Source organism: Mesorhizobium sp. 01N446, assembly GCF_056399285.1.
The window spans coordinates 1-456154 of the sequence record NZ_JBFTRA010000004.1; the positions used below are offsets into that span (position 1 = coordinate 1).

Here is a 456154-nt window from a genome sequence, read left to right on the forward strand (position 1 = left end):
CCGCTCATTCTCGACCAAGCCTACTATGACGCCTGGCTCTATCCGGCGACGCCGAAGGAATACCTGAAAGACATTCTCAGCCACGACATCGACGGCCAGCTGCAATTCAACCGTGTCGGCCGCGACGTCAATTCGACCGTGATCAACAAGCAGCCGAATGACCACCCTGCCCTGGTTGGGGCGATCAATCCGCTATGAGCGACGAACCGATTAAGCTCGCCGAAAGCATGACGGCGGCGCCGCGGCGAGGCGGGCGGGTCGAAAATCACGTCTGCGAGTTTGAAGGATGCGGGAAGCGCGCGCCGTTCGGATTTGCCAAGCCGAGACAGTCATCGCACTGGTTCTGTTTCGAACATCGCGAACACGGCGACAGCTATTTGGCGGGGGTGAGATGATCAGTCGACCAAGAGAAGCGAGCGATTATCCAGACCGAGCCATCGACTGCCAGGAGGCGATGCAGCCCGGCTTCCAGGCCATCGTTGATTGAATGCTGGAAGCCGGATGGTCGCGCGGCGCAACTCTTCGGTCACTAAAGCGGCTGATCGAAGCTCGACGGTGAAGCAGGCATCATCGAAAATTGACGTAGGCTCGCCGAGAATAACCCCAACGAAATCTCAGCGAGCCAGCCGCCCCGGCATGAGGGACATAACAGGGCGACTAAATTGCTTTACGAGCCCGCCCTCCAAAAAGTTGCCTGAAATCGTCAGGCGCTTCCGAAAGGGAGCCTTTAGCTTGCCCTTGGAACATTTCGACGCGTGCTCGATTAACACGGCATCCGTTTGGTTGGTGGCAGGACTAGAGTGTGATTTCGATAACCCCCGATGGTTCAGAAGAGAAACCCCCACGGATGGGCATCCTTCCAATCATCGCGACTACCCTTTTTGTTATGGCGGTGGGATGGTCTGTATTTGAATTGTTCATCGAACTGCCAAAAACGCAATGGAACAGTCAGGCGGAATATAGCCACGGCTCGGCGTTCAATGGCGTACCAGGCGACCAAAACCCTAAGTCCGGCAACAGTGCCCCTTCAAGGCTGGGCGGCGATTGAAGCCTATTTTAGGCCCGTCGCCCCATTCACGACAGCCACGGGCGTCCCACGGGTAACGGTCATGGTCTTGCCTACGCGGGTGGCCTCGGCCGCCGGAGAAACCATAGGCGGCGCCTAATGTTTCATCGCTCACCGTCAACGCTTCTTCGGCGTCGGCTTGATCTTTTCGACCCGCACCTGTCGCCGATCTTCTTGGCTGGTGCGAGCGCTTGTATGAAAATGCTGATTCCGACGAAACCATCGGCTCTTCCATTCGTTTTGAGCGCCGGTGTTGCCCGAGTGGAAGAGACGAAGTGCCATGCCCTTGTCCGATGAACTGCGAGATGTAGCGATCGAGTTTCACTGTCCGGCCTGTTCATATCCGACGGTGAGAAAGGGATCCTGGCTGAGAACGGTCGGCAGCTTCAAATGCGAAAGCTGCGAGACGAAGGTGAGGATTGGCTATGAAGACAAGCTGGCGATTTTTGAGCGCCACCTGAGGAAACGATAAACCGCTCGTTCGTTCAGATGTTTCTCTGGCTGATTCCTGCGATGGCGACGAAGAACTAACCCGAACATTCGAATTGGATTCATCGCCCTGGCGTATGCCTAGGGCCAACGACGACACCTCGGGCTTCCTGTCTCCGATCGGCTGTAGCCAACGTTGGGGAATGGCCGGTGCGGTGGCGGGCGTTGGGGCACGACGGACACCGTGCCGGCCATTGCGGTGGGGCTCGGGTTCCTCCCCGCGTAATTGACTTAGCCCAACGTATGCCATCCCGCAATTAAGCCTGTTGACCTACGCCGCAGGCGACCGCGCCAATTCATGTTCCCATTCCACCGGATGCCGAACCGCCTCTAAACCAGTGAATGAACTCGACTTCCTTGCCGGTCACTTCTCGCACCGTCTTCATGTAGGCAATATGAGAGGGTTCATGATGCTCTAGTGCAGCGCGTCCTCTGCTATAGTCGAAGGCGGACCTTGAGCCCGCCTTCGACGTCCGGCCTAGATTCAGCCGCCCATCTTCTTTGCCATGGCGCAGAAATCTGCGTGCGACTTGTTGAGCGTGGTATCGCCGCAATCCTTCAGCACCGCTTTCTGTTCATCGGGTTTCATAGCCGCCCATGCTGTCTTGAAATCCTTTTCCGTCTTCAATGTTTTCATGCCGGCATCGGTGAAGAACGGCGACATCTTTGCCGGATCGTCGAGTGCAGATGTGTTGCCAGCGGCAAGAGCCGAACCGGTCATAATCGCAAGCGCCATCGCGCCTGTTGTAAGCTTCTTGATGTTCATTGTTTCCTCCGTCGTTGGGTCATGCAGCATGACCTTCGGAAAAACGTGGATTACGGAACTCGGTTCCCATCGCTCCACTAGCGCAATCCCTGCATCATAAATTTGTAGATCGTGCCAATTGCCAATTTCTTCATCGATCTCTTATCCAGAAATGCCTTGGGCCTCAGCGGCCCGCTTCGCATCCACAGGCATTTCAATGATCAGCCGGCACGGGGTCAGAGATAAGGTCGTCGACTAAATGGTCCGATATCCAATGGTAGAGAAATTCGCTACCGGCTTACTCAATGCCCCCTTTTTCACAGACTGGAACTGGCTGTTCTGGATGAGGCCGTGACGCGCTCGTGTTCCGTTGCAAACGCTCTGTCGACGGACGGTAAGATGCAATACACCTGGTTGATTGGTGCCTACTCACTGCGACATTGGGGTGAAGAGGATGAAGAACCCTAGTTCGGGTGAGTCCTTCCGCGATCACACCATAACCCCAGGCTGACAAATCGGGCATGCATGCGGCGCGGCGGACAAATTTCCGCCTGGCCGGCGCCTTTTACCCCCAACGCCCCCGCCCAACGAGGTGTCGGCCATTTTCAAGGGAACATCCCCGACATCAGAGACGTTTTCTCTGATGGCTTTAGTTATCGGGTTCGCGTCGGCAGTGGTGGTTCTCTTTGTCGTGTTGCTGTTTACGCACGCAGCACGAAACCTGCAAACTCTTCGCCGATCTATCACAGGATATGTCGCCGACTGCGCCAAGCCCTTTGAGCGGGTCTTCAGCTTCGGAAGGCGCTAACGTTCTTATATTTCTTTCTAAATAATGGCAGGACTAAAGTCTTGCGCCTCGTCAACGAAGGTCTGGCGTTACCGTTTTGGTTCCGGTAACATTCATTGGACGTTCCATTAAGTTAGCTAATCAGCATATTAGGTCTTCATGAAGCCGTCATGCTGGAGAGGCAACATTAGCTAGCCGGATGGGCCGAGGTCCTCCCAAGTTCGGTGTTCCCGACTAACCTCCAGAGCCCGGCTAGAAACCGGGCTTTCTTTTTACGTGTGCTGGGCGAGCTTCGAGCGGATTTCGTTGACAGCGTTAGCGATGGCGCCTGCGGTCGTCATATCGACGGCTAAGGCCAAGATGCCCGGTGTGGTCTGGATCGAAAGGATGCCGAGTAGGCCACTGTCATCCTCGACCGTGCTGACTCAATTTCGGTCGGCAACAATCGCGCAATGCGGCAATGTTTTCAATCGGCTGGCGCTAAACGCTGGGCCGAACCACCACCAAACCAGCGGATGAACTCGCTTTCCTTTTCGGTGACTTCCCGGACGGTCTTCAACAGCGTCTCATGCAGGACACTCGTTGCGTACATGGCTAAGGCCCCGGCGATTCACCCTGCGCGGGGCCTTTTTACGCGGTAGCTATTCAGGCAGGCCGGGATCGTAATGTACAATCGCGTCGAGGATGGTTCTATAGAGACTGTCGACCTCTTCGTCGATCTCGACCCGCTTGATGCCGAGCGACTTCGCGTCTGCGATCAGCTTGTGCGTGAGTTCGTCGACCGAGATGACATCCGCCTTCGTCGTCTCAGGCACGTTGTTGGCCAGCCATTGGTCGAGGAAGTTGATTCCGCGTGTGCTCATGACCGCTAAGTTCGGTATCGATATTAGGTTCCACCGCCTTGACGACGATCAAGTTGTTATGCCTTGGGCTAACGCCCCAGCGGCTGTCTCGACAGTAAGACGAGTTCGGCCTCATCCTTTATTCCGGCCATGTAATTGGCAATGATCCGTGAGGCGATGGCGTCTCGCGCTTCCGGCGACTGGCCTTGTAGCTTCAATTGCTCAAAGACCCTGCCGAGCAGAGCCAACTCCGATGGATCGAAAATCCCGGCTTCATTTGCCTTTGTCCGAATTGGCATAGTTCTCCTCCCGGAAATCCTGCAGCGAAGCGTGCCGCAGATCCTCTTCGCCGCGCAAGTGCTTCACGCGGCCGATGATGCCCGGCTTCACCCACTGCGTCGCCGGCCGCTTCATCCCCTTCGGCGCCGGCCCGGCATGCTCCTGGACACGCTTCCATAGCCGCTCGCGGATCGCGCCGCGCGAATTGATGAAGGCCGATCCCACGTAGCGACCGGTCGCCCGATCGGCCATCAAGGCAAAGGCCGGCTTGCCGGCTTCACGCTCGACGCCGAGCAGTTCGTATTCGTCGACCGAGTAGCATTTCGCCTTCAACCAGTTCGTCGACGGGCCGCTGCGATATTTGCTGTCGCGCCGCTTCGATACCATTCCCTCAAGCCCTGCCTGGTCAAGCAGGTGGAAGATGGCCTTGGCTTCGCCCGGCAGCGGCTCGCTGAATTGAATACGCCTGCCGGGCTCGATCATGCTGGCCAGGATCTCGCGGCGCTCCTCCAGCGCCATTTCGCGCAGGTCGTGGCCGTTGAGGTGCAGAAGGTCGAAGGCCACGAAATACAGGTCAYTTTGCCGCCTAGTGATCGCCTTTCGCAGCTCGCGGAAGTCGGACAGGCCGGCCTCGTTCAAAACGATGATCTCACCGTCAACGATAGCATTGTCGGCGCCGAGGTTCGCCGCCTCTTTCACCAGGTCGGAATATTTGCGTGTCCAATCGTGACCCTTGCGCGTGTAGATGCGTGTCCCGTCCTCATCGATGATCAGTTGCGAGCGGTAGCCGTCGAACTTGACTTCGTGACTCCAGCCGTCGCCCTCCGGTGGCTTCTCCACCATGGTCGGCATCAACGGCGCGACGAACTTCAAACGCATGCACGTAACTCACACAAGCCGGCAGTTAAATAAGCTTTGGCTAAAATAGTTCCGGAACTTTTGGCGGGCAATCGAGCCGTGAGGAACCTCTACTGGTCGATGAAGTTAGGGTTAGAACACGGCGGTGAAGCCATGACGACCAAGTACCATATCGACGAAATGCAGGGCGAAAAGTTGCTGGCCCTACACATCGCCCACGGAACCAGTGCTTTGGAGGCCATGAACAAGGTCACGGCCGGGCCGTTCGTGATCCGAACCGTGCAGGCTCATTGGTTCCGGGTGGTGGATCAGGGCCGCCGGGACGTTTTCAAGTTCGCGGTCGAAAGAGATTAATTTAGCGTCCGCTAATCCTTGACGCCATCGGACGCCGCGCCAGAATCAGTGCATGGCAATAAAGGTTGGCGACGAAGTAGCAATGATGGCGACGGTGCTGAAGCGCGTCACGGAAGACCGCGTCAGCGTCTCGATCCCGAGCTACAATTTCCCCCATTCGATAATCGATCCGGCCACCAACCTGGTGAAGGGTCAGCAGATCGAGCTAACCGGTCACGTTACGCGGATTGACGGTGACAAGGTCACGGTCACGTTGGGGACGATGGTTACGGTTGATCTGCACAAGCTGCGTTTGGTCCAGAGCTACGTCCCACCCAAGCGGAAAAAGGCGCTGATCGATGAACCGGGTTGACGCGTTATGACCAAGCTTTCAGACCTTGGCCCGCCTATTCACGGCAAGCGACATGGCGCCGAGCCAGCACGAGAAGAAGACCATTTCTATTCCTGTCCCTACTGCGGACAGTTGGTCGATCAGCGCGATCTACGCCAGGTCCTCTACCATGAAGAACCTGGGCATAAACCCCTGGATCCCGAAGACGGCGCGACAATCATTATGTTCCCGGGCGTCCGAAGATAGCGCCTTGGTGGGGCTGGAAAACAGATCGGCCACAATCCCAAACCGTCGGCAACCAAAAACCAGAACCATGAAGGCGACGAGCAATGGCACGCACGCATTTGCGTTCCGCTGTGAGGCTAAGGTCCGGCGATCCCCCGACTGAAGTCCCTGCCCCGCAACTGAAGCATGGCAATCACGTTACGACCGCACCCGAGCACCTCGCTCGTGGAGGGCGCTGGAKCAGACTTTGAGGTGACGTCTTGAGATTCTTAGAGGCGAGGCAGACGGCGGCCGTTGTAGAGAGAACGACAGTCCGCGACGTCGCAAATCAAGCAGCCAATGATAACAATACCCCTGCTCCCGATATCTCGTCCGCGCTCGACCTCATCCTTTYAACGGAGGACGACAACATTGAGGACCGTGTCAGACGAACGGAGAGACTTGGCATCGTSGTCGTCGTTATCATGGCAATCGGCCTTGCCTTCGCGCCGGCTCTGTTTGTTGCATTAACCCTCGGGATATAGCGCCGACTAGAACCGAAGGATTACTCTTCCCCCGCCGCGCGCAAGCGCCAGATATCGCCGCAATAAGCCGTAGCGAGCGACGTCAGGGCGCCGCCGCCATACAGGTGACACCGAGGGCGCCAAGCCCCATCATCTTCCAGGGTGTCACCTCAGTGCAGTTCGAACGTGGTTCAAAACCCGCATCTGACTCAATCCTGCAAGTGCGGAAGCTGTCACTCGAAGCAGCCGGAATAGAATTCATTCCAGAGAATGGCGGCGGCCCTGGCGTGCGTTTGTCACGCAATCAGTGATGTTCTGTTCGCCATGCGACGGGATTTTCCATCCATTGATTTACTTCTGATTCCCGCCAGCCCGCGCCGTTGATGCTTATCTTGATCTGAGCGGGGAACGTGCCTTCGGCTATCTTGCGATAGATGGTCGAGCGGGAGAGGCCGGTCCGCGCGAGGACCGTCCTAAGGCGTATGATACGATCGGGTTCGGACATGGCTTGCCTGCACCTCACTGGTTCTCGCTGATGTCTGCTGGGACAGACAGGACGAACCCATGGGTAGGCAATCAGGTTTGTCGCCTCAGCCGGCTGCGGAGTGGAAACGGCGGCAAATCGGAGGGTGTCAGAGCCCAATACCCCGCCCCTTAGCGATGCCATGGCTGAACGCCAGTTCCGCACCAAGGCGCCGGCCGGAATCGAAGTTGATGCCAAGCTCGCGCTTACGGTTTGCCAGTAGGGATTCAAGTTGAGGATCGCGTTCGAGGCTCTTGGCCATATCGGACATGGCCGAGCGCGTTGACTTGTAGCCGGACATGTCGCCGGCCTGATATTGCTCCCGTCCAGTACGGTCGAGCTTTTGCCAACGTTCCACGAAACGGTCGGCGCGGCGGCCGGGGTCGATGTACATCCCAGTGCGGATTTCCGTTTCAAGCTGGAGAGCAAGCACGATGCGGCTGACGCGGCCGGCCCCCGCCTCGTGGACAAGTTCGGGATTTTTCCAATAAGCCGCTTCGGCATCGCGCCAGCCATACGGCCGCACCTTGTCGAAAGCGCTGCGGGCATCCCTCAATTCGCGCATCTGGTCGGGACTGCCGTGCCCGTCAGCATTTCCGGTACTGAGGATCGCGTCGATAGCGCGCGCGTGACGCACAAGCGCCTGGGTGCGGGCTCGGCGCATTTCTGCTTCCTGGTTCGCCGGCACATGCGTGTCGCGCTGCGCTCCCTCAGCAGAAGCTTCTCTTCCAGGCGTGGCGCCAACATCCCCGATCTGCGCCCCGACATTTTCCCTTCCCGGCCCAGGGCCACGTTCCTGCACAGGCTCGCCGTCTCCGGGCGAGCGCAACCCGTCCATCAGCTCGCCGATCTTGTCACGGAGCTTCTCCGGAACGATCCGACGCACGATCTCGACCAGGCGCTGTCGGAAGGTGATGCCGCGCCGCTCGGCATAGCTCCGCGCCGGGTCGATCTGCCCGTAGTCCGACGCCATGTCCTTGGCGCGGTCGCGTGACAGCGTCCGGACGAGCCGTTCGCGGGTTGCGAAGTCATCGTTGCCGTAATGCAGTTCCATCCCTTCGCGATGCCGCGACAGGGCAACATAACTGGCATGGGCATCCATGCCCGGCGTCGCCAGCACATGGACGCGGTCGACCGTCATGCCCTGAGCCTTATGGATGGTCGCGGCATAGCCGTGGTCGATGTGCGCGTAGTCTTTCAGGTCGAAGCGAACCGACCTGTCATCGGTGCGCACGGTCATGCTCTGTGTGCTGACCTCCTCCACGATGCCAAGCGTGCCGTTCTTGACGCCGAGCCCGCGCTCGTTGCGCAGGAATATGACCCGATCGCCGCTGGCGAAGTTCCTTGCACCGCGTTCGACATTCAGATGAATCTCGTCGCCGAGATCGCCGGCAGCGCGCATGCGCTCACGCGCTGCCTGGTTGAGCGCGCGTACTTCGTCATTGGTGTGGGTGAGGATGATCCGGCTTGCCTCTGGATGCGCCTGCCTGTCGCGATCCCAGCGCTCAACGAGTTCACCTCGCGCCTCATTGCGCGTCGCGGCCTGATACACCATGCCTTGCGCGTCGTAGGCGCTGATCGCGGCGCCGATCTTGCCGGTTGCCAGATCGCGCGTGGCGTCACGCTGCCAGTCCTCGCGCTGCCGGCGCACCTGACCGATTTCGACGCCGCCGTGTCGCTCGTGGATCGAGCGGAATGCAGCGCCCGCTTCGATTGCCTGCAACTGCTGCGGATCGCCGACGAGGACGACTTTCGCGCCAACGTCCGCCGCATGGGAGAGCACGCGCTCTAACTGGCGCGTGCCGACCATGCCGGCCTCATCGATCACCAGGACATCGCTTGCTGTGAGCAGATCGCGGCCCTGTCCCCAGCTATGCTCCATACTGGCGATGGTGCGTGACGAGATACCTGATCCGCCTTCCAGGTTCTCCGCCGCAATGCCGGAAAGTGCCGCGCCTCGAACCTCGTAACCCGCCGCTGCCCATGTTTGGCGCGCAACGCCCAGCATGGCGCTCTTTCCCGTGCCGGCAAAACCGACGACGACACCGAGACCGCGACCATCGGTGATGTGCGCAAGCGCATCGCTCTGCTCGCCTGAAAGGACAAGACCGCGTTGCGCAGCGCGCGCCAGAGCTACCTCGCGATGTGCGTCACTCACCGCATGTCGCTCGTCCAAATCGATACGCTCCGCGGCGCGGTGAAGGCGCTGTTCGGTCTCGATCATCTGCCTTGTGGTGAAGCGGTCTTCGGCGCGTCCGTCCTTGCCGAGTTCGACCAGATCGGGCGCGTTGCTGATGGCTGCCACAACCGCGTTGAACTGCTCCATCCCGTCGCTGTGGCGATGCGCAAACTTCGCAATGTCTTTTCGGGTGAAGGTCGATTGCTGATGCGTGATGGCATCGAGCGCCACGGATGGATCGGCAATGATGCGCGCGCTATTGTTGCGCGCGATCTCGCGATGCAGTTCGGCGCGATCTGCTTCAATGTCGCCAGCAGCAAGGCCACTGCCCTCGATGCGCTGGGCTGGCGCACCAATCTGGGTTTGCGGCTCCAGGGCAATGCCCTGCGCTTCCAGGCTACGGTGATCGATGCGCGCGTCGATGTCGAGCTCGACCAGACGCTCATTGGCAAGTTCCGCCCATCGCTCGCGCCAGCGCTCGACCAATTCGGTGCGGTTCCAATCTCGAACCTTTGACCCAAAACCATTCTCGTCCACGGACCGCATAGTGAGCATGACATGAGCATGCGGCTTGGGACTGCCATCCTCTGCCCTGTCCCAGTGCACATTGAGATCGGCGACCATGCCCTTGCCGACAAACTCAGCCTGAACAAAGTCGCGCGCCAGTTCGATGCCTTGCGCTTGGCTGAGTTCACGCGGGAGCGCAAACTCCACCTCGCGGGCAAGCTGGGCATCCTTGCGCGCCTCGAACGCCTCGACATCGTTCCACAGCCACTCGCGGTCGCGCCAAGCCTCCGGTGCATCGTCCGGCAGCATCACCTCGGAATGAACGACACCGCGCTTGGCGGAGAAGTCGTGGCTGCGTTCGATCCGCTCGTCGCGCAGCCGCGAAGCCGAGCGATAGGCGGCCGACGCCACAGCGCTCGAGCCTGCCTTGCGGCCAATGACTTTGACATGAAGATGATAGATCGCCATCGCGACCAGATCATTTGCACGGCAAACCGCACGTCGGCACGACGTATAAGCGCGCCCTCCCTCGAAAAATTCTCGGGATGGACCAGCCCGTCCCGGGCTGTCTCGGCAGCCCTGAAGCCTTCCAGGGGGCGCTCAACTATCATCGCCGCATTGACGTCAGATGGAGACAGCCATGCGTAAACCACGTGACTTCGACACGGAGCTAAAGGCGCTGGAAGACAAGGCGCGGGAACTCAAAACGCGAAAGGTGCAGCAGCTTGGCGAGCTGGTTATCGCCACCGGAGCCGATCAACTCAACATAGACGAACTGGCTGGCGCGCTGGTCGCCATCGCCGAAACGAAAGACACCTCAAAGCGTGAGGCATGGGCCAAGCGTGGAGTGATGTTTTTCGAGAGCCGATCCCGGCGAGCTGCTCCGGCATCTCAGCGCAACCCTCGCGGCGCTCAAGTACAACCGGGCAACCCACAATCGCTGGCAAGCGGCTCGGGCTCGGCATGATATGCGCACGTGGCAGGTCGAGCGTCGCCAACGCACCCGACGTCTGATCGAACTCGGCGGTCTCGTCGTCAAGGCAGGCATTGTTGAGCTCACCAAAGATGATCGCGCTACCATCTACGGCGCACTGCTTTGGATGGCCGAGAAGCTGCACAGCCATGAACGGGAGCATGCGCGAGAGCTATGGTCCGCGAAGGGAAAGCAGGCCTTCGATGCGGAGCGGGATGAAAAGCAAAAGGGCTAAGGAGTCTAGCTTAGGTGTCATATCGCATTTCGCAATTGCTACGGTACGGCGTGACATATAGGGTCGTGGGTTTAAGGTCTCTTCCAGTGATGGCGGGCGATGGATCCTGCAGCCACTTGCGCGATCAGACAGAGTGGGTTGTTGCGAATTTTGACGCCGCAACCGGCCGTCGACTTTTTTGCCTGTTGAGCTGCTAATTTTAGCAACTAGGGCGTGGGGATTGAAGTCGAAGCGGTGCCTGATCCCGACTGACGGCTTCTTCGAATGGACGATCTCGCCGGCCGACGGCAACAAGGATCCCTGGCAAATCTACCCGCCCGGACACGCGCCCTTTTCGTTTGCCAGCCCTGGGCAACTCGAACCTCGACATCACAAGTCGCACCATCATCACCGAACCCGCAAATCCGGTGATGCAACCTGCATGACCGGCAGCCGGTCATTCTCGACCCGGCTTACTATGACGCATGGCTCGACCCAGCTACACCGAAGAACTACCTGGAGGACATCCTCAGCCACGACATCGACGGACAGCTTCAGTTCAACCGTGTCGGTCGCGAGGTCAATTTGACGGTCATCAACAAGCAACCGAATGACCACCCTGCCCTATCGGGCCGATCAATCCCCTATGAGCGACGAACCGATCAAGCTGGCCGAAAGCATGGCGCCAGCAGTACGCGACCACGCCCAGGTTTTCGGCCACACATGTGAGCACCTAGGCTGCGGCAAGGTCGCCGGCTGTGGTTTTGCCCGGCCGCGGAGTATGTCTCACTGGTTTTGCTTCGAGCACCGCGCCGATGGTGATCGGTCCCTTTAGGAGCGCAAATGTCAGACCAGGTCCTGCCGGGCCGGAAGAAACCGAAGCGATCGTGGTCCTTGCGTTCGACCGCGGTGAAGACGGGGAGTTGCTTAGGCGAATTGCCCGACCGACCAGCAGAGTGAAGAGCGCGCCACCCGCACCGCCAAGGCGCTTTCAAGACAACATGTCGGCGTCCTCGCCTGGCACCGGGGCGCTGACCTCCTCCTCGGCGATTCCGGAGCGCCAACTTTGCCTGCGGTGAAGTGCCGGATATGGAGTAGCTACTCCACAATCGCTGATTGTGCTGCCCATTGGGCAAAGCACACCAGCGCTGCTGATTTTCGGTAGGGCTCTACCAGGGCGGCAACGGCACGGTCGGCATCTCCATCGATGGCGGCTTCAGCGATAAGCCGGTGCTCAGCCGTGCAGTCCCGTTGCTCGCCCTCGGCCGCCGTTGCCAGCATCCGATAGCGATGCATTTGCGTTGCAACATGTTCACAAAATGAAATGAGCCAGTGTGATCCGCAACCAGATATTAATGCGCTGTGAAACGCCCGATGGACGTTCTCCCATTCCGAATCTCGGGAAGAAGGCTGTTCCTGGACACGTCCTGTTGCCCTAGCAAGGCGATGTAGAGCCAAAACGACTTGCTCTTCCCATCGCCCCGTCCTGTTTGCGATCGACTCCGCAACGCGCGCTCCTCGAGCCAGCAGCGAGTCCGCGTCAGTTCCTGCAGCTCGCCATCGCTCAAGGGCTTCACCCAAAAGCCGCGCTGGTCGATGCGATCGATCAAGCGCTCGGCGGAAAGCCTGTTAAGGGCCTCGCGAACAGGTGACAGTCCACACCGGTATTTTGCCGCTACTCGTTCAATGCGCAGCTTGTCTCCTGCTGGATATTGGCCCGTTCAACAGGTCGTCACGGAGCTGGCTATAGACGCTAGTGGCTAGTGTCGCAGCTGCGCGGCTTGACATGCATCGTCCTTTTCAAAAGCCATTCTGTCTTGGCTGGTACCTTCCGGCTGAATCGACGACCAGCAGTTACGGATCTATAGCTGCAGCCTCAATATTGAATACTACCTCTCGTCCCCGTTTGGTAAAATATGTACCGAGGACAGGAGCGGCCCGCGAAAGCAAAGGATAAATCGAAGGATGTGAGTGGCGCCAATACGGCTTAACCCGCAAACAGCGGTGGGCCGTCCCGGTTGTCTTAAGCGGCACTAAAAGCCGTTTACGATCCACGGGTCGGTGTCATATCCGAGACGTGGTTTCTCTGGCATTGCTCCACCGGGCAACTTGGCCGTTCCGGTGAAGCCGCAGTCCAGCTCGGCCACCGGCGTCTTGGAGGAATGTTTCGTAGAGTGTTTGGTCGAGCACAGGGCAGCGGCATCACTCACCACCACCTTCTTCTCCTTTGCTACAGCGACGCCGGTCGTCACGACGACCATAGCGGCGCAAAATATAGCTGCTCTCATAGCGGTTCCCCATGGCTTGCGCATCCCCAAGATGCGAGACCATGACCTTACGTCACTTTTATATTAGCGGAAACGAATATTCGCGCTGTTGTGCGCGTGGCTGACCCGTCGTCGGTTAACGCTCCAAGGACTGCAGCCCCGAAATCCTTGCAGTCGGTCAGGGTTGCATTATCCGGAACAAAATCTCCCTTGGTATGTTGAAGGGTCGAAGGGCACTACATTTTTCCGGAGTTCTTACCTTGAAAACCACTATCCTCTTGGGCGCTCTGGCGCTCTGCATTGCCGCGCCTTCCATTGCCTCGGCCGATGCGATCGTTCTGACGACCAATCAGCACCGCCATCATCACCGCGCCGCAGCAGTCGTCATCAATGAAGACGGCGGTCGTCTCCATCATCGCCGCCATGGCACGGAGGCGTTCTACGACAACGGGCATCGCCATCATTGGCGCAGGCATCATCGTCCCGATGTCGTCGTCATCAAGCGTTCGAACGATCGCCCGATGCACCGCCACCGCCACGTCGTCATCGAAAACAACGATTACTGATCTCGATTGGACCCGGCTCTGACATCGGAGCCGGGTCGATTCGTCCACCAGTCTCCCGTCGAGAAGGTCGAATTGTTTCAGCCAAAGGTGCAAGTGGTGAATTGCCCTTTCGCTCGTCACGGCGTCCCTGGATCGAAGTGCACAATTGCGCCAAAGAGGGTTCGACAGATGCTGTCTACCTCCTCATCGATCTCGTCCCGGTTGATGCCGAGTGCCATGGCGTCTGCGATCAGTTTGTGTGTGAGTTCTTCGACAGAGATGACATCGGCCTTGGTGGTCTCGGGGACGTTGTTGGCGATCCATTGATCAGGGACGTCGATTCCACCGGCGCTCATGACGCGATAAGCCCGAGCTCACTGTTAGGTTCCAGCGTCCGAGTTGCGGATGGCTGCATCATCAACTTCCGCTTCCATATCAGGGCGGACCGATTTGGACTGTATGCCCATCGATGTGCCCTCAAGGCCGTCAAGCCACGCGTCAAGCAAACTCCTGCCAGAAATCCGGCACGACCCGATCCTTCCCGTGGCGACAGCTGCGGCGTATGAACGCCTAAGAAATTTTGGCGTCTCGCGCAACGGCGGGAAGCAGTCGATCCGAGGACGCAGTCGAAAGACTTTAGGCGTTGGCGCCAGGTCTCGGAACTTCCCTTGCTCATCGAGCCTAGAAGTATCTGACATTCTCCTACCTGCCCACCATTCGGACAACCAACCAAAGAAAAACCCGCCGACCGAAGCCGACGGGCCTGTCTTCCTCGTACTACGCGGCTTCCCAGGATGGCCCCCGCCAGAAATCCAGAAAACTCAGCGCTGCGGCCATCCGTAGCTCAAAAGCTCAATCGGCGCTGTAACCCGGTGGCAACAAGCGGCCCGATTTCGCAATATGACCGCGCAGGCTCCTGTCTCGCCTTGTCGCGTTGGCTCAGATCGAACGCCAGAAATCTTTTGATCCCGGTCAAGGCGATGATTTCGCAATTACACTACTTCCTCCCTAGCTCAGCGCCATTTTTCTTGGGTGACACAGTGGATGACGAAATACCCGACCTCCTTGTCAGCAAAGCCGACAATTCAGAGTCTCGCTTCTTTTCCCAGAAACATGCCAATCTGCAGTGGACTGTATGGGATCGCGTCACCGACAGACCCGCCAGCCTCGGCGGACGTGAACTGGTCGGTTGCACGTCCTATCGCGCCAATGCGGCCGCTTCCGTGCTGACGCAGATCTATGCGCATGGGCTGGAGGCAGGTGTGCATCCGCAGCCGCCCGAGCCCGAAACGCCAAAGGGATCGGAAGTAAGCGCCTCGCGGGATGCGGACCAGGAAATTTCGCGCCAGTCTTCCTAGCGCCTTCCTCGGCCAAAGGCTGTCACCCCTTCCGGCCAGAATGAGACCGGCTTCTTGGCGCTCTCAGGGCGCGATCCCTCGGCAAGCCCAGGCGACATTTGCAAAGGAACGCGGGCCGTCCGGCTGGCCGGCCTGATATGCTTCGCGCACCGCCGCCTCGGCTCTCGCGCGATCCGGCGCATCGAGGGACGACAAGAACTTGCCGAACGGGCCCTCGCCTGCGGCTATCGGCGACCAATAGTCGTCAAAATTGCTGTAATCCATCCGGATCATCAGCTGCGTCTCGCTAACCTGCAGAAGCCCTTGCTCAATGAAGGTCGCCTTCATCTCTCCCGGCCTCATCATGGGTTGGAAGCAATAGCGCGCACGAAACTGGCGGCCGGCTTCGCCGAGCGCCGCAACCGTATCGACCATCATGCGCATGCCCGGCATGCCTCCCAGATGATCCCAGACAGAAGCGGCGACGATGCCGCCAGGCCGAACGACGCGGCGCATTTCGGCCACGGCCATGCCGGCGTCGGTGACGAAATGCAGCACCAGAAGCGCCAGCGCGCGATCGAAGGCTCCATCGTCAAAGGCCAGCGCGCAGGCGTCGCCCTGCTCAACCTTTATCCGCGGATCTGTGCTGCGCCTGATCGTTTCAGCCACGAAAACCGGCGAATAGTCGATGGCGGTGATCTCCTTGAGGTCAGCCGCCTTCAGCAGGGCAAATGTCAGACTGCCAGTGCCGCAGCCGACATCGAGGATCTTCTCGCCAGCCGAGATGCCCGCGAAATCTATGAACAGCGGCGCAAGCTTCTGGCTCCATCGGCCCATGAGCTTCTCATAGCCACTGGCATCATGGACGGTAAATGTCGAAGTCACTTGTCCCCTCCCTCAACGCAACGCGGACGCAGGCTTGTTTGGCCGGCGCGTCGGTTGTGGGAAAGTATAACGCTCGCTAGAGATAACGCCACCAATGCGCACCAGTGAGACGAATTTGTCTGAAAGTCAAACCGACAGGGTCATGCTGCGCGGCTCCAGCGCTCTGCTGGCGATGGGCCTGCTGGTTCTGATGGGCATCGTCGCCGCCACATACCTGCTCGCCGAGAAGTCGCGCATCAGTTTTGATGATGTAACTGCCGCGCGTGACACCCGCACCGCCGCCGTCGATGTCCGCAATTCACTGCTCTCGGCGGAATCCAGTCAGCGGGGTTTCCTCTACAACGGCAACGAGATCTATCTCTCTCCTTACGATACGGCAAAGTCGTCGGCTCTTCGCCGGTTCGAAAAGTTGCAGCGCCTCGTTGCCGGCGAACCCGAAGCGGCGGCATCGATCGACCAGCTCAAGGCAATCATCGGAGAAAAGCTTGCCGAAATGGACAGGACCGTCACCCTGAAGCGACAGCGCAAGGACGATGCCGTCGCGGCGATCGTCGCTTCCAACCGTGGCAAGGCGCTGATGGATCAGGCCAACGTCTACTTCAACGGCATCATCCTTGCGGCCGACGACCGGCTGACCGCGCGCGTGGCGGAACAGAGGTCCTACTTCGCCTGGCTACGCATGATCACTATAGCCGGCGGCATAGCGATCGTTATCGTGGTTGGCTTTGCCTGGGCGTCGCTCTTACGCCACACGCGCGAACTCAGCGCCGCGCGGCGGAACCTCGAGGCTCTCAACAGCGGGCTGGAAAGCAGGGTGCGCGAGCGCACCGCCGACCTCGTGCGGGCCAATGAAGAGGTTCAGCGCTTCGCCTATATCGTCACCCATGACCTGCGCGCGCCCCTCGTCAACATCATGGGTTTCACCAGCGAGCTGGAAGCAGGTGTCGCCACCCTGCAGACGCTCATCGAAAAGTCCGGCATCGGCGCCAACGCGTCCGACCCGCTCGTTGCCAACGCACGAATGGCGGCGGAGGAGGACCTGCCGGAAGCCATCGGTTTCATCCGCTCGTCAACGCGCAAGATGGATGGGCTCATCAACGCAATCCTCCAGCTTTCGCGCGAGGGACGCAGGCCGTTGCGGCCCGAAACCATACAACTTGGGGCTTTGATCGAAAGCACGGTTTCCAGCTTCCAGCATCAGGTCAAGGAAGCGGACGGGAAGATCGACGTTGACCTCGCAGGCATTGAGATCGAGGCCGATCGCCTTTCGCTCGAGCAGGTTTTTGCCAACCTTATCGACAATGCAACCAAATATCGCTCGCCCGCGCGGCCGCTTCGCATCAGGGTCGGAGCAAGGACTTTCGCCGGCGATCGCATCGCCATTGATTTCGAGGACAATGGCCGCGGCGTCGCCGAGCAGGACGTGGAACGCATTTTCGAGCTGTTTCGGCGATCGGGTCTACAGGACCAGCCTGGCGACGGTATCGGACTTGCCCATGTGCGCGCCATCCTGCGCAGGCTAGGCGGCGACATCACTGTCAAATCAACGCTCGACGTTGGGACAACTTTCAGGATAGAGCTGCCGATGATCGCGGCATCAAACGAAAGAGCGTTTGCATGAGCCAAGCCGGCAAACCAGTAACGATCGTCATGATCGAGGACGATGAGGGCCATGCGCGCCTCATCGAGAAGAACATTCGCCGCGCCGGGGTCGACAACGATGTCGTGGCTTTCACCAACGGTTCCAGCGCGCTCGCCTACCTGCTCGGGCCGGACGGCTCTGGCGACGCGAGCGTCGGGCGTCATCTTCTTGTGCTTCTCGATCTCAATCTGCCTGACATGACCGGCCTCGATATTCTGCAACAAATCAAGGCCAATCAACATCTCAAGCGGATTCCTGTCGTGGTGCTGACAACGACCGATGACAGTCGCGAGATCCAGCGCTGCTACGATCTCGGCGCCAACGTCTACATCACCAAGCCCGTGAACTACGAAGGCTTCGCCAACGCCATCAGGCAGCTCGGCCTCCTGTTCACCGTCATTCAGGTCCCGGAAACGGCCTGAAAAGCGATGCCTGAGACCAAGGTCCTCTACATCGATGACGACGACGCGCTCGCGCGCCTCGTGCAGAAAAAGCTCGGCCGGCTGGGTTTCGTCGTCGAGCATGCTTCCAGTCCGGAACAGGCTCTGACCAGACTTGAGGAAGGCGGCTTCGACGTCCTGGCGCTCGACCACTATCTGGGTGCCGGGACGGGGCTTGAATTCCTGGCAAGGCTTGCAACGCGCGGCGCCGGCCCTCCCGCCGTCTATGTGACCGGCTCTTCCGAAATGAGCGTCGCGGTGGCCGCCCTGAAGGCCGGGGCCAGCGACTTCGTGCCGAAGACGATCGGTGACGACTTCATAGCGCTTCTGGCCTCCGCCCTCGATCAGGCTGTCGCCAAGGCACGCCTCGTTGCCGAGAAGGAGGCCGCCGAGGCGCAGGTGCGTGCGGCGCGCGACCGCGCCGAACTCCTGCTGGCCGAGGTCAACCACCGGGTCGCCAACAGCCTTGCAATGGTCTCAGCGCTGGTCAACCTGCAGGCCAATGTGTTGACGGACAAGGGCGCCAAGGATGCGCTTGCCGAGACCCAGGCGCGCATCTTCGCCATAGCCTCGGTGCACAAGCGCCTCTACACCTCCGGCTCGGTCGGCATCGTCGAACTCGACGGCTATCTCGGCGGCCTCCTGGAAAACCTTGGCGGCTCGATGCGAGGCCAGGGGCACGGCGCCAACCTGATCAGCGATCTGGCGCCGCTGACACTGGGCATCGACGCCACGATCAATCTCGGGGTGATCGTGACCGAGTTGGTCACCAATGCCTTCAAATACGCCTATCCCGACAAATCCGGCGATGTGCGGGTGCTCCTGCGCGAGGACGGCCCGGGGCGCGCTTTGCTGACAGTCGAGGACGATGGCGTCGGCAACGCCGGCAAAGTCATCAAGGGCACCGGGCTGGGAACGCGCATCATCAAGGCAATGGCTAGAAGCATCGACGCCGACGTTGTCTATCACGCACGCGACCCGGGGACAGCGGTAGTGCTGAGCTTTGCCCTGCCGCAGTGACGGGCTATGCGCCCTCGCCCGCCCGGCAGGCTTTGCCTTCGCCATGGCTCATGCAAGGATACGCCGGGCGTTGTCTACAGGGGGAGAGTTCGATGTTTTCGCAGACCGGTAGATTCGCCATGCGGCAGTTGCTGCCGATCACCGCTCTGCTGCTCGCGACCAACGTCGCCTCTTCGGCCGAGGGGTCACCCGGCATTACCGTTCCGACGTCCTTGCAGCCCTTCGTCCCAACCGCGCCGCGTTGCTCGAAGCCAGCCGACCTCAAGCCGATCCTGGCCTTCGCCAAGGACAACAAGCGTGAGTTCATCGAGGGTGTCGATCATGGCCTGGCTCAGGCGGCCAAGGACAACCACCTGGAATACCGCGTCGCCCTCGCCGCAAATGACAGCGCCAAGATGATTTCGGACGTCGAGGCTCTGCGCACTGAGCGGGTGGGCGGGATCGTTGTGTCTCCGGTCGACCCGGCGGCGCTGGCCCCCAGCCTGCAAAAGGCGATGTGGTCGGGAACCTATGTCAGCACGGTCGTCGCACCGCCGGCAACGTCGCTGCTCAATGCGCCGCAATATCTCACCGGGAAGGAACTGGGAGACGCGGCGGTCGCTTATATCAAGGACAAGTTCGACGGCCGAGCCGACGTGGTGCTGCTGACCCAGGACAGCCTGCAATTTCTCACGCCGCGGTTTGTCGCCATCCGCGATGCGCTCGACACGCTGCCAGACGTGCGCATCGTAGCCGATATCTCCCCCAATCCTGTCAGCAAGGAAGGAGGATTGGCCACGATGCGGATGGTGATCCAGGCGCATCCGCATGTGGACGTGGTGCTGGGCGCCGATGGTGTCGTGCTTGGCGCCCTGCAGGCGCTGCGGGAGGCTGGCAAGGACAGGCCGGATCAGTTCATCGGAGGGATCGACGGTGAGCCCGAGGCAATAGCCGAAATCACAAAGGGAGGTCCCTACAAGATGACGGTCAGCCTGAATTCGCCTGTCTTCGGATATGCGATGGGCCAGCATGCGGCCGACTGGCTCGAGGGAAAGCCGATACCGCAAGCGATGGACATCCTACCGCACGTCATCACGGCGCAAAACCTTGGCGACTATCAAAAGGATGTTGCCAATCCAGGCGCGGTCTATGCCGATCCGGCCCGAAGAGACGCGTATCTTCGGATGTATGGCAACATCTGCTACGACAGCCGCGATCAATACCTCAATTTTCCCTGGTCGTCTGAAGCTCAATAGTAAACGCACCCGCCGGAGGCTCGGCAACAGACTATGCGATCGAACCGCCAGGGCTATTGCCGGGTCGACCGTCAAGGTGACCACGAGGCCGTATTTTTCCCAGTCATAAACAATCTTGCCGTGCAGATGGCCCGTGACGCTGCGCTCGACCAGCTTACTGCCATAGCCTGGCGTTCCAGCAGGCGGCTTGACTGAAGGACCGCCTCTTTCGGTCCAGACGATCGCAACGGCTCCGTCTTGCGCCGAGCACGACACGTCCAGCAGCCCAGTATCCATGCTTAAGGCACTGTATTTTAAGCGAGCTGGTCGCCAGTTTGTGGATGATAAGGGCGAGGACAGTCGTCGAGGGTTCACCAACGCTCATTCTTGGCACAGGACACCCTGATCCGTCCGCTAAAGGCACCCAGATCGTCGTATGGCGCAAGAAGCACCGTGAGCAGATCGCCAAGCAGCGCGGATGCGGCCTCAGTCTGCCCGGGCACGGGCCGAACAAGATCATGCGCACGGCCCAACGCTGTCAGGCGCTGCGTCAGCTCGCGAGCCATGTCGGACGTGGTCGTGGTTGAGCGCGACGTGATGGCAGTCAAACCGGCGGCGATGGCCAGCAGGTTCTTGACCCTGTGACCTCATCTCGCCGGCGAGCAGCTCGCGGCTCTCTTCTGCCTGTTTGCGGCCCGTCACGTCGAGAAAATGCCAAACATGATGCGCTGCACCATGCCTTCGTCGTCACCTTGCCCGCGCGCGGAAATCCATCTGAGTGTGTACCAGACCATGATGCGAAAGTCGATTTCGAATAGCCCCACGATTGCCCGTGTCGCATTGAACGCAGCCCGGCCCCGGTCACGGTCCGTTGGGTGAATGTGGGCTGAAAGGTCTTCAAGCCTGACGTCGGTGCTGCGCGGTATACCCCACAGATCGTACACGCTCTCATCCATGGCACCGCGCCGCTATCGACATTCCAAGACCACAGCGCGCCCCCTGCCGCTCTATGGCACGGATCAGATTTTTTCGGTTCCCAGTGCATAGGCTCAAAATGCAGTGCAGGCTTGGCAAGGTCCCCTTCGACAGCAAAACGCAGAAGTTTTTCCCGTTTGTGCCAACCCAACGTCAGCTGTCCGCACGCGCGCGCAACGTAGTTAAGCGCTAACAGTATACCACGGCAAGGTTCGGTCGGATTGGATAACCGCCCGTGATCCAGTTGCTGGCTTCTCAACTTTGGCCGCCCCTCCTCCCGCGAGCAGGTTTCAGAAAAGTTTCAGAATTTCGCCGGTACGCGCCGCTCCGTACGCGCCATGATGCCCGCGATCCAGGGAGTGGCGGTCATGGAAAACGACATCGAAAGGTTCCGCATCAGGCAAGAGCTTTATGAGCTTTACTTCAGCGGGGTAAACAGCTTGGCCTGCGCGCCAATGCCCGGCACCTTCTTCGAACTTCTAGAGCTGGGCGCCATGGCTTGCGAGGAATCCTTGCCTCCGGCGGCCGAACCTGCTGCTGCGGCAAAGGTCTTGACCATAAGCGCGGATGACCGCTGTATGTCGACGAGCCCGGCTTGGTTTGGCAGAGCGCTTCTGAATGTCGCATACTGGATCAGGGAGCATAGCAATCGGCGAGTGCGTGTTTGACACTTCGCGCGGGTTGCTGTTGCGCCAGGGTGATCCCGTCAACCTTCGTCCCAAAACATTTGCACTCCTGAACCATCTCGTCGAAAACGCGGGCCACGTCGTCAGCAAGTCTGAACTGATGGAGGCCGTCTGGCTTGGCCTTTTCGTCACCGAAGACTCGCTCACGCAGGGCGTGCGCGAGTTGCGCAAGGCGCTACGCGATGAGTCGCAACGCATCATTCGCACCGTCTCAGGCCGCGGCTACCTCCTTTCACCGCAAGACGCGGGTGAGAGCCCGGCGTCCGACCTGCCTGCTGTAGCGGTGCTGCGCTTCACCAATGAAGGCGATGCGACCGACGCGCCCCTTGTCGATGGTTTTGCCGAGGACATTGTCAACGCTCTGGCGAGATTTCGCACCGCCGTGGTCCTGGCGCGCAACTCAAGCTTTTCCTATGCATCGGACGACCCCGGCAACTGGGTCGAAGTCGGCAAAAGACTTGGGGCGACCTTCCTGGTTCGTGGGCGGATGAGCCTTCGCGATGGCACCGTACGGGTGGCGGTCAACCTCATAGACGCGGCAAACGGCGCGGTCTTGTGGGGCGAAAAGTTCACGGCCTCGGGCTCTGGTGTTTTCGACATGCAGGAAGAGATCGCACTGCGCGTGACGAACCGTCTTGTCGCGCGGCTCGACGATGCTGGCCTGACTCGCGCCCGTCCAAAGCCTCCAGCAAGTCTGGCCGCCTATGAGCTTCTTCTCAAAGGGCTGGTGCATTTGCGTGGCTACGGCGCCGACGACAACCAGACAGCACGGAAATACTTTGCGGGCGCCGTCGCCAAGGATCCGCACTATGCGCTCGCGCGCTCCTACCTTGCATTCGCCGACCTGATTATCCGAGATTACGGAAGGGCTCCTCCGGAGATCCTGGCCGACATAGTCGAGCAAGCCCGCTTCGCGGCGGGACTAGCGCCAGAGGAGCCCCGCTGCCATCGGATCCTGGCGCAAGCCCTGCTGTGCACGGGCACATACGATGCCGCCGAATGGCACTTCCGAAGATCGTATGACCTTAATCCTTACGACGCGGACACGATTGCGCAGATCGGCTATCTGCTTGCCATCCGAGGCAAGCCTTTCGAAGCCCTGACCTGGATCGGCAAGGCGGTTCAGATCAATCCGATACATCCGGACTGGTATCATTCCGACCGTGCATTCGCCCAATATGCCGCGGGAGACTACAAGGGAGCCGTTGTCAGTTGGTCGATGTTGCCGATGACGTCGCCGGTAAGGCTCACATGGCTGGCCGCGGCACAGGCGCAGTTGGGCAACCAGGACGCGGCATCGCGGCTCATCTCGGAACTCAAGCGTATCGCGCCGACCTACACTCCGCTGGAGTCGATCCGAGCCAGCATGCTTTACGAGCATCAGTCCGACGCTGACCATCTTCTCGACGGAGTCGCGAAAGCGCTGAGGATGTGGAGCGGCACCTGATTCTCCCGAGGCATTCACCGGTTGAGCTAGCGGAGCCGGTCTTCGGTTTCCTTTGGAAACATTACGACACCGACGTGTCGAATTGTTTGCATTCAAACGACTTTTGCGACGCTATCTCCGTGCCCTCACCTGGTGATCGTGGGAGGAACACATGGGATCGCCCGAGCACGCAGTCGAAATCATCCGCGACAAGAAATGGACCGTCCGCGTGACCGCCTACGGCAACACGCTGACCTTCCCTTTCGAGGCCGAAAGTTACGCTCGCTCCTACGCGGACGGTCAGGCGTTCCGCCTTGGTGTCGAGGTGGCTGAACGCAAGCGTTCGTGTGGCGCTGTCCTCCAATTACGCGTTGAGCGGGTTGCGCGCCTGGCCGTTCAACCGGCGGCAGGGGGAATGTCGGTGCGTGAACGCAGCTCCTTGGAAAGGTCACCTGACGGTCGTTGACAGCTTCCGCAACTGCGCGGAACAAATTTCGCGCATAGAAGTTATTAGCGGTTAGTTAGGGGGGATTCCGCGATGCTTCTTGTTTTGGACGACGCGAGATCGACGGCGGTATTGGCCGACAGGGGAACAGATGCGGAAATCTTCCGCGTGGTTGATCTTAGCAGTAAAGCGGAAACACGGATCGGCGCCATCAGCCTGGGGCGAGCCATCCAATTCGTCGCCAATGCGTCCGTGCTTGGCTACGATGTTCGCAGTGCAATGGTCCTGTACGGAGAACCCAGAACGCCAAGCTTGAGGGTATGGGATTGCGAACGTCTATGGGCGCAATATGGTGGCGCTCTGCTCCAGCCAGCCGAGCGTTCGGCTGATTGAATTGCCCACTAGGCGACGGGATGCTCGGAGCACGGCGGCACGGCTTCGACTTCCTCGGTCGGCCATCCAGCTTAAGGCTGAGTACAACGCGCTCCGCCCGATCCCGCAATGCTCTATCTGAACGTCGGCTGACGGTCCCCGCTGACAATTAGCTATAGCTAATATACTATACCTCTCAAAAGCGAGGGGGTATCATTGAGACAGCCACGAGGATGGATTGCGCTGGCATGGCTTCTCTTGCCCGGCGATGCGGATGCCCACGATTGGTATGCCGGCAAAAAAGATCCGGTTCTGCAATACGATTGCTGCGGCAACAAAGATTGCCATCCGATAGACTCTCGCGCCGTGAGGGAGACCAAAGACGGCTATTACGTCCGCCTTCCCCGTCCTGCCTATCTGAATGAGCCACAACAGCCGGAGTGGTTTATTCCCAAGGAGCGCGCCCAAGTCTCCCTTGATGACCGCTACCATCTCTGCGAGCGTTTAATGACGTTCTATCGAACGATCATTCCCCATATGAAGTTTGAAGCTTACCACAGGTTCAAATGGACGTGTTTCTTCGTGCCTAAAGGCACGAGTTAGATTCAATCTGGCGCACCCAGCAATCGCCATTCCCATGCCCACGCCAAGGGCGGTAGCAAAGCCCATGAGCGGCTTGCCACTCCAGGCGTCCACCGGCTGCGCTCTGAGCGAGTTCTTTCACTTGAGGATGAAATAGAGCGGGACGAGAAGTGCGAATGCCGCGATACCTGTGAGGAATAGGCTTGGTCATGAGTCCCCTGCGGCAATTTCATAAACCACTCACAACTAATTTAGCTTAATACGCAAGGAACTAAAACGGCGCGGCACCCTTGAATCGCGGTTTACGGGTCAGTTCATGCGCAGCATGCCGTCGCCCAGATCGTTTGCCGAATATGCCATCATCGCATTTCCACTCGGAACCACAGTCGGGCTGGGCTTTCATACCTGAGCGCGTAGAAGTCGGCGACGCACAGTTGCGGTACCCAAGGAAATGCTGGAGGGGAAGGAACTCTCCGGGGATTTGGAAATTGAACCCAAAACCCAGGATGGCGAGGCTCCATATGTTTAAACACAACGAATTGCTGATGCTTGAGGGCGCCTTGGCGGCTATCCTGCCTGTGGCCTGTGGACTGCTTCTGCTTACGTGGGCCTTGTGATCTGTGGCTGGTAGCGGCGAGAGAAGCTTAGGAATATAGTCCTCACTGTTGAGGCACCCCTCTTCAAAACAGGAGGTCGCCAATGGCCAGAACTAAACCTTTCAAGCAGTTATCGCAGACCGAGATCGAATGGTTCCTGGTGGCAGCGGAAGCGCTCACCCTGAGCATCATCAAGCCGTTCATATCACCGCACTGCGACCACTACCGAACTACGCGAGTCTTGCATGAGGTGCCGTTGAAGGCGGCGCCGGAAGTGACCGGCAGGTAAGTCGAGTTCATCCGCTGGAACACCACAGGACCGGTGAGGCCGCCTACGGTTGGGTAGCGCCGAACGTTTCCGACATTTCTGTCGCAGGTGCAGCACGGTGCGTTGGCCAAGCCCTGACGAATTGGGCAGCCCGCTTCCCGGCACGTCGGACTGAAGTCTGCTCCAAACGCATTGGTCTCACCAAGCCGTTGTGCGGAAAAGCCTACATATACGGTTCTTGTTATCTCCGGAAAGCTCGGAGAATGAGATGGATAGAAGCGACGCTCGTCAGCGCGTTGGAACGACACAACGGCGGATGGTGATAAAGGGAAGGCTACGCAAACAACGATGGCCCGAAGGTTATAGCCGCACTGCTTAACTGTAGCGTGGCTTCTGTTAAAGCCACGGCCAGCCAGTTGGACATCACCCGCACCCAGAAATCCGCCGCAGACTTTCGTCGTGGCTTCGCAGGGCCAGCAGACATGCTGGTGCACTACAAGGAATTGTTGGCCAACAATTCAGCGCGAAGGAAAGTGGAGGGCTACTGGGGTTGGTATTGGCACAGGGTGAAACGCCCGAGCGCACACAGAAAGAAGAGAGTGAGTTCTTGGATTACGGCCAAGAAGCCGATCGCTGTCTGCTAGCTGTTTCGTGGATGCGATGAACGTGCCCGTGCAATTTGCTCGCTAGCCGACTGTAGGAAGCGTACAAGCGGCGCTACCCAGCTTTAATTCCTAACGTGACCGGGGTGCTCGATCTCAGCCATCAGCCGGTTGAATGCGGCGGCGTCCTCCACCGTGTCGAATGGTCTTGCTGTAGCTGTTCCGTCGGCCGCCAGTACGACAGCTAGGAAGGGAAGGCCGATGATTGGTGGCGTGTAGACGACGTACGTTGGGCGCTTCTTCATAGCCTCTAATACTTCGGCCGAGGGCGCCGGCCAACGTGGCCTATGTGGCTAGATGGCAAGTGAAACTTTGCGCCTGGCTAGCCCGTAGCAAATCTGGATCTGGCGTGACGGAACATTAGCCGCTTCTAAAGGTTGTTGCGCGCGGCAGGTTGGTGCCTTTCATCGCCTACCGAAGATCGGGTCTCCGATCGGCCCGCGCTTTTCTCCGCCAGAGGGGCGCGGGCTTTCGCGTCTATATAGGAAGAAGGATGACCGACAACCCTGTTAAAACTTATGTGGTGAGCGTCTTCGAAAAGCCAAGCTGGCGCACTGTGCTGACCACCAGGGACAAGCAGAAGGCCCTCGATATGGCCAAAGAGATCGGCGACAAGGTGCGTGTCGAGGAGATCACGCCGAAGCCCAAGAAGCGCTAAGAATGGCCGGCGCCAGTTGGGAGTTGGGCGGCACTGGGGATGACGCCGGCCCGACGAACCGTGAGGTCTGCCGCACTGCTCGACCGTTAGTAAGTCGGCACAAGAGCGTCCCAAAAAGGCTTTCGGCGCCTCCGTCGTGGGAACGAAAAAAGAAGAGAAGCAGAACTTTCGTGTGCGATTTTTGCACAAGACATCCCATAACTGTCTGATATTATTTAAGTATCTGCCCCATCCATCATCGGGGCTATGGCTAGCCTATGTGATTGATATTGCTTCATTCTTATAATAGCTCAACTGGCTAGTTCACACCACACGAGAGACAGTCCTTCGGCGTGACCATACGCGACTTTAGGCAACAGGTGCTGAACGCCAGACTGGCCTCGGCGAGCCGGCGTACTCACCGACCTTCATATCGACGACATGTGCGATGTAGGCAAGTCCCCTCGCCGCTCCAAGGCCGCCGCCCTCGTTTCGACGGAGAGTGAAATGGGCCGGTACAACCGGCCCGTTTTCAATCAAGCCTCCTCAACGGATTCTTCCTCGACTTGTGCCGGGATCTCATCCGGTACGATTTGCGGTCCAACCCGGTCGGCAACGAGCATCGAAAGCATCATCTCGACAAGGCCGGTGGCGGCCCCTTTCTCGCCACCGGTAGCGCCGATCTGGATCTGCGGCACGATCGGCAGCCTGCCATTCTCGATCGCCTCGGCGAAGCGCATGAGAACCTGCGCGTTGAGCTGATAGTCGGGGCCGCCGAAGGCCGCGATCTTCTTCTCGGTGGCCTCGGCCTCCGCCAGACCGATGGCGCGTACCTTTTCGGCATCGGCAAAACCGGTCGCCTTGATGCGTTCGGCATCGGCAAGCGCGATGGCCTTGATCATGTCGGCCTCGCCATGACCGGCGAGGCGCACCTTCTCGGCTTCTGCCTTGGCAGTGACCTGAATGGTTTCCGCCTGCTGGCGGGTGCGGGCGAGTTGCGCCTTGCCTTCGTTCTCACTGATCTCGATGGTAAGGGCCGACGTTGTGATCTTGGCTTGCTGTTCGGCGAGCGCCTCCTTCTCACGCAAGGTGCGTTCCTGGATGGCCGCCTTCTCCTGCAATTTGTAAGTCTCGACCTTTTCGACCGCGATCTGGCGCTCGCGCAGCTGGATCAGGATCTGCTCTATGCTGTTCTGGCCATTGGCGGCCCTAGGCGTACCAATCAACACTTCCTGCAGCTCGAGGCTGTAGGTGTTGAATTTCTCGCGCATTTCCTCGCCCGATTTGCGCTGGATATCGCTACGCTCCTGCAAAAGCTGGATCAGCGTCTTTGTCTGGGCGATGTTCTTGAAGTAGGCGGAAACCATCGGGTCGAGCGTCTGTTCGACCAGCCGCTTGATGTCACCGAAACGCTGCACCACGAGCGGCGCCTTCATATAGTCGATATGCACGACGACGGAGAGCGGCAGCACAGGTTCGAACGCATCCTTGGTGATCAGCGACACTTCGGACAGGTTCTCGTCCAGCCTGTGTTCGCCAAACTGCTCCTTCGTCCATTTGAGCACGAAATTGGTGGTCGGCACGGTGATGATGTTGCCGGCATAGGTATTGAACGCATATTTGCCCGGCAGCAGCGGCGTTGACCAGACACCGCGCGCGCCGATTTCGACCAGCTCGCCGTGTCGGTATGCCTGCCCGGATATATCCGTGCCGTGGCGGCCGTTGTAGGAGACGACGACACCCACCGTGCCAACGTCGATGATCGTCTTCTTGACCAGTTCGACGGTCGCGAAAATGCGATTGAGGAAGTAGCTGCCGTCGGCCAGCACCTGCAACTGCCGGCCACGGTAGCCACCGGCACTGAGAAACTTCTCCGGGTCCTGAAAATTATTGTGGAAGTTCGGGTCGTTCGGATCGTTGGCGACGGTCGGTGCGATGATCTCGCCGTCCGGCAGGGCCGGACCGTCATGGATGGTGACGATACCGATCATGTCCTCGGCATTATGGATGACGATTGGCTCGTAGCCGCCCCGCTCCGAGATCATGCTGGACATATTGGTAAAAAGGCTTTGTTCCGACGCGCTCAGATTAACGGCATAGATCGACTGGGCGGTCAGCACGATGAATTGTGCGAGATTGATGGCATAGATGCCTTCACGCAAGACCTTGCGCTGCGGTCCTTTCTGTCCGCCTTTTTCGAGAAAGCCGCGCACATCCTGGAAGTCATCGGCGTCGGTGTTGGAAGCCAGTGTCTGCGTTGACGGCAGCGGCTTGCCATCACGGGCAAAGACATAGCCGATCTGACCTTGCGGGATGGTGACAAGATTGGCGCGATGCATCGAATACTGGAACGGCATGAAGAAATGCAGGCCACCGCGCACGACTTCCGGCTGGTAGCCTGCCTCACGGTTGAGCGCGATGAAGCCATTGCTGACGGAGCCTCGAAAACTCCATAGTTTTTCCAGGATGCCGAGCCTGTCGTTCGGGATGTAGCGGACCACGCCGCTCCACCAGACCAGGATTGCCAGCACGACGACCAGCGCGGCCACTTCGATCGCCGTCCATTCCATCGGGCCGAGATACTGTAGGGCTTCCATCTCTTGTTTCCTGCGGGCGCGCGGGTTTGTTCACCCAACGGCCACCCGGTTGGTGTTGATTCATGACGTGGGGAGATCGCGCACCGACGCGCCCGACGCACCAAGGGCGTGTCGAACGTTTGGGCTGCTCATTGTCTGGGAAAATGACCGCGCGTCCCGAGTCCCCAGTGAGGGAGGCGTGGCCTCAGCGATGTTACATCGGTGTTGCCTTGATAGACATAACGGCAGATGACGTAGGGATCGCGCCTACAGGTTTAAAGATAGTCCGCGCGGAAATCGTATAAGTATTTTCCAATCAAAGACGAGAACACACCCGACGAAGGCCGAACAGATCCCGGAATGTCCGTGTCACTCTTCCCGGAACGCTCGCGCTATCTGATCGGCCAGCGGCTTCACGAGGTAGGACAGCATGGTCCGGCTGCCGGTGGAGAAGAATGCCTCGACAGGCATGCCCGGCGCCAGGGTGAGGCCCTTCAGTTTCTTCAGCTCCGTGCGCGGCAGGCTGACGCGAACCGTGTAGAAGCCAGCGCCACTGCGCTCGTCGACGCTGAGATCGGCGGAGATCTCGTTGACCGCGCCGTTCAGTTCCGGCGTCACGCGCTGGTTGAACGCCGAAAGCTTCAGGGCCACGTCCTGACCCAGCGAGAGTTGGTCGATGTCCTGCGGGGCAATGCGCGCCTCAACGGTCAGATCATCCGCCACAGGCACCACGAGCATGATGACCTCGCCCGGCGAAATCACGCCGCCGATCGTGTGGACGGCAAGCTGGTGGACCACGCCATCCTGCGGGCTGCGGATGTCGATGCGCTTGAGCTGGTCTTCGGCGGACACCTTGCGTTCAACGAATTCGGATATTTTTCCCTGAACGTCGCGCAGTTCGGTCGCGACCTCGCTGCGCAGATCCTGGTCGACCTGGATTATCTGCAGCCGGGTTTCGGCGATGCGGCCCTTGGCCTGCGCAATCGATGCCGTCAGTTGCCCGTGTTCGCCGTCGAGCCGCACCGCGTCGCGCTCCAGCGCCGTCATGCGGTCGATCGAGACCAGCTTCTTCAGCCAGAGCGTGCGGATGCTGTCGAGCTCGGTGCCGATCAGTTTTATTTCCTGGCTCTTGGCCTCCCGTTGCTCGGTGAGTCCCGAGGCCTCCTCGGCAAGCTGCGCGATACGCTCTTGCAATTGAGCCTTTTGTCCGGCGCGAGCCTGCCGGCGAAACTCGAACAGCGACTTTTCGCCGGCCATGGCGCGCTCGACCGCTGGGTCGTCGCGCCTCGACGTCAATGAGGCCGGAAAATCAATGTCGGCATGGTCGTCGCGCTCGGCTTCGAGACGCGCCAGACGTGCCTCGAATTGGTCCAGGCCCTTCGTGACGATGGCCAGATTGGCGCGGGTGACGGTCTCGTCGAGACGGATCAGCACCTGACCGGATTTCACCGCATCGCCTTCGCGCGCCAGAATTGCGCCGACCACGCCACCGGTGGGATGCTGCACCTTCTTGACACTGGAATCGACGACCAGCTTGCCCGGCGCGATCACGGCACCGGAAAGCTCGGTGACCGCCGCCAGACTGCCGGCGCCACCAACCAGAAAGATGCAAGCCGCCACGCCGCCCAGCAGATAGCGTCGGATGGTCCTGTCGATGGTGGGGGCCACGGCCATCAGGATGCGTTCTCCTCGGGCGCGGACACGACCTTCAGCGGCACGCCAACCGGCCGGGTGACCTTGTTCAGGACTTCGTTCTTCGGCCCGAATGCCTGGACCCGGCCATTGGCCATGACCAGAACCTGGTCGAGGCTCGCCAGCGCGCTTGGACGATGCGCTACAACGATGGCGATGCCGCCGCGGGCGCGAACGCCCTGGATCGCCTCGGTCAAGGCGGCCTCGCCTTCGGAATCGAGGTTCGAATTGGGTTCGTCGAGGACGACCAGGAACGGATCGCCGTAGAGGGCGCGCGCCAGCGCCACCCTTTGCCGCTGGCCGGCCGACAGGGCCGACCCGGCCTCGCCGATGCGTGTCTCGTAGCCTTCCGGCAGATGCACGACCAGGTCGTGCACGCCCGCCGCCCGGGCGGCGGACAGGATCTTGTCCGAAGGCGCCTCGGGCTCGAAACGCGCGATGTTTTCGGCAATGGTGCCGTCGAACAGCTGCACATCCTGCGGCAGATAGCCGACATGCCGGCCGAGTTCCTCCGGCGACCATTGGTCAAGCGTTGCACCGTCCAGCCTGACGGCGCCGCGGCCCGGCAGCCAGATGCCGGCGACCGCCCGCACCAGCGAGGACTTGCCGGACGCGCTCGGCCCGATAATGCCGAGGCCGGCGCCTTTCTCCAGGGCAAAGCCGGCATCCTGCACGACCACGCGCCGCTCGCCCGGCGGCGTGACGCTGATGCCTTCGACCACAAGCGCCGCTGTCGGCGCCGGCAAGGAGACTGTGGTCGCCGCCTCGGGAAGCAGCGCCAGGAGCTGGGTGAGACGCGCCCAGGCCTGGCGGGCGGTGACGAAGCTCTTCCAGTGCGCGATGGCCAGTTCGATCGGCGCCAGCGCCCGGCTCATCATGATGGAACTCGCAATCATGATGCCGCCCGTCGCTTCTTGGTGAATGACGAGCCACGCGCCGATCGCCAGTATGCCGGATTGCAGCATCATGCGCAGGATCTTGGAGATGGTTCCAAGCGTGCCGGCGAGATCGCTCGCCTTGGCGTTGGTGCCCAGATACTCGGCGTTGATATCGGCCCAGCGTCCGGCGATGCGAGAACCGAAACCCATCGCCTGAAGCACTTCGACATTGCGCCGCGTCGCCTCGGCCAGCGTGTTGCGCGCGGCGGCCTGGCGGTTGGCTTCCTTGGCGGGCTCGCGCGTGCGGGCCTCGGCAAACAGCGTCAGGCTGAACAGCATGACGGCGCCGGCGAGCGCCGTCATGCCGATCCAGAAATGGAAGAGGAAACAGATGCCGAGATAGAGCGGCATCCATGGCAGGTCGAAAAGCGCTGTCGGCCCCGCGCTCGACAGGAACGACCGCACCTGGTCGAGATCACGCAGCGACTGCAGCCCATCGCCGGCGAGCTTGGTGCGCAAGGGCAACCGCATCAGTGCTGAATAGACCTGGCCGCTCAGCTTGGTATCCAGTCCCATGCCGATGCGCACCAGCAGCCGCGACCGGATGAGCTCCAGCACACCCTGGAAGACGAACAGCGTGCCGGCAAACACCGCCAGCCCGACCAGCGTCGGCACGCTGCGTCCGGGGATGACGCGGTCATAGACCTGCAGCATGAAGAACGAACCGGTCAGCGCCAATATGTTGACGACACCGCTCATCAGCGCGATGCCGGCAAAGGCGCGGCGGAAAGAAGCCAGAACCTCCGCGAGTGTCGTTCGCGGCGGCTCGGATGGACGGGATTGCGGCATCGCCTTCAAATGATTTCCAGTTCAGGCATCAGGCGGCGATGAACTGGAAATCGTCCTGATGAAGATTTGCCAGCGCAACATTCTTCAGGGTCAGCGTGTTGCCGGCGTCATGGGTGATCACCGTGTCGGCGCCGACCTGGGTGGCGGCGGCGAGCACGGAGGCGAAGTCGGCGAAAACATCGTTGCCGAACTGGATGACGTCGTCCGACGCGGCTCCAGCGGCGAAGTCCGTGATCGTGTCGAGGCCGAACCCGGCTTTGAATATGAAGGTGTCGTTGCCGGCGCCGCCCGACAAAAGGTCCTGACCGCCCCGCCCTTCTATCGTATCGTTGCCGCCGCCACCGAGGAGCATGTTGGCCGATGCGTCTCCACGAAGGATGTCGTTGAAGGCGGACCCGATGACGTATTTGATGTTCGTCAACGTATGCGTTTCGCTGGTCGCGAACACGGTATCGCTCGAGGGGAAAGTGCCGGAATAATGCACGACCTGAGCACCAGGTTGCGAGATGGCATCTTGCAGTGACGCCGACGATGACAGTGCCTGACTGGTGATAACCACGTCGAAATCGCCAAGACGGTTCGAGTAATCCGCCCTGTTGAAAATGACGATTTGATCGATCGTGGCCGCTTGACCAAGATCCACCTGCCACCATTCGCCCACGTTGGGCGTTCCGGTGTGGGTCACGGAATTGTGGTCGAAAACGCCATCGGTGTTGCCGTCAATGGCGCGGCTGGCGTCGCCTCCCCAGCCGGTGGTCTTCTGGCTTGCCGTGCCGTCCAAGGCGACATTCTGCCCGTTGTCGAAGACCTGCACTTCGGCAAGAGAAAGGTAGTTGCCATTGGTCTGGTAGACGCGGACGAATTGCCCGACCAGAGCCGCATGGTTCACGACGGTGGTTCCAAGCGCCAGATCGACCGATACCGCATCAGCATTCGACGCATAACTGACCGTCGCGTTGGCCCGGGCAACCAGATCCGCCCTGTTCCAGATCGTGCCGTCGGCGAAGACGACCTTGTCGACGCCTTGGCCGTAATAGTCGTTGAGCGTGTCCTTGAGCAGGACCGAGCCGCCGTCGCCGGTACCCGGCGCGCTTTCGGCGATCACCACCGACACATCATTGCCGTTGCGCACCAGGCTTACGGCTGAAGGATTGATGTCGCTGAACACCAGCCGGTCATTGCCGCCGTTGTTGGTTCCCTCGAAAATGGTGTCGTTGCCGTCGCCACGGGCGTAGAGGTAGCTGTCGTCACCTCCGGCGCCATTGAGCGTATCGTTGCCGGCGCGACCCTGGATCGTATCGGCGGAGTTGAAGCCGGTAATGGAGTCGTTGCCGGCGGTTGCAGCCTGATCCAGCAGTTTGACCCTGATGTCGGCCCGTGTCCAAACGGTGTTGTCGGCAAAGACGACCTTGTCGACGCCTTGGTCGTAGTAGTCGTCGAGGCTGTTCTTGAGCAGCACCGACCCGCCGTCTCCTGCGCCGGGCGCACTCTCGGCGATGACCAATGTCACATCATTGCCATTGCGCACTAACGTTGCGGCCGCTGGGTTGATGTCGGTCAGCCATAACTGATCGGCGTTGCCGCTGCTCGCACCTTCAACAATCGTGTCGTGGCCGCCGCCGCGAGCGTAGCGGTAGGTATCGCTGCCTGAGAATCCAACAAACGTCTCATCTGCCGCGGTGCTGGTCAGCAGCCTGTCGCGTAGTTGGGCCCTGGTCCAGATCGTGCCGTCGGCGAAGACGACCTTGTCGACGCCTTGGCCGTAATAGTCGTTGAGCGTGTCCTTGAGCAGGACCGAGCCGCCATCACCGGCGCCCGGCGTGCTTTCGGCAATCACCACAGACACATCATTACCGTTGCGCACCAGGCTTACGGACGCAGGATTGATGTCGCTGAACACCAGTCGGTCGTTGCCACCGTTGTTGGTTCCCTCGAAAATGGTGTCGTTGCCGTCGCCACGAGCGTAGAGGTAGGTGTCGTCGCCACCAGCGCCGTTGAGCGTATCGTTGCCGGCGCGGCCTTGTATCGTATCGGCGGAGTTGAAGCCGGTGATGGTGTCGTTGCCGACGGTTCCGGCCTGGTCCAGCAGCTTGACCCTGATATCGGCCCGGGTCCATGTCGTGCCATCGGCAAAGACGACCTTGTCGACGCCCTGGCCATAGTAGTCGTCGAGGCTGTTCTTGAGCAGCACCGAGCCGCCGTCGCCGGCGCCCGGCGTACTTTCAGCGATCACCACCGTCACGTCATTGCCGCTGCGCACCAGGCTGACGACGGCAGGGTTGATGTTAATAAACACCAGCCGGTCGTTGCCGCCATTGTTGGTGTCTTCGGTGACGGTGTCGTTGCCATCGCCACGAGCGTAGAGGTAGGTGTCGTCGCCACGGGCGCCGTTGAGCGCGTCGTTGCCGGCGCGGCCCTGTATCGTATCGGCGATGTTGAAGCCGACAATGGTGTCGTTACCGGCGGTTGCAGCCTGATCCAGCAGTTTGACCCTGATGTCGGCCCGGGTCCAAATCGTGCCGTCGGCGAAGACAACCTTGTCGACACCCTGGCCGTAATAGTCGTCGAGGCTGTTCTTGAGCAGCACCGAGCCGCCGTCCCCGGCGCCCGGCGTGCTTTCGGCGATCACCACCGTCACGTCGTTGCCGTTGCGCGCCAGGCTCACGGCCGAGGGATTGATGTCGGTCAGCAACAGCCGATCGCCGCTGCCGCTGTTCGTGTCTTCAACAATCGTGTCGTTGCCGCCGCCGCGGGCATAGCGGAAGGTGTCATCGCCCCAAAACCCGGCAAACGTCTCATTGGCGGCAGTGCCGGTCAGCAGCATGTCGCGCAGCTGGGCCCGGGTCCAAATCGTGCCATCGGCGAAAACGACCTTGTCAACGCCTTGGCCGTAACTGTCGTTGAGCGTGTCCTTGAGCAGGACCGAGCCGCCGTCGCCGGCGCCTGGCGTGCTTTCGGCAATCACCACCGTCACGTCATTGCCGTTGCGCACCAGGCTGACGGCAGCAGGGTTGATGTCGCTGAACACCAGTTGGTCGTTGCCGCCGCCGTTGGTTCCTTCGTTGATTGTGTCGTTGCCGTCGCCACGGGCGTAGAGGTAGGTGTCGTCGCCGCCGCCACCATTGAGCGTGTCGTTGCCGGCATGGCCGGCGATGATATCGGATGAACCCGTTCCGTTGATCGTGTCATCGCCGCTTGTGCCGGATGCCGAAACCAGCATGGCCCTGATGTCGGCCCGGGTCCAGATCGTGCCGTCGGCGAAGACGACCTTGTCGACACCCTGACCGTAATAGTCGTCGAGGCTGTTCTTGAGCAGCACCGACCCGCCGTCGCCGGCGCCCGGCGTGCTCTCGGCGATCACCACCGTCACGTCGTTGCCGTTGCGCACCAGGGTCACGGCCGAAGGATTGATGTCTGTAAACACCAACCGGTCGTTGCCGCCATTATTGGTGTCCTCGGTGATGGTGTCGTTGCCGTCGCCGCGGGCGTAGAGGTACGTGTCGTCGCCACCGGCGCCATTGAGCGCGTCGTTGCCCGCGCGGCCCTGGATCGTATCGGCGGTGTTGAAGCCGGCAATGGTATCGTTGCCGGCTGTTGCAGCCAGATCCAGCAGTTTGACCCTGATGTCGGCCCGGGTCCAAATCGTGCCGTCGGCGAAGACCACCTTGTCGACGCCCTGGCCGTAATACTCGTCGAGGCTGTTCTTGAGCAAGACAGATCCGCCGTCACCGGCACCCGGCGTACTTTCGGCGATCACCACCGTCACGTCATTGCCGCTGCGCGACAGGCTCACGGCGGCGGCATTGATATTGCTGAACACCAACCGGTCGTTGCTGCCATTGTTGGTGTCTTCTGTGATGGTATCGTTGCCGTCGCCGCGGGCGTACAGGTAGGTATCATCGCCGCCAGCGCCACTGAGCGCGTCGTTGCCTGCGCGGCCCTGGATCGTATCGGCAATGCTGAAGCCGGCGATCGTGTCGCTGCCGCTCGTACCCGCCCGGTCGAGCACGATCACCCTGAGATCGGCCCTGGTCCAGACCGTGCCGTCGGCAAAGACGATTTTCTCGATGCCGCGGTTGGAATTGTCTTCCAGCGTTTCCTTGACCGGGACGGAGCCGCCGTCACCGGCGCCCGGCGCACTTTCGGCGATCACCAGCGTCAGGTCGTTGCCGTTGCGCACCAGGCTGATATCGGCCGGGTTGATGCCTTCCAGCACCAGCCGGTCATCGGTGCCGCCATTGATGTCTTCGACGATGGTGTCGTTGCCGTCGCCGCGTTGATAGTGATACTCGTCATTGCCGCCGCCACCGAGAAGAGTGTCGTTGCCCCTGCCGGCGCGAACCAGGTCGTTTCCGCTTGTTCCCGTTACCGTGTCGTTTCCAGCAGTGCCGCCGACGAAATCGATGTTGGTGAACAGGTCACTTTTCGACCATGCCGTGCCCCCGGCGAAGACAATCCCGTCGACGCCGCTGTTGGGGTACGGGTCCGCATTGTTCTTCAACTGGATGGATCCGCCGTCGCCGGCGCCCGGCGCGCTCTCGGCGATGAAAAGCGTCACGTCATTGCCGTTGCGCACCACCGTCACATCCGAGCGGCTGATGCCCTCGAGAACGAGGCTGTCTTGTCCACCGCCGGAAGGTCCTTCGATGATGATGTCGTCCCCGTCGCTGCGGGCATAATGATAGGTGTCGCTGCCATCGCCGCCGGAGAGCGTGTCATTGCCGGTGCCGCCGCGCAGATCGTCATTGCCTCCGCCGGCATCGACAACGTCGTTGCCGGCACCCGCATTGATGATGTCGGCGCCACCGAAGCCCGTGATGGTGTCGTTGCCCGCCGTGGACACCTGGGCAAGGTACATCGCCCGCAGCTCCGCCCGCGTCCAGATGGTGCCGTCTGCGAAGACAATCTTATCGACGCCTTGGCCATTGTTCTCGTCGAAATTGGCCTTGAGCAGGATCGAGCCGCCATCTCCGGCGCCCGGCGCGCTTTCGGCGATCACCAGCGACGCATCGGCGCCGTTGCGGACCAACGTCACGGCCGACGGATTGATCCCGGTCAGGACCAACTGGTCGCCGGCGCCGCCGCCGCTGTCTTCCTGGATCGTGTCGTTGCCGTCGCCGCGGGCATAAATGTAGGTGTCGTTGCCGGCGCCGCCGTAAAGACTGTCCGCACCCTTGCCGCCGGTAAGCGTGTCGGCGCCATCGCCGGCGAAGACCTGGTCGTTGCCGTCGCCGGCATTGATCGTGTCGTTGACGGCAAAGCCGGTGATGACGTCGTTGCCCGACGTCGAGGACTGGGCAAGGAATGCCGTGCGCAGTGCGGCCCGGGTCCAGATCGTGCCGTCGCCGAAGACGATCTTGTCGATGCCCTGGTCGTAATATTCCTCGAAATTGTCCTTGAGCAGGACGGACCCGCCGTCGCCGGCGCCAGGCGTGCTTTCGGCGATGACGAGCGTGACGTCGTTGCCGTTGCGCACAAGGCTCACCGCCGACGGGTTGATCCCCTGCAGCACCAGCCGGTCATCGGTTCCGCCGGAAGCCGCCTCGATGATGGTGTCGTTGCCGTGGCCGCGCGCGTAATTGTAGATGTCGTTGCCCTTGCCGCCGTCCATGACATCGTTGCCGGCGCCGCCGGTGATGGTGTCGGCGGCATTGAAGCCGGTGATGGTGTCGTTGCCCGAGGTCGAGACCTGAGCCAGCCAGGCGGCCCGCATGGAGGCGCGTGTCCACGCCGAATTGTCGGCGAAGACGATCCGGTCGATGCCACGATCGGTGACGTCCTCGAAATTGTCCTTGAGCAGGATCGAGCCGCCATCGCCGGCGCCGGGCGCGCTTTCAGCGATGACGAGCGTGACGTCGGTGCCGTTGCGCACCAGGGTGACATCGGCCTGATTGATGTCGGTGAAGACCAGGCGGTCGCTGGAACCGCCCAGGCTCAGCTCGGTGATGGTGTCGTTGCCGTCGCCCCTGATATAATTATAGGTGTCGTTTCCGGCGCCGCCATTGAGGATATCGTCGCCCTTGCCGCCGGTGATGGTGTCGTTTCCGGCCAGCGCATTGACGATGTCGTCGCCCTCACCCGCATCGATGATGTCGACGCCGCTCGTGCCGGTGATGGTGTCGTTCCCGCTTGACATCGGCTATCCCCTTACGTCCAGAAACATTAGATATACTTAATATATTGGATCGATAGAGCTCTTACTAAGGTGAGTATTACCGATTTTTTGGGGAATCCAAGCCTATGCATTACAAATTTATTTGTCATGTAAGATTCGGTGGGAAAAATACTTACTGGATTGTTTACCGACGTAGCTGGCAAAGGAATTGGCCGCGACTCTATCCCTCTCCCGCGAACGAGAGCGGGCCGCTTCGATGCCTGCAATGGTTCAGTGCAGGCCCGCAAGCATATTGGTGACTGATGCGCCGAAAATCTCGACGCAGCCGCCAACCGCACCACGCTTCGCCCCCGCTTCATCGGTCGCGATTTCGGGATAGGCCGCAATGCGCTCCAGCCGGGCATGCTCCCCCGCACGGCTTTCGAAGACATAACCGGCGGAGCCGGCGACGGGCGTGCCTCGGCGGCTGACGGAGACCTCGATCGTGAAGGCCTGCTCGGGCGTCTTTTCACCCGCAGGTGCGCCGACCTTGACGATGCTGGCGAGCACAGGATTGGCCCGGCTTGTGACCAGGGCGCCACGGCGGGAGTTGACCGTGAATGTTCGATAGAGATCCAGCAAGGAGATCGAACGCAGCCCTGAAAAATCCTGCAACTCGGCCACCGCTTCGAACGGCGCGTGCTTGAAGCCACCCGCGACCTCGATTTTCTCCTGGGCGGCCGCGGCAAAGATGCTGGCGCCGCTACGCGAATATTCGACCGCGATCGCAAGCCGGTTGGACATCTCAGGATCGACGCCGAGCGAGGCAAAACCCTGGGCAAGCAGATTGTGATCGGCGGCGTTGAGATCGATCAGCCCCGAATGCCCTTGCAGCCGCGTCACGACAGCGAGGTCGCCGACCGTGCAGGAGACCGGTTCGAAATTCAGCGGCAGCCCGAGATCGCCCCCATCCCCCGAAAGCCGCGCCGCCAACACATTGGTCAGGCCTTCGGCGAGTAGCCCGAGCCGTTCACTTTCGGTCTCGTTCGAAGCGATCTTGAGGCGTGTCCAGGCGGTCAGGGCGAAGGTCGAGGTGATGGCGGAAACGATGAGGAGGAAGACCAGGACGGCGACGAGGGCGAAGCCATGTGGCTGAGGGATCGGGTGTTCAGTTAAATCCTCGGTCATTTGCGAGATAGTTTCTACGATCACGGCATTAGCAACGTTCGTGCCGCGTCCTTCATATCTTCGCTCGATTCAATTCCATTCAATTCACGATAGACAAACTTCGCTGCCAATATAGATGATTTTTCAAGAAATTTCGACTTAAATGAGAATTCTAGAAAATCAGCCACATCCAATCTCCTTAATTTTAATGCATATTCAGATGCCAGTATTATATGCATTACACTATAGCTGTCACCTCTTAGCTTGTATACGATCTCATCAATAGCCTCATCTCTACGACCCTCTTCCCACATAACCTGACACTCGGCTACGTGGCGCCTCACTGTACCTACCCCGTATGCCTCATCAAGAAATTCTCTCAGTCCATTATAGTCTTTCTCTCGTAGAAATTTCTTCTTTATGCCAAATATCCGATCTGATTCGCTCATGCTATCTACCCGAAGAATTATCTTCTTTTTCTATTTCCACCCCAATCAACAGGGTTCCCTCCGCATATTTCTGCCATGTAACCTTTCATACACATATTGATGTCATGCGGATCTGGTCCAAATAATCTTTTGTTAAAATTCTGGAATGTTTCATACAACTCCCAGCATTTATCTCTAGCCTTTTCTTTATCTTCCTTGCAGAAATCCTCGTCAATTGGCGCCATGCAAGAATTAGGGATTGGTCTAGGCTGAGGTTGCGATTGAAGTATTTGCAGTCCCATTCTATCGACATTCATCAATGGCGAGTTCTTAGCATAGGCCCACCTCGAGGGCCCATCCGGCATGCCAAGCGGATCGGGCTGCACATAACGCCCGATGCTAGGATCGTAATGCCGATGCCAATTATAGGCCAGCCCCGTTTCCATCTGGAACCACTGGCCGGGGAAGCGCTGGTTAAGTGTCGCCGTGCCGCTGATGGTACGCACCTCGCCATAGGGCAGATAGCTCGCTTGCCAGACGATGTTGCGGCTCTCGTCCGTCATCATGATCGGCCGCTCGAGATGATCGGTCAGCACATAGTACAGCGCCGGTGCCGTACCGGTGTTGTCGACCATGGCCAGCGGCCGGCCGTCCACCGAGATGTATTCGGTGACGAGCGTGCCGGAGGCGTTGTACTCGGCGATCACATTGCCATTGAGGTCGTGCACCATGTGCAGCGTCGTCGAGGAGGCGCTGATGGTGCGCGAGACTAGGCGGGACTGGTAGTCATAAATATAAGAGCCGCTCGCCGCGCCGCTGGTGGTGGCGCCCGAGAGCTGGCCTGCGGCATTGTAAGTGTAGGCCTTGGTCAGAGCTGGGGAAGCCGTCGCGTCCTGCGTGACGTTGCCGGCCAGGTCCGACTGGAAGCCGCGGCTCGGCGCACCGTTGGTGACGATGCCGGTCAGCCGGTTCGAGCCGGCCTGCAGGCTGTAGGTGTCGGTCGAGGTGACGCCGCCGATGGTGATCGTGCGCTGTGTGATGTTGCCGACGCCGTCGATCGTATAGGTGAGGCTGCCCCATGGACCGTCGGCGTTCTCGATGAAGCCGTTGGCCGTATAGGTGTAAGTCTCGTTGTTGGCGGCGTTGAGCTGGTCCTCGATGGAGGTCAGGTTGCGCTTGTCCTGGTATTGCAGCGCGCGCCGGATGAGGTCCTGGCCGAGCGACTGGTCCTCAACGCCATAGCCTACGATGCGGCCATCGGTGTCATAGTCGCGGCTTTCCCGGAGATCGTTGGCGAAGGCCGTGATGGAACGCGGGCCGAAGGGCGTGTAAGTACCCCACAACACCAGTTCCGTCGGCGACGACAGCGCATCCGGGCTCGTGCGGACCTGTTGCACCTCGCCTGCCGCGCCGCGGCCATATTCGACGATGCGGCCGGACGGATAGGTGATGCTCAACAGGTTGCCGGCATCGTCCCAGCTGTAGCCGACCGTGTAGGATTTCACCCCGATCGTTCGCACTTCCTGGACAACGCGGCCGAGCAGATCATAGGTGTTGGCAACCGTACCAGCGGCATCGGTGACACTCGTCGGGCGGCCCTTGCCGGGATTGCCGCCGGCCACACTGTCATAGGTGTAGGCGACATCGGAAGCGGTCTCCGACGGATAGCTCCGCGTCGTTATCCGCCCGGCATAGTCGTAGGTGTAGACGGTGATGATGCCGCGCGCGTCGGTCTTCTGGGTGACCTGACCGTCCCGATTGCGCACATAGACCACCGTGCCGATGTCAGGGCTGCTTTCCTGGATCACCTCCCCCCAGCCGTTGCGGACATAGGTGGTGACCACACTGCGCGGATCAGTAACGGAAGTCGGATTGTCGGTGGCGCCGAAACCTTGCGTCGTGGTGCTGTTGCGCTCATCGGCAAGGCTGATCAGCCGGTCGAGCCCGTCATAAGCTGATGTCGCAGCATTGCTGTTGGGATCGGTGACGGAGGTTGGATTGCCGACCTTGTCATAGCCGTAGGTCCACGTTGCCGGGCCGACGCCAATGACCTGCCGCAACCGGCCGAGCTCGTCGAAGGTCCGGGTGACCTCGAAGAACAGCTGCGAATTGACGTCCGTGGACTGTTCGCTGGTGCGGTTGCCCATGGCATCATAGGCGTAGGTCACCTTGTCGCCCAGGCCATTGGTGACGGATGTGACGCGATTGGCGCCATCATACTCCATCGCCAGCACTGAACCGTCCGGATTGGTCAGCGTGGTGACATTGCCGGCATTATCGTAGGCGAACTCCGTCCTGGCCGAGATGCCCGAGGGGTCGTCGACCTTGGCCGTGAGGCGGCCCCTGGCATCATAAGTCAGCTCGCTGATGAGACCGTTTGCGTGAGCGATGGCAGTCGGCTGACCGCGGCCGTTGACGCCACCGACCGTGGTTACATTTCCGACTTCGTCCGTGACGCTGGCGAGATAGCCCGTCGCGTCATAGGTGTAGGACACTGTGTCGCCTGTTCCCGGCAACGGTCCATCGACCGAGGACAACAAGCCTGATGTCGTGTAGGTGTAGGCCCAGCTTCGCGTCTGGCCGTTCGTCGAATAGGGAACGGTCTGCGTGGTGGTGTCGGTCTGCGTCATCCCGGTCAACTGGCCGGATCCGTTGTAGGTATATTGCGTGGTGAGGCCGGGGGCCACTTTCGTATCGGGCACGTTGAACGTAGCGTTCCAGGTGATCGTGGTCTGCCGCTCCTCCGGCAAGCCATCCGCCTCGGCGATCTCGGTTGGCCGACCGCGGCTGTCCCTGACATAGCTTGTGACGCGGCCCTCCTCGTCGGTCCGCGACGCGACGAAACCCGCGCCGTCATAGGTCAGCGCGCGGGCCGATGCCGGGCAATTGGTCGAGGCCTGACCATCGACGCCGGCAAAGCGGATATCCCAGCTGCTGCCGGAGACAGGGTCGAATTTGTAGACTTTCACCCGTCCAAGCGCATTGGTGACGGTTCGGGTGATCTGCGAACCGGACGTGCCATAGGCAACCGTGACCCCGTTGGCGCCACCGGCGCCTGCGGCTGAAACAGACCGCCCATCCGCGTCATAGGCGTAAGTTTCAACGCGCACGCCGCGATGGTCGCTGATGCCGGTCAGGAATTTCGGGTAGTTCGCATCCTCATAGTGATAGGTATTGGAATCCACCACCGCACCGGATGCATCGCGCCACTGCACACCGACAAGACGCTGGATCACGGCACGCGACGGGGACGTGCCGGTGGGCGCCGGGTCGTAGAGATAAGTCGCCTTCGTGCCATCCGGGAAGGTGATGTCCTTGATCGCTTCGGGCATCCGCCGCGGCCAGGAGGCGTTCGGGTCAACCATCGGATAGAAGATGTTCCAGGTGAAAGACGCCGTGCGGCCAAAGCTGTCCACGAGCGACGTCAGTGCCCCGTCCGTCGAATAGTTGAGTTCCCAGGAGTAGCCGTCACGCTCACGCATGCCTGTCGGGCGGCCAACCCTGTAGCTCGCAGGGCTCAGATTGACCGGCGACATGGTGACGAAGGTCCAGACGCGGTCGTCTGGGCCGGTCAGCTTCCATTGCCTTGGCAGGGTCTTCATGTCGGCAAGATTGCTCGGCAAGGTTCCGACGAATGCCAGCCTGTAGGTATCTGATACGGCCCCCATCGCGGCCTGGCCTTGCCACGTGCCGTTCGACTGCAGCACAAAATCATAGCCCGACCCGTCCGGCGTCAGCAGAGTGACCTTGCCGGTTGGCGAGCTCGGCGATCCCGAAAACTCTCCGAGATGCAGTTCATAGCCAAAATTGAACTGCCAGCCGGTCGAGGGCGCAAGAGCAGGCCCATTGTAGCTGCTGACCCTGCCGCCGGCGAAACTCCGGTATTCCCGCCCGATGCGGAACCGGCCGTCCTGCGTGGCGAAATCGTCGACCCGATAGTACTGGGCCCCCGACCCTAGAATGATCGGATCGCCTTCAGTGGGGTTTGGCGTTTCCCCATCGCATAGAGGGCGTTCCGGCTTTAAATCGTCAACACACCGATCGTCGATCGTACGATGGTAACCACTGTCACAGCTGAAGGAAGCATTCCCCGGCAGAATGGTCGTGCAGGCAAAGACACCGGGGCAGGTGCCATCCTGAAAGTGCGTCCAATGACACCGTTGCGTATTTGGATCCTGTCCTGGGAACGCGCCAGTGAATCGGCTGTAGGCTCCAGCAACGGGCGATTCGTTTGGATCGGTGCCGGGCGGATGGTAGTGAGCCCATACGGCATAGCAGGCCTCCCGCGCGGTCGCGAACGGTCCGCCGTACCCGGCGCCCCATCCGCCGTGCAACGTCTGGGCGGTTGCTGGAACTGTCGCAAAACCGAGCGCGACGATCACAAGCAGCGCCGCGCAAAGCCGGGCACCCAGCATGGCCGCGCCCCGGAACATGCGAACGAAGCGCGCCTCAAATAGCAGAAAGTAAAATTGGCTAATTTTAGAGGAGTTTAATTTAGTATTTGATGCACAATCATGCTCATGTGACTGACAAAAAGCCATCACACACTCCCTCGCCGCAATCTACTATCAATACAATCATCGATCGTTGCGATGTCAAGTGTGTATATTCTTCATAGCGGCGGAAACCAGCGACGGATCGGAATATAATTCGCAAGATTTTAGGAAAAATCTCTATGCGTCGCCAAAAAAACGCAGTTTTGTCAGAGGCATGAGCCAATTATGCACTCATATCATCTGTCATTTATGGGAATGTCTTGCAGATAACACGTGCCACCTCTTCGATAGATTCTTGTCAAAAGAACTACACAAGAGGCCAAAGCAGAATCGACTAAACCCTAAACCGCTACTGCAAGGTGCACCTGCCTGGCGTCACCAGCTGCAAATCCAAATGCGACACCCGCACAATGAAGGGTTTAAGCCCCTTTTCGACCCAATGCGACTGGTCAGGGCATCTCCCTCACGCAGAAGTAACATACCCGTGATGGGCTGTTAAGGGCCTGTGAAGAAACCGACCAAGAAAATCTTCACTCAAATCATAAGACAATTCTAATTTACACTTTGATGTATTGTACATGTATGAGGGTTCTTATCTCCAAGGCTATGGAATCAGCTAGTTTCGAAAGGCGCCAAGTATTTATGGGGTTGCCGTCATGAACGATCCGAAAGCGGGAAGGCCCGCCTCCGACCCGCAGCAACTGGAACCCATGCTGATAGCGAGACAGCATGCGGGCGACATCGATGGCATGGTCGCGCTGTTCGAGGCGGATGCGGTGATCGACTGCGGTGACGGGCGTTTTCTGCGCGGCCGCCAAGCCATTCGTGAATACTATGCCGAAATTGTCGCGTCAGGACGGAAGTTTGCGGTCGGCGAACAGCGACCGGCGCTGATCTGCGGCGACCTTGCCCTCACCTCGACCCGACTGCCCGACGGTGATGTGACCAGCGAGGTTGCCAGGCGGCAAGCCGACGGCTCCTGGCTCTGGGTGATCGATCGCTATTCGGTCGCTTGGGATTAAGGCCTTGGCCCAGGGCCAACCATTTGTACCGTCCGAAAAACCGTGCGGCTACGTCGCGCAGACGCACAAAGACGCTGCGGCCGGTCAGGGCCGCAGTCGTAGCATTCAGCAATCCGGGTGCGGCTACCGCCGCAGCGCGTATACGCCGGCCATGTTTTCGCCGGCGACGGGCAGCGCCATGTCGTCATCCAGAAGCCGCGTGATCCGGGCAAAGCCGGTGAATGCCTTTCTGGCCTCCTCCGCCGACATCTGTCCCGACAAAGCTGCCGAGCAGCAATTCAGCGCGCACTGATACACTGGCCCACGTCGTCCCGTCGGCCATTTACGCAAGAAAACCATCGCCTCGGCGACACTATCCACTTCTTCTACAGGGTGTCCCTGCCCGCGCGAGATTCGCACAGGCGCAAAGAAATGCAGGTAGTCCATCGTTTCCTCCCGGTCGATCGCGGTGCCGCCCGATCGAACCTTATAAAACGCACCGGCCTGCGGTTGGTTCCATACAGGAAACAGAATCTTTCCAAAAATTTTTGGTCGCCAGCTAAACCGTCGGGAAGTGGCAGGCCACCTTGCGGCCGCGTCGATACTCCCTCAGTTCCGGCCGCTCGGTGCGGCATCGCTCGACCGCGATCGGGCATCGGGGATGGAAGCGGCAGCCGGATGGCGGCTTGAGCGGGCTCGGCACGTCGCCGGTGAGAATGATGCGCTTGCGCGTCCCGCTCGGCGTCGTCTCGACGACGGGAACCGCCGAGATCAGCGCCTGGCTGTAAGGGTGGGCTGGTGCTGCAAACACCTCCTCCGCCGGCCCCTCCTCGACGATCGAACCGAGATACATGACCGCGATGCGGGTCGATACCTGACGCACCACCGACAGGTCGTGCGCGATGAAAATGTAGGTGAGGTTCAGCTTCTCCTGCAGGTCGGCGAGCAGGTTGACGATCTGGGCCTGCACCGAGACGTCGAGCGCGGAGACCGGTTCGTCCAGCACGACCAGATCGGGATTCAAGGCAATCGCCCGCGCAATACCGACGCGCTGGCGCTGGCCGCCCGAGAATTCATGGGGGTAGCGCATGACATGGTCGGGCAAGAGGCCGACGAGTTCGAACAGTTCGGCGACGCGCGCGGTGATCTCGCGGGAGGAAAGCTTGCCGTGGATACGCAGCGGCTCGGCCACCAGATCGCCGACGCGCCGGCGCGGATTGAGCGATGCCGACGGGTCCTGGAAGACCATTTGCAGGCGGCGGCGCAGCGGCCTGAGTTCGGACAGCGACTTCGAGGTGATGTCCTCGCCTTCGAACAGCAGCTCGCCATCTGTGATCTCGTAAAGCCTCACCAGACAGCGCGCCAGCGTGGACTTGCCGCATCCGGATTCGCCGACCAGCCCGACCGTCTCGCCGCGCCGCACGGTGAGCGAGACATTGTCGACCGCATGCACGGTTCGCTTGCCTTCGGACGAAAAACGGGTGCCGATCGAGAAGCGCTTGCCGAGTGAGCGCGTCTCGAGGATTGGCCTGTCGGTCATCGGTCCGCTCATGCCGACACCTCCCGGAAGCACGCCGCCGCGTGTGTGCCGACGCCGAGGTCGGGCTTGCCTGTCACGCAGGGCTCGTAATGCACCGGGCATCGCGGGCCAAAGGCACAGCCCTGCGGCAAGCGCAACAGCGATGGCGGCGAACCGGGAATGGCCGGCAGACGGCGTGGCTTCTCGCCGGTCAATGGCGGGATCGAACCGAGCAACGCGCGCGTGTAGGGATGCCGAGGGTCGGAAAACAGCTCCATGCGGCTGCCGCGTTCCACAACGCGCCCGGCATACATGACCATCACCCGGTCGGCGAGCTCGGAAACCACGCCCATGTCATGCGTGATGAACACGACCGCCGATTTGTGCGTGGCGCGCAGCTTGCGCACGAGGTCGAGAATGCCGGCCTGCACGGTGACGTCAAGCGCCGTGGTCGGCTCGTCCGCCACCAGCAGGGCCGGATTGCACGACAGCGCCATCGCGATCACCGCGCGCTGGCGCATGCCGCCGGAAAGCTGGTGCGGGTAGCGCGACATCGCTTCGTGCGGATTGGGAAAATTCACCTCGGCCAGCAGTTCTTCGACGCGCTCCATCGCCTTGGCCTTGCTGATTTTCTGGTGCGCGCGGATCTGCTCGGCGATCTGCCAGCCGATCGTGTAGACCGGAGTCAGCGCCGTCATCGGATCCTGGAAGATCATCGCGATCTCGTTGCCGCGCAGGCGCCTCAATTCGCGCGGTGGCAGACCGACGAGTTCGCGGCCCTTGTAGCGGATCGAGCCCTCTATGGTGGCATTGGGATCGGTGATGAGACCCATCACCGCCAGCAGCGACACCGTCTTGCCGGAACCGGACTCGCCGACGACACCTAGGATCTCGCTTTCCTCGAGGTCGAAGGACACGCCGTCGATCGCCCGCACCAGACCGTCATTGGTGCGGAAGGATACTTTGAGGTCGCGCACCGACAGTATCATGATGTCCTCAGGCGCGGATCGAGAAGGATATAGACGAAGTCGACGACCGCGTTGGCGATCACCACGAACATGGACGCATACATCACCGTCGCCATGATCATCGGCAGGTCGAGGTTCTGCAGCGCGTCATAGGTGAGCTTGCCGATGCCGTGCAGCCCGAACACCACTTCGGTCAAAAGGGCCGAGCCGCCCACCAGCGCGCCGAAGTCGAGGCCGAACAAGGTGACGAACGCAATGAGCGATGTGCGCAAGGCATGGCGCAGCAGGATGCGCGTCTCCGACAGGCCCTTGGCGCGGGCGGTGCGGATAAAGTCTTCCTGCAGGGATTCGATGATGGCCGCGCGCAGCACGCGCCCGTAGATGCCGATGTACAGGATGGCCAGGGTGATCCACGGTATGATCAGAGTCAGGAACCAGCCTTTGGGATCGTCGGAGAAATTCTTGTAGCCGAGCGGCGGTACCCAGGAGAACGCCCAGCTGTCGTGGTAGCGGCTCTGGGTGATCAGGTTCATCACCTCGCCCAGCCAGTAGACCGGCATGGAAATGCCGAGCAGCCCGAGCGCCATCAGAAGCTTGTCCAGCCAGCTGTCGCGCGTGGCGGCGGCAACGATGCCGATGATGATGGAGACGACCACCCACAGGATCGCCGCTCCGAACACCAGCGACAGCGTGACGGGGATGGAATCCATGACCGCCGGCACCACCTTCCAGCCGCGATTGACGAAGGAGGTCAGGTCGCCTGTGACGAAGATCTTCTCCATCATCTTCACGTATTGCACGTAGAGCGGCCGGTCGAAGCCAAAATTGTGGCGCACCGCTTCCAGCACTTCGGGCGATGCATTGCGGCCGGCGATACGCGCCGCCGGGTCGGCGCCCGGCGTGGCGAAGAAGATCAGGAAGACGATGACCGAGATGCCGAACATGACGAACAGCATCTGACCGAAACGGCGCAGGATGGCGTAAAACATCAGTCGCGCCCCAGCCGAACCTTGGAGCGCGGATCGAGCGCGTCGCGCAAGCCGTCGCCGAAGACATTGAGTGCCATGACGGAAACCGCGATCGCCAGGCCCGGCACCAGCGCCACCAGCGGCCTGGTGTAAAGCAGCGCCTGCCCGTCCTGGATGATGGTGCCCCAACTTGCCGCCGGCGGCTGCACGCCGATCGACAGGAAGGAAAGTGCCGATTCCGTCAGCATGTTCAACGCCATCATCAGCGGCACGAAGACGATGAGCGTGGTGGTGATGTTGGGCAGGATATCGCGCCACAGGATGCGCCATCCCGGCACGCCGAGATTGATCGCGGCCAGCACGAATTCGCTGTGGCGCAGCGACAGCACCTGTCCGCGTATCGGGCGCGCCACATAGGGTACGTAGACGATGCCGATGATGATGACCGGCAGCCACAGGCTGCCGGATTCGATATCGATCGGCCCGATCCTGATGCCTTGCGCAATCGTGACGATGGAAAGCGAGATCGCCAGCAGATAGATCGGGAACGCCCACAAGACATCCAGCAGGCGCGACAGCACCGTGTCGGTGATGCCGCCGAAATAGCCGGCGATCAATCCCGCCGCCGTGCCGATGATCAGCGTGAAGATGGTGGCCGCCGCGGAGATCAGCAGCGAGCTCAGCCCGCCATAGAGCATCCGGGCCATGACATCGCGCCCCTGGCTGTCGGCGCCGAGGAAATAATTGCCGAGCCGCCAGGTGGGACCGAGCGGCGTGTAGCCGAGCCCCAGCCCCTCGGTCGACTGTTCCATCACCGGAACGTCGGCGCCGTCGATCTGGATGATGGCGTCGAGCGTCGAGGCGAACGGGTCGACGCCGGCCCATTTCGCGTAGAGCGGCGCGCTGAGGCAGGCCAGCACGATGAGGAGGAACACGGCCAGGGAAGCCATGGCAGCCCTGTCCCTTGCCAACTTGGCAAACGCGATGGCCCAGGGCCCTCGCGTCTTGCGCGGCATGGCGATGGCTTGGTTCGACACGGACGTGTCCCTCCAAAGGTCGTTACTGCACCCAGGACTGGGTGATCATCCAGTTGAACTGCCGGTTGAACTTGAAATTGCCGACCCGTTTGCTGACGAAGTCAAGCCGCTTCGGCGTGAAGAGGCCGACTGCCGGCGCCTTGTCCGTGACCTCTCTGTCGATTTCGGCCCACATTTTGTCGGCGGCTTTCTGGTCGGTGACGCCGAGATCCAGCGCCTTCTGCATCTTGGCGTCGATGTCCTTGTCGCAGAAGCCGGCGATGTTGATCGAGGCATCCGAACCTTCACGGAAGGAGGAGCAGCTGAACAGGATGTTCAGGAAGTCCGAAGCTGCGGGATAATCCTTGTACCACTGGGTAATGGACATCTGCACTTTGTTGTTAGTGTTCTGGATGTAGGTGAACTGGATATTGGGCGAGATCGGCTTGACGTCGGCGACATAGCCGATGCTGGTCAGAACGCTCTGCAGATAGACGCCGATGGAGCGTGAGATGGCGGTGTCCTCGGCGATGATGGTCACCTTCTGGCCCTTGGTGCCGGATTCCTCGACGAGCTGCTTTGCCTTGTCGAGATCGGGCGCGGACCATTTGGCGCCGGGGTTCTTGGTGAAGGGGCAGTAGTCTTCATGGCCGGGGAAATCCGGCGGCAGGACCTGGCAGACCGGCGAGGCCAGCACCTTGCCGCCGAACAGCTTGACCAGCGTGTTGCGGTCGACCGCGTAGGCAACGGCCTGGCGCGCCTTTTCGTTGTCGAAGGGTGCCAGACGGTTGTTCAGCGGCGCATACCACCACGCCGAAAGCGGCGAGATGTGCAGCTGATCCATGGACTTGCTGCCAAGTTCGCCCAGGCGGTCGCTCGGCAGCGCGTCGAACATCCAGTCCGCTTCGCCGTTCTGGATCGCGGTAACGGCCGCTTCCTCGGACAGGCCGAAATCATATTGTACGACATCCGGGTAACCGTCCGGCTGCGCTTCCTCGCTCCACTGCTTGAAGTTCGGATTGCGGGAAACCGTCATGCCCTTGTTGGGATCGAAGGCGGAGATCATGTAGGCGCCGGTGCTGGGAATGGGCTTGGAGCCCATGTCTTCGGCGGGCGTGTCCGCCGGCAGCACCACGGCATGCGGCAAGGCAAGCTTGTAGAGGATCTCGGCGTCGGGCTTGGTGAGATTGAGGGTGATGGTGCCGGCCGCTTCATCGCCGACAACGCCGCCTTCCAGCGTGCAGTTCTTGACGTCGGCCAGGCATTTGTCGGCGCCGACGATGCCGGCATAGAAGGTGCCGGAAGTCGGCCCGGAAACCTTGAAGATGCGTTGGAAGGAGGCGACGACGTCCTTCACGCCAAGCTCCTGGCCGTYGGAGAACTTGATGCCCTTGCGCAGCTTGAAGGTGAACGTCTTGCCGTCATTCGTAACCGCAGGCAGCGCCTCGGCCAGATCGGGCACGATGGTGAAGCCGTCCATGCCCTCGGCCTTGCGGAAGGCCACCAGGCCGTCATAGATCGGCTGGTACATCTGCCAGCCCTGGTCGGTGTAGTTGATGTGCGGATCGAGCGTTCCTGCCGCGGAGCGGGCCAGAAGGCGGATGGTACCGCCTCGGTGCTCCTTGAAGTACTCAGCCTGTGCCGGAGCGAGCCATGTGCCGGCCAGCAATGCGGCGGCCGATGCCGCCAAAAGCAGTTTCTTCATGTTTTAGTTCCCCTTTTCTCAGTTGTCGTTGTCGTCCAGGAAGTCGCCCACCACCCGCATGCACGCCTCTTGCTCCTCGACATGCGGCATGTGGCTGGAATGCTCGAATATCTCCCAACGCGATCCCTTGATGCCGTCCTTGTAGGGTTGCACGGTCGCGGGCGTGGCCTCGTCATAACGTCCGGAGATGATCAGCGTGGGAACATCGATGGCCGGCAGCCGGTCGATGATGCTCCAATTCTTCAGCGTTCCGATGACATGGAACTCGTTTGGCCCGTTCATCAGATGATAGACGGTCGGGTTGCGCGCGACCTGGGCGAAGGTTTCCGTCACCTCCGGTGGGAACGGCACGACCCGGCAGACATGCCGCTCGTAGAACCGCATCGTGGCTTCCTGGTAGGCTGGATCTTCCGTCGTGCCCGCCTGTTCGTGCCGGGTCAGCGTCTCCTGCACATCCCCAGGCAAGTCGGCGCGCAACCGGTTCGCCTCTTCGACCCACAGCTTCATGGAAGCCGGTGAGTTGGCGATGGTCAGGGACTTCAACCCTTTCGGCCGTGTGACCCCATATTCGGCGCCCAGCATGCCGCCCCAGCTTTGGCCGAGCACATGGAAGCCCGCGCGGATACCGAGATGATCGACGAGGTTTTCAAGCTCGTCGATGAAGAGCCGGGGTGTCCAGAAATCGGCACCCTTCTCCGGCAGCAAAGTGGAGTTGCCGCAGCCCAACTGGTCGTAGTGGATGACGGCACGGCCCCGTCGGGCGAGAAGCTTGTAGGCATCGACATAGTTGTGGGCGGCCCCCGGCCCGCCATGCAGGATCACCACCGGGGCCTTGTCGGCGCCAAGGTCGCCGGAGACGCGATACCAGGTTTCGTAGCCGCCGAAGGTAGCGCGCCCTTCCCTGCCCTTAATCTCAGACGCCATTCCGATTTCCCATCCCGTTTGAACGCATCTCGTTGTTGTCCTGACAGCAGGCGGCTAGTTCACCCTGGCCTGCACCCACTCTTCCAGCATCTGCACACCGAACGCCGTGGCGCCTTCGCGGCCGAGCGGCCGATCCGCGTCGGCCATTTCCTTGCCGGCGATATCGAGATGCACCCAGGGACGATCCTCGGTGAAATGGCGCAGGAACGCCGCGGCGTAAGGCGCGTCGCCGTCTTCCATGTCCTTGGCGTGGTGCCGGATATCGGCGAAGGGCGACTGCAAGCCTTCGTCATAGGCTTTGTCGAGCGGCAGCTGCCAGAACCGCTCGCCGACCGTTTCCCCCGCAGCGATCATCTGCGACGCGATGGCATCGTCGGTGCTGAAGAGACCGGCAAACACCGATCCCAGGCCGCGCATCACCGAATAGGTCAGCGTCGCCAGATCGACGATCACCGAGGGGTTGAAGCGCGAGGCGGCATAGTAGAGGCAATCGGCCAGGATCAGGCGCCCCTCCGCGTCCGTGTCGAACACCTCGACCGTCTGTCCCGAGGCCGTGGTGATGATGTCGCGCGGCTTGAGCGCGGTGCCGGACGGCATGTTCTCGGCGATGCCAAGCACGCCGACGGCATGAACCGGGCTGCCTTGCCGGGCGAGTGCGATCAGCAGCCCGACCACGGCGGCCGCGCCGCCCATATCGGCCTTCATGTCGAACATCTGCTCGCCGCGTTTGATGCAGAGGCCGCCGGAGTCAAAACACACGCCCTTGCCGACGAAGGCCATCGGTTGGGAAGGTGCGCCCTTGCCGCGATAGCGCAGCACCGCGACGCGCGGTGGCCGCGCCGACCCGGAACCCACGGCCAGGATCGCGTTCATGCCGAGTTCCTTCAATCGCGACGGATCGAGTATCTCGACATCGATGCCGGCTTCGCGCAGCGGCTCCAGATGATCGTGGAAATTGTCGGGATGGAGATGGTTCGGCGGCAGGTTGACCAGCGTGCGCGCATATTCGACGCCATCGGCGATGGCGTTGATCCGCGCCAGTGCCGGGGTCAACTCTACGCTGCTTGCTCCGACCAGTTGTACCCGCAACGTCCGGTCTGCTCCCGCCCCCTGGCGCCGGTTGCGCATGTCGAAACGGTAGCGCCGCAGCCGCATGCCAAGGGCGACGCGCGCCAGGATCTCGGCTGCCGGCAGGTCGACGCCGGCGATCGGGTCGAGGACAAGCGTGGCCGCGCATTCGCATTTGCCTTCCAGATGCGCGGCAAGCAAACCGCCGGCGCGCGCCAGGGACAGGGCGCTGACGGCTTCGGCTTTGCCCAGCGACAGGATGATCACGCGCCGGGCCGATACGCCCTGCGGGGCAATGAGATCGATGCAGGTTCCGGTGTCGGCCAAGGCGGCCGGGTCGGAGCAGGCACGCGACAGGATTCCGCTGATCTCAGCGTCCAGTGCCGCCGCCCGCGGGCCAAAGCCTGTCTGGGCAGTTTGCAGGATCACGACGACGGAGGTTTCCGCGGAAATCTCGTCCGCCGCTTCAAAGACCGGCACTGGCGATTGAGGCATAGGCTGGCATTCTCCCACTCGCAGATGGCTCCGGCCTCGGCGCAGCGTGAGCGCAAAGCTTCGCCCGCCAACAGCGGAAGCCCGGGTGCGGGTTTCTGCCGTTGGTGGAATGGTGCCGGAGGCCCCAAATAATCGTTTTCTGATGGCGACTTGGTCGCTCTTGCCTTTTGGGTATCCCCGAACAGGCCAGGCGATCAAACGCCAATTTTGCCCAAGTCGATTGACAAAAACTCAACTGACAATTCATGATCGGCCAATGGCCCTACCCTCACTCAATGGCATGCGCGCTTTCGAGGCCGCCGCACGTCTCGGCAGCGTGAAAGATGCGGCCGAGGAATTGCACCTCACACCCTCCGCCGTGAGCCGCCACATCCGCGCGCTTGAAAAGAATCTCGGCCAGGATTTGTTCGAGCGGGGCTTTCGCCAGATAACGCCGACCATCCGGGGCTCGTACTATGCGCGCAGCCTCTCCGAGGCGTTCGAGGCCATCTGGCGCGCCACCGACGACGTCAGCCTTGCCAACAGCCCGAGCCATGGCAGGACCCAACGTGTCAGGGTCTTGTGCGTCCCGGCGGTCCTGAACCTTTGGCTGGCGGACCGGTTGCCTAACTTTCGCCGGCTGCATCCAGCGGTGGAACTGGAGATCTCGACATCAGGCAAGCGCGCCAACTTCGATTTGGCCATTGTCGACGAGTTCGTCTACAAGGCCGGCCCGGCTCTGACGCTGCTGATCCCGCTGGTCCTGACGCCGGTCTGCGCCCCCTCGCTGCTCGAAGGCCCCGTGCCGCTGCGATCGCCCGCCGACCTGGTCAACCATCATCTGATCCACGAATGCGAGAGCATGAGATGGAGGCGGTGGCTGGAGCAGGAAGGCGTTTCGGATACGACGCCGAAATCCAGCACGACGCTGGATGATTGCACGCTGATCATGCGCGAGGCGATCAATGGCGCCGGAATAGCGCTTGCCGACACGATGATGGCGCAGGATTTTCTGCAACAAGGCAAGCTCGTCGCGCCGTTTCAGGCCCGTCATACCTATCCGGCCGGCATCTACCTGCATCAGCGCCGAAGCATCGGCAACAAGCCGGGCACCGGCCTGTTTCAGGACTGGCTGCTGTCGGAAGTCGAGGACCACAAGCGGGTCATGGCTATCGCCTAATGCATGTCGCCCAAAAGAGACTTCGGTTTTGGGAGAATGACATGCATGAAACAAAAACCTAAAGCGCGTCGCCAGAATCCGTACCAACGCGACGCGCTTTGGGCGGTTGAAATCCGAATCACCACCCTGGCGGTTCAACCGCGGCCCACCATTGCGCGCCCCCGATAATCGCGGTTCGCATTGAATATCTTTAAGGCCAAAGCCGGCAAATGGATTGCTTGTCGGTTCCTCAGCGTCAGGCTTAACCTGCACGGCCATCGCGTGGAGGCGCGCGGCCAATCAAGGGGAGGACATTGCAGTGACCATACAAGGCGCTTCGCCTGACCTGTACAACGAGGATCTCGCTCCGGCCAAGGTTCGAAACTGGGGACCGTTCTCGATCTTCAACGTCTGGACATCGGACGTCCACAGCCTGTGGGGCTACTATCTCGCCGCCAGCCTGTTCCTGTTCTGCGGCGGCTTCGTCAATTTCATCGTCGCCATCGGCATCGGCTCGCTGATCATCTACGCGCTGATGAACATGGTCGGCTATGCCGGCGTGAAGACCGGCGTGCCCTACCCCGTGCTCGCGCGCGCCTCCTTCGGTATCTGGGGCGCCAACATCCCGGCACTGGTGCGCGCCATCGTCGCCTGCTTCTGGTACGGCGCGCAGACCGCCGCGGCTTCCGGCGCCATCGTGGCATTGCTCACCCGCCTGCAATGGTTCGACGAATTCAACAAGACCTCTCATCTTCTCGGCCATTCCACGCTGGAAGTGATCTGCTTCGTCATCATCTGGGCGCTGCAACTGCTGATCATCCAGAAGGGCATGGAAACGGTGCGCCGCTTCCAGGATTGGGCGGGGCCCGCCGTCTGGGTGATGATGCTGCTCCTGGCCATCTATCTCTGCGTCAAATCTGGGAGTTTCGCCTTTACCAGCGACATCCCGATGGACGTGCTGCGCGAAAAGACCGCCGATGCCGGCATTCCGGGCGACCCCGGCTCGTGGACGGCACTCTTCGGGGTCGCGGCGATCTGGGTGACCTATTTCTCGGCGCTCTATCTCAATTTCTGCGATTTCGCCCGCTACGCGCCGGACAAGGCCGCGCTGCGCAAGGGCAACATCTGGGGCCTGCCGGTCAATCTGATCCTGTTCTCGCTCGTCGCCGGCGTCACCACCATTGCCGCCTATGACGTCTATCACGAAGTGCTGCTGCACCCGGACCAGATCTCGGCCAAGTTCGACAGCTGGTTCCTGGCGGCACTCGCCGCCCTGACCTTCGCGGTTGCCACGCTCGGCATCAACGTCGTCGCCAACTTCGTCTCGCCAGCCTTCGACTTCTCAAACGTCTTCCCGCGTCAGATCGACTTCAAGAAGGGCGGCTACATCGCAGCGCTTATCGCACTTGTGCTTTATCCCTTCGCGCCGTGGGAAGGCAGCGCCGCGCATTTCGTCGGCATCATCGGCGCGACGATGGGGCCGATCTTCGGCGTGATGATGGTCGACTACTATCTGATCCGCAAAGGCGAGGTCGACGTCGAGGCGCTGTATCGCGAGGATGGCGAGTTCCGCTTCCAGGGCGGCTGGCACGTCAACGCCCTCATCGCCGCCGGCATAGGTGCCGTCTTCTCGTCGATCCTGCCGAACTTCACCAACTGGCTGCCGTCCTGGTGGGGCGTCTATGGCTGGTTCTTCGGCGTGGCGATTGCCGGCATCATCTACTACGTGCTGCGCACCGCCGCCGTGGGTGCGGGCGCCAAGACGGCAAAGGCTTGAAATTAGGCAGTAGGCAGTAGGGGTTAGGGAATACGACCCTTCCCTACTGCCCTACTGCCTACCATTTCCGCCAGCTTGCGAACCGTGTTCCAGTTGCGCGAGGTGCCGATGCCGAGGCGTTTGTGGTTCATTGCCGCCAGCAGCCGCGAGCTTGGTCTCTCGCGCGAAAAGACGACCCAGATGTCGCCGGCGAAAGGCAATACCTTTTCGTCCTCGGCGGCATAGGCTTGCAGCGCCGCGACGCCCTCCACAGGCGCGGGTTTGCGCATCACCCGCACAGCCACCTGGTCGCCTGCTTCGGCTGAATCCCCCGGGAACGGATTGCCGGCGGCAAGTTTGAGCCATTCCTCGGCACTGCGCACGATGATGTCGACATGGCGGCCGAAGGTTTTTTCGAAGGCCGTTTCCAGCCGCTGTTCCAGCTTGCCGCTATCGGTCGTCCGCGCTTCGAAGACGAGGTTGCCGGTCGCCACCAGCGTGCGAACATTCCTCAAGCCGAGGCCTTCCGCCATCGCCTTGAGGTCCGCCATGACCACCCGGCGGCCCTCGCCCAGGATGATGCTGTAGAGGAGCGCGACATAGGTCTGCACAGGAGAGGCCTCGCCCGGCGGTCGCCTACACCAATCGGCTCTGTTCCACCGCCGCCTCGATGAAGCTGGCGAACAGCGGATGCGGCTCGAGCGGCCGGCTCTTCAGCTCGGGGTGATACTGCACGCCGATGAACCAGGGATGGTCGGGATATTCGACCGTCTCCGGCAACACGCCGTCGGGCGACATGCCGGCAAACACCAGGCCGCAATCCTCCAGCCGCTCCTTGTAATCGATATTGACCTCGTAGCGGTGGCGGTGGCGCTCGGAAATCTGCGTGTCGCCATAGATGTCGGCGATCTTGGAGCCCTTGGCGAGGTCGGCCTGATAGGCGCCGAGACGCATCGTGCCACCGAGATCGCCGGTCTCACGCCGCTTCTCCAGCATGTTGCCTTTCAGCCATTCCGTCATCAGGCCGACGACGGGCTCCTCGGTCGGACCGAACTCGGTCGAAGAGGCATGCTCGACGCCCGCCAGCGACCGCGCCGCCTCGATGCAGGCCATCTGCATGCCGAAGCAGATGCCGAAATACGGCACCTTGCGCTCGCGGGCGAACTTCGCCGCCAGGATCTTGCCTTCCGAGCCGCGTTCGCCAAAGCCGCCGGGAACCAGGATGCCATGCACCTTCTCCAGCCACGGCGTCGGATCCTCCTTTTCGAAGATCTCCGATTCGATCCAGTCGAGCTTGACCTTGACGTGGTTGGCCAGCCCGCCATGCGAAAGCGCCTCGATCAGCGATTTGTAGGCATCCTTGAGGCCGGTGTATTTGCCGACGATGGCGATGGTCACCTCGCCTTCCGGATTGTGGATGCGGTCCGAAACCTTCTGCCAGGGCTCCATGCGCGGCTTGGGCGCCGGGTCGATGCCGAAGGCGGCCAGCACTTCCGAATCGAGCCCTTCCTTGTGGTAGGCCATCGGCACGTCGTAGATGTGCGGCACGTCGAGCGCCTGGATGACGGCGCTTTCCCTGACGTTGCAGAACAACGACAGTTTTCTGCGCTCTTCCTTGGGAATGGCCCGGTCGGCACGCACCAGCAGGATGTCGGGGGCGATGCCGATGCCGCGCAGTTCCTTGACCGAATGCTGGGTCGGCTTGGTCTTCAGCTCGCCCGCCGTCGGGATGTAGGGCATCAAGGTCAGGTGCACGTAGACGGCGTTGTTGCGTGGCAGATCGTTGCCGAGCTGGCGGATAGCCTCGAGGAACGGCATCGCCTCGATGTCACCCACCGTGCCGCCGATCTCGCACAGCACGAAATCATAGTCGTCATTGCCGTTGAGGACGAAATTCTTGATCTCGTCGGTAACGTGCGGGATGACCTGCACGGTCGCGCCGAGATAGTCGCCGCGCCGCTCGCGCTCGATGATGTTCTTGTAGATGCGGCCGGTGGTGATGTTGTCCTGCTGATTGGCAGAGCGGCCGGTGAAGCGCTCGTAATGGCCGAGATCGAGATCGGTCTCCGCGCCATCATCGGTGACGAACACCTCTCCATGCTGGTACGGCGACATCGTGCCGGGATCGACATTGAGGTACGGGTCGAGTTTTTTGATGCGTGCGCGATAGCCTCGCGCCTGCAGGAGAGCCCCAAGGGCCGCTGCGGCAATGCCTTTTCCAAGTGAGGAAACCACGCCGCCTGTGATGAATACATATCGCGCCATGGGAGTCATCGCTTAACGCGGCTGGATTGATTCCGCCAGAGAAAAAACCACCGCGAAGGTTTTTTCCCAAGATGGCGTCGGACCATGATCCCGAAGAGTGGGACCCGGCTTTCTCGGACAAGCTGTTTCCGTTTGTCCGAGGGATCACGACTGAACAGGCCTGGTCGTGATCGAGGCAAAACAAAAGGGCCGGCTGAGCCGGCCCTTTCGGCAGGATGATGGGGCCGTCAGATGATGACGACTTTGGTGCCGACCCTGACGCGGCTGTAGAGGTCCATGACATGCTCGTTGATCATGCGGAAGCAGCCATTGGAAGCGCTGGTTCCGATCGACTGCGGCGCGATGGTGCCGTGGATGCGCAGATGCGTGTCCTTCTTGCCGTCATAGAGGTAGATGGCGCGGGCGCCGAGCGGGTTCTGCCCACCGCCAGGCATGCCGTCCTTGTATTGGCCGTAATGCTTGGGCTCGCGCTTCTGCATGTCGAGCGTAGGGATCCAGCGCGGCCATTCCTGCTTGTCGCCGACCGCGACCGTGCCCTTGAACTGCAGGCCTTCACGACCGACCGCGATTGCGTAGCGACGCGCGGTCGAAAACGATTCGACGAGATAAAGCCGGCGCGCGCTGGTGTCGATGACGATGGTACCCGGCTCGTACCCGGTGAACTCGACATCCTGCGGCACGAATTCCGGCTTTACCTTGAACGGCTTCTTGGCGTCCTTCTTGGCGAGAGCCTGGTCGAGCGCCCGCGTCTCTGGCAGATAGCTGATCGACGATCCGGACGAGGTGCCGCCGAACAGGCCGGCGAAAAGGCCGCTAGCGCTCGGCTGCTTCTGGCCGATGACCTCGCTGCGAAGCTCACCATTGTTACCTGTCAGCGCGACATTCATCGCCTCTGCCGGAAGCGGCTCGGCCGACTGGATGGGGGTGATCGGTTCGACCGGCTCGATGACCTTGGTGGTCTTCTTGGCCGGCTTGGCGTCAGCCACTTCGGTGGTTGCGGAAGCGCTGCTCTTCCCCTTCTTGGCCAGGAAGGCCTGCCGTTCGGCGTCGGCCTTGGCCTTGGCCGCTTCGCGCATCGCCAGCTTCCTGGCTTCGAGCGCCTTGGCCTTGGCGTCTTCCTTGTCGGCAACGATCTTGGCCTCGATTTTCTTGATCTGGGCGAGATCGTCCGGTGTCGGGTTTTTCTTCTTCTTGAGAAGCCTCAACTGCGCCGCATCGCTCTTGACCGCGACGTGGATGGCGTCGGTTTTGTCGACCGACTGATTGGCGGCCAAATTGGACGGCACGCCGGCGAAAGCCGGGGAACTCAGGCCGAGTACGGCGCAAAGTCCCAGGAAAATGAAGCTGCGAAGCTGCATGGCGAAGATCCGATCGTTCAATGCTTGTTGCCCACGGCGTCGCCCGGCGTCCCCCAAGGACACCGAAAATGCCGCGCGCAATCTATAGTCGAATAAGCGCGGATGCCTCAAGCGCGAGACCGCGCTGCTGCCCGTGGAATCTTCGTGATCGCGCAGCATTTGCCGCGACTGTGTTCAAACGATCACAGGTCGCGGTTTGGACCAGATAGTGGTTACTGGTTCGGGACCTGCGGTGCCGCCGGGGCCGTGTTGGTGGCGCCGTTGGTTGCCGGCGGCGTCGCGCCAGAGGCCGGCGCGGTGGCCGGAGCTGCCGGCGCAGGCGTCGTCGCCGCGCCATTGCCCGACGGCGGTGTCGGGGTGGTGCTGCCGGCGGGCGCCGGGGTCGTCGTGCCGGGCAGCTGGTTGAGCACGCCCTTGCCGGCCCCGTACGACGTCGCGGGAACGCGGTCGAGAATGTCGATCGGCTTCTCGCCGTAGCGGGCGATGATCGACAAGGTCAGCGACGTGACGAAGAAAGCCGCCGCCAGGATCGCCGTCGCCCGCGTCAACGCGTTGGCAGCGCCGCGCGCCGTCATGAAGCCCGATCCGCCACCAATGCCAAGGCCGCCGCCTTCGGAGCGTTGCAGCAGCACCACGCCGACGAGGGCGAGCACGACCATGAGATGGATGACGATCAGTACGGTTTGCATAGTTTATCCTGGCAAGGCCTTGCCCGGCCGCGGACACGACCGGTGAATTGGAGGCGGCTCAATACAATGCTTTCACGGCATTTCCAAGCCCGTGGCCGGAATATGGGAAGCAACGCGCCCTTTGCAACGAATTTGGACGGGATGAGCCCCGTCTTTCGTCGTGAATCTAGCCTGAAATGCTGCGATAGGCCTCGGCGATACCGAGGAAATCGGCTGCTTTCAGGCTAGCGCCGCCGACCAGCGCGCCATCGACATTCCTGACGCCCAGCAGTTCCACCGCGTTGGACGGCTTGACCGAGCCACCGTAAAGAATGCGCATCTTGGCGGCAGGGGCACCAAGTTTCTCCGACAGCTTTTCGCGGATATGCGCATGCGCTTCGGCCACATCGGCGGCGGTCGGCGTCAGGCCGGTGCCGATCGCCCACACAGGCTCATAGGCAATGACGGTGTTGGATGGCGTGGCGCTCGGCGGCACAGAACCGGCGACCTGGCGCGACAGCACGTCGAGCGTGGCGCCCGCTTCACGCTGCTGCTGCGTCTCGCCGATGCATATGATGGCCACGAGCCCGGCACGCCATGCGGCGGCCGCCTTGGCCTGGACCGTCGCGTCGTCCTCGCCGCGTTGCTCTCGGCATTCGGAATGGCCGACAATGACATGGCTCGCGCCGGCGTCCTTCAGCATCTCCGCCGAGATGCAGCCGGTGTATGCGCCGCTTTCCTTGGTGTGGCAGTCCTCACCGCCGGCATGGACCGGCGTGCGCGACAGAATCTCCGCGGCATGGGAAAGCAGCGTCGCGGGAACGCAGACCAGCGCCTCGGTCTCCGCGTCGAGCCCGCTCATGAACCCGTTGCCGATCATCCTTAGCTCGTTCAGCGAGGCGCTGGTGCCGTTCATTTTCCAGTTGCCGGCGACAAGCGGGCGAATTCCTGGCGTCATGGTCTGCTTCTCCGGGCAATATCAGGCTCTGGCCCTCACTACCAAAATCAGGCCACAAAGCAATCGACAGTGGGCCGGAAGGGCGCTATTGCGCTTGTTTCAGACTCGGCGCATGCGAAAATGCGCATAAATCGGAAGTAACGATGCTTGGCATATTGAGAAGCGCGGCGGGTACATGGGTCGCGAAGACATTGCTTTCGCTGCTGGTGGTCAGTTTCGCCGCCTGGGGCATCTCCGGGCGGCTGATGGGCGGCTTTGCCGGCCACGATTCGGTGATAACGGCAGGCGGCACCAAGGTGTCGATCAACGAATACCGCCTCGCCTATGATCGCCAGCTCGCCGTGATGTCGCAGCAGTTCGGTCAGCGCCTCACCCACGAACAGGCAAAGGCGCTTGGCATCGACAACCAGGTCCTGGCTCAGCTTGTCTCCGGCGCCGTTCTCGACGAACAGGCGCGCAAGCTTGGCCTTGGCCTGTCCAAGGACCGGCTGGCGGAGCTGACGCGCGAGGATCCGGCGTTCAAGGGCCCAGGCGGCGAGTTCGACAGGAGAACATTCGAATACATGCTGCGCCAGGTCGGAATGCGGCCCGAGGATTACCTGAAGAACCGCGCGCAGGTGGCGGTGCGCCAGCAGATCGTCGAGGCGGTCTCGGATGGCCTCAAGGCGCCGGACGCTTTCTTCAAGGCGGTCGCGCTCTACCGCGGTGAGGACCGCACCGTCGACTATCTGGTCTTGCCAAAGACGCTCGTCGAGCCGATCGAGGCACCGAGCGACGGCGTGCTTCAGGCCTATTTCGAGGCCAACAAGAAGACCTACGCTGCACCCGAGTACCGCAAATTCTCCTATGTCCGCCTCGAACCGGCGGACATCATGGATCCGACCGCCGTTACCGACAGCCAAGTCAGCGACGACTACAACAAGAACAAGGCGCGCTACACCACGCCCGAAATGCGCACGATCGAGCAGCTTGTGTTCAAGACCCCGGATGCGGCCAAGGCCGCGCTCGATTCGCTCAAGGCCGGCGCCACTTTCGAAAAGCTGGTGACCGCCGAAGGCAAGACGCCTGCCGACACGCTGCTAGGCACGTTGGCCAAGGACAAGATCGCCGACAAGGCGGTTGCCGATGCCGCCTTCGCGCTCAACGCCAATGAAGTCAGCCAGGTCGTCCAGGGCGCCTTCGGTCCGGTGCTGCTGCGCGTCACCGAGGTCAAGCCCGAGGTGGTGAAGCCGCTCGCCGAAGTGTCCGACCAGATCCGCAAGGACTTGGCGCTGGGCGAGGCAAGCCGCATCCTTCTGGATGTGCATGACAATTACGAAGACACCCGTGCTTCCGGCAGTTCGCTGGCGGACGCTGCCGCCAAGCTGAAGCTGAAGGACGTCACCATCGACGCCATCGATCGCAGCGGCCAGAGGCCGGACGGCTCGATCGTCAAGGATCTGCCGGAATCGCCCGCGCTGATCAAGGCGGTCTTCGACGCCGAACCCAACACCGAAAACGAAGCCCTGACCACGGCCGACAACGGCTTTGTCTTCTATGAGGTTGCTTCGATCACGCCGGCGCGCGACCGCACATTGGACGAGGTTCGCCAGAAAGTCGTCGCCGACTGGACTGCGGCCGAGGCCACAAAGCGGCTCGCCGCCAAGGCGAGCGAGCTCGACAAGCGGCTCAAGGCCGGCGCCACGCTCGATGTCATCGCCGGTGATCTCAAGCTGGAGAAGCAGACCAAGCGGGGCCTGAAGCGCGAAGCCGACGATGCCGACTTCGGCAAGGAAGGTGCTGCCGTGATGTTCGGCGTCGGCGAAGGCGGCACCGGCTTGATCCCCTCGCCCACTGGTGACGGGCAGATCCTGTTCAAGGTCGCCGAAGTGTTCGAGCCTGCCGGAGCCGATGCCAGCTCGGTACCGGAGGACGCGCAGAAATCCTTCACCTCCGGCATGTCGGACGATCTGCTCGACCAATTGGTGGCGCAGTTGCAGACGCAGTATGACGTCCGCATCGACCAGGCCGCCGTTGCCCAAGCCTCGACAAGATGAGCGCGCTGAAAACCCATATCGCCAAGGTGGCGGCAGGCACCGCGCTTTCCTTCGAGGAAGCGCGCGAGGCCTTCGACATCATCATGTCGGGCGACGCGACCCCCGGGCAGATCGGCGGCTTCCTGATGGCGCTGCGCGTACGCGGTGAAACGGTGAGCGAGATTTCTGGCGCCGTCGCCACGATGCGGGCCAAGATGCTGCGCGTCGAGGCGCCTGCGGGCGCCATCGATATCGTAGGCACGGGCGGCGACAATTCCCACAGCGTCAACATTTCGACGGGGTCGGCCTTCGTCATCGCCGCCGCCGGCGTACCGGTCGCCAAGCACGGCAATCGCGGCCTGTCCTCGCTGACCGGCGCGGCCGATGTCCTGACCGCGCTTGGGGTCAAGATAGACATTGCGCCGGAGGCGATCGGCCGTTGCATCCACGAAGCCGGCGTCGGCTTCATGTTCGCGCCCGCGCACCATCCGGCGATGAAACATGTCGGCCCGACCCGCGTCGAGCTCGGCACCCGCACCATCTTCAACCTTCTCGGCCCTCTCTCCAATCCGGCTGGCGTCGTCAGGCAGATGGTCGGTGTGTTCCTGCCGGAATGGATCATGCCGGTGGCCGAGACATTGAAGGCGCTGGGCACCGAGCATGCCTGGGTCGTCCATGGCGATGGCTATGACGAAATCACCACCACAGGCGAGACGCAGGTGGCGGAACTGATCGGTGGCGAGATTCGCAGCTTCACGCTGACCCCCGAAGAGGTCGGGCTGAAGCGGCATACCAAGGACGAGTTGCGCGGTGGCGACGCTGCCTACAATGCCAAGGCCTTGCGCGACATGCTGGGCGGCGCTGTCGGCGCCTATCGCGACACCGTGCTGATGAATGCCGGCGCCGGGCTGGTGATCGCGGGCAAGGCGACGACGCTCGGCGACGGCATCGCGCTCGCGGCGCAAGCCATCGACAGCGGCCGGGCGCTGCAAGTGCTGGACCGGCTGGTCGAAATTTCCAACGGGTGAACCGTGTCTGACATTCTGCGCAAGATCGAGGCCTACAAGCGCGACGAGATCGCGGCGGCCAAGGCACTGATACCGCTGGCCGAGATCAAGGCGCGGGCGAAGGACGTCGAAGCGCCACGCGGTTTTCTCGCCGCACTCGAGGCCAAGCGCAGATCGGGCCGCTTCGCCCTGATCGCCGAAATCAAAAAGGCGAGCCCCTCCAAAGGGTTGATTCGTGCCGATTTCGATCCACCGGCACTGGCGCGGGCCTATCAACAGGGCGGCGCAGCCTGTCTTTCGGTATTGACCGATGCACCGTCCTTCCAGGGCGCGCCGGAATTCCTCACCAGGGCACGGGCAGCCGTCGCCCTGCCCGCGCTGCGCAAGGATTTCCTGTTCGATCCCTATCAGGTCTATGAGGCGCGCGCCTGGGGCGCGGACGCCATTCTCATCATCATGGCCAGCGTCGACGATGCCCTGGCGAGCGAATTGGAAGCGACTGCGTTCGAACTCGGCATGGATGCGCTGATCGAGGTGCATGATGAAGCCGAGACGCAACGCGCTCTAAAGCTGTCGTCGCGGCTGATCGGTATCAACAACCGTAATCTGAGAACGTTCGAGACCAGCCTCGAAACCTCCGAGCGGCTGGCAACGATGGTGCCGGCCGACCGCTTGCTGGTCAGTGAGAGCGGCATCTTCACCCATGATGACTGCCTCAGGCTGCAGAAGAAGGACATCGGCACCTTCCTTGTCGGTGAGAGCCTGATGCGGCAGGAAGATGTCACCGCGGCGACCCGCATCCTGCTGACGGGTAAGGCTTTGGCCGAGGCCATCTGACGATGACATCGGCCCTCACCCATCTCGGCGCGCAGGGCGAGGCCAATATGGTCGATGTCGGCGACAAGCAAGAAACGACCCGCACGGCGATCGCCGAAGGTTTCGTCTCGATGCAGCCCGAGACGCTGAAAACCATCCTTGCCGGCAACGCCAAGAAGGGTGATGTGCTCGGCACCGCGCGCATCGCCGGTATCATGGCGGCGAAGAAGACGCATGAATTGATCCCGCTCTGCCATCCGCTGCTCTTGACCAAGGTTTCCGTCGACATCGAGCCCGACCATGCGCTGCCGGGCTTGAAAGTCACGGCATTGGCGCGCGTCACCGGCAAGACCGGCGTCGAGATGGAGGCGCTGACCGCAGCTTCCGTTGCCTGCCTGACTATCTATGACATGGCCAAGGCCGTGGACCGCGCCATGGTCATCTCCGGCATCCGGCTGGTCGAAAAGACCGGTGGCAAGTCCGGCGACTACAAGGTAGGCGCCTGATGGCGCTGGTTCCTGTGTCGGAGGCGCTCGAGCGCCTGCTGGATGGTGCGGCACCCCTGGCGGGCGAAAGCGTTTCTCTCTTCGAGGCGGTCGATCGCGTGTTGGCGGAGCCTGTCGCGGCACTGCGCACCCAGCCGCCCTTCAATGCCTCGGCCATGGATGGTTACGCGGTCCGCACCGCCGACGTGGCGTCCGTGCCATCGAAACTCTCGGTCATCGGCATGGCGCCCGCCGGGCGCGGCTTTGACGGCACCGTCGGCGAGCGCCAGGCGGTGCGCATCTTCACCGGCGCGCCGCTGCCTGAAGGCGCCGACACCATCGTCATCCAGGAAAACGTCCGGGATATCGGCCGCGGTGAGATCGAAGTGATCGAACCGACGGCGGAGTGGCGCAACATCCGCCGCATCGGCCTCGACTTTTCCAAAGGCGACGTCCTGCTTGAAAGAGGCCGCCTGCTCGACCCGGCAGCGCTCTCGCTGACGGCATCGGCCAACCACCCCAGAGTGAGCGTGGTCAAACGGCCGCTGGTCGCCATCATCGCCACCGGCGACGAGTTGTTGCCGCCCGGCAGCGAGCTCGGACCGGACCAGATCATCTCATCCAACGCCTACGGCGTTGCCGCCGCCGCGCAATCGGTCGGCGCTCGCGCGCTCGATCTCGGCATTGCCGCCGACCGCAAGGGCGCCATCGCCGCGCTGGTCAAAAAGGCGGTCGCGGCCGGTGCGGATGTCATCGTCACGCTTGGCGGCGCCTCGGTCGGCGACCACGATCTTATCCATGACGTGCTGACCGGCGAAGGCATGACGCTCGGCTTCTGGAAGATCGCCATGCGCCCCGGCAAGCCGCTGATGTTTGGGCGCCTCGGCGCTATCAGGTGCATCGGCCTGCCGGGCAATCCGGTGGCAAGCCTGGTCTGCTCGCAATTGTTCCTGAAGCCGCTTCTGGCAAGGCTCGGCGGCCGCGATCATCGCCAGGACATACGCCAAGCACGATTGGGCGCCGCAATGCTGGCCAATGATCTGCGCCAGGATTATGTGCGGGCGGTGATCAGGGAAGACGATGGCGGACTGGTGGCGACGCCGTTCAGCATCCAGGATTCGTCCATGCTGAGGATGCTGGCCGATGCCAATGGCCTCATCGTGCGAGCGCCATTTGCCCCTGCATCCGCTGCCGGAGATTCCTGCAGCGTGCTGATGCTGCGCTGAAGATCAGCCACATAAGTAGCTGATAATACATAAATATCCGCTATTCCGAGATCAGGGTCCGCGTCAGCGCATGCACCGGATCGGCGAGGCCATCGACAATGTCGTAGTGATGCCGGTCGGGCTCGACCACGCAGCTGGTGGTAGCGCCGAGGCCGGTCCAGATATTGGCCAGCAGAGCATTCTGGCGCAGGAACTCGGAACGCTCGCCGCCGCCGGCCCAGCAGGTGATGCGGGCGCCGTCCTGGGGCCGCAGCAGCGCCGGGCTCTCGGCCTGGGCTTCAGCCTCGTCGATTGCCAGCGCCGCATTCATGCCGGTGCGCATCAGCGGGCGCAGGTCATGCAGGCCTGAAATCGAGACGACGTGGCGTATGCGCTTGGCCACATTGGCGGCTAACGGCGTCGTTGTGGTCACCATGCGGCTGGCGAGATGGCCGCCGGCCGAATGTCCGGTCAACATCAGCGGTCCGTCGACCATGGCCGCCACTTTTTCGATCGCCGCGCCGATTTCGCGGACGATACCCGCGATGCGTATGTCCGGGCACTGCGTGTAGGATGGCATCGCCACTGCGAAACCGCTGCTGACCGCGCCATTTGCAAGATGGGACCAATCGCTCTTGTCGGACTCCATCCAGTAACCGCCATGGATGAACACGACGAGGCCCTTTGGCGAATCTTTGGGAAGGAAAAGATCGAAGCGATTGCGCGGTCGCTCGCCATAGGCGACATCGATGCGTGCTCGCCCCTCAGCCGACAGCGCGTCGCGAAACGCCTGCGCCGGTTCTGCCCAGGCGGCCGGCCAACGATCGCTGCCGGCGATGTTGGCGCCGTTGGCGTAGGCGTTGTTCCAATCGGCTATGCGATGTCTAGGCACTGGCACCCTCCCCAAAAGCGCATCCGTTTGGCGCTAGCAATGGCTGTCACCATGCCATGCGTCAATGCGTCAGGGCAAAAACATTTTAGGCTTGAAACAAATTTCGACTGGTGCGATCCTCCCCCGAATAACAGCCGACAATGGGAGGTCTGCTGTGCTGTCCAAACCTGCGGATGCCCGCCCTGCGGTGCGTCGCCGAACAGGTGTAACTGGCTGCACGAAGCCTCTCGCGAAAAGACGGGAACTTCATATCCACCACCTGGGACGCGTGCTTCGAGCATTGGCCAGGCAGCAAATGGGATGGCGGCGACATGCTTGGGCCTTCAGCGCATATCGACACGTTCACGCGCGATCACCTGCCGCCGCCGGATCAATGGCCGGATTTCCTGCTCGACGGCTTCGACTACCCCGAACGTCTCAACGCCGGCGTCGAATTGACCGACAGGCTGGTCGAGAAGGGTCTTGGCGATCACACCGCCCTCATCGGCAATGGCCGCCGCCGCACCTATAAGGAACTGTCCGACTGGACGAACAGGCTGGCGCACGCGCTGGTCGAGAATTACGGCGTCAAGCCGGGCAACCGTGTGCTGATCCGCTCCGCCAACAACCCGGCAATGGTCGCCTGCTGGCTGGCCGCCACCAAGGTCGGCGCGGTCGTCGTCAACACCATGCCGATGCTGCGCGCCGGCGAACTCACCAAGATCGTCGACAAGGCGGAAATCACCATCGCGCTCTGCGACACCAGGCTGATGGACGAGATGACCGCCTGCGCCAAGGACAGCGCTTTCCTGAAGCAGGTGATCGGCTTTGACGGCACCGCCAACCATGATGCCGAACTCGACCGCGCCGCGCTCGACAAGCCGGTCACCTTCACCGCCGTCAACACCGGCCGCGACGATGTCGCCCTGCTCGGCTTCACTTCCGGCACGACGGGCGTGCCGAAGGCGACCATGCATTTCCACCGCGACCTCCTGATCATCGCCGACGCCTATGCCCGCGAAATCCTCCAGGTGACGCCGGACGACATTTTCGTCGGCTCCCCGCCGCTCGCCTTCACCTTCGGCCTTGGCGGCCTCGCCATCTTCCCCTTGCGCTTCGGCGCGGCGGCAACGTTGCTGGAGCAGGCAACGCCACCCAACATGATCCACATCATCGAGACCTACAAGGCGACCATTTCTTTCACCGCGCCGACCGCTTATCGCGCCATGCTTAAGGCCATGGATGAAGGCGCCGATCTTTCATCGCTGCGCGTCGCCGTTTCGGCCGGCGAGACCTTGCCGGCTCCAGTCTTCGAAGAGTGGACGCAGAAGACCGGCAAGCCGATCCTCGACGGCATCGGCGCCACCGAAATGCTGCACATCTTCATCTCCAACCGTTTCGACGACAGGAAGCCTGCGTCGACCGGCAAGCCGGTCGGCGGCTATGAGGCGCGCATCGTCGACGACGCGATGCGCGAGGTGCCGCGCGGCGAGACCGGACGGCTGGCGGTGCGCGGCCCGACCGGCTGCCGCTACATGGCCGACGACAGGCAGAAGGAGTATGTCCGCGACGGCTGGAACCTGACCGGCGACACGTTCGCCCAGGACGAAGACGGCTTCTTCCATTTCGCCGCGCGTTCCGACGATATGATCGTCAGCGCCGGCTACAACATTGCCGGGCCAGAAGTCGAGGCGGCGTTGCTGTCGCATCCCGATGTCGCCGAATGCGCCGTCATCGGCGCCGAGGATGGCGAACGCGGCCAGATCGTCGAGGCGCATGTCGTGCTGGTGCAAGGCGTGGCGCCCGACGCGCTGACCGTCAAGCGCCTGCAGGACCACGTCAAGGCGACGATCGCGCCCTACAAATATCCACGCTCGGTCAAATTCATCGCCGCTTTGCCCAAGACCCAGACCGGCAAGATCCAGCGTTTCCGGCTGCGCACGGAGAAAATCAATTGAGCGAGCCCTACGATCCGGCGTCCGAAGGCGCACAGATGTCGTTCAAGGAGCGCATGTCCTACAGCGACTATCTGCACCTGGAAAAAGTGCTCGACGCGCAGACGCCGCTGTCGTCGGCGCATGACGAGATGCTGTTCATCATCCAGCACCAGACTTCGGAACTCTGGATGAAGCTCGCTTTGCACGAGATCGGTGCCGCGATCCGCTCCATTCGCGCAGACCGGCTGGAGCCGAGCTTCAAGATGCTGTCGCGTGTCGCCCGCATTTTCGAGCAGCTCAACAATGCCTGGGACGTGCTGCGCACGATGACGCCAAGCGAATACACCGAGTTCCGCGACGCGCTCGGCCAGTCCTCCGGCTTCCAGTCCTGGCAATACCGCGCCATCGAGTTCATGGCGGGCAACCGCAATTCGGCGATGCTCGGCCCCCACAAGCACCGGCCGGACCTCACCGACAAGCTGGAGGCGATCCTGGCCGAGCCGTCCCTCTATGATGAAGCGCTGCTGCTTCTGGCGCGCAACGGGTTCGACATCGGCGCCGACGCCAGGCGCACGGACTGGCGCGAGACGCGCAGCGAAAACGAAGAAGTCCTGGTCGCCTGGCAGACCGTCTACCGCGATCCGCAGCGCTACTGGATGTTCTATGAACTGGCCGAGAAGCTGGTCGATTTCGAGGATTATTTCCGCCGCTGGCGCTTCAACCATGTCACCACGGTGGAGCGCATCATCGGCCTGAAGCGCGGCACCGGCGGCACGTCAGGCGCTTCCTACCTGAAGAAGATGCTCGAGGTCGTGCTGTTTCCCGAACTGTGGACGGTCCGCACCCGGCTTTGACTTCTCAGGTAACCGCCGTCTTGACCGCGAAACGCGCTTCCTGCCAGGCGCCGGTGCGCAGGATGTTCTCAAGCACCTCGACCGCCTGCCAGACGTCCTTGTAGCCGACATAGAGCGGCGTGAAGCCGAAGCGGATGGTTGACGGCGCACGGAAATCGCCGATCACGCCGCGCTCGATCAAGGCCCGCATCACCTGGTAGCCGTTGGGATGGAGGAACGACACCTGGCTGCCACGCGCGTTGCCGTCGCGCGGACCTTCGAGTTCGAGGCCGTGGGCGCCACATCTGGCTTCGACGAGCTGGATGAACAGGTCGGTGAGCGCGATGCTCTTCTTGCGCACCGCCGCCATGTCGACATCGTCCCAGATGTCCAGAGCCCCTTTCAGCGCCCGCATCGACAGCACCGGCTGCGTGCCGCACAGGAACCGGCGGATGCCGCTGCCCGCAGTGTAGCTTTGTTCGAAAGCAAAGGGCCGCGCATGGCCCCACCAGCCGCTCAGCGGCTGATGGACATCGTCGTGATGGCGATTCGCGGCATAGATGAAGGCCGGCGCACCCGGACCGCCATTGAGATATTTGTAGGTGCAGCCGATGGCGAAATCGGCATTCGCGGCATCGAGCTCGACCGGCAATGCGCCGGCGGTGTGGCAGAGATCCCAGACGATCAGCGCGCCGACCTGATGGGCCTTGCATGTCAGTGCGGCCATGTCGCGCAATTGTCCGGTTTTGTAATTGACGTGGTTGACCAGGATGACCGCGACGCGCTCATCGATCAGCTCTTCGATGGTTGGCGCGTCGACGCCTTCGAGCCGCAGCACCGTGCCCGGCCGCGTCGAGGCCACGCCTTCGGCCATGTAGAGATCGGTCGGGAAACTGTCGCCCTCGGCGACGATGACCGAGCGGTTCGGGCGCATGGCAAGGGCAGCATGCAGCACCTTGTAGATGTTGATCGAGGTCGTGTCGCAGACCACCGTCTGGCCGGCAGCGGCGCCGATCAGACGTCCGAGCTGGTCGCCGAGCGCGACCGGCATGTCGAACCAGCCGGCGGTGTTCCAGGCACGGATCAGGTCCTGCGCCCATTCCTGCGTCGCCGCCTTCTGCAGTTCGTTGAAGACGGCGGGCGCCGCGGCACCCAGCGAATTGCCGTCGAGATAGATCACACCTTCGGGCAAAATGAACCGGTCGCGCATGGCACGCAGCGGATCCGCCGCATCCATGGCTTCGACTGCCGCGAGATCGATCATTGCATGCATGATTTGTGACATTCCCTGGTTATTCACGGATCGCCTCGCGCGCGGGCGCGGGTCCCCGGCTGCGCTTGAGGCTGGGCAGAGCAAGCATGGCGAGCACGAACAGGCCGGTGGCGAGCTTCAGGTCGGGAGGCGGCATGCCGGCGGCGAGGCAGAACGACACCAGCTGGTAGTAGATGATCGCGCCGGCAAAGGGCGCCAGCAGCTGGCGCCAGACCGTCTGCTTGCCGACGACCGCCTCGCCGATCATCAGCGCGGCAAGGCCGTTGATGAGGATGCCCAGCCCCATATTGACGTCGGCAAATCCTTGCGACTGCACCATCAGCGCGCCGCTCGAGGCCGAAAACGCGCTCGCCAGTCCGACGCCGCCTATGGTCGCCGCCCAGACATTGATGCCCTGCGCCTCGGCCATGTCGGGATTGGCGCCGACAGCGCGCACGGCGGTCCCCTTCTCTGTCCTGAAGAACATGTAGAGCGCGGCGAAGACGACGAGCGCGAGAAGGCCGGCGACGACGATCTTGCTGGCCGGAAAGCCCGGCCGCGCAAACGGCACCCAATCGAACACCGTGGGCGAGCCGAAGACGGAGAGGTTGGACTTGCCCATGATGCGAAGGTTGATGCTGTAGAGCATCGTCATCATCAGGATACCGGCCAGCAGCGTGTGGATGCGGAAGCGCAGATGGATGAAGGCGGTGCAGCAACCCGCCGCGAAGCCCGCCGCGAATGCGACGGCGATGCAGGTCAGCGGCGATACGCCGGCAGCCAGAAGCACGCCGCAGACGCAGCCGCCCAGCGGGAAAGCGCCTTCGCTGGTGAGATCGGGGAAGTTCAGCATGCGGAACGGGATCATGATGCCGAGCACGACAAAGGCCAGGATCAGGCTCTGCGCCAGGGTGACCGGCATGATCGCGACGAAGCTGGTGAGAACCTCCTGAACAAAGCCCATGATGATCAGCTCGCCAGCAACATGCGGTCGGTCTTGACGGAAAAATGGCCGATCAGATCGATAACCGTGACCTTCGCCTTCTCCTCGCCGGCAACCTCCAGCAGGACCCGGCCCGCATCGAGCATGATGACCCGGCTGCCATAGTCGACCGCGTGCTGCATGTTGTGGGTCACCATCAGCGTGGTCAGCTTCAGTGCGTTGACGGCGCGCACCGTCGCCTGCATGACGATCTCGGCCGTGCGTGGATCGAGTGCCGCCGTATGCTCGTCGAGCAGCAGCAGATCGGGCGATCCGCCAACGGCCATGATCAGTGACAGCGACTGACGCTGCCCGCCCGACAGCAGGTCGACGCGGGTGTCGAGACGATTTTCAAGGCCGAGGCCCAATATCGACAGGCGTTCCTTGTAGGATGCGAGCCTCGCAGCGTTCAGCCCTTGCCGCAGCGTGCGTTTCTGGCTGCGCAGATCGGCCAGCAGCATGTTCTCTGCCACGGTCATGCTGGCGGCGGTGCCGCGCATCGGATCCTGGAAGACGCGCGCGAGTCTTGTGGCGCGCTTGTGCACCGGCATGGCCGTCACGTCGGCACCGTTGATCAGGATCTTGCCGGAATCCAGGACGAGAGCTCCGGAAATGGCATTGAGCATGCTGCTCTTGCCGGCGCCGTTGGAGCCGATGACGATGCCGAACTCGCCGGTGGCCAATGACAGGCTAAGGCCGTCCAGCGCGACCTTCTCGTCGGCCTGGCCCTTGTAGAACACTTTGCGCGCGGATCGGATCTCGAGCATCGTTCCTCCCTGGCGTGAAGGGCGACGGCGCCAACGCCGTCACCCCGTAGCCCGATGTCAGTCGACGATGCATCCGCAATCGGCCATCGAAGCGGGTATCTCGATGCCGAACGCGGCCATCGCCTTGCGGGAGATCGTTGCCATGTGATCCTCATAGGCCGGACGCGACGGCGCGATCGTCTTGGGATCCTTGCCCTTGAGGATCTCGGCGGCGATGTTACCGGCGTTGACGCCGACCTGCGTGTAGTTGACCGCGAAGCTTGCCGGTACGGTGCCGTTGCGGACCGCGCTGTCATCGGAGTTGACGACGGGGATGCCGGCCTGGCGGGCAGCCGCCGAGACCGCGGCAATCGCCGGCTGGATCAGGTTCGAAGCCGGGCCGTAGATCACGTCGACCTTGCCGGCGAGCGAAGCGATGCGCTGCTGGATGTCATTGACGTTGTCGACGCCGACTTCCACGACTTCGAAGCCGGCGGCGGGCGCCGCTGCCTTGATCTTTTCGATCAGGGCAACGTCATTGGCCTCGCCTGGATTGTAAGGCACGCCGAAGCGTTTGGCGTTCGGCAGCAGCTTCTTGGTGAAGGCCATCACCGCGGCGACATCCTGCAGATCGCTGGCGCCGGTCATGCCGTCGTCTCCTGCGTCCCATGACGGCACCAGCTTGGCCGCCACCGGATCGGTGACCGCGGCGAAAACGATTGGAATGCCGGAACCGGCGAGCGCCTTCTTGGCGATCTGCGAGACGGGCGTAGTGATGGTGTAGATCAGCTTGGGCTGCTCGGCCTGCAGCTTGGCGATCATTTGCGGCACCAGCGATGCATCGAAATTGGTGTGGCTTTCGGTGTAGACGACGTCCTTGCCCTCGGCAAAACCGTTGTCCGTCAATGCCTTCTTGAAGCCGGCTATGGCGGCGTTGAGCTGCGGATGCTCGCCGAAATTGGCGATGCCGATGCGTATCTGATCAGCCGCGGCGCTGCCGGCGCTGACCATCAATGCGCCTGCCAGGGCCAGTCCCGACAGCCAAGCGGACTTCGACTTCAACATCATTTCCTCCCAGATTTGATCAGCGCCGCTCACAGGCGGCAACTGCGGCGATCATGGTCAGTCCCCCGCCATGTGTCAAACATTATATATAATTCTTGCCATGCCTCCCCATGATATATAATTTTTGCAAGCCTGGTGATGGACGGACGGCGATGCAGGATCAGAACAGTTCCACGAAGACCGAGGCGGCCTATCAGTTGCTGCGGCGCGATATCCTGACCACCCGTCTCATGCCGGGGGCGCCGCTGAAGCTGAGCGCGCTGCGCGGCACATACGGCGTCGGCTGGACGCCGCTGCGGGAAGCCCTGTCCCGCCTAGAAGCCGAGCGCCTGGTCACCGCCATCAGCAATCGCGGCTTTACCGTCGCCCCCGTGTCGCGCGCCGAGCTCGAGGACTTGGCGCGCTCGCGGATGGTTGTCGAAATGCCGCTGTTCCTGGAATCGATCGCGAATGGCGGCAGGGAATGGGAGGACGCGGTCGTCACCGCCCACTACCGGCTCTCCCGTTGCAAGACCGCGGTCGACGACCCTTCCGATGCGGCCGTCGACAAGTGGGACGAGAGCCACGAGGCCTTCCACGCGGCGCTGCTCAGCGCGGCGACATCCAACTGGCTTTTGCGCTTCCGCTCGACGATCGCCGATCAGTTGCGGCGGCATCATCGGTTTCTCGGCCTGGCGCCGACATTGCGGGCGGCGGCCGGCCTCAAGGATGGCTATGGCGAGGCAATGGACGCCTTGCGCGAGGCGATCGCGATCGAGCATCACACCGCGATCATGGAAGCGGCGCTCGATCGCGACGTCGAGCGGGCAAAGGCGCTGATGACGGCGCATATCGGCTACACGCTTCATGTCTATGTCCACAGCGAAGACAACGGCGCCAACACCTACGCCGCACGCGCCGGCAGTCTGAAAGCGGTTTCCGGATGACGCTGCCGCGGCGTCCGACACTTGACGAGATCGTCGCGGCCCGTGACCGGCTGCGCGCCTGGCTGCCGCGCACGCCGCTGCTGCGCACTGATCTCGGCCGGCCCGATCAGCTTATATTTCTCAAGCTCGAGACATTGTCGCCCATCGGCGCCTTCAAGATCAGGCCGGCGCTCAATGCCTTGCTTTGCCGCGACGCCGATGAACTCAGGCACGGCGTGTCGACCATCAGTTCCGGCAACATGGCATATGGAATGGCCTGGGCGGCAAAGGCGCTTGGCGTTCCGATGGTCGCCTACATGTATGCCGATGCGCCCCGGACCAAGATCGACGGGGTCCGCCGCCTTGGTGGCGACGTGCGTTTCGTCTCGCACGAGACATGGTGGCGCTACATAGTCGGAACCGAACGGCCCGATGGCGCCGAGCTTCTCGTGAACCCGGTCACCGATCAGGCGGTGCTTGCCGGCAACGGAACCATTGGCCTGGAGATTGTCGAAGATCTGCCCGATGTCGATTGCGTGCTGACACCCTATGGCGGCGGGAGCATGACGTCAGGCGTCGCCAGTGCGGTCAAGGCGATGCGAGGCCAGGCCAAGGTTTTCGCGGTCGAGGACGAGAGCGCCGCTCCGGTCACGGCGGCATTGGCGGCCGGACGCATTGTCGAGATTGAGACGCGTCCCTCCTTCATCAAGAGCATAGGCGGCCCGTCGCTGGTACCCGGCCTGTGGCCATTGGCAAATCAGCTGATCGACGGCGCCATCGCCGTCAGCCCCGAGCAGGTCACGGAAGCGATGCGCCTGTTGTTCTCGAAGGCAAAGATCGTGGCCGAAGGTGCCGGTGCCGCCTCGCTCGCCGCCGCTCTGCGCAGCGAGCACGCAACGGGCAATGTTGTCTGCGTTATCTCCGGCGGCAATATCGATGCCGGCGCCTATGCGCAGGTATTGGCCGGCGCGGTGCCGGAAGCCTGAATGCGTTCTATTCCCGGATAGCCAGCGATGGTTGGCGTTTTGGTTTCGTTTCGTTCCGCTGGAAATGGATCGATACACCGTTCAAATTCGCCCCGCGGACGCCTCTCAAACGCCTGATGCCAAAGCGCACCCTGGGGTAGGCCACAGGCCATTAACCAAAATAATTTCAATGCATGTGCCGATGGCGCCGTGGTCGCTTGCCCCCTGCTGCCGGGGGCCAGATAATTTCTGAGGCCTTAACAAATTCATTAAACTTTAAACAGTTGCGGAACACAACTGGAACAGATAGTGTTTGTTCTGGGTTTGTTTTTCGATTCTGGTTCACACCCTTCGTTCAATGCCTTGGGGGCCGCCATGCTGACACGCAAGCAACATGAACTGCTGATGTTCATTCATGAACGGCTCAAGGAAAGTGGCATTCCGCCTTCCTTCGACGAGATGAAGGAAGCGCTCGATCTCGCCTCCAAGTCAGGCATCCATCGCCTGATCACGGCACTGGAGGAACGCGGCTTCATTCGCCGGCTGCCCAACCGGGCGCGGGCGCTGGAGGTGCTGCGGCTGCCGGATTCGATCGCGCCGGGTCTCAACGCGGCAAAGAAATTCTCGCCGAGCGTCATCCAGGGTAGTCTCGGTCAGGGCGGCCTCGGCCGCCAGATCAAGCCGGCGCCGTCGCGCTTGCCGGCGGCCGGCAATGACGACGACGCGGTATCCGCCGTTTCGATCCCGGTGATGGGCCGCATCGCCGCCGGTGTGCCGATCGATGCCATCCAGCACCAGACGCATTCGATCTCGGTGCCGCCGGACATGATCATGGGCGGCGAGCACTATGCGCTGGAAGTCAAGGGCGACTCGATGATCGAGGCCGGCATCTTCGATGGCGACACGGTCATTATCCGCAATGCCAACACGGCAAGCCCGGGCGAGATCGTCGTGGCGCTGGTCGACGAGGAGGAAGCAACCTTGAAGCGGTTCCGCCGCAAGGGCGCCTCGATCGCCCTTGAAGCCGCCAACCCAGCCTACGAGACGCGTATCTTCGGACCGGACAGGGTCAAGGTGCAAGGCAAGCTGGTCGGGCTGATCCGGCGTTACTGAGCAGGAGCGGACGGCTTTTCGGGTTTTTGATAGGGCGGCAGCCCCCTCGCCTCGCGTGAAAATTTTCGCTGCTCGTGCCAGGGCCGGTACGGGCCGTCCACCGCGAAGCTGACAATTGGCGGACCGGTCGCCGATTGGCGGTCGAAGAAGACGGCGGCACTGCCCTTGCGGGCCAGTTGCCGTTTGGTGACGACAAGAACCAGCGGATTGTGGCAGGCATTATAGCCCGTCGCGTCATTGACGACGATCAGATCGGCAAAACCGCAGGCCTTCCAGGTGTCCTTGCGGTCTTCGACATGCGCAATGATCGCGCCGGACGGATGCCGGGCAAGACAGACACCGTCCGTGCAATAGAATGGCGCTCCCGGCGGCAGGTTGACCGCATCGGCAATGTCGAATTGCCCGTCCGCCTTGCTGAACATTTCCGGCACGATGATGGTTTCGGATGTCAGCGCGCGTTTCCAGTTGTCGACGGTGAATTCGTTCGGACGAGCCCGGCTGACAGCGAGTTCGCCGCGGCCGATTGGCAGCGCAACCAGCCGCGCATCTTCCGAGATCAGCACATCCGGCGTGCGCGTATCCGACACCGTCAGCAGGCCGGCAAGCGCGAATGGCACGGCCGCGAGCCGCAGCCAGGTCGTCGCCATTGTCGCGATAACCAGTGCGATGGTCACCAGCAGCACGGAGTGCTGGGAAATCAGCCCGACAGCATCGATCGGCGAGCGTTCCGATATCCATGCCGATATGGCGATCATTGCCGTCAGGCCTTTGCCCATCAGGTAAAGGGATGGCGCATCCAATCCGAACGGCATCAGCAACGCACTGGCTACCGCCAGGAACATCACCGCCGTTACGATCGGCATAACGGCCAGATTGGCGAACAGGCTGAGCGGCGACACACGCTGGAAATGCCAGATGGCAAACAGCGCCGTGGCGCAGCCTGCGATGATGGAGGTCATCGCCAACCCGCCCGTCGCCATCAGGAATTTTCGTGTGAGAAAGCCCGGCAAGGACCGCTTTGGCGGTGGCGGTCTCGTCTTTCCCGCATGGTGATCCGCCCAGCCGGCATAGGCACCAACCAAAGCCGCGGTCGCGGCGAACGACATCTGGAAGCTCGGGCCGACCACTTCGTGGGGCGACACCACAATGACGGCGATCGCCGAGATCGCCAGATTGCGCATAGTCAGCGCCGCGCGATCGAACAGGACAGCAATGAGCATTACCGCCAGCATGATAAAGCTGCGCTCGGCGGCAACGACGACGCCGGAAATGACGAGATAGGCCGCGATCGAGAAAAGGGCCGCGGCGGCGGCGTATTTCTTCACCGGCCGACACGCGGAAAAATCCGGAAACAGCGCGAAGGCGCCGCGCAGCAGACCCATGATGGTGCCGGCAACCAGCGCCATATGCAGTCCGGAGATCGAGATGATGTGATAGATGCCGGTGCGCCGCATCGCCTCGTTGATTTCATCGGGAATGCCCGCGCGGACACCAACGATGAGCGCAGCCGCTATCTCGCCTTCGGCACCGCCGACCGTGGCCCTGATGTGGTCGGCAATGGCTTCGCGAGCATTTTCGATCCCTGAGAAAAGCCGGGCCGAGAGCGGCATCTCGTCGTCGGCGGAAACCAGCTTTGGATTGCCGAGAAAGAAGCCGCTGCCGCCAATGCCGGCGAAATAGCTGTCGAATGAGAAATCGTAGCTGTCCGGCCGCACCGGACCGGTCGGCGGCAGCAGTTTGGCGTAGCCCGTGACCATGGAGCCCGCGGTCACTTCCGCCGGAATATTGCGCGCCGAAAGCCGGACCCTTTCCGGCGCATAGCGCAGTGTCGGCCGGGCGGTCGATGTCACGTCGATGGTGAGCCGGATGCGGCCGGTCTCCATGCGGTCGATCGAGACCACGCGGCCGGTCACTTGCGTCGAGATTTCCGAACCCAGCATCTGCGTGCCCGCCCGCCAAGTCTCGACCTTGGCGGCAAGCAGGCCGAGCGCACACAGCAATGCCGCCATGAAGCCCAGATGGGTTTTCGGCCAGGAGCGCGAAACCAGCGCACAGATCGCCATCAGCACGACCACGGCGACAGGTCTTGCAAAATCAGGCTCCACTGCGAGCGAATAGTAGCCGATCGCACCAGCGGCGAGACAGACCGGCACCAGCAGGAAGGCGATGCCTCGATCCAGCTCCAGCTCCGCCGCCATCGCCACGCCATGGCGCAGGCGAGGCAAGGAAACCCGCCCGAGTTGCCGGCGCACACGCACAATCCGGCCCGAGGCAGGTGCCGGAAGTGGCGCCTGGATATCCGCCTGCGACGGCTGACTGCCCGGCGCGGGCACAAGGGGCGATGGCGGCAATGAGGCTGGCGGAGGGATCGCAAACAGGGACCGTTCGCTGACGCCAACGTTGGCGTCCTCGCCCTGTTTTGAGCCCCGGCCTCGTCCAGCCATCGGGTCTGCCCCTTGCACCCCTGACGCCCTATGCTACATGAACGCCGGGCGCGCGAAAGTCCGCGCAGCCGCACCCCGCTTCAGATGGTTTCCGAGAGTTTCATGTCCGACAAGGTCGTCACCCGTTTTGCCCCTTCGCCCACCGGCTATCTGCACATCGGCGGCGCGCGCACGGCGTTGTTCAATTGGCTCTATGCCAAACACACAGGCGGCACGATGCTGCTGCGCATCGAGGACACCGATCGCGAGCGTTCGACCGATGCCGCAACGGCCGCCATCCTGGACGGTCTCACCTGGCTCGGCCTTGGCTGGGACGGCGACGCGGTCTCGCAATTCGAGCGCGCGCCGCGCCACCGTGAGGTCGCCGAGGAACTCGTGCGTCTGGGCAAGGCCTATTACAGCTACGAGACGCCGGCAGAGCTTGAGGCAATGCGCGAGGCAGCACGCGCCAAGGGCCTGCCGCCGCGCTACAACGGCCAGTGGCGCGACCGTGCCCCCTCCGAGGCGCCTGCGGGCGTCAAGGGCGCCATCCGCATCAAGGCGCCGACCGAGGGCGAGACGATCGTCCACGACCGTGTCCAGGGCGAGGTGCGCTTCCCCAACAAGGATCTCGACGACTTCATCATCCTGCGGTCGGACGGCAACCCGACCTACATGCATGCCGTCGTCGTCGACGACCACGACATGGGTGTCACGCACATCATTCGCGGCGACGACCACCTGACCAACGCCGCCCGCCAGACCGTCATCTACAACGCCATGGGCTGGGACGTGCCGTCGATGTCGCACATCCCGCTGATCCATGGCGCCGACGGCGCCAAGCTGTCGAAGCGCCACGGCGCGCTCGGCGTCGAGGCCTATCGGGCCATGGGCTACCTGCCGCAGGCGCTGCTCAACTATCTGGCGCGCCTGGGCTGGAGCCATGGCGACGACGAGATCATGTCGATCAAGGACATGATCTCCTGGTTCGATATCGGCGACGTCAACAAGGGTGCGGCCCGCTTCGACTTCGCCAAGCTGGAAGCGATCAACGGCGCGCATATGCGACGCATGGCCGACGCGGAGCTTTTGGACATCTTCATCGCCACTCTGCCTTATCTCGAGGGTGGTCCGGCGATGGCCGCACGCCTTAACGACACGAACAAGGCGCAGTTGCTGGAGGCCCTTCCAGGCCTCAAGGAGCGCGCCAAGACGCTGGTCGAGCTTGTCGATGGCGCCGCTTTCCTGTTTGCTACGCGCCCGCTGCCGGTCGACGAGAAGGCGGCCCTTCTGCTCAATGACGATGCCCGCAAGATCCTGCGCGGCGCTCACGAAGCTTTGACCGCGCTTGCAAGTGACTGGACGGCTGCCGCTGCAGAGGCCGCGATCCGCGATTATGCGCTGGCCGGTGGCCACAAGCTTGGTGCCGTGGCCCAACCATTGCGGGCCGCGCTGACCGGCAAAAGCACCTCCCCCGGCGTGTTCGACGTGCTTGCCGTGCTTGGGCGCGAGGAAAGCCTGGCGCGCATAGCGGATCAAATCGATTAGGAGCAAACTGGCCCAAGAAGATTGGCATTGAAAGGCGCGTTTCGCAGTGCAACATTAGGCCTTGGCCCAATCTGGCACGCACCTCCTAAAATGCGGTGGCGAATACGCGCATTGCGGTGATTTCGACGTGTCGCTCTGCAGAATTTGCCTTTGCCGGCATGAGGAAACAACAAGGAGTTTGCAATGACCGAAGCTGCGAAAAAACTGGATGTGGGCGGCGCGAACCAAGAGGCAACCGCAACGCTTCAGTTCGCCGGCAAGACCCATGAATTCAAGGTGAGAAGCGGCTCCGTCGGACCCGACGTGATCGACATCGCCTCGCTCTACAGCACGACCGGCGCCTTCACCTACGATCCCGGTTTCACCTCGACCGCAAGCTGCGAATCCGAGATTACCTTCATCGACGGCGACGCCGGTATTCTTCTCCACCGCGGCTATCCGATCGACCAACTGGCCGAGCACGGCGACTTCCTCGAAGTCTGCTATCTCCTGCTCTACGGCGAACTGCCGACCAAGGCGCAAAAGGACGATTTCGACTACCGCGTGACGCGCCACACCATGGTGCACGAGCAGATGTCGCGCTTCTTCACCGGCTTCCGCCGCGACGCGCACCCGATGGCGGTGATGTGCGGCGTGGTCGGCGCGCTGTCGGCCTTCTACCACGACTCCACCGACATCTCCGACCCGTACCAGCGCATGGTCGCCTCCATGCGGCTGATCGCCAAGATGCCGACGATCGCGGCCATGGCCTACAAGTACCACATCGGCCAGCCCTTCATTTACCCGAAGAACGATCTCGGATTCGCGGCAAACTTCCTGCATATGTGCTTCGCGGTGCCGTGCGAGGAGTACAAGATCAACCCGGTGCTGGCACGCGCCATGGAACGCATCTTCATCCTGCACGCCGACCACGAGCAGAATGCCTCGACCTCGACGGTTCGCCTCGCCGGCTCGTCGGGCGCCAACCCGTTCGCCTGCATCGCCGCCGGGATCGCCTGCCTGTGGGGTCCGGCCCATGGCGGCGCCAATGAAGCGGCGCTCAACATGCTGGGCGAGATCGGCCATGTCGATCATATCCCGGAATTCATCGCCCGCGCCAAGGACAAGAACGACCCGTTCCGGCTGATGGGCTTTGGCCACCGCGTCTACAAGAACTACGATCCGCGTGCGAAAATCATGCAGAAGACTGCGCACGAGGTTCTGGGCGAACTCGGCATCAAGGACGATCCGCTGCTCGACATCGCCATGGAACTGGAAAAGATCGCGCTGACCGATCCCTATTTCATCGAGAAGAAACTCTATCCGAATGTCGACTTCTATTCCGGCATCACGCTGAAGGCGCTGGGCTTCCCCACCACCATGTTCACCGTGCTGTTCGCGGTCGCCCGCACCGTCGGCTGGATCGCGCAGTGGAAGGAGATGATCGAGGATCCGCGCCAGAAGATCGGCCGGCCGCGCCAGCTCTACACCGGTGCGCCGGAACGCGACTACGTGCCGATCGCCAAGCGATGATCGAAAAGGCTTGAATCGAAAAAGGCGCCTCTCAGGGCGCCTTTTTTATATGACGAAGCACAACGCCCGCCGCGATCTCGCCTGACGGCTTGTCCGTCGCCATGCGCCGCGCGATCTCCGCAAAACCGTCCTTCTGCCAGGCGCGCATGCCGCTGTCGGCGAACAATGCTTCCAGTTGGCGAGCCAGATTGTTCGCCTTGACGTACTCGTTGTAGAACTCCGGGATGAGCGCGCGATCCGCGATCAGATTGGGCAACAGCGCCGACCAGACGGAAACGAAATAGGGCGCCACGGTGCGTGCGATGGGATCGAGCCTGTAGGACGACACCATCGGCACACCGGCCAAAGCCAGTTCGAGCGATACGGTTCCCGATGCGATCAGCGCGGCATCGGCCTTGCCGAAAGCCTGCCATTTGCGCTGCGGATCAACGATGATTTCGGGTTTCTCGTCCCAACGGTTGACCGAGGCTTTGACGAGGTCGGCGACATGCGGGACCGTCGGCAGCAGCAGACGCAGACGATGTCCGCGCGCGCGCAGCATCGACACGGTCTCGCCGAACGTGTCGATCAGCCGTCGCACCTCATCGCGCCGCGAGCCGGGCAGGACCAGCAATGTCTTGATGCGGTCCTGGGCAAGATCGCGTGGCAGGGCCTGCGCCATCTGGGCGGCAAGCACGCCAGCATCATGCGTAAGGCGGTGCCCGACATAGGTGCCGGGCGGGCCGCCCAGCCGGTCAAGCTCCTTCACCTCGAACGGCAGGATGCAGAGGATATGGTCGACATAGGGCTTCATCGCCACAGCCCTGCCCGGCCGCCAGGCCCAGACGCTCGGGCAGACATAATGGATGATCGGTATCGATGGATTGGACGCCCGCACCTTCCTGGCGACGCGCAAGGAAAAGTCCGGACTGTCGATGGTGATCAGGCAGTCCGGCGTTTCCTCGGCAACGGCCTTGGCCAGTTGGCCGATCCGCCTGACAAGGCGCGGCAGATCGCGCAGGACGGCGCTGAAACCCATCAGCGCGATCTCACCGGCGTCGAAGGGCGACTCCAGGCCCAATTCCCCGAGATGCCGGCCGCCGAGGCCGACGAGCTTTACCTCGCGGCCAGTTGCCTGGCGCAGCGAACGCACGATGTCGGCGCCGAGCAGATCACCCGATTCCTCGCCGGCGACGATCGCAATCTTCAACGCCCTGTCAGCCATGCGCCGGCTCCGCTGCGGCCAGGCCGACGATGAACAGGCCAAGTTCATTGGCGCGCGACAAGGTTGCGGGGCCTTCGAGGATCAGCGAGCGCCCCGCTTCGACGGCAATGCCGGCGAGCCCCGCCGCATGGGCCGCGTCGACCGTCTGTGGCCCTATGGATGGAAGATCAGCGCGCAGTTCCTGACTAGGCTTGGCGCATTTGACCAGGACGCCGCGCGTCTTGCCTGCGATACGGCCATGGCCGCGCAGCAGCCTTGTACGGTCGAGCAATCCGGCCGTTCCCTCGATACCTTCGAGCGCAATGGCCCGGCCGCCGACCGCGATAGCCGCCTGGCCGATATCCAGCGCACCGATGGCCTTCGCCGCTGCAAAGCCTGCCTCGATGTCGCGCCAGTCCGACTTCTGCGGTACCGCTTTGGTCAAGGCCCCTTCGGCGGCGACCAGCTTCGGCACGATTTCGTGGGCGCCCATGACCTTTATCCCTCGGGCTTCGAGACCCCGCGCCACCACCTTCAACAGGCCATCGTCGCCGCGCGCCAGCGCCATGACGACAATCGGTATCACAGCGAGCAGGCTGAGGCTTGGGCGCAGATGCGTCAGTCTTGGCCGGCGCTTGATCTCGCCGGCAAGCACCAGATGGGTGATCCGGTGGCGTTTGAGCAGTGGAACAAGCGAGCCGATCGCCTCCAGGGCAAGCGTTTCATGCTCATAACGGCACAATTCCGACAGACGGTCGGCCTCGCCTTCCATGAGGACGATGAAGGGCGGATAACCCTGCCCGGCCGAGCCGGCCGCGACTTCGACCGGAAGACTGCCGCCGCCGGCGATGATGCCGACCCTGGCATCTGCCGGGAGATCAAGACCGGCAGAAGCGGTCTCAGTCTTCATCATCGGTATCGTCGCCATCGCCGCCCTTGAGCGACGGCACCGCATAGTGCCGCTTGCCGCGACTGCTGATGAAGTCGATGATCTTCATGGCCGTCGGCGAAGAGGCGAACTCGGCCTTGGCGAACTCGATGTTCTCGCCGACGGTGCGGGAGCGGTCGAAAATCGTCCGGTAGGCTTTGCGCAGCAGATAGATTTCGGAACGAGGCAGACCGGCGCGCTTGAGGCCGATGATGTTCAAACCGCGCAAGGAGGCGCGGTTGCCGACGGCAATGGCATAGGGAATGACGTCGCCAACGAAAGCCGAGCACCCGCCAAGAAAGGCGTTGTCGCCGACACGCACGAATTGATGAACGGCACTGAGGCCGCCGATATAAACGTTGTCGCCAATCTCGCAATGGCCGCCCAGCGTCGCGCCATTGGCAAAGGTGGCATTCTTGCCGACAACGCAATCATGGGCGATGTGGGCGTAGGCAAGGAAATTGCCATTGTCGCCCACTGTCGTTTCGCCGCGGCTGGTGTCGGTGCCGACATGCATGGTCACGCCTTCACGGATGGTGCAGTTGGCGCCGATGACCAGCGTCGTGCGACCGCCCTTGTGCTTGGTGTTCTGTGGCGGTGCGCCCAATGTCGCCATCGGATAGACCTTGGTCGAGGCGCCGATTGACGTCGCGCCCATGACCGAGACATGGCTGACCAGTTCGACACCATCGCCGATCACGGCATCGGCGCTGACATGGCAGAACGGCCCTATGCGCACACCCTGGCCGATTTGAGCGCCCTCTTCCACGACGGAGGAGGGATGGATTGAAGTCTCGATTTTCATAAGCACTCGATCGTCAGTCGCCGGTGACCATCATGGCTGAAATCTCGGCCTCGGCCGCCTTGGTGCCATCGACCAGGGCTTCGCAGGCGAATTTGAGCAGGTTGCCGCGCTTCTTGATTTTCTTGACATGGATCTTCAACTGGTCGCCGGGAACGACCGGTTTGCGGAATTTGGCGTTGTCGATGGTCAGGAAATAGACCAGCGACGGCTTTGACGCTCCAAGGCTTCGGATGCAGATGGCGCCCGCCGTCTGCGCCATGGCCTCGACGATCAGCACGCCCGGCATCACCGGCTGCTCCGGGAAATGCCCCTGAAAATGCGGCTCGTTGATGGTGACATTCTTGATGCCAATGGCGGAATCGTCGCCATCGATGTCGACGATGCGGTCGATCATCAGGAAGGGATAGCGGTGCGGCAGGAGCTTCATCAGCCCCATTATGTCGACCGCTTCCAGCGTCGTCGCCGCCACCATATCAGCCATTGTCCTTGCCCTGTTTGCGTGCCCTTGCCATCGTGCGCAACATGGCTATCTCCCGCATGGCTTCCGCCATCGGCTGTGCCGGATAACCGCCCCAGATCTCGCCGGCGGGAACATTGCTCATAAATCCACTTCTGGCGGCAAGCTTGGCTCCTGAGCCGATGGTCAAGTGATCCGCAAGCCCGACGCCGCCGCCCATCGTAACGTTGTCACCCACGACCACGGAACCGGAGATACCTGAAAGTCCAGCCACTATGCAATTGCGACCGATGCGGACGTTATGGGCGATCTGCACGAGATTGTCGATCTTGGTGCCCTGACCGATGATCGTGTCGGACATGGCGCCGCGATCGACGGTGGAATTGGAACCGATCTCGACATCGTCCTGGATGATGACCCGTCCGATCTGGGGAACGCGTTCGGGACCCTTGGCACCGCCGACAAAACCAAAGCCGTCCTGACCGATCCTGGCGCCGCCATGGATGATGACCCGATTGCCGATCAGCGCATACTGGATGCTGGCGCCCGGGCCGACATAGCCGTCGCGGCCGATCTGGCAGGATTGTCCGATGACCGCGTTTGGCGCGATGACAGTGCCGCGGCCGATCGAGACGCCTGGCCCGATGACCACACCGGCCTCGATGATGGCGCCAGCCTCGACATGCGCGGTCGGATCGATATGGGCATGCGGCGAAACACCGGTTTCACCGGTCATTGGACCCGGCGTCGCGGCTGTCGGAAACAGCAGTCGGCCGACCAGCGCGAATGCCTGTTGCGGACGCGGATGAGTCAAAACGGCAACGCCGGACGGCGCCTTGTTGGCAAATTCCGCCGGGCACAGGACCGCGGCCGCACGCAGTGACGGCATCAACGCGGAATTGCGCCTGCCGTCGACGAAGACGAGCGCATTGGCGCCGCCTTCGTTGGCCGGCGCGAGCGCCTCGATCGAAACGTCGGATTGGCCGGAATCGACAAGCACCGAGCCGGTCAGATTCGCGACTTCGGCCGCCGTATACCGGCGTGATGGCGCGAAGAACACCGGATCGGTCATTCCAGAAGCTATATCCAGCTAGGTCGGAACATTTCTCCCGGATCCAAAGGAACCCGGGAGCATCGTTGGCCGCCGATCAGAAGCGGGTCGATATGCCGAAGTTAAATTCCTGCACGTCGTCGCTCGCTTCCTTCTTGACCGGGATCGCATAGTCAATACGGATCGGACCGAACGGCGAGGCCCACATCAAGCCGACACCGACAGAAGCACGCACCTTCATGCCAGTAGAATCTGGATTGACCAAGCCGCTTGCGATCTTGCTGCCATAAAGCGTCGCCGCATCGGCGAACACCGCGCCACGCAGGCCGAAGCTCTCGGGAACGACCGGCAGCGGGAACTGGGCCTCGGCCGAAGCGTTGAAATAGGTAGTGCCGCCCAGATGGTCGCCGCTGGTGTCGCTGGCTACCGGGCCGATACCACCATAGGCAAAGCCGCGGATCATGCGGTCGGTGCTCTGGAAGTGATCGAAGATGCGCAGATCGCCGTCGTTGCCGTAACCCTCGACATGCCCTGCGCCGCCTGAAATGAGGCCGACAAGGTCGAGTTGCTCGGACAGCGTCTGATAGATGCTGCCGCGTCCGGTGATCTTCACGAACTTGGCATCGCCACCGAGACCCGCGACCTCGACGGTCGTGTTGGCATAGATGCCCTCATGAGGGTTCTTCATGTCGTCGATGGTGTTGTAGACCAACCCCAAGCTGACAGACGACTTGATCCAGGGGCTTTGCTCGATACCATCCAGGATGGCCTGGGAAATGTTGCAGGTGCCCTGCGGAACCGCATCCGTGGGACTGCAACTGTTATCGACCTTATACTTCTCCTGAGAGATATTGTACGCCAGCTGGGTCGTGATGCTGTTGGTGATCGGCAGGCCGAAACGGACCGTCGCACCGACGGTGTCGCTGTCGTAGTTGTTGTTGTACTCTCGCGTCGACTTGTAGATGTCGAAGCCGGCTGCGATGCGCCGTCCGAGGAAATACGGCTCGGTGAACGATACGGCGTAGTCGCGCGAATTCTTGCCGCCGCCCGCCGATAGCTTGATGAACTGGCCGCGGCCGAGGAAGTTGCGCTCGGTGATCGAGCCCTCGACGGACGGGCCTGCCGAGTCACCGCCGGTCGAATAACCGGCGCCAACAGAGAATTCACCGGTCGACTTCTCGACCACATCGACCACCAGCACGACCTGGTCGGGCTGCGAGCCGGGCACGGTCGAGATTTCGACTTTGTCAAAATAATTCAGGTCTTCCAGGCGCTTCTTCGCGCGCTGGATGAGCACCTGGTTGAACGCGTCGCCTTCGCTGACATCGAACTCGCGGCGGATGACGTAGTCGCGCGTACGGTCGTTGCCGCGGATCTCGATGCGCTCGATATAGGCCTTGGTGCCCTGATCAACCGTATAGACCACCGAAATCGTGTGGTTTTCGAAGTTGCGGTCGCCGCGCGGCGTCACCTGCGCGAAGGCATAGCCCGAACCAGCCACCTTCTCGGTAAGGGCGATGATGGAGTCTTCGACATCCTTGGCGTTGTAGACATCGCCCTTGCGCGTCTCGACCACCGCTTCCAACGACTTGGAGTCGACTTCCGGGATCGTGCTTTCGACGCTGATATCGCCGAAATTGTAGCGCTCGCCTTCCTGCACGGTGATGGTGACCGTGTACTTGTTCGTCGCGTTGTCGAGTTCGCCGACAGCCGACACGACCTGGAAATCGGCATAGCCGTGATTGTAGTAGAAGCGGCGCAGCAGCTCCTGGTCGGCGCGCAGCTTGTCCTCGTCATAGACGTCGTCGCGCAGGATGAACGACACCCAGGACGAGCGCTTGGTGTTGATCACATCAGACAGACGGCGGCTCGAATAGGCGCTGTTGCCGACGAAATTGATCGCCGCGATCTGCGTACGGTCGCCTTCGGTGATGTGGAACACCACGTTCACGCGGTTGTCGCCGAGTTCCATGACCTGCGTGGTCACGCCGGCATCATCGCGGCCGATGCGCCTGTAAGCGGCCTTGACCGCTTCGACGTCGGAATCGAGCGTCGCCTGCGAGAATGTGCCGCGCGGCTTCAGTTGAACCGCAGCTTCAAGCGCATTGTCCTTGAGCTTCTTGTTGCCCTGGAACAGCACCTGGTTGACGACCTTGTATTCGGCAACCTTGACCACCAGCGTCGAGCCGACCTGGTTGATCTGGACGTCCGAGAACAGGCCGGTGCCGAACAGCGCCTTGACGGCCGCGTCGACGTCGGCGCTGGAGAAGGCTTTGCCCGGCTTGATAGTGATGTAATTGCGGATGGTATCGGCGTCGACACGCTGGTTGCCGCTCACCTCCACCCTGCTGACGACAGCGGCTTCAGCCGCCGATGTAGCAACGAATTGTACTGCGAGCGCACCTGGCACGACCAGAGCGGCGGACAGTGCCGCCGCTGACGCGGCGCTCAGAAACTTGGATGCTGCCTTCATCGGGCTTAATAACCTTTTCTCGTAGTCCCCACGGCGAGAAAACCGGACGTGCGGTAATTTCCCCTACCGTATTAACCGGATTTTCCCTACACGCAAGGCTTCTGGTTAATTTGTATTTACTTAACCCTGGTGCGTGGCTTTCGCGTCACTCATATCCCCGTGCATGGTAAACGGCGTCTCAACATCGACCATGACAAAGCCAAATTTCTTCATGATTTCAGCATCCAAACAGATCGTTCCAGAACACGAACCCCATGAAGCACAAGACCAGAAGCAGACCAGCCCGATAGGCCATTTCCATCATCCGTTCCGACACCGGACGGCGAATGACGGCCTCCACCCCGTAGAACAACAGATGGCCGCCGTCGAGGGGGGGAATCGGCAAAAGGTTTAGAATACCTATGCCGACGGAGAGCAGCGCGACGAGCTGCACCAGCCATTCGAAACCGAGTTTCGCCGCCTTGCCGGCCATGTCCGCGATCTTGACGGGACCGCCCAACTGGCACTTGTCCTCGCGCCCGACGGCGAAGCGCTGCAGGAACTGCCCGGTGCGCTCGATGACGTGGCCTGTTTCCTCCACTGCAGCCGCAACCGCCCCAACTGGTGTGTAGGTGATGAGACGGGGCTGGCCGAGTTCCTTGTTGTTGACGACGCCGATCACCGCGACCTTGACCTTGTTGCCGAGCGCGTCCTGCTGCTCCATCAGCTGTGGCGTCGCGGTCACCGTTACTTCTTTACCGTCACGCAGCATGACAAAAGTGATGATATCGCCGGCGCGGCCCGAGACCAGCCGCTGCACATCGCCAAAGGTTTCGACCTTGCTGCCGTCGACACTGACGAATCGATCTCCCGGCTGGATGCCGGCTTTTGCCGCCGGACTGTCTGCCGTGACTTCCGCCACCATGGGCTCTGCGACATAACGCCCATGGGACGCAAACAGCACTGAAAAGACTACGATCGTCAGGAGGAAATTGAACAGCGGGCCGGCCACCACGGTCGCCGCACGCTTCCAGATGGCCTGCGTGTGGAAGGCAACCTTGCGCTCCTCATCGGTCAGCGTTTCGAGCTCTTCCGACGTGGGCTGGCTGGAGGTCGCGTTCATATCGCCGACAAATTTGACATAGCCGCCAAGCGGTATGGCGCAGAGCTTCCAGCGCGTGCCATGCCGGTCGTTAAAGCCGATGAGTTCGGGACCGAAGCCGATCGAGAAGGCCCTGACCCCGATGCCGCACCAGCGGCCAACGAGGTAGTGGCCCATCTCATGGACGAACACCACCACGGTCAGCACGAACAGAAACGGCACAAGCGTGCCGAGGAACAAGCCTTCCGTGCCGAAAATCGCGTGAAGAATTCCGTTCAACTCATGCCCTCAAATTCTTCCGCTGCCGCCGTGACTGTGACATCAATCCAGGCGAATCCAAGGCACGCCCGCGCCAGATCGTGAAACGACACCGTTCAAATCGGAAACAGCCCCTGCGCCGGATGATCGGCGCCCGCCGAAATCCAGCCAATGACGTATAGGGCGAGAGCCGCCGCGACAAGTCCGTCGACACGGTCCATGACGCCGCCATGACCCGGAATGAGCACGCCCGAATCCTTGCGGCCATGCCGCCGTTTGACCCAGGACTCGAACAGATCTCCAGCCTGCGCGACAATCGAAAGCACAAGGGCCACAAGGCCGAGCAAGGCCAGGTTCCCGGCACCGGCGACCGCTGCCAGCATGACCCCGGCGACAACGCCACCGACAGCGCCACCGAGCGCGCCGCTACGCGTCTTGCCGGGCGAAATAGATGGCGCCAGTTTGGGACCCCCGACGGCTCGCCCGACGAAATAGGCAAAAATGTCGGTCGCCCAGACGACCGCGAACAGGAACAGGATGGCGACGAGGCCCGAATGGTCGCCATCACGCAGCAGGGCAAGCGACAGGCCGGACACGCTGGCATAGGCAAGACCGCTCGCTTCCCACTGCCCGGTCTTGCGAACCAGGGCGGCAATCGCCGTTGCGGCAATCAGAATCACCACAAGCAGCAGCAGCCAGGACGCGGCAAGCCCGGCAATCAAGGCGCCGATGAAAACGACGACCAGCGCCTCGGGCAGGAAGCCCAGCCCCTTGGCCGCGACCGGCCGCGACATGCGGGTCCATTCGTAAAAAATCATCGCCGACATGGCTGCGCACAGCAGTCGAAAAGGCAGGCCGCCAAGCCAGGTCAGGCCAAGAGCGATGACGGCAAGCACGACCGCTGAAATGACGCGGAGTTGAAGGTTGCTCATCCCGCGGCCGGTCGCGAAGCGACGTCTTGCGGGCCCACTCCGCCGAAACGGCGCTCGCGGCCGGCAAATTCGCGCAACGCCTCGGCAAGGTGTTCGCGGCTGAAGTCAGGCCAATAGCAAGGCAGGAAGACGAGCTCGCTGTAGGCGGCCTGCCACAAGAGGAAGTTGGACAGGCGCAGCTCGCCGCTGGTGCGTATGACCAGTTCCGGATCGGGAATGCCTTGCGTGTCGAGAGCGCCGGCAAAGCTTTCGGCTGATATCGATTCGGCATCGATTTCGCCGCGCGCCGCGGCCAGGGCAAGCTTGCGCGCCGTGCGGACGATCTCGTCGCGCCCGCCATAGTTGAAGGCAATGACCAGCGTCAGAGACTCGTTGCGGGCGGTCAGCGATTCGGCCTCTTCGAGCAGACCTCGGATGTCGGCCTGCAGCCCTGCCCTGTCGCCGATGATCCTGACCCGCACGCCGCTCTGGTGCAGTTCGGCGAGATCACGGCGGATGAACAGCTTCAAAAGCCCCATCAGGTCGCTGACCTCGGACTTCGGCCGTGACCAGTTCTCCGACGAGAAAGCATAGACGGTCAGGAAGGAGATGCCGAGATCAGGCGCCGCGCGCACGGTCTTGCGCAGCGCCTCGACGCCGGCGCGATGACCGGCAAGCCTCGGCATGCCGCGCGCTTTGGCCCAGCGTCCATTTCCATCCATGATGATCGCGACATGCGCGGGCGTTGTCATGATCTCGCTTTCGGGTCAGCCGGCGGCCAACCCTAAACCTGCATGATTTCAGCTTCCTTGTCGGAAAGCAGATGATCGATGGTGCTGATCGTTTCGTCTGTAAGCTTCTGGACCTGATCGGAACGCTTGCGCTGATCGTCCTCGGAGATCGCGCCGTCCTTCTCGGCCTTCTTCAGGAAGTCCATGCCGTCGCGGCGCACATGGCGCGCGGCGACGCGGGCGTTCTCGGCATAGCCGTGCGAGATCTTGACCAGTTCCTTGCGGCGCTGCTCGTTGAGTTCCGGCAGCGGAATCCTCAGATTGGTGCCGTCGACGATCGGGTTGAAGCCCAGATTGGATTCGCGGATAGCGCGGTCGACGGCGCCGACCATCGACTTGTCCCAGATCGACACCGAGATCATGCGCGGTTCCGGCACCGTGACGTTGGCCACCTGATTGATCGGCATGGTGGTGCCATAGGCCTGCACCTGGATGGCATCGAGCAGATTGCTGGAGGCGCGGCCGGTCCGCAGCGAAGCCAGGTCATGCTTGAACGCGGCGATTGCCCCATCCATGCGCCGCTTGAGATCGTCGTACTCACCACTCATCTTAGTCTCCTCGACCCGTCTGCCGCGGGTTCACTGCCTCGGGGCACGGCCCCGTTCGAGCCTGAATTTCGAAAGTCGGTATCCCTTTTCTAGGGATCAGGCCCCGGATCAATCGTCCGCGACGACCGTGCAGCGGCCGCCGCCCCTCAGAATATCGCCGAAACCACCTTTTTCGTGGATCGAATAGACGATTATCGGAATGTTGTTTTCGCGCGCAAGTGCAATCGCAGCGGTATCCATGATGGAAAGGCCACGATTTATGACTTCGGCATGGCTGATGCGCTCGAAACGCGTCGCATTCGGATCCTTTTTCGGGTCGGCCGAATAGACGCCGTCGACCTGCGTGCCCTTGAACAGTGCATCGGCGCCGATTTCGGCCGCGCGCAGCGCTGCGGCCGAATCAGTGGTGAAGAACGGGTTGCCGGTGCCGCCGGCAAAGATCACCACCCTGCCCTGGTTCATGTAAGCGTCTGCCTGGCGTTGCGAAAAACTCTCGCAGAGTTCTGGCATGGCGATCGCCGACAGCACCACGGCATCGACGTCGATCTTGTGCAGCGAGGTGCGCAGCGCCAGCGAGTTGATGACCGTGGCAAGCATGCCCATGTGGTCGCCGGTGACGCGGTCTCCGCCCTTGGAGGCGACAGCCACGCCGCGAAAGATATTGCCGCCGCCGATGACGACGCCGACCTCGATGCCCAGCGCACGGGCCTCGGCAATGTCGGCGGCGATGCGATCCACGACCGAGACGTCGATGCCGAAATGTTGTTCCCCCATCAACGCTTCGCCGGATGCTTTCAGCAAGACACGTCGGTAGAGGGGCTTCACCGTCATCTGGTCCTCGTCATTTTTCATGTGGTCGCGCCTTGGCTGGCCGCCCTCGCGCAGGCGCCGCGCCCGAACATTGGCACGATGCCGAGTTCCGATACACGAAGGGCGCCGCGATGTCACGCGGCGCCGGACCGGCAAATTGGTGGCAACCTGCCGGATCGATCAGTCGGTGGACACGCTGGCTGGCTCGCCCTCGACAAGCACCGGCGACACGTAGCCGGAGGGCTTGTCGCCGGTTGCAGCGCCACCGGTGACGCGCGCCTGTATCTGCGATCCGAAATAGGAATAGGGGAACGGCGCCGGCGTTTTGCTGGCCATATCCAGCCGGTCGCGAAGCTCTGCCGGAATCTCGAAATCCAGCGCGCCAAGATTGTCCTTGATCTGGCCAAGCGTCGTCGCGCCAAGGATGACGGTGGCGATCCCAGGCTGCGTCGCCACCCAGTTGAGCGCGACCTGCGGCATGCTGCGGCCGAGCTCGGATGCGACCTTCTCGAGTTCGGCCACGATGGCCCAATTGCGCTCCGTGAATTTTTGGAAGCCCGGATGCGTGGAATTGCGGAGCCCATCGAGCCGGCCGGCATTTCCGGCCTGAGCCGGCCGATACTTGCCGCTGAGCAGCCCGCTGGCTAGCGGGCTCCAGACCATGATGCCGGCGCCATGGCGCGTGCCGAAAGGCACGAACTCATTCTCGATCGAACGCTCGGCCAGGGAATATTCGAGCTGCAAGGCCAAAATCGGCTCGTATCCGCGCAGCTCGGCAATCGCCTGCGCCCGCCCCGCATACCAGGCCGGCACGTCGGACAGGCCGACATGGCGTATCTTGCCCATCCGTACCAGGTCATCCAGCGTGCGCATGACCTCTTCGGCCGGTGTCAGCCTGTCCCACACATGCATGAGATAGAGATCGATATAGTCGGTGCCCAACCGCTTCAGCGAAGCATCGACCGCCCGCATGATGTTCTTGCGGCCGTTGCCGCCGGCATTCGGATTGCCCGGCTGCATGTTCATGGTGAACTTGCTGGCGATCACCGCGGTGTCGCGCAAGCCCCGCTCGGCGATGAATTCACCAAGCCAGGCTTCGGCCGTGCCGCTGGTGTAGAGATCCGCCGTGTCGAAGAAATTGCCGCCCGCCTCGACATAGGCGTCGAACATGGCGCGGGCCGTGTCCCTGTCGGCGCCCCAACCCCATTCCTTGCCGAAAGTCATGGTGCCGAGCGCCAGCCGGCTGACCCTGAGGCCGCTATTGCCGAGCGTGTAGTAGGTCATGGTCATGATCGTCTTCCAATGCTTGCTGGTGAATGCCGTGGCGTCACTGGCCCGCGGTGGCATTGCCCGGCGTTGCCTTGACCCAAGGATTGCCGCGCTCATGCGTCATGTGGAACGCGAAGCCATCGACCTTCCAGCCGGCGGCCGAGCGCGTCAGGTGATGCTCATAGGTGCCCCAGACCTCCCAAAGCGGGTCACCATTGCCTTCCATGCGGTTCCAGGCATAGCCGTTCGAACGGACCGTCGCCGTATCCGCTTCAAGAACGACCAGGTGATTGGTGCGCAGGTGCAGGCTCGTCTTCGAGCCCTTGAGGTTGCCGGCCCAGGCGCCGATCAGGTCGTCCGAAGCGATGTTGGCGGCCGGCTGGCCGGACAGGCTGCTGAAATCGGCGGTGACCCGATCCGCGAAATGGCTGCGCGCCAGTTTCCAGTCCTGCGCGTCGACGGCGCGGTCGATGGCGTCGGCAATGCCGATGACGGCGCGCTCGTCCGCTAGCGCCTGCCAGCGGGAAGGCTCCGCCCCGCCGGCATCAATCGGCCCCAGCGCCATGCCTGCCGCGAACGTTACGTGCTTCAACACATTCATGTCTCTTCTCCTCGATGCCATCGGCAGATTGCCGATGTGTTGGCGACAATGTGGACCGCTGCCTTGGCATCGATAAGGTTGCATTGTTCGTAAAGACTATGCGATATCATTCATGAATGGACCGCGATCTCCTCACGCATTTGCCTGTCATCGTTGCCGTTGCCCGGCGTGGCGGCTTCGCGCTCGCCGCGGCCGAACTCGGCATGAGCCCGTCAGCGGTCAGCCATGCGGTGCGCCTCGTTGAGGAGCGTATCGGCCAGCCCTTGTTCGCGCGCACGACGCGCAGCGTTTCGCTGACCGAGGCCGGAAAGGCGCTGGTGGAAACCGCGGCCCCTGCCCTTCAGGATATTGGCGAGCGGATCGATCGAATCCGCAGCGTCAAGGGCAGGCCCTCCGGCCTGCTCAGGATCAACGCCTCCAACATCGCGATCCCCCTGGCGGTGACGCCTGTGGTGGCGGCGATGGCGGAGCGCTATCCGGACATTACCGTGGAGATTTTCGCCGACCAGGGGCTGGTCGACATTGTCGGCGAAGGCTTTGACGCCGGCATCCGGCTGGGCGAGATGATCGCGCAGGACATGGTGGCGGTGCGGCTCACGCCCCCGTTCAAGGCCGTCATCGTCGCCTCTCCCACCTATATCGGGCGCCATGGCCGTCCGCGCAGGGTGGCCGATCTCGCCAACCACAATTGCATCGGCTACCGGCTTGTCCGCTCCGGTGCGCTCTACCGTTGGGATTTGACCGAGGACGGCAAGGACGTCGTCATGGAGACCGGCGGTACAGTCATCGTCACGGATTCGCTCGCGGCGATCGACCTGGCGCTTGCAGGCGTTGGCCTTGCCTATCTGTTCGAGCCGCTGGCGCGCGACGATCTTGCAGCCGGCCGCCTGGTGCAGGTCCTGCCGCAATCAGCAATCGAGGAGCCTGGCCTTTTCCTCTACTTCCCGCGCCGGGCGGCGATGGCGCCGAAACTGCGGGCCTTTATCGACACCGCACAAGAAATCGGCCGGACATCCCTGCGGACATCCGGCCGAAAAATGCTTTCGGAATAAAGCGGTAGGAAGTTTACTTCTTGACCGCCGCGGCAACTTCCGCCGCGAAATCGGTCTCTTCCTTTTCGATGCCTTCGCCGAGCGCGAAGCGGAGGTAGGCGGTGATCTTGGCCGGCGCGCCGATTTCCTTCTCGGCATCCTGCAGCGCTTTCTCGACGGTGATGTCGGGATTGAGCACGAAGGCCTGCTTCAGGAGCACGACTTCCTCGTAGAACTTGCGCAGGCGGCCTTCGACCATCTTTTCGATGATCGCTTCCGGCTTGCCGGTCTGACGCGCCTGGTCGGCGAAGATCGCCTTCTCACGCTCGACCGCTGCCGGATCGATCTGCTCCGCCGTCAGCGCCAGCGGGTTGGTGGCGGCGACATGCATGGCGACCTGACGGCCAAAGGCGTTGGCGGCATGCTCATTGCCCGTGGTTTCGATCGCAACCAGCACGCCGAGCTTGCCGAGGCCGTCAGCGACAGCGTTGTGGACATAGGTCGCGACCGCGCCGTGCGGAACGGTCAGCTTGGCCGAACGGCGGAAGCCCAGATTCTCGCCGATGGTGCCGACAGCATCCTTGATGGTGTCGGTGACCGACTTGTCCGAACCCGGATACTTCGCGGCAGCCACGGCTTCCGTCGTGCCATAGGCGAGAGCAACCTTGGCGACGTTGGCGACGATTTCCTGGAACGCGGCGTTGCGGGCAACGAAGTCGGTCTCGGAATTGACCTCGACGACGGCAGCTTCGCGCACGCCGGCATCGACGCCGATCAGACCTTCAGCCGCGGTGCGGCCGGCCTTCTTGTCAGCCTTGGAGATACCCTTCTTGCGCAGCCAGTCGACGGCCTCTTCCATGTTGCCGTTGGTCTCGTTCAACGCCGCCTTGCAGTCCATCATGCCCGCGCCGGTCAAGTCGCGGAGTTCTTTGACCTGTGCAGCCGAAATGCTCATTGTCGCCTCTTTGTTTTTAAATGCACCGACGCACCATCGGCATTCGATGGTGCGTCTGTTTAGCGTGCCAAAATATGAGAAAGATGAAGGCCGTGGACCGGCCTTCGATTATCAAGCCTCGGGGGCTTCCGACGCCGGAGCCGGATCGAGCGCCGGCTCGAYCGGAGCTTCAACCGAAGCGCCGATGTCGACGCCGAGCGCGCCCTGCTGACGGGCGATGCCGTCGATCGCAGCCTTGGCGATCAGGTCGCAATAAAGCTGGATGGCGCGGGCCGCGTCGTCATTGCCGGGGATCGGGAAGTCGATCTTGTCCGGATCGCAGTTCGAATCGATGATGGCGACGACCGGGATGCCGAGACGCTTGGCCTCGAGGATGGCGATCGCTTCCTTGTTGGTGTCGATCACGAACATCAGGTCGGGCGTCGAGCCCATGTCCTTGATGCCGCCCAGCGCCTTGTCGAGCTTCTCGCGCTCGCGGTCGAGGTTCAGGCGCTCCTTCTTGGTGAGGCCCTGGGCCTCGCCGGCCAGCATCTCGTCGAGCTTGCGCAGGCGCTGGATCGAATTCGAGATCGTCTTCCAGTTGGTCAGCATGCCGCCGAGCCAACGCGAATTGACATAGTACTGAGCCGAACGCTGCGCGGCATCGGCGACGATGTCGGATGCCTGGCGCTTGGTGCCGACGAACAGCACGCGGCCGCCCTTGGCGACGGTGTCGGAAACTTGCTTCAGCGCCTGGTGCAGCAAAGGCACCGTCTGCGAGAGGTCGATGATGTGGATGTTGTTGCGGGCGCCATAGATGTAGGGCGCCATCTTCGGGTTCCAGCGGTGGGTCTGGTGGCCGAAGTGAATGCCAGCTTCCAAAAGCTGGCGCATGCTGAAATCAGGCAGTGCCATTCTCATTTTCCTTTCCGGTTAGCCTCCACGGACACAGGCATTTTTGGACGAAGTCCTCGAACGCCACCGGAGGTTTCAGCCGGATTTCTCCCGGGCAGACACCAAAGTCCGTGTGTGGAATGAGCGCGCATATAGAGGGGAAGCGCGACAAACGCAAGCGGGCCAGCGTTTTACCGCTCAGCGTGCGGCAATCAGCGCTCCGGTGCCGATCATGGCGCTGCCGGCAAACCGGTTCATCAGCCGCATGCGCTTCGGCGTCCTGAACCAGCCCGAAGCCCGGCCCGCGAGAGCGGCATAGACCCCCATGGTCAGAATGTTGACGCTGATGACGGTGGCCACCACCAGCAGGCCATCGACAAATGTCAGCGTGTCGAGGTTGAGGATCAGCGGCATGATCGAGGCGTGGAACAGGATCGCCTTGGGGTTGCCCAGCGCAATGGATGCGCCAAGGAAGAAGGATCTCGACAATCTCGCCTCGCCCGTCCTCGACTCATTCGATTGCGTGGCCGCGGCGCGCCACATCCTGATGCCGAGAAAGATCAGATAGGCAGCGCCTGCATATTTCAGCAGGAGAAAGATCCATTCGAAGGTTTGCGCCAGCGCCACCAGCCCGAGCAGCGCCAGGGTGACCAGCACCGCATCGCCGGCGGCGACCCCGACGCCAGCCATGAAGGCGCGAAGGAACCCGCGCGACACGCCATTGGTGATGACCGCGAACATCGCCGGTCCCGGTGTGGCGGCGGCAAGCGTGACCGCGGCGCAATAGGCGAGAAACGCCGTTGGTGTCATCGCTTGGCCTTTCCATTGGGCACCCGCACGCGCCGAAAGATCGCGACGATCTCCTCGCGGCTGCATTCGACGGCGCCGAGCCGCACCGCGCGGTCGCGCTCGAAGCCGGTTATGTCATAATGCGGAGCCGATGTCTTGGGCGGTCCCTGGTAGGACGAACGCTTGACGCCGAGTGCTGCGGCGAAGCGATGCAGTTCGTCGGTGTCGTCGGCCATCAGGTGGCACCAGCGATGGCCGGCCCACTTCCAGATCGCCGCATCGACATAGACTGCCATCAAGCCCGCCGCGGCCAGCTCAATTGCGCAACCCTGCTACTTCGAGACCGGACACGGCTTGGTCTGATCGAACAGCGACAGGTTGACCAGCTTGCCGGTCATCGAGAAGTCGCCATAGTCCATGGTGAGGTCGCGGGTGATGCCGTTCTCATGCAACTTGAAGCTGATCCGGTATTCCGGCACTTCCTCGCCGTTCTTGGCGCTGTCGTCGAAATAGGCGATGTCGACCGGCCAGTATTTGTCCGTGGCGAGCTTGGCCAGCGCCGGAGCCTCCGGATCGGCCTTGTCGGCTTCGGTCTTCTTGCCGACGACGACGGTGGTCGCCATCACCTTGTTGGCATCCTCCGAACCGTCGAACAGGTTGGTCTGGTAGAAATTCTCGCCTTTCTCGGCCTTGCCGATCAGCTCGACCAGATGCTGGGTCGGAAACTGGGTAGCGGCGAGTTCCAGGCTGTTCTTCTCGGGCTTGTCGATATCGACCTTGAGCCCCTTCTGGTCTTTCGTGGCGATGCCCTTCACCTCCTTGTCGAGGTTCTGGTCGACAAAGGATTTGGTCACGAACGAGAAGGTCTTGCCTTCGGCGTCCTCGAAAGTCGTCGTCTGCTGGTCGGTCAGCCGCGTATTGTCGTTGGTGACGATCTGGGTGACGAAACGGAATTTCACCGTATAGCCTTCGCAGGCCGAGCCATTGAATTCGTAGACCATGCGGCCGGATATGCCTGTTATGCCGGAGCGGTCGGAGGCTTTTTTGAGGGTGAGGTCGTACACAGCGCGATGGGCCTGCAGCGCCGGTACGGCGAAGGCGGGGACTATCGGGATCACCGCCGACAACAGAACGGCATGAAATGCAAGGCGCGCAGCGCGCATGAGGTACTCCGATCGTCGCGGCTGATGGCAGGCCGCAGGGAAAGATGGTCCAGCTTAAAAAAAGTCGTGGCGGAAGCGAGGCAAAAATAGCAATTTCGGCCCCGCCAGCGCGGCGCCTTCCAGCAATAGGGAAAAGCAATGAGTGAAACAATCGAAAAGCGGCTAAGTGATCTCGGCGTGACGCTCCCTGTCGCCGCCGCACCTGCCGCCAACTACGTTCCCTACTGCCGAACCGGAAGCCTCCTGTTCACGGCCGGACAATTGCCGCTCAAGGACGGCAAGCTGCAGGCGAGCGGCCTGCTCGGCCGCGACGTCGACACGGCAGGCGGCAAGGACGCGGCAAAATACTGCGCGATCAACATTCTGGCGCAAGCCAAGGCAGCACTCGGCGATCTGGAGAAGATCAGCCGGCTGGTGAAGATCACCGTCTTCGTCGCCTCCGCCCCCGACTTCGTCGAGCAGCATCTGGTTGCCAACGGCGCCTCCGATTTCCTCGTCGCCGCCCTTGGCGAGCGCGGCAAGCACGCCCGCTCCGCTGTCGGCACCGCCTCCCTGCCGCTTAATGCCGCAGTGGAAATCGAAGCCATCTTCGAAGTTGAATGAGCGAAGGCCTGACATGACCGACCTATCCTGGCTGACTGCCCGGCCCGTCGCCCATCGGGGCTTCCACGACATGAACAAGACGCGCTGGGAAAACACGCTTTCCGCCTTCGCAGCCGCGGCCGAACGGGGCTATGCCATCGAATGCGACGTGCATCTGTCGTCGGACGGCGTTCCCATCATCATCCATGACGACGACCTGAAACGGCTGACCGGACAGGACGGCTTCGTCTGGCAGCGCAGCGCGGCCGAACTGACCGCGCTCAAGGTCGGCGGCACATCCGACCACGTGCCGACGCTGCAGGAAGCGCTCGACCTTGTCGACGGCCGCGTGCCCATGGTCGTCGAGCTGAAAGGGATTCCCGGCCGCGACGAAGGCCTGGTGGCGCGCGTCGGCAAGATGCTCAAGCGCTACAAGGGCAAGGCGGCGATCATGTCGTTCGATCACTGGCTGATCCGTGATTTCCCGAAACATGCGCCCGGCATTCCGGCTGGATTGACCGCCTACGGCAAGGACCTCAAGCTGCTCGAAGCGCATTTTTCCATGCTGGCGCACGAGTTGTCCTTCACCTCTTACGCTGCCGGCGACCTGCCGAACCTGTTCGTCAGCTTCGTGCGCGAAAAGCTCAAAATGCCTGTCATCACCTGGACGGTGCATGATCAGCCGGCGATCGACCTGACCTTCAAATATGCCGATCAGATGACATTCGAAGGTTTCGAGCCCGACCTGGTCAAGGTCGCCTGAGCGGGGTTGCCTGAAACGTGACTTGTAGCGGCCCCGATGGAGCTTAAATAAGCCTCATGGATCAGGGCGATGACGGCGACGGGCAAACTGCAAATGCGGACTATTCGATCCGTATCGCCGCGGGCATCGGCGCGTTCACACGCGATGAATGGGACGGCTTTGCCGGCACCACGCGCGGCGACGCGGAGAATGGCTATAACCCGCTCGTTTCGTTCGCTTTTTTAAGCGCGCTGGAAGATTCCGGCTGCGCCGTGCGGCGCACCGGCTGGCAGGGCCATCATTTGCGGCTGGAGACTGCGCAAGGCCGGCTGCTGGGCGCGGTCCCCTGCTATCTCAAATCGCACAGCCAGGGCGAGTATGTGTTCGACCACGGCTGGTCGGATGCCTTCGAGCGCGCTGGCGGCCGCTATTATCCGAAACTGCAATGCGCCGTGCCGTTCACGCCGGTCACCGGCCCTCGCCTGCTGGTCGGCAAGGGCGAGGATCCGGATGCGGTGAAGGCCGGGCTTGCCGCCGGCCTCAAGATGGTGACCGACAAGCTCGGCGTGTCCTCGGCGCATGTCACCTTCGCGCAGGAGAGCGATGTCGCGACGCTCGAGGCCGCCGGGTTCCTGCATCGCACCGACCAGCAGTTCCACTTCTTCAACGAAGGCTTTTCGACCTATGACGACTTCCTCGCCACGCTTGCTTCGCGCAAGCGCAAGGCGATGAAGAAGGAACGGCGCGAGGCGCTTGCCGATGGCATCACCATTGACTGGCTGACCGGCAAGGATCTGACGGAAAAAGCCTGGGACGACTTCTTCGCCTTCTACATGGATACGGGCAGCCGCAAATGGGGCCGCCCCTATCTGAACCGCCAGTTCTTCTCGCTGATCGGCGAACGCATGGCGGATGATATCCTGCTGGTGATGGCCAGGCGCAACGGGCGCTACATTGCCGGCGCCATCAATTTCATCGGCTCCGACGCGCTCTACGGCCGCAACTGGGGCTGCATCGAGGATCACCCCTTCCTGCATTTCGAGGTCTGCTACCACCAGGCCATCGACTTCGCCATCGAACGCAAGCTGAAGGTGGTCGAGGCAGGCGCGCAAGGAGAGCACAAGCTGGCGCGCGGCTATCGGCCGGTGACGATGCATTCCGCCCACTACATTTCGCATCCCGGCCTGCGCAATGCCGTGGCCGACTACCTCAAGCGCGAGCGGCGCGAGGTGGAGCGAATGAGCGAATATCTGGAAGAGCACACGCCGTTCCGCAAGGATCTCGAGGAATAGCAGGTTTTGGGCCTGGTCGATCTCGCCTGGTCGCCTGCCTCATCGTCTTGTCGCTGCGGAAGAGCTTCGCTACACGAGACACAAGGCACAATCCGGAGCGTTCGCCATGACTGAGGCCCCCTACGACACCAGCAACATCTTCGCCAAGATCCTGCGCGGCGAAATCCCTTCGCACCGCGTCTACGAAGACGACGCCGTCGTCGCCTTCATGGATGTGATGCCGCAAGGACCGGGCCATACGCTGGTTGTGCCAAAGGCCCCGTCGCGCAATCTGCTCGACGCCAATCCGTCGACCTTCGGTCCGCTGTTCGCGGTCGTCCAGAAAGTGGCGCTGGCGGTGAAGAAGGCGCTCGATGCCGACGGCGTCACCATCCTGCAGTTCAACGAGCCGGCCTCCGGCCAGACCGTCTATCACCTGCATGTCCATGTCATCCCGCGCTTCGACGGCATCCCGTTGAAGCCGCACTCGGGCACGATGGAAAAACCCGAAGTGCTGGCCGGGAATGCCGAAAAAATACGCGCGGCGTTGAAAACCTGAGCCGCACCGCGTGTCGCGTCAGGAGAAAGTCTGGTTGGCAGCTTGAGCCAAGCGTTCGATCGCGCCGGGCCGCACGCCGTCATGCAAGCGCTGGCGGATCGCCTCCGCGCACTGTCCTGGGCTGAGGACCGAGGTATCGACCTCAAGATCGTATACGCCCGGCCGGTGCACCGCTTCCTGCCACAGACGCACCGGCAGAGGCACAGGATCGTCTGACGAGCCGGTGACATAGCCCCTGCCCGGCTCGCTGGCGGCCCGCCTTTCCATGATGGTTTCAATCGGACAGCGAACGCCGACAAACAGCACCGGCAGGCCGGCGAGACGGCGCGCGCAATCGGCCAGGCAGCCAAGCGACTTCGAATAGGCGTCGTGATGGCCGACATCCGTCACGACGTTCAGCCCCAGCCGGCTATGCGCCGCGATCGATTCGTAGAGGGCGGCATACAGGCGCGGCACGAAGACTTCGAGGTCGGGGCGTTCGCCCCCGGGGCGCAACCCTATACCCGGGCGAAGTGGCGGCGGTGTGATCCGCTCATAGGTGTCGACGCCCAGGTTCATCCATGCGCCATCGAAACTTTCCTGAATGGCTCGGGCGATGCTCGATTTTCCTGACCGCGGCGCGCCGTTGAGGATGATGACCTGGCCTGGCATAGCCACCCCATTGCTCAAAATGAAAAAGCCCCGTTGCCGGGGCTTTTTCGAGTGCGTGTGGATCAGCCCTTGCGGGGCAGTTGCGGGACCAGGCTGCGCTTGCCGCCATCCTTGCCCTTGGGCTCCGGCTTCTGCGCCACCACCTTCTTGGCGGCCGGTTTCTTGGCCACCGCCTTGGGCGGCTTCGGCGCTTCTTCCGGCTCTTCCTTCTTCGGCTTCACCGGCGCCTCGTCGGCCAGCGATTCGAGTTTCAGGCCGGTCTCGCCGGTTTCCTTCTTCTCGACGGTGACGCGCACCGTGCCGCCCTTCTTGAGCTTGCCGAACAGCACCTCGTCGGCCAGCGGCTTCTTGATGTGCTCCTGGATCACACGGCCGAGCGGCCGCGCGCCCATGCGCTCGTCATAGCCCTTGTCGGCGAGCCAGGCGATCGCATCCGGCGACAGGTCGAAGGTGACGCCGCGCTCGGACAACTGCGCCTCGAGCTGCATGACGAACTTCTGCACCACCTGATGGATGACCGGCACCGGCAGCGAGCCGAACGGGATGATCGCATCGAGACGGTTGCGGAACTCCGGCGTGAACAGCCGGTTGATCGCCTCGACATCATCGCCTTCGCGCTTGGTCGACCCGAAACCGATTGCCGCGCGCTGCGCATCGGATGCGCCCGCATTGGTGGTCATGATCAGGATGACATTGCGGAAGTCGATCTGCTTACCGTTGTGGTCGGTCAGCTTGCCGTGATCCATGACCTGCAACAGGATGTTGAACAGATCCGGATGGGCCTTTTCGACCTCGTCGAGCAGCAGCACGCAGTGCGGATGCTGGTCGACACCGTCGGTCAACAGGCCGCCCTGGTCGAAACCGACATAGCCGGGAGGCGCGCCGATCAGCCGCGAAACGGTGTGGCGTTCCATATATTCCGACATGTCGAAGCGGATCAGCTCGACGCCGAGCGAGGCGGCGAGTTGCTTGGCCACTTCCGTCTTGCCGACGCCGGTCGGGCCCGAGAAAAGATACGAGCCGATCGGCTTTTCCGGTTCGCGCAGGCCGGCACGGGCCAGCTTGATCGCCGAGGTCAGCGCGGTGATGGCGGTGTCCTGGCCATAGACGACGCGCTTCAGCTCGATGTCGAGGCCCTGCAGCACCTTCTCGTCGTCGGCCGAAACCGTCTTCGGCGGAATACGCGCCATGGTGGCGATCGTGGCTTCAATCTCCTTGATGCCGATGGTCTTCTTGCGCTTGGCTTCCGGCACCAGCATCTGCGAGGCGCCGGTCTCGTCGATCACGTCGATCGCCTTGTCCGGCAGCTTGCGGTCGTTGATGTAGCGCGCCGACAGCTCGACCGAGGCCTTGATGGCCTCGCTCGTGTAGCGGACCTTGTGGAACTCCTCGAAATAGGGCTTGAGGCCCTTCATGATCTCGATGGCGTCCTCAATGGTCGGTTCGTTGACGTCGATCTTCTGGAAGCGCCGCACCAGAGCGCGGTCCTTCTCGAAGAACTGCCGGAACTCCTTGTAGGTGGTCGAGCCGATGCAGCGGATGGCACCCGACGACAGAGCTGGCTTCAACAGGTTCGATGCGTCCATGGCGCCGCCCGAGGTGGCACCTGCGCCGATCACCGTATGGATCTCGTCGATGAACAGCACGGCACCCGGATAATCCTCGAGCTCCTTGACGACCTGCTTCAGCCGTTCCTCGAAATCGCCGCGATAGCGCGTGCCGGCCAGCAGCGTGCCCATGTCGAGCGCGAAGATGGTGGCGTTGTGCAGCACTTCGGGAACGTCGCCCTCGACGATGCGCTTGGCCAGACCCTCGGCGATCGCCGTCTTGCCGACGCCGGGGTCGCCGACATAGAGCGGGTTGTTCTTGGAGCGGCGGCACAGCACCTGGATGGTGCGGTTGATTTCGGACTCGCGGCCGATCAGCGGATCGATCTTGCCGGCCTTGGCCTTGTTGTTGAGGTTGACGCAATAAGCCGTCAGCGCGTCCTGCTGCTGCTTCTTCTTGCCGCCTTCCTCTTGCGGCTCGGCGCCGTTCTGGCCGCCCTGTTCGTCATCGGCGCCGCGCGGCGAGCGCGTTTCCGATGCGCCGGGGCGCTTGGCGATGCCGTGCGAGATGTAGTTGACCGCGTCGTAGCGGGTCATCTGCTGTTCCTGCAGGAAATAGGCGGCGTGGCTCTCGCGCTCGGCGAAGATGGCGACGAGGACGTTGGCACCCGACACTTCCTCGCGGCCCGAAGACTGCACATGGATCACCGCGCGCTGGATGACGCGCTGGAAGCCGGCGGTCGGCTTGGAATCCTCGTCGTAGCCGGTGACCAGATTGTCGAGCTCGGTGTCGATATAGGTCAGAACAGTGTGCTTCAGCTCGTCGAGATCGACGTTGCAGGCGCGCATGACGGCGGCGGCCTCGGTGTCGTCGATCAACGCGAGCAGCAGATGTTCAAGGGTTGCGTATTCATGGTGCCGCTCATTGGCGAGCGTCAGCGCCTGGTGAAGCGCCTTTTCCAGGCCTTGGGAGAAAGCCGGCATGTTACCTCACTTCTTCTCCATCACGCATTGCAGCGGATGCTGATTCTGTCGGGCGAAATCCATGACCTGAGACACTTTGGTCTCGGCCACCTCGAATGTATAGACCCCGCACTCGCCCACTCCATGATTGTGAACATGAAGCATGATGCGTGTGGCGGCTTCGCGGTCCTTCTGGAAAAAACGCTCCAGCACGTGAACCACGAACTCCATGGGAGTGTAGTCGTCGTTGAGGATGAGGACCCGGTAAAGGCTGGGCTTCTTGGTCTTGGTTTTGGTGCGCGTGATGACGGCCGTCCCGCGGCCGGCCTCATTGCCGTCGCCGCCGCCGTTTTGCATCCGCGCCACTTGTCTCGTGGCAGTCAAACCGATCGTCACGTAATCCTGCCTCTTTCGAATCCCCATGCGAGTTCGACATGTAGGTGTTCGATGGACGATTTTAAGCCCTTCTGGTTAGCTGACAATATGGCTAGGTGACCAAACTTGGCGGATTTTCGCAATCGTGAAGCGCTGCGCCGCCGCGAACCGGAAATTAGCATGAAAAAACCCGGCCGCGTTTCCGCGACCGGGCTTCTTCCCGGGCCCAAGGGGCCGGATCTGAAACTGTCGGGGCGAAAATTACTTCGCCCGGGCGAAATTACTTCGCCTTGGCAACGATCGATTCGAACGGCTTGTAGGCTTCCTTGGCGAGTTCGGCATAGAGGTCGCCGATCTTGGTGGCCTCGGCGACGAACGCCTCGTAGGACTGCTTGGCGTAGTCGGACTGGATCTCGATGGCCTTGTCCAGCGACTTGGCCGAAAGCAGCTTCTCGACAGCCGCGCTGCCCGCCTCGAAGCTCTTCTTGGTGTATTCACCGGCCTCGGTGGCGATCGCCTGAGCGCCCTTGGAGAGCGAAGCGAAGCTCTTCAAACCGGTGTCTGCGAATTCCTTGCCGTATTTGCTGAAGTCCTCATAGGTCTGGGTCATTTCACGATTCCCTTGACGGTTGAGGCGTCCTTCTTCGGGGCGCCGTTGTGCAATGCACTAGAGTATATTGTGCGTCGCACAAAAGTCAATATTTCGCCGGCATGCGGGCCCCGCCTGCGCAGGCAATGGCTAAAAATCAAATAAAGTGCGTTTCAAGCCCGAAGAAAATGGTGAACGCGGCGGTTACCATAAACGGATTGGTAACGCTGCCTCGCTAGCTTGGCTAGAAGTGAGGCAGGACCCTTTGCCGCCTCCAACGCAACGAAGAATTCAAGGGAAAGATCAGTGCGTCAGGCGTTGTTGGGCATCGTTTCCAAATCCACCTCCCCCCTCAAAGCGATCATGGTCCTCGCCCTGGCGATGACGTTCGTTTGCGCCGACGCTGCCGCCTCGCTGGCGGCGCGGCAGGCGGCCATCGTCGTCGACGCCAAGACGGGCAAGGTGCTGTATTCCGCGGATGCCAATGGCAGGCGCTATCCGGCGTCGCTGACCAAGATGATGACGCTTTACCTGACCTTCGAAGCGATGGCGAAGGGCAGGATCAGCCGGAACACGCCTGTCGTGTTTTCCGCCAAGGCCTCCGGCGAGGCGCCGACGAAACTCGGCGTGAAGCCAGGCGGCTCGGTCACCGTCGAAACCGCCATCCTGTCGATCGTCACCAAGTCCGCGAACGACTCGGCCACTGCGCTCGGCGAGATGCTTGGCGGCGATGAAAGCACCTTTGCCCGCATGATGACCGCCAAGGCGCGGGCTCTCGGCATGAACGGCACCGTCTTCCGCAACGCCAACGGCCTGCCCGATCCCGGCCAGTTCACCACCGCGCGCGACATGGCCACGCTCGGCATCGCGCTCAGGGAGCATTTCCCGCAGTATTACGGCTATTTCTCGCAGCGCTCGTTTCTCTATGGCCGCCAGCGCATCAATGGCCACAACCGTCTGCTCGGGCGCATCAAGGGCGTCGACGGCATCAAGACCGGCTACACCCGCGCCTCCGGCTTCAATCTCGTTTCGTCGGTTTCCGACGGCAACCGCCGCCTTGTCGCCGTTGTCATGGGCGGCACCTCCGGCGGCAGCCGCGACAACCAGATGGCGTCGCTGATAAACACTTACATGCCGAGGGCCTCGACCCGCGGCGGCGGCGACCTGGTCGCCAAGGCCGACGACAGCAACCCGGTCAAGGCGCTTGCCAAGGTTCTGCTGCCCAAGCACGACGCGCCGACCCCGGACGACAAGCCGGTCGCGATGGCCAGCGCCGACGACACATCCGTTGCCGAAGACGCGACCGTTGCGCAGGGTGATGACGAAGAGAGCGCTGAAGCCGAAACACCCAAACTGGTTGTTCCGGCAAAGAAGGTGAAGACGGTCATCGTCGCCGCGCCCAAGGTCGCCACCGCACAGGTCGTGGCCGCCTATGCCGAGCCGGCGCCAGCTGCCGCGCCGACGCCGGCTGTCGATCCGGTCAAAACCGCTTCGGTGCCGTCGGGCTGGGCTATCCAGGTCGCCTCGTCGCCAAAACAGTCGGAAGCCCAGGCTGTCCTCGACAAGACCACCAAGCAGGCACCGAAGGTCCTGGCGGATGCCGCCGGCTTCACCGTCGCCTTCGACAAGGACGGCGTCACCTACTACCGCGCCCGTTTCGGCGGCTTTGGTTCGAAGGACGCCGCCTGGAAGGCTTGCACGGCTTTGAAGAAGAAGAAAATCGAGTGCTACGCCGTCCAGCAATAGGACGGCGTGGAAGCAATCTCCCGGAAATTTTTTGCGTCGAAGGAGACTTAGTTGTGATTGGAGAGCAAGACGTCCTTGGCTTCGTTGATTCGCGCCGCCAGGAAAGACGTGCCGCCGATATCGGGGTGCAGGCGCTGCATCAGGCGGCGGTGCGCCTTGCGGACATCCGCCGCGGCGGCCCCCGCTTCAAGACCAAGGACCTTGTAGGCCTCCTCCTTAGTCATGGCGCCCGGACCTGGCGCAACACCCAGCCCTTCGCCACCGTTCGTCTCAGTGTTTTTGCGCCAGACGGGAAATCTGCCGTCAAGATACGTCTCTAGCAACTGGCGGCTCTCCGCGTCGGCGGAGAGTTCGCGGTAGAGATGCTGCAGCTCCGCAAGGCCCATCGCGCCGAGCATCTTGCCATCATGGCGGCCGGCCAAGACCAGCCCTTCGAGGCCGCCGGTATTGTGATCCAGCTCCATTTCGAGCGCTGCCGTCCGCACCGTCGAGCGTTTTCCCGGCGCCGGCTTCACATCGGGCCGGTTGGCCCGCGTGGCGGCATACCAGCCGATCGCCACGAACAGCATGACGCCGCCGATTCCGCTTCGGCCGACCAGAAGCACTGCGGCGCCCACCAGCGCCAGCAGGATCGGTCCCAGTGTTCTCATGCCGCTCGCCAGCCGCGCCGGATCGGCGCGCAGGAAGGCCGAGGCCACGCCGAGCAGCACAAGCAGCAATGCGACCAGACCGATAATTGCGCCTAACATTTCCCACCGCCCCGCGGATACCCTGTCAGCCTGGACAGCCGCGTGATGTGATCCAACACTTTTTCTGCGCCGGAATGATGGCCTTCGCCTGGACGGGAAGAGGACCGCCACGCGGGATGGCCTTCCAAACCTGTGGCTCTTGCCGGCTTCGACAGCTTTTCAGTGCGCATGGATTTCAAGATGTGGCGTTGTCGCGCCGCTTGCAAGTCCAGTGCGTAGCAAGATGGAGGGCCAGAAAAATCCCGCGCCAGAACGGGCAACGCTTTCCGCGCGATGGGCCTACAGCAAGCCGAGATCGGCAAGCTCGCGCCGCAGTTTCGGCGGCATCTCGACCAGCCCGGCCTTGCCCTTGCCGATATCGGCCGGCGCATCGGACGGCTTTAGATAGCGCCAGCCCTGGAAAGCCCGGCGCGGCTGCCAGTCGGTCCGCACGACTTGCGGGTCGAGCACCAAATGACAGCGGCCAATGCCCTCATCGTCGGTGAAGGGCCGGATCTCGGTGATCAACTGGCGGCATTGTACGCTGCCCTTGATCACCCAATAGAGCGAACCGCCATCGGTGATCTCGGCGCCGCGCGTCGGCACCATGCGCGTGGTGTGCCAGTGTTCGGCCGGCTCGCCAGCCCGGCGCCGTTCGTCGAGACGGAACTCGATCCATTCCTCGAGATCCTCGACGCTGTCGCAGCCGACGCACAGTTTTAGGAGATTGAGAGCCATGGCAGCAATCTAGCGGCTGCAAGCCAAGCCTTCAACGCTTCGGAAGGTTTTGCACAGGCAGAGCCGATCAGCTTAAGAGGCCTGCGCAGCCGTTTTGATGGCTTCCGCAACCCACTCGTTGAGGCTCTTGTTCTCAGCCGCCGCCGCTGTCGCAGCCGCTTCATGCACACTCGGTTCAAGCCGCAGATTGAAGCGACCGGAGAATTCACGGAAAGGCTCGATGTTCCTCTCCCGGCACATGGCAAGGAAAACCGCGAGGGATTTCGCACCCTCCACATGGAGTTGCTCAACGTCCTTCGCGTAGAAATCTGCGCCCCCGGCCAACCCCAGAAATTCGCCCCTCAGCATTTCGATCTCCGGATCGAAAGACACCAGCGCCTTGTGACCGTCGATCTCGATGATATTCTTCATGGTCTCACTCCATGGCTTTCCAGCCATTTCCTGATGCTCGACACCGCACCTTTATCCGTGTCCGGCGTCGGATGTGGTCTATGAAAGACACGAACCTCCCCGAACAGGAAGACACCGACGCGTGATCCTTCGCGCTCGCTTACCTCGGCGCCCAAGGCCACAAACAAAGCTTCAATTTCCGACCATCGGATTGTGCCGCTTACGGGGCGCGCAAAAAACTGTAGCAGCGTTGCCTGATGCTTCCGCTTCATGCCAATTTAGTACCATAAAATGGTATCAACGCACAAGAATTCAATGGAAAAATGACTGAGCTCAGCACTCCACGACATTGACGGCGAGCCCGCCAAGGCTGGTTTCCTTGTATTTCTCGTTCATGTCGAGGCCGGTCTGGCGCATGGTCTCGATCGCCGCATCGAGCGGCACGAAGTGGACGCCGTCGCCTTTGATGGCCAGTGATGCGGCCGTCACCGCTTTGACCGCGCCGAGTGCGTTGCGCTCGATGCACGGCACTTGCACCAGCCCGCCTACGGGATCGCAGGTCATGCCGAGATGGTGTTCGAGCGCGATTTCGGCGGCATTCTCAACCTGTTCGGGCGTGCCGCCCATGACGGCGCAAAGGCCGGCCGCGGCCATGGCCGAGGCGGATCCCACCTCGCCCTGGCAGCCGACTTCGGCGCCCGAGATCGACGCATTGGTCTTGATGATGCCGCCGACAGCAGCGGCCGTCAGCAGAAAATCGCGGATGCTCGGCTGGTCGGCCTCGGGGTGGAAATGCAGCCAGTAGCGCAGCACCGCCGGCAGCGTGCCGGCCGCCCCGTTGGTCGGCGCGGTGACGACGCGCCCACCGGCGGCATTCTCCTCGTTGACCGCCATCGCGTAGATCGACAGCCAGTCATTTGCGAGCAGCGGGTTTGGCCGATTCTGCTGCCACTGTTCCTGCAGCTTGTCGTGCAGCTGCCGGGCACGGCGCCGCACCTTCAGCCCGCCCGGCATGATGCCGTCCTGCGACAGGCCACGGTCGATGCAGCTCTTCATCGCCCCCCAGATGGCGTCGAGACCGGTGTCGAGCTCCTCACGCGACATCTGCGTTTCCTCGTTGACGCGCTTCATCTCGGCAATGGAAAGCCCACTCTTGCCTGCCATCTTCAGCATCTCGACGGCATTCTTGAAGGGATAAGGCACTTTCTTGCCTTCTGTCGTCACCGAGCCCTTGGCCTTCATCCGCTGGAGCTCTTCCTCCGAGACCACGAAGCCGCCGCCGATCGAATAGTAGATGCGCTTGAGCAGCAGACGGCCGCCGGCATCGTAGGCATGGAACGCCATGCCGTTGGCGTGCCCGGTGAGCGGCGTCTTGCGGTCGAGCACCAGATCCGTGGCCGGGTCGAATTGGTAGGACGGGTGACCGGGCGGTGAAATCAGCCTGTCGGCGGTGATGCGGCTGATGATGCCGTCGGCCTGATCGGGATCGACCGTTTGCGGCGTCTGGCCGGCAAGGCCGAGGATGACGGCGCGGTCGCTGCCATGGCCGATGCCGGTATAGGCGAGCGAGCCATGCAGGCTGGCGCCGATGCGGGCAACCTTGGCCCCGGTGGGCCGCGGCCAGTCGTCGCCCGCGACCTCGTCGAGAAACCGCCGCGCGGCCGTCATCGGCCCCATCGTGTGCGAGCTCGAAGGGCCGATGCCGATCTTGAACAGGTCGAAAACCGAAAGGAACACGCTGTCTCCTGGAGTCACGTCGAGGATTACATATAGGAATTCCCCGGATGTTTCCGCTCTTTTGAGGATCGCGGCGCAGCACCTGCCGACCTTGTTTGCCCAGGCAGCGACATTGTTGTCGTGAGCCCGCATCGAAGCGATTGCGCTGGATGTGATAAATTCAGCCCATGGGCGATTCCTTCTATCTTTCGATGGCTGATTTCGGGGCGCTGGCCTTCTTCCTGATCGCGTGGCTGCTGCATACGCTCGCCTCCGACGGCAAGCTGGTCAGCCGCATGTCGCTCACGACGGCGATGAATGCGCAGCGCGAAGCCTGGATGCGCACCATGGCCGAGCGCGAAATCCGCATCGTCGACACCGCCATCATGAGCGGCCTGCAACAAGGAACCGCCTTCTTTGCCTCGAGCTCGCTGATCGCGCTCGGCGGCTGCTTTGCACTGCTCGGCGCGTCCGACCGGGTGCTCGAAGTGCTGAGCAACCTGCCGCTCGGCGGAGCACCGTCGCGCCCGGCCTTTCAGATCAAGGTGCTGGGGCTGGTGCTGATCCTGGCCTTTTCCTTCTTCAAATTCGGCTGGGCCTACCGGCTGTTCAACTATTGCTCGATCCTGATCGGCGCGGTGCCGATCCCGCATGGCGAAGCCTCGAGAAATCCGGTCACGGAAACCGCCGTCTGGCGCGCGGCGCAGATGAACATGCTGGCCGGCAAGCATTTCAACTCCGGCCTGCGCGGCGTGTTCTTTTCGATCGGCTATCTCGGCTGGTTCGTCGACCCCGTGGTGTTCGTGCTCTCGACGCTTCTGCTGCTGGCCGTGCTGGTGCGGCGCCAGTTCTTCTCGGCGGCGCGACGCGCCGTCATCGGTCAGCCGCCAGGCGCCGGAAACGGCTGATCAATGCGTCCGGAAAGCCAATAGGCGAAAAGCCCGATCCATTCGCGGAGCGCGATGGTGGTGTTCTGCACGGAATCGATCGCATTGTCGCGAAACAGTCCGACACCCTCCTTGCCGGAGGTGTGATAGTCCACAGGCCATGGAACGGTCGGAAAACCAGCCTTGTCGAACAGCGCCTTGGCGCGGGGCATGTGGAAGGCGGAGGTCACCAGCAACCAGGTCTCGCCCGGCTTCGGCTCGACAAGTTTGCGGCTGAAGACGGCATTTTCATAGGTGTTGCGGGACTTGTCCTCGAGGACAAGGCGATCGGCCGATACACCCAGCGGAACGAGCAGGCGGGACGCGGTATCGGCGTCTCCCTCGCCGTCGATGAAAAACGAGCCGTTCCCGCCGGATACAACAACCTTGGCCTGCGGGAAGCGCCGGGCGAGGATTGCGGTCTCGACCATGCGGTCGCCGCTGCTGCTCAATTCATAGCCGCCACGCGCAAAGTTGATGGCGCCCTCGAAGCCGCCGCCGAGCACGACGATGCCGTCGACCTTTTGCGGCAGCGGCGGCCGTGGAAAGCGCTGTTCCAGCGGGTTGAGCATCATCGCGCCAAGCGACGTCCAGGTCGAAAGCGCCAGAATCAGGAACGCCAGCACACGGCCGGTGACGGCCAGCCGCCGCCGGCCGATCATCCCGGCGACCAGCCCCGCCAGGAGCAGGAAGATCGTCAGGTTGAGCGGCTGGATGAAGAACCAGAATATCTTGGAAAGAAGGTAGAACATCGCTCACCCCTTCAGATGATCGATACCCTTACCACCACTTCTCAGGCTGAAATGTGCCGGCCGCCTGCTCGATTATGGCGGCGGTCTGGAACAGCGTTTCTTCCTCGAACGGCCGGCCGATGAGTTGCAGGCCGAGCGGCAGACCCTTGGGGTCGAGCCCGGCGGGCACGGCGATGCCCGGCAGGCCGGCCATGTTCACGGTGACCGTGAAAATGTCGTTGAGGTACATCTTCACCGGATCGGCGGCCATGTCCTCGTCGGCGATGCCGAAGGCGGCGGACGGCGTGGCCGGGGTCAGGATGACGTCGACGCCGGCGGCAAAGACATTCTCGAAGTCGCGCTTGATCAGATTGCGCACCTTCTGCGCCTGCAGATAATAGGCGTCGTAATAGCCAGCCGACAGCACATAGGTGCCGATCATGATGCGGCGCTTGACCTCGCGGCCGAAACCGGCGGCGCGGGTCTTCTCATACATCTCGACGATGTCCTTGCCCGGCACGCGCAGGCCGTAGCGGACGCCGTCATAGCGCGCCAGGTTGGACGAAGCCTCGGCGGGCGCCACGATGTAGTAGGCCGGCAGCGCGTACTTCGTATGCGGCAGGGAAATGTCGACGATCTCGGCGCCGGCATCCCTGAGCCAGGCAATGCCCTTCTGCCACAGCGCCTCGATCTCCGCCGGCATGCCGTCGACGCGGTATTCCTTGGGAATGCCGACCTTCATGCCCTTGATCGGCTTGCCGATCGCCGCCTCATAGTCCGGCACCGGCCGGTCGACGGAAGTGGTGTCCTTCGGATCGACCGAGGCCATCGACTTCAGAAGGATCGCGGCGTCGCGCACGTCGCGCGCAAGCGGACCGGCCTGGTCGAGCGACGAGGCGAAGGCGACGATGCCCCAGCGCGAGCAACGGCCATAGGTCGGCTTGATGCCGACCGTGCCGGTGAAAGCGGCCGGCTGGCGGATCGAGCCGCCGGTGTCGGTGGCTGTCGCGCCGGCGCACAAGAAGGCCGAAACGGCAGTTGCCGAGCCGCCGGAAGAACCGCCCGGCACCAATTGCGCATTGTCCAGGCTGCGCTGGGTTTTCGTGCCGCCGGCCGACACGAAGCCGCCGTCGCCCTGATGCGTCGTCGGCATCACCACCGTGTCGATACGCGAACGGCGCCACGGGTTGATGACCGGGCCGTAATAGGACGTCTCGTTGGAGGAGCCCATGGCGAACTCATCCATGTTGAGCTTGCCCAGCATGACGGCGCCATCCGCCCACAAATTGGCGGTGACGGTCGATTCGTAGCGTGGCTTGAAGCCGTCGAGCACGTGGCTGCAGGCCTGGGTATGGACGCCTTCGGTGCCGAACAGGTCCTTGATCCCCAGCGGAATACCTTCCAGCGCACCGCCCTCGCCCTTGACCAGCCTGGCGTCGGACGCTTTGGCCATGTCGCGTGCCTTGTCGCCAGTCACCGCGACATAGGCATTGAGCGCCGGATTGGCGCGATCGATCGCCGAGAGATAAGCCTCGGTGATCTCGGTCGCGGTGATCTCCTTGCCGCGCAGCTTGGCGCGGGCCTGCGAAATCGTCAGTCTGGTCAGGTCGCTCATCAAAGGCTCTTTTCGTAAAACACCGACCACTTGGAATCGGGATAATCCAGCACCGGGCCACAGCGCGAAAACCCGGCACGTTCGTAGACGGTCCAGGCGGCGGGATGGCGGTCGCCCGTCTCCAGCACCAGCCGCTTCAGCCCTTCCTGCCTCGCCAGCGCCTCGACGCGCTCCACAATCCTCGCGCCGATTTTCTGGCCGCGATGCGAAGGCCGCGTATACATGCGCTTGACCTCGCCGATAGCGTCGCCATGGCGCTTCAGCGCGCCACAACCGATGGCCATGCCGTTGTCGCGGGCGATGAAAACGGTCGTGTCCTGGCCGGCCATCTGCTCGACAGTCAGATGATAGCAGTGCTCCGGCGGCGTCAATTCGAGCAAGGTCTCGTTGAGCTCCGCGACCAGGCCGCGCACATCATCCTGCAACGGCGTCTCGATGGCGATCTCGATTGCCATCGGCGCCCTACTCCACGACCTTCGGCACGAGGAAGAAATTCTCTTCGGTCGCCGGCGCATTGGCGACGATGTCGGCCGCCTTATTGCCGTCGGTGACGACATCCCTGCGCTTCTTCATCTCCATCGGCGTCACCGAGGTCATCGGCTCGACGCCGGAGACATCGACCTCGTTCAATTGCTCGACGAAGCCCAGTATGGCGTTCAGTTCGCCGGTCATGCGTTCAGCATCTTCCGCGCTCACCGCGATGCGGGCGAGACGCGCGACGCGCTTCACAGTCTGAAGATCAACGGACATGGATTTTGCCTCGGGAAAACCTGTCCGGGCTATAGCGGCGCCGCGCGTGCAGCGCAACAGGCATCGAAGTAGGCTGCCGCGCTGACCTTGGGGCGGCGAAGCGGGTTTGGCAACTCGAACAATCGCCTCTTCGACCTGACGCTTTGCACGATCGTCATGGCAGGGCAACGCCGTCGCACAGATAATAGCTGCCGCTGTTGCCGCTCGCCTCGCTTTCGTCGTCGATCGGCCGGACCGAGACGAGATCGAGCTGCGTCGGGCTGATCCGCGTCACCGACAGAACATCGGGAAAGACGTAGCCCGGCTCCTGGCAGATGGCCGTCACCGCCCAGCTTGGCGAAGCCGTCGCCTTGCTGATCTGCACGAACTCACAATTGTATTCGACGCCTTGCAGCCCATGCGCCGACAACACGATGTTGCCGGCGTCAATCAGCGTCTGCAGCGTATCCTTTTTGGCCTGCGCACAAAGCTCCTCGGATTGAAGGTAGACGCCTTCAATAAAATCATCCGCGGCGAGCGCGGGCGACGCCGCGACAAACATCGACACGCAAAGAGATCGCCCCAACGCCATGGATTTGTTCCGCTTTGGCTGTTTCTAGATCGTAATCGTTTCACCGATTTTCGGCAACGCGACCTTCACACCGGACCCTTCCAGGCCGGCCTCGAATTTCTCAGGCGTCGGATCGATCATCGGAAACGTGCCGAAGTGGCAAGGGACGACGGTGTCGAACTTGAAGAAGCGCCGGCAGGCAAGTGCGGCCACCGCGCCGCCCATGGTGAAGCGGTCGCCGATCGGCACGATGCCGATCTTCGGCTCATGCAATTCGTTGATCAGCGCCATGTCGGAAAAGATGTCGGTATCGCCCATGTGGTAGAGTGTCGGGTCTTCCGGGAAATGCAGCACCAGCCCGCCGGGATTGCCGAGATAGACGTTCTTGCCGCCGTCTTCGCCAAACGAGGAGGAGTGCAGCGCCTGGACGAACGTGGTGGTGAAGCCGCCGCAATCGACAGTGCCGCCGATGTTGCCGGGATTGATCTTGCTGCCGTCGGCGCCCTTGCCGACCAGATACATGCAGATCTCGAAATTGGCGACCAGCTGGGCGCCGCTTTTGCCAAGCACTTCCAGCGCGCCGCTGATGTGGTCGTTGTGTCCGTGCGTCAGCAGCACATGCGTTATCCCTTCGGCCGGCCCTTCCCAGCCGCCCGTCCAGGACGGATTGCCGATCAGATAGGGGTCGATGAGAATCTTGGCGTCGCCGGTTTCGATACGGAAGGCCGAATGGCCATACCAGGTCAGTTTCATGAAATGCATTCCTCGATTTTTGTCAGGTCAAAGGATAGAACGCCGATGACCCCGAGATCAAAGGGTATAGTGTCCGCCGCGCATCCGGAAGGACGCGCGCCGCTGAAAAAGACGAGGGAAAACCGTTGGCTGTCATCACGATTGAGCAATTGCCGGCACGGCTCACTGGTGGCAGGACGCTGGCGGGGCTCGATCTTGGCGACAAGACGATCGGCGTCGCGGTTTCCGACCGGGGATTCTCCTTCGCCCATCCGCGCCCGGTCATCATGCGAAAGAAATTTTCGCTCGATGCCGCCGTGCTTCTGGCCTTGCTGAAGAAGGAGAATGTCGGCGCGGTGGCGATCGGGCTGCCGATCAACATGGATGGGTCCGAAGGTCCGCGCGCGCAGAAATCGCGCGCCTTCGTGCGCAACATGGCGCAGCTGAGCGACCTGCCCTTCGTGTTCTGGGACGAACGGCTGTCGACGGTGGCGGCCGAAAGGACGCTGATCGAAATGGATTTCTCGCGCGCCAAACGCGCCGGCAAGATCGATTCGGCGGCCGCGGCCTTTATTCTGCAGGGAGTCTTGGACCGGCTTCAGTCGCTCGATTCAAGCGATCGAACGGAATTGGGCGGTCGTGCGGAACCGGACCCGACCGACGCCGCCTGACCCAGTCAAGAATTTCGCGGCGGCGGCGAAACGCCCATATCGCCATCAGCAGAAACCCGTCGAAGATACAGGCCTTTGCCACCATCCCCGGGATGATGGCCGGATCGATGCCGAGCATCTGGCCATAAAGCTGGAACACGAAATCGTGCAGTTGCCGGGTCAGCATGACATAGCCGAAGTTCATGTCGTTGAGGGAGAGGTAGAACCAGCCCCAGAACAGCGCCATCGGGGCCGCCCACAATGCGAAGATATAGCGCATCAGCGGCCTCCCTTCCCGTTCGGTCCGGTCCGGCCCGATATCAGCGAGAGCAGCGAATTGTGGGCAGCGGCCTTCGCCATGCTGTGCGCCGTGGCGCGAAAATCGGCGTCATCCGACGCGGTCGCGGAGCGCCGCTCGGCGAGCATGGCGACATAGGAGGCCAGAAGCGCCGCCAATTGCACGGCCACCACCATGAAAAGTCCGTTGATGCCTTGGGCCGCGCCGCCGATCAGGATCATCGACAGCACGCCGGACGCGGAAATGAAGGCGATGCGAACGACGCTGTCGGCGCCCGGGCTGGCCGCATCGTTGATCAAGGAATCGACAAAAGCCCAGAAGAACAGCACCGACACCACCAGCAAGGCGATCGCCAGCGGCGCGACCACGACGACGTTCTGCAGGTCGATGAACCGGGCGCTCTCGACGGTGACACCGAGCACACCGAGGGCTGCCGCCACACCGCGGTCTCCATCGATGCAGATCAGCGCCAGCAGGGCGAAGACAATCGCCCAGTGCACAGACAGAAAAGAGGTCAGTACGTGTCGCATCGTGGTTCCTGCTTCGGCAGGAATGACAGTGGGCTTTGCCGCCCGCCGCCGCAATGGAAACCATTTGTTAAGGTTAACGGCGATCCACAGAACGCACCAGGATGCTCCCGGATGCGTTCAACCGGTCGAAGAATCGAGCGGTCTCGGCTCAATTCACCGGCGGATAGAGCGTGTCGATGATCATGCGCGCGTCGTGGCGCGAATCGATCATGCCGTAGGTGTTGCGCCATTGGCCGGCCAGGCGGGTCTCGACGAAGGCATCGGCGATCCGCCCTGCCCCCAGCCGACGCAGCTCCGCCGCGGCGGCCGACAACGCCAGCTGTTCGGTCAGCAGCCGGGCCGAGCCCTCATCGGTCGAAGCCACCTGTATTGCCGCCTTCAGCACGCCGATCGTGCCACGCCCGCCGGCGCCGAGGTCGCGGTCGATGCCGGCCAGCACCTCTTCGAACAGGCCGGGCGCGCGACCGAGCACGCGCAGCACATCGAGCGCCATGACATTGCCCGACCCTTCCCAGATCGCGTTGACCGGCGCTTCGCGGTAGTAGCGGGCGAGCGGCGCCTCCTCGACATAGCCATTGCCGCCGAGACACTCCATCGCCTCGTAAAGCAGCGGCGGCGCGATCTTGCATACCCAGTATTTGACGACCGGCGTCATGGCGCGCGCAAACGCCGCCTCGCCGCGATCGCTCGCAGCTTCGTCGAAGGAGCGCGCCAGCCGGAACGACAGCGCGGTGGCGGCGGCAACATCCAGCGCCATGTCGGCCAGCACGCGCTGCATCAGCGGCTGCTCGATCAAGGTCGAGCCGAACACCTGGCGATGACGGGCATGGTGAACCGCTTCCGCCAGCCCTGCCCGCATGATCGCCGAGGACGCCACGGCGCAGTCAAGCCGGGTCAAGGTGACCATGTCCATGATCGTCTTCACGCCGGCGCCGGGCTCGCCGACCATCTCGCCAATGGCGTTGACGAATTCCACCTCGGAAGACGCGTTGGAGCGGTTGCCGAGCTTGTCCTTCAGCCGCTGGAAGCGGAAACCATTGCCTGATCCGTCGCCGAGAACGCGCGGCACGAGGAAGCACGAAAGCCCCTCCGGCGCCTGCGCCAGAACCAGGAAGGCATCCGACATCGGCGCCGACATGAACCATTTGTGGCCGGTCAGGCGATAGAAGCCGCTGCCGGCGCGTTCGGCCCTGGTCACATTGGCGCGCACATCGGTGCCGCCCTGTTTTTCGGTCATGCCCATGCCGAGGGTCAGCCCGGTCTTCTCGACCGGCGGCTTCTGGCTCTGGTCGTATTTGCGCGTCGTCACCCGCGGCGCCCATTCGCGGAACAGTTTCGGGCTGGCCATCAACGCCGCCAGCGAGGCGCTGGTCATGGTGATGGGGCACAGATGTCCTGTCTCGAGCTCGGCGGTCAGATAGAATCGGGCGGCGCGCACCTGGTGGCGGCGGCCGATCTCGGCGTCGCCATTTTCCCAGACCGAGGAATGCAGCCCGTTGGCCACCGAGCGGCGCATCAAGGCGTGGTAGGCGGGATGGAACTCGACGAGGTCGATGCGCCGTCCCTGGCGATCATGGGTCCTGAGCTTCGGCGTCTCGACATTGGCCAGGCGCGCCAGCTCCTGCGCCTCCTGCGTCAGGACGAAACGGCCGAGTCCGTCGAGGTCCTTGCGCACCGGATCTGAAAAGCGCTCGGCAAGCTGGATCAGCAACGGATCGCCCCGCCAGGCGTTGCCGCCCGTCAGCGGCGGCGGCTGGTTCGTTACGTCGTCGGTCACGCCCAATCCTTCAATCGGTAGAAAGGTCCCTATCGTGCCAAAGCCACGAATCCAAAGCCATCGGCTAGATATAGCCAAGCGTTGCCGCGCGCGCGACGAAAATACCGGGGAGAACGGCGCCAATCCAAAGCTGGTGCTTGCAGGCGCAAAATCCGCACCCTATAGCAGCGCCTTGAGATGACCGACGCTTCGTCCCTGCCACTCTACCCTCACCGCCATCTTCTGGGCATCAGCGATCTTTCGCCCGCCGACATCGAGCTGTTGCTCGAACGGGCGGATCGGGCCGTCGCGATTTCGCGGCAGTCCGAAAAGAAGACCTCGACGCTGCGCGGCCGCACCCAGATCAATCTCTTCTACGAGGCCTCGACCCGCACGCAGTCCTCTTTCGAGCTGGCCGGAAAGCGGCTCGGCGCCGATGTCATGAACATGTCGGTGGCGAGTTCGTCGGTGAAGAAGGGCGAAACGCTCATCGACACGGCGATGACGCTGAACGCCATGCGGCCCGACATCTTGATCATCCGCCACCAGTCGGCGGGCGCCGCCGCCCTTCTGGCGCAGAAAGTCGGCTGCTCCGTCGTCAATGCCGGCGACGGAGCGCATGAACACCCGACCCAGGCGCTGCTCGACGCGCTGACCATCCGCCGCGCCAAGGGTCCGCTGTCAAAACTGATCGTGGCGATCTGCGGCGACATCCTGCATTCGCGCGTGGCACGCTCCAACATCATGCTGCTCAACGCGCTTGGCGCGCAGGTGCGCGTGGTTGCGCCTTCGACTCTGCTGCCGTCCGGCATCGAGAAGATGGGCGTCATCGTCACGCGCTCGATGGCCGAAGGCCTCAAGGACGCCGACGTGGTCATGATGCTGCGCCTGCAGCGCGAACGGATGGAAGGCGCCTTCGTGCCTTCGGTGCGCGAATATTTCCGCTATTTCGGCCTCGACGCCGAAAAGCTGAAGGCCGCCAAGGACGACGCGCTGGTGATGCATCCCGGCCCGATGAACCGCGGCGTCGAAATCGCCTCGGAAATCGCCGACGGCCCGCAAAGCGTCATCCAGGAACAGGTGGAGATGGGCGTCGCCGTGCGTATGGCGGTGATGGAAGCGCTGCTCGACCCCCGTCGCAATCAAGAGGGTCGCGGCGCATGAGCACGACGGTCTTTGAACGCGCCCGCGTCGTCGACCCCTCGCGCGGCATCGACGAAGTCGGCTCCGTCATCGTCGATGGCAAGAAAATCGTTGCCGCCGGCAAGGCGGCGTTGAACCAGGGCGCGCCCGATGGCGCCACGACGATTGATTGCGCCGGCAAGGCGATCATTCCCGGACTTGTCGATGGCCGCGTCTTCATCGGCGAGCCGGGCGGCGAGCATCGCGAAACCATCGCTTCGGCGAGCGTCGCGGCGGCCGCCGGCGGCGTGACCTCAATCGTCATGATGCCGGACACCGATCCGGTGATCGACAATGTAGCGCTGGTCGAGTTCGTGCTGCGCACCGCCAAGGACACGGCGATCGTCAACGTCTTTCCGGCGGCGGCGATCACCAAGGGGCTCGATGGTCGCGAGATGACCGAGTTCGGCCTGCTGCGCGAGGCAGGCGCGGTCGCCTTCACCGACGGCCGCCACACCATCGCCAGTTCGCTGGTGATGCGCCGCGCCCTGACCTATGCCCGCGACTTCGGCGCTACCATCGTGCACGAGACGCAGGATGCCGACCTCGGCTCATCCGGCGTCATGAATGAAGGCCTGTATGCCAGCTGGCTCGGCCTTTCCGGCATTCCGCGAGAGGCCGAATCGATCCCGCTGGAGCGCGATCTGGCTTTGGCGCGGCTGACGCGCGGCTTCTACCATGCGGCGAAAATCTCGACGGCGATGGCCGCAAACGCCGTGACGCGCGCCAAGGCTGACGGCGCGGCCGTCACGTCAGGCGTGTCGATCCACAATCTATCGCTCAATGAAAACGATGTCGGCGAATACCGCACCTTCTTCCGCCTGACGCCGCCGCTGCGCGCCGAGGAAGACCGGCTGGCGATGATCGAGGCGGTCAGGGACGGCACGGTCGACATCATCGTCTCCTCGCATGATCCGCAGGATGTGGACACCAAGCGCCTACCCTTCGCCGACGCGGCAGCCGGCGCCATCGGCCTCGAAACGCTTCTGGGCGCCGCCTTGCGGCTCTACCACAATGGCGACGTGCCGCTGCTGCGGCTGGTCGAAACGCTGTCCACCGCGCCGGCAAAACTGTTCGGACTGCCCGGCGGCACGCTGAAGCCGGGTTCAATCGCCGACCTCGCGCTTGTCGACCTCGATGAGCCCTGGATCGTCAGTGAAAGCGGCATTCGCTCGCGCTCGAAAAACACCTGCTTCGAAGGCGCGCGCCTGCAAGGCAAGGTCTTGCAAACGCTGGTCGCGGGCCGCACAGTATTTTCCGTTTAAACCCTGACGGCCAGCCAATCTTCGCAGCACTCTGCTTTAGCGATCCGGTGAACTTGTCATCCGCTGCCTCTTCCAAGAGCCCTTGTCATGAGATCGCATCATCCTTCCTGGTTGCAGTCGATCTGGCATCGCCTACGTCCCTCGCCGCCGGAATTTATCGTCCCGCAACAGTTCAACCGGAATTCCCAGAAGGTGAGCGCCCTGATGCCGCCGCAAGATAGCGGTGCCTGGCTGCTGGAGAGGATGCGGCAGCGGATCGGATTGAAGACACTGGCGGCCAGCCGGCTCCTCGACTTCGGCTGCGGCGTCCGGTTCACCCAGGCCATTCTAAATCACAGGATTCCGATCCGCTCCTACACCGGTATCGACTGCTTTGCGGAGATGATCGACTTCCTGCGCTCCACCGTACGCGATCCCCGCTTCTCCTATGTCCTCCTGGACGCGCACCACCCGCTCTACAACCCGAAGGGACGCCCACTCTCCAATGAGACGGAACTCCCGCTGCCCTTGCACGCCTTTGACGTCATCTCGCTGTTTTCTGTGATCACCCATCAGAACCCCGATGACGCAGCATTCATCTTCAGCCTCCTGCGCCGGCACACCGCAACCCAGGGCCGCCTCCTTTTCACTTGCTTCCTGGATGCCGGGATCGCCGAGTTCGAAGACAGGAGCCCGGACAAGAACGGCGGCATGTGCTTCTACAACCCCGATTTCCTGACCCGTCTGGTGGAAGGCTGCGGCTGGCGGATCGTCCAAAGAGCGCCAGGCGAAGGACCCCTGATCGGGGACTCGTTTGTCTGCGCCTTGGCTTGAACGCAAGCCGAGGCGATGACATAAGAAAATACGGGGGGAACAATGAACTACGGCATCATCCCAGCACTTGTCTTCGGCTATCTGCTCGGCTCGATTCCCTTCGGGCTGCTGCTCACCCGCGCCGCCGGCCTAGGTGATGTGCGCAAGATCGGCTCCGGCAATATCGGCGCCACCAACGTGCTGCGCACCGGCAACAAGGGTCTTGCCGCCGCGACCTTGCTTCTCGATGCGTTGAAGGGCACGGCCGCCGTGCTGATAGCCGGCCATGTCGCGCCGGAAACGGCGGTCTGGGCCGGCCTCGGCGCCTTTCTCGGCCATCTCTTCCCGGTTTGGCTTGGCTTCAAGGGCGGCAAGGGTGTCGCCACCTATCTCGGCGTGCTGATCGGCCTTGCCTGGCAGGTGGCGCTGATCTTCGCTGTCGTCTGGCTGGTGATGGCGTTCCTGTTTCGCTATTCCTCGCTGGCGGCGCTGACGGCGGCCGTCGTCGTGCCGGTCGCTCTCTACTTCATGAGCGCACCGCAGATTGCCATCCTGTTCGTGGTGATGAGCATCATCGTCTTCATCAAGCACAGGGCGAACATTTCGCGGCTGCTTGCCGGCACCGAGGGCAAGATCGGAGCCAAGGGTTGAGCGAGCCGGCCGCCGGGCCGCGCCTCAGCGACCGGCAGCGACTGAGCTGGCTGCGGCTGATCCGCACCCAGAATGTCGGCCCCGCCTCCTTTCGCGACCTGATCAACCGTTTCGGCTCCGCCGAGGTCGCCCTGGAAATCCTGCCGGAACTGATGATTTCCGGCGGCGCCAACCGGATCGCCCGCATTCCGTCGATCGCCGAAGCCGAGGCCGAACTCGAGGCGGCCCGCCGGGCGGGCGCGCGCTTTGTCGGCATCGGCGAACCTGACTATCCACCGCTGCTGAGAAACATGGACAATCCGCCGCCGCTGCTGGCGGTCAAGGGCAATGCCGCTGTGTTCCGGCTGCCGGGCGTTGCCATCGTTGGCGCCCGCAACGCATCGCTGGCCGGCATCAAGATGGCGCGCATGCTGGCGGCCGATCTCGGCGGGGACGGCTACGGCATCGTCTCCGGCCTGGCGCGCGGCATCGACACGGCGGCGCATCAAGGGAGTCTGGCGACCGGCACGGTCGGTGTGCTGGCCGGAGGCCTCGACCTGCCCTACCCGCCCGAAAATGCCGGCCTGTGCGCGGAGATCGCCGAGCGCGGCGCCGTCATCTCCGAAATGCCATTCGGCTGGCAGCCGCGCGCCCAGGATTTTCCGCGCCGCAACCGGCTTGTCGCAGGTGCGGCCCTCGGATTGGTGGTGGTCGAGGCAGCACAGCGCTCGGGCTCGCTGATCACCGCCAGACTTGCCGGTGAAATGGGCCGGCTGGTCTTTGCCGTGCCGGGCTCCCCGCTCGATCCACGCGCCGCGGGTACCAACGGCCTGCTCAAGGACGGCGCCACGCTGGTGACCGAGGCATTGGATGTTTCCAGGGCGATCGCGCCGCTGACCGGTATGCGGGCGCCTAATGTACCGCCGTTCGAGGATCCGCCCGACTTTTCGGCCACGCCGCCGCCCGGAGAGAGCGACCGCGCCAAGGTCCTCGAGGCGCTCGGTCCGACGCCGGTGCCGATCGACGAAATCATCCGCCACACCGGCCTGCACCCGGCCCAGGTCTTCATGGTGCTTCTGGAACTCGACCTCGCCGGCAGGCTCGAACGCCATGCCGGCGGCAATGTTTCACTGGTTTTCGGAGAAGGCTGAGCACAGCCGTCAATGGCGGTTGGGTTTCTTCTCCCCGGTCTCGGCGTAATCCGGCGTGTTGGCCCCAAACAGATCCTTCTCGACAGCCTTGCGCCAGACTGCGTCCGCATCTTCGGGACGCGGCGGCTCGGCTGTCGTCTTGGCATCCTCGCTTTGCGACCCCTCGCGCCGCTGGAGCCAGGCGGGCATGATTTCCCGGATGAGGCTGGTCAGTTGTGTCATGGCAAACTCCTTCCATGTAGGTGAACCGGGAGCGGCTTAGGGGCAAATCCGGTTCATTTGGCCGTTGCGGCTAGCTTCGCCGCTTTCGCAGTCTCCCGTCGGCTCATCCCGTCCAGCCAGGCGAAGGCCGCATCTACGCCGGCCAGCGCAAAAGGCGCCGCTGTCGATCCCTGCGGCTTTATACGAACCGAAATACCGTCCAGTTCGTTGACGGTCTCGAACCCGCTCTCGTCCGAAGTATCGTCACCGAGGAACACGGGGCGCCGTCCTCTGAAAGCCGGAAGTTGCATGAAGCGGCGGATGGCCGCCCCCTTAGCCGCCTCCAGCGGCATCAGTTCCACACCGGCATTTCCGGCCAGGACCCGGTATCCCGCAGGCAATCTGTCCAGCGCCTGTTCGACCAGCTCCGTCGCCCGCCGCAGCAAATGCGGTGCCGCGCGCGTATGAATGGCCAGGATGGGCCCCTTGCGCTCGATATAGACATCCGCATTGTCCAGTTCCGTGGCGATTTCGTTGGCAAGTGCGGCAATATCAGCCGGTTCGCCGGCCGCTTCGACCGGACCATCGCGCGCCAGCCTGTGCTCGAGGCCATAGAGGCCTGCGGCGCGCAATCTGAGAGGCTGGAAAAGATGGTCGACAGCGCCGATCGACCGTCCGGTGATGAACGCCAGCGCCCCGTCCAATTGTGCTTCGAGCCGGACCAGCAGCATGCGCAGTTCGTCACTTACGACCACCGCATCGGGATGCGCGGCATGTTCGAGGAGCGTGCCATCGATATCGAGGAACAAGCTCCATGGCCCTTGCGGCACGATGGGTTCCGGCAGGTTTGGCAAGATCGACATCACAGCACCGCCACGCGTTTGCGATCGAGCAACGATATCACATTGCCAGGAGCCGCTGGAGCGGCGCTGACGGCGCGATCGACCGCTATGCGTTTGCGCAAGCGCGCCGCATCGAGAAGCATGCTGCCCGCCCACCGGTAGACATTGTTGTCGCGCACGATCTCGCGCATGCGCCGCATGCGCTGGCTCTGCTCTTCCTGCGACATCGTCAAGGCCTGCAGCAGGGCATCGCCCATCATCGCCGCGTCATAGGGGTTGACGATCAGCGCCTCCAAAAGCTCCTTGGAGGCGCCCGCGAACATGCTGAGCAGGAGCACACCTTGTTCGTCCTCCCGCGCGGCGACAAACTCCTTGGCGACCAGGTTCATGCCGTCATGCAGGCTGGTGACCATGCAAACATCGGCGGCACGGTAGATTTCGTAGACCTGCTGCTGCGAGTGATGTTCCGTCACCATCAGGACGGGCTTGTAGCCTTCGCGACCAAAACGCTGGTTGAGATCCTCGGCATGGCGCAGGCACTCCTCGTAGAGTTGCTGATAGGCAGGCAGGGTGCCGCGGCTGGGCGCCGCGATCTGCAGGAACGCCACCTTGCCGATCCATTCCGGATGAAGCGTCAGCAGTTCGTCGAGGGCGTTGAAACGATCGAGGATGCCCTTGGTGTAGTCGAGACGTTCGACGCCCACGCACAGTTTGACATGTTCGGCCAGGCCGAATTTCTCGCGCACCTGCCGGCGACATTGCGCCACGTCGGGCAGGTTGCCCAGTTGCGCCGGCGGCCATTCGATCGAAATCGGATAGGCGTGGACCAGACTGATCTCACCGCCATAGGAAATGGCCGAATCCTCGCGTTCGATCCGGCTTTCCAGGAACCGGTCGACGCTGTCGATGAAGTTGTTGCAATGGAACTGGGTGTGAAAACCGACGATCGAACTGCCGAGCAGCCCATCGAGAATCTTCTCGCGCCATGGGCAGATGCTGAACACCTCGGAATTCGCCCACGGGATGTGCCAGAAGGTGATGATGATCGCCTCCGGCAGGCGCTCCCGGATCATTCGCGGCAGCAATGCGAAATGATAGTCCTGGACCAGCACGATCGGCCGCTCGTTGCGGGCTTCCGCGACGACGGTGTCAGCGAATTTGCGGTTGACCGCCTCGTAGGCCTCCCAATCCGAGGCGCGGAATATCGGCCGGGTAAAGGCGATATGGCACAGCGGCCAGAGGCCTTCATTGGCAAAGCCGAGATAGTAGCCTTGCTGTTCTTCCTCGCTCAGCCAGACACGGCGCAGCGTGTAGGAAGGATTGTCCGGCGGCACCTCGATCCGATCGTTCTTGTCGACCACGAGCGCGTCGGCCGACCCGCCGCCATAGGCGATCCACGTGCCCGCACAGGCACGCGTGATCGGCTCCAGGGCAGACACGAGACCGCTTGCGGGTACGACCAGTTGGATGTCGTCGCCCTCGCGGTTGTGGATATATGGCTCGCGATTCGAGACGACGATCACTTGGGCATCCGGCAGTTCCGTTGCCAGGATATGACGCAGAGTTTCGGGCGACCATTGCACCAGTGCCGCGGCCGCCGACTGTCCATTCTTCTCGAATTCCGGCAATGGGCCGCGAGCAGGCTCAACTTCCGCGGCGGCCGGCCGGCTGCCCTTTCGCGCGCGCAACATCATCGTCACCAGCACAACGGCCAGGACGACGACAGCAATAAGAACAAAGAGCCACAATGCAAATACGGGAACGACCAGGTAGGAACTGTTGTCAGGCATTGAAATCGATGACCTTTCAATGGGATACCGCAGCGGCTTTATGGGCTGGAGTTTCGGCACCCCATGGCGTGGTGGTCCAACGCCCGCAGCGCGGGATGGTTCCGATTTTTCAACTCCTGACCACGAGCGGCACCAGTCCCTCATGCGGTTCGGCAAGGAAAGCGCCGACGYGATCTCCGACACGCTGGAACGTCAAATCCACGGCCGCCTGCCCCACCGAAAGATGGCGGATGACGAGGTTGTCGATGCCGATCGGCAAGCGCGGCCGGGTCACGTGGATTTCGCCTGTCCAGCCATCGATCTGAAGGCCGAGACACGATTGCATGAGCATGAAGGCGGAACCGGCGGACCAGGCTTGCGGCAGGCAGGCCACCGGGTATGCGATCGGCGCTTCGCCGGCCGCGCGCGTGAAGCCGCAAAAGAGTTCTGGCAGCCGCATGTTGAAATGAACGGCGGATTCAAAGGTGCCGCTCATCAGCCGCACCACGCTGTCGCGGATGCCGTATCGCGCCAGTCCGGCGGCACAGATCGCGGTGTCGTGCGGCCAGATGGAGCCGTTGTGGTAGGACATCGGATTGAAGAAGATCGCATCGTCCGCCAGCGTTCGCAGTCCCCAGCCGGAATGAAACGAGGCCGACAGAAGCTGGTCGGCGACCATGCGCGCGCGATCGGGACCGGGAAGGCCGACATAAAGCAAGTGACCGGCATTGGACGTGCGCACCTTGCAGGGTTGGCCCTCGCCATCCAGCGCCAGCGCATAATAGCCGAGCTCTTCGATCCAGAAATGGCGCTCGACTCTTTGGCGAATGGCGGCGGCGCGTATTTCCCAATTCTCCGCGCGCTCCGCTTCACCACGCAGCCGCGCCAGCTTCGCCAGGCCCTGGAAGGCGGCAAAGACGTAGCCTTGGACCTCGACCAGCGCGATCGGCCCTTTCGGAATGCGGCCATCGGCGTGAAAGACGGAATCGAAACTGTCCTTCCATCCCTGGTTGGCAAGACCGGACTCTGCGGCGCGTTGGTACGTAAGGAATCCCGTCGAACGGCTCGCCGTTTCGATCCATTCGGCCGCGGCGCAAAGCGATGGCCACAGCGTGTCGATGAAGGCCGTGTCCCCCGTGCGGTCCGCATAGGCGCAGGCAAGATGGATATAGAGCGGCGTCGTGTCGACACCGCCATAGTAGCGGCCGAACGGCAGTTCGCTCAGCGCCACCATCTCGCCCTTGCGGGTCTCGTGCATGATCTTGCCGGGTTCGGAATCGCTGAAAGGCGAGGTTTCGGTCGCCTGGTGCTGCGCCAGAAACGCCAGGACGCCGCGCGCCAGACCGGGATTGAGCCAAAGCATCTGCAAGGCCGAGATCACGCCGTCCCGGCCGAAGGCCGTGGAGAACCAGGGAATGCCGGCATAGGGATAGGGTCCGGTCGCCAGTTCCGTGGTGAGCAGCGCGACATCGGCGCGCGCCCGCTCCATCCAGTCGTTGAAGACGCGACCCGAACTGTGCAGCGTCGCGCCGTGCCGGCGCTTGGCGCGCATGCCGAAGCGGGCGCGGGCGGCGGCGGCGCGAAACCGGCCGCTTTCGGGGCGATCGTCTGTCGCGTTGCCCACTTCCACGTAAAGCGTCTGGCTGCTGCGCTTGGTGACGGCGATGACGAAATCCGCGCGCTCGGAGGTCAGTTCATCGGGCGTCTGTGAGAATGAAATCGCCGATGTCCGCACCACTCTGTCCAGGCCTTCGTAGCGAAGCACGACCGTATTGCCTGCAATCTCGGCCGTATGAGCGGTCCCACGCTTCGAGCGGGTAGAGCCGCGGACCTCGAACATGTCGCGGAAATCGGCGGCAAAACGCAGCGACAGCAGGATCGTCGAATGCTCGCGGCTGTAATTGGAGAGCGTTATGCGCTCATACAGCCTTTCCTCCCACAACAGCCGGACGCGCTCGATGTGGATAGCGCCTTGCGGAATCTGGCGGCCCGCGGCGCTCTCGATCGGCAGATTGGTCAGGTTGGTGGTGAAGAGCACATTGTCCTGGCTGAGCGACGCGCCGAGCAACGAGGTCGACCGGCCGCCGACGGTCAGGCGAAATTCGGAGAGCACGCGCGTATCGTCGCGGAAAAACCCGTCGCCGACACCGCGTATGTCGCCATAGGCATCGGCGACGGCAAAGCAGTCGCCATGCTTGAGCGCGAACAGCCTGTGCGGTTCCCTGGGCGCGGTTTCGTCCAGGGAAGCCAGCGCTATGGCAGGATCAAGTGTGCGCTCGTCGAGTTGGGTGATGGTCAACAGGACTGTCCCGTGCTGGTTTTTCGGTCGGGTGAAGGCCTACGAGGCTCTGCTTTGCTCATGACCGTCGCGCAGCCGGGAATAGGCCGCGACGTAGTCCCTGGCCATCCTGTCAGCTGAAAACCGCCTTTCGAACACTGATCTTATGCGCCGCCGGTCCAGTTGCAGGAGAGCCGGCATCGTGGCGACCGCATCCTCGATGGATTCGACGACGAAGCCGGTAACGCCATAGTCGACGATCTCGGGCATGGCGCCGCAACTCCAGGCCATGACCGGGGTTCCGCAGGCCATCGCTTCGATCACGGCAAGGCCGAAAGGCTCAGGCCAATCGATTGGGAACAGCAGGGCGGCTGCGTTGCCAAGGAACCTGCTCTTCTGGTCCTCGCCGATTTCGCCGACATATTCGACCCGGTCGCCATCGATCATCGGTTGGACGACTTCCTCGAAATAGGCGCGATCGTCGTCGCCGATCTTGGCCGCGAGCTTGAGCTTCAGGCCGGTGCGGCGAGCGATCTCGATCGCCCGGTCCGGCCGCTTGTCGCGCGACATCCTGCCGAGAAAGGCAAGATAGCCGCCATCCGAGCCCGCCTCGAAATCAGGTTCGTAGAGATCGACGGGCAGGCCGTGATGGATCGTCGCCAGCCAGTTCGCGGATGCGAACCGTGCCCGCTGGCTGCGCGATATGGAAATCATCGGGAAGCGCGGGAACCGGTCATAGGCTTGCGCGAGATCCGCGTAATCCAGCCTGCCATGCGGCGTTGTCACAGTGCGCTGCGGCATGTCGCGGAAAAACGGGAAATGCAGGAAATGGCTTAGGTGGAAATGAATGACGTCAAAATCGTCGGCGCGTTTCCTCACCTCGTCCAGCATCGACAGGTGCGCCGCGATCTCGGACTTCAGTGGGCGTGGATCGAGACGAAGCGCCCGCTCGCGGCAAGGCACGAGCCTGGCTGATGTCTTCGTGTCGCCGCTGGCGAAGAGCGTCACGTCGTGGCCGAGGTCGACGAGAGCTTCGGTCAGGTAGGAAATGATGCGCTCTGTGCCGCCATAGAGTCTTGGCGGCACGGATTCATACAGCGGCGCGACATGAGCGATCTTCATGGCCCGGCCTTCCCTCAATGCGCTGGTCATGAGGGCGAAATGCTTCAGCCGCAGGATCGTTCCGGCCCACTGGCGGGTGCGACGAAATGATCGAATGACGTTTGATGTTCGACGGGGGTCGCCCTATGTCCTTTTGGCTGCCGAATTCGCACGCACGGCAGCCCAGGGAGGCTCCGGTGGAACCCAAGCATGTGCAGGAACCCAGGGATGTTGCGGCCCGCCGGTTGAGCATGATCATCGAACAATATGTCGAGGCCAGAAAACGGCGTTATGACTTCGTATCGACGGAGCAGGCCGCCAGGGTGATCCGCGGCATCCTGAAACCCGCGGACCCAGCCCTCTCCGACCGCAAGCTCGACGATATGGTTGCAGCGCTGGCCGTGAAGAACGGCCTGGCGGTCGTCTTCGATCGCGGCGCCCGAGGACCGGCCGACACCGCCGAGGCCGACCGGAGCAGAAAGGAGCCGACCACGCGAGCACCAACGGCGGTACCCGATGTTGCCGGCGCGGTGGACGCCATTCTGGGCACCCAGACCACGCCGCTTTCCCAAATGACCCCGCTTTCCATGAGCGCGGTGATCTCGCTGCTGCGCGAACGGACCGGCACCAAGCGGTCGGACGCGGATCTGGAAGGCCTGATCGCCAAGAAGGCGGCCGTTCTAGACGTGCACCTGTCGCGGAACGACTGAGCGGCCAATCGCTTGGCATGGGTCAGCGGGCGCGAATGTCTTGTCGGTGCTCGGGAGGATCCTTCAACCTGCTTTGAGACATCAGTGTTGAACACCAGCGACGCCTCACTGCGGCGCGCCGCGTTCTCGCATTTCGCAGGATCGCCGTTGTCGAGGAACAAGGCCTCGATTTGGGCCGAGATTTGCATCGCCGGGCGATGGGTTGGAAAAAATGCAACAAGCCGGTTTACAACTAACATGTTAGTGAGTTATCACTGCGTGCATGCTTCTTCTGGAGACGTCCCGGTGACCTCACGCTTTGGCCTTTCAGCCGCTCTCGCCACGCCTTTCGATGCTTCGGGGCAGATCGCCATATCCCCGATGCTCGCCCAGGCCAGGCGTTGTCTGGCCGAGGGATGCGGCAGCGTCACGCTGTTCGGCACCACGGGTGAAGGTGCGTCGGTCGGCGCCCTGGAACGCCGTTCGGTCACTGATGCCATGCTGGCCGCCGGCATTCTGCCGCATCAGTTCGTTGCCGGCGTGCTGGTCGATGCCGCCGAAGACGCCGCCGAACAGGCACGACATGCCTTGCAGCGCGGCGCCCGCAACATTCTGCTTGCGCCGCCGAGCTACTTCAAGAATGTCGGCGAAGACGGTCTTTTCGGCTGGTTTTCCGTCGTCTTTGCAGCACTCGGCCCCCTCGCCCGTGACGTGCTGCTCTACAACATACCCTCGGTCACCATGATTCAGCTATCGCTCGACCTGATCGGCCGGTTGCGCACCGCATTTCCCAACGTCGTTGCCGGCGTCAAGGATTCCGGCGGGGACTGGAACTACAGCGAGGCGCTGCTTGGCGCCCATGGCGATCTTGTGATCCTGATCGGCGACGAGCGGCATTTGGCGCGAGCGGTGCGGATGGGGGCTCAAGGCGCGATCTCCGGCATGGCCAATTTCGTCACCGGCGAAGTCCGCGCCATGGCCGAGGATGGACGCGACGATGCGCGCGTCGAGACCTTCGTGCTCGAATTGCTGAAATATCCGGTCACGCCAGCGGTCAAGGTCATGGTGGCGCGCCGGACCGGAGACGACCGCTGGCTGGCGGTTCGCCCACCGCTGGAGCCGATCGCTGCGCAGGGCCAGCAACAGCTTGGCGCCGCCTTTGACAGCTTGTTCGCCAGGGAACCGGCCTGACCGGCAAAGGGACACGCCTCGACATGGAAGACGGCAGCGAACCGACCACCCTCAGGGAAAAGGCCTATGCCAGCTTCACGCGGCATTTGCTGGCTCGCGACCTGCTACCGGGCCAGTTCGTATCGCAGCGCGAACTGGTGGCCTTCACCGGCCTGCCGCTCGGCGCCATTCGCGAAATCGTTCCGCGTCTCGAGGCCGAAGGGCTGCTGACGACGATCCCGCAGCGCGGCATGCAGATCGCCCATATCGACATCAGCCTGATCCGCGAGGCCTTCCAGTTCCGCCTGTTCATGGAGCGTGAGGCGGTCGCGCTGTTCACCACCAGCGCTTCCGATGACGAACTTGCGCGGCTGCGGCGCGAACACGAAGAAATGCTGGCGCAGGCCCTGTCGCAGACGCCAACGCCGGAAATGGAAGCCAGGGCCCAGACCATCGACTGGGCAATGCACGACACCTTCATCAACGCGCTGGGCAACGAGATCATCGCCAAGGCCTATCTGGTCAACTCGGTGAAGATCCGGCTGATCCACCAGGAGCGTTTCCGCATCGACGGGCGCGTCGTGCCGGTCATGCGTGAGCATCTGGCGGTCATCGAAGCCCTGGAAAGCCGCGACCCGCAGAGGGCGGTCGAGGCGATCAGCCTGCATATCGACAAGGCGCGCCGGCTGGCGCTGCAAATCTGAGGAAGCGTGAGCCGCGCCGCGGTCGAGGCGTAATCGACAACAACGACAGCAATCGGGAGGAAGAAATGTCGTCCAATCTGTTCAACCCCACCAGGAGACAGCTCCTGCAGGCATCCGCGGCACTTGCCGCCGCCGGCATTGCCGGCATCCGCCCGGGCTTCGCCGCCGCCGTCGACTGGAAGCGCTTTGCCGGCACGACGCTGGACGTCAATCTGATCAAGAGTCCGCGCAGCGACACGCTGATAAAATACCTCGCCGAGTTCGAGGAGCTGACCGGGATCAAGGTCAATGCCGAGGCGACGCCTGAACAGCAGCAGCGTCAGAAGACGGTGATCGAGCTGAGCTCCGGCAAGCCGAGTTTCGACGTCGTGCATCTGAGCTACCACGTGCAGAAGCGGCAGTTCGAAAAGGGCGGCTGGCTGGCCGACATTTCCAGCTATATCACCGACCCGACACTGACCGATCCAGGGCTGGTCGAGAGCGATTTCGCCGATGCCGGCATGCTGTTCGCCAAGGATGGCCAGGGCGTGCTGCGCTCGCTGCCGTTCTCGGTCGACTACTGGATCGTCTACTGGAACACCGAGCTGTTCGCGGCCAAGGGCCTAAAATATCCCGAAACGCTCGAGCAACTGGTCGCCGCCGCCGAAGCGCTGACCGACCCGTCGACCAACACTTACGGCTTCGTCGCCCGCGGCCTCAAGAACGCCAACACCCCGGTGTGGACATCGCTCATGCTCGGCTACGACATGACGCCGCTCGACAACAAGGGAAAGCTGCGCACGACGTCGCCCGAAGCGGTCGAGGCCGCCGCTCTCTACCAGAGGCTGATGACCAAATCCGCCCCTCCAGGCGTCACCGGCTTCAATTGGGCCGAGGCGCAGTCCGCCTTCCTGCAAGGCAAGATCGGCATGTGGTTCGACGGCGTCGGCTTTGCGCCGCCGATGGAAAATCCTGAAAAGTCGAGGGTGGTCGGCAAGGTCGGCTACGGCGTCATGCCCAAGGGACCCAAGGCGCACGCGGCGGGCACTTTTGGCGACGGCATCGGCGTCACGTCCGCCAGCGAGAAGAAGGAGGCCGCCTATCTCTTCTGCCAATGGGCGATCTCACCTGCCATGGGTGCACGCCTGCTGCAGGCAGGCGCAGGCGTGCCGTTCCGCAAGTCGGTTCTGGAAGACCCTAAGGTGCGTGAAGGCGTCACCATGCCGGCCAGCTGGCTCGACGCGGTGGTTGGTTCCGGCAATGTCAGCCGGCTGTCGCTCCCGGTCATCATCCCGGTCACCGAGTTCCGTGACATCTATGGCGTGGCGCTGACCAATCTCATTGCCGGCGCCGACCCGGCCGAAGAGCTGAAGAAGGCCACCGAACAGTTCCAGCCCGTCCTCGACAGGAGCGAGCAAGGCTGATGTCCGCCACCACCCCAGAACGCACCGGGGTGACGACGCAGGCCATCGAAGGGAGCCAGACGATCCGGCTGGCTCCCAATTACTGGCCTTTCGTCGTCCCGGCCCTCGTCGTCGTCGGCGCCGTGATCGTCTTCCCCTGGGCCTTTACGCTGTGGATGAGCGTCAACCGCTGGACGCTCGGCCAGGCGCGGAGCTTTGCCGGCCTGGAGAATTATCTGCGGCTGGCGGGCGATCCGCGGTTCTGGGAATCTCTGTGGCACACGCTGACCTACACCTTCCTGTCGGTTGCGGCGCCGATGGTGCTCGGCACCATTGCCGCATTGATTTTCGACGCCAAATTCCCGCTGCGCGGCCTGTTGCGCGGCGTCTTCGTGATGCCGATGATGGCGACGCCGGTTGCCGTGGCGCTGGTCTGGACGATGATGTTCCATCCCCAGCTCGGCGTCCTCAATTACCTCTTGTCGCTGGTCGGCATCCCGGCACAGGAATGGATCTTCAACGCCAGCACGGTCATCCCGTCGCTGGTCGCCGTCGAGACCTGGCAGTGGACGCCGCTGGTGATGCTGATCGTGCTGGGCGGGCTGGCCTCGGTGCCGCGCGAGCCGTTCGAAAGCGCCGAGATCGATGGCGCCAATGCCTGGCAGCAATTCCGCTATCTCACTTTGCCGATGATCGCGCCGTTCCTGATGATTGCGGTGATCATCCGCACCATCGACGCGCTGAAGAGCTTCGACATCATCTACGCCATGACCCAGGGCGGACCGGGCACGGCCTCGGAGACCATCAACATCTATCTCTACAACACCGCCTTTTCCTACTACGACATCGGCTATGGCTCGGCCATGGCCGTGGTGTTCTTCATCGTCATCGTCGCCCTGTCCTTCATCCTCCTGATGTTGCGCCAGCGCTCCCAGTGGATCGGTGTGGAGGGCAAATAGATGCGTTCACGGCTGCTCAACCAGATCGGGCTGATTTTCGCGGCCCTGGTGTTCGTCTCGCCGGCGATCCTGTTCTTCCTCTGGATGATCTCACTGTCGCTGAAATTCGAGATCGACAACGGCGCCTATCCGCCAATCCTGATCCCTGAACATCTTGCCTGGTCGAACTATGCAAAAGTGTTCGAGGAGAACAATTTCCTGCTCTATCTCTGGAATTCGGTCCTTGTGACCGGCACGGCCACGCTGCTGGCGCTGCTGATCGGCGTACCGGCCGGCTATGGCATTGCCCGCCTCAAGGCCGAACGGTCGGCGGTCGTGATCATGATCGCCCGCATGACGCCGGGGCTTTCCTACCTCATCCCGCTGTTCCTGCTGTTCCAATGGGTCGGCATTCTCGGCACGCTGTGGCCGCAGATCATCATCCATCTGGTGGTGACGGTGCCGATCGTGGTCTGGGTGATGATCGGCTATTTCGAGACCACACCGATGGAACTGGAAGAGGCCGCCAACRTCGACGGCGCCAGTTCCTGGCAGGTGTTCCGGCTGGTCGCCTTGCCCATCGCCAAGCCGGGCATCGTTGTCGCCTTCATCCTGTCGGTCATCTTCTCCTGGAACAATTTCGTCTTCGGCGTGGTGCTCGCCAGCCGCGAGACGCGCACGCTGCCGGTGGCCGTCTACAACATGCTCTCCTACGAGCAGGTGAGCTGGGGACCGCTCGCCGCCGCCGCACTGGTGGTGACGCTGCCGGTGCTGGTCCTAACCCTGTTCGCACAAAGGCAGATCGTCGCGGGATTGACCGCCGGCGCCGTCAAGGGCGGCTGAAGGCACGATCCGGCATCACACTCTTTTCGAGGAAAACCCAATGGCATCGGTGACAATCAACAACGTGCAGAAGGCTTTCGGATCCGCCAAGATCATTCACGATGTCAGCGTCGACATCGCCGATGGGGAGTTCGTCATCCTGGTCGGCCCGTCGGGCTGCGGAAAGTCGACGCTGCTGCGCATGATCGCCGGGCTCGAAACCATTTCGGGCGGCAGGATCGCAATCGGCGATCGCGTCGTCAACAATCTGCGGGCGCGCGACCGCAACATCGCCATGGTGTTCCAGAACTACGCGCTCTACCCGCACATGACGGTGGCCGACAATATGGGCTTCGCCCTGAAGATCAAGAAAGCCGATGCCGCCGACACCGCCAGCCGCGTCGGCAGGGCCGCCAGCATTCTCGGCCTGGACAAGCTGCTCGACCGCTACCCGCGCCAGCTATCCGGCGGCCAGCGCCAGCGCGTCGCCATGGGCCGCGCCATCGTGCGCGATCCGCAGGTCTTCCTGTTCGACGAACCGCTCAGCAATCTCGACGCCAAATTGCGCGTCCAGATGCGCGGCGAGATCAAGGCGCTGCACCAGCGGCTGGGCACAACCACCATCTATGTCACGCACGACCAGATCGAGGCGATGACCATGGCCGACAAGATCGTCGTGTTGCATGACGGCCTTGTCGAGCAGATCGGCGCGCCGCTCGACCTTTACGACCGCCCGGCCAATCTCTTCGTCGCCGGCTTCATCGGCTCGCCCGCCATGAACTTCATCGCCGGCCGCATCGAGGAAGGCATTTTCCGCAGCACCGGCGGACTGACCCTGCCGCTGCCGGAAGGCATCCACCCKGCGCACGCTTCAGGCGGCGACCTCGTCTACGGCATCCGCCCCGAACATATCCGCGCGACGGCCCAGGGCATCCCCGGCAAGGTCACGCTGCTGGAGGCGACAGGATCGGAAATCTTCGCCAAGGTGGATTGCGGCGGCGAGGAAATCTCCTGCCTGTTCCGCGAGCGGCTTGCGCTCAAACAAGGCGAGCCAGTGCGCATCGAGGTGGACCGTGCCTGTGCGCATCTGTTCGACGCCAAGACCGGGCAGCGGTTGTAGGGTTCGAAGGCTCTGTAGCCAGGGGTCCGAAACGGACCCCGGATACTATCGTAAAAGCTCTGCCCATCCCGCAGTCGGGCAACAAGATCAGGCACCAAGCGGTCGGACGCAGACCTGGAGGGCCTCATAGCCAAGAAGGCCGCGGTTCTGGACGTGCATATGTCACGGAGCGGTTGAAACGGCCGATCGCGGCGCGCCGCGGAGGCTTGCGAGCGAGCGGATGCCCTCGCTCGCGACCCTCGGCTTGCAACTGCAAGCCACGGATCAGCTTCACAGAGCTCCCGAACGAAACAAATCCTGTCCCCGGCCTTTCCCATGATCGGCACATCCTGTAATTGCCCGCAGGTCAGGGCTGCGGCGCGTGAACTGTAGGCTGGCCTGAACCAGAACGTTGTCCGATTGGATTTCTTAGCTACAGGAACGCATGTTTCGTCCAATGGCCGATAGCTTTGGTTCGACCTCGGAACGCTCGTCGAAGGACTACCTGGCTTTCCTTGATGGGCTCCGGGCCATCGCGATCCTGTCGGTCGTCTTCTACCATCTGTATGGCGAGCGCCTCCCCAATGGCTTTTTGGGGGTTGATGTTTTCTTCGTCATTTCCGGTTTCGTCGTCAGCTATACGGTGTCGAGGCGCTACCGGGGCCAGTCCGCTTTTCATTTTGTCCTGGAATTCTATGCGCGGCGATTCACGAGAATCATGCCGGCGCTGTTGGTGTGCTTGCTGTTCAGCGCGCTCGCCACGTTTCTGTTTGTTCCCGACGCTTGGCTCAGCACATCAATCAGCAGAACCGCCTCTTCCGCCTTCGTCGGCCTGAGCAACATCTTCCTGGCCAAGGGAACCGACTATTTTTCACCCGTGACCGAGTTCAACCCATTCACCCACACGTGGTCTCTTGGGGTTGAGGAACAATTCTACGTTGTTTTCCCGCTGCTGTTTTTTCCTTGGGTTATGGGACCGCGCGGRAAGAGATTCTCGGCGCTTGTCTATGGGGCGCTCGCCGCCGCGTCGGTGGCAATATGGCTTCATCTTCTGGCTGCGAACCCGCTTCACGCCTTCTACATGCCCTATGCTCGATTCTGGCAGCTGGCATGCGGCATATTGTGCTTTCAGCTTGTCAGCCGGATCGGGGAACGGACGGGATTCGAAAGGCATTGCAATGTTGCAGCCACGATCGCGCTGATAGGGCTCGTGGCGACCTTCGCGCTCGACTTTGGCAAGGATTCCCATGGTCTTGAGAACATCGCTGCGGTTGCCTGCACAACTGTCTTGATCGGATGCCTCTACCATCTGGGAAGCAATCGTGCGCCGCACCTTGCGGTTTTGGAGATAAAACCGGTCAGGTTCGTCGGGTGGATCTCATACTCTCTCTACCTATGGCATTGGCCAGTCTTCGTGATCGCACGATGGACGATAGGTAGCGAAACCACTGCGACAAAATTGGCGGCGTTGCTGGTCGCGGTGGCGTTCAGCCTCGGCTCGTATTTCTGGATTGAAACACCGACGCGTCGATTGCGGCTTCTGAGAACCAGCTCCGACATAGCCGTTGTCGCCGTCTTTTTGGCCGCCATCGCTGTCGCGTTTTGCGGCTTCAAACTGATGCGCGACAACCGATATGAAATCGCCTTGAGCACGGTCATGAGAAATCGGGGCGAATGGTATGCGACCTCACCGGACACCCCTCCCCAATCTCCTGGCTGCGCCGTCGTCACACAAACTGTGGATGAAGCGCTGTTCTTCACCAAACACGGGTGCCCGGGCGAAGGGCGCAGTGAGACCTTGTTCGTGCTGGGCGACTCTCACGCGGGAGCCTATATTCCTCTCCTGAAGCGCTTCACGCTCGAAACCGGCATTCGAACAGTGGTGCTGTCGACCGTCGGTTGCCCGGTTATCAGCTTGAATCTCGACCGCGATACTGAGCCGACGTGCGCTCATGCCACTAGTGCAAGTGCAGCATACATAGCCAGGATTGCCAAGCCTGGCGACCTGCTGTTCCTGCCCTCGCTCCGGCTGGCCCGACTTAGCCTTCAAGAGGCTGCTCGCCCCGACAGCAGCGCGCAGGGCAGCGAGCAGCAGAGGGAACAAGCCGTCAAGAACGCCATCGATCAACTTGCCCACCTCTCCAAGGCGGGACTGTCGATTGTATTCGAAGGCCCAAAGCCAATCTTCAGGGCCCCGGCCTTTCGATGCAGTGATTGGTTCAATTCAATGAACCCGTCCTGTACCGGCGGATTCGACATCGATCGAACGTTGATAGAAAATCTTCGATCCCCAATTTTGAAGGGCTACGCCGAGATATCAGCGGCTCTGCCGAACATTCATGTCTGGGATCCTTTGCCTACGCTCTGCCCGCAAGTGACATGCTCGGCATTCAGGAACGGGCACCCGTTGTTCTTCGACGGCGATCATGTCACCGCCTATGCCAATTCGCTCCTGGTGGAGGACTTCGTGTCAGCGATCGAGACCACAATTTCCAAAGACCGAACAACGCGCGCTGGGATGTAAACCACCTGCCGGCGGACTTGGCGCCGGCGCATGCGGTCCGCCAACTGAAACCCGAAGAAGTTCCCGTGAAACAATGGTGAGCGCGATGGGATTCGAACCCATGACCTACTGATTAAAAGTCAGTTGCTCTACCGGCTGAGCTACGCGCTCCCGCGGGCGCGAAAGGGCGGCCCTCGAAATTGCGCGGAACATAGGGAGAGTGCTTCGACCGGTCAACCGGAAAAAGAGCATTCGCAAGCCAGACTTCTCAAGCATCTTCACCGTGGCACCCTGCCCGCTTCGATCAAAGTCGGAACGCCCCCTGCGAAGCGATGGCACCACCTCTCGCCGGCACTGCTGGGGGACCGGAGAGACATTACAAATCAGCAACTTGAGATTTAGCGAGGAACCTTCCCCCATACCACCCGTTGTCTCGCCACAAGGGACGTCAATCACCCTTTCGAAGGAGAAGACAATGAATAAGATCGTATCGGGTATACTGGCGACCACCCTGTCGGCTTCGTTTGCCGCGACTGCGGTGCCTGCCAATGCGGCGCAGATGTTCGTGCCGCAGGCGGCATCGGCTTCGAGCGATGTGCAGACGGTCGATTACAAGCCGTGGATGAAGAACCGCCACTTCAACCGCAATTTCGGCAACCGCAATTTTAACGGCAATCGCAACTTTGCGCGAAACGGCGACGGCTATTGGAATGGCCATCGCGGCTATCGCGAATACCATCGCGGCTACCGCCGCCACGGAGACTATTGGTTTCCGCTGGCAGCTTTCGCGACCGGCGCGCTGATCACGGGTGCCATCGTCAACAGCGAGAACAACCGCGTTTACGCAGGCAATTCGCACGTGCAGTGGTGCTACGACCGCTATCGCAGCTATCGTGCTTCGGACAACACCTTCCAGCCGAATTACGGCCCGCGGCAGGAGTGCCGCTCGCCTTACTGATCCAAGAGTGAGTGTCAGTAGTTGAGTGTGAGTAAGGGGCTCGCGTCGGAAACGGCGCGGGCCTTTTTCGTTGAGACTTTCAGCCTCCCGATCAACAGACCGAGGTGTCCTGTCAGTTGGCCCAGCCTGCGCTTTTGAGCATCAGATAAAGGCCTCCGCCTTCCCCGCGCGGAGAACGATAGGCTCCGAGTGCGCCGCAGACTCGCACCATTGTTGCGGTCAGTTCCCAGCCGAGTGTTTCCAGGTCATCTTTCGTGTCGGTCACATAAGCCTGCCGAAGTTCGGCAACATCATTCTCCTCGCCGAAGGAACGAACCCGTTTGGCGTCGGCAAGAAGCTCGTTGGGCAAGTTGGAATTCGACCACGCCCAAAGCCAGTTGCCAGCCTTGGCGCTTGTCGAACCAGCAATCTGAATCTCGGCAACGACCTTGACGGTACCATTGTCCGAAAACAGAAGCCTGCCGGTCGTCAGGTCATAGTCATAGCGCGGCCAGTGGCCGAGGCGGAACTCCTTCTCCAAAATGGCATTCTTGGCGGTCAGCTGTTCAAAAGCCTCGTCGCGCCAAGCAGGATACCAGTCTGGCTGCATGACCCCCCACCTTCAGCTCGTTCCGTGGCGACCGTTATGGCACGCTCAGCGTCCTGCGCACAGCATCGCGCCAGCCTGCCAGCTTGGCGGACCGCGTGGAGGTATCCATCTCCGGCTTGAAGCGCCGCTCGAGCGCCCAACTCTTGGCGAATTCCTTCGCCTTGGGCCAGACGCCGGCCTTCGAGCCGGCAAGCCAGGCCGCGCCCAGCGCGGTCGTCTCCAGAATGGTCGGGCGGTCGACCGGCGCGTCGAGAATGTCGGCCAGCCGCTGCATGGTCCAGTCCGAAGCCACCATGCCGCCATCGACCCTGAGCACGGTTTTTGCCGATGTCCCCCTCCAGTCCTTGCGCATGGCGTCGAGCAGGTCACGGGTCTGGTAGGCGACGGATTCGAGCGCCGCGCGGGCAAATTCCGCCGGTCCGGAATTGCGGGTCAGCCCGAAGATCGCGCCCCGCGCTTCAGCGTCCCAATGCGGCGCGCCCAGTCCGACAAAGGCCGGCACCAGATAGACGTTTTGCGTGGGATCGGCCTCGGCAGCGAGTTGCCCGCTATGCTCGGCCTTGCCGATCACCTTGATGCCGTCGCGCAGCCATTGCACGGCCGCGCCTGCGATGAAGATCGAGCCTTCCAGCGCATAGGTGGTCTTGCCGTTCAGCCGATAGGCTATGGTGGTCAAGAGCCGGTTCTTCGAACGCACCAGATCGCTGCCGGTGTTGAGCAGCGCAAAACAGCCGGTGCCATAGGTGGATTTCATCATGCCCGGCTCGAAACAGGCCTGGCCGATGGTCGCGGCGTGCTGGTCGCCGGCAACACCTAGGATTCTTATTTCGGCGCCGAACAGGTTCTTCTCGGTCACTCCATAGTCATCGGCGCAGTCCTTGACCTCCGGCAGCATTTTTGCCGGGATGTCGAGAATGGCCAAAAGCTCGTCGTCCCAGGCATTTTCCGCGATGTTGTAGACCAGCGTGCGCGACGCGTTGGTGGCGTCTGTGGCGTGGATGTTGCCGCCGGTCAGCCGCCAGATCAGAAAACTGTCAATGGTGCCGGCCAGCAATTCGCCTTTCGCGGCCCGTTTCCTGGCGCCCTTCACCTTGTCGAGCATCCAGGCGATCTTGGTGCCGGAGAAATAGGGATCGAGCAGCAGCCCTGTCTTGCGGGCGAATTTCTTCTCCAGGCCCTGGTTCTTCAGTTTCTGGCAGAGCGGTGCGGTGCGGCGATCCTGCCAGACGATGGCGTTGTGGATCGGCTTGCCGGTCGCCTTGTCCCAGATGACGACAGTCTCGCGCTGGTTGGTGATGCCGATGGCCGCGACATCGGACGCTTCGCGGCCGGCATTCTTCAGCGCGGCCTTCACCGTTTGAATGACGCTTGCCCAGATCTCTTCGGGATCGTGCTCGACCCAGCCGGAGGCCGGGTAGTGCTGGGTGAATTCCTTCTGGCCGCTGCCGGCGACTTTCATCTCACCGTCAAACAGGATCGCCCGGGTCGATGTCGTTCCCTGGTCGATTGCCAGCACAAAACCATTCATTCCCGCGTCCTCCACCTGGATACAAAGAAGGGAGACGGCAACGCGCCGCCTCCCCCAATTTCACACGGGCGCGGACGCCCGCATAGACAGTCTACTTCTGCCAGCTCTTCACCAGTTCGTCGTAGTTGATGGTGATCGGCTTGTCCTTTTCCTTCTCCAGCTTCAGCTGCGGAGCGAGATTGCCGCCCTTGACCGCGTCGGCGTTCCAGTAGGCAAGGTCATGCTCTTCGGCCATCTTTGGTCCAATGTCGCCCTGGACACCGGATTTCTCGATACGCGCCATGACTTTTTCCTGATCGGCGCAGAGCGAATCCATGGCTTCCTGCGGTGTCTTGGCACCCGAGGATGCGTCACCGATGTTCTGCCACCAGAGCTGCGCCAGCTTCGGATAGTCCGGCACGTTGGTACCGGTCGGCGTCCACTGCACACGGGCCGGCGAGCGATAGAACTCGATCAGACCGCCGAGCTTCGGCGCGCGTTCGGTGAAGCTCTTGTCGTGGATGGTGGAGTCGCGGATGAAGGTCAGGCCAACCTGGCTCTTCTTCACATCGACGGTCTTCGAGGTGACGAACTGGGCATAAAGCCAGGCCGCCTTGGCGCGGTCGGTCGGCGTCGACTTCATCAGCGTCCAGGAACCGACGTCCTGATAGCCGAGCTTCATGCCGTCCTTCCAGTAGGAGCCGTGCGGAGACGGCGCCATGCGCCATTTCGGCGTGCCGTCGTCGTTCATGACCGGCAGGCCGGGCTTGACCATGTCGGCGGTGAACGCGGTGTACCAGAAGATCTGCTGGGCAACGTTGCCTTGCGACGGCACGGGGCCGGATTCGGAGAAGGTCATACCCTGGGCTTCCGGCGGCGCATAGGCTTTCAGCCAATCAAGATACTTCTGGATGGCATAGACCGATGCTGGTCCATTGGTGTCGCCGCCGCGCGCGGTGCACGAGCCGACAGGCCGCGAATTCGCATCGACCTTGATGCCCCATTCGTCGACCGGCACACCGTTCGGCAGGCCCTTGTCGCCATTGCCGGCCATCGACAGCCAGGCGTCCGTGAACCGCCAGCCGAGCGACGGATCCTTCTTGCCGTAGTCCATGTGGCCATAGACCTTCTTGCCGTTGACGTCGCGGCCGGTGAAGAATTCAGCGATGTCCTCATAGGCCGACCAGTTGACCGGCACGCCGAGATCGTAGCCGTACTTGGCCTTGAAGTCGGCCTTGTTCTTCTCATCGTTGAACCAGTCGTAACGGAACCAGTAGAGGTTCGCGAACTGCTGGTCGGGCAGCTGGTAGAGCTTCTTGTCCGGCGCGGTGGTGAACTTGGTGCCGATGAAGTCGTCGACGTCGAGCATCGGATCGGTAACGTCCTTGCCTTCGCCCGCCATCCAGTCGGTCAAATTGCGCACCTGCTGGTAACGCCAGTGGGTGCCGATCAGATCGGAATCGTTGACCCAGCCGTCATAGATGTTCTGGCCGGTCTGCATCTGGGTCTGGATCTTCTCGACGACGTCGCCTTCCTGGATGACGTCATGCGTGACCTTGATGCCGGTGATGGCGGTAAAGGCCGGCGCCAGCACCTCTGACTCATACTTGTGGGTCGTCAGGGTTTCCGAGACCACCTTGATGTCCATGCCGGCGAAGGGCTTGGCCGCGTCGATAAACCACTGCATCTGCTTTTCCTGGTCGGCACGGGAAAGCGTCGACACACCGCCTATCTCCTTGTCCAGAAAGGCTTTTGCCTCATCCATCCCGGCATAGGCATTGCCTACGCCGAGCAACAGGACAAGGGCCGTTGTTGATGTTAAAAATTGCCGTCGCATGTGTTTCCTCCACTGTTTCAGGTTTCAAGTGCGATCTGGAGCGGCGGCCGGCACGCTGCCGCTCCAACAGTTTCCCCCTCTATACGTAGCGGAACACGCCGATGGCGTAGACCACGGAGAGAGCGAGAGCCCACCACAGGTTGGATCCGACAAGACCCAGCCAAGCGAGATGGATAAAGGCGCTGCCAAGCAGCGACAGGAAAAGACGGTCGCCGCGCGTTGTCTCGAAGCGCAGGATGCCGACGCGCGGATTGCCACCCGGCGAGGCGTATTCCCACGCCGCCATACCGCACAGCAACAGCAGAACGGTGCCAAAGAACGCCGCCGTCGGCCACGTCCACGCCATCCAGGAGAGGTCGAAATTCATGATCACACCCTCCCCAGGGCAAAGCCCTTGGCAATATAATTTCGGACGAACCAGATGACGAGCGCGCCGGGGATCAGCGTCAGCACGCCGGCCGCGGCCAGCAGCCCCCAATCCATGCCGGATGCCGACACGGTGCGGGTCATGGTGGCGGCGATCGGCTTGGCGTCGGTCGTGGTCAGCGTGCGGGCGATCAACAGCTCGACCCACGAGAACATGAAGCAGAAGAAGCAGGCGACGCCGATGCCGCTGGCGATCAGCGGCATGAATATCTTGACGAAGAAGCGCGGGAACGAATAGCCGTCGATATAGGCGGTTTCGTCGATCTCCTTCGGCACGCCCGACATGAAGCCTTCGAGGATCCACACTGCCAACGGCACGTTGAACAGGCAATGCGCCAGCGCCACCGCGATATGCGTGTCGATCAGGCCGAAGGCCGAGTAGAGCTGGAAGAACGGCAGTGCGAACACCGCCGGCGGCGCCATGCGGTTGGTCAGCAGCCAGAAGAACAGATGCTTGTCGCCAAGGAAGCGGTAGCGCGAGAAGGCGTAAGCCGCCGGCAGCGCCACCGACACCGAAATCACCATGTTCATGACGACGTAGGTGATCGAATTGATGTAGCCTGAGTACCAGACCTTCTCGGTGAAGATCGTGTAGTAGTTGGCCAGCGTCGGCGCATGCGGGTAGAGCGTCAGCGAGTTGACGATCTCCGCATTGGTCTTGAAGCTCATATTGATGAGCCAGTAGATCGGCAGCAGAAGGACAATGATGTAGAGCGTCGGCACGATCCACCACCAGCGCGATTCCTCGCCGCGCCGGCGCATGCGCCTGTCGAGGTCGCTCTGCGACAGCGAACTGGCCAGGCCTTCCGCGGCGGCGGACCCGTTCATCGCATTCCGCTCGGTTCGTTCATTGGCGCCAGCCATCTCAGCGCTCCGCGTCGTAATTGGTCATCACGGTGTAGAACACCCACGACAACAACAGGATGATGAGAAAGTAGACCAGCGACATCGCGGCCGCCGGACCGAGATCGAACTGGCCGAGCGCTGTCTTGACGAGGTCGATCGACAGGAACGTCGTCGAATTGCCCGGCCCGCCGCCGGTGACGACGAAGGGTTCGGTGTAGATCATGAAACTGTCCATGAAGCGCAGCAGAACGGCGATCAAAAGCACGCGCTGCATCTTCGGCAGCTGGATGTAGCGGAACACCGCCCAGCGCGAAGCGCCGTCGATCTTGGCCGCCTGGTAGAAGGCATCGGGGATCGAGACCAGTCCGGCGTAGCAGAGCAGCACGACGAGACTGGTCCAGTGCCAGACATCCATGACGACGATCGTCACCCACGCATCGAACGGATCCTGCACGTAATTGTAGTCGATGCCGATCGCGTTGAGGTAATAGCCCAGCAGCCCGATGTCGTTGCGCCCGAACACCTGCCAGATGGTGCCGACGACGTTCCACGGGATCAGCAGCGGCAGCGACATCAGCACCAGGCAGACCGGCACGCCCCAACCCTTCTTCGGCATGTTGAGAGCGATGAAGATGCCGAGCGGCACCTCGATCGCCAGGATGATGAAGGAAAAGATCAGGTTGCGGACCATCGCTTCCCAGAAGCGGCTGGAGGACAGCAGATCCTCGAACCATTCGGTGCCGGCCCAGGTAAAGACATTGTTGCCGAACGTGTCCTGCACCGAGTAGTTGACGACCGTCATCAGCGGGATGACGGCGGTGAAGGCGACCAGCGCCAGCACCGGCAGCACGAGGAACCAGGCCTTGTTGTTCCAGGTCTTGTCCATCTATGCCCCCATCTCGACGCGCCAGGAATCGGCATAGATATTGATGCCGGCCGGATCGAACCGCACCTTCGGTTCAGCCGGGACCGTTTCGTCCTCGCCGATCACCGCCGCGATTTCGCGACCTTCCAGATTGGCGCGCACCACCTTGTGGCGGCCGAGATCCTCGACCTTGCTGATCGAAACAGCCATGCCGTCGCGGCCAAGCCTGACATATTCAGGACGGATGCCGAGCTCGACTGCCCCGCCGGCGGCCTTGGGTGCGCCCGGTAATTCGATCCGCTGCGAGCCGAGCGTCGCCGTCTTGCCGTCGATCGCCACCGGCATGACATTCATGCCGGGAGAGCCGATGAAATAGCCGACGAAGGTGTGACGCGGCCGTTCGAACAGTTCCGCCGGCGTGCCGATCTGAACGATGCCGCCATCATACATGACCACGACCTGGTCGGCGAAGGTCAGCGCCTCGGTCTGGTCGTGGGTGACATAGACCATGGTATAGCCGAAGCGGCGGTGAAGCTGCTTCAACTGCGAACGCAGCACCCATTTCATGTGCGGATCGATGACGGTCAGCGGCTCGTCGAACAGAATGGCGTTGACGTCGGAGCGCACCAGGCCGCGGCCGAGCGAAATCTTCTGCTTCTGGTCGGCGGTCAGGCCCCTCGCCTTCTTCCGGGCCCAGGACGCCAGATCGATCATCTCCAGCGTCTCGCGCACCTTGCGGTCGACATCGGCCTCCGGCACGCCGCGGTTGCGCAGCGGGAAGGCCAGATTGTCGTAGACGGTCATGGTGTCGTAGATGACCGGGAACTGGAACACCTGCGCGATGTTGCGCTCCTGCGTCGACAGATTGGTCACGTCCCTGCCGTTAAACAGCAACTGCCCGTGCGAGGGGTGCAGCAGTCCCGAAATGATGTTGAGGAGCGTGGTCTTGCCGCAGCCGGACGGCCCCAGCAGCGCATAGGCGCCGCCGTCCTCGAATGTGTGGTGCACTTCGCGCAGTGCGAAATCGGCATCCTTCTGCGGGTTGGGCAGGTAGGAATGCCTGACATGGTTGACGTCGATGCGCGCCATATCGCCCTCCTCAAGCCGCCAGCTTCGGCGCGGTCACGGCGCGGCCGTGCTGGTCGAAGACCATGATGTGACGCGGGTCGATGAACACCTCGACCACTTCGTCGGTTTCGAAATCGCGGATGCCGTGGGTCAGCATGACCCAGCGCACATCGGCGAAATCGAGATGGATGAAGCTCTCGGACCCGGTGATCTCGGTGATCGTCACCTTTGCCCGCACCGGCACGGCGCCAGCGTTGGGCCGTTCGAGCGACAGGTGATGCGGCTGGAAGCCGATCGTGTAATTGCCGTCGGCAATGCCGATGAGTTCGGGCGGCACCGGCAGTTTCACCCCGCCTTCGAGCAGGAAGTCGGCGCCCTTCTTGGCCAGCACGATGGTGTTGAGCGGCGGATCGGCGAAGGTCCTGGCCGTCACCAGGTCGACCGGCTTGCGGAAGACGTCGATGGTCGGTCCGAACTGCGTGATGCGGCCTTCCGACAGCGTTGCCGTGTTGCCGCCGAGCAGCAGCGCCTCGTGCGGTTCGGTGGTGGCGTAGACGAAGATGGTGCCTGCGGCGGCAAAGATCCTCGGCAGTTCGGCCCGCAATTCCTCGCGCAATTTGTAGTCGAGATTGGCGAGCGGCTCGTCGAGCAGCACCAGGCTGGCATTCTTGACGATGGCGCGCGCCAGTGCGGTGCGCTGCTGCTGGCCGCCGGAAAGACTGAGCGGCGTGCGGTCCAGATAGGGCGTCAGCTTCAGCAGCGCCGCGGCCTCGCGCACCTGGCTGTCGATCTTGGCCTGCTCCGCGCCGGCCACGCGCAGCGGCGAGGCGATGTTCTCATAGACGGTCATCGCCGGATAGTTGATGAACTGCTGGTAGACCATGGCGATCTTGCGCTTCTGCACCGGCGTGCCGGTCACATCACGGCCGTCGAACCAGACCGAGCCGGAGGTCGGCACATCGAGACCGGCCATCAGCCGCATCAGGCTGGTCTTGCCGGAAAGCGTCGGTCCGAGCAGAACGTTGAGCGAGCCATGGTGAAGCGTCAGCGACACGTCACGAATGTGCTCGACCGCACCGACCGTCTTGGTGACGTTCCTCAGTTCCAGCATGACGCCTCCTCCCAGGCTTTCCGCATCAGCTCAAGACCCTCTTCATTCGGCGGCCGCGACGTGCCGCCGGCTTATGCCGTGCATGAACTCATCGAGTGCCGCGACCTGCTCGCGGCTGAGATGCAGACCCCGCTTGGTGCGGCGCCACAGCACGTCTTCCGCCGTGAGAGCCCATTCGTTTTCAACGAGATAGCGCACTTCGACCTCGTAGAGGTCGCCGCCGAAATTGCGACCGAGCTCGGCATTCGACTTGGCAAGACCAAGCAGGGCCTGGGCGCGCGTCCCGTAGAGCCGGGTCAGCCGGCGGGCGAGACGCGCATCGAGGAACGGATAGGCTGTCTTCAGCTTCGCCACCTGCGCGTCGAAACCGGTCGCCGGGAAATCACCGCCGGGCAGCGGCGCGTCCGACGTCCACGGCTTGCCGCGCTTGCCGAGAAAACCTTCGATCTTCTCCAGCATCGATTCCGACAGCCGGCGGTAAGTGGTGATCTTGCCGCCGAAGGCGTTGACCATCGGGGCGGCACCCTCGCCGCCATCGGCCTTCAGCACATAGTCGCGCGTCGCTTCCTGCGCCTTGGAGGCGCCGTCATCATAGAGCGGGCGAACGGCAGAATAGGTCCAGACGATGTCGGAGCGCTTGACGGGTTGGGCGAAATACTCGCTGGCCGCGGCGCAGAGATAATCGATCTCGATGTCGCTGATCTTCACATCGTGCGGATCGCCGGGATAATCCTGGTCGGTGGTGCCGATCAGCGTGAACTCGTCCTCGTAAGGAATGGCGAAGATGATGCGGCCGTCCTTGTTCTGGAAGAAATAGGCGCGCGGATCGTCGAACTTCTTGGCGATGACGATATGGCTGCCTTGCACCAGGCGTACATTGTGCACCTCGTTGAGGCCGACGACACCGGAGAGCACATGATCGACCCAAGGTCCGGCGGCATTCACCAGCAGGCGCGCCTTGACCTCTTCGGTCTCGCCGCTCCGCAGATTCTCGATCTTGATTGTCCAGAGGCCGTTTTCGCGGCGTGCGCCGACCACCTTCGTGCGGGTGCGGATCGTTGCACCCCGGTCGGCGGCATCGCGTGCGTTGAGCGCCACCAGCCGCGCATCGTTGACCCAGCCGTCGGAATATTCGAACGCCTTTTTGAACAATGGTTTCAAAGGCTTGCCGGCCGGATCGCTTGCCATGTCGAGCGTCCTGGTCGCCGGCAGCAGTTTGCGCCCGCCAATGTGATCGTACAGGAACAGGCCGAGCCGGATCAGCCAGGCCGGGCGCAGGCCCTTGGCATAGGGCAGCACGAAGCGCATCGGCCAGATGATGTGCGGCGCGTTCTTCCACAGAACCTCGCGCTCCATCAGCGCCTCGCGCACCAGGCGAAACTCGTAGAATTCAAGATAGCGCAGGCCGCCATGGATCAGCTTGGTCGAACCGGAAGAAGTTCCGCTGGCGAGGTCGTTCATCTCGGCGAGAAAAACCGAGAACCCGCGCCCAACGGCATCGCGGGCGATGCCGCAACCGTTGATACCGCCACCTATGACGAAAATGTCCCGGACTGAAGACGTGTCCACTTAACTCCTCCACGATTTCGCATTGCACCATTTTTGGTCTTTTGCGAAACCGTGGCGGAATTATTTCGAACTCATAACGAATGTCAAACGAAATATCACAGACCCGTGAGATGGCCGTAAAAACGCCCTACCCAAGCGACGTCTCGATCAACTGAACCTCTGCCTCCTGGCAGATCTTGCGTACCGACGGAATATCGCAGCGGTCCGTGATGAAGGTGTTGACCTGCGACAGGTGGCCGATGCGCACCGGCGCCGTGCGCTCGAACTTGGTCTGGTCGGAGACCAGAATCACATGCCTTGCATTGGCAATGATCGCTTGCGCCACTTTCACCTCGCGAAAATCGAAGTCGAGCAAGGCCCCGTCATGGTCGATGGCCGAGGCGCCAATAACGGCGTAGTCGACCTTGAACTGCCTGATGAAGTCGACCGCCGCTTCACCGACGACGCCACCATCCGAACCGCGAACCACGCCGCCGGCGATCACCACCTCTATCGAAGGATATATGCGCATCCTATTGGCAACATTGATATTATTAGTGATCACCATCAGGCCGTTATGGTCGAGCAACGCCTTGCTGACCGCTTCCGTCGTGGTGCCGATGTTGATGAACAGCGAGGCGTTGTCGGGGATCAGCCTGGCCGCCGCGCGGCCGATCGCTTCCTTCTCGTCCGCGGCGATCTTGCGCCTCGCCTCGTACTCCATGTTCTCGATGCCGGACGGGAACAGGGCGCCGCCATGGATGCGCGAAAGCAGGCGCTGGTCGCAGAGATCGTTGAGATCCTTGCGTATGGTCTGGGGCGTCACGTTGAAATGCGTGGCCAGATCGTCGACCAGCACGCGGCCATGGTCCTTGGCCATCTGGATGATCTCGGCATGACGCGGCGACAGATACATTGCAAGCTCCCGTTTTCGTTTTTCTTGTCTATAGCCGAAAACGAAAGCAATGAAAAGGCATAAGCCGGCTAAAGGAAATCAGCTGATTGCAAAGGCAAACTCCGGCGCAATCTAGATTGCGCTCTTTCGGACGATGCCGCGCGCGATCCCGGTGATGACGGCAAACGCCGCATCGACATCGCCGGCGGTCGCTTCGAACTGGCCGACCTGGAACCTTATCGCCACCTGCCCGTCGACTCTGGTTTGCGTCAGGTAGATGCGGCCATCGTCGTTGATCGCATTGACCAGCCGCAGATTGTGCGCGTCCGCATCGGTGCTTGAGGCTGTCTTGTGCCGGAACGAAAACAGCGACAGCATGCGTTCGCTGACGATCTCGAAATCCGGCTCCCTTGCCAGCCGCTCGGCAAGGCCCTCGCTCCAGGCGACATGGTTGCGGATCATCGCCCGCAGGTTTTCCAGCCCATGAGCCCGCAACAGGAACCACAGCTTTAGGGCGCGAAAACGCCGGCCGAGCGGCACCGACCATTCCGAATAATTGATGATGCCGTCATGACCATGGGTTTTCAGATAGTCCGGCTTGATGGCCAGCGTCCGGACATGGCTTTCGGGATCGCGCAGGAACTGGATCGAGCAGTCGAACTGTGCGCCAAGCCATTTGTGCGGATTGAAGACGATCGAATCCGCACCTTCGACACCGGCCCAGAAATGCCTGTATTCCGGGCAGATCATCGCCGATCCGGCCCAGGCCGCATCAACATGAAGGTAGAGCCCATGCCGCCTGGCGACCGCGGCGACCGCCGCGATGTCGTCCGTGCCGCCCGTGCTGGTGCCGCCGACGCAAGCGATGATGCCCGCGGGCAGAAAACCGGCTTGCCGGTCGGCCACGATGGCTTCTTCCAGGGCGGCGGTGTCCATGGCGCGAAAACGGCCCGAGACCGGGATGCGCACCAGATTGTCCTCGCCGATGCCCGAGACCCAGATTGCCCGGTCGATTGATGTGTGCACCTGATCCGAGGAATAGATGCGCAACTGCCCCTGCCCGGCCAGGCCCTTTTTGTTGCCTTGCCAGTCCAGCGCACGTTCGCGCATGGTCAGCACGGCATTGAGTGTCGCCGACTAGGCCGAATCCTGGATGACGCCGGAAAATCCCTCGGGCAGACCGAGCGCCTGCCGCATCCAGTCGACGGTGCGCGTTTCGAGTTCGGTCGCCGCCGGCGACGTCTGCCAAAGCATGCATTGCGCGGCCATTGCGGAGACGAGATACTCCGCCACCACCGAGACTGGCGCCGCATTGGCAGGGAAATAGGCGAAGAAGCGTGGATGCTGCCAATGCGTCATTCCCGGCACGATCTTCTCCTCGAAGTCGGCGAAAATCCTGTCCATCGGTTCGGCGGCTTCGGGCGGCGAGGCTTCAATGCTCCTGAAAATGTCGCCGGGCTCGACCAGCGGCCGCACCGGCCGTTCGCGCAGATTCTCGCGATAGTCGACGCCCCAGTCGGCGGCACGCCGCGACCACTGCCGGAATTCATCATTGTTCATCCTGTCCTCCCGACACGACCGCGATGCCGGCACGCTTCGCCCGGCTCTCAAATTCGACTATTAATTAACATGTGAAATATACGCAAGCACTGGCGATAACCGCTCGCGCGCCCTACCCTGGGAAATCGGGCAGACTGGCAAAGGCGGTCTTCAGCGCGTTGGACCAGCCGTCGGAGATCGTGCGATAATATTGATCGTCCTGGCCGATCCGCTTCTTCAAGCCAACCTTGAAAGAATCCTTCTCCAGGAACAGCAGATCGAGCGGCAGGCCGACCGACAGGTTCGACTTGAGCGTCGAATCGAACGACACCAGCAAAAGCTTCACCGTCTCGGCCAGGCTCATCGTGCGCTCATAAGCGCGGATGATAATCGGCTTGCCGTACTTGGTCTCGCCGATCTGGAAGAACGGCGTGTCGTCGGTCGATTCGATGAAATTGCCCTCGGGATAGATCATGAACAGCCGCGGCGGGCTGCCCTTGATCTGCCCGCCCAGGATGAAGGAGGCATTGAAGTAGGAATCTGCCTTCTCGCCGGCGGGAGATGATTGCGTGATAACCTCTTTCACCGTGTCGCCCACCAGCCGCACCGTCTGGTACATGGATGGTGTTTCGAGCAGTTTCTCGTGGCGGTCGGTCACTGCCTTGGTGCGCTCGTCGAGCAGGCTGACCACGGCCTGTGTCGTCGCCAGATTGCCGGCCGACATCAAGACGATGACACGCTCGCCCGGCTGTTCCCAGACATGCATTTTCTTGAAGGTCGAGATCGAATCCATGCCGGCATTGGTGCGCGTGTCCGACATGAACACGAGCCCGCGATCGATCTTCAGGCCGACGCAATAGGTCATGGAATCTCTTCTGGCACTAATCCTTGCGGGATTACTGCTCTACCGTGACCGTGACCGCAAGCCGTTCTTCCGCCTGTCCCAGTCGAATTCCCGACACCGGCGAGGCGTCGCGGTAGTCGCGGCCGGTGGCCACCTTCACATAACGCTCGTCGGGTGAAATACCGTTGGCAGCGTCGAAGGCAACCCAGCCGAGGCCCGGAACATGCGCTTCAGCCCAGGCGTGGCTTGCCGCCTGCTCGACAGCATCCATCATCAGGTAGCCGCTGACGTAGCGCGACGGAAATCCCATGGCGCGCGCGGCGGCGGCAAAGATATGGCTATGGTCCTGGCAAACCCCGGTTTTCAGCGCCAGAGCCTCTTCGGCGGGCGTCGTCGCGTTGGTGGTGCCCGGCGTATAGGCGACACGCTCGCCGATCATGGCCATCAGCCGGTGCAGCCTTTCGATATCGGTGCCCGGGCCGACCGCTTCGGCAAGAGCACGGATACCGTCGCCGGTGGCGGTCAACGGTGTCTCCTGCGCGAACAGCCACAGCGGCGCAAAACCCTGATGTGGCCCGCAGACACCCGTTGTGTCGCGCGTCACCACCTCGCCGGACGCCTCGACCGTGATGAAATCGTGGTCGCCCTCGACGCTCAGCAGTCTTGTGTCGTTGCCGTAATGGTCGGTAAACCGCACTTCCTCGCGCGCGCCTTCGACCTTCAGCGCCCAGGACAGCACCGTCTGAGTCTGCCCGCTCACCGGAAGCAGCCGCAACCGCTGGAGCAGATATTGCACCGGAGCATCGTAGCGGTATTCGGTGCGGTGCGTGATCTTGAGCCGCATGGCTATCTTCCGTTTGTGTGCATGATCTTACCCAAAAACCGGTTGCCACTTTTTGGGATCATGCTCAATAAAACCGGTAATCCTGTGCGATCTCGTCGCCGAGCCTGGTGTTGTCGCGGATGAACCCGGCAAGGAACTCGTGCAGGCCTGCGTCGAATATATCCTTGATCGACCCTGCCCTCAGCATGGCTTGCGTTTTTTCCGCCGTCGCATGGCAGGCGTGGCGTTCGCCGTAATCGTCGCCGAGGAATTTCAGATGCTCCGACAGGAAGCGATAGCAGAAGGTCAATGAACGCGGCATGCGCACATTGAGGATCAGGTAATCGGCGATGTTGGTCGGCTTGTAGTCGGCATCATAGACCCAGCGGTAGGAGCGATGCGCCGACACCGAGCGCAGGATCGATTCCCACTGATAGTTGTCGAGGGTCGAGCCGACCCAGGAGATCGACGGCAGCAGCACGTAATACTTCACGTCGAGGATCCGCGCCGTGTTGTCGGCGCGCTCGACATAGGTGCCGAGCTGCGAGAAGTCGAAAATCTCGTTACGCAGCATGGTGCCATAGAACGAGCCGCGGATCAGCGCCGTCTCGCGCTTGATCGCGTCGAGCACGCTTGGCAGGTCGCGCTCATCGATCGGCTTCGCCAGCATCCGTTTCAGCGCCATCCAGGCTTCGTTGATGCTTTCCCAGGTCTCGCGCGTCAGCGCGGTGCGTACCATGCGGGCATTGTTGCGGGCCGTCTCGATCGACGACATCGTGCTCGACGGGTTCGACGTGTCGCGCAAAAGGAAATCGGCGACATCGGCCGCCGTATAGTCCGAATACTTCTGCTTGAAGGCGATGTCGGAGCCAGCGCTGAGCAGCACCGAGTTCCATTCCTCCGACGCGCTTTGCGTGCGGGTCAGCGCCATGCGCAGTCCCGCATCAACCAGCCGCGCCATGTTTTCCGCCCGCTCGATATAGCGGTTCATCCAGTACAGTCCGTTGGCGGTCCGGCCTAAAAGCATCCAAAAACCTTCACATGAAAATCAATCATCCAGCACCCAAGTATCCTTGGTGCCGCCGCCTTGCGAGGAATTGACCACCAGCGAGCCTTCCTTCAACGCGACACGCGTCAGGCCACCTGGCACGATCTGGATGCGGTCGGAGACCAGCACATAAGGCCTGAGATCGACATGGCGCGGCGCCAGGCCCTTGTCGGTCAGGATCGGGCAGGTCGACAACGCCAGTGTCGGCTGGGCGATATAGTTCGAAGGCTTCGCCGCCAGCTTCTTGGCGAACTCCTGGCATTCCTTCTTGGTCGCCGCCGGGCCGACCAGCATGCCATAACCGCCGGAGCCGTGCACTTCCTTGATCACCAGTTCATGGATGTGCTCGAGCACATATTTCAGGCTGTCCGGCTCCGAACAGCGCCAGGTCGGGATGTTGCCGAGGATCGCCTTGCGGCCGGTATAGAATTCGACGATCTCGGGCATGTAGGAATAGATCGCCTTGTCGTCGGCGATGCCGGTTCCCGGCGCATTGGCGATGGTGATGTTGCCGGCCCGGTAGACATCCATGATGCCGGGTATGCCAAGAGCCGAATCCGGCCGGAAGGTCAGCGGATCGAGGAAGGAATCATCGACGCGGCGGTAGAGCACGTCGATCTGCTTGTAGCCTTCGGTCGTGCGCATCGCGACATGGCCATCGACGACCCGCAGATCCTGGCCCTCGACCAGTTGCACGCCCATCTGGTCGGCGAGGAAGGCATGCTCGAAATAGGCGGAATTGAAACTGCCTGGCGTCAGCACGGCGATGGTCGGCGCGCCCTTGGTGCTTTGCGGACGAACCGCCGCCAGCGACTGGCGCAGCAGCTGCGGGTAGTTCTCCACCGGCCGCACCTTGATCTTCTGGAACAGTTCGGGGAACAGCTGCATCATCGTCTCGCGGTTCTCCAGCATGTAGGAGACACCGGACGGGGTGCGCGCATTGTCCTCCAGAACGTAGAACTCGTCCTCTGAGATGCGTACGATATCGACGCCGATAATATGGGTATAGACGCCGGCCGGCGGCCGCACCCCGATCATCTCCGGCAGGAACGCCTCGTTCTTGGCGATCAGGTCCCTGGGAACCCGGCCGGCGCGCAGGATCTCCTGGCGGTGATAGATATCGTCGAGGAAGGCGTTCAGCGCCTGCACACGCTGCTCGATGCCTTGCGTCAGGCGCCGCCACTCATTGCCTGAGATGATGCGAGGAACGATATCGAACGGGATCAGCCGTTCGGACGCCTCCTGCTCGCCATAGACGGCGAAGGTGATGCCGGTCTTGCGGAAGACGCGTTCGGCGTCCTGCATCTTCTCGGTAAGTCTGGCTGGATCCTGCTCCTTCAGCCAGCGGTCATAAGCCGAATACGGTCTTCTCAATCCGGAGACTTCCGGAAGCATTTCATCGAACGCTGCCAATCGCATACTCCCCTGTGACGCCATTTCACTGGCGTCGCCGGAGAAAATCAAGCGCAATCGGTGATTTGGGGGATCCGGGCGATCAGTATGTTGCAGCTGCCTAAAATTGAGGCAGCCGAAATATGACCTTGATCAGGCTTTGCCTCGTGCCCGGGCAGATGCCTTCCCACCTAGAAGGCGCGGAAAGTGACGACTGTAAACGTGTCCTTGATGCCGGGGAGAATCTGCACCTTCTCGTTGACGAAATGGCCGACGTCTTCTTCGTCATCGACATAGAATTTGGCGAGCAGGTCGTAATTGCCGGCAGTCGAATAGATCTCCGAGGCGATCTCGGCATCGGCAAGCGCGCTGGCAACCTCATAGGATTTGCCGAGCTCGCATTTGATCTGCACGAAAAACGCCTTCATGGCTTCGTCCCGCTATACGTCCAAGTCCAAGCGGCCCTTCTGGCAGACTGGAGGCGGCCTTTCAAGCACTGGAATCCGCGCTTAGCCGGCGACGGACCGGACGACGGTCTCACGCGGCTCCTTACCGGCATGTCACAATGAGACGAATATTCACGGCCGCTGAAACCGTGAAGCGCCGTCACGCGTATGTTAGGGTGTGTCCTGGAACAGCTTTCCGGAGGCATCTTTCGAGGGACAATGGAGACAGGCCATGCGCCGCGCCTTTTTCGCATTCGCATTCGTCATGCTGGCGTCCTCGGCATTTGCCGGCGAAGCCGAGGTCAAGGCTGGCCAGGCTGTCATCGACGGCCAGTTGAAGGCGCTGCTGGCCGATGACGGCGCCAAGGCCTACAGCTTCGCCGCCCCGAACGTGAAACAGGTGTTTCCGACCGTCGACGCCTTCATGAACATGGTGACCAATGGCTACCCGCCGGTGCGCAAGCCGCAGTCCTATGCCTTCGGCAAGGTCGAGCAGACAGGCCCGGGCTCGATCATCCAGCAGGTTCTGATCGTCGGCCCCGACGGCAAGGACTACGAGGCGGTCTATACGCTGCAGCAGCAACCCGACGGCACGTTCCAGATCACCGGCTGCAGCCTGCGCGCATCGAATTCGCTGAGCACCTGAGGTTTAAAGGACGGGAATATCGCCCCTCGCCCAGCCTTCTGTAATCTCGGCGCCGCGCGCGTCGAAAGTTTGCGTCTCGATAGCGGCGCGGATGTCCTGCATCAGCTTCTGGTAGTAGGAAAGATTGTTCCAGGTCAGCAGCATGGCGCCAAGCGCCTCCTGCGAGCGCACCAGATGGTGCAGATAGGCGCGCGAATAATCCCGCGCCGCCGGGCAATCGCTTTCCTCGTCGAGCGGACGCGGATCGTCGGCATGACGGGCATTGCGTAGATTGACCTTGCCGCGCCTGGTGTACGCCAAGCCGTGCCGGCCAGCCCGCGTCGGCATCACGCAGTCGAACATATCGATGCCGCGTGCCACCGATTTCAGGATATCGTCCGGTGTGCCGACGCCCATGAGATAGCGCGGCTTGTCCGCAGGCAGTTCTGGACAGGTGATGTCGAGCATTTCGAGCATCACCGCCTGCGGCTCGCCGACGGCCAGCCCGCCGACCGCATAGCCCTTCAGGCCCATCGCGCTCAGCGCCTGCGACGAACGCACCCTGAGCGCTGCATTGTCGCCGCCCTGCACGATGCCGAACATCGCCTTGCCCGGCTGGTCGCCGAACGCCGTCTTGCAGCGCTCGGCCCAGCGCAGCGACAGTTCCATGGCACGTTCGATCTCCTTCAACTCGGCCGGCAGCGCCGTGCATTCGTCGAGCTGCATCTGGATGTCCGAATCGAGCAGGCCCTGGATCTCGATCGAGCGCTCCGGCGACATTTCGTAAGGCGCGCCATCAATATGCGAGCGGAAGGTGACGCCCTTTTCCGTCAATTTCCTGAGCTTCGACAGCGACATCACCTGAAAACCGCCGCTGTCGGTCAGGATCGGATGCGGCCAGCGGGCGAATTCGTGCAATCCGCCAAGCCGCGCGACACGCTCGGCGCCGGGCCGCAGCATCAGGTGATAAGTGTTGCCCAGGATGATGTCGGCGCCGACGCCGCGCACCTGGTCCATATACATCGCCTTGACGGTGCCGCCGGTGCCGACCGGCATGAAGGCGGGCGTACGGATCTCGCCGCGCGGCATGTCGATGACACCGCGCCGCGCCTTGCCGTCGGTGGCGAGGACCTTGAAGCTGAACGGCTTAGCCATTGAATTCCTTGTCATGGATCGGCGCGTCCGGCGCCTGCCTGTCGAGCGACTGGCGGTACTGGATGCAGCCGCGCATGAATTTCGGCCAGGGCGGCACGGCGATCGACGGCTCGGTCTTTTCCGGCAACAGATCCCACAGATCGGGGTGATGCCAGCAGAGATCATGGCCCGACCTGTCGCGATGCGCGCGAATGCCGGCGCGCAGTTTCTTCACCTCGGCGATCAGGGCGTCGCGATCAAGGGTTTGCAGGTCATCATCCATCGCTCGTCTCCGCTCGGTAAAGCAGGCTTGCGTCTCCATAGGAATAGAACCGGTAGCGGTTCGCAATGGCATGCGCATAGGCCGCGCGCATCGTGTCGAGGCCGCTGAAGGCGGAGACCAGCATGAACAGCGTCGAACGCGGCAGATGGAAATTGGTCATCAGCATGTCGGCGGTGCGAAAGCGGTAGCCAGGCGTGATGAAGATATCGGTCGGCCCGGACCACGCAGGCACCGTGCCGTCTTCACGCGCTGCACTCTCCAGCAGCCGCAGCGAGGTCGTGCCGACGGCGATGATGCGCCCGCCCCTCGCCTTGGCCGCGTTCAGAGCGTCGGCCGTTTCCCGGCTGACCGAACCGATCTCGGCATGCATCTTGTGGTCGGCGGTGTCGTCCGCCTTGACCGGCAGGAACGTGCCGGCACCGACATGCAAGGTGACGAAGCGGCGCTCGACCCCCTTGGCGTCGAGCCTCGCAAACAGCTCCGGCGTGAAATGCAGGCCGGCAGTGGGCGCGGCAACCGCCCCGTCCTCCCTTGCATAGATGGTCTGGTAGTCGGCCCGGTCGCGCTCGTCATCGTCGCGCTTCGAGGCGATGTAAGGGGGCAGCGGAATGTGGCCGACCGTGTGCAGCGCCTCGTCGAGGAAAGGCCCCGACAGGTCGAAGCCAAGCAGCGCCTCGCCGCCCTCGCCTTTTTCGATCACCGTGGCGTCGAGCTGGCCGAGGAAACAGGAATTGCCATCATGGCCGAAATGGATGCGGTCGCCGGCGGCAATGCGCTTGCCCGGCCGCATGAAGGCCAGCCAGCGGTCCGGCGCGACGCGCATATGCAGCGTGGCCTCGACTTGCGCCAGTGCTTCGCCGCGCCGCCTTATGCCCTTGAGCTGCGCCGGAATGACCTTGGTGTCGTTGAACACCAGCACGTCGCCGGCCCTGAGCAGGGATGGCAGGTCGCCGACCGTGCGGTCGTCAAGCGCCTCGCCCGGCTTGACCACCAGCATTTTGGCGCTGTCGCGCGGCTCCGCGGGGCGAAGCGCGATGCGCTCCTCCGGCAGGTCGAAGTCGAAGAGATCGACGCGCATCAGTAGAGCCGGATAAGCAGCGCCCCGGCCAAGAGCAGCACCGCGCCGGCGACGCGGCCGAGCGAGATTTCACGCACAGCGACGCCAAGGAAGCCGACGCGGTCGATGAGCATGCCGGCCAGCAACTGGCCGGCCACCAGGAACGCCATCAGCGCGGCGGCGCCGATGCGCGGCGTGAGGATGGTGGAGAGCGTGACGTAGAAGCCGCCGAGCATGCCGCCGGCAACGAACAGCCAGGGCGCCGGCGCCTTCCAGTCGAGCGAAATGCCTTGCAGCTTCACCACCGTGACGGAGATGATGCCGAGCACGACGGCGCCCGACAGGAACGAAAACGCGGCCGCCGCGACCGGGAGACCCAGGCCGCGCGCCAGCTGCGAATTGATCGGGGCCTGAATGGCAATGAAGGCGCCGGACAGGATGCCGAGAAGCGACCAGACGACGCCCATCATTGTCTTTCTGCCTTACTTGACGTCGGCCGCGACCTTCAGCGACACGATCTTGTCGGGATCGACCACCGGCTCGCCGCGCTTGATCTTGTCGACATTGTCCATGCCTTCGATGACCTGGCCCCAGACCGTGTACTGGCGGTTGAGGAAGGCGGCATCGTCGAAGCAGATGAAGAACTGCGAATTGGCCGAATTCGGGTTCTGTGAACGGGCCATCGAGCAGGTGCCGCGACCATGGTTGGCGTTGGAGAATTCAGCCTTCAGGTCGGGCTTGTCCGAGCCGCCCATGCCGGCACGCGATGGCGCAAAGGTCGACTTGCTCGAATTGCCGAACTTGACGTCGCCGGTCTGCGCCATGAAGCCTTCGATGACGCGGTGGAAAACCACGCCGTCATAGGCGCCTTCCCTGGCCAGTTCCTTGATGCGGGCGACATGGCCGGGGGCCAGGTCGGGGAAAAGTTCGATGACGACCTTGCCCTTGGTCGTTTCCATGATGAGCGCGTTCTCGCGGTCCTTGATGTCGGCCATGTCAGATATCCTTTTGAGAAAACAATATTACTTGTCGGCGGCGATGCGCACTTTGATCATCCGGTCGGGGTCGGAGACCGTACCGTTGTCCGCCTCGTCACCCTTCTTGATGTGGTCCACCAGCTCCATGCCGCTGACGACATTGCCGACGATGGTGTACTGGCCGTCGAGCGGCGGCGCCGGCGCGAACATGATGAAGAACTGCGAATTGGCGGAGTTCGGGTCCTGCGAGCGGGCCATGCCGACCACGCCACGCTTGTAGTGCTCGGTCTGCGAGAATTCGGCCGGCAGGTCGGGCAGGTCCGAACCGCCGGTGCCGACGGCCTGGGAGTTGAAGCCCTTCTTCATGTTGCCGAACTTGACGTCGCCGGTCTGCGCCATGAAGCCGTCGATGACGCGGTGGAAAGCGACATTGTCATAGGCATGGTCACGCACGAGCTTCTTGATCTGCGCGACATGCTTAGGCGCCAGATCGGGTCGCAGCGCGATGGTGACGTCGCCGTCCTTCAGCGTGATGATCATGGTGTTTTCGGGATCGGCGGCATAGGCCGAGACCGAGGCGGTCACAAGGCCGGCAAGCACGACAAGGAACGAGGCGAGCCTTTTGAGCTGCATGAGGATTTTCTCCGGGCTTATTTCGCGAATTTTGCGTTGAGTGCGCCAGCGACAGCCGCCGGCACGAAGGGGCGTATGTCGCCGCCCATCGAGGCTATCTGGCGCACAAGTGTGGCGGTAATGGTGCGCACCGACGGGCTGGCGGGCAGAAAAACCGTCTGCAGCTCGGGCGCCATGGTTTCGTTCATGCCGGCCATCTGCATTTCGTAGTCGAGATCGGTGCCGTCGCGCAGGCCGCGGATCATGATCGAAGCACCCTGCTTCCTGGCGGCATCGATCACCAGTCCGTCGAAGGCGACGACCTTGATGCGCGCGCCATCGCGGCCGAATTCGGCCTTCGTGGCGGCTTCGATGAGTTGCACCCGCTCCTCGAAGGAAAACAATGGCTTCTTGCCCGGATGAATGCCGATCGCGGCATAGACGATGTCGGCCACGGCCAGCGACGCCTTCAGCACATCGAGATGGCCGTTGGTCAGCGGGTCGAAGGAGCCAGCGTAAAGGGCGGTGCGTTCAGTCATGGCAGGTGCTTCTAGCGAGCCTCTCTCGCAAAGGCAAATCCGATCGACGCGAAGCCTATGAACCTTTTCCGGCACATGAACGACAGATGAACACGCTGATCACCAAGCCTTCACGCAGCGTTCATTAGGTTGCACCTTAATAAGATGAAACCAAAATCCCATCTATCCGTTGTAAGGCGCAGGAGAACACGCACATGCTGATCTACATGCTCGCCACCGCAATGACAGTCGCAATGCTGATCGCCACCGTATTCGGGCTGCATCAGGAGGCACAACGCATCCGCGTCAAGGCAAACACCAAGCGCTTCGAAGGCTTCGGCCCCCGCAAGCCGTATCGTCACTACTAAGTCAGTCCAGACTTGCTGCCGCGCCGGCCAAGGGGCCGGCGTTGCTATGTCTGGACCTATTCAGCGCTGCCCGGGCCAGCATCAGTCTCTGGAGCAGACTCCGCGCCGCTCTCGATGGTCTCTTCGCTTTCCTCGTCCGATTGCGGCTCGGAAATCCGCTCGACCGAAACCACCTTCTCACCTTCAGCCGTATTGAAGATGGTCACGCCCTTGGTGGCGCGGCTGGCGAAACGGATGCCGTTGACCGGCACCCGGATGACGGTGCCGCCATCCGAAACCAGCATGATCTGGTCGTCATTGCCGACCGGGAAGGTCGCCACCAGCCGGCCGATCTCTGCCGTCTTCGACACGTCGGTGGCTCGGATGCCCTTGCCGCCGCGCCCGGTCAGGCGGAAATCATAGGACGACGAACGCTTGCCGTAGCCATATTCGGTGACCGTCAGCACATACTGCTCATGCGCCTTGAGGAACTCGTAGCGCTCGTCGGAAAGCTCCGTCTCCTCGCCGACCTCTTCGTTGGTCAGCGCGATTTCTTCCTCTTCGCCGGCGGCAATACCGGCGGCAGCCCGCCGTTCGGCCGCGGCCCGCTTGAGATAGGCGGCGCGTTCGGCCGGCGGCGCATCGACATTCTCGATCACCGACATGGAGATGATGCGGTCGGTCTCGGCCATGGTGATGCCGCGCACGCCGACGGAATTGCGGCTCTGGAAGACGCGCACGTCGCCGACCGAGAAGCGGATGCACTGGCCGGAGCTGGCGGTCAAAAGCACGTCGTCATTGTCGGTGCAGGTCTCGACGCCGAGAATCTCGTCGCCTTCCTCCTCCAGCTTCATGGCGATCTTGCCGTTGCGGTTGACCTGGACGAAGTCGGACAGCTTGTTGCGGCGCACGGTGCCGCGCGTGGTGGCGAACATCACGTCGAGCTCGCCCCAGCTGGTCTCGTCCTCGGGCAGCGGCATGATCGTGGTGATGCGCTCGCCCTGTTCGAGCGGCAGCATGTTGATCAGCGCCTTGCCGCGTGACTGCGGATTGCCGATCGGCAGCCGCCAGACCTTTTCCTTGTAGACGATGCCGCGCGAGGAGAAGAACAGCACCGGCGTGTGCGTGTTGGCCACGAACAACCGGCTGACGAAATCCTCTTCCTTGGTCGACATGCCGGAGCGGCCCTTGCCGCCACGGCGCTGCGCCCGGTAGAGCGACAGCGGCACGCGCTTGATGTAGCCGGAATGGCTCACCGTCACGACCATGTCCTCGCGCTGGATCAGGTCCTCGTCTTCCATGTCCGCGCCACCATCGGTCAGCTCGGTGCGGCGTGGCGTGCCGAACTCGTCGCGCACGGCGGCAAGCTCATCCTTGACGATCTGCTGGACGCGCGCGCGGGAAGACAGGATGTCGAGGTAGTCCTTGATCTCGTCGCCGATCGTGTTCAACTCGTCGGCGATCTCGTCGCGGCCGAGCGCGGTCAGGCGCTGCAGGCGCAGTTCGAGGATGGCGCGCGCCTGTTCCTCGGAAAGATTGTAGGTGCCGTCCTCATTGATGCGATGGCGCGGATCGTCGATCAACAGGATCAGCGATTCGACGTCGCCTGCCGGCCAGCGCCGCTCCATCAACTGCTCGCGCGCCGTCTGCGGATCGGGCGCGGTGCGGATCAGCTTGATGACCTCGTCGATATTGGCGACGGCAATCGCCAGACCCACCAACACGTGCGCGCGGTCGCGCGCCTTGCGCAGCAGGAATTTCGTCCGCCTGGTGATGACCTCTTCGCGGAAGGACACGAACGCCTTCAGCATGTCGGTCAGCGTCAGCAGTTCCGGCTTGCCGCCATTCAGCGCCACCATATTGGCGCCAAAGGAGGTCTGCAGCGGCGTGAAGCGGTAGAGCTGGTTGAGGATGACGTCGGCGACGGCGTCGCGCTTCAGCTCGATGACGACGCGATAGCCCTGCCGGTCGCTTTCGTCGCGGATGTCGGAAATGCCCTCGATGCGCTTGTCGCGCACCAGTTCGGCCATCTTCTCGATCATCGAGGCCTTGTTCACCTGGTAGGGAACCTCGGTGATGATGATCGATTCACGGTCGTTGCCGCGCTGTTCGATGTTGACCTTGCCGCGCATGACGATCGAGCCACGGCCGGTCGAATAGGCGCTGTAGATGCCGGAGCGGCCAAGCACGATGCCGCCGGTCGGGAAATCGGGGCCTGGAATGATCTCCATCAGCGCCGGCAGGTCGATCGCCGGATTGTCGATGACGGCGATGGCACCGTTGCAGACTTCGCCCAGATTGTGCGGCGGGATGTTGGTGGCCATGCCGACGGCGATGCCGCCGGAACCATTGACCAGCAGATTGGGAAAGCGCGCCGGCAGAACCTTCGGCTCGGTGTCCGAGGCATCATAAGTGTCCTGGAAATCGACCGTGTCCTTGTCGATGTCCTCCAGAAGCTCATGCGCGACCTTGGTCAGCCGCGATTCGGTGTAGCGCATCGCCGCCGGCGGATCGCCGTCGATCGAGCCGAAATTGCCTTGCCCGTCGATCAGCGGCACGCGCAGCGACCAGTCCTGCGCCATGCGCACCAAGGCGTCATAGATCGAGGCGTCGCCATGCGGATGGTATTTACCCATCACGTCGGCGACCGGGCGGGCCGACTTCACATATTTGCGGTTCCAGTGGTAGCCGCTCTCATGCGCGGCATAGAGAATGCGGCGATGCACGGGCTTGAGGCCATCGCGCACATCGGGCAGCGCACGGCTGACGATAACGCTCATGGCATAAGAGAGATACGAGCTCTGCATCTCCTCGATGATGGAGATCGGCTCGATGCCGGTGGGGCCGCCATCGGCGCCGCGCGGTGTCTTTTGGTCGGTCAAATCGGATCACAATCTAATCAGGAATCACTGACCGTATATATAGGAAGCAAGCCCGAAACTCCAATGTTCGCGGCACTTTTCCAGTGTCATTTTTGGTGGTAATTTCAAAAGGATACCGCACATTGCGACGATATGGCCACAACGCTTTTCGCCGCCACAAGGCAAAAGCCGGCAATGGACCAACTTTCCCAAGCGAAAGCGACGAGCGCCATGAGTTGGCGCAGGTGGTTGCCTTTGCAGGCGCTTGGCGGCTGGCAGTTCCGGGATCTCAATGGTGACCTGATCGCCGGCCTGACATTGGCCGCGATCGCCATTCCCGAGCAGATGGCGACGGCGCGGCTCGGCGGCTTTGCTCCCGAGATCGGGTTTTTCGCTTTTGTCGCCGGTTCGGTGGCCTTCGCCCTGTTCGGCGCCAATCGTCACCTCTCGGCCGGCGCGGATTCGACCATCACGCCGCTGTTTGCCGGCAGCCTGGCGCTGCTCGCCACATCAGGCTCGCCGCACTATTTGGCGCTGGCAGCCATGCTGGCACTGATGGTCGGGCTGATCGTGGCGCTCAGCGGCATCTTTCGCCTCGGCTGGATCGCCGACCTCCTGTCGGTGCCGGTCACGACAGGGTTTTTGGCCGGCATCGCCGTCCACATCATCGTCTCGCAAATGCCCGGACTGCTCGGCCTGCCAGCCCAGAGCGGCGAAACCTTGCGTCGTGTCGGCGAGATCGCCGGCAGTCTCCATCTCACCAATCCCTGGAGCCTTGGGCTCGGCCTTGGCGTGTTCGCGATCGTGTTCTGCTCGGAGCGGATCAGCGCCCGCATCCCCGGCGCCTTGATCGGCATGGTGCTTGCCACGCTTGCGGTCATCGTCTTCGGCCTCAGGGATCGCGGCGTCGAGGTGCTCGGCGCCCTGCCAAACGGCCTGCCCCGGCCGGGTCTGCCGCTTGCCAGCCTTGACGATGTGCAGGCGCTGGTTCCATTGGCGCTGCTGATCGCCATCGTCGTCATGGTGCAGACGGCGGCGACCTCGCGTTCCTTCATACCGCAGCGGGGCGCCCCTGACGTCAACCGCGATTTCATCGGCGTCGGCGCCGGCAGCATCGCGTCGGGCCTGTTCGGCGCCTTTGCGGTCAATGCCAGCCCGCCGCGCACGGCCATCATCTCCCAGTCGGGTGGCCGCTCGCAATTGTCCGGCCTCATTGCCGCGGCCATCGTGCTGGCGCTCGGCGCCTTCGGTGGCGGCCTGCTCGCCAACGTTCCGCAGGCCGCCCTTGCCGGTGTCCTGATGTTCGTTGCCCAGCACATATTGCGCTGGAAGGTGTTCGCCAGCGTCTACCGGCAGGCTCCGGTCGAATTCGTGCTGATCCTGGTCACCATGGCCGCCATCGTCGTGCTGCCGATCGCAACCGGCGTGGCGGTGGGCATCGGCCTGTCGCTGCTGCATGGCATCTGGAGTGCGACACGCACGGAGCCGATCGAACTCGAACAGGTGCCGGGCACGTCCGTCTGGTGGCCGCCAGGCAAACCCAGTTCCGGCGAACAATTCCCAGGCGTGCTGGTCGCGGCCTTCCAGGCGCCGCTGTCCTTCGTCAACGCCGACCGCTTCAAGCGCGGCCTTTGCGGTCTCATCGATGCCAGGGACGAAACCGTGAAACTGGTCGTGCTGGAGGCCAGCAACATCGTCGAAATCGACTACACCGCCGCGCAAGCCCTGATCGACACCATCCTGCATTGCCGCAAGGCGGGCGCGGTCTTTGCCATAGCGCGGCTGGAATCGCTGCGCGCCCAGGCGGCGCTGAAGCGGTTCGGCATCGCTGAAATGGTCGGCACGCAGCGCATATTCCACAGCGTCGACGCGGCGATCAAGTCACTGGGTCCGGGGAAACAGCTGCAGCAAGAACAGGATCGAGTGCCATGATTGACCCCCGAGTGCCCATTGTCACGCCGGTTCCCGTCGAGGAATTGAGGCCGACGCAGATAACGGTCGGCATGCGGGAAGTTGCGTTGAAGCGCCAGATGATCCGGGAACAGGACGCCAAGAAGAAGACCGGCGCTTTTCTCGGCAAACACATGGTGCCGGTCGTATTGGGGCCTAAAAATCGCAACTACGTCACCGATCATCATCACCTCGCTCGCGCTTTGCTCGAGGAAGGCGTCAAGGACGTGCTTGTGACCGTGATCAGCGACCTGTCCGCGCTCGACAAGGACGCCTTTCTTTTCGTGCTCGACAACAGAGGCTGGATGCATCCGTTCGACGAGAACGGCCGGCGCCGCGACTATTCGGCAATTCCGAAGACAATCGGCGAGCTGATCGATGATCCTTACAGGAGCATGGCCGGCGAACTGCGCCGGCAAGGCGGCTTCGCCAAGGACACCACGCCGTTCAGCGAATTCATCTGGGCGGATTTTCTGCGTCGGCGCATCGATCGCAATGCGATTGCGAAGAACTTCGACAAGGCGATGAAAGAGGCCCTCAGCCTAGCCAAGGGCAAGGACGCGGACTATCTGCCGGGCTGGTGCGGCCCGACGACGGACTGAGCCTGCCTCCGGCGAGGCGCGCCCATGTCGATGCTGCTTGACCGGCGGGCGCGATAATCGCCCGGCGTCTCGCCCATGACGCGCCGGAACCGGCGGTTGAACGTCGACAGATCGTTGAAGCCCGCGTCGAAGGCGATCGCCGAGATCGCATCGTCCGACAGGCGCAGCCGCACCGCTGCCCGGTGCAGCCTCGTCCTCAGCAGGAACTGGTAAGGCGTCATGCCGGCGACCTGCCGGAAGATACGCAGGAAATGATAGGGGCTGGTCGCCGTCTCGTCCGCCAGCGCCGACAGCGAAACGGGGCTGTCGGCATCCAGTTCGATCCGCTGCACGGCTTCCGCCACCCGTTTCTGATCACGCCGGCTCGGCGCGTGCATGACAGGCGCGGTGCCGGAGGCTGCGGTCACGGCCGCGCCCGCAATGCGCAGGGAAAGTTCCTCGAAGGCATCAGTGTCAGCTGTTTCTCGCGCCGCTTCCGCTTCGGCCAGCAGCGACGCCAGGGCCGCCAAGGGCGGCAGGCGCGGCGTCTCGAAGGGGAGTGTTCGGGCGCCCGGCACGCCGGCGACGATCCGCTCCATGTAGGCCGGTTTGAAATGAAACGAGAGACAGCGGTCGCCGCTGCCATGCTCGTGGCCGCATTCATAGCATGTGCCGGAATTGCCGAGCAGCAGCGCACCCGGCGCCAGCATCGCCGTGCCCTGCCGCGTGCGGTAGCGGAAGGTGCCGCTGGTCACCGCCGCGATGCAGAAATCCCGATGCGCCTCCTCGAACGGCCGGTCGCCGGTGCCGGCCGTGCAGATCACATCCGCCACGTGCCAGCCGGGTCCGGATGCCAGAGTGCGCGTCGTCGCTGTCATGATCGAAATATAGCAATTTTTCCCAAGCCCAGAACCCCGCCGGCGCCTACTCCTCGCGGTCTCCTGACAGAAAGAGACCGCAGCCATGTTCGACCCTTTTGCCGAAGCCCTGCACAGTCCCGGACCGATCGACGGGCTTGCCGAAAAACTGAACCTTTACGGCCGCTTCGTCGGCGCCTGGACGTTCGACGCCTCACGCCGCCTCGAGGACGGCACCGTGCTCACCGGGCGTGGCGAGGTGCATTTCGGCTGGGTTCTGGAAGGCCGCGCCATCCAGGACGTATGGATCCTGCCCGCGCGCGACGCCGGCCCCTCGCCGTCTCTTGGCAAATGGACGTTCTACGGCACGACGCTGCGCGTCTATGATCCCGGCGCGGACGCCTGGCACATTTTCTGGAGCGACCCGCGCAACCAGTATTTCAGCCGCCAGCTCGGCCGCGCCGAAGACGACACGATCGTGCAGGTCGGCGCCGACGGCACCGGTTCGTCGGTGCGCTGGAGCTTTTCGCGGATCACCGAAGATTCCTTCCGCTGGCTCGGCGAGCGCTCGCACGACGGCGCGGCCTGGCACCTCGAAGTCGAGTTCCTGGCGCGCCGTCAATCTGCAAGATGACATCACAACCCTTTGTAACAACGGAGAAAACCATGTTCGATCATGTTTCGGTCGGCGTCCGCGACGCCAACGCCTCGAAGCGCTTCTACGACGCGGCGCTGGCGCCGCTTGGCTATTCCTGCCTCAGCCAATCGCCGGGTTCGCTCGGCTATGGCGCCCAGAGCGTGGCGCTGTGGGTAAACGAAGCGGCGCGGCCGGTTCCGGCTGACGAAAAATCCGGCCTGCATTTCTGCTTCGCCGCCCCGACACGAGACGGCGTCGATGCCTTCCATGCCGCTGCCTTGCGCCAAGGCGGCAGCGACAATGGCGCGCCTGGCCTGCGCGCCGACTACAGCGAGAACTATTACGCCGCCTTCGTCATCGACCCGGACGGCTATCGCCTCGAGGCCTATTGCGGTGCGGCCGGCTAACCCTGTCGAGGGTCGTAGTTTCGCACCCAAGACAGTTCCCACCGACCGGGCTTTGCTCTACCAATGCGGGGCGGGCTCGGCCCGGCGGGAGGGTCAGCGATGCCGAGTTTCGACAGCCTGTTCAATGCCTTCGTCACCATTCTCGTGACCATCGACCCGCCCGGCCTGGCGCCGCTGTTCCTCGCCGTGACACGCGGCATGAACCGCGAGGAGCGTCATCAGGTGTCGGTGCGCGCCTCGGTCATCGGCTTCCTGGTGATGGCGCTGTTCGCGGTGGCCGGCGCCTCGATCCTGTCGGTGTTCGGCATCACCCTGCCGGCCTTCCGCGTCGCCGGTGGTTTCCTGCTGTTCTTCATCGCCTTCGAAATGGTGTTCGAGCGGCGGCAGGACCGCAAGGAGAAGATCGGCGACGTCGCCATCACCAAGGACATGATCCACAACATCGCCGCCTTCCCGCTGGCGATCCCGCTGATCGCCGGTCCCGGCGCGATTTCGGCGACAGTGCTGCTTTCCGGCTCGTTTCAGGGCTTTGCCGCGCAGGCCGCGCTCGTCGGCATCATCTTCGTCTGCCTCGCCATCACCTATCTGGTGTTCGTGCTGTCGGAACGCATCGACCGCATCCTCGGCCAGACCGGCCGCTCGATCCTGACCCGCCTGCTCGGCGTCATCCTGGCCGCACTGGCCGTGCAATTCGTGGCCGACGGCATCAAGGCACTGATGGCCGGGTGAGCGGCAGTCCCTACTGCCCTACTGCCCTACTTGGCCGTCGTGTCGATGACTTCAAAGTCATGCGTGATCGTGGCCGTCTTGGCCATCATGGCGGAGGCCGAGCAGTATTTTTCGATCGACAGATTAATCGCGCGTTGAACCTTGTCCGTCGACAAGGCCCTGCCCTTGACGATGAAATGCATATGGATGCGGGTAAACACCTTTGGGTCGGTTTCGGCCCGGTCGGCATCGAGCTCGACCACGCAGTCCTCGACCGCCTCGCGACCTTTTTCCAGGATATGCACGACATCGTAGGCCGAACAGCCGCCGGTGCCGATCAGCACCAGTTCCATCGGGCTCGGGCCCGGCGTCTTGCCTTCGGGGCCCGCTGCCGTTCCCAGCACCAGTTTGTGGCCGCTGCCGGACTCGCCCACGAAGGTACGCTCTTCGACCCATTTTATCCGTGCCTTCACCGCTTTGTCCTTTCAGTCCCTGATCCCAAATCAACAACGCAAAACCCCGAAAGTCCATGCAGGACCCTCGGGGCATATCGATCACGCAACGTCAGTCGTCTTGGCGACGTCAGCCGTTTGATATTGCTTTTCGATCAGAACGGGATCTCGTCGTCCAGCTCGCGCGACGAACCGCCGCCACCGCCGCCCCTGGGAGCGCCGCCGCCGCGGTTGAAGCTCTCGTTCGGGCTGGACTGGCCGAAATCGGAACCGCGGCTGCTGCCGCCTCCGGAATAGCCGCCGACCTGGCCGCCTTCACCCGGGGCGCGCGCGTCGAGCATCTGCAGCTCGCCTCGGAATCTCTGCAGCACGACTTCCGTCGTATACTTGTCCGCGCCGGTCTGGTCCTGCCATTTGCGCGTCTGCAGCTGGCCCTCGACATAGACCTTCATGCCCTTCTTCAGATACTGCTCGGCCACCTTGGCGATGCCCTCATTGAAGATGACGACATTGTGCCACTCGGTCTTTTCCTTGCGCTCGCCGGAATTCTTGTCGCGCCAGCTTTCCGACGTGGCGATACGGATGTTGACGACCGGCTCGCCCGAGTTCAGGCGGCGGATTTCAGGGTCCGCGCCGAGATTGCCGACCAGAATGACCTTGTTGACGCTACCCGCCATGATTTTTCTCCGCGCTCATCCGAAAACAAATTTTTGTCGTAGCACCTTACAGGCTGCGCACGCCAGCCGCCTGCTAAGGCTGGCTTTTCCCACAAGGTTTTTGTTCCCTTTTCGTTCCTATATGCATCACCGCTGATTGTCAAGGAATGGCAGCAATGCCCGAGCCCTTTATATGGGCCTCAAACAGCGCTTGCCAAATCAATAAGTATCGACTTATGCTTTTGCCATGATCGAAGCAGAGATTTTCCGCGCCCTGGCCGACCCGACGCGTCGCGCCGTCTTCGAGCGCCTGGCCACGGCCGAGATGAGCGTGTCGGAATTGCGCAGCGGCCTGACGGTATCGCAGCCGGCGGTATCCCAGCATCTGGCGGTGCTGCGTGGCGCCGGCCTCGTGGTCGAGCGGCGGGCTGGCCGCAACGCCTACTATCGTGCCGATCCGCAGGGGCTCGCCCCCCTGCTCTCCTGGATCGAACGCTACCGGACCTTCTGGCCGGAGCGCATCGAAAGGCTGAAGACGGTTTTGAAGGATATGGACCAGTGAAGGATTTGGGATCGATGAACGCCAAGACCCAAGATGAAGTTGCCCCGGATGCGCTGGAGTTCGAATACGACCTTGCCGAGCCGCCGGAAAAGGTGTGGCGGGCGCTGACCGTGCCGGAACTGCTCGCCGCCTGGATGATGCCGAACGACATCAGGGCGCAGACCGGCAGCAATTTTACCTTTGCCGGGCCGGACGCCGCGATCGAATGCGAAATCCTCGACGCCGAGCCCGAGCGCCTGCTGCGCTACTCCTGGCGGGAGCAGCCAAATGACGCCGCGCGCCAGGATCCGCTCGACAGCGTCGTCACCTTCACACTCGCCCGCACCGCTTCCGGCGGCACGCATCTGCGCATCGTCCATGACGGTTTTGCCGGGAAGGCTATGCCTGCTGTTGCCATGGCGGGCGGCGGCTGCCGGCTTTGGCTCGGATCGCGCGGGGCCGGAAAGCTCATCGCCGCGAACACACCGCTGCTGCTCGCAGCCTGAACACGGAAATCGGAGACGAAAAATGAGCGGTCTTGCCAGTCTGGTGCCGATGGTGATCGAGCAATCGAGCCGCGGCGAACGCGCCTTTGACATTTTCTCGCGGCTGCTGCGCGAGCGCATCATCTTCATCAATGGCGAGATCAATGATGACGTCTCGGCGCTGGTCTGTGCGCAGCTCCTGTCGCTGGAGTCGGACAATCCCGACAAGGAGATCTCGCTCTACATCAACTCACCCGGTGGCGTGGTGACCAGCGGCTTCGCCATCTACGACACGATGCAGTATGTCAGCTGCCCGGTGTCGACCGTGTGCATGGGGTTTGCCGCCTCGATGGGCTCCTTCCTGCTGATGGCGGGCACACCGGGGCGCCGCATCGCGCTGCCGAACGCCACCGTCCTGCTGCACCAGCCGTTGGGCGGCTTCCAGGGCCAAGCCTCCGACATCCAGCGCCATGCCGAACGGATCGGCAAGACCAAACGGCGCATGGCCGAACTCTATGCGCAGCATTGCGGCCGCAGCTACGAGGAGGTCGAACGCACGCTCGATCGCGACCATTTCATGACCGCCCCCGAGGCCCAGGCCTGGGGCATCGTCGACCACGTCTTCGACACCCGCAAAAAGGCGGCGTGAAGCCAGGACCAGGTCGGATTCTCGGCGGTTGTCGAAGATTTGACGATGCCGGTCTGGCCGCATCGGCGGCACGTCACTATAGTCTTGGGATGATCGACACTTATTCGCCCAGGACGTCGCATCGCGTCATCGCCGCCGCAGCGCTCGCTTTCGCCAGCCTTATGAGCAGTTTGGCACTCGCCGACGACAGTTCGGGGCAGGCACAGAAGGGCGCCCTGCCCGGCGTGAGCGGTGACTATCGCATCGCTAAGCCCGCTCCTCAGCCGGAACCTGACGACGCATTCCCCAGCAACGGCAACGGCACGTTCAAGATCGGCGATACCGATGTCAGGATTTCCGGCAGCATCACCGTCGATATGGCTACGGGCGGGATCAAGCCGCCGAGATAGCCAGCGCCATTGCCGGCCAGGCTTCGCTGCAAAAGAACAGCCCCGCCGTGCCCTAGGGCAAACGGACGGGGCTTTTCTGGATCTAAAATCCATATTTTGCCGGGAGTGTACTGCCGGCGTTTGATTTCGGATGCCACGCGGCGTCAGCCGACGATCCGACTAGCAGTCTCTGATTGTTGGGGGATACGGCAAGTCACGGTTTGTCGGGTGGCGCAAACGCTAAACCCTGGCACTTATGCCTGCCGCGGCTCCAACGAGGCGTGGAGCCCTTGGGGACTATCCGGTGGCGTCATGCTCCGCTCCTGTGTCCGTTGCGACATTGTCGTCGCGAAGCGCAAATCGCAAAAACCTGCGGCGTCTCGCAGGCCGCCTTTGGGCGGCGAGGCCATCGAAAGACGGCCGGCTTCGCTGACTTCTGGAGACTGCTCCCATGAGCCGGCCGCGTCAACCATCAACAGCCGGTTACCGAAAAACGTGATCGGCGGGAGGTTACGTACAGGTCAGGTTTTTACACAGCTTTGTCAGGAGCGTGTTCGGCCTTTGTTCTTTCTGCTTGCCCCTTCGCGCGAAAGGCGGTTAAACGATTTCTGTCGGGAATTGTGGCGTCTCTCGACGTGGCGGCAAAAACACCTACATAGGGGATGGCCGGGACAATCCCGCCAATCCCACGAATTCCAGATCTGAGGCGGCGACCGGCGATGGCCGACCATAAATTCCTTTCCATTCGCGGGGCGCGCGAACACAATCTGAAGAACGTCGATCTCGATTTGCCGCGTGACAGCCTGATCGTCATGACCGGCCTGTCGGGTTCCGGCAAATCGTCGCTCGCCTTCGACACCATCTACGCCGAAGGCCAGCGCCGCTATGTCGAGAGCCTGTCGGCCTATGCCCGGCAATTCCTCGAAATGATGCAGAAGCCCGACGTCGACCAGATCGACGGCCTGTCGCCTGCCATCTCCATCGAGCAGAAGACCACCTCGAAGAACCCGCGCTCGACGGTCGGCACCGTCACCGAGATCTACGACTATATGCGCCTGTTGTTCGCCCGTGTCGGCGTGCCCTATTCGCCGGCCACCGGCCTGCCGATCGAGAGCCAGACGGTCAGCCAGATGGTCGACCGCGTGCTGGCGCTGGAGGAAGGCACGCGCCTGTTCCTGCTGGCGCCGATCGTGCGCGGCCGCAAGGGCGAGTACCGCAAGGAACTACTGGAGCTCCAGAAGAAGGGGTTTCAGCGCGTCAAGGTCGACGGCGTCTTCTATGAGATCGCGGATGTTCCGGCGCTGGACAAGAAATACAAGCACGACATCGATGTCGTCGTCGACCGCATCGTCGTACGCGGCGATCTGGCCACGCGTCTTGCCGACTCCATCGAGACGGCGCTGAAGCTCGCGGAGGGGCTGGCGGTGGCCGAGTTCGCCGACAGGCCGCTCGATTCCAGCCAGACCGGCGAGGATTCGGTCAACAAGTCGAAGAACGAGACGCATGAACGCATCCTGTTCTCGGAAAAATTCGCCTGCCCGGTGTCCGGCTTCACCATTCCGGAGATCGAGCCGCGGCTGTTCTCGTTCAACAACCCGTTCGGCGCCTGCCCGACCTGCGACGGTCTCGGCAGCCAGCGCGCCATCGACCCCAATCTCGTCGTGCCCGACGAGAACGTGTCGCTGCGCGACGGCGCCGTCAGCCCGTGGGCGAAATCGACCTCGCCCTATTACGTGCAGACGCTCGAGGCCTTGGGCAAGGCCTACAATTTCAAGCTCGGCGACAAGTTCAAGGATTTGAGTACCGAGGCCCAAAACGCGATCCTGCGCGGCACCGGCGAGCGCGAAGTCACCTTCCAGTATGATGACGGGCTGCGCTCCTACAAGACGACCAAGACCTTCGAAGGCGTCATCCCCAATCTCGAGCGGCGCTGGAAAGAGACCGAATCCGCCTGGATGCGCGAGGAGATCGAGCGCTTCATGTCGGCGACGCCCTGCCCCGTCTGCAAGGGCTACCGGCTGAAGCCTGAGGCGCTGGCGGTGAAGATCGGCGGCAAGCACATTGGCGAAGTCACCGAACAGTCGATCCGCAAGGCCGACCAGTGGTTCACCGACCTGCCCGCTCAGCTCAACGACAAGCAGAACGAGATCGCGGTCAGGGTGCTCAAGGAAATCCGCGAGCGCCTGCGCTTCCTCAACGATGTCGGGCTTGACTATCTGACGCTTTCGCGCAATTCCGGCACGCTGTCGGGCGGCGAGAGCCAGCGCATCCGGCTGGCATCGCAGATCGGCTCGGGCCTGACCGGCGTGCTTTACGTGCTGGACGAGCCGTCGATCGGCCTGCACCAGCGCGACAACACGCGGCTGCTCGACACGCTGAAGCACCTGCGCGACATCGGCAACACGGTGATCGTCGTCGAGCATGACGAGGACGCCATCCTGCATGCCGACTATGTCGTCGACATGGGTCCAGCCGCCGGCATACATGGCGGCGAGATCATTGCCCAGGGCACGCCGCAGCAGGTGATGGCCAACCCCAATTCGATCACAGGCAAATATTTGTCGGGCGCGCTCGAAGTGGCGACGCCTGGTGTGCGGCGTGAGGCGAAGAAGAACCGGCGCCTGAAGATCGTCGGCGCGCGCGGCAACAATTTGAAGAACGTCACCGCCGAAATCCCGCTCGGCACCTTCACCGCAGTCACCGGTGTGTCGGGCGGCGGCAAGTCGACCTTCCTGATCGAGACGCTGTTCAAGGCGGCCTCGCGCCGCATCATGGGTTCGCGCGAACATCCGGCCGAGCACGACCGCATCGAGGGCCTGGAATTCCTCGACAAGGTCATCGACATCGACCAGTCGCCGATCGGACGGACCCCGCGTTCGAACCCCGCCACCTATACCGGCGCCTTCACGCCGATCCGTGACTGGTTCGCCGGCCTGCCCGAAGCCAAGGCGCGCGGCTATCAGCCGGGACGCTTTTCGTTCAACGTCAAGGGCGGCCGCTGCGAGGCCTGCCAGGGCGACGGCGTCATCAAGATCGAGATGCACTTCCTGCCCGACGTCTACGTCACCTGCGACGTCTGCCACGGCAAGCGCTATAACAGAGAAACGCTCGACGTGCTGTTCAAGGGCAAGTCGATCGCCGACGTGCTCGACATGACGGTCGAGGAAGGCGTCGATTTCTTCGCCGCCGTGCCCGGCGTGCGCGACAAGCTCGACACGTTGAAGCAGGTCGGCCTCGGTTACATCCATATCGGCCAGCAGGCGACGACGCTTTCGGGCGGCGAGGCGCAGCGGATCAAGCTGGCCAAGGAACTGTCGCGCAAGGCGACCGGCAAGACGCTCTACATCCTCGACGAGCCGACCACCGGCCTGCATTTCCACGACGTCGCCAAGCTGTTGGAAGTGCTGCATGAACTTGTCGACCAGGGCAACACGGTGGTGGTCATCGAGCACAATCTCGAAGTGATCAAGACCGCCGACTGGGTGCTCGACCTCGGCCCCGAAGGTGGTGACGGCGGCGGCGAACTGGTTGCCCAGGGCACGCCGGAAGCCATTGTGCGCGAGAAGCGCAGCTATACCGGCCAGTTCCTCAAGGAACTGCTGGAGCGGCGCCCCGGAGGCAAGCGCGAAGCGGCGGAGTGATGGCTGGGGATGGTCTCATCACGATTCAGAGCCGCTTTGGCGTGACCGAAACCATCGACCGCCTTGCCGAGGTGGTCAAGCGCTCGGGCCTGCTTGTCTTCGCGCGCATCGATCATGCCGCCGGCGCGCGCGAAGTCGGCGCTGCGTTGCGGCCGACCGAACTGCTGATCTTCGGCAACCCCAGAGGCGGCACCCCACTGATGCAGGAAAGTCAGCTTGCCGGCATCGATCTGCCCGTCAAGGCGCTGGGCTGGGAGGATGTACAAGGCAATGCCTGGCTGTCCTACAATGATCCGCACTGGATCGCTGAGCGCCACGGCCTAGGCGATGCCAGCCGCGCCGCGGTCGCGGCGATTGCCGCCGGCATGGAGAAGGTGATCGCTGCCGCCGCTGGAATGGATCCGTCATGAGGCTTGCCCGCCCAGAAGATCTTGCCGGGATCGTCGCGCTGACGGAAGCCGCCTACGCTCCCTACAAAGCCATACTCGACGCGCCGCCGATCCCGGTGACCGAAGACTATGCCCCGCGCATCGCGCGCGGCGAGGTCTGGCTGCTGGAGAGCGGCGGCGAACTTGCCGGAGTGCTCACACTGGAGCGGCATGCGGATCACGCCATGATCTTCTCCGTAGCGGTGTCACCCGCCTTCCAGGGCAAGGGATTCGGTATCGCATTGCTGAGACACGCCGACGAGCAGACGCGCCAATGGGGCCTTCCGGAGATAAGGCTCTACACCAATGCGAAAATGGAGCGGAACATCGCGCTCTATCTCGCTTACGGCTATCGCGAAACGGGTCGCCGGCCCAATCCCTATCGGCCAGGCTGGGTGCTCGTCGACATGGCGAAGGCAATGTGAATGCAGGCCGGCAGCTCCATGGAGAACAAGCTGACCCTGGGTGGCGTGGTCCGCTCGTCGCAAGCTTACGGCGCCGACTATCTGCCCGAATTCCAGCGCATCCTGCTGCAGCATGTGAAGCCCGTTACGCGCGCCTATCTGGAATGGGGGATGGGCCACACGACGCTGGCGATCCTCCAGTTGAGGGAGCGACTGGCCATCGACAATCTCTTTTCGATCGACGACAGCCAGCCCTTCCTCGATCAACTTCTGCCGCAGCTGCCGCAGTGGAGCGGTTTCCATCCGGTCTGCCTGGATCTCCAGGGTCCCAAGCTTGGCGACCGCGATCCGGAGCTCAACTATTCGACCTGGCCGCTGAGCCTGGAGCGCAAATTCGATTTCATCTTCATCGACGGCCGGCGCCGCATGGAATGCGCGTTCATGGCGACGCTGCTTTGTCATGCCGAGACGATCGTGATGCTGCACGACTATCGCCGCGCACGCTATCAGCCGGTCAAGGCTCTCTACGATATCGTCGAGGACGGAAATCAGTTTCGCGTCATGCGGTTGCGCAAGGACCTCTACCCCTTGGGAACGCCGACAATCTTTGCCCCGGACGGGTCAACGCCCACTTGAACGAAATTGCCGGTTGCCACGCCTATAGCGGCAAACACATTGGAGGAGAAATCGATGAGCAAATCGGGAACAATCCGCTCCGGCATGGGCGGCTGGACCTTCGAGCCCTGGGATACGTCCTTCTATCCGGACAAATTGTCGAAGGCCAAGCAACTGCAATTTGCCAGCCGGCAGGTGCCGAGCATCGAGGTCAACGGCACCTACTATTCCAGCTTCAAGGAGCCGACCTTCGTCAAATGGGCGAGCGAGGCGCCGGACGGTTTTGTCTATTCGCTGAAGGGCAACCGCTTCGTCACCAACCGCCGCGTGCTGGGCGAAGCCGGCGAATCGATGATGCGCTTCCTCGGTTCCGGCGTTGCCGCGCTCGGCGACAAGCTCGGCCCGATCCTGTGGCAGTTCGCGCCGACCAAAAAATTCGATCCGGACGATTTCGAAGCCTTTTTGAAACTGCTCCCGGAAAAACAGGATGGCGTCGCGCTGCGCCACGCGCTGGAAGTGCGCAACGACAGTTTCATCGTGCCGGAATTCGCGGCGCTCGCCCGCAAATACAAGGCGGCGATCGTTTATGCCGACCATGCCAAATATCCTGATATCGCCGATGTCACCGGTGACTTCGTCTACGCACGGCTGCAGACCGGCTCGGACGACAATCCCGATTGCTACACGCCGAAGGGTCTCGACGAATGGGCGGCGCGGGCAAAAATATGGGCGGAGGGTAAGCAGCCGGCCGATTTGCGGCGCGCCGATCCCGCCACCGACGCGCCGGTGCAGCCGCGCGATGTGTTCGTCTACTTCATCACGGAGGGCAAGGCGCGCGCACCGTTCGGGGCGATGGCGCTGATGAAGCGTATAGCCGGCTGAAAGGCATCCATTGTTGTTCGGCTACATGCTGTAAGCGCATCATCTATGCGTTTTGCGCGTAGCAACGCGCCTATTCGTGGCATCTTCGCCACGATCGTAACCTTATCGACACTTCCTTGCTGCATGAATGCGGCGACGCCAAGCCGCACAGCTGGAGCCGCCGCCGGCAGGGAAAGAGGGGCATGTCGCTCGACTACACTTCACTTCTGCTGGCTGTGGGTTTCTCCGCCGCTTGCCTGAGCCTGACATTGTTCGGCATGTGGCTGACCGCCCGCACGGAACGGTTCCTGCTGACATGGGCGATCAGCCTGGTGTTCGTGGTCGGCGATATTTTTGTCTATGACGCCTATATCGACATGCCCGGGCGCTTGCTCGGCATCGCCACTCTGGCCCTGTTGCTGCTCGGCTTCTCGACCATGCTGGGTGCGGCCTACCAGTTCAGGACGGGCGGCTCCCCACTGCCGCGAGCACTGTTGGGTTGTGTTTCGCTGGCGATGACGCTGCCTCCCATGGCTCTGGGCTACGATGGTCTCGGCTTTATGTTCGAGAACCTTTTCGCCGCCCTGCTGCTGTTCGCGACGGCATTCGAATACTGGCGGGGCCGCGACGAAGCCCCCGCCCTGACGATCGGCATCACCACGCTCTACTCGGCCACCGCCGTTTCCTTCATGCTGTGCGCCGCGGTGCTGGCAAGGGACGGCAAGATGGTTCTAGGCCATGCACCAAGCAACTGGGCCGAGGAACTGAGCCTCATCGTCGTGATCGCCAGCATGACGGGTATCGGTGCGCTTTCGCTTGCGCTCAACCAGGGGCGTCTGGCGAGACATCACCGCCGAAACGCTCTCACCGATCCCTTGACCGGCCTGCTCAACCGGCGCGCGCTGTTCGACATGCATGGCCATGTTCCGGTCGGTGCCTTCACCGCCGTGGTCGTCTTCGATCTCGACAATTTCAAAGCCATCAACGACGAGTTTGGCCACGCGGCGGGCGACGAGGTGCTGAAAGTGTTTGCCGGAGAACTCGCCGGCAATCTTCGCCAGACCGACGTCGCCGCGCGCATGGGCGGCGAGGAATTCGCACTGGTGTTGAAGCGCACCTTGCCGGAGACGGTCGAGGACGCCGCAGAGCGCATCCGGACCGCCTTCGCGACACGCCTGATAGAGACCGAAACCGGGTCCCTGAGGTGCACGGTCAGCGCCGGTTTTGCGTTTGGCAGCAAAGAGGGCCTCAGCTTCGACAAGGTGCTCAGCGCCGCCGACAAGGCGCTCTACGACGCCAAGCGCAGCGGCCGCAACCGCGTCACCGCCTCACCATTGCGGCGCGCGAGCTGAGCACGCGCATCAATGCCGGCGGCTCTAAGCCGCCATCACGATTTCATTGAAAGTATCGAGGTCGACATAAAAGACCTTGGTGATCTCCTCGATCAGGTCGTCATAGTCGCAGCCCTGTGACCTCAAAATGTTGATGGCGGCGATGATGTCGACCCGTTCGGTAAGCCGCCGCTTCTGGTAGTCCTCGACGAAACGTTGCATGGCTGTCCCTTAGCCTGTGTGCCCAAACGCGTTTGAACGACAAAGATCGCAGGAGGGAAGCTAGGAAGCCTTGCTTGCGTGGAACTTGCCCGGCCTTCGCCGCGCCCTCGATCTGCGATAACCAGACTGATACGGAAGCGGCCGACTCACAAAGCCAACAAAAGACTAGCATGCGGCATTGCGCGCGCCAGAGATGCAGAAGACCGGATGCAAGAAATATTGGAGTTGCCAGGAACTTTGGATCGCCAGCCGAAGTCCGGCACTGATTCTAGACGGTAAGGAACTTGCGGACATCAGCCCGGTCCAGATCTTCCGCCGGACCAGTATGGACGATCTGGCCGCGGTCCATGATGTTGACCTCGTCGGCGAGTTCGCGGCAGAAGTCGAGATATTGTTCGACCAGCAGCACGGCGATACCAGCCTGGTCGCGCAAATAGCGGATGGCGCGGCCGATATCCTTGATGATCGACGGCTGGATGCCTTCGGTGGGTTCATCCAGCACCAGCAGCTTCGGCCGCATCACCAGCGCCCTGCCGATGGCCAGCTGCTGTTGCTGACCGCCCGAAAGATCGCCGCCACGGCGGCCAAGCATCTGCTTCAACACCGGAAACAGCTCGAAGACATGCGCCGGCACGTTGCGGTCGGCGCGCTTCAGAGGCGCAAAACCCGATTCCAGGTTTTCGCGCACCGTGAGCAGGGGGAATATCTCCCTGCCCTGCGGCACGAATGCGATGCCCGACCGGGCGCGGTCATACGCCGCGCTCCGGTCGAGCGCCTTCCCCTCGAAGGCAACGCTTCCGCTCGTCAGCCGGTGGTGGCCGACGATCGATCTCATCAAACTGGTCTTGCCGACGCCATTGCGGCCGAGCACGCAAGTGATCTTGCCGGCGCCCGCCTTCAGCGAAACGCCGCGCAGCGCCTGGGCGGCGCCGTAGTGGAGCGTGACGTTTGAAACTTCGAGCATGTCAGCGCCTTCTCCAGAACCGGAGAAACGACAGATCGAAGCGATGGAATTGAACGCGCCAGACCATGCTCATCTCCCCAGATAGACTTCGACGACACGCTCGTCGGCCGAGACGAAATCGAGCGTGCCTTCCGACAGCACCGAGCCTTCGTGCAGGCAGGTGACCTTGACGCCGAGTTCGCGCACGAAATGCATGTCGTGCTCGACGACGATCACCGAATGGTCACGCGCAATGTCCTTGAGCAGCCGCGCTGTCTCCTCGGTTTCCGCATCGGTCATGCCCGCGACCGGCTCGTCGACCAAAAGCAGTTTTGGGTCCTGCGCGAGCAGCATGCCGATCTCCAGCCACTGTTTCTGGCCGTGGCTGAGATTGGCGGCCAGCTCATGGCGCTTGTCGCCCAGCCGGATGATGCCGAGAATGTCGTCGATCTGCCGTGCCTCGGCCGCCGAGCGGCGGTGGAACAGCGCCGGGAAGATCGAACGCGGCCCCTTCAGCGCCAGCATCAGATTGTCCTCGATCGTGTGGCTTTCGAAGACCGTCGGCTTCTGGAATTTGCGGCCGATGCCCATCATGGCGATCTCGGCCTCGTCATGCCTGGTGAGATCCACCTGGCCGTTGAAGAACACTTCGCCCTCGTCGGGCCGCGTCTTGCCGGTGACGATGTCCATCATCGTCGTCTTGCCGGCGCCGTTGGGGCCGATGATGGCGCGCATCTCGCCCTTGTCGAGCACCAGCGACAGATTGTTGATGGCGCGAAAACCGTCGAAGGAGACGCAGACGCCGTCAAGATAGAGAATGGTGTTCGACTTGCTCATGGCCGCTACTCCGCCGCCTGCGGTTCAGGGTCGGACCAGGACCATTCGCCTGGATTCCTCGCCGGCGAGCGGGCGGGCTTCGAGGTCGCGGATGCCACGGCAACCTTGGTGCCGGCCTCCTCGGCGACGGAAGCCGCGCGCAACGCCCTGGCATTGCCGCGCCAGCTGTCCCACATGCCGATGATGCCTTTCGGCAAGAGCAAGGTGACGGCGACGAACAGGCCGCCCAGCGCAAACAGCCACAATTCCGGCAGCACGCCGGTGAACCAGGATTTGCCGGCATTGACCAGCAGCGCGCCGACGATCGGGCCGACGATGGTGCCGCGACCGCCGACGGCCGCCCAGATCACCACCTCGATCGAATTGGACGGTTCGAACTCACCGGGATTGATGATGCCGACTTGCGGCACGTAGAGGGCGCCGGCAATGCCGGCCATGACGGCCGAGACGGTGAAGGCGAACAGTTTCACGTTCTCCGCCCGCCAGCCGAGGAAGCGCGTGCGGCTCTCGGCGTCGCGCACCGCCATCAGGAGCTTGCCGTATTTGGAGCCGACGATCGCCCAGGTGATGAACACGGCGAGCGCCAGCATCACCGCGCTGGCCGCGAACAGCGCCGAGCGCGTCGCGTCGGCCTGCACATTGAAGCCCAGAATATCCTTGAAATCAGTCAGGCCGTTATTGCCGCCAAAACCCATATCGTTGCGAAAGAAGGCGAGCAGCAGCGCATAGGTCATCGCCTGGGTGATGATGGAGAGATAGACGCCGGTGACGCGGCTGCGGAAGGCGAACCAGCCGAAGACGAAGGCAAGCAGGCCGGGCACCGCCAGCACCATGATCGCCGCGAACCAGAAATGGTCGAAGCCATACCAGAACCAGGGCAATTCCTTGTAGTTCAGGAACACCATGAAGTCAGGCAGGATCGGGTTGCCATAGACGCCGCGCGAGCCGATCTGGCGCATCAGATACATGCCCATCGCATAGCCGCCGAGCGCGAAGAAGGCGCCATGGCCGAGCGAAAGGATGCCGCAATAGCCCCAGACCAGGTCGAGGGCGAGCGCCAGCAGCGCGTAGCAGAGATATTTGCCGGTCAGCGCCACGATATAGGCCGGGACGTAGAAGGCGCTGATCGGCGATACCGCCAGGTTGAGCAGCGGCACGACAATGGCCGCGGCCAGCAGGATAAAGATGGTGATGGCGATGCGGCGATCCGCGCCGGCGGCGAAGAAGCGTCCCGTGATCATGCTTCCACCGCCCTGCCCTTCAGCGCGAACAAGCCGCGCGGGCGCTTCTGGATGAACAGGATGATCAGCACCAGCACGACGATCTTGCCGAGCACGGCGCCCGCATAGGGCTCGAGGAACTTGTTGACGATGCCCAGGGAAAACGCGCCGACCAGCGTGCCCCACAGATTGCCGACGCCGCCGAAGACAACGACCATGAAGCTGTCGATGATGTAGCCGCGGCCGAGATTGGGCGAGACATTGTCGATCTGGCTGAGCGCGACACCGGCAATGCCGGCAATGCCGGATCCGAGCGCGAAGGTCAGCGCGTCGACCCACGGCGTCCTGATGCCCATCGAGGCTGCCATGCGCCGGTTGGCGGTGACGGCGCGCATCTGCAGCCCCCAGGGCGTGCGCTTCATGACATAGAGCAGCACGCCGAACACGGTGAGCGCGAAGACCAGGATCCACAGACGGTTCCAGGTGATGGCCAGCTGGCCGATATCGAACGAACCCGACATCCAGGAAGGATTGCCAACCTCCTGGTTGGTCGGCCCGAAGATCGAACGGACAGCCTGCTGCAGGATCAGCGACACGCCCCACGTCGCCAGCAGCGTCTCGAGCGGCCGGCCATAGAGGAAACGGATGACGCCGCGTTCGATCGCGAGGCCGACGAGTGCAGCAACCAGGAAGGCAAGCGGCAGCGCGATCACCAGCGACCAGTCGAACAGGCCGGGAAAGGACGTGCGGATCACCTGCTGGACGACGAAGGTCGTGTAGGCGCCGAGCATCACCATCTCGCCATGCGCCATGTTGATGACGCCCATGACACCGAAGGTGATGGCAAGCCCGATCGCCGCGAGCAGCAGCACCGAGCCCAGCGAAATGCCGTACCAGATGTTCTGCCCGGCATCCCAAAGCGCCAATGTCGAATTGATGTTGGCGATCGCGGCCGTCGCGGCTTCCTTCACCGCGCCCGAGGTGTTGGCCTCGACCGAAGTGAGCAATGACACCGCGTCACGGTCGCCGCGCGCGCCGATCAGCGCAATGGCCGCCAGCTTGTCGGCTTCAGGCCGATCCGAGACGAGAACCGAGGCGGCGCGGGCCTGTTCGAGCAGAGCCTTGACGCTGGCAACCGTCTCCTTGGCGATCGCCGCGTCGAGCGGCTCGACATTGGCCGCGTCCGGCGTCTTGAACATGGTGTCGGCGGCGGCGATGCGGACAGTCGGGTCCTTGGCGCCGAGCGTCAACGTGCCCAGCGCATCGCGGATGACGCGGCGCAGCGTGTTGTTGACCTTGATCTTGGTGATCTCGTCCTTGGCCGCCTCGCCGGATGCCTCGCCGCTTAGCGGGTCGGAAAGCTGGACGCCTTCRCCGGCTTCCTTGCCGACGAAGACCAGGGAATCGGCCTTATGGATATAGAGATTGCCGTCGGCGAGCGCGGCAAGCGGCCGCTCGACGGCCGGATCGCCGGTGGCCGCCAGTTCATGAACGACGGCTCCGATCTCGGAAAACCCCTTGGCCGCCGCGAATTTGGCGATGATACCACGCAGATCGGCTTCCGCCGCGCCCGACGACGACAGCGTCGCCAGCAGGAACAGCAGCATCAGGCCAATCGTGCGGAGCAGGCTCATCGGCTTCAGGCGACCTTGAAGGGTTGAATTGGGCGTCCGGACGGTGGAGGAAACCGTCCGGACGCGCGCGGTCTTGGACATGGACCCGAAGGTCCAGTCCGGGGAGGATCAGTTCGTTCCCTTGCCGCCGCACTTGCCGGTGGCAACGTTGAAGTTGCCGCACGACAGAGGCTTGCGCCAATCGGAGATCAGGTCCTTGGAGTCCGGCAGGTAGTCGGACCATTCGTCGCCCATGACCAGGCCCGGCGTGCGCGAAACCGTCTCGAACTGGCCGTCGGCCTGGATTTCGCCGATCAGCACCGGCTTGGTGATGTGATGGTTCGGCATCATCGTCGAATAGCCGCCGGTCAGGTTCGGCACCGAAACGCCGATCATGGCGTCGATGACCTTGTCGGGATCGGTGGTGCCAGCCTTCTCGACCGCCTTCACCCACATGTTGAAGCCGATATAGTGGGCTTCCATCGGGTCGTTGGTGGTGCGCTTGTCGTTCTTGATGAACTTGTGCCAGTCGGCGATGAACTTCTTGTTTTCCGGCGTGTCGACGCTCTCAAAGTAGTTCCACGCGGCAAGATGGCCGACCAGCGGCGCGGTGTCGAGACCGGCCAGTTCTTCCTCGCCGACCGAGAAGGCCATGACCGGGATGTCCTCGGCCTTGATGCCCTGGTTGCCGAGTTCCTTGTAGAACGGCACATTGGCGTCACCGTTGACGGTCGAGACGACGGCGGTCTTCTTGCCGGCCGAGCCGAACTTCTTGATCGCCGAGACTTCGGTCTGCCAGTCGGAGAAGCCGAACGGCGTGTAGTTGACCATGATGTCCTCGGCCGCGACGCCCTTGGCCTTCAGATAGGCTTCGAGGATCTTGTTGGTGGTGCGCGGATAGACGTAGTCGGTGCCTTCCAGCACCCAGCGCTTCACCGAGCCGCCATCCTCGCTCATCAGATAGTCGACAGCCGGAATGGCCTGCTGGTTGGGTGCGGCACCCGTGTAGAACACGTTGCGCTCGCTTTCCTCGCCCTCATACTGGACGGGATAGAACAGGATGTTGTCGAGCTCGGAGAACACCGGCAGCACCGACTTGCGCGACACCGAGGTCCAGCAGCCGAACACCGCCGCGACCTTGTCCTTTGAAATCAGCTCGCGCGCCTTTTCGGCGAACAGCGGCCAGTTGGAAGCCGGATCGACGACGACGGCTTCAAGCTTCTTGCCGAGCAGGCCGCCCTTGGCGTTCTGCTCATCGATGAGCATCAGCATGGCGTCCTTCAGCGTCGTCTCCGAAATCGCCATGGTCCCCGACAGCGAATGGAGAATGCCGACCTTGATCGTATCGTCGGCCGCCCTGGCGGGAGCCGACATCAGCAGGCCGGCGGCAACCACGCTCGCCGAAAACATTTTTGTTATTGTCGAGAAATTACCCCTCATGCGGAAGACTCCCAAGCTGGTTGATTGCACCGCAACAATACAATGCAACCCGCATGCCAACCGCTGCCGGGACGCTTGAAAATGGCGAATAGCCGAACATTATCAGATAGTTATTATATTAGATTGAACAGATCAAAGAGAGCCGGTTAAAAATTGGTTGAGGGAAATTTGCGCAGCGCACACAGTGTCTGCCTAATTTTTGCCCAATTTCATCAGATGCCTACATTTTGGACTGCACGCGTGAGGCGGGGACGACAAATGTTGCGGCACAACGCAAAAATAGGGCAAGCTCCCTGCTCAACCGAGCGACGTCATGCCATCCCTGATTTCATGCATTTTTATCGGCACAATGCTTCTGGCGGCAACGACCGGCGCCGCACGGGCCGATTTCAGCGACGGCAAGATGCCTGACGGCACCTATCACTGCGAAGTCTACCTGCTCGGCATGTTCCTCGACCTCGGAGATATCACCATCAAGGGGAACGTCTATACGGGCCCTGTCACCTTCGGCACCGCCCAGCAGGCTTACAACTATCAGATGAATGCAAACGGCGAGATCTCCTGGCTGGGACCGCTCGGCGGTTACACCGCCGGCGGCAACTCGCTGTCGATGACCCAGGCAACGCTGGACGGCCAGAACCCGCCCTCCTTCGACATCATCATGAAGCAGCCTGACGGTGCCTTCACCGCCTCGACCTGCACCCGGGGAAGCAATCCTTAGGCCTTCCCTCAAACGGCGCCGCCGTACGGCCTGCAAGCCGTGTCCGCCTTCTCGTGTCATCTGGGTGTTGCCGAAGCTGGATAGGCAGCGGTGCGCCGTCACTTCACGCCGGACGGTGCGACGCTGTTCCTTTCGGTCCAGCATCCCTCCGAGGATGCCGAAACGCTCGACAAGGCGCAGTCGCTGTGGCCGGATTTCAAGGATGGCCAGCCGCCCCGGCCATCGGTGGTCGCGATCCGCCGCAAGGACGGCCAGCCGGTTGGGGTGTGAGACTGCGAGGTCCAAAGGCGCGGAACCTCGTCGGGTCCCGCGCCGGCGGAAAGCGGCCTAGCGCTCTTCCCAAGCGGTTTCGAGCGCCAGCCGGCTCATATCTGTGAAAAGCGCCTGGCGTTCGGAATAGTCGGCCTGTTCGCCGGTAACCAGATTGTCGACGACGGTCAGCAGCGACAACGCCCTCGCGCCGAAATGCGCCGCGATGCGGTAGAGCGCGCTGGTTTCCATGTCCACGGCCAGCGCTCCAAACGCCCTTGCCTCGGCATAACGGATGCTCGCTTCGGGATGGTAGAATATGTCGGTGCAGGCCGTCAGACCGGCGTGGTGGTCGATGCCGAGTTCGGCTGCCGTGGCCATTGCACGAGCGAGCAGGCCTGGATCCGGGCTGGCATCGGCGTCGTAAAGGCCAAAGACCTTACCGTTCTCGGCGTTTTCCGGGTGTGCCGATTGCGAGATCACCAGGCTGCGCAGCTTTACCTCGGCGCTCAGGCCGCCGCAGGTCCCGGTGCGGATCAGTGTTCGGATGCCATAATAGTCGAGCAATTCATGGGCATAGATCAGGAACGATGAGACACCGATGCCCGTCGCCTGGATGCTGATGGGTTGGCCGCGATAAAGGCCGGTGAAGCCGAGAGCGCCCCGCCGGCGATTGACGCAGCGCGGCGCGTCGAGAAACGTATGCGCCATCCATTCGGCGCGCTGCGGGTCACCCGGCAACAGCACCGTTTCGGCGTAATCGCCCTTGTTTGCCTCTATGTGTATCGTCAATCGCTGCCCCCAAAGCCCGCTTGCCCTCTCGCCCGCAATCATGGCGCTGTCAGGGCGTTGTGCAAGACGGGGCATCGGAAGAGGCTAAATTAGGACTCCAACATATCCTTGACGATCGTCGCCAGTTGCTTGAGCGAGAACGGCTTCGGCAGGAAGCCGAAATGCGCGTCGGCCGGCAGGTTCCTGGCGAATGCGTCCTCGGCATAGCCGGACACGAAGACGAACTTGATGTCGGGCTGGCGCTTGCGCAACTCGCCAAGCAGGGTCGGCCCGTCCATCTCCGGCATGACCACGTCCGAAACGACGATGTCGACCTTGCCGCCGAGCGCCTCGAACACTTCCAGCGCCTCGACGCCGGAGGACGCCTCGTGCACCGTATAGCCGCGCGAGGTCAGCGCCCGCATGCCGCCCATGCGCACGGCATCCTCGTCCTCGACCAGCAGCACCGTGGCTGACCCGGACAGGTCCTTGGTGCTGTCGACCGGTTTCACCGGCGCCGCACTCGGCGCGTCACCGGGTTCGAGCGCCTTCTTTGCTTCCGCGATATGACGCGGCAGGAAGATGCGGAAGGTCGATCCCTTGCCGACCTCGGAATCGCAGAAGATGAAGCCGCCGGTCTGCTTGATGATGCCGTAGACCATGGACAGGCCAAGGCCCGTGCCCTTGCCGACCTCCTTGGTGGTGAAGAACGGCTCGAAGATCTTCTTCAACACATCCGGCGCGATGCCGCTGCCGGTGTCCTCGACCTCGACCACCACATAGTCGGCCGCGGCGAGCTCGCGATAAGAAAAGGTCTTGCATTCCTCGGCGGTGACGTTGCGGGTGCGCACGGTGAGATCGCCGCCGGCGGGCATCGCGTCGCGCGCATTGACCGCCAGGTTGACCACCACCTGCTCGAACTGACCGATATCGACCTTGACCGGCCACAGGTCGCGGCCGTGGTCGATCTTCAGCTTGATGTCGTTGCCGACCAGGCGAGCAAGCAGCATCCTGAGATCGGCGAGCACGTCGGTGAGATTCAGCACTTCCGGCCGCAGCGTCTGTTTGCGCGAGAAGGCCAGCAACTGCCTGACCAGCGAAGCCGCCCGGTTGGCGTTCTGCTTGATGTTCATGATGTCGGGGAAGGACGGGTCCGACGGCCGGTGATTGGTCAACAGCAGGTCCGACGCCATGATGATGGCGGTCAGCACATTGTTGAAGTCGTGGGCGATGCCGCCGGCGAGTTGCCCGACCGCCTGCATCTTCTGGCTTTGCGCCATCTGCCCTTCGAGCGCCTTCTGCTCGGTCGTCTCGACGGCGTAGACAATGGCCGATTCCTCGGCGCCCTCGCCGCCCGTGCCGTCGGCGACGGCATTGACGTAGAAGCGGATGTGCCGCTCTTCATTGCCTGGCAGCACGGTGTCGATCGGCTCGATGTCGGCCTGCCGCTGCCGGGCCTTCTCGAATGCGGCGGCAAAGGCCGGCCGCTCGCGCTCATGGATCACCGTATCGAGCCGCACGCGGCGATCCACGGCATCCCGGTCGACGACCGAGGAAAACAGCGACAGGAACGGTGCGTTGGTGCGCAGGATGCGCCCGCTGGCATCGACACCCGCGATCGCCATCGGCGTCGAATTGAAGAAGCGGGTGAAGCGCACTTCCGAAGCGCGCAAATCGGCCGAGGCGTCCTCGCCCTGCGTGCGGTTGAGCACGATCGTGCGCGTCGGACCGCCAACCCCTTCGCGGCTGGCCGAAACGCGATGCATGAAGCGCACCGGCAGCGCCTCGCCCGTCATCGTCGTCAAATCGAGATCGATGACGGCGTTACGCGTCGTGCCGGGGTCGGCCTTGACCGAGCGCACCAGCGCCATGCCGTCGCCGGCGACGATGTCCGGCAAGGTCACCGCGCCTGGCGTGAAACTGGCGAGATCGATGCCCAGCCATTCCGCGAGCGTGGCGTTGATGTAGGTGACACGACCGTCCTGGTCGGCGGAAAAGAATCCGGCCGGGGCGTGGTCGAGATGATCGATGGCCTTCTGCAGATCGAGGAAGAAACGCTCCTGCTCGGCCCGCTCCTGCGAAATGTCGGCGAGTTGCCAGGCCAGCATCGGCAGGCGCTGGCCCGGAACGTTGAAGGTGCGGGCGCGCGCCCGGTACCAGCGGGCTCCGGGTTCGGCGCCGGGCCGGATCGACTGCGCCAGCCGGAACTCGCCGTCGCCCGGCTGTCCGTCACGCAGGCCGGAGGCCAGCCGGTAAATCGTCACCGAGGCCTCGGGAACATCCGAAAGCAGCGCCTCGACCGTCTTGAGGTCGGCAGCCGAGGAAGCTCCGGTCATGTCGGCATAGGCGCGGTTGGCGTAGACGACGCGGCCCTTGGTGTCGGTCACCAGCAGACCTTGCGCCATGGAATCGACGAACGCCTTGGACAGTTCATCGCCAGTCGAGCGCGGCGTAACCTGCACGAAGCCGATCGCGGTCGCGAACAGGAAGCCGACGCCGATCATCGCCAGCACGCCAAGCATGCCGAGCAGGAACGGGTCGCCGAGGCGCTCGCGGAACAGGCCGAAGACGATCGCGGCCCCCGTCAGAACGACGATGAATATGATGAGCCGGGTGACCGCACCCGGTCGCGTGTTCTGGTCGACGATCGGTACCGGATAGAAATCGCCGCGCGCTTCCTTGGCCATATGCCCCCTGCTCGTGAAGTCCGATGTCCCGACGCCCGCCCCTAATGCACGTCGCCCAAAAGTGACTTCGATTTTGGGAAAACGACACGCACGAAACAAGGACCTAGTGCGCTTCGCATGAATCCGCTTCAGCGCGACCCGCTTTAGCCGGTTGAATCACATTCTCCCAGTCCGGAAAAGGCCCGGGCGGCAAATGTCAGATAAAAATGATGCCGGCCGTGTTTCAAGCTGTTCACGATGCGTGAAAGGCAACTTGCGGTGGCCAGCCGCAACGGTCTAGTGTCGCGTCACTTTCCGAACCGATCAGGGGAAACCAATGCAGTGGCTGGATAGCGTGGCGGGCCCTGGTTATGCGGCGGCACTCCTGTGGACTTTCGCGGCGCTGATCCTGCTGGTCATCGTACTCGTCATCATCAGGCTCGTGCGCAACCTGACTTTCGGTACGTTTGTCGCCGGTGGCCGGAACCGCAAGACGCGGCTCGCCGTCATGGACGCCACAGCCGTCGACAGCCATCGCCGGCTGGTGCTGGTGCGCCGCGATGACATTGAACATCTGCTTTTGATCGGCGGCCCGACCGACGTCGTCGTCGAACGCGACATACGCCTCGCCACGCCGCGCCGTCCGGCTCTGACCGGAGATGGCGGCCTGCAGCCTGCCCCCGCCACCGCGGCTCCGGCGGCAAAACCGCGGCCGCCTCAACCGGCTCCCGCACCGGCACGACCGGCGCCGCAGCCGGTAACCGCGGCGCCGCCGCCTGCCCGCCCGCGCCCGGCAGCGCCGCCACCCGCCCCCGCCCCGAAACCGGTTGCGCAACCCTATCAATCGACCAACGTCACACCGCTGCCAGCCTATGGCTCCGCCAACGCCAATGCCGCCAGGCAGGCGCCACCGCCGCCAAAGCAGGAGAGCATCGACGACGAACTGATGAAGGACCTGGAGGTTTCGCTCGACCAGCCGCGCTCCGGCGGCCCTGTTGGCAAACCGGTGGCCAAGGCGCCGCAATCGCTCGACGATGAAATGACCAGGCTTCTGGGCGAGCTTTCAAGCCAGAAGAGATGATTGGCGCCTGAGGCGGCCCGCCGGCCGGCGATCTCGCCGGGGTTTGCTTTCGCTTGCAGCGACGGATTGTGATGCCGCCAACAAAAAAATGGCCGGGAAGCCCGGCCATTTTCGACAATGACTTCACTGTAACTGCCTTGAGATGCAGTCCAGAAGCAATACCTCAGTCGTCGCGATAGACTTTTTCGCGGCGCTCATGCCGTTCCTGCGCTTCGATCGACAGAGTGGCGATCGGACGGGCGTCGAGCCGCTTCAGCGCGATCGGCTCGCCGGTTTCCTCGCAATAGCCGTAAGTGCCTTCGTCGATGCGCTGCAGCGCCGAATCGATCTTTGAGATGAGCTTGCGCTGACGATCGCGGGCCCTGAGCTCGATGGCGCGGTCCGTTTCCGAAGAGGCGCGGTCCGCGAGATCGGGATGGTTGGCGTTTTCCTGCTGCAGGATTTCGAGAGTTTCGCGCGCTTCGCGCAATATGTCATTTTTCCAGGTGACGAGCTTCAGGCGGAAGTAGGATTTCTGCCGTTCGTTCATGAACGGCTCGTCCTCGGAGGGTACGTAATCGGCGGTAACGATGTCGTTCATTCGACTCACCCAAACTGCCCCAAATTTGGCGCTTATATATTCGCCACCCGACGCCTGCACAAGCGCAATCAGCCACCGACTCACGCAATTGTTAAAGTGCCCCGCCGGCACCCGTTGCAGCGAGATGTCGCTGATTCGATGGAGAAAGTGCCGCATGATTCTTTGCGCGGAAGAACACGGGCCATTGTGCACGGCGCCCTTCTTGTGGCTAATCGCGCTGCGGCTTCGGCATCATCGGAGGTTGGGTGAGCAGGCTCTATCTGTTGCGGCACGCCAAGGCTGGCTGGGCGCTGCCCGGCATGCGCGATTTCGATCGACCGCTCGACGCATCCGGCCGCGCCGATGCCGAGACGATGGGCGCCGCCATGCGCTCCCGCGGCTATATCCCCGACCTGACGTTGTGCTCCAACGCCCGGCGCGCCAAGGAAACGCTCGAAGGTCTGGCCGGCCAGACCGACACCGGCAAGGTCTTGTTTTTCGACACGCTCTACAGCGAGGACGCGTCCGGCTATCTCCGCCTCATCCGGGAACATGGCGGGCCGGGTTCACTGCTGGTCATCGGCCACAATCCGATGACGGAGGATCTCGCCATGGCGGTGTCCGGCGATGGCGACGAGGCGGCGCGAGCCATGCTCAACCATGGTTTCCCGACCTCGGGCCTGGCGGTCGTGCGTTTCCTCGACGATCTGGCGAAAGCGGCCCAGGAAACGGGTTATCTCGAGGCGTTCCTGACACCGGCCGATCTCTGACCCCGTCTTTTGGCGCAATTCCTAGGGAAAGCGCTAAGCGCTTTTCCCGGGAAAACCGCTCCGCACTTTTCCTGGAATTGCTTCGGCATCGATTTCCGGCGCCATTTCAAAGCCGGGTTCCAACGCCTATATCCGACGGACCCAAGCCCGAGAGTTCACATTTTGGCATCATCGCTGACCACCTTCACCGACGAGGCAAGAATTGCCCTCGATACGCTGTCGGGACGCGCCACCGGGCTTTTTTCTCCGTCGCTGCGGCTGGGTGTTACGGGCCTTTCGCGCGCCGGCAAGACGGTGTTCATCTCGGCGCTGGTTCACAATCTGATCCATGGCGGCCGCCTGCCGCTGTTCGAGGCGCAGAAATCCGGGCGCATCGCCCGCGCCTTCCTCGAAGAGCAGCCTGACGATGCCGTTCCACGCTTCCAGTACGAGGATCATATCGCCGCATTGGTCAACGACCGCGTCTGGCCCGATTCCACGCGCGCCATTTCGGAACTGCGGCTGACCATCGAATACGAATCGGCCTCCGGCTGGAGCCGTATGTTCTCTTCAGGCAAACTCTCGGTCGACATCGTCGACTATCCCGGCGAATGGCTGCTTGATCTGCCGCTGCTCGGCAAATCCTTCGCCGATTTTTCACGCGAGGCCATGGAGATGGCCACTTTGCCGGTGCGCGAGGATCTTTCGCGGGCCTGGAGGGCGATCTCGGGCGAAATCGACCCGAATGGCGACGCCGACGAGATGACGGCACGCCGCCTGGCCGAAAGCTTCGCCGCCTATCTCAAGGCCTGCAAGCTCGACGAGCGCGCGCTTTCGACCTTGCCGCCGGGCCGTTTCCTGATGCCGGGCGACCTCGAGGGTTCGCCCGCGCTGACCTTCGCGCCGCTGGCCGGCCTCGACAGGCGTCCGCGCCCTGGATCGCTGCACGCCATGATGGAGAGGCGCTACGAAGCCTACAAGACGCATGTCGTGAAACCCTTCTTCCGCGAACACATCACGCGCCTGGACCGCCAGATCGTGCTGATCGACGCCATGCAGGCGCTGAACGCCGGCCCGGGCGCCATGGCCGACCTCGAGCGCGCCGTGACCGAGATCCTTAGCTGTTTCCGCCCTGGCCGGGGCAGCTTCCTCACCGATCTGTTTTCGCGGCGCATCGACCGGATCCTGGTCGCCGCGACCAAGGCCGACCACCTGCACCACGAAAGCCATGACCGGTTGCAGGCCATCGTGCGGCGTCTGGCCGACCGCGCCGTGGCGCGGGCGAACTTCACCGGCGCCGATGTCGATGTCGTCGCCATGGCGGCGGTGCGCGCAACCCGCGAAGGCACCGTCAAGCAGGGCCGCGAAACCTTGCCTGTCATCATCGGCACGCCGATCGGCGGCGAGAAGATCAATGGTGAAACATTCGACGGAAAGACCGAAACCGCCATATTTCCCGGTGATTTACCGGAGAGGATTGAAGCGGTGTTCGATGTCTCTGGACCTGACCACAGACAGGATGCCACGGACCCGGCAATCCGCTTTGTCCGGTTCCGGCCGCCAAAACTCGAACGCACGGCCGAAGGGGTCACGCTGTCTTTGCCGCATATCAGGCTCGACCGTGCCTTGCAGTTCCTGATCGGAGACCATCTGGCATGACCGCGCCCCGCAAGCCGGCGGCCTTCCGCATCGAGCCGGAAGCCGCGCCACCGCAAGACACGCCAAAGACGCGCCAGGCCGAGCACTCGCGCAAACCACGCGGGCTTGGGTTGAAGGCCGATGGCGCGCTGGTCATACCGGCGGAAGTCGACGTCTTCGACGAACCCGATATCGTTGCCGCTGAGCCGCCGCCGGCGGTCGCCCCCAGGAAACGCTCGCTGTTCGGCAGCATCTTCTTCGGCGCCATGGGTGTTCTGGCTTCGCTGGCTGTCGGCCTGTGGACCGACCAGCTGATCCGCGATCTCTTCGCCCGCGCCGAATGGCTGGGCTGGCTGGCCGCCGGCATGGCAGCGAGCGCCCTATTGGCACTTGTGGTGATCCTGATACGCGAATTCCTGGCGATCGCCCGTCTTGCCGAAGTCGAAAAACTGCAAAAACGCGCGCTCGACGCCATCGCGCGCGACGATCCCAAGGCGGCGCGATCGGTGGTCGACGAGCTTTCGGCTTTCGTCGCGGCCAAGCCCGAGACCGCGGCCGGCCGGCGCGCTTTGGCCGAACTGCGCGGCGAAATCATCGACGGCGGCAATCTGGTGCGCCTGGCCGAAGCGGAAATCCTCGGCCCCCTCGACGCCAGGGCCAAGGTGATGATTCTCGAGGCCGCCAAACGCGTCTCGCTGGTGACGGCGGTCAGCCCACGTGCGCTCGTCGATGTCGCCTATGTCATATTCGAGGCCGGACGCCTCATTCGCCGTCTCTCGGAACTCTATGGTGGAAGGCCGGGAACGCTGGGGTTTTTCCGCTTGGCGCGCAGCGTGCTGGCGCATCTGGCCGTCACCGGCTCGATCGCCGTCGGCGACAGTTTCGTCCAGCAGATCGTCGGCCATGGCCTGGCGGCGCGCCTGTCGGCCAAGCTTGGCGAGGGTGTCGTCAATGGCATGATGACAGCGCGCATCGGCATAGCGGCGATGGAAACCGCGCGTCCCCTGCCCTTCAGCGCCGCGAAGCGCCCTGGGCTGGGCGATTTCCTCTCGGCATTGACATCGTTTGCGGCAAAGAAGGACACCGAAACCACAGGCTCCGGCAAATAGCGCTTTACGCTTCGGGACGGGAACGGATTGCCGTTTCGAGGCCCCGCAGTGACGAAGCGTTAACCAATCTTCTTCATGGTCGAACCGGTTCCAAACAGCCTCTTTGTTGCCGGGTGTCGTCGATGAAAAGCGTAATTCTGTCCAGCGTCCTGCCCCTGGCCGTTGCGATCACAGCAGTCGTCGGCCTCGCCTCGGAGGCTTCCGCCACAGAGCCGGATAAGCAGTTCTTCCAGTCGGCCGAAGGCAAATGGGTCGGCCCGGGCGAAATCGTCGCCGGCAAATACAAGGGCACGAAATTCAACTGCAGCTTCACCGGCTCCACGCCGGATGGCACGATGGGCATGACGCTGGATGGCGGCTGCCGGGTCGGCGTGTTCACCCAGCCGATGTCAGCCAAGATCGAGCGCAAAGGCCGCGACTACAAGGGCTCCTTCATGGGTGGCTCAGCCGGTGCCGGCCTCGACATCATCGGCGGCAACGTCGTCGATGCCCGCAAGGTGGTCTTCACCATCAACCGCAATCAGTTGCGTGGCGTCATGCAGGCTCGCATTCCCGACGACAATTCGATGACGGTGACGGTTGCCGTGCGTGTGCAGGACCAACTGGTGCCGGTCATCGGCATGAGCCTGAAGCGCGTCGATGCCGTGGAAGTCGGCTCCATCACCCCGAACTGAGCGCGTCATCGCGCCTGCGCCCGGCACGTCCCGAAAAGCAAAGAGGCGGCAGCCCATCGCCACCGCCTCCTTGAACCAGTCGAATCAGGCGCTTAGCCCTTGATTGCGGCCGTCACCTCGTCATACGCCTTGCAGGCGTCGGCGAGTGTCGTGGTGCCCTGGTACTTGGTTGTCACTGCCTGGACCTTGGCGGTCAGGTCAGCCGCCTTGGACGGATCCTTGGTGATCGCTTCCTGCAGCGCGGCGGCCATATCCTGCGCCTTCTTGGTCGCGATCTCGGCCGTGCATTCCGGCGCCTTCGAACAGGCCGAACCGGCAAGCGCCGCCAGGCCGACGGCAACAAGCAAAAACTTCTTCATGTCAGTCATCTCCTCAAAAGGGCGCGACTTGATCGTCGCTCACCCTCCAATGGCCGAAGCCGAGCGTCCTTAGCCTTCGATTGTGGCAACACGCAACGCGCGCATCGCGTAAACTTGTGTAACGCGCCTGCAATATTGCTCTGGCCGGATTCAGGCTGCCGTGTCAGCGATAGCCAAGTTAGTCGTGCGGCTGTAGCAGCGCCAAGACGGCTGTGGATGCGGCAAGGATAGCAGTCACGGTCAAAGGCGCTGTAGGGCCATAGCTGTCCACGGCATAGCCGCCGACAACCGCGCCGATGGTGATGGCAACCTGAAAAGAGGCGACCATCAAGCTGCCCGCTGCTTCCAGCGCGTCCGGCGCTGCGCGAGACAGATTTGTCGGCAGCACCACCGGCGCCATGCCGAAGGCGAAGCCCCACAGCGTGGCGAAGCCAAAGGCAACGCCAATGTGCACGCCCCAAAGCACCAGTGCCAGCGCCGCAAACGCCATCAATGCGGCGGTAACGACGAGAGCCACGCGGATATTGGCGTCGGCCATACGGCCACCGGCAATATTGCCGATCACTGCGGCGATACCAAATCCGAGCAAAGCCAGGGCAATTGGCCCGGTTGCAAGGAGCGTCACATGTTCGAGAAAGGGACGCACATAGACCGAACCGGCAAAATGCCCCGTCATCAGCAAAAGAATGGCGAGCATCCCAAGTTGAATGCCACGCCGCCGTGTCAGTCGAAGGACGTCTCCAAGGCTATTGCTCGCCGTTGCGGGCAGAGACGGCAGGCTAAGCAACTGCAGCAGCATGGCAACCAAGGCCAGCCCCGCGGTCATCGCCATGGCGCTGCGCCATCCCAGCCAGTCGCTGATCAGCGCGCCCATCGACGGTGCGGCAATGGTGGCGAGTGAGACGCCGAGGGTGACGATAGCCATACCCCGACCTGTCGCATTGGCGCCAACCAGTCTCGCGACGACGGCGACCGAGAGCGCCCAGAAAGCGCTGAGAGCGATCCCCAGCCCCGCCCGGCCCAGCAACAGCAACCAGAAATTGGGCGCCAGCGCCGCAAGAATATTGGAAGCGACCGCGAGGGCCATGAGGCCAACCAGCACCGTCTTGCGGTTCAATCGGCCGATGAGAACATTGCTCAACATGGCCGTCACGGCCCCGACAGAAGCGGTGGCGGTGACGACCTGTCCGGCCGTTCCCTCGCTGATGGCGAGATCGCGCGCCATTGGCGTCAACAGACCTGCCGGCAGAAACTCGGCCGAGACCAGCGCAAAGCTGGTGGCCGCCAATGAAATGACCGCGAACCAGGTGGTTGCGTTCCACGCGGCCGGCGCGGCCGCATCAATGTCTATCGCCGCGTCTTCAAGCTGTAATGTCGTGTCAGTCACGGAAAGATCTCCTGAGGTTGGAGATCTTCATAAACGAGTCTTGTCGGATGATATGTATCTCAAAATCCGAAATTCATGTCTATTCGTCCGGGAATTGTGCGACGCACAACGCCCGGCGAGACATTGGTGATGCGCTTGAAGGCGCGAGCGAAGGATGCTTCGGAATCATAACCCAAACGGGTGGCAACCTCGGCCACCGACAAGCCGTTTTGCCCCAACAACTCGCGGGCAAGCTGCATACGCAAACGGGCGAGATAGCGTGCGGCACCCTCTCCCAACACAGCGCTGAAGCGCTCGGCGAAAATCGAGCGCGATTGGCCTGCCAGGCTGGCGAGGCTTTCGAGCGTCCAGTTGTGGCCGGGGTCTCTGTGCATGGCTGCCAGAGCGCGGCCAATATGGGGATCGCGGATGGCAGCGAGCCAACCGGTGGTCGAAGCGCCGGTACAATTGACCCAGCAGCGAATGAGCCGGGCTGTCAGCAGGTCCGCCATACGCGACAAAATCGTGGCGCTGCCCATCTGCGGGTGCGCGGCCTCCGCGGTCATGGCCGCCAGCAACGGACCAACCACCGGGTCATTGCCGGCTACGTCGCACCCCTTGATGATAGGCGGCATCAGTGTGATCAATGGGTTCAAAGCACAGGCGCCTAAGGCCATTGAGCCGCAGAAAAGGGTGCTCGTCGCGCCCGTGCCTTCCCGCACGACTTCGCAGACGTTGCTCCCCACCTTGGTTACCCGGCAATCATCGAGCGAGCCGCCCACAACGTCCGGCGCGCTGGCCAGCCGATGGGCGATGCCTTGCGGCAGCAACGCCAGATCGCCATCGCGCAACTCCTGCCAGCCTTGCGCTTCGGTATGGATCCAGCAAGGACCTCGACCGACAAAGTGAAAACGAAGCAGCGATTGTTGCGGAAACTCGATGCTCCAGGGATGTCGGAGCTCGCAACGGCCATAGTTGACGCCACTCAAGCGAAAGTCTTGTAGGACTTCGCTCAGCGCATCCATCGGAATAGGCGACGGCGGAGAAGGCCGGGACGAATGGATAGTCATCCCGCCGATATAGACACCAATCGTCCGACAGACAACCGCAGAGAGTTATTCCACCAGGGGAGACGCTTCAACGGCACCTACCCGTCCTGGCAGGCTCCCCACCCTTGCCTCCCGCTCCAACTGCATGCAAGGAGTGCTGTCGGACATAGGGACAAGAGGCATGGCAGCGGAAGCGTCGGGCAGCGATCTCATTCAGGTGGTGGCGCTGCTTGCCGCGGGCGTTGTTGCCGTCCCCATCTTCAAGCGCATGGGCCTCGGCTCGATCCTGGGCTATCTGGCCGCCGGCGTGGTGATCGGTCCGTTTGGTCTTCGCATCTTTTCCGAATCGGGAGCCATCCTCCACGTCGCCGAACTCGGCGTCGTCATGTTCCTGTTCATCATCGGACTGGAAATGCAGCCGTCGCGGCTTTGGGGCCTGCGGCGCGAAATCTTCGGACTCGGCGCGCTGCAGGTTGGGGTCTGCGCGGTCCTGTTGACCGGCGTGGGAATGGCCGGCGGTTTTCCGGTTTCGCAATCCTTCGTCGCCGGGGCCGGCTTCGTGCTGACCTCGACGGCGATCGTCATGCAGCTTCTCGAGGAACGCGGCGAAATCGCCTCGCCGAAGGGCCAGCGCATCGTCTCCATCCTGCTCTTGGAAGATCTGGCCATCGTGCCGCTACTGGCCCTGATAGCGTTCCTGGCGCCCGGAGGTGCCGACACCAGCCTGTCGGAGCGGCTGACCGAGGTCGGCATCGGCCTTGCCGCGATCATCGGGCTCGTGCTGGCGGGGCGCTATCTGCTCAATCCCTTCTTCCGCATCCTGGCGGATGCCCGTGCCCGCGAGGTGATGACGGCCGCGGCACTGCTGGTCGTGCTCGGATCGGCGCTSGCCATGCAGCTCAGCGGCCTGTCCATGGCGATGGGCGCCTTCCTGGCCGGCGTTCTCCTGTCCGAATCGACGTTCCGCCATCAGCTCGAAGCCGACATCGAGCCGTTCCGCGGCATCCTGCTCGGCCTGTTCTTCCTGGCGGTCGGCATGTCGCTCGACCTGCATGTGGTGGCCGCGAACTGGAGGCTGATCGCCGTCTATGTCGTCGCCTACATGGTCATGAAGGCGCTTGGCATCTACATCGTCGCCCGCATCCTCAAGACCGGCCATCGCGAAGCGATGGAACGCGCGGTCTTCATGGCGCAAGGCGGCGAATTCGCCTTCGTCCTCTACTCCGCCGCCGCCGCCGTCGGCATCATCGACAACCAGGCCAACGCGACGCTGACGGCAATCGTCATCATCTCCATGGTGCTGACGCCGCTGGCGATCATCGCCCTGCGCTATGTCACCCCGCGCGACGAGCAGTCGCTCGACGGCGTCGATGTCGCCGACGGACTGACCGGCAGCGTGCTGATCATCGGTTTCGGCCGCTTCGGCCAGATCGCCAGCCAGCCGCTGCTACTGCGCGGCATCGACGTGTCGATCATCGACAATGATGTCGAGATGATTCAGGCGGCCGCCGATTTCGGCTTCAAGGTCTATTATGGCGACGGCACGCGGCTGGATATCCTGCATGCGGCCGGCGCCGGCCGGGCGCGCGCCGTGCTGATCTGCGTCGACAAGGCCGATGTGGCCGTTCGCATCGCCCAGTTGATCAAGGCGGAATTTCCGCTGCTCACCGTGCTTGCCCGGGCTTTCGACCGCGGCACGGCGCTGCAACTCATTCGCGCCGGCGTCGACTATCAGTTGCGCGAGACCTTCGAATCGGCGCTGGTTTTCGGCGGCTCGGCGCTGGAATCGCTTGGCGTCGATCCCGAAGAGGTGGCGGAAACGATCGAGGACGTCAGGCGCCGCGACACCGACCGTTTCGAAACCCAGCTCGCCGAAGGCATCCGCGCCGGCCAACGCTTCCTGCGGGGCAATATCGGCACGCCGATTCCGACACCGCTCTCGACGCCGCGCCGCCCAGGTCAGGCCCTCAACGAGGAGACGGCCGGCGTTCTGCACAAATCCGAAACAGCCGATTGAACCAAAGGAATACGCATGGAATTGGACAGCAGGGCCCTGTCGGTCACCAAATTCTGGCGCGACGCCGGCGAGGATGCATGGTTCGAGAAGAACGAGGCTTTCGATGCCGATTTCCGCGACCGCTTTCTCGACCTGCACTACGCCGCGGCCCGGCGCGAATGCGACACCTGGTCGGACCATGCAGAAGGTTCGTTGGCGCTGATGATCCTGCTCGACCAGTTTCCGCGCAATTGCTTCCGCGGCACCGGCCATATGTACGCCACCGACCCGCTGGCGAAGCATTTTGCTCAAAAGGCGGTCGCTGCCGGGCATGACCTGGCGCTGGAACCGGAACTCCGCGTGTTTCTGTATCTGCCGTTCGAACATGCGGAAAACCTGGCCGACCAGGATATTTCGGTCGAACTGCACACCGCCAAAGCCGAGTTCAACCTGAAATACGCGCTGGAGCATCGCGACATCATCCAGCGCTTCGGCCGCTTTCCGCATCGGAACAAAATGCTTGGCCGCGAGACGACGCCGGAGGAACGGAATTTCCTGGACGAGGGTGGGTTTTCCGGCTGATTGACAAGCATCGGATTCTGGCGCGCCACCTGGCCACGCTGAAGCGTTCAAACCATTGCGAGCCGAACCTCATTTGCGGATATTGGTGACATGGTCGAGTTGGCTGGACAGAACTATGAAGCCACGATTGGCAGCGATGTCCAGCGTGATGGCATGTATCTGGAGCTTGTCGACCAGTACAAGCACATAGTGGGCGAGATTTTCTTCTCAGATGTCAACGAGGAGATGTCGATTACTTTGTGTCAGCCAGGAGTGCCCATTGAAGTAGTCGAATGGATGATTGCTCGCGCCAAGGTTCGCCTTCCATCAACCACAGATCGGAAAGAGTGCGATGCAAACCTTCGGAGAACGAATGATCGGCAAGTCGATCCGCTCGATTGAAAAGAGCGAGCCGGGATTTGGGATCACCGTTATTTTCACTGACGGTACTGGGCTTACCGTTCACACAGAGGTCTCGCTGCGCATAGGCGACGCAGCAGGCGGATCACATATCGAACGCGTTACATCCACCGATCAAGAGATTACCCTCCATTTGGGTAGCAATGACTTCCTAACGATCTCGATCGACAGACAAAAGCACGACGCCGTCGAGTTGTTCGTCTACCGGGACATCGACGGGACCATAGTAGTCGAAAACTAAGCGACGGCTTCCAGCCATTTGGCCAGCTGCTGCGGCCAATTACTGAGATTGCCCCTAAACCAGCCACCAATCCCGGCCGGACGGCAACCGCTCGATGCCGGCGGCGTTGACGGCGCCGAGCCGCTCCGACACGCTTCGCCCGCCGACGGCAAGGCCCGGCGCGATCTCGGCCAGCGGCGCCAGCACGAAGGCGCGCTCCAGCATGCGCGGATGCGGCACTTCCAGCCCGGTCTCGTGGATGACGCGGTCACCGAATACCAGAATGTCGATATCGATCAGGCGCGGCCCCCAGCGCTCCTCACGCACCCGCTTCAGCTTCCGCTCCGCGTCGAGGCAGAGGTCGAGCAGCGCCCGCGGCGAGAGCCGGGTCGACAGTTCGGCCGCGGCGTTGAGGAAATCCGGCTGGTCGAGCTTGCCCCAGGGCGGCGTGCGGTAAAGCGAGGAAACGGCGGTGACGCGCGCGTCCGCATCGGCGTCGAGGATGCGCAGCGCCGCCGCCATCGAGGCCGCTGGATCGCCCAGATTGCCGCCAAGGCTGAGGTAGACGGTGTTACTCGGGCCAGACAACGGTCACCTCGACATAATCGAGCACGCCAGGCACCGGCGCGTTCGGCTTGCGCACGGTGATTTCGGCCCGCCTGATCTGCGGAAACCGCTCCGTCAGCGCCTTTGCCACTTCCATCGCCAGGGCCTCGATCAGGAATCGCCGCTCACCGGTGATGATCTTTTCGATCACCGTGAAAGCAATGCCGTAGTTGACGGTTTCCTCTATGGCGTCGTCGACAAGCGCGCGCCCGGGTTCGACCGACAGCACCGCGTCGACATAGAAACGCTGGCCGAGCGCCTCCTCCTCGTCGAGCACGCCATGCCGGGCAAAGAAGGCGCAGTTCTTCAGGCGGATGACATACATGGCTCAGCGTCCCGATCTAGAGCGACGTGCGTCCGCTTGGACGCACAAACTACGCTCTACACTTTTGAATCTACGCATCGTGCTTTCCGAAAATCGATTCCGATTTTCGGGCCGATGCGGCGGTTTCACGAGCCAGCATAGCATCCGCCATGGCCAGCGCGTCCACGTTGATTGCGACATCATGGACGCGAAACAGATGCGCGCCCTTGAGCCTGAGAATGACGCTGGTCGCCGCCGTCCCGACGGCGCGATCGGCCGCATCGCGGCCGGTAACGGTGCCGATGAAGCGTTTTCGCGAAGTGCCTGCCATCAGTGGAAAGCCAAGTGCATGGAGCTCGGAAAACCGCGCCATCAGGTCGAGATTTTCTTCAGCCGTCTCCTTGGCGAAGCCGAAACCGGGATCGAGCACGATGCGATCGTCCGCAATGCCGTTTTGACGGGCGATCTCCAGCGACTTGTCCAGGAACGCCACCTGGTCGGCGATGACGTCGGGGAGTTTCTCGCGACCCCGCCCTGTATGCATGATGATGAGCCCGGCCCCTGTTTCGGCCGCGACACGCGCAATGTCGGGCTCGCGCTGCAAGCCCCAGACATCATTGACGATATGGGCGCCGGCAGCCACGGCCAGCCGCGCGGTGTCGGCACGATAGGTGTCGACCGAGATCAGCAAGTCGCCAGCGCTCGCCAGGGCCTCGATTATCGGCAGCACGCGCGCTTGCTCCTCGCTGGCCGAGATGGCGGCGGCACCCGGCCGGGTCGATTCTCCGCCGACATCGATGATCCCTGCCCCTTCCCCGATCATGCGCCGCGCCTGGGCCAGCGCCGCTTCGGGCGCATCGAACAGGCCACCGTCGGAAAAGCTGTCAGGGGTGACGTTGAGGATGCCGACGACCACGGCCTTGCCGCCAAGGTCGAGATGACGTCCATGCCCCAGCTGCCATCGCCTTGCCGTCATTGCTCATCTACCATGGGGCTCATCAACGATGTTTGATCCGCAAAGGATCAATTCCGTTGCGCCGGCAACGGCCGTAAAGCAAGGTGGTTGAAGAGGCAATATGATGAAACGATCCCTGCTTTGCGCGCTGCTGCTTGCCGTGACCGCCGTCCCGGCGGGCGCGGCCAATCTCGTCAAGACATACAGCTATTTTTCCATTGGCGGCAGCACGCTCGAAGACATCGAGAAGCAGCTCTCCACACGTGGACCGCAGGTCAAAAGCACGGGCTCGCGCCACCCCGGCGCCACCCAGATGGCCTTCACCACCCGTATCAGCTACGCCAGGCAGGCTGGCTCCTGCCGGATCGCCGACGCGGCCGTGACGGTCAAGGTCAAGGTAATCCTTCCGGAATGGCGCCGACCGCGCAAGGCCGATCCCGATGTGAAGCTGTTCTGGGACACGCTGGCCGCCGACATCGAGCGCCATGAAGAACGCCATGTCGAGATCGCCAAGAACTATGGCCGCGAGCTGGAAAACGCGCTGAAGGCAACCTATCCGCGCGCGGATTGCGATACGGCCAAGGCCAAGGCGGCCGAGATCACCGCCGCCGTTCTCGCCAGGCACGACCGCGCCCAGGTGCAGTTCGATCGCGTCGAAAGCGTCAATTTCGAAAGCCGTATCCTGCGGCTCATGCGCTATCGTATCCAGCGCATCGAGAACGGCCGACTCCCGCCGCCGGCCTGAATTTCGTCGGCGCGAGCAATGGCGCCGATGCAAGCCAACCCAGCCGAAGCATAGTGCCAGCCTCGAAAAACTCTCGAATGGCAGTCGAAATCGGCCCAAACGGAACGACATATCACGGGTTGGCAAGGCACGACCCTCAAGGCACGAGCACCAAGACCGATCGCGCGGCGAACGCACCAGGCAAGCCCAATCGTCGACCGGATCGCGCAAGGCAAATGGACAAGACTATGGACCAGGCTGTCGACAAGCAGACCATGGCGGCTGCCGCCACGCCGCTGACCGAAAGCGAGAAGAACGCCATCATCGGCGGCGTTCTTCTGTCCATGCTGTTGGCGGCGCTCGACCAGACCATCATCGCACCCGCCATGCCGACCATCGCGCGAGCGCTCGGCCACGCCGAATATCTGCCCTGGATGGTCACCGCCTATCTCCTGACCGCCACCGCCGTGGCGCCGCTCTATGGCAAGATTTCCGACGTTTATGGCCGCCGACCGACCATTTACGCCGCGATCCTCATCTTCCTCGTCGGATCGCTGGTCAGTGCCCTGGCCCCCAACATGTTCGTGCTGGTGATCGGACGCGCGATCCAGGGTGCCGGCGGCGGCGGCCTGTTTGCGCTGGCGCAAACCGTCATCGGCGACCTCGTGCCGCCGCGCGAACGCGCACGCTATGCGGCCTGGGTCTCGGGCACCTGGGCCGTCGCCAGCATTGCCGGGCCGCTGCTGGGCGGTACCTTTGCCGAGCATCTGCATTGGTCGCTGATCTTCTGGATCAACATTCCGCTTGGGCTCCTGGCCATGGCGATCATCAACAAGCCGCTGAAGAAACTGCCGATCGCGGCCAAACATCACCGCATCGACGGGTTGGGCGCCGTGCTTCTGGTCATCGCCACCGCACTCCTGCTTCTGGCGCTCAACTGGGGCGGCAGCACCTATCCCTGGGTTTCGCGCGAAATCCTCGGCCTGGTGGCAGGTTCGGCTGTGTTCTGGGTGCTGTTCGCATTGAGGCTGCTGAGGGCCGCCGAACCGTTGATTTCGCTCGAAGTGCTGGGCAACCCGATCGTCCTCGCCGGTGCGCTGTCCATGTTCCTGCTGCAGGCGGCCAATATCGGCGCCTCGGTCTACCTGCCGGTCTATCTGCAAACAGTGATCGGGCTTTCCGTCAGCGAATCGGGAATGGCCATGCTCGGCCTTTTGCTCGGCACGGTCGCCGGTGCCGCTTCCAGCGGCCGCCTGATCCCCCGCTTCGTGCACTACAAGCGTATCGCCATGATCGGTATCGCTTTGGCCATTGTCAGCATCGGCGTGCTCAGTGCCATAGCCGGACACGCCTCGCTGCTCGAGGTCGAGATCCTGACCACCTTGATCGGGCTGGGCGGCGGAACGACATTTCCGGTCGCGACCGTCTCTGTCCAGAACGCCGTCGATCGAACCCATCTCGGGGTTGCCACCGGCGTGCTGACCTTCATGCGCACGCTGGGGGGCGCGCTGGGCGTCGCCTTGCTTGGCGCGGTCGCGCTCGGTTATGGCCTGCCCCTCTCCGCTGAGGGCTCGCAGACGCATATTCAGCTGACATCGGCGTTGCCGTTCGTGATGATCTTCGTCACCGCCGGCATCACGCTGATGCTGGGGCTTGTCGCAATGATACTGATGCCGGAAAAGCCACTGCGTGGCCGCGACGAGGCGGCCGCGCCCGTCCTCGCGGAATAGAAGCGCTCTTTACTCCACCACGCCAAGCTTCTTCTGCAGGCTTGTCGACGAGGTCGTGTACTGGAACACGATCCGTTCGCCGGGGCTGATGATACGCTTGGCGGCCTGCGCCATCAGCGCCACCTCGTGGAAGCCCGACAGGATCAGCTTCAGCTTGCCCGGATACCAGTTGATGTCGCCGACCGCGAAAATGCCGGGCACCGAGGTCTGGAACTTCTCGGTGTCGACCGGGATCAGGTTTTCGTGGAGATTGAGCCCCCACTCCGCGATCGGTCCGAGCTTCATGGTCAGGCCGAAAAATGGCAGCATGCGTGTGCACGGCACTTCGATATCGCCGTCCGGACCGCCCTTGATGGTGGCCGATGACAGCTGGCCATCGGCGCCGGTGAGCCCGGTCACCTGGCCAACCTTGAAATCCAGCTGCTTCATCTCCTGCATGGCGTACATCTTGTTGACGCTGTCGGGCGCCGCGCGGAACTCGGGACGCCGATGGACCAGCGTGACGCTTTTCGCCACCGGCTGCAGGTTCAGCGTCCAGTCGAGCGCCGAGTCGCCGCCGCCGACGATGACAAGGTCGTGGCCGCGAAAATCCTCCATCCGGCGCACCGAATAGAAGACACTCTTGCCTTCATAGGGCTCGATGCCGGGGATCGGCGGGCGTTTGGGCTGGAACGAGCCGCCGCCGGCCGCGATCACCACCACCTTGGCCTCGAACACCTCGTTCTCGTCGGTGGTGACGCGAAAGGTGCCGTCCTCCAGCTTTTCGAGGCTGGAGACCATGCGGTTGTAGGTGAAGTCAGGCTTGAACGGATGAATCTGCTCGAGCAGTTTGTCGACCAGCCCTTGCGCCGAAATCGAAGGCCAGCCGGGGATGTCGTAGATCGGCTTTTCCGGATAGAGTTCCGCGCATTGGCCGCCGGGCTTGTCGAGGATATCGATCAGGTGGCATTTCATGTCGAACAGGCCGAGTTCGAACACGGCGAAAAGGCCGACAGGCCCTGCCCCGACAATGAGAACGTCCGTCTTGATTGCTTCGGTCATGCGATGTGTCCCCATGGGAATGGGATGAGACTGCATGAGCCGTGACCTGCTGCCAAGCAGCCAATGTCAAAAGAAATGGAGTGTAGGCTGAAGGCGTATTGAGATACAGGTCAGGCCGAGCCGAAAACGGTGGGTTCCGAGAACCGGAGCGGAGCGTACTTTTCGTACGTGAGCTCAGTTCTACTGCGACGCAGTAGAACGGGGAAGCGCAGGAAACCGCCGTTTGCAGGCCGGCATCACCTGAATATCAACACGCCTTAGCCCTGGCGCTCGGGCACCCGCACGACCAGGCCGTCAAGCGCGTCGCGCACCTTGATCTGGCAGGACAGCCGCGAGTTCGGTTGGACGTCGTAGGCGAAGTCCAGCATGTCCTCTTCCATCGCCTCCGGCTCGCCGACTTCCGCCGTCCAGGCTTCGTCGACGTAGACGTGGCAGGTCGCGCAGGCGCAAGCGCCGCCGCACTCCGCCTCGATCCCCGGCACGGCGTTGCGGATGGCGTTTTCCATGACCGTCGAGCCGTTTTCGGCGTCCACGTCGAATTGTGTGCCGTCATGGGCAAAGAAGGTCAGCTTGGTCATTTGTCACCTGAAGGGAGTTTCGCCCGAGATAATCACTCCGGCAGACAAGTCAACTGCCGCGCGAAAGCGCCGCTCCGTGACGTTTTTCCACAAACCGGGTCAGCGATTGATGGCGGCGATGAAATCGCGCACTTCGTCGATCAGTTTGCCGAGCCGCTTGAGGGTCTGGGCGTTATCCGGCTGCCGCTCGATCTCGGTGGCACAATCGGCGATGGCAAAGGCACCGACGCCGCGAGCCGACCCCTTCAACCCATGCGCCAGCAGAAGCCGGTCCTTGAGATCGGCATCGACTATTTTGTCGCGTACCGACAGCGCCTGCTGTACAAACAGCGCCAGCACCTCTTGCTCGAGGGCGCGGTCGCCCATCGTCTGCCGGGCAAGGTGTGCCAAATCGACCGGTCGGGACTGCCTGGTTCCCGAGACGTCGCCTCCGGGCATTGAAAAGGCAATGCCGCTTTCGCCACGCATGAACTCGAACTCCGTTTCTTCGGCCGCCTGAAAAACTAGGCGAATCCAATGGACAACGGGTTAATGGATGGCCCGGAAAAATGTTGCGAAAGCGGCGCCCAAATCACGCTTCCGTTAACCTTATATTTAAAGTTTTACGTATCCCGCGGAATGCATGTTTTCTTTACCCCCCTGTGTCATTACGATACGAGGGGTCCATTTTCAGCCTCCTGCGCGGGGTACGACAAAGACAATTATAAGCCCGCGGCAGCTAGTACAGGGTAGCGAAGGCATGGCAAAGAAACCAACGACGACGACGACGAGAAATCTCGACAGCGACGTGGCCAGGGAACTGGAAAAAGCGCTCGATCTCGACCTCAGCGGCGATATCGGCAGCGGCGATCTCGATATCGCGGCTTCGATGGAAGATCTGGAAGCGCAGATATCCCAGGCCGCCGACGAGCTGGCCCGCGAGGGACGCAACCAGAAGCCGGCGCCCGCCGCCAATCAGGCCGCCCCCATTGCCAATCAGCCCGCGAATGCCGCGCCGAAGGCCAAGCCGGCTGAACTGCGCCCTGTGGAGACACGCAATGGCAATGGCACGCAGCCCACGGGCTTTGCGCCGGCCAATGACGATCGCCAGAAGGATTACAAGACCCTCCTGCACAGCCTCAACCGGCGCGCCTCCAACACCGTCTACTGGATCGTCGCCTTTGTCTCGCTCGCCTGGATCGCGGGCGCCGGCGGGCTCGCCAACCTGCTGTTCGGACCGAGCATCTGGAAGATTCGCACCCTCGACCAGTTCCTTGCCCGTCCCGAGCTGATTGGCCTCGCCGTCGCGGCGATCGTGCCGATCATCCTGTTCTGGGCCTTCGCGGCCATGATTCGCCGCGCCCAGGACATGCGCATTGCCGCCCAGTCGATGACGGAAGTGGCTTTCCGCCTGACCGAGCCTGAAAACATGGCGCAGGATCGCGTCATGATGATCGGCCAGGCCGTTCGCCGCGAGGTGGCGGCCATGGGCGAAGGCATCGAGCGCACGCTGGCCCGTGCCGTCGAACTGGAAACGCTGGTCCACAGCGAAGTCAACCAGATCGAGCGCTCCTATTCGGAAAACGAGACCCGCATCCGTTCGCTGGTCGACGGGCTCGGCAGCGAGCGCGAGGCGGTCGTCACCCATGCCGAACGCGTCCGCGCCTCGATCGCCGGTGCACATGAGACGCTCAAGGATGAAATCGGCGCCGCCAGCGACATCATCCGCGACTCGATCCTCAATGCATCGACCAAGCTGTCGATGACGATCACCAATTCCGGCGACACGCTCATCGATCGCATCAATGAAAGCTCGATGTCGATCTTCGATTCGGTGGAGGGCCGGCTCGAGAACATCACCGACAGGCTTTCGACCTCCGGCGAGGCCTTCGCCAGCCTTCTCGACACGCGCATTGCCAAGCTGACGGACACGACGGACGGTCTGACCCGGTCGCTGACCGATCTGCTCGACGATCGCACGACCGGCATGGTGTCGCTGCTTGGCGGCGCCGCGCGCACTCTCAATTCGGAATTCGAAGCCAGCCTCAACGGCATCGAGCGCACGCTCGCCGAACGCGGCCAGGCGCTGATCAGCGAGTTCCAGACCCGCGCCGAGGCACTCGACACCGGCACGCAGAAGCTCAACGCCGCGCTCGAGGCCCGCGCCCGCCAGATCAACGAGACGCTGGTCGAGCGCGCCCGCGAAATCGCCCACACCTTCGCCGAAAGCAAGGATACGCTGGCTGCGATGATCGATCAGGGCAAGACGCAGATCGGCGCCGACATGGCCGACATCGTCACCTCGACATCGAGCATGCTGGAGGCCCGCGCCAGCGACTTTGCCGGCCGCATGGAAGCGGCGCGTCATGTCGTCTCGCGTTCCTTCGACAGCGACATCCAGCGGCTTGCCGACGCCCGCGTCGGCATCGAGGAAGCCGTCGAGAACCACAGCCGCAAGCTGTCCGAAAGCCGCGAGCGCATGGCGGCCGCCATGCAGGCGGACCTGGAGAAATTCGCCGAAGGCCGCGCCGGCATCGATGCCGCCGTGACCAACCAGGTGCAGAAGCTGGCCGAAGGCCGCAGCCTGATCGCGCGCGCCCTCGAAGAGGATCTGCGCAAGGTCAACGAATCGCGCGCCGCCATCGACGCATCGCTTGGCAGCCATCTCGAACGGCTGGAAGAAGGCCGCAACCGGCTTTCGCTGGCTCTCAACGAAGACTCAGGAAAGCTCGTGCAAGCCCGTACGATCATTGATGAAATGGTCGCCGGCCATGTTGGAAAACTCGCCGAAGGCCGCAACATCCTGTCGCGCGCCCTGGAAGCCGACCTCGGCAAATTGTCCGACAGCCGCGCCAGCATTGACGGGCTGGTCGCCGGCCAGGTCGAGAAGATCGCCGAGGGCCGCGCGGTGCTCGCCAAGGCCTTGGAAAACGATATTGCCGGCATCAAGGGCCTCATCGAGGCGCATTCGGCAAAGCTCGTGGAAGACCGCAGCCAACTCGGTCGTTCGCTCGAGGACGACCTCTCGGGCATCAGGGGACTGCTCGACGATCACTCGGGAAGGCTTGCCAGCGACCGCAGCCTGCTGTCGCAGACGCTCGAGGCCGACCTTGCCAAGCTGGCCGAAAGCCGCTCGAGCATCGACGGCCTCGTCGCCGGTCAGGTCGAGAAGCTGGCCGAAGGCCGCGACATTCTCAGGCGGGCGCTGGAATCGGACCTCAACACAATCAAGGGTGTCATATCGAGCCAGTCGGAAAGACTGGCGGAGGATCGCGGACAGCTTTCGCGGGTCCTTGAAGCCGACCTGCAGAATGTGAACAGCGTCATCGCCGACCATATGAACAGGCTGGTTCAGGATCGTTCGACCTTGTCGAAGGCTCTCGAGGATGACCTCGCAAAGCTCGCCGAAAGCCGCTCCAGCATCGACGGCCTGGTTGCCGGTCAGGTCGAGAAGCTGGCCGAAGGCCGCGACATTCTCAAGCGCGCCCTCGAAGCCGACCTCAACACCATTAAGAGCACCGTTGCCGACCAGTCGCAGAAGCTGGTCGACGACCGCGCCCAATTCGCCCGGGCGCTGGAAGCCGATCTCGAAAGCGTCAACAGCCTCGTCAATTCCCATGGCGAAAAGCTGGTGCAAGACCGGTCGACGCTGTCCAGGGCGTTGGAAGACGATCTGGCCAAACTCGCCGAGAGCCGGTCGAGCATCGACGGGCTGGTTTCCGGCCAGGTCGAGAAGCTTGCCGAAGGCCGGGATATCCTCAAACGGGCTTTGGAAACCGACCTCAATGCAATCCGGAGTACCGTTGCCGACCAGTCGCAGAAGCTCGTCGATGACCGCGCCCAGTTCGCACGTGCCCTTGAAGCCGATCTCGAGAGCGTCAGCGGCCTGGTCAGCAGCCACGCCGACAGGCTTGTCCAGGAGCGCTCGACCCTGTCGAGGGCGCTGGAGGATGATCTCGCCAAGCTGGCCGAAAGCCGTTCGAGCATCGACGGCCTGGTCGCCGGCCAGGTCGAGAAGCTGGCCGAAGGCCGCGACGTTCTCAAACGCGCACTCGAAGCCGATCTCGCCAAGCTGGCCGAGAGCCGTTCGAGCATCGACGGCCTGGTTGCCGGCCAGGTCGAGAAGCTGGCCGAAGGCCGCGACATTCTCAAGCGCGCCCTCGAAGCCGACCTGCAGATGCTGAGCGAAAGCCGCGGCGATATCGACGGCGTCATCGCCGGCCATGTCGGCAAGCTGGCCGAAGGCCGCAACATGCTGAGCCGCGCGCTGGAAGACGATCTCGGCAAGCTCGCCGAGACCCGCAAGGAGGTCGACCGCTCGCTCTCCGGCCACATCGACCAGATCGCCGCCAGGAGCACCGACATTTCGGCCGCGATCGCCGCCGATGTGGAGAAGATCGAGCAGGCGTTCAGCCGTCAGACCGGCATCATCGAGGAACGCGCCGGAACCATGGAGCGCGCGCTCACGACCGGCGTCGACAACGTTCGCAGCGTGCTCGAGAAGAGCGCGGTCTTCGTTGCCGGCGCCTTGCGCGACAAGGTCCTGGAAGTCACCAGCACGCTGCATGAGCAGGCCGGTGCGGCCTTCAGCGACGCCGACCGCAAGATCGCCGAGCGCGCTGAACAGACCTCGGCAGCGCTTTTGGCGCGAGCCGAAGACATTGCCCGCACCTTCGAGGAAGCCGATCGTCGCCTCCACGCCCGAGCCGAAGATACGTCCAACGCCTTGCTCGCTCGTGCGGACGACACCTCCAGCTCGCTGCTGGCGCGTGCCCACGAAACCGCCGATCGGCTGGCCGCCCGAGCCGGCGAAATCGCCGGCACCTTCGAGCTGGCGGACCAGAAGCTCGCCGCCCGTGCCCAGGAAACGGCCGAGCAGCTCGCTGCCCGCGCCCAGGATACCGCGGATCATCTGGCGGCTCGTGCAGGCGAGATCGCCGGCACGTTCGACGCGGCCGACCAGAAACTGGTCGCACGCGCCATCGAGACCGCACAGTCGCTGGCCGCACGCGCCGGCGACATCCTGCGCAACTTCGAGAGCGCCGACCAGCGGCTCGGCGTGCGCATCGGCGAATCCGCCGAGGCGCTCGCTGCCCGCGCCTCGGACCTTGGCCGCATCTTCGACGCCGCCGACCAGCAACTGGTCTCGCGCATCGCCGAAGGCTCGGACGCGCTGTCCAACCGCGCGTCGGAAATCGGCCGCATCTTCGACGAGGCCGACCAGCGCCTGGTCGCGCGCATCGCCGACAGCTCGTCGACGATCGGCGAGCACGCGCAGACCATCGTCGGGGCTTTCGCCACCACCGAGCAGAAGGTCGCCGACCGCGCGCGCCAGACCGGCCAGGAACTGGCCGTGCACGCCCGCGAAATCGAGCAGGCACTTGCCGGCGCCGACGAGCGCCTTGCGTCGAGCGCGGCGGCCGCGGCCGCCCGTGTCGAGGAGCAGATCGCCAGCGTCGAGAACCGCCTCGCCTACACCACCGAGACGATGGGCCAGAGGCTCAACGAGCAGGTGTCGAGCGCCGAGGCGCAGCTCGTTTCGCGCGCCAATGTGATCGCCGAGACGTTTACCGCTGTTGGCCAGCATATCGGCCAGAGCACCAACGATGCCGCCAAGACGATCGGCGCCAACACCCGCGAACTCAACACCATGCTCGCGGCGCGGTCGGCCGAAATGTCGAAGATCCTCGACGAAACCGCGCGGCCTCTGGTCGAGCGCTTCGCCCAGGGCGGCTCGGAACTGCAAAAGAGCATGGAAGAGGTCACCGAGCGCGCCACCGAGAAGCTGCGCAGCGAAAATGCCGCCCTGGTCAACGCGCTCGCCAGCCGCACCGCCGAGACTTTGTCGGCGGTCGAAGGCGCCCGCTCTTCGCTGTCCGACAGCGTTGCCGATCTCATCGGCCGCATGACCAAGTCCAGCTCGCAGCTCGGTCAGCTGATCGAGCAGGCCGCGGTCAATCTCGGCCAGGTCGACGAACGCCTGACCGGCAGCACGCAGAGCTTCGCGGCCACCACCGAAAAGGCGGCGCAGACCTTCGCCAGCTCGGCGCGTCTGGTCGATTCGAACACGACAAGGCTGACGGAACTGTCATCGTCGACCTTGCGCGAAGTGGCCTCGATCGCCACCAAGTTCGATGAGCACAGCCGCCTGCTGGCCAGCGCCTCGGACCTGTTGAGCTCGGCCCAGAGCAATCTCGAGCACACGCTCGAAAGACAGTCGTCGCTCGAAGACCTCGCCGTCGGCCTGGTCAAGAAGTCAGAAGATCTCGAAAGGGTCATGCGCTCGTTCGAAAACCTCGTCGGCCAGACGCTGCAGAACGCCGAAGGCAAGACGATGGAGTCGGCCGACAAGATCCGCAACGCCATCACCGACGTGGTCGATTCGGCAACCAAGCGCTTCGCCGACGCGACCGAGGAGATGCGGCGCACCGCGGGTTCTATCAAGAGCGAACTCGACCTCACCCGCGCCGAGCTCAAGAAAGGCGTCATCGAGATGCCGGAAGAGGCGAAGGAATCGACCTCCGCCATCCGCCGCGCCGTTTCCGAGCAGATCAACGCCCTGAAGGAACTTTCCGACATCGTCGCCAAGTCCGGTCGCGGCGGTGGCGACACCTCGGAGCCACGCAATCTGCGCCCGGCCCCGCAAACGCCGGCAGCACGTCCCGCCGAGCCGCCGCGTCGCGCGCCGGCTCCGCAGCCGGAGCTGCGTACGCCTCAGGCGCCGCTGGGCGGCGCCTCGCTGCGCGGCACGCTCGATCTCGAGCGTCCGGCCGAGGCGGCACCGCGCCAGCGTCCTGACGCCGGCGCCCGCACGCCGCAGGGCGGCTGGGTGCGCGACCTGCTGACCGCTGCATCGAACGATGCCGACCTCAGGCCGGCAACCCCACCCTCGGCGCCGGCGGAAGCGCCGCGCGCGGCCCCTGCCCAGCGCTCGCCGCTGCATGTCGTGGAATCGCTGAACTCGCTGTCCGTCGACATCGCACGGGCCATCGACCACGATGCTTCGATCGAGTTGTGGAACCGCTATCGGCGCGGCGAACGGGACGTCTTCACGCGCCGGCTCTACACGCTCAAGGGTCAGCAGACGTTCGACGAAATCCGCCGCAAATATCAGGGCGAGGCCGAATTCCGCGCCGCCGTCGACCGTTACTGCGACGACTTCGAGAAGCTGCTCAAGGATGTCTCGCGCAACGACCGCGACAACATCATGGCGCAGACCTACCTGACGTCGGATACCGGCAAGGTCTACACCATGCTGGCCCACGCCAGCGGGCGCCTGCACTAGGCCAAGAATTGAACAAGCGGGGCCATGGCCCCGCTTGTCTCCGAACTTCGGCACGCGCTAAACATCGTCGCCACCGCTACGAGCCGGGTACCGACCGTGAAGACGGCCATCATCTTCGACTGCGAATTTCTCTGCCTTGAGGGCTCGCAGCGCCGGTACTGGTGCGCGGCCCACGATCCCGACCCGGTCATCACGCAGATCGGCGCGGTCAGGCTTGGGCTCGAAGACGACTTTCCGCTGCTCGGCACGCACAAGGCCTATGTCAGACCGATCGACCGGTTTGGCCGGCGATATGCTCTCGACCCGTTCTTCACCAGACTGACTGGCATCACTGAGGAAAACATCGAAACCGAAGGGCGCGCGCTGGGAGAAGCCCTTGCCGAGGTCGACCGCTTTTCCGACGGCGCGCGCTTCTGGTCCTGGGGCAAGGACGAGATGAACATGATGGCCATCAGCTGCTATGTCGCGGGCATTCAGCCTTCCATCCCGGCCACCCGGTTCGATAATGCCGTCAAGCTGCTGATCGCGGCCGGCATGCCGATCGAGGATCTGGCGCGGACGCCGAGCAACAAGCTTGCGGACTATTATGGCGTCGAACACCCGCCATTGCAGGGCCACGACGCACTCGACGATGCGCTTTCCGTAACCTACACCTTGCAGCACCTGATGAAGGCCGGAAAGCTGCGGCCGGATGTCTTCGACCGCTTATAGCTTTTAGCTCGGGGCGTCTGGCCGGGTTCCGCTCAGATCACCGAATCCGTCCAGCGAACGATCTGCTTGGCGGCATCTCCGAAGGCATTGTCGAGCGCTTTCACATACGCAGGATTGCCGCTGCCAGAAACCGGCGCGGACGCGGTGAAGCTCTTGGAAGCACGCACCTCGCCGTTGCGATCGTTGAGCAGGCGCACGAAGAGGTCGACTTCGGCGTGCTCGCCGCCGTCGACGCTCACTTCGAAGGACCGAATCTCGACGATCACCTGGTAGTCGATCGCCAGTCCCTCGCCCGGCTTGCCGACGCCGGCAAAGCTGCCGGAGCGCTGGAAGGTCTCCGCCAGCCGCGCCTGCACGATCAGCGGCAGGCGGTCGGCCCATTGCGCACCCTTCAGATACTGGATCGAGCGGTCGGAGGGTTTGATGACGATGTTCTGGCTGTCCAGCGCCTTGAGCGCCGACGGCTGTGCGATCAGGATTTGCTTGCGGCTGTGGCCTTGGGCGTCAACCGATGGCGCCGAAAGCTCGAATGTGTCGAGCGGCGCAGGCTTGCCGCCCAGTACCGCACAGCCGGCAAGCGAAAGCGCAAGCAGCGCCGCAGCCGGTGTCAATCCACCCGTTCTCACCCACACCGACTTCACGCGCGATCCCCGTTGTCCCCGGATCGTAAGATCAACCCGCATCCGCAGTTCATGTTCTTGAGGCGTACCGATGCCGAAGTCAACGCCGGGCCCTGCCGTCGAATTGCCGAACCTCACCGTCGCCACCCGAAAGAATGCGCTGCGGATTGCGGCTGAGATCCGTGACCGCCTCCTCGATGCGGGTGATCGAGCGGCGGCTGTCCTGCACCAGCGCCTCGACATTCGACAGGCCCTGGCCGGAGAAGCGCGCCAGATTGTCGGTGATGACGCCAAGCCGCGCATTCAGCGTGTCGGCAACCTGCTTGAACGACTTCAGCGTATCCCTGGCGTCGGCCATCAGGCCGTCGGCCTGCCCCGAGCCGAGCAATTTATCGACCTTGGCGAGGATGCCGTCGACACGCACCGAGGCGTCATTGAGCCTTTGCGCCAGCTGCTTGGCATCCTTGATCGTCTGGTCGATGTCGTCGGCGCGGTTGGCGAACTTGTCGGTCACGGCTGCGATGTCGGCGGCGGCCTTGTTGGCGTTTTCGCTGGCCTTCTGGATGTTGGCCAGCGCCGCGCGCACTTGCGCGGGGTCGACGCCGTCGAGCACGCCGTCGACCTTGGCCAGCGTTCCCTGTGTCTGCTTGGCGAAGTCATTGACGGATCCGACGGCCGTATCGACATTCTTGATCACGCCGTCGAGCTGTTGCGATGTCTGCTTGAGGTTCGCGGTCACCGTATCGACATTGGCGACGATGCTCTTGATCTTGTCCCTGTCGACGGCATTGAGCAGGCCTTCTGCCGCCTTCAGCGTGCCGTCGAGCTTGCCTGACACGCCCTTCAGTTCGTCGGACAGCGCGCTGACACTGGACAGGAACTTGTCGATGCCGTCGGAATTCTTGGCCAGCGCATCGGAGAATGTCTGGACGTTCTGCACGGTCTGCGTCAGCGGCCCGCGAACATCCTTGGTGAAGCCCTCGAGTTCGCTCAACACCTTGTCGGCACGGGTGAAGATGTTTTGCGCCGTCTGCAGCAGATTGGTCACTGCGGAGGGATTGGCGACGATCTCGGCGACCTTGCCTTCCTTCTCGGCCTGATCGAGGAGCTTTACTTCCTTGGGGTCGGCGCCCTTGAGTTCGATATTGGCCTGCCCGGTGAGGCCGGCAAGGCCGATATCGGCCTGCGTCGACTTGGTGATCGGCGTCATCCGGTCGATCTCGGTGTCGGCGATGGCGACGGTCGGATTGTCGACGTCGATATAAACGCGCTTGACGTCGCCGACCTTGACGCCGTTGAACAGCACGAAGCTGCCGCGACCGAGGCCGGACGCCGAACCCGGGATGCGCACGCGCAGCAACGTCGTCTCGCCCCTGTCACCGATCGCCGCCGTCCAGTAGACGAAGGCGAACGCCGCCAGGATCGCAACCAGCGTGAAGATGCCGACAATGACGTAGTTGGCTCTGGTTTCCATTATTTCACTTATGGCTAAGCACGTGCGGTAAGATCAAGTTGGCGGGCGCGTTTTCCGCGGAAATAGGATTTCACCCACGGTTCCTCGCTTTTCAGCATGTCGTCGATGGTGCCTTCGACCAATACTTTCTTCTTGCCAAGCACCGCCACGTGGTCGCAAGCGGTAAACAGCGTGTCGAGGTCGTGCGTGACCATATAGACGGTCAGATCCATGGTGTCGCGCAGCTTGACGACGAGTTCGTCGAATTCTGCAGCACTGATCGGATCGAGGCCAGATGTCGGCTCGTCGAGAAAGACGATGTCCGGGTCGAGCGCCAGGGCGCGCGCCAGAGCGGCACGCTTGATCATGCCGCCGGAAAGTTCTGACGGGAATTTCTGCGCCGCGTCCGGCGGCAGTCCGACCAGCTCGATCTTGAGCAGCGCCAGTTCGTCCATGAGCTTGCGCGGCAGGTCGAGATATTCGCGCATCGGCACCTGCACATTCTCCTGCACGGTCAGCGCCGAAAACAGCGCACCATGCTGGAACAGCACGCCAAGACGCATGTCGATGCGCAGGCGCTCGATATCGCTTGCCTTGTCCACGTCGACGCCAAACAGCTTGATCGTTCCCGACTGTTTGGGCATCAACCCGAGAATGGTGCGCAACAGGACGGACTTGCCGGCCCCAGAAGCGCCGACGAAACCCAGGATCTCGCCGCGGCTGATGTCGAGCGAAAGCTTGTCGAGGATCAGCTTGTCCTCGATGGCAACGGTGACGTCGCGCACCGAAAGGACGATCTCGTTCTCGTCCTTTTCCGCCATCTTGATGCCGTTGCCCTTCGCCATCTGTCAGAACGCGATCGCTGCGTAGAACATGGCGAAAAGCCCGTCGAGGATGATGACGACGAAGATCGACTTCACCACCGAAGCGGTCACGTGCTGGCCGAGCGATTCGGCGCTGCCGCCGACCTTCATGCCTTCGACCGAAGCGATCGTGCCGATGATCATGGCCATGAACGGCGCCTTGATCAGCCCGGCGAAAATCGTGCTGAGATCGATGGCGACGCGCAATCGGTCGATGAATGCGGCGGGCGGGATATCGGAATAGAGCCAGGCCGCGAGAATACCGCCGCCGAGTGCGGCGAAATTGGCGATGATCGTCAGGCAAGGCAAGGCGATCACCAGCGCCACCAGGCGCGGAAAGACCAAGACGCCGATCGGATTGAGCCCGATGACCTTCAGCGCGTCGACCTCCTCGCGCATCTTCATCGAGCCGATCTCGGCGGTGATCGCGCTACCGGAGCGGCCGGCGATCATGATTGCCGTCATCAGCACGCCGAGTTCGCGCAGGATCAGCACGCCGACGAGGTCGACGACGAAGATGTCGGCGCCGAAATAGCTGAGCTGGTAGGCGCCTTGCTGGGCGACGATGGCGCCGACGATGGCCGACATCAGCACCACCACCGGAATGGCGCCGACGCCCATGCGGTCGATCTGGTTGAAGATTGCCGCCGGGTTGACGGCGTGCCCACGGCCGAGCTTCATCTGCGCGCCGCGGATGGTGGCGCCCAGAATGTTCATCGAGGCGAGGAAATCGTCACGCATCTCGTAGACGCGCCGGCCAACCGCCTCAAGCGCGCGAATGACGATGTTGGGCGGCCGCGCCGGGCGGGATTCGGGTTCGCGCCGGACAGCCTCGCCGACCGCGTCGAGCAGGATGGCGGCGATCTCGCTTTGGCCTTGCAGCCGGACCTCGACGTTCTTCTTCTCGAAGGCGCTGACCAGCCGGTCGATCAACCAGGCGCCAGCGGTATCGATCTTCTCGATTTTCGAAAGATCCAGCGCCAAGGTCTTGAAACCGCTTCGTTTCTCGATCTTACGCATGTCGGCGTCGATCAGCGCAACGGTCCGCGTCGTCCAGATTCCGGAAAACGCGCAGCCGAGCACGCCACTTTCCTCGCCGACCGCCACGCGTGGTTGGTGGTCAGCCTCCGAGGCAGTCCTGCCGCTTGCGTCGCGCTTGCCGATGGTCAACATGGCGTCCTGTTTAGCCTGACGGGTCCGACCTTGTCGATTTGCCGACACCCCTTCTCGCATAGCCGGAGCAGAAAAATATGGCGCGTGTCATTTCGGTTGAGGCCGAACGTTTTCCGATCGCCGGCACCTTCACCATTTCGCGCGGCTCCAAGACCGAGGCCGAGGTCATCACATGCACGATCGGCCAGGATGGTCATAGCGGTCGCGGCGAATGCGTCCCCTACAAGCGCTACGGCGAAACCATGGACGGCGTGCACGCCGCGATAGAGGCCATGCGCGAGCGGATTGCCGGCGGCATCGACCGGACCGCCTTGCTCGACGCAATGCCGGCGGGAGCCGCCCGCAACGCCGTCGACTGCGCCCTATGGGACCTTGAAGCCAAGATCAGCGGCAAGCCGGTGGCTGACACACTCTGGCCGGCGCCGCTGCGTCCGCTCGAAACCGCCTACACGCTGTCGCTTGGCGAACCCGAGGCGATGGCGGCACAGGCGCGCGCCAACGCCGGGCGGCCGCTGCTGAAGGTCAAGATCGGCGGCGACAACGACATCGCCCGGATCCAGGCAGTGAGGCAGGCCGCGCCGCAAAGCCGGATCATCCTCGATGCCAATGAGGGCTGGACCGACGACAACGTCGTCGCGAACCTGGCTTTTGCCGCGGAGCAAGGCATCGCGCTGGTCGAACAGCCCCTGCCCGCGGGCCAGGACGAAATCCTACGCCACATCGCCCATCCGGTGCCGATCTGCGCCGACGAAAGCGTGCATGAGGCGAAGAACCTGGAAACGCTGGTCGGTCTCTACGACGCCGTCAACATCAAACTCGACAAGTCCGGCGGACTGACGGCGGCACTCGTGCTGCGCGACCGCGCCCGCGAGCTGGGTTTTGGCATCATGGTCGGCTGCATGGTCGGCACGTCGCTGGCCATGGCGCCCGCGGTGCTGCTCGCCCAGGATGCCGATTTCGTCGACCTCGACGGCCCGCTGCTACTTGCCCGCGACCGCGTGCCGGGTCTCGTCTACCACGGTTCGCTCGTCGCCCCTCCCGATCGGGCGCTTTGGGGCTGAGCGCGCGGCGAGCCCGATAAGCACCAGCCCGGCGATCGCGATCGGGATCATCACCAGGAACCCGTCAACGCCGAGGCGGTCATAGAGCGGGCCGGAAGCTAGCGTAACGGCGGCCATGAAGAAGCCGTTGAAGAAATAGGCGATGCCTTGCGCGGCCCCCGTGCGCTCTTCGGAGACGGTCTCGGCGATCATTCTCTGCAGGCCGATCAGCACCATGGCGACAGACACCGAATGCAACGATTGCACGGCGAAGAAGCCGGCGATGCCGAGGCCGAGCGGCCATACCAGTGGAAAGATGATCCAGCGCACGATCGAACCGATGCCGGCGATCACCATCACCTTGACGACCGACACCGAGGCGAAAATGCGGTTGAAAAACAGGAACATGCAGACTTCGGATACCACGCCCCAGGCCCACAGCAGGCCGACCACGGAATCGCTGATGCCGATCGATTTCCAGTAGATGGAAACGAAGCCGTAGAGGAAAGCGTGGCTGGCGGTGATGATGCCGACGCCAAAGGTGAAGTAGAGGAAATAGGCATTGAACAGGCTCGGCGCCGCGTGCTGGATTTCCGCGGCCGAAAGCGGCGAGGCCTTGCGCGGGCGCCCCATGCGCGGCGCGAACAGGGCAGCGGCAAGCGCCGCGGCGAGCGCCACGAATATGATCACCGGCACGGCTTTGGCTCCGGCCTCCGCCAGGATGAAGCCGCCCACGACATTGGCGCAGAGATAGGAGATCGAGCCCCATTTGCGCATGGCGGTGTAGTTCGAGCCGAAACGGCGCACTCCGGACAAGGCCAGCGAATCGGCCATTGGCGAATGCGGCGTCCAGACTATCGTCAAAAGCAGCGATACGACCAGCACGATCGCGTAGGTCGCCGGCAGGAAATAGCCGGCCGAAATCATCATCGTTGCCGCGACCAGCACGATATAGACGTTGGCGCGGTCCTTTGCCCGGTCGGCGAGCGCCGTCAGCATCGGCGTCGTCACAACGCGCAGGAACATCGGCGCCGCAAGGATCACGGCGATCTGTTCAGCGCCGAAACCTTTCGCCTGCAGCCAGAGCGGAAAATAGGGCAGATGCGTGCCTTGCGACACGAACAAAGTCGCGAAGATCAGGCTCATGCGCAGTTCGAAATGGCGCGGCTTGACGAGCTGTTCTGGCGAAAGCGGCGGCAGGGACATGAATCGATCCAATTACGCCGCGCTCGATCGGCTGGCGACGTGATCGATCCCTTAACATGGCGGAAAACCAGGCGAAACCGGCTGGACCAATCGATTGACGCTTAAAAGTCGTCGCGGCCCTCGCATCAGGCCGCCTGCCCGACCCGATCCTCGATGAGCATCGGGATGAAAGGTTCGTCGAACGACTCCGGCAGCACCTGCGCCCAGGTCAGGATTTCCATCCGGCCATCGAAGTGCTCGACCACGGCCGTGCAGCTTTCCACCCAGTCGCCGGTGTTGATGTAGCGCACGTCGTCGAAATTCTCGATCGCCGCATGGTGGATATGGCCGCAGATGACGCCGTCGACATGCGAGCGGCGGGCTTCCTCGGTCAGCACGGTCTGGAACGAGCCGATGAAGTTGACCGCCTTCTTGACCTTGACCTTGGCCCAGGACGAGAACGACCAGTAAGGCAGGCCGAGCAATTGGCGCAGCCGCGTCACCACCCGGTTGACGATCATCGCCGCGTCATAGGCATGATCGCCGAGATAGGCGAGCCAGCGCTGATTGTGGACGACGGTGTCGAACTGGTCGCCATGGATCACCAGCAGGCGCTTGCCATCGGCGGTCTCGTGGATGGCGCGGTCGGCGACGACGATGCCGCCGAAATGCACGCCCTGGAACTGGCGGGCGAATTCGTCGTGATTGCCGGCGATATAGGTGATCGAGGCGCCCTTGCGCGCCTTGCGCAGCAATTTCTGCACGACGTCATTGTGGCTTTGCGGCCAGTGCCAGCTGCGCCGCAGCCGCCAGCCGTCCACGATGTCACCGACCAGATAGATGATGTCGGCATCATGGTAGCGCAGGAAATCGATCAGGAACTCGGCCTTCGCCGCCTTCGAGCCGAGGTGGACATCGGAAATGAACATGCTGCGGAAAGTGCGGGGCTCTTGGCCTGACATCGCGATTTCACCCTTGCTTTCGCGCAGCCTATGCCCCGATTCATGCAACAACCGTATGACGGTTGCGATTGGTCCAGCCTAAGGACTAGCTTGCCGGCCAAATCACAGGAGAAATCGTCATGGATCTTGGTATCCGCGGAAAGAAGGCCATCGTCTGCGCTTCGAGCAAGGGTCTTGGAAAAGGCTGCGCCATGGCGCTGGCCGAGGCCGGGTGCGATATCGTCGTCAACGGTCGCAATGCCGAACTGGTGGCCAAGACCGCCGCGGAGCTGCGCGAACGCTACGGCGTGGCGGTGACGGAAGTCGTCGGCGACGTTTCGAAACCCGAGGTGCAGAAAGCGCTGCTCGCCGCCTGCCCGGAACCCGATATCCTCGTCAACAACAATGGCGGCCCGCCGCTGCGCGATTTCCGCGAGCTCGATCGCGCCAAAATCCTCGAAGGCGTCACCCAGAACATGGTGACGCCGATCGAGCTGGTGCAGGCCGTCCTCGACGGCATGGCAAAGCGCGGTTTCGGCCGCATCGTCAACATCACCTCGCTGTCGGTCTATGTCCCCATTCCAGGTCTTGACCTGTCGTCGGGCGCGCGCGCCGGCTTGACCTCCTTCCTTGCCGGCGTCGCGCGAACCGTGATCGACCGCAACGTCACCATCAACAGTCTTCTGCCCGGCAAGCTTGACACCGACCGGCTGCGCGGCCCGCATGAGGCCGGCACCGTCGAGGACCCGGCCGCTGCCGCCGCGCGCAAGACCCGCATCAGCGCCGATGTGCCGGCCAAGCGGCTCGGAACGCCGGAGGAATTCGGCCAGATCTGCGCCTTCCTCTGCTCGGTCCATGCCGGCTATCTCACGGGCCAGAACATACCGGTCGACGGCGGCCTCTACGTCAGCGCCTTCTGATCACGCGCAGCGGGACGCAGCCGTCGGCAGTGTCCCGCTTCTGGCTTTCCGACCACGAGGATGCAACACGAACCTATTCAGATGTCATTGAGCCAACCGACACTGCATCTCCTTTGCGGCAAGATTGCTTCCGGCAAGTCGACGCTTGCGGCCCGACTTGGCGCCCTGCCCGACACCGTCATTATCAGCGAAGATCATTGGCTTTCCCGGCTCTATCCAGGAGAGATTGTGTCGGTTGCCGATTACGTCCGCCGTTCTGCTCACCTGAGAAACGCGATAGGACCGCATCTGGTGGATTTGCTGAAATCAGGCGTCTCGGTCGTCCTGGACTTCCCAGCGAACACCACGGCAAATCGAATGTGGATGCGAACGATATTCGATGCGGCGGGCGCCGCCCATCAGCTCCATTATTTTGATGTGCCCGATGCGGTCTGCAAGGCGCGTCTTCGGGCGCGAAATGCAAGCGGGAGCCATGAGTTCGCGGCGACCGACGCGGAGTTTGATCTTATCACCAGCCACTTTGTGGCACCGGCGCCTGAAGAAGGCTTCAACGTCACGATCCATAGGTAATAAGCACGCTTGCAAAGCCTGTTGCCTCATCACCGCCGCTTATGGCGGCTGCCGTAAAATCCAGCCTTTTCAAGAGTTCAATCAAGCCCCCAGGGCGGAATTATTCTTGCATGAAACCCGCATAAGCATTTGATATAAAACTCTTTCCGATACCTCGACACTTAAAGCTGCCGGCGCGTCAATTAGCGTCGCGAAAAATCTCGGCCCCATGCTAAAAGGACTCCCGACACAGGTTTCGAGGGAGCGGCCGCATGGAAGGCGAGAACAAGAAAACGGCACGTTCGGACCTCGACGAAGCCGCCCTTTACTTCCACAAGCACCCGACGCCGGGAAAGCTCGAAATCCAGGCAACCAAGCCGCTCGGCAACCAGCGCGACCTTGCGCTTGCCTATTCGCCCGGCGTGGCGGCGCCTTGCCTGGAGATTCGCGACAATCCGGCAACCGCTGCCGACTACACCGCGCGCGCCAACCTCGTCGGCGTCGTCTCCAACGGTTCGGCCGTGCTCGGCCTTGGCAATATCGGTCCGCTGGCCTCCAAGCCGGTCATGGAAGGCAAGGCGGTCCTGTTCAAGAAGTTCGCCGGCATCGACGTCTTCGACATCGAGATCGACGCGCCCGAGATCGAGCGCATGGTGGAGACCGTCGCCGCGCTGGAACCGACTTTCGGTGGCATCAACCTCGAGGACATCAAGGCGCCGGAGTGTTTTGAGGTCGAGGAACGGCTGAAGGCTCGCATGAGCATACCAGTGTTCCACGACGACCAGCACGGCACCGCCATCATCGTTGCCGCCGCCGTGCTCAACGGGCTGGAATTCGCCGGCAAGACGATCTCGGACATCAAGGTCGTCACCTCCGGCGCCGGTGCTGCCGCCCTTGCCTGCCTGAACCTTCTGGTCTCGCTTGGCGTGCGTATCGAAAACATCTGGGTCACCGATCGTTTTGGCGTCGCCTACAAGGGCCGCACCGAAGAGATGGACCGCTGGAAAGACCCCTATGTGAAGGACACCGAGGCACGCACGCTGGCCGATGTCATTCCGGGCGCCGATGTCTTCCTTGGCCTTTCGGCCGCGGGCGTGCTGAAGCCGGAACTTCTGCAGCACATGGCGCCAAAGCCGCTGATCCTGGCGCTGGCCAACCCCAATCCGGAGATCATGCCGGAAGAGGCGCGCGCGGCGCGTCCCGATGCCATGATCTGCACTGGCCGCTCCGATTTTCCCAATCAGGTCAACAACGTCCTGTGCTTCCCCTACATCTTCCGCGGCGCCCTTGATTGCGGCGCCAGTGCCATCAATGAAGAGATGAAGATGGCCGCCGTGCGGGCCATCGCCGCCCTTGCCCGCGAAGAGCCGTCCGACGTCGCCGCGCGCGCCTATTCGGGCGAGACGCCGATCTTCGGGCCCGAATTCCTGATCCCCTCGCCCTTCGATCCGCGGCTGATCCTGCGCATCGCGCCGGCCGTCGCCAAGGCGGCCTGCGACACCGGTGTGGCGACACGGCCGATCACCGACTTCGCCGCCTATATCGACAAGCTCAACCGCTTCGTCTTCCGTTCCGGCCTGGTGATGAAGCCGGTGTTCTCATCCGCCAAGGCATCGAGCGCCAAGCGCGTCATCTATGCCGACGGCGAGGATGAGCGCGTGCTGCGCGCCGCACAGGTGGTGCTCGAGGAAGGCATCGCCGAGCCGATCCTGATCGGCCGTCCGCACGTCATCGAAGTCAGGCTGAAACGCTACGGCCTGCGCATCAAGCCGGGTGTCGATTTCGGCCTGATCAACCCTGAGGATGATCCGCGCTACCGCCATTATGTCGACCTGCTGATCGAGCTTGCCGGCCGGCGCGGCGTCACCACGGAGGCCGCGCGCACCATGGTGCGCACCGACAATACGGTGATCGCGGCACTGGCCCTGAAGCGCGGCGACGCCGACGCCATGGTCTGCGGCCTCGAAGGACGCTTCGAACGGCACCTGCGCAACGTCACCCTTATCATTGGCCCCCGCGCTGGCATTAAGGACCATGACCTGTCGACGCTGTCCATGCTGATTTCGCAGCGCGGCATCATCTTCCTCACCGACACGCACGTCTCCGTCGACCCGACGGCCGAGGAGATCGCCGAGATGACCGTGCTGGCGGCCGAGGAAATCCAGCGCTTCGGCATCGAGCCGAAGGCGGCGTTGCTTTCGCATTCGGATTTCGGCTCGCGCGATTCGCCAAGCGCGCTGAAAATGCGGCAGGCGGCGGCGATCCTGGCGCGCATCGCGCCGGAGCTGCAGTGCGACGGCGAAATGCATGCCGATTCCGCTTTGTCGGAGCATCTGCGCCAGCGCGTCTATCCGCATTCGCGGCTGAAGGGCGAAGCCAATCTGCTGGTGTTCCCGAATCTCGATTCGGCCAACATCACGCTGACAGCGCTGCGCGCCATGATGGATGCGCTGCATGTCGGGCCGATCCTGCTCGGCACCGACAAGCCGGCGCACATCCTGACGCCCTCGGTGACGTCGCGCGGCGTTGTCAACATGACGGCGCTCGCCGTGGTCGAGGCCGCGCACAAGGCGCAGGCCATCGCCAATCTGGACTAGGCTGAAGCCGGCTTCAGCAGGGTCGGCCTGGTCTTGCAGGCGGCAGCGCCCTCATGTGACGGCAACAACCCCTTGCAAACCGGGGTGTTGCCGTCCAGCAACTTGCGATTGCGTAAATTCGGCCTTGGCCGGAAGCGGATTTCGCGGGGAAAGCCGACCTGATATGGTTGCGTATCTGATTTGACGGCGAGGACGTCATGAAGGGCCTGCTGCTCGCATCCGCATTGCTGTCGCTGATCGGCGGACAAGCTCTGGCTGCGGACGCCATCAGTGCCGAGCCGGCAACCGTCCATGACTGGTCCGGCGTCTATGTCGGCGGGCAGATTGGCTATGGTTTCGGCAGGACCGACGCAACTTACAATTCGCCGAACACCCCAACAATCCGAGGCTCGCAGAACTACGATACCGATGGTTTCCTGGGTGGCGTGCAGATCGGCTACAACTACCAGGTCAACTCCGCTGTTGTGGGCGTCGAGTCCGATTTTTCCGGGGCCGACATCAAGGGGCACTCCGACGAAATCAATGTCGGCGGAGGCGATGTCTACGACACCAAGGTGGACTGGTTTGGAACGCTTCGCGCCAGGGCGGGCTATGCGTTCGATCGCACCCTGATCTACGGCACCGGCGGCCTGGCGTTCGGAAGCGTCGAAAACCAATATCTCGGCGGCCCCTTGAACAGCTTTTCCGAGAAGAATACCAAGGTCGGCTGGACCATTGGCGGCGGACTGGAGCAAGCGATCACGGACCATTGGTCGGCAAAGTTCGAATATCAATATGTCGATCTGCGAGACCAGACCATCGACTATGCCCCGAACTCCAACACCACGTTCGACAACACGTTCAACGCAGTCAAGATCGGCATGAATTACAAGTTCTGACAGTCGGTGAAGCGGTCTGCCGTGCTCCCGTCGCTCTTCTGCCGATTGAAGCCGCCGCTGCCGCGACCAAAGGGCTTTCGGCCAGCCGCCGGATCGCATCCGAAATAGACGATTAACCGGCAACGGGGTAGCTTGGCGGACACAGGCCAGCGGGATTGAGGCGGATGACAAGCGGAGGGTTGAAGCGGGCGCATGCTGCCATGCTGCTTGGCCTGCTGCTGTCTGGCGCCACTTTCACCGAACCACAGGCCGCCTCGCGGGTTTGCCGTCAGTTGGAGGCCGATCTCGCCGCGGCTTCGCGTGGCGGCGGCGGTGGTCCGGCAATGATCCGCAAATACGATGCCGCGATCGACCGGCAGCGCGAACAGATCTCCAAGGCCCGCAGCCAGGCGGACAATGCCGGTTGCGGGTTTTCGCTGTTTTCCCGCAACATCAATCGATGCGCCGGGCTCAACGCCACCATCGACCGCATGAGCGCCAATCTCGACAATCTCCAGGCCAAGCGCGCCCAGCTCGCCGGCGGCGGCGGCGGCGGCTCGCGTCGCGACCGCGGCCGCATCCTGGCCGCGCTCGACGCCAATGGCTGCCGGGACGACGCGGTTGCGCCGCGCCGCGCGCCGCTGCAGGAAGCCGACCGTGGAGAAGAAGACGGCAACGCCAACCTGTTCGACCAGCTTTTCGGTGGAGGCGGCCAGCCGAGCGACACGCTTGACCAGCCGGACGATACCGGCGAGGAACGCAATGTCAGCCGCGTCCTGAACCTGCCCGGCATTCCGGACTTTGCGGGCACGGGCGGCGAGTTCCACACCACCTGCGTGCGCACCTGCGACGGCTATTTCTTCCCGATGTCGAATGCCGCCACGGCCGGCGATTTCGAGCGTGACCAGAAGAATTGCGAATCGAGCTGCCCCGGCACCGAAATGCAGGTCTTCTATTCGCGCGGCATGGACGACGATTCGGCCTCGATGACGTCATCGGTCACCGGCAGGCCCTACAGCGAACTGCCGACCGCCTATCTCTACAAGCAGTCCAACATGTCGCGGCCGCCGGCCTGTGGCTGCAATGCCGCGCAGAACTTCCAGATCATTGGCGGCAACCCGCCCCCTCCGCAGCAGTCGCAGCCGGAGACGGACGCGGCACCGGTCGTTCCAATGCCGGCCTCCAAGCCCGATCCGGGCGCCGACCCGGAAACCCTGGCTAACAGGGACGGCGGGCTCGACCGCGAGGCCGTCAAGCGGCTTTCCGCCAAGCCGGTGACGTCGCCCGTATCCGCACTGCCGCCGGAGCAGCGCAAGGTCAGGGTCGTCGGGCCAACGTTCCTTCCCGACCCATCAGCGGCAATAGATCTGCAAGCTCCGGCCCCGAAGGCAGTCCGGTAAGGGCAAGCCTCAGCGGCATGAACAGCCCCTTGCCCTTGCGCCCTGTCGCTTCCCTGATCTTGCCGGTCCATTCCTTCCAGACCGTGCCGTTCCAGGGCTCTTCGGGCAGGACTTCGAAGGCCTGTCCGAGGAAGTCACGGTCATCCTCGGAGAACTCCGGCCTGTCCTGCGGCCCCTCGCGCAGGATGCGCCACCAGCCCACCGCGTCGGCGAGCCGGTCGAGATTGCCGCGCACCGCCAGCCAGAACGGCTCGGCCTGCTCGCCCGAGATGCCCAGCACCATCAGCCTGTCGCGCGCCTCGTCGAACGGCATATGGTGCATCAGCACGCGGTTGAGCACGAACAGTTCGTCCGGGTCGAACTTGGCCGATGATTTCGAGGTCGCTGCCGGGTCGAAATGGCCGGCGAGTTCGGTGAGGTCATGCGCGGCCGCGACATTCTCCGAGGTGCCGACCAGAACGGCGAGCGACGCGACGGCCATCGGCTCGATACCATCCTCGCGCAGGCTTTCGATGGAGAGTGCGCCGGTGCGCTTCGACAGCCCCTCGCCCGAAACGGTGGTCAGAAGATTGTGGTGGCCGAAGACAGGCGGCTCGGCGCCCAGCGCCTTGAACAGCGCGATCTGCACGCCGGTGTTGGTGACATGGTCGTCGCCGCGGATGACATGGCTGACGCCCATCTCGATGTCGTCCACGACGGATGGCAGCGTATAGAGATAGGTGCCGTCCTCGCGCACCAGCACTGGATCCGAGAGCGACGCGAGATCGACGGTCTCCTCGCCGCGCACCAGATCGCTCCACTGGACCTCGGTGCGCTCCGGCTGCAGCGGATCCCCAGTGAAATTGGGCAGCAGGAAGCGCCAGTGCGGCCGCCGGCCATCGGCCTGGTATTCGGCCACCTGCTCATGGGTCAGTGCCAGGGCCTCGCGGCCATAGACCGGCGGCAGGCCGCGCGTGCGCCGCACCTTGCGTCGCAGATCGAGTTCTTCCGGCGTTTCGTAGCAGGCGTAGAGAACGCCCGCCGCCTTCAGCCGCTCGACCGCGGCGTCATAGACCTCGAAGCGCCGCGACTGATATTCGGTGGCATCCGGGAAAATGCCCAGCCAATGCAGGTCGTAGAGGATGGCGTCGGCGAATTCCTGCTTCGAGCGGCCGATGTCGGTATCGTCGAAGCGCTGGATGAAGCGGCCCTTGTTGTTGAGCGCAAACAGCCAGTTGAACAGAGCGGTGCGCGCATTGCCGATATGGATGCGGCCGGTCGGTGACGGGGCGAAACGAACGGTAACTGTCATGAGCGGGGCGTACCGGATGCCTTTGTGATTGACAAGATGCGCCCCCGCACCGTGCCGCAGACATAGAACATGATGCGCGCGATGAAAAGACTAAGGCCATGCGAGGCGAATGTCCCTTATGCGATCATAACAGCTGGTTGAAAGCCATCAGCGGCCGAAATCGTCGGAGCTGAGGCGGGTCCAGCGGTCGCCCACCAATCCACCGATGAAGATGTCGCCGGAACGGACCGCTTGCGCGACCTCTGGGATGCGCGAGCGCACCATCGTTCCCCCGGCATAGCGGAAGAAAACATTCTTGTAGCTGAAGAGCTGCGGCATGAACCTGCTCTGCGTCTGCCCGATGATGCCTGCGCAGCCCATAGTCCACGCGTCCGCGATCAAGCCATCCAGCGTCGCACCCCAGTGAGGTCCGGAAGACTGGATCTGCAACAGGTTGGCGATGCCGCCGGCCTGACCGTAGAAAGCGTAGCAACCGAGCATTTTACCAGCTTCGTCGAAAGTCCCGCCGAAATGAAGAGGGCCGTCGGCCCGCTTCTCGGCCGCCAGCGCGAGCAGCCGTGGCAGTTCACCATCCTGCCAGCGCGGCCGAAGGGCGTAATCGGACAGGAGGGTCGGCAGCCGCTCCGCAAACTGCGCGGCATCCATCGGTTGGCGATGGATCCGGTGTGACGAGGAATGCTCGACGGGCGGCTCGAACCTTTTTCTCGCAAAGGCGTCGAATGCCCTGGCGCAAGGATCGAGTGCGAAACGAGGCAGGCCCGGCCATCTGGCGCGCATCGCGGCGGAAGCCACCGCGGCCGGGCGGAAAATGCGGGTCCATCCCAGACAATGCACCGGCAGGAGCTGGTATTCATCGGGCGTGCGAAGGCCAGGGATACCCGGTTGGCCGAATCGGTCAGGTGCAGATCGAATTCGCCCTGATGCACGGCACGCAGCAATTGCGGTCCGGCCGAGCCGTGATCGGTGCCAGTGTCGGCCATCAGCGGACCGATGATCGCCGCATTCAGAACCGCTCCGTTGAGCTCGTAGCGGGCTTTCAGGACACCGAGGAACCCGCCCAGATCGCCCTGCGGGTTGATCTGGACAAGAGCGTTGCTGGCGCCGGGTTGGCCGGCAGGGTCGAGATAGATCTTCCTCATATATTCGGCCACCTCCACGATGGCGCGATCGTGAAGGTGGCGCCGCCGCCGGCGAAACTTCGTCAGGAAGAGTGCTGCGACGCGCTCGAGATCGTCGGCTGCGAGTGGCCGAACCGTGCCGTGGTGCGCCGCCTGCACCGACGGCGCAGCCACCCTTTCCACACCGGTATCTTCGGAAGCAAGATGCATCGTGAAGCGGAAATCCAGCGCTGACCAATCTGATCGCAGGATATGGGCTTACGCCGCCTGGGTTGCTTTTGCGTAAATATGCGGCAACCAGCGGTAGAAAAGACGTGTTGTGCCCGGGCATCATAAACAACGTCTAAACTGCCGGGATGCCAGGAGCATGCCGCGCAAGTCACTCCAGCTGATAGCACCGGGTGGAGACGGCCTCCGGCCTAAGCTGGAGGCCATCTCAGGTCAGATGACCAGTCCCTTGGTCAGTTCGAGTGCCTGACGCTCGAACAGGCGGCGGTAGATACCGCCCTTCAGCCGGATCAGTTCGTCATGCGAGCCTTCCTCGACAATGTTGCCGCGGTCGAAGACCAGCAGCCTGTCGAGCGCCCGCACCGTCGACAGCCGGTGGGCGATGACCAGTGTCGTGCGGCCGACCATCAGCCGCTCCATCGCCTGCTGGATCAGCACTTCCGATTCAGAATCGAGGCTCGACGTCGCCTCGTCCAGGATCAGGATGCGTGCATCGGCCAGGAAGGCGCGCGCAATCGCCACGCGCTGCCGCTCGCCGCCCGACAATTTCACGCCACGTTCGCCGACCAGCGTGCCATAGCCCTTCGGCAGGCTGGTGATGAAGTCGTGCGCGCTCGCCAGCCTGGCGGCATGCTCGATCTCCTCCTGCGTCGCGTTCGGCCTGGCATAGGCGATGTTTTCGGCCAGCGAGCGATGGAACAGGATCGGCTCTTGCTGGACGATCGCGATCTGCCCGCGTAGCGAAGCCTGCGCCACCTCAGAGATATCCTGGCCGTCGATCAGGATCTTGCCCGCATTGACGTCATAGAGCCGCTGGATGAGCTTGACGAAAGTCGTCTTGCCCGAGCCGGAGTGACCGACGAGCCCGACGCGTTCACCCGGCGCGATATCGACCGAAAAGTCGCGATAGAGCGGCGACCGGTGATTGCCGTAGTGGAAGGTGACCTTGTCGAAGCTGATCGCCCCTTGCGTGATCCGGATCGGCCTGGCGCCGGGCCGGTCCTCGATGCCGAGCAGTTCGGACTGGAAATCGACCAACTCCTCCATGTCGTTGATCGAACGCTGCAAATTGCGGATATGCGTGCCGATATCCCTGAGATAGCCCTGCAGCACGAAGAACGAGGTGAGCACGAAGGCGACATCGCCGGCGCTCGCCTGCCCCCATGACCACAAGAGCAGCGACAGGCCGATGACGGCGGCGCGCATAACCAGCAGCAGCACCCCTTGCGTGGTGCCGTTGACGGTGCCGCGCACCCAGGTGCGCCGTGTGCGCGCCCGCCATTTGGCGACCACCCTGGCAAGGCGGCGCTCTTCACGCTCTTCGGCGCCGAAGCCCTTGACCACGGCATTGCAGCTCACCGCGTCGGCGAGCGAACCGCCAAGCCGCGTGTCCCAGGTGTTGGCGAGCCTTGCCGCCGGCGCGACATAGCCAAGCGACAGCAGCGCCGTCACCATGATGAACAGCACCGAGCCGGCAGCGACGACTACCCCCATCAGTGGCCAGAACCAGCCGAGCAGCAGCGTCGAGCCGACGAGCATCACCACCGACGGCAGCAGCGCGATCAGGATGGTGTCGTTGAGCAGGTCGAGCGCCCACATGCCGCGCGTCACCTTGCGCACGGTCGAGCCGGCAAAACTGTTGGCGTGCCAGTCGGTGGAAAAGCGTTGGACGCGATGGAAGGCATCGGCGGCGATGTCGGCCATCATCTTCAGCGTCAGTTCGACAATGCCCATGAACGCCAGGTTGCGCAGCACCACGCCGGTCAGGGCAAGCGCCATGAGGATGAAGAACGCCGTCATCGCGGCATTCCAGGCAATGGCGTCCGCACCGGCGCTGCTGGCGACGGCGTCGACCAGCCGGCCTGAATAGAGCGGCGTCAGCACGTCGGCCAGTGTCGACAGCAGGAAACCACCCATGATCAGCGAAAGCCGCCAGGGCTGGCGCCGCCAATGGGTGAACGTGAAACCAAGAACGCTGCGAAAGGCGCTCGCGCGCAAATCGATCTTGAAACGAGCCATGATGTCATTCGGGCGCAAACGAGCCCGATCCCAGTAAGGTCGAAAATTGAAGAAGCCGCGCAAGGGGCCAATGAGTGCCCAGAAGCGGAATGGCATATTTTGGCGTCACGCCCGTAGTCGGGCGGCGACCGGCATCGGCATAAGCCTGTGCTCAATCCGGCTCCGGCGCAAAGGACGAACCTTCGCGGAGCGCCGGTAGAGACCTAGGCTTCGCGGCCTCGCATTACCATTTCAAATACTGCCATTCGGACCTCCCGCAAATGAATCGCGGAGCGGTCCTTATAGAGACGCTCTGATGCATCGCCAAGACAAGCCTTGCCCAAAAGCGTATCTGGTCCAACCAGTGCGATGATTTTGCAACAACGGCGATGACGGCTTCCGCCGCGTCCCAGTCACTGTGGCGTGCGGTCCAGGCGCATGTATCGGCCGTCCGTCGATGCCTTGAAGCCCAGCTTTTCGTAGACCCCATGCGCATCACCGGTCGACAGGCTCCAATGCGAGACCGTGCCGAGCTCGGGATGATCGATGAGTGCCTGCACCAGCCGCTGGCCAATGCCCTGCCCGCGGTACTCAGGCCAGATGATGATGTCGGCGAGATAGGCAAAGACCGCGCGGTCGGTGATCGCCCTGCCGAAACCAACCTGTTTGCCATCCATATAGGCGGCGGCGCAGAACGAATTGGCAAAGGCCCGGCGATGAAACGCATCGCTGCGCCCAGCGCCCCAATAGCTCGCCATCAAAAGGTCTGAGGTCGCGCGAAAATCGATCCGCGCGAGGTCGAAGCTGATCTCGCAGTCCGGCATGCTGTATCCCCACCCCGTGTTTTCGCGTGTTTGCGCCAACGGACGAACGCTTATCCACGATCCCTGAAGCGGTTGGTGATGGGATAGCGGCGGTCGCGGCCGAAATTCTTGCGGGTGATCTTCACCCCCGGTGCCGCCTGCCGGCGCTTGTATTCGGCGATGTAGAGCAGATGCTCGACGCGCGTCACCGTCGCCCGGTCATGGCCGCGCGCAACGATGTCGTCGACGCCCATCTCGTTCTCGACCAGGCATTCGAGAATATCGTCCAGCACCGGGTAGGGCGGCAGCGAATCCTGGTCCGTCTGGTTCTCGCGCAACTCCGCCGACGGCGCCTTGTCGATGATGTTCTTCGGGATGACCTCGCCCGACGGCCCGAGCGCGCCCGGCGGCACATGGCTGTTGCGCCAGCGCGACAACGCATAGACCTGCATCTTGTAGAGGTCCTTGATCGGGTTGAAGCCGCCATTCATGTCGCCATAGAGCGTCGCATAGCCGACCGACATCTCGCTCTTGTTGCCGGTCGTTACCACCATCGAGCCGAACTTGTTGGAGATCGCCATCAGGATGGTGCCGCGTGCCCGGCTCTGCAGGTTTTCCTCGGTGATGCCTTCCTTGGTGCCTTCGAAGAGCTGCGTCAGCGCATGCAGGAAACCTTCGACCGGCTCGAAGATCGGCACGATGTCATAGCGGCAGCCGAGCGCGCGGGCGCAATCCTCGGCGTCCTTGAGCGAATCCTTCGACGTATAGCGGTAAGGCATCATCACGGCGCGCAGCCGCTCTTCGCCGAGCGCGTCTACGGCAAGGGCGGCGCAAATCGCCGAATCGATGCCGCCCGACAGGCCGAGCACGACATTCTTGAAGCCGTTCTTGTTGACGTAGTCGCGCAGGCCCAGCATGCAGGCGCGGTAGTCGGCCTCCTCCCGCTCGGGGATCTTCGACATCGGCCCTTCAGAGCAGACCCAGCCGTCCTCCCCGCGCTTCCATGTGATGACGTCGACCGCTTCCTCGAACTGGCTCATCTGGAAAGCCAATGTCTTGTCGGCGCCGATGGCAAAGGATGCGCCGTCGAAGATCAGTTCATCCTGGCCGCCGAGCTGGTTGGCATAGGTGATCGGCAGGCCGCATTCGATGACCTGGCGAATGACGACCTGGTGGCGGACATCGATCTTGGCGCGATAATATGGCGAGCCGTTGGGCACCAGCAGGATTTCCGCCCCGCTTTCCGCCAGCGATTCGCAAATGCCGACATCGCCCCAGATATCCTCGCAAATCGGAATGCCGATGCGCACGCCACGGAAATTGACAGGTCCCTGGATCTCGGGTCCAGCCTGGAAGACGCGCTTCTCGTCAAACTCGCCATAGTTCGGCAGGTCGAGCTTGTAGCGCTCGGCGATGATCTTGCCGCCATCGGCAACGATGATCGAATTGTGCGTGCCGCTCTTGCGCTTCAGCGGCGTGCCGATGATGAAGCCGGGGCCGCCATCCGATGTATCGGCGGCAAACTCCTGCGCCGCCTTTTCGCAGGCCTTCAGGAAGGCCGGTTTCAGCACCAGATCTTCCGGCGGGTAACCGGCAAGGAAGAGCTCGGTGTAGAGCACGAGATCGGCGCCCTGGCGCGCGGCATCCGCCCTCGCCTCACGGGCTTTGGCGAGGTTGCCGGCGACATCGCCGACGGTCGGGTTGAGTTGGGCGATCGCGATGCGCAGTATGTCGGGCTTCTTGGTCATGCCCGCTGACTTAGCGCGGCAAAATTCGCCTCGCAATGGCGTTCGCTTGGACCAACCCCTGACCGATTGATACAATCAATCGTGTCGGACCGATTGACACGGTCAGTCGTGTCGGATCGCTTAGTCGTCGCCCATATATTCGCGCAGCGACTGCGGAGAATGGTTCTCGCCGATCGACATGGCCAGGATGCGCGAAATGTGCCGGCGCGGCAGCCTCGTGTCCGCCACCCATTGATTGATCTCGGTCTGGATCTTGTCGAGATCCTTCTTCGAAGTCGGGCTTTCGGCAATGTCGAGACCGGCGTCCCGCAATGCCGCCGCCATGTCGCCCGAAATGACGAAGGCATCCCAGCCCAGCCAGCGCAGGAAATACTGGCCTGTATTGCCGCCCAGCCGGCTGCCATGCTTGCCGAGATAGGCCATCAGCCCGACCTGGTCGTCGGCAGGCCAGTTGGCGAGGAATTCACCGAAGCCGCCGTGCTCCTTCGACACCCGTTCGACGAAAGCGGCGTTGTCGCGCACGGATTTGATTTTCTGCGGGTTGCGCACAATGCGCTGATCGGAAGCCAGATCGTGCCAGAAATCGTCAGGCTGGAACAACAGCCGCTTCGGCTCGAAGCGCAGAAACGCCTCCTCGAAACCCGGCCATTTCTGTTCGATGACGCGCCAGACGAAACYGGCGGCAAAGACCCGCTCGGCCATGGTCGAGAGAATGCGATCGTCCGGAATGTCGGCGACCGCGGCATTGTCGGGCACGGGCCCGAGCAGCGTTGCAAGCTCCCCTTCGCCGCCCTTGCGTTTTGCCGCGCGCAGGCGAATTTTCTGGAAATCGGCCATGGCTCCCTCGCTATTGGCGTGAATGTAACACTTCCCGCGAGAGCCGGCAGCCTCTACGTCTATCTCCACTGACGACGGAGACGGCCATGTACAAGACAATCGACGATATGGCGAACCGCTGGCTCAAGCGACGGCCGGACGGCCTCAGCCAGTTGGAAAGCCGGGTGCTGCAATCGGCGCTCGAACGCACCACGATCTCTCGCGACACCAACAAGGCGGTCGCCTTCCACCAGACCTTTGGCGACCGGCTTGCCGATACGATCGCCCGCATCGGCGGCTCCTGGTCCTTCATCCTGGGCTTCATCGCTTTCCTGATCGTCTGGACCGCCGGCAATGTCTGGCTTTTGACGCGCGATGCCTTCGACCCCTACCCGTTCATCTTCCTCAACCTCGTGCTGTCTATGGTCGCCGCCTTGCAGGCGCCGGTGATCATGATGGCGCAGAACCGCCAGACCGAACGCGACCGCATCGACGCCGCCCACGATTACGAGGTCAATCTGAAGGCCGAGATCGAGATCATGGCGCTGCACGAAAAACTCGATGAGCTGCGCCACAGCCAGATCATCGGCATGCGCGAAGAGATCATGCGGCTGGCGGAAGTGGTCAAACGCATCGACGAGAGGCTGGCGCAGCAGCAGTCGGCCTCATGACCGACGCGATCCATCATTTCATCGAACAATATGGGTTGCTTGCCGTCTTTCTCGGCTGTGTCGCCGAAGGCGAAAGTGCCGCCATCCTCGGCGGATTCTTCGCCCACCAGAATGTTTTCGTGCTGTGGCATGCGATTGTGGCGGCGGCGCTCGGCGCCTTCCTCGGCGACACCTGCTTCTTCATCCTGGGCAGAAGTTTCGCCGACAACCGCCATGTCGTCAGGCTGCGCAGGCGCCCAGGATTCCGCCGCGCCTACCGTCTGCTCAATACCCATCCCAACATCTTCGTGCTGTCGAACCGCTATGTCTACGGCATGCGCCTTGTCGGCGGCATCGCCGCAGGCCTGTCGACCATAGCAGCGCCCCGCTTCGTCATTCTCAACGCCATCTCATCGGTGATCTGGGCGGTGCTGTTCAGCACGATCGGTTATGTCTTCGGACTGGGCGCCGAGCATTTCGTCGGCCAGGCGCTGATGCGCCACGAGCGGCTGTTCATCGGGCTCGGCATTGGCCTCACCGTGGCCGTGCTTGCCTGGTTTGTCGCCCGCCACGTCGCCAAGCGGGAGCGTCGTCGGGAGCAGTGATGCAGTCGGTGTCCTGGTCGTTCAGGAGGTCAGATCGGAAAGCCGGTGATCCGCTCGATGAGCGCGATGCCCCAGACGCCGGCGACGATGACAACCGAGATCAGCACCGCCAGCGAGCCGCAGTCCTTGGCCAGCTGGATGTCGACATTGAACTCCCGGCTGAAGGCATCGCAGGCCGCCTCGATGCCGGTGTTCAGCACCTCGACCATGATCAGCAGCAGCACCGCGCCGATCAGCAAGGCATAACCACGCCAGGACACCGAAACGAACCACGCCGCGGGCAGAGCGAGCACCAGCAGCATCAGTTCTTGCTGGAAAGCCTTCTCGCTGGCGGCCAGCTTTCGAAACGCCCGCACCGAATTGAAAAAAGCGTCGATCAGCCGCTGCATGCCCAAACCTCTTTCCCGATTACCGGCACGAGATAAAGCAACGGCCCGATCAAGGGAATAAGGTGTCTCGTCCAAAATTCATTCAGCGACCGCTATCGAGGGCGTCGACTTTTCAAACTGCGGCAGCCCGTCGTCGATCGAATAATAGTCGCCCTTGTCGCCGACGAAGATATGACAGTCGCCCTTGAGGCCCGTCGGCTTGTCGAACGCTCCCGCCATGACCGAAATATAGTCTTGCGCCCTTGGCTTCCAGAAAAGCACGGACCCGCATGCCTTGCAGAAACCGCGCCTGGCGAAAGCCGACGCCTCATACCAGGTGATGCTTTCCGCGCCTTCGACCACGATGTCGGCGTCGGCGACATTGGTCGCGGCATAGAAATGCCCGCTTTGCTTCCTGCATTGCGAGCAATGACAGTAGACGACGCCGCGCAGCGCTCCCCTTGTCCGGAAGCGGACCGCTCCGCACAGGCATGATCCCTGGTGACTATCGCTCATTTCGGCACTCCTTGGAGAAACCTCGCCCAGCTTCGCTGCCAGGATTCCAGCTTTGCGGTGGTTGCGCGCAAGCAAATGCGACATCGATTGGCGTGACAAAATTCCAAATTCAGTCTCATTTCCATCAGCACAACACGCGGATTTGGAAATCAAATTCGGCAAAACCGGATGTTATCGCGCAAGGGTGGTACAAAAAATTGCGCTACTACAGCCACAGGTAGAGAAAACCTGTGGAAGTCGTGCGAATTAAGGAAACTTTAGCGCCACTGCATTTATGGTCCCATCAAGCGAAGGTCGCGGGTGGGGACGCGTCTCTTCGCAAGATGTTCTGGACTATCGGTCGCGCTCCCCAGCTCGGCGATCAATGGAACCCGCGAAAATTCCGCGCCGGGATCCGAGGGGAAGAGTGGATCAGAGATGCAGCCGGCAGTAGCCACAACCGAACGAAGCACCGACATCGCAGCCACGGTTGTCACGACCATGCGCCAGCTTGGCGTCCTCGGCCTGCCGCGCAACTACGAGATCTTCTACGAGGCATTGAGCGGCACCAATCGCGAGCTCAGTCTCGCCGTCGTGTCGCTTAGCAGCCGGCCGACGCAGGATGAGCTGGATAAGATCGGGCGCGCCTTCTTTGCGCAGAACCACGGCCCGGGCATCGTCGAGCATGCCAGGGACGTCATTGCCAGGGAACTCGAGGAGGTCGCGGCGCTGTTGCGGAGCGAACGCAGCCACATCGAAAAATACGGCAGGATTCTCGACGAGACATCGAACGGCCTGAGCGGCCGCAGCCTGCTCTCCCAGGATTTTCTGCAGAAAATCGCCAACGCCATGGCCGTTGCCACCAATTCCACGATCGATCACGGCAAGCAGATCGCTTCGACGCTCAGCGACAAGACGGCCGAGCTCGAAAGCGTCAAGTCGAAGCTCGAGGAATACAAGCGGCTGGCCGATACGGATCCGTTGACTCAGATCTGGAACCGCCGCGCCTTCGACAAGGAAATCACCCGGATCTATAACAGCAACAAGGGTATCCTGTTCAATGCCTTGATCCTTGCCGACATCGACCGGTTCAAGGATATCAACGATCGCTACGGCCATCCTGTCGGCGACAAGATCATCCAGATCATCGCCGAGATTTTCCAGACCAGCATTCGCGGCGACATGTTCGTCGCCCGCACCGGCGGCGAGGAATTCGCGCTGATCATCGAAGGCGCCAGCGAAGACGCCACCTACGATGTCGCCGAGCGCATTCGCGCCCTGATCGAGCAGACGCCGTTCACCAGCAGCCAGACCGGCATGAATTACGGCACCGTGACCGTCTCGATGGGCATCTGCATGGCATCCGAGGCCGAAGGCCCTGAGGATCTCTACACCAAGGCCGACCGAGCGCTCTACCGTTCGAAAGTGAGTGGCCGCAACCGCGTCACCAAGCATTCGACGATGGCCGGCCGCGCCGGCAAGAGCTGGCTGCTCTACAAGAAGGACTGACGCTGGTCGCCGTTCACCGGCAATGCACGCCAATTTCCAATTGGATGGCAATGCCCGACTGGGTGCCGTCTCGATCAGATATTGACACGGGCCTAATCAGACATAGGCGAAGCCGGCCGCGATCACGCCCACGGCGCCTAGCGCCAGCGAGCCGATCCACGGCCAGCGCCTGCCACGGGTGATGATGGAGAGCGTCGCGACGGCGATCGAGATGTGCAAGAGCGTCACCGCAAACGTAAGGGCATGGTGACGGTGTTCGCGCACGTCGCTATCGCGCAGCTTTTCATCGACCTGCTTTTCAAATTCGGTCGCCTTGGCCTGGATGTCCGCGCCATCGGCCTCATTGCGCTTCGCGGCTGCCTGGAATTGGTCGGTTCCGGGGCCACCCATCGCCGCCGCGATCTCATAGCTGTTCTTCTTGATGCTCTTTGCCTCGAAGAAACTCCACTGATCGCTGGCCTTGTTCTGGAGATAGGCCGCCTCGCTCTTGTCGTTGATCGCCTCCGCGGTTTCGAGCGACTCGAAGCTGCCGACCGTCGCGGCGAGAACCGCCAGCACAGCTATGGTGACGGAGACAGTGATCAGAAAGGGATTTCCCTCATGCGCGGCATGTTCGGCATGCTCGGCGTTCTCGAGGTGCTCCTGGGTAGCGTCTTCCATTGCCATTCGTCGAATCCTGGCCCGCGATGATTGGGTTCGGCCGCGAACCTTCACCTCAATCTTGGTTTTGCAGAGGTCGCGTCAGCATAAATTTTCGTAAGGTTTGACGTGACGACCGTCTGGACAACATCCTGCTGGAACAAGAAAAGGCGCCGGATTTCTCGGGCGCCTTCGCATGTTGGTCGATTTGGGAGCGGCAGGTTCAGCCGTTGGCGACCTGCTTGTGCTGCACGGGGTGGCTTTTCTTCAAGAGATCCGACACCAGGAAGGCCAGTTCGATCGCCTGGTCGGCATTGAGGCGCGGGTCGCAATGCGTGTGGTAGCGATCCTGCAATTCCTCCGCAGTGATGGCGCGGGCGCCGCCCGTGCATTCGGTGACGTTCTTGCCGGTCATCTCGACATGGATGCCGCCCGGATGCGTGCCTTCGGCGCGGTGCACCTCGAAGAAGGTCTGCACCTCCTTCAGGATGCGGTCGAACGGTCGTGTCTTGTAGCCGGCGGCCTCGATCGTATTGCCATGCATCGGGTCCGACGACCAGACGACGCTGCGGCCTTCCTTCTGCACCGCGCGCACCAGCTTCGGCAGATGGTCGGCGACCTTGTCGGAGCCAAAGCGGGCGATCAGCGTCAGCCGGCCGGGCTCGTTCTCGGGGTTGAGCAGGTCGATCAGTTCCAGCAAGCCGTCAGCAGTCAGCGACGGGCCGCATTTCAGGCCGAGCGGGTTCTTGATGCCGCGGCAATATTCGACATGGGCATGGTCGGGCTGGCGGGTACGGTCGCCGATCCAGATCATGTGGCCCGAGGTGGCGTACCAGTCGCCGGAGGTCGAATCGACGCGGGTCAGCGCCTCCTCATAGCCGAGCAGCAGCGCTTCATGGCTGGTGTAGAAATCGGTCTCGCGCAGGGCGTAATTGGTTTCCGAGGTGATGCCGACAGCCTTCATGAAGTCCATCGTCTCGGTGATGCGGTTGGCGAGCGACTCGTACTTTTCGCCCTGCGGGCTGTCGGAGACGAAGCCGAGCATCCAGCGATGCACATTCTCCAGGCTGGCATAGCCGCCCTGCGCGAAGGCGCGCAGAAGGTTGAGCGTCGCGGCCGACTGGCGATAGGCCATTTCCTGGCGGGCGGGATCGGGGATGCGCGATTTCTGGTCGAACTCGATGCCGTTGATGATGTCGCCGCGATAGCTCGGCAGCGTCACCTCGCCCTTGGTCTCGTTGTCGGACGAGCGCGGCTTGGCGAACTGGCCGGCGACGCGGCCGACCTTCACCACCGGCTGTGCGCCGGCAAAGGTCAGCACGACCGACATCTGCAGGAATACGCGGAAGAAGTCGCGGATGTTGTCGGCGCCATGTTCGGCAAAGCTTTCGGCGCAGTCGCCGCCCTGGAGCAGGAAAGCGTCGCCGTTTGCGACCGCCGCGAGCTGCTTCTTCAGCTTGCGCGCTTCGCCGGCAAAGACCAGCGGCGGATAGGTGGCGAGTTGGGCTTCGGTGTTCTTCAGCGCGGCAAGGTCCGGATAGGCAGGAACCTGCTTTATCGGCTTTGCTCTCCACGAATTCGGCGACCATTTCGTCATCGCTGCACCCAACACTCTTTCCGGCGAGCACCCTCGCCCGCCATTTCCGCCCCTATATGGGTTGGCGGCTCCATACACGAAGCCGATTTCCTATTCTAGACTGGAATTTCAGCGCTGACGAATGGGTCGGGTGGGCTACGCTGCCTTCTCCACCAGCCGCGCGAGCTGCGTCATGACCACGGCCGAGCCAGCCAGCCGTTTCTCGGCTGTCGGCCAGTCGCGAGTGAAGACGACGCTGTGATCCGGCCGGATCTTGGCCAGCGAGCCCTGTTCGCCGATGAACTTGACCAGGCCGACCGGGTTGGAGAATTCGCGCTTGCGGAAATGGATGACGACGCCTTTCGGCCCGGCATCGAGCTTCTCGACATTGGCCTTGCGGCAGAGCGCCTTGATGAAGACGATCTTCAGGAGATGCTTGACCTCGTCCGGCAGCGGGCCGAAACGGTCGATCAGCTCGGCGCCGAAAGCGTCGATCTCCTCGGTGTTCTCGAGGTCGCCGAGGCGGCGGTAGAGCGCCAGCCGGAGCTGCAGGTCGGGCACATAGCTTTCCGGGATCATCACCGCCGTGCCGACGGCGATCTGCGGCGACCAGCCGCCATCCTGGACCTCGCCGGAATCCTTCACTTCGGCCACCGCCTCCTCCAGCATCTGCTGGTAGAGCTCGAAGCCGACCTCCTTGATATGGCCGGATTGCTCTTCGCCCAGAAGATTGCCGGCGCCACGGATGTCGAGATCATGGCTGGCGAGCTGGAAGCCCGCGCCCAGCGTGTCGAGCGATTGCAGCACCTTCAGCCGCCGCTCGGCGGTGTCGGTGAGCTTGCGGTTGGCCGGCAGCGTGAACAGCGCATAGGCGCGCACCTTGGAGCGGCCGACGCGGCCGCGCAGCTGGTAGAGCTGCGACAGGCCGAACATGTCGGCGCGATGGATGATCAGCGTGTTGGCGGTCGGAATGTCCAGGCCGGATTCGACGATGGTGGTCGACAAAAGCACATCATACTGGCCGTCATAGAAGGCATTCATGATGTCGTCGAGTTCGCCGGGCGGCATCTGGCCATGGGCAACCGCTACCTTTAACTCCGGGACGGATTCCTTCAGAAAATCATGGATTTCGGCGAGATCGCTGATGCGCGGAACCACATAGAAGGAGTGGCCCCCACGGTAGCGCTCGCGCAGCAGCGTCTCGCGAATGACCAGCGGATCGAAGGGCGAGATGAAGGTGCGCACCGCCATGCGGTCGACCGGCGGCGTGGCGATCAGCGACAGTTCGCGCACCCCGGTCAGCGCCAGCTGCAGCGTGCGCGGGATCGGCGTCGCCGACAGCGTCAGCACGTGGACATCGGTCTTCAGATCCTTCAGCCGCTCCTTGTGCTTGACGCCAAAGTGCTGCTCTTCGTCGATGATCAGCAGGCCGAGATTCTTGAACGAGATCGACGAACCGAGCAGCGCATGGGTGCCGACGACGATGTCGACCTGCCCCTCGGCCAGCGCCTTCTTCGTCTCGGCCAATTCCTTGGCGCCGACCAGCCGCGAGGCCTGGGCGACGCGGATCGGCAGGCCGGAAAAACGCTGCGAAAAGGTCTTGAAGTGCTGGCGCGACAACAGCGTCGTCGGCACCACAACCGCGACCTGGAACCCTTCCATCGCCGCGATGAAGGCGGCGCGCAGCGCCACTTCGGTCTTGCCAAAGCCGACATCGCCGCAGATCAGCCTGTCCATCGGCTTGCCGGCGCCGAGATCGTCGCGCACCGAGTCGATCGCCGTCTGCTGGTCATCGGTCTCCTCATAGGGGAAACGGGCGGCAAACTCGTCATAGAGGCCCTCGGCCGGCACCAGTGCCGGCGCCGCGCGCATCTGCCGTTCGGCGGCGATGCGGATCAATTGCCCGGCCATGTCGAGCAGGCGCCGCTTGAGTTTGGCCTTGCGCGACTGCCAGGCGCCGCCGCCAAGCTTGTCCAGCGTCGCCTCGGCGCTATCCGAGCCGTAGCGCGACAGGAGCTCGATGTTCTCGACCGGCAGGAACAGCCGGTCGTCGCCGGCATAATGGATTTCCAGGCAGTCATGCGGCGCGCCGACCGCCTCGATGGTGCGCAGGCCGATGAAGCGGCCAATGCCATGGTCGGTGTGGACGACGATATCGCCGGCTGAAAGCGCAGAGGCCTCCGCAATAAAGTCGGAGGCGCGCTTCTTGCGCTTGGAACGCCGGATCAGCCGGTCGCCCAGAATGTCCTGTTCGGCAACGACGACCAGTCTTTCGGTCTCGAAGCCGGATTCGAGCGGCAGGACGGCCAATGCCGCCTGCCCCGGCTCGAGTTGTTCGGCTTCGGCCAGCGTCTCGACCTGCTTGAGATTGCCGAGATGATGCTCGGTGAGAATCTGGCCGAGCCGGTCGAGCGAGCCTTCCGTCCAACCGGCGATGACGATGCGGCGGCGCGCCGCGCGCTCGTCGGCGATATGCCTGACGACGACATCGAAGACGTTGACGTTCGGATCGGCGCGCTCCTCGACGAAGCTGCGGCCATGGCGCGAGCCGGCGTGGTAGACCTTTTTCGCGCCGGCATCGGGCGCGTCGAAGGGCGTGAAGTCGATCGCTTCACGCGGCCCGAGCGAGGCGATCAGGTTTTCCGGCGACAGGTAAAGCAGATCCGGCGCCACCGGCTTGTAGGGCACGGCATCTTTCAGCGCAGCGTCGGCCTGCTTTTTGCGCGCCTCGTAATGGTCGAGGATCAACGTGTGGCGCTCGGCCAGAGCCTCATGCGCCAGATGGTCGAAGATGACGGGCGTGTCCGGCAGATAGTCGAACACCGTCTCCAGCCGCTCATAGAAGAACGGCAGCCAGTGCTCCATGCCGGCGAAGCGCCGGCCTTCGCTGACCGCCGCATAGAGCCCGTCGTCGCGCTGCGGCGCGCCGAAGGCTTCGATATAGGAGCGGCGGAAGCGGCTGATGGTTTCCGGCGTCAGCGCCACTTCGCTCATCGCCTGCAGCGCCATCGACTTGCGCTGGCCTGTCGTGCGCTGAGTGGCGGCGTCGAAGACGCGGATCGATTCCAGCGTATCGCCGAAGAAGTCGAGCCGCAGCGCCTCGGTCCAGCCTGGCGCGAAAAGGTCGAGAATGCCGCCGCGCACCGCGAATTCGCCGATGCCGCGCACCGTCGGCACGCGCTCGAAACCCGATGTCTCCAGCCGCGCGATCAGCGCATTCATGTCGATCTGGTTGCCGGGCCTGGCATGAAAGGTCTGCGCCTCGACCAGGTCGGCCGGCGGAATGCGCTGCAGCAGGGCATTGGCGGTGGTGAGGATGACGGCGCGATGCGGCTTCTTCGCCAGCGCGATCATCGCCGTCAGCGCATCGAGACGCTTGGCGGCGGCGTCCGAGCCGGGCGAGACGCGGTCGTAGGGCAGACAGTCCCAGGCCGGCAGTTCCAGCACCGGCAGGCCGGGCGCGGCAAAGGCCAGTGCCTCGATGATAACAGGCAGACGCTGGCCGTCGCGCGCCACGAACAGCACCGGCTTGTCGGGCGCGATCTCAAGCGCGGCCTGCACCAGCGCAAAGGCCTCGTAGCCATCGGCGACACCGTCGACGATGAACTGACCGGCGCGGCCTTTCGGCAGACCAATGGTGGGAATTAGGCTCATCAAATCACGGTCTTTGTTTGCCGCAATTCCTGTGGGAAAACCGCTTCGCACTTTTCCTGGAATTGCTGTTGGTCAGAAAGTCATGGTCCGGCGGGACGCCAGGATCTTTTGCAGGACAGGACAATCGATATCCGCCGGAATCGGACGCTCACCGGTGATCAGCGGCAGGAATTCGGTGTCGGAAATGTCGAGGAGCCTCTCATATTGGTCGATTTCCTCAGCCGTCAAGGCGCCGATCTCGGCGTCGGCGAAGGTGCCGAGGATGAGATCCATCTCGCGCATGCCGCGATGCCAGGAGCGGAACAACAGCTTGCGGCGGTGAGCGTCCAGCCCCTCGCTTGATCGTTTCGTTCCGGTCATTGTGGCGCATCCTCACTTGCTGCGGCGCATATAGCGTGGATAGAAGGGGCTGTCAGCCTTGCGCTGAGGCCGTCGCGACATAAGCTGACATCATGCGTCCTTCCATCCTCGATCCGCTGTTCGTTCCGATCACTTCGCTTGCCGGCGTCGGGCCGAAGGTCGGCGCGCTGATCGAGAAGGTCGTCACGGCCGATCTTGGTGATCGCGCGGCCCGCGCGGGCGACCTTCTGTTCGTGCTGCCGCATACAGTCATCGACCGTCGCAGCCGGCCGGGCATCGCAGGGTCCGCGGAAGGCCAGATCGTTACGCTCGACGTGCGCATTGACCGCCACCAGCCGCCGCCGCGCGGCAACAGATCCGTGCCCTACAGGGTCTATGCCCATGACGATACCGGCGAAATCGGCCTGACCTTCTTCCATGCGCACGCCGCCTATCTCGAAAAGGCAATGCCCGTGGGCGAGCATGTCGTGGTCTCGGGCCGCATGGAATGGTTCAACGGCCGCCCGACCATGGTCCACCCCGACCATATCGCGCTGGCCAGCGAGGCGGAGAACCTGCCGCTGGTCGAACCGGTCTATCCGCTCACCGCGGGCCTCTCGGGCAAGGTGTTGCGCCGGGCGATCGGCCAGGCGCTGGCGCGTCTGCCCGAATTGCCGGAATGGCAGGACGGCGCCTTCATGCGCCGGCACACCTTTCCCACCTTTGCCGACGCCCTTACGCGCATCCACAATCCGGCCGACCCGATCGATGTTTCCGTCGACGGCGCCGCGTGGCGGCGTCTTGCCTATGATGAGTTGCTGGCGGGCCAGGTCTCGCTGGCGCTGGTGCGGGCAAAGATCCGCCGCCTGTCCGGCCGTCCCCTGGTCGGCGACGGCCGCATCGTCGATGATCTGCGTGCGGCCCTTCCCTATTCGCTGACCGCAAGTCAGGAATTCGCGCTGGCCGAAATCAATGCCGACCTTGCCGACCCCGAGCGCATGCTGCGGCTGCTGCAGGGCGATGTCGGCTCGGGCAAGACGGTGGTCGCGCTGCTTGCCATGGCGCGCGCCGTCGAGGCCGGCGGCCAGGCGGCGCTGATGGCGCCGACCGAAATCCTGGCGCGCCAGCACCTGGCAACGATCACGCCTCTGGCCGCCAAGGTCGGGCTGCGCACCGCCATCCTCACCGGCCGCGAAAAAGGCCGCGAACGCACCGAAACACTGGCCGGCCTGGCCAGCGGCGAGATCGACATCGTCGTCGGCACCCACGCCCTGTTCCAGGAGGCGGTGACCTTCCACGATCTGGTGCTGGCAATCATCGACGAGCAGCATCGCTTCGGCGTCCACCAGCGGCTCGCCATCACCGCCAAGGGTGACGCGCCCGACATGCTGGTGATGACGGCCACTCCCATCCCGCGCACGCTGGTTCTGACCGCCTTCGGCGACATGGATGTCTCCAAGCTGACGGAAAAGCCCGCCGGCCGCCAGCCGATCCGCACCGTCACGCTGCCGCTGGAGCGTCTCGACGAACTGGTTGGCCGCATGGAGGATGCCGTCGCCGGCGGCCAGAAAATCTACTGGATCTGCCCGCTGGTCGAGGAATCCGAAGAGATCAAGCTGATGTCGGCTGAGGATCGCTTTGCTTCGCTGAAGCCGCTGTTTGGCGACCGCATCGGCCTCGTCCACGGCCGTATGAAAGGTGCGGAGAAGGACGAGGCGATGCGCGCCTTCAAGGAGGGCGAGACCCGTATCCTGATCGCAACCACGGTCATCGAGGTCGGCGTCGATGTTCCCGATGCCACAGTCATGGTCATCGAGCATGCCGAGCGCTTCGGCCTCGCACAACTGCACCAGTTGCGCGGCCGCGTCGGGCGCGGCGACAAGCCCTCCTCCTGCGTGCTGCTCTACAAGGATCCGCTCGGCGAGACGGCAAAGCGCCGGCTGTCGGTGATGCGCGAGACCGAAGACGGCTTTTTGATCGCCGAGGAAGACCTCAAACTGCGCGGCGAAGGCGAGCTTCTCGGCACCCGCCAGTCCGGCACGCCGGGCTTCCAGGTAGCGCGCATCGAGGCGCATGCCGATCTCCTGGAGGCTGCCCGCGACGATGCCAGGCTGATCCTGTCACACGACCCGGAACTGCAATCCGACCGCGGCGAGGCGCTGCGCCTGCTGCTTTATTTGTTCGGTCGCGACGAGGCCGTGCGGCTCCTGCGCGCCGGATGAGGCCCTAGCGGCGGATTGGCGACCGTTCCGTTGATCGGTTCGCCATTCAGCGTCACCATCTTGCTTTTCACTTCCGGCGCCACCAGCCCGGCCGAGACGATCAGCTTGGCGCCGTCCTCGATCGTCATGTCGAGCAGCACGATGTCCGACTTCAGCACATACATCAGGAACCCGGTCGTCGGGTTCGGCGTGCAGGGCATGAACACCGCGATCAGCGGGTCGCCTTCCTGGTCGAGCTTCTCATTGATCTCGGTTTCCTTCTCGCTGGCCACGAACACCAGCGACCACACGCCCTTGCGCGGATATTCGACCAGTCCGACCTGGCGGAACATGTCGCCCTTGTTCGACAGCACAGTCTCGAAAATCTGCTTCAGCGAGCCGTAGATGCCGCGCACCAGCGGCATGCGGCCGAGCAGGCGTTCGCCGAAACCGACAATGGCGCGGCCGACAATGTTTGCGGTGAGGAAACCGATCAACGTGATCAGGATCAGCGCGACGATCAGCCCGAACCCCGGAACCGGAAACGGCAGGTAGGTGTCGGGGTTGTAACGCGCCGGAATATAGGGTTTCACCCAGGAATCGACCCAGCCGATGAATGACCAGGCGATATAGGCTGTGATCGCCAGCGGCGCGCAGACGACGAAGCCCGTGAGGAAATAGTTCCTCAACCGGGTCATGCCGGAGGTCTTGGGAGCATCGGACATGGTTCACCGGGGGCGCGGGTTGCAGCGCAACATTAGTGAACCGGAACGCCGTTTGGAACTGCGAAGTTTTTAAAGAGCGGCTGTTTGGGGCCTACTCCACCGTGACCGATTTCGCCAGGTTGCGCGGCTGGTCGACGTCGGTGCCCATGAACACGGCGGCGAAATAGGCCAGCATCTGGATCGGCAGTGCATAGATGATTGGCGAAATGATTTCCGGCACGTCCGGCAGGATGATCGTCTCCATCGTCTTCACGCTCGAGTGCGCTGCGCCCTTGGCGTCGGTGATCAGGATGATCTTGCCGCCGCGCGCAGCCACTTCCTGCATGTTCGACACGGTCTTCTCGAAAATCCGGTCATGCGGCGCAATGACGATGACCGGCATGTTCTCGTCGATCAGCGCGATCGGCCCGTGCTTCAATTCGCCCGCCGCATAGCCCTCGGCGTGGATATAGGAGATTTCCTTGAGCTTTAGCGCGCCTTCCATGGCCAGCGGGAAATTGGTGTCGCGGCCGAGATAGAGCACGTCCTTGTAGCGCGACAGCTCGCGCGCGATGCGCTCGATCTGCTCTTCGAGCTTGAGCACCTGGTTGGCATAGCGCGGCGCTTCCGAAAGCGCGCGCACCAAGGTCTTCTCCTGCTCCTTCGAAATCGTGCCGCGCGCCACGCCGGCGCGCACCGCAAGCGAGGCCAGCACCGAGAGCTGGCAAGTGAAAGCCTTGGTCGAGGCGACGCCGATCTCAGGCCCGGCCAATGTCGGCAGCACCACGTCGGATTCGCGCGCCATCGTCGATTCCCGCACATTGACGACGGCGCCGATCTTCATGCCGGCCTTGCGGCAGTAGCGCAGCGAGGCCAGCGTGTCGGCGGTCTCGCCCGATTGCGAGATGAAGAAGGCGGCATCATTGGCCGACAGCGGCATCTCGCGGTAGCGGAACTCCGAGGCGACATCGATGTCGACCGGCAGCCGCGCATAGCGCTCGAACCAGTATTTGCCGATCAGCCCGGCGAGATAGGCGGTGCCGCAGGCGGAAATCGCCAGCCGGCCGATCTTGGCGAAATCGAACGGCAGGTCGAGCGGCTTGGAGACGCCGGAGACGAAATCGACGTAATGGGCGAGCGTGTGGGAGATCACCTCGGGCTGCTCATGGATTTCCTTTTCCATGAAATGGCGGCGGTTGCCCTTGTCGACCATGAAGGAGGTCGACAGCGACTGCTGACGCTTGCGCTCGACCTCCTTGCCGTCGATGTCGAAGATCGTGACGCCGTCGTGACGGACCACCGCCCAGTCACCGTCTTCAAGATAAGTGATCGAATTGGTGAACGGGGCCAGCGCGATGGCGTCGGAACCCAAGAACATCTCGCCGTCGCCATGGCCGACGGCAAGCGGCGGGCCGTTGCGGGCGCCGACGATCAGGTCTTCGTCGCCCTTGAACATGATAGCCAACGCAAAGGCGCCTTGCAGCCGCTTCAGCGCCTGGTGCGCGGCTTCGACCGGCTTCAGCCCCTTGGCCAACTCGCGCGCCACCAGATGCGCCACGACCTCGGTGTCGGTCTGCGAGGAGAAGGAATAGCCGTCGCGGACCAGCTCGTCGCGCAGTTCGGCAAAGTTCTCGATAATGCCGTTGTGGACGATGGCGACGCCATCGGAAAAATGCGGATGGGCATTCGTCTCATTGGGCACGCCGTGCGTGGCCCAGCGCGTGTGGCCGATGCCGATCGTGCCGTCGAGCGGCTCCTCCTTGAGCCGGCGTTCGAGGTTGATCAGCTTGCCCTCGGCGCGGCGGCGGGCGAGCTGACCGCGCTCGATTGTGGCGACGCCAGCCGAGTCATAGCCACGATATTCGAGCCGCTTCAGCGCATCGACAATGAGCGGCGCAACCTGCGAGTGGCCGACGATTCCAACGATACCGCACATGCAGATAGCCCCCGATTCCCCACGGAAAACCAGCGATACTTAGGGATGGCCGGCCTGCCGCGAAAGTCACATTGCATTTCGTCCGGTGTAAAGGACGTTTTTCAACGCATGCATCATGCCGGACCGCTCTTGCAATCCGGTTACTGCAATTGCTCGGTTTTTTCGATTGCTTTGGCGGAGGTAAGCGCGCCGGCTGACCGTCAGTGGTCTGCGCCGGCTGGCTTCTTCTTCGCCGCCGCGGCCGAGGCAAATCGCTCGCGCAACTCCTTGCCTTTGCCGGGGATCGTCTTCTGGCGGGCGCGGCCGAAGGCCAGCGCATCGTCGGGTACGCTTTCGGTGATGACGCTGCCGGAGGCGATGTAGCCGCCCTTGCCGATCGACACCGGCGCCACCAGCGAGGAATTCGAGCCGACAAAAGCCCCCTCGCCGATATCGGTGAAAAATTTCGAATAGCCGTCATAATTGCAGGTGATGGTGCCGGCGCCGATATTGGCGCCCGCGCCGACGCGGGCATCGCCGATATAGGTCAAATGATTGACCTTGGCGCCCTCCTCGACAACAGCCTGCTTGACCTCGCAGAAATTGCCGACCTTCGCCTTGTTGCGAAGATCGGCGCCCGGCCGCAACCGTGCGAACGGCCCGACATCGCAATTCGATGCAATGGTGGCCCCTTCGATATGGCTGAAGGCATGGATCTTGGCGCCGCCGGCGATCTTCACGCCCGGACCGAACCAAACATTCGGCTCGACCACGGTGTCGGCGCCGATCTCGGTGTCGTGCGAGAAATAGACCGTCTCCGGCGCCAGCAGCGTCACGCCCGACAGCATCGCCTCCTGACGGCGGCGTGCCTGCCAGATGCCTTCCGCCTGCGCCAGCTCGGCGCGGTTGTTGATGCCGAGCGCATTCTCGAAACTGGCCTCGGTGGCGACGACATCGAGACCTTGCGCGCTGGCGATCTCGACGATGTCGGTCAGATAGTACTCGCCCTTGGCGTTCTTGTTGCCGACCGCGTCGAGCAGCTTCAGCGCGTGGGCGCCGGCGACCGCCATCATGCCGGCATTGCAGAAGCCGATCTTCTTTTCCGCCTCGGAACAGTCTTTTTCCTCGCGGATGGCAATCAGCTTGCCGCCTTTTTCGACCAGCCGGCCATAGCCGTTTGGAAGAGGTGGGCGGAAGCCGATCACGGCGACGGCCGCACCTTCGGCGAGTTTCAGCCGAGCCAGGTTCAGCGCTTCCGCATCGATCAGCGGCGTATCGCCGAACATCACCAGGATGTCGTCATAACCCCTTGATATCGCTTCACGTGCGGCAAGAACCGCATGCGCCGTACCCAGGCGTTTTTCCTGCACGAAGGTCTCGGCCTTGGGTGCGAATTTCGCCACCGCCTTGCGCATCTCTTCCGCGCCATGGCCGATGACGATGGCATCGCTAGTGGCACCGGCGGCATCGGCCGCCTTCACCACATGGGCGACCATCGGCAGGCCCGCGATCTGGTGCAGCACCTTCGGCAGCGCGCTCTTCATGCGCGTGCCTTCGCCGGCGGCGAGGATGACGGACAGGCAGGATCTCTGGCTCATGGAAGGCAACCGTGTGAAAAGGGTTGGGAATCAAATCATGCTAGCAGCGGCGCCATGTTGCACCAATGCGGTTAAATTCCGGTGAGATGTGGGAGAAGCTGACTCTTAGTCAGCGGATTTGCATCTATATCAAGCCGTGCTTCCTGAATTCAGCCTGTTCATCGCCGGAAATCCAGCCAAATACCTTTAGCCGACCGTCGCGTCTTTCGATGAGGTAGTCGACCTTGAAATCGATGGGTAAGGCGCTCCCATCCTTCCGTTCGTAGTCGCCCGACCATTACACCTTGGCCACGATGTCACCGAGACATGGCTGCAGGTCATCCTTTTACCCCAACCGTCCCAGCACCGGAAAATTCTCCAGAAGCCAGTAGGACACCGTCTGCACGCCGCCGGTCAGGAAAAACACGCCGGCGACCACCAGCAGCGCGCCGATGGCCTTTTCGACACGGCCGAGATGGACGCGGAATTTGCCGAGGAAGCGCATGAAGGCGCCGGAAAACAGGGCGGCGATCAGGAAGGGGATGCCAAGTCCGAGCGAATAGGCGGCGAGCAATAGCGCGCCCTCGCCCACGGTTTCGCGTCCGCCGGCCAGCGTCAGGATCGGCCCCAGCACCGGGCCGATGCAGGGCGTCCAGCCGAAGGCGAAGGCGAGCCCCATGACATAGGCGGCGATGGCGCTGGCCGGCTTGCCCTGCGACTGGAAGCGCGCCTCGCGCGACAATAGCGGAATGCGCAATATGCCGAGGAAATTCAGGCCCATCAGGATGATCAGCACACCGGCGCCCATCGCCAGCTGCTCCTGCCAGACCCGCAGCAGCCTGCCGATGGTCGAGGCACCGGCGCCAAGCGCGACAAACACGGTCGAGAAGCCGAGCACAAAGGCGATCGAGGAATAAAGCAGTGCGCCGCGCGTGCCTTCGCGTGCTGTGACGCCCGCATCGCCGCGAAAATCGTCGACCGACACACCTGCCATGTAGCAGAGATAAGGCGGCACCAGCGGCAGCACGCAAGGCGACAGGAACGAGATGGCCCCTGCCCCGACGGCGCTGACATAGCCGATATCCAGTGCCATTCCAAAACTCCGACTGCTCCCGGGCGGATATAGCGACGGCCAGGCCTGTCTGCCAATCACCATTGTGTGGAAAGTCAGCCGCATACGGACATTAGGGACGAAAGCGGCGGCATGGGACGTTGATGTCAAAGAGACCGCGATTTCCCGCGCGTCTCGATATCAGCCAGGGAGATTTCCATGAAAACCATAACCATAGGGCTGGCCGCACTGCTTCTCAGCACCGCCGCATCCTTTGCCGCCGAGGCGTGGAAGGAAGCCGAGGTCAACGGCACCAAGATCTACACGGACGCCAAGGGAATGACCCTCTATACCTATGACAAGGACGAGAAGGGCAAGTCGAACTGCTACGACAAATGCGCCGCCAACTGGCCGCCGCTGAAGGCCGACGCCGGCGCGAAGACCTCCGAAGGCTGGACGATCGTCGACCGTACCGACGGCACCAAGATGTGGGCCTATGACGGCAAGCCGCTCTACACCTTCATCAAGGACAAGAAGGCCGGCGATGTGGCTGGCGATGGCGTCGCGGGCGTCTGGCACATCGCCAAAGCCGATTGATCCTCGATACCTTCACCCGCCTGCCGGCGGGACAGAGCTGGTCGCCAGGCATCCCTCCATGCAGCCGGCGGCCAGCCCCAACGGCCTTTCTCTTCGTCGTCACTCCGCCGTACGCGGCCGCATTCTCCCCGACTCGGCGGAAAAATGAATCGGGCCGTTTGCGCCGAGCGAAGTGCGTCATCTCTCCAGGCCAAAATCTGTGATTTTCTCCATACACTCTAAGAGTGTATTGCTGCCAACAGCTCCGCAATTTGGGCGCTTCCCCTTGACCGGATGCAAAAGCGCGGCCATGTGAGCGGCAAATAGAACGAGATTTCGTCGCGCGCAGCGGAATTCTTCTGCCGCATCACAGCTGATATGAGACCTCATGGACGTCGTCGTCGTCGAATCGCCGGCCAAGGCGAAGACAATCAACAAATACCTCGGCAAGAACTATAAGGTTCTGGCCTCGTTCGGCCATGTCCGCGATTTGCCGGCCAAGGACGGTTCGGTGCGCCCGGATGAAGACTTCGCCATGTCCTGGGCGGTCGACACCGCCTCGGGCAAGCGGCTCGCCGACATCGCCAAGGCGGTCAAGGATGCCGACGGCCTGATCCTCGCCACCGACCCGGATCGCGAGGGCGAGGCCATTTCCTGGCATGTGCTGGAAGTGCTGAAGCAGAAGCGCGCACTGAAGGACAAGCCGGTCAGCCGCGTCGTCTTCAATGCCATCACCAAGTCCTCGGTGCTGGAAGCCATGGCCAATCCGCGCCAGATCGATGCGCCGCTGGTCGATGCCTATCTCGCTCGCCGGGCGCTGGACTATCTCGTCGGCTTCACGCTGTCGCCGGTGCTGTGGCGCAAATTGCCCGGCGCCCGTTCGGCCGGCCGCGTCCAGTCCGTGGCGCTGCGCCTCGTCTGCGACCGCGAATCCGAGATCGAACGCTTCATCCGCGAGGAATATTGGCAGATTGCCGCCATACTCGGCACGCCGCGCAACGAGACTTTCGAAGCGCGGCTGACCGCCTTCGAGCGCAAGAAGCTGCAAAAGCTCGACATTGCCAACAAGGCTCAGGCCGACGACATCAAGGCGATGCTCGAGGGCGCGACCTTCAAGGCGCTGTCGGTGGAAGCCAAGCCCACCAAGCGCAACCCCGGCCCGCCCTTCACCACCTCGACGTTGCAGCAGGCCGCCTCTTCGGGCCTCGGTTTCTCCGCCACCCGCACCATGCAGGTGGCGCAGCGGCTCTATGAAGGCATGGAGATCGGCGGCGAGACCACCGGCCTCATCACCTATATGCGAACCGACGGCGTGCAGATGGCGCCGGAGGCGATCGACGCCGCCCGCGACGCCATCGCCAAGGAATTCGGCCCGAAATACCTGCCGGAAAAGCCGCGTTTTTATACGACCAAGGCCAAGAATGCCCAGGAAGCGCACGAGGCGATCCGTCCGACGGATTTCATGCGCACGCCGGCCTCGGTCCGGCAATATCTCGATTCCGACCAGATGCGGCTCTATGAGCTGATCTGGAAGCGCGCCATCGCCAGCCAGATGCAGCCGGCCGAGATCGAGCGCACCACCGTCGAGATCGAGGCGGTCAACGGCGCCCGCACCGCCGAGCTTCGCGCTGTCGGTTCGGTCGTTCGCTTCGACGGCTTCATCGCCGCCTACACCGACCAGAAGGACGACGACGCCGAAGACGAGGAAAACCGCCGTCTGCCGGAAATTCGCGCCGGCGAGCAGCTTGCCCGCCAGGCGATCAACGCCACCCAGCACACGACCGAGCCGCCGCCGCGCTATTCCGAGGCGTCGCTGATCAAGAAGCTGGAAGAACTCGGCATCGGCCGGCCTTCGACCTACACGGCAATCCTGAAGACGCTGGAAGACCGCGACTATGTCACGATCGACAAGCGCCGGCTGGTGCCGCAAGCCAAGGGCCGCCTGTTGTCCGCCTTCCTCGAAAGCTTCTTCGAGCGCTATGTCGAATACGACTTCACAGCCTCGCTCGAGGAAAAGCTCGACGAGATCTCCGACGGCAAGCTCGCCTGGAAGGACGTGCTGCGCGATTTCTGGAAGGATTTTTCGGGCGCCGTCGCCGACATCAAGGAGCTGCGCGTCACCGACGTGCTCGATGCGCTGAACGAGGAACTGGCGCCGCTGGTGTTCCCGACGCGGGAAGACGGCTCCAACCCGCGTATCTGCCCGAAATGCGGCACCGGCAACCTGTCGCTGAAGCTCGGCAAGTTCGGCGCCTTCGTCGGCTGCTCGAACTATCCCGAATGCTCCTTCACCCGCCAGCTCGGCGACGCCGCCAATCCGAATGGCGAGAATGGCGGCGGCGATGACGGCACCAAGGTGCTCGGCAAGGATCCCTACACGGCGGAGGAAATCACCCTGCGCTCGGGTCGCTTCGGTCCCTACCTGCAGCGCGGCGATGGCAAGGAAGCCAAGCGCTCGAGCCTGCCCAAGGGCTGGACGCCGGAATCCATCGATCACGAGAAAGCACTGGCGTTGCTGGCGCTGCCGCGCGATATCGGCAAACATCCTGAAACGTCCAAGATGATCTCGGCCGGGCTCGGCCGCTACGGCCCGTTCGTGCTGCATGATGGCACCTACGCCAATCTCGACAGCATCGAGGACGTGTTCTCGATCGGCCTCAACCGCGCCGTCACGGTGATTGCCGAGAAGCAGTCGAAGGGCAAGGGCGGCCGCAATGGCGGCACTGCCGCTGCGCTCAAGGAGCTCGGCGACCATCCTGACGGTGGCGGCAAGATCGTCGTGCGCGACGGCAAATACGGACCCTATGTCAATTTCGGCAAGGTCAATGCCACGCTGCCCAAGGGCAAGGATCCGCAATCGGTGACCATCGAGGATGCGTTGGCGCTGATTGCCGAGAAGGAAGCCAAGGGCGGCGGCGGCAAGAAGCCGTTCCGCAAGGCAGCGGCCGCCAAGGCGCCTGCCGCCAAGAAAACAGCGGCCAAGAAGCCGGCCGCGAAGAAAAAAGGGTAGGACGGCGTGGCGCGCAGGATCACCGGACGAAGCCACGGCGATCCACGCACCGCCGACACGAGGGCCAAGGTCAAGAACGACTACCGGCCCTCGCGCGATGAAATCCTGCGCTATATCGCCGAAAATCCCGACCGTGCCGGAAAGCGCGACATCGCCAAGGCCTTCGCGCTGCGAGGCGACGACCGCATCTGGCTGAAAGACATTCTGCGCGACCTGCAGGATGAAGGCGTGCTCACCAAGGAGCGCAAGCGGCTGGCCCGCGTCGGCGCCCTGCCCCATGTCGCCGTGCTCGACATTTTCGGCCGTGACGGCGACGGCATCTTGCTGGCGCATCCGGCTGAGGCCGTCGGCACAGGCGAGCCGCCCGTGGTCTCGATCCGCGTCTCGCGCGGCGGCAACGGTCCGGCGCCGGGCATCGGCGACCGCGTCTTGGCCAAGACTTTCCCGACCGACGATCCGTCCGGCCCCGCCTATACCGGGCGGGTGATGAAGATCTTCGAGAAGCGCACCGATGCCGTCCTCGGCGTCTTCCGTGTGCTGAAGGACGGCACCTTCCGCATCGAGCCGGTGGAACGGCGCCAGCCCGAGTTGATCGTCGACAAGGAATTCCAGAACGGCGCCAACAACGGCGACCTGGTCGAGGTCGAGCCGGCGCGGGCTTCCCGCTATGGGCTGCCGCGCGCCAAGGTGCTCAACGTGCTGGGTTCGCTGACCAGCGAAAAGGCGGTCTCGATGATCGCCATCCACGCCCACGACATCCCGCACATCTTCCCGGCCGACGTCATCGCCGAATCCGAAGCCGTCAAGCCGGCGACGCTTGATCACCGCGAGGACTGGCGCGACCTGCCGCTGGTCACCATCGATCCGGCCGACGCCAAGGACCATGACGACGCCGTCTTCGCGACGCCCGATCTCGACGAAAAGAACCCGGGGGGCGTGATCGCCACCGTGGCGATCGCCGATGTCGCCGCCTATGTCCGCTACGGCACGGCGCTGGATCGCGAAGCCTTGAAGCGCGGCAATTCGGTCTATTTCCCGGACCGCGTCGTGCCGATGCTGCCCGAGCGCATCTCCAACGATCTCTGTTCGCTGCGCGAGGGCCAGGATCGCCCGGCGCTCGCCGTGCGCATGACCTTCGCCGCCGATGGCCACAAGATCAGGCACTCCTTCCACCGCGTGATGATGAAATCGGCGGCGAAACTCGCCTACCCGCAGGCACAGGCGGCCATCGACGGCGCGCCGGACGACAAGACCGGCCCGATCCTCGACACGGTGCTGAAGCCGCTATGGGATGCCTATGCGATCCTCAAGCGTGGTCGCGCCGGCCGCCAGCCGCTCGAACTCGACCTGCCGGAGCGCAAGATCATGCTCAAGCCGGATGGGACGGTCGACCGCGTCGTCGTGCCGGAACGGCTCGATGCCCATAAGCTCATCGAAGAATTCATGATCCAGGCCAATGTCGCCGCCGCCGAGACGCTGGAGGCGAAGAAGCAGGCGCTGGTCTACCGCGTGCACGACGCGCCCTCGCTCGCCAAACAGGAATCGCTGCGCGAATTCCTGCAGACGCTCGGCCTGTCGCTGGCGCGCGGCGCGCAGATGCGGCCCAGCCAGTTCAACGGCATTCTCGAGCGCGTGCGCGGCGCCGACAATGAGGCGCTGGTCAACGAGGTGGTGCTGCGCTCGCAGAGCCAGGCCGAATATTCGCCCGGGAATATCGGCCATTTCGGCCTCAACCTCAGGCGCTACGCGCATTTCACCTCGCCGATCCGCCGCTATGCCGATTTGATCGTGCATCGCGGGCTTATTGCCGCACTCGGCCTCGGTCCGGGAGGACTGACGCAGGACGAGGCAGCTCGGCTCGAAGACGTTGCGATACTGATCTCCGGCACCGAACGCCGCGCCATGGCGGCCGAGCGCGACACGGTCGACCGGCTGATCGCGGCCTATCTCGCCGAGCGTATCGACGACCGGTTCGACGCCCGCATCTCCGGCGTCACCAAATCAGGACTATTTGTCCAATTGCCGCAATATGGCGCCGATGGCTTCATCCCCGTGTCAACTCTGGGCGGCGATTACTATATATACGACGAAACGGCTCGCTCCCTGTTCGGAGAACGCACGGGCAAAGGCTACCAGCTCGCGGACCATGTCGAGGTCCGGCTCGTCGAGGTGGCGCCGATGGCCGGCGCGATGCGCTTCGAGATGTTGACCGACCCGAAGCCCCTGCCAGGCTCCACCAGGTCGTTTCACAAGGCTAAGGGCCGCGCCCGTGCGTCGCAATCGCGACCGGGTTCGCGCGGCAGGAGACGATGATGCCAAAAGAATTAGGGATACAGGAACAGGTGTTCGGCGGCGAACATCACACGGGCCGGGTTGCCCGCCCGCTATGGACGGCGATGAAGCGCGGCCTCCTGGGCCGCTGCCCGAACTGTGGCGAAGGCAAGCTGTTTCGCGGCTTCACCAAGACCGTCGAGACCTGCAGCGTCTGTGGTGAGGAAATCCATCACCATCGCGCCGACGACCTGCCGGCCTATCTGGTCATCGTCATCGTCGGCCACATCGTTCTCGGCGCCTTCATGGGCGTCGAAGCGACGTCGACGCTCTCCACCTGGCAGCACATCCTCATCTGGGTGCCGCTGACCATCATCTTGTCGGTTGCCCTGCTCCAGCCCGTCAAAGGCGCCGTCATCGGACTGCAATGGGCGTTCTATATGCACGGATTCGGTGGTGAAAAGGATGGGACGGGCTCCCACCACGGCGCCTAAAGCGCTACTGGCGCAACATACCGACCGTGAAAGGCCACTTTCGTTTGCAAGAAGTTTCCGCTAGGTCCAGCGCATGGAAGCAATGACCAGGGCGGATGTCGACAAGCTCGACAAGGGTCTTGCCGCACATGGCGGCCGGCCCCTGCGTCCGCGTGACGCCGCGACGCTGATCCTGCTCGACCGCAAGGGCGATGAGGTGCTGGTGCTGATGGGGCGCCGTCACGCCGGCCACGCCTTCATGCCCGGAAAATTCGTGTTTCCCGGCGGCCGTACCGATCCGGCCGACAGCCGCATCGCGACGGCCACCGCATTGCATCGCGACGAGGAAGCGAAGCTGCTCGCCGGTCCCGGCCGCACCAGTGCCGCGCGAGCCCGAGCCGTGGCCTTGTCCGCAATCCGCGAGACCTATGAGGAAGCCGGGTTGCTGATCGGCCAGAAGGCCGCCTTTGTCACCGACAAGCGTGACTGGCAAGGTTTTGTCGAACATGGCGTGAAACCTTCGCTCGAAACGCTACGCTTCATCGCGCGCGCCATCACTCCGCCCAACCGGGTGCGCCGCTTCGACACGCGTTTCTTCAGCGCCTGGCGCAGCGATGTGGCCGTCGAACTGCCGGACGGCGGTCCGACCAACGAACTCGAGGAACTGGTCTGGCTGCCCCTTGCGAAAGCCCGCGAAGCCGACATACCCGACATCACCCGAATGATCCTGGACGAGCTGGAAAAGCGCCTCGCCCATGATCCGCTGCTGCGTCCGGGTGGCCCCGTGCCCTTCTACCGGCTTGTCCGCAACCGCTTCACCCGCGACCTTCTGTAGAGCAAAGCAATTCCAGGAAGAGTGTGACGCGGTTTTCCGTCCGGAATTGCGTAAGATCAACGAGACAGAGTATTCAGCATCCCATGACGGTCGATACCCAACCACAGGGCGACGAACGCGTACACTGGCTGCCGATGGTGGCGGCGATCTCGTCGATCAGCGTCGTCGGCATCGCCATTGGTCTCGGCATGCCGCTTCTCAGCGTCATCCTGGAAACGCGCGGCCACTCGGCCTCGATGATCGGCCTCAACACCGCCGTCGCCGGCCTCGCCTCGATCGCCGGTGCGCCGCTGGCGACACCGCTCGCCATGCGCTTTGGCGTCGCCTGGACCATGGTCGCCATGATTGCCACCGGCGCGCTGGCCTTCGTCGGCTTCCATTTCGCGCCTGACTTCTGGATGTGGTTCCCGCTGCGCATCGTGCTGCATATCGCGTTGACGGTGCTGTTCATCCTGTCGGAATTCTGGATCAGCACGTCGGCACCACCCCATCGGCGCGGCCTTGTTCTAGGCATCTACGCCACCGTCCTATCGCTCGGTTTTGCCGCCGGGCCGTGGCTGTTTGCCCATCTCGGCAGCTCCGGCTTCAGGCCGTTCGGCGTCATCATCGCACTGGTCACGCTGGCCGCGATACCGGTGCTGGCCGCGCGCAACGAAAGCCCCACCATCGTCGCCGATGGCGAAACCAGCAATTTTCTGCGCTACATCTGGCTGGTGCCGACCGCGACTTTTGCCGTTCTGGTGTTTGGCGCGGTCGAGACAGGCGGCTTTGCGCTGTTCCCGGTCTATGGCAACCGCATCGGCTATTCCGAAGCCGACGCCGCATTGCTGCTGACCATGATCGGCCTTGGCAATGTGCTCTTGCAGATCCCGATCGGCATGATCAGCGACCGCGTTTCGGACCGCCGCTACCTGCTGCTCGCCTGCGCCACGGTTGGTCTTGCCGGCACGCTGTTCATGCCCTTCTTCGCCGCCAACTGGCACTTGATGGCGGCGCTTCTGTTCGTCTGGGGCGGCGTCGTCGCGGCGATGTACACGATCGGCCTCGCTCATCTCGGTTCGCAGCTTTCCGGCCACGAACTGGCGTCGGCCAACGCGGCCTTTGTGCTGTGCTACGGCGTCGGTATGGTGCTTGGTCCACAGGCGATCGGCATCGGCATGGACAGTTTCGGGCCTTCCGGCTTCGGCTGGTCTCTCGGCCTGTTCTTCGGCGCCTATATCGCCCTGGTCTGCTTCAGGCTGGTGCGCAAGATCCTTCTGTAGCGCGTCCGGGGTAGCGATTCTGTTCCCGCACGCGGCAGCTGCTGACAGAACCGTGTCAGCAGCCACGCGGTAAAAGAGTGTCCCCAAAACATCGGTAGTTGAGGACACTCCCATGATCGACAGCGGCTTTGAAACCACATCCCTGCGAATGACGCTTCTGCTGCTTGTGACCTTCCAGGCTCCGGCGGCGGATGTCGACCGCATCATGGACGCGGTGGTTGCGATCGCCCCGCTGGCGATGGGCAAATATGACCGCAACGCCTATCAGTCGGCGCACGGCATCGAGCGCTACAGGCCGCTTGAAGGGGCCGCGGCCGGCGCCGAAACCGAATTGCGCCGCCGCCCCGGCACGGTCGAGGTGTCCTTCGAACTGCCTGACGACCAGGCGCTGGCTGCCCGCGTTGTCGAAGCGATCTTCCAGGCCCATTCCTATCAGGAGCCGGTGATCCGCATCCAGCCGATCCTCGCCAGCCGGTCCAAGGGACTGGACGACCGTGCCAATCCGAATCGCTGGTGGAACACCACCGGGGACTGGAAAAAGATTGCGGCGCCGGAGACAGAAACCGCATGATTTGGGACTATAGCGCAGTTCCGGTAGGGCCGAGAAGCTCCGCCGGGCTTGACTTTCCAGGCACGTTCTTTATGTGTCGCGCCAAGTTTCCCGCGTCCGGGTGTTTTCCCGTGCTCCAGCGGCCAAAACCCCACGAACATAACGGACTGAGATCATGGCCAAAGCCGCAAACATCAAGATCAAGCTTCTGTCGACCGCCGACACCGGTTTCTTCTACGTGACCAGCAAGAACAGCCGTACCAAGACCGACAAGCTGTCGTTCCGCAAGTACGACCCGGTCGCCAAGAAGCACGTCGAATTCAAGGAAACCAAGATCAAGTAATCTGGGTTTTCCCTCTGCAAACAAAAACGCCGCCCATCGGGCGGCGTTTTTGTTTGCAAGCCAGAGGCCCGGCTCCCCCCGGCCCGGCGGAATTTCCTTCAGCCGATGCGATCGCCGCTTTTCGGATCGAACAGATGCAGCGCCGCCGGATCGGCGGCCAGCCGCACGGTGTCGCCGGGCTTCACGCCGGCGCGCCCCATGGCGAAGACGCAGAGCTGCTGATTGGCCAGTTTGACGTAGAACTGCGTCGACAGGCCGAGCGGCTCCACCACCACCACCTCGCCCTGCAGCGCGCCGTCATCGGCCAGCCTTATATGTTCGGGCCGCAGGCCGATGGTGATCGCGTCGCCATCACCAAGCGGCAGGCCATCCGGCAACCGCAGCTTCTGGCCATCGGCAAGCACCGCGTCCAATTTTCCACCCTTCGCCACCGTCGCCGGCAAAAAGTTCATACCTGGTGAGCCGATGAAGCCGGCGACGAACATGTTGGCCGGCCGATCATAGAGGTCAAGCGGCGCACCGACCTGCTGGATCAGCCCGTCATGCATGACGACGATCCGGTCGGCCATGGTCATGGCCTCGATCTGGTCGTGCGTGACGTAGACCGAAGTCGTCTTCAACTGCTGGTGCAGCGCCTTGATCTCGGCGCGCATATGCACGCGCAGCTTGGCGTCGAGATTGGACAGCGGCTCGTCGAACAGAAAGACCTTGGGGTCACGCACGATGGCGCGGCCCATGGCGACGCGCTGGCGCTGGCCGCCCGACAATTGCCTCGGCAGGCGTTCCAGGAACGTGTCGAGCCCGAGCCGTTTGGCGGCGCCATCCACCCTGGCATCGATCGTGGACTTCTGCGCCTTCTTCAAAAGCAGGCTGAAGCCCATGTTCTTCGACACATCCATATGCGGATAAAGCGCGTAGGACTGGAACACCATGGCGATGTCGCGGTCCTTGGGCGCCACATCATTGACGAGCCGCTCGCCGATGCGGATCTCACCGCCGGAAGCCTCCTCCAGCCCGGCGATCATGCGCAAAAGCGTGGACTTGCCACAGCCGGATGGGCCGACCAGGACAACAAACTCGCCATCGGCGATTTCAAGGTCGACCGCGTGCAGGACGCGGACGGCGCCATAGTCCTTGCGGACCTTGTCGAGTGTAACAGAAGCCATAGATCTATCCTTTGACGGCGCCGGCGGTCAGGCCGGTGACGAGATAGCGTTGCAGGAAAGCGAAGAAGACGCAGACCGGGATCAGCGCCAGGATGGACGCCGCCATCATCTGCCCCCAGTCGACGGCGAACTTGCCGATGAAGGTGAGCAGGCCGACGGCGAAAGTCTTCTGGTCGTCGCTGGAAATCAACATCAGCGCGAACAGAAGCTCGCTCCAGGCGGCGGTGAAGACGAAGCCGAGTGTTGCGCCCATGCCAGGCAGCGTCAGCGGCACGATCACCTTGCGCATCGCCTGCGCACGCGTGCAGCCGTCGATCATCGCCGCTTCCTCCAGATCCTTCGGGATGCCGTCGAAGAAGGACTGCATCAGGAAGGTGGCGAAGGCGGTGTTGAAGGCGGTGTAGATGATGATCAGCCCGGTCAGGCTGTTGATCAGGCCGATCTGCCCCATCACCCGGTAGATCGGCGGGATGACCATCACCAGCGGGAAGGTCTGGGTCAAAAGCAGCATCAGCGCCAGCGCCGCCTTGCCGCGAAAGGTGAAGCGCGACATGGCGTAGCCGGCGAGCGTGGCGATGATCGTCACCAGGGCCGCCGTCGACACCGAGACGATGACGCTGTTGAGGAAATAGCGCGGGAAATCGGTGGCCTCGAGCACGGTAACGAAATTCTGCAGCGTCATGTGCGAAGGCCAGAAGGTGATGCCTTCCGAATAGAGCAGCCGTTCCGGCGTCACCGATATCTTCAGCGTCCAGTAGATCGGGAACAGGGCGAAGACCACATAGGCAGCGATCGCCGCGTAGAGGCCGACACCGCCGAAGAACCGTTGTGAGGTTGAGCGTCCCGCGATCATCAGACGTGCCTCACCAGGGAGCGGCGGATAGCGATCAAAGCGATGGCATAGGCAATCAGCAGGACGAGCAGCAGCACGGCCACCGCCGAGGCATAGCCCTTGTCCAGCGACTTGAAGGCGCTGACATAGATGTAGACCGGCACCGTGTTGGTCGAGCCGGCCGGTCCGCCCTCGGTCATGACGAAGATCAGGTCGGCGAAGGTCGCGATCCAGATGGTGCGCAGCATCACGGTGATGGCGATGGTCGGCGCCAGGAACGGCAGCGTCACCTTGGTGAAGCGCTGCCAGGGCGAAGCGCCGTCGATCGCCGCCGCCTCATGCAGTTCCGACGGAATGGACTTCAGCGCCGCCAGCAGCGTGATGGCGAAGAACGGAATGCCGAACCAGACATTGGCAATGATCGGCCCCCACATCGCCGTTGCCGGATCGGAGAGCACATTGGTCGGCTCTGCTTTCAGCCCCAAGGCAAACAGCCAGTGCGGCAGCGGCCCGACGATCGGATTGAACAGCCAGGCCCAGGTCAGGCCAGAAAGGAAGGACGGCACCGCCCAGGGCAGGAACACCAGCGCCTGCACCAGCTTGCGGCCCCGGAACGGCTTGTCGAGCAGCAGCGCCAGGCCAAGGCCGAGGAAGAACTGGAAGAACAGGCTCGCGACCGTCCACCACAGCGTGTTGACCAGCGCCTGCCCCAGCACCTGGTCCGACAGCATGGCCTGATACTGGCCGAGCCCGACATATTCGGACTTGAAGGCCGAGAATTTGCGGAAGGAGTAGCTGATGCCAATGACCAGCGGCACCAAAAGCACCACGACCAGCAGGATGATCGCCGGGCTGAGATAGAGCCAGGGCTCGATGGCGGCGTGCGACAGCCGCTTTCGTCGCGGCTTGCCGGCGGATCGGATTTCGGACACGGCGTAGGTCATCGATTTGGCTCTACGGTGGAGGATGGGTGCGGGAAGGCAAAACAGCGTCCTTCTCCCCGTTCAACGGGGAGAAGATGCCGGCAGGCAGATGAGGGGCGGCGCTAGCTTCTCAAAACTTCGCGCCGCCCCTCATCCGGCCCTTCGGGCCACCTTCTCCCCGTGAAACGGGGAGAAGGAAAGAGGCGCTGCGCTTACTTCTTGTTCTTCGCCAGCCAGTCCTGCTGTTCCTTGGTCAGGAATTGAGCCCATTGGTCGGCCACGTCCTTGGCGGTCTTTTGGCCAAGCAGCACTTCCTGGAAGTTCTTGATCGCCACCTGGTCGACGAAATTGCCGAGGTTTTCCAGATGCGTCGGCGGCGTCACCATTTCATATTTGGAGGTGTCGCTGAGCTCGGTGAACCAGCCCTTGAACTGCTCGGTCTTGAAATGCGGATCCTGGTCGGCGCCGTTGTGGATCGGCACGACGCCGACTTCCTTGGCCCATTCCAGATTGTCCTTTGGCGACAGAAGCGTCGCCATCAGCTTCCAGGCATCGTCCTTGTGCTGCGAGTTGGCGAACATCGCCCAGCCGGCATAGCCGAGCGTGGGGTAGGATTTGCCGCTCGGACCAACCGGCAGCGGCGCCACGGCGAAATCGTCGGCGCTCATCTTGTCGGCGATGCCGAGCAGCGCGTCCGGATCCTGGTTGAGCATGGCGCAAGTGCCGGAATAGAAGCCGGTCACGGTTTCGTTGAAGCCCCAGCTCACTGCATCCTTCGGCGCCAGTCCGTCCTTGTACATGTCGGCCAGCATCTGCAGGCCCTTGACCGAGCCCTCCTCGTTGATGGTCGAGGTGCCGTCCTCGTTGAAGTAACCGCCCTTGCCCTGGGCGATGTTCATGAACATGTGCATGCCGTTGAAGGCGCCGGGTCCGCCACGCAGGCAGTAGCCGTATTTGCCGGGAATGGCGGAGATCTTCTTGGAGTCGGCGATGAATTCGTCGAGCGTCGCCGGCGGCCCGTCGAGGCCGGCCTGCTTGAACAGTTTCTTGTTCCAGAACAGCGCGTTCACATAGTAGCCGTAGGGGATCATGAACTGGGTGTTGTTGACCGTCGAGCCGAACTGCTTGGCGCGCTCGCCGAGCGTCTTGGCGTCATCCCATTTGGCCATGTAGGGGCCAAGGTCCTCGAGCTGGGCATTGTTGGCGTAGAGGCCCATCCAGCGTTCCGGCATCTCGACCACGTCGGGCGTGTCGCCGGCCTGCACCATGGTCAGGAATTTTTCGAAGGCCTGGCCCCAGGGCAGCGAGATCAGCTCGACCTTGACGCCGGGATTGGCGGCCTCGAACTCGGCGATCTGCTTTTTCAGGAATTCGGTGCGCGGCGGGCTGGTGATGACTTCGACCATCTTCAGGGTCGAATCGGCCAGCGCGCTGCCGGCGGAAATCGCCAGCCCCGCGACGGTGGCAAGCATGATGGTCAGTTTTTTCATGTTCAAGACTCCCATTTTGAACCCGCTTGTTATTTTCTGGCTTTTTCGAAGGCCTGGGCGACGTCGGCCCAGAGATCTTCGACACTTTCCAATCCGACATTGAAGCGGATGGTTCGGGGGCTGACGCCGAAGCGCGCCATCGAATTCAGTCCCGGCGTCTGCTCCAGCGACGCCTTGGCCGGCACGACCAGGCTTTCATGCCCGCCCCAGCTGACGCCGATGCGGAAATATTTCAGCGCATCGACGAAGACCGGGATGTCGATATCGTCCGTCACCTCGAAGGAGAACAGGCCGGCATAGCCGCCCAGCGTCGCCTTGCCGGGGTGGTTCGAATAGGCGGGATGGTTGACGCGCTCGACATGGGCATGCGCCTTCAGCCGTTCGGCGATGGTGAGCCCGCTCTTCATGTGGTGCGGCAGGCGCAGCGGCAGCGTGCGCAGGCCGCGCAGCAGCAGCCAGGCCTCGAATGGCGACAGCTTGCCGCCGAGATAGGAATAGGTCTGCTCGTTGATGTGCTTGATGTGCGCGGAAGAGCCCGCCACCACGCCCGCGACCGTGTCGCTGTGGCCGCCGAGATATTTGGAGGCCGAATGCAGCACCAGATCGACGCCATGCGAGATGGGCTTCTGGAACACCGGCGTCGCCCAGGAATTGTCGATGGTGGTGACGATGCCCTGCTCTTTCGCCAACCGGGTCAGATGCGCGATGTCCTGGAGCTCGAACATCATCGAGGTCGGGCTTTCCAGGTAGAGCAGCTTGGCGCCGGGAAGTGCCGCGGCAACCGCATCCGGATCGGAACCGTCGACATAGTCGACCTTGATGTTGAGCCGCGGCAACAACCGCTCGAACAGCCGGTAGGCATCGCCATAGCAGTTGCGCACCGCAACGATACGCTCGCCCGCCCCGACGAAGGCAAGCACGGTGGCGCTGATCGCCGCCATGCCGCTGGAAAAGCCGCGCGCGGCCTCCGCACCCTCGAGTGCGGCGACGCGCGCCTCGAACTCCATTACCGTCGGATTGTCGCCGCGTGAATAGATCGGCTGCTTTCGTTTGCCGGCAAAGGTGTCGGCCATTTCTGCGTAGTTGGCGAAGGTGAACAGCGAGGTCTGGTAGATCGGCGGCACCACCGCGCCACCCGGAAACGGCTCGTCATGCGCCAGAAGCGTTGCCGCCTCGGCAAGATAATCATGGTCGAAACCTGAGGGATGCTCGTTCATGTCTGGCTCGAGAGTTTGAGTTTGGCAGCACCGCGCTTGAGATCATCCTCGACGGTGGCGATCAGCTTGAGCGCCTCGGCGCGGGCGCCTTGCGGGTCGCGCGCGGCAATGCATTCGTAGATGGTGCGGTGATAGGGAAAGCTGGCGTGGCCGAAATCTCGCACGCCCAGCGGATGTTCCCAGAAGCGGTGGAACAGTTCGTGCATGGCGGCGATAATCTGCTCGAACAGCGGATTGCCGGAGACCCGGTAGATCGCCTGGTGGAATTCCCAGTCCTCTTCCGACGACATGCCGTCGCGGGTGCGGAACGCCTGCTCCATGACGTCGAGCTTGCGTTCGATCTCGGCAATGTCGGCCGGGCTGGCGCGTTCGGCGCAAAGGGCCGCTGCCTCGGCTTCCAGCGCGCGGCGGATTTCAAGCGTATGCATCAGGCTGGTGAAGTCGTTGCCGCCGGCCAGCGTCAGCGGCATGTGCAGCATGTCGGGTGACACGGCCGCCTTGAGATAGGTGCCGCTGCCTTGCCGGCGCTCGACGAGACCTAGCCCCTCCCACCGCGTCAGCGCCTCGCGCACCGTGTTGCGGCTGACCTTCAGCCGCTCGGCCAGGATGCGTTCGGTCGGAAGGCGCTCACCGGGCTGCAACGCCTCGGCGCGGACAAAGCCCACCAACGCCTTCAGAACGGCGTCGTCACGCGCCGTCGTCTGAATGGGTGGCAGGCTGTTCTGGTCCACAAATCCTCCCGATGCAAAAGTGGTCCAATGGTCCAACCAATTCTGCACGGACGAAGAGACGTGTCAACAGCCGAAACGGGGACGGGCCGAACGACGCGCCGTGGCGCCGTTCGGCCCGTCAGTTCAAGCCGGCGTGACCAGGCGCGTGGCGCGCCAGCGCGCGAACATCTCCTCGCGAATCCGCCTCGAACCCGCGAGCCGCTTCTTTGCTTCCGCCAGCACGGAAGGCGAAGCCTGTGCGGGCGTGCCCGATTGGAACGGAGGAGCCGGGGCATATTCGAGCGAGAGCTGCACCGTTTCGGCCTCGGCCTGGCCGAGAAGCCTGGCGACCAGAAGGAGGCCGAAATCGATCCCCGAGGTGACGCCGCCGGCGGTTATCAGGTTTCCGTCCTCGACGATGCGCTCGTCGACCGGAATGGCGCCGAACTCGGCGAGGAAATCATGCGCGTACCAATGCGTCGTCGCCCGCTTGCCTTTGAGCAGGCCGGCGGCACCGAGCACCAGGGCGCCGCTGCATACCGAGGTGACATAACGTGCCTGCGCAGCGCGCTCCCGCACGAAATCGAGGACCGCCTGGTCCTCCAGCAGCGGGTTGACGCCGCCTCCACCCGGAATGCACAGCACATCGAAAGGCGGGCAATCGTCGAAGGTTGCCGTTGGGTTGAGCGACAGTCGTGTCGAGGACGTCACCGGATCGCGATCCTTCCAGATCAATTCCACCTCGGCGCCCTTGGCCGATGCCAGGACTTCATAAGGGCCGGTGAGGTCGAGCTGCTGGACATTGGGGAAGACGAGGATGCCGAAACGAAGCGTCATGGAACTCTCCTTGGATTGACTCCAGCCAACCTAAGGCATCATGCTTTGGCACGAATGCCAATCATCCCTCATTTCAAGCCAATCGCCATGCGCCATATCGAAATCCTTGCCTATCCCGACATCCAGCTCCTCGATGTCAGCGGGCCGCTTCAGGTTTTCGCCAGCGCCAACGACTTCAGGACGCAGGCCGGTGAACCAGCGCCCTACGAGCTCACGGTTGTCGCTGCCTCTCCGCGCATCAGGACGTCCGCCGGCCTCGTGCTCGAGACCGCGGCGCTGCCGCCACATGGGTCAAGGATAGATACGCTGATCGTGCCTGGCGGATGGGGCGTCAACGCGGCCTGCGAGGATCCCGAACTCGTCCAATGGATAGTCGGCCGCTCGCACGACGCCACGCGGACAGCGTCGGTGTGCAGTGGCGCCATGCTTCTGGCAACGGCAGGATTGCTCGACGGCCGGCGTGCGGTCACTCATTGGGGACGCTGCGCCGAATTCGCGCGGCGCTTTCCAGCGGTCCGCCTCGAACCCGACCCGATCTTCATCCGTGACGGCAATGTCTGGACGTCGGCAGGCGTGACGGCGGGCATAGATCTCGCCCTTTCCTTCGTCGAGGCCGACCTTGGCCGGCGCGTGGCGCTTAGCGTGGCGCGCGAGCTGGTGGTCTTCCTGAAACGACCCGGTGGCCAGGCGCAGTTCAGCCAGACACTCAAGCTTCAGCAAGGCGACGAACGCTTCGACCGGCTGCATGGCTGGATCCAGGACAATCTGGACGGCGACCTTTCGCTGCCGAACCTTGCCGAGCGCGCCAATATGAGCCCGCGCAGTTTCTCCAGGCACTATCGGGAGGCAACGGGCCGCACACCGGCGCGCGCCATCGAGGAGATCCGGATCGAGGCGGCGCGAGGGATGCTGGAACGGGGCCAGGCCGTCAACCAGACGGCCCGCCGCTGCGGATTCGGATCGGAAGAGACGATGCGGCGCGGCTTTCTACGCGTCCTCGGCACCAACCCGCGCGATTATCGCGAACGCTTCTAAGGCGTGTCGCTAACCCGCGGCAGGCGGCCCGAACCAGGTGGTCAGCGCGTCGGCCAGTCCCTGTTGGGTTCCGTCCCCGACCCAGGCCACATAGCCATCGGGCCGGATCAGCACGGCGGCGGGCGCGGCGACCGCCCCGAGGACCGGCAGTTCCCAGGTGCCGTCATATCAAGCCTCGGTCTGCCGGACCCGGTCCGCCCAGGGCGCGATGTCCAGTCCGCCTGGTTCGCCGAGGTCGAGAAGCACCGGCCGGGCGTCATGCAGCAGGCTGAAGACCCGTACTGGACCGCCGGCGGCGACCAGGTCGAGGTCGGGCATTCGCCGGCCAAGCAGTGGATGCCCCTCGCCGAGATCGTAATGGATGCCCAGACCGGACATCTCCGCGGCAATCCGCTTACGCGGCTCATCCATACCGAGCAGCTCGGTAAAGATGTCGCCCAGGGCCTTGGTGCTGGCATCCATGCGACGCAGCGCAACCTGCGCCTTGGCGTTGCGCAGCACGCGAGCGGCGATCGGATGACGTTCGGCGTGATAGCTGTCGAGCAGGCTTTCCGGCGAGGTCCGCTTGACCACCTGGGCCAGCTTCCACCCCAGATTGACCGCGTCCTGCACGCCGATATTGAGCCCCTGCCCGCCCATCGGCGGATGGATATGCGCGGCGTCGCCGGCCAGCAGGACACGCCTGTCGCGGTAGGCGGCGGCCTGCCGCGTCATATCGGTGAAGCGGGAGATCCAGGTTGGGCTGTGGACCGCGTAATCGGTGCCGTAGACGGCGACAAGCGCCTCGCTGAGGTCGACCAGCGTCGGTTCACCTCCGATGGTCAACTGCCTCTCGGTCAGCACGACACCCACCCGGTCGCTGTCCTCGATCTTGCCTATCGCATGAATTCCGTAGGCGTCGCTGCGAAAGCCCAATGCCGGTTCCCCGGACATTTCGACCTCGGCGATCATCCAGCTCATCGTCGGATCCCATCCGGGAAACTCGATGCCCGCCGCCTTGCGGATCGTGCTGCGCCCTCCGTCGCAGCCGACGAGGTATCGCGCCCGCAGCCATTGGCCACCGGACAGTGCCACGTCGACGCCGCCATCATCCTGCGCGAAACCGGTGACGTCCTGTCCACGATAGATCGGCACCCCCAACGCGTTGATCCAGTCGGCCAGTATCCGTTCGATATGGTTTTGCCGCAGCGCCAGGAGACAGCTGTGCCGGCCGGGAAAGTCGCTGATGTCCAAACGGATCATGTGGAAGCCGACGGTCGGGAAGCTTTGCCCCTGCGACATAAACCGGTCGGCAATTCCGCGCTGATCGAGAATCTCGATGGTGCGCGCGTGCAGGCCACCCGCGCGCAAGCCGACCAGTTGCTGGTCCGGGCGCCGCTCGACGATGGCGACATCGACGCCTGCCAGCGCGAGTTCCCCCGCCAGCATCAATCCTGTCGGACCGCCCCCGGCGATCACCACCGCATGAACTGAAATCATCAATCGTCACTCCCGTTTCACGCCTGGTCTGCGCCGCTTTTTACGGGAGGAGCCGGGTCTTGCCGCAAGCCCCTTGTGCGCCATATGTACGAAATGGAAGGGGTGCTCCCCTGCTCGGATCGCTTTGAACGGCTGACAGCCATGGATCGAAGACGGGAGCCCGGATCGCCTGCAGGCAAAAAAAATCAGAGTCCTTCGCGCCTTGGCACGAAGTTCTGACGTCTGTTTGGAAGAAGGGGGCCGGTCGGCGTTTGGCAGCGGTACGAGGAGGCCACTATGTGCCAGCGCCGGCCGGCCGACCCCACGGACCCAGGAGATGCGGCGGACCTGAGCATCATGGGGTATTTCTAGGGATCGAGCCGGCTATGTACCCTCGTGCCGGCTTCGTCTTGGCCTGCACATTTGCTCAAGAGCTTATGAAAATCAACAGTTTCTTAACCAAGGCTCGCGAATCGCTTGGATTAAGGTAAATAGCTAACCTTGTTGGATTGACCGTAGAATCGGTCGCGGACGCTTACGCCGCCTTGGCAACGACGCGGTTGCGGCCGCCGCTCTTGGCTTCGTAAAGCGCGAGATCGGCGCGCTTCATCAGCGCCGCCACCGTATCCACGCCCTTCAGCACCGACGACACACCGACGCTGACGGTGACCTCGATCGTCTTGCCGTCGGCGCCGATGGCGAAAGGCTTCTGGGCGATTTCGGCGCGGATGCGTTCGGCCACTTTCTCGGCCACGACGCCATCGGTGTCCGGCATGACCACGACGAACTCCTCGCCGCCGAACCGGCAGGCAAGGTCGATACCCCTGACATTCTTGCGCAGCCGCCGCGCGAATTCCCGCAGCACGTCGTCGCCGCCATCATGGCCATGCGCGTCATTGATCGACTTGAAGCGGTCGAGATCGGTGATCATCACCGACAGCGGCCGGCGCCGCGCCACGGCGCGGTCGAACAGCGTCTGCAAATGGCTGTCGAGATAGCGGCGGTTGTGCAACCCCGTCAGGCCGTCGGTGACCGCCATCTCGATGGTCTGGGTGACGCTGGCGCGCAATTGGTCGTTGTAGCGCTTGCGGCGCACCTGGGTGCGCAGCCGCGCCGTCAGCTCCTGCTGGTCGATCGGCCGCATCAGATAGTCGTTGATGCCGAGTTCGAGGCCGCGGATGATGCGCTCCTCCTCGCCCTCGTCGGCCAAGAGGATGATCGGCACGAAACGGGTGCGGTCGAGCGAGCGCAATTGCGAGCAGAGCCGGAGCGGATCGAAATCGGCGAAGGCCGTCGAGATCATCACGCATTCATAGGACGTCTCGGCGGCCTGGAAGAACCCGGCATGCGGGTCGCCGATGACATCGAGGTCGGCGCGGTCGCGCAGCATCTTCTGGATGCGCTCGACCGATGATTTGCGCTCGTCGATCAACAGTACTTTCGGCGTCGTGTCCTCGGACGCGAAATTGCGGCTGAGCAACTCCTCGATGCCGATATTGCGCGTCGTCGAAGCGCGCAGCCTGAGCTCGTCGGTGAGCGACTTCAACCGGACAAGGCTCTTGACCCGCGTCATGAGCTGCAGGTCGTTGACCGGCTTGGTCAGGAAATCGTCGGCGCCGGCCTCGAGCCCGCGCACGCGGTCGGAAACCTGGTCGAGCGCGGTGATCATCACCACCGGAATATGCGATGTCGCCGGATCGCTCTTCAGCCGGCGGCAGACCTCGAACCCGTCCATGTCGGGCATCATCACGTCCAGCAGCACGACATCGACCTTGCCGTTCTCGCAGGTCTCGATGGCGTCGGGCCCGTTGGTGGCGGTCAGCACCTCGAAATATTCGGCCAGCAGCCGAACCTCAAGCAGCCTCACATTGGCAGGGATGTCGTCGACGACGAGGATCCGCGCGGTCATATCACAAGGCTCCGGCTCGGCTGGAAAGGTACATCAGGCATCGCCCAGGTAGGATTTGATGGTTTCGATGAAACGCGGCACTGAGATCGGCTTCGAAATATAGGCCTCGCAGCCGCCCTGGCGGATGCGCTCCTCGTCGCCTTTCATGGCGAAGGCGGTCACGGCGATGACCGGAATGACGTGCAGCTCGTCATCTTCCTTCAGCCACTTGGTCACTTCCAGTCCCGACACTTCGGGCAGCTGAATGTCCATCAGGATGAGGTCGGGCCGGTGCTGGCGCGCCAGGTCGAGCGCCTCAAGACCGTTGCGGGTGCGCACCGTCTCGTAGCCGCTTGCTTCGATGAGGTCCCGAAAGAGCTTCATGTTGAGCTCATTGTCCTCGACGATCATGACCTTCTTAGGCATCGACATCCCGTCCCGGCCGTCCCTCCGCTCGAAGGCGGCCGTTATGCGCTCGTCCTTGAACGCACCAAACCCTGCTTCACGATACGGCAATATGATTGACGAAACGGAAACCCCCGAACTGCAAAGCAGCGCGAATTCCACCTCGCCTGCCCGCGCGTCCAAACGGCGCGCGGCGCTGTAAAGGCTTGCCGCAAGCAATTCTTGCCATTACTGCGGAAGAGACTCATTCCACGTACCGAAGGTAGTGATGGCAAACGCGGCGTCAATGCGCGAAGAGGCGGAAACCATTGCCGTGAAGGCGCTGGGCTTCGTCGCCTCCGATCCGGAACTGTTGCCGCGCTTTCTGGCGATCACCGGAATAGAAGCGCATTCGATCCGCAAGGCCGCCGGCGAGCCGGGTTTTCTGGCCGGCGTGCTGCAATTTATCCTTGCCCATGAGCCGACCCTGATGCGCTTTGCCGAGGAAACCGGCACGCCGCCGGCCGCCGTCGGCAAGGCGTTGCGCGCACTGCCGCTCGGCGACGACAACCACGAGCATTCCATATGAGCGATGATCCGGAGACCGCGCGCCAGATCGAGGAACTCTCAGCGGACGACCGGCCGCTGCTGGTGCTCGACGTCGATGACGTCGTACTCGAATTCATTCGCCCCTTCCCGCATTTCCTCAAGTCGCGCGGCTATGGCCTGACGCTGGCGTCCTTCCGGCTGACCGGCAACATTGCCGAAACGGCCAGTGGCCGCCTGATCGAACAGCCCGAAGTCACGGCACTTCTGGGCGATTTCTTCGACGCGCAGGCCGATTGGCAGAGCATCACCGACGGCGCTGCGGAAGCCCTGGCAAGGCTTGGCGACCGCGCGGAAATCATCATGCTGACGGCCATGCCGCACCGGCATCGCGCCGTGCGCCGCGCCCATCTCGATGCGCTCGGGCTGAACTACCCGCTTCTGACCACCGAGATGGCCAAGGGACCGGCCGTGGCCAGACTGCGCGGCCAGAGCGGCCGGCCGGTGGTCTTCGTCGACGATCAGCCGCACAATCTGGCGTCGGTGCGGGAGAGGGTAGCCGACGCCAGTCTTTTCCACCTGATGGCCGACAATTCGCTGCGCGCCTTCCTGCCGGCGGTCCAGGACGATGTCATCGTCGTCCAGGACTGGCACGAAGCCGGGCCGAAGATTGTGAGCGCCCTGGGGCTTTAAACGTCAGGCGCGACGCCCCTGGGAAAGCGCTATGCGCTTCCCGGGGGCGCAGGAAGCCTAACCCTCAAGGATTGAGCTTCGCACCGGCCCCGCCATTGTCGCTGCCGCCACTATCAGCGCCACCGCCATTTTCGCCGGCGCCACTATTGGCGGCGCCGCCATTGTCGCCATCGTTGCTTTCGCCCGCGCCGTCACCATCGTCGACGCTGTCATCCACCGCCGGGTCGGCTGGCTTCAGCATGACGCCGTTGACGGTGACCGAGCCGTCCGCCTTGGTGCTGATGGCCCATTCCAGGCGGCCGTCCGGGAGCGTCTTGGCAAAACCCTTGGCCATGAGGGCGACAGGCACGTACTGCCCGATCTCCGGCTCCGCCTTTGCCGCCTCCTGCAAATGCTCCATGATCTTGTCGAAGCCGGCGACATCGACGGTGAGATTTGCATCCGGCTTCTGGCCGAAGCTTGTCATCTCACCTTCCAGCGCGATCTCCATGTCCTTGTTCTTCACGGTGCTGTGGGCGATGACGACCTTCGGCGCCTTGGCCAGGAAGTCGGCCTTGAGCTGGTCGCCGAACTCGGCCGTCAGCGGCGGATCCTGATTGAGATCAAAGGCTTCGATCGCCTTCTTCGCCATGCTGTCGAGATCGATATTGGCGCCGCCGAAGTTCAGGTCGATGTCGGTGGGCAGAAGCGCCACGCTCCAGCTCGGCAAAAGCTGCTGCGGCACGGTGAGACCCGACGCCTTGATGCCGTAGGTGACCTTGCCGCTCTGGGAAACGCCGTCGCTGCCGAACGCCGTGCTGAGCTGGGTTGCCCCGAAAGTGCCGATCGGGCTGTCGACCGCGAAATCCTTGAAGCCATAGGTGCCGTCGATGCGCTCCCAAACCGGAAGCGCGGCGCGCAGCAGCGACTTGAGCTGCGCCTGGTTTGCCTTCAGCGTCTTCTCATCCTCATTGGCCACGGCAAATGCCAGGAGGTCGAGCAGCGGCCTCGTCTGCACGCCCTTGCCGCTGGCTTCCACCGACAATTCCGGCGACTTGATCGTGACCGGAAAATTCAGCCCGTTCTCCGGATCGTCCAGTTTGATCGATTCGACGAAATTCGAAATCTTTTGCAACATCGTGAAATCGACGCCGCCGTTAGCGGCCTTGGTGGCGGCAATCGTCGCGGTGCCGGCGCCCGTGCTGGCCTCCATCTGCTGCTTGGCATCCTTCGATGCCATCGTCATGCCGGCCAACGAACTGGCACCGCTGATGAAGGCCGCCAGATTGGGATCATAGACGCCGGAACCCTTGCCGTCCTTGATCGAGAACTGCGTGCTTTGCAGCCCTTCCGGCCCGTTGAACTCGAAGGATCCGCTTTGCGAAAAATCCATCGAGACATCCCAGGTTCCGTCGCTGCGCGGCTTCACCAGCACGGCGTAGGGCGCGAAGTCGAGTTTCACCTTTCCCTGCTCGGGAAATGTCGCGGCAAGCGCCTTGAGATCGAACGCGACCTTGTAGGCGTCGCCTTCGACCGAGACCTTCAGAATGCCCTTGTCGAGCGCCTGTTTGCCGACATAGCGGGACAGGTCGTCGGACAATTGCTTGGCGCCCTTGCTGTCGACGGTCTGGCCGAAGGCGGGCGCACTGATGAGAAGCGCGGCAAAGGCAAATGGCAACATACGGTTCACGGGAAGTCTCCGTTTGATCGAAAAGGCAAAAATCGTTCGTGCTTCTGGTAGGGAAATACCATCACAACTGCAAGATGATGACAGTCAGGCAATCGGCTTCAGCACCAGCCGCATCAGTGGCCGACCCGCCTTGCGTTCCACCAGCCTCTCGAACCCGGCCTTCTCGAACACACCCGACGAGCCGACGAAAAGGCCGATCGAGCGCGAATCGCGCGACAGGTCGATCGGGCAGGCCTCGACGAGCCGTGCTCCGTTGCTGCGGGCGAAATCGATACCGCCTTCGACGAGGCGATGCGTGATGCCCCGGCCGCGCGCCTTGGCGCGGATGAAGAAGCAGGAGATCGCCCAGACGGCCGGATCGGAAGCGTCGGCGGGGTCGATCGGCGCCGAGCCCCTGCCCTTGTTGTTCCATTCGGGCACGTCGGCGCGCGGCCCGATCTGCATCCAGCCGACCGCCTTGCCGTCCTCAAGGGCCAGCAGCCCGGGCGGCGGGCCGGCTTCGATACGCGCCTTGATATGGTCCTTGTTGCGTTCGCGGCTGCTCTCGCGCCGCGCCGCCGGCGCCAGCCGGAAATGCGTGCACCAGCAACCGTAGCAGGCGCCCTGCTTGCCGAAAAGGTCCTCGAAGTCAGGCCAGAGATCAGGCGCCAGCGGTACTATGATCGTGCTCATACGGTTCTCCCCAGGCCAAGCTTGTCGCTGGCCCTGCACTGTCGTACCATTGCCTCTGTTCTCTTTATGTTCGCAGTGATGGCGGCCCCTGTCAACAATCCCGATCACGGTTTTTGCCGTGACTGCCTGACGTTTCAGCGCAGTGAAACGCGCCGCTGCGAGCGCTGCGGCAGCCCTCGCCTTGCCCGTCATCCCGAGCTTTACCGGCTGCATCTGGCCCATATCGATTGCGACGCTTTCTACGCGGCGATCGAAAAGCGCGACAACCCGGCGCTCAAGGACAAGCCGCTGATCATCGGCGGCGGCAAGCGCGGGGTCGTGTCCACCGCATGCTACATCGCCCGCATCCGCGGCGTGCGTTCCGCCATGCCGATGTTCAAGGCGCTCGAGGCCTGCCCCGAGGCGGTCGTGATCCCGCCCAACATGGAAAAATATGTGCGCGTCGGCCGCGAGGTGCGCGCCATGATGCAGGCGCTGACGCCGTTGGTCGAACCGTTGTCGATCGACGAAGCGTTTCTCGACCTCGCCGGCACCGAACGGTTGCACGGCCTGCCGCCGGCCGTGGTGCTGGCGCGCTTCGCGCTGGCCGTCGAGAAGGAGATCGGTATCACCGTCTCTGCAGGCCTCTCCTACTGCAAGTTCCTCGCCAAGATCGCGTCGGACTTCCGCAAGCCGCGCGGCTTTTCGGTCATCGGCGAGGCCGAGGCGGTCGGCTTCCTGGCGACGCAGCCGGTGACCATGATCTGGGGCGTCGGCAAGGCGTTCAACGCCACGCTGGAACGCGACGGCATCCGCACCATCGGCCAGTTGCAGACGATGGAGCGTGGCGACCTGATGCGCCGCTACGGCGTGATGGGCGACCGGCTCTACCGGCTTTCGCGTGGTGAGGACGTTCGCCGCGTCGACCCCGACCAGGATGCCAAGAGCGTATCGGCCGAAACCACCTTCGACACCGACATCGCGTCGCTGGACGAGCTGGTCTCGGTGCTGCGAGGGCTTTCGGAAAAGGTCTCGGCGCGGCTGAAAAAGTCAGGCATTGCCGGGCGCACCGTGGTGCTGAAACTGAAGACCCAGGATTTCAAGCTGCGCACCCGCAACCGCCAGCTTGGCGACCCAACCCGGCTCGCCGACCGTATCTTCCAGACCGGGGTGGAGCTTCTCCGCAAGGAAACCGACGGAACGAAATTTCGATTGCTCGGCATCGGCGTCAGCGACCTCTCCGACGATGACAAGGCCGACCCGCCGGATCTCGTCGACGTCCAGTCGCGCAAGCGCGCCATGGCCGAAGGCGCCATCGATGCGCTGCGCGACAAGTTCGGCCGCAAGGCGGTGGAGACCGGCTATACGTTCGGCAGGGGCCGCGACGCCCATCCCCCGGAACCGCTGGAAGACTGACGCCGGATACCGGTCGATCGAGATTCAGCAGAATTAGGTGCGCGTCAGATCGATCCTGCTCGTCACCACGTTCTTGCCGGTTTTGGGATCGGTGTCGGTGACCGTCAGCCGGATGCCGTTCTCGCCTCGCTTCTCGACCGTCATCCGCGCCTTGCGATCGCCATTGACCTCCTGGGCCCAGCGGATGCCGAGATTGATCGCGTTGCCCGAACGGCTGCCGTTCAACTGTGCCGGACCCGTGCGGGACCCGGCATAAACGCCGCTGTATTTCGCACCTGTGACCTTCAGATTGGCGCTGATGGCCCGTGACACCACAACGAGACCGCGGCAATTGCCATCAAGGGAGAGCGAGGTCGAGGTCGCATTCGACTTGAAGCTGCAGGAAACACTGACGTTCGGCACGTCCGTGGTCACCTGGACGGTGCCCTTGCCGGCGAAATTTCCCTTGAACGACTGAAGAAACTTAGTCTCGTCGGCGTGTGCCGCGCCTGCCGCGACCAAGAGGCAGCCGGCAAGCGCGAATTGCGCAAATGGTCTCATCGAAGTTCTCCTTGTCGATGCTGAAAGGCAGGACGTCCTGCGAAGCTCGGCTGAATATCGGGACTCAACGCCCACTGCCCTGTCAGGTTCCGCCCGCGACATGACCGTTTGCACATCACGCCATTGCAACTGGCCCAGAAGAATGAAGCGACTAGCGATTGCGGCGAGAGCCCCGGCCTGCGAGATAGCTGCCATGGCACCCACCCCCTCGATCCCCAAGGCCGCGTTCTGGATGGCGCTGTCGATTACCTCTTTCCTGGCGATGTCGGTCGCCGGCCGCGCCACGACAGCCGAACTCAACGTCTTCCAGGTGCTGGAACTGCGCTCGGTGATCGGCTTCTTCATCCTCTTGCCGCTGGTGCTGACGAGCGGCGGCTTTTCGGCGATGCGCACGCAGCGTCCCCTCGCCCATATTGTCCGCAATGTCGTCCACTATAGCGGCCAGGCGGCATGGCTCTACGCCTTGACGCTTATCCCGCTGGCGGTACTGATCTCGATCGAATTCACCACGCCGATCTGGACGGCGATCCTGGCGGTGACGTTTCTCGGCGAAAGGCTCTCCCGGCCAAAACTCGCGGCGGTCGTGCTCGGACTGATCGGCGTGGTGGTCATCGTTCGCCCCGGTGTCGGCTCGGCCGATCCAGGACATCTCGTCGTGCTCGGTGCCGCGGTCTGCTTCGGTATCTCTGTGGTCATGGTCAAGTCGCTGACGCGCACCGACAGCGTCGTGCGCATCATCTTCTGGATGCTGATCATCCAGTCGGTGGTCGGCCTCGTTCCGGCGCTCTATACGTGGCGCAATCCGCCGCTGGAGCTGTGGCCATGGATCGTTCTGATTGCCTTCTCCGGCATGTCGTCACATTTCTGTATGGCCCGCGCGCTTGTCTATGCCGACGCCACCGTCATTTCGCCGATGGATTTCCTGCGCGTACCGCTGTCGGCGCTGATCGGCTGGCTGCTTTACCACGAGCAGATCGACGCCTTCACCGCCGGCGGCGCGCTGCTGATCCTGACGGGCAATCTGCTCAACCTGCAGCGCAAGCCGGTAAAGCCGGCTGAAGTGGCGGCATCGTAGCGGTCCGCCAGTCAGTCGCCTGCGTCCGGTATGTTGAGAACATGCCCGCAGGCCTTGCAGTGCACCGCGTCCGGCTCGTGCCGCTGCAGCCCGCATTGCGGACAGGGGAAGAAAACCTTGGCCGGCCGGAAGATCGCCTGCGCCAGCCTGACGAACAGCGATATGCCGATGATCATGGTGACGATCGCCGTCAGCTTGCCGGCCATGCCCGGCAGCACGATGTCGCCGAAGCCGGTTGTCGTCACCGTCGCGACGGTGAAATAAAGCGCGTCGATGTAGTTTTCCAGACCGGCGCCGTTGCGGAAGAAGAAGGTGTAGACGAAGCCGGTGATGACGAACAGAAACGTCAACAGGTTGATGACCGCGTGGCTTGCCTCGCGCCACGGCCTCAGACCGCGCATCTCGAAATGCCGCCAGATCGAACCGCTGCGCGACAGCGACCACAGCCGCAGGATGCGCAGAAAACCGAGATTGGCGAGCGCCGTCGGCATCAGCAGCGTCAACAGGATGAAGACATCCACCCAGGAGGTCGGCTGCTTCATCAGCCGCAGCATGTCGTTGGAGGCCAGCAGCCTGGCGACCAGATCGGCGCCGACGAGCGCCGCCACCGCATAATCCAACCACAGGAACGAGGCCGATTGCTGGATGACGGGTGTGGCGATGAAGAAGCCGATGATGGCCAGATCGATGACGATTGCCGCAACCTGAAACCGGAAGGCGGCCGGCGTGCGCCCATGATAGAGCCTGCGCAGCGTGTCGCGCAGCCGCGCCATCGCGGAACGATCCTGTGATGCTTGCTTGTCCGCGGCCTTCATGCCGATCGCGATGACATGGGCGGCATGTGCCGACGCCTGCCAGGGGCCCCGGTCACACCAGTTCCACTTCGACCACGCCGGGCACGGCGCGCATCGCCGAGGCGATTTGTGGCGAGACCCGGTAGCCGCCCTGCAAGGCGATCTCGACCTCGCCCTGCGCCTCTTCCTTGATCACGATGATGCTCACCTGGCTTTCGCCGCGCTGGGTGAGCTGGGACTGGATTATCGAGGCGGGCCCATCGTTCCTGACGAAAATGCGCAGCGCCTTTTGGATGCGGCTTGCCTCCTCCTCCAGCGATTGCACGGAATTGATCCGCAAATTAACGCCCTCGGGCCTGTCCTCGGCCGCAACGGTGATGACGACGGATCGGCCGGCTTCCAAAAGGTCACGGTACTGCGCCAATGCCTCGGAAAACAGCACGGCCTCGTACTGGCCGGAGGTGTCGGAAAAGGCCACCACGCCCATCTTGTTGCCGGTGCGCGTCTTGCGCTCCTGTTTGCTGTTCACCGTGCCGGCAAGACGGCCGGCGGAAGCGCCGCGCTTGACCGCGGCCGAGAACTCCGCCCAGTTCTGCACCCGCATCTTCTGCAAAGCCGCCTTGTATTCGTCGAGCGGATGGGCCGAGAGGTAGAAGCCGACGACCTGGAATTCGCGGTGCAGCCGGTCGGCGGCGAGCCACGGGTCCGTCACCGGCAGGTTCAGCGCCTGCGACTGTGCGCCGAGCGAAGCGCCGAAAATATCGGCCTGGCCGGAAACGGCATTCTGCTGGGCAAGTGACGCCAGCCCCATCATCCGTTCGACGCCAGCAAGCATCTGGGCGCGGTCGTGGCCGAAACAATCGAGCGCGCCAGCCATGATCAGGCTTTCGAAGACGCGCTTGCCGACGATCTTGGGGTCGACCCGCTCGCAGAAATCGGCGAGATTCTTGAACGGCTTCTCGCCACGCACGGCAACGATGTGCTCGACCGCCGCATCGCCGACGCCCTTGAGCGCCGCCATCGAATAATAGATCCGGTTCTCGCCGACCTCGAAGGGCCGGAAGCTGGTCATAACAGACGGCGCCAGCACCTCGATGCCGAGGCGCAACGCATCCTGGCGGAAGTCGGCGAGCTTGTCGGTATTGCCCATGTCGAGCGTCATCGACGCCGCCAGGAACTCGACCGGATAATGAGCCTTGAGATAGGCCGTCTGATACGAGACGACGGCGTAAGCGGCGGCGTGCGACTTGTTGAAACCATAGTCGGCGAATTTGGCCAGCAGGTCGAAAATGAAGTCGGCTTGCGGCTTGCTGACGCCTCGCTCGACAGCGCCCGAGACGAAACGCTCGCGCTGCTTGTCCATCTCGGCGCGGATCTTCTTGCCCATGGCGCGGCGCAGAAGATCGGCTTCGCCGAGCGAATAGCCGGACAGCTCCTGCGCGATCTGCATGACCTGTTCCTGGTAGACGATGACGCCTTGCGTCTCCTTCACCAGATGGTCGATCTTCGGATGGATCGAGGCCATCTCCTCCTCGCCATGCTTTCTGGCGTTGTAGGTCGGGATGTTCTCCATCGGGCCCGGGCGGTAGAGAGCGACGAGCGCGATGATGTCCTCAATGCAGTCGGGCCGCATGCCGATCAGCGCCTTGCGCATGCCGGCACTTTCCACCTGGAACACGCCGACCACCTCGCCGCGCGACAGCATGGCGTAGGTCTCGGGATCGTCGAGCGGGATCGTCGCCAGGTCGATGTCGATGCCGCGCCGGCGGATCAGCTTCACCGCCGTCTCCAGCACGGTCAGCGTCTTCAGGCCGAGGAAGTCGAACTTCACCAGCCCGGCCTGCTCGACATATTTCATGTTGAACTGGGTGACCGGCATGTCGGAGCGCGGATCGCGGTACATCGGTACCAGTTCCGACAGTGGCCGGTCGCCGATGACGATGCCGGCGGCGTGTGTCGAGGCGTGGCGGTACAGCCCTTCCAGCTTCTGCGCCATGTCGAGCAGCGTCTGGACGATCGGCTCCTTCTCGGCCTCTTCGGCAAAACGCGGCTCGTTGGCGATGGCATCCGCGAGCTTGACCGGATTGGCCGGGTTCTGCGGCACCATTTTCGACAGCTTGTCGACCTGGCCATAGGGCATCTGCAGCACGCGGCCGACGTCGCGCAGCACGGCGCGGGCCTGCAGCGTACCGAAAGTGATGATCTGTCCGACCTGGTCGCGGCCGTATTTCTGCTGGACGTAGCGGATCACCTCTTCGCGACGATCCTGGCAGAAGTCGATGTCGAAGTCGGGCATCGACACGCGGTCGGGATTGAGGAAGCGCTCGAACAGCAGCGAGAAGCGCAGCGGATCGATATCGGTGATGGTCGTCGAATAGGCGACCAGCGACCCGGCGCCCGAACCACGGCCCGGCCCGACCGGAATGCCTTGCGCCTTGGCCCATTTGATGAAGTCGGCAACGATCAGGAAGTAGCCCGGGAATTTCATCTTCTCGATGATGCCGAGCTCGAATTCGAGCCGCTCGCGATATTGCTCGACCGTGTAGCCCGGCGTCGGTCCGTGCAGGGCGAGCCGCGCGTCGAGCCCTTCCCGCGCCTGGCGGGCGAGCTCGGCGGCCTCGGCCTTTTCGGCCGCGTCCTTGTCGGAGGCATCACCGCCGGTGAAGCGCGGCAGGATCGGGCTGCGGGTCTTCGGATAATAGGAACAGCGCTGCGCGATCTCGACCGTGTTGTCGATCGCTTCCGGCAGGTCGGCGAACAGCTTTGCCATGTCGGCCTGGCTGCGCAGGAAATTGTCCGGCGACAGCCGGCGGCGGGTGTCGACGGCAACAACGGAGCCCTCGGCAATGGCAATCAGCGCGTCATGCGCCTCATAATCGTCGCGCGACGAGAAAAACGCTTCGTTGGTGGCGACCAGCGGAAGCTCATTCGCATAGGCGAGATCGATCGTCTGATGCTCGATGACCCGATCGTAGCCCGCGACCCGGTCCAGCTCGACATAGAGCCGGTCGCCGAACAGTGCCTTGAGCGCCAAAAGCCGCACCTCGGCCAGATCGCGGCGATCCTCCTTCAAGGCGTTGCCGATCGGGCCGCGCGGCCCGCCGCTCAGGCAGATCAGCCCATCGGCCTTACCCTCCAGCATCTCGGTTGTCAGGTGCACCGCCTCGCCGGGCGGCGTTTCCAGATAAACGCGGCTGACCAGCCTGACCAGATTGGAATATCCGGCTTCGGTCGCGGCGAGCAGCACGACCGGCCGCATTTCCGGGCCTTGCCGCCGGCGATCGCGCTGGCCGTCGCTGTTTTCACCGGAAAAGGCGAGCGCAATCTGGCAGCCGATGATCGGCTGGATGCCGTCCTTGACCGCCTTCTGCGCGAATTCCAGCGCGCCGAAAAGATTGTTGGTGTCGGTGACGGCAATCGCAGGCGCCTCGTCCTTCACCGCGTGACCAACGATCTTGCCGAGCTGAAGCGCGCCCTCGAGCAGCGAATAGGCCGAATGCACGCGCAGATGCACGAAGGGCCGCGCCGGCACCTCCGGACGCGCAGCCGCAATCGCGGCTTCGCGCTTCAGAGGATCGCGTGGAAGTCTGTCATCCGCCATGGTTTCTCGCGCTGCCGAAGGCTCTGAGTCGATGGAGATGTATTGTCCGGGACCCGACGATACCAGTCCAGCACAAACCACAGTCAGCCACAGGCTTGCTGCGGCCTGCCGGCTAAGGTGTTGAGATTCAGGTCAGGCCGGCCTCACCTGAATATCAACAGACCTCAGGCGAATTCCATGATCACGGCGTCCACCGCCAGGCTGTCGCCCGGCTTGGCGTTGAGCTTCGACACGACCAGGTCGCGTTCGGCGCGCAGCACGTTTTCCATCTTCATCGCCTCGACCACGGCCAAGGTCTCGCCGGCCTTGACCTCCTGGCCCTCGGCGACGGCGATCGACACGACGAGGCCGGGCATCGGACACAGCAGCAGTTTCGACGTATCCGGCGCCACTTTTTCCGGCATCAGTCTTTCGAGCTCGGCGATACGCGGCAGCATGGCGCGCGCGGTCACCGACATGCCTTTCCAGGCGATGCGAAGACCGTTGGCGACGGGCCGGATCTGGGCGACGACGGAGCGTTTGCCGACCGTGCCGCGCCAGATCAGGTCGCCCGGCCGCCAGCCGGATGAAACGGTCAGCGCCTTGCCGCCGTCGATAGACAGGTCGATCTCCATCGGAATGGAAATCATGCCTTCGAGAATGGACGCCTGTAGATAATCCTCGCCGATCTTCACCACCCAGTCGCGCTTCAGCGCCCCCGAATGCGGCGCCAGCCGCCCGCCCAGCCGATCGAGCCGGTCGCGGCGTAACAGCTCCACCGCGGTCACGATCGAGGCGAGAACGGCCTTTTCTTCGCCGCTCGGCACGACGGGCGCAAAACCGTCGGGGTATTCCTCGGCGATAAATCCTGTCGATATCGCCCCTTCCCGCCAGCGCGGATGCTGCATCAGCGCCGCCAGGAACGGAATGTTGTGCTCGATGCCGTCGACGACAAAACTGTCGAGCGCTTCCGACATGGCATCGATCGCCTCGATGCGTGTCGGCGCCCAGGTGCACAGCTTGGCAAGCATCGGGTCGTAGAACATCGAAATCTCGGAGCCTTCGGTGACTCCGGTGTCGTTGCGGATGACGATATCGCCGAACTGCCCCTCCTCAGGCGGCCGGTAGCGCGTCAGCCGGCCGATCGACGGCAGGAAATTGCGGTACGGATCCTCGGCATAGAGCCGGCTTTCCACCGCCCAGCCATTCAGCTTGATGTCGCTTTGTTTCAGGCCAAGCTTCTCGCCGGCGGCGACGCGGATCATCTGTTCGACCAGATCGATGCCGGTGACGAGCTCGGTCACCGGATGCTCGACCTGCAATCGTGTATTCATTTCAAGGAAATAGAAGTTCTTGTCCTTGTCGACGATGAACTCGACCGTGCCGGCGCTCTGATAGTCGACGGCCCTGGCCAATGCCACCGACTGCTCGCCCATGGCCTTGCGCGTCTTGGCGTCGAGGAATGGCGACGGCGCCTCTTCGGCCACCTTCTGGTTGCGGCGCTGGATCGAGCATTCGCGCTCACCGAGATAGAGCGCGTTGCCATGCGCGTCGGCCAGCACCTGGATCTCGATATGGCGCGGATCGACGACGAATTTTTCGATGAACACGCGGTCGTCGCCGAACGAACTCTTGGCTTCCGAGCGAGCCCGGTCAAAACCGTCGCGCACTTCGGACTGGTTCCAGGCGATGCGCATGCCCTTGCCGCCGCCGCCGGCCGAGGCCTTGATCATCACGGGATAGCCGATCTCGCCGGCGATCTTTTCGGCGTGGTCGGCATTCTCGATGACGCCAAGCCAGCCGGGCACGGTCGAAACCTCGGCCGCGTTGGCGAACTTCTTCGATTCGATCTTGTCGCCCATCGCCTTGATCGCCTTGGGCTTCGGGCCGATGAAGACGATGCCTTCCTTCTCCAGCGCTTCGCAGAAGGCAGCGCGCTCGGACAGGAAGCCATAACCGGGATGCACAGCCTGAGCCCCGGTTTCCTTGCAAGCCGCGATGATCTTCTCAGGGACAAGATAACTCTGCGCGGCCGGCGAAGGCCCGATATGCACCGCCTCGTCGGCCATCTCAACATGCACGGCATCGCGATCGGCATCGGAATAGACCGCGACTGTGGCAATCCCCATCTTGCGCGCCGTCTTGATGACGCGACAGGCGATCTCGCCACGATTGGCGATCAGGATTTTCGTGAACATGCTGAGGTCATTCCCCTCCGGTCGGTCGTTCCTTTTATGACCTGTGCTTGCGGGGTCAAGCCGGCCATGCAAATCACTGGCTTTCAATCGATTTGCGATTCCAATTCTTCGCTGTGGCCCAGTCTCGGCACCAGCTTCCAGTTGATCGTGTCGATAAAACCTGAAACCTTGGAAAAAAATTCGCATTGGAGGACGCCTGATGAAAACCCGCGCCGCTGTCGCTGTCGCCGCCGGAAGGCCGCTGGAGATCATGGAGGTCGACCTCGACGGTCCGCGCGAGGGCGAGGTGCTGGTCGAGATCAAGGCGACCGGCATCTGCCACACCGATGAGTTCACGCTGTCGGGCGCCGATCCGGAAGGCCTGTTTCCGGCGATCCTGGGGCATGAGGGCGCCGGCGTGGTGGTCGATGTCGGCAAGGGCGTCACCTCGGTCAAGAAGGGCGACCACGTCATTCCGCTTTACACGCCGGAATGCCGGCAGTGCCCGTCCTGCCTGTCCCGCAAGACCAATCTGTGCACGGCCATCCGCGCCACGCAGGGCCAGGGCCTGATGCCCGACGGCTCGTCGCGCTTCTCGATCGGCAAGGACAAGATCTTCCACTATATGGGCTGCTCGACCTTCTCCAACTTCACCGTTCTGCCCGAGATCGCGGTAGCCAAGGTCAACCCGGACGCCCCCTTCGACAAGATCTGCTACATCGGCTGCGGCGTCACCACAGGCATCGGCGCCGTCATCAACACCGCCAAGGTCGAGCAAGGCGCGACCGCGGTGGTCTTCGGCCTGGGCGGCATTGGCCTCAATGTCATCCAGGGCCTGAAACTGGCCGGCGCCGATATAATCATCGGTGTCGATCTCAACAACGACAAGAAGGAATGGGGCGAACGGTTCGGCATGACGCATTTCGTCAATCCGAAGGAGATCGACGGCGACATCGTCCCTCACCTCGTCAACATGACCAAGCGCGGCGCCGACCAGATCGGCGGCGCCGACTACACGTTCGACTGCACCGGCAACACCAAGGTGATGCGCCAGGCGCTGGAAGCCTCGCACCGCGGCTGGGGCAAGTCGGTCATCATCGGCGTCGCCGGCGCCGGCCAGGAAATTTCGACGCGCCCGTTCCAACTGGTCACCGGCCGCACCTGGATGGGCACCGCCTTCGGCGGCGCGCGCGGCCGCACCGACGTGCCGAAGATCGTCGACTGGTACATGGACGGCAAGATCCAGATCGATCCGATGATCACCCATCTGCTGAAACTGGAAGACATCAACAAGGGGTTCGACCTCATGCATGAGGGCAAGTCGATCCGAAGCGTCGTCGTTTATTGAAGCAAGCCACACGCCGCCGACCGACCGGCCAGCGACCTCTGTGGTTCAAAACTGGGAGGAGAAAAGAATGGCGGAGAAACTGCATCCGAAAATCGACAATGGCCTGCCCAAGGAGAGCGCGAGCTTTGCCGGCGGCACGCTGGTCTGCGCCTGCACCAGCAAGCCGGTCAAGGTGAAGGTCAAGGGCCAGATCGCCCACAACCACGCCTGCGGCTGCACCAAATGCTGGAAGCCGGAAGGCGCCATATTCTCGGTGGTGGCCGTTGCCGGAACCGGCGACGTCACCGTCACCGAGAACGGCGACAAGCTGAAAGTGGTCGACCCCTCGGCCCTGATTCAGCGCCATGCCTGCACCGGCTGCGGCGTCCATATGCACGGTCCGGTCGAGCGCGACCATCCGTTCAAGGGCTTGTCCTTCATCCACCCCGAGCGCTTCGTCGAGGATGGCTGGTCACCGCCGGGCTTCACCGCCTTCGTCTCGTCGATCATCGAATCCGGCGTCGACCCGAAACGGATGGACGGCATCCGGGCGCAGTTGAAGTCGATCGGGCTCGAACCCTATGACTGCCTCAACCCCGGCCTCATGGACTATATCGCCACCTGGACGGCGAAGAAGTCAGGCGCCTTGCCGGCCTGAACGCTGTAAGATTTCAGACAGGGGCCGGACACGTTTCCGGCCCCTGTCCGTTTCGGAGAGACTATGCCCGCACCTGCCATCTACGTCGACGCCGACGCTTGCCCGGTCAAGGCCGAGGTCGAAAAAGTCGCCGAGCGCCTTGGCGTCGTCGTCACCTACGTCTCCAACGGCGGCTTGCGGCCCTCGCGCGACCCGATGATCCGCAATGTCGTGGTCTCCAAGGGAGCCGACGCCGCAGACGACTGGATCGTCGAGAACGCCAAATCCAACGATGTCGTGGTGACGGCGGACATTCCGCTCGCCGCTCGTGCGGTAGCGCTCGGTGCCCACGTGCTCGGGCCAACCGGACGGCCATTCACGCCCGAAACCATCGGCATGGCGGTGGCCATGCGCGACCTCAAGCAGCATTTGCGCGAAACCGGCGAGAGCAAGGGCTACAATGCCTCTTTCGCGCCGCAGGACCGTTCGCGGTTCCTCGGCGAACTCGACCGTATCTTGCGGCGCGCCCTGAAATCCGCCACACCCAGCTAGAAACAGAGCGCCATCCAGGGTGGAGACCGCCATGGCCGCCGAACCTCCGATCCCAAAACCCATGCAGCGCCATATGCTGTTTGCAATGTCGGCGTGCTTCGGTGCGCTTGCGTTCCTTGTCGCGTTGCTGCTGCATGCCCAGCTCGCCTATTCGATCGGCGCCAACGCCTTTTTCGCCGCTTACGTCATTCTCGTCGTCAGCCAGATGCCCAAATTCACCGGCAAATATCTGAGCAAGAATGCCCGCGCAACCGACCAGCCGGTGCTGGTCATCTTCGCCGTGACGTTCGTCGTCGTTGTGGTCGCAGTTATCTCACTGTTCCTCCTGATCAATCAGAAGAACAGGGGCAACTCCGTCGAGCTCGGTTTCGCGCTGCTGTCGATCCCGCTCGGCTGGTTCACCATCCATGCCATGGCCGCACTTCACTATGCGCATGTCTATTGGATGGACGGCGATGCGGTCGACGCCGAAACCAAGACGAAAATCCCGGTCGGCGGATTGCTGTTTCCAGGCGACAAGCGGCCGGAAGGCTGGGATTTCCTCTATTTCTCGACAGTCATCGGCATGACCGCGCAAACCGCTGACACCAACATATCGACCACGCATATGCGTTGTGTCGTGCTCGTTCACTCGATCCTGTCGTTCTTCTTCAACACCGTCATTGTCGCCGCGGCCGTCAATCTCGCTGTCAGCCTGGGCGGTCCGTAATAAATCCGTGATCGGGTGAAACATCGGTTTGGATCGCGACGTATCAGGAGGACAATGAACGCGCAGGCCACGCCGTGACGCCGGGAGACGAGACAAGATGGAATCCGTTGCCAGAAGCCAATCCGCCACCGGGCCGGACGCTCCCGTGTCGAGCGACAGCACGCTGATCTACCGGCAATCGCGCTGGACGCGGCTGACGCACTGGATCTGGGCCATCTCGCTGTTCTTCATGCTGCTTTCCGGCCTGCAGATCTTCAACGCCCGGCCGCAGCTCTACATCGGCAAGCAATCCGGCTTCGGCTACAACAACACCATCTTCGAAATCGGCGCCGAAAACACGAGCACCGGGCCGCGCGGCTACACGGCAATCTTCGGGCACCGCTTCGACACGACCGGCGTGCTTGGCTGGTCGGGTCCGCCAGGCAACGAGACGGCGCGCGGCTTCCCGTCCTGGGCGACCATCCCGTCCTACTATGATCTCGGCACCGCCCGCGTCATCCACTTCTTCTTCGCCTGGATCCTGACGACGACCTTGCTCGTCTGGCTGGTCGCCGGCCTGGTCAATGGCCATATCAGGCGCGATCTCGCCCCGCGCCTCGACGACCTCAAGCGGCTGCCACGCGACATCGTCGACCATGCCAAGCTGAAATTCCATCATACGCGCGAATACAACACCTTGCAGAAGATGGCTTATGGCGGGGTGCTGTTCGTGCTGTTGCCACTGATGATCATCACCGGCCTTGCCATGTCGCCCAGCATGAATTCGGTGCTGCCCTTCCTCAACGAGGTGCTCGGCGGACGGCAGACGGCGCGGACCATCCATTTCACCGTCATGCTGCTGCTCGTCGGCTTCTTCATCATCCACATCCTGATGATCCTGGCCGCCGGCCCGATCAACGAATTGCGCTCGATCATCACCGGCTGGTACCGCACCGACCCTCCCGCGCAAGACGACAAGACCACCGAGAGGAGTGCCTGACATGGCGAAATTCCAGATCAGTCGAAGGAAATTCCTGACCGCAGCCAGCCTTGGCGCCTCCGGCATCATGCTGTCGGGTTGCGACGCCTTCGACAGCCAGTTGAGCATCGGCAGCGGCCTGCGCAGCTTCCTCGAAAACGCCAATGGCCTGACATATCGCGCGCAGCGCCTGCTTGCCGGCCGTGACGCTCTGGCGCCGGAATTCACCGAGGCCGATATCCGCCAGCCGCAGCGGCCGAACGGCGTCACCGCGCCTGACGATGACACCTACAAGGGTCTGCTCGCCAACAATTTCGCCGACTGGCGGCTGGAAGTCTCGGGCCTCGTCGAAAAGCCGCTGTCGCTCAGCCGCGAACAGCTTCAGAACATGCCGAGCCGCACCCAGATCACCCGCCATGACTGCGTCGAGGGCTGGAGTTGCATCGCCAAATGGACGGGCACGCCGCTGTCGCTGGTGCTCGACCAGGCGGTGGTCAAGCCTGAGGCGCGCTATGTCATGTTCCATTGCCTCGACACGATCGACCGCAGCCTTTCCGGCGACATCAAATATTACGGCACGATCGACCTGATCGACGCCCGCCATCCGCAGACGATCCTCGCCTATGGCCTGAACGGCAAACCCTTGCCGGTCGAGAATGGCGCGCCGCTGCGCGTCCGCGTCGAGCGCCAGCTCGGCTACAAGATGCCGAAATATCTCTACAAGATCGAACTGGTCGACGGCTTCGCCAATGTCGGCGGCGGCCGCGGCGGTTATTGGGAAGACAATGGCTACGACTGGTATGGCGGAATTTGATGACCGCTCGCATACACGCCGAGCACGATTTGTCGCCGATCGAGTTGAGCTCGCTCGAGGAACGCCTCCACAACGACAACCGGCGCGCGACAGACCGCGCCGATGACCGGGGGCTGACTTTCGTTATTCGCGACGGCGCGGGAAACGCGATCGGCGTTGCTGCCGGTTACTCTTGGGCGAATACGTCCGAGCTGACATTGATGTGGATTGACGAGGCCTATCGAGGTCGCGGCTATGCAAGCCAGTTGCTCAGCGCTTTTGTCGCTGAGGCAATCGATCGCGGCGTCAGGAGAATTTGGGTCTCCAGCCACGACTTCCAGGCGCCGGGTCTCTATGAGAAGGCTGGCTTCCAGCGCATCGCCGAACTCTCGGAATGGCCCGAAGGCCACTCCAACATCATCCTTTGTAAAACGATAGCAGCCGACGGCGCGCTTTAGGCGACTTTCTCGAGCAGCGGCCTCAGCGCCGGATGGATCTCCGGCGAGGCATGCTTGATCAGGGTCAGCAGTGCACGCTCGTTCTCATACAAGGGTCGGTTCGCCCCAATATGCTCGACCAGCCATTTGGCTTCGCCGGCATCTATGGTCTCGGCACGGCGGGCCAAGGCCTCGGCCGCCCTGTTCTTGGCTTCCCATTCGGCCTCGATGTCATCGGGCGACCGGTAGGCCTCGATGATGCCGGCAAGGCCGCCGGAGACCATACGGCTGAAGAAGCCGCCGATTTGCGGATCGGCGCGTTCGAGGAAGTTTTCCTGGCGCAGCGCCACGTCGCGGGTCGGCGCTTCATAGCCGGCCGAGCACATGACGAAATTGGCGATCGCCTTGACGAACAGGTCGTTCCAGGACGGATCGTTCTTGGCCTGGGCGGTCTGTTCATTGATCCTGAACAGCACCTCGGCCTCGCCGCGGGTGATGGCGATGTTGCCGTCGCCGCCATGGGCGTGGAGGATACGCCGCAGCAATTCGACTTCCGCCTTGGCGATCAGTCCGGGCACCAACGCGCCGCCCAGCATCAGCGGTCCCTTGCCGTCGATGACGGCGTGCGCAACCTGCTCCAGCGCGTAGACGCAAAGCTTGCCCGGCGAGGACCTCGCCTCTTCCAGCACATGGACCAGCAATTCGAGTTCGGTGCGGCTGTCGACCATGCCGTCACGCGAAATGGTGCGGACCAGCCAGTCGGCATTCTCCTGCGAGATGTAGCCCGAGGGCTTTTCCTGATGGACGATGTAGTCGGTCACCGCCTCGACGAAGAACGGTGCCCATTCCGCGCATTTGTCCTGGGCTGTCTGGTCAAGAGCGAACAGCGCCTCGGCCTCGCCTCGTGTCACCACGCCATCGGCGAACACGTCGCGACGCAGCATCGCCACGTCCTCCGAGGCGATGCGATTCTTCGAGGTCAGCCCCGCCACCGGCGCGCTCATGATCAATTCGCCCATCTGTCGTCCCCGTCCGCCCCGAAGCCTTACATCGTGCCTGCTATATCAGGAGTGTCTTGAAAAACCGGCAAACGGCGTGGTTAGCGAAGACTTGCCTGCCAAGGCATGTCGCCCGAAATGCGCAGCCAGAGCGCATGGGCTCGATCCGTTTCAGCGACGCGCTTTAAATGTCGCTGGGAGGTGACAAGGTGTCGCCGACGGGCTATGGATGGCGCGTCGAGGGCTCGGGGTTCTGAGTCCTACCTGTTTGCGGGAGAGAGCAGCGAGAGCTGCCGCCGAAGGGGAAATCGCCCGAAATCTCTCAGGCAAAAGAACCGTAGACGGGAAAGACACTCTGGAAAGTCGGGGCTTGCCCCCGCGCCGAAGGTGTAAGCGCCGCTGACAGAGTTCCGGCTGCGCGAGTCTCTCAGGCTTCAGACAGAGGGGCACGGACTGGTCGCCATTCGCGGCCGATTGCGTGCGACTCTGGAGACGACATGACGGGCGACGACTCAAAACACCTTCCCCTCGAAGATATCCACACAGCCGCTGGTGCGCGGTTCGGCGCCTTTGCCGGCTGGTCGATGCCGCTGACCTATCCGGCCGGTGTCATGAAGGAGCATCTGCATACCCGCGAGCATGCCGGCCTCTTCGACATCTCGCACATGAAATTGTTCGAGGTCAGCGGGCCGCAGGCGGTTGCGCTGCTCAACCGCGCTTGCCCGCTGGATGCCGGCGTGCTCGAAATCTCGCAGTCGAAACTGTCCTTCTTCCTCAATGAGGCCGGCGGCATCCTCGACGACCTGATCGTCACCCGGCTCGGCGATACCAGGTTCATGGTGGTTGCCAATGCCGGCAACGCCGTCGCCGACGAAAAGCATCTGCGTGAGTTGGCCGCCGATTTCGATGTCGAGGTCGAGCCGCTCGACCGCGTCTTCCTGGCCATCCAGGGTCCGGAAGCCTGGGCGGCACTTTCCCGTGCCGGCATCGAGACCGGCGCGCTGCTGTTCATGCACGGGGTCGAGCCGCGGAAAGACTGGTTCATGAGCCGGTCGGGCTATACCGGCGAGGACGGTTTCGAGATCGGCCTGCCAGAAGCCGATGCGCGCGCCCTTGTCGCGAAGCTGCTCGAGGATGAGCGCGTTCTATGGATCGGCCTTGCCGCGCGCGACAGCCTGCGGCTCGAGGCCGGGCTTTGCCTGCATGGCCAGGACATCACCCCGGAGACAGATCCGGCCGCAGCCGCGCTGATGTGGGCAATCCCCAAGGAGATCCGCGCGTCCGGCGCTTTCATCGGCGCAGACGCCCTGCGCGCCGCCGTCGAACGCGGCCCGGCGCAAAAGCGTGTCGGGCTGAAACCAGACGGCCGCCAGCCGGTGCGTGCCGGCGCTGCGCTGTTCGACGCCGACGGCAATCCTGCGGGCCATGTCACATCGGGTGGGTTCGGGCCCTCGGCCGGCCATCCGGTCGCCATGGGCTATGTCGCCGCATCGCTGGCAAAGCCTGGCACACGGGTGTTCGCCGATGTGCGCGGCACGAAGATTCCCGTCGATATCAGTTCCCTGCCCTTCACCCCTCATCGCTACCGCAAAGGATAGATTTCATGGCAACGACCTATTTCACCGCTGATCACGAATGGCTCCGCGTCGAAGGCGGCATCGCCACCGTCGGCATCACTGACTACGCGCAGGAGCAACTCGGTGACCTCGTCTTCGTCGAACTGCCGGAGACCGGAAAGAAGCTGACCAAGGGCGATACCGCCGTCGTGGTCGAATCCGTCAAGGCGGCCTCTGACGTTTACGCGCCGGTCGACGGCGAGATCACCGAGGCCAACGGCACGCTGTCTTCCGACCCGTCGCTGGTCAACTCGGCCGCCACCGGCGCCGGCTGGCTGTGGAAGATGAAGCTCGCCGACGAAAGCCAGCTCGCCGGCCTCATGGATGAGGCCGCCTACAAAGCCCATATCGCCTGAAATCAGGACTAGAGATGATGACCACAGCACTCACCCCCTTCTCGGCCCGCCATATCGGTCCTGGTGTCAACGATGTCAGAGCCATGCTTGCGGTGATCGGCGTTCCCTCCGTCGAGACGCTGATCAGCCAGGCCGTGCCGCAGTCGATTCGCCTCGACATGCCGCTGACCTTGCCCGCGCCAGCCAGCGAGGCCGAAGCGCTGGCCGAATTGTCGGCGATCATGGCTGGGAATACCGTGCTGAAGAGCTTCATCGGCGCCGGCTATCACGGCGTCCACGTGCCGCCGGTCATCCAGCGCAATCTGTTCGAGAATCCGGCCTGGTACACGGCCTACACGCCCTATCAGGCCGAGATCAGCCAGGGCCGCCTGGAAATGCTGTTCAATTTCCAGACCTTGGTCGCAGAATTGACCGGATTGCCGGTGGCGTCCGCCTCGCTGCTCGATGAGGCAACCGCTGTCGCCGAAGCGGTCGGCATCGCGCTGCGCCACCACCGCGACAAGCGCACCAAGGTGGCCTTCGCCGGCACGCCGCATCCGCAGACGCTGGATGTGGTGCGCACCCGCGCCGAACCGCTCGGCATCGAGATTGACGGTGAGACGATCGACGACAACACCGCCGCCTTGCTCGTCTCCTGGCCCGACACGTTCGGCGTCTATGGCGACCACAAGGCCGCGATCGACAAGGCTCGCGCGACAGGCGCCATCGTTGTCTTCATCGCCGATCCGCTTGGCCTGACGCTGACCGATGCGCCGGCGAAACTTGGCGCCGACATCGCGGTGGGCCCGATGCAGCGCTTTGGCGTGCCGATGGGCTTTGGCGGCCCGCACGCCGCCTACTGCGCCGTCTCCGACAAACTGACGCGCCTCATGCCCGGCCGTCTCGTCGGCCAGTCGACCGACAGCAAGGGCCGGCCCGGCTACCGCCTCGCCCTGCAGACGCGCGAACAGCATATCCGCCGCGACAAGGCGACCTCCAACATCTGCACCGCGCAGGCGCTGCTTGCCAACATGGCGACGGCCTATGCCATCTGGCACGGCCCCGCCGGGCTGCAGGCGATCGCCGGGCGCATCCACGCGCTGGCCAATCGCCTGGCGAGCGGGCTCAAAGCGGCAGGCGTGTCGGTGCTCGGCGCCAGGCGCTTCGACACGGTGACGGTCGAGGTGAAAGGCGAGGCCGCGCAAATCGCCGCCGCTGCCGAAAAGACTGGCCGGCTGCTGCGCGTCCTCGACGCCGACCATGTCGGCATCGCCTTCGACGAGACCTCGACCGACGCCGATCTCGACGCGATCGCTTCCCTGTTCGGCGCCAAGGCTGCTCCCTCGGCCGACAGCACCGTTCCCGGCAAGCCGCGCGGAAAAGAGTTTCTGACCCAGCCGGTCTTCAACGAGAACAAGTCGGAAACCGACATGATGCGCCTGCTGCGCCGGCTGGCCGACAAGGATCTGGCGCTCGACCGCTCCATGATTCCGCTCGGATCCTGCACCATGAAGCTCAATGCGGCGGCCGAAATGATGCCGGTAAGCTGGCCGAGCATCGCCAATCTGCATCCTTTCGCGCCGGCAAGCCATTCGGCCGGCTACCGGGCCATGATCGGCGAGCTGGAAGGCTGGCTGTCGGAAATCACCGGTTTCGACGCGGTCAGCCTGCAGCCCAATGCCGGCAGCCAGGGCGAATATGCCGGCCTGCTCGCCATCCGCGCCTATCATCGCTCGCGCGGCGAAGGCCATCGCACCGTCTGCCTGATCCCCTCTTCCGCGCATGGCACCAATCCGGCAAGCGCGGCGATGGCCGGCATGAGCGTCGTCGTCGTGCGCTGCCTGGAGGACGGCAATATCGACATGGACGATATGCGGGCCAAGGCCAACGAGCATTCCAAGAACCTCGCCGCGCTGATGTTCACCTATCCCTCGACGCATGGCGTCTACGAAGAAGGCGCCCGCCACCTCTGCGCCCTCATCCATGAGCATGGCGGCCAGGTCTATTTTGACGGCGCCAACCTCAACGCGCTGGTCGCGCTCGCCCGGCCCGCGGATATCGGCGCCGATGTCTGCCACATGAACCTGCACAAGACCTTCTGCATCCCGCATGGCGGCGGTGGCCCCGGCATCGGCCCGATCGGCGTCAGGGCGCACCTGAAGCCTTATCTGCCGGGCCATGTCACCGAAGGCTCGGCGCATGCCGTGTCGGCGGCACCCTTCGGCAGCGCTTCCATCCTGCCGATCACCTGGATGTACATCCGCATGATGGGCGCCGCCGGACTGAAGCATGCAACCGAGACCGCCATCATCTCGGCCAACTATGTGGCGACACGGCTCGCGCCTCACTTCCCGCTGCTCTACAAGGGCCGGCACGATCGCATCGCGCATGAATGCATCCTCGACACCCGCGTGCTCAAGGAGAGCGCCGGCATCAGCGTCGACGACATCGCCAAGCGCCTGATCGACTACGGTTTTCACGCGCCCACCATGTCGTTCCCGGTAGCCGGCACGCTGATGGTCGAGCCGACGGAATCCGAGCCAAAGCGCGAACTCGACCGCTTCTGCGAAGCGATGATCGCCATTGCGGGTGAGGCAGCGAAAGTCGCCAGGGGCGACTGGCCCTTGGCCGACAACCCGCTGGTCAACGCGCCGCACACCGCCGCCGAGACGCTGGCCGGCCAGTGGACCCACCCCTACTCGCGCCTGGAAGCGGCCTATCCCGCCGGCGACGCCGATACGGCAGCCAAGTACTGGCCGCCGGTGTCGCGCATCGACAATGTCGCCGGCGACCGCAATCTGGTCTGCTCCTGCCCGCCGCTGTCGGATTATCTCGGGGCGGCCGAATAGCCGCCTCTCGGCCTATGCCGAGCGCAAGGCCGGCTTGACCGGTTCGGCCTTGCCCATTCTTTTGTGGCTGATGACGCAGTTTCGGCCGGCGCGTTTGGCCGCGTAGAGTGCGGCGTCCGCCTCGGCCAGCACCTCGTCGAGGCGGCTGCCGTCGGCGGCGCCAAAGCCGATGCCGCCGCTGACCGTGCTGCGCAACGGACCGAGCGGGGTAGGAACGATTTCGGTGCCGAAGGCCACGCCGATCTTGCTGGCAAGATCATGGGCCCTCTCTTCCGTCATCCGCGACATGACGATGGCGAACTCCTCGCCGCCCAGGCGAAAGGCGTCGACGCCGGTTCTGGCATATTTCCGGATGACGGCGGCGAAGCGGCACAGGACCTGGTCCCCGACCGGGTGGCCATAGATGTCGTTGGTCCGCTTGAAGTGATCGAGGTCGAACATGACGACCGCCATGAAGGGGCCGAAGGGGCGCTCGCCATGGAGCGACATCAACCCGCGACGGTTCATCAGCCCGGTCAATGGATCGGTCATCGTCTCGGCCTTCAACTCGATCTGCGCCTGCAGGTGATGAAGCGAGAGCGTCAAGGCGCCGAGGCCGGTCATGCAGGCCACCGCAACGACCGAATTCAGACGTTCGGCCCAGTTGTCCGGCGCCGCCCCGAGCGTCCATTGCCCCTTGGCCATCAGAACCACGCCGCAAAGGGCAAACGACACCGCACAGGTGCCGCTCAGGAACGAAACCACCAGCAGGATCCGGCGATCGTGGCTGCCATTGACCCAGAACATGGCCCCGATCGTCGACAGCAGCACGGTGACCGTCGCGTAGGTGATGATGAAGCCGACGCCGTCAAGGCCAAGGAAGGTCACGGCCGCGCAGACAGCCATGGCGGCAAGTGTCGGCACGATCGCACGCCTGTGGTCCGGCACGCCGAGATACTGCATGGCTGAAAGGCAGATGATCAGGAAGCCCAGGCTGAGCAGCGCCAGCGCGATCTGGCAAAGCAGCGGATCGGGCTCCTTGGTGTAGCGCCAGAACAGGATCACATGCGCGACAAGCACGATAATGCCGCACGCCACCGTCAGCACGAAACGCGCCCGCGGCGCAGTGAGCCAGATGGCAAACATGGTGACGGCCAGGCATGTGCCCGACAGCGCGGCCGCGAGCAGGAGCGAACTGAAATCCAGCATATCGGGCGGCGGCCTCTCCAGCGTCGGCGGTTACGCCGCATTCTAGGTCAGCGGCAGCCCTCGAACATGGTTTTCAGCCGATCTTTCGATCCAAGCTGCGGTTACGGTTTACAAAGCGTCGACAGTGCTTGTGCGGAAATCGCCCCTTGGCCGGCGCAAAGGTCAAACGCGCATCAGCCCTTGTTCAGCAGTGCGAGATTGGCGTTGACGACCGTCGGGTCGGCCATGCCGGCCTTCGCCTCGAGCAGCAGTGCCCTGGCCTTCTTCTTGTTGCCGCGCAGCAGTTGCGAATAGCCCATATTGTTGACGATCTGCGGTTTGCGGCCGGCGACTTTCAGCAACTGGCCGTAGGCGCGGTCGGCAAAGTCGAAGCGGCCGAGTTCGTCATAGGAGGCGGCCAGCCCCATCCAGGCCTCCGCATTGTCGGCCTTCAGCTCGACGGCCTTGCGGAAATGCTGTTCGGCGAGACCATAGTTGGCGTCGCGAAACTGTGCCTTGCCTTGCGCCAGGTCGGATGTGTCGACATCCCTGGCCGCAGGCTGGATCGCGGTCGTCTTGGTCGTGTCGACGTTGTTGTTCGTCGTGCACCCGGTGATAACAAGGACGGCCGCCATCGTGGCCACCGCCGCAAAGTGTGTCTGACGCATGCCCTGCCCCGTCGCCCGATTTGCCGGGTCGTTGTTCAGGAAACACGATACATGCGAGCGATTAAGCTTCGGTGCTGAAATGCGCCTAAAATTTGGTTCCCGGTATACCGGCCATTAACCACCGGCACCGCCACCTCATCAAGAGGCGAGCAGCGGTGTCACCGCTCCAGGATCTTGAGCGCTTCTGGAACCGGATAGCGGCTGCCGTCATAGCGCAGCCGGTAGGTCTTGTTCACGGGTTTGCCGGGATGGGACTGGCACTCGCCATTCTCGTCGACGGACGGCTCGTCGGTGTCGTTCCGCTCCGCCAGAATGATATCGCGATAGCCGTGATGGCTCGTCGTGCCCATCGTCAGGCTGACCCGGTTGGAATAGAAGGACCCCGCGCAACTGGCGTCGCCTTCACCATGGTATCCGGCAACGACGAGGCCGTCGAGCATCACGCGCAGCGCATTGCCGGAGAGAACATAGAGCCGCAAATCGGTTTCTCGGAACGGATTGGGCCGCGAACTGCCCAGCATATCGATACGCAGGCCGAACGCCGTGATGCCAGGCGCCACCCCATAGCGGCCGGTATCGAATTCGATCTTGTCGATGGCGATGGCATCATCGTCCATCAGCCCGGGCTGGAGCAGGCGCTGGCGGACCTGCCGGCTGTTCCTGTCGACGACCAGAAGCTCGATGTCGCCGACATGCGCGCCGTCGCCGGATTGAGAGCTGTCGATCAGCGGCACCGCGACCAATAGCAGGTCGTCATGGGCTGGCCAGATCTTGCAGATCACGCCGAAAGGCGTTTCGCCGTACCGGAGCGTCGAGACGATACTGGTATGGGGTTCGAGCGTAAACGAGGCGCCGTCGGCGCTCAGTCGTGCCTTGGGATAGGCTTGCTGCACCAGCGCGGCGGCATCTCCGCAATCGTCGGCCGCGGCTTGGCCGGACCACAGGCTGGCGACGGCGAGAGCGGCGGCACACAACACTTTTCGCATGGGGTTCTCACGTCGCGGGGCCGCGTTTGGGCAGAATGACGGTTGTCCGTCACTGCTCTGGATTTGTCGACTCTCATTGCTGATTTTGCAGATCCCGACGCTGTCTGAATTGCCAGCGTTCGCAGCCCCGTAACCGTAGTTCTAATGGCTGCCCGTCATCTTGACGATGATCGGTATGATCGCGATCATCAGCACCACCGGCAGGATGCACACAGTCACCGGTATCGACATCTTGGCCGGCAAGGCGTGCGCCTTTTCCTCGGCCAGCGACATGCGCTTGTGGCGCATTTCGTCGGAGAAGACGCGCAGCGCGCCGGACAGGCTGGTACCGAGTTCCTTCGACTGCTGCAAGAGCGTCGCGAACGAGCGCACCTCATCCAGGCTGAGGCGGTCGGCGAGTGCCTTCAGCGCGTCATCGAGGCTGCGTCCGGCCCTCAGTTCAAGTGACACCAGCTGCAAATTCTGGCTGAGCGCAGGATAGGTCTTGGCGAGTTCCTTCGAGACGCGCTCGATGCCGGCCTCCATGCTCATGCCGGCATCCGAGCAGACGATCATCAGATCCATGAAGTCGGGAAAGCCGTTGCGATACTCGCGCATCTTCTCCCGCACCTGCTGGGTCAGCACCAGACCGGGCAGGAAATAGCCGGCCACGCCCGACAGGATGACGAATGCCCACCGGCTGGTCATCGTCGCTTCGGGGCTGGCCAGCCACTGGTTGAGGACAAAGGCGCCGATCGCGGTGCCGAGCAGCGCCGAGAAGCGTATGATGAAGAACGTGCCGACGGCGCGCGGCTCCATGTACCCGGCCTGGATCAGCTTCATGCGCAACCGGGCGACATTTTCCGGATCGCTCTTGGCATAGAATTCCTGCGCCCGCTTCACTGCTTTTTCGCGCACGACATCGGCGTTCTTCTTCTGCAGCGGCTCCGGCCTCGCGGCCACGGCGCCATGGTCGACCTTGAGCCGGCGCTTCACGTCATTGCGGTCGCCCTTCGCCGCCACCATCGGCCAGGCCACCGCGCCGCTGCCCAAGGCCAAAAGCAGGATCGCCACCGGCGTCAGCGAGGTCGGCGCAAGCGAAGCGAGGAACTCGATGAAGCCCTGCATGTCAGAACCTGAAATTCGACATTTTGAACATCATCAGATTGCCCAGCATCAGCCAGGTCACCGAGCCGCCGATCAGGTACCAGGTTTTCGGCTCGTCCCAGACATCGCGGTAGAAGCCCGGCATCAGCGCCATGATACCGGCGAACAACAGCGCCGGTATCGCCGTCAGGATGTAGGCCGACATGCGGCCTTCGGTGGAGATGGCGCGCACCTTGCGGCGCAGCTTGCCGCGCTCGCGGATCGTCAACGCCAGCCCGTCGAGGATCTCGCGCAGATTGCCGCCCGAACTGGACTGGATGGAGACGGCAGTAATGAACAACGGCAGATCCTCGTGACCGACCCTGTCGAACAGCGAATTCAACGCCGAGACCAGATCGGAACCATAGGTCACCTCATCGGCGATKACGCCGAACTCGGTGCCGATCGGATCGGGCATTTCGCGCGACACCATGGCGATGGCCACCGGCACGGGGTGACCGGCCTTGAGGCCGCGCGTGATCAGTTCGAGCGCCTCGGGCAGCTGCATGCCGAAGCGCTTGAGCCGGCGCTTGCGCATGGAACGCATCACCATGACCGGCACCAGCGGCAGCAGCACGACGAACAGCAGAAGCCCCATAAGCAGCGGCAAGCCATACCAGATGGCGACCAGGGTCATGGCCATCGCCACGCCCGAGGTGATCATCAGGAATTTCGACAGCGGCATGATCATGCCCGATTGCGTGCGCAGCGCGCGGAACCGGTCCGGCGAGAACAGCGAGGTGCCGGCGTCGAGGCCGCGCTCCTTGCGCAGCTGGATCAGCACCTGCTCCTGGCTGATCTTGTTTTCCTGCAGCTTCATGCGCCGGTTGATGGCGGTGCGCTTGTCGCTGCGGCCGGCATAGAGGAGATAACAGGCCTCGGCGATCATGATGCCGGTGAGCGCTGCCCCCGCATAGACGACATAGATCGCGCTCAGCCCGTCGAACACCTGGCTTACTCCTGCGGCCGGCCGGGTTCGAAATAGCGTCCGGGAAAGTCGATGCCCATGGCGCGCAGATCCTCCAGGAAGCGCGGCCGGATGCCCGTCGCCTCGTAATAGCCGAGAATGCCGCCATCGGCATCCATGCCGGTGCGCACGAAGCGGAAGATCTCCTGCATCTGGATGACGTCGCCTTCCATGCCGGTTACCTCTGCGACGCTCGTCACCTTGCGCTTGCCGTCGGAAAGCCGGGTCAGCTGGACGATGATGTCGATGGCGCTGGCGATCTGGCTGCGGATCGACTGCACAGTCATCGGCATCCCGGTCATGCCCAGCATCTGTTCGAGGCGCGAAATGGCGTCGCGCGGCGTGTTGGCGTGGATGGTCGCCATCGACCCTTCATGGCCGGTGTTCATCGCCTGCAGCATGTCGAAGGCCTCCTCGCCGCGGCACTCGCCGAGGATGACGCGGTCGGGACGCATGCGCAGCGCGTTCTTGACGAGGTCGCGTTGCTTCAGTTCGCCATGGCCCTCGATGTTGGCGGGGCGCGTTTCCATGCGCGCGACATGCGGCTGCTGCAGCTGAAGTTCGGCCGCGTCCTCGATGGTGATCAGCCGCTCGTCCTCGGGAATGAAGGCCGACAGCGCGTTGAGCATCGTCGTCTTGCCGGTGCCGGTGCCGCCCGAAATGATCGTCGTCTTGCGGGCGTGCACCGCCGCCGCCAGCACTTCGGCCATGTTCTGGGTGATGGCGCCGAATTCGACCAGCTTGTGCAGGCCGAGCTTGTTCTTGGAGAATTTGCGGATCGACACCAGCGGCCCGTCGACGCCGACAGGGCGGATGGCCGCGTTGAAGCGCGAGCCATCCAGCATGCGGGCATCGACCATCGGTTGCGATTCGTCGACGCGGCGGCCAACCGCGGCGACGATTTTATTAATGATTCTAAGCAGATGCGCCTCATCCTTGAACGGGATATGGACCTGCTGCAGCTTGCCCTTCTTTTCGATGAAGCAGTTCTGGTGGCCGTTGATCAGGATGTCGTTGATGTCCGGATCCTTGAGCAGCGGCTCGAGCGGGCCAAGACCGACCATCTCGTCGACGATATCGTCGACCAGCGCTTCGAGTTCGACGGTGTTGATCGCCATCCGCTCCTGGCGGGTTTTTTCCGAAACGAAATCATGCACCTGCCGGCGCATTTCCTCCTTGGGCAAACGCTCCAGCGCCACCAGGTTGATTTCTTCGAGCAGCATGCGGTGAATGCGCACGCGCGCATCGAGCACCTTGTTGGCGCTCTTTGCCGGCGCGACATCAGGCTTTGCCGGCAAAGCCTTCCGGCTCGTTGGGATGACGACCGCATGATGCGCGACCGGCGCAGAGTCTGCCGGACGCTGCGGACGCGCGTCGCGGTTCTGCAGGGTGGAAAAACGGCTGGTCATCCGGCCTTCCTCGTCAAGAAGCTTTTGCCGAGGCCGAACAGCGACTTCGATTTGGCTCCGGTCGCAACGGCCTCCTCCGGCAGGATGATCTTCTTCAGATCATTGACGACGTTGGCATTGGGATCGATCTCGTGCAGCGGCACGCCGCGATCGACCGCCTCGCGCACCAGCCGGTAGTTGTTGGCAATGCCGCCGACGAAATGCTCGCCAAGGATCTCCTGGACGTCCGCCTGCTTGATGCCGTTGTCGAACATCTTCTGCTCGAACCGGTTGACGATGACATTCGGCTTCACCTCCTTGCCGGCGGTCTCGTAGACCGCCTGGATCAGCCTTTGCGTATGGCGCAGGCACGGCACCGTCATTTCGGCCACGATATAGAGCTTGTTGGAGCCCAGCAGCACGGTCTCCGTCCAGGGAAACCAGGTGCGCGGCATGTCGATGACGACATTGTCGAAATAGGCCGAGACGAGGTCCAGCATTCGCACCACGACATCGGTCTTGAACGAGCGCATCTCCGCCGGATGCGTCGGCGCCGCCAGCACGCAAAGTCCGCTGGCATGCTTGGACAGCATCACGTCGAGCAGCTGCCGGTCGAGGCGTTCGGGCTGGTTCTCGATCTCGGTGATGTCGAAACGCGGTTCGAGGTCGAGATATTCGGCGCAGGCGCCCTGCTGGAAATTGAGGTCGACCACGCAGGTCGAGGCGCCGCGCGTCACCGAGTGATGCAGCTGGAACGCGGTCTGCAGCGCCAGTGTCGTGGTGCCGACGCCGCCGGCGGCCGGCATGAAGGTGTAGATTTGCGACTCGGTGTTTTCCTCGCGCCCCGGCCCTTGCAGGGCCCGCACAACCGAGCGCACCAGATCGGCCGTGGTGATCGGCTTGACCAGGAAGTCCGCGACCTTGAGCTGCACCAGGATGCGCACGGCGGCGGCATTGAACTCCTGGGTGACCACGACCACCGGCGCCTTGCCCTCCAGCCGGCGCATGATGCGCTGCAGCGACTCGACCTCCTCCAGTCTCGCCGCGTCCATGTCGACGATGATGGCGCCGAACTCCGCCTCCTGGACCTCGCCGCGCAGTTCGGTGACATTCTTTTCCACCGTCGAGAGCTGGATGATCTCGGAGGCGGCGAATGCGGTCCGCGTGTCCTGCACGAAGGTCCTGTCCGTCGATACGAGCAGGATCTTCTTAGTCTTGATGCCGTTTGCCATTTTTGTCAGCCTGTGGGCTCGATCGCCCTTTGGGGTCAGTTGCCCGTGGTCGTCTGCGATGCCTTCGAAGCGGCGGCCTGATCCGGCGTGACCGGCACGGCGTCGCCGCGCTTGGCAGGCACGAGAAGCCTTGTGTTCTGAACGCCGTATTTCCAGGGATCGACCATCTGCATGACGGTGTTGGCGGCCTGGGCTTCGCCGGAGCCCGGCGTCACCCCTTCGCTGCGTATGTAATCATCGCTGGTGCAGCCGCCGGCCAAACCGGCAAGAAGCAAGGCGACGCTCGATCTCAAGGCCACACGCATGGCTTCAGTCCTTCGGCAGGTCGAGGAAGTGCCCGACCGTGGTGGCGGGAGCGGTCCGTGCGGCATTGCCATCGGCCAGCGCCAGAGCGCGGCCGCCGTCAGACGCCTTCACTTCCTCGGTGTTGTTGAGGAAATAGTCGACATTGCTGGCCGGCTGCGTGCCATCGGTCGGTTCGGCCATCTTCTTCGACGGATCGACCGGCTTGACCAGGTAGGGCGTGACGATGATGACCAGGTCGGTCTCGCGCCGCTGGTAGGATTTCGACGAGAACAGCGCCCCGAGCACCGGCATCTTGCCGAGACCGGGAATGCGCGACGTGGTGATGTCGTTCTGCGACTGCAGCAGGCCGGCGATCATGAAGCTCTGGCCGTTCTTCAGGTCGACCGACGTCTTGGCGCGGCGCACGATGAAGCCCGGCACCGAAATGCTGCCGATATTGTAGGAGGCCGACGCGTCGATCGAAGAGACYTCCGGCGCGATGTCGAGGCTGACCAGCCCGTCCTTGAGCACGGTCGGCGTGAAGTCCAGGCTGACGCCGTATTTCTTGTAGCTGACAGAGATCTTGCCATTGTCTTCCGAGACCGGGATCGGGAATTCGCCGCCCGCGAGGAAGCTCGCCGTCTCACCGGAACGGGCAATAAGGTTCGGTTCCGCCAGCCGTCGGGCAAGGCCGCGCTCTTCCAGCGCCTTGATGGCGATATCGATCGACACGCCGTTCGACAGCAGACGGCCGATGATTTCGCCGGTGCCGGCCGTCGGCACGGTTCCCGGGTCTATGGAAACATCGCGCCCGCCGAGGCCATAGGCGAAATTGGCGCTGTATTTGGCGCCCAGGTCCTGCCCTGCCTGACGATTGATCTCGACGAAGCGGACATTGAGCTGAACCTGCTGCGACGACGAGATGTTGACCGAATTGATCACCTCCTCATTGCCGGAAAAACGGCTGGCAATCTTGTTTGCCTTTTCGGCGGCGACCGCGTCATCCGCCTCGCCCGACAGCACGACACGCCCATTGGCCGAACCGACCTTGATCTTGGCGTCCGGCACGCTGGCGCGGATGGTGCTGGCCAGTTGATCCGTATCGAGCGTCACCTCGATGTCGACGGTGCCGACGAGCTGCTTCTTCTCGTCGAACAGCGCAATGCCGGTGGTGCCGAGATTGTTGCCGAGCACGTAGAAGGATTTGTCGGTCAGCGGATTGACGTTGGCGATCTCGGGATCGCCGATGACGATCTGGTAGAAGGCGGCACTCGTCACGATCGTCTTGGGTTTGCCCTTGGCGACCTTGATCGACGCATTCTTGGTCGCCGAGACATAGACGATTTCATTGTCGGCCTTGGCCGTGCCGGGCAGAGCGAGCATCCCGCTCGCAGCCAGCGCAACCGCCATAGCCAGCGTGCACCCGAAGCGCAACCGGCCCGTCACTCGAAATAGGGTACGCATCACCATTGCCATGTCCCGTCCGGTCCCCACCGGCCTTTACTTTTGGTCTCGCGCAGGAACCTGATATTCCTCGGCCTTCGTGCCGCGCGTCACGATGATCGTCTTGAATTTTGGCTTCTCCGGCTCCTTGGTCATCGCATCGAACAGCGAGCCTGCCGCGGCCTGAGCCTTGGCCGCCACCGATCCGCCAAAGGAAGAGATGGTGGTGACGCCGTTCTTGCCGTCACCGCCTTCGCTGGCGGAGCGCAGTGACAGCGACAGCGTGCCGACGGTACGGGCGAGCGCCACTTTCTGCGCGCCTTCGGTCGTCACTTCGATGGTCACGGAATTGGTGATCTGCGGTGTCGTCTGACGCTCGTCGGCACCCTGGCCGACGCTCAGCACTTTCGCGTCGGCAACGACGATCTCGGAGGTGATGGTCGAGCCGGCCGCGCCTTGCGCGTTCTTGGCGACTTCCTGGATCTCGCCGGCATCGCGCGTCAGCACCACATCGACGCGGTCGCCCGGTGTGACGAAGCCGCCGACACCGGCGATCTCGTCGGTGCGGATGGTCACGGCCCGCATTCCGGGCGTCAGCATGTTGGAGAGCGTCGCGCGGCCGTTCGGCCCCGACAGCTTGGTCAGCAGCACCGGTTCGTTGACCTCGATCGGCGAGAGCACGATGCGATTGCCCTCGCCGAGCAATCCATCGATGGTGGCAAAGGCGCCTTGCGGCAAGGAATCCTGCGGCCAGGGGATTTCGATCAGCTTCGTGCGGTCGAGCTCCATGCCGTAGCGCAACGGCGCGTTCGCAACCACGATGGTCTTGAACTCGATCCTGGGCGGTGCCGGAGCGGCGATCGACGCCGTCTTCTCCTCGGCATCGGCCTTGGCCTGGCTCTTGACCCAGAAATCCGCGGCAAAGATCGAGATCGCGCCGAAAACGGCGGCGATACCGATCATCGTTATGGCCTTGCCCCTCACGCCGAAAACCCCTGATGCCCGTCGTTTCTTGTTATGTTGGGCTCACGCTAGTCCGCTTTGTTAAAGAATCAGGAATGTCTAACGGGCGCATTCGACCTATTTCCGCCCGCTTGGTTATCGAATGGTTTTAGGATAAGACGGGTCAAATCCCCGAACGTAACAGGAACCTCCGTCGCTTGGCGCCGCAAAGCGTGGCAGTATCGACGGGTGATTCGCAGCATCGGACCCGATGGCAGGCATGGACGACAACAACGATCTCTTCGGCAATATGGACAAGCAGCCGCAGCCTGTTCGCACACCCGCGCGCCCGGCCGACCCGCTGGTGCAGGCAGCGGCCAAGCGTCCTGCGGCGACCAAGGATGGCAGCGAAGGCTATAGCGCCGCCGACATCGAGGTGCTGGAAGGCCTGGAGCCGGTGCGCCGCCGGCCAGGCATGTATATTGGCGGCACCGACGACAAGGCGATGCACCATCTGTTCGCCGAGGTCATCGACAATTCGATGGACGAGGCGGTTGCCGGCCATGCCACCTTCATCGATGTCGAGCTGTCGGCCGACGGGTTTCTGACCGTTACCGACAATGGCCGCGGCATCCCGGTCGATCCGCATCCGAAATTCAAGAAGCCGGCGCTCGAAGTCATCATGACGACGCTGCATTCGGGCGGCAAATTCGACTCCAAGGTCTATGAAACCTCGGGCGGCTTGCACGGCGTCGGCGTTTCCGTGGTCAACGCGCTGTCGGACCATCTCGAGGTCGAAGTCGCGCGTGGCCGCCAGCTTTACCGCCAGCGCTTTTCGCGTGGCATTCCGGTAAGCGGCCTTGAGCAGCTCGGCGAGGTCCACAACCGGCGCGGAACGAAAATCCGCTTCCATCCCGACGAGCAGATCTTCGGCAAGGGCGCGGCCTTCGAACCGGCGCGGCTCTACCGCATGACGCGCTCGAAAGCCTACCTGTTCGGCGGCGTCGAAATCCGCTGGACCTGCGATCCCTCGCTGATCAAGGAAAAGGACCAGACGCCGGCCAAGGCGGAGTTCCATTTCCCCGGCGGCCTGAAGGACTATCTCAAGGCATCGCTCGGCGACGACTTCCAGGTGACGCGCGAAATCTTCGCGGGGAAAAGCGAAAAGCAAGGCGGCCATGGCTCGCTCGAATGGGCGGTGACCTGGTTCGGCGGCGACGGCTTCATCAATTCCTACTGCAACACCATCCCGACCGGCGAAGGCGGCACCCACGAGGCCGGCTTCCGCAACGTGCTGACGCGCGGCTTGCGCGCCTATGCCGATCTGGTCGGCAACAAGCGCGCCTCGATCGTCACCTCCGAAGACGTCATGATCTCGGCGGCCGGCATGCTGTCGGTGTTCATCCGCGAGCCCGAATTCGTCGGCCAGACCAAGGACAGGCTGGCGACGATCGAGGCAATTCGCATCGTCGAGACCGCGATCCGCGATCCGTTCGACCATTGGCTGGCCGACAATCCGCAGGAAGCCTCGAAACTGCTGGAATGGGTGATCGCGCGCGCCGACGAGCGGGTGCGCCGGCGGCAGGAAAAGGAAGTGTCGCGCAAGAGCGCGGTGCGCAAATTGCGCCTGCCGGGCAAACTCGCCGACTGCACACAGAACGCGGCGGCCGGTGCCGAACTGTTCATCGTCGAAGGTGACTCCGCCGGCGGCTCGGCCAAGCAGGCACGCGATCGTGCCAGCCAGGCAGTACTGCCATTGCGCGGAAAAATCCTCAACGTCGCCAGCGCCGGCAACGACAAGCTGGCCGCCAACCAGCAGATATCGGATCTGATCCAGGCGCTCGGCTGCGGCACGCGCTCAAAGTACCGCGACGAGGATTTGCGCTACGACCGCGTGATCATCATGACCGACGCCGACGTCGACGGCGCCCACATCGCCTCGCTGCTGATCACGTTCTTTTACCAGGAAATGCCGGCGCTGGTGCGCGGCGGTCACCTCTATCTGGCGGTGCCGCCGCTTTACTCGATCCGGCAAGGCGGCAAGGTCGCCTACGCCCGCGACGACGCGCACAAGGACGAGTTGCTGCGCACCGAATTCACCGGGCGCGGCAAGGTCGAGCTTGGCCGCTTCAAGGGCCTGGGCGAGATGATGGCCTCGCAGCTCAAGGAGACCACCATGGATCCGAGGAAGCGCACGCTTCTGCGGGTCGATGTGAACGAAATCGATTCGGCCACCAAGGACAGGGTCGATGAGTTGATGGGCACCAAGCCGGAAGCCCGCTTCCGCTTCATCCAGGAACGTGCCGAATTCGCCGAGACGGAAGTGCTGGATATCTAGCCGCGGGCCAGTTTAGCTTGCGCTTCCGATATGGAGACCGGCATGTGACCTGGGCGCGGCTGAAAGCCTATTTCGAAACGAGCCTGGCCGGTTTGACGCAGCCGACGCGCTCGGACTGGATTTTCGCCCTGCGCACCGTTTCGGCCGGCCTGATCGCGCTGCTCGCCGCCTACGCGCTGAAACTCGACCACCCACAATGGGCGATGATGACCGTGTTCATCGTCGCCCAGCCGGTGGCTGGCATGGTGCTGGCGAAAGGCTTCTACCGCTTGCTCGGCACGCTGGCCGGCGGGTTGGCGGCGATCGGCATCACCACTGTCTTTGGCACAAATCCATGGGTGCTGGTGACGGTGCTCGCCGTCTGGATCGGCATCTGCACCTTCGTTTCCTCGCTGCTGCGCAATCCCGAAGCCTATGGTGCGGCACTTGCCGGCTACACGGCCATGATCATCGGCCTGCCTGCCTTTGGACAGCCGCATCTGGTCGTCGATCTCGCTGTCGCGCGTTGCGCGGAAATCGTGCTCGGCATCGTCTGCGCGGGCGTGACCAGCCGGCTGATCCTGCCGAAACTGGCCAGCGATGCCATCATCTCACGGCTGAAACGCTGCATTCTCGATCTCGCCACCTATGCCGCGGGCGCCTTCTCGGGCGGTGATACGGCGACACTTTCCGCACTGCATCGCAAACTCGTCGCGGACACCCAGACACTCGGCGAGATGCGCGCCTATGCCAGGCTGGAAGCGCCGAGCTTCGCGCCGCGTGCCCACCCGGTGCGGCGCACCATCGGACAATTGCTCTCGGCCCTGTCGGCGGCACGCGCGCTGCATTCGCACGCCGCGCCGAAGAACGCCGCCCTTGTCCCGGTGCGTTCGGAATTGCAGGCGCTTGTCAGCGAATTGGCGGCAAAGCCAGGCGCACTGGACGATACGGCCCCCTGGGTGGAACAGCTCGACGCGATCTCGGCCAAGGCCCGGCAGACACCCGATGCCTCGACCAACCAGGGCGACGACAGGGTCGGCACCATCACCCGCCTCACCATCGCCGCCGATTTCGCCGAGGCGCTCAAGCAGGTGCTGCGCGGGCTCGATGCCTTGCGCGCGCCGGCCACACCCACGGGCCGCGCCAGCCGGCAGCCTGCGCTGGTGGTGCACCGCGACTACCCCGGCGCGCTGCGCAATGCCGTGCGCGCGGCCCTTGCCACCTTGCTGGTCGCGGCCTTCTGGTTGACGACGAAATGGTCCGAGGCGGCGGGCACGGTCATTCTCGTTGCCGTCGTATCCAGCCTTTTCGCCGCTCGCCCCGATCCGGTGCAGGTGTCCTGGGGCTTCTTCAAGGGAACGCTGCTGGCCTTGCCCTTTGCTTTCCTCGTCGGCCAGATCGCCTTGCCTGCCCTGCCCGGCTTCGGCTGGTTCGTCCTGTTTGTCGTGCCGATCCTGGTGCCGACGGCGCTGGGCATGGCCAATCCGCGCTATGTCGGCGTCGCCACGGCCTTCGCCATCAACTTCCTCGCTTTCCTCAGCCCGCATCAGGCGATGACCTACGATCCCGGCCCGTTCTTCGCCGGCTCGGCGTCGGTGCTGGTTGGTATTCTGCTGGCCATCGGCGTCTTCATTGTCGTGCTGCCCGCCGATCCGTGGCTTGCGGCGAACCGGATCGTGCGGGCCATGCGCGAGGATCTGGCACGGCTTTGCCTGCACGAGCGCGTGCCGAGGCGTTCGGCCTTCGAGAGCCTCGCCTATGACCGCATCAACCAGCTGATGCCGCTGGTGCAGAATTCCGGCAGGAAGGGCGAGGCGGTGCTGGGCGGCAGCGTCGCCGCCGTGACGGTCGGCCTGGAAATCCTGCGGCTGCGCGGTTCAAGCCAAAACCACGCCATCCCGCCCGAAACCACAGGTTCGATCGCCAACTTCCTCAGAGGACTGGCGCGCGAACTGCTGTTCCGTGCCCCCGGCGATCCGCAGACAGCCACCATCGCCATCGCCCGGCAGTATGCGGCGAGCATTGCTCAGCGGAATGCCCCTGGCGACATGCTGCAGATCGCAGCATCCCTGCGCATCATTGCCGCCGCGATGGAGGATTTTCCGGACTTTTTCGCGCGGGATAAAGCCTAGGCCGCCGCGATCGCCAGTGCGTGACCCCGCGCGTTCTCGCGCAGTGCGTCGAGATGGATCGACTTGACCAGGGCGGCGAGATCGCCTTCCGCGGCTTGCCCGCCCAGCTCCTTGAGCATCAGCCAGCTGACTTCCTGGACGCCCGCGACACGCTTGCCGTTGGCGACCTCGCGCCAGATTTTCAGCGCGCGCAGGATGATCGCATGCGTGGGAACAGCCAGGCCGGCGCCGCGGAACAATGCCTGCAAGGCCACGTCGTGGCCGCCGGCCAGCAGCGCCCTCACCCGCGGCTCGGATTGCTGGCCGAGTGCCACCAGCGTGGAGCCGAAGAAATCCACCTTGCCATGCGCGATGGTGCGGATGAGGAAGCTCGCGGTGAGATCGCCGCGCAGCCTGAGATGCTCGATCAGTGCCGCATGTTCTTCCTGGCGCGTGCCCTCGATCAGCGTCACCGAGGCCTTGACGCAGGCGTCTCGCAAGACGCGATCGGCCCGCGCGGCGCCCATCAATGCCATGACCAGCGGCGATGTCTTCAACGTCTCGCCGAGCTTGATCAGCAGCATGTGCCGGCACTCGGCCGGCAGCCTGCTATCCGATATCAGCGCCTCGCGCACCTGCGGCAGATGCCCATGGCGTTCGGCCATGCGGCGGAAGCTCAATGAAGCGATATCGGCGCCGCTGTTGGCGAGCAGCACAGCGCAGGCTTCCGCCTCGCCGATCTCGGCGATCGCCGCCGACAGCGCCATCGAGACGACAGGACGGTCGGCGATCAGCTTCTGCGTCGCCTTCTGGCTTGCCGCCACGCGGTTGATCAGGTCGGCGTCGGTGAGCAGCGGCGAGCGCGCCAGCACCACACCGGCGACTTCCGGCTGGTCGGAGGCCAGCGCACTGATGATCTGCAGCGGCGCGTGGTGGCTCATGGAGAGCGCTTCGGCCATCGCCAGCCGCACTTTCGACGACGCATCGTCGAGCAGCAGCGTCAGCGCCGCCTCGGCGGCGCAGCGATCCTCGAACGGCAATTCGGAATTGACATAGGCCCGGGCCAGCGCATTGGCCGCGGCGGCGCGCTCGGACACTCTTGCCGTGTAGATCCATTTCAGGAAATGCGAAACAACAACCATGCCCGTCTGCTTACGCCCCTTGCCGGAGGGTTTCCGGCCCCGCTGGAGACGGTAGGCAGAAATGGTTTACGAACGGTTCACCATGTTCATTAACTGGCTTGCGAGCGCCGGATGCAGCGCCTATCAACCGTCAATCAGTGCAGGAGACTGAAAATGCCCGGCCTATATCTCGAGGAGTTTGTCGTCGGCCATGTCTTCCAGCACACGCTGCGCAAGACCGTCACCGAGAGCGACAACATGCTGTTTTCGGTGATGACGCTGAACCCGCAGCCGCTGCATATCGACTTCGATTTCGCCGCCAGGAGCGAATGGGGCAAGCCGCTGGTCAATTCGCTGTTCACGCTCGGCCTGATGATCGGCATTTCGGTCAACGACATCACGGTCGGCACCACCGTCGCCAATCTCGGCATGAAGGAAACCACCTTTCCGCATCCGGTCTTCCATGGCGACACCATCCGCGTGGAGACCACTGTCATCTCGGTGCGCGGGTCCAAATCGAAGCCCGATCGCGGCATCGTCGAGTTCGAGCATCGCGCCTACAACCAGAATGGCGACCTCGTCGCCAAATGCATCAGGCAAGCGATGATGCTGAAAAAGGCCGCCTGATGCGCTCGCTGCTGTTCGTTCCCGGCGATTCCGAGCGCAAGCTGGAAAAGGGTTTCGGCGCCGGCGCCGACGTGGTGATCGTCGACCTCGAGGATTCCGTGGCGCCGCAGAACAAGGCGAATGCACGCGCCGTCGCGGCAGGCTTTATCGTCGAACGCAGGGGGCAAACCGGCTCGGCGATCTACATAAGGGTCAACGACCTTTCGACCGGGCTGACGGATGACGACCTTGCCGCGCTCATTCCGGCGAAGCCGGACGGCATCATGTTGCCGAAGTCGAACAGCGGCCAGGATGTGCAGCAGCTCTCGGCAAAACTCAGGGTGCGCGAGGCCGAGAACGGCCTGCCCGACGGCTCGATCAAGATCCTGCCGATCATCACCGAAACGCCGGCGGGTGTGCTCGCCGCCGCGACCTATGCCGGCGCCAGCGCGCGGCTCGCCGGTCTCACCTGGGGCGCGGAAGATCTGTCGGCGGCAATCGGCGCGCGCACGGCCCGCGACGAGCGCGGCCGCTACACCGACCTGTTCCGCCACGCTCGCCTGACAACCATCCTGGCGGCCGCAGCCGCGGAGGTCGCGGCGATCGACACCGTGTTCCCGAATTTTCGTGACATGGCCGCCTTCGCGGCGGAATGCGCGGAGGCCGAGCGCGACGGCTTCACCGGCAAGATGGCGATCCACCCCGATCAGGTGCCCGTCATCAATGCCGCCTTCACGCCGTCGGCCGAGTCGGTGAAACAGTCGGCGGCGATCGTCGCGGCGTTCGAGGCGGCGGGGAATCCCGGCGTCGTCGGCATAGACGGCAAGATGTTCGACCGCCCGCATCTAAGGCTGGCCGAACGGCTGCTGGCGCGCGCGAAGGCGGCCGGGATTTAGTTTTAGACAGCATCACACGCCTTGAGGGTCAATTCTCGGGAAGCGGCAACGGTGTGTCACTCAAGGTCCGCAGGTAAGCGATGAGATCTGCTCGCTGATTCTCGTCCTGCAGACCGGGGAAAATCATATCTGTTCCGGGCAAAGTGAGTGCGGGGTTTGAGATAAAAAAATTGAGTTCCTCGAAGGTCCAATCGCCACCAGCCTCCTTTAGACTGGTTGAATATTCGACATCGTTTTGCGAAGCCTTCCGCCGCCCAACGATGCCCCACAGATTGGCCTTTTTGGAAACCTTCACCCCCGGCGCTGCGAGATGACACACCCCACACGTCCTGCCGAAAATCTCTTTGCCTGATTCAGTGTTTGCCGATGCAAGTCGTGCCGAAATCGGCGCCAGGGCCGGTCGTCCGGCGCCATGACTGCGCAAGTAGGCCACGATGTCCTCGTGACCACTGAGCTTGGCCAAATGTATGGGCGGATTTCCATTTGATGTCAGTGCATTGACCTCTGCTCCAGCATCCACAAGATGGATGACGCACTGAAGGCAGCCGTTCTCGGCAGCCACGTGCAGCGGGGTCTGCGATTTCGCCAACTGATTTGGATTGGCCTCATTGTCGAGCAGCAGCTTCACGATGTCGGCGTGCCCGGCCTTGTTGGCGGCGTAGAGCGGTGTTCTTTGCCAACTGACTGGCAGGTTAACGTCCGCTCCACGTTTGATCAGAAGTTTCGCCAACTCGACGTTTCCGCCTTCGCAGGCGATATAGAGCGCCGTAACACCGTCAATTTCGTTGATGGCGGCGCCGTTGTCCAAGGCGGAAGTCACCGCTGCGACGTCGCCATTCCTGACAAGATCACCCAAATTGCTCGCCTGGGCGGGAAGCGTAAAAAGCCAAAGGACCCACGAAGCCCTCATCACCCACATGCGTCTCCGCTTGATCATTTTATCCTCGGAAAGCGTGCAGGCGTACATTGCGCCACCTGCTCCAAGCACAAAAAGAATATTAGCAGACGCTAATTAAAAGACCAAGGAGTGCGCGACAGATCACTCTTCGTCTGTCGGCTTGAATTCGCCGATAACGGCGATGGAAACGAAGAAGGCCAGCCAGGCGGCGATCGCACCTGCCCGGCTTGGCGTGCGCCATTCGTCACTTGCCGGATGTTCGATCGCGCCGGCCAGTTCGCCGAAGCGTCTGGCGCTCCTCTGGCGCTCAGTCCCGCGCCAGCACGATGATCCGGTCCTCCGGCTGATAGGCCAGCGCTTCCGACCTCAGCGGGTTGACGGTGACGCCACCTAGCGCCCGCTGGTCGGCATCTCCAGCGCGGATGCGCCGGTACCCTATGGCGATCTCGCCGCGCAACCGTGCCGATTCCGCGATCGTCCAGAAGGTCAATGGCTGGTCGATGGCGACATAGTCGGCGACCGGACGCATGTAGATTTCGGAGCCCTGCTCGTCGAGCAGATCATCGAAGATCGCGGCGAGATACTGGTTCTCGGACGCCTGCGCCAGCATCAGACTGACCAGCCGGTTGCTGACGACGAAATCATCGGCCTTGGTCACCGCCGCAAGCTCGCGGTTGCGCACATCGATCATCTCGCTGACGATGGAGATGTGCAGGCCGGCATCATCGGCGATCTTGCGCAGATGCAGCAGCGTCACCAGCGTGCGCGTGTCGGCTGGCTGCGCGGCCATGGTTTCGCTGTAGCCGAGGACGAGCACGTGATCATAGAAAGGCACGTCCAGGCTCGCCAGCGCCGCGCTGCTCGACGTGTCGGTGATGCGGCAGGAAACCGACAGATTGTCGCCGGCGACCGGCAGTCCGGCAACTTCCTGCTCGAGGCCTGGCGTATCGGCGGCGATGGTCAGGATCGAACCCGGCGCGACGTAGCGCGACAGTTCGTAGGTGATGATCGGGCCGCGCCGGTTCCAGCCGAGGATCAGCGTGCGCTCCGGCTTCGTCTCTATGGATCGAGGACCGCGGATCGCCGCCGCGTCGATCTTGATACCGGTGCTTCCGAGCCTGATCGCGGCATCGTCCTCGGCGATGATGATGGCGCGCATATCCTTGCCGATCACCGTATCCGACGGCGGGTTGAGATTGACGCGCCCGTTCTGGTCGCAAAGCCCGATCAGCGCACAATGCTCATAGGCCATCACCGCCTCGCCGAAGGTCTTGCCTGTGATCTCCGGCTGAGCGGTCGTGTAGATCTCGCAGCCGTCGAAATCGAGCAGCTCCGAATAGACGCCGCTGAGGCCCGATTGCCGGCTCGAATGCACGACGATGCGTGAGATCAGCTGGTCGGCCAGCACGAGCTGCACCTCGGCGCCGCCGACGACGCGGGCGACCTCGGCATTCTTGCCGTCGCGGATCTCGGCCGCGATGTTGTAGGGGTCGGTGCGCCGGCTCGGGTCATTGACCAGCGCCAGCACCGTCTTGATGACCTGAGAATCCGGATCGTCGCCTTCCGGCGACAGCACGATGACCGACCGCGAGGTCTGCGGATTGACGATGGCCAGATCATAGAGATCGGTCGGATCGCCGCTGCGGCAGATGATGCGCGTATTGCCCAGTCTGCCGACCTTGGCCGCGATCTCGTCCTCCATCGCCACCTTGTCCATATTGGCCATGACGACGATGCGCGGACGGCGGCGGCTGGCATTGGCAATGACGAGTTCGGAGATCACGTCGAAGATCGACGGCGACCAGTTGAGGATGATGGTATGGTCGCTCTCCAGCACCCGAGAACGGCCCTTGCGCAATTCATCGAGCTTGCCGTCGACGCCGGCGCTGAGCACGCCGATGAGGGCCGACACGACGAAGATGCCGGCCAGCGTGACGACCAGCATAACGAGCCGGAAGGCCCAGCCGGTGTCGCCGCCCATCGTGCCCGAATCGAGCGTGCGCATCAGCGATTCCCAGAACGCTTCGAAGAAGCCCAGCGGCTCGCCGCCCTCCGGCGCGATGCGGGTCACGGCAAGGAAAGCCGCGGCGGCGATGATGATCAGCAGGGAAACCACGGCAAGCCAGCCGATCAGCGCGATCGGACCGGCAGCCATGCTCTTGTCGAAGCCGTAGCGCAGCCGGGTTCCCAGCGAATCTCGTTTCTTCATGCCGCCGGTGCCCCCGCACTATCCCCAAGGCCGATGCGCCAACCCAAGGCATCGCCGCAATCGCTCTCTTAGCGTGTGTTCAGAGGAAGGGGAATCGCTTTCGCGTGGTCACGGCTAAGGAATCCGCCGCGATGGCGAAACCTGGCCTGGTACGGCCGCTACCAGACCATCGGAATCAGGCGGTAGCGGACCCGGGTCGCGTAGTCGTCATAGCCGCGTAGGCCGGTGCGTAGGGTATTTTCCTCGATGAAGGTGCGGATGGCCAGAAGAGCGATGAATCCGAGCACCAATACCAGCCCCCACCAGGAGCCAAGCAGGAGGGCCGTGCCGGCGAAGAAAAGGATGGCGCCGGCATACATCGGGTGGCGGACATAGCTGTAGGGCCCCGTGGTGATCACGCGCTGTCCGCGTTCGTCCTGGATCTTCACCACGGGTGCCGCGAAACTGTTCTCCAGCATGGTCAGGTAGCAGATCCAGATTCCGACTATCATGACCAGCGCGCCGACCACCTGCGCCCAGACCGGAACCGGCGACCAGCCGAAACGGAAGTCGAACCCCATGAAGATTTGCCAGCCGAAGATGCCGATGAGAAGTGTGGAGAGCAGGACCTTATCGGCCCCGGTCTGGTTCTTCTGAATCGGAGACCGCAGCCGCTCATTCATCAGGCCGGGATCGCGCTGCGCCAGCGTCATGCCAAGGGTGAAACTGAGCCCGACCATCACCACCAGATAGACCCAGGCCCCCGGCCAGGCGAAGGTGCCCGCCGACAGGAAGAACAAGGCGCCCATGACGCCGAACCAGATGAATGTCTGAAGCACCAATTTCGCGATCATGATCGACCTTCCGCGCTATACCCCTCGCCCGCATTGGCCGGAATAGACCAATAGCCTATCATACCGACCAGTGGTCTATCTTTCAAGCGGCGTATCTGATATCCGTGCTGGACGGGAACGGCCATCGCGTGCAGAAGATTTCGTCATGCCCCGTGTCATCAAGCATCCCGAGATCAGGCGAGAAGACATCCTGGACCATGCCCAGGCGCTGTTCCTGACGCAGGGCTATGACAGAGCGAGCCTCAATGACGTGATTGCCTCGGCCGGCATCTCGAAGGGCGCCTTCTATCACTACTTCGCCTCCAAGGAGGCTCTTCTGGAGGCCTTGGCCGACCGTTTCGCGCGGCAGGCGCTGGCTGGGGTCCAGGGTGTCGTCGACGATCCCGGCCTCGACCCGCTTGGCCGCCTGAATGGGCTGCTCAGCCAGTCGCGGCAGGCCAAGATCGAGACAGCGGCGGAGGCCTGGGCTCTTTTCGAAACCATGTTTCGGCCGGAGAATCTGGTGCTGTTCCACCGCATCAACCTGGCGGCCAACGCGTCGTTTTCGCCCCTGCTGGTCAGGATCATCCGGCAAGGTGTCGAAGACGGTACCTTCAGGACCTTCGATCCGGAGGGTGTCGCCGACATCGTCATGCAATTTGGAATGGCTACCCATGATGTCGTCGCCAAGGCGATCGCTGGCGGCAGCGATGCCGACATGGAGGTCGCGATCGAAGTTCTGGAGAAACGCGTCAAGCTCTACGAGATCGCTCTCGACCGCATCCTCGGCCTTCCCGACGGCAGCATTCGGATCGGCGAGCCCGGCTATATCAGAGCCGTCATGACAGCCCGGAGGAAAGCCGACAAGGCGCGGTGATCAGCCATGTCTGGGACCTACTCCTTGCCCCAGCGTGGCCGGCGCATCGAAAAGACCTCGTCGACGCTGGCGTAGTCCATGTAGCCGAGACGGGCCACATTGCCGGCCTTGGTGATGTCGAACAGGCCGTCTTTCAGGAAAGCGTCGTCAATATGCACGCCGACCACCTCGCCGGCGACGACGACGGCGCTGGTCGACGTTCCGTCCAGTGCCTTCGGGTGAAAGACTTCAGTGACCCGGCATTCGAGTGCCGCCGGCGCCGCCGCCACGCGCGGCGGTCTGACGAGACGCGAAGGCGCCATGGCGAGATCGGCATAGACGAACTCGTTGACGCCGCGCGGCGCGTTGACGGACGTATAATTCATCTTCTCCGCAAGATCGCGGCCGACCAGATTGGCGACAAACTCACCGGTCTCCTGGGCAAAGGAAGCGCTGTCCTTCTCGCCCTCCGAGGAGAACCAGACGATGAAGGGCCGGGTCGAAAGGGCGTTGAAGAAGGAGTATGGCGCCAGATTGATCTCGCCTGCCCCGTTCAGCGTCGATATCCAGCCGATCGGCCGCGGCGCCACAATCGCCTTCGACGGATCGTGCGGCAGCCCGTGCCCCTTGGATGGCTCGTAGAACATTCAGCCAGCCCAGGGTCCTGAGTAATCTGCGTAGAGCTTTGCCGGATCGGGCCGTGGCCGCTCCGGCGCCGGGCCGGCATAGGAGCCGATATGGACGAAACCGACGACGCGCTCCTGCGGCGCCAGTCCGAGGATCGCCCTGCCCTCCGGCACGTCGGAATACCAGTTGCTGATCATGTTGGTGCCGTAGCCCAGCGCATTGGCTGCAATCATCAGGTTCATCGCCGCCATGCCGCCGGACAGGAACATCTCCCATTGCGGGATCTTGGGGTTCTCCTTCGGCACCGACACCACACCGATCACCAGCGGTGCGCGCGAAAAGCGCGCCAGTTCCTGGTTGCGGCGGCCTTCGGGCAGCGGTCCTTCCCGCTGTTCGGCAAGCGCCGCCAGCTTTTTGCCGATCTCGATGCGGGCATCGCTGCGATAAAGGATGAAGCGCCAGGGTTCCAGCCGGCCATGGTCAGGCACGCGCGTGGCGGCGGCGATCATCGTTGCGATATCGGCATCGCTCGGAGCCGGCTCCTTGAGGTCCGGAATCGGCGCTGAACTTCGGGTCAGCAGGAAGTCGATGATCGGCGACGCCATGGGCGCAAGTCTCCTGAAACACTCTGTTTTGAGCTGAAGCGCACCATCGGGAATTCGGGCGGCTCGGGCAAAGGCGCGCAAGCGCCGGGCTGAAGAGTCCTTGGATCGGACTCTTAAGCCTTGAAATTGCCACCGCCATGGGCTTCAACGCAAGGCATGTTTGAGGGGCGACTGCGTCTTTTCCTGGTTTGGCTCTGCGCCGCRCTTTTCCTGCTGCCGGTCTCCATGGCTGCCGCGCAGGAAAAGGACGGCGTGGGCGACCTGAAACTCCCCGGAATTTCGAGCTATGCGACGCCCAAGAGCGAAGCCCCGCTGGCGCTTGGCGGCGGTGGCGCCATCACCTTGTCGGCCCAGCTGACCGACAAGGGCACCGACATCACCCGTGGCCTCGTCTGGCGTGTCTTCAAGCCCGAACCCGTCAACGGCAAATTGCCGATGGTCGCCTCCGCGCATGGCGGCAGTGCCGTCTTCCAGCTTGAGCCCGGCAGCTATCTGGTTCATGCCTCCTATGGCCGCGCCGGCGCCACCAAGCGCATCACGGTCGGCAAGGAAGCCAAGCGGGAAAGCCTGGTGCTCGACGCCGGTGGCCTGAAGCTCGACGCGGTCCTGTCCGGCGGCGTGCGCATTCCGCCGAAAAAACTGCGTTTCTCGATCTATGAGGGCACGGCCGAGGCCAATGGCGACCGCGCGTTGATCATTCCGGATGTCGAGCCCAACAGCGTCGTGCGGCTCAATGCCGGCATCTACCATGTCGTCTCGACCTACGGCGCGGTCAATGCAGTGATCCGCTCCGACATCCGCGTCGAGGCCGGCAAGCTGACCGAAGCGACCGTCGAGCATCACGCCGCCGAGATCACGATGAAGCTGGTGCGCGAAGCTGGCGGCGAAGCCATCGCCGACACGTCCTGGTCGCTGCTCAACGAATCCGGTGATCCGATCAAGGAGACAGTCGGCGCCTTCGCCTCGATGGTGCTCGCAGAAGGCGACTACACCATCATCGCCAAGAACCGCGACCGCATCTACCAGAAGGATTTCACGGTCGTGGCCGGCCAGAACCAGGAAATTGAGGTTCTCGCCACCGAAGCCGCGGCGATGGATCCCGAGGAAGGCGCCGATTAGCCTTTAGGCCGCCAGCTTTGTTCGCGCCGGCAGGAACGGAATCCGGCGGCGCGGCGCCTGCGGCGCCAGGTCGAACACACCACGGTAAAGCCGGTCGAGCAACGCCTTACGGTCGCGCAGCGGCTCCAGTTCGCTCCAGCTCAGCACATCGCCGACGCGCACGTCGATCGCCTTGCCGGACAGCCGCGCGAATTCGTGGATGAGCATCGAAAGGCGCAGCGTCAGCGAGGCCTTGCCGACGAATTTGGCCACGCGGCCATCACGCTCGGCCATGTTCATCGGCCCGCTGACCAGATGGAACAGCCGGCCGTTCTGTCCGGAAAAATGCATCGGAATGACGGATGCCTTGGCATCCTGGACCAGGCGTGCCGGAAACATCTTCCAGGGCAGGTCGCGCGCCCGGCCAAAGCCTTTCGGCGCGGTGGCGACGCCACCGGCGGGAAACACCACGATGGTGACGCCCTCCTTCAGCAGCCGCACCGCTTCGTGGCGCACGGCCATGTTGTTCTTCAGCGCTTCCTTGGTCTCGGAAAAGTCGATCGGCAGCGAATAGGGTTCCATCTCGCGGATCTTGAGCAGATCCTTGTGGATCATCACCCGGAACGGCCGCCCCAACTGCTCCACCAGCGATAGCACGGCAATGCCGTCGCCGATGCCGAACGGATGGTTGGCCACGATCACCAGCGGTGTGTCCGGCAATGGCGAAGGCGGCCATTGGTCGGCGGTGCGTATGCGCACATCGATCAGGTCGAGCATGCGGCTGAACACGCGCTCGCCCGATGGCACCACCTGGCGGCGCCAGAAATCATAGAGCGCCGCATAGCGATCGCGTCCCGACAGACCTTCAATGGAATGGATGACCCAGCGCGTCAGCGCCGGCTGTCGCGGATTGGCATAGGAAAGCTCGGGAAACGGTTTTTCGCGCGTCTTCAGCTTGAGCATGCGGGCTCGTTACAAGGTTGGCGTGACAGGGATATGAAAATGGCGGTGGATCGCTCCACCGCCATTCCTGGGGACCATGCGGATCAGGCGGCGCGTTTGCGCCTGCGGTCCGGCGTAACGGCCTCTTCGGTCAGTTGCGCGATCGCCTCGGCAAGGCCAAGCGATTCCTGGTCGCGCGAACCGAGCCGGCGGATATTGACCGTCTGCTCCTCCGCCTCGCGCTTGCCGCAGACGAGGATGACCGGCACCTTGGCCAGCGAGTGTTCGCGAACCTTGTAGTTGATCTTCTCATTGCGCAGATCGGCTTCCGCCAGCAGACCGGCGGCTTTCAGCTTCGCCACCACCTCGGTCGCGTAACCGTCCGCCTCGGAGGTGATCGTCGCCACCACCACCTGCAGCGGCGCGAACCACAGCGGGAAATGGCCGGAATAGTTCTCGATCAGGATGCCGAGGAAACGCTCCATCGAACCGCAGATGGCGCGATGCACCATGACCGGCTGCTTCTTCTCCGAATCCGAGCCGATGTAAAAGGCGCCGAAGCGTTCCGGCAAGTTGAAATCGACCTGCGTGGTGCCGCATTGCCATTCGCGGCCGATGGCATCCTTCAGCACATATTCGAACTTCGGCCCGTAGAAGGCACCCTCGCCCGGATTGATCGAGGTCTTGATCCGGTTGCCGGACCTTGTCCTGATCGTCTCCAGCACATTGCCCATGATCGCCTCGGCATGATCCCAGGCCTCATCGGTGCCGACCCGCTTGTCCGGCCGCGTCGACAGCTTCACGCTGATTTCGTCAAAGCCGAAATCGGCATAGGTCGACAGGATCAGATCGTTGATGCGCAGGCATTCCGCCGCCAGTTGCTCCTCGGTGCAGAAGATGTGCGCATCATCCTGCGTGAAGCCGCGCACGCGCATCAGCCCGTGCAGCGCGCCCGACGGTTCGTAGCGATGCACATTGCCGAATTCCGCAAGTTTTACGGGCAGATCGCGGTAGGACTTCAACCCATGCTTGAAAATCTGGACATGGCCCGGGCAGTTCATCGGCTTCAGCGCGAAGACGCGGTCGTCATCGGTATCGTCGCCGGCGACCGTCACCTTGAACATGGCGTCGCGATACCAGCCCCAATGGCCTGACGTTTCCCACAGGCTCTTGTCGAGCACCTGCGGGGCGTTGACCTCCTGGTAGCCTTGCTCGTCGAGGCGGCGGCGCATGTAGTTGACTAGGTTCTGGAACATCTTCCAGCCCTTGGCGTGCCAGAAGACGACGCCCGGCCCCTCTTCCTGGAAATGGAAGAGGTCCATCTCGCGGCCAAGCTTGCGGTGGTCGCGCTTTTCGGCCTCCTCCAGCATCGTCTGGTAGGCTTCGAGCTGCGCCTGGTCGGCCCAGGCCGTACCGTAGATGCGTGTCAGCATGGGGTTGTTCGAATCGCCGCGCCAATAGGCACCGGCCACCTTCATCAGCTTGAAGGCGTTGCCGATCTGGCCGGTCGAGGCCATGTGCGGGCCGCGGCAGAGGTCGAACCAGTCGCCTTGGGCGTAGATCTTGAGATCCTGATCCTCGGGGATGGCGTCGATCAGCTCGAGCTTGTAGCGCTCGCCCTTGTCGGCGAAGACCTTCTTGGCCTTGTCGCGCGACCAGACCTCCTTGGTGAACGGCTTGTTGCGCGCGATGATCTCGCGCATCTTCTTTTCGATCACCGGAAAGTCGTCCGGTGTGAACGGCTCGTTGCGGGCGAAGTCGTAATAGAATCCGTTCTCGATCACCGGCCCGATGGTCACCTGCGTCCCCGGCCATATCTCCTGAACGGCTTCCGCCAGCACGTGCGCGGTGTCGTGACGGATAAGCTCAAGCGCGCGCGCGTCGTCGCGGGTGATGATCTCGACCTTGCCGGACTTGCCGAGCGGGTCGGAGAGGTCGCGCACGGTGCCGTCGATAGCGTAGGCGACGGCCTTCTTGGCCAGCGACTTCGAGATCGATTCGGCAAGGCCGGCACCGGTCATCGCCGCGTCGTAGTCGCGGACGGAGCCATCGGGAAATGTCAGGGAAACGGAATTCAGCATAAGATTCTCCTATCCAGTCCCGCAAACGAGCGCGGGTGGTTGAAATGCATGTCGCCCAAAAACGTATGACGGTCCTGGGGTTACGACATGCACAAGATAAAGCCGGATGCGCCAATCGCATGGACACACGGCAGCGCGCGGGTTTTAGAGGCAGTGCCGGGCAAGGTAAAGAGTGCTGACTGGCCGGCCTTCAGGAAATGTCGGCAGAGATGTCGCAGGCCACCGGTCGGGCTTGCGAACATCCCCGCAATCGTCTGGAATTGTCGATATGGAAAACGCAACACCCAGCCGAACCGCCCTTGGCGTCGCCCGTATGAGGGCTCTGCATCAATTTTCGCCGCAGGCGGGAATGTTTCGCGATCCCTACGCGATCGCCATTCTGGGTGAAGCCGCCCCCGAGGCGCAGGAGCTTGAACAGGAAGACGAGCGCCGCCGGCGCATGCGCCTGTTCGTGGCAGCGCGCGCCCGCTTCGCCGAGGACTGGCTGGCGGCGGCGGCAAGTCGCGGTGTCCGGCAGCTCGTGGTGCTTGGCGCCGGTCTCGATACGTTTTCGCTGCGCAATCCGTACCCGGATCTCAGCGTGTTCGACGTCGACCATCCGGCCACGCAAGCCTGGAAACGCAAATGCATTGCCGATAGCGGTCTTGCCGAGCCTCCCGCCACCAGATTCGTGCCGGTCGATTTCGAGCGGCAAAGCCTGTCCGCGGAACTGGCCGCGGCCGGGTTGCGGTCGACCGAGCCGAGCTTCTTCATCTGGCTCGGCGTCGTGCCCTACCTGACGAAGGAAGCGATCTTCAAAACGCTGACCTGGATCGCTGGCATTCCGGGCTCGGAGGTCGTGTTCGACTACAGCGAGCCGGCTGAGAAGCGCGACGCGGCGGGACAGGCGGCGCTGGCCTTCCATGCGGCGCGTGTCGCGTCCGTCGGGGAGCCATGGATCAGCTTCTTCGTTCCGAGCGAGCTGGCGAAATCCATGGGGGAGCTCGGTTTCGACGAGATCGAAGACATCGGGAGCGGCGATATCGCCGCCCGCTTTACCGGAGCCCCGAAGGGAATGACGAACAATTCCGGCGGCCACATCATCCGCGCGCGCCGAACCGCCTGACGGATTATTTCAGCAGCAGCGGCAGGTCTTTCAGGAACGCCGCCCGTGTCTTGAGCCCTTTTGGCATGTCGGTGCGGGTGGCATCGACAACCAGGCGGGCAAAGACGATCTCGCGGCCGTCCTTTTTTGCCCAGCCGACGAACCAGCCGAGTGAACGCTTGTCCCTGATCTTGTCGGCATCATTGGCGAGCCTTGTGCTGCCGGTCTTGCCTTGCACCGTCCAGCCTCCGGACTGGAACGTCGGGATGATGGCTGATGTCATGTCATAGGCCTTGGCCGAGACCGGCAGTTTTCGCGCCAGCAGCTTGCGCAGGAAATCGATCTGCTCGACCGGCGTGATCTTGAGCGAGGAATTTACCCAGGAATGGGTCAGCCCGTCATTCTTGCCGGGATTGCCGGAAACATCTTTGTTGCCGTAATCAAATTTCGAAACATAGCCGGCAAAGCTTTCGGCTCCGAGCCGGCGCGTAATCTCCCGGGAATACCAGAGAATCGAATCGCGTTCCCAGATCGTGGGGTCGACTGTCTTCTGGTCCCGCTTCACGGCGTTGAATTCGGGTTTGTAGTCCCAGCTCGGCGTATGCTCGTCGCTCAGGATGCCGGCATCATAGCCGATCAGCGAAAGCGGCACTTTGAACGTCGAGGCCGGGCTGAACCGCTGGTCGCAGGTGCCATCCTGGTAAAGCACCTTGCCGCTCGCCGCGTCGGCGATCAGCGTGCACTGCACATCCCCAAGCGGCGCCGATTGCGCGCGCATCGGGAACCCCAGCAGCCAGGCGAGCAGGAAGAGGACTCCAGCCAGGATAAAGGGAAGACGGTCGATGTTACGCATTGATGGTCGCTCCAGAAGGTGTTCGCGAGCGGGCTTAGCGAGGTCTCTTGTCTCGATTTTGTCTCAAATACGCAGTCTTTGTGCAGGCTTGCATTAACCCTACCGGATCGTAAACGCGAACTGCCGCCCGACGCGTGGCCCGGTGCAATCAGGTCTTCGTTTCGGCGCCATTGCGGCCGATCCGCCAGTATCGCCAGGGCATGAACCAGACGTAACGATCCGCCAGCACTTCCGGTACCAGATCGATGCCGTACGTGCCGAATGGCCCACAGCGCAGCACGCGGAAAAAGCCCATCCAGCCGCCGGCCCACAGGCCATGGCGGGCGATCGCCTCATGCGCGTATTCGGAACAGGTCGGCAGATGCCGGCAGGAATTGCCGACAAAGCCAGATAAAGTCAGCTGGTAGAGACGCACGAACGACGTGCCGAGGAGACGGCCAGGCGTCTTGCGCCACGGGCCGGGCCAGTTGCGGCCGCGCCCCGGCGGCCTGGCTGTGTGGGCATGCCCATGCGGGTCGTGCACCGCAGTCTCCGTATCGCGTTCTTCCTCGCGATAGATGTGAGCTTCGACTGGAGAACGCAATCCCCGCCCCTTGTCGTCCTTGTCGTCCTTGTCGTCCTTGCCGTCATGGGCGGGAGCGCCGAGACGGTTGCCTGTCGAACGGAGACGCCCAGCGGCCGGGGCGGACGGGTTCTTCGCCGCACTTCGTGTGGTGCCTGTCGTCACGCCATTGGAACGTCGCGATCCGCATGACATCGCCCAAGATGCTCAGGAACTGGGTCATGGTCGATCTCCTTTGATGCGATTAGACCGCCGCTGGCCTTGGCCTTCAAACGAGTATAATTTCCACTTCGGATAACCTTGGATTATGCGAATGAAGCGCGGGCGGCTGCCGTTGACGGCATTGAGGAGTTTCGAGGCGGCGGGCCGGCAACTGAGCTTCAGCAAGGCCGCCGAGGAGCTTTTCGTCTCCCAGGCGGCGATCAGCCGCCAGATCCGCGAGCTCGAAACCTTTCTGCGCCAGCCCTTGTTCGAACGTCATCATCGCCGCGTCGAACTGACCGATGCCGGCGGCCGGCTGCTCGCCCAATTGGTCAGGAGTTTCGACGACATCGACAAACTGCTGTCGGAATTGGTCGCCGCCCCCGCGCAATCCGTGGTTCGTGTCAGCGTCGAGCCGTCGCTTGCTTCCGTCTGGCTGGTGCCCCGGCTCAACCGGTTTCGCCAGTTGCGGCCCGACATCGATGTGTCCCTCGAAGTCGATGTCAGGCTGATCGAATTCCGCAGCGGTCAGCCCGAGCTTGCCTTGCGCTTCAGCGCGCACGCGACCTCCTGGCCCCGCAGCCAGGCGGAGCGGCTCGCTTCCACGGTCGATTCACCGGTTCTGTCGCCGGCGCTGCTCGCCTCGGGCCCTCCTCTCGAGAAGCCGATCGACCTTGCCCGCTACACACTTTTGCATGAGGAGAATCGCCAGGGCTGGACGCGCTGGTTGGAAGCGGCCGGCGTGCCCGCCGATGTCGTGCCCGCGCGGGGGCCGATGCTGGCGGATATATCGCTTTCAAAGCAGGCCGCCCTACTCGGACATGGTGTGGCGCTGGGCGATCTCTTGCAGATCGGCAACGAACTCCAAACCGGCGCGCTGATCAAGCCGTTCGACATCGACGTGGCGTCCGGCGCCTACTGGCTGGTGGCCAGGAGCTTGAAGGAGCTTTCCGAGCCGGCCGCCGCATTCGCCGACTGGGTCAGAAACGAATTCGCCGAAAGCAGACGAACATTGGAAGCCAAGCCCTAAGCCCCTTCCAGGGCTCCCGCTACTCTGCCTTCTTGTATTTTTCGAGAAGCTTGTCGATGTCGTTTACCCCGACCGCCGGAGGTCCGCCCTCTGGGTCCTGTGCCGGGTTGAATGTGAGGACGACATCGCGCCACAGATCATAATGCGCCGCGTATGGTATTAGCCCGGGAAATGGCGCGCAGCGCGCGATCGCCCGCACGGCGGCCTCGGCAACCTTCTCTCGTCGCGGCGTCACCGGATCGAGGATTTTTGGCGGGCCGGCGAGCGAACCGTCCTTGTTCAGGCTGATCCGGACACGTGCGACGCTCGTGGTGTTTTGAGACATATTCCAACAGGCTTGGATCGCCTTCATGAGATAGTCGCTGACATCGCGCGCGACTGCCACGTCAGCGCGGCTCGCGCCGCTCGACACAAGCACGCCGGCAAGTCCCGAAATGAACATCAGGCCATGAAAGGAACGAAGTCGCGGGCGGCGGCGAAGCCGGCGCATCAAGAAAGAGCGCACGGTCAGGCCGCTTGTTCGGCGCGCTTCTTCTCGATCTGGCCGATGGCGTCGACCACCGCATCGAAGGTCAGCATGGTCGAGGCATGGCGTGCCTTGTAGTCGCGCACCGGCTCGAGGTACTTCAGGTCGGCGAAGCGGCCTTCCGGCGGCGCGCCGTTCTCCTTCAGCATCTTCAGCATGGCGTCGCGCACCGTGCGCAATTCCTCCGCGCTCGCGCCGACGACATGCTGGGCCATGATCGAGGACGACGCCTGGCCGAGCGCGCAGGCCTTCACGTCATGGGCGAAGTCGGTGACCACGCCGTCCTCCATCTTGAGATCGACGGTAACGGTCGAACCGCACAGCTTTGAATGCGCCTTGGCGGTCGCGTCCGGATGATCGAGCCGGCCGATGCGGGCGATATTTCCGGCAAAACCGAGAATTTTCGCGTTGTAGACATCGTTGATCATTATTTTCCAATCCGTCGCCGCCAAGCGAACAGTGATTGCCGCTGCTGCGTCTTCCTTTCGCTCGCTACGACCTTATATAATGCTGGCAGTCCGGTAACGACAAGGCGATGAGCGTCGCTGTTACGGCCGGGAAGTTCACGCCGCTTACGGGGCTGGAAACGGGGCGAGTTTCCGACACCGAAAGGTCGTGGTCCGTTCAACTCGTTCCTCCTGGAGAGGAACTACGGGAGACGCCTTTTATGGATGCCGTCATCAAGAAACTCATGCCCCAGTCCGCCTACATGGAAAAGCCGGTCACCGACCGGCCGAGCGAAGCCGAGGTCGAGGCCGCCGTGCGCACATTGCTGCGCTGGACCGGCGACAATCCGGACCGCGAGGGGCTGATCGATACGCCCAAGCGCGTGACCAAGGCCTTCCGCGAAATGTTCGGCGGCTACGACATGTGCCCTGCCGACGAACTCGGCCGCACCTTCGAGGAGGTCGCCGGCTACGATGATCTCGTCATCGTCAAGGATATCCAATTCCATTCGCATTGCGAGCACCACATGGTGCCGATCATCGGCAAGGCGCATGTCGGCTATCTGCCGGACGGCAAGGTCGTCGGCCTGTCGAAGATCGCGCGCGTCGTGGATATCTTCGCCCATCGCCTGCAGACGCAGGAAGCGCTCACCGCACTGATCGCCGGCGTCATCCAGGATGTGCTCAACCCGCGCGGCGTCGCCGTCATGATTGAGGCAGAGCATATGTGCATGGCCATGCGCGGCATCCGCAAGCAGGGCTCTACCACGCTCACCTCCACCTTCACCGGCGTTTTCAAGGACACGCCCGAAGAGCAGGTTCGTTTCGTCACCATGGTTCGCGGCGGGGCGTAAGCCCCTCACCGGCGTCACGGTCAACAGGAAAATAGACCGGCGATGTCGGCACTGGAATTTCCCAAAACTCCGTCAGACAAGAAGGCCCTGGAGGAAGGCGCGGTGTTCTCGCCGCGCTTCGACGCCGCCGGCCTTGTCACCGTCGTCGTCACCGACGCCGAAGACGGCATGCTGCTGATGGTCGCGCATATGAATGCGCAAGCCCTGGCGCTGACACTGGAAACCGGCATCGCCCATTACTGGTCGCGTTCGCGCAACGCGCTTTGGAAGAAGGGCGAAACCTCGGGCAATTTCCAGCATGTGGTCGAGATGCGCACCGACTGTGACCAGGATGCATTATGGCTGCGCGTCAAAGTGTTGGGCCACGACGCAACCTGTCACACCGGCCGGCGTTCATGTTTTTATCGGACGGTGGGGCTTGTCGACGGCAAGGCGACGCTTGTTGACGACGGCAGCAAGCCGCTGTTCGATGCGGAAATCACGTATCGGAAGCCATCAGCTTGAACCTTCTACTTCACGCCAACCACACAGATTCATCATTTCGATACGGCCTGTCCGTATATTAGTCTTGGGACAAGGGAGATCATGATGCTCGAGTGGGCGTCATTGCGGAACAGACCAGATGTCAGGGAGGCCAACGGCCTGACCTCTTCCGGCGGCGCGCCCGAAACGAAATCTCCCAAGAAAACAGGCATTTCGCTCGCTTTGGGCGGCGGTTGCGCCAGAGGCTGGGCCCATATCGGCGTGCTGCGCGCGCTCGATGAAGCCGGCATCGAAGTTTCGATGATCGCCGGCACCTCGATCGGCGCGCTGGTCGGCGGCTGTTATCTCGCTGGCAAACTGGATGAGCTGGAAGAGTTCGCCCGCAGCCTCACCAAGCGGCGCATTTTCGGCCTGCTCGATCTCAATCTGCGTGGCAGCGGCCTGTTCGGCGGCATGAAGCTCGACGCCCGCCTGCGCGAGCATGTGGCGGGCGTCCGTTTCGAGGACCTGCCAAAACCCTTCGTCAGCGTCGCAGCGGAAATCCGCACCGGCCACGAGATCTGGCTGTCGAACGGCTCGCTGATCACGGCCATGCGCGCGTCCTACGCATTGCCTGGCGTGTTCGAGCCGGTGAATTGCAACGGCCGCGTGCTGGTCGACGGTGCGCTGGTCAATCCGGTGCCGGTATCGGTCTGCCGCGCTTACGAACAGCCGCTCGTCGTGGCTGTCAACCTCCACTACGACCTGTTCGGCCGGGCCGCCGTGATCAAACACAGTGCTGGCGAACTGGTTGTCGAAAGGGACGCGCCGCGCCCCGGCCATGTCGACGCCGGGCACCAGTCGCATCAGTCACGCCTAGGCATCACCGGCGTCATGGTCGAGGCCTTCAACATCATCCAGGACCGCATTTCGCGCGCCAGGCTGGCCGGCGATCCGCCCGACATGTCGCTGCAGCCCAAGCTCAGCCATATTGGCCTCACCGAGTTTCACCGCGCCGACGAGGCAATCCAGATCGGCTACCAGGCGACAATGGCGCAGATCGGCGAACTGACCCGGCTGCAGACCGTTCTCGCCTGAACAAGTCCCGATAGCGCTCACGCCCGCGCCGCATCGACAATGCGGAATTGCACCGTGCGGTTGCCGTTCCAGTAATTGCCCGACAGCGAGCCGGCGACGTGTACGCTCTTGCCCCGATGCTTGAACAGGAATTCGCCAAGCACCGTATCAACGGCACGAAAGGCGATCGCCTGGATGCGGCCGCCGCTGTCCGACTGCAATTCGCAGCGTATATGGTTGGTGCCGACCGACCGGGCGTCGGCCAACCGATGACGCGGCAGCACGAAGACCGGCGCGACATGGCCGGCGCCGAAGGGGCCGGCCTTTTCCAGCGCGTCGAGCAGGCCGAGCGTCGCGCCTTCGGCGGCGAGCGCCCCGTCGATCGCCAGGCTTTCCTCGTCCTGCAGCCGAAACACGTCGGCCGCCGCCCGTTCCTCGAAAAACGCCCTGAGCTCACCCAGCCTGGCGCGCTCCACGGTGATGCCTGCCGCCATGCCATGGCCGCCACCCTTGACGATCAGCCCGGCGTCAGCGGCTTCACGCACCAGCCGGCCGAGGTCAAATCCCGACACCGAACGGCCCGAACCGGTGCCGATGCCCACGGCGTTGAAGGCAATGGCGAAGGCCGGCCGGCGCGCATGATCCTTCAGCCTCGATGCGAGCAGGCCGACGATGCCGGGGTGCCAGTTGTTGCTGGCGGTGACGACGATCGCCGGGCCGCTGCCGCCTGCAAGCTCGGCATCGGCCTCGGCGCGCGCCGCGGCCAGCATCTCCTGCTCCATCAGCTGCCGCTCCTGGTTCAACCGGTCGAGCGTCTCGGCGATGGTCCGCGCCTCGACCGGATCGTCCGTCGCAAGCAGCCGGCTGCCAAGTGCCGCATCGCCGATGCGCCCGCCGGCGTTGATGCGCGGCCCGATCAGATAGGCGAGGTGGAAGGTGCTGACAGGCTCGCCAATGCGCGATACCCGCGCCAATGCGGCCAGCCCCTCGTTCTTCTGCTGGCGCGCCATTTGCAGCCCCTTGACGACAAAGGCGCGGTTGACGCCGGTAAGCGGCACGACATCGCACACGGTGGCAAGCGCGACGAGATCGAGGAGCGACAGCAGATCGGGCGGCGCGACATCGCTCAGGCCCCGCAGGATTTTTGCGGTCTGCACCAGGGCGAGGAAGACGACACCGGCGGCGCACAGATGACCCTGCCCCGAAAGATCATCCTCACGGTTTGGATTGACGACAGCGATCGCCGCTGGCAAGGCGCCGCCGACCTGATGGTGGTCGAGCACCACGACGTCGGCACCGGCTTCGTTGGCCGCATCGACGGAAATGGCACTGTTGGTGCCGCAATCGACGGTGACGATCAGCGTCGCGCCGCGCGAGACGAGTTCGCGCATGGCATCGGGATTGGGCCCGTACCCCTCAAAGATACGGTCCGGAATATAGATTTCCGACGGTATGGAGAAATGCGCCAGGAACCGCTTCAGCAAGGCCGACGAGGCGGCGCCGTCGACATCGTAGTCGCCGAAGATCGCCACCTTTTCGCGCGCCATCACCGCCGCGGCGATGCGGGTGGCCGCCTTGTCCATCTCGGTCAGCGACGCCGGATTGGGCAGCAGGTCGCGGATCGTCGGGTCGAGGAACCGCTCGGTCTCATCGGCGGTAACGCCGCGTCCAGCCAGAACGCGCGCGACGATGTCGGGCACGCCATGGCCTTGCGCGATGGCAAGCGCGACCATGTCCTGCCGTTCGGTCAGCCGGTGCTCCCAGGAGAGACCGGTGGCCGACTGCCTGACATCGAGGAAGAGGCGCCTTTCGCCCATTATGCGCTTTGCCAATTCATGATCGGCCGCACGATAATGCATGTCGCCCAAAAGTCTGCAGCGGTTTCGGGATGACGATATGCACAGTCTGGTAAAGCCAGGCGGTTCGCGGCGGGTGGCATCGCAGGAAAATTCAAGAAAAACTACGCTTTCCGCTTTTCAGCCTGGCGCCTGATCCATTCGTCGGCGGCGTCCCCCATCGTCTTTTCCCGACCGTCCTTGAGCCAGGCCATGAAGAGCCGGTCGAACCCGAAGCTATCGCCGCATTCGCGGGTGAAGAAGCGGCGGACATTCTGGGTGTTGCGATAGGATTTGGTGATGGGCGTGGCACGCGAAATCGGATCCGCGTGCCAGTCGAACGCTTTCATCATCAATCCTTGCGCGACCAGGTTCAGATGCAGCCATGGGCTAGCAACTGCGATGCGGCTTCGCAAGCAGGTCTAGAACTTATCCAGATCCTGGTGCCGGGCCTTGATCTCCCGCACGGTGCGTGACGAGGAGCGCAAGACGATGGTGTGCGTGGTGATGTAGGTGCGACCGAACTTGACGCCGGCCAGCATGTTGCCGTCGGTGACACCGGTGGCCGCGAACAGCACGTCGCCGCGCGCCATGTCTTCGGCATGGTATATCCGCTTCGGATCGGAAATCCCCATCTTTGCCGCGCGGGCCATCTTTTCAGGTGTGTCAAGCAGCAGCCGGCCCTGCATCTGGCCGCCGGTGCAGCGCAATGCGGCCGCGGCCAAAACGCCCTCGGGCGCGCCGCCAGTGCCGAGATAGAGATCGATGCCGGTTTCCTCCGGATCGGTGGTGTGGATGACGCCGGCAACGTCGCCGTCGCCGATCAACCGGATCGCGGCTCCCGTGGCGCGCACGGCATCAATCAGCTTGGCGTGGCGCGGCCGGTCGAGGATGCAGGTGGTGATGTCGGACACAGCGACGCCCTTGGCCCGCGCCAGGCTCGCGATGTTCTCGGCCGGCGAGGCGTCGATATCGATGACGCCTTCGGCATAGCCCGGACCGATGGCGATCTTGTCCATATAGACGTCAGGCGCGAACAGCAGGCTGCCCTTCTCGGCAATGGCGATGACGGCAAGCGCGTTGGGCAGGTTCTTGGCGCAGATTGTCGTGCCTTCGAGCGGATCGAGCGCGATATCGACGGCCGGACCTTTGCCGGTGCCGACCTCCTCGCCGATATAGAGCATCGGTGCTTCGTCGCGTTCGCCCTCGCCGATCACCACCGTGCCCTTGATGGCAAGGCGGTTGAGCTCCTGGCGCATGGCGTCGACGGCGACCTGGTCGGCAGCCTTCTCATCGCCACGGCCGCGCAGCCTGGCGGCTGCCACGGCGGCCCTTTCGGTGACGCGCACCAATTCCATGGTGAGTATCCGGTCAAGGCCGGCGACGATGTTCTGGGCCACATTCATGTTCGGGAAATCCTCGTTCGCAACCGCCTCCCGCCGGAGGCGGGCCTGTTTTGTCAAACGAGCATGACAACGGCAAGACCTGCCGGATGTTTTATCGAAAGGCCAGCAATATCAATCGATTGAACCGTATTTCCGAAACGATTGTGGCCCGGTCGCAAGCGACCGAGCCACCCTGAAGACACCCAATTGTGGGTTTCGCGGTCTAGAAAACCGCGAGGTATTTGAGCAGCGAAATGATGCCGATAATGATGACGATAACCTGCACGATCTGTCGCATCTTGGCGTCGAGCGGCAGGCGCTGCACCAGATAGAGAACGAGAATGATGACGAGAAATGTGATCAGAATGCCGATCAGCATGGATGAAGCCACGGTGCCCTCCTTGAAATGATTTTCTGAAATGAGAGCCGGCAACGCCGGCTCAAGCCCGGCGCGCTCAATACCAACGGCGCGACGTGTCGTTGTTCAACGACTGGCCGACCGCAATCCCGGCCAGAAAGCCGAGCAGGCCGATCACCCCGACCACGGCGGTCGTCGTGCCCGGGTTGTCGCGCGCCACGTCCGAAACCGCCTGAGCCTGGCTGCGCAACTGCTGCGCGGTTCGCGATGCACGCGCCGCGGCCGTGTCGTAGAAATCCGAAGCCTGCTCGCTGGCGTCATCGAGCATTTCCGCGCCCCGCGCCGAAATGCTCTTGTTGATCTTGGTGATCTCCTTGCGCAGTTCGGCGATCTGCTTTTCCAGGGTTTTCTGGATGTCGTCGATGGCTGGCGTGTCGGATTTGTTGGTATCGGCCATGAAGTGGCTCCCTTGGTTGCTGACCAAGAGAACGGCGCCGCAACGAATTCGTTCCGGTCTATTCGCGGCAGGCCGCCATCGGCTTGAGCGATCGCGGGATTCTTCCCCTTGGGGACGAAGTTACCCTGCCCGCTCGATGCGGATGACCTGCGGCTTGTCGGTCAGGTGACCGTCCTTGGTGATACCGTCGACGGCCTTGCGGACGGCGGCCTCGGTGGTCTCGTGCGTTACCAGGATCACCGTCTTCTGCTGCGCCTCGGCCTCGCCATTGACCGCGTGCTGGACAATCGATTCCAGCGAAATATCGTTGTCGGCCATGCGCTTGGCGATCGCGGCGAAGACGCCGATGCGGTCATGCACGGTCAGCCGGATGAAGTAGCCGCCGGCATGGCTGCGCATCTGCGCCTTCTTGTAGGGCCTGAGTTCCTTCGCCGGCCGGCCGAAGACCGGGCCATGCTGGAAGCCGGGCCGGCTCTTGGCGATATCGGCAACGTCGCCAATGACGGCCGAGGCGGTGGCATTGCCGCCGGCGCCGGGGCCTGAAAGCAACAATTCGCCAAGGATATCGGTCTCGATCGCCACCGCATTGGTGACACCATGCACCTGCGCGATGACGGAAGCCGTCGGCACCATGGTCGGGTGCACGCGCTGCTCGATGCCGCTTTCGGTGCGCTGGGCGACGCCCAGCAGCTTGATCCGGTAGCCGAGATCGCCGGCCGCGCGGATGTCGGCCTGGGTGATGTTGGAAATGCCTTCCATATAGATGTCGTTGGCGGCGATCTTGGTGCCGAAGGCAAGACTGGTCAGGATCGACAGCTTGTGCGCGGTGTCGTGGCCCTCGATGTCGAAGGTCGGGTCGGCCTCGGCGTAACCCAGCCGCTGCGCATCCTTCAGGCAAGCGTCGAACGAGATGCCCTCGGCCTCCATGCGGGTCAGGATGTAGTTGCAGGTGCCGTTGAGAATGCCGAACACGCGGGTGACCGAATTGCCGGCCATCGCCTCGCGCATCGTCTTGATGACGGGAATGCCGCCGGCCACCGCCGCCTCGTAGTTGAGCAGCACGCCTTTCTTCTCGGCGATCTCGGCCAGCGCCACGCCATGCTTGGCGAGCAGCRCCTTGTTGGCGGTGACGACGTGGCGGCCGGCTTCGAGCGCCGCCTTGACCGACAGGCGCGCCGGCCCCTCATCGCCACCGATCAGTTCGATGAACACGTCAATCTCGGCCGTCTGCGCCATCTTGACCGGATCGTCGAACCATTTCGCCGAACTGACATCGATGCCACGGTCGCGCTTCGGGTCGCGCGCCGAAACCGCCGACACGACGATGTCGCGCCCGCACTGCCGGGTCAGCTCCGCCGCCTTGTCGCGCAGCACGCGCGCCACCGATGCACCGACCGTGCCAAGTCCGGCAATTCCAACACGCAGAGCTTCAGCCATGGAAGGCGACGTCCCTCAAAATCAGATCGAATTTTTGCTTAGCGGTGGGCGGACAGCGGCACCACATTGTTGGGCTGTTTGGCGCTGGTCGACAGGAAGCGCTTGATGTTGCGCGCCGCCTGGCGGATCCGGTGCTCGTTCTCGACCAGCGCCACGCGCACGAAATCGTCGCCATGTTCGCCGAAGCCGACGCCGGGCGCCACCGCCACATCGGCGTGCTCGATGAGCAGCTTGGAGAATTCGAGCGAGCCCAGATGCTTGAACGGCTCGGGGATCGGCGCCCAGGCGAACATCGAGGCGGCCGGGGCCGGAATGTTCCAGCCGGCGCGCCCGAACGAATCGACCATCACGTCGCGGCGCTTGTGGTAGACCTCGCGGACCTCGGCGATATCGGCGCCATCGCCATTCAGCGCATGCGCCGCCGCCACCTGAATCGGCGTGAAGGCGCCGTAGTCGAGATAGGACTTCACCCGGGTCAGCGCAGATATCAGCCGCTCGTTGCCGACAGCAAAACCCATGCGCCAGCCGGGCATGGAGAAGGTCTTCGACATCGAGGTGAACTCGACGCAGACATCGATGGCGCCGGGCACCTGCAGCACCGAAGGCGGCGGGTTGCCGTCGAAATAGATCTCCGAATAGGCAAGGTCGGACAGGATGATGATGTCGTTCTTCTTCGCGAACGCCACCACGTCCTTGTAGAAATCCAGCGAAGCGACCAGCGCCGTCGGGTTCGACGGATAGTTGAGGATCAGCGCCAGCGGCTTCGGGATCGAGTGGCGAACACCGCGTTCCAGCGCCGGGATGAAGCCATCATCGGGCTCGACCTGCAGCGAACGGATGACGCCGCCCGACATGATGAAGCCGAAGGCGTGGATCGGATAGGTCGGATTCGGGCACAGGATGACGTCGCCAGGCGCGGTGATCGCCTGCGCCATGTTGGCGAAGCCTTCCTTCGAGCCGAGCGTGGCCACCACTTGCGTGTCGGGGTTGAGCTTCACGCCGAAGCGGCGCTGATAATAGGCGGCCTGGGCGCGGCGCAGGCCGGGAATGCCGCGCGAGGAGGAATAGCGATGCGTGCGCGGATCGCGCACCACTTCGCACAATTTGTCGACGATGGCCTTGGGCGTCGGCAGGTCCGGATTGCCCATGCCGAGGTCGATGATATCGGCGCCGCGCGAACGGGCGCTGGCCTTGAGCCGGTTGACCTGCTCGAACACGTAAGGCGGAAGCCGGCGGACCTTGTGAAACTCTTCCATGGCAGTTCCAGACAGCAAAAGGAGTGTTGGGCGCGCGCTATATACTCATTTGCAGGTAGGGTCGAGGGCGGGATCGCATTTGCCTTCGATCTGCTTCAGCGTCTGCGGACCATGCTTTTTGGCCAGGTCCGTCAGCGCCGCCTGGTTGGCAACCCCGGCGCCGCCTCTATTTTTGGCCCCCTGCGCGCTGCCGTCAGCCTTGAGTTCGGCGAGCTTGGCGTTCGTCTCGGCTTCCGTCAGCTGCTTGTTCGCCACTTTGGGCGGGATGTTGAGGTTCGGAAAGGTGCCGGTATCCTTTGGGCCTGCATTCTCGGCCATCGGCACCGGACCGCTGGTATTCGTGCTAGAACACCCGGCGATCCCCACAAGCACGATCGCCGCGCCGACGCGGCAAAACCGTACGGCAGCAAAAAAAACATTCTCGCCAATATTAATCGTCATATTGTTTCCTTGGCAGCCGGGGTAGAGCGAGATTGGACCCTGTCGGATGTCCCATGTTAATATGTCAAGAAAACGCTTCGGGAGGAACCCCGCGAACCATGTCCAAAACACCCGATTCGGGCAAAACGGAAGATGACGAGCCTTCGACCGTCGAGCAATATCTGGTGAAGGATCCGGAGCGCTTCGCGTTGAACATGGCGCGCATGATCGAGCAGGCCGGCAAGGCGGCGTCCGCCTGGGCCGAGCCGCGCGAGCGCGGCGAAGTGCGCGATCACGTCGCCGAGCCGGTCGTCGACATGGTCAAGACGTTTTCCAAGCTCAGCGAATACTGGCTCGCCGACCCGCAGCGCGCGCTCGAAGCGCAGACGCGGCTGTTCGCCGGCTACATGACCGTGTGGGCGAACGCCATCCAGCGTGTCAGCCCCAACGCCGAAGGTCCTGACGACGCCGTCAAGCCGGAGCGCGGCGACAAGCGTTTCCAGGACCCGGAATGGGGCCGCAACGCCTTCTTCGATTTCCTCAAGCAGGCCTATCTCGTCACCTCGCGCTGGGCGTCCGAACTGGTCGAGCACGCCGAAGGTCTGGACGAGCACACCCGCCACAAGGCGAGCTTCTACGTCAAGCAGGTGTCCAATGCCATCTCGCCATCGAATTTCATCCTGACCAACCCGGAACTGTTCCGCGAGACCGTAGCTTCCAACGGCGAGAACCTGGTGCGCGGCATGAAGATGCTGGCCGAGGACATCGCCGCCGGCAAGGGCGACCTGAAGCTGCGCCAGGCCGATTATTCGCCCTTCGAGATCGGCAGGAACATCGCCACCACACCCGGCAAGGTGGTGGGCCGCAGCGATGTCGCCGAGATCATCCAGTATGATCCGGCGACCGATACGGTGCTGAAACGCCCGCTGCTGATCTGCCCGCCCTGGATCAACAAGTTCTACATACTCGACCTCAACCCGCAGAAATCCTTCATCCGCTGGGCGATCGAGCAAGGCCACACCGTCTTCGTCATCTCCTGGATCAACCCGGACGAGCGCCACGGCGCCAAGAACTGGGAAGCCTATATCAGGGAAGGCCTGCAATACGGCCTCGACACAATCGAGAAGGCCACCGGCGAACGGGACGTCAACGCCATCGGCTACTGCGTCGGCGGAACGCTGCTGGCGGCGGCCCTCGCGCTGATGGCCAGGGAAGGCGACGACCGCATCAAGTCGGCGACCCTTTTCACCACGCAAGTCGACTTCACCCATGCCGGCGACCTGAAAGTCTTCGTCGACGAGGAACAGGTCGCGGCGGTGGAAAAGTCGATGAACGAAAAGGGCTATCTCGACGGCACCAAGATGGCGACCGCCTTCAACATGCTGCGCTCAGGCGACCTGATCTGGCCCTATGTCGTCAACAACTACATGCGTGGCAAGGACCCCCTGCCCTTCGACCTGCTCTACTGGAATGCCGATTCGACCCGCATGGCCGCGGCCAACCATTCCTTCTATCTGCGCAATTGCTATCTCGAGAACAACCTCTCGCGCGGCACGATGGAACTGGCCGGGCATACGGTCTCGCTGGGGGATGTCACCATTCCGATCTACAACCTCGCCTCGCGGGAAGATCACATCGCGCCGGCGCTGTCCGTCTTCCTCGGTTCGAAATATTTCGGCGGCAAGGTCGACTATGTGATGGCGGGCTCCGGCCATATCGCCGGCGTCGTCAATCCGCCCGCATCCAACAAATACCAGTACTGGACCGGCGGCACGCCGACCGGTGATTTCGGCGAGTGGGTGGCCAAGGCAACCGAACATCCGGGATCCTGGTGGCCGCATTGGCAAAGCTGGATCGAGGCCAAGGACAACACCCGCGTGCCTGCCCGCAAACCCGGCAAGCATATGAAAACCTTGGGCGATGCCCCCGGCAGCTACGTGAAGGTGCGTGTGTAACGGACTGTAATGTGTGGTGAGTTGACGGCTTGTCAAAAGCGGGCGAAATGGTGTCGTCAACCATCTAGCAGCCGCAATTTGGCAATCACTGCAAAAATACTTCCAGGCTTGCGGATTTGACACAGGTCTCGTTTCCGGATCGGAGACAAAGGTCACCTTGGACAGCGGCTTCCAGTGCCTCGCCAAGGACGTACCGACCGGACATCGAGGGGGAATTTGACTTTGAAATCAGCAGGATGGAGCCTCGCAAAGGGAGAACGCAGCGCCATCTTGGCAGCGCTCTTCTGCGTGCTCCTGGCCTCCTGCACATCGGCCGGCGACCCGACAATGTCGGTCGGAATGCCCGGCTACAACGCCTCTTCCTCGGACATCAACGCGGCCGCCACCGGCAAGCCCGTCGCCACCGCCGATTCGACATCGCAGACAACAGCCACACAAACGACCGTGATGAGCGAAGGTGATACGGCGCTGCCCGAAAAAGTCGCCTACGTGCCGGTGGCCAAGCCGCAGGCCGCCTTTCCGCTGACAACGCCGGCCGGCGCTGAAACGATCGCGGGACAAACGCCGCAGGCCTTGCAGCAGCCGACCCAGACGGCGCAGCAGACCGACGCGGTCGCCCAGAAGATCGCCGCCGCCGATGCCGCGGTGACAACGCCAAAGCCGGCCGCGGCGCCGGAGATGAACAATCCGGTCTATGTGACCGCGGGTGAGCCGCCACAAGCCGACGCGCCGAAGAAACGGGGCTTCCTGGCCTCGATGTTCGGCGCCACGCCCGCTTCGGCCACACCGGCTCCGCTGATCAACACGCGATCGGGCGAACAGCCGGCCGCACTGGCCAAGCCCGCGCCTGCGGCGGCAAGGCCGATCATCACTTTGGCCTCGGCCGACTCCACGGCAAAGCCGATACAATTGGCCTCGACCGGCGACGATGCCGACCACATCACCGGCAGCGATGCCTTGCCCGGCGTGCGCCAGACCGCCCTGTTCGAGATCAAGCGCAAATCCGGCCTCGACGACGAAAGCGACGTCGATCTCAATGAGGACGAGGGTCCGATCGGCGGCAGCTATCAGGTTGCGTCCGCCGCCGGCATGGCCCGTCTCGCGCCCAACGGCCTGCTGAAGCAGAACGAAACCGTCGACGTCGCCTGCCTGAAGCCGTCGCTGGTGCGCGTACTGAAGACGATCGAAGGCCATTACGGCCGCAAGATGGTGGTCACATCGGGTTACCGCGACCCGGCCCGCAACCGCCGCGCCAACGGCGCCAAGAACTCGCTGCACATGTATTGCGCCGCCGCCGACATCCAGGTGCCGGGCGTCTCCAAATGGGAGTTGGCGAACTACATCAGGACCATGCCCGGCCGCGGTGGCGTCGGCACCTATTGCCACACCGAATCGGTCCATGTCGACGTCGGCCCCGAGCGCGACTGGAACTGGCGCTGCCGTCGGCGCAGCGGCGGTGGCGACGGCTAAAGGCACGATTTGACGGGCCGAAGGCTGTTGGCTGCCAGGATTGTTCCGCCAACATCGCTCCAGTGGAACATCCGCAAACATTCGAGATTGGCCGAAGCGTCCTCAACTTCGTCATCCACGGGCGGAGCGATGGGGAGTCTCCACAAGCCATGCGGTCGCGGTGAAACACCTAATTCCAAAGCCCCGCAAAAAAGTTGTCCAAGGCGGCACCTGACGGGTTGCCGGTTGCGCACAACGTCAGTATAAGCCGCTTCGTCTGAGCGCGCCCATCGTCTAGCGGTTAGGACACCGCCCTTTCACGGCGGTAACAGGGGTTCGATTCCCCTTGGGCGTACCAGACTTTCGAGCGCTGAGCTCCATCCCCTATTTGCCGAATATTCAGTCGTCTCTCAGACGCCCTTGGCTGAGCCCGAAGCAACCGCGTCAACCATCTTATTAGCAAGTGCTTGTATTCCTCGTAATGCCGGATCATTATCCAACCATCAGGTCGCTGAAGGGGTAGAGCGCCATGGAGCTGAGTTGCTATGATCCGAGCGGGAGCATTTTTGCATCACCCGCCTTCCTTAACCTCACGGCTGTTTTGATCATTCTGGCCGCCTTCGCCGCGGCGCGGCTGATTGCAATGTCACGCTCGGATTCCCTCGACCAGCTCCAGTTCGCGCCGATCCGCCCTGCAAGTTGAGGACGGTGGTTTCTTGCCGTCAGCGGTCATGCTCTCGACGGTATGCGCAATAGCGATGTTGAGGGGGCGCCATCTTGTTCGTTGATTACTACGAACTTCTGGAAATCAGCCCGAACGCCAACTCGGAAACGATAGAACGGGTATTCCGCTATTTTGCCATGCGCTACCATCCTGACAATCAGGACACCGGCAATGAATCGCGCTTCAGCGAAATCCTGGAAGCCCACAATGTTCTGAAGGATCCGGTCAAGCGCGCGCGGTATGACATTCAGCACAAAGAGCATTTGAACCTGCGCACAGAGCTGATCGGGGATGCCAGCAGCAATACAACCATCGAACGTGATGTGGCCATTCAGGCAAAATTGCTCTCGTTGCTCTACGTCAAACGCCGACAGGACGTAAACAATCCCGGCATCGGCGATACAGAGATCGAACGTCTGTCAGGCTGTCCACGAGAGCATCTTGAGTTTCATCTCTGGTATCTGAAGGCCAAGGGCTGGATTGGAAGGATCGAGAACGGAACCTTTGCGATCACCGTGGAAGGCATCGATCGCGCCAATTCCGAACATCGCCGTGATACCACGACAAGACTGCTGGACCATGCGGGCTGAAACGCGCAAGCCCTGGTCAGCGTCCGATTGCCTAACCGCCGACCAGCGGCACGGTAACGGTCGTGGCGTAATTGATCGGAAAGGTGCTGAGGTAAGGAAAATCGACCACGAAGGCATAGGTGGCGGTCAGATGCGCCATGCGGAAGCCGCCGCTCACCGGGTCGATGGCGATCGTCACGTTCACATCCTTCAGACCCAATGCCTGCAACTTCTGCGTGGCGATCGACTGGATGTCCGCCTGGGTCAGCGTGTTCTGAAGCTGCAGCGAGCGCGATGATGTCTCAAGCGTGTAGCGAACGCTGGACACCGAATGCATCGACCAGCCCAAGGCGAAGATCCCGAACAGCAATATGATCAGGAACGGCGCGATCAGCGCAAACTCCAACCCGGCCCCGCCCGATCGATCCTGCCTGAACATGCCTGCCCTAGCGAACACGGATCACCTCCAGATGGCCGATGACGCTGGAAGCGGAAAAGACGCCGAAGGTGAAGGGCGGCGTCCAGGTGGCGGATGCCTGGATCTGAACATAGACCGACGGCACCTTTGGCCCGCTGCATAGAGTGGAGGCGTCGACCACCGTCGTCCCGCACATATAGATACGGCTTAACGTGACCTGGCCGTCCGCCGGCCGTTTCTCCCAGCTCGAAATGGCAACGGCCTGCGTCGCCGTGTCATTGGCCGATCCTTCCATGATCAGGTTCGCGGCGGTCTTCACCCCGGCGCGCATCGACAGCGAGCTCGCCACATAGGACCAGCCGTCGATGATACCGAGCAGCGCCGCGCACAGGAACGGCAGCACCATCGCGAACTCGACCGCGGCAACACCTGAAGCGTCGCCAAGGATTCGCTTTGATCGACGTTTCACGGAGGCTACTCGACCAGCGCGACGGACTGCGTCGCCGGAATGTCGCGCATTCCCAGGCTCGTGCAATCCTGGCTGATGTTTGAGCTGCCGGACCACTGGATCAGATCCGCAACGACCTGGGTGCACCCGTTCTTGCCGGAGAAATTGCCGAGATAATTGACCTGCTGCTTGGGGAAATACAGCGCGCCCGTCAGCAGCGAATCCGCCGTGCCGTTGAAGGTGCTCTGTCCGCCGGTGCTCGTTCTGTCGCCATACATCAGCACGCCGGAATAGATGCCGGACGTCGGCGCGCTCAGGGACACGGTGGCGTTGCCATTCATCGAGACGCGCGAGCCGCCGGCGAGGTAAATCGTGACGCCGTCACCTGAGACATTGGCGTTCGCATTCACCTTGAAATCGCCACTCTGGATGACATAGACGCCGGGCTGCAGCGTGACGGTGCCGCTGAGGCTGAGCCCGCTGCAGTAGGTGCCGGGCTTCAACGTCGACTTGTTGGCGTTCTGGCACGGGTTCGAAGCGGCCGGGGCCGGCAGGTCGGCAAATGGATCGGCGGCAGGCAGCGCCTGGGTTATCGGGGCCGCGCAGACGGTCGTAACGGGATTGCTGAGAGAAACACCGCCCCCCGATATCAGGCAATCGGCCTGGAGGGCCGCCGAGCCCTGGAGCTTGATGGCATCCGATGCGATCGAATTGGCCATGACCGAGCAGCCAATGATCTTGACGCTGGTGTTGCCGGAAAACAGCGCCGCCTGCGAGGCGGATGGGTCGAGCGCGAGCACGCAGGCCTTCGAAGCGTTGATGATTAGGGCCACCGCCCTCGCCTGCTCGGGCACCTGGCCTTGGGTGAAGATCGAGGTGAACATCCTGTTGAGGTTCTGGCCGACGATGACCTCGACCGCTTTCTTCGCCGTATTCGGCCCGGACGCCGGCGGCGTGTTGACGGTGATCGTGCCGGAGCCCAGCCCGTTCGTCGCTGCCGACTGCGTCGCGGCCGCGATGATCGTCGGCTTGTCGGAACCCGAGATCTGTTCAAGCGCGCCGGCATAGGCCGCGGCATCGGCCGTCGCCTGCAGTCTCAGGCTGTTGTAGTACCAGTAGGAGGTTTCCACACCGAAGCCGGCTGCGCCGACGACGATCGGTAGGCTGAGGGCGAAGATGGTGGCAACATTCGCCCTTGTGCTCCGGCGTATACCGGTCGCGACGAGCCGAATTCGGGTGAAGCGATTGAAAGCCATAGCTTAAATTAGAAAGCATGCATATATGAAGGAACGGCTAAAAAGTTCCGTTCATTTTTGATGACGGCTTCGATTGGCTTTCAAATGGCCAGCTGTTGGCCGACCTCCGCAAGCAGGCATCTCGACAACTCCCGCCCCGCCGGTATGCCGAGCATGGTCTGCCCGCCCCTGGCGCGCGATTGCGCGCCAAGGGCCGGTGATCACGCAGCCCGGCGGCGGAGGCAAGCATCGATGCCTCGGAGTTGCCTGCCGGCGGTAAGGTCGCCGGTATTGAACAGGCGAGCGATCGTGCCCTCGCCTACCAGTTCAGCCTGAACCCGACATTGCCGCCATAGGTCTGCACCCTATCGGCGAACTTGCCGTCGAAGGTGGCGAAGACCGATGTGTTGGCGCTCCAGTTCAGCTTGACGCCGGCGTTGACGGTGATCGCGTCCTCGGCCGCCCCTGCCCCTTGAACGACGAAGGCATAGCCAGGTGCCGCCTGGAAGGTGGGCTCCACTGAGCGGTCCGGCCTGAACTCATGCAGCCAGGCGGCGCGGCCCCAGGCCTGCAGCGTCCTGCTCTCGCCGATCGCCATCGTCGTGTCGAGTTGCAGGCCGAGCGAGACCGGCAGCGAGATGACCGTGCGGCTGTCGAAGTCGAGGCCCAGCGCTCCGTCGCTGGCCGACTTCTCCGAGAAGGCTTGCATCGCCAGAGCCTGGAATTGCAGCCCGGCGAACGGCGTGATGGCGCCGGCGCCGAAAGGCTGCCGCCAGCCGGCCTCGAGACTGGTGCCGAAGCCGGCGCTCATGAAATCACCGGTCCAGTGTTCCCTGGTGATTGCCGGCACCGGATTGAGCGGATTGGGCGCGCCAGGCACCGAGGTGAAGCGGTCGATGGTGTTGCTGTAGAGATCCATCGCCAGCGAGCCGTTGATATAGAACTGGCCCCATTTGCGCGCGCCATAGGCGCCGGCATGGCCGCCAATGATGTTGCCGGAGGTTTCACGGTCGGGCACGGCGAAGGATCCGGCGACGCCACCCAGCGCGAAGCCCATCAGGACATCGGGATCGCCCTGCGAGTCCAGGCCGACGGCGAAGTTGCCGGACTTGTAACCAAGGGCCGCGCTGCCGACCACCGGATCACCGGTAACTGCACCCGAATTACCGCCCGCCGTCGCCCAGTAACTCCAGCGCTGCTCGTTGGGCGCCTTGGTCAAGGAATCGAACGGATTGGCTTTGCCGGGCGGTTCGGCATAGGCCGCCTCCGACGCTTTGAGCGACTGGCTCATCGGGTCCGTCGTGAGGCCCATGCGCCAGGCGTCGGACTGCCGGTTCATCTGCGCCAGGAAGGTGCTGTTGGCGTCGAACTCCGGCTGCTGGAAGCCGCTGACGCCCTCGCCCGAGATCGCGTCGTAGACGGCGCCAAGCTGATCGAGCGTCGGGATATAGAAGATCGCATTGGCGATCTTGGTGAAGTTCGGCGACGTCAGATCGGTCTGGATGGCGTTGATCGCTGAACCCACCGCCGTCTGGTTCTCGGTCAGGCCGGTACGGGCGAAATTGATGTCGACATTGAGGACGATATCCTCCGGGTTCGGATATTTGAGCGAATACTGCGCCACCGCGCTCGGGATCGTATCGAGCTTCAGCCCATTGTCGGTGACACCGCCCAGCGCGTGCAGGATGATGTAGTCCTCGTTGCCGGGCGAGGCCGCGCCCGGGTTCATGATGTTGATGCTGACCAGGCCATTGACGTCGGCCGTCCCGCTCACATTGATGCGGTCCGCCTCCGGATCGAGGTCCAGGTCCAGCAGATAGACGCCACCAAGCGATTGCGACCAGTTGCCGGTGACGTCGGTTGTCATCACCCGGTCGAGCCCGCCGGGAGCAGCAAAACCGTCATTGTTGAACTGGCCCGGCAGGTCGAGAGAGACGGTGTCGCCCATCAGGTAGACGGCGCTGGTCTTGTTGTTGAAGATGTTGAGACCGGCGCCGAGATCCATCGAGCCGACTGTCAGGAACTTGTTGTCGAACGTCTCGTTGCCGACGCCGCCGCGCATGGCATAGCCGTCGATCAGCGACACCGAAAGGACCGTGCCGTTGTTGGTCAGCACATTGTTCTTGCCGTCCTTGTAGCTGATGCCGCCGCCGGCACCCGAGCCGCCGGTGATCGTCACGTCCTTGGCGATGGTGACGTTGATGTCGCCATTGTCCGATATGTCGCCGGTGCCGCCGGCGCTCTGCTCCATCAGCGCGAAGGAGTTCTTGCCTATGACCGCGAGATCGGCCGTCTGTGTGAAGGTGATGGCGCCGCCGGTGCCACCGCCGCCGGCACTGCCCATGAAGCCTTGCGGGGCCATGGCCATCATCATGCTGCTTGTGGCCGGCGCCTGGTCGAGGCCGAGATAGTTGCCGGAAAAGCCGCCGACGCCGCCGCCGCCGCCGATGCTCTGGCCGAACACGCCGACCGAATTGTCGCCCGTGATGAGCATGGCGACATTGCTGTTGATGGTCACGACGCCGCCATTGCCGCTGCCGCCGGCGACGGCCTGGACGATGCCGTCGGTGCCCGCCGTCACCACGCCGCCGCCACCGCCGACGGACTGCGCGAAGATGCCGACCGAGCCGTTGCCGGTGAGCCTGATCTGTCCCGTATTGGTGACGGTGACGTCGCCGCCCTTGCCGGTCGCGCCGGTGTCGCCGCCGATGAACACCGGCACGCCGATCGCCGCGGCGATCGCGGTGCCGCCCGAGCCGCCGCCGCCGCCCACCGATTGCGCGAAGATCGCGACGGAATTGTCGCCGTCGAGCTGCATGGCGCCATTGTTGATGACGGTGACGATGCCGCCGTCGCCGCCGGCGGCACCCTTGCCGCCGAGCGCGATGGCAAGTCCGGGCGGGCCGCCCGATACGGAATAGGACGCACCGCCGGCGCCACCGCCGCCGCCCACCGACTGCGCCATGATGCCGGTCGAGCCGAAGCCCTTTGTGTGGATGATGCCGTCGCTGAAATTCGTGACATTGACGTTGCCGCCCTTGCCATTGGCGCCGCCATCRCCGCCGATGCCGAAGGTGAAGGCGCCAGGCGCCGGGCTTGCCGCCACGCTCATGGCGCCCGTGCCGCCGCCGCCGCCGATGGATTCGGCGAAGATCGCGACCGACGAGGCCGACACCGTCGTGATGTCGCCATGGTTGTTGACGGTGACGACGCCGCCATCGCCCGAACTGCCGCCGCCGCCGCCGACGCCGATCGCGACAGGCACGATGCTGACGCCGAAGGCGCCACCGCCCGAGCCGCCGCCGGCACCGACCGACTGCGCGAAGATGCCATGCGCGCCGACGCCTTCGACGGTGATCGTGCCATTGGCGCTATTGTTGACGGTGACCGCGCCGCCCCCGCCGTTGCTGCCGGCCATGGTGCCGTTGCCGACATCGCCGCCCTTGCCGCCAACGGCGATAAAGCCGATCGCGCGGCCGCCGGAACCGCCGCCGCCGCCGATCGACTGGGCATTGATGCCGTCGGCGCCGGCGCCGTAGGTGTGCAGGCTGTTGTTGTTGGTGACGTTGACGATGCCGCCGATACCGGACGAGCCGCCGGCGCCGCCGATCGAGATCAGGGCCGGGATCGAGCCGGTTATACCGCCATTCTTGCCGCCGCCCGAACCGCCGCCGCCGCCCACCGACTGCGCCTGGATCGCGTAGGAATCGATGCCATGCGTCTCGATCATCGCACTGTTGACGACATCCACCTGGCCACCGTTACCACTTGCCCCGCCGGCGCCGCCGACAGCGATCGCGCTGATGCCGAGCGAACCGCCGGCACCTCCGCCGCCGCCGATCGACTGGGCGAAAATTCCAACGGAATCATCGGCGTGGGTGAGAATGCCGCCGTAATTGTTGACCTCGACGTGGCCGCCGATACCACCGGCTTTGCCAGAGCCGCCGAGCGACAGCAGACCCCCGGCGCCGCCGCCGGTGCCGCCGCCGCCGCCCACCGACTGGGCGAATATGCCGGCCGAAAAGCCTTCCTCCGGTTTGGTGTTCGGGGGGACATCCGCCGGAAGTGTCCCCGTGCCGAAGGTCTGGATGATGGCCGTGCCGGCCTGGCTGAGATCGGCCTTGCCGTTGGTCACGGTGACCGAGCCGCCATTGCCCGCGGCTTTGCCTTTGCCGCCGATGCCAACCGTGCCGAGCGCGCCGGCCTCGCCGTCGCCGCCATCGCCACCGCCGCCCCCGATCGACTGGGCGTGGATGCCGTCCGACTTGGTGCCGTGAGTCGTGATCACGCCTTCATTGGCAACGATGACGGTACCGCCATTGCCGCCACCGGCACCGTTGCCGCCAATGGCGACCGTGCCCGACCTGGTCAGGCTGCTGGTGCCGAGCGGCTTCAGGAGCAGCGTCGGATCGACTGGCACGTAAGGTATCGCCAGCAGGCCGCCCGTCCCCACATAGGCATCGCCGCCGATGCCGCCGCCGCCGCCGATCGACTGCGCGACGATGCCGGACGACTTGTCTCCATGCGTGGTGATGAAATCATAATTGCCGACATCGACGGTCATGGCGTCATTGCCGGTTCCGCCGGCGCCGCCGACGGTCGCTTGCAGGTTCCAGTTCGGTTTGCCGCCGGCCGGCTCACAGACCTTTGGAAGCGTGCATTTCGCGCCAAGCTGCAGCGAGATCGAGTTGGCGCGGCCGCCTGTGCCGCCGCCGCCGCCGATCGATTGCGCCAGGATGCCGAAGGCGCCCATGCCGTTGGTTTCGATGCCACCATACTGCCTGATGGTGACGTTGCCGCCCGTATTGCCGTTGCCGCCCGAGCCACCAACGGCGACACTGACATTGACCTGCGTGCCCGCATTGTTGCCTTTGAGGCCAAGCACGCCGGTGATGGCGTTGCCGCCGGAGCCGCCGCCGCCGCCGACCGACTGCGCGAAGATGCCGTAGGCGCCATCGCCATTGGTCGTGGTCTGGCCAGCCGCAAGCAAGCCGGTCTGCAAGAGACCGTGATTGGTCACGAAGACGTCGCCGGCAAAGCCGGCGTCTCCGCCGAAGCCGCCGACAGTCACGCCGGCATTGAAATTGGTCCCCGTGCCGAGCGAGCCGATCACGGCCGACACCGCCATGCCGCCATTGCCGCCGCCGCCGCCGATCGACTGCGCCTGGATGGCGTGCGATTCGACCCCGTAGGTCGAAATGGCGCCGGTGTTGTCGACCGTCACCTTGCTGCTGTTGGTGCCGGCGCCGCCGAAGCCGCCGACGCTGGCCGACAGGGTTTTTGCATCGGTGCCGGCAATGACGCCTGATATCGCCATGCCGCCATTGCCGCCGCTGCCGCCGACCGATTGCGCGAACAGGCCGATGGACTGATCGCCGGTGGTGATGGTCGAGCCGTGGCGCGTCAGCAGCACTTCGCCGCCCGTGCCGCCGCCACCGCCCTCGCCGCCGACAGCCGCGGTGATCTGGTTGCCGCCCTCACCGAGGTTGAGCGCTGCCGCCACGCTAAGCCCGCCGGTGCCACCGCCGCCGCCGATCGACTGCGCCAGGACACCGAAAGCCTTGTTGCCGCCGGTTTGGATGATGCCGGTGGAATCGACCGTGACCTTCTCGGCATCGCCGCCGGATCCGGCGCCGCCACCGAGCGATACCGAGACCGCGCCATTCTTGCTCGGGTTCTTGCCGAGCGAGCCCTTGATTGTCGCGGCAAAGGAGAAGCCGCCATTGCCGCCACCGCCGCCGACCGATTGCGCGAGAATGCCGTTGGCGCCGTTGCCTTGGGTCAGGATGTTGTCGACCGAGGTGACGTTGACTGCCTTGCCGTCGCCGGAGCCGGCCCCGGAGCCGCCGACGGAGACGCCGATCGCGGCCTTGGCATTTTGGCCAGTGACCGAAACAGCACCTGAGAAGCCGCCATCGCCACCGCCGCCGCCGACCGATTGCGCGAAGATGCCATTCGAATCCCCGCCAACGGTGTGGATGGTCGCATTGTTGCCGGCGAGCGTCGTACCGACATTGCTGTTGACGATGACGCGGCCGCCATCCTGGCCGGTGCCGCCATTGCCGCCGACGCTGACGGCGGCGCCACCGGCGCCGTCGACGACCATCTCGCCGGAGATGGCGAAGCCGCCGGTGCCGCCACCGCCGCCGATCGACTGGGCGAGGATGCCGTTGGCCTTGTCACCGGTCGTGTTGATCGTGCCGATGTTGTTGACCGTGACGAGTTGGGAGGTGCCGCCCTTGGCGCCGCTGCCGCCAACCGATACCGCCGCGGCCGCTTTCTGCCCGGCGCCGGCGATGGTGACCGCCGCGCCGCCATTGCCGCCGCCGCCGCCGACCGATTGCGCCAATATTCCGTTCGAACCGTTCTTGAGAGTGACGATGTTGCCGGTCGAGGTCACGGTGACCGTGTCGGCGTTGCCGCCGCCCTTGCCGGACCCGCCGACACCGACGCCGATCGCGCCGGCTCCCGTGGTGATCGCCAGCGCACCGGAGAAGCCGCCATTGCCGCCGCCGCCGCCGATCGACTGCGCCAGGATGCCGTCGGCCTTCAAACCTTCGGTCCTGAGATTGCCGGTCGAGGTGACTGTGACCGATTTGGCGTTGCCGCCATTGTCGCCCGAGCCGCCGACACCGACGGCCAGACTGCCCGTGCCCTCGCCCGTCAGCGTGCCGGCTATCGCGCCGCCGCCATTGCCGCCGCCGCCGCCGACCGATTGCGCGAAGATCGCATGCGAGCCGTCGCCGTCGGTCTCGATGTTGCCGTGGCTGGTGACGGTGACGACCGCGGCGTCGCCGCCGCTCGAGCCGGAGCCGCCGACCGCGACGCTGGCCGCCATGTCCTTGCTACCGGCCAGCGCAATGGCAAAACCGCCATTGCCGCCGCCGCCGCCGACCGATTGCGCCATGATGCCGAAGGAATCTTTGCCGCCGGTCAGGATGTTGTTGTAGCTGGTGACGGTGACCGTTTCAGCGGTCGAGCCGGATCCGGCGCCACCGCCGATGCTGACGCCCAGCCCGCCGCCGCCGAGCCCGACGCCGAGGCTGCCCGCGAAACCGCCCGAGCCGCCGCCGCCGCCGACCGACTGCGCGAAAATGCCGGATGAATTGTCACCCTGGGTCCAGATCGACACGATGTCCGAGGCTGGCGCCTGCAGCACTGGCTGGCCGTTCGCGCCGACGAGGCTGTAGCTGTTGACGATCACCTTGCCTGATGTCGAGCCGGTGGCGCCCGTGCCGCCGACACCGACGCCGATGCCGGCATTGCCCGTCGTGGCCGAGCCGGCGACGGCGAAGCCGCCATTGCCGCCGCCGCCGCCGATCGACTGCGCCAATATGCCGTTGGAGAATTTGCCGGTCGTCGTGATCGTACCGGTGCTCGTAACCGTCACGTCCTTGCCGACGCCGCCGACACCGCCCTTGCCGCCGATCGCGACCGAGGCCGTTGCGGCATCAGGGTCGCCCAGTGCGCCCGAGACCGCGACGCTGAAGCCGCCATTGCCGCCGCCGCCGCCAATCGACTGCGCGATGATGCCGGACGAATTGTCGAAATTGGTCGCGATGTTGCCGGTCGAGGTGACCTTGACGATGTCGGCGCTGCCGCCGCCCGCGCCGCTGCCGCCAAACGCCACGCCGACGGCGATCGACTTGCCGCCGCCAAGCGTGCCGGCAAAGCCGCCATTGCCACCGCCGCCGCCGACCGATTGCGCTAGGATGCCGGCCGCACCCGTGCCGCGAACACCGCCCGATATGAAACCGGCGCCCGTCGAAATGTTGCCCGTCGCGATGACGGTGACATCAAGGCCGTCGCCGGCCGCGCCGCCCTTGCCGCCAAGCGCCACGCCGATACCGGCATCCTTGGCAAGTGCCAGCGAAACGGTCGATCCGCCATTGCCGCCACCGCCGCCGACCGACTGCGCCAGAATGCCGATCGCCTGGTCGCCATAGGTGGTGATGTCGCCGGTCGAGGTGACGCGGACGGTCTTCGCGCTGCCGCCACCGGCGCCACTGCCGCCAAGCCCGACCGCAGCGCTGACGCCCTGCAGCGTGATCGCACCGGCGCCGGCGAAGCCGCCATTGCCGCCGCCACCGCCAACCGACTGCGCCATGATGCCGATCGACTGGTCGCCATGCGTCTGGATGTTGCCGGTCGAGGTCACCGTCACCGCGCCGGCGCTCTGGCCGCTGCCGCCACTGCCGCCGACTGCCACCGAAGCACCCAGCGCGCCGGTCGTGAACGTGCCGGCGACGCTGAAGCCGCCATTGCCGCCGCCACCGCCGATCGACTGCGCCAGGATGCCGTCGGACTGTTTGCCGTAGGTGGCGATATTGCCGTAGCTGGTGACGAAAACGTCCTTGCCGACGCCACCGGTGGCGCCGCTGCCGCCGACCGAGACCGCGGCCGCGCCACCGGCGCCTTCATACGAACCGGAGACGCTGAGCGTCACGGCGAAGCCACCATTGCCGCCGCCGCCGCCGATCGACTGCGCCAGGATGCCGGTCGAATTGTCCTCTATCGTCAATATGTTGTTCTGGGTGAGGGTGTTGCCGACCTTCTTGCCATTGTTGACGGTCGCCGTTCCGGCGTCGCCGCCGCCCCCGCCGGTGCCGCCGAGGCTGACGCCGACACCGACAAGCCCGCCCGCCGCGAGGCTGCCGGAGAAGCCGCCATTGCCGCCGCCGCCACCGATGCTTTCGGCCTGGATGCCGACCGCATTCTTGCCTTCGGTAACAAGGTTCCAGGTGCCCGCATAGGCGGTGGCGACCGTATGGCCGGCGCCGTCGGCATTGACGGTGACGTTGCCGGCATTGCTGCCGTCGGCACCCGCGCCGCCGAGGCCGACGCTCGCCGCGCCGCCGCCAAGAGCTGCAGAGATGGTGAAGCCGCCATTGCCGCCGCCGCCGCCGACCGACTGCGCCAGGATGCCGGTCGAATTGTTGCCTTTGGTGTGGATCGAGCCGGAACTGCCGACAATGACGTCCGAACCGGCGCCACCGCCGGCGCCCTTGCCGCCGATATTGACGGCAATACCGACCGCGCCGCCGATGGCGCCGCCGATCGCATAGCCGCCATTGCCGCCGCCGCCGCCGACCGATTGGGCAACGATGCCGCCGGCATTGTTGCCGGCCGTCGAAATGTCGCTGAGGCTCGATACGGTGACGAGCTTCGATGCACCGCCGGCGCCGCCATTGCCGCCAATGCCGATCGCCGCCGCGAATGTCCCTGTGGCGTTGACCGCCACCGCGATCGCCGCGCCGCCATTGCCGCCCGTGCCGCCGATCGACTGCGCGAAGATGCCGCGCGATCCCTGGCCGTAAGTGGTCAGCGAGCCGGCGGTCTCCACCGTGACGATGTTGCCGTCGCTGGCATTGCCGGCGGCCCCGCCCATGGCGAGCGCAAGCACGCCGACCGCGCCCGAAACCGAAAATCCGCCATTGCCGCCGCCACCGCCGATCGATTGCGCGAAAACGGCATCCGACTGGTCGCCATGGGTGATGATTGAATAGGCTGTATCGTTGGCGTCGCGCAGCACCTCCACCGCGCCGGACGTGCCGCCACTCCCGCCGACGCCGCCAATCGCCACGCTGAAGCCGATGCCGCCGGAGAAAGCACCACCGCCATTGCCGCCGCCGCCGCCGACCGATTGTGCGAAAATGCCGGCGGAATTGACCGAGCCGGCACCATTTTTTCCGGTTTCGATATCGCCGGCATTGATCACCGTCACCCGCGCGCCATTGCCGCCGGCGCCACCCTTGCCGCCGGCCGAGAACAGGCCGCCGGAAGTGCCGCCATTGCCGCCGCCGCCACCGACCGACTGGGCGAAAATGCCGGCGGACTGCTTGCCGTCGGTGCTGATGGAACCGGCTGATGTGTTCGTCACCTCGACGATGCCGCCATTGGTGGTCGAGGCGCCGTCGCCGCCAAGCGACACGAGACCGCCGGAATTGCCGCCATTGCCGCCGCCGCCACCAATCGACTGCGCCAGGATGCCGTTGGATTCCTGGCCATGGGTGACGATCGCGCCGGAATTGGTGACGCCGACCGTCACGACATTGGCAGGGCCGCCATTGCCGCCGAGGCTGCCGCTGCCGCCCGAGGCGAACAGACCGAAGTTCGAGCCGCCGTCGCCGCCGCCACCGCCGATCGTCTGGGCGAGTATACCCTGTGAATTGTTGCCCCAGGTGGTGATGTTGGCATTGTTGGTGACCTGGACGATGCCGCCGTTGCCGCCATTGCCGCCGCCGCCGCCGGATGACGAAAACAGTCCGAAACCACCGGCGCTGCCGCCGCCGCCACCGCCGATCGACTGGGCGGCTATGCCGTGCGAGTAGATGCCATGGGTGGTGATCGTCGTGCCGACGCCGGTAAAGACAGTGGCGTTGCCGCCGGCGCCGGCCGGGCTGCCGCCGCCCGGATTGAAGACCAGGCCGCCACCGCCGCCGCCGTTGCCGCCATGGCCGCCCTGGCTGATGGCTGCTATGCCCGCTGAATAATTGCCGAGCGTTTCGACACTACCGCTATTGAAGTTGACGGTGGCGAAGCCGCCGCTGCCGCCCAGCCCGCCATCACCGGCGTCGCCCGAAATACCCTTGGCGTCGCCACCATCGCCACCGTCTCCGCCGACGCTGCTGGCCACGATGCCCGCATTGGGACAGGCCGTTGGCAGGACGCAGTTGTTGCTCGTCTTGACGGCCCCGTCCACATTGACCGTGACGGTGCCACCATCGGCGCCGTTGGCGCCGTCACCGCCGTCGGAGAAGACGTAGCCATTGCTGCCATTGCCGCCACGGCTGCCGTTCGAGGCGCCGAGAACACCGATGTTGCCGGTCGCGATCACCGCGCCGCTGTTCGGCGTGTTGGCGTTGGCGGTGGGCTGATTGTAGTTGACAACAAGTGTCGGACCGGAATTGCCGGAGGGCCCGCCCGCAGCGACCGGCGGTGGCGCCACGCAGGTCGCGCCGCTCGTAGCGCCGGAATTGACCACGCATTTTTCCGGCTGGGCCGGATTGCTGCCGTTCGCGGGAACCGCCAACGTGATTGTGCAGTCGCTCGCGATGCCGGTGCTGCACGTATAGTGCGCCTCGCCGGGAGCAGATGGCGCCGCACCTGACCCGGTCAGGGATATCCGGCTGGGGTCGATCGTCAGCGTGTTGACGTTGAGCGTCATGACGCCAGGCGCGGTGTAGCTGATGTCGGACTGTGTTCCAGATCCCGCGCAGGTCTCGACGCCGCCACTCGGCCCCGTGCATGTCGCTTCGGCAGGCCCCGTCGAACCGACGAACAGCGTCAGCGCCATGAGAATCGCCGCTGTCGCCGCAAAGCCTGAAAGGCCAAGAAATCTCTGCTTCAACCAGCCTGAAAGAAGGCGAGACTCGGCTACGTCCCAACGAACACGAGTCATCATCACCCCCTGATCCGCACCGCCCCCGGCGCGAATCTGCCCTTGCTAATGCAACCTAGCAGATTGCGATGGCTATGGGCGCCGCTAAGAATAGAGGTGATGTAAATTGGGTGCAGTGTTGCCGTTCAAGCACACATATCCACAGCAAAACCCAGCGTTCACGCGCTATTGGAGTAAATAGCGTGACGCAATAGAGAAATATTTGCTTCAGGCGGAAAGAATTGGAGTCGGTTCAGCAGCAAGCCCAGCCGAAAGCTCTCTCTGTACGGCCAGGAAAAACCTGCGCACTTCATCACTGGCAGTTGCTCTGTCCCTGCCCGACCCGACAACCAGGTCAAGCAACTCGGCTGCTTTAGCCCTCCAGAACGAGGCTGCAGTCTCGCCATGCAGATTGTCTAGCTTGGCTGCGACTTCCCTGACCAAGAATAGCTGACGGTCGATCGGGAATGCACGGACTTTTTCTGGGGACATCTTCCAAACCTGAACTGACGCAACGAATCAACCATTGCTGAACAAGCAATGGCGTAGCCGCCAAGGTGGAAACGGATGCTTAACGCCGCTGCCGCTGCGTCGCTGTGCGAGGCGATCCGGAGATGACCCCGACACGAGATCATCACGCACGTTCAAGCCAGGTTGGTTGAGAAGGAGGCGGTTGACCGGAACAGGCGAAGCAGCCTCAGGCCGACAGCGCGCTTGCCTCGCCGCCACGCTTGCGTGTCGCCATCATGTCGCTGGCCATCAGTCCGGTGACACGGCAGAACGCCATGAACGCCCGGCAGGCATCCTCGGTCTTGACCACATCCACCGTGGCGCCGAAGCAGGCATTGAAGGCCTTCTGATACACCGGCCCCTGCCGGCGCGCCGGCCAGTCCTGGAGAAAATCCAGCGCCTGCTCGACGCTGTAAATCTCCTCGACGGGCAAGCCGGGGCCTTGCGCAATGCGCACCGGCACCTCGAATTGCAATCTATCCATCCGCGATCTCCCGAACTGGCGTCGCCCAGGCAACGCCGTTCGTCGTCAAAAGTTGCTTTGCCTGGTCAGTGCCACGCAAATGTGTCGTCACTGCGGAAACGGCCGTTTTGCTGCGGACAGGCCGAGGAAAGTCCTGCCGGCATCAGCCAGCCAGGCAGAACTTTCGCACCGACAGCGCCGCTATTGATTGGCCGGGTCGGTCTCCGCGTCGAAAGCCATGCGCACCACCGTCAGCAGAACATAGGCCGACGGCAAGGCGAACAGGGCGCCAAGGACGAGCGCTCCGGTTCCCGACAGATAGAGCGTCTCGGCAATCGCCCAATAGAGGGTTCCGATACAGATGAACGCCTGGACGGACAGGAAAGATGCAGCCGAGGCCGCACGCGTCAGGCTTTTGAATGTCTTGATACGTTGCATTGCAATGATCCGGAAGTGACGCGCCGCGCCACCCATGCGCGGCTGAAGGCCGCCGCACGGGTCACGACGCGAATGGCTTGGAATGGAGACGAACGTGCGGTCCTGGACCGCTCAGGCCTGCGCGGATGGCGGCGCACGCGGCTGGTTGGTGCTCGCGCGGAGAGTGGACACCGCGCCGGATCCGGCAACGGGCGCGGTTGGGGAAATCTGGCCCAACCAAAGGAAAACAGCTTGCGGAGCCGGCAAGGCCGGATGGAAGCCGGCGAACTTGGCCATTACCGGCCGGGCTGCGCGAACCTCCAGCGCCTGTGCCTTGTTGGTGACACGCAGCAGCGCCGCGACCTCGCCCGACCGTTCCAGGCCAACGCTGGCGCCGGCCTGGGCAGGGTCCGCGAAGTCGGAAGATCGGGCCGGCCGAGGCAAAGCATCGCCAGCAGCACGAGGCCCATCAGACATGAGCAGGCTGCAGTCAGCGACGCTTCAAGCGGTAAGGCGCGCTTGGGTAGTGGACGCACTCTCCAAAACATGCACCCGCCCTAGCGCAGGATGGCCGGAAAGGAAAGCAGCCGTGCAAAACCGATAAAAATTGCCCCGACGAGGCGAATATCCCGCCGGCTAAGGCCGCATCAGCCAGTTCTTCCTTGAACCTTTTGCCCTCAAGTGCCAAATCTGGCGGGATATTCACGCCAGCACTCCTGCAGCGCCCACCCTTCTATACGGACAAAATGGTCACCTATCTCGACGCCGCGACGGCCCCTCTCAGAAACACCGGCCAGATCCGCCTCTATGGCGAGGACGGTTTTGCCGGCATGCGCAAGGCATGCGACCTCACGGCCCGTTGCCTGGACGCGCTGGTGCCGATGGTCGCGCCCGGCGTCACCACGGACACCATCGACCGTTTCGTCTTCGAGTTCGGCATGGATCACGGCGCGCTGCCGGCGACGCTCAACTATCGCGGCTACACGAAGTCGTCCTGCACCTCGATCAACCATGTCGTCTGCCACGGCATTCCCGACAACAAGCCGCTGAAGGATGGCGACATCGTCAACATCGACGTCACCTACATCCTCGACGGCTGGCACGGCGATTCCTCGCGCATGTATCCGGTCGGCACGATCAAGCGCGCGGCCGAACGCCTGCTCGAGGTCACCCATGAATGCCTGATGCGCGGCATCGCCGCCGTCAGGCCGGGCGCCCGCACCGGCGCCATCGGCGCCGCCATCCAGACTTTTGCCGAGGCGGAGCGCTGCTCGGTGGTGCGCGACTTCTGCGGCCACGGCGTCGGCCAGCTCTTCCACGACGCTCCGAACATCCTGCACTATGGCAGCGCCAATGAGGGCGTCGAGATGCGGCCCGGCATGATCTTCACCATAGAGCCGATGATCAATCTCGGCCGGCCGCATGTGAAGGTTCTGTCGGATGGCTGGACGGCGGTGACGCGGGACCGTTCGCTGTCGGCCCAGTACGAGCACACGATCGGCGTGACCGACACGGGCTGCGAGATTTTCACGCTCTCGCCCAACAACCTCGACCGGCCCGGCCTGCCGGCCTGATATTTGAATACGTCGGGCGACCGCCTTGCCCGACCGATTGGCTGGATGCGGGGGCTGATGGGGAAGGCCAGCGACGACGACGAGCGGAGTTTCTTCTCCGAGGTGCCGGTTCGGCCCGCGGCGAAGGCGAGGCCCGCTCCAGCCGAAAAGCCCGGATATCTCGGCCACCGCGACCGCCTGCGCGAGCGCTTTGCCTCGGCGGGTCCAGACGCCCTGCCCGACTATGAACTTCTGGAGCTCTTGCTCTTCCGGCTCATCCCGCGCTCCGACACCAAGCCGGCCGCCAAGGCATTGCTGGCGCGCTTCGGCACATTTGCCGAAGTGCTTGGCGCGCCAGTCAACCTGCTGCAGGAGGTCAAGGGCATCGGCCCGGCGGTGGCGTTCGACCTGAAGGTTGTCGCGGCGACGGCGCAACGCATGGCGCATGGCGAAGTCCATGGCCGCGAGATCCTTTCGTCCTGGACACAGCTTCTCGCCTATTGCCGCGCGGCCATGGCCTTCGAGGCGCGCGAACAGTTCCGAATCCTGTTTCTCGACAAAAAGAACGCGCTGATCGCCGACGAGGTGCAGCAGACCGGCACTGTCGACCACACTCCGGTCTATCCCAGGGAAGTGGTCAAGCGCGCGCTCGAACTATCGGCCACCGCGATCATCCTGGTGCACAATCATCCCACTCGGCCCTTTTCAATCACGCACGATCACGCTTTAGCACGTTGATACATATCGCTTTTTCGACTTGTCGCAGAGTCGGACATTGTGGCATATTGGGGTCGGTTGTAGGGGGATCGAAGCCCGTTTTGAACCCAACCACAGACCCCTACTACCCGTCAACCGATCCCACTCGAAAGCCTACGGGAGACCCCAGTGCCAAGCCTTACCGATGGAGAGATTCGCCACGCTTTGAAGCAGGTCGAGGAGACCGGTAAGCAGCAGAACCTTGTCGATGGCGAGGGTCATGGAACAGGCCGCCTCGTTCTAGTGATAAAGCCAATGCCGACCCGCATAACGGCAGACTGGATGGCCCAGCAGTGGCGAGACCAAAAGCGTCTCAAGAAAAAGCTCGGGTCGTATCCGTCAATGAGCCTCAGCCAGGCTCGCGAGATTTTCAGACGCGACTTCGCCGACATGATCCAAAAGGGACGCAGCATCAAGATAGCCGGCGACACGCGACCCGGCACGGTCGCCGATCTGTTCGAGGCTTACGTCGCGTCGCTTAAAGCAGATGGAAAACCGTCTTGGAAGGAGGCCGAAAAGGGCTTGAACAAGGTCGCCGATTCGCTCGGTCGCAACCGCCCTGCCCGCGACATCGAGCCTGACGAGATCAGGGACCTCATTCGCCCGATCTATCAGCGAGGCAAACGGTCTATGGCCGATCATGTTCGCAGCTATATTCGATCGGCATACAGTTGGGGGCTGAAATCCGAGCATGACTACCGAACAACCTCGGCCCGTCGCTTTCGTCTCGTCTACAATCCAGCTGCGGGCATTCCAACCGAACCGAAAAAAGTCGGAACGCGCTGGTTGGACGAGGAGGAATTCACCCGTCTCTATCGTTGGCTCGAATCTCCTGATGCGCCGGTCCACCCCCCTTACACGCGTGCCGTAAGAATTCTTATGTTGACCGGACAGCGCGTCGAGGAGATCGCTCGGCTGCACGTCGATCAATGGGATGCGGCCGAGCGCATCATCGACTGGTCCAAGACCAAGAATGGAAAGCCTCACGCCATCCCCGTGCCCAAGATTGCGGCCGAGCTTATAGGGTCGATCAAGCCGAATGATTTTGGTTGGTTTTTCCCATCGGCAACTGACCCGTCCAAGCCTGTCAGTCATGGAACACTCTATTCGTTCATGTGGCGCCAGCGCGATCGCGAGGTCATCCCGGTCGTGACAAACCGCGATCTCCGGCGAACCTGGAAGACGCTTGCCGGCAAGGCAGGTCTCTCGAAAGAGATCCGAGACCGATTGCAAAACCACACTCTGCAGGACGTCAGTTCCAAGAGCTACGATCGTTGGAATTACATGCCGGAAAAGCGTGCCGCCATGGCCCGGTGGGACAAGTTTGTCAGTGAGCTCCTGACGAAGAAGAAGCGTAAAGCCGGGCTCAAGGCAGCTGCCTGAGCTAGCGATTGCTTCTCCTCACCGCCATCAGCGGCTGAGGCAAAGCTTCACTGCGGGAACGAGACTGCGAATCTTGGGATCAGGAGCTCGAAACTCTTCGGGCGCGCCATTTCCTAACTGTTTTGGCAAACCCGGTGAGTCGGCGTCGGCTTGATTTTCAGAATTCAGCCGGTTTTTCAGCCGGTTCTGGAAAAACGGACGGTTCCGCGAACGATGTCGCAGTCTGGCGCATACGTTCCGCCGCATGTTCCGCCTCCACAAAGTCTACGAGTTGGGCTGCCTGCTTTAGGTGCCTCGATACATCAGCGTGGGTCGTGGAGCGGTCCAACTCGCAAGGTGGGAAATCGCCCGCAATAGCTTTCAGGTCGCGCAACACGGAAGCGATGTGTGGCCAAGGAAAATCGGTCGGATCGCCGATATCCCGGTCTGCTCCGACGATCACCTCCAACTTGGCCAAAATGCCAACTAAGGACAGAGCTGACACCTCTGGAATCGCATCTTGAAGTTTGAGCGCCTCGGTCACGGCTAAGACTTCGGCTTGCTGAGCGACAGCGTAGTGGACGCCGTTCGACGCGTTCATCGGCATGGGCTGCTCTTTGATTTCGCCTCTGGTCAATGCCTGAATTCCGGTATTGCTGATAATTCTCGTCTCCAACCGCTGCTGGACCCTGCAAAGCACCAGAGACGTATGTTGGGCACGATGCCATGCGGCCCAAACGGCGAGAGCTGGGTCATGTTTCATTGCTGCTGATGACGCCATCTTGGATTCCTCCAATTCGACAAGGCTAGGTCGTATCTGAATTTAAGATAACTGGAAATCAGATATAATTGAAGCCCTCATCTGGAACTGGATGAGGCCGGTTGTGAAAACGCTCGGAACGCTGCGCCACAAGTCATTGATCACGATGCTGATTGAAAAGCGTGAGGCTAGCGGGCTGACACAGACCGAGCTAGCCGAAAGGCTAGGCGAATATCAGTCGTTTGTCGCTCGACTCGAAAGCGGCCAACGCCGCGTCGACGTTGTCGAATTCATCGATCTGGCGAAAATCCTGGGGTTCGACCCTTCTGCAGCCATCAAGAGATTGGCAGCAGAACCAAACTGAATCTAGCTAAGACCGTCCGAGCCGCTCGCGAGCGCGCCACTCAACAGCGCCGTAGCGAGCGGGCGGCGGCTTTGCGCCTGATGTCGGCCGTGCGGGCAAGCTCTGTCGTCGCCTGCAAGCCGACATCGCTCGTGACAATGATGGAGGTTGCCCCTTGGAACTCCGGCCAAGCGGACCGGCGTCTGCTTGCGAACGCTCCAGGACATCGGCGGGAAGGCGATCTGCGGGCGAGACTCATGTGGTTCGAGGTGCGAACAGAATAATCCCCACCGCAAGCAAAGCGATTGCGCCTCCCATGAGATCCCACGTGTCCGGTCGCTGTCCTTCGGCCAGCCACAACCAGAGCAGCGACGCCGAGATGTATACGCCGCCATAGGCCGCGTAGGCGCGACCAGCATAGTCGCTTGGAATGAGAGGCAACAGATAGGCGAAAAGCACCAGAGAGGCGATGCCCGGCACCAGCCACAGGATCGATTTCCCCTGCCTCAGCCAAACCCAGAAGGCAAAACAGCCGGCGATCTCGGCGAGCCCAGCAGATGCAAACGTCAGGAACGCGCTCAGTAGAATGGCATGCGGTCTGGATTTCTCACAAGCGCGTGGTGATAGCCACCAGCCAGTCCGGCAAAGCCCGTTCAAGGCCGATTTGTATCATGCGGTCGAACCCAGACAGCGTCATGGCACCGGCAACGACCAGCAGCGCGCCGAGGGCCATTTTGATGCCGCTGGACGCGCCAAGCATGCGGCCTCGCCAGCGGAGCAACGCTTCGCGGGACATTAGAGCCAGAGCCAGCAGCGGCAATGATGTGCCGATGCCGAAAGCCAGCATCGTCAGCACCACCATGCCGAGGTTCTCACCCCGCGCGGCCATGATGGACGCGGCGCCGAGAGTTGGTCCGACGCAGGGCGTCCATACCGCGCCGAGCAGCAATCCAACGCCGAATTGACCAGAGATGCCGGACGTCGAGAACCCGCCGAAACGGCTCTGCGTCCAGTTGCTCACCGGACCGGCCGCCGTCGCGAACTGCGTCTGGAGCCGAGGGACGAGTAGCACCGCGCCAACCAGTATCAGCAATACGGCGGCAGCGGTGCGAAACACGGTCATGTCGAGACCGATTGAAAAGCCGATGGTGGCGACGAACACGCCTATCGCGGTGAAAGAGACGGCGACGCCTGCGGCCAGGGCCAATGGTGCCAGCCGGTGTTCGGCCACCGCCCCAGTCAGGACGACCGGCAGCAGCGGCAGCACACAGGGCGAAAGGATCGACAGGACGCCAGCAAGGAGCGCAAGCAGCATGCTACAGCGCCTCGCGCAGCAGCGCTTCGATGACCGCCGGGTCGGTTTGTCCGGTCTGTCGGTCGACCTCCTTGCCGCCCTTGTAGACGATCATCGTGCTTTGCATCTGGACACGGTAGCGAGCCAGAATTTCCTTTTGGGTGTCGAAGTCGACATCGAACTTCTTCATGTTCTTGAAATCTGGTGACGCCAGCAGCGACGCCACGATGGGCTTCTGTGCCTGACAGGTCTCGCACCACGGTGCTGTGACGTGAATCATCACAGGGCCGCCCGCCTTGAGCGCGTCCTCAAAGCCGGGAATGGTTTCGTCGCCATTGTGGGCGAACGCCGGGACGACAACGGCAGCGATACCGGCAATAGCCGAGAGCATCAGAAAGTGACGACGTTGCATGTTATGCGGTCTCCCTAGGGTTGGATTCAGCGAGTTCGGGGGCGAAGTGGTCGAACAACAGGTCGGCCGCTTCGGCCGCGGCCTTTGGCGCGGTGATGGTTAGGACCACTTCGCGAGGATCGTTCTTCAGGTCAAAGGTTAGGAACGCGCAGCAGGCTTGCTCCTTGCGCATCAGATCGTTGACCTCCTCCAGTGCTTCCCGCCCATAGATGAGTTTGAGCGATAGCGGTGCGCGCTTGGCGTGATGAAGTGACCTGCTGGCCAATGAGCGAATGCCCGCAACCCGCTCCTTGAAATCAGAGGCACCAAGAGTGCAGGCGATGGACAATGCGTCATTCTCGGCAGCCGAGACGCATGACGGACCGCAACCGCACTCGTCTTGTGCCATCAAAGACTGAAATGTGGCGGCGGGCGCGGCTTTGCGACGCGAGAGGAGGTAGATCCCACCGACAGGTAGCGCTAGCGCGAGCAGGCCAAGACCCCAGGTACATGCGGCGCCGGCGATAGCTGCCAAGCCTGTGCCGACCACAGCTGACGGCACCACCGCTATGGCGCAGCAGGCCGCGCAAGCGGCAGTGACGGCACCGGCCCATTTCAGGGTGTTCTTCATCAAAAAACGCCTTTCGAGTTCTACCTTTGCAATGGTGTACTCCTTCAAGTAACTTGAGGTTCAAGGAGTATTTTCGATGAACCTTCACATCCGCGTGTTCTCCATAGGGGCGCTGGCCAAGGCTGCGGGCATGACGACGCCTACAATCCGCTACTATGAGGAGATTGGATTGCTGCCTCCCGCGCCGCGAACGGCCGGAGGTCAGCGCACCTACGACGACGACGATTTGGGGCGGGTGACGTTCATCAAGCAATGCCGGGACTTCGGCTTTGGCATCGATCAAGTGCGGGTATTGCTGGACCTCTCCATCAGCACCAACCGCGATTGCGTGGAAACCCGAGACATTGCCCAAGGGCATCTTGACCAGGTGCGCCAGAAACTCGCCGAGCTGCGCTTGCTCGAACGCCGGCTAGAGGGCTTTGTGACCCGCTGCAATGTCGCCTGCGCTGGCGGCCCCGGCCAGGACTGCGTGATCTTCAAGGATATGGCGGCGCCAGCCAAGGGCGGCTGCTGCGGTTGATATCCAGGCGTGCACCGAAACTGGTTAGCCGTGCTTCCAAATCTTCACTGCCGAAATCATCAGGATCGCAGCAAGGGCCGGCAGCAGCAATGGGCTGGGCACCACACCAAGCAGCAAGCCACCGACCAGCGTGCCGGCGATAGAGCCCGCGGCCATGACAAGCAAGAAGGTATTATTGCGGCCGAGGACCGAAAAGCTCTGGTCCCGACTATACCGGGTGAAGCCCACGAGCATGGTCGGCAGGCTTACCGCGAGGGAGAGGCTCCCAGCCAGTTTGATATCGGCGCCGAACAGCAGCACCAATGTCGGGATCAGCAGTTCACCTCCGGCCACCCCAAGCAGCGACGCCACGACGCCGATGACGAACCCGGCGACAATGCCTACCACCGCTTGCGTAGCCCCGCTCAAAAGGGGTGTACCCGACCTCCCATCGTGGCCGAACATCAGAACCGCAGCGATCACGACAAGAAGCACGGCTTCACGCGGTAAAGATTTTCCGACTTGAGGCGTGTCGCCCATCCTGCCCCGAGCCAAGCCCCGAGCAGGCTTCCGGCCAGCAAGTTCAGAATTATGGTCCAATGCGCGGCGATTTCGGAAAACGGCACCGTGCGGGCGCGGAAGGGCAGCACAGTTGCCACCACCACGAGGCTCATGGCTTTGTTTAGGATCACGGCTTCCAGCGCCGCAAATCGAAACGCCCCGATCAGGAGCGGCAAACGAAATTCTGCACCGCCAAGACCGATCAGTCCGCCCAGTGCGCCAATGACCGTCCCGCCACCAAATGCCAACGCCTTGTTTTGTGCCATGCGCAGTTCCCAACGCTTTCGGGCAACATGGCATAGGCCGCAATATTCGACCATACATATCGGTTAAGGCATGAAAGTGCGAATTACGCTTCGGCCCGATGTTCCTCTCGTGCCGCTTCCCACACTTCCCGCGCGGCATCCGCGTTCATCGCTGCGATGCCCAGCCCCACGATCAGATCCGGCCACGCCGATCGCCACGAGAAGGCCGTCACCAGCCCGGCAGCAATAATGGCGATGTTGGCGAATGCATCATTGCGGGCCGACAGGAACGCGGCCTTTGTGAGGCTGCCGCCATGATGACGGTAAGCGGCGAGCATGTAGGCGCAGGAGAGGTTGACGGCGAGAGCGCCCAAGCCCGCCAGGGTCAAGGCGATCGGCTGCGGCGGCACGGGCATGTTGAACTTCTCCACGCCGTCCAGATTGTTGCCAGGCCAGGCAAGAGCAGGATGAGTGCCAGTGCCATCCCCACGCGTGCGCGAGAGCGCACTGACCAGCCAAGGGCGAGCAGGATAAGGAGATTTACAGAGGCATCTTCCAGAAAGTCGATGCTGTCGGCGAACAGAGACACTGATCCGATGGCAAGCGCCACAGCGAACTCGATCCCGAAATAGGCGAGATTGAGAGCGCGACGATGAGGACGGTGCGACGGATTGGGAGGTTCATCTTCTGAAAGTAGACGAGACCGATGTCTTGGGCCACCAGCTTTGCGATGTCTTTCGACAACCTGCGGACAGCCTGGTTGTCCGCTCTCACGGATCCCAACCCTAAAGCCAACAGCCTGCAAACGGCCGCGAAAATCACCTCAGAATGTGAGGAATTGCGATAACGTTTCGGGCGATCCCGTGATGACCAATCCCACGACAAGCGCGATTATCGCGAAGACTTGGAGCAGGACGATGCCAACGAGCCTGGACCGGAACGGCTCCTTGCGCGTCTTGTGCCGGATCGTTTGCTGAGCGATCACAGTCCCGATGCTACCCCCGATGAAGGCTAGGTACAGAAGCGTCGACTCGGGAATGCGTTGCAACCTGTTCTCGGCCCTAGCCTTGTCGAACGCCATGGCGGCGTATGCCAGAAAGTTTATCGCTACAAAGTAGCCGACGCCCCCGATTGCCAACTGCCCCCGCATGCCCCGCTCCATCTTCGGGCCAGTATAACCGAAGCCCGTTAAGCCAAAGCGAATGAAAGCAGGTCCACTCCAAAAGGGTCGTTTGAAGCCTCATTCGATGGTGACCGAAGGTCGGCTTTCGCCGATCGGGGCCCAAAAGCCAACCGTCCGTTCTCGGCCCATTCACAGTCGTTGAACCTGTCCAAGAGAGGAGTGTTCAACGTTGACAGCAACGTGCCACCCACCGCCACTAGTCGCTGTTTTTTCTAGATGCGCCGGTGTGCCAGGACACAGGATCAGCGACCCACCGATTGACGTCGGACTCCCTCCATGCCGCACCGTTTAGGCTGATCTTGACCTGGGTCGGGAACGTGCCGTCGCCGATTTTTCGGTACATTGTCGAGCGGGACAAGCCGGTCCGCGCGAGGACGGTCTTAAGGCGAATGAAACGATCTGGCTCAGACATGGCCGCCTTGCCTTTCACTGAGAGCATTTGGCACCCGCTGGAGCCAGACAGCACCAACCAAGGCTCGCGCTCAATGAGATTTTTCATCTCAATGAGCTAGGGCGTGGGAACGGCGGCAAATCGGCATGCCTTAGATCCCAATACCCCGCCCCTTACCGATGCCGTGATTGAACGCGAGTTCTAAACCCAGACGCCGGCCGGATTCGACCTCGATGCCAAGCGCTTTCTTATGATTAGCAAGGAGGGATTCCAGCTGCGGATCGCGTTCGAGGCTCTTGGCCATATCGGACATGGCCGCGCGCGTTGACTTGTAGCCGGCCATGTCGCCGGCCTGGTATTGATCTTGGCTTGTCCGGTGGAGCTTCTGCCAGCGTTCCACGAAACGGTCGGCGCTGCGGCCGGGATCGATGTCCATCCCGGTGCGGGTTTCCGTTTCAAGCTGGAGAGCAAGCACGATGCGGCTGACGCGGCCGGCGCCCGCTTCGCGAACCAACTCGGGATTCTTGACGTAGGCCGCTTCGGCATCTCGCCAGCCAAGCGGCCGAACCTTCTCGAAAGCGCTACGGGCATCCGTCAATTCGCGCATCTGCTCGGGACTGCCCTGCCCGTCCGCATTTCCAGTACTGAGGATCGCGTCGAGCGCACGGGCGTGACGGACGAGCGCCTTGGTGCGAGCGCTGCGCAGCGCCGCTTCCCCGTCCACCGAAACATCCGGATCACGCTGCGTTCCCCTGACGGGAGCCGCTGTCCGGGGCGAAGCGCCGACGTCCGCCCTCAGCGCCGCAACATTCTCCCTTCCCGGCCCGCGCCCACCTTCCTGGCTGGGGTCGCCGTCTCCAGGTGAGCGCAACCCATCCAGCAATCCGCCAATCCTGTCGCGCAGCTTCTCCGGTACGATCCGACGCACGATCTCGACCACGCGATCGCGGAACGTGATGCCGCGCCGCTCGGCATAGGTCTGCGCCGGGTCGACCTGCTCGTAATCCGACGCCATGTCCTTGGCGCGGTCCCGTGACAGCGTCCGGACGAGGCGTTCGCGGGTGGCGAAGTCATCGCTGCCGTAATGCAACTCCGTGCCATCTCGATGCCGAGACAGAGCAACGTAGCTGCCATGTGCATCCATGCCCGGCGTAGCGAGCACATGGGTCCGGTCAACGGTCATGCCCTGCGCCTTGTGAATGGTCGCGGCATAGCCGTGGTCGATGTGGGCATAGTCTTTGAGGTCGAAGCGAACCGATCTGGCGTCATCGGTGCGCACGGTTATGCTCTGTGTGCTGACTTCCTCCACGATGCCAAGCGTGCCGTTCTTGACGCCAAGCCCGCGCTCGTTGCGCAGGAACATGACGCGATCGCCGCTGGCGAAGTTTCTTGGACCACGTTCGACAGTCACTTGCACTTCGTCGCCGAGATCGCCAGCAGTGCGCATGCGCTCGCGCGCTGCCTGGTTCAGGGCGCGCACCTCATCGTTTGTATGGGTGAGAATGATCCGGCTTGCCTCTGGATGCTCATGCCTGTCTCGATCCCAGCGCTCAACGAGTTCATTCCGCGCTTCGTCGCGCGTTGCGGCCTGATGCACCATGCCTTGCGCGTCGTAGGCGTTGATTGCGGCGCCGATCCTGCCGGTTGCCAGATCGCGCGTGGCATCACGCTGCCAGTCCTCGCGCTGCCGGCGCACCTGGCCGATTTCGACGCCGCCATGTCGCTCGTGAATCGAGCGGAATGCAGCGCCGGCTTCGATCGCCTGCAACTGCTGCGGATCGCCGACGAGCACGACTTTCGCGCCAGCGTCCGCCGCATGGGAAAGCACGCGCTCCAACTGGCGCGTGCCGACCATGCCGGCCTCATCGATAACCAGGACATTGCGGGCGGCAAGCAGATCGCGGCCCTGTCCCCAGCCATGCTCCATACTGGCGATGGTGCGTGACGGGATGCCTGAACCGCCTTCCAGATTCTCAGCGGCAATGCCGGAGAGTGCGGCACCTCGAACCTCGTAGCCCGCCGCTGCCCATGCCTGGCGCGCAACGCCCAGCATGGCGCTCTTGCCCGTCCCGGCAAAGCCGATAACGACACCAAGACCGCGACCTTCGGTGATGTGCGCAAGCGCGTCGGTCTGCTCGCCCGAAAGGATAAGCCCGCGTTGCGCAGCCCGCGCCAGCGCTGCCTCGCGATGTGCGTCACTCACCGCGTGTCGCTCGTCCAAATCGAGACGTTCCGCAGCGCGGTGAAGGCGCTGCTCGGTCTCGATCATCTGCCTTGTGGTGAACCGGTCTTCGCCGCGTCCGTCCTTGCCGAGTTCGACCAGATCGGGTGCGTTGGTGATGGCTGTGATCACCGCGTTGAACTGCTCCATTCCATCGCTGTGCCGATGCGAGAACTTCGCAATGTCTTTTCGGATGAACGTCGATTGCTGATGCGTGATGGCATCCAGCGCCACGGATGGATCCGCAATGATGCGCGCACCATTGTTGCGCGCGATCTCGCGATGCAACTCGGCGCGATCTGCTTCAATGTCACCAGCGTCTAGGCCATTGCCCTCAATGCGTTGAGCGGGTGCACCAATCTGCGTTTGCGGCTCCAGGGCAATGCCCTGCGCTTCCAGACTACGATGATCGATGCGGGCGTCGATGTCGAGTTCGGCCAGGCGCTCATTGGCCAGATCCGCCCATCGCTCGCGCCAGCGCTCGACCAGCTGGGTAGCATTCCAGTCTCGAACCTTGGGACCAAAACCATTCTCGTCCACGGACCGCATGGTGAGCATGACATGAGCATGCGGCTTGGGACTGCCATCCTCTGCCCTGTCCCAGTGCACATTGAGATCAGCGACCATGCCCTTGCTGACAAATTCGGCCTGAACAAAGTCCCGCGCCAACTCGATGCCTTGCGCCTGACTCAGCTCGCGTGGGAGCGCAAACTCGACCTCGCGGGCAAGCTGCGCGTCCTTGCGCCCCTCGAACGCCTCGACATCGTTCCACAGCCGTTCGCGGTCGCTCCAGGCCTCCGGTGCATCCTCCGGCAGCATCACCTCGGAATGGACGACACCGCGCTTGGCGGAGAAATCATGGCTGCGTTCGATCCGCTCGTCACATAGCCGTGAAGCCGAGCGGTAGGCGGCCGACGCCACCGCGCTCGAGCCTGCCTTGCGGCCAATGACCTTGACGTGAAGATGATAGATCGCCATCGCGACCAGATCATTTGCACGTCAAAGCGCACGTCGGCACGACGTATAAGCGCGCCCTCCCTCGAAAAAATCTCGGGATGGACCGGCGCGTGCCAGACTGTCCCGGCAACCCCGAAGCCTTCCGGCAAGCTCTCGCCTATCATTGCCGCATTGACGTCAGATGGAGACAACCATGCGAAAACCGCGGGACTTCGACGCCGAACTGAAGGCGCTGGAAGACAAAGCGCGCGAGCTCAAAACGCGAAAGGTGCAGCAACTTGGCGAACTGGTGATCGCCACCGGCGCCGATCAGCTCAGCACCGATGAACTTGCCGGCGCGCTCGTCGCACTCGCAGAGACGAAAGACACCTCAAAGCGTGAGGCATGGGCCAAGCGTGGGGTGATGTTTTTCGAGAGCGGGTCCCGGCGAGCTGCTCCGGCATCTCAGCGCAACCCTCTCAGCGCTTCGGCGCAATCGGGCGGCCCACAATCGCCGGCAGGCGGCACAGGTTCGCAATGACATGCGCACGTGGCAGGTCGAGCGACGCAATCGCACCCGACATCTGATCGAACTCGGTGGGCTCGTCGTCAAGGCGGGCATCGTAGAGCTCACCAATGACGATCGCGCTACGATCTACGGCGCGATGCTCTGGATCGCCGCCAAGCTGCAAAGCCATGAAGGCGAGCAAGCCCAACGATTATGGACTGCGAAGGGTAGGCAGGCGTTCGATGCTGAACGGTGTGAAGAGCAGATGGGACCGCGAACGTAGCCACAGTTGGAGCGAGCAGCGCTCGGCACGAGCCCGAACAGTAGATCTCCGCCGATGCGTCAGCGCCGACGCCGCAGTCAAGCGCTTGCGCGGGAAGCTTTCGCGATCTTCGTCGCTACCGGCGAAAATCCTATCTCGCGAGCCTTGATCCAGATGATGAAGGGCGCAAGGCTTGAGTGGGCGAAGCTCGTCAAAGCAGGCGCTCCCTTATGAGCAAACTTCAAATGCCAGATCGTGTTCCCCTCGAAACCTCCCACGCTACAAAGATGCGATCGTGCACACTGCGCGTTGATAGAAACTCTGTAGCCAGGGTGCGAGCCAGCGGCATTGCTCTGCACAGCTGGAACGGGCGGAAAACTGAAGGAAGCTCCTCGCTTTAGATGAGATAGGCAAAAGCATCCCAGCCGATGGGACGACAGAAGCGAAACTTACTCTTGTCATGTTGCGTAAGAGAGGTGGATTTAACGAAGAAATGTACTATTTGCGTCGTGGGCAGGGCAGAAAAATCAAACGTCGCTCAATTCATCCGATACAAAAAAGGGAAATCATATGACCACTGCTCTCGAGCAAGGCAACAAACTGGATACCGTGTCGATAACGGCTGACATTGTCGCCGCCTATGTATCGAACAATCCAGTACCGGTTGGCGAGTTGCCGAAACTAATCGGCGACATCCATGCCGCCCTGAATGGCATCGGCACGCCGGCGGTAGAACCTGTGCTAAAACAGGACCCGGCAGTTTCGATCAAGAAATCGGTGACACCTGACTTCATCATCTGTCTGGAAGACGGAAAGAAATTCAAATCGCTCAAGCGGCACCTTCAGCACTTCAACCTGACCCCCGACGAATACCGGCAGAAATGGAACCTGCCGTCCGACTATCCGATGGTGGCGCCGAACTACGCGGCTACCCGGTCGGCTCTGGCGAAATCAATAGGGCTCGGGCGCAAGGCGGCGACGCCCACGTCTGCCGCGGCGGAAAAACGCAAACCGGCCGTGCGGGCGGCGGCAGCGAGAACCACTGCGGCGGCCATCCAGTCGCCGATGAAGAAGGCGCGCAAGGCGCGGGCCAAAGCGTAACCTGCTGCATCTGACAGAGGCCTAGGCTGCGGCTGACCTGAACATGGCGAAGCCCCGCCTTGCCGCGGGGCTTCGTGTTTTGTAGGGTAACTCTGCGGTGCGGCGGGACCAGATGAGCGAGAAGTCGCCCTCGTTGTCGGTCTCGACCAGGCTCGCGTAGATCGGAGCGGCGAAGCTGGGATCGTCGAGCTTGACGGAGTGGTAGTCGCGTCCTTCGCGCGAGGTCTTATTCCATGCCGCCCCGAACTCGGTGGCGCCGGCGAAGATGCGGAAGTCCGGACCCTTTTCATTGTCCCCGTCGGCCGGAGAGACATATGCTGGCCGTCTTGTGGGGCTTGTCCATACGTGTCCTCCTATCCTGAGGCAGAAAGTGACCAGACCACCCGGTCAAACGTGAATAATGTCCGATAAAACATTATGGCCTCTGATAGAGTGGCCAACTTCTTACATTTTTTAATGCTGTCAGCGGTAATAAAATCGATTGCCTCATGCCACACCGTGTAACCCTATCAGAATAGAGAATGCAACGGTTTGAGGTGTTTTCCCGACGTCGCAGTCAACATGCCGCATTTTACCCGCGCGGATGGATTTATTACAAAACGGTAACTCGCCGGACAGGTTGAGGTGAAGTCAGCGCCCTATCCTGCTGATGTCGGCTGCTTCAGCTGACGGATATTGAACCATGAGCCGGCAGACCGGTTCCGAAGAAGGAAATCACGCATGAAGAATCTGACTCTCGCCTTTGCCCTCGGCACGCTTGTTCTTGTCGTCCCGATGTCGTCTGCGTTCGCGGCCAATGTGCCGTGCGAGGAAATGCTCAAGACGCTGCGCGCAACCGAAGCCACCGCAAAGACGAGCGACGCGGATAAGGCCAAGATTACCGATCTCGAGACCAAAGGCATCGAGCGGTGCAATGCTGACGACGACAAGCGTGCGGACGACTTCTTCACCCAGGCCATGAAAGTCATGGGCAAGTAGGCTAGCCGACAACAATCAACGCCTCGATCACAGGACACCATCATGCCGATCTCAACCTATCAACCGGTCCAACGGGCCGCAAACCGTGTACCGGACGTCACCGTCGACTTCTGGCTGATCAAACTCATGGCCGTGACCATGGGTGAAACGGCGGCGGACTACCTCGCCGTCAACCTCGGCCTCGGGCTGACGATGACATCGCTGATCATGACTGGTGTCCTGCTGGTCGCCCTGGTCTTCCAGTTCGCGCAGAAGCGCTACGTTCCCTGGGCCTATTGGCTAGCTGTTGTGCTGATCAGCGTCGTGGGTACGCTGGTTACCGACAATCTCGTCGACAATTTCGGCGTCCGCCTGGAAACGACGACGGTGGCGTTCAGCGTCGTTCTCGCTGCCACATTTGCCGTCTGGTACGCCAGCGAAAGAACACTGTCGATCCACACCATCTACACGACCAAACGTGAAGTTTTCTATTGGCTGGCAATCCTCTTTACGTTCTCGCTGGGAACCGCCGCAGGAGATCTGGTCGCCGAAACCTTCAACATGGGCTATCTGACGACCGGCCTGTTGTTTGGTGGTGTGATCGCCGTGATCGCCCTGGCCTACTATGTATTCAAGCTGAATGGGATCTTCGCTTTCTGGCTTGCGTATATCCTGACAAGGCCTTTGGGCGCCTCGTTTGGTGACTTGCTGTCGCAACCCTTTGAATATGGTGGCTTGGGTTTTGGCACGACCTTAACGAGCGTGATCTTCCTCGGCTGCATAGCCGCCCTTGTCTTCTACATGAGCGTGAAGAGGCGCGATGTGCCGCTCAGCGAAGGCTTGGTCGAGACAGATTAATCGACTTGGGTTGGTGAATATCTTGCTCCGACATGGAAGCCGTACCGGCTCAGAAAAAGGTAATAGCAACAAGATCTTGGTCCAACCGCAAACGGCTGGCGGCACGTCGCCAGCCGGTATACTGCTCTGATATTCATATGGGCAGGGGAGGACTAACAATGAGAATTCTTATTTTAGAGGACGACGCTAGAACGTCACAATATATCGCCAACGGTCTGTCGGAGGCCGGTCACGTCTGCGATATCTTGGTCAACGGACACGACGCCCTGTTTGCTGCAACGAGCAGTACTTACGACGTGATTGTCGCCGACCGGATGGTTCCTGGCCTCGACGGCCTTTCCATGATCAAGGCAGCCCGCGCCGCCGGTGTGCGGACGCCCGCTATTTTCCTGACGTCGGTCGGTGGCCTCGACGACCGCGTCGAAGGACTGGAAGCGGGCGGGGACGATTATCTCGTGAAGCCATTCGCCTTTTCCGAGCTACTCGCCCGCGTCAACGCCCTAGGTCGCCGGCCGGCTGCCCAAGACCAGAAGACCACCTTGCGGGTCGCCGACCTGGAGATGGACCTGATCATGCGCCGTGTTACGCGCGGCGGCCAGACAATCGACCTCCAGCCACGGGAATTCAGCCTGCTTGAGGTACTTCTGCGTGGCGAAGGGCGGGTCATCACAAGGACGATGCTCCTTGAACGTGTCTGGGACTTCCATTTCGACCCCAAGACCAGCGTGGTCGAGACTCATATCAGTCGGCTGAGGACCAAAATTGACAAGCCTTTCGAAAGTCAGCTTATCCATACGGTCCGCCATACCGGCTACAGCCTGCATGCCTAATGTCAGGCTTTTTCGGAGCACGCCTTTTCGGCTTGCATTGACGTTTGCATTCCTGTTCGTGCTCGCCTTCGTTGTCTCCGGCGGCATCGTTTATCGCCTGATGAGTCTCGACTTGGCCGACCGGCTCGACGAGTCCATCAGCGAAACCTATTCGGTGGTCGCGGAGACTTACGCCGCGAACGATTTGGAAGATCTAGTTTCCACAGTCGACAGCCACTCCAACCTCAGTACCAAGAATGAACGGCTTTATTCACTTACAGGCTCGAGCGGCAAGCATCTCGCCGGAAACTTCATCGCGACCGCCCTTCCCGAGGGATTTTCAATAGTCAGTACTCAGACGCCGGAGGTAACGTCAGACGCGCGGTATCGGGCCTATTCAGGGTCGATCGGAGGAAACAACCTGACAATTGCCTTCAGCCTTTCCGAAACCGAGGAGCTGGAGACCATCGTCCTTATGAGTTTTGGCTGGGGAACACTCATCGTCACAGGCCTCGCCGTGATCGGAGGTGCCCTGCTCGCATCCCGGGTCCAGCGACGACTGGACGGGATTGCTGCGACGATGGTGGATGTGTCACACGGCCGGCTCAGCGCCCGCATCCCGCTGATCGGAAACGGGGACGACATCGACGTGGTTTCTGGACAGGTTAACGCCGCGCTTGATCGCCTTTCGGCCCTCGTCGACGGTATGAAACAGGTCAGCGCTAACATCGCGCACGACTTGAAAACTCCACTGAACCGGCTGCAGATGATATTGGACATGGCGATCGTAAAAACCGAACTGGGCCAGACCGTGGCCGAAGAACTCGCAGAGGCCCGAGCCGAGGGCCTTGAGATTAATGAGACGTTCGACGCGCTGCTTCGTATTGCCCAGATTGAGGCCGGGGCGCGCAAGGCGCGGTTTTCGGACCTGGATCTCAACAGCGTTGTTGACGCTATTGTTGAGGTCTATGCCGACGTTGCGGAGGATGACGGCAAGTCGCTGTCGGCAGCGCCTCTACAAGCCGGGGCAGCCCAAATCCATGGAGATCGGGAACTTCTGACCCAGATGTTCGCGAACTTGGCGGAAAATGCCCTGAGGCACTGTCCCGAAGGCACGCTCATCCGGTTATCGACAGCGCGGCGGTCGGGTCGCATCCTCGCGACCGTCCGCGACAACGGGCCAGGCATTCCCGTCGAAGAGCGCGAAAAGGTTTTCCAGAGGCTTTACCGACTTGACACCAGCCGGACCACGCCGGGGAGCGGTCTCGGACTCAGCCTTGTGAGGGCAATAGCTGACTTGCATGGCGCGACCATAGCGCTTGAAGACTCTGGGCCTGGCCTGGCAGTTATCGTGAGCTTTCCAGCAGCCGATTAATCAACTGTGCAGGCACGGAGGCCGCCTTGGGAAGCTTACCGATCCGTATAGGGGCGGCGACCTCGCTGTAAGTTTGATGCGGTAGATTGAACGCAGTGTCTGTTCAATTGGAAAGGTCGCAACAATTATGAAACGTAAATCTTCAACGACCCGCACTCTGCCTACTTTGACGCTCGCCCTGGCCTTGGGAAGCATTGGGGCATTTTTTCCAGCTATCGGCGGCCAGGCCGTGGCCGCTGAAAAGGCTATCCCGGCGGAAAAGAACCCTCCCGGAGATATCCCGGACTCCCAGGTCTTCATCGACTACGCATCCTCACAGGGTTTTACGATGAAGGTGCCGGAGGGCTGGGCGCGATCGGATCGTGCCGACGGCGCAAGCTTCATCGATAAGCTCGACGGCGTTGTTGTCTCTGCGTCCAAGGCAGCCACCGCGCCGACGGTCGAGAGCGCCAAGGCAACGTCTGTTCCGGAGCTGGAGAAGGCCGAGCGCGCCGTAAAGGTCACCGCAGTCAAGGAGGTCAAGCTGCCGGCAGGTCCAGCAATCCGCATCGTCTACACATCCAATTCCGAGCCCAACGCCGTCACCAACAAGCAAATCCGGCTCGAGAACGAGCGCTACCTCTATTTCAAGGATGGCAAGCTGGTCACGCTTGAACTCTATGCGCCCAAGGGCGCGGACAATGTCGATCAATGGCAGCTGATGTCCAACTCGTTTAAGTGGAAGTGACATGCGCGTCCTTGAAGCGCATGAGCTCTACCGGTTCTTCCACATCGGGGATGACGAGACAGCTGCACTGCGCGGCGTCAGTTTCCAGCTCTCCGCCGGCGAGATTGTTGCACTGACCGGGCCGTCGGGGAGTGGCAAGTCCACGCTTCTATCCTGCCTAACTGGGCTGGACGAGCCTGATGGCGGCCATGTGGAAGTGTCCGGGATGCGTTTGACCCGGCGATCGGAGGCTGAACGCACACGCATCCGCGCCGCCAGTTTCGGCATCCTCCTGCAGTCTGGGAACCTGTACGGACATCTGACTGTCGAACAGAACCTTCGCTTCCAGATGCTCCTGGCCGGAAAACCGGACGAAAAGCGACTAGCCGCCCTCCTGGAAGGTGTCGGCCTTTCGCACCGTGCAACGGCATTCTCAACCCAGCTGTCCGGTGGCGAAACGGCGCGTGCGGGGCTCGCCGTAGCCTTGGCCGCCGACCCTCCCATTCTGGTTGCCGATGAACCAACCGCCGAAGTCGATCGCGAGACGGAATCCAAGCTCATGGGCCATTTCGAGGCGCGACGCGAGGCGGGATTGGCAACGCTGCTGGCAACGCACAGCGAAGCGCTGGCGCACAGAGCCGACCGGATCGTCAGACTAAAAGACGGGAGGATTGTCAGTGAGTGAGACACTCGTTGTTGGCAAAGGCCTCGGCCGAGACTTCCGCGATGGAAACGCCGGCCTGGTCAGGGTTCTGAGCGACGTCGACTGCGAAATCGTCAGTGGTGCGCGCATTGCCCTGGTTGGACCCTCCGGCAGCGGCAAGTCCACCCTGCTGCATATTCTTGGCGGACTGGACAAGCCGACAGCGGGCACTGTGGAATGGCCCGGCCTCGGTTCGTTCGAGGAACTGAGGCCGCGTCACATCGGATTCGTATTCCAGACCCCTAGCCTGTTTCCAGCGCTCACAGCGGTTCAGAATGTCGAATTGCCGCTGATATTGGGCGGCAAAGTCCCCACGGACAACGCCTCGGCGATGTCGCTACTTGACGCCTTTGGCCTTGCCGAGGTCGCCGACAAATTGCCAGAGGAGTTGTCAGGAGGACAGGCACAGCGAGTGGCAATGGCCCGCGCGCTTGTAATTGGGCCAAAACTCATTCTGGCAGACGAGCCGACAGGGCAGTTGGACAGCGTGACGGCGCAACTGTTCGTTGACGTCCTTCTCAAAGGATTGGAAGGCACAGACGTGGCCCTCGTCATCGCGACCCATGATGAGGCTGTGGCCGCCCGGATGGCGACGCGCTGGACAATGGACCATGGACGGCTTGTTAGTGGTCGTCGCAGAAACGAGGCGGCATGATGTATCTTCTCTGGGTCCGTGGGATACTCGCCCGCCGTTTCCTGCGCGTCGCCGGCTCAACCGCCGGCGTGGCCCTGGCAGTGATGCTCCTTGCCGTGGTGGGCCTTTTCCTCGTCAACGCCGGCAACTCCATGACGGCCCGCGCCATCTCGGCCGTTCCCATCGATTGGCAGGTGCAGGTGATCCCAGGAGCCGATCCCGACCTTGTCGGCAAGGCCTTAAGTGACGCCGCAGGCGTGAAGACTGTCCACCGCGTCCGCTATGCCGATGTCGCAGGTTTTGAGGCGCAGACTGGAGGGACAACGCAGACCACGGGACCGGGGCAAGTCGTGGCCTTCGACAGTGGCTATTTGAAGGACTTCCCAACGGAAGTGCGACCCCTTGCCGGGGATGCCACGGGCGTGCTAGTCGCCCAGCAAACGGCGGCCAACCTTCACGTTGGCCCTGGCGACATGATCTCGATTAGGCGGATCGGGCTGCCTTCGGCAAACGTCAAGGTCGCCGGCGTGATTGATCTGCCCGATGCGGATTCCCTGTTCCAGGCGGTGGGCTTGCCACCCCAGGCAGCCCCCCAGGCGCCACCGGACAACGTGCTGATCCTGCCGCCGCAAGACTGGCAGCACTTGTTTGAAGCTCAGCAGATAATGCGCCCTGACACCGCCAGGCTGCAGTTGCATGTGCGACTTGATCACCCCACGCTGCCGCCCGACCCGGTTTCAGCATACAATTTCGTTACCGGCGCGCAGAAGAACTTTGAAGCGAAGGTCGCGGGTCAAGCCCTGGTCGCCAACAATCTCGGTGCGCGCCTTGACGCCGTACGCCAGGACGCGCTCTACGCCTCCGTCCTGTTCCTGTTTCTTGGCCTGCCCGGTATCGCACTGGCCGTGGTCCTCACCTTTGCCGTGACATCGTCAGGCGCCGCACGCCGGCGCATCGAACAGGCCCTGCTCCGCGTTCGTGGCGCCACCACCGGCACAATCATGTCCTTGTCGGCCACCGAAGCTGCGATAGCAGCGCTTGGCGGCACCGCCATCGGTCTTGCTGGCACCGTGCTCTTCGGCATTCTGGTTCCCGGTATGCTCGAAACGTCGTCCGTCAGCGTTCCGATGCTGGTTTTTGTCGTGGGAGTGGGATTGTTGCTGGGCTTCACTGCCTTTCTGTGGCCGGCCTGGCGCGACGCGCGTTGGATCACGGTAAGTTCTGCCCGTCACGTTGTCGTCCGCACGAGAACGCCCCTTTGGCAGCGCCTGTGGTTAGACTTGATACTGCTGGCCGCCGCCGGACTGTTCTTCTGGCAGTCGGCGAGCACCGGATATCAGATCGTACTCGCCCCTGAAGGCGTCGCCGCGACAGCGGTCGACTACAAGGCGTTCATAGCGCCGGCGCTGTTCTGGCTCGGCATAGCCCTGCTCACCATCCGTCTTTCGGCTGCGATCATCTCGCGCAACGGCATCATGTTGCGCGGTATCGTGAGGCCGGTCTCAGGGCCTCTGGCTTCCGTCGTGTCGGCGGCCTTGTCGAGACAGCCACGGCGCTTGACCATCGGCATCGCGATGACCGCGCTGGCGATATCATTCGCCACGTCAACCGCCATCTTCAACACCACTTACAACGCACAGGCCCGCGTCGATGCCGAGCTGACCAATGGCTCCGACGTCACTGTGTTCGGGACTTCGGACAGGCCGGCAGGGAAACAACTGAGCCTCCTGGCGACGTCGCCAGAAGCTGCCGCGGTCGAACCCATGCAGCATCGCTTCGCCTACGTTGGAGCCGATCTGCAGGATCTCTACGGCATCGACCCTCTCCGCATCGAACGCGCGACAAACCTGTCCGACGCTTATTTCAGCGGCGGCAGTGCGGCCGCCATTTTGCACCGGCTCGCTTCAACACCCGACGGCGTGCTCGTGTCGGAGGAGACGGTCCAGGACTTCCAGCTCCAGCAAGGCGACACGATCAACTTGCGGCTCTTGAGCGCGGGAGACCACCAGTATCATCCAGTTCCATTCAAATTCATCGGTGTGGCGCGCGAATTTCCGACGGCGCCGAAGGATTCGTTCCTCGTCGCCAACGCGGCTTATGTCGCCCAGATGACAGGGTCGAATGCCTTCGAATACGTGTTGATGAGAGCAAAAGGCGATCCTGTCGCACTAGCACGACAGGTCTCATCGGCAGTCGCTCAAGATCCGTCGTTGAAAGTTTCCGATATCAGCCAGGCGAAGCACCTCATCGGTTCGAGTCTCACGGCAGTCGACCTCGGCGGATTGACGACGATCGAACTCGGGTTTTCTGTGGTCATGGCGGCAACTGCGGCCGGGCTGATGCTAGCGTTGGGATTCAGTGAAAGGCGTCGGAACTTCGCCATTCTCAGTGCCGTCGGTGCCAAGCCTCGGCAGTTGGCCGCATTCCTGTGGAGTGAGGCGCTCGTCGTTGTTGCCGGCGGCATCGTGTTCGGTCTGGCATCGGGTCTCATGACCGCTTGGATGCTGGTCAAACTGCTGACCGGGGTGTTCGATCCTCCGCCCGAGGCGCTTTCGATTCCATGGACCTACCTGGCGATCGTACTCAGTCTTGTGATCGCATCGGTAGTCATCGCGGTCCTGTCCGCGAGGCCCTCGCCGGGGCACGACGCAGAGCACTTGCGGGATATCTAAAAGCCCAGGCTTACCTAATTGTAAAGCCACGGCCATTCCCCCGAAAACTCTGAGGCCTAGGCTCATGCCATCCTCTCAAGGTGAGAGAGATGATCCGGAAGCCAACCTTCTCTGGATCGCCCTAGCTGCCGCGCCGGGCTCGAGGCCCCTTGCGGCACACACAACCCAACAAGGAATTGAAAATGAAGAAATCAATCATGGCTACTGCAATGGTGCTGGCCGTCGCCACTTCCACTGGCGCCTTCGCCAAGGCAACCACCGGCACGATCACCAGCGTCGACAAGAATGGCGACTCGATCACGTTGTCCGACGGGCAGACCTTCACCCTCCCGGAAGGCATCGAAGCCGAGACGCTCAAAGTCGGTGAGAAGGTAAGTATTACCTACACTGCCAAGGCCGGCAAACTGTCGGTTTCGAGCATTCACCAAGCCAAGTAGGCCTCGCCAAACGGACCGGGTCGGCTGTGCCGATCCGGTCCTTTAATCCGGCGGATGCCCATGTCGGGAATCAAGACCGCTTACAGGATCCCTGTTGCAATCCGGTCAAGCGGGTTGCCCTCCCGGTAGAGTATGGACACCAGCCCAGCGGCGCAGATGCCCATGAGCGCTCCGCCAAAGACGTCCGTCATATAGTGGGTTCCGACGTAAACCCGGGACCAGGCAACCAGCACCGCCATCAAGCCGAAGATGAGAGCTCGGCCGGCCAAGGCCTGTAGCGCGAAAGCGGCAACGATCGCGAAGGCTGCCGTCGCGTGATCCGAAGGAAACGACCAGTCGGCAGTTGTCGGGATTATGAGATGGTGATTCCAGCCTCATACGGGCGCATGCGGTGTGCAAAAAGCAGGATGATCTGGTTGGCGCCAAGCCCGGTCAAGAACGACAGTCCCGCTACGATCGTCGCATGGCGAATATCCACCCGGTCCGTCCTACTCCACCATTGAAGGGCTACGCAGGCGATGAGAAGCGGAACACCAAACGTCGTCACCCCGACCATCATCCTGTCCAGCACAGGGTTGGTTCCCGCTGCCGCGTTGATCATTGCGTAATCGCCACGTCCATGAAATTGCCTTATCGTTGTTTGTTACCAATCAGGAGACCCATGAACGAGCATCGCGTCCATCAGATCTTCGAGGTCAGCCTGCTGCTCAAGGGCGCACACGCGCTCGTGGAATGCGTAGGCGGCATCGTACTGGCGTTCGTCAGCACCAACGTCATCGTTTCCCTGGCCAATAGACTGACACAGGACGAGCTTGTTGAGGATCCCCATGATTTCATCGCCAGCCACCTGATGATGCTGGCGAGCAACTTCTCGGTCACCAGCCAGCATTTTTACGCATTCTATCTTCTCAATCACGGGATCGTAATAATTGCCCTCGTTGTCGCCTTGTTGAAAAACCAGTTATGGGCATATCCGGCCTCCTTGATCGTCCTGGGGTTGTTTATTGCCTATCAGATGTATCGGTTCAGCCATACGGGATCAGCGGGGTTGGTCATTCTCACTATTTTCGATTTATTCGTTATGGTGTTGATCTGGCACGAATACCGACTCGTTAGGTCTCACAAATTGGCTGCCATTGGCAAAAATGCCCCGCAAGGATAATCCGCTTGCGTGGTTGGCGCAGGGCTTGGTCGAAAAAGACCGGCGCATGTTTCCAGGCAATGCCGGCACGGCACGCCTCGTCAGCCGCCATTGTGGGTGCCAACGATCCCCGACTCGCCGAGCTTGGTTAAGGGCACGAAAGACAGGGTTCCGCCTTGATAGATGTCGGAACGCGCGACGGCGATGCTGCCGTCCGCGGCCTGTTTCTTGGTGACCTTGAGCACATGCTGGGCGCCGGGCGGTCCGACAGGAATGACCATCAGCCCATTGGGTCGCAGCTGCTGCAGAAGAGGTGGCGGGATGTGATCGATGCCGCAGGTGACGATGATCCTGTCGAACGGCGCCTCTTCCTTCAGGCCGTAATAGCCGTCACCGGTGTGGGTCGAGATGTGCTGGTATTCGGTGTAGCCATCAGCGATGAGCCCGTCATAGATGCCACGAGTTCGGGCGGCCAGCGGCTTGATGATCTCGATCGAATAGACCTTGTCGGTGAGATAGGAGAGATAGGCGGACTGGTATCCAGAGCCGGTGCCGATCTCCAGCACCTTGTCACCATGGAGCACGTCGATGGAATTAGTCATACGGGCAACGGTGTGCGGGCCGGTGATGGTGACGCCATAGCCGATATCGAGATAGTGCCATTCGTAGGCGCGCGCGATGTTCGCCTTGGTGACGAAGCGTTCGCGCGGCGTCAACAGGTAGGCGCGCTTGTTCCGATCGTCCCACACATCTTTGTGGGCAATCAGCTGTTCGAAACGGTCCCAGCGCTGGCCCAGGAAATTGGCCGTCTCGCCTCGATTCTTCTGCATCCACTGAATGTAGTCAGCCTTGCTCGTCAACGGAGGGCCATCCGTCAGCGGCACCTGGACCTTGGCCTCGGCCCGGGCCGAGAAAGCCGAGGAGGCCACTAGTCCGGCACCGTAGAGCATCAATTCGCGTCGGCTGAGCACCATGGCGTTTGACCCTTCCAGAGCGGGGGACCGTTGAGCAATGCCGCAGATCCATTGCCCACTTCCAGCATTGGATGTCCTGCCACGGGATTCCAACCCTTGCACCCGACGCCATGAGTCGGTTTGGCTAACCGTAGACGAGCATTGACTTCATCACGACAGCTCCAATGTATGAAACATACATAGGATGGTTTGAGGCGATATTGCCGGAACCATACAAAACCGTAAGGTTGGCGCCATTCCTTGCCGCCAACACGCACCGACCTTCACACTTTGCATTTGTCAGTCTGCCGTGGCCATTGCGCGCCGTTTAAGTACGATGACCAAGTAAAGTGCTCCGACCCACGTGCTTTTTGCTGCGGTGGTAAACCCGGCCGACAGGCAATGCGCGAAGCGGTTGCTATCGTCGCCTGTGATTTGTTCAGCACCGCCTTGCGCCTCGGCCTGCGAAACGTCGGCGTACGCGCTCATTCCGGCTAGCATCCGTGTCACTAGAAGGGGCCGATCCCTCAGCCCGGTCTTGCGCTTGATACAAGCTCTCGCTGCTTCGCGCGAAGGCGGTCGTCGTCCTGAATTTCCGCTGCTGGACTGGTGGAGATTGCACGTCGGCGCCGGACTTGCGCAACGATTTCGGGGGCGGGCTTGCGGCGCCAGAACCACCTGATATGGCTGAACCGGCTGAGGTAGATGTAGATGACGGGCGTGGTGTAGAGCGTCAGGAACTGCGACAGGAGCAGGCCGCCGACAATGGCGATGCCCAGCGGCCGGCGCAGCTCGGAGCCGGCGCCGCTGCCCAGCGCCAGCGGCAGGCCGCCGAGCAGTGCCGCCATGGTCGTCATCATGATCGGCCGGAAGCGCAGGATGCAGGCCTGGTAGATGGCATCCTCCGCCGTCATGTTTCGTCGCCGCTCGCCCTCCAGCGCGAAGTCGATCATCATGATGGCGTTCTTCTTGACGATGCCGACCAGCAGGATGACGCCGATCAGCGCGATCAGCGAAAAATCATAACCGAACGCCATCAGCGCCAGAAAGGCGCCGACGCCCGCGGACGGCAGCGTCGACAGGATGGTGAGCGGATGCACGAAGCTCTCATAGAGGATGCCAAGCACGATATAGACGGCGATGATCGCCGCCAGGATCAGGTAGGGCTGGTTGGCCAGCGAAGACTGGAACACCTTGGCCGAGCCTTGGTAGCGCGTCGTCAGCGTCGGCGGCAGGATCATCGACTGTTCGAGCTTCTGGATCGCTGATATCGCGTCGCCCAGCGAATGGCCGGCCGCCAGGTTGAACGACAGCGTCACCGCAGGGAACTGGTCCTGGTGGTTGATCGTMAGCGGCGACACCGACGTCTCGTAATGCGCCAGCGCCGACAGCGGCACCATCTGCCCGCTAGTGCCGGAGCGCACGAATAGCCGCGCCAGCGCCGAGGCGTCCTCCTGGAACCGCGGCTGCAGCTCCAGCACGACATGATGCTGGTCGAGCTGGGTGAAGATCGTCGCCACCTGGCGCTGGCCGAAGGCGTCGTACAGCGTGTCGTCGACGGCCTGCGGCGTGATGTCTAGCTGGCCGATCAGGTCGCGGTCGATCTTCAGCGTCATCCTCGGTGCGCTCGCCTGCAGATCGCCCGTCACGTCCTGCAATTCGGGCAAGGTCTGCAATTTGGCCAGCATGATCGGCGCCCATTTGAACAGCTCGTTCACGTCGGGATCCTGCAGCGTGTACTGGTACTGCGTCTTGCTGACCCGCGCGCCGATCTGCACGTCCTGGCGGGCCTGGCCGAACAGGGCGATGCCCTCGACCTTGGCCGCCGCCTTGCGCAGGCGATTGATCACCTGCGTCGCCGTCGAATGGCGCTCGCGCAGCGGCTTCAGGTCGATCATCAGCCGGCCGCTGTTGACGGTCGGGTTGGCGCCGACCCAGTAGTAAACCGTCTGCACGTCTGGGTCGGCGGTCACCACCTTGGCCAGCTCATGCTGGCGCTGCACCATGGCGTCGTAGGAGATGTCCTGCGCCGCTTCGGAACTACCGGAAATGGTGCCGTTGTCCTGCTGCGGGAAAAATCCCTTCGGGATGATCTGGTAGAGATAGACGGTAGCGCCAAGCGTCGCCGCCATGAACAGCAGCATCACCGGCTTGTGGCGCAGCACCCAGCGCAGGCCGGTCTCATAGACGTGCAGCATGCCGGCAAAGGCGGATTCCAGCGCCCGCGAGGCGATGTTCTCGCGGGCGGTGTGGTCGATCGGCTTCAAAAGCCTGCCGCACATCATCGGCGTCAGCGTCAGCGAAATCAGTCCCGACATCATGATGGCGATGCTGACGGCGACCGCGAATTCGCGGAACAGCCTGCCGATCAGCCCGCCCATCAAGAGCAGTGGAATGAAGACGGCGACCAGCGACAGCGTCATCGAGATGATGGTGAAGCCGATCTCGCGCGATCCGCTGAGCGCCGCCTGCAGCGGCGCGTCGCCATTTTCGATATGACGGATGATGTTCTCCACCATGACGATGGCATCGTCGATGATGAAGCCGACGGCAATGGTCAGCGCCATCAGCGACACATTGTCGATCGTATAGCCGAGCAGGTACATCACCGCGCAGGTGCACAAGAGCGACACCGGAATGGTGATGCTGGGGATGAGCGTGGCGCGCACATGCCGCAGGAACAGGAAGATGACCAGCACCACCAGGCTGACACTGATCGCCATGGTGAATTGAACCTCGCCAACCGAGGCCCTTATCGTCTGGGTGCGGTCGCCCAGGATCTGCAGTTTGACGGACGGCGGCAGCGTGCGCTGAAGCTCGGGCAGCGCGTCCTTGATCAACTGCACAGTCTGGTTGATGTTGAAGCCGGGCTGTTTGTGGACGTCCATGATGACGGCCCTCTTGCTGCCGAGCCACGCCGCCTGTCTGATGTCCTCGACGCCATCTATTGCCGCGCCGATGTCGCTGACCCGAACGGGCGCGCCGTTGCGATAGGCGATGATCACCGAATTGAACGAGGCCGCGTTGGACAGCTGGTCGGTGGCGGCGAGCGTCAGCGATTGCCGTGGGCCGTTCAGCGTGCCTTTGGGGGCGTTGACGCTGGCGCTCGATATCGCCGCGCGAATGTCCTCGAGGCTGAGGCCGAGCGCGGCCGCCGCCGACGGGTTTACCTGGATGCGGACCGCCGATTTCTGTTCGCCATGGAAGTCGACAAGCCCGACGCCGGTGATCCGCGACAGCTGCAGCGCCAGGTAGTTCTCGACATAGCCGTCGACCTTGTCGATCGGTAGGTCGGTGGAGGTGACGGCGATCGACATCAGCTGCGCGTCGGCCGGATTGGCCTTCTCGTAGGTCGGCGGACTGGGAAGGTCCTTCGGCAGATCGCCGCTGGCGGCGCTGATCGCGGCCTGCACGTCCTGCGCGGCGCCGTCGAGGCTGCGGTCGAGGTCGAACTCGACCTGGATCGAGGTGCGCCCGAGCGAGCTGCTCGAACTGATCGATGTCACGCCCGAAATCAGTGCCAGCTGCCTTTCCAGCGGTGCCGCGACCGTCGTCGCCATCGTCTCGGCGTTCGACCCCGGCAGGTTGGCCGATACCTGCAGCGTCGGGATGTCGACCTGCGGCACGCCGGCGATCGGTAGTAGGAAATACGCCACCAGTCCGACCAGGGTCACGCCGATGGCCAGCAGCGTGGTGGCGATCGGCCGGAGGATGAAGGGCGCGGATATGTTCATGGCGCGAGTGCCGCCTGGGCCGGACCGGTGACGTCGACCAGGTCTCCTTCCTGGATGCGGTACTGGCCGTCGGTGACGACGATGTCGCCGGGCTGAACGCCTTCGCCGACGACGGCAAGCTCGGCATTCGAATATGCAACCGTCACCGGCCGTTTGACGATGTGCCTGTCCTTGCCGACGACGAAAGCATACGTCCCGTCCGGACCGCGCACGATCGCCGTCACCGGAACCGTGACCACGCCACGCTGCAGTTCGACCTGGACGCGGACATTGACGAATTGCCCCGGCCACAACAGGTCGTCGGCATTGTCGAAGACGGCGCGTATTCGGATCGTCGCCGTGGCGCTGTTGATCTGGTTGTCGACAACGCCCAGCCGGCCAGTCGCCAGTTGCTGGCCGCCATTGTCCTGCACCACCACGGGGGCATCGCCAGCCTTCATCACGGCCTGGATGCGGGGAAGATCGGTGGACGGCAGGGAGAAATCGACGGCGATCGGGTGGATCTGGCTGATGCGCACGATGCCGCCCGTGTCGCTGGCGCGGACGATGTTTCCGGCATCGACCATATGGATGCCGGCGCGGCCATCCAGCGGCGAGCGTATCTGCGTGAAGCGCAGCTGGATCTGCTGGATATCGATGGCGGCCTGGTCGACCTTGACGGTCGCTTCCAGCTGCGCCACGGCGGCCTTTGCCGTGTCAAACGCCTGAGTCGAGCCGACCCCTTTGGTGGTCAGCGTTTGTGCCCGGGCAAGGTCGAGCCTGGCGTTTGCCAGCGCCACGTCGTCCCTCGTCTTGTTGGCCTGTGCCTGCGCAAGGGCGGCCTGCAGAGGGTCCGGGTCGATCTCAGCAAGCAGGTCGCCAGCATGCACGTTCTGGCCATCGGTGAAGTCGAGCTTGAGGAGCTGTCCGTCGATACGGCTTGTCACGGTCACGCTGTGGAGCGGCGCAACCGAGCCAAGGCCGACCAGAAATACCGGAACATCGCCGCGGCTCGCCACATCCGCGACCACCGGAATGGCGGCGTCCGCCGCCAATGCGCAAACGACGGCCGAGGCGCTTGCGGCACCCAGACTCAGCAAGCCAAAGGCAGCGGCCCGGAGGATTCGGGAGGCCTTGCACCAGTCGGCGATCATACGCGGTCTTTCGTCCGTCCGGCTCTAGGTCGTGGACTCGACAATGGATGTGATGCGAGTTCCTGACAAACCACGGTCCTGTGACCTGTATCTACCGGAGGCGACCTTTCCGCGCCATCACCGCCGCCTTACCAATCCGTAAGGTCCCTGCCACCGCTTCTTCATCAACCTGTCATGTGCCCGCACCTATCCTCGGTCCCTCGCGCCTATTTCTTGATCCATCGCTGGCCGCGACATGAGGGACCCTTCCATGAAAATGCTATCTCTGGCGCTGGCCGCCGGCACGCTCACGATGGCGTTGGCGGGCGCGCTGTCTGTTTCTAGCGCCAACGCCGCACCCTACAAGCACGTCCTGCTCATCAGTATCGACGGGCTCCATGCACTCGACCTGGCAAACTATGTCGCCGCGAACCCGAAAAGCGCGATCGCCACGCTCGCCGGTACCGGGATTTTCTATCCGAATGCGCTGACTAGCGCCCCGTCCGACTCGTTTCCTGGCCTCGTGGCACAGGTAACCGGCGGCACGCCCAAGTCGACGGGCGTGTTCTACGACGACAGCTACGACCGCACCTATTTCGCGCCGGCCTCGGATTGCAAGGGCGAGCCGGGTGCCGAGGTGGCCTTCGCCGAGAACATCGACGTCGATTCGACGCGCCTTGATGGTGGTGGCAAGCCAGGCGATTACCGCAGCCAGATCGACCCGGCAAAGCTGCCGATGACGCTGATCAACGGCAAATGCTCGGTGGTCTATCCGCATGATTTCGTGCGGGTCAACAACGTCTTCGAAATCGTGAAAGCGCATGGCGGCCGCACGGCCTGGTCCGACAAGCATCCGGCCTATGAATGGCTGAACGGACCTTCGGGCAAAGGCGTCGACGACCTCTACGCATTGGAACAGGACAGCTTGATTCCCGGCACCAAGGTCAAGACGACGGGCAGCTTCAAGGCCGAGCGCGACTTCGATGAAGCGCGGGTGCATGCGGTGATCAACGAAATCAAGGGCCTCGACAGCACCGGCGCGCATCACGTAGCGGTTCCCACGCTTTTCGGCATGAATTTCCAGGCGGTGAGCGTGGGGCAGAAGCTGCCCAAGTCCGGTCCCGGCGACGAGGCCGGACTGGTGGGCGGCTATCTGGATGCCAGCGGCGCGCCGAACAATGGTCTTGCCGGGCAGCTCGCCTATGTCGACGGCGCCCTCGGCAAGCTGATGGCCGCACTCAAAAACAATCATCTCGCCGACTCGACGCTGATCATACTTGCCTCGAAGCATGGCCAGTCGCCCATCGACCCCGCGACGTTCCAGCCGCTGGACGACGATCCGTACACAAAGACACCGGGTTACGCCTTCCACATCGCCGACGACGCCGCGCTGATCTGGCTCAAAGCGCAAGACAGGGTCAAGAACCTCGCGGCGGCGCAGGATTATCTCGAGAAATCCAGCAAGGCTGAAGGCATCGCCCAGATCCAGCCGCCGAATGCCCTTGCCCTCGCCTATCGGGATCCGGCCACCGACAGCCGTACGCCGGACTTCATAGCCACGGTCAATCCGGGTGTGGTCTACACGTCCGGTTCGAAGATTGCCGAGCACGGCGGCGCCAATGCGAACGATCGCAACGTGGCGCTTCTCATCAGCAGTCCTTCGCTCAAGCCGCGGTCGGTGCCGGCCCTGGTGCAGACGACGCAGGTCGCTCCCACGATCCTGCGGGCTCTTGGCTACAACGCTAATGAACTCCAGGCCGTGAAGCTCGAAGGCACCCAGGAGTTGCCCGCGACACCCTTCTGAGCCCAGGGGCATACCGTTTCACGAATGGTCGCCGGGCATGCCCGGCGGCCAACAGTTTGTGATCAGCCCATTTGTTTGCGATCAGATTTTTTGCAGAAAGGTGACCGCGTCACTGATGGCAGGCTGCGATCATGACGCGCCGGATAACTGGCCCCCATGTTAATACGAACGGCCCACCAGCCGACGGTAGGATGCTGGCCCAAAGCAGACACTCAACTCAGTTGACTGGTGTCATCGCCATCCAGGAGTGCCTGGCGTTCCCGCGAGAAAGACCAGACATTTGCCTCGTCTGCTTCCAGTACCCAGATGCTGCTGTAATCTTCATCGGGCCATGATTGCGGAGCGATCCCTGTGCCGCCGGCAATCGCGACGGCCAGAGCAGGAATAGACTCGTGTTGCCAGCTAACCAATACCGGTGATTGGGCTGTACGAATGGCATCCGCAGCTAACTGCTCTTGGCCTTTTGAATGAGTGACATCCGGTTCAAGACCAAGGCGCCTTGCCAGGGGAGTGATAGTTTGGCTAGGCCGCTTGCTTCGAGTGCCGGAATCATCTCTTTTGATCGTGCCCGACGCAACAATTGACGCTGGCCTGCCCAGAGGTAGAGGCGGCGCGTAAAAAAACCGGCAAAGGCCTCCTGCGCGTTGCCAGCCGCGCACCGTCAATGACGCAGGATCATTTTCGCCCAGTTCAGTAACCCCGAGGTCCAGACCACCTGGGATCGGCTTTTCGGCATGACGAATGATCATTATAAGCTTGTTTGGCATCGTATCGCCTGCCTGAGGTTAGCATTGGACTAAGTCGGTTATCTCTGTTGGCTCGCTCGAACCCCACTCCCGGAGAAGTCATCACACGGGATTGCTAACAGCTGAGCAACGGGGGTGCTTCTCAATTGGCAGAACATGTCGACCGGCCCTCGATCATGCCCTCTTGCGAATTTCCATCGACCTCTTGCACGTTTCAAATAGCGGCAATCACCCGCAATCAGAAATACATGGGCCCAATCAAGACGTTAGCTTCAGCGCCTGCAAGCATGAAGGCAATCATCAGAGGTTGCCCAATGAGGTGCCCGCAGAACATTATGAGGCATTTCTCTCGAAGGTGCCATGTTTCTTTAACCAGCGCGTTAAGTGGGAACTTCGTCCTCACAAGCTCGTTGTCGACTCGGAAATGAGGTCGTGTGCTTGCGTAAATCAAACCCAAATGGCGAGCGCAGATACTTGTTCTGGATGAGCGCCACTTCCTGTCATAACAAAAAGTGGTTTGTTGGTGCAGGCCTTCTGGTTGGAGGCCTTGCGATCATGTTCGGTGCACTTGCCGAAGAAGTCCTTGAGGGCGATACCACCACTTTCGATCTCGCCATCCTATCAGCCTTGCGCAGTGCAGCCACTCCAGCCGATCCAATCGGACCGCCGTGGCTTCACGAAGCAGCCAGAGATGTCACATCCATCGGCAGCGTGGTGTTTCTTGGATTTGTTCTTCTGTCGGCGGTAGGCTACCTCCTCCTGGTCCATAAGCGGGCACTCGCCATCTTGATGGCTTTTTCGGTGGCAGGCGGCGAACTGCTCAGTACGATCCTCAAGAAGAGCTTTGACCGGCCCAGGCCTGACATACCGCATGTCACACAGGTGTTCACGGCGAGCTTCCCGAGCGGGCACGCAATGCTTTCAGCGGTTACCTTTCTCACCGTCGGCGCCCTACTTGCTGGCGCAAACGAGGACCTGCGCCTTAAACGCTATTTCATGGGGCTCGCCGTCTTCCTGACAGTGGCCGTTGGCGCGAGCCGCGTCTATCTCGCGGTTCACTATCCCACGGATGTCCTTGCTGGATGGTGCGTGGGTTCTGGCTGGGCAATTCTGTGCTGGACGGTCGCTTCGTGGTTTCAGCAGACAAGCCTAGGCCGGGAATAGAGCCTTGAAAGTTTTGGCGCTCATCAATCAAGGCGCTGGCGCTGCCGCGCGCACCGGCGACATCGAAAAGCTCGTCCGAGATGGGTTTGCGAAACGCGGCATCAAGGCGGATTTGAAGTTAGTGACCGGGCGCCAGATTGGCGAGTTCGCCACGAGGTTCGTCGCTGAAAGCCCGAGATCGGGCGATCAAAGTGTGTTGGTGGTGGGTGGCGGCGATGGTTCACTTGGGAGCGCGGCGTCGGCGCTCGCCGGGACCAAGATAGCGCTGGGCGTCCTGCCGCTAGGCACCCTGAACCACTTCGCCAAGGATCTTGGCCTGCCGATCGAACTCGACGCGGCAATGGATGTTGTGGCGGCAAACAAGCCTGTAGCAGTCGATGTCGCCGAGGTGAACGGTCGCGTTTTTCTAAACAACTCATCGATTGGCATCTATCCCTTCTTTGTTACAGAACGCGCGGCCGAACAACAGCGCCGCGGGTTAAGCAAGCTTGCAGCTATCGGTCCTGCTGTCGCGAGAACGATTAGCTCCGCGTCCTGGCAGGCTGTCCATATTGCTGCTGAAGGCAACCGCAAAAGGCTGCGAACGCCCTGCGTATTTGTCGGTAACAATTTCTACGACATCGCCGATCTTGGCCGCCGCAAAAGCCTGTCGTCACAAGAGCTGTGTGTCTATGTCGTCAAACAGACGTCGTGGTTTGGGTTGGCTTTGCTCCCCTTCAAAATCGCGTTGGGTCTGATCGATTCAACTCGAGACGTAGAGACGTATCGGACAAAAACTCTCCAAATCACGTCGCATCGAACCGCGATGCGGGTTTCTCTGGACGGTGAAGCCGTAAGTATGGACATGCCCCTGAATTTTCGGATTCGCCCCGCGGCATTGCAGGTTCTCTCACCTGCCAAGATGGATTCGATTAGTGCCAAGCCCTGACGACGGAGCAATCTGATGAGGACACTCGTCCATCTTTCGGATCTGCATTTTGGAAGAACAGACAGCCTAGTCGTGGAAGCCATCGCTGCCGAAGTTCGCGCCGTCGTTCCCGATTTGCTCGTCGTTTCCGGGGATTTGACCCAACGTGCTCGCAAAGATGAGTTCCTGCAAGCGCGAGCATTCCTCGACTCCCTTCCCGGCCCCCGCATTGTGGTGCCTGGCAACCATGATGTGCCGCTTTGGAATGTCATCAGTCGCATACGAACGCCCCTATCTCGGTACAACCGCTACATTGAGGCGAGGACGGATCCGTTCTTTGTCGATGCAGAACTAGCTGTCGCAGGGATCAACAGTGCTCGATCCCTGACAATCAAGGACGGCAGGATCAATGTGCGCCAACTTGCGGCGGTCAGGGACAAGTTCGCAGATCTGCCCGATGAAGTTACCAGGATAGTGGTCACGCATCATCCGTTTGAAGGGCTGGATTTCGAGAGCGACGAAGGCGTCGTCGGCCGGGCCAGCCTCGCAATGGATGCCTTCTCGCGGAGTGGCGTCGATATGATATTGTCTGGCCATCAGCATCTTCATCGAGCCAGTTCCAGCGCCACGCGCTACCTTATCGATGGCTACGCTGCGTTGCTCATTCAAGCGGGAACAGCGGTTTCTTCGCGGCTTCGTCAGGCCACGAATTCGTTCAATATTATTCGAATCGATCGTCCAGAAATCTTCGTGGAATGTCGCGCTTGGCAGCGTCCCCAAGGCGCATTCGAAACGTCCGCAAGTTATTCCTTTCGACGCGGCCCTGCTGGATGGGTGACCGACTAAGTCGCCGATCAGTTTTCAAAAATAGTGACCTGAGACCCTTGTTCTCTCCGTTTCAATGGAGAATCCGGCGCTTCATTCCTGGAAGCAAAGCGCTGCCGATGATCACTTCGCTTCGATCACTGCATCGGAGGTCGGCATTCGATCGGGACGGAAATGGATTGAGCCTTTGCAGCCAAATCCTCGGGAGCCAGTTCTTGGTGGGCGATATCCGACGAGAATTGGACTCCGCTTGCCTGGAGGAAGCTCTCAACAATAGAAGCCTTAACGGCGAAATTTACGTTTTGGGCGATGTCATCCGTGATCGAAGCAAGCTTTAGCGCATCGATCTTCGATACCACTATCCCAACAACGTTGCCGTTTCGGTCAACAAGAGGCCCTCCGCTGTTGCCGGGCTGAACCGGAGCCGAGATTTGGAAATATCGGGAGTCATCGCCCAACCCCGCCATGGCCGTAATCGTGCCCCTGGTAAAGTTGCCGGAGCTCGCCAAAATGCCTCTGAGGGGGAAGCCGTACACGGCTATGTCTTCACCCAGTCTGACGCCTCCCCTCAATTGTGCGACAGCCGTGCCGGCGCTATTCACCTTCACTACAGCCAGATCATTGATTGGGTCCCTCGCCATGACTTTTCCAGGAGATCGTATCCCAGCGATGGAAGTATCAACATCGTCGCATCCTTTGACTACGTGGGCGTTGGTCAGCAGCTGGTCGCCTGAAATAAAAAAACCAGTCCCCGACATTCCGGTCGCCGCCGTTCCGCCCTGTGGCCGACGAGGCGTGCTTGGGGCGCTAGATGGAGCTGGCACCGGGGTGCTCTCAACATACGCACGCATATATGCAGCTTCCTGGAGATGTTGCGATAAACCTTCAGGAAACGGAAGGACTCGCTGTTTGTCCGACGGACACTTGGCTATAGGCTCATCGATCTCGCACTTGCTGACTCCGAAGTCCGTGTCACGCTGGTATGCTTGGAGCATTTTGTTCCATGCATCGACCCCTTCGTCTATCCTAACCTTGTCGGCTACCCAGGCAGCCAGAAAGCCGTTCTTGCTCCAGAGCGACGGATCCAGCTTCGCCATAAACTCAAGGCCCCGGGTGTCTTGAACCAATCGCGGCCGCGACCCGGTTTCCAGCGAAACATCTCGAAGGCTACCGCCAACCAGCCTCTTGATGAGTATTGGCTGAAACGACTCTACATACGGCGCGAAGAGGTACAGGAACCCATTGTCGCCGTGAACGATTTCAGCGACCCCATCGCCGTCGACATCTTCAAAACCAGGACCTCCGGCGTCGAGCGTCTCCAAGTCGACGACCGCCCAGTGGCCAGCCAAACCCGGCGTGACGGCCATCGTTTGTACGCAGCAGTGGGCTCCCCCGGTGTTTGCGTCGAACACCACATCGGGGAACTCATTGTCCTTGTTCAAATGGACGAGTTGGAGCGTAGAGGGATAGTCCGCGGCGGTCTCGAACGCGTAGCTTAGGTCAAAGGCCTGCCTGCCGTCGATCTGGCCATTCAGATACGCTGTCCATCCATCGTGATCCATCCTCCGCTGGGCTACCACCGTCAAACGGCCGGAGGTCACCACGGCCGGACGCTCACTCGTCAACGTGGTTTGGGCAAGTACCGCATCTCTCGGAGCCCAAACTATTTCGGTGATGAATTTTCCATCCGCAAGGAACGCGTCAACGGGGAGTTGCAGCCACGCCTGCTTCTTTCTGATCTCCTGGATCGTGCCCTTCTGCGGTTCAAGAACGACGGCGAACCATCCATTCCTTGTTCGCACCGCCCGCGCGTCACGACCGAAGTATCGCGCTATGCCGATTGCGTTGTTAATGTCTTGGGTACTCGCTACCGCCACCCAATGCTCGCCCTTGGGCGCCTTGAAATCCTGAGCGATGGCAATCGAAATCGTCGCCATCAAGAGCGCGATCAAAACCGGAAGACAACATAGGCGGGTGTTCATTCTACGCAACCCCTCAACACCTGCTCTTCAACCGTCGGATATTAGATCTTCGATCCTACAAAACTCAACTTGGAATGAAGGAGCTTTCCTGCTCAAGGTTTATATGAACCCAGTGCTGGCTCAAGCTCGGTGACAAGCGTCTGGAAAAGCCTCAAATTTCGGTCGCCTAATTCTAATTCGTCGACACCCACTTCAACCTCGAGCACGAACGCGTCGATGCGTTGGTGCCGGAGATCGCACTACTGATATTCCGGCTGGCCCGGGTCGACCGACCTTGCACACTTGCTGGCAGTTGATCCGATTTCTATCCAGACATATCCCCCGCTTCTACTCCCTCACTCAGCGGCTTTTGTTTCCGATGCACATACCTACTCATGGCCACGCAACTGCATGACCAAGGGTTTGCGAGCGTGCTTGAGCCTGCTCCCATGTTCCCGACGTCGGACATTCGGGGAGGTTGATGGACAACACGAAGTTTTTGACAGCGGAGGAAGTCTCGGAACGCTATCGCGGCACCATCTCTCTTGGGACGCTGCGAAATTGGCGAGCCAAGAAGATTGGGCCGGCGTACGTTAAGCTTGGAAAAGCCGTGTTGTACCCAATTAAGGAACTGGAGACGTGGGATCAAAAGAATACAGTGGCGTGCCGTGCGTCAAAGCGATTCAGCATGAACGGCGGTGAGTGAGCGTGGTTAGTGACGGAGGAGCATCCAATACCGCCCCCCGAAGCCGCTCCTCACGTTCTCGGATATAGGGATTTTTGCAATATATTTCAACAAGATAGCTTACGGCGAGAGGAAGTTGCACAACCACCCGTCAGGCGATCCGACCCCGTCGCGCGCCGATATCGAAATGACGAAAGAAATCATCGAAGCGGGCAAGCGGCTGGGTATCGCCGTGCACGACCACATCATCATCGGGCGCAAGGGATATGCCAGCATGAAGGGCCTGCTGCTGATCTAGGGGGGACGCCCAATAAGGCAGCCATCTCGTCTTCGCCGACAGGGAAGCAAGAGCGTTTCTCGCATGGCGCATACCGACCAGTTTTTGCTCATCGACTCCCGCATTCCAGCGCGTTTCTGACCAATCGCTCGGCGACATTGGCCGACAGCTAGGACTATGGTCCGGCCGGCATGGGACTTCAGTAGCACGCCGTCCTCACAGCGACTATTGTCATTAGATATCAAATAGTTATACAGGCTTCCTTCACAAGGCTCGCGCATTGCGACCGCATTTGTCTAAAGTTTACTGCGTACGATTAGCGGTTTCTCATACTACGCTGATCTAGCGCGGTTGGGCGGAGGCGGCGATTCCCGAGGAGACACCATGACAAATCGAAAAACTCTGTTCGCGGCGCTTGCCGCATTGGCGCTTCTGGCGTCGCCGGCGCTCGCCGGCAACGGGCATGGTGGCGGCAATGGCGGCGGCAACGGTGGTGGCCACGGCAATGGCGGCGGCAACGGTGGTGGCCACGGCAATGCTGGCGGCAACGGCAAGGGCAACAGCGGCGCCTCGCACGGCAAGTCCGCGTCGGCCAAAGGGCATGTCGGCAAGGTGGACGCCGACGCAACGACCGACACCACGGTCGACACGACCACCCAGGTCTCTTCCGTGCCGAAGGAGAAAAACATCCATGCCAAGCTGGGCCGGCTGAACTCCCTGCAGCGCAACATCAACGCCTATATGAATTCCAAGAGCAAGAAGTTCGCTGGCATCCAGGCCTTCGTGACACAGTCCGCGAAAGCCAAGGTTGCCCAGGCCGCCGCTGAGACTGCAGCGGCCACGGCCGACGCCGCTCAGGCCGAACTGGATAAGCTGGATGCCAAGCTGACTGCGCTGCAGGCGGATCCGAACGCGACAACTGCGCAGATCCAGGATGTGCAAGATCAGATCACCGCCCAGAAGGCCGTTGTCGACGCCGCCAACAAGGCGGCCGACGCGGCCGAGGCGGAGGCTGCCACGGCGACCGTCGGCACCGACCAGGCATCGCTCGATGCAGCGCTGACGGACATGGCCAACAAGCCCGTCGATGACGAGGTCACGACCTGGGCCCAGGGCGTCCTTGCCGACAAGATCGACCAGATGGCCACCAAGATCGAAGCGCAGACGACGCCTTAGGCGTCGACCAGAACGGCAGTAGCCAAGGCCGTCGGGCTCCGCCCGGCGGCCTTTCTGTTTCTTGACCATCAAGGAGATGCGCGATCTCGTCGACCGCACGAAGGCGATAGCGATTGCAGCCGGGAAATGGTGCCGCTAGAGCAAGCACAGAGCGGCAACATTACGGGAGGAAGGGGTCATGCCAAACAGTCAGGGGCCATGGCCTTTCGACAAGGACCGCGCAGCGTTGCTGGTCATCGATATGCAAAGGGACTTCGTCGATGAGGGCGCCGTCATGGAAGTGGCGGCGGCTCGCCACCGCCTTCCAGTCATGCGGCAAGTCATCGAGCTTTGCCGCGCCTCGGGCATACCGATCATCTACACCAGGCATGTGCTGAGCGACGATTTCGAGATTTCGCCGCTGGAGACCGCCTATCAACCCAGGCTGAAGTCGACCGGCATGCGAGAAGGCAGTCCTGGCGTGGAGATCGTGTCCGAGCTTGCACCCAAGCCCGGCGACGTCATCGTCGACAAGCATCGCTACGACGCATTCCACGACACACGGCTCGACACGGTGCTGCGCAACATCCGTGGTCCCGGCAAGGTGGACACCGTCATCATCACCGGCACGGTCACGAGCATCTGCTGCGAATCGACCGCGCGCAGCGCCTTCATGCGCGACTACAAGGTCGCGTTCGTCAGCGATGCCAATGGCGGCCTGGACGACGCCTCGCACAATGCGACGCTCGACATCATCGGCAAGGTCTTCGGCCGCGTCATGACATCAGGCGAACTCGCGAAAGAGGTCATGGCAGGCGTCTGAGCCGCCGCCCGTCAACCGCCGAAGCGAGGTTCTGGAACGCCCGTCACGCCCAGGCCCGATATGGCGAACAGGCTGCCGCGCAGGACACCGTCGCCGGGAAAGCGCGGCAGCGGCGGCTTGGCCATGGAGGTGACATAGAGCGTGTCGAGCTTCGGCCCGCCGAACATCACGCTGGTGATCTTTTTCACCGGCATGTCGATGATGCGATCGACGGTTCCGTCAGGCGCGTAGCGCACCAGGCGGCCGTCATAGACCAGCGCATTCCACAGATACCCCTGCGCATCGACGGTCGAGCCATCGGCCGCACCGCCCTTGCTCGTGTCGACGCGCACGAAGGTGCGGCGGTTGCTGGCGGCGCCTGTGGCGATGTCGTAGTCATAGGCCCAGATCTCGCCGGTCCAGGTGTCGGCGAAATAGAAGGTGCGGTCGTCGGGGCTCCAGCACGGGCCGTTGGAGCAGATGATGCCGGAATCGATCCGGGTGACGGAGAAATCCGGATCGAGACGGTAGAGCCCACCTGAAGGCCCCTCCTCCATCGTGTCCATGGAGCCGGCGAAGAAGCGGCCGCGCCGGTCGACCTTGCCGTCATTGAGACGGTTCATCGGCCTGTCCGGTTCCGGGTCATGGATCAGCGTCACCTCGCCGGTGGCGAAATCGAGCAGGTGGAAGCCGCGCTGCAGCGAAACGACCGCGCCGCTGCCATCCTTGCGCAGCGCCATCGAGCCGATCTTCATCGGCACGTCCCATGAGCGGATTTCGCGCCCGTCGGCGGTCGCCCGAAACACGCGCCCGTCGAAACTGTCGATCCAGTAAAGGCGCTCCTGCTGAACGTCCCACAGCGGGCCCTCGCCCAGCGTCGTCTTCACGTCCACCACGACTTCGATCTTCATGCCATCCTCCTGTGTATTTGGTGACCGCGCGGCGCTTGTTCCGACCGCGTCAGAAGGCGACCTTGTCGCCGCCCTTCAGCGACAGGATTTCGCGCGCCTCGTCTGGCGTCGCCACTTCCATGCCAAGGCCCTCGATGATCTTGCGTGCCAGCACGACCTGTTCGGCGTTCGACTTGGCGAGCTTGCCCTTGCCGGCCCACAGGCTGTCCTCCAGCCCGACGCGGATGTTGCCGCCGAGCGCTGCCGATTGCGCGGCGATGCGCAACTGGCTTGCGCCGGCGCCCAGCACCGACCAGCGGAACTGGTCGCCGAACAGCCGGTCGGCGGTGCGCTTCATATGGGCGACGTCTTCGGGATGGGTGCCGATGCCGCCGAGCAGGCCGAACACCGACTGCACGAAGAATGGCGGCTTCACCAATCCGCGATCGGCGAAATGGGCCAGATTGTAGAGATGCGCAATGTCGTAGCACTCGAACTCGAAGCGCGTGCCGTTGTCGTAGCAGGTTGCAAGGATGTACTCGATGTCCTTGAACGAGTTGCGGAAAACGAGGTCGCGCGTTGCCTCCAGATGCGGCTTTTCCCAGTCGAACTTGAAGGTCTCGTATTTGTCGGCGAGGTGATAGAGCCCGAAATTGATCGAGCCCATATTGAGCGAAGCCACTTCCGGCTTGAACCGGGCGGCCGGGCGCACGCGCTCCTCGACCTTCATGTAGGGGCTACCGCCCGTGGTGATGTTGATGGCGGCATTGGTGCCTTGCTTGACGCGCGGCAGGAAGCGGGCAAAGGCCTCCGGCGTCTGGTCGGGCTTGCCGGTTTCCGGGTCCCTTGCATGCAGATGCAGGATCGCGGCACCGGCCTCCGCCGCCGCGATCGCTTCCGAGGCGATCTGATCCGGCGTGATCGGCAGATAGGGCGACATGGTCGGGGTGTGGATCGCCCCCGTCACCGCGCAGGTGATGATGACCTTGCCCTTGGCCGCCGTTGCGCCTGATTTGCGGCTGGTTTCTTTCATTGTCCGAACTCCTGATCCGATTTCTTCTTGTGCGCCGCCAGCGCCATCAGCCGGCGATCCCGCCACACTTGCCGCTCAGCCAGGCCTTCCCTCGGTAAGCGCTTGCTGCGTTCGGCCTCGACGGTTTTCATGACCTCGCCCGCCCAGTCGACCCGGCGCAGCATCTGCGGGAAGATGTTGGAATAGATGCCCTGGTAGCGATCGACGTAGTCGCGCACTCCGCCGGGCGCGTTGAGGTCGATGGTCTCGAACGGACCCATGAAGGACCAGCGCAGCGCCAGGCCGTCGCGGATACCGATATCGACGTCCTCGACGCTGGCATAGCCATCCGCGACAAGCCGGAAAGCTTCCTCCAGAAGCGCGCCTTGCAGGCGGTTCATGATGAAGCCGTCGAGCTCGCGCTTCATCACCAGCGGCGCGTGGCCGGCATCGATGAGGAAGGCGCGGGTCTTTTCCAGCGTCTCGGCGGAAGTCCACGGCGCCGGCACAACCTCTGCCGCCGGAATGAGATAGGGCGGGTTGATCGGATGCACGACCAGGCAGCGATGCCGCCCTTGCAGATGATCGGTGAATTTCGACGGCAGCAGCGCCGAGGTGGAACTGGCGATGACCGTTTGCGGGCCGGCAAGTCCATCGATCAGCGAGAACACCTCCCGCTTCACATCGAGGTTTTCGGGCGTGTTCTCCTGGACATGCGCAGCATCGGCCAACGCGTCCGCCAGCTCGTCGACGATGGCGATGCGGCCGAGCACGGTGTCGACCGACTGCCCGCGCAGCAGCTCGTTCGCGGCAAGGTCGCCGAGCACCCCTTCTATGTAGGCGCGCGCGCCACCCGTGGCGGCCGGCGACTGATCCCACATGCGCACGTCATGGCCGGCCCGGGCAAAGCTGATCGCCCAGGCCCGCCCGATGAACCCGCTTCCGACAATCGCGACATTGGCCATGGATTGGTCCTCAAAGTGTTTCGACGTTGCCGTCGACGCCGAGCGACTGGCCCGAAATGTTGATGCCCGCGTCGGAGAGCAGGAACGCCACCATCGAGGCGACATCATACGGGCTGGTCATGCGGCGCAGCGAGATGTTCTGCAGGTAGCGCCCGGTCATCTCCTCATGGCTGATGCCGACCTGCTTGGCGCGTGCCGCGATGACGCCTTCGATGCGTGGCCCCTCGATGATGCCGGGCAGGATGGCATTGACCCTGATGCCGTGCGGCCCAAGCTCCTTTGCGAGACTCTGGGTGAAACCGATGACGCCGAACTTGGCCGCCGAATAGGGTGTGCGGAATGCGTAGCCGTGGCGGCCGGCCGCCGACGACATCGACACGATCGAGCCGCCGCCTGCCGCCTTGATCAGCGGCACGGCGCGCCGGGCACAGAGGAACTGGCCGGTCAGGCAGATGTCGATGCAGCGCCGCCAGTCGTCCGGTTCGATCTCGTCGACACCGCCGGTCGGTCCGGCAATTCCGGCATTGTTGATCAGCGCATCGAGCCCGCCGAGTTTTTCCTGAACCGTCTCGAACAGCCGGTCGACATCCTCGTCGCGCGAGACATCGGCCTTGACCGCCGCGACCAGGTCGATCTTGCCGGGGGCGGTGGCCAGCGCCTCGTCGGAAATGTCGCAGACGACGATGCGGGCGCCGAGCCGCGACAGCGTGTCGGCAATGGCGAAGCCGATGCCACCGGCGCCCGCCGTCACCAGCACGCGCTGTCCTTTCAGCCCGGCCAGAAATTCGTCCGCCGATGCGGGTGCCTTTGCGCTCATCGTCCTGTCCCTTTCATTGCAGCCGCCGTTCGCGCAGCGCCATGACGGCGCTGAGAACGACCAGCCCGTAAAGAATTGCCCTGGTGGCGTAGGGCAGCGTGGTGCCGGCCAGCAGCATCTGCAGCGCCGTCAAAAGCAGCACGCCGCCGAGCATGCCGAGATAATGGCCACGCCCGCCGGTGATCAGCGCGCCGCCGACCACCACGACCGCGATCGACGGCAAGAGATAGTCGTCGCCCATGCCGAGGCTTGCCTGGCCGGAAAAGCCGGTCAGCATGATCCCGACAAGAGCGGCGCAGACGGCCGACAGCATGTAGACCAGGATCAGCGTGCGCTCGACGCCGATTCCGGACAGGCGCGCCGCGCGCAGCCCGTTGCCGACGCCGTAGACCCGGCGTCCGAACGGCGTGCGTCCAAGCAGCAGCACCGCAACGGCCACGAAGACGATCATCAACAGCACGATCGGGGTGACAAAGCCGAGTTTGGCCGTCATGAACCATCGCAGCATCGGCGAGGAAAAGCCTGCCGGCGTTCCCTGCGAATAGACAAGCGCGAAGCCTTGCAGGATGCCGTTGGTGGCCAGCGTCATGACGATCGGCGAGATGCCGAGATAGGCGATACCAAAACCATTGGCGAAACCGATGGCGCAGGCCATCACCAGCACGACCGGGAGGGCATAGAGGAGTGCGGCGTCGGAGCCATTGACCATGCCGGCCAGGATGATGCCGGAAATGCCGATCGTCCACGGCACGGAAAGATCGAGGCCACCGGTCAGGATGACGGTTCCCTGCCCCAGCGCGAGGACGGCGAGGAAGGACGACAGCACCAGCAGCGAGTTCCAGTACCCCGGATTGAGGATGGCGCGGCCGAGCCAGACCTGGGTGACGACGACAATGATGAGCAGGCAGACATAGGCGGGCAGCGCATAGCGCAGCGTCTCGGCGTTGCGCAGGCGGAAAGCCGGGCGCGGCGATGCCGGACCGCGCTGGTTTTGCGTAGGCCCGGCGATCTTCAGCCGCCGGTCGATCGGTTCGAGCTGAGAGGGCAATATGCCGGCGCGCCAGGCGGCGAGACGGGCGCGCGCCGCGCGCAACTGCACGGCAAGCACCGATGCGTGCGACAAGGATCCCGCAAGCGCCGCCAGTACCAGGATGGTGCCTTCCGCGATGGTCGAATAGTAAGCCGACACATTGAGCACCAGCAGGATGTTCACCACCATCATCAGGATATAGGCGCCGAAGACGGTGCCCACCGGACCGCCCTGCCCGCCGCCAAGACGCGTGCCGCCGACGACGACCGCCGCGAACATCGACAGAAGCAGCGGATTGCCGACAAGCGGGTCGGCGCTGCCGGTCTGCGCGCTGATGAACACGCCGGCAAGCCCGTAGCAACCGCCAGCGATGATGTAGACGGCAAAGCGCACCAGCACGACATTGATGCCGACGGCGGCGGCCGAATCCGGGTCGCTGCCGACGGCATAGAGCGCGGTGCCGAAGCGGGTTCCCTTCAGCCAGAACCAGGCGAGCAGGACGACGCCGATCACCACCAGCGGCATGGGCAGCCAGCCGGTGATCGCATCGCCCAGATAGAATGTGCCGAGATCGGGCGACACGAAGCCGCCGGGCTTGTCCATCACCAGGAGCGTGACGCCTTGCAGGATGAACATGGTGGACAGCGTCACCACGATGGGCTGCATGCGCAGCACCGCGATGAAGAAGCCGTTGAAGGCGCCCACCGCCATGCCGACGCCGATGCCGACGGCCGTCCACAAAAGGATGCTGGCGCCTGGCGCCATCGGGTCCATGCTCGATGCCAGCACCACATTGACCAGCGAGATTACCGCGCCGGCAGACAGGTCGAAACCGCCCGAAAGGATGACGATGGTCTGGCCGATTGCCGCCAGCGCCGAGGTCGCGCCGCCGCTCGACAGGAACGACACGTCGAAATAGGTCAGCGGCCCGGCACTGATCCAGTCGACGATGAAAAGCAGGATCGCAAGCACGGCCGCGGCGATCAGCGCGCCGCGATGGCGCATCAGCGCACGGCGCAGGCTGAAGCCAGCGGAACCAGAAAGTGAAACTGCAGCGCTGCTCATGCGGCTTCTTCCTCGGCATGGCCGAGCGCCGGCCGCATGATGGCGGACTCGGTGATGGCGTCACCTTCGAACTCGGCCGCGATGCGCCCATCGTAGAGGACCAGAACCCGGTCGCATTGGTGGACGAGTTCTGGAATCTCCGTCGAGTGCAGCAGGATCGAGCCACCGGCAGCGACGTAGTTTCGCATCATCACATAGAGCTCATGCTTGGTGCCGACGTCGATGCCGCGTGTGGGATCGAACAGGAGCAGGATACGGCTTTGCGCCACCAGCCATTTGGCAATGGCAATCTTCTGCTGGTTGCCGCCGGAAAACGCCCCGGCCCTTGTCCACAGCGCGCGACGGTCGACTTCGACGGTGGCGAACGCCTCCTCGACGGAGCGGGTCTCGGCAGCGGTGTCGACAAGGCCGAAGCGCGTAAAGCGCGACACCACGGGCAGCGTGGCGTTCTGGCTGCCTGACAGTTTCAGGAACAGGCCTTCGGATTTGCGGTCTTCCGGCACCAGGCCGATCGCCATGTTGGGCCGCAACGCATCCGCCGGCGAGCCGAGCCAAACCTTGCGGCCGTCGACAAGCACGTCGCCATGGGTGATTTCGGCCATGCCGAAGCACGCCAGGAACAGGTCTTGCTGGCCCATGCCTTGCAGTCCGGCGATGCCGAGGATTTCGCCCCGGCGCAGGTCGAAGCGCGCGCCGTCGAGCTTGCGCCCGACCTTGAGGTCGCGCACGCCCAGCACCGGCGGGCCGAAAGCCTGGGCGCCGTCGGGCTTAGGCGGGAAGGTCTGCTCGATGGAACGGCCGATGATCTTTTCGATGACGTCGGCATCCGAGACATCGGCAACCGGCGCGGTGACGATGTGGCGGCCGTTCCTCAGGATCGTCAGCATGTCGCAAAAGGCGCGCACCTCGCGCATGCGATGGGTGATGAAGACGATGGTGGTGCCCGCCGCCTTCAGCCTGGCGATGATGTCGCCCAGCCAGTCGACGTCGCGGCCAGCGAGCGTCGAGGTCGGCTCGTCGAGCAACAGGATGCGCGGCTTACGGTAGACGGCGCGCGCGATCTCGATCTTCTGGCGCACCGAAAGCTCGAGTTCGCCGACCTCGGCGTCGAGATCGACGGAGAAGCCGAGCTCGTCGATATGGCGGCGCACCGCCTTGCGCGCGGCGTTGCGCCTGATCAGCCCGGAGATGCCGACCGGGGCATAGGGCAGAAGCATATTGTCGAGGACGGAGAGATCGCGCACCAAGGTCATCTCCTGGAACGCCGTCTGCACGCCGAGCGCATGGGCCGCGCGCGGCGTGCCATAGCCGATCTCCTTGCCGAAGACCTTGATATGGCCGGCACTCGGCCGCACCAGCCCCGACAGCAGTTTCACCAGCGTCGACTTGCCGGCGCCATTCTCACCCAGCAGCGCATGGACGCTGCCGGGCACGATGCCGAACGACACGCCGTCCAAGGCGACGGTCGGGCCGAACGCCTTGCCGATACCGTCAATCTCGATGGCGGGGAGCGCGGATTGTTCTGTCATATCCTCGATCGCAGGCTGGGCACTTCTGGACGCCACGCATGAGCGCGGATCGACGATGCACGGAAATCCGTGCATCGTCGCGATTTGCCTTGGGAGGCTCAGTTCTCCGGCTGTCCGACGAGCGCGGCGTTGAGGCCGATCTCGGGCGTCTGGTCCGAAAAGATCGAGGCGAACCAGCCGGGGTTGGAGACGAGCGACGGCTTGAAGACGTTGCAGCCGGCCTTCATCTCCGCCCAGGTGCCTTCATCGCACAGCTTGATCGTCTCGTTGGTGACGACCGGCAGCGGCAGGATCGTGGTCTTCGGCACGTCCTTGCCTTCGATCGCCTCGACGGCAAGTTTCAGCGCCAGCGCCCCGGAATATGGCGGCGAGGCATAGGAAATGCGCTGCGCGCCGGCCGGTGCATAGGGGGGAGCCGCACCTTCGACCTCAGTGCTCTCCGGCAGCATCTGGATGCGGCCGCCATTGGAGCCCTCGCCGGCGCAAGGCAGGAGTTCGCTGGCCTTCTTGCCGGCCTCGAGCTGCATGGAGTTGGCGGTGAAGCAGCCGACTTGCATCCACAGCCCGTTAATGTCGTTCCAATTGCGGGTGGCGAGGATCTTGGAAAGCTCGGTGCGGGCGACCGCCTGGCTCCACATGCCGACAGCCTCGCCGACGATCTTGATGTCGGGATATTTGGCAAAGACTTCCTTGGCGGCCTTGGTGCGCTGGTCGTCGACGGATGTTCCGGGAACACCGGTGATGGCGATGATGTTGCCCTTGCCGTTGAGCTTCTTCACCAGCCACTCGGCGGTCACCCTGCCGGCTTCCAGCTGGTCGATATGGACATTGTAGGCGCAAGGTTCGGTGATCTCGGCGTCATAGGCAAAGACCTTCACCCCCTTGTCGCAGGCGTTCTTCACGACCTGGTTGAGCGCGGTCGGCGAGATCGGATAGACGACGATCGCCTCGGCGCCGCTCTGCACCATGGCGTTGATCTGCTGGATCTGGCGTTGTGCGTTGGGTCCGGCGACCTGGACCTGCAGGTCGACCTTGTCGGCAAGGCTCTTGTGAGCGGCCATGGCCTTGACCATGTTTGCCGCCTCGGCCTGCCAGTCATTGCCGATATAGCTCATGCTGAGAAAGATCTTGTGCTTTTCGGCTGCCTGCGCGCCCGACATGCCAAAGGCGCATACGGCCATGCCGGCCAGCAGCGCGAGCCGACGGACTTTCAATCCGATACCCATTTTGAATTCCTCCCGAAACGAACGACCGGATGCCTCCCGAGGGCACGAACCGTAGCCCTCGCCATCCGATGTTGGTAACCCTAACACCATTTGATCAAAGATCAATGATGAAATATCTTTGTATCATGCCGCCGGTCGCCAACGCTTGACGCGGCAGCCGGAACCCTGCATTCCGGGAACGGTTGTGGCGCGGCCTTTGCGCTGAAAGGTTGATGGGAAATGGCCGGAGCGGCGTTCAGGAAGCCTGGTGTCGAGATCGTGCCCCTGTCCAGGGAGACCCTGCAGGACAGGGTCTATCGCCACGTCACCGAATTGATCCTCGACGGCAGCATCGTGCCCGGCGAAATGGTGACGGTGCAAAGCCTGGCCGACGCCTTCGGGGTTAGCCCGATGCCGGTCAGGGAGGCGTTGCGGCGGCTGACGGCCGCGAATGCCTTGATGGTGGTTTCAGGCCGCTCGATCGGCATTCCCGCGCTCAGCCGCGCGCGCCTCGTCGATCTCAGGAATGTGCGCTTCGAGATCGAGGCAATCGCCGCCGCCTGGGCGGCCGAGCGCATCGACGATCAGGGCATCGCGCAACTCGGCCAGCATTTGGCCGCACTCGAACAGGCCAATGCGGCGGGAGACGTCAAATCCTACCTCAGAGCCAACTACGCCTTTCACTTCTCGATCTACCGGGCGGCGGGCTCGGAAAACATTCTCAACATCATCGAGAATCTGTGGCTGCAGATCAGCCCCTATTTCAACATGCTGCATGATTCCGGAAACTATTCGACCGCCAACCAGCACCACCAGGAGATGTTCGCGGCACTGCGCAACCGTGACGCCGAAGCCGTCCGCCAGGCGATCCGCGCCGATATCGACGCCGCCTTCGACGTTCTGGTCGACCTGCTGAAATAGGACGCGGCGGCAACAGACGGCATTTTTCCCGTCAAGATAGTCGGCTCTGGAATTGCGACCCCAAAATAAGCTATGATGCGCTTGGTATTTCTTGGGGCGGCTTGGCTCCCCCCTCGAATGCCGGAGGAACGGGACATGGCCGTAGCGCTTGTACTCGTTTTGATCGTAGTGGGCTCAGTGTTGTTTCACCTCCTGAGCCCATGGTGGTGGACGCCGATTGCCTCGAACTGGGCCTATATCGACAACACCATCATCATTACCTTCTGGATCACCGGCGCCGTCTTCTCCGCCGTGGTGCTTTTCATGGCCTATTGCGTGTTCCGCTTCCGGCATCGGGAAGGCAATCGCGCGGCGTACGAACCAGAGAACAAGCGGCTCGAATCGTGGCTGACGATCGTCACCGCGGTGGGGGTCACGGCGTTGCTGGTTCCTGGCCTGTTCGTCTGGAGCCGGTTTGTTACCGTTCCTAGCGACGCGACCGAGGTCGAGGTCATTGGCCAGCAATGGCAGTGGAGCTTCCGCCTGCCCGGCAAGGACGGCAAGCTCGGCACATCGGACACGCGCGATGTCAGTGCCGACAATCCGCTGGGGGTCATCCCCAGCGATCCCAATGGTCAGGACGATGTCGTGGTCGAAGCGGCCGATCTGCATCTGCCGGTCGGCAAACCGGTCAAGATGCTGCTCCGCTCGATCGATGTGCTGCATGATTTCTATGTGCCGGAATTCCGCGCCAAGATGGACATGATCCCGGGCTCGGTGACCTATTTCTGGTTCACCCCAACCAGGACCGGAACCTTCCAGGTGCTGTGCGCCGAACTTTGCGGCCAGGGACATCCAATGATGCATGGCGTCGTGATGGTCGATACCCAGGAGGATTATGTGGCCTGGCTTGGCCAGCAGCAGACTTTTGCACAATTATCCGCCCCCCAGCAGACGGGGTCGGCTGACGCGACGACGGGACGGACGGCGGCACCGGGTCCCGAAATTGCAGCAAGGCTCGAAACGGTCGGGGCTCGCTGAAAAGGACACGGAGGTGTTCCTATGGTCGACATCACGCCTGCAGATGGCATCCCGCCGGCAGAAGTCGCGGAAGTGGAACTCTACCACCCGCACAGTTGGTGGACCAAATACGTCTTCTCGCAGGACGCCAAGGTCATCGCCATCCAGTATTCGGCTACGGCAACGGCAATCGGGCTGGTTGCCCTGGTGCTGTCCTGGCTGATGCGACTGCAGCTCGGCTTTCCCGGTACGTTCGACTTCATCACCCCGGAAGCCTACTACCAGTTCATCACCATGCACGGCATGATCATGGTGATCTACCTGCTCACCGCCCTCTTCCTCGGCGGCTTTGGCAACTATCTGATCCCGTTGATGGTCGGCGCACGCGACATGGTCTTTCCCTATGTCAACATGCTGAGCTACTGGATCTACCTGCTCGCCGTGCTGGTTCTGGTGTCGAGCTTCTTCGCGCCCGGCGGGCCGACAGGGGCCGGCTGGACGCTCTACCCGCCGCAGGCCATCATGAGCGGGACGCCAGGCGGCCAGGACTGGGGCATCATCCTGATGCTCTCCTCGCTGATCCTGTTCATCATCGGCTTCACGATGGGCGGCCTCAACTATGTTGTGACGGTGCTGCAGGGCCGCACGCGCGGCATGACGATGATGCGCCTGCCGCTGACCGTCTGGGGCATCTTCACCGCGACCGTCATGGCGCTGCTCGCCTTTCCGGCGCTGTTCGTGGCCAGCGTGATGATGCTGCTTGACCGTGTCCTGGGCACCAGCTTCTTCATGCCGGCGATTTCCGAGATGGGTGAGCAGCTGCAGCACAATGGCGGCAGCCCGATCCTGTTCCAGCACCTGTTCTGGTTCTTCGGCCATCCCGAGGTCTATATCGTGGCGCTGCCGGCGTTCGGCATCGTGTCCGACCTGATCAGCACCCACGCACGCAAGAACATCTTCGGCTACCGGATGATGGTCTGGGCCATCGTCGGCATTGGCGCGCTGAGTTTCGTGGTCTGGGCGCACCACATGTATGTCAGCGGCATGCACCCCTATTTTGGCTTCTTCTTCGCCACCACGACGCTGATCATCGCCATCCCGACCGCCATCAAGGTCTACAACTGGGTGCTGACCCTGTGGCGCGGCGACATCCATCTCACCATACCAATGCTGTTCGCCCTGGCTTTCATCGTCACCTTCGTCAACGGCGGACTGACCGGCCTGTTCCTCGGCAATGTCGTTGTCGACGTTCCGCTGTCCGACACGATGTTCGTCGTCGCCCATTTCCATATGGTCATGGGCGTCGCCCCGATCCTCGTGGTTTTTGGCGCGATCTACCATTGGTACCCGAAGGTCACCGGCCGGATGCTCAATGAAACGCTGGGCCGGTTCCATTTCTGGGTCACCTTCCTCGGCGCCTACCTGATTTTCTTCCCGATGCACTACCTCGGCCTGATGGGCGTGCCGCGGCGCTATGCTGAACTCACCGACATGACGATCATGACGGAATCGGCCCATCACCTGAACTCGTTCATCAGCGTCATGGCTTTCATCGTCGGCTTCGCCCAGATGGTGTTCCTGTTCAACCTGATCTGGAGCATCCGCCATGGCCGCGAGGCCGGCGGCAATCCGTGGCGGGCCACGACGCTGGAATGGCAGACGCCGCAAACACCGCCGGCCCACGGCAATTTCGGCAAGGACCTGCCGATCGTCTATCGCTGGGCCTACGACTACAGCGTACCGGGCGCCAAGGAGGACTTCATCCCGCAGAACATGCCGGGCTCCTTTGGCCCCTCGAGGGAGCCGGCATGAGCGTCATCCTGGTCTTCCTGCTCGTCATTGCCGGTTTTGCCGGATGGTGGCTTTCGCACCAGAGGCTGATGACGAAGCCATGGCTCGAGCAAGGTCTGGCCGGCGATCTTGTCGGCCTCGACCGGTCGGCCCTGCCAACCGCCAAGATCGGTCTCGGCGTTTTCCTTGCTGTCGTCGGCTGCCTGTTCGCGCTTTTCACCAGTGCCTATTTCATGCGGATGGCGGTATCGGACTGGCAGCCGCTGCCGCTGCCGCGCCTGCTCTGGCTAAACACCGGCGTGTTGGTCCTGAGCAGCGTGGCCCTGCAATGCACCTCGGTGGCGGCGCGCAGGGGCCAGATCGATACGGTCAAGCTCGGCCTCGCCACGGCCGGGCTCACGGCCCTCGCCTTCCTGGTCGGGCAGCTCATGGCGTGGCGGCAGCTGACCGCCGACGGATATTTTCTGGCCTCCAATCCAGCCAACAGTTTCTTTTACCTGATAACCGGGATGCATGGTCTGCACGTGTTGGGAGGACTGGTGGGTCTGGGCAGGACCACCACGAGCGCCTGGACTGGAACGCGGCCGGAACGGCTTCGCCTCGGCATCGAACTATGCGCCATGTACTGGCATTTCCTGCTCTTCGTGTGGCTTGCAATCTTCGCGCTGCTGGCCGGCTGGGCCGCGACGTTCATCGACATTTGCCGGCAGTTGCTGACCTAAGGGGATCATGCGGATGGCGCAGACACTGACACATATCGGCCAGACGGAGCCCCGGCCCACAGGCTGGCGAGGCATTGCCGCCGATTGGTCCTCGGATCAGCGTGCGTTCAAGAACGTGTCCTGGGGCAAGGCCATGATGTGGCTATTCCTGCTCAGCGACACCTTCATCTTCGGCTGCTTCCTGCTCTCCTACATGACCGCGCGCATTTCGACACGCGTGCCGTGGCCCAATCCGAGCGAGGTCTTCGCTCTTCGTATCGGCGGCTCGGATATCCCGCTGATCCTCATCGCCATCATGACCTTCGTGCTGATCTCCAGCAGCGGGACAATGGCCATGGCGGTCAACTTCGGCTATCGCCACGACCGCCGCAAGACAGCCATCCTCATGCTGCTGACCGCGGCACTCGGCGCGACCTTTGTCGGCATGCAAGCCTTCGAATGGACCAAGCTGATCACTGAAGGGGTGCGGCCCTGGGGCAATCCCTGGGGTGCCGCGCAGTTCGGTTCGTGCTTCTTCATGATCACCGGTTTCCACGGCACGCACGTGACGATCGGCGTGATCTTCCTGATCATCGTGGCGCGCAAGGTCTGGCGCGGAGACTACGACACCGGACGGCGCGGCTTCTTCACCAGCCGCACGGGCCGCTACGAGAACGTCGAGATCATGGGGCTGTACTGGCACTTCGTCGATCTGGTCTGGGTGTTCATCTTCGCATTCTTCTATCTTTGGTGAGAGGCAGACATGGCTGAAGCAACCGCAAACGGCCTCGGACAACACGCACTTCATGCTGCAACGCCGGCGGCCGCCGCCGGTGCCGACGTGCATCAGGAACATCCGATCAAGCTCTATCTGGTGGTCTGGGCGTGGCTGTTCATCCTCAGCACCTGCTCCTACCTGGTCGATTATTTCGGCCTCCACGGCTATCTCAGATGGTCGCTGATCCTGATCTTCATGATCCTCAAGGCAGGGCTGATCGTCGCCGTCTTCATGCACATGGCCTGGGAACGGCTGGCGCTGGCCTACGCGGTCATCCTGCCGCCGATATTGGTGGTGGTGTTCATGACAATGATGGTCTTCGAAGCCGACTACACGCTTTTCACCCGGTTGGCATTTTTCGGGTCCGGACCCTGACGCACAAGCCGTCTTCAGATCTTGCCGCCGCGCCTCGAACCGTCGGCAGCTGATCCATTTTAGTACCGGAAACGACATAGGCAGAACAATTGCTCTCGTTTCCTCACGCGTCGCGAACTCCGGCAAAGGGAGGCCAAGATGACGATCGCAACCACACTGAAGGACTTTATCGACGGCAAGGGAATTTCATACGACACAATTGCCCACCACCGCACATCCACCAGCAGACAGTCCGCCATTGCGGCGCATGTACCCGGCAGCATAGTGGCCAAATCGGTCGTTGTTCACCACGAACTCGGCTATGCGCTGGCCGTGGTTCCCAGCACGCACAGGATCGAGCTCGGCACATTGCAGGATGTCATGGACAAGCGTCTCGGACTGGCCTCCGAGGACGAGGTGACTTCGCTCTTCGCTGATTGCGACACCGGCGCCATCCCGCCGATCGGCGCACCCTACGATGTGCCGGTGATTGTCGACGAAAGCCTTGGTGATGCCGCCGACATCTACTTCGAAGGCGGCGACCACAGAACGCTGGTGCATGTCAGCGGCGAGGATTTCCGCAATCTGACGATGGGCGCATACCGCGCCCGCTTCAGTCACCGCGCTTACTGACGGCTTCGATCAATCTCGCACCGGCTCCCCCGCCGGAGCGATGAGGCAAAATATCCTCAACTCGCCGGCCTGGCGGGCGACTCCACAACCTTGCGGTAGACATGCCAGGTGGCGTGACCGAGGATCGGCAACACGACGGCGAGCCCGACGAACACCGGCAGCGAACCGATGATCAGGCCGACCGCGACGATCAACCCCCAGACAGCCATCACGATCGGGTTCGCCAGGACCACGCGCACCGAGGTGTGGATCGCCTCGTAGGCGCCTACATCGCGGTCGAGTAACAATGGGAAGGCAACGACCGTCGTGCACAACACCACCACGGCGAAGACGAAGCCGATGGCGTGCCCCAGTATAATCAGCGTCCAGCCGCGTCCGGTGGCGAATATTGCGTTGATGAAGCTGGATATCGATTCCGGCGGAGCCGGGCCGAAAAGATATTCGTAGAACATCTTCGCCGTCAAAAGCCACGTGATGAAGATTGCAAACAGCATGATCCCGACCGCAGCGATGGCCGGCAGAGCCGGAGAGTTCCTGACCTCGAAAGCGTGCCTCCAGGAGGTGTCGAGCCCGGCTTCCCGTCTACGGCTTATTTCGTAGAGGCCTATCGCCGCGAACGGGCCAACCAGCGCAAAACCGGAAACCAGCGGAAACAACAACGGCAACGCATTGGCGCCCGAAGTCCAGGCGGCGAGCACGACGCCCACGAGCGGATAGATCAGGCAGAGAAAGACGATATGCGACGGTTTGACCATGAAATCATCGACGCCCCGCCTGAGCGCGTCAAAAAGGTCAGAAACAGCGATCTTTCGAATTTTGGTATGTTCCAGCGTCTCGCTGGCGCCTGCTATCACATGAAAGCTTGTCATGGCCGTTCCTCCAGACTGTGTCCGGAACGGTCGCGATTTCGCGGTGCTGTCGTCTGCGTGACTGGCCACGCAAAACCGCGACCTGCACCATCACCAATATACTCTCTTGTGGGCGACTTGTCGCCAGTTGTCGGCACCGCACGGCTGGCTGAGGCCTTTCTTCGATATGCTCATGCAGCGCCGCGTGTCCCTTTTTGGGGACGTAAAGACGCTGGACCACTTGGATTGGCGCATGATCCTTCTGCGAACCGGAGAGCGGCGAAGCAGGATCGATCCCGATCTTCAGGACCATGCACCGGGTCGAAGGCGAAGGTCATGGACGCAAGGACGCTTCTCATACCTGCCCTTGGCATAGTCACTCTGCTGTTGCTCGGATTCTGTGCGCTGCCATCGTGACGGCACCGCGGCGTCTTCGGTACGGCACTTGCCGACCGGCCAGAACGGTTCGCGGACGCTGATCTGCGCTCAAGCCCCGACTGAGATCAACGCGCGCATGGCAATGGTGTCGGCAAGCAGCGCGGCGAAGATCGCGAAAAGATAGAAGATCGAATAGGCAAACAGCGCCTTGGCAGGTTTCAGCTCTGTTTCGGAAGCGGCCAGAACCTTCCAGGAATGCCAGATGAAACCGGCGCCCAATGCGGCCGAGGCAATTCCGTAATAGCCGCTGGTGAATCCGAGGAGCCAAGGCAGCACGCCCACCGGCGCCAGAAGCACAGCATAGGCGAAGATCTGCCTTCGCGCCGAAACCGGGCCGGCCACATTCGGCATCATCGGAATGCCGGCAGCGGCGTAGTCGCCAACCTTGAACAGCGCCAGCGCCCAGAAATGCGGCGGCGTCCACAGAAAGATGATCAGAAACAGGATGAGGCTTTCAACGCCGATGGCGCCAGTTGCCGCCGCCCAGCCAATGACAGGAGGAAGGGCACCGGCCGCGCCGCCGATGACGATGTTCTGCGGCGTCGAGCGCTTCAGCCACATTGTGTAGATGACGATGTAGAAGAAGATGGTGAAGGCCAGCAGCGATGCGGCAAGCCAGCCCACCAGTACGCCGAGTGTCATGACCGAAAGCGCGGAAAGCACGAGGCCGAAGCCAAGCGCTTCGCCCGGCGTGACGCGGCCCGACGGAACCGGCCGCTTTGATGTGCGCGACATCAGCGCATCGATGTCCGCGTCATACCACATATTGAGGGCCCCCGCCGCTCCCGCTCCGATCGCAATCGCACCGATTGCAATCACGGCGATGACCGGATTCATCGCGCCAGGCGCCACCATCAGGCCGACGAAAGCGGTAAACACGGCAAGCGCCATGACACGCGGCTTCAAAAGCGCGAAGAAATCACCCGCCGTCGCTTCCGAGAGGCGGATGGCGGTATCCTTGAGCCGGCTTTCCCTAGTCGACATCTCCGACGACCACCGATGGAATCAGGCAGGCTGGGCCACGCTGTCCCTTGATTTGGATAGAACCACGGCAAGACAAGACGTTAGACGGATGGCGGGGCAGCCAGCTCACTTGGAGAACGTTTTCAGATAGGCAATGACGTTGGCCACGTCTGCATCGTTCTTGAGGCCGGGAAACGTCATCTTGGTGCCTTTGACCATGGCCTTGGGATCGTGAAGGTAGGTCGTCAGCGTTGGCTCATCCCATTTGATGCCGGATTTGCCTGCCGCGATCATGGCATCGGAATATTTGAAATCCGGATGCGTCCCGGCCGTGCGGCCGATGACGCCATGCAGCGATGGACCGATCTTGTTCTTGTCCTCGTTTGCGATGTGGCAGGCCTGGCATTTGGTGAAGACCTTCTCACCAGCCGCGGCATCCTGTGCCTGCGACGGATGCGCGATGAAGATCGAAACGGACACCGCGGCGGAAAACACTATAGCGCGCATGGCATTTCCTCCCTGATCGCCATTTATGCCTCGGACGATCGCGCCGGGGCGGAATATCTCCCCAGTGGAATTGCAGTATCAACATACCATGGAATCCAGGCTGCGGGTATAAAAACCCAAGCATTGCGAAGGTTTAGAACACGGCCGCGCTCAAGGCGGATCGGTCCGGCAGCTTCCGGCGATCTGCTCGACCGCCTCTTCGAGCCCCGCAAGGTCGAAATCCGCCTGCCCGCGGCCTGACAACAGGCCGAACCGCCAGGACAGCGACAGCCGGCTGGCGGGAACAAGGCGCTTGATGCCGTCGGCGCCATCGCGCACAAGCATTCGGCCGCGTGACCCGACCGACCAGTTCTCGTCGAATTTGCCGCCGCCGTCGACGGTGACCGACATGGTGATCTTGCGGCTGGCCGAAACCCCGTCATTCAACTGCAGCCATTCGGTCCAGCGCGGTTCGCCGTCTGCCCGGCAGGCAATCGTCAGCACCGGGCTGTAGCTCAAGGCGCCGCCGCCCGTGATCAGCTTGTTGGTGCCATGAAGCGAAGCGGTGACAAGGCCGTCGTCGTCCGTGGCGAAGCGCCACTCGCCGGCAAGCGCATCGGCTTGGGCGAGATCACAGGCGAAGGCCAGAACGAGCGCCAGGGCGACGGCGCGCCCCGTTTCGAAGAATAGGCTCAACGCCCCCTCCAGGAACCACACGGTTTGCAGCAGCAGCGCAGATAATGATCAACGCCAGGTATCGCCAAGTGCCGCTTCCCGCAAAGCGAATCGGCTGTTGCAGTTTCGCAACGAAAAAGGCCGCCCCGAGGGCGGCCTTCGTCGATTCCATCAACTGCGGGAGCCTATTCGGCGTCCTTGGCGGCCTTTTTCTTCGGCGCGGCCTTCTTCTTCGGCTCTTCCGCCTCGTCGCCCGCCTCGCTCGCCTTGGCTTCAGCCTTCTTGGCAGCAGCCTTCTTCGCGGGCTTGGCCTTGGTCGTGGTTTCGGCTTCCTCGTCGTCAGCCATCAGCTCTTCCTTGCTGACCTTGACGTCGGTGACCGAGATCTGGCCGAGCAGGTGATCGACCACCTTTTCCTCGAACATCGGCGCGCGCAGCGCATTCAGCGCCTCGGGGTTGCTGCGGTAGAACTCGAAGGCCTCCTGCTGCTGGTTGGCCGGGAAGCGGCGAACCTGCTCGAACAGGCCGCGCTGCAATTCCTCGTCCGATACGGTGACACCGGCCTTCTCGCCGATCTCGGCCAGCACCAGGCCGAGGCGCACGCGGCGTTCGGCAAGGCGCAGATACTCGGCGCGGGCTTCTTCCTCGGTCGTCTCTTCGTCGGCGAAGGTGCGGCCTGCGGCTTCCAGATCGCGGGTGACCTGGGCCCAGATGTTGTTGAACTCGGCGTCGATGAGCTTCGACGGCGCCTCGAACGAATAGGCCGCATCGAGCTGGTCGAGCAGCTGGCGCTTGACCTTCTGGCGCGTCATCGAACCGAACTGGCCCTCGATCTGGCCGCGCACGATCTCACGCAGGCGCTCGAGAGATTCCAGGCCAAGGTTCTTGGCGGTCTCGTCGTTGATTTCCAGTTCGCCCGGCTTCGACACTTCCTTGACGGTGACGTCGAAGGTGGCTTCCTTGCCGGCCAGATGGGCGGCCTGGTAGTTTTCCGGGAAGGTCACGATGACCTGCTTTTCATCGCCGGCCTTGGTGCCGATAAGCTGGTCCTCGAAGCCCGGAATGAACTCCTTTGAGCCCAGCACCAGCGGCTGGTCGGTGCCGGCGCCGCCGGCAAAGGCCTCGCCGTCGATCTTGCCGACATAGTCGATGCTGACGCGGTCGCCTTCGGCGGCCTTGCCGGTCTTCGGCTCATAGCTGCGTGCGGATTCGGCGACGCGCTTGACCTGGTCGTCGATCTCGGCGTCCGGCACGTCGAACACCTGACGCGTCACCTTGATGTCGGAGAAATCCTTGATCTCGATCGCCGGGATGACCTCATAGTTGAGGCGGAATTCGAAGTCGGTGCCGCCGGCCAGGATCTTCTCGGCTTCCTTCTCGTCCTCGGTCATGATGACTTCGGGCTGCATGGCGGCCTTTTCGCCCCGGCCCGTGATGATCGAGCGGGTCGAATCGTTGAGGATCTCGTTGACCACCTCGGCCATGAACGACTTGCCATAGACCTTGCGCAGGTGCTGCACCGGCACCTTGCCCGGCCGGAAGCCGTTGATGCGAACCTTGTTGCGAGCGTCCGACAGCCGCGCCATCAGCTTGGCTTCCATGTCACCCGCCGGCACGGTGATCTTGATCTCGCGCTTGAGACCGGAGTTGAGCGTTTCGGTGACCTGCATCGTAAAACCTTTGTTTTCACCAATGAGACTGCCACGGCCTCTGCCGTTTACAGCCTGCCGGTATAATCTTGCCGGGAATGGCTTTTGGTACGGAACCTGGCGATTTGACCGAAATTACGGCTCAAACTCTCCCAAACTGCGTTCCAAAATGTGAATAAGTTCTTGTTTTTCCTACTTCTTATCACATTCTGTAGAAGCGGATCGTCGCGTCCCGTCACATTTGACACGCCTTTTGTCACAGGCGAGCCTAATTTTCAACAGTCTTCGCGCTTAGGCGAATAACCAACATTGCGGCTCTCACCCGACATCTTGTCTCCGACATTGACAGAATGATGGCTACATGGGATTGCCGGGCAACGCGGGTATGGCGGAACTGGTAGACGCACCAGATTTAGGTTCTGGCGAGAGATCGTGGGGGTTCGAGTCCCTCTACCCGCACCACCCTTCGCTGTTCGGGCGGCAGGCCACCGAAATCGTTGGATGTAAAAGTGTCCTCCGACCCTGGCGCCTGTTGGCTTTGTCAGATGACCGCTGTCGCGTCGAACTCTATGAGATAGCCTGGGGACATTATCGCCACCCCAACCACCACATTGGCCGGTTTGTGATCTCCAAACTGCGCTATCTGCGCTTCTTCGATGATCGGTACGTGTTCGTCGCGCTTGTAATCGACAATGTAGAGATCTTGCAAACCTGTTCGGGCCGTGCGCCTGCGGCGCCGAGCGCCCGGCCGAGATTGCCGAATGCCAGGCGCGCTTGCGCCGCGAAATCACTATGCCCAACCAGCTTGCCGTGTATGTCTTCGGGCTGCTGACCTGAGACGAATACCAGCCTGGTTCCCGTCGCGACGACAACCTGCGTGTACATCTCCGGAACTGGCAGGTCGTCGGGGTTGATGAGTTCCAGTGGCATCAAACAATCTCCTGCTTCGTTCGACTGAAATCGGCATTGCTGATCGCCGCGTCGCCGGCACATGGACGACAGCGGTGGCGCGCGTGGCGATCAGCGGCATGGCAACGCGGGAAACTTTCCAGGGCGGTGCGCCGGCGCCAGCGCCCCGATTGTAAGTATGCAGCCTTAGTACAGCGGCTCCTCGAACAGCGTCTTGTCGCCGTCGACCAGCGCCTTGATCTGCGCGGTGCCGTCGCTGGCAAGGGCGAGCTTTATCCCGAAGGGGCGTACCCGCATGTCATCCTGGATCGCCATACCCTGGCCTTCCGCCAGGTAGAACCGCTCGATGCCGTAGTCCGGCGTGATGGTCATGCCCTCGCTGCGCAGATCCCAGCCTTCGGCGACATGGCCAGATATGTCGGCCTCGTCGTCGGCGGCTGGCGTCGGCGCCTTGCCGAACCAGGCGGTGATCGGCGTCCAGTAGCCGTCGGCGCCCTTCTTCAGCCTGACGACGATCGATGTGTCGTCGCTGGAAAGTTTATCGGCGGGAATGTTGGCGATCATTTTCACCGGAATGCGCGAAATGTCGTAGCCGAGGATGATATAGTCGCCACGCAGCAGATCGCGCGGATCGACGGGTTCGATCTTCAGGAGCACTTCCTTACCGTTGCGCAGGATGGCCGCCCGGCCGGCGATGATCCAGCTCAGGAACCCGATCTGGACGAGTGCCAGCACCAGCGCCGAGATAGCAAGCTTTTTTCCGGTCATCATGCCGTGGCTCCTCCGGTGGCCGGACCCTTCATGCGTTTTTCGACGCGGATGATGATGACCGCAAGGATGCCGAGCAGCACCGCGGCGGCAAGGAAGAGGCCGGCCGTGTCGAGCATCGATTGCAAGGTCACGACATAGATCATGGCGAGTTCGAAGGCGAAGCCGAGATAGGCGAGCCAGCGCAATCCGCGGCTCTCACGCCCAGCCAGCACGATGGCGGCGACGATGCCGGCGAGTGCTACGACCGAGGCGATGGCGAAACCGCTGTTGTAGGTGCTTTCGTCGGCCAGTTCGAACTGGATGATGGCCAGCCCGGTGAGGAAGCCGAACAGTGCGTGCAGAGGCAAATAGCCGCCAAGCTGCACGATCCTGTCGACCGGTTCCGGTGCAAAGACGGCAGCCGCGAAAAGCGCGGCAGAGGCAATGACCAGAGGGATCGCCACCGGCAGCGTCGCGTGATTTCCGGCCAGCAGAACGAGATAGAAGAGCAGCGACAGGATAATCAGATGCCGCGCGGCCTGGCTGCGGGTCCAGAACGAGACGGCGAACAGCACGAGCGCCATGACGACGAAGGCATGCGGAAAGTTGCTGCGGCTGTAATGGTCGAACCCCTTCAGGAACAGCCAGGCATCGGCGATGCCTACCGAGGCGACGGTCAGCGGGTTCGATCGCAAGGCAACGGCCGCCAGCGCCGTTCCGGCGCCCCAGGTGACAAGCGCGGACGTTTCGTCCCCGGACAAATGATACATCTGGCCGATCAGCGCGATCGAACCGCCGAAGGCCGCCGCCGCCACGATCCACAGCGCTTCCCCGATCGCCGCATGGTCGCGCGTCTTCAGCACCGCGCCGCCGACATAGCCGCCAAGGATGATGGCAAAGAGCGCCGTGACCCGTGCCAGCCGCGGAATGGCGTCCCAGTTGGCGGCGACGAAGATCAGGATGGCCGCTCCAAACAGCAGGGCCGCCATCATGGCCAGGATCGAACCGAAGCTGATTGATTTGCGCGCGTTGGCCTCGACGTCACGCGTCAGGGCATCGGCCGTCAAGGCATCGATCAGCCCTGCTTGCAGCCATCGCGCGATGTCGGATCTGACCCGTGTCGAATAGCCCGCCATGTCCAGCCTCCCCCGCTAGGTCGTTTTTTCAGCCGAACCAGCCAAACCGTTGACGCCACGGCACTTTCTGATTCTGGCTTCTTTGTGTCAGGTCCGTGAAGGCGCGTTAATGTTGCATTGCACAATTTGCATTGCTGCCATGCAGCCATAGCGCTTTTAAATCGATATGAGCCCGCCTATTTATGGTTCGTACACAAACGGAATGATCCGCAAGAAAGACGAAACGAGAACTACCATGAACCTGATCCGCAACTATCGCAACTGGCGCCGCTACAGGGACACCGTGTCCGAGCTGAGCCGCCTGAGCAACCGCGAACTGACCGACCTCGGCATCAGCCGCAGCGACATTCCTTACGTCGCTCGCAAGGCGGTCTAATTCTTCGGACCGCGAATGGTCCGAACAAGTTTCTGAAAAGAGAACGACAATGAACCTGATCCGCAACTATCGTAACTGGCGCGTTTATCGCGAGACGGTTACCGAGCTGGGTCGCCTTTCGAACCGCCAGCTGCATGATCTCGGTATCGTCCGCGACGAAATCAAAATCATCGCCCGCCGGGCGATCTAACGGAATTTCGCTGGGGTCGACCTCCTCCCCGACCTCCAGCGAACGGTCAGCCCTTATCCTCCTCCCGAGGGTTGACCACCAAAACGGCGCCCGCCGCACCTCCTCCCGCGGCGGGCGCTGTTTCCCCGGAGCAAAACGAGTTCTGCTCCAAAGGGTTTTGCCCCTTTTAAAAATGGCAAAAGAGATTTCGTCAAAGCCGACCTCCTCCCCGGCAATGACGAATAGGCCCAACCTTCACGTCCTCCCGAGGGTTGGCCAACCAAACGGCGCCCGCCGCACCTCCTCCCGCGGCGGGCGTTGTTTCTCCGGGGCAAACGAGTTTTGCTCCAAAGGGTTTCGCCCCTTTCAAAACGCGAAAGAGATTTCGTCAAAGCCGACCTCCTCCCCGGCGATGACGAATACGGTCGATCTTCACCTCCTCCCGAGGATCGACCCCCAAAACGACACCCGCCGGACCTCCTCCCCCGGCGGGTGTTGTTGTTTCAAGGGCAGGCTTCCCGACCGGTCATTTCCCGCTGCCGCCGCGCGGCAATTGCAATCGCCGCCCCAAGCGATTATTCCGGCGCTCATGAGCAAAAACCCTATCCATATCATCGGCGGCGGTCTCGCCGGTTCCGAAGCCGCATGGCAGGCCGCGCAAGCCGGCGTTCCCGTCGTGCTGCATGAAATGCGCCCGGTTCGCGGCACGGACGCGCACAAGACCGACGGCCTCGCCGAGTTGGTCTGTTCGAATTCCTTCCGCTCCGACGACGCCGAAAACAACGCGGTCGGCCTGCTGCACGCCGAAATGCGGCTGGCCGGCTCGCTGATCATGAGCGCCGGCGACGCCAACCAGGTGCCGGCCGGAGGCGCGCTGGCCGTCGATCGCGACGGTTTCTCCGACGCCGTGACGAAAAAGCTCGAGGCGCACCCGCTGATCACCATCCAGCGTGAGGAAGTGCCCGGCTTGCCGCCGGCGGACTGGGACCAGGCGATCATCGCCACGGGTCCGCTGACCGCGCCGTCGCTTGCCCAGTCGATCGCGGAAGCGACAGGCGCCGATGCGCTGGCCTTCTTCGACGCCATTGCCCCGATCATCCATTTCGACACGATCGACATGGACACCTGCTGGTTCCAGTCGCGCTACGACAAGGTCGGGCCCGGGGGCACCGGCAAGGACTACATCAACTGCCCGATGGACAAGGAGCAGTACCTTGCCTTCGTGCAGGCGTTGATCGACGGCCAGAAGACCGAGTTCAAGCAATGGGAAGGCACGCCCTATTTCGACGGCTGCCTGCCGATCGAGGTGATGGCCGAACGCGGCGTCGAGACGCTGCGCTACGGCCCGATGAAACCGATGGGGCTGACCAACGCACACAATCCTACGGTGAAGGCCTATGCGGTCGTCCAGCTGCGGCAGGACAATGCGCTGGGCACGCTCTACAATATGGTCGGCTTCCAGACCAAGCTGAAGCACGCCGAGCAGGTGCGCATCTTCCGCACCATTCCGGGCCTGGAGAACGCCGATTTCGCCCGCCTCGGCGGCCTGCACCGCAACACCTACATCAATTCACCGACGCTGCTCGATGCCTCGCTGCAGCTGAAGTCGCGCCCCGGCCTGCGCTTCGCCGGCCAGATCACCGGCTGCGAGGGCTATGTCGAAAGCGCGGCCATCGGCCTGCTCGCCGGCCGCTTCGCCGCTGCGGAAAGGCTCGGCCAGGCACCGTCGCTACCGCCGCTCACCACGGCTTTCGGCGCGCTGCTCAACCACATCACCGGCGGCCACATCGTTTCCGACGACGAACCGGGCAAGCGCTCCTTTCAGCCGATGAACGTCAATTTCGGCCTGTTCCCGCCGGTTGAGGCGGTAAAGACCGAAGGCAAGCGCCTGCGCGGCAAGGACAAGACGGTCGCAAAACGGCACGCCATCACATCGCGCGCCCAAGCCGATTGCCGGCAATGGTTGGGGCTGCCGGCTCCCACGACGCAAGCGGCTGCTGAATAATCTCCCGCTTAATGCGGCCGCACGTCCGCGATCGTCGGCTGCGGCAGCTTAAGCATCGCGCTTGCTGTCGCAAACACCGCATCGGCGATGTGGGAATGGCCTTCCGCTGTAGGGTGGAACGGGCCGCCCAGGCAGACCTCAATCAGGTCGAGCAAGGCCCATTGCGACGGCGGTGGCGGCGTACCGCTCGCCTTGGATTGCACGAACAGACAGATGTCGTTGATGGTGCGGAACCATCGCTCACGCGGCGCATAGGCGCGTGTGTCGCGGGATGCCTTGAAGTCTGCCTCGCGATGGGCCGAAAATGGTTCGAAATCAATCCATGTCTCCCGTCCCGCCCCATCGAGATAGTAGTAGGGCAGCATCAGGCTCTCGGCGGCGGTAACGCCGCCTGACTGCCGTTTTTGAGCACATATGCCGTGCTTCGCGAAAACCTCGCGCTGTGCATCGACGAAATGCCAGTTCCCGGCGCGGGCGGCATCGCGCGTGGCAGGATAAAGAACATTGTTGGCAAAATCGCTTACCGGGCGCAGCGTCGGCACGTCGATCGACAACACGCCACCCGCATTGAAGCCTTCCAGCCTCCCTCGCGGAGTGGCTTCGCCACAGAGCCTTCCATTTTCGTCGAACTCGATCTTCGGGAAGGCAGTCAGGACGACGTTAGGCATTCCACCGTTGGCTACGATCGGAAACGGCGCCAGCGCTTTACGCAGGGCGGCAAAGCGAGCAGGTAACTCCATCGCCCGCTTGCGCGCCACGGTCACATCGTGTGCCTTGGCAACCCGCGCAACGGTTCGGATGACTGAAGCACCAAGTGCCTCAGCGCGTATCTTGGTATTGAGGTTTGCGTATGGCGGCCTCGTTTTGGTCAGAACGTCGACGATGAGCGGTGTAAAGCCGACATCGTTTCCACCGATAGAAACGATCAACATGTCTATCGGTCGCAAAAACCGGCCGGGCTTGCAGTCCAGGAGCTTGGCGCTGCGCAAAATGTGTCCCCGCTCGTCGGTCAGCGGTCTATCAAAACTGACCGTGCGCGTTGCGTGCGCGCGCAGAAGATCATCGCGACACAACTCAATCATCAGACGATCGATCTGCGGCAAATCCCGACGTTGTCGGCCACCGGGCGAAAAGTAGGAATTGCTGACCGTCTCGACGCCGGCATAGGGAAACAACAATCCTTCCGTCACCTCGGCGCCGGAGCAGGCAAAGCCCAGAAATGTCACCGCGCTATGCTTGGGATCGGCAAGGGCGACCTGCAGCGCCGTGCGCAGATGGTAGCTATAGGCCGAACGATGGCATTTGCGGTCGAGCCAACCCGCCGGCACGTTCTGAAAACGGACCGGCAAGGAGTAAGCCGGGACGGATTTGATCGCCTGGGTATCGGGGTCATAGACGAAAGAGAGGTTGAGGTGCTTTCGCTTCGACAACGGATCGATCTCGACCGGCGTGTCAGGATTGCCCTCCCCTGACGAAAAACTGTCGCCGATGCCGGCGATGAGCCGGTCGCGAACCCAGATGGCGGGTTGCGACAGCCTGCTACCGTCGGGCAGATTCACCGACACATCGACACCGCGCGCCGCCTCTGGAATGTCCGGTTCGAAGGGAATGCGCGCCTTCACGATCGCGGTGCAGGGCTGCTCAGCTGTCGCCGAAAGCCGCCCGCGCCCGGCGATGAAGATCGGCCGTGCGGCTTCCCATCGGCACGTACCCGATGGCGCGTCTGTCACTGTGAAGAGCACGGTATGGCCTTGTGGGCGCACATAATCGGTGCGAAGGGCCGTTCCGAAACTGTCGCTGGTACAGGACGAATGCCACTGTTCTCGGCTGTCCCAGCAAGTGGAGCGGCGAAGATTGATGGGATTGGCCCAGCCACGTTCGGGCCGGCCCGCACCTTTTGGATTTGGATAAAGCGTGGTGTCTTGCTTGTACCATTCCCGCAACCAGCGCGGATCGTTGAGCAGCCGCTCCAGGTCGGAAACCGCTGTTGCGGTGAAGGCACCGCCATGCGTTGTCATGACCTCGGCCATGGCCTCGCGCTGCATGTCGAAATCGGTGGTTTCGGTGAAATACCGAAACGGATGCTCCACTCGCCAATCAATGGCCGGCGTCGCGTAAGCCAAAGTCGATGTCAATAAAAACAGGCAAGTGATTACAAGACGAAGCATGATCACCACCATAAAATATGACGGCAAAGCCTAGTACTTGGATTTCATTGTGTCAAATAAACAAAAGATTGCCCTTTACTTACTCCGCCCCCTGCTGACTCTGTGAAAGCGGCAGCCCCGGCTTCCCGGCCTCACATGGATTCCGTCTGACATAGGCAGCCTTAAGGCTCTCCGACGTATCGCGTGAGCCGTCATGGCTCCAGCCTGGCGGCTTGATCAGGTAGTTGATGCGATCACTCAGCGTAAGACCCGGCGCAAACGCATCCTTGAACATGCCGATCCACTCGTGGAACGCCACCTTCAGCGGATTGAAGGTGCCCAGATTCTTGACGATGCCATAGCGCGGCCGGTCCTCCTCCAGTTCCGGCACGAAGGTGCCGAACATGCGGTCCCAGATGATCAGCGTGCCGGCATAATTGGCGTCGAGATAGCGCGGATTGGTGGCGTGGTGGACGCGGTGATGCGAGGGCGTGTTGAAGATGAATTCGAACCAGCCCCACATCTTGCCGATGGTCTCGGTGTGGATCCAGAACTGCCAGACAAGGTTGAAGCCGAAGGTGAAGGCAATCACCGCCGGATGGAAGCCGAGCAGCACCAAAGGCGCCTGCAGCACGAACATGAAGGTGAACAGGCCCGTCCAGCTCTGCCTGAGCGCCGTCGACAGATTGTAGTGCTGGCTGGAGTGATGGTTGACGTGCTCGGCCCACACCCAGCGCACCCGGTGCGCGATGCGGTGATAGACATAGTAGCGCAGATCATCGAGCAGGAAGGCGGCCAGGAACACCCAGACCGACAGGCCGAGATTGAAGAATCGGAACTGCCACAACCACAGCAGCGCCCAGTAGGAGACGACACCGAGCAGCAGCCCGGCGACGACATTGCCGGTGCCCATCATCAGGCTGGTCAGCGTGTCGCGCGTCTCGAACGAGCCTTTGGCGCGGCCGGTGCGCACCAGCCAGAGCTCGATCAGGATGGCCGCGACAAAAAACGGAATGGCCAGCTGGGTGACCTGCGGAAAATCATAGCTGTCCATCACGCGGCCTCCTTGGTGGCATCTGACTGGCGGGCTTCAAGAGCCTTCCGCAAAGCTTGCGCATCACCGGCATTGGCGAAGCGGAAACGGCCGCCCTTCCAGGTAAAGTCCTTCAGCCCCATCAAAATAGTGCTCGTTTCTTCGGAACTGGACACCGAGACGTCCGCAGCGGTGACAATGCGCGTCAAAAAGCAGTCGCCGATGCTGTGGACGATGCCGACGCGCCCTCGTCCAAGGTGCAGGAACGCGGTCTTGGCATCCGCGGTCAGGTGGATTGCTCCAGCCGCTTCATCCGGAAAATCCTCGGCGAAACGGCGAAGCGCCTGATCCGGATCGATCAGCGTGGCCGTCTTGCTGCCGCCGGTGAAATGCACCGCGGCAACCGACAGCGCAATGCCAAGGACGACGATGGCGACCAGAACGGGCAAACTCATGGATTTCCTCCGCGCCGGCCTGTCGTCTTCAGCGACAGTTCCGGCGCGGCCGAATCCTTAGCACGATTGACGTTTACGTCAAAGTGCCGACCAGCCCTTGCTCGCCCGCCGCAACAGCAGCCAGTGCCGGCGCAAGACCGACAGCCGCGCGACGCCGTCGAGCGGCGAATGTCGCGAGCCTTCCATCTTGTCGAGATAGGCGCGCGACAGCGCCAGCGGCAGGAACGCCGGGCGCAACGATGCCGGCAACGCGGCAGCGCCCCGCTCGAAAGCCGAAAGGTGTTCGCGCGCCAGCGCGATCATTGCCGCCACCGCACGCCGCGCTCCGGGCCCGCCATCGCCGGCAACAAACTCTTCCGGCGACGACCCTGCCGCGGCCAGTACGTCGGCGGGAATGAAACACTGCCCGCGCTTGCGGTGCAGCGGCAGCAGAAGCAGCAGGCCGGTCATGGCCTGCGCACAGCCCGCCCTGCCCGCCAGCTCGGCAAAGCGGGGCGCCTCGGCGGGATCGAGCACCATAACCGCAAGCTGGATCAGCGCGGCCGCCGTCTCGCCGCAATAGCCTTCCAGATCGGTGCGCGACGGCATCGGATCGTCATAGAGATCGAAGATGCGTGCTTCGAGCATGTTGTCGAAGGCGAGCTTGGGCAGGCGGTTGGCGGAAATCGTCGCCTTCAGCGCGTCGGCGACGGGATGGCCGATGGCAGCATCCTCATTGTCGGCGGCGATGAGGTCACGCCACCATTGCAGCCGCACCTCGCCCGGCAACGCGTCATGGATGCGGTCGCGGATCCCGGCGATTTCGGCATTGAAAGCGTAAAGCGAAAACAGCGCGTCGCGCTTGTCGGCCGGCGCGTAGAGCACCGTCAGATACCGGTCATGGTCGGCGGCGCGCACCGCATCCATGACGATTTTGGCATTTTCGGACATATCAATCGACGGCGATGAGCGCGGCGGCCACGGCGCGGTCCTCCGCCAGAAGGACGTTGTAGGTCCGCACCGCGGCCCCGGTCGACATAGGGTCGGAGGCAATACCTGCCTCCTTCAGCGCCGCCCGCAGCGCCGCCGGCAATGGCCGCAAATCCTTGCCCATGCCGACCAGCAGGATCTCGACCTTGTCGGCCTCGGCGAGCAGTTTTTCGAAATCCGCCACCGTCAGCGCTGAAGCATCCGCCGGCTCCCAGCCATGGATGCCTGTGGGCAGGCACAGCAGCGAGCCGCGATGCGACATGTCGGCAAAGCGGAACCCGCCATTGCCGTAGGCCTCGATCGGCGCGCGGCCAGGAAAATGCGCCTCGCGGATGACGATGCCTTTGCCGGTCACCACTTTCGTCACCCCTTGGGGGCCGCGCGTCAGGTCGCGACCGCCTTGCCGCCGTTGACCGGCTTCTCCTCGTCGGCCGAAGCCTGGGGCCGCAGCTTGAACAGGATCAGCAGCGGTGCGGCGATGAAGATCGACGAATAGGTGCCGAACACGACGCCGAACAGCATCGCCATCGTGAATGAGCGGATGACTTCGCCGCCGAACAGCACCAGCGCCAGCAAGGCCAGGATCGTCGTCACCGAGGTGAGCGTCGTTCGCGACAGCGTCTCGTTGATGGCGTTGTTCAACAGCTGCGGCAGCGGCATTCGCTTGTATTTTCGCAGATCCTCTCGGACGCGGTCATAAACCACGATCGTATCGTTCAGCGAATAGCCGATGATGGTCAGGATCGCCGCCAGCGACGACTGGTTGAATTCAAGCCCGGTGATAACGAAGAAGCCGAGCGTCATGACCACATCGTGCACCGTCGCCACGATGGCGCCGACCGCGAACTGCCATTCGAACCGGAACCAGACATAGACCAGGATGCCGATCAGCGCGACCAGCATGGCGATGGTGCCTTGCTTGGCCAGTTCTCCGGAAACCGTCGGGCCTACGACCTCGACGCGGCGGAAATCATACTGGTCCTGCAGCTCGCCGCGCACCTTGTCGATGACGGTCTGCTCGGCATTCTCGCCGCCATCCTGCGTGCCGACACGGATCAGCACGTCGTTCGGCGCGCCGAATTGCTGCACCTGCACTTCGCCGATGTTGAGCTCCATCAATCGGCTGCGTATATCGCCGATATTGGCGTCGCCGCTCTTGGACTTGACCTCGATCATCGAGCCGCCCTTGAAGTCGATGCCGTAGTTGATATCGACCGTCATGAACAGCACGACAGACAGCACCGACAGGAAGCTCGACAGCGCGAACGTCCAGCGGCGGATGCCCATGAAGGGGATCTTGGTGCCCGGCGGAATGAAGGTCACCGGCGCCTTCGGCAGTTCCTTCGGACGGGCGCGACGCAGCCAGATCGACACCAGCAGGCGCGTGAAGGTGAAAGCGGTGAAGACGGTGGTCAGGATGCCGATGGCGTAGGTGATGGCAAAGCCCTTCACCGGGCCGGTGCCGAGATAGAACAGCACCACGGTCGCGATCAGCGACGTGACGTTGGAATCGACGATGGTCGCCAGCGCCTTCGAGAAGCCGGTGTCGATCGCCTGGATCACCGAGCGGCCGGCCCGTCGTTCTTCACGGATGCGTTCGTAGATCAGCACGTTGGAATCGACCGCCATGCCGATGGTCAGCACGATACCGGCAATACCGGGCAAGGTCAGCGTCGCCCCGAGCAGTGACAACAGGCCGACGATCATCGCCACGTGCACCGCCAGCGCGATGTTGGCAAGGAAGCCGAGGAAGCCATAGGCGACGAACATGAAGGCAACGACGAGGATCGAACCGATGATGCCGGCGACCTTGCCGGCATGGATCGAATCCTGGCCAAGGCCTGGACCGACAGTGCGTTCCTCGATGACCGTCAGCGTCGCCGGCAGCGCACCGGCGCGCAGAAGCACCGCGAGGTCGTTGGCGCTCTGGGCGGTGAAATTGCCTGATATCTGGCCGGTGCCACCGAGGATCGGTTCACGGATCTGCGGCGCCGAGATCACCTGGTTGTCGAGGATGATGGCGAACAGCTTGCCGACATTCTGCGAGGTCGCCTGGCCGAAGCGGGCGGCGCCCTTCGAATCGAAGCGGAATGAAACCACCGGCTCGTTGTTCTGCGAATTGTAGGTCGCCTGCGCGTCGACGAGGTTTTCGCCCGAAACGATGACGCGGTTTTCGATCAGATACGGAACCGGCGGATCATCCTGCGAATAAAGCACCGAGGAGCCCGCGGGCGGCCGGCCCTTGAGCGCGTCCTGGACCGGCATCGACTGGTCGACCATCTGGAAGGTCAGCTTCGCGGTCTGGCCGAGGATTTCCTTCAGCCGCTGCGGATCCTGCAGGCCTGGCACCTGGACGAGGATGCGGTCATCGCCTTGCCGCTGCACGATCGGCTCGGTGGTGCCGAGTTCGTTGACGCGGCGCTCGACCACTTCGATCGACTGCGCCAATGCGGTCGACGTGCGGTATTTGATGCCGGCGTCGGTGACGGTGAACTTGAGCAGGCCCGGCTCGGAATCATCCAGCGCCATTTCCTGGATGGAGCCGCCGGTGAACAGGCCGGCCGCGACCGGATCGGTCAAGGTCTTCAACGCCTTTTTTGCGGCGTCGAGCTGGGCCGGATCCGTGATGCGGACCTGCAAGGTCCGCCCGGTGCCGGCAAGGCCGGTATAGCCGATCTTGGCGTCACGTAGCAGCGTGCGGATTTCGTCGCGCGTCGTCTCCAGCCGATCCTTGATCAGATCGTTCTGGTTCATCTCCAGCAGAATGTGCGAACCGCCCTGAAGATCGAGGCCGAGCGTCATCTGCCGCTTGGGCACCCAGCTCGGCAGCTGGGCCAACGTGCTGGCGGGGAACAGATTGGGCGCGGCGAGGATCACTGTGATGGCAACGGCCACCCAGATCAGGATCATCTTGAAGCGCGAAAAATACAGCATATGGCGTCGTCCGTCAGAGCGTGTCCGCGGATCGCTCCGCCTGAAATTGGGTTACTTTTTGGCGTTCTGGTTGGCGACCGGTTCGCCCTTGACGCGAACATCGGCGATCGTCGAGCGCAGCGCCGTCACCTTGGTGCCACCGCCGAGGTCGATCTCGAGCTCGTTGTCGTCGATCACCTTCGTCACCTTGCCGACGAAACCGCCGCCGGTGACCACCGTATCGCCGCGACGGACCGCCGCCAGCATCTCGCCGCGCTTCTTCAGCTGCGTGCGCTGCGGGCGGATGATCAGAAAATACATGATCACGAAAATCAGGACAAACGGCAAAATGCTGATGAACATATCGGGAGAGGCGCCGCCAATGCCTTGGGCGTATGCCGGTGTCACGAACATCGAGGTACTCCTGAATTTTGAAAAACAGCCGCCAAACCGAGTGCTGTGGATTTTGGCGGCTTCGTGAAATTTGGCCGGAATATAGTCGGTAAAGTTGTCAATGCAACTGCGCGACCGACCAAATCGGCTGCTTTTCCGGCCTGTTCGCCCGTGTTAGAGCATGATCGCGAAAAGCGAGAGCCGGTTTACAGAAAAGATCACGCTCGAACAAAAGGTTGGGACCGGTTTCGAACCCGACGGATTCGAACGTGTCCCAGCTGCCCACCCCAGGAAACGAGCCAAAAGACCTGAAATGACCGACAGCACCATCGACGCCCTCAACAAGAAACTTGACCGCCTGATCGAGGCTGTCGGCCGCCTCGCCCCGCCGCCGGTGCCGGAAACCGACCTCGCAGAGGCCGAGTGCTTTGTCTGGCAGGCCGATCCCGGCTATCTGGAGCCGGTGCGCAAGGTCAACCGCGTCGACATCGGCCTGATCCGCGGCGTCGACCGTGTCCGCGACATCCTGGTCGACAACACAGAGCGCTTCGCCGCCGGCTTTGCCGCCAACAATGTGCTGTTGTGGGGCGCGCGCGGCATGGGCAAATCGTCGCTGGTCAAGGCTGTGCACGCCGAGATCAACGCCAGGGCCAAATCCGACCTGCCGCTCAAGCTGATCGAAATCCACCGTGAGGATATCGACACGCTGCCGAAGCTGATGGGTCTGCTGAAGGCCGCGCCCTTCCGCGTGATCCTGTTCTGCGACGACCTGTCCTTCGATCATGACGACACCTCCTACAAGTCGCTGAAGGCAGCGCTCGAAGGCGGCGTCGAGGGCCGCCCGGCCAATGTCATCTTCTACGCCACCTCGAACCGGCGCCATCTGTTGCCGCGCGACATGATCGACAATGAGCGCTCGACCGCCATCAACCCGTCCGAAGCGGTCGAGGAGAAGGTCTCGTTGTCCGATCGGTTCGGGCTTTGGCTCGGCTTCCACAAATGTTCGCAGGACGAGTATCTCGAGATGATCAACGGCTATGCCAGCCATCACGGCCTCGACATCGACCCCGAGCAGTTGCGTGCCGAGGCGCTGGAGTGGGCGACGACACGCGGCAGCCGCTCGGGCCGCGTCGCCTGGCAGTTCACGCAGGATCTGGCCGGCCGGCTTGGCAAGCAGCTCAAGGATTGAGGCGTGTCACTTGGGCGGCTGCGCCCGCCGCACGTCGCGCGGCGTCTGGCCGATCTCGCGGCGCATCCAATGCGCCAGATGTGACTGGTGCGCAAAGCCCGTCAACTCCGCAACCTCGCTGGTGCTGAGATCGCCTTGCCGCAGCAGGAGGCGCGCGCGTTCGACGCGGCGTCGCAACACGTAGCGGTGCAGGGTGACGCCCGTCGCCACCTTGAACCATGTCCGCAAGTGCGAGCTGCTCGCGCCGGCAACCCGGGCCAGTCGATCGATCGAGAGCGGCTCGTGGAGAGCGGTCTCAATGTGCTCCAGCACGCGCTTGAGCTGGACATCCGGCAAGCGGTTCGTTCGATTGATGTCTATATCATCCAGGCTGAGCAGCCTGACCGCGAGCGCGGCGCCAATGCTGTCTGCAAACAAAGAGCCACTCGGCGCGCCTGCATCGAGGTCGCTATGCAGTGCGCGAGCGAGATGTTCGATGCGCTGGTCACGAAGCAGATGGCGGGTGTCGAGCCGCGATACCGACCCCCTGCCGCCAAGTTCTGCCGCCACCCTTTCCATCAAGGCTGGCTGCAAGACGATCTCGACCGTATCGAACGGAGTTTCAGCCTCGAAACCGCCCTCCTCGCCGGCCGGCACCAGGTCGATATCGCCGGCGCGCCTGACGAAATAACGCCCGACCTGATTGCAGTAGGAGCGTGTCGCCGCGCTTGCGTGGACCATGATGCGATGGTGCGGCGCCCGCGACAGGCGGTGGACACCCGCATCGATATGCCGGGAGATCATCGCCACGTCGGATAGGGATCGGGCCGGAGCGGATTGTGGACGCATGCTCTCTCGATTCGTGGCGAAACCTGCTCAAGATTTGGCAATTCCCGCGCGATTTTCAATGCCGCGAAGCTGTACGCACGCCTCTCCATCAAGCTTGGAAGAGAGGTTGCCATGAGTTTCTATGTTGTCGTCGGCGCGGGCCCGGTTGGTCGCGAGACCGCGCGTCTTCTTGGTGAAGAAGGACATGAAGTCGTTCTCACCAGCCGAAGCATCGGTTCGAACGTTTTGCCGAACGTGCGGACCATACAGGCCGATGCCACGGATGCCTCGGAACTGTCGCGAATCTGCCGAGGCGCCGACGCCATCTTCATGTGCGCCATGGCGGCATATGATCGCTGGCCGACCGACTTTTTCCCCATCATCGACGGCACCGTGCGCGCGGCCGAAGCGGTCGGCGCCAAGCTCATCGTGCTCGGAAACCTCTATGGTTATGGAGAAAACGCCGATAGCCCGCTTCGCTGCGATCTGCCCCTGAACCCGACTTCGAGGAAGGGAACCGCCAGGACGATCATGTGGCAGCGGGCGGTTCGTGCCGACGTGCCGGCGCTCGAAATACGCTCCAGCGACTATCTCGGACATGGCGCGATCAGCTATTTCTCGCTGATCGCCCTGCCCTCCATCATCGACGGCAAGCCTACCGCCTTCATCGGAGACCTCGACGCAACCCACGCATGGACCTTCACCAGGGACGTCGCGCGCACACTGGTCGCGGCGGCCAGCTACAAGGGTGAATGGGACCGGGCATTTCACGTTCCCTCGCAATACGCCTCACCCCGGGAACTCATCCAGAAAACCGCGGCGATGCTCGCACGAGAGGTTTCGGGGATACGTTCCTATTCCGCCTCCGAGATGGAATCCCTGGGCATGCATGAGGCTGTCGAGATGAGCTACCTCTTCGAGAGCCCCTTGCTGGTCGACGCCTTCGACACCGAGGCGCTACTGGGCGTCAAAGCCAGCAGCCTCGAGGAGATGATCGCCGACACGCTCCGCGATCATCTGTGAACCGGGCGGGCGGGCTTTTGCACAAACTGAAAAAGCCCGCTCCTTGCGGAACGGGCTGAGCCGGCGGGCCGGACTGGAGGTCAGACGGACCGCAAATCGCGTTTTTTGTTCTATTCGAGATAGGTCGAGGGATCGACCGGCGCCGAGTTCTTGCGCACTTCGAAGTGCAGCTTCGGCGAGTCCGTCGTGCCGCTCATGCCCGAGAGCGCGATCTCCTGGCCGCGCTTGACCTTCTGGCCGCGCTGCACCTCGATCGAGCTGGCATGACCGTAGACGGTGACCAGGCCGTTCTCGTGGCGCACCAGCACCGTATTGCCGAATTCCTTGAGCCCGTCGCCGGCGTAGATGACGACGCCATTCTCGGCCGCCTTGATCGGCGTGCCCGAGGGCACGGCGATGTCGACGCCGTCCTTGCCGGACCCGAAACCGGAGATCACCCGGCCGCGCACAGGCCAGCGCATCTTGCCGATACCCGTGGCATCGGGCGCCACCGCTTCGTCGTCCTCGGCCTGCTGGATAACCTTCGCGTCCTTCTTCGGCGGCGTGTAGGACGCCAGCGTTTCCGACGGGGTGGTCTTTGCCGGAGGCTGCGTGGTTGCAGTGGTCACCGGGTCGACCTTCGCCGGCTTGGCACTGGCGACCGTGGCGGTTCCGCCGGCCGGTACCTTCAGGGTCTGGCCGATCTTGAGCAAGCCTTCCTTCATGCCGTTGGCCTGCTTCAGCGCAACGACGCCGACGCCGGTCTTCCTGGCGATCGAGGACATCGTGTCACCCGACTGGACCGTATAGGTGCCGGGGGCGCCAGTTGCCTTGGCGACCTGCGCCGGCTTGGGCTCCTTGGGCTGGCTCGCGGCGGCCGAAGCATCGACCTGCGCGGCGGCCTTGCCCTCCTTGAGCTTGGGCTGCTGCGGCAGGACGGCGACCTTGTCCGGCGCGGTGGCCGGCAAATCGTGCTTGCCCTCCTTCGCGGGCCCGTCCTTCAACTGCTTGGCGTCGGCGACCTTCGGCTCGGCCTTGCTCGAATAGGCATAGGCCGGGATGACGATCTTCTGGCCGGTCTTCAGCCCCTTGGTCGGGCTGAGACCATTCACCTTCATGATGACATCGGCCGGCACCTTGTAATGTGCGGCCAGGCCGGAAATGGTCTCACCGTCCCTGACGACGATTTCGGTCGCGTGCGGCCTGCCCGCCTCGGCCACCTTCGGCGCGTCGGCCATCTTGGGCGCATCAGGTTGGGCATTCTTGAACGGCTTGGCGGCCGGTTCGACAGTGCCGGTCGTCGTCCTGTCGACATGAGGAGCAGGTCGAACCATGGCGGGAGCCGATGCGACACGCACCGGATTGGCGGCAGGCGCGAGCGCCGGCGCGGACTGCGCCTGGGCTGATGCGGGCGGCGGCAAAGGCCGGCTCGAAACCGGTTCGAGGCTGGAGCGGCTGACCGATTGCGTGTGGCTGCCGTCGAGCGGCGCGGCCGAAACATCGCCCGGATAGGGCTGCGCGGCATCCTGCTTGTTGATGATGGCGCGCTGGTTGTTGGTCGAGGAAGTGAAGACGTCGTCGACACTGTTGAACCGCGAAGCCTGGGAACTGCACCCGGCGGCCGCGCCTGCAATCATGAGAACAGCGCAGCCCCGCGCCAGATTGCGACTGTTTGCCTTCAAAACACTGAGTTGCATCGCACTAACCCGCACAAACGCTGCACCAACTGAGACAGGATTAAAGCGCGTTAATGTTACCGGGCGGTTAACCCATTAGAATCCGACGAAAATTTTCTTAAAACATTTGGGGATAGCTGGCGGCAGGGATCATCAGGTCGAACAGGTGTTCGACCGCGAACCAATACTGTGCCGAAAACTAGATGATCGCCGCGACGCTGCGCAGGATCGGCTGCAGCCGCACGAGGCCGATATCCTCGCGCTCGAAACGGCTTCCGACCTTGGTGAGCTTGGCAAGCACCTGCTCGCCCTCCTCCGGCCCGATCGGCGCGATGACGATGCCACCGCTCGACAGCTGGTCGAGCAGGAAGCGCGGCAGGCTGTCGAAGGCGGCCCAGGCGACGATGCGGTCGAACGGCCCTTCGGCAGGCAGGCCGCCGGAGCCGTCAGCCTGGCGCACGATGACATTGCCGATGCCCAGCGCCTCAAAGCGCTGCCTGGCTTGCTCCACCAGCGTCTTGTAGCGGTCGATGGTGACGATCCGCGCCGCCAGCCGCGACATCACCGCCGCCGTATAACCGGAGCCGGTGCCGATCTCGAGCACGCGGTTTCCCGATTCGATGGCAAGGGCCGCGATCACCGCCGCCTGCATGTCGGCGCCTTCGATCGCCTCGCCGCATTCGATCGGCAGCATGCGGTCGGACCAGGCGAGCTGGTGGAAGTGGGCCGCCAGGAAGCCGCGCCGCGGCGTTGCCTCGAAAGCCGCGATCAGCGCCTTCGGCACGGTGCCCCTGCCGCGCAGGCGCAACAGGAAAGCGGCAAATCCTTCGCGGTCATCGATTGGCAGGTTCATGCAAGCGCCTTGCTCAGCTGGTCACGGATCTCATGCGCGGTGAGGTCGAGCTGCAACGGCGTCACCGACACCAGACGGTTGCGCAGCGCATGGAGGTCGGTGCCTTGCTTGCCCTCGACCGGCTCGCGGCCGAAGCGCAACCAATAGTAAGGCAGGCCGCGCCCGTCGCGGCGCTCGTCGACCCACAGGCTGTGCACGAGTTTGCCTTGCATGGTGACCACCGTGCCGGCGACCTCTTCGGGAAGGCAGTTCGGAAAATTGACGTTGAGCAGCACGCCGTCCGGGAGCGGCGTCGCAACGAGCTTCTTCAGCAGCGCCGGCGCCAGCGCCTCGGTGGTCTCGTAGGGGACGATGCGGTCCTCGCCGACATACGAATAGCCCTGGCTGAGGGCGATCGAACGGATACCGAGCAGCGCGCCTTCCATGGCGCCGGCGACGGTTCCCGAATAGGTCACGTCATCGGCGATGTTGGCGCCGGAATTGATGCCGGACAGGATCAGGTCGGGCGCGCCGGGCAGGATCTTCTTGACGCCCATGATGACGCAATCGGTCGGCGTGCCGCGCACGGCAAAATGCTTCTCGCCGATCTTGCGCAGCCGCAACGGCTCCGAGATCGACAGCGAATGCGCGTAACCGGACTGGTCCTGCTCCGGCGCCACCACCCAGACATCGTCGGACAGCGTACGGGCGACGCGTTCGAGCGACGCCAGCCCCTCGGCATGAATGCCGTCGTCATTGGTCAGAAGAATGCGCATTACTTCGCTTCGATCTTTGCCAGACCGCCCATGTAAGGCCGCAGCACTTCAGGAATCGTTACGCTGCCGTCTTCGTTCTGGTAGTTTTCGATGACGGCAATCAGCGCGCGGCCGACGGCGGTGCCCGAGCCGTTGAGCGTATGGACGAAGCGGTTGCCCTTGCCGTCCTTGTCCTTGTAACGGGCGTCCATGCGGCGCGCCTGGAAATCGCCGCAGACCGAGCAGGACGAGATTTCGCGATAGGCGTTCTGGCCGGGCAGCCAGACCTCGATGTCGTAGGTCTTGCGCGCGCCAAAGCCCATGTCGCCGGTGCACAGCACCATGGTGCGGAACGGCAATTCGAGCCGCTTCAGCACTTGCTCGGCACACTCAGTCATCCGCTCATGCTCGGCGAGCGAGGAGTCCTGGTCGGTGATCGACACCAGCTCGACCTTGTAGAACTGGTGCTGGCGCAGCATGCCGCGCGTGTCGCGCCCACCTGAGCCTGCCTCCGAACGGAAACACGGCGTCAGCGCGGTATAGCGCAGCGGCAGTTTTTCATGCGCGGTGATTTCCTCGCGCACCAGGTTGGTGAGCGGCACTTCGGCGGTGGGGATCAGGCCAAGCCTGCCCTCCCCGTGCGGCGTGAAGAACAGGTCCTCCTCGAATTTCGGCAGCTGGTTGGTGCCGAAAAGCACCTCATCGCGCACCATCAGCGGCGGAATCACTTCCTCATAGCCATGCTCGGTCGTGTGCAGGTCGAGCATGAACTGGCCGATTGCGCGTTCCATCCGCGCCAGGCCGCTCTTCAGCACGGTGAAGCGTGAGCCCGACAGCTTCGCCGCGCGCTCGAAATCCATCATGCCGAGCGCTTCGCCAACTTCGAAATGCTCCTTCACCCAGTTCGGCCGCGTGGGCACCTTGCCGACGATGTGTTTGACGACATTGTCGTGTTCGTCCTTGCCGACAGGCACGTCGTCGAGCGGCACATTGGGCAGCACCGCAAGCGCGTCGTTCAGCGCCTTGTCGAGCTCGCGTTCGCGCGCCTCGCCATTCTGGATGAAGGTTTTTATATCGCCGACTTCGGCCTTCAATTTTTCGGCAAGGGCGGCGTCGCCCGAACGCATGGCGTTGCCGATCTCCTTCGAGGCGGCGTTGCGGCGCTCCTGCTTGGTCTGCAGCTCGGTGACGTGTTCGCGCCGCGCCTCATCCCTGGCGATCAAATCATCGACCGTGGACTGCGCCTCAGCCGTCGACCACGAGCGCTTGGCCAGCGCCTCGACTAGGGCCTTCGGGTTGTCGCGAATCCATTTGATGTCAAGCATGGTTTTTACGTCCTCAAAGCTAGGCTAGAGGGGCGTAAACCGCATCCTTGATCGATGCAAGATGAGGCTGGGCGGCGGTTGTCGTTTTCCGCCGCTGCTGACGGCTTACGAGGCAGCCGGCGCCGGCGGCTCGTCCGGCGTCTTGTCCGCCACGGTCTCCCCGGCTTCCTGCTTCTCGCGCGCAAGGCGCTCGCGCTCCTGGCTGCGCTCGATCCACCGCGCGGCCCAGATGGCGACCTCGTAGAGCAGGATGGTCGGGATGGCCAAACCGATCTGGCTCATCGGGTCGGGGGGCGTCAGCACGGCGGCGACGACGAAGGCGATGACGATCGCCCATTTGCGCTTCTCGGCCAGCGCCTTGGACGACAGCATGCCGACGCGCGTCATCAGGCTGGTCACCACCGGCAGCTGGAACACCAGGCCGAAGGAGAAGATCAGCGTCATGATCAGGCTGAGATATTCCGACACTTTCGGCAGCAGCGAAATCTGCACCTGATCGTCCGTGCCGGCCTGCTGCATGGCGAGGAAGAACCACATCACCATCGGGGTGAAGAAGAAATAGACCAGTGAGGCGCCCATCAGGAACAGGATGGGCGATGCGATCAGGAACGGCAGGAAGGCGTTGCGCTCGTTCTTGTAGAGACCGGGCGCGATGAATTTGTAGATCTGCGTGGCGATCAGCGGAAAGGCGATGACCATGCCGCCGAACATGGCGAGCTTGACCTGCGTGAAGAAGAATTCCTGCGGCGCGGTGTAGATCAGCTCGACCTTGTGCGGATCGAGACCCGCCCACTTGGTCGCCCATTTGAAGGGAACGACCAGAAGGTTGAACAGCTTCTTGGCAAAGAAGAAGCACACCAGGAAGGCGACGAAAAAGCCGCCGAGCGACCAGATCAGCCGCCGGCGCAGCTCGATGAGATGCTCGATCAGCGGCGCCGACGATTTTTCGATCTCGTCCTTTTCCTTGTCCGAAACGCTCACTTGGCGGCTCCAGCCGTCTTCTTGGCCGCCGGCTTCTTCACTGGCGCGGGTTTCGGTTCGGCTTTCGCCATGGTCTTTCCAGCAGTCGCCTTGGCAGCGGTATTCTTCACTGAGCCGGCGGCAGGCTTTGCTGCCGACGCCTTCGCAGGCGTCTTGGACGCGGATGCGGCTTTTGCCGTCGCCACCGGCGCGGCCTTTGCCGTCGCCGCCTTCGCCGGGGCCTTGGCCGGAGCCTTTGCTGTCGGCGAGGCCTTGGCCGCCTTCTTCGCGGCAGATGCCTTCGGCGCCACGGCAGGTTCCGTGGAGGCCGTCACCACCGATTCATCGGTCATGGCCGGGAAAATCGGCGTCGGCGCTGCGGCTCCCGCCGCAATGACGCCAGGCATTTCCGTTGCGCCGTTCTTCAACGGCTCGGCCGCCTGTGGCGTCGAAGCGGCGGGCGTTGCCGGGTCGGCGGCTGGCTTCGGCTTCATCGCCTGGTCGACGCCGGCGCGCACATCGGCGGCCGCCTGCTCGAACGGATTGAGCTGTTTCCTGATCTCGGCAACGGGGCTCAAGCCCCTGAGTTCGTCGACCGACTTCTTGACGTCGTCGAGTTCGGCTTCCTTCAGCGCTTCGTTGAACTGTTTCTGGAAGTCGGCGGCCATCGAGCGCAGCTTCGCCGTCGTGCGGCCGAAGGTGCGCAGCATATTGGGCAAATCCTTCGGCCCGACGACCACGATCATGACGATCGCGATCACCAGCATTTCGGTCCAGCCGACTTCAAACATGGCACTCTGTTCCGACTAGAACTTTTTGGCTCAGCTCTTGCTGGCTTTTTCCTTCACGGCCGAAACGGTCTCGTCGGCACGGTGTTCGACGGTGCGCTTGTCGTCGGCGACGTCGTCGTCCGCCATGCCCTTCTTGAAGCTCTTGATGCCTTTGGCCATGTCGCCCATCAGCTCGGGAATCTTGCCGCGGCCGAAAACCAGCAGCACGATCACCAGCACGATCATCCAGTGCCAAATCGAAAATGAACCCATAGCAAATCTCTCTCGAATGTTTTCCCTGGCGATGATCTATGCGTTTTCGCGTTGGGATTCAAACACAACAGCGACAGAGTTTATGAAAGGGTGACGGATGTCACGCTTTTTCGACTCGCTGGCCCGCTACCAATCGGCGCATCTACGACCTATCGGAGCGCTTGGACAGAGGCCGGCAGGTCAATCTTCCGTGACGCGCGGCGTCAGCAGGCCGAGTTCCTCGAGATCGATGTCAGTCAGCGGATCCTCGTCCTCGGTCAGCACGTCGGGGTCGGCCGGCGGCTGGGGGATGGAGAAATTCGACGGCATGCGCCCCGAGAGCAGGCCCGCCCCCTTCAGTTCTTCCATTCCGGGAAGATCGCGGATTTCCTCGAGTGCGAAATGGTCGAGGAAGGTTTCGGTGGTGCCATAGGTGACGGGACGACCGGGCGTCTTGCGGCGGCCGCGCATGCGCACCCATTCCGTCTCGAGCAGCGTGTCCAGCGTGCCCTTCGACGTCTCGACACCGCGGATGTCCTCGATCTCGGCGCGCGTCACCGGTTGGTGATAGGCGATGATCGCCAGCACCTCGAGCGCCGCGCGCGAAAGCTTGCGCTGCTGCACCGTGTCGCGGCTCATCAGGAAGGCGAGGTCACCGGCGGTGCGGAACGCCCAGGCGCCGCCGACCCGCACCAGATTGACGCCGCGCCGGGCATAGACCTGCTGCAACTCGGCCATCGCCAGGGCAACGTTGATGCCGTCGGGCAGGCGCGCGGCAAGCTGCTTTTCGCTGACGGGTTCGGCGCTGGCGAACACGATGGCCTCGGCCATGCGCACGGCCTCCGCCATATGCAGGCGCTCGGCCGGATTCTGCACCGGGTTCTCGGCCGAGGTCTGGTCGAGTTCGCCTTCCAGTTCATCGTCCACCTTGAACGGGATAACCGAAGCGTTGGCGCGTTCGCTCATGATGCCACCTCGACTGCCTTGATTGCCGGAGCGCGGTGATCGCGCAGATAGATCGGCGCGAACACCTCGTCCTGCCGCAGATCCATCTTGCGCTCGCGCACCAGTTCCAGTGTCGCCGCGAACGAGCTGGCGATCGCCGTACGCCGCTCTTCCGGGCTGGTCATGTATTGGATGAGGAAGCTGTCCAGGGCGGTCCAGTCACGCAGCGAGCCGATCAGCCGGGTCAGGATGTCGCGCGCGTCCTTGAGCGACCACACGCCTCGTCTGGCGATCGTCACATTGGTGATCGCCTGCTTCTGCCGCTGCTGGGCATAGGCGGTCAGGAGATCGTAGAGCGACGCCGAATAGGCGTTGCGCTTCTCGATGATGACCATTTCGGGCATGCCGCGCGCGAACACGTCGCGCCCGAGCCGGTTGCGGTTGACCAGGCGCGCCGCCGCATCGCGCATGGCTTCCAGCCGCTTCAGCCGGAATTGCAGCACGGCCGCCAGTTCCTCGCCGCTTTCGCCCTCTTCACCTGGCTGCTTGGGGATCAACAGCTTCGACTTGAGGAAGGCGAGCCACGCCGCCATCACCAGATAGTCGGCCGCAAGTTCGAGCCGCAGCGCCCTCGCCGTCTCGACAAACGCCAGATACTGCTCGACCAGCGCCAGGATGGAGATGCGCGCCAGGTCGACCTTCTGGGTGCGGGCAAGGTGCAGGAGCAGATCGAGCGGGCCTTCGAAACCGGCCACGTCGACGACCAGCGACGGGTCGCCGGTGACGCGTGAATCGTCATTCTCGGCCCACAGACGGTCCATCGGTGCGGCCTTCGCGGCCTTGCTTTCCAATGTTTCCGCCACTGCCTTTGTCACTTTCCTTGGTTAGGCCACCGCATCGAAATAGGTGGCAAATTCAGCGCGTATCTCGGTTTCCTCGGCCGCGTCGCGTTTCCTTATATAGGTCAGCGCCCGCTTTGCACGCTCCAGCGACTTGCCCTCAAGCCCCGTGGTGCGCGACGCAATGCCCGCCATCTCCTCGAAAACGCCGTTGCAGTGAAGGACCAGATCGCAGCCCGCCGCAAGGATCGACGCCGCCTTTGTCGGGAAATCCCCAGAAAGTGCCTTCATCGAGGTGTCGTCGCTCATCAGGAGCCCGTCAAAGCCGATGTCGCGGCGGATGATCTCGTCGATGACCTTGCCTGACGTCGTCGCCGGGTTCTTGGGATCGATGGCGCTGTAGACCACATGCGCCGTCATCGCCATCGGCAGGTCGTTGAGCTCCCTGAACGGGGCAAAGTCATGTCGTTGCAGATCGCTGAGCGAGGCATCGACCGTTGGCAGTTCGAAATGCGTGTCGGCAAAGGCCCTGCCATGACCGGGGATGTGCTTCATCACAGGCAGCACGCCGCCCGACATCAGCCCTTCAGCAGCGGCCCGGCCGAGTTCGATGACCGCGCGCGGCTCCTTGCCGTAGGCGCGCGCGCCGATGACGTCGCTGGCGCCTTCGATCGGCACGTCGAGCACCGGCAGGCAATCCGCGGTGATGCCATAGCGCAGCAAGTCGAAGGCGTGCAGGCGCGCCATCAGCCAGGCAGCACGGGCGCCGGCGTCATGATCGTCGCGCCACAGCGCGCCAAGCGCCCCGCCCGCCGGATAGTTCGGCGCCAGCGGCGGCCGCAGGCGTTGCACCCGGCCACCTTCCTGGTCGATGAACACCAGCGCGTCCGGCCGCCCGATGCAGTCGCGCATCTCGGCGACGAGATCGCGGATCTGCTCGGTCTCGCCGATGTTGCGGGCAAACAGGATGAAGGCCCACGGGCATTCATTGCGATAGAAATTGATTTCTTCGCGGGTGAGCGATTTCCCGGCGCAGCCGAGGATCATGGATTTTGATTCGGTCATATCAGGAGTCTAGGGCTTCACGCGGTCAAAGGGAATCGTCTCGGGAAACATGCGTCAAACCACGGGATATGCTTCCACATGAAAAAGTCAGGCATGTGAAAGGTCAGGCACATGAAAAAGCCGGCGCGACCTTGGGCCGCGCCGGCTTTGAACAGTTGAACGTCGTCTAGCGCGAGACGAAGCAGTTGCCGCCGGCAGCCTTGTAGCTGGTGCACAGATTAATGGCATCGTTGCGCGACTGGGCAACGACCCGGACGCGGTAGAACGTGCCCTTGCCGGCAATCTCGGCCTTGACGATGTTGGCGGTGCGGCCGGCAAGCACGCTGCCATAGCGGCGTTGCAGATCCTGGTAGGTCGACTGGGCGCTTTCCACCGTCGGCTGCGAAGCAACCTGCATCGACCACGAACCGCTACCGGTCGCCGTCGTTGCCGGGTCGATGGACGCGACCTGGTCGGGCTTGACCTCGCCGACGACATCGACCGGCTGGTCGGACGGACGCTGCGGCGCGATCGCAACCTTGGCCGGCGTGTTGGCCGACTGCGCCTTGGCCGGTTTGGCCGCCGGCTTGAGGGCCGGTTCATCGCCCGACTGGGCCACGGCGGGCGCAACCGTGCCGGTCTGGTCTGCATCGGCCTGCGCCGACGGTGCAGCGACATGCTGCGGCGCCGGATCGCTCGGCTCGGCGGCCGCCACCTGCGGTGCGGCCGGCGTCGGATCCTCACGCGGCACCAGCGAGCCATCCGATTTGACCACCATCGTCCTCACCTTGCGCGGCGCGACGGCGACGACATCGTTGTTGGTGCCCTTGTCGGTATCCTGCAGCACCTGCGCGATGCGGTCCTCGGACTTGGGCGCGGGCGCCGCATTGTCAGCCTGGGTTGCATTGTCGGCCGGAGCCGTATTGCCAGCCGGCGCGGCACTTGCGGTCGGCGCGGCATTGCCGTCATCACCAACGGTAGCACCCTGGCCAGCGGAAAGATCGATGGCGCGGGCCGGGTCCTTGGCCTGCACATCCACAGGGACCTCGGTGTTGGTGACAAGCTTCTGCTGCACCGGCTCGGCCGGCTTCGCGCCCTTGACCACCGCGTCGTAGACCTTGTTGTCCTGGTTCGGCACCACGGTGCCGCCCGGATTTTCCGGCTTGACCTTGATCGGCGAATTGTCAGCCTTGACGATGACAGGCGCTTCGCTGCCGCCCTTGCCGCCGAAGGACAGGGCAAAGGCGCCAAGGCCGCCCGCGACGGCCACGGCACCGACGATCGCGGCGATAAACAGGCCGCGGCGGCCCGACGGCCTGGCGGCTTCCCGCTCGCCGAGACCCGGAACGGCCATTGCTTCGTCCAGCTCGGGATCATA

General features: G+C 62.7%; 422 protein-coding genes, 3 tRNA genes, 10 pseudogenes and 1 riboswitch (1 of these 436 cut by a window edge). Of the genes and pseudogenes, 178 read left to right on the plus strand and 257 right to left on the minus strand.

Annotated features, from left to right (window positions below):
• The 3 genes and pseudogenes from AC1DPX_RS16925 to AC1DPX_RS16935 form a co-directional block, all read left to right on the plus strand.
• Positions 1-198, plus strand: a pseudogene (locus tag AC1DPX_RS16925) (SOS response-associated peptidase); the annotation flags it as partial.
• Positions 195-395 (plus strand): hypothetical protein, encoded by a 201-nt coding sequence (locus AC1DPX_RS16930; RefSeq protein WP_057144213.1) that lies wholly within the window; start codon positions 195-197, stop codon positions 393-395. The pseudogene AC1DPX_RS16925 and the gene AC1DPX_RS16930, both read left to right, overlap by 4 nt.
• 452 nt (positions 396-847) lie before the next feature.
• Positions 848-1048, plus strand: a complete 201-nt coding sequence (locus AC1DPX_RS16935) for a hypothetical protein (protein WP_477238285.1) — start codon at positions 848-850, stop codon at positions 1046-1048.
• Positions 1049-1183: 135 nt separating this feature from the next.
• On the opposite strand, the gene AC1DPX_RS16940 is transcribed toward AC1DPX_RS16935, so the two are convergent.
• The 5 genes from AC1DPX_RS16940 to AC1DPX_RS16960 form a co-directional block, all read right to left on the minus strand.
• Positions 1184-1348: a hypothetical protein gene (locus AC1DPX_RS16940; protein ID WP_156388995.1), complete on the minus strand. Its 165-nt coding sequence runs from the start codon at positions 1346-1348 to the stop codon at positions 1184-1186.
• Between the two features lie 691 nt (positions 1349-2039).
• On the minus strand, positions 2040-2321 hold the full coding sequence (locus AC1DPX_RS16945) for a hypothetical protein (RefSeq protein ID WP_057144250.1): 282 nt from the start codon (positions 2319-2321) through the stop codon (positions 2040-2042).
• A 1407-nt stretch (positions 2322-3728) separates the two neighbouring features.
• Positions 3729-3950, minus strand: coding sequence for a DUF768 domain-containing protein (locus AC1DPX_RS16950; RefSeq protein ID WP_057144212.1), 222 nt, complete (start codon positions 3948-3950; stop codon positions 3729-3731).
• A gap of 68 nt (positions 3951-4018) precedes the next feature.
• The gene (locus AC1DPX_RS16955) at positions 4019-4228 is read right to left on the minus strand and encodes a hypothetical protein (RefSeq protein WP_057144211.1); all 210 of its coding nucleotides are present in this window, start codon (positions 4226-4228) and stop codon (positions 4019-4021) included.
• Entirely contained in the window at positions 4203-5087 is an 885-nt protein-coding gene (locus AC1DPX_RS16960; protein ID WP_477238287.1) for an ATP-dependent DNA ligase, read from the minus strand. Before AC1DPX_RS16960 ends, AC1DPX_RS16955 begins: the two co-directional genes overlap by 26 nt.
• Positions 5088-5219: 132 nt before the next feature.
• Between AC1DPX_RS16960 and AC1DPX_RS16965 the strand changes: the two genes are divergently transcribed.
• Positions 5220-5420 carry a hypothetical protein gene (locus tag AC1DPX_RS16965; RefSeq protein ID WP_477238289.1) on the plus strand — a complete coding sequence of 67 codons (201 nt, stop codon included), beginning with the start codon at positions 5220-5222 and terminating at the stop codon, positions 5418-5420.
• Positions 5421-5472: 52 nt separating this feature from the next.
• Positions 5473-5772 carry a KOW domain-containing RNA-binding protein gene (locus AC1DPX_RS16970; RefSeq protein WP_057144208.1) on the plus strand — a complete coding sequence of 100 codons (300 nt, stop codon included), beginning with the start codon at positions 5473-5475 and terminating at the stop codon, positions 5770-5772.
• 1011 nt (positions 5773-6783) lie between these two features.
• On the opposite strand, the gene AC1DPX_RS16975 is transcribed toward AC1DPX_RS16970, so the two are convergent.
• Together AC1DPX_RS16975 and traA (AC1DPX_RS16980) are read right to left on the minus strand one after the other, a co-directional pair.
• A complete protein-coding gene (locus AC1DPX_RS16975; RefSeq protein WP_057144550.1) occupies positions 6784-6984 on the minus strand; it encodes a helix-turn-helix transcriptional regulator in 201 nt (66 codons plus the stop codon).
• A gap of 127 nt (positions 6985-7111) precedes the next feature.
• Entirely contained in the window at positions 7112-10156 is a 3045-nt protein-coding gene (gene traA / locus AC1DPX_RS16980; protein WP_477238291.1) for a Ti-type conjugative transfer relaxase TraA, read from the minus strand.
• Between the two features lie 172 nt (positions 10157-10328).
• Here traA (AC1DPX_RS16980) and AC1DPX_RS16985 point away from each other — a divergent pair, with 172 nt between their 5' ends.
• The 4 genes and pseudogenes from AC1DPX_RS16985 to AC1DPX_RS17000 all read left to right on the plus strand — a co-directional run bounded on the left by AC1DPX_RS16985 (position 10329) and on the right by AC1DPX_RS17000 (position 11604).
• A complete protein-coding gene (locus AC1DPX_RS16985) occupies positions 10329-10655 on the plus strand; it encodes a conjugal transfer protein TraD (protein ID WP_200951016.1) in 327 nt (108 codons plus the stop codon).
• 1 nt (position 10656) lies between these two features.
• Positions 10657-10896: a conjugal transfer protein TraD gene (locus AC1DPX_RS16990; protein ID WP_057144547.1), complete on the plus strand. Its 240-nt coding sequence runs from the start codon at positions 10657-10659 to the stop codon at positions 10894-10896.
• A gap of 220 nt (positions 10897-11116) precedes the next feature.
• A pseudogene (locus AC1DPX_RS16995) lies at positions 11117-11185 on the plus strand (SOS response-associated peptidase); the annotation flags it as partial.
• A 149-nt stretch (positions 11186-11334) separates the two neighbouring features.
• Positions 11335-11604, plus strand: coding sequence for a hypothetical protein (locus tag AC1DPX_RS17000; RefSeq protein WP_477238821.1), 270 nt, complete (start codon positions 11335-11337; stop codon positions 11602-11604).
• Positions 11605-11973: 369 nt separating this feature from the next.
• Here AC1DPX_RS17000 and AC1DPX_RS17005 read toward each other — a convergent pair whose 3' ends face one another.
• The 5 genes and pseudogenes from AC1DPX_RS17005 to AC1DPX_RS17025 all read right to left on the minus strand — a co-directional run bounded on the left by AC1DPX_RS17005 (position 11974) and on the right by AC1DPX_RS17025 (position 14043).
• Positions 11974-12456: an FCD domain-containing protein gene (locus tag AC1DPX_RS17005; protein WP_274533706.1), complete on the minus strand. Its 483-nt coding sequence runs from the start codon at positions 12454-12456 to the stop codon at positions 11974-11976.
• Positions 12457-12509: 53 nt separating this feature from the next.
• A pseudogene (locus AC1DPX_RS17010) lies at positions 12510-12569 on the minus strand (hypothetical protein); the annotation flags it as partial.
• A gap of 339 nt (positions 12570-12908) precedes the next feature.
• Complete coding sequence (locus tag AC1DPX_RS17015) at positions 12909-13163, minus strand: hypothetical protein (protein ID WP_156389027.1); 255 nt, start codon at positions 13161-13163, stop codon at positions 12909-12911.
• A 215-nt stretch (positions 13164-13378) separates the two neighbouring features.
• Positions 13379-13756, minus strand: coding sequence for a hypothetical protein (locus AC1DPX_RS17020; RefSeq protein ID WP_156389026.1), 378 nt, complete (start codon positions 13754-13756; stop codon positions 13379-13381).
• Between the two features lie 68 nt (positions 13757-13824).
• Complete coding sequence (locus AC1DPX_RS17025) at positions 13825-14043, minus strand: DUF768 domain-containing protein (protein WP_057144543.1); 219 nt, start codon at positions 14041-14043, stop codon at positions 13825-13827.
• 438 nt (positions 14044-14481) lie between these two features.
• On the opposite strand from AC1DPX_RS17025, the gene AC1DPX_RS17030 reads away from it, so the two are divergent.
• Positions 14482-15045, plus strand: coding sequence for a hypothetical protein (locus tag AC1DPX_RS17030; protein WP_477238293.1), 564 nt, complete (start codon positions 14482-14484; stop codon positions 15043-15045).
• A 63-nt stretch (positions 15046-15108) separates the two neighbouring features.
• Here the strand turns inward: AC1DPX_RS17030 and AC1DPX_RS17035 are convergent, their stop codons facing one another.
• The gene (locus AC1DPX_RS17035) at positions 15109-15909 is read right to left on the minus strand and encodes a class I SAM-dependent methyltransferase (RefSeq protein WP_057144541.1); all 801 of its coding nucleotides are present in this window, start codon (positions 15907-15909) and stop codon (positions 15109-15111) included.
• Between the two features lie 115 nt (positions 15910-16024).
• On the opposite strand from AC1DPX_RS17035, the gene AC1DPX_RS17040 reads away from it, so the two are divergent.
• From AC1DPX_RS17040 to AC1DPX_RS17055, 4 genes are all read left to right on the plus strand, one after another.
• Positions 16025-17530: a sensor histidine kinase gene (locus AC1DPX_RS17040; protein WP_477238295.1), complete on the plus strand. Its 1506-nt coding sequence runs from the start codon at positions 16025-16027 to the stop codon at positions 17528-17530.
• Positions 17527-17973, plus strand: coding sequence for a response regulator (locus tag AC1DPX_RS17045; protein ID WP_477238297.1), 447 nt, complete (start codon positions 17527-17529; stop codon positions 17971-17973). The genes AC1DPX_RS17040 and AC1DPX_RS17045 overlap by 4 nt, the downstream gene beginning before the upstream one ends.
• A 6-nt stretch (positions 17974-17979) precedes the next feature.
• A complete protein-coding gene (locus tag AC1DPX_RS17050; protein ID WP_057144539.1) occupies positions 17980-19011 on the plus strand; it encodes a histidine kinase dimerization/phosphoacceptor domain -containing protein in 1032 nt (343 codons plus the stop codon).
• Between the two features lie 119 nt (positions 19012-19130).
• Positions 19131-20246 (plus strand): sugar ABC transporter substrate-binding protein, encoded by a 1116-nt coding sequence (locus AC1DPX_RS17055; protein ID WP_322419300.1) that lies wholly within the window; start codon positions 19131-19133, stop codon positions 20244-20246.
• 72 nt (positions 20247-20318) lie between these two features.
• Here the strand turns inward: AC1DPX_RS17055 and AC1DPX_RS17060 are convergent.
• Positions 20319-21270, minus strand: a pseudogene (locus tag AC1DPX_RS17060) (sensor histidine kinase); the annotation flags it as partial.
• A gap of 298 nt (positions 21271-21568) precedes the next feature.
• Between AC1DPX_RS17060 and AC1DPX_RS17065 the strand changes: the two are divergent.
• From AC1DPX_RS17065 to AC1DPX_RS17095, 7 genes are all read left to right on the plus strand, one after another.
• Positions 21569-21868 carry a hypothetical protein gene (locus AC1DPX_RS17065; protein ID WP_322414096.1) on the plus strand — a complete coding sequence of 100 codons (300 nt, stop codon included), beginning with the start codon at positions 21569-21571 and terminating at the stop codon, positions 21866-21868.
• Positions 21861-23333, plus strand: a complete 1473-nt coding sequence (locus tag AC1DPX_RS17070) for a winged helix-turn-helix domain-containing protein (protein ID WP_477238299.1) — start codon at positions 21861-21863, stop codon at positions 23331-23333. The genes AC1DPX_RS17065 and AC1DPX_RS17070 overlap by 8 nt, the downstream gene beginning before the upstream one ends.
• Before the next feature lie 151 nt (positions 23334-23484).
• Complete coding sequence (locus AC1DPX_RS17075) at positions 23485-23778, plus strand: hypothetical protein (RefSeq protein WP_322414098.1); 294 nt, start codon at positions 23485-23487, stop codon at positions 23776-23778.
• Between the two features lie 72 nt (positions 23779-23850).
• Positions 23851-24150, plus strand: coding sequence for a hypothetical protein (locus AC1DPX_RS17080; RefSeq protein WP_322414099.1), 300 nt, complete (start codon positions 23851-23853; stop codon positions 24148-24150).
• Positions 24151-24345: 195 nt separating this feature from the next.
• Positions 24346-24732 carry a hypothetical protein gene (locus tag AC1DPX_RS17085; RefSeq protein ID WP_322414100.1) on the plus strand — a complete coding sequence of 129 codons (387 nt, stop codon included), beginning with the start codon at positions 24346-24348 and terminating at the stop codon, positions 24730-24732.
• 678 nt (positions 24733-25410) lie between these two features.
• Entirely contained in the window at positions 25411-25596 is a 186-nt protein-coding gene (locus AC1DPX_RS17090) for a hypothetical protein (protein WP_477238301.1), read from the plus strand.
• A gap of 1134 nt (positions 25597-26730) precedes the next feature.
• Positions 26731-26895: a hypothetical protein gene (locus tag AC1DPX_RS17095; RefSeq protein ID WP_322414102.1), complete on the plus strand. Its 165-nt coding sequence runs from the start codon at positions 26731-26733 to the stop codon at positions 26893-26895.
• A gap of 515 nt (positions 26896-27410) precedes the next feature.
• On the opposite strand, the gene AC1DPX_RS17100 is transcribed toward AC1DPX_RS17095, so the two are convergent.
• The 7 genes from AC1DPX_RS17100 to AC1DPX_RS17130 all read right to left on the minus strand — a co-directional run bounded on the left by AC1DPX_RS17100 (position 27411) and on the right by AC1DPX_RS17130 (position 44991).
• Complete coding sequence (locus tag AC1DPX_RS17100; protein WP_477238303.1) at positions 27411-29471, minus strand: SPFH domain-containing protein; 2061 nt, start codon at positions 29469-29471, stop codon at positions 27411-27413.
• 348 nt (positions 29472-29819) lie between these two features.
• Positions 29820-31124, minus strand: a complete 1305-nt coding sequence (locus tag AC1DPX_RS17105; RefSeq protein WP_477238305.1) for an HlyD family type I secretion periplasmic adaptor subunit — start codon at positions 31122-31124, stop codon at positions 29820-29822.
• The gene (locus AC1DPX_RS17110) at positions 31124-32869 is read right to left on the minus strand and encodes a type I secretion system permease/ATPase (RefSeq protein ID WP_477238307.1); all 1746 of its coding nucleotides are present in this window, start codon (positions 32867-32869) and stop codon (positions 31124-31126) included. Before AC1DPX_RS17110 ends, AC1DPX_RS17105 begins: the two co-directional genes overlap by 1 nt.
• Positions 32870-32897: 28 nt before the next feature.
• Complete coding sequence (locus AC1DPX_RS17115; RefSeq protein WP_477238309.1) at positions 32898-39005, minus strand: calcium-binding protein; 6108 nt, start codon at positions 39003-39005, stop codon at positions 32898-32900.
• A gap of 249 nt (positions 39006-39254) precedes the next feature.
• Complete coding sequence (locus AC1DPX_RS17120) at positions 39255-40151, minus strand: hypothetical protein (RefSeq protein ID WP_477238311.1); 897 nt, start codon at positions 40149-40151, stop codon at positions 39255-39257.
• Positions 40152-40171: 20 nt separating this feature from the next.
• Entirely contained in the window at positions 40172-40579 is a 408-nt protein-coding gene (locus tag AC1DPX_RS17125) for a hypothetical protein (protein ID WP_202354384.1), read from the minus strand.
• Positions 40580-40596: 17 nt separating this feature from the next.
• Positions 40597-44991: an RHS repeat-associated core domain-containing protein gene (locus AC1DPX_RS17130; RefSeq protein WP_477238313.1), complete on the minus strand. Its 4395-nt coding sequence runs from the start codon at positions 44989-44991 to the stop codon at positions 40597-40599.
• Between the two features lie 719 nt (positions 44992-45710).
• On the opposite strand from AC1DPX_RS17130, the gene AC1DPX_RS17135 reads away from it, so the two are divergent.
• Positions 45711-46076: a YybH family protein gene (locus AC1DPX_RS17135; protein ID WP_477238315.1), complete on the plus strand. Its 366-nt coding sequence runs from the start codon at positions 45711-45713 to the stop codon at positions 46074-46076.
• A 123-nt stretch (positions 46077-46199) separates the two neighbouring features.
• On the opposite strand, the gene AC1DPX_RS17140 is transcribed toward AC1DPX_RS17135, so the two are convergent.
• The 8 genes from AC1DPX_RS17140 to AC1DPX_RS17175 all read right to left on the minus strand — a co-directional run bounded on the left by AC1DPX_RS17140 (position 46200) and on the right by AC1DPX_RS17175 (position 54718).
• A complete protein-coding gene (locus AC1DPX_RS17140; protein ID WP_202354381.1) occupies positions 46200-46502 on the minus strand; it encodes a DUF982 domain-containing protein in 303 nt (100 codons plus the stop codon).
• A gap of 112 nt (positions 46503-46614) precedes the next feature.
• On the minus strand, positions 46615-47607 hold the full coding sequence (locus AC1DPX_RS17145; RefSeq protein ID WP_477238317.1) for an ABC transporter ATP-binding protein: 993 nt from the start codon (positions 47605-47607) through the stop codon (positions 46615-46617).
• The gene (locus AC1DPX_RS17150; RefSeq protein WP_477238319.1) at positions 47604-48563 is read right to left on the minus strand and encodes an ABC transporter ATP-binding protein; all 960 of its coding nucleotides are present in this window, start codon (positions 48561-48563) and stop codon (positions 47604-47606) included. The genes AC1DPX_RS17145 and AC1DPX_RS17150 overlap by 4 nt, the downstream gene beginning before the upstream one ends.
• Entirely contained in the window at positions 48560-49531 is a 972-nt protein-coding gene (locus AC1DPX_RS17155; RefSeq protein WP_477238321.1) for an ABC transporter permease, read from the minus strand. The genes AC1DPX_RS17150 and AC1DPX_RS17155 overlap by 4 nt, the downstream gene beginning before the upstream one ends.
• Positions 49531-50547, minus strand: a complete 1017-nt coding sequence (locus tag AC1DPX_RS17160) for an ABC transporter permease (RefSeq protein ID WP_477238323.1) — start codon at positions 50545-50547, stop codon at positions 49531-49533. Before AC1DPX_RS17160 ends, AC1DPX_RS17155 begins: the two co-directional genes overlap by 1 nt.
• Positions 50548-50569: 22 nt before the next feature.
• Entirely contained in the window at positions 50570-52231 is a 1662-nt protein-coding gene (locus tag AC1DPX_RS17165; RefSeq protein ID WP_477238325.1) for an ABC transporter substrate-binding protein, read from the minus strand.
• Positions 52232-52249: 18 nt separating this feature from the next.
• Positions 52250-53155, minus strand: coding sequence for a proline iminopeptidase-family hydrolase (locus AC1DPX_RS17170; RefSeq protein WP_477238327.1), 906 nt, complete (start codon positions 53153-53155; stop codon positions 52250-52252).
• 54 nt (positions 53156-53209) lie between these two features.
• Entirely contained in the window at positions 53210-54718 is a 1509-nt protein-coding gene (locus tag AC1DPX_RS17175; protein WP_477238329.1) for a leucyl aminopeptidase, read from the minus strand.
• 85 nt (positions 54719-54803) lie between these two features.
• Between AC1DPX_RS17175 and AC1DPX_RS17180 the strand changes: the two genes are divergently transcribed.
• On the plus strand, positions 54804-55877 hold the full coding sequence (locus AC1DPX_RS17180) for a LysR substrate-binding domain-containing protein (protein ID WP_477238331.1): 1074 nt from the start codon (positions 54804-54806) through the stop codon (positions 55875-55877).
• 298 nt (positions 55878-56175) lie between these two features.
• Complete coding sequence (locus AC1DPX_RS17185) at positions 56176-57633, plus strand: NCS1 family nucleobase:cation symporter-1 (protein WP_477238333.1); 1458 nt, start codon at positions 56176-56178, stop codon at positions 57631-57633.
• Positions 57634-57656: 23 nt separating this feature from the next.
• Here AC1DPX_RS17185 and AC1DPX_RS17190 read toward each other — a convergent pair whose 3' ends face one another.
• From AC1DPX_RS17190 to tpiA, 5 genes are all read right to left on the minus strand, one after another.
• A complete protein-coding gene (locus AC1DPX_RS17190) occupies positions 57657-58223 on the minus strand; it encodes a DUF1697 domain-containing protein (RefSeq protein ID WP_202354372.1) in 567 nt (188 codons plus the stop codon).
• A 25-nt stretch (positions 58224-58248) separates the two neighbouring features.
• Positions 58249-59886 carry a CTP synthase gene (locus AC1DPX_RS17195; RefSeq protein ID WP_115143350.1) on the minus strand — a complete coding sequence of 546 codons (1638 nt, stop codon included), beginning with the start codon at positions 59884-59886 and terminating at the stop codon, positions 58249-58251.
• A gap of 218 nt (positions 59887-60104) precedes the next feature.
• A complete protein-coding gene (locus tag AC1DPX_RS17200) occupies positions 60105-61235 on the minus strand; it encodes a L,D-transpeptidase (protein WP_477238335.1) in 1131 nt (376 codons plus the stop codon).
• Positions 61236-61447: 212 nt separating this feature from the next.
• The gene (secG, locus tag AC1DPX_RS17205) at positions 61448-61924 is read right to left on the minus strand and encodes a preprotein translocase subunit SecG (protein WP_477238337.1); all 477 of its coding nucleotides are present in this window, start codon (positions 61922-61924) and stop codon (positions 61448-61450) included.
• Between the two features lie 166 nt (positions 61925-62090).
• Entirely contained in the window at positions 62091-62861 is a 771-nt protein-coding gene (gene tpiA, locus AC1DPX_RS17210; protein WP_477238339.1) for a triose-phosphate isomerase, read from the minus strand.
• A 143-nt stretch (positions 62862-63004) separates the two neighbouring features.
• Between tpiA and AC1DPX_RS17215 the strand changes: the two genes are divergently transcribed.
• The 5 genes from AC1DPX_RS17215 to AC1DPX_RS17235 are packed head-to-tail and all read left to right on the plus strand — an operon-like array spanning position 63005 to position 68410.
• Positions 63005-64897: a SurA N-terminal domain-containing protein gene (locus AC1DPX_RS17215; protein ID WP_477238341.1), complete on the plus strand. Its 1893-nt coding sequence runs from the start codon at positions 63005-63007 to the stop codon at positions 64895-64897.
• Positions 64894-65904 carry an anthranilate phosphoribosyltransferase gene (trpD, locus tag AC1DPX_RS17220; protein WP_477238343.1) on the plus strand — a complete coding sequence of 337 codons (1011 nt, stop codon included), beginning with the start codon at positions 64894-64896 and terminating at the stop codon, positions 65902-65904. Before AC1DPX_RS17215 ends, trpD begins: the two co-directional genes overlap by 4 nt.
• A gap of 3 nt (positions 65905-65907) precedes the next feature.
• The gene (gene trpC, locus AC1DPX_RS17225; RefSeq protein WP_477238345.1) at positions 65908-66720 is read left to right on the plus strand and encodes an indole-3-glycerol phosphate synthase TrpC; all 813 of its coding nucleotides are present in this window, start codon (positions 65908-65910) and stop codon (positions 66718-66720) included.
• A gap of 2 nt (positions 66721-66722) precedes the next feature.
• A complete protein-coding gene (gene moaC, locus AC1DPX_RS17230) occupies positions 66723-67205 on the plus strand; it encodes a cyclic pyranopterin monophosphate synthase MoaC (RefSeq protein ID WP_477238347.1) in 483 nt (160 codons plus the stop codon).
• Entirely contained in the window at positions 67205-68410 is a 1206-nt protein-coding gene (locus AC1DPX_RS17235; protein WP_477238349.1) for a molybdopterin molybdotransferase MoeA, read from the plus strand. The genes moaC and AC1DPX_RS17235 overlap by 1 nt, the downstream gene beginning before the upstream one ends.
• Before the next feature lie 40 nt (positions 68411-68450).
• Here AC1DPX_RS17235 and AC1DPX_RS17240 read toward each other — a convergent pair whose 3' ends face one another.
• Positions 68451-69281 carry an alpha/beta hydrolase gene (locus AC1DPX_RS17240; protein WP_202354363.1) on the minus strand — a complete coding sequence of 277 codons (831 nt, stop codon included), beginning with the start codon at positions 69279-69281 and terminating at the stop codon, positions 68451-68453.
• 311 nt (positions 69282-69592) lie between these two features.
• Here AC1DPX_RS17240 and AC1DPX_RS17245 point away from each other — a divergent pair, with 311 nt between their 5' ends.
• Both AC1DPX_RS17245 and kynA read left to right on the plus strand, forming a co-directional pair.
• Positions 69593-71218, plus strand: a complete 1626-nt coding sequence (locus AC1DPX_RS17245) for an AMP-binding protein (RefSeq protein ID WP_477238351.1) — start codon at positions 69593-69595, stop codon at positions 71216-71218.
• The gene (kynA, locus tag AC1DPX_RS17250) at positions 71215-72051 is read left to right on the plus strand and encodes a tryptophan 2,3-dioxygenase (protein ID WP_477238353.1); all 837 of its coding nucleotides are present in this window, start codon (positions 71215-71217) and stop codon (positions 72049-72051) included. Before AC1DPX_RS17245 ends, kynA begins: the two co-directional genes overlap by 4 nt.
• 4 nt (positions 72052-72055) lie before the next feature.
• Here kynA and kynU read toward each other — a convergent pair whose 3' ends face one another.
• From kynU to AC1DPX_RS17270, 4 genes are read right to left on the minus strand one after another with little or no spacing between them, the layout of a single operon-like run.
• A complete protein-coding gene (gene kynU / locus AC1DPX_RS17255; protein WP_477238355.1) occupies positions 72056-73303 on the minus strand; it encodes a kynureninase in 1248 nt (415 codons plus the stop codon).
• 19 nt (positions 73304-73322) lie between these two features.
• Entirely contained in the window at positions 73323-74246 is a 924-nt protein-coding gene (locus AC1DPX_RS17260; RefSeq protein WP_477238357.1) for an ABC transporter permease, read from the minus strand.
• Between the two features lie 5 nt (positions 74247-74251).
• A complete protein-coding gene (locus AC1DPX_RS17265; protein WP_477238358.1) occupies positions 74252-75031 on the minus strand; it encodes an ABC transporter ATP-binding protein in 780 nt (259 codons plus the stop codon).
• 57 nt (positions 75032-75088) lie between these two features.
• Entirely contained in the window at positions 75089-76075 is a 987-nt protein-coding gene (locus AC1DPX_RS17270; protein ID WP_477238360.1) for an ABC transporter substrate-binding protein, read from the minus strand.
• A gap of 152 nt (positions 76076-76227) precedes the next feature.
• Between AC1DPX_RS17270 and AC1DPX_RS17275 the strand changes: the two genes are divergently transcribed.
• The 3 genes from AC1DPX_RS17275 (at position 76228) to lexA (ending at position 79058) form a co-directional block, all read left to right on the plus strand.
• Positions 76228-77001 (plus strand): GntR family transcriptional regulator, encoded by a 774-nt coding sequence (locus AC1DPX_RS17275; protein ID WP_477238361.1) that lies wholly within the window; start codon positions 76228-76230, stop codon positions 76999-77001.
• A complete protein-coding gene (locus tag AC1DPX_RS17280) occupies positions 76998-77966 on the plus strand; it encodes a pyridoxal-phosphate dependent enzyme (RefSeq protein WP_477238363.1) in 969 nt (322 codons plus the stop codon). The genes AC1DPX_RS17275 and AC1DPX_RS17280 overlap by 4 nt, the downstream gene beginning before the upstream one ends.
• 354 nt (positions 77967-78320) lie before the next feature.
• Positions 78321-79058 carry a transcriptional repressor LexA gene (gene lexA / locus AC1DPX_RS17285; protein WP_202354355.1) on the plus strand — a complete coding sequence of 246 codons (738 nt, stop codon included), beginning with the start codon at positions 78321-78323 and terminating at the stop codon, positions 79056-79058.
• Here lexA and AC1DPX_RS17290 read toward each other — a convergent pair.
• Complete coding sequence (locus AC1DPX_RS17290) at positions 79052-81502, minus strand: ComEC/Rec2 family competence protein (RefSeq protein WP_477238365.1); 2451 nt, start codon at positions 81500-81502, stop codon at positions 79052-79054. The two genes, lexA and AC1DPX_RS17290, sit on opposite strands and share 7 nt — an antisense overlap.
• A 102-nt stretch (positions 81503-81604) precedes the next feature.
• Here AC1DPX_RS17290 and gltX point away from each other — a divergent pair, with 102 nt between their 5' ends.
• Both gltX and gltA read left to right on the plus strand, forming a co-directional pair.
• Positions 81605-83029, plus strand: a complete 1425-nt coding sequence (gltX, locus tag AC1DPX_RS17295; RefSeq protein ID WP_477238367.1) for a glutamate--tRNA ligase — start codon at positions 81605-81607, stop codon at positions 83027-83029.
• Positions 83030-83212: 183 nt separating this feature from the next.
• Positions 83213-84541 (plus strand): citrate synthase, encoded by a 1329-nt coding sequence (gltA, locus tag AC1DPX_RS17300; protein WP_019858188.1) that lies wholly within the window; start codon positions 83213-83215, stop codon positions 84539-84541.
• Positions 84542-84572: 31 nt separating this feature from the next.
• Here the strand turns inward: gltA and lpxB are convergent, their stop codons facing one another.
• The 13 genes from lpxB to AC1DPX_RS17365 form a co-directional block, all read right to left on the minus strand.
• Entirely contained in the window at positions 84573-85745 is a 1173-nt protein-coding gene (gene lpxB / locus AC1DPX_RS17305) for a lipid-A-disaccharide synthase (protein WP_477238369.1), read from the minus strand.
• Positions 85738-86652 carry an LpxI family protein gene (locus tag AC1DPX_RS17310; protein WP_477238371.1) on the minus strand — a complete coding sequence of 305 codons (915 nt, stop codon included), beginning with the start codon at positions 86650-86652 and terminating at the stop codon, positions 85738-85740. Before AC1DPX_RS17310 ends, lpxB begins: the two co-directional genes overlap by 8 nt.
• Positions 86624-87457 carry an acyl-ACP--UDP-N-acetylglucosamine O-acyltransferase gene (lpxA, locus tag AC1DPX_RS17315; RefSeq protein WP_202354350.1) on the minus strand — a complete coding sequence of 278 codons (834 nt, stop codon included), beginning with the start codon at positions 87455-87457 and terminating at the stop codon, positions 86624-86626. The genes AC1DPX_RS17310 and lpxA overlap by 29 nt, the downstream gene beginning before the upstream one ends.
• 13 nt (positions 87458-87470) lie before the next feature.
• Positions 87471-87938, minus strand: a complete 468-nt coding sequence (fabZ, locus tag AC1DPX_RS17320; RefSeq protein ID WP_202354349.1) for a 3-hydroxyacyl-ACP dehydratase FabZ — start codon at positions 87936-87938, stop codon at positions 87471-87473.
• A complete protein-coding gene (gene lpxD / locus AC1DPX_RS17325; RefSeq protein ID WP_202354348.1) occupies positions 87931-88986 on the minus strand; it encodes a UDP-3-O-(3-hydroxymyristoyl)glucosamine N-acyltransferase in 1056 nt (351 codons plus the stop codon). Before lpxD ends, fabZ begins: the two co-directional genes overlap by 8 nt.
• Positions 88987-89062: 76 nt before the next feature.
• Positions 89063-91438, minus strand: a complete 2376-nt coding sequence (gene bamA, locus AC1DPX_RS17330) for an outer membrane protein assembly factor BamA (protein WP_477238373.1) — start codon at positions 91436-91438, stop codon at positions 89063-89065.
• A gap of 217 nt (positions 91439-91655) precedes the next feature.
• The gene (gene rseP, locus AC1DPX_RS17335) at positions 91656-92798 is read right to left on the minus strand and encodes an RIP metalloprotease RseP (RefSeq protein WP_202354346.1); all 1143 of its coding nucleotides are present in this window, start codon (positions 92796-92798) and stop codon (positions 91656-91658) included.
• 95 nt (positions 92799-92893) lie between these two features.
• Positions 92894-93709 (minus strand): phosphatidate cytidylyltransferase, encoded by an 816-nt coding sequence (locus AC1DPX_RS17340; RefSeq protein ID WP_202354345.1) that lies wholly within the window; start codon positions 93707-93709, stop codon positions 92894-92896.
• Positions 93706-94440: an isoprenyl transferase gene (locus AC1DPX_RS17345; protein WP_202354344.1), complete on the minus strand. Its 735-nt coding sequence runs from the start codon at positions 94438-94440 to the stop codon at positions 93706-93708. Before AC1DPX_RS17345 ends, AC1DPX_RS17340 begins: the two co-directional genes overlap by 4 nt.
• A 32-nt stretch (positions 94441-94472) precedes the next feature.
• Positions 94473-95027: a ribosome recycling factor gene (frr, locus tag AC1DPX_RS17350; protein WP_095200157.1), complete on the minus strand. Its 555-nt coding sequence runs from the start codon at positions 95025-95027 to the stop codon at positions 94473-94475.
• A 108-nt stretch (positions 95028-95135) separates the two neighbouring features.
• The gene (gene pyrH / locus AC1DPX_RS17355; RefSeq protein ID WP_202359409.1) at positions 95136-95858 is read right to left on the minus strand and encodes a UMP kinase; all 723 of its coding nucleotides are present in this window, start codon (positions 95856-95858) and stop codon (positions 95136-95138) included.
• Positions 95859-96017: 159 nt separating this feature from the next.
• Positions 96018-97127: an aldo/keto reductase gene (locus AC1DPX_RS17360; RefSeq protein WP_477238375.1), complete on the minus strand. Its 1110-nt coding sequence runs from the start codon at positions 97125-97127 to the stop codon at positions 96018-96020.
• A 37-nt stretch (positions 97128-97164) separates the two neighbouring features.
• On the minus strand, positions 97165-97707 hold the full coding sequence (locus AC1DPX_RS17365) for a nuclear transport factor 2 family protein (protein ID WP_477238377.1): 543 nt from the start codon (positions 97705-97707) through the stop codon (positions 97165-97167).
• Positions 97708-97823: 116 nt separating this feature from the next.
• Here AC1DPX_RS17365 and AC1DPX_RS17370 point away from each other — a divergent pair, with 116 nt between their 5' ends.
• Positions 97824-98759 (plus strand): LysR family transcriptional regulator, encoded by a 936-nt coding sequence (locus AC1DPX_RS17370; RefSeq protein ID WP_202354341.1) that lies wholly within the window; start codon positions 97824-97826, stop codon positions 98757-98759.
• A gap of 13 nt (positions 98760-98772) precedes the next feature.
• Here the strand turns inward: AC1DPX_RS17370 and tsf are convergent, their stop codons facing one another.
• The 5 genes from tsf to AC1DPX_RS17395 form a co-directional block, all read right to left on the minus strand.
• Positions 98773-99693, minus strand: coding sequence for a translation elongation factor Ts (gene tsf / locus AC1DPX_RS17375; protein ID WP_202354340.1), 921 nt, complete (start codon positions 99691-99693; stop codon positions 98773-98775).
• A 111-nt stretch (positions 99694-99804) separates the two neighbouring features.
• The gene (gene rpsB, locus AC1DPX_RS17380) at positions 99805-100587 is read right to left on the minus strand and encodes a 30S ribosomal protein S2 (protein ID WP_477238379.1); all 783 of its coding nucleotides are present in this window, start codon (positions 100585-100587) and stop codon (positions 99805-99807) included.
• A 177-nt stretch (positions 100588-100764) separates the two neighbouring features.
• Entirely contained in the window at positions 100765-101376 is a 612-nt protein-coding gene (locus tag AC1DPX_RS17385) for a LysE family translocator (protein WP_477238381.1), read from the minus strand.
• Complete coding sequence (locus AC1DPX_RS17390) at positions 101373-101651, minus strand: DUF4031 domain-containing protein (RefSeq protein ID WP_202354338.1); 279 nt, start codon at positions 101649-101651, stop codon at positions 101373-101375. The genes AC1DPX_RS17385 and AC1DPX_RS17390 overlap by 4 nt, the downstream gene beginning before the upstream one ends.
• Before the next feature lie 36 nt (positions 101652-101687).
• Positions 101688-102518, minus strand: coding sequence for a cell envelope integrity EipB family protein (locus AC1DPX_RS17395; protein ID WP_202354337.1), 831 nt, complete (start codon positions 102516-102518; stop codon positions 101688-101690).
• A 138-nt stretch (positions 102519-102656) separates the two neighbouring features.
• Between AC1DPX_RS17395 and AC1DPX_RS17400 the strand changes: the two genes are divergently transcribed.
• From AC1DPX_RS17400 to AC1DPX_RS17415, 4 genes are all read left to right on the plus strand, one after another.
• On the plus strand, positions 102657-103121 hold the full coding sequence (locus AC1DPX_RS17400) for a RidA family protein (RefSeq protein ID WP_202354336.1): 465 nt from the start codon (positions 102657-102659) through the stop codon (positions 103119-103121).
• A 13-nt stretch (positions 103122-103134) separates the two neighbouring features.
• Positions 103135-103863, plus strand: a complete 729-nt coding sequence (locus AC1DPX_RS17405; RefSeq protein WP_477238383.1) for a glycerophosphodiester phosphodiesterase — start codon at positions 103135-103137, stop codon at positions 103861-103863.
• 56 nt (positions 103864-103919) lie between these two features.
• On the plus strand, positions 103920-105134 hold the full coding sequence (locus AC1DPX_RS17410; RefSeq protein WP_477238385.1) for a GNAT family N-acetyltransferase: 1215 nt from the start codon (positions 103920-103922) through the stop codon (positions 105132-105134).
• A 106-nt stretch (positions 105135-105240) separates the two neighbouring features.
• Positions 105241-105672, plus strand: a complete 432-nt coding sequence (locus tag AC1DPX_RS17415; RefSeq protein WP_477238387.1) for an HIT family protein — start codon at positions 105241-105243, stop codon at positions 105670-105672.
• Positions 105673-105690: 18 nt separating this feature from the next.
• On the opposite strand, the gene AC1DPX_RS17420 is transcribed toward AC1DPX_RS17415, so the two are convergent.
• The 4 genes from AC1DPX_RS17420 to AC1DPX_RS17435 form a co-directional block, all read right to left on the minus strand.
• Positions 105691-106323, minus strand: a complete 633-nt coding sequence (locus tag AC1DPX_RS17420) for a chloramphenicol phosphotransferase CPT family protein (RefSeq protein WP_477238389.1) — start codon at positions 106321-106323, stop codon at positions 105691-105693.
• Positions 106324-106385: 62 nt separating this feature from the next.
• Entirely contained in the window at positions 106386-108854 is a 2469-nt protein-coding gene (clpA, locus tag AC1DPX_RS17425; protein WP_202354331.1) for an ATP-dependent Clp protease ATP-binding subunit ClpA, read from the minus strand.
• A gap of 6 nt (positions 108855-108860) precedes the next feature.
• Positions 108861-109190 (minus strand): ATP-dependent Clp protease adapter ClpS, encoded by a 330-nt coding sequence (gene clpS, locus AC1DPX_RS17430; protein WP_010909565.1) that lies wholly within the window; start codon positions 109188-109190, stop codon positions 108861-108863.
• Between the two features lie 298 nt (positions 109191-109488).
• Positions 109489-109818: a phasin family protein gene (locus tag AC1DPX_RS17435; protein ID WP_202354330.1), complete on the minus strand. Its 330-nt coding sequence runs from the start codon at positions 109816-109818 to the stop codon at positions 109489-109491.
• A gap of 285 nt (positions 109819-110103) precedes the next feature.
• Here AC1DPX_RS17435 and AC1DPX_RS17440 point away from each other — a divergent pair, with 285 nt between their 5' ends.
• A complete protein-coding gene (locus AC1DPX_RS17440) occupies positions 110104-111543 on the plus strand; it encodes an SPOR domain-containing protein (RefSeq protein ID WP_477238391.1) in 1440 nt (479 codons plus the stop codon).
• Between the two features lie 47 nt (positions 111544-111590).
• On the opposite strand, the gene AC1DPX_RS17445 is transcribed toward AC1DPX_RS17440, so the two are convergent.
• The 5 genes from AC1DPX_RS17445 to AC1DPX_RS17465 all read right to left on the minus strand — a co-directional run bounded on the left by AC1DPX_RS17445 (position 111591) and on the right by AC1DPX_RS17465 (position 115136).
• Complete coding sequence (locus AC1DPX_RS17445; protein ID WP_202354328.1) at positions 111591-112292, minus strand: DnaJ domain-containing protein; 702 nt, start codon at positions 112290-112292, stop codon at positions 111591-111593.
• A 279-nt stretch (positions 112293-112571) separates the two neighbouring features.
• Positions 112572-113009 carry a DUF1489 family protein gene (locus AC1DPX_RS17450; RefSeq protein WP_477238393.1) on the minus strand — a complete coding sequence of 146 codons (438 nt, stop codon included), beginning with the start codon at positions 113007-113009 and terminating at the stop codon, positions 112572-112574.
• A 72-nt stretch (positions 113010-113081) separates the two neighbouring features.
• Positions 113082-113420: a type II toxin-antitoxin system HicB family antitoxin gene (locus AC1DPX_RS17455; protein ID WP_477238395.1), complete on the minus strand. Its 339-nt coding sequence runs from the start codon at positions 113418-113420 to the stop codon at positions 113082-113084.
• On the minus strand, positions 113417-113671 hold the full coding sequence (locus AC1DPX_RS17460; protein WP_477238397.1) for a type II toxin-antitoxin system HicA family toxin: 255 nt from the start codon (positions 113669-113671) through the stop codon (positions 113417-113419). The genes AC1DPX_RS17455 and AC1DPX_RS17460 overlap by 4 nt, the downstream gene beginning before the upstream one ends.
• Positions 113672-113732: 61 nt before the next feature.
• On the minus strand, positions 113733-115136 hold the full coding sequence (locus AC1DPX_RS17465; RefSeq protein ID WP_477238399.1) for an L-serine ammonia-lyase: 1404 nt from the start codon (positions 115134-115136) through the stop codon (positions 113733-113735).
• A 167-nt stretch (positions 115137-115303) separates the two neighbouring features.
• Here AC1DPX_RS17465 and AC1DPX_RS17470 point away from each other — a divergent pair, with 167 nt between their 5' ends.
• Complete coding sequence (locus AC1DPX_RS17470; protein WP_140773509.1) at positions 115304-116023, plus strand: DUF599 domain-containing protein; 720 nt, start codon at positions 115304-115306, stop codon at positions 116021-116023.
• On the opposite strand, the gene AC1DPX_RS17475 is transcribed toward AC1DPX_RS17470, so the two are convergent.
• The 6 genes from AC1DPX_RS17475 to AC1DPX_RS17500 all read right to left on the minus strand — a co-directional run bounded on the left by AC1DPX_RS17475 (position 115996) and on the right by AC1DPX_RS17500 (position 120440).
• Complete coding sequence (locus AC1DPX_RS17475) at positions 115996-116793, minus strand: YdcF family protein (RefSeq protein ID WP_477238400.1); 798 nt, start codon at positions 116791-116793, stop codon at positions 115996-115998. The genes AC1DPX_RS17470 and AC1DPX_RS17475 overlap by 28 nt on opposite strands.
• 28 nt (positions 116794-116821) lie before the next feature.
• Positions 116822-118387, minus strand: coding sequence for an amidase (locus AC1DPX_RS17480; protein WP_477238402.1), 1566 nt, complete (start codon positions 118385-118387; stop codon positions 116822-116824).
• Complete coding sequence (locus tag AC1DPX_RS17485) at positions 118387-118842, minus strand: GNAT family N-acetyltransferase (protein ID WP_202354323.1); 456 nt, start codon at positions 118840-118842, stop codon at positions 118387-118389. Before AC1DPX_RS17485 ends, AC1DPX_RS17480 begins: the two co-directional genes overlap by 1 nt.
• A 7-nt stretch (positions 118843-118849) precedes the next feature.
• Complete coding sequence (gene gatC / locus AC1DPX_RS17490) at positions 118850-119137, minus strand: Asp-tRNA(Asn)/Glu-tRNA(Gln) amidotransferase subunit GatC (protein WP_477238404.1); 288 nt, start codon at positions 119135-119137, stop codon at positions 118850-118852.
• A gap of 154 nt (positions 119138-119291) precedes the next feature.
• Entirely contained in the window at positions 119292-119708 is a 417-nt protein-coding gene (locus AC1DPX_RS17495) for a hypothetical protein (protein ID WP_202354321.1), read from the minus strand.
• Positions 119709-119732: 24 nt separating this feature from the next.
• The gene (locus AC1DPX_RS17500) at positions 119733-120440 is read right to left on the minus strand and encodes a metal-dependent hydrolase (protein ID WP_284269011.1); all 708 of its coding nucleotides are present in this window, start codon (positions 120438-120440) and stop codon (positions 119733-119735) included.
• A 125-nt stretch (positions 120441-120565) separates the two neighbouring features.
• Here AC1DPX_RS17500 and ruvX point away from each other — a divergent pair, with 125 nt between their 5' ends.
• Positions 120566-121090, plus strand: a complete 525-nt coding sequence (ruvX, locus tag AC1DPX_RS17505; protein WP_477238406.1) for a Holliday junction resolvase RuvX — start codon at positions 120566-120568, stop codon at positions 121088-121090.
• Here ruvX and AC1DPX_RS17510 read toward each other — a convergent pair.
• The 3 genes from AC1DPX_RS17510 to AC1DPX_RS17520 form a co-directional block, all read right to left on the minus strand.
• The gene (locus AC1DPX_RS17510) at positions 120990-121349 is read right to left on the minus strand and encodes a DUF6105 family protein (RefSeq protein WP_477238408.1); all 360 of its coding nucleotides are present in this window, start codon (positions 121347-121349) and stop codon (positions 120990-120992) included. The genes ruvX and AC1DPX_RS17510 overlap by 101 nt on opposite strands.
• Positions 121349-121897: a hypothetical protein gene (locus AC1DPX_RS17515; protein WP_477238410.1), complete on the minus strand. Its 549-nt coding sequence runs from the start codon at positions 121895-121897 to the stop codon at positions 121349-121351. Before AC1DPX_RS17515 ends, AC1DPX_RS17510 begins: the two co-directional genes overlap by 1 nt.
• Before the next feature lie 148 nt (positions 121898-122045).
• Positions 122046-123674 carry a DNA alkylation response protein gene (locus AC1DPX_RS17520; protein WP_477238412.1) on the minus strand — a complete coding sequence of 543 codons (1629 nt, stop codon included), beginning with the start codon at positions 123672-123674 and terminating at the stop codon, positions 122046-122048.
• A 177-nt stretch (positions 123675-123851) separates the two neighbouring features.
• Here AC1DPX_RS17520 and AC1DPX_RS17525 point away from each other — a divergent pair, with 177 nt between their 5' ends.
• The 5 genes from AC1DPX_RS17525 (at position 123852) to dprA (ending at position 128673) form a co-directional block, all read left to right on the plus strand.
• On the plus strand, positions 123852-124817 hold the full coding sequence (locus AC1DPX_RS17525) for an aspartate carbamoyltransferase catalytic subunit (protein WP_477238414.1): 966 nt from the start codon (positions 123852-123854) through the stop codon (positions 124815-124817).
• A complete protein-coding gene (locus AC1DPX_RS17530; RefSeq protein WP_202354314.1) occupies positions 124814-126100 on the plus strand; it encodes a dihydroorotase in 1287 nt (428 codons plus the stop codon). The genes AC1DPX_RS17525 and AC1DPX_RS17530 overlap by 4 nt, the downstream gene beginning before the upstream one ends.
• An 87-nt stretch (positions 126101-126187) precedes the next feature.
• The gene (locus AC1DPX_RS17535) at positions 126188-126913 is read left to right on the plus strand and encodes a class I SAM-dependent methyltransferase (protein ID WP_202354313.1); all 726 of its coding nucleotides are present in this window, start codon (positions 126188-126190) and stop codon (positions 126911-126913) included.
• A gap of 42 nt (positions 126914-126955) precedes the next feature.
• Positions 126956-127543, plus strand: a complete 588-nt coding sequence (gene plsY / locus AC1DPX_RS17540; protein WP_477238416.1) for a glycerol-3-phosphate 1-O-acyltransferase PlsY — start codon at positions 126956-126958, stop codon at positions 127541-127543.
• The gene (dprA, locus tag AC1DPX_RS17545; protein WP_477238418.1) at positions 127540-128673 is read left to right on the plus strand and encodes a DNA-processing protein DprA; all 1134 of its coding nucleotides are present in this window, start codon (positions 127540-127542) and stop codon (positions 128671-128673) included. Before plsY ends, dprA begins: the two co-directional genes overlap by 4 nt.
• 9 nt (positions 128674-128682) lie before the next feature.
• Here the strand turns inward: dprA and AC1DPX_RS17550 are convergent, their stop codons facing one another.
• From AC1DPX_RS17550 to AC1DPX_RS17570, 5 genes are all read right to left on the minus strand, one after another.
• A complete protein-coding gene (locus AC1DPX_RS17550; protein ID WP_477238420.1) occupies positions 128683-128895 on the minus strand; it encodes a hypothetical protein in 213 nt (70 codons plus the stop codon).
• Between the two features lie 53 nt (positions 128896-128948).
• Positions 128949-129737: a trehalose-phosphatase gene (gene otsB / locus AC1DPX_RS17555; RefSeq protein ID WP_477238823.1), complete on the minus strand. Its 789-nt coding sequence runs from the start codon at positions 129735-129737 to the stop codon at positions 128949-128951.
• Entirely contained in the window at positions 129737-131506 is a 1770-nt protein-coding gene (locus AC1DPX_RS17560) for an alpha,alpha-trehalose-phosphate synthase (UDP-forming) (protein WP_477238421.1), read from the minus strand. The genes otsB and AC1DPX_RS17560 overlap by 1 nt, the downstream gene beginning before the upstream one ends.
• 109 nt (positions 131507-131615) lie before the next feature.
• Entirely contained in the window at positions 131616-133778 is a 2163-nt protein-coding gene (locus AC1DPX_RS17565; RefSeq protein ID WP_477238825.1) for an amylo-alpha-1,6-glucosidase, read from the minus strand.
• A gap of 45 nt (positions 133779-133823) precedes the next feature.
• Entirely contained in the window at positions 133824-134885 is a 1062-nt protein-coding gene (locus AC1DPX_RS17570) for a glycosyltransferase family 4 protein (RefSeq protein WP_477238423.1), read from the minus strand.
• 230 nt (positions 134886-135115) lie between these two features.
• On the opposite strand from AC1DPX_RS17570, the gene AC1DPX_RS17575 reads away from it, so the two are divergent.
• The 8 genes from AC1DPX_RS17575 (at position 135116) to AC1DPX_RS17610 (ending at position 144192) form a co-directional block, all read left to right on the plus strand.
• Positions 135116-135574 carry a hypothetical protein gene (locus AC1DPX_RS17575; RefSeq protein WP_477238827.1) on the plus strand — a complete coding sequence of 153 codons (459 nt, stop codon included), beginning with the start codon at positions 135116-135118 and terminating at the stop codon, positions 135572-135574.
• Between the two features lie 285 nt (positions 135575-135859).
• The gene (locus tag AC1DPX_RS17580) at positions 135860-136744 is read left to right on the plus strand and encodes a dihydrodipicolinate synthase family protein (protein WP_477238425.1); all 885 of its coding nucleotides are present in this window, start codon (positions 135860-135862) and stop codon (positions 136742-136744) included.
• A gap of 23 nt (positions 136745-136767) precedes the next feature.
• Positions 136768-137427, plus strand: coding sequence for a GntR family transcriptional regulator (locus AC1DPX_RS17585; RefSeq protein WP_202354303.1), 660 nt, complete (start codon positions 136768-136770; stop codon positions 137425-137427).
• A 65-nt stretch (positions 137428-137492) separates the two neighbouring features.
• On the plus strand, positions 137493-138830 hold the full coding sequence (locus AC1DPX_RS17590; protein ID WP_202354302.1) for an ABC transporter substrate-binding protein: 1338 nt from the start codon (positions 137493-137495) through the stop codon (positions 138828-138830).
• Positions 138830-139768 (plus strand): carbohydrate ABC transporter permease, encoded by a 939-nt coding sequence (locus AC1DPX_RS17595; protein WP_477238427.1) that lies wholly within the window; start codon positions 138830-138832, stop codon positions 139766-139768. Before AC1DPX_RS17590 ends, AC1DPX_RS17595 begins: the two co-directional genes overlap by 1 nt.
• Entirely contained in the window at positions 139769-140590 is an 822-nt protein-coding gene (locus AC1DPX_RS17600) for a carbohydrate ABC transporter permease (protein ID WP_477238429.1), read from the plus strand.
• A gap of 40 nt (positions 140591-140630) precedes the next feature.
• Positions 140631-141689: an ABC transporter ATP-binding protein gene (locus AC1DPX_RS17605; protein WP_477238431.1), complete on the plus strand. Its 1059-nt coding sequence runs from the start codon at positions 140631-140633 to the stop codon at positions 141687-141689.
• Positions 141690-142125: 436 nt separating this feature from the next.
• Positions 142126-144192 carry an acyltransferase family protein gene (locus AC1DPX_RS17610; RefSeq protein ID WP_477238433.1) on the plus strand — a complete coding sequence of 689 codons (2067 nt, stop codon included), beginning with the start codon at positions 142126-142128 and terminating at the stop codon, positions 144190-144192.
• Positions 144193-144266: 74 nt separating this feature from the next.
• On the opposite strand, the gene AC1DPX_RS17615 is transcribed toward AC1DPX_RS17610, so the two are convergent.
• Positions 144267-144342, minus strand: a tRNA-Lys gene (locus AC1DPX_RS17615).
• Between the two features lie 304 nt (positions 144343-144646).
• Here AC1DPX_RS17615 and AC1DPX_RS17620 point away from each other — a divergent pair.
• Positions 144647-145129 carry a BA14K family protein gene (locus AC1DPX_RS17620; RefSeq protein ID WP_477238435.1) on the plus strand — a complete coding sequence of 161 codons (483 nt, stop codon included), beginning with the start codon at positions 144647-144649 and terminating at the stop codon, positions 145127-145129.
• Between the two features lie 112 nt (positions 145130-145241).
• Here AC1DPX_RS17620 and AC1DPX_RS17625 read toward each other — a convergent pair whose 3' ends face one another.
• The 16 genes and pseudogenes from AC1DPX_RS17625 to AC1DPX_RS17700 all read right to left on the minus strand — a co-directional run bounded on the left by AC1DPX_RS17625 (position 145242) and on the right by AC1DPX_RS17700 (position 161895).
• On the minus strand, positions 145242-145718 hold the full coding sequence (locus AC1DPX_RS17625; protein ID WP_477238437.1) for a DUF6882 domain-containing protein: 477 nt from the start codon (positions 145716-145718) through the stop codon (positions 145242-145244).
• A 34-nt stretch (positions 145719-145752) separates the two neighbouring features.
• The gene (glpK, locus tag AC1DPX_RS17630) at positions 145753-147246 is read right to left on the minus strand and encodes a glycerol kinase GlpK (RefSeq protein WP_477238439.1); all 1494 of its coding nucleotides are present in this window, start codon (positions 147244-147246) and stop codon (positions 145753-145755) included.
• Between the two features lie 91 nt (positions 147247-147337).
• Positions 147338-149062, minus strand: coding sequence for an ABC transporter substrate-binding protein (locus AC1DPX_RS17635; RefSeq protein WP_095200117.1), 1725 nt, complete (start codon positions 149060-149062; stop codon positions 147338-147340).
• A gap of 79 nt (positions 149063-149141) precedes the next feature.
• Positions 149142-149429: a DUF2160 domain-containing protein gene (locus AC1DPX_RS17640; RefSeq protein WP_477238441.1), complete on the minus strand. Its 288-nt coding sequence runs from the start codon at positions 149427-149429 to the stop codon at positions 149142-149144.
• A 2-nt stretch (positions 149430-149431) separates the two neighbouring features.
• Positions 149432-150316, minus strand: coding sequence for a carbohydrate ABC transporter permease (locus AC1DPX_RS17645; protein WP_477238829.1), 885 nt, complete (start codon positions 150314-150316; stop codon positions 149432-149434).
• Positions 150317-150353: 37 nt separating this feature from the next.
• Positions 150354-151220 (minus strand): carbohydrate ABC transporter permease, encoded by an 867-nt coding sequence (locus AC1DPX_RS17650; RefSeq protein WP_477238443.1) that lies wholly within the window; start codon positions 151218-151220, stop codon positions 150354-150356.
• The gene (locus tag AC1DPX_RS17655; RefSeq protein WP_477238445.1) at positions 151221-152288 is read right to left on the minus strand and encodes an ABC transporter ATP-binding protein; all 1068 of its coding nucleotides are present in this window, start codon (positions 152286-152288) and stop codon (positions 151221-151223) included.
• Between the two features lie 10 nt (positions 152289-152298).
• Positions 152299-153378 (minus strand): ABC transporter ATP-binding protein, encoded by a 1080-nt coding sequence (locus tag AC1DPX_RS17660; protein ID WP_477238446.1) that lies wholly within the window; start codon positions 153376-153378, stop codon positions 152299-152301.
• A gap of 42 nt (positions 153379-153420) precedes the next feature.
• Positions 153421-154947, minus strand: coding sequence for a glycerol-3-phosphate dehydrogenase (glpD, locus tag AC1DPX_RS17665; protein WP_477238447.1), 1527 nt, complete (start codon positions 154945-154947; stop codon positions 153421-153423).
• 127 nt (positions 154948-155074) lie between these two features.
• On the minus strand, positions 155075-155842 hold the full coding sequence (locus AC1DPX_RS17670; RefSeq protein ID WP_010909603.1) for a DeoR/GlpR family DNA-binding transcription regulator: 768 nt from the start codon (positions 155840-155842) through the stop codon (positions 155075-155077).
• Between the two features lie 111 nt (positions 155843-155953).
• Positions 155954-157381 (minus strand): annotated as a pseudogene (locus AC1DPX_RS17675) (pyridoxal phosphate-dependent decarboxylase family protein).
• A gap of 112 nt (positions 157382-157493) precedes the next feature.
• Positions 157494-158225 carry a proteasome-type protease gene (locus AC1DPX_RS17680; RefSeq protein ID WP_477238449.1) on the minus strand — a complete coding sequence of 244 codons (732 nt, stop codon included), beginning with the start codon at positions 158223-158225 and terminating at the stop codon, positions 157494-157496.
• Positions 158226-158256: 31 nt separating this feature from the next.
• Positions 158257-159048: a transglutaminase family protein gene (locus tag AC1DPX_RS17685; protein WP_477238451.1), complete on the minus strand. Its 792-nt coding sequence runs from the start codon at positions 159046-159048 to the stop codon at positions 158257-158259.
• 64 nt (positions 159049-159112) lie between these two features.
• Positions 159113-160054 carry an alpha-E domain-containing protein gene (locus tag AC1DPX_RS17690; RefSeq protein WP_202354285.1) on the minus strand — a complete coding sequence of 314 codons (942 nt, stop codon included), beginning with the start codon at positions 160052-160054 and terminating at the stop codon, positions 159113-159115.
• A gap of 21 nt (positions 160055-160075) precedes the next feature.
• Complete coding sequence (locus AC1DPX_RS17695; protein WP_477238453.1) at positions 160076-161488, minus strand: circularly permuted type 2 ATP-grasp protein; 1413 nt, start codon at positions 161486-161488, stop codon at positions 160076-160078.
• A gap of 170 nt (positions 161489-161658) precedes the next feature.
• Complete coding sequence (locus AC1DPX_RS17700) at positions 161659-161895, minus strand: Lrp/AsnC family transcriptional regulator (RefSeq protein WP_010909609.1); 237 nt, start codon at positions 161893-161895, stop codon at positions 161659-161661.
• Positions 161896-162145: 250 nt separating this feature from the next.
• Between AC1DPX_RS17700 and AC1DPX_RS17705 the strand changes: the two genes are divergently transcribed.
• Positions 162146-162559, plus strand: a complete 414-nt coding sequence (locus AC1DPX_RS17705) for a DUF4864 domain-containing protein (RefSeq protein WP_477238455.1) — start codon at positions 162146-162148, stop codon at positions 162557-162559.
• A 3-nt stretch (positions 162560-162562) separates the two neighbouring features.
• On the opposite strand, the gene tgt is transcribed toward AC1DPX_RS17705, so the two are convergent.
• From tgt to coaD, 7 genes are all read right to left on the minus strand, one after another.
• Positions 162563-163693 carry a tRNA guanosine(34) transglycosylase Tgt gene (gene tgt, locus AC1DPX_RS17710; RefSeq protein ID WP_477238457.1) on the minus strand — a complete coding sequence of 377 codons (1131 nt, stop codon included), beginning with the start codon at positions 163691-163693 and terminating at the stop codon, positions 162563-162565.
• Complete coding sequence (locus AC1DPX_RS17715; RefSeq protein WP_477238459.1) at positions 163686-163955, minus strand: hypothetical protein; 270 nt, start codon at positions 163953-163955, stop codon at positions 163686-163688. The genes tgt and AC1DPX_RS17715 overlap by 8 nt, the downstream gene beginning before the upstream one ends.
• Positions 163948-165033, minus strand: coding sequence for a tRNA preQ1(34) S-adenosylmethionine ribosyltransferase-isomerase QueA (gene queA, locus AC1DPX_RS17720; RefSeq protein ID WP_477238461.1), 1086 nt, complete (start codon positions 165031-165033; stop codon positions 163948-163950). Before queA ends, AC1DPX_RS17715 begins: the two co-directional genes overlap by 8 nt.
• On the minus strand, positions 165033-165482 hold the full coding sequence (locus AC1DPX_RS17725; protein ID WP_202354279.1) for a DMT family transporter: 450 nt from the start codon (positions 165480-165482) through the stop codon (positions 165033-165035). Before AC1DPX_RS17725 ends, queA begins: the two co-directional genes overlap by 1 nt.
• Positions 165483-165494: 12 nt before the next feature.
• Positions 165495-166007, minus strand: coding sequence for a peptidylprolyl isomerase (locus AC1DPX_RS17730; RefSeq protein ID WP_202354278.1), 513 nt, complete (start codon positions 166005-166007; stop codon positions 165495-165497).
• Between the two features lie 27 nt (positions 166008-166034).
• Positions 166035-166529 (minus strand): peptidylprolyl isomerase, encoded by a 495-nt coding sequence (locus tag AC1DPX_RS17735; RefSeq protein WP_010909616.1) that lies wholly within the window; start codon positions 166527-166529, stop codon positions 166035-166037.
• A gap of 110 nt (positions 166530-166639) precedes the next feature.
• Positions 166640-167140: a pantetheine-phosphate adenylyltransferase gene (gene coaD, locus AC1DPX_RS17740; RefSeq protein ID WP_199644278.1), complete on the minus strand. Its 501-nt coding sequence runs from the start codon at positions 167138-167140 to the stop codon at positions 166640-166642.
• Positions 167141-167334: 194 nt separating this feature from the next.
• On the opposite strand from coaD, the gene AC1DPX_RS17745 reads away from it, so the two are divergent.
• Positions 167335-167487, plus strand: a complete 153-nt coding sequence (locus tag AC1DPX_RS17745; protein ID WP_081714296.1) for a hypothetical protein — start codon at positions 167335-167337, stop codon at positions 167485-167487.
• 56 nt (positions 167488-167543) lie between these two features.
• Here AC1DPX_RS17745 and gyrA read toward each other — a convergent pair whose 3' ends face one another.
• A complete protein-coding gene (gene gyrA, locus AC1DPX_RS17750) occupies positions 167544-170348 on the minus strand; it encodes a DNA gyrase subunit A (RefSeq protein WP_477238463.1) in 2805 nt (934 codons plus the stop codon).
• Positions 170349-170558: 210 nt separating this feature from the next.
• On the opposite strand from gyrA, the gene AC1DPX_RS17755 reads away from it, so the two are divergent.
• Positions 170559-172259 (plus strand): SulP family inorganic anion transporter, encoded by a 1701-nt coding sequence (locus tag AC1DPX_RS17755; protein WP_477238465.1) that lies wholly within the window; start codon positions 170559-170561, stop codon positions 172257-172259.
• Complete coding sequence (locus tag AC1DPX_RS17760; RefSeq protein WP_202354275.1) at positions 172256-172879, plus strand: ParB-like protein; 624 nt, start codon at positions 172256-172258, stop codon at positions 172877-172879. The genes AC1DPX_RS17755 and AC1DPX_RS17760 overlap by 4 nt, the downstream gene beginning before the upstream one ends.
• On the opposite strand, the gene AC1DPX_RS17765 is transcribed toward AC1DPX_RS17760, so the two are convergent.
• The gene (locus tag AC1DPX_RS17765) at positions 172843-173736 is read right to left on the minus strand and encodes a helix-turn-helix transcriptional regulator (RefSeq protein WP_202354274.1); all 894 of its coding nucleotides are present in this window, start codon (positions 173734-173736) and stop codon (positions 172843-172845) included. The genes AC1DPX_RS17760 and AC1DPX_RS17765 overlap by 37 nt on opposite strands.
• A gap of 85 nt (positions 173737-173821) precedes the next feature.
• Here AC1DPX_RS17765 and AC1DPX_RS17770 point away from each other — a divergent pair, with 85 nt between their 5' ends.
• From AC1DPX_RS17770 to AC1DPX_RS17780, 3 genes are all read left to right on the plus strand, one after another.
• Positions 173822-174349, plus strand: coding sequence for a hypothetical protein (locus tag AC1DPX_RS17770; RefSeq protein WP_477238467.1), 528 nt, complete (start codon positions 173822-173824; stop codon positions 174347-174349).
• Between the two features lie 32 nt (positions 174350-174381).
• Positions 174382-174759, plus strand: coding sequence for a VOC family protein (locus AC1DPX_RS17775; protein WP_477238469.1), 378 nt, complete (start codon positions 174382-174384; stop codon positions 174757-174759).
• 99 nt (positions 174760-174858) lie between these two features.
• The gene (locus AC1DPX_RS17780) at positions 174859-175488 is read left to right on the plus strand and encodes a MarC family protein (protein ID WP_477238471.1); all 630 of its coding nucleotides are present in this window, start codon (positions 174859-174861) and stop codon (positions 175486-175488) included.
• A gap of 26 nt (positions 175489-175514) precedes the next feature.
• Here the strand turns inward: AC1DPX_RS17780 and AC1DPX_RS17785 are convergent, their stop codons facing one another.
• The gene (locus AC1DPX_RS17785) at positions 175515-175940 is read right to left on the minus strand and encodes an OsmC family protein (protein WP_202354271.1); all 426 of its coding nucleotides are present in this window, start codon (positions 175938-175940) and stop codon (positions 175515-175517) included.
• A gap of 134 nt (positions 175941-176074) precedes the next feature.
• Positions 176075-176596 carry a single-stranded DNA-binding protein gene (locus tag AC1DPX_RS17790; RefSeq protein WP_202354270.1) on the minus strand — a complete coding sequence of 174 codons (522 nt, stop codon included), beginning with the start codon at positions 176594-176596 and terminating at the stop codon, positions 176075-176077.
• 226 nt (positions 176597-176822) lie between these two features.
• On the opposite strand from AC1DPX_RS17790, the gene AC1DPX_RS17795 reads away from it, so the two are divergent.
• The 10 genes from AC1DPX_RS17795 (at position 176823) to AC1DPX_RS17840 (ending at position 185919) form a co-directional block, all read left to right on the plus strand.
• A complete protein-coding gene (locus AC1DPX_RS17795) occupies positions 176823-177137 on the plus strand; it encodes an ArsR/SmtB family transcription factor (protein ID WP_477238473.1) in 315 nt (104 codons plus the stop codon).
• A 14-nt stretch (positions 177138-177151) separates the two neighbouring features.
• Positions 177152-177622 carry an SRPBCC family protein gene (locus AC1DPX_RS17800; protein WP_477238475.1) on the plus strand — a complete coding sequence of 157 codons (471 nt, stop codon included), beginning with the start codon at positions 177152-177154 and terminating at the stop codon, positions 177620-177622.
• 22 nt (positions 177623-177644) lie between these two features.
• Positions 177645-178250, plus strand: coding sequence for an ATP-dependent Clp protease proteolytic subunit (locus AC1DPX_RS17805; RefSeq protein WP_477238476.1), 606 nt, complete (start codon positions 177645-177647; stop codon positions 178248-178250).
• An 89-nt stretch (positions 178251-178339) separates the two neighbouring features.
• On the plus strand, positions 178340-178639 hold the full coding sequence (locus AC1DPX_RS17810; RefSeq protein WP_202354266.1) for a hypothetical protein: 300 nt from the start codon (positions 178340-178342) through the stop codon (positions 178637-178639).
• Between the two features lie 698 nt (positions 178640-179337).
• Positions 179338-182259 carry an excinuclease ABC subunit UvrA gene (gene uvrA, locus AC1DPX_RS17815; protein ID WP_477238478.1) on the plus strand — a complete coding sequence of 974 codons (2922 nt, stop codon included), beginning with the start codon at positions 179338-179340 and terminating at the stop codon, positions 182257-182259.
• Positions 182259-182669 (plus strand): DUF302 domain-containing protein, encoded by a 411-nt coding sequence (locus AC1DPX_RS17820; protein ID WP_202354264.1) that lies wholly within the window; start codon positions 182259-182261, stop codon positions 182667-182669. The genes uvrA and AC1DPX_RS17820 overlap by 1 nt, the downstream gene beginning before the upstream one ends.
• On the plus strand, positions 182666-183112 hold the full coding sequence (locus tag AC1DPX_RS17825; RefSeq protein ID WP_202354263.1) for a GNAT family N-acetyltransferase: 447 nt from the start codon (positions 182666-182668) through the stop codon (positions 183110-183112). Before AC1DPX_RS17820 ends, AC1DPX_RS17825 begins: the two co-directional genes overlap by 4 nt.
• Entirely contained in the window at positions 183113-183727 is a 615-nt protein-coding gene (locus AC1DPX_RS17830) for a hypothetical protein (RefSeq protein ID WP_202354262.1), read from the plus strand.
• A 54-nt stretch (positions 183728-183781) separates the two neighbouring features.
• On the plus strand, positions 183782-184588 hold the full coding sequence (locus tag AC1DPX_RS17835; RefSeq protein ID WP_477238480.1) for a DUF72 domain-containing protein: 807 nt from the start codon (positions 183782-183784) through the stop codon (positions 184586-184588).
• Between the two features lie 182 nt (positions 184589-184770).
• Positions 184771-185919: a GGDEF domain-containing protein gene (locus AC1DPX_RS17840; RefSeq protein WP_202354260.1), complete on the plus strand. Its 1149-nt coding sequence runs from the start codon at positions 184771-184773 to the stop codon at positions 185917-185919.
• Between the two features lie 24 nt (positions 185920-185943).
• Here the strand turns inward: AC1DPX_RS17840 and AC1DPX_RS17845 are convergent, their stop codons facing one another.
• From AC1DPX_RS17845 to urtA, 6 genes are all read right to left on the minus strand, one after another.
• Positions 185944-186120, minus strand: a complete 177-nt coding sequence (locus tag AC1DPX_RS17845; RefSeq protein WP_202354259.1) for a hypothetical protein — start codon at positions 186118-186120, stop codon at positions 185944-185946.
• A 268-nt stretch (positions 186121-186388) separates the two neighbouring features.
• Entirely contained in the window at positions 186389-187084 is a 696-nt protein-coding gene (gene urtE, locus AC1DPX_RS17850) for an urea ABC transporter ATP-binding subunit UrtE (RefSeq protein ID WP_477238482.1), read from the minus strand.
• A gap of 69 nt (positions 187085-187153) precedes the next feature.
• Positions 187154-187900, minus strand: a complete 747-nt coding sequence (gene urtD / locus AC1DPX_RS17855) for an urea ABC transporter ATP-binding protein UrtD (RefSeq protein WP_202354258.1) — start codon at positions 187898-187900, stop codon at positions 187154-187156.
• Between the two features lie 5 nt (positions 187901-187905).
• Entirely contained in the window at positions 187906-189141 is a 1236-nt protein-coding gene (urtC, locus tag AC1DPX_RS17860) for an urea ABC transporter permease subunit UrtC (RefSeq protein WP_477238484.1), read from the minus strand.
• Complete coding sequence (gene urtB, locus AC1DPX_RS17865) at positions 189138-190754, minus strand: urea ABC transporter permease subunit UrtB (RefSeq protein WP_477238486.1); 1617 nt, start codon at positions 190752-190754, stop codon at positions 189138-189140. The genes urtC and urtB overlap by 4 nt, the downstream gene beginning before the upstream one ends.
• Before the next feature lie 108 nt (positions 190755-190862).
• On the minus strand, positions 190863-192173 hold the full coding sequence (urtA, locus tag AC1DPX_RS17870) for an urea ABC transporter substrate-binding protein (RefSeq protein ID WP_019858310.1): 1311 nt from the start codon (positions 192171-192173) through the stop codon (positions 190863-190865).
• 313 nt (positions 192174-192486) lie between these two features.
• Between urtA and AC1DPX_RS17875 the strand changes: the two genes are divergently transcribed.
• Together AC1DPX_RS17875 and AC1DPX_RS17880 are read left to right on the plus strand one after the other, a co-directional pair.
• Positions 192487-192894: a hypothetical protein gene (locus tag AC1DPX_RS17875; RefSeq protein ID WP_202354255.1), complete on the plus strand. Its 408-nt coding sequence runs from the start codon at positions 192487-192489 to the stop codon at positions 192892-192894.
• A gap of 90 nt (positions 192895-192984) precedes the next feature.
• The gene (locus AC1DPX_RS17880) at positions 192985-193164 is read left to right on the plus strand and encodes a hypothetical protein (protein WP_477238488.1); all 180 of its coding nucleotides are present in this window, start codon (positions 192985-192987) and stop codon (positions 193162-193164) included.
• A 57-nt stretch (positions 193165-193221) separates the two neighbouring features.
• On the opposite strand, the gene AC1DPX_RS17885 is transcribed toward AC1DPX_RS17880, so the two are convergent.
• Both AC1DPX_RS17885 and cckA read right to left on the minus strand, forming a co-directional pair.
• The gene (locus AC1DPX_RS17885) at positions 193222-193935 is read right to left on the minus strand and encodes a purine-nucleoside phosphorylase (RefSeq protein WP_477238490.1); all 714 of its coding nucleotides are present in this window, start codon (positions 193933-193935) and stop codon (positions 193222-193224) included.
• An 89-nt stretch (positions 193936-194024) separates the two neighbouring features.
• Positions 194025-196601, minus strand: a complete 2577-nt coding sequence (gene cckA, locus AC1DPX_RS17890) for a cell cycle histidine kinase CckA (protein WP_477238492.1) — start codon at positions 196599-196601, stop codon at positions 194025-194027.
• A gap of 316 nt (positions 196602-196917) precedes the next feature.
• Here cckA and AC1DPX_RS17895 point away from each other — a divergent pair, with 316 nt between their 5' ends.
• Positions 196918-197661 (plus strand): hypothetical protein, encoded by a 744-nt coding sequence (locus AC1DPX_RS17895; protein WP_477238494.1) that lies wholly within the window; start codon positions 196918-196920, stop codon positions 197659-197661.
• A gap of 163 nt (positions 197662-197824) precedes the next feature.
• On the opposite strand, the gene dksA is transcribed toward AC1DPX_RS17895, so the two are convergent.
• Positions 197825-198241 (minus strand): RNA polymerase-binding protein DksA, encoded by a 417-nt coding sequence (dksA, locus tag AC1DPX_RS17900; RefSeq protein WP_006202025.1) that lies wholly within the window; start codon positions 198239-198241, stop codon positions 197825-197827.
• Between the two features lie 245 nt (positions 198242-198486).
• Here dksA and AC1DPX_RS17905 point away from each other — a divergent pair, with 245 nt between their 5' ends.
• The 4 genes from AC1DPX_RS17905 (at position 198487) to AC1DPX_RS17920 (ending at position 202390) form a co-directional block, all read left to right on the plus strand.
• Complete coding sequence (locus AC1DPX_RS17905; protein ID WP_202354251.1) at positions 198487-198990, plus strand: SixA phosphatase family protein; 504 nt, start codon at positions 198487-198489, stop codon at positions 198988-198990.
• A gap of 162 nt (positions 198991-199152) precedes the next feature.
• Complete coding sequence (locus AC1DPX_RS17910) at positions 199153-200628, plus strand: YcjX family GTP-binding protein (protein WP_477238496.1); 1476 nt, start codon at positions 199153-199155, stop codon at positions 200626-200628.
• The gene (locus AC1DPX_RS17915; protein WP_477238498.1) at positions 200625-201716 is read left to right on the plus strand and encodes a YcjF family protein; all 1092 of its coding nucleotides are present in this window, start codon (positions 200625-200627) and stop codon (positions 201714-201716) included. The genes AC1DPX_RS17910 and AC1DPX_RS17915 overlap by 4 nt, the downstream gene beginning before the upstream one ends.
• 122 nt (positions 201717-201838) lie before the next feature.
• The gene (locus AC1DPX_RS17920; RefSeq protein WP_202354248.1) at positions 201839-202390 is read left to right on the plus strand and encodes a hypothetical protein; all 552 of its coding nucleotides are present in this window, start codon (positions 201839-201841) and stop codon (positions 202388-202390) included.
• Positions 202391-202482: 92 nt separating this feature from the next.
• Here AC1DPX_RS17920 and AC1DPX_RS17925 read toward each other — a convergent pair whose 3' ends face one another.
• The 3 genes from AC1DPX_RS17925 to AC1DPX_RS17935 all read right to left on the minus strand — a co-directional run bounded on the left by AC1DPX_RS17925 (position 202483) and on the right by AC1DPX_RS17935 (position 205185).
• The gene (locus AC1DPX_RS17925) at positions 202483-202749 is read right to left on the minus strand and encodes a hypothetical protein (protein ID WP_477238500.1); all 267 of its coding nucleotides are present in this window, start codon (positions 202747-202749) and stop codon (positions 202483-202485) included.
• Between the two features lie 178 nt (positions 202750-202927).
• Positions 202928-204136 (minus strand): MFS transporter, encoded by a 1209-nt coding sequence (locus AC1DPX_RS17930; RefSeq protein ID WP_477238502.1) that lies wholly within the window; start codon positions 204134-204136, stop codon positions 202928-202930.
• A 59-nt stretch (positions 204137-204195) separates the two neighbouring features.
• Positions 204196-205185: an AraC family transcriptional regulator gene (locus AC1DPX_RS17935; RefSeq protein WP_202354245.1), complete on the minus strand. Its 990-nt coding sequence runs from the start codon at positions 205183-205185 to the stop codon at positions 204196-204198.
• Positions 205186-205345: 160 nt separating this feature from the next.
• Between AC1DPX_RS17935 and AC1DPX_RS17940 the strand changes: the two genes are divergently transcribed.
• The 4 genes from AC1DPX_RS17940 (at position 205346) to AC1DPX_RS17955 (ending at position 208382) form a co-directional block, all read left to right on the plus strand.
• Positions 205346-207181: a monovalent cation:proton antiporter-2 (CPA2) family protein gene (locus AC1DPX_RS17940; RefSeq protein ID WP_477238504.1), complete on the plus strand. Its 1836-nt coding sequence runs from the start codon at positions 205346-205348 to the stop codon at positions 207179-207181.
• 15 nt (positions 207182-207196) lie between these two features.
• Positions 207197-207742, plus strand: coding sequence for a DUF924 family protein (locus tag AC1DPX_RS17945; protein ID WP_477238506.1), 546 nt, complete (start codon positions 207197-207199; stop codon positions 207740-207742).
• Between the two features lie 90 nt (positions 207743-207832).
• A complete protein-coding gene (locus tag AC1DPX_RS17950) occupies positions 207833-208123 on the plus strand; it encodes a hypothetical protein (RefSeq protein WP_477238508.1) in 291 nt (96 codons plus the stop codon).
• A complete protein-coding gene (locus AC1DPX_RS17955) occupies positions 208095-208382 on the plus strand; it encodes a hypothetical protein (RefSeq protein ID WP_477238510.1) in 288 nt (95 codons plus the stop codon). The genes AC1DPX_RS17950 and AC1DPX_RS17955 overlap by 29 nt, the downstream gene beginning before the upstream one ends.
• Before the next feature lie 54 nt (positions 208383-208436).
• On the opposite strand, the gene folK is transcribed toward AC1DPX_RS17955, so the two are convergent.
• The 3 genes from folK to folP all read right to left on the minus strand — a co-directional run bounded on the left by folK (position 208437) and on the right by folP (position 210247).
• Positions 208437-208949 (minus strand): 2-amino-4-hydroxy-6-hydroxymethyldihydropteridine diphosphokinase, encoded by a 513-nt coding sequence (gene folK / locus AC1DPX_RS17960; RefSeq protein WP_477238512.1) that lies wholly within the window; start codon positions 208947-208949, stop codon positions 208437-208439.
• Entirely contained in the window at positions 208933-209292 is a 360-nt protein-coding gene (gene folB, locus AC1DPX_RS17965; protein WP_010909658.1) for a dihydroneopterin aldolase, read from the minus strand. The genes folK and folB overlap by 17 nt, the downstream gene beginning before the upstream one ends.
• A gap of 70 nt (positions 209293-209362) precedes the next feature.
• Positions 209363-210247 carry a dihydropteroate synthase gene (folP, locus tag AC1DPX_RS17970; RefSeq protein ID WP_477238514.1) on the minus strand — a complete coding sequence of 295 codons (885 nt, stop codon included), beginning with the start codon at positions 210245-210247 and terminating at the stop codon, positions 209363-209365.
• Positions 210248-210347: 100 nt separating this feature from the next.
• Between folP and AC1DPX_RS17975 the strand changes: the two genes are divergently transcribed.
• Together AC1DPX_RS17975 and AC1DPX_RS17980 are read left to right on the plus strand one after the other, a co-directional pair.
• The gene (locus AC1DPX_RS17975) at positions 210348-210971 is read left to right on the plus strand and encodes a DUF922 domain-containing Zn-dependent protease (protein WP_477238516.1); all 624 of its coding nucleotides are present in this window, start codon (positions 210348-210350) and stop codon (positions 210969-210971) included.
• A 227-nt stretch (positions 210972-211198) separates the two neighbouring features.
• Positions 211199-212680, plus strand: coding sequence for an MDR family MFS transporter (locus AC1DPX_RS17980; RefSeq protein ID WP_477238831.1), 1482 nt, complete (start codon positions 211199-211201; stop codon positions 212678-212680).
• A 9-nt stretch (positions 212681-212689) separates the two neighbouring features.
• Here the strand turns inward: AC1DPX_RS17980 and AC1DPX_RS17985 are convergent, their stop codons facing one another.
• The 3 genes from AC1DPX_RS17985 to AC1DPX_RS17995 all read right to left on the minus strand — a co-directional run bounded on the left by AC1DPX_RS17985 (position 212690) and on the right by AC1DPX_RS17995 (position 214767).
• On the minus strand, positions 212690-213721 hold the full coding sequence (locus AC1DPX_RS17985; RefSeq protein ID WP_202354238.1) for an NAD(P)/FAD-dependent oxidoreductase: 1032 nt from the start codon (positions 213719-213721) through the stop codon (positions 212690-212692).
• Between the two features lie 257 nt (positions 213722-213978).
• A complete protein-coding gene (locus AC1DPX_RS17990) occupies positions 213979-214299 on the minus strand; it encodes a 2Fe-2S iron-sulfur cluster-binding protein (RefSeq protein ID WP_202354237.1) in 321 nt (106 codons plus the stop codon).
• Between the two features lie 99 nt (positions 214300-214398).
• A complete protein-coding gene (locus AC1DPX_RS17995) occupies positions 214399-214767 on the minus strand; it encodes an Hpt domain-containing protein (RefSeq protein WP_202354236.1) in 369 nt (122 codons plus the stop codon).
• A gap of 271 nt (positions 214768-215038) precedes the next feature.
• On the opposite strand from AC1DPX_RS17995, the gene AC1DPX_RS18000 reads away from it, so the two are divergent.
• Both AC1DPX_RS18000 and AC1DPX_RS18005 read left to right on the plus strand, forming a co-directional pair.
• A complete protein-coding gene (locus AC1DPX_RS18000; RefSeq protein WP_477238518.1) occupies positions 215039-221563 on the plus strand; it encodes a kinesin in 6525 nt (2174 codons plus the stop codon).
• Between the two features lie 96 nt (positions 221564-221659).
• Positions 221660-222274 carry a 3'-5' exonuclease gene (locus AC1DPX_RS18005; RefSeq protein WP_477238833.1) on the plus strand — a complete coding sequence of 205 codons (615 nt, stop codon included), beginning with the start codon at positions 221660-221662 and terminating at the stop codon, positions 222272-222274.
• Between the two features lie 32 nt (positions 222275-222306).
• Here the strand turns inward: AC1DPX_RS18005 and AC1DPX_RS18010 are convergent, their stop codons facing one another.
• From AC1DPX_RS18010 to AC1DPX_RS18025, 4 genes are read right to left on the minus strand one after another with little or no spacing between them, the layout of a single operon-like run.
• Positions 222307-222957, minus strand: a complete 651-nt coding sequence (locus AC1DPX_RS18010; RefSeq protein ID WP_202354234.1) for an ABC-type transport auxiliary lipoprotein family protein — start codon at positions 222955-222957, stop codon at positions 222307-222309.
• 37 nt (positions 222958-222994) lie between these two features.
• The gene (locus tag AC1DPX_RS18015; RefSeq protein WP_202354233.1) at positions 222995-224368 is read right to left on the minus strand and encodes an MlaD family protein; all 1374 of its coding nucleotides are present in this window, start codon (positions 224366-224368) and stop codon (positions 222995-222997) included.
• A 14-nt stretch (positions 224369-224382) separates the two neighbouring features.
• Entirely contained in the window at positions 224383-225192 is an 810-nt protein-coding gene (locus AC1DPX_RS18020; protein WP_202354232.1) for an ABC transporter ATP-binding protein, read from the minus strand.
• A gap of 3 nt (positions 225193-225195) precedes the next feature.
• On the minus strand, positions 225196-226383 hold the full coding sequence (locus tag AC1DPX_RS18025) for an ABC transporter permease (protein WP_477238520.1): 1188 nt from the start codon (positions 226381-226383) through the stop codon (positions 225196-225198).
• Between the two features lie 77 nt (positions 226384-226460).
• Here AC1DPX_RS18025 and dgcA point away from each other — a divergent pair, with 77 nt between their 5' ends.
• Positions 226461-227444, plus strand: a complete 984-nt coding sequence (dgcA, locus tag AC1DPX_RS18030; RefSeq protein WP_477238522.1) for an N-acetyl-D-Glu racemase DgcA — start codon at positions 226461-226463, stop codon at positions 227442-227444.
• Here dgcA and AC1DPX_RS18035 read toward each other — a convergent pair.
• A complete protein-coding gene (locus AC1DPX_RS18035; RefSeq protein ID WP_477238524.1) occupies positions 227364-228629 on the minus strand; it encodes an MFS transporter in 1266 nt (421 codons plus the stop codon). The two genes, dgcA and AC1DPX_RS18035, sit on opposite strands and share 81 nt — an antisense overlap.
• A 125-nt stretch (positions 228630-228754) precedes the next feature.
• Positions 228755-229570 carry a UDP-2,3-diacylglucosamine diphosphatase gene (locus AC1DPX_RS18040; protein WP_244730335.1) on the minus strand — a complete coding sequence of 272 codons (816 nt, stop codon included), beginning with the start codon at positions 229568-229570 and terminating at the stop codon, positions 228755-228757.
• A gap of 119 nt (positions 229571-229689) precedes the next feature.
• Between AC1DPX_RS18040 and AC1DPX_RS18045 the strand changes: the two genes are divergently transcribed.
• The 5 genes from AC1DPX_RS18045 to AC1DPX_RS18065 all read left to right on the plus strand — a co-directional run bounded on the left by AC1DPX_RS18045 (position 229690) and on the right by AC1DPX_RS18065 (position 235872).
• Positions 229690-230469 (plus strand): SDR family oxidoreductase, encoded by a 780-nt coding sequence (locus AC1DPX_RS18045; protein ID WP_477238526.1) that lies wholly within the window; start codon positions 229690-229692, stop codon positions 230467-230469.
• Positions 230470-230550: 81 nt separating this feature from the next.
• Positions 230551-231039 (plus strand): P-loop nucleotide/nucleoside kinase family protein, encoded by a 489-nt coding sequence (locus AC1DPX_RS18050; protein WP_477238528.1) that lies wholly within the window; start codon positions 230551-230553, stop codon positions 231037-231039.
• Positions 231040-231290: 251 nt separating this feature from the next.
• Positions 231291-233615 carry an NADP-dependent malic enzyme gene (locus AC1DPX_RS18055; RefSeq protein ID WP_477238530.1) on the plus strand — a complete coding sequence of 775 codons (2325 nt, stop codon included), beginning with the start codon at positions 231291-231293 and terminating at the stop codon, positions 233613-233615.
• A gap of 197 nt (positions 233616-233812) precedes the next feature.
• Positions 233813-234493: an outer membrane protein gene (locus AC1DPX_RS18060; RefSeq protein ID WP_477238532.1), complete on the plus strand. Its 681-nt coding sequence runs from the start codon at positions 233813-233815 to the stop codon at positions 234491-234493.
• 164 nt (positions 234494-234657) lie between these two features.
• The gene (locus AC1DPX_RS18065; protein ID WP_477238534.1) at positions 234658-235872 is read left to right on the plus strand and encodes a DUF2865 domain-containing protein; all 1215 of its coding nucleotides are present in this window, start codon (positions 234658-234660) and stop codon (positions 235870-235872) included.
• On the opposite strand, the gene AC1DPX_RS18070 is transcribed toward AC1DPX_RS18065, so the two are convergent.
• A complete protein-coding gene (locus AC1DPX_RS18070; RefSeq protein WP_477238536.1) occupies positions 235790-237163 on the minus strand; it encodes a glutamate--tRNA ligase in 1374 nt (457 codons plus the stop codon). The two genes, AC1DPX_RS18065 and AC1DPX_RS18070, sit on opposite strands and share 83 nt — an antisense overlap.
• 147 nt (positions 237164-237310) lie before the next feature.
• Positions 237311-237808, minus strand: a complete 498-nt coding sequence (locus AC1DPX_RS18075; protein WP_477238538.1) for a hypothetical protein — start codon at positions 237806-237808, stop codon at positions 237311-237313.
• 254 nt (positions 237809-238062) lie between these two features.
• Between AC1DPX_RS18075 and AC1DPX_RS18080 the strand changes: the two genes are divergently transcribed.
• Complete coding sequence (locus AC1DPX_RS18080; protein ID WP_477238540.1) at positions 238063-238515, plus strand: hypothetical protein; 453 nt, start codon at positions 238063-238065, stop codon at positions 238513-238515.
• A gap of 207 nt (positions 238516-238722) precedes the next feature.
• On the opposite strand, the gene AC1DPX_RS18085 is transcribed toward AC1DPX_RS18080, so the two are convergent.
• The 4 genes from AC1DPX_RS18085 to AC1DPX_RS18100 form a co-directional block, all read right to left on the minus strand.
• Entirely contained in the window at positions 238723-240528 is a 1806-nt protein-coding gene (locus tag AC1DPX_RS18085; protein ID WP_477238542.1) for an ABC transporter ATP-binding protein, read from the minus strand.
• A 392-nt stretch (positions 240529-240920) separates the two neighbouring features.
• On the minus strand, positions 240921-241331 hold the full coding sequence (locus AC1DPX_RS18090; RefSeq protein WP_202354220.1) for a GNAT family N-acetyltransferase: 411 nt from the start codon (positions 241329-241331) through the stop codon (positions 240921-240923).
• A gap of 50 nt (positions 241332-241381) precedes the next feature.
• Positions 241382-243058, minus strand: coding sequence for an NAD+ synthase (locus tag AC1DPX_RS18095; RefSeq protein WP_202354219.1), 1677 nt, complete (start codon positions 243056-243058; stop codon positions 241382-241384).
• 120 nt (positions 243059-243178) lie between these two features.
• Positions 243179-243895, minus strand: coding sequence for a DNA-3-methyladenine glycosylase I (locus AC1DPX_RS18100; protein WP_477238544.1), 717 nt, complete (start codon positions 243893-243895; stop codon positions 243179-243181).
• Between the two features lie 86 nt (positions 243896-243981).
• Here AC1DPX_RS18100 and AC1DPX_RS18105 point away from each other — a divergent pair, with 86 nt between their 5' ends.
• Together AC1DPX_RS18105 and AC1DPX_RS18110 are read left to right on the plus strand one after the other, a co-directional pair.
• Complete coding sequence (locus tag AC1DPX_RS18105) at positions 243982-244545, plus strand: DUF1003 domain-containing protein (protein WP_202354217.1); 564 nt, start codon at positions 243982-243984, stop codon at positions 244543-244545.
• The gene (locus tag AC1DPX_RS18110) at positions 244542-245129 is read left to right on the plus strand and encodes a DedA family protein (protein ID WP_477238546.1); all 588 of its coding nucleotides are present in this window, start codon (positions 244542-244544) and stop codon (positions 245127-245129) included. Before AC1DPX_RS18105 ends, AC1DPX_RS18110 begins: the two co-directional genes overlap by 4 nt.
• A gap of 29 nt (positions 245130-245158) precedes the next feature.
• Here AC1DPX_RS18110 and AC1DPX_RS18115 read toward each other — a convergent pair whose 3' ends face one another.
• Entirely contained in the window at positions 245159-245518 is a 360-nt protein-coding gene (locus AC1DPX_RS18115) for a diacylglycerol kinase (protein WP_010909685.1), read from the minus strand.
• A gap of 78 nt (positions 245519-245596) precedes the next feature.
• On the minus strand, positions 245597-246013 hold the full coding sequence (locus tag AC1DPX_RS18120; protein WP_477238548.1) for a GFA family protein: 417 nt from the start codon (positions 246011-246013) through the stop codon (positions 245597-245599).
• 417 nt (positions 246014-246430) lie between these two features.
• Between AC1DPX_RS18120 and AC1DPX_RS18125 the strand changes: the two genes are divergently transcribed.
• Complete coding sequence (locus tag AC1DPX_RS18125; RefSeq protein WP_477238550.1) at positions 246431-247501, plus strand: GGDEF domain-containing protein; 1071 nt, start codon at positions 246431-246433, stop codon at positions 247499-247501.
• A 96-nt stretch (positions 247502-247597) separates the two neighbouring features.
• On the opposite strand, the gene AC1DPX_RS18130 is transcribed toward AC1DPX_RS18125, so the two are convergent.
• From AC1DPX_RS18130 to AC1DPX_RS18145, 4 genes are all read right to left on the minus strand, one after another.
• Positions 247598-248167, minus strand: a complete 570-nt coding sequence (locus tag AC1DPX_RS18130) for a DUF4337 domain-containing protein (protein WP_477238552.1) — start codon at positions 248165-248167, stop codon at positions 247598-247600.
• A gap of 196 nt (positions 248168-248363) precedes the next feature.
• Positions 248364-249737: a class II 3-deoxy-7-phosphoheptulonate synthase gene (locus AC1DPX_RS18135; protein ID WP_477238554.1), complete on the minus strand. Its 1374-nt coding sequence runs from the start codon at positions 249735-249737 to the stop codon at positions 248364-248366.
• Between the two features lie 135 nt (positions 249738-249872).
• Positions 249873-253370 (minus strand): transcription-repair coupling factor, encoded by a 3498-nt coding sequence (gene mfd, locus AC1DPX_RS18140; RefSeq protein ID WP_477238556.1) that lies wholly within the window; start codon positions 253368-253370, stop codon positions 249873-249875.
• Positions 253371-253442: 72 nt separating this feature from the next.
• Positions 253443-253730 (minus strand): succinate dehydrogenase assembly factor 2, encoded by a 288-nt coding sequence (locus tag AC1DPX_RS18145; RefSeq protein WP_202354211.1) that lies wholly within the window; start codon positions 253728-253730, stop codon positions 253443-253445.
• 92 nt (positions 253731-253822) lie between these two features.
• Between AC1DPX_RS18145 and recG the strand changes: the two genes are divergently transcribed.
• Complete coding sequence (gene recG, locus AC1DPX_RS18150) at positions 253823-255931, plus strand: ATP-dependent DNA helicase RecG (protein ID WP_477238558.1); 2109 nt, start codon at positions 253823-253825, stop codon at positions 255929-255931.
• Here recG and AC1DPX_RS18155 read toward each other — a convergent pair.
• From AC1DPX_RS18155 to AC1DPX_RS18170, 4 genes are all read right to left on the minus strand, one after another.
• Positions 255883-256635 (minus strand): DUF502 domain-containing protein, encoded by a 753-nt coding sequence (locus tag AC1DPX_RS18155; RefSeq protein WP_202354209.1) that lies wholly within the window; start codon positions 256633-256635, stop codon positions 255883-255885. The two genes, recG and AC1DPX_RS18155, sit on opposite strands and share 49 nt — an antisense overlap.
• A 91-nt stretch (positions 256636-256726) precedes the next feature.
• On the minus strand, positions 256727-258550 hold the full coding sequence (glmS, locus tag AC1DPX_RS18160; protein ID WP_202354208.1) for a glutamine--fructose-6-phosphate transaminase (isomerizing): 1824 nt from the start codon (positions 258548-258550) through the stop codon (positions 256727-256729).
• Positions 258551-258750: 200 nt separating this feature from the next.
• Positions 258751-260127, minus strand: a complete 1377-nt coding sequence (gene glmU / locus AC1DPX_RS18165) for a bifunctional UDP-N-acetylglucosamine diphosphorylase/glucosamine-1-phosphate N-acetyltransferase GlmU (RefSeq protein WP_477238560.1) — start codon at positions 260125-260127, stop codon at positions 258751-258753.
• Positions 260128-260452: 325 nt separating this feature from the next.
• On the minus strand, positions 260453-261199 hold the full coding sequence (locus AC1DPX_RS18170) for a cytochrome c biogenesis CcdA family protein (RefSeq protein WP_477238562.1): 747 nt from the start codon (positions 261197-261199) through the stop codon (positions 260453-260455).
• A gap of 177 nt (positions 261200-261376) precedes the next feature.
• Between AC1DPX_RS18170 and AC1DPX_RS18175 the strand changes: the two genes are divergently transcribed.
• From AC1DPX_RS18175 to rpmG, 8 genes are all read left to right on the plus strand, one after another.
• Complete coding sequence (locus AC1DPX_RS18175; RefSeq protein ID WP_202354205.1) at positions 261377-261754, plus strand: COG4315 family predicted lipoprotein; 378 nt, start codon at positions 261377-261379, stop codon at positions 261752-261754.
• Between the two features lie 367 nt (positions 261755-262121).
• Entirely contained in the window at positions 262122-264743 is a 2622-nt protein-coding gene (topA, locus tag AC1DPX_RS18180; protein WP_477238564.1) for a type I DNA topoisomerase, read from the plus strand.
• A 6-nt stretch (positions 264744-264749) separates the two neighbouring features.
• A complete protein-coding gene (rnr, locus tag AC1DPX_RS18185) occupies positions 264750-267056 on the plus strand; it encodes a ribonuclease R (protein WP_477238566.1) in 2307 nt (768 codons plus the stop codon).
• Positions 267056-267508, plus strand: a complete 453-nt coding sequence (locus AC1DPX_RS18190) for a DUF983 domain-containing protein (protein ID WP_202354202.1) — start codon at positions 267056-267058, stop codon at positions 267506-267508. Before rnr ends, AC1DPX_RS18190 begins: the two co-directional genes overlap by 1 nt.
• Before the next feature lie 73 nt (positions 267509-267581).
• Positions 267582-268322, plus strand: a complete 741-nt coding sequence (locus AC1DPX_RS18195; RefSeq protein ID WP_477238568.1) for an NUDIX hydrolase — start codon at positions 267582-267584, stop codon at positions 268320-268322.
• An 83-nt stretch (positions 268323-268405) separates the two neighbouring features.
• The gene (locus tag AC1DPX_RS18200) at positions 268406-269584 is read left to right on the plus strand and encodes an MFS transporter (protein WP_477238570.1); all 1179 of its coding nucleotides are present in this window, start codon (positions 268406-268408) and stop codon (positions 269582-269584) included.
• Positions 269585-269696: 112 nt separating this feature from the next.
• Complete coding sequence (locus tag AC1DPX_RS18205; protein WP_202354199.1) at positions 269697-270155, plus strand: YqfO family protein; 459 nt, start codon at positions 269697-269699, stop codon at positions 270153-270155.
• Between the two features lie 154 nt (positions 270156-270309).
• Positions 270310-270477 carry a 50S ribosomal protein L33 gene (gene rpmG, locus AC1DPX_RS18210; RefSeq protein ID WP_006201775.1) on the plus strand — a complete coding sequence of 56 codons (168 nt, stop codon included), beginning with the start codon at positions 270310-270312 and terminating at the stop codon, positions 270475-270477.
• Positions 270478-270575: 98 nt separating this feature from the next.
• Here rpmG and AC1DPX_RS18215 read toward each other — a convergent pair whose 3' ends face one another.
• From AC1DPX_RS18215 to AC1DPX_RS18245, 7 genes are all read right to left on the minus strand, one after another.
• Positions 270576-271643: an ABC transporter ATP-binding protein gene (locus AC1DPX_RS18215; RefSeq protein WP_477238572.1), complete on the minus strand. Its 1068-nt coding sequence runs from the start codon at positions 271641-271643 to the stop codon at positions 270576-270578.
• Positions 271644-271647: 4 nt separating this feature from the next.
• A complete protein-coding gene (locus AC1DPX_RS18220; RefSeq protein ID WP_202354197.1) occupies positions 271648-272496 on the minus strand; it encodes a carbohydrate ABC transporter permease in 849 nt (282 codons plus the stop codon).
• Positions 272496-273419 carry a carbohydrate ABC transporter permease gene (locus AC1DPX_RS18225; protein ID WP_477238574.1) on the minus strand — a complete coding sequence of 308 codons (924 nt, stop codon included), beginning with the start codon at positions 273417-273419 and terminating at the stop codon, positions 272496-272498. The genes AC1DPX_RS18220 and AC1DPX_RS18225 overlap by 1 nt, the downstream gene beginning before the upstream one ends.
• A 191-nt stretch (positions 273420-273610) precedes the next feature.
• Entirely contained in the window at positions 273611-274888 is a 1278-nt protein-coding gene (locus AC1DPX_RS18230) for an ABC transporter substrate-binding protein (protein ID WP_202354195.1), read from the minus strand.
• Positions 274889-274917: 29 nt separating this feature from the next.
• Positions 274918-276105, minus strand: coding sequence for a PLP-dependent transferase (locus AC1DPX_RS18235; protein ID WP_477238576.1), 1188 nt, complete (start codon positions 276103-276105; stop codon positions 274918-274920).
• Positions 276102-276836, minus strand: a complete 735-nt coding sequence (locus AC1DPX_RS18240; RefSeq protein WP_202354193.1) for a FadR/GntR family transcriptional regulator — start codon at positions 276834-276836, stop codon at positions 276102-276104. Before AC1DPX_RS18240 ends, AC1DPX_RS18235 begins: the two co-directional genes overlap by 4 nt.
• Before the next feature lie 123 nt (positions 276837-276959).
• Complete coding sequence (locus tag AC1DPX_RS18245) at positions 276960-277652, minus strand: DJ-1/PfpI family protein (protein WP_477238578.1); 693 nt, start codon at positions 277650-277652, stop codon at positions 276960-276962.
• Positions 277653-277739: 87 nt separating this feature from the next.
• Here AC1DPX_RS18245 and AC1DPX_RS18250 point away from each other — a divergent pair, with 87 nt between their 5' ends.
• A complete protein-coding gene (locus AC1DPX_RS18250) occupies positions 277740-278687 on the plus strand; it encodes a GlxA family transcriptional regulator (protein ID WP_477238580.1) in 948 nt (315 codons plus the stop codon).
• 9 nt (positions 278688-278696) lie between these two features.
• Here AC1DPX_RS18250 and AC1DPX_RS18255 read toward each other — a convergent pair.
• The 3 genes and pseudogenes from AC1DPX_RS18255 to AC1DPX_RS18265 form a co-directional block, all read right to left on the minus strand.
• Positions 278697-280166: pseudogene (locus AC1DPX_RS18255) on the minus strand (FAD-dependent monooxygenase).
• Positions 280167-280680: 514 nt separating this feature from the next.
• Positions 280681-282054 (minus strand): PleD family two-component system response regulator, encoded by a 1374-nt coding sequence (locus tag AC1DPX_RS18260; RefSeq protein ID WP_202354190.1) that lies wholly within the window; start codon positions 282052-282054, stop codon positions 280681-280683.
• Between the two features lie 33 nt (positions 282055-282087).
• Positions 282088-282459: a response regulator gene (locus AC1DPX_RS18265; RefSeq protein WP_013531932.1), complete on the minus strand. Its 372-nt coding sequence runs from the start codon at positions 282457-282459 to the stop codon at positions 282088-282090.
• A gap of 247 nt (positions 282460-282706) precedes the next feature.
• Here AC1DPX_RS18265 and AC1DPX_RS18270 point away from each other — a divergent pair, with 247 nt between their 5' ends.
• Both AC1DPX_RS18270 and AC1DPX_RS18275 read left to right on the plus strand, forming a co-directional pair.
• Entirely contained in the window at positions 282707-283006 is a 300-nt protein-coding gene (locus tag AC1DPX_RS18270) for a DUF3572 domain-containing protein (protein ID WP_027052046.1), read from the plus strand.
• Positions 283003-283656, plus strand: a complete 654-nt coding sequence (locus tag AC1DPX_RS18275; RefSeq protein WP_477238582.1) for a hypothetical protein — start codon at positions 283003-283005, stop codon at positions 283654-283656. Before AC1DPX_RS18270 ends, AC1DPX_RS18275 begins: the two co-directional genes overlap by 4 nt.
• A gap of 64 nt (positions 283657-283720) precedes the next feature.
• Here AC1DPX_RS18275 and AC1DPX_RS18280 read toward each other — a convergent pair whose 3' ends face one another.
• Together AC1DPX_RS18280 and AC1DPX_RS18285 are read right to left on the minus strand one after the other, a co-directional pair.
• Entirely contained in the window at positions 283721-285316 is a 1596-nt protein-coding gene (locus tag AC1DPX_RS18280; protein WP_477238835.1) for a hypothetical protein, read from the minus strand.
• A gap of 93 nt (positions 285317-285409) precedes the next feature.
• The gene (locus tag AC1DPX_RS18285) at positions 285410-285997 is read right to left on the minus strand and encodes an N-acetyltransferase family protein (RefSeq protein ID WP_477238584.1); all 588 of its coding nucleotides are present in this window, start codon (positions 285995-285997) and stop codon (positions 285410-285412) included.
• Positions 285998-286063: 66 nt separating this feature from the next.
• On the opposite strand from AC1DPX_RS18285, the gene AC1DPX_RS18290 reads away from it, so the two are divergent.
• Positions 286064-287392 (plus strand): DNA polymerase IV, encoded by a 1329-nt coding sequence (locus AC1DPX_RS18290; protein ID WP_477238586.1) that lies wholly within the window; start codon positions 286064-286066, stop codon positions 287390-287392.
• Positions 287393-287425: 33 nt separating this feature from the next.
• Here AC1DPX_RS18290 and AC1DPX_RS18295 read toward each other — a convergent pair whose 3' ends face one another.
• A complete protein-coding gene (locus tag AC1DPX_RS18295; protein ID WP_477238588.1) occupies positions 287426-287932 on the minus strand; it encodes a hypothetical protein in 507 nt (168 codons plus the stop codon).
• A 193-nt stretch (positions 287933-288125) separates the two neighbouring features.
• On the opposite strand from AC1DPX_RS18295, the gene AC1DPX_RS18300 reads away from it, so the two are divergent.
• Positions 288126-289007: a DMT family transporter gene (locus AC1DPX_RS18300; protein WP_477238590.1), complete on the plus strand. Its 882-nt coding sequence runs from the start codon at positions 288126-288128 to the stop codon at positions 289005-289007.
• An 11-nt stretch (positions 289008-289018) separates the two neighbouring features.
• Here the strand turns inward: AC1DPX_RS18300 and AC1DPX_RS18305 are convergent, their stop codons facing one another.
• The 3 genes from AC1DPX_RS18305 to AC1DPX_RS18315 form a co-directional block, all read right to left on the minus strand.
• Positions 289019-289822 carry an ion channel gene (locus AC1DPX_RS18305; protein ID WP_202354185.1) on the minus strand — a complete coding sequence of 268 codons (804 nt, stop codon included), beginning with the start codon at positions 289820-289822 and terminating at the stop codon, positions 289019-289021.
• Positions 289823-289874: 52 nt separating this feature from the next.
• Entirely contained in the window at positions 289875-293402 is a 3528-nt protein-coding gene (gene dnaE / locus AC1DPX_RS18310; RefSeq protein WP_477238592.1) for a DNA polymerase III subunit alpha, read from the minus strand.
• 164 nt (positions 293403-293566) lie between these two features.
• Positions 293567-295579: an acetyl-CoA carboxylase biotin carboxylase subunit gene (locus AC1DPX_RS18315; protein WP_477238594.1), complete on the minus strand. Its 2013-nt coding sequence runs from the start codon at positions 295577-295579 to the stop codon at positions 293567-293569.
• A 199-nt stretch (positions 295580-295778) separates the two neighbouring features.
• On the opposite strand from AC1DPX_RS18315, the gene AC1DPX_RS18320 reads away from it, so the two are divergent.
• From AC1DPX_RS18320 to AC1DPX_RS18350, 7 genes are all read left to right on the plus strand, one after another.
• A complete protein-coding gene (locus tag AC1DPX_RS18320; RefSeq protein ID WP_477238596.1) occupies positions 295779-296906 on the plus strand; it encodes an S-(hydroxymethyl)glutathione dehydrogenase/class III alcohol dehydrogenase in 1128 nt (375 codons plus the stop codon).
• A 67-nt stretch (positions 296907-296973) separates the two neighbouring features.
• Positions 296974-297543, plus strand: coding sequence for an S-(hydroxymethyl)glutathione synthase (gene gfa, locus AC1DPX_RS18325; protein WP_096446550.1), 570 nt, complete (start codon positions 296974-296976; stop codon positions 297541-297543).
• A gap of 63 nt (positions 297544-297606) precedes the next feature.
• Positions 297607-298074, plus strand: coding sequence for a YaiI/YqxD family protein (locus tag AC1DPX_RS18330; protein ID WP_056572226.1), 468 nt, complete (start codon positions 297607-297609; stop codon positions 298072-298074).
• Between the two features lie 31 nt (positions 298075-298105).
• Positions 298106-298783, plus strand: coding sequence for a DUF1345 domain-containing protein (locus tag AC1DPX_RS18335; protein ID WP_202354182.1), 678 nt, complete (start codon positions 298106-298108; stop codon positions 298781-298783).
• A 97-nt stretch (positions 298784-298880) separates the two neighbouring features.
• A complete protein-coding gene (locus AC1DPX_RS18340) occupies positions 298881-299762 on the plus strand; it encodes a cytochrome b/b6 domain-containing protein (protein ID WP_477238598.1) in 882 nt (293 codons plus the stop codon).
• Position 299763: 1 nt separating this feature from the next.
• Positions 299764-300555, plus strand: coding sequence for a molybdopterin-binding protein (locus AC1DPX_RS18345; protein WP_202354180.1), 792 nt, complete (start codon positions 299764-299766; stop codon positions 300553-300555).
• A gap of 29 nt (positions 300556-300584) precedes the next feature.
• Positions 300585-300992, plus strand: coding sequence for a GNAT family N-acetyltransferase (locus AC1DPX_RS18350; RefSeq protein ID WP_477238599.1), 408 nt, complete (start codon positions 300585-300587; stop codon positions 300990-300992).
• Here the strand turns inward: AC1DPX_RS18350 and AC1DPX_RS18355 are convergent.
• Entirely contained in the window at positions 300989-301990 is a 1002-nt protein-coding gene (locus AC1DPX_RS18355; RefSeq protein ID WP_202354179.1) for a hypothetical protein, read from the minus strand. The genes AC1DPX_RS18350 and AC1DPX_RS18355 overlap by 4 nt on opposite strands.
• A 240-nt stretch (positions 301991-302230) precedes the next feature.
• Positions 302231-302317, plus strand: a riboswitch (glycine riboswitch).
• Positions 302318-302466: 149 nt separating this feature from the next.
• Here AC1DPX_RS18355 and gcvT point away from each other — a divergent pair.
• Genes gcvT through gcvP form a run of 3 tightly spaced genes read left to right on the plus strand, consistent with a single transcriptional unit; the run spans position 302467 to position 306769 of the window.
• The gene (gcvT, locus tag AC1DPX_RS18360; RefSeq protein WP_202354178.1) at positions 302467-303567 is read left to right on the plus strand and encodes a glycine cleavage system aminomethyltransferase GcvT; all 1101 of its coding nucleotides are present in this window, start codon (positions 302467-302469) and stop codon (positions 303565-303567) included.
• 5 nt (positions 303568-303572) lie between these two features.
• The gene (gene gcvH / locus AC1DPX_RS18365; protein WP_202354177.1) at positions 303573-303941 is read left to right on the plus strand and encodes a glycine cleavage system protein GcvH; all 369 of its coding nucleotides are present in this window, start codon (positions 303573-303575) and stop codon (positions 303939-303941) included.
• A gap of 14 nt (positions 303942-303955) precedes the next feature.
• Complete coding sequence (gcvP, locus tag AC1DPX_RS18370) at positions 303956-306769, plus strand: aminomethyl-transferring glycine dehydrogenase (protein ID WP_202354176.1); 2814 nt, start codon at positions 303956-303958, stop codon at positions 306767-306769.
• A 12-nt stretch (positions 306770-306781) separates the two neighbouring features.
• Here the strand turns inward: gcvP and AC1DPX_RS18375 are convergent, their stop codons facing one another.
• From AC1DPX_RS18375 to cpaB, 10 genes are all read right to left on the minus strand, one after another.
• The gene (locus AC1DPX_RS18375) at positions 306782-307957 is read right to left on the minus strand and encodes a GGDEF domain-containing protein (protein WP_202354175.1); all 1176 of its coding nucleotides are present in this window, start codon (positions 307955-307957) and stop codon (positions 306782-306784) included.
• Between the two features lie 173 nt (positions 307958-308130).
• On the minus strand, positions 308131-308604 hold the full coding sequence (locus AC1DPX_RS18380; protein ID WP_477238601.1) for a hypothetical protein: 474 nt from the start codon (positions 308602-308604) through the stop codon (positions 308131-308133).
• Positions 308605-308762: 158 nt separating this feature from the next.
• Entirely contained in the window at positions 308763-309590 is an 828-nt protein-coding gene (locus AC1DPX_RS18385; protein ID WP_477238603.1) for a PA3715 family protein, read from the minus strand.
• A 141-nt stretch (positions 309591-309731) separates the two neighbouring features.
• Positions 309732-310697 (minus strand): type II secretion system F family protein, encoded by a 966-nt coding sequence (locus AC1DPX_RS18390; protein WP_202354172.1) that lies wholly within the window; start codon positions 310695-310697, stop codon positions 309732-309734.
• A 1-nt stretch (position 310698) separates the two neighbouring features.
• A complete protein-coding gene (locus tag AC1DPX_RS18395; RefSeq protein ID WP_202354171.1) occupies positions 310699-311664 on the minus strand; it encodes a type II secretion system F family protein in 966 nt (321 codons plus the stop codon).
• Positions 311665-311669: 5 nt separating this feature from the next.
• Positions 311670-313091, minus strand: a complete 1422-nt coding sequence (locus AC1DPX_RS18400) for a TadA family conjugal transfer-associated ATPase (protein ID WP_202354170.1) — start codon at positions 313089-313091, stop codon at positions 311670-311672.
• Positions 313088-314302 (minus strand): CpaE/TadZ family protein, encoded by a 1215-nt coding sequence (locus AC1DPX_RS18405; protein ID WP_202354169.1) that lies wholly within the window; start codon positions 314300-314302, stop codon positions 313088-313090. The genes AC1DPX_RS18400 and AC1DPX_RS18405 overlap by 4 nt, the downstream gene beginning before the upstream one ends.
• A gap of 35 nt (positions 314303-314337) precedes the next feature.
• Positions 314338-314607 carry a hypothetical protein gene (locus AC1DPX_RS18410; protein ID WP_202354168.1) on the minus strand — a complete coding sequence of 90 codons (270 nt, stop codon included), beginning with the start codon at positions 314605-314607 and terminating at the stop codon, positions 314338-314340.
• 4 nt (positions 314608-314611) lie between these two features.
• Positions 314612-315997, minus strand: coding sequence for a type II and III secretion system protein family protein (locus tag AC1DPX_RS18415; protein WP_477238837.1), 1386 nt, complete (start codon positions 315995-315997; stop codon positions 314612-314614).
• 90 nt (positions 315998-316087) lie between these two features.
• Positions 316088-316993: a Flp pilus assembly protein CpaB gene (gene cpaB, locus AC1DPX_RS18420; protein WP_477238605.1), complete on the minus strand. Its 906-nt coding sequence runs from the start codon at positions 316991-316993 to the stop codon at positions 316088-316090.
• A gap of 259 nt (positions 316994-317252) precedes the next feature.
• Here cpaB and parE point away from each other — a divergent pair, with 259 nt between their 5' ends.
• Together parE and AC1DPX_RS18430 are read left to right on the plus strand one after the other, a co-directional pair.
• Entirely contained in the window at positions 317253-319310 is a 2058-nt protein-coding gene (gene parE / locus AC1DPX_RS18425) for a DNA topoisomerase IV subunit B (protein WP_010909743.1), read from the plus strand.
• Positions 319311-319354: 44 nt separating this feature from the next.
• Positions 319355-321421 (plus strand): FUSC family protein, encoded by a 2067-nt coding sequence (locus AC1DPX_RS18430; protein WP_477238607.1) that lies wholly within the window; start codon positions 319355-319357, stop codon positions 321419-321421.
• Here the strand turns inward: AC1DPX_RS18430 and AC1DPX_RS18435 are convergent.
• Positions 321418-322542, minus strand: a complete 1125-nt coding sequence (locus AC1DPX_RS18435; protein WP_477238609.1) for a DUF2336 domain-containing protein — start codon at positions 322540-322542, stop codon at positions 321418-321420. The genes AC1DPX_RS18430 and AC1DPX_RS18435 overlap by 4 nt on opposite strands.
• Positions 322543-322695: 153 nt before the next feature.
• Between AC1DPX_RS18435 and AC1DPX_RS18440 the strand changes: the two genes are divergently transcribed.
• Together AC1DPX_RS18440 and AC1DPX_RS18445 are read left to right on the plus strand one after the other, a co-directional pair.
• Entirely contained in the window at positions 322696-323148 is a 453-nt protein-coding gene (locus AC1DPX_RS18440; RefSeq protein ID WP_477238611.1) for a MaoC family dehydratase, read from the plus strand.
• Positions 323148-324023 carry an HpcH/HpaI aldolase/citrate lyase family protein gene (locus AC1DPX_RS18445; protein WP_477238839.1) on the plus strand — a complete coding sequence of 292 codons (876 nt, stop codon included), beginning with the start codon at positions 323148-323150 and terminating at the stop codon, positions 324021-324023. Before AC1DPX_RS18440 ends, AC1DPX_RS18445 begins: the two co-directional genes overlap by 1 nt.
• 28 nt (positions 324024-324051) lie before the next feature.
• On the opposite strand, the gene AC1DPX_RS18450 is transcribed toward AC1DPX_RS18445, so the two are convergent.
• The 3 genes from AC1DPX_RS18450 to AC1DPX_RS18460 all read right to left on the minus strand — a co-directional run bounded on the left by AC1DPX_RS18450 (position 324052) and on the right by AC1DPX_RS18460 (position 327963).
• Positions 324052-324990, minus strand: a complete 939-nt coding sequence (locus tag AC1DPX_RS18450) for an ankyrin repeat domain-containing protein (protein ID WP_477238613.1) — start codon at positions 324988-324990, stop codon at positions 324052-324054.
• 238 nt (positions 324991-325228) lie between these two features.
• Positions 325229-327130, minus strand: coding sequence for a CASTOR/POLLUX-related putative ion channel (locus tag AC1DPX_RS18455; protein ID WP_477238615.1), 1902 nt, complete (start codon positions 327128-327130; stop codon positions 325229-325231).
• Positions 327131-327288: 158 nt separating this feature from the next.
• Positions 327289-327963 (minus strand): methyltransferase family protein, encoded by a 675-nt coding sequence (locus AC1DPX_RS18460; protein ID WP_202354159.1) that lies wholly within the window; start codon positions 327961-327963, stop codon positions 327289-327291.
• A gap of 145 nt (positions 327964-328108) precedes the next feature.
• On the opposite strand from AC1DPX_RS18460, the gene AC1DPX_RS18465 reads away from it, so the two are divergent.
• A complete protein-coding gene (locus AC1DPX_RS18465; protein ID WP_202354158.1) occupies positions 328109-328819 on the plus strand; it encodes a TetR/AcrR family transcriptional regulator in 711 nt (236 codons plus the stop codon).
• Positions 328820-328836: 17 nt separating this feature from the next.
• Here AC1DPX_RS18465 and AC1DPX_RS18470 read toward each other — a convergent pair whose 3' ends face one another.
• A complete protein-coding gene (locus tag AC1DPX_RS18470; RefSeq protein ID WP_202354157.1) occupies positions 328837-329445 on the minus strand; it encodes a flavin reductase family protein in 609 nt (202 codons plus the stop codon).
• Positions 329446-330030 carry a nitroreductase family protein gene (locus tag AC1DPX_RS18475; RefSeq protein ID WP_477238617.1) on the minus strand — a complete coding sequence of 195 codons (585 nt, stop codon included), beginning with the start codon at positions 330028-330030 and terminating at the stop codon, positions 329446-329448.
• A 156-nt stretch (positions 330031-330186) separates the two neighbouring features.
• Here AC1DPX_RS18475 and AC1DPX_RS18480 point away from each other — a divergent pair, with 156 nt between their 5' ends.
• A complete protein-coding gene (locus AC1DPX_RS18480; RefSeq protein ID WP_202354155.1) occupies positions 330187-331149 on the plus strand; it encodes a hypothetical protein in 963 nt (320 codons plus the stop codon).
• A gap of 3 nt (positions 331150-331152) precedes the next feature.
• Here the strand turns inward: AC1DPX_RS18480 and AC1DPX_RS18485 are convergent, their stop codons facing one another.
• Positions 331153-332091 (minus strand): lysophospholipid acyltransferase family protein, encoded by a 939-nt coding sequence (locus AC1DPX_RS18485; protein WP_202354154.1) that lies wholly within the window; start codon positions 332089-332091, stop codon positions 331153-331155.
• An 83-nt stretch (positions 332092-332174) separates the two neighbouring features.
• Positions 332175-334151, minus strand: coding sequence for a threonine--tRNA ligase (thrS, locus tag AC1DPX_RS18490; RefSeq protein WP_477238619.1), 1977 nt, complete (start codon positions 334149-334151; stop codon positions 332175-332177).
• A 268-nt stretch (positions 334152-334419) separates the two neighbouring features.
• Here thrS and AC1DPX_RS18495 point away from each other — a divergent pair, with 268 nt between their 5' ends.
• Complete coding sequence (locus AC1DPX_RS18495; protein ID WP_477238621.1) at positions 334420-335256, plus strand: SAM-dependent methyltransferase; 837 nt, start codon at positions 334420-334422, stop codon at positions 335254-335256.
• Positions 335257-335260: 4 nt separating this feature from the next.
• On the opposite strand, the gene blaOXA is transcribed toward AC1DPX_RS18495, so the two are convergent.
• Positions 335261-336088 carry a class D beta-lactamase gene (blaOXA, locus tag AC1DPX_RS18500; RefSeq protein ID WP_202354151.1) on the minus strand — a complete coding sequence of 276 codons (828 nt, stop codon included), beginning with the start codon at positions 336086-336088 and terminating at the stop codon, positions 335261-335263.
• 148 nt (positions 336089-336236) lie between these two features.
• Positions 336237-336611 (minus strand): membrane protein insertion efficiency factor YidD, encoded by a 375-nt coding sequence (gene yidD, locus AC1DPX_RS18505; RefSeq protein ID WP_477238841.1) that lies wholly within the window; start codon positions 336609-336611, stop codon positions 336237-336239.
• Positions 336612-336963: 352 nt separating this feature from the next.
• Here yidD and AC1DPX_RS18510 point away from each other — a divergent pair, with 352 nt between their 5' ends.
• A complete protein-coding gene (locus tag AC1DPX_RS18510; RefSeq protein ID WP_477238623.1) occupies positions 336964-337881 on the plus strand; it encodes a LysR substrate-binding domain-containing protein in 918 nt (305 codons plus the stop codon).
• A gap of 19 nt (positions 337882-337900) precedes the next feature.
• On the opposite strand, the gene AC1DPX_RS18515 is transcribed toward AC1DPX_RS18510, so the two are convergent.
• A complete protein-coding gene (locus AC1DPX_RS18515; RefSeq protein ID WP_477238625.1) occupies positions 337901-338293 on the minus strand; it encodes a cell envelope integrity TolA family protein in 393 nt (130 codons plus the stop codon).
• A 95-nt stretch (positions 338294-338388) separates the two neighbouring features.
• Entirely contained in the window at positions 338389-338835 is a 447-nt protein-coding gene (locus AC1DPX_RS18520) for an iron-sulfur cluster assembly scaffold protein (RefSeq protein WP_202354148.1), read from the minus strand.
• 239 nt (positions 338836-339074) lie between these two features.
• Here AC1DPX_RS18520 and folE point away from each other — a divergent pair, with 239 nt between their 5' ends.
• From folE to AC1DPX_RS18535, 3 genes are all read left to right on the plus strand, one after another.
• A complete protein-coding gene (gene folE / locus AC1DPX_RS18525) occupies positions 339075-339707 on the plus strand; it encodes a GTP cyclohydrolase I FolE (RefSeq protein ID WP_477238626.1) in 633 nt (210 codons plus the stop codon).
• Between the two features lie 42 nt (positions 339708-339749).
• Entirely contained in the window at positions 339750-340211 is a 462-nt protein-coding gene (gene hisI, locus AC1DPX_RS18530; RefSeq protein WP_477238627.1) for a phosphoribosyl-AMP cyclohydrolase, read from the plus strand.
• An 84-nt stretch (positions 340212-340295) separates the two neighbouring features.
• A complete protein-coding gene (locus AC1DPX_RS18535; RefSeq protein WP_202354145.1) occupies positions 340296-341267 on the plus strand; it encodes a patatin family protein in 972 nt (323 codons plus the stop codon).
• Between the two features lie 17 nt (positions 341268-341284).
• Here the strand turns inward: AC1DPX_RS18535 and recJ are convergent, their stop codons facing one another.
• The 8 genes from recJ to AC1DPX_RS18575 form a co-directional block, all read right to left on the minus strand.
• Positions 341285-343063, minus strand: a complete 1779-nt coding sequence (gene recJ, locus AC1DPX_RS18540) for a single-stranded-DNA-specific exonuclease RecJ (protein WP_477238629.1) — start codon at positions 343061-343063, stop codon at positions 341285-341287.
• Between the two features lie 143 nt (positions 343064-343206).
• A complete protein-coding gene (locus tag AC1DPX_RS18545; protein WP_477238631.1) occupies positions 343207-343497 on the minus strand; it encodes a DUF6434 domain-containing protein in 291 nt (96 codons plus the stop codon).
• Positions 343498-343503: 6 nt separating this feature from the next.
• Entirely contained in the window at positions 343504-344487 is a 984-nt protein-coding gene (gene glpX, locus AC1DPX_RS18550; protein ID WP_477238633.1) for a class II fructose-bisphosphatase, read from the minus strand.
• 202 nt (positions 344488-344689) lie between these two features.
• Positions 344690-344857, minus strand: coding sequence for a Thivi_2564 family membrane protein (locus AC1DPX_RS18555; protein WP_172228433.1), 168 nt, complete (start codon positions 344855-344857; stop codon positions 344690-344692).
• A 64-nt stretch (positions 344858-344921) separates the two neighbouring features.
• Positions 344922-345281: a hypothetical protein gene (locus AC1DPX_RS18560; protein WP_202354143.1), complete on the minus strand. Its 360-nt coding sequence runs from the start codon at positions 345279-345281 to the stop codon at positions 344922-344924.
• 120 nt (positions 345282-345401) lie between these two features.
• Positions 345402-346718 carry a homoserine dehydrogenase gene (locus tag AC1DPX_RS18565; RefSeq protein WP_477238635.1) on the minus strand — a complete coding sequence of 439 codons (1317 nt, stop codon included), beginning with the start codon at positions 346716-346718 and terminating at the stop codon, positions 345402-345404.
• A gap of 38 nt (positions 346719-346756) precedes the next feature.
• Positions 346757-347974: an LL-diaminopimelate aminotransferase gene (locus AC1DPX_RS18570; protein ID WP_477238637.1), complete on the minus strand. Its 1218-nt coding sequence runs from the start codon at positions 347972-347974 to the stop codon at positions 346757-346759.
• A 45-nt stretch (positions 347975-348019) separates the two neighbouring features.
• Positions 348020-348415 carry a hypothetical protein gene (locus AC1DPX_RS18575; protein ID WP_477238639.1) on the minus strand — a complete coding sequence of 132 codons (396 nt, stop codon included), beginning with the start codon at positions 348413-348415 and terminating at the stop codon, positions 348020-348022.
• Positions 348416-348513: 98 nt separating this feature from the next.
• On the opposite strand from AC1DPX_RS18575, the gene phaC reads away from it, so the two are divergent.
• From phaC to AC1DPX_RS18595, 4 genes are all read left to right on the plus strand, one after another.
• Positions 348514-350349, plus strand: a complete 1836-nt coding sequence (gene phaC / locus AC1DPX_RS18580; RefSeq protein WP_202354140.1) for a class I poly(R)-hydroxyalkanoic acid synthase — start codon at positions 348514-348516, stop codon at positions 350347-350349.
• Positions 350350-350565: 216 nt separating this feature from the next.
• A complete protein-coding gene (locus AC1DPX_RS18585) occupies positions 350566-351819 on the plus strand; it encodes a YcbK family protein (protein ID WP_477238641.1) in 1254 nt (417 codons plus the stop codon).
• Between the two features lie 262 nt (positions 351820-352081).
• Positions 352082-352156, plus strand: a tRNA-Glu gene (locus AC1DPX_RS18590).
• Positions 352157-352575: 419 nt separating this feature from the next.
• Positions 352576-353112: a DnaJ domain-containing protein gene (locus AC1DPX_RS18595; protein WP_477238643.1), complete on the plus strand. Its 537-nt coding sequence runs from the start codon at positions 352576-352578 to the stop codon at positions 353110-353112.
• Positions 353113-353143: 31 nt separating this feature from the next.
• Here the strand turns inward: AC1DPX_RS18595 and AC1DPX_RS18600 are convergent, their stop codons facing one another.
• The 8 genes from AC1DPX_RS18600 to AC1DPX_RS18635 form a co-directional block, all read right to left on the minus strand.
• A complete protein-coding gene (locus tag AC1DPX_RS18600; RefSeq protein WP_477238645.1) occupies positions 353144-353548 on the minus strand; it encodes a TadE/TadG family type IV pilus assembly protein in 405 nt (134 codons plus the stop codon).
• Positions 353538-353978, minus strand: a complete 441-nt coding sequence (locus AC1DPX_RS18605) for a TadE/TadG family type IV pilus assembly protein (RefSeq protein WP_477238647.1) — start codon at positions 353976-353978, stop codon at positions 353538-353540. Before AC1DPX_RS18605 ends, AC1DPX_RS18600 begins: the two co-directional genes overlap by 11 nt.
• 5 nt (positions 353979-353983) lie before the next feature.
• Positions 353984-355213 carry a pilus assembly protein TadG-related protein gene (locus AC1DPX_RS18610; protein WP_477238649.1) on the minus strand — a complete coding sequence of 410 codons (1230 nt, stop codon included), beginning with the start codon at positions 355211-355213 and terminating at the stop codon, positions 353984-353986.
• A gap of 298 nt (positions 355214-355511) precedes the next feature.
• A complete protein-coding gene (locus tag AC1DPX_RS18615; protein ID WP_477238651.1) occupies positions 355512-366488 on the minus strand; it encodes a hypothetical protein in 10977 nt (3658 codons plus the stop codon).
• 312 nt (positions 366489-366800) lie between these two features.
• On the minus strand, positions 366801-367064 hold the full coding sequence (locus tag AC1DPX_RS18620; RefSeq protein ID WP_244730321.1) for a DUF6074 family protein: 264 nt from the start codon (positions 367062-367064) through the stop codon (positions 366801-366803).
• Between the two features lie 205 nt (positions 367065-367269).
• Complete coding sequence (locus AC1DPX_RS18625; RefSeq protein WP_477238653.1) at positions 367270-367566, minus strand: DUF982 domain-containing protein; 297 nt, start codon at positions 367564-367566, stop codon at positions 367270-367272.
• Between the two features lie 180 nt (positions 367567-367746).
• Positions 367747-367983 (minus strand): hypothetical protein, encoded by a 237-nt coding sequence (locus AC1DPX_RS18630; RefSeq protein ID WP_202354132.1) that lies wholly within the window; start codon positions 367981-367983, stop codon positions 367747-367749.
• 111 nt (positions 367984-368094) lie between these two features.
• A complete protein-coding gene (locus tag AC1DPX_RS18635; protein ID WP_477238655.1) occupies positions 368095-368439 on the minus strand; it encodes a hypothetical protein in 345 nt (114 codons plus the stop codon).
• Between the two features lie 269 nt (positions 368440-368708).
• Between AC1DPX_RS18635 and map the strand changes: the two genes are divergently transcribed.
• The 3 genes from map (at position 368709) to AC1DPX_RS18650 (ending at position 371654) form a co-directional block, all read left to right on the plus strand.
• Complete coding sequence (gene map / locus AC1DPX_RS18640; RefSeq protein WP_477238657.1) at positions 368709-369536, plus strand: type I methionyl aminopeptidase; 828 nt, start codon at positions 368709-368711, stop codon at positions 369534-369536.
• Between the two features lie 57 nt (positions 369537-369593).
• Positions 369594-370253 (plus strand): JAB domain-containing protein, encoded by a 660-nt coding sequence (locus tag AC1DPX_RS18645; RefSeq protein WP_477238659.1) that lies wholly within the window; start codon positions 369594-369596, stop codon positions 370251-370253.
• 147 nt (positions 370254-370400) lie between these two features.
• Positions 370401-371654, plus strand: a complete 1254-nt coding sequence (locus AC1DPX_RS18650) for a tyrosine-type recombinase/integrase (protein ID WP_477238661.1) — start codon at positions 370401-370403, stop codon at positions 371652-371654.
• Between the two features lie 157 nt (positions 371655-371811).
• On the opposite strand, the gene AC1DPX_RS18655 is transcribed toward AC1DPX_RS18650, so the two are convergent.
• Positions 371812-372414, minus strand: coding sequence for a hypothetical protein (locus AC1DPX_RS18655; RefSeq protein WP_477238663.1), 603 nt, complete (start codon positions 372412-372414; stop codon positions 371812-371814).
• 91 nt (positions 372415-372505) lie between these two features.
• Here AC1DPX_RS18655 and AC1DPX_RS18660 point away from each other — a divergent pair, with 91 nt between their 5' ends.
• Positions 372506-372757 carry a helix-turn-helix domain-containing protein gene (locus tag AC1DPX_RS18660; protein WP_477238665.1) on the plus strand — a complete coding sequence of 84 codons (252 nt, stop codon included), beginning with the start codon at positions 372506-372508 and terminating at the stop codon, positions 372755-372757.
• A gap of 234 nt (positions 372758-372991) precedes the next feature.
• Here the strand turns inward: AC1DPX_RS18660 and AC1DPX_RS18665 are convergent, their stop codons facing one another.
• From AC1DPX_RS18665 to AC1DPX_RS18680, 4 genes are read right to left on the minus strand one after another with little or no spacing between them, the layout of a single operon-like run.
• Positions 372992-373318, minus strand: a complete 327-nt coding sequence (locus AC1DPX_RS18665; RefSeq protein ID WP_477238843.1) for a YnfA family protein — start codon at positions 373316-373318, stop codon at positions 372992-372994.
• 25 nt (positions 373319-373343) lie between these two features.
• Entirely contained in the window at positions 373344-374051 is a 708-nt protein-coding gene (locus AC1DPX_RS18670) for a cytochrome c biogenesis CcdA family protein (protein WP_477238667.1), read from the minus strand.
• 1 nt (position 374052) lies between these two features.
• A complete protein-coding gene (locus AC1DPX_RS18675; RefSeq protein WP_477238669.1) occupies positions 374053-374442 on the minus strand; it encodes a thioredoxin family protein in 390 nt (129 codons plus the stop codon).
• Position 374443: 1 nt separating this feature from the next.
• Positions 374444-375100, minus strand: coding sequence for a hypothetical protein (locus AC1DPX_RS18680; protein WP_477238671.1), 657 nt, complete (start codon positions 375098-375100; stop codon positions 374444-374446).
• Positions 375101-375128: 28 nt separating this feature from the next.
• On the opposite strand from AC1DPX_RS18680, the gene AC1DPX_RS18685 reads away from it, so the two are divergent.
• The gene (locus AC1DPX_RS18685) at positions 375129-375572 is read left to right on the plus strand and encodes a MerR family transcriptional regulator (RefSeq protein WP_477238673.1); all 444 of its coding nucleotides are present in this window, start codon (positions 375129-375131) and stop codon (positions 375570-375572) included.
• A gap of 24 nt (positions 375573-375596) precedes the next feature.
• Here the strand turns inward: AC1DPX_RS18685 and AC1DPX_RS18690 are convergent.
• From AC1DPX_RS18690 to traA (AC1DPX_RS18710), 5 genes and pseudogenes are all read right to left on the minus strand, one after another.
• Positions 375597-376378, minus strand: a pseudogene (locus AC1DPX_RS18690) (sulfite exporter TauE/SafE family protein).
• 83 nt (positions 376379-376461) lie between these two features.
• Positions 376462-377041: pseudogene (locus tag AC1DPX_RS18695) on the minus strand (cation efflux transmembrane domain-containing protein).
• Positions 377042-377180: 139 nt separating this feature from the next.
• On the minus strand, positions 377181-377507 hold the full coding sequence (locus AC1DPX_RS18700; protein WP_477238675.1) for a DUF1294 domain-containing protein: 327 nt from the start codon (positions 377505-377507) through the stop codon (positions 377181-377183).
• A 229-nt stretch (positions 377508-377736) separates the two neighbouring features.
• On the minus strand, positions 377737-377952 hold the full coding sequence (locus AC1DPX_RS18705; protein WP_477238845.1) for a helix-turn-helix transcriptional regulator: 216 nt from the start codon (positions 377950-377952) through the stop codon (positions 377737-377739).
• A gap of 130 nt (positions 377953-378082) precedes the next feature.
• A complete protein-coding gene (traA, locus tag AC1DPX_RS18710) occupies positions 378083-381130 on the minus strand; it encodes a Ti-type conjugative transfer relaxase TraA (RefSeq protein ID WP_477238677.1) in 3048 nt (1015 codons plus the stop codon).
• A 172-nt stretch (positions 381131-381302) separates the two neighbouring features.
• On the opposite strand from traA (AC1DPX_RS18710), the gene AC1DPX_RS18715 reads away from it, so the two are divergent.
• From AC1DPX_RS18715 to AC1DPX_RS18725, 3 genes are all read left to right on the plus strand, one after another.
• Positions 381303-381629: a conjugal transfer protein TraD gene (locus AC1DPX_RS18715; protein ID WP_477238847.1), complete on the plus strand. Its 327-nt coding sequence runs from the start codon at positions 381303-381305 to the stop codon at positions 381627-381629.
• Between the two features lies 1 nt (position 381630).
• Positions 381631-381879: a conjugal transfer protein TraD gene (locus tag AC1DPX_RS18720; RefSeq protein WP_477238679.1), complete on the plus strand. Its 249-nt coding sequence runs from the start codon at positions 381631-381633 to the stop codon at positions 381877-381879.
• A gap of 549 nt (positions 381880-382428) precedes the next feature.
• The gene (locus AC1DPX_RS18725) at positions 382429-382959 is read left to right on the plus strand and encodes a Ros/MucR family transcriptional regulator (RefSeq protein ID WP_477238681.1); all 531 of its coding nucleotides are present in this window, start codon (positions 382429-382431) and stop codon (positions 382957-382959) included.
• Positions 382960-383049: 90 nt separating this feature from the next.
• Here the strand turns inward: AC1DPX_RS18725 and AC1DPX_RS18730 are convergent.
• Positions 383050-383316, minus strand: a pseudogene (locus tag AC1DPX_RS18730) (DUF736 domain-containing protein); the annotation flags it as partial.
• A 363-nt stretch (positions 383317-383679) separates the two neighbouring features.
• Between AC1DPX_RS18730 and AC1DPX_RS18735 the strand changes: the two are divergent.
• From AC1DPX_RS18735 to AC1DPX_RS18775, 9 genes are all read left to right on the plus strand, one after another.
• The gene (locus tag AC1DPX_RS18735) at positions 383680-383937 is read left to right on the plus strand and encodes a hypothetical protein (protein WP_477238683.1); all 258 of its coding nucleotides are present in this window, start codon (positions 383680-383682) and stop codon (positions 383935-383937) included.
• Positions 383938-383979: 42 nt separating this feature from the next.
• Positions 383980-384774, plus strand: coding sequence for a COG4705 family protein (locus AC1DPX_RS18740; protein ID WP_477238685.1), 795 nt, complete (start codon positions 383980-383982; stop codon positions 384772-384774).
• A gap of 158 nt (positions 384775-384932) precedes the next feature.
• Positions 384933-385604 carry a winged helix-turn-helix domain-containing protein gene (locus AC1DPX_RS18745; protein WP_477238687.1) on the plus strand — a complete coding sequence of 224 codons (672 nt, stop codon included), beginning with the start codon at positions 384933-384935 and terminating at the stop codon, positions 385602-385604.
• Positions 385597-386958 carry a sensor histidine kinase gene (locus AC1DPX_RS18750; protein WP_477238689.1) on the plus strand — a complete coding sequence of 454 codons (1362 nt, stop codon included), beginning with the start codon at positions 385597-385599 and terminating at the stop codon, positions 386956-386958. Before AC1DPX_RS18745 ends, AC1DPX_RS18750 begins: the two co-directional genes overlap by 8 nt.
• A gap of 127 nt (positions 386959-387085) precedes the next feature.
• Positions 387086-387685 (plus strand): hypothetical protein, encoded by a 600-nt coding sequence (locus AC1DPX_RS18755; RefSeq protein WP_477238691.1) that lies wholly within the window; start codon positions 387086-387088, stop codon positions 387683-387685.
• Position 387686: 1 nt separating this feature from the next.
• Positions 387687-388349, plus strand: a complete 663-nt coding sequence (locus AC1DPX_RS18760) for an ABC transporter ATP-binding protein (RefSeq protein WP_477238693.1) — start codon at positions 387687-387689, stop codon at positions 388347-388349.
• Positions 388342-389022 carry an ABC transporter ATP-binding protein gene (locus tag AC1DPX_RS18765; protein ID WP_477238695.1) on the plus strand — a complete coding sequence of 227 codons (681 nt, stop codon included), beginning with the start codon at positions 388342-388344 and terminating at the stop codon, positions 389020-389022. The genes AC1DPX_RS18760 and AC1DPX_RS18765 overlap by 8 nt, the downstream gene beginning before the upstream one ends.
• A complete protein-coding gene (locus tag AC1DPX_RS18770; protein ID WP_477238697.1) occupies positions 389019-391673 on the plus strand; it encodes an FtsX-like permease family protein in 2655 nt (884 codons plus the stop codon). The genes AC1DPX_RS18765 and AC1DPX_RS18770 overlap by 4 nt, the downstream gene beginning before the upstream one ends.
• A gap of 182 nt (positions 391674-391855) precedes the next feature.
• The gene (locus AC1DPX_RS18775) at positions 391856-392110 is read left to right on the plus strand and encodes a DUF1344 domain-containing protein (protein WP_127385859.1); all 255 of its coding nucleotides are present in this window, start codon (positions 391856-391858) and stop codon (positions 392108-392110) included.
• Positions 392111-392190: 80 nt separating this feature from the next.
• Here the strand turns inward: AC1DPX_RS18775 and AC1DPX_RS18780 are convergent, their stop codons facing one another.
• Both AC1DPX_RS18780 and AC1DPX_RS18785 read right to left on the minus strand, forming a co-directional pair.
• Positions 392191-392466 carry a phosphatase PAP2 family protein gene (locus tag AC1DPX_RS18780; protein ID WP_477238849.1) on the minus strand — a complete coding sequence of 92 codons (276 nt, stop codon included), beginning with the start codon at positions 392464-392466 and terminating at the stop codon, positions 392191-392193.
• A complete protein-coding gene (locus AC1DPX_RS18785) occupies positions 392463-392711 on the minus strand; it encodes a hypothetical protein (protein WP_477238699.1) in 249 nt (82 codons plus the stop codon). Before AC1DPX_RS18785 ends, AC1DPX_RS18780 begins: the two co-directional genes overlap by 4 nt.
• Positions 392712-392771: 60 nt before the next feature.
• Between AC1DPX_RS18785 and AC1DPX_RS18790 the strand changes: the two genes are divergently transcribed.
• The gene (locus AC1DPX_RS18790; protein WP_477238701.1) at positions 392772-393272 is read left to right on the plus strand and encodes a DUF2127 domain-containing protein; all 501 of its coding nucleotides are present in this window, start codon (positions 392772-392774) and stop codon (positions 393270-393272) included.
• Between the two features lie 80 nt (positions 393273-393352).
• Here AC1DPX_RS18790 and AC1DPX_RS18795 read toward each other — a convergent pair whose 3' ends face one another.
• The 4 genes from AC1DPX_RS18795 to AC1DPX_RS18810 form a co-directional block, all read right to left on the minus strand.
• Entirely contained in the window at positions 393353-394225 is an 873-nt protein-coding gene (locus tag AC1DPX_RS18795) for a protein-L-isoaspartate O-methyltransferase family protein (protein ID WP_477238703.1), read from the minus strand.
• A gap of 279 nt (positions 394226-394504) precedes the next feature.
• Complete coding sequence (locus AC1DPX_RS18800; RefSeq protein WP_477238705.1) at positions 394505-394693, minus strand: hypothetical protein; 189 nt, start codon at positions 394691-394693, stop codon at positions 394505-394507.
• Positions 394694-394731: 38 nt separating this feature from the next.
• Entirely contained in the window at positions 394732-397938 is a 3207-nt protein-coding gene (locus AC1DPX_RS18805; protein WP_477238707.1) for an efflux RND transporter permease subunit, read from the minus strand.
• Positions 397935-398972, minus strand: coding sequence for an efflux RND transporter periplasmic adaptor subunit (locus AC1DPX_RS18810; protein ID WP_477238709.1), 1038 nt, complete (start codon positions 398970-398972; stop codon positions 397935-397937). Before AC1DPX_RS18810 ends, AC1DPX_RS18805 begins: the two co-directional genes overlap by 4 nt.
• A gap of 349 nt (positions 398973-399321) precedes the next feature.
• On the opposite strand from AC1DPX_RS18810, the gene AC1DPX_RS18815 reads away from it, so the two are divergent.
• Complete coding sequence (locus AC1DPX_RS18815) at positions 399322-400854, plus strand: alkaline phosphatase family protein (protein ID WP_477238711.1); 1533 nt, start codon at positions 399322-399324, stop codon at positions 400852-400854.
• A gap of 212 nt (positions 400855-401066) precedes the next feature.
• Here AC1DPX_RS18815 and AC1DPX_RS18820 read toward each other — a convergent pair whose 3' ends face one another.
• On the minus strand, positions 401067-401621 hold the full coding sequence (locus AC1DPX_RS18820; protein WP_477238713.1) for a hypothetical protein: 555 nt from the start codon (positions 401619-401621) through the stop codon (positions 401067-401069).
• Positions 401622-402032: 411 nt separating this feature from the next.
• On the opposite strand from AC1DPX_RS18820, the gene AC1DPX_RS18825 reads away from it, so the two are divergent.
• From AC1DPX_RS18825 to AC1DPX_RS18835, 3 genes are read left to right on the plus strand one after another with little or no spacing between them, the layout of a single operon-like run.
• Positions 402033-402764: a phosphatase PAP2 family protein gene (locus AC1DPX_RS18825; RefSeq protein ID WP_477238715.1), complete on the plus strand. Its 732-nt coding sequence runs from the start codon at positions 402033-402035 to the stop codon at positions 402762-402764.
• Positions 402765-402768: 4 nt separating this feature from the next.
• A complete protein-coding gene (locus tag AC1DPX_RS18830) occupies positions 402769-403692 on the plus strand; it encodes a diacylglycerol/lipid kinase family protein (protein ID WP_477238717.1) in 924 nt (307 codons plus the stop codon).
• Positions 403693-403707: 15 nt separating this feature from the next.
• Positions 403708-404517 carry a metallophosphoesterase family protein gene (locus tag AC1DPX_RS18835; RefSeq protein WP_477238719.1) on the plus strand — a complete coding sequence of 270 codons (810 nt, stop codon included), beginning with the start codon at positions 403708-403710 and terminating at the stop codon, positions 404515-404517.
• Positions 404518-404633: 116 nt separating this feature from the next.
• Here the strand turns inward: AC1DPX_RS18835 and AC1DPX_RS18840 are convergent, their stop codons facing one another.
• Complete coding sequence (locus tag AC1DPX_RS18840; RefSeq protein ID WP_477238721.1) at positions 404634-406478, minus strand: S1C family serine protease; 1845 nt, start codon at positions 406476-406478, stop codon at positions 404634-404636.
• 460 nt (positions 406479-406938) lie between these two features.
• Here AC1DPX_RS18840 and AC1DPX_RS18845 point away from each other — a divergent pair, with 460 nt between their 5' ends.
• The 4 genes and pseudogenes from AC1DPX_RS18845 (at position 406939) to AC1DPX_RS18860 (ending at position 409397) form a co-directional block, all read left to right on the plus strand.
• Positions 406939-407163 carry a helix-turn-helix domain-containing protein gene (locus AC1DPX_RS18845; RefSeq protein ID WP_477238723.1) on the plus strand — a complete coding sequence of 75 codons (225 nt, stop codon included), beginning with the start codon at positions 406939-406941 and terminating at the stop codon, positions 407161-407163.
• 115 nt (positions 407164-407278) lie between these two features.
• Positions 407279-407440: pseudogene (locus AC1DPX_RS18850) on the plus strand (JAB domain-containing protein); the annotation flags it as partial.
• A gap of 363 nt (positions 407441-407803) precedes the next feature.
• Entirely contained in the window at positions 407804-408595 is a 792-nt protein-coding gene (locus tag AC1DPX_RS18855) for a hypothetical protein (RefSeq protein ID WP_202354128.1), read from the plus strand.
• A 178-nt stretch (positions 408596-408773) separates the two neighbouring features.
• The gene (locus AC1DPX_RS18860; RefSeq protein WP_202354127.1) at positions 408774-409397 is read left to right on the plus strand and encodes an isochorismatase family protein; all 624 of its coding nucleotides are present in this window, start codon (positions 408774-408776) and stop codon (positions 409395-409397) included.
• Between the two features lie 11 nt (positions 409398-409408).
• Here AC1DPX_RS18860 and AC1DPX_RS18865 read toward each other — a convergent pair whose 3' ends face one another.
• The 7 genes from AC1DPX_RS18865 to AC1DPX_RS18895 all read right to left on the minus strand — a co-directional run bounded on the left by AC1DPX_RS18865 (position 409409) and on the right by AC1DPX_RS18895 (position 417910).
• Positions 409409-410287 (minus strand): SMP-30/gluconolactonase/LRE family protein, encoded by an 879-nt coding sequence (locus AC1DPX_RS18865; RefSeq protein ID WP_477238725.1) that lies wholly within the window; start codon positions 410285-410287, stop codon positions 409409-409411.
• A gap of 49 nt (positions 410288-410336) precedes the next feature.
• A complete protein-coding gene (kce, locus tag AC1DPX_RS18870) occupies positions 410337-411299 on the minus strand; it encodes a 3,5-dioxohexanoate:acetyl-CoA acetone transferase (RefSeq protein ID WP_202354125.1) in 963 nt (320 codons plus the stop codon).
• Complete coding sequence (locus AC1DPX_RS18875) at positions 411296-412243, minus strand: 3-hydroxyacyl-CoA dehydrogenase (protein ID WP_202354124.1); 948 nt, start codon at positions 412241-412243, stop codon at positions 411296-411298. Before AC1DPX_RS18875 ends, kce begins: the two co-directional genes overlap by 4 nt.
• Before the next feature lie 10 nt (positions 412244-412253).
• Positions 412254-413060 (minus strand): SDR family oxidoreductase, encoded by an 807-nt coding sequence (locus AC1DPX_RS18880; protein WP_477238727.1) that lies wholly within the window; start codon positions 413058-413060, stop codon positions 412254-412256.
• Positions 413061-413073: 13 nt separating this feature from the next.
• Positions 413074-415155 carry an ABC transporter permease subunit gene (locus tag AC1DPX_RS18885; protein WP_477238729.1) on the minus strand — a complete coding sequence of 694 codons (2082 nt, stop codon included), beginning with the start codon at positions 415153-415155 and terminating at the stop codon, positions 413074-413076.
• Positions 415152-416684: a sugar ABC transporter ATP-binding protein gene (locus AC1DPX_RS18890; RefSeq protein ID WP_477238731.1), complete on the minus strand. Its 1533-nt coding sequence runs from the start codon at positions 416682-416684 to the stop codon at positions 415152-415154. Before AC1DPX_RS18890 ends, AC1DPX_RS18885 begins: the two co-directional genes overlap by 4 nt.
• A gap of 98 nt (positions 416685-416782) precedes the next feature.
• Complete coding sequence (locus tag AC1DPX_RS18895; RefSeq protein ID WP_202354120.1) at positions 416783-417910, minus strand: sugar ABC transporter substrate-binding protein; 1128 nt, start codon at positions 417908-417910, stop codon at positions 416783-416785.
• A gap of 219 nt (positions 417911-418129) precedes the next feature.
• Here AC1DPX_RS18895 and AC1DPX_RS18900 point away from each other — a divergent pair, with 219 nt between their 5' ends.
• The 7 genes from AC1DPX_RS18900 (at position 418130) to AC1DPX_RS18930 (ending at position 424066) form a co-directional block, all read left to right on the plus strand.
• On the plus strand, positions 418130-418810 hold the full coding sequence (locus tag AC1DPX_RS18900; protein ID WP_202354119.1) for a GntR family transcriptional regulator: 681 nt from the start codon (positions 418130-418132) through the stop codon (positions 418808-418810).
• A gap of 135 nt (positions 418811-418945) precedes the next feature.
• Positions 418946-419830: a cytochrome c oxidase subunit II gene (coxB, locus tag AC1DPX_RS18905; RefSeq protein ID WP_477238733.1), complete on the plus strand. Its 885-nt coding sequence runs from the start codon at positions 418946-418948 to the stop codon at positions 419828-419830.
• 21 nt (positions 419831-419851) lie between these two features.
• Entirely contained in the window at positions 419852-421621 is a 1770-nt protein-coding gene (gene ctaD, locus AC1DPX_RS18910) for a cytochrome c oxidase subunit I (protein WP_477238735.1), read from the plus strand.
• Positions 421618-422322, plus strand: coding sequence for a cytochrome c oxidase subunit 3 (locus AC1DPX_RS18915; protein ID WP_477238737.1), 705 nt, complete (start codon positions 421618-421620; stop codon positions 422320-422322). Before ctaD ends, AC1DPX_RS18915 begins: the two co-directional genes overlap by 4 nt.
• A gap of 13 nt (positions 422323-422335) precedes the next feature.
• The gene (locus AC1DPX_RS18920; RefSeq protein ID WP_477238739.1) at positions 422336-423055 is read left to right on the plus strand and encodes a heme-copper oxidase subunit III family protein; all 720 of its coding nucleotides are present in this window, start codon (positions 422336-422338) and stop codon (positions 423053-423055) included.
• Positions 423056-423064: 9 nt separating this feature from the next.
• Positions 423065-423454: a cytochrome C oxidase subunit IV family protein gene (locus AC1DPX_RS18925; protein WP_477238741.1), complete on the plus strand. Its 390-nt coding sequence runs from the start codon at positions 423065-423067 to the stop codon at positions 423452-423454.
• Between the two features lie 138 nt (positions 423455-423592).
• Entirely contained in the window at positions 423593-424066 is a 474-nt protein-coding gene (locus AC1DPX_RS18930) for an aminoacyl-tRNA deacylase (protein WP_202354114.1), read from the plus strand.
• A 56-nt stretch (positions 424067-424122) separates the two neighbouring features.
• On the opposite strand, the gene AC1DPX_RS18935 is transcribed toward AC1DPX_RS18930, so the two are convergent.
• From AC1DPX_RS18935 to tig, 5 genes are all read right to left on the minus strand, one after another.
• Positions 424123-424935 carry a DUF2189 domain-containing protein gene (locus AC1DPX_RS18935; RefSeq protein WP_202354113.1) on the minus strand — a complete coding sequence of 271 codons (813 nt, stop codon included), beginning with the start codon at positions 424933-424935 and terminating at the stop codon, positions 424123-424125.
• Between the two features lie 465 nt (positions 424936-425400).
• Complete coding sequence (locus tag AC1DPX_RS18940) at positions 425401-426336, minus strand: heme o synthase (protein ID WP_477238743.1); 936 nt, start codon at positions 426334-426336, stop codon at positions 425401-425403.
• 105 nt (positions 426337-426441) lie between these two features.
• The gene (locus AC1DPX_RS18945) at positions 426442-426822 is read right to left on the minus strand and encodes a c-type cytochrome (protein ID WP_477238745.1); all 381 of its coding nucleotides are present in this window, start codon (positions 426820-426822) and stop codon (positions 426442-426444) included.
• Positions 426823-426972: 150 nt separating this feature from the next.
• The gene (locus AC1DPX_RS18950) at positions 426973-427497 is read right to left on the minus strand and encodes a hypothetical protein (protein WP_202354110.1); all 525 of its coding nucleotides are present in this window, start codon (positions 427495-427497) and stop codon (positions 426973-426975) included.
• 164 nt (positions 427498-427661) lie between these two features.
• Entirely contained in the window at positions 427662-429146 is a 1485-nt protein-coding gene (tig, locus tag AC1DPX_RS18955; protein WP_477238747.1) for a trigger factor, read from the minus strand.
• A gap of 358 nt (positions 429147-429504) precedes the next feature.
• Between tig and AC1DPX_RS18960 the strand changes: the two genes are divergently transcribed.
• Positions 429505-429587: transfer RNA gene (locus AC1DPX_RS18960), tRNA-Leu, on the plus strand.
• A 177-nt stretch (positions 429588-429764) separates the two neighbouring features.
• Here AC1DPX_RS18960 and AC1DPX_RS18965 read toward each other — a convergent pair.
• The 3 genes from AC1DPX_RS18965 to AC1DPX_RS18975 form a co-directional block, all read right to left on the minus strand.
• A complete protein-coding gene (locus tag AC1DPX_RS18965) occupies positions 429765-430055 on the minus strand; it encodes a RidA family protein (RefSeq protein ID WP_477238748.1) in 291 nt (96 codons plus the stop codon).
• Positions 430056-430220: 165 nt separating this feature from the next.
• Entirely contained in the window at positions 430221-430805 is a 585-nt protein-coding gene (locus AC1DPX_RS18970) for a GDYXXLXY domain-containing protein (protein ID WP_477238750.1), read from the minus strand.
• Positions 430802-431920: a DUF2157 domain-containing protein gene (locus AC1DPX_RS18975; protein WP_477238752.1), complete on the minus strand. Its 1119-nt coding sequence runs from the start codon at positions 431918-431920 to the stop codon at positions 430802-430804. Before AC1DPX_RS18975 ends, AC1DPX_RS18970 begins: the two co-directional genes overlap by 4 nt.
• A 235-nt stretch (positions 431921-432155) precedes the next feature.
• On the opposite strand from AC1DPX_RS18975, the gene AC1DPX_RS18980 reads away from it, so the two are divergent.
• The 3 genes from AC1DPX_RS18980 (at position 432156) to trmFO (ending at position 434470) form a co-directional block, all read left to right on the plus strand.
• Positions 432156-432296 carry a DUF1127 domain-containing protein gene (locus tag AC1DPX_RS18980; RefSeq protein ID WP_013531315.1) on the plus strand — a complete coding sequence of 47 codons (141 nt, stop codon included), beginning with the start codon at positions 432156-432158 and terminating at the stop codon, positions 432294-432296.
• Between the two features lie 49 nt (positions 432297-432345).
• Positions 432346-432486 carry a DUF1127 domain-containing protein gene (locus AC1DPX_RS18985; RefSeq protein ID WP_019858543.1) on the plus strand — a complete coding sequence of 47 codons (141 nt, stop codon included), beginning with the start codon at positions 432346-432348 and terminating at the stop codon, positions 432484-432486.
• Positions 432487-433054: 568 nt separating this feature from the next.
• Positions 433055-434470 (plus strand): methylenetetrahydrofolate--tRNA-(uracil(54)-C(5))-methyltransferase (FADH(2)-oxidizing) TrmFO, encoded by a 1416-nt coding sequence (gene trmFO, locus AC1DPX_RS18990; RefSeq protein ID WP_477238753.1) that lies wholly within the window; start codon positions 433055-433057, stop codon positions 434468-434470.
• Positions 434471-434478: 8 nt separating this feature from the next.
• On the opposite strand, the gene AC1DPX_RS18995 is transcribed toward trmFO, so the two are convergent.
• The 7 genes from AC1DPX_RS18995 to yajC all read right to left on the minus strand — a co-directional run bounded on the left by AC1DPX_RS18995 (position 434479) and on the right by yajC (position 442401).
• Entirely contained in the window at positions 434479-436638 is a 2160-nt protein-coding gene (locus tag AC1DPX_RS18995) for an SGNH/GDSL hydrolase family protein (RefSeq protein ID WP_477238755.1), read from the minus strand.
• 79 nt (positions 436639-436717) lie between these two features.
• Positions 436718-437671, minus strand: a complete 954-nt coding sequence (locus AC1DPX_RS19000) for a sterol desaturase family protein (RefSeq protein ID WP_477238757.1) — start codon at positions 437669-437671, stop codon at positions 436718-436720.
• Positions 437671-438105, minus strand: coding sequence for a hypothetical protein (locus tag AC1DPX_RS19005; protein WP_477238759.1), 435 nt, complete (start codon positions 438103-438105; stop codon positions 437671-437673). The genes AC1DPX_RS19000 and AC1DPX_RS19005 overlap by 1 nt, the downstream gene beginning before the upstream one ends.
• Before the next feature lie 78 nt (positions 438106-438183).
• The gene (locus AC1DPX_RS19010) at positions 438184-439035 is read right to left on the minus strand and encodes a phytoene/squalene synthase family protein (RefSeq protein ID WP_477238761.1); all 852 of its coding nucleotides are present in this window, start codon (positions 439033-439035) and stop codon (positions 438184-438186) included.
• A gap of 1 nt (position 439036) precedes the next feature.
• Complete coding sequence (locus tag AC1DPX_RS19015; protein ID WP_477238763.1) at positions 439037-439432, minus strand: Mth938-like domain-containing protein; 396 nt, start codon at positions 439430-439432, stop codon at positions 439037-439039.
• 26 nt (positions 439433-439458) lie between these two features.
• Positions 439459-442008: a protein translocase subunit SecDF gene (secDF, locus tag AC1DPX_RS19020; protein ID WP_477238765.1), complete on the minus strand. Its 2550-nt coding sequence runs from the start codon at positions 442006-442008 to the stop codon at positions 439459-439461.
• Positions 442009-442059: 51 nt separating this feature from the next.
• Complete coding sequence (gene yajC / locus AC1DPX_RS19025; RefSeq protein ID WP_010909882.1) at positions 442060-442401, minus strand: preprotein translocase subunit YajC; 342 nt, start codon at positions 442399-442401, stop codon at positions 442060-442062.
• 292 nt (positions 442402-442693) lie between these two features.
• On the opposite strand from yajC, the gene AC1DPX_RS19030 reads away from it, so the two are divergent.
• A complete protein-coding gene (locus tag AC1DPX_RS19030; protein ID WP_477238767.1) occupies positions 442694-443569 on the plus strand; it encodes an ATP-binding protein in 876 nt (291 codons plus the stop codon).
• Between the two features lie 6 nt (positions 443570-443575).
• On the opposite strand, the gene AC1DPX_RS19035 is transcribed toward AC1DPX_RS19030, so the two are convergent.
• Positions 443576-444397, minus strand: coding sequence for a helix-turn-helix domain-containing protein (locus AC1DPX_RS19035; protein WP_477238769.1), 822 nt, complete (start codon positions 444395-444397; stop codon positions 443576-443578).
• Positions 444398-444508: 111 nt separating this feature from the next.
• On the opposite strand from AC1DPX_RS19035, the gene AC1DPX_RS19040 reads away from it, so the two are divergent.
• Positions 444509-445399: an NAD-dependent epimerase/dehydratase family protein gene (locus AC1DPX_RS19040; protein ID WP_477238771.1), complete on the plus strand. Its 891-nt coding sequence runs from the start codon at positions 444509-444511 to the stop codon at positions 445397-445399.
• Positions 445400-445509: 110 nt separating this feature from the next.
• Here AC1DPX_RS19040 and AC1DPX_RS19045 read toward each other — a convergent pair whose 3' ends face one another.
• From AC1DPX_RS19045 to AC1DPX_RS19095, 11 genes are all read right to left on the minus strand, one after another.
• Complete coding sequence (locus AC1DPX_RS19045; protein ID WP_477238773.1) at positions 445510-447075, minus strand: peptidoglycan DD-metalloendopeptidase family protein; 1566 nt, start codon at positions 447073-447075, stop codon at positions 445510-445512.
• Between the two features lie 178 nt (positions 447076-447253).
• Entirely contained in the window at positions 447254-447907 is a 654-nt protein-coding gene (locus tag AC1DPX_RS19050) for a protein-L-isoaspartate(D-aspartate) O-methyltransferase (RefSeq protein ID WP_202354094.1), read from the minus strand.
• Entirely contained in the window at positions 447904-448662 is a 759-nt protein-coding gene (gene surE, locus AC1DPX_RS19055; protein WP_202354093.1) for a 5'/3'-nucleotidase SurE, read from the minus strand. Before surE ends, AC1DPX_RS19050 begins: the two co-directional genes overlap by 4 nt.
• Positions 448662-449966: a serine--tRNA ligase gene (serS, locus tag AC1DPX_RS19060; RefSeq protein ID WP_477238774.1), complete on the minus strand. Its 1305-nt coding sequence runs from the start codon at positions 449964-449966 to the stop codon at positions 448662-448664. The genes surE and serS overlap by 1 nt, the downstream gene beginning before the upstream one ends.
• Positions 449967-450071: 105 nt before the next feature.
• Positions 450072-450947 (minus strand): twin-arginine translocase subunit TatC, encoded by an 876-nt coding sequence (gene tatC / locus AC1DPX_RS19065; RefSeq protein ID WP_202354091.1) that lies wholly within the window; start codon positions 450945-450947, stop codon positions 450072-450074.
• Entirely contained in the window at positions 450944-451717 is a 774-nt protein-coding gene (gene tatB / locus AC1DPX_RS19070; RefSeq protein WP_477238775.1) for a Sec-independent protein translocase protein TatB, read from the minus strand. Before tatB ends, tatC begins: the two co-directional genes overlap by 4 nt.
• A 30-nt stretch (positions 451718-451747) precedes the next feature.
• The gene (locus AC1DPX_RS19075) at positions 451748-451969 is read right to left on the minus strand and encodes a twin-arginine translocase TatA/TatE family subunit (RefSeq protein ID WP_010909892.1); all 222 of its coding nucleotides are present in this window, start codon (positions 451967-451969) and stop codon (positions 451748-451750) included.
• Positions 451970-452149: 180 nt separating this feature from the next.
• Complete coding sequence (gene scpB / locus AC1DPX_RS19080; protein WP_477238777.1) at positions 452150-452914, minus strand: SMC-Scp complex subunit ScpB; 765 nt, start codon at positions 452912-452914, stop codon at positions 452150-452152.
• The gene (locus AC1DPX_RS19085) at positions 452911-453714 is read right to left on the minus strand and encodes a segregation and condensation protein A (protein WP_027046916.1); all 804 of its coding nucleotides are present in this window, start codon (positions 453712-453714) and stop codon (positions 452911-452913) included. Before AC1DPX_RS19085 ends, scpB begins: the two co-directional genes overlap by 4 nt.
• Positions 453715-453777: 63 nt before the next feature.
• A complete protein-coding gene (nagZ, locus tag AC1DPX_RS19090; RefSeq protein WP_095790978.1) occupies positions 453778-454797 on the minus strand; it encodes a beta-N-acetylhexosaminidase in 1020 nt (339 codons plus the stop codon).
• 166 nt (positions 454798-454963) lie between these two features.
• A protein-coding gene (locus AC1DPX_RS19095) for an SPOR domain-containing protein (RefSeq protein WP_477238779.1) crosses the window boundary here: on the minus strand, positions 454964-456154 show its 3' end. It continues 2238 nt past the right edge of the window; only the last 1191 of its 3429 coding nucleotides appear in the window; its start codon lies off the right edge, out of view — the gene reads right to left on this strand; the stop codon is at positions 454964-454966.

Coding starts and splice junctions, on each gene's coding strand:
- AC1DPX_RS17650 (WP_477238443.1), bottom strand. CDS start 151,220: ATGGACAAGACCTGGAACAACAAGGCCTGGTTCCTCGTGCTGCCGGTG.
- AC1DPX_RS17150 (WP_477238319.1), bottom strand. CDS start 48,563: ATGATACTGTCGGTGCGCGACCTCAAAGTATCCTTCCGCACCAATGAC.
- dksA (WP_006202025.1), bottom strand. CDS start 198,241: ATGAACGACATCGTTACCGCCGATTACGTACCCTCCGAGGACGAGCCG.
- AC1DPX_RS18940 (WP_477238743.1), bottom strand. CDS start 426,336: ATGTCGACTAGGGAAAGCCGGCTCAAGGATACCGCCATCCGCCTCTCG.
- AC1DPX_RS18610 (WP_477238649.1), bottom strand. CDS start 355,213: ATGGCTTTCAATCGCTTCACCCGAATTCGGCTCGTCGCGACCGGTATA.
- AC1DPX_RS18065 (WP_477238534.1), top strand. CDS start 234,658: ATGACAAGCGGAGGGTTGAAGCGGGCGCATGCTGCCATGCTGCTTGGC.
- AC1DPX_RS18055 (WP_477238530.1), top strand. CDS start 231,291: ATGGAAGGCGAGAACAAGAAAACGGCACGTTCGGACCTCGACGAAGCC.
- gltX (WP_477238367.1), top strand. CDS start 81,605: ATGTCCGACAAGGTCGTCACCCGTTTTGCCCCTTCGCCCACCGGCTAT.
- AC1DPX_RS17140 (WP_202354381.1), bottom strand. CDS start 46,502: ATGGACTACCTGCATTTCTTTGCGCCTGTGCGAATCTCGCGCGGGCAG.
- AC1DPX_RS18860 (WP_202354127.1), top strand. CDS start 408,774: ATGCCAAACAGTCAGGGGCCATGGCCTTTCGACAAGGACCGCGCAGCG.
- AC1DPX_RS17155 (WP_477238321.1), bottom strand. CDS start 49,531: ATGTTTTACGCCATCCTGCGCCGTTTCGGTCAGATGCTGTTCGTCATG.
- secDF (WP_477238765.1), bottom strand. CDS start 442,008: ATGCTGTATTTTTCGCGCTTCAAGATGATCCTGATCTGGGTGGCCGTT.
- AC1DPX_RS18670 (WP_477238667.1), bottom strand. CDS start 374,051: ATGCTGCTTGCGCTCCTTGCTGGCGTCCTGTCGATCCTTTCGCCCTGT.
- AC1DPX_RS18035 (WP_477238524.1), bottom strand. CDS start 228,629: ATGTCCCTGCCGCCGCTTTCGCCAGAACAGCTCGTCAAGCCGCGCCAT.
- AC1DPX_RS17670 (WP_010909603.1), bottom strand. CDS start 155,842: ATGTATCTGTCGCCGCGTCATGCCGAGATCATCCAGATGGCCAAGGAC.
- AC1DPX_RS17030 (WP_477238293.1), top strand. CDS start 14,482: ATGGCCCCCGCCAGAAATCCAGAAAACTCAGCGCTGCGGCCATCCGTA.
- AC1DPX_RS17945 (WP_477238506.1), top strand. CDS start 207,197: ATGGAATTGGACAGCAGGGCCCTGTCGGTCACCAAATTCTGGCGCGAC.
- AC1DPX_RS18520 (WP_202354148.1), bottom strand. CDS start 338,835: ATGATCAACGATGTCTACAACGCGAAAATTCTCGGTTTTGCCGGAAAT.
- AC1DPX_RS17625 (WP_477238437.1), bottom strand. CDS start 145,718: ATGCAGCCAGACTGGTATCCTGCTTGGCGCGACGAGGCTTTTGAACAG.
- AC1DPX_RS17810 (WP_202354266.1), top strand. CDS start 178,340: ATGATCGACACTTATTCGCCCAGGACGTCGCATCGCGTCATCGCCGCC.
- folP (WP_477238514.1), bottom strand. CDS start 210,247: ATGACGGCAAGGCGATGGCAGCTGGGGCATGGACGTCATCTCGACCTT.
- gcvH (WP_202354177.1), top strand. CDS start 303,573: ATGGCAACGACCTATTTCACCGCTGATCACGAATGGCTCCGCGTCGAA.
- AC1DPX_RS17980 (WP_477238831.1), top strand. CDS start 211,199: ATGGACCAGGCTGTCGACAAGCAGACCATGGCGGCTGCCGCCACGCCG.
- plsY (WP_477238416.1), top strand. CDS start 126,956: ATGAACTACGGCATCATCCCAGCACTTGTCTTCGGCTATCTGCTCGGC.
- AC1DPX_RS17105 (WP_477238305.1), bottom strand. CDS start 31,124: ATGGCCGTGGCCCCCACCATCGACAGGACCATCCGACGCTATCTGCTG.
- AC1DPX_RS17825 (WP_202354263.1), top strand. CDS start 182,666: ATGAGGCTTGCCCGCCCAGAAGATCTTGCCGGGATCGTCGCGCTGACG.
- AC1DPX_RS17660 (WP_477238446.1), bottom strand. CDS start 153,378: ATGCTGGAACTGAGGAACGTCACCAAGACGGTCGGTGCGGTCGAGCAC.
- urtE (WP_477238482.1), bottom strand. CDS start 187,084: ATGCTCGAAGTTTCAAACGTCACGCTCCACTACGGCGCCGCCCAGGCG.
- AC1DPX_RS17245 (WP_477238351.1), top strand. CDS start 69,593: ATGCTTGGGCCTTCAGCGCATATCGACACGTTCACGCGCGATCACCTG.
- AC1DPX_RS17495 (WP_202354321.1), bottom strand. CDS start 119,708: ATGGCGTTGGGGCGATCTCTTTGCGTGTCGATGTTTGTCGCGGCGTCG.
- AC1DPX_RS18170 (WP_477238562.1), bottom strand. CDS start 261,199: ATGGCACTGGATATCGGCTATGTCAGCGCCGTCGGGGCAGGGGCCATC.
- AC1DPX_RS18965 (WP_477238748.1), bottom strand. CDS start 430,055: ATGCCACTGGAACTCATCAACCCCGACGACCTGCCAGTTCCGGAGATG.
- AC1DPX_RS17145 (WP_477238317.1), bottom strand. CDS start 47,607: ATGAGCGGACCGATGACCGACAGGCCAATCCTCGAGACGCGCTCACTC.
- AC1DPX_RS17685 (WP_477238451.1), bottom strand. CDS start 159,048: ATGCGGCTCAAGATCACGCACCGCACCGAATACCGCTACGATGCTCCG.
- AC1DPX_RS17550 (WP_477238420.1), bottom strand. CDS start 128,895: ATGACACAACTGACCAGCCTCATCCGGGAAATCATGCCCGCCTGGCTC.
- phaC (WP_202354140.1), top strand. CDS start 348,514: ATGTCCAAAACACCCGATTCGGGCAAAACGGAAGATGACGAGCCTTCG.
- AC1DPX_RS17385 (WP_477238381.1), bottom strand. CDS start 101,376: ATGACACCAACGGCGTTTCTCGCCTATTGCGCCGCGGTCACGCTTGCC.
- AC1DPX_RS17130 (WP_477238313.1), bottom strand. CDS start 44,991: ATGTTCCGGGGCGCGGCCATGCTGGGTGCCCGGCTTTGCGCGGCGCTG.
- AC1DPX_RS18155 (WP_202354209.1), bottom strand. CDS start 256,635: ATGTCCGATGCTCCCAAGACCTCCGGCATGACCCGGTTGAGGAACTAT.
- gcvT (WP_202354178.1), top strand. CDS start 302,467: ATGACGGGCGACGACTCAAAACACCTTCCCCTCGAAGATATCCACACA.
- tsf (WP_202354340.1), bottom strand. CDS start 99,693: ATGAGCATTTCGGCTGCACAGGTCAAAGAACTCCGCGACTTGACCGGC.
- AC1DPX_RS18855 (WP_202354128.1), top strand. CDS start 407,804: ATGACAAATCGAAAAACTCTGTTCGCGGCGCTTGCCGCATTGGCGCTT.
- AC1DPX_RS17795 (WP_477238473.1), top strand. CDS start 176,823: ATGATCGAAGCAGAGATTTTCCGCGCCCTGGCCGACCCGACGCGTCGC.
- bamA (WP_477238373.1), bottom strand. CDS start 91,438: ATGAAGGCAGCATCCAAGTTTCTGAGCGCCGCGTCAGCGGCGGCACTG.
- AC1DPX_RS17790 (WP_202354270.1), bottom strand. CDS start 176,596: ATGGCGGGTAGCGTCAACAAGGTCATTCTGGTCGGCAATCTCGGCGCG.
- AC1DPX_RS18280 (WP_477238835.1), bottom strand. CDS start 285,316: ATGTTGCCATTTGCCTTTGCCGCGCTTCTCATCAGTGCGCCCGCCTTC.
- AC1DPX_RS18285 (WP_477238584.1), bottom strand. CDS start 285,997: ATGAGCACGATCATAGTACCGCTGGCGCCTGATCTCTGGCCTGACTTC.
- otsB (WP_477238823.1), bottom strand. CDS start 129,737: ATGTCGATCTTGCCAAACCTGCCGGAACCCATCGTGCCGCAAGGGCCA.
- AC1DPX_RS18000 (WP_477238518.1), top strand. CDS start 215,039: ATGGCAAAGAAACCAACGACGACGACGACGAGAAATCTCGACAGCGAC.
- AC1DPX_RS17340 (WP_202354345.1), bottom strand. CDS start 93,709: ATGAGCAACCTTCAACTCCGCGTCATTTCAGCGGTCGTGCTTGCCGTC.
- AC1DPX_RS17480 (WP_477238402.1), bottom strand. CDS start 118,387: ATGAGCGACCTGACCAGACTGACGATTTCGCAGGCCCGCGCCAAGCTG.
- AC1DPX_RS18320 (WP_477238596.1), top strand. CDS start 295,779: ATGAAAACCCGCGCCGCTGTCGCTGTCGCCGCCGGAAGGCCGCTGGAG.
- tatB (WP_477238775.1), bottom strand. CDS start 451,717: ATGTTTGAAGTCGGCTGGACCGAAATGCTGGTGATCGCGATCGTCATG.
- AC1DPX_RS17775 (WP_477238469.1), top strand. CDS start 174,382: ATGTTCGATCATGTTTCGGTCGGCGTCCGCGACGCCAACGCCTCGAAG.
- AC1DPX_RS18105 (WP_202354217.1), top strand. CDS start 243,982: ATGTACAAGACAATCGACGATATGGCGAACCGCTGGCTCAAGCGACGG.
- AC1DPX_RS18090 (WP_202354220.1), bottom strand. CDS start 241,331: ATGCCGGACTGCGAGATCAGCTTCGACCTCGCGCGGATCGATTTTCGC.
- AC1DPX_RS16935 (WP_477238285.1), top strand. CDS start 848: ATGGGCATCCTTCCAATCATCGCGACTACCCTTTTTGTTATGGCGGTG.
- AC1DPX_RS18015 (WP_202354233.1), bottom strand. CDS start 224,368: ATGGAAACCAGAGCCAACTACGTCATTGTCGGCATCTTCACGCTGGTT.
- AC1DPX_RS17735 (WP_010909616.1), bottom strand. CDS start 166,529: ATGATCATCACGCTGAAGGACGGCGACGTCACCATCGCGCTGCGACCC.
- trmFO (WP_477238753.1), top strand. CDS start 433,055: ATGAGCAAAAACCCTATCCATATCATCGGCGGCGGTCTCGCCGGTTCC.
- AC1DPX_RS17805 (WP_477238476.1), top strand. CDS start 177,645: ATGAGCGGTCTTGCCAGTCTGGTGCCGATGGTGATCGAGCAATCGAGC.
- AC1DPX_RS18010 (WP_202354234.1), bottom strand. CDS start 222,957: ATGCGGGTTGATCTTACGATCCGGGGACAACGGGGATCGCGCGTGAAG.
- AC1DPX_RS17360 (WP_477238375.1), bottom strand. CDS start 97,127: ATGACCATGACCTACTACACGCTCGGCAATAGCGGCCTCAGGGTCAGC.
- AC1DPX_RS18815 (WP_477238711.1), top strand. CDS start 399,322: ATGAAAATGCTATCTCTGGCGCTGGCCGCCGGCACGCTCACGATGGCG.
- AC1DPX_RS18725 (WP_477238681.1), top strand. CDS start 382,429: ATGACCACTGCTCTCGAGCAAGGCAACAAACTGGATACCGTGTCGATA.
- AC1DPX_RS18915 (WP_477238737.1), top strand. CDS start 421,618: ATGAGCGTCATCCTGGTCTTCCTGCTCGTCATTGCCGGTTTTGCCGGA.
- AC1DPX_RS18880 (WP_477238727.1), bottom strand. CDS start 413,060: ATGAGCGCAAAGGCACCCGCATCGGCGGACGAATTTCTGGCCGGGCTG.
- AC1DPX_RS17400 (WP_202354336.1), top strand. CDS start 102,657: ATGAGTGAAACAATCGAAAAGCGGCTAAGTGATCTCGGCGTGACGCTC.
- tgt (WP_477238457.1), bottom strand. CDS start 163,693: ATGGCTAAGCCGTTCAGCTTCAAGGTCCTCGCCACCGACGGCAAGGCG.
- parE (WP_010909743.1), top strand. CDS start 317,253: ATGGACGACAACAACGATCTCTTCGGCAATATGGACAAGCAGCCGCAG.
- AC1DPX_RS18715 (WP_477238847.1), top strand. CDS start 381,303: ATGCGAAAACCGCGGGACTTCGACGCCGAACTGAAGGCGCTGGAAGAC.
- AC1DPX_RS17015 (WP_156389027.1), bottom strand. CDS start 13,163: ATGAGAGCAGCTATATTTTGCGCCGCTATGGTCGTCGTGACGACCGGC.
- AC1DPX_RS18045 (WP_477238526.1), top strand. CDS start 229,690: ATGGATCTTGGTATCCGCGGAAAGAAGGCCATCGTCTGCGCTTCGAGC.
- AC1DPX_RS17590 (WP_202354302.1), top strand. CDS start 137,493: ATGTCGTCCAATCTGTTCAACCCCACCAGGAGACAGCTCCTGCAGGCA.
- AC1DPX_RS17065 (WP_322414096.1), top strand. CDS start 21,569: ATGGAAAACGACATCGAAAGGTTCCGCATCAGGCAAGAGCTTTATGAG.
- AC1DPX_RS19010 (WP_477238761.1), bottom strand. CDS start 439,035: ATGTCCGAAAATGCCAAAATCGTCATGGATGCGGTGCGCGCCGCCGAC.
- AC1DPX_RS18275 (WP_477238582.1), top strand. CDS start 283,003: ATGAGCGATGATCCGGAGACCGCGCGCCAGATCGAGGAACTCTCAGCG.
- serS (WP_477238774.1), bottom strand. CDS start 449,966: ATGCTTGACATCAAATGGATTCGCGACAACCCGAAGGCCCTAGTCGAG.
- AC1DPX_RS16950 (WP_057144212.1), bottom strand. CDS start 3,950: ATGAGCACACGCGGAATCAACTTCCTCGACCAATGGCTGGCCAACAAC.
- AC1DPX_RS17760 (WP_202354275.1), top strand. CDS start 172,256: ATGATTGACCCCCGAGTGCCCATTGTCACGCCGGTTCCCGTCGAGGAA.
- AC1DPX_RS18575 (WP_477238639.1), bottom strand. CDS start 348,415: ATGACGATTAATATTGGCGAGAATGTTTTTTTTGCTGCCGTACGGTTT.
- kynU (WP_477238355.1), bottom strand. CDS start 73,303: ATGCATGCAATGATCGATCTCGCGGCAGTCGAAGCCATGGATGCGGCG.
- AC1DPX_RS16990 (WP_057144547.1), top strand. CDS start 10,657: ATGCGCACGTGGCAGGTCGAGCGTCGCCAACGCACCCGACGTCTGATC.
- AC1DPX_RS16955 (WP_057144211.1), bottom strand. CDS start 4,228: ATGCCAATTCGGACAAAGGCAAATGAAGCCGGGATTTTCGATCCATCG.
- AC1DPX_RS17585 (WP_202354303.1), top strand. CDS start 136,768: ATGGAAGACGGCAGCGAACCGACCACCCTCAGGGAAAAGGCCTATGCC.
- AC1DPX_RS17170 (WP_477238327.1), bottom strand. CDS start 53,155: ATGGCGTCTGAGATTAAGGGCAGGGAAGGGCGCGCTACCTTCGGCGGC.
- AC1DPX_RS18300 (WP_477238590.1), top strand. CDS start 288,126: ATGGCACCCACCCCCTCGATCCCCAAGGCCGCGTTCTGGATGGCGCTG.
- AC1DPX_RS19030 (WP_477238767.1), top strand. CDS start 442,694: ATGACCGACAGCACCATCGACGCCCTCAACAAGAAACTTGACCGCCTG.
- AC1DPX_RS18920 (WP_477238739.1), top strand. CDS start 422,336: ATGGCGCAGACACTGACACATATCGGCCAGACGGAGCCCCGGCCCACA.
- AC1DPX_RS17570 (WP_477238423.1), bottom strand. CDS start 134,885: ATGAAGATCGCTCATGTCGCGCCGCTGTATGAATCCGTGCCGCCAAGA.
- AC1DPX_RS17265 (WP_477238358.1), bottom strand. CDS start 75,031: ATGCTCGAGATCCGATCCGCGCGCAAAGTGTTCTACAAGGGCCAGGCC.
- AC1DPX_RS17705 (WP_477238455.1), top strand. CDS start 162,146: ATGCGCCGCGCCTTTTTCGCATTCGCATTCGTCATGCTGGCGTCCTCG.
- AC1DPX_RS18655 (WP_477238663.1), bottom strand. CDS start 372,414: ATGGCGTCATCAGCAGCAATGAAACATGACCCAGCTCTCGCCGTTTGG.
- AC1DPX_RS17575 (WP_477238827.1), top strand. CDS start 135,116: ATGATCATCGAACAATATGTCGAGGCCAGAAAACGGCGTTATGACTTC.
- glmU (WP_477238560.1), bottom strand. CDS start 260,127: ATGAGCCAGAGATCCTGCCTGTCCGTCATCCTCGCCGCCGGCGAAGGC.
- AC1DPX_RS17050 (WP_057144539.1), top strand. CDS start 17,980: ATGCCTGAGACCAAGGTCCTCTACATCGATGACGACGACGCGCTCGCG.
- trpD (WP_477238343.1), top strand. CDS start 64,894: ATGAGCGCGCTGAAAACCCATATCGCCAAGGTGGCGGCAGGCACCGCG.
- AC1DPX_RS17680 (WP_477238449.1), bottom strand. CDS start 158,225: ATGACCTATTGCGTCGGCCTGAAGATCGATCGCGGGCTCGTGTTCATG.
- tpiA (WP_477238339.1), bottom strand. CDS start 62,861: ATGACGCCAGGAATTCGCCCGCTTGTCGCCGGCAACTGGAAAATGAAC.
- AC1DPX_RS17535 (WP_202354313.1), top strand. CDS start 126,188: ATGAGATCGCATCATCCTTCCTGGTTGCAGTCGATCTGGCATCGCCTA.
- glmS (WP_202354208.1), bottom strand. CDS start 258,550: ATGTGCGGTATCGTTGGAATCGTCGGCCACTCGCAGGTTGCGCCGCTC.
- AC1DPX_RS17530 (WP_202354314.1), top strand. CDS start 124,814: ATGAGCACGACGGTCTTTGAACGCGCCCGCGTCGTCGACCCCTCGCGC.
- AC1DPX_RS17475 (WP_477238400.1), bottom strand. CDS start 116,793: ATGTTCTACCTTCTTTCCAAGATATTCTGGTTCTTCATCCAGCCGCTC.
- clpA (WP_202354331.1), bottom strand. CDS start 108,854: ATGCCGGCTTTCTCCCAAGGCCTGGAAAAGGCGCTTCACCAGGCGCTG.
- AC1DPX_RS17835 (WP_477238480.1), top strand. CDS start 183,782: ATGAGCAAATCGGGAACAATCCGCTCCGGCATGGGCGGCTGGACCTTC.
- scpB (WP_477238777.1), bottom strand. CDS start 452,914: ATGAGCGAACGCGCCAACGCTTCGGTTATCCCGTTCAAGGTGGACGAT.
- AC1DPX_RS17260 (WP_477238357.1), bottom strand. CDS start 74,246: ATGGGCTTTGTTCAGGAGGTTCTCACCAGCTTCGTCGCGATCATGCCG.
- AC1DPX_RS18510 (WP_477238623.1), top strand. CDS start 336,964: ATGAAGCGCGGGCGGCTGCCGTTGACGGCATTGAGGAGTTTCGAGGCG.
- AC1DPX_RS16970 (WP_057144208.1), top strand. CDS start 5,473: ATGGCAATAAAGGTTGGCGACGAAGTAGCAATGATGGCGACGGTGCTG.
- AC1DPX_RS17755 (WP_477238465.1), top strand. CDS start 170,559: ATGAGTTGGCGCAGGTGGTTGCCTTTGCAGGCGCTTGGCGGCTGGCAG.
- lpxD (WP_202354348.1), bottom strand. CDS start 88,986: ATGACCGATCCGGTGTTCTTCGCGCCATCACGCCGGTATACGGCGGCC.
- map (WP_477238657.1), top strand. CDS start 368,709: ATGGTCACCTATCTCGACGCCGCGACGGCCCCTCTCAGAAACACCGGC.
- AC1DPX_RS18970 (WP_477238750.1), bottom strand. CDS start 430,805: ATGATGACCGGAAAAAAGCTTGCTATCTCGGCGCTGGTGCTGGCACTC.
- AC1DPX_RS18685 (WP_477238673.1), top strand. CDS start 375,129: ATGAACCTTCACATCCGCGTGTTCTCCATAGGGGCGCTGGCCAAGGCT.
- traA (WP_477238677.1), bottom strand. CDS start 381,130: ATGGCGATCTATCATCTTCACGTCAAGGTCATTGGCCGCAAGGCAGGC.
- AC1DPX_RS18130 (WP_477238552.1), bottom strand. CDS start 248,167: ATGGCAATGGAAGACGCTACCCAGGAGCACCTCGAGAACGCCGAGCAT.
- AC1DPX_RS18800 (WP_477238705.1), bottom strand. CDS start 394,693: ATGAGCGCGTACGCCGACGTTTCGCAGGCCGAGGCGCAAGGCGGTGCT.
- AC1DPX_RS17135 (WP_477238315.1), top strand. CDS start 45,711: ATGAACGATCCGAAAGCGGGAAGGCCCGCCTCCGACCCGCAGCAACTG.
- AC1DPX_RS18495 (WP_477238621.1), top strand. CDS start 334,420: ATGGAAAACGCAACACCCAGCCGAACCGCCCTTGGCGTCGCCCGTATG.
- AC1DPX_RS17985 (WP_202354238.1), bottom strand. CDS start 213,721: ATGACCGAAGCAATCAAGACGGACGTTCTCATTGTCGGGGCAGGGCCT.
- AC1DPX_RS17920 (WP_202354248.1), top strand. CDS start 201,839: ATGAAAAGCGTAATTCTGTCCAGCGTCCTGCCCCTGGCCGTTGCGATC.
- kce (WP_202354125.1), bottom strand. CDS start 411,299: ATGAAAGAAACCAGCCGCAAATCAGGCGCAACGGCGGCCAAGGGCAAG.
- frr (WP_095200157.1), bottom strand. CDS start 95,027: ATGAGTGGTGAGTACGACGATCTCAAGCGGCGCATGGATGGGGCAATC.
- moaC (WP_477238347.1), top strand. CDS start 66,723: ATGACATCGGCCCTCACCCATCTCGGCGCGCAGGGCGAGGCCAATATG.
- AC1DPX_RS17395 (WP_202354337.1), bottom strand. CDS start 102,518: ATGCGCGCTGCGCGCCTTGCATTTCATGCCGTTCTGTTGTCGGCGGTG.
- AC1DPX_RS18120 (WP_477238548.1), bottom strand. CDS start 246,013: ATGAGCGATAGTCACCAGGGATCATGCCTGTGCGGAGCGGTCCGCTTC.
- AC1DPX_RS18195 (WP_477238568.1), top strand. CDS start 267,582: ATGGAAGCAATGACCAGGGCGGATGTCGACAAGCTCGACAAGGGTCTT.
- AC1DPX_RS17645 (WP_477238829.1), bottom strand. CDS start 150,316: ATGAACGGGTCCGCCGCCGCGGAAGGCCTGGCCAGTTCGCTGTCGCAG.
- AC1DPX_RS17640 (WP_477238441.1), bottom strand. CDS start 149,429: ATGAATTTCGACCTCTCCTGGATGGCGTGGACGTGGCCGACGGCGGCG.
- AC1DPX_RS18455 (WP_477238615.1), bottom strand. CDS start 327,130: ATGAAGAAACGAGATTCGCTGGGAACCCGGCTGCGCTACGGCTTCGAC.
- AC1DPX_RS17175 (WP_477238329.1), bottom strand. CDS start 54,718: ATGCCTCAATCGCCAGTGCCGGTCTTTGAAGCGGCGGACGAGATTTCC.
- AC1DPX_RS18900 (WP_202354119.1), top strand. CDS start 418,130: ATGGCCGGAGCGGCGTTCAGGAAGCCTGGTGTCGAGATCGTGCCCCTG.
- thrS (WP_477238619.1), bottom strand. CDS start 334,151: ATGCTGAATTCCGTTTCCCTGACATTTCCCGATGGCTCCGTCCGCGAC.
- AC1DPX_RS18400 (WP_202354170.1), bottom strand. CDS start 313,091: ATGACCAGCCGTTTTTCCACCCTGCAGAACCGCGACGCGCGTCCGCAG.
- gatC (WP_477238404.1), bottom strand. CDS start 119,137: ATGTCCGTTGATCTTCAGACTGTGAAGCGCGTCGCGCGTCTCGCCCGC.
- AC1DPX_RS17730 (WP_202354278.1), bottom strand. CDS start 166,007: ATGGCCGACATCAAGGACCGCGAGAACGCGCTCATCATGGAAACGACC.
- AC1DPX_RS16940 (WP_156388995.1), bottom strand. CDS start 1,348: ATGGCACTTCGTCTCTTCCACTCGGGCAACACCGGCGCTCAAAACGAA.
- glpX (WP_477238633.1), bottom strand. CDS start 344,487: ATGAATGTGGCCCAGAACATCGTCGCCGGCCTTGACCGGATACTCACC.
- AC1DPX_RS18040 (WP_244730335.1), bottom strand. CDS start 229,570: ATGTCAGGCCAAGAGCCCCGCACTTTCCGCAGCATGTTCATTTCCGAT.
- AC1DPX_RS18075 (WP_477238538.1), bottom strand. CDS start 237,808: ATGGATGCCGCGCAGTTTGCGGAGCGGCTGCCGACCCTCCTGTCCGAT.
- AC1DPX_RS18890 (WP_477238731.1), bottom strand. CDS start 416,684: ATGACAGAACAATCCGCGCTCCCCGCCATCGAGATTGACGGTATCGGC.
- AC1DPX_RS17115 (WP_477238309.1), bottom strand. CDS start 39,005: ATGTCAAGCGGGAACGACACCATCACCGGCACGAGCGGCGTCGACATC.
- folE (WP_477238626.1), top strand. CDS start 339,075: ATGGATGCCGTCATCAAGAAACTCATGCCCCAGTCCGCCTACATGGAA.
- AC1DPX_RS17620 (WP_477238435.1), top strand. CDS start 144,647: ATGAATAAGATCGTATCGGGTATACTGGCGACCACCCTGTCGGCTTCG.
- AC1DPX_RS18570 (WP_477238637.1), bottom strand. CDS start 347,974: ATGGAAGAGTTTCACAAGGTCCGCCGGCTTCCGCCTTACGTGTTCGAG.
- glpK (WP_477238439.1), bottom strand. CDS start 147,246: ATGAATGGTTTTGTGCTGGCAATCGACCAGGGAACGACATCGACCCGG.
- AC1DPX_RS18985 (WP_019858543.1), top strand. CDS start 432,346: ATGAACCTGATCCGCAACTATCGTAACTGGCGCGTTTATCGCGAGACG.
- AC1DPX_RS18445 (WP_477238839.1), top strand. CDS start 323,148: ATGCGCTCGCTGCTGTTCGTTCCCGGCGATTCCGAGCGCAAGCTGGAA.
- queA (WP_477238461.1), bottom strand. CDS start 165,033: ATGCGCGTCGATCTCTTCGACTTCGACCTGCCGGAGGAGCGCATCGCG.
- AC1DPX_RS18560 (WP_202354143.1), bottom strand. CDS start 345,281: ATGGCCGATACCAACAAATCCGACACGCCAGCCATCGACGACATCCAG.
- AC1DPX_RS17995 (WP_202354236.1), bottom strand. CDS start 214,767: ATGCGTGGCGAAAGCGGCATTGCCTTTTCAATGCCCGGAGGCGACGTC.
- AC1DPX_RS17200 (WP_477238335.1), bottom strand. CDS start 61,235: ATGCAGCTTCGCAGCTTCATTTTCCTGGGACTTTGCGCCGTACTCGGC.
- AC1DPX_RS17510 (WP_477238408.1), bottom strand. CDS start 121,349: ATGCGCTATATCTTCGCATTGTGGGCGGCCCCGATGGCGCTGTTCTGG.
- AC1DPX_RS17830 (WP_202354262.1), top strand. CDS start 183,113: ATGCAGGCCGGCAGCTCCATGGAGAACAAGCTGACCCTGGGTGGCGTG.
- coaD (WP_199644278.1), bottom strand. CDS start 167,140: ATGACTGAACGCACCGCCCTTTACGCTGGCTCCTTCGACCCGCTGACC.
- lpxB (WP_477238369.1), bottom strand. CDS start 85,745: ATGGCTGACAGGGCGTTGAAGATTGCGATCGTCGCCGGCGAGGAATCG.
- AC1DPX_RS17690 (WP_202354285.1), bottom strand. CDS start 160,054: ATGCTTTTAGGCCGGACCGCCAACGGACTGTACTGGATGAACCGCTAT.
- AC1DPX_RS17025 (WP_057144543.1), bottom strand. CDS start 14,043: ATGAGCGCCGGTGGAATCGACGTCCCTGATCAATGGATCGCCAACAAC.
- AC1DPX_RS18840 (WP_477238721.1), bottom strand. CDS start 406,478: ATGAACACCCGCCTATGTTGTCTTCCGGTTTTGATCGCGCTCTTGATG.
- cckA (WP_477238492.1), bottom strand. CDS start 196,601: ATGGCCAAGGAAGCGCGCGGCGATTTCTATCCGGTACCGATCGTCGAC.
- AC1DPX_RS19085 (WP_027046916.1), bottom strand. CDS start 453,714: ATGGACCGTCTGTGGGCCGAGAATGACGATTCACGCGTCACCGGCGAC.
- AC1DPX_RS17990 (WP_202354237.1), bottom strand. CDS start 214,299: ATGACCAAGCTGACCTTCTTTGCCCATGACGGCACACAATTCGACGTG.
- AC1DPX_RS17120 (WP_477238311.1), bottom strand. CDS start 40,151: ATGACCGAGGATTTAACTGAACACCCGATCCCTCAGCCACATGGCTTC.
- traA (WP_477238291.1), bottom strand. CDS start 10,156: ATGGCGATCTATCATCTTCATGTCAAAGTCATTGGCCGCAAGGCAGGC.
- AC1DPX_RS18885 (WP_477238729.1), bottom strand. CDS start 415,155: ATGAGCAGCGCTGCAGTTTCACTTTCTGGTTCCGCTGGCTTCAGCCTG.
- AC1DPX_RS18700 (WP_477238675.1), bottom strand. CDS start 377,507: ATGCGGGGGCAGTTGGCAATCGGGGGCGTCGGCTACTTTGTAGCGATA.
- AC1DPX_RS18330 (WP_056572226.1), top strand. CDS start 297,607: ATGCCCGCACCTGCCATCTACGTCGACGCCGACGCTTGCCCGGTCAAG.
- AC1DPX_RS17405 (WP_477238383.1), top strand. CDS start 103,135: ATGACCGACCTATCCTGGCTGACTGCCCGGCCCGTCGCCCATCGGGGC.
- AC1DPX_RS18190 (WP_202354202.1), top strand. CDS start 267,056: ATGCCAAAAGAATTAGGGATACAGGAACAGGTGTTCGGCGGCGAACAT.
- AC1DPX_RS18060 (WP_477238532.1), top strand. CDS start 233,813: ATGAAGGGCCTGCTGCTCGCATCCGCATTGCTGTCGCTGATCGGCGGA.
- AC1DPX_RS17445 (WP_202354328.1), bottom strand. CDS start 112,292: ATGTTAGGCGCAATTATCGGTCTGGTCGCATTGCTGCTTGTGCTGCTC.
- AC1DPX_RS17875 (WP_202354255.1), top strand. CDS start 192,487: ATGCCATCCCTGATTTCATGCATTTTTATCGGCACAATGCTTCTGGCG.
- AC1DPX_RS17460 (WP_477238397.1), bottom strand. CDS start 113,671: ATGAAGCGGAAGCATCAGGCAACGCTGCTACAGTTTTTTGCGCGCCCC.
- AC1DPX_RS18720 (WP_477238679.1), top strand. CDS start 381,631: ATGCGCACGTGGCAGGTCGAGCGACGCAATCGCACCCGACATCTGATC.
- AC1DPX_RS18200 (WP_477238570.1), top strand. CDS start 268,406: ATGACGGTCGATACCCAACCACAGGGCGACGAACGCGTACACTGGCTG.
- AC1DPX_RS19050 (WP_202354094.1), bottom strand. CDS start 447,907: ATGAACCTGCCAATCGATGACCGCGAAGGATTTGCCGCTTTCCTGTTG.
- AC1DPX_RS18315 (WP_477238594.1), bottom strand. CDS start 295,579: ATGTTCACGAAAATCCTGATCGCCAATCGTGGCGAGATCGCCTGTCGC.
- AC1DPX_RS19000 (WP_477238757.1), bottom strand. CDS start 437,671: ATGGACAGCTATGATTTTCCGCAGGTCACCCAGCTGGCCATTCCGTTT.
- AC1DPX_RS18265 (WP_013531932.1), bottom strand. CDS start 282,459: ATGCCTAAGAAGGTCATGATCGTCGAGGACAATGAGCTCAACATGAAG.
- AC1DPX_RS18115 (WP_010909685.1), bottom strand. CDS start 245,518: ATGCAGCGGCTGATCGACGCTTTTTTCAATTCGGTGCGGGCGTTTCGA.
- hisI (WP_477238627.1), top strand. CDS start 339,750: ATGTCGGCACTGGAATTTCCCAAAACTCCGTCAGACAAGAAGGCCCTG.
- AC1DPX_RS17090 (WP_477238301.1), top strand. CDS start 25,411: ATGGCCAGAACTAAACCTTTCAAGCAGTTATCGCAGACCGAGATCGAA.
- AC1DPX_RS18750 (WP_477238689.1), top strand. CDS start 385,597: ATGCCTAATGTCAGGCTTTTTCGGAGCACGCCTTTTCGGCTTGCATTG.
- AC1DPX_RS18380 (WP_477238601.1), bottom strand. CDS start 308,604: ATGCGTCAGACACACTTTGCGGCGGTGGCCACGATGGCGGCCGTCCTT.
- AC1DPX_RS17195 (WP_115143350.1), bottom strand. CDS start 59,886: ATGACTCCCATGGCGCGATATGTATTCATCACAGGCGGCGTGGTTTCC.
- AC1DPX_RS18405 (WP_202354169.1), bottom strand. CDS start 314,302: ATGGCAAACGGCATCAAGACTAAGAAGATCCTGCTCGTATCGACGGAC.
- AC1DPX_RS18630 (WP_202354132.1), bottom strand. CDS start 367,983: ATGCAACGTATCAAGACATTCAAAAGCCTGACGCGTGCGGCCTCGGCT.
- AC1DPX_RS18770 (WP_477238697.1), top strand. CDS start 389,019: ATGATGTATCTTCTCTGGGTCCGTGGGATACTCGCCCGCCGTTTCCTG.
- AC1DPX_RS17725 (WP_202354279.1), bottom strand. CDS start 165,482: ATGATGGGCGTCGTCTGGTCGCTTCTCGGCATCCTGTCCGGCGCCTTC.
- AC1DPX_RS17925 (WP_477238500.1), bottom strand. CDS start 202,749: ATGAAGAAGTTTTTGCTTGTTGCCGTCGGCCTGGCGGCGCTTGCCGGT.
- AC1DPX_RS18295 (WP_477238588.1), bottom strand. CDS start 287,932: ATGAGACCATTTGCGCAATTCGCGCTTGCCGGCTGCCTCTTGGTCGCG.
- AC1DPX_RS18175 (WP_202354205.1), top strand. CDS start 261,377: ATGAAAACCATAACCATAGGGCTGGCCGCACTGCTTCTCAGCACCGCC.
- AC1DPX_RS18865 (WP_477238725.1), bottom strand. CDS start 410,287: ATGAAGATCGAAGTCGTGGTGGACGTGAAGACGACGCTGGGCGAGGGC.
- urtD (WP_202354258.1), bottom strand. CDS start 187,900: ATGAGCAAGTCGAACACCATTCTCTATCTTGACGGCGTCTGCGTCTCC.
- AC1DPX_RS18460 (WP_202354159.1), bottom strand. CDS start 327,963: ATGATCGCGAAATTGGTGCTTCAGACATTCATCTGGTTCGGCGTCATG.
- AC1DPX_RS17345 (WP_202354344.1), bottom strand. CDS start 94,440: ATGACAACGCCCGCGCATGTCGCGATCATCATGGATGGAAATGGACGC.
- AC1DPX_RS17635 (WP_095200117.1), bottom strand. CDS start 149,062: ATGCGACGGCAATTTTTAACATCAACAACGGCCCTTGTCCTGTTGCTC.
- gfa (WP_096446550.1), top strand. CDS start 296,974: ATGGCGGAGAAACTGCATCCGAAAATCGACAATGGCCTGCCCAAGGAG.
- AC1DPX_RS16985 (WP_200951016.1), top strand. CDS start 10,329: ATGCGTAAACCACGTGACTTCGACACGGAGCTAAAGGCGCTGGAAGAC.
- AC1DPX_RS17655 (WP_477238445.1), bottom strand. CDS start 152,288: ATGGCGCGCATCGACGTCAACCATGTCAGGCATTCCTACCTGCCCAAC.
- AC1DPX_RS17500 (WP_284269011.1), bottom strand. CDS start 120,440: ATGAAACTGACCTGGTATGGCCATTCGGCCTTCCGTATCGAAACCGGC.
- AC1DPX_RS18235 (WP_477238576.1), bottom strand. CDS start 276,105: ATGAACGAGCATCCCTCAGGTTTCGACCATGATTATCTTGCCGAGGCG.
- AC1DPX_RS17370 (WP_202354341.1), top strand. CDS start 97,824: ATGGACCGCGATCTCCTCACGCATTTGCCTGTCATCGTTGCCGTTGCC.
- AC1DPX_RS17455 (WP_477238395.1), bottom strand. CDS start 113,420: ATGAAGAATATCATCGAGATCGACGGTCACAAGGCGCTGGTGTCTTTC.
- AC1DPX_RS16975 (WP_057144550.1), bottom strand. CDS start 6,984: ATGTCCGAACCCGATCGTATCATACGCCTTAGGACGGTCCTCGCGCGG.
- AC1DPX_RS17095 (WP_322414102.1), top strand. CDS start 26,731: ATGACCGACAACCCTGTTAAAACTTATGTGGTGAGCGTCTTCGAAAAG.
- lpxA (WP_202354350.1), bottom strand. CDS start 87,457: ATGAAAATCGAGACTTCAATCCATCCCTCCTCCGTCGTGGAAGAGGGC.
- AC1DPX_RS18930 (WP_202354114.1), top strand. CDS start 423,593: ATGACGATCGCAACCACACTGAAGGACTTTATCGACGGCAAGGGAATT.
- AC1DPX_RS18875 (WP_202354124.1), bottom strand. CDS start 412,243: ATGGCCAATGTCGCGATTGTCGGAAGCGGGTTCATCGGGCGGGCCTGG.
- AC1DPX_RS17125 (WP_202354384.1), bottom strand. CDS start 40,579: ATGAGCGAATCAGATCGGATATTTGGCATAAAGAAGAAATTTCTACGA.
- AC1DPX_RS18675 (WP_477238669.1), bottom strand. CDS start 374,442: ATGCAACGTCGTCACTTTCTGATGCTCTCGGCTATTGCCGGTATCGCT.
- AC1DPX_RS17365 (WP_477238377.1), bottom strand. CDS start 97,707: ATGAATGTGTTGAAGCACGTAACGTTCGCGGCAGGCATGGCGCTGGGG.
- AC1DPX_RS18410 (WP_202354168.1), bottom strand. CDS start 314,607: ATGCGTGTGGCCTTGAGATCGAGCGTCGCCTTGCTTCTTGCCGGTTTG.
- AC1DPX_RS18025 (WP_477238520.1), bottom strand. CDS start 226,383: ATGTTGACCATCGGCAAGCGCGACGCAAGCGGCAGGACTGCCTCGGAG.
- AC1DPX_RS18290 (WP_477238586.1), top strand. CDS start 286,064: ATGTTCGCAGTGATGGCGGCCCCTGTCAACAATCCCGATCACGGTTTT.
- AC1DPX_RS17415 (WP_477238387.1), top strand. CDS start 105,241: ATGACTGAGGCCCCCTACGACACCAGCAACATCTTCGCCAAGATCCTG.
- AC1DPX_RS18220 (WP_202354197.1), bottom strand. CDS start 272,496: ATGATCGCGGGACGCTCAACCTCACAACGGTTCTTCGGCGGTGTCGGC.
- AC1DPX_RS18790 (WP_477238701.1), top strand. CDS start 392,772: ATGAACGAGCATCGCGTCCATCAGATCTTCGAGGTCAGCCTGCTGCTC.
- AC1DPX_RS19075 (WP_010909892.1), bottom strand. CDS start 451,969: ATGGGTTCATTTTCGATTTGGCACTGGATGATCGTGCTGGTGATCGTG.
- AC1DPX_RS19045 (WP_477238773.1), bottom strand. CDS start 447,075: ATGCAACTCAGTGTTTTGAAGGCAAACAGTCGCAATCTGGCGCGGGGC.
- AC1DPX_RS18635 (WP_477238655.1), bottom strand. CDS start 368,439: ATGTCTGATGGGCCTCGTGCTGCTGGCGATGCTTTGCCTCGGCCGGCC.
- AC1DPX_RS18245 (WP_477238578.1), bottom strand. CDS start 277,652: ATGACGCTTCGTTTCGGCATCCTCGTCTTCCCCAATGTCCAGCAGCTC.
- AC1DPX_RS18535 (WP_202354145.1), top strand. CDS start 340,296: ATGCTCGAGTGGGCGTCATTGCGGAACAGACCAGATGTCAGGGAGGCC.
- AC1DPX_RS17700 (WP_010909609.1), bottom strand. CDS start 161,895: ATGAAGGCGTTTTTCGTGCAGATCAAATGCGAGCTCGGCAAATCCTAT.
- AC1DPX_RS17515 (WP_477238410.1), bottom strand. CDS start 121,897: ATGCGACACGTACTGACCTCTTTTCTGTCTGTGCACTGGGCGATTGTC.
- AC1DPX_RS18620 (WP_244730321.1), bottom strand. CDS start 367,064: ATGTCCCCAGAAAAAGTCCGTGCATTCCCGATCGACCGTCAGCTATTC.
- AC1DPX_RS17390 (WP_202354338.1), bottom strand. CDS start 101,651: ATGGCAGTCTATGTCGATGCGGCGATCTGGAAGTGGGCCGGCCATCGC.
- pyrH (WP_202359409.1), bottom strand. CDS start 95,858: ATGACGGTGAAGCCCCTCTACCGACGTGTCTTGCTGAAAGCATCCGGC.
- AC1DPX_RS18270 (WP_027052046.1), top strand. CDS start 282,707: ATGGCAAACGCGGCGTCAATGCGCGAAGAGGCGGAAACCATTGCCGTG.
- AC1DPX_RS18745 (WP_477238687.1), top strand. CDS start 384,933: ATGAGAATTCTTATTTTAGAGGACGACGCTAGAACGTCACAATATATC.
- AC1DPX_RS17215 (WP_477238341.1), top strand. CDS start 63,005: ATGCTTGGCATATTGAGAAGCGCGGCGGGTACATGGGTCGCGAAGACA.
- AC1DPX_RS17715 (WP_477238459.1), bottom strand. CDS start 163,955: ATGGATGATGACCTGCAAACCCTTGATCGCGACGCCCTGATCGCCGAG.
- topA (WP_477238564.1), top strand. CDS start 262,122: ATGGACGTCGTCGTCGTCGAATCGCCGGCCAAGGCGAAGACAATCAAC.
- nagZ (WP_095790978.1), bottom strand. CDS start 454,797: ATGACCGAATCAAAATCCATGATCCTCGGCTGCGCCGGGAAATCGCTC.
- AC1DPX_RS18660 (WP_477238665.1), top strand. CDS start 372,506: ATGAGGCCGGTTGTGAAAACGCTCGGAACGCTGCGCCACAAGTCATTG.
- mfd (WP_477238556.1), bottom strand. CDS start 253,370: ATGAGCCTAATTCCCACCATTGGTCTGCCGAAAGGCCGCGCCGGTCAG.
- AC1DPX_RS18095 (WP_202354219.1), bottom strand. CDS start 243,058: ATGACCAAGAAGCCCGACATACTGCGCATCGCGATCGCCCAACTCAAC.
- AC1DPX_RS18385 (WP_477238603.1), bottom strand. CDS start 309,590: ATGCGAAAAGTGTTGTGTGCCGCCGCTCTCGCCGTCGCCAGCCTGTGG.
- AC1DPX_RS18945 (WP_477238745.1), bottom strand. CDS start 426,822: ATGCGCGCTATAGTGTTTTCCGCCGCGGTGTCCGTTTCGATCTTCATC.
- AC1DPX_RS18205 (WP_202354199.1), top strand. CDS start 269,697: ATGATCGACAGCGGCTTTGAAACCACATCCCTGCGAATGACGCTTCTG.
- AC1DPX_RS18070 (WP_477238536.1), bottom strand. CDS start 237,163: ATGACAGTTACCGTTCGTTTCGCCCCGTCACCGACCGGCCGCATCCAT.
- recJ (WP_477238629.1), bottom strand. CDS start 343,063: ATGGGCGAAAGGCGCCTCTTCCTCGATGTCAGGCAGTCGGCCACCGGT.
- AC1DPX_RS18895 (WP_202354120.1), bottom strand. CDS start 417,910: ATGGGTATCGGATTGAAAGTCCGTCGGCTCGCGCTGCTGGCCGGCATG.
- AC1DPX_RS18925 (WP_477238741.1), top strand. CDS start 423,065: ATGGCTGAAGCAACCGCAAACGGCCTCGGACAACACGCACTTCATGCT.
- AC1DPX_RS18755 (WP_477238691.1), top strand. CDS start 387,086: ATGAAACGTAAATCTTCAACGACCCGCACTCTGCCTACTTTGACGCTC.
- fabZ (WP_202354349.1), bottom strand. CDS start 87,938: ATGGCTGATATGGTGGCGGCGACGACGCTGGAAGCGGTCGACATAATG.
- AC1DPX_RS17935 (WP_202354245.1), bottom strand. CDS start 205,185: ATGACTATCCATTCGTCCCGGCCTTCTCCGCCGTCGCCTATTCCGATG.
- AC1DPX_RS18390 (WP_202354172.1), bottom strand. CDS start 310,697: ATGCAGGGCTTCATCGAGTTCCTCGCTTCGCTTGCGCCGACCTCGCTG.
- clpS (WP_010909565.1), bottom strand. CDS start 109,190: ATGCAAAACGGCGGCGGCGACGGCAATGAGGCCGGCCGCGGGACGGCC.
- AC1DPX_RS17450 (WP_477238393.1), bottom strand. CDS start 113,009: ATGGCTCTCAATCTCCTAAAACTGTGCGTCGGCTGCGACAGCGTCGAG.
- yajC (WP_010909882.1), bottom strand. CDS start 442,401: ATGTTCGTGACACCGGCATACGCCCAAGGCATTGGCGGCGCCTCTCCC.
- ctaD (WP_477238735.1), top strand. CDS start 419,852: ATGGTCGACATCACGCCTGCAGATGGCATCCCGCCGGCAGAAGTCGCG.
- AC1DPX_RS18835 (WP_477238719.1), top strand. CDS start 403,708: ATGAGGACACTCGTCCATCTTTCGGATCTGCATTTTGGAAGAACAGAC.
- AC1DPX_RS17270 (WP_477238360.1), bottom strand. CDS start 76,075: ATGTTGAAGTCGAAGTCCGCTTGGCTGTCGGGACTGGCCCTGGCAGGC.
- AC1DPX_RS18050 (WP_477238528.1), top strand. CDS start 230,551: ATGTCATTGAGCCAACCGACACTGCATCTCCTTTGCGGCAAGATTGCT.
- AC1DPX_RS17765 (WP_202354274.1), bottom strand. CDS start 173,736: ATGACAGCGACGACGCGCACTCTGGCATCCGGACCCGGCTGGCACGTG.
- AC1DPX_RS18335 (WP_202354182.1), top strand. CDS start 298,106: ATGGCCGCCGAACCTCCGATCCCAAAACCCATGCAGCGCCATATGCTG.
- AC1DPX_RS18345 (WP_202354180.1), top strand. CDS start 299,764: ATGGCGAAATTCCAGATCAGTCGAAGGAAATTCCTGACCGCAGCCAGC.
- AC1DPX_RS17745 (WP_081714296.1), top strand. CDS start 167,335: ATGCTGATCTACATGCTCGCCACCGCAATGACAGTCGCAATGCTGATC.
- AC1DPX_RS18980 (WP_013531315.1), top strand. CDS start 432,156: ATGAACCTGATCCGCAACTATCGCAACTGGCGCCGCTACAGGGACACC.
- AC1DPX_RS18125 (WP_477238550.1), top strand. CDS start 246,431: ATGCAGCCGGCAGTAGCCACAACCGAACGAAGCACCGACATCGCAGCC.
- AC1DPX_RS18740 (WP_477238685.1), top strand. CDS start 383,980: ATGCCGATCTCAACCTATCAACCGGTCCAACGGGCCGCAAACCGTGTA.
- AC1DPX_RS17055 (WP_322419300.1), top strand. CDS start 19,131: ATGCGGCAGTTGCTGCCGATCACCGCTCTGCTGCTCGCGACCAACGTC.
- AC1DPX_RS18435 (WP_477238609.1), bottom strand. CDS start 322,542: ATGGTTGTTGTTTCGCATTTCCTGAAATGGATCTACACGGCAAGAGTG.
- AC1DPX_RS18975 (WP_477238752.1), bottom strand. CDS start 431,920: ATGGCGGGCTATTCGACACGGGTCAGATCCGACATCGCGCGATGGCTG.
- AC1DPX_RS18785 (WP_477238699.1), bottom strand. CDS start 392,711: ATGATCAACGCGGCAGCGGGAACCAACCCTGTGCTGGACAGGATGATG.
- AC1DPX_RS18085 (WP_477238542.1), bottom strand. CDS start 240,528: ATGGCTCGTTTCAAGATCGATTTGCGCGCGAGCGCCTTTCGCAGCGTT.
- surE (WP_202354093.1), bottom strand. CDS start 448,662: ATGCGCATTCTTCTGACCAATGACGACGGCATTCATGCCGAGGGGCTG.
- AC1DPX_RS17485 (WP_202354323.1), bottom strand. CDS start 118,842: ATGGCAATCGAGATCGCCATCGAGACGCCGTTGCAGGATGATGTGCGC.
- AC1DPX_RS19035 (WP_477238769.1), bottom strand. CDS start 444,397: ATGCGTCCACAATCCGCTCCGGCCCGATCCCTATCCGACGTGGCGATG.
- AC1DPX_RS17560 (WP_477238421.1), bottom strand. CDS start 131,506: ATGCCTGACAACAGTTCCTACCTGGTCGTTCCCGTATTTGCATTGTGG.
- AC1DPX_RS18935 (WP_202354113.1), bottom strand. CDS start 424,935: ATGACAAGCTTTCATGTGATAGCAGGCGCCAGCGAGACGCTGGAACAT.
- AC1DPX_RS18260 (WP_202354190.1), bottom strand. CDS start 282,054: ATGACCGCGCGGATCCTCGTCGTCGACGACATCCCTGCCAATGTGAGG.
- gltA (WP_019858188.1), top strand. CDS start 83,213: ATGACCGAAGCTGCGAAAAAACTGGATGTGGGCGGCGCGAACCAAGAG.
- AC1DPX_RS18020 (WP_202354232.1), bottom strand. CDS start 225,192: ATGGCGAAGGGCAACGGCATCAAGATGGCGGAAAAGGACGAGAACGAG.
- AC1DPX_RS18845 (WP_477238723.1), top strand. CDS start 406,939: ATGGACAACACGAAGTTTTTGACAGCGGAGGAAGTCTCGGAACGCTAT.
- AC1DPX_RS17820 (WP_202354264.1), top strand. CDS start 182,259: ATGGCTGGGGATGGTCTCATCACGATTCAGAGCCGCTTTGGCGTGACC.
- AC1DPX_RS18705 (WP_477238845.1), bottom strand. CDS start 377,952: ATGTCTGAGCCAGATCGTTTCATTCGCCTTAAGACCGTCCTCGCGCGG.
- AC1DPX_RS17895 (WP_477238494.1), top strand. CDS start 196,918: ATGCAGTGGCTGGATAGCGTGGCGGGCCCTGGTTATGCGGCGGCACTC.
- lexA (WP_202354355.1), top strand. CDS start 78,321: ATGCTGACACGCAAGCAACATGAACTGCTGATGTTCATTCATGAACGG.
- AC1DPX_RS16945 (WP_057144250.1), bottom strand. CDS start 2,321: ATGAACATCAAGAAGCTTACAACAGGCGCGATGGCGCTTGCGATTATG.
- AC1DPX_RS18820 (WP_477238713.1), bottom strand. CDS start 401,621: ATGCCAAACAAGCTTATAATGATCATTCGTCATGCCGAAAAGCCGATC.
- AC1DPX_RS17280 (WP_477238363.1), top strand. CDS start 76,998: ATGACGCTGCCGCGGCGTCCGACACTTGACGAGATCGTCGCGGCCCGT.
- AC1DPX_RS17235 (WP_477238349.1), top strand. CDS start 67,205: ATGGCGCTGGTTCCTGTGTCGGAGGCGCTCGAGCGCCTGCTGGATGGT.
- cpaB (WP_477238605.1), bottom strand. CDS start 316,993: ATGATCGGTATCGCCGCCGTTTTCGGCGCGATCTCGATCTTTGCCGCG.
- AC1DPX_RS17410 (WP_477238385.1), top strand. CDS start 103,920: ATGGATCAGGGCGATGACGGCGACGGGCAAACTGCAAATGCGGACTAT.
- AC1DPX_RS17470 (WP_140773509.1), top strand. CDS start 115,304: ATGGGCGATTCCTTCTATCTTTCGATGGCTGATTTCGGGGCGCTGGCC.
- AC1DPX_RS19005 (WP_477238759.1), bottom strand. CDS start 438,105: ATGAGTTTGCCCGTTCTGGTCGCCATCGTCGTCCTTGGCATTGCGCTG.
- AC1DPX_RS17950 (WP_477238508.1), top strand. CDS start 207,833: ATGGTCGAGTTGGCTGGACAGAACTATGAAGCCACGATTGGCAGCGAT.
- AC1DPX_RS17075 (WP_322414098.1), top strand. CDS start 23,485: ATGGGATCGCCCGAGCACGCAGTCGAAATCATCCGCGACAAGAAATGG.
- AC1DPX_RS17525 (WP_477238414.1), top strand. CDS start 123,852: ATGACCGACGCTTCGTCCCTGCCACTCTACCCTCACCGCCATCTTCTG.
- AC1DPX_RS17100 (WP_477238303.1), bottom strand. CDS start 29,471: ATGGAAGCCCTACAGTATCTCGGCCCGATGGAATGGACGGCGATCGAA.
- dnaE (WP_477238592.1), bottom strand. CDS start 293,402: ATGGCGGATGACAGACTTCCACGCGATCCTCTGAAGCGCGAAGCCGCG.
- dgcA (WP_477238522.1), top strand. CDS start 226,461: ATGGCGCGTGTCATTTCGGTTGAGGCCGAACGTTTTCCGATCGCCGGC.
- AC1DPX_RS17110 (WP_477238307.1), bottom strand. CDS start 32,869: ATGCCGCAATCCCGTCCATCCGAGCCGCCGCGAACGACACTCGCGGAG.
- AC1DPX_RS17915 (WP_477238498.1), top strand. CDS start 200,625: ATGACCGCGCCCCGCAAGCCGGCGGCCTTCCGCATCGAGCCGGAAGCC.
- uvrA (WP_477238478.1), top strand. CDS start 179,338: ATGGCCGACCATAAATTCCTTTCCATTCGCGGGGCGCGCGAACACAAT.
- AC1DPX_RS17435 (WP_202354330.1), bottom strand. CDS start 109,818: ATGACCCAGACCTATGAGGACTTCAGCAAATACGGCAAGGAATTCGCA.
- AC1DPX_RS16930 (WP_057144213.1), top strand. CDS start 195: ATGAGCGACGAACCGATTAAGCTCGCCGAAAGCATGACGGCGGCGCCG.
- rpmG (WP_006201775.1), top strand. CDS start 270,310: ATGGCCAAAGCCGCAAACATCAAGATCAAGCTTCTGTCGACCGCCGAC.
- AC1DPX_RS18135 (WP_477238554.1), bottom strand. CDS start 249,737: ATGACGAAATGGTCGCCGAATTCGTGGAGAGCAAAGCCGATAAAGCAG.
- gcvP (WP_202354176.1), top strand. CDS start 303,956: ATGATGACCACAGCACTCACCCCCTTCTCGGCCCGCCATATCGGTCCT.
- AC1DPX_RS19040 (WP_477238771.1), top strand. CDS start 444,509: ATGAGTTTCTATGTTGTCGTCGGCGCGGGCCCGGTTGGTCGCGAGACC.
- AC1DPX_RS18465 (WP_202354158.1), top strand. CDS start 328,109: ATGCCCCGTGTCATCAAGCATCCCGAGATCAGGCGAGAAGACATCCTG.
- AC1DPX_RS18485 (WP_202354154.1), bottom strand. CDS start 332,091: ATGCTCAAGCTGAAGACGCGCGAAAAACCGTTTCCCGAGCTTTCCTAT.
- AC1DPX_RS17420 (WP_477238389.1), bottom strand. CDS start 106,323: ATGCCAGGCCAGGTCATCATCCTCAACGGCGCGCCGCGGTCAGGAAAA.
- AC1DPX_RS17955 (WP_477238510.1), top strand. CDS start 208,095: ATGATCGGCAAGTCGATCCGCTCGATTGAAAAGAGCGAGCCGGGATTT.
- AC1DPX_RS18795 (WP_477238703.1), bottom strand. CDS start 394,225: ATGGTGCTCAGCCGACGCGAATTGATGCTCTACGGTGCCGGACTAGTG.
- AC1DPX_RS17975 (WP_477238516.1), top strand. CDS start 210,348: ATGATGAAACGATCCCTGCTTTGCGCGCTGCTGCTTGCCGTGACCGCC.
- AC1DPX_RS17780 (WP_477238471.1), top strand. CDS start 174,859: ATGCCGAGTTTCGACAGCCTGTTCAATGCCTTCGTCACCATTCTCGTG.
- AC1DPX_RS18645 (WP_477238659.1), top strand. CDS start 369,594: ATGGGGAAGGCCAGCGACGACGACGAGCGGAGTTTCTTCTCCGAGGTG.
- AC1DPX_RS18775 (WP_127385859.1), top strand. CDS start 391,856: ATGAAGAAATCAATCATGGCTACTGCAATGGTGCTGGCCGTCGCCACT.
- secG (WP_477238337.1), bottom strand. CDS start 61,924: ATGCAAACCGTACTGATCGTCATCCATCTCATGGTCGTGCTCGCCCTC.
- AC1DPX_RS17840 (WP_202354260.1), top strand. CDS start 184,771: ATGTCGCTCGACTACACTTCACTTCTGCTGGCTGTGGGTTTCTCCGCC.
- coxB (WP_477238733.1), top strand. CDS start 418,946: ATGGCCGTAGCGCTTGTACTCGTTTTGATCGTAGTGGGCTCAGTGTTG.
- AC1DPX_RS17310 (WP_477238371.1), bottom strand. CDS start 86,652: ATGGCGACGATACCGATGATGAAGACTGAGACCGCTTCTGCCGGTCTT.
- AC1DPX_RS18355 (WP_202354179.1), bottom strand. CDS start 301,990: ATGGGCGAATTGATCATGAGCGCGCCGGTGGCGGGGCTGACCTCGAAG.
- AC1DPX_RS18145 (WP_202354211.1), bottom strand. CDS start 253,730: ATGACCGGAACGAAACGATCAAGCGAGGGGCTGGACGCTCACCGCCGC.
- AC1DPX_RS18305 (WP_202354185.1), bottom strand. CDS start 289,822: ATGAAGGCCGCGGACAAGCAAGCATCACAGGATCGTTCCGCGATGGCG.
- AC1DPX_RS18995 (WP_477238755.1), bottom strand. CDS start 436,638: ATGCTTCGTCTTGTAATCACTTGCCTGTTTTTATTGACATCGACTTTG.
- AC1DPX_RS18230 (WP_202354195.1), bottom strand. CDS start 274,888: ATGAAAAAACTGACCATCATGCTTGCCACCGTCGCGGGGCTGGCGATT.
- AC1DPX_RS18340 (WP_477238598.1), top strand. CDS start 298,881: ATGGAATCCGTTGCCAGAAGCCAATCCGCCACCGGGCCGGACGCTCCC.
- AC1DPX_RS17290 (WP_477238365.1), bottom strand. CDS start 81,502: ATGGCTGGACGAGGCCGGGGCTCAAAACAGGGCGAGGACGCCAACGTT.
- urtC (WP_477238484.1), bottom strand. CDS start 189,141: ATGATCACGGGACGCTTCTTCGCCGCCGGCGCGGATCGCCGCATCGCC.
- AC1DPX_RS17770 (WP_477238467.1), top strand. CDS start 173,822: ATGTTCGACCCTTTTGCCGAAGCCCTGCACAGTCCCGGACCGATCGAC.
- AC1DPX_RS18215 (WP_477238572.1), bottom strand. CDS start 271,643: ATGGCTTCTGTTACACTCGACAAGGTCCGCAAGGACTATGGCGCCGTC.
- AC1DPX_RS18470 (WP_202354157.1), bottom strand. CDS start 329,445: ATGTTCTACGAGCCATCCAAGGGGCACGGGCTGCCGCACGATCCGTCG.
- AC1DPX_RS18735 (WP_477238683.1), top strand. CDS start 383,680: ATGAAGAATCTGACTCTCGCCTTTGCCCTCGGCACGCTTGTTCTTGTC.
- AC1DPX_RS18625 (WP_477238653.1), bottom strand. CDS start 367,566: ATGGATAGATTGCAATTCGAGGTGCCGGTGCGCATTGCGCAAGGCCCC.
- AC1DPX_RS18760 (WP_477238693.1), top strand. CDS start 387,687: ATGCGCGTCCTTGAAGCGCATGAGCTCTACCGGTTCTTCCACATCGGG.
- AC1DPX_RS18225 (WP_477238574.1), bottom strand. CDS start 273,419: ATGACCTACGCCGTGTCCGAAATCCGATCCGCCGGCAAGCCGCGACGA.
- AC1DPX_RS18250 (WP_477238580.1), top strand. CDS start 277,740: ATGCGCCATATCGAAATCCTTGCCTATCCCGACATCCAGCTCCTCGAT.
- AC1DPX_RS17800 (WP_477238475.1), top strand. CDS start 177,152: ATGAACGCCAAGACCCAAGATGAAGTTGCCCCGGATGCGCTGGAGTTC.
- tig (WP_477238747.1), bottom strand. CDS start 429,146: ATGCAGGTCACCGAAACGCTCAACTCCGGTCTCAAGCGCGAGATCAAG.
- AC1DPX_RS17845 (WP_202354259.1), bottom strand. CDS start 186,120: ATGCAACGTTTCGTCGAGGACTACCAGAAGCGGCGGCTTACCGAACGG.
- AC1DPX_RS17045 (WP_477238297.1), top strand. CDS start 17,527: ATGAGCCAAGCCGGCAAACCAGTAACGATCGTCATGATCGAGGACGAT.
- AC1DPX_RS18475 (WP_477238617.1), bottom strand. CDS start 330,030: ATGGCGTCGCCGATCATCGACTTCCTGCTGACCCGAAGTTCAGCGCCG.
- AC1DPX_RS17275 (WP_477238361.1), top strand. CDS start 76,228: ATGCAGGATCAGAACAGTTCCACGAAGACCGAGGCGGCCTATCAGTTG.
- AC1DPX_RS18440 (WP_477238611.1), top strand. CDS start 322,696: ATGCCCGGCCTATATCTCGAGGAGTTTGTCGTCGGCCATGTCTTCCAG.
- recG (WP_477238558.1), top strand. CDS start 253,823: ATGCGTCCTTCCATCCTCGATCCGCTGTTCGTTCCGATCACTTCGCTT.
- AC1DPX_RS17595 (WP_477238427.1), top strand. CDS start 138,830: ATGTCCGCCACCACCCCAGAACGCACCGGGGTGACGACGCAGGCCATC.
- urtA (WP_019858310.1), bottom strand. CDS start 192,173: ATGAGGGGTAATTTCTCGACAATAACAAAAATGTTTTCGGCGAGCGTG.
- folB (WP_010909658.1), bottom strand. CDS start 209,292: ATGTATGTCATCCGCCTGAAGAACTGCGCCTTCTTTGCCCGGCATGGC.
- AC1DPX_RS17080 (WP_322414099.1), top strand. CDS start 23,851: ATGCTTCTTGTTTTGGACGACGCGAGATCGACGGCGGTATTGGCCGAC.
- AC1DPX_RS16965 (WP_477238289.1), top strand. CDS start 5,220: ATGACGACCAAGTACCATATCGACGAAATGCAGGGCGAAAAGTTGCTG.
- AC1DPX_RS18450 (WP_477238613.1), bottom strand. CDS start 324,990: ATGTACGCCTGCACGCTTTCCGAGGATAAAATGATCAAGCGGAGACGC.
- AC1DPX_RS18110 (WP_477238546.1), top strand. CDS start 244,542: ATGACCGACGCGATCCATCATTTCATCGAACAATATGGGTTGCTTGCC.
- blaOXA (WP_202354151.1), bottom strand. CDS start 336,088: ATGCGTAACATCGACCGTCTTCCCTTTATCCTGGCTGGAGTCCTCTTC.
- AC1DPX_RS18375 (WP_202354175.1), bottom strand. CDS start 307,957: ATGCTGGATTTCAGTTCGCTCCTGCTCGCGGCCGCGCTGTCGGGCACA.